At 75.2% G+C, this 458,000-nt stretch carries 382 protein-coding genes, 13 pseudogenes and 1 riboswitch (2 of these 396 cut by a window edge); of the genes and pseudogenes, 182 read left to right on the forward strand and 213 right to left on the reverse strand.

What is annotated here, in order from left to right; genetic code table 11:
- From CP974_RS01205 to CP974_RS01215, 3 genes are all read right to left on the reverse strand, one after another.
- Positions 1-476, reverse strand: the 5' end (the start) of a protein-coding gene (locus tag CP974_RS01205; RefSeq protein ID WP_031134493.1) for a DNA topoisomerase IB. It extends 553 nt beyond the left edge of the window; 476 of the gene's 1,029 nt are visible here — the first part of the coding sequence; its start codon is at positions 474-476; its stop codon lies beyond the left edge, outside the window.
- 12 nt (positions 477-488) lie between these two features.
- The gene (locus tag CP974_RS01210) at positions 489-827 is read right to left on the reverse strand and encodes a DUF3140 domain-containing protein (protein ID WP_031134491.1); all 339 of its coding nucleotides are present in this window, start codon (positions 825-827) and stop codon (positions 489-491) included.
- Positions 828-1,229: 402 nt separating this feature from the next.
- Positions 1,230-1,460, reverse strand: coding sequence for a hypothetical protein (locus CP974_RS01215; protein WP_051839796.1), 231 nt, complete (start codon positions 1,458-1,460; stop codon positions 1,230-1,232).
- A 263-nt stretch (positions 1,461-1,723) separates the two neighbouring features.
- On the opposite strand from CP974_RS01215, the gene CP974_RS30615 reads away from it, so the two are divergent.
- Entirely contained in the window at positions 1,724-1,900 is a 177-nt protein-coding gene (locus CP974_RS30615) for a hypothetical protein (RefSeq protein WP_228719705.1), read from the forward strand.
- Here CP974_RS30615 and CP974_RS30900 read toward each other — a convergent pair.
- The 6 genes and pseudogenes from CP974_RS30900 to CP974_RS01240 all read right to left on the reverse strand — a co-directional run.
- Positions 1,828-2,217, reverse strand: a pseudogene (locus CP974_RS30900) (protein-L-isoaspartate O-methyltransferase family protein); the annotation flags it as partial. The gene CP974_RS30615 and the pseudogene CP974_RS30900 overlap by 73 nt on opposite strands.
- Before the next feature lie 115 nt (positions 2,218-2,332).
- Positions 2,333-2,746: a lasso peptide biosynthesis B2 protein gene (locus tag CP974_RS01225; protein ID WP_078915778.1), complete on the reverse strand. Its 414-nt coding sequence runs from the start codon at positions 2,744-2,746 to the stop codon at positions 2,333-2,335.
- A 5-nt stretch (positions 2,747-2,751) separates the two neighbouring features.
- Positions 2,752-3,054, reverse strand: a complete 303-nt coding sequence (locus CP974_RS01230) for a PqqD family protein (protein ID WP_031134487.1) — start codon at positions 3,052-3,054, stop codon at positions 2,752-2,754.
- Complete coding sequence (locus CP974_RS01235; RefSeq protein ID WP_140160831.1) at positions 3,038-3,325, reverse strand: hypothetical protein; 288 nt, start codon at positions 3,323-3,325, stop codon at positions 3,038-3,040. The genes CP974_RS01230 and CP974_RS01235 overlap by 17 nt, the downstream gene beginning before the upstream one ends.
- 227 nt (positions 3,326-3,552) lie before the next feature.
- Positions 3,553-3,726, reverse strand: coding sequence for a hypothetical protein (locus CP974_RS29385; RefSeq protein WP_158100737.1), 174 nt, complete (start codon positions 3,724-3,726; stop codon positions 3,553-3,555).
- Between the two features lie 145 nt (positions 3,727-3,871).
- Positions 3,872-4,630, reverse strand: a complete 759-nt coding sequence (locus tag CP974_RS01240; RefSeq protein WP_031134482.1) for an SDR family NAD(P)-dependent oxidoreductase — start codon at positions 4,628-4,630, stop codon at positions 3,872-3,874.
- 312 nt (positions 4,631-4,942) lie between these two features.
- On the opposite strand from CP974_RS01240, the pseudogene CP974_RS01245 reads away from it, so the two are divergent.
- Both CP974_RS01245 and CP974_RS30905 read left to right on the forward strand, forming a co-directional pair.
- Positions 4,943-5,332 (forward strand): annotated as a pseudogene (locus CP974_RS01245) (transposase); the annotation flags it as partial.
- A 186-nt stretch (positions 5,333-5,518) separates the two neighbouring features.
- Positions 5,519-5,623, forward strand: coding sequence for a DUF6221 family protein (locus CP974_RS30905; protein ID WP_231717404.1), 105 nt, complete (start codon positions 5,519-5,521; stop codon positions 5,621-5,623).
- Between the two features lie 208 nt (positions 5,624-5,831).
- Here CP974_RS30905 and CP974_RS29390 read toward each other — a convergent pair whose 3' ends face one another.
- The 4 genes from CP974_RS29390 to CP974_RS01265 all read right to left on the reverse strand — a co-directional run bounded on the left by CP974_RS29390 (position 5,832) and on the right by CP974_RS01265 (position 13,030).
- Complete coding sequence (locus tag CP974_RS29390) at positions 5,832-5,981, reverse strand: hypothetical protein (protein WP_158100736.1); 150 nt, start codon at positions 5,979-5,981, stop codon at positions 5,832-5,834.
- Positions 5,982-6,323: 342 nt separating this feature from the next.
- Positions 6,324-6,512, reverse strand: a complete 189-nt coding sequence (locus tag CP974_RS01255) for a site-specific integrase (RefSeq protein WP_140160832.1) — start codon at positions 6,510-6,512, stop codon at positions 6,324-6,326.
- A gap of 1,416 nt (positions 6,513-7,928) precedes the next feature.
- The gene (locus tag CP974_RS01260; RefSeq protein ID WP_085921376.1) at positions 7,929-10,571 is read right to left on the reverse strand and encodes a SpoIIE family protein phosphatase; all 2,643 of its coding nucleotides are present in this window, start codon (positions 10,569-10,571) and stop codon (positions 7,929-7,931) included.
- Complete coding sequence (locus CP974_RS01265; protein ID WP_078915919.1) at positions 10,568-13,030, reverse strand: SpoIIE family protein phosphatase; 2,463 nt, start codon at positions 13,028-13,030, stop codon at positions 10,568-10,570. The genes CP974_RS01260 and CP974_RS01265 overlap by 4 nt, the downstream gene beginning before the upstream one ends.
- A gap of 906 nt (positions 13,031-13,936) precedes the next feature.
- Between CP974_RS01265 and CP974_RS01270 the strand changes: the two genes are divergently transcribed.
- Complete coding sequence (locus tag CP974_RS01270) at positions 13,937-14,857, forward strand: MurR/RpiR family transcriptional regulator (protein WP_031137062.1); 921 nt, start codon at positions 13,937-13,939, stop codon at positions 14,855-14,857.
- A 328-nt stretch (positions 14,858-15,185) separates the two neighbouring features.
- On the opposite strand, the gene CP974_RS01275 is transcribed toward CP974_RS01270, so the two are convergent.
- A complete protein-coding gene (locus CP974_RS01275) occupies positions 15,186-15,395 on the reverse strand; it encodes a DUF5133 domain-containing protein (RefSeq protein WP_031137063.1) in 210 nt (69 codons plus the stop codon).
- A gap of 247 nt (positions 15,396-15,642) precedes the next feature.
- Here CP974_RS01275 and CP974_RS01280 point away from each other — a divergent pair, with 247 nt between their 5' ends.
- Positions 15,643-15,834, forward strand: a complete 192-nt coding sequence (locus CP974_RS01280) for a DUF2795 domain-containing protein (protein WP_031137065.1) — start codon at positions 15,643-15,645, stop codon at positions 15,832-15,834.
- A 24-nt stretch (positions 15,835-15,858) separates the two neighbouring features.
- Here the strand turns inward: CP974_RS01280 and CP974_RS01285 are convergent, their stop codons facing one another.
- The gene (locus CP974_RS01285) at positions 15,859-16,629 is read right to left on the reverse strand and encodes a class I SAM-dependent methyltransferase (protein ID WP_223844655.1); all 771 of its coding nucleotides are present in this window, start codon (positions 16,627-16,629) and stop codon (positions 15,859-15,861) included.
- 188 nt (positions 16,630-16,817) lie between these two features.
- The gene (locus tag CP974_RS01290; RefSeq protein WP_051839781.1) at positions 16,818-19,574 is read right to left on the reverse strand and encodes a SpoIIE family protein phosphatase; all 2,757 of its coding nucleotides are present in this window, start codon (positions 19,572-19,574) and stop codon (positions 16,818-16,820) included.
- A 266-nt stretch (positions 19,575-19,840) separates the two neighbouring features.
- On the opposite strand from CP974_RS01290, the gene CP974_RS01295 reads away from it, so the two are divergent.
- Together CP974_RS01295 and CP974_RS01300 are read left to right on the forward strand one after the other, a co-directional pair.
- Complete coding sequence (locus tag CP974_RS01295; protein WP_051839783.1) at positions 19,841-20,125, forward strand: hypothetical protein; 285 nt, start codon at positions 19,841-19,843, stop codon at positions 20,123-20,125.
- A gap of 172 nt (positions 20,126-20,297) precedes the next feature.
- Positions 20,298-21,029, forward strand: coding sequence for an alpha/beta fold hydrolase (locus CP974_RS01300; protein WP_031134421.1), 732 nt, complete (start codon positions 20,298-20,300; stop codon positions 21,027-21,029).
- Positions 21,030-21,254: 225 nt separating this feature from the next.
- Here the strand turns inward: CP974_RS01300 and CP974_RS01305 are convergent, their stop codons facing one another.
- A complete protein-coding gene (locus CP974_RS01305; protein WP_031134423.1) occupies positions 21,255-21,461 on the reverse strand; it encodes a DUF2795 domain-containing protein in 207 nt (68 codons plus the stop codon).
- A gap of 338 nt (positions 21,462-21,799) precedes the next feature.
- Between CP974_RS01305 and CP974_RS01310 the strand changes: the two genes are divergently transcribed.
- Positions 21,800-22,045, forward strand: a complete 246-nt coding sequence (locus CP974_RS01310; protein WP_031134425.1) for a hypothetical protein — start codon at positions 21,800-21,802, stop codon at positions 22,043-22,045.
- Between the two features lie 187 nt (positions 22,046-22,232).
- On the opposite strand, the gene CP974_RS01315 is transcribed toward CP974_RS01310, so the two are convergent.
- From CP974_RS01315 to CP974_RS01325, 3 genes are all read right to left on the reverse strand, one after another.
- Positions 22,233-22,607, reverse strand: coding sequence for a DUF3040 domain-containing protein (locus CP974_RS01315; RefSeq protein ID WP_031134426.1), 375 nt, complete (start codon positions 22,605-22,607; stop codon positions 22,233-22,235).
- Positions 22,608-22,678: 71 nt separating this feature from the next.
- Complete coding sequence (locus CP974_RS01320) at positions 22,679-23,647, reverse strand: universal stress protein (RefSeq protein WP_078915775.1); 969 nt, start codon at positions 23,645-23,647, stop codon at positions 22,679-22,681.
- 42 nt (positions 23,648-23,689) lie between these two features.
- Positions 23,690-24,382, reverse strand: a complete 693-nt coding sequence (locus CP974_RS01325) for a helix-turn-helix domain-containing protein (protein WP_031134429.1) — start codon at positions 24,380-24,382, stop codon at positions 23,690-23,692.
- Positions 24,383-24,591: 209 nt separating this feature from the next.
- Here CP974_RS01325 and CP974_RS01330 point away from each other — a divergent pair, with 209 nt between their 5' ends.
- Both CP974_RS01330 and CP974_RS01335 read left to right on the forward strand, forming a co-directional pair.
- Positions 24,592-25,047, forward strand: a complete 456-nt coding sequence (locus tag CP974_RS01330) for a Crp/Fnr family transcriptional regulator (protein WP_031134431.1) — start codon at positions 24,592-24,594, stop codon at positions 25,045-25,047.
- Between the two features lie 107 nt (positions 25,048-25,154).
- Positions 25,155-25,769 carry a CBS domain-containing protein gene (locus CP974_RS01335; protein WP_031134433.1) on the forward strand — a complete coding sequence of 205 codons (615 nt, stop codon included), beginning with the start codon at positions 25,155-25,157 and terminating at the stop codon, positions 25,767-25,769.
- Positions 25,770-26,077: 308 nt separating this feature from the next.
- On the opposite strand, the gene CP974_RS01340 is transcribed toward CP974_RS01335, so the two are convergent.
- The gene (locus tag CP974_RS01340) at positions 26,078-26,380 is read right to left on the reverse strand and encodes a DUF1876 domain-containing protein (RefSeq protein ID WP_031136738.1); all 303 of its coding nucleotides are present in this window, start codon (positions 26,378-26,380) and stop codon (positions 26,078-26,080) included.
- A 276-nt stretch (positions 26,381-26,656) separates the two neighbouring features.
- Between CP974_RS01340 and CP974_RS01345 the strand changes: the two genes are divergently transcribed.
- Together CP974_RS01345 and CP974_RS01350 are read left to right on the forward strand one after the other, a co-directional pair.
- Positions 26,657-27,538: a universal stress protein gene (locus tag CP974_RS01345; protein WP_031136741.1), complete on the forward strand. Its 882-nt coding sequence runs from the start codon at positions 26,657-26,659 to the stop codon at positions 27,536-27,538.
- Between the two features lie 126 nt (positions 27,539-27,664).
- Positions 27,665-28,708: a PEP/pyruvate-binding domain-containing protein gene (locus CP974_RS01350; protein WP_031136742.1), complete on the forward strand. Its 1,044-nt coding sequence runs from the start codon at positions 27,665-27,667 to the stop codon at positions 28,706-28,708.
- A gap of 37 nt (positions 28,709-28,745) precedes the next feature.
- On the opposite strand, the gene CP974_RS01355 is transcribed toward CP974_RS01350, so the two are convergent.
- The 12 genes and pseudogenes from CP974_RS01355 to CP974_RS30620 all read right to left on the reverse strand — a co-directional run bounded on the left by CP974_RS01355 (position 28,746) and on the right by CP974_RS30620 (position 38,971).
- On the reverse strand, positions 28,746-29,027 hold the full coding sequence (locus CP974_RS01355; protein WP_140160833.1) for a hypothetical protein: 282 nt from the start codon (positions 29,025-29,027) through the stop codon (positions 28,746-28,748).
- A 115-nt stretch (positions 29,028-29,142) separates the two neighbouring features.
- Positions 29,143-29,523 (reverse strand): annotated as a pseudogene (locus CP974_RS01360) (TSUP family transporter); the annotation flags it as partial.
- Positions 29,524-29,784: 261 nt separating this feature from the next.
- Positions 29,785-30,255: pseudogene (locus CP974_RS01365) on the reverse strand (TSUP family transporter); the annotation flags it as partial.
- On the reverse strand, positions 30,252-31,463 hold the full coding sequence (locus CP974_RS01370; protein WP_031134078.1) for an MBL fold metallo-hydrolase: 1,212 nt from the start codon (positions 31,461-31,463) through the stop codon (positions 30,252-30,254). The gene CP974_RS01370 and the pseudogene CP974_RS01365, both read right to left, overlap by 4 nt.
- 239 nt (positions 31,464-31,702) lie before the next feature.
- A complete protein-coding gene (locus tag CP974_RS01375; protein ID WP_031134076.1) occupies positions 31,703-33,040 on the reverse strand; it encodes a cytochrome P450 in 1,338 nt (445 codons plus the stop codon).
- A 25-nt stretch (positions 33,041-33,065) separates the two neighbouring features.
- Positions 33,066-34,163: a selina-4(15),7(11)-diene synthase gene (locus CP974_RS01380; RefSeq protein ID WP_037938576.1), complete on the reverse strand. Its 1,098-nt coding sequence runs from the start codon at positions 34,161-34,163 to the stop codon at positions 33,066-33,068.
- Between the two features lie 192 nt (positions 34,164-34,355).
- Complete coding sequence (locus CP974_RS01385; RefSeq protein WP_051839725.1) at positions 34,356-35,795, reverse strand: cytochrome P450; 1,440 nt, start codon at positions 35,793-35,795, stop codon at positions 34,356-34,358.
- On the reverse strand, positions 35,792-36,442 hold the full coding sequence (locus CP974_RS01390; protein ID WP_031134070.1) for a GTP-binding protein: 651 nt from the start codon (positions 36,440-36,442) through the stop codon (positions 35,792-35,794). The genes CP974_RS01385 and CP974_RS01390 overlap by 4 nt, the downstream gene beginning before the upstream one ends.
- Entirely contained in the window at positions 36,423-36,785 is a 363-nt protein-coding gene (locus CP974_RS01395; RefSeq protein ID WP_031134068.1) for a DUF742 domain-containing protein, read from the reverse strand. The genes CP974_RS01390 and CP974_RS01395 overlap by 20 nt, the downstream gene beginning before the upstream one ends.
- Entirely contained in the window at positions 36,782-37,192 is a 411-nt protein-coding gene (locus tag CP974_RS01400; RefSeq protein ID WP_031134066.1) for a roadblock/LC7 domain-containing protein, read from the reverse strand. Before CP974_RS01400 ends, CP974_RS01395 begins: the two co-directional genes overlap by 4 nt.
- Positions 37,189-38,679, reverse strand: a complete 1,491-nt coding sequence (locus tag CP974_RS01405) for a sensor histidine kinase (RefSeq protein WP_031134064.1) — start codon at positions 38,677-38,679, stop codon at positions 37,189-37,191. The genes CP974_RS01400 and CP974_RS01405 overlap by 4 nt, the downstream gene beginning before the upstream one ends.
- 163 nt (positions 38,680-38,842) lie before the next feature.
- A complete protein-coding gene (locus tag CP974_RS30620; protein ID WP_256366443.1) occupies positions 38,843-38,971 on the reverse strand; it encodes a hypothetical protein in 129 nt (42 codons plus the stop codon).
- 438 nt (positions 38,972-39,409) lie between these two features.
- On the opposite strand from CP974_RS30620, the gene CP974_RS29920 reads away from it, so the two are divergent.
- Positions 39,410-39,550, forward strand: a complete 141-nt coding sequence (locus tag CP974_RS29920; RefSeq protein WP_223844654.1) for a hypothetical protein — start codon at positions 39,410-39,412, stop codon at positions 39,548-39,550.
- A gap of 55 nt (positions 39,551-39,605) precedes the next feature.
- Here the strand turns inward: CP974_RS29920 and CP974_RS01415 are convergent, their stop codons facing one another.
- Together CP974_RS01415 and CP974_RS01420 are read right to left on the reverse strand one after the other, a co-directional pair.
- Entirely contained in the window at positions 39,606-39,992 is a 387-nt protein-coding gene (locus CP974_RS01415) for a rodlin (protein ID WP_031134062.1), read from the reverse strand.
- Positions 39,993-40,180: 188 nt separating this feature from the next.
- The gene (locus tag CP974_RS01420) at positions 40,181-41,320 is read right to left on the reverse strand and encodes a hypothetical protein (protein ID WP_085921422.1); all 1,140 of its coding nucleotides are present in this window, start codon (positions 41,318-41,320) and stop codon (positions 40,181-40,183) included.
- Positions 41,321-41,591: 271 nt separating this feature from the next.
- On the opposite strand from CP974_RS01420, the gene CP974_RS01425 reads away from it, so the two are divergent.
- Together CP974_RS01425 and CP974_RS01435 are read left to right on the forward strand one after the other, a co-directional pair.
- Positions 41,592-42,824, forward strand: a complete 1,233-nt coding sequence (locus CP974_RS01425; protein WP_373276783.1) for a cytochrome P450 — start codon at positions 41,592-41,594, stop codon at positions 42,822-42,824.
- Between the two features lie 610 nt (positions 42,825-43,434).
- On the forward strand, positions 43,435-44,358 hold the full coding sequence (locus CP974_RS01435; RefSeq protein WP_031136725.1) for a S1 family peptidase: 924 nt from the start codon (positions 43,435-43,437) through the stop codon (positions 44,356-44,358).
- Positions 44,359-44,491: 133 nt separating this feature from the next.
- Here the strand turns inward: CP974_RS01435 and CP974_RS01440 are convergent, their stop codons facing one another.
- From CP974_RS01440 to iolC, 6 genes and pseudogenes are all read right to left on the reverse strand, one after another.
- Complete coding sequence (locus tag CP974_RS01440) at positions 44,492-46,735, reverse strand: cellulase family glycosylhydrolase (protein WP_263406984.1); 2,244 nt, start codon at positions 46,733-46,735, stop codon at positions 44,492-44,494.
- A gap of 272 nt (positions 46,736-47,007) precedes the next feature.
- Positions 47,008-48,573, reverse strand: coding sequence for an MFS transporter (locus CP974_RS01445; protein ID WP_223844656.1), 1,566 nt, complete (start codon positions 48,571-48,573; stop codon positions 47,008-47,010).
- Between the two features lie 344 nt (positions 48,574-48,917).
- The gene (gene polX, locus CP974_RS01450; RefSeq protein WP_031135676.1) at positions 48,918-50,651 is read right to left on the reverse strand and encodes a DNA polymerase/3'-5' exonuclease PolX; all 1,734 of its coding nucleotides are present in this window, start codon (positions 50,649-50,651) and stop codon (positions 48,918-48,920) included.
- 159 nt (positions 50,652-50,810) lie between these two features.
- Positions 50,811-52,697 carry a 3D-(3,5/4)-trihydroxycyclohexane-1,2-dione acylhydrolase (decyclizing) gene (iolD, locus tag CP974_RS01455; RefSeq protein WP_031135678.1) on the reverse strand — a complete coding sequence of 629 codons (1,887 nt, stop codon included), beginning with the start codon at positions 52,695-52,697 and terminating at the stop codon, positions 50,811-50,813.
- 7 nt (positions 52,698-52,704) lie between these two features.
- Complete coding sequence (iolB, locus tag CP974_RS01460; protein ID WP_037939288.1) at positions 52,705-53,598, reverse strand: 5-deoxy-glucuronate isomerase; 894 nt, start codon at positions 53,596-53,598, stop codon at positions 52,705-52,707.
- A gap of 318 nt (positions 53,599-53,916) precedes the next feature.
- Positions 53,917-54,852: pseudogene (gene iolC, locus CP974_RS01465) on the reverse strand (5-dehydro-2-deoxygluconokinase); the annotation flags it as partial.
- 750 nt (positions 54,853-55,602) lie between these two features.
- On the opposite strand from iolC, the gene CP974_RS01470 reads away from it, so the two are divergent.
- Positions 55,603-56,484, forward strand: coding sequence for a sugar phosphate isomerase/epimerase family protein (locus CP974_RS01470; protein WP_031135618.1), 882 nt, complete (start codon positions 55,603-55,605; stop codon positions 56,482-56,484).
- 154 nt (positions 56,485-56,638) lie between these two features.
- Here CP974_RS01470 and CP974_RS01475 read toward each other — a convergent pair whose 3' ends face one another.
- Positions 56,639-57,373 carry a LysM peptidoglycan-binding domain-containing protein gene (locus tag CP974_RS01475; RefSeq protein ID WP_031135616.1) on the reverse strand — a complete coding sequence of 245 codons (735 nt, stop codon included), beginning with the start codon at positions 57,371-57,373 and terminating at the stop codon, positions 56,639-56,641.
- A 3-nt stretch (positions 57,374-57,376) separates the two neighbouring features.
- Positions 57,377-57,544, reverse strand: a riboswitch (cyclic di-AMP (ydaO/yuaA leader).
- A 438-nt stretch (positions 57,545-57,982) separates the two neighbouring features.
- Here CP974_RS01475 and CP974_RS01480 point away from each other — a divergent pair.
- Positions 57,983-59,257, forward strand: a complete 1,275-nt coding sequence (locus tag CP974_RS01480; RefSeq protein ID WP_223844445.1) for a vanadium-dependent haloperoxidase — start codon at positions 57,983-57,985, stop codon at positions 59,255-59,257.
- A gap of 181 nt (positions 59,258-59,438) precedes the next feature.
- Here CP974_RS01480 and CP974_RS01485 read toward each other — a convergent pair whose 3' ends face one another.
- The 4 genes from CP974_RS01485 to CP974_RS01500 form a co-directional block, all read right to left on the reverse strand.
- The gene (locus tag CP974_RS01485; protein ID WP_140160770.1) at positions 59,439-60,713 is read right to left on the reverse strand and encodes an FG-GAP repeat domain-containing protein; all 1,275 of its coding nucleotides are present in this window, start codon (positions 60,711-60,713) and stop codon (positions 59,439-59,441) included.
- A gap of 250 nt (positions 60,714-60,963) precedes the next feature.
- Positions 60,964-61,359 carry a DUF2267 domain-containing protein gene (locus tag CP974_RS01490; protein ID WP_031135610.1) on the reverse strand — a complete coding sequence of 132 codons (396 nt, stop codon included), beginning with the start codon at positions 61,357-61,359 and terminating at the stop codon, positions 60,964-60,966.
- A 58-nt stretch (positions 61,360-61,417) separates the two neighbouring features.
- Complete coding sequence (locus CP974_RS01495) at positions 61,418-61,813, reverse strand: DUF2267 domain-containing protein (protein ID WP_031135607.1); 396 nt, start codon at positions 61,811-61,813, stop codon at positions 61,418-61,420.
- A gap of 67 nt (positions 61,814-61,880) precedes the next feature.
- Positions 61,881-62,318: an Hsp20/alpha crystallin family protein gene (locus tag CP974_RS01500; RefSeq protein ID WP_031135605.1), complete on the reverse strand. Its 438-nt coding sequence runs from the start codon at positions 62,316-62,318 to the stop codon at positions 61,881-61,883.
- Positions 62,319-62,554: 236 nt separating this feature from the next.
- Between CP974_RS01500 and CP974_RS01505 the strand changes: the two genes are divergently transcribed.
- The 6 genes from CP974_RS01505 to CP974_RS01530 all read left to right on the forward strand — a co-directional run bounded on the left by CP974_RS01505 (position 62,555) and on the right by CP974_RS01530 (position 69,593).
- Complete coding sequence (locus CP974_RS01505) at positions 62,555-63,286, forward strand: type III effector protein (protein ID WP_069975236.1); 732 nt, start codon at positions 62,555-62,557, stop codon at positions 63,284-63,286.
- 126 nt (positions 63,287-63,412) lie between these two features.
- A complete protein-coding gene (locus CP974_RS01510) occupies positions 63,413-64,945 on the forward strand; it encodes an ABC transporter substrate-binding protein (RefSeq protein WP_224354467.1) in 1,533 nt (510 codons plus the stop codon).
- Positions 64,946-65,064: 119 nt separating this feature from the next.
- The gene (locus tag CP974_RS01515) at positions 65,065-65,907 is read left to right on the forward strand and encodes a carbohydrate ABC transporter permease (RefSeq protein ID WP_085921209.1); all 843 of its coding nucleotides are present in this window, start codon (positions 65,065-65,067) and stop codon (positions 65,905-65,907) included.
- Positions 65,907-66,740 (forward strand): carbohydrate ABC transporter permease, encoded by an 834-nt coding sequence (locus CP974_RS01520; RefSeq protein WP_031134215.1) that lies wholly within the window; start codon positions 65,907-65,909, stop codon positions 66,738-66,740. The genes CP974_RS01515 and CP974_RS01520 overlap by 1 nt, the downstream gene beginning before the upstream one ends.
- 78 nt (positions 66,741-66,818) lie before the next feature.
- Complete coding sequence (locus CP974_RS01525; RefSeq protein WP_031134213.1) at positions 66,819-68,015, forward strand: ABC transporter ATP-binding protein; 1,197 nt, start codon at positions 66,819-66,821, stop codon at positions 68,013-68,015.
- A 378-nt stretch (positions 68,016-68,393) separates the two neighbouring features.
- Entirely contained in the window at positions 68,394-69,593 is a 1,200-nt protein-coding gene (locus CP974_RS01530) for a S8 family peptidase (RefSeq protein WP_031134211.1), read from the forward strand.
- A gap of 4 nt (positions 69,594-69,597) precedes the next feature.
- Here CP974_RS01530 and CP974_RS01535 read toward each other — a convergent pair whose 3' ends face one another.
- Positions 69,598-71,085 (reverse strand): alpha/beta hydrolase family protein, encoded by a 1,488-nt coding sequence (locus CP974_RS01535; protein WP_031134209.1) that lies wholly within the window; start codon positions 71,083-71,085, stop codon positions 69,598-69,600.
- Between the two features lie 222 nt (positions 71,086-71,307).
- Positions 71,308-72,672 carry a M64 family metallopeptidase gene (locus CP974_RS01540; protein ID WP_223844494.1) on the reverse strand — a complete coding sequence of 455 codons (1,365 nt, stop codon included), beginning with the start codon at positions 72,670-72,672 and terminating at the stop codon, positions 71,308-71,310.
- Positions 72,673-72,830: 158 nt separating this feature from the next.
- Between CP974_RS01540 and CP974_RS01545 the strand changes: the two genes are divergently transcribed.
- Complete coding sequence (locus CP974_RS01545) at positions 72,831-74,210, forward strand: helix-turn-helix domain-containing protein (protein WP_051839742.1); 1,380 nt, start codon at positions 72,831-72,833, stop codon at positions 74,208-74,210.
- Between the two features lie 715 nt (positions 74,211-74,925).
- Here CP974_RS01545 and CP974_RS01550 read toward each other — a convergent pair.
- Positions 74,926-75,321 carry a DUF5997 family protein gene (locus tag CP974_RS01550; protein WP_031133026.1) on the reverse strand — a complete coding sequence of 132 codons (396 nt, stop codon included), beginning with the start codon at positions 75,319-75,321 and terminating at the stop codon, positions 74,926-74,928.
- A 57-nt stretch (positions 75,322-75,378) separates the two neighbouring features.
- Here CP974_RS01550 and CP974_RS01555 point away from each other — a divergent pair, with 57 nt between their 5' ends.
- Positions 75,379-76,197 (forward strand): LysR family transcriptional regulator substrate-binding protein, encoded by an 819-nt coding sequence (locus CP974_RS01555; protein ID WP_031133028.1) that lies wholly within the window; start codon positions 75,379-75,381, stop codon positions 76,195-76,197.
- 71 nt (positions 76,198-76,268) lie between these two features.
- A complete protein-coding gene (locus CP974_RS01560) occupies positions 76,269-77,054 on the forward strand; it encodes a DUF72 domain-containing protein (RefSeq protein ID WP_031133030.1) in 786 nt (261 codons plus the stop codon).
- Between the two features lie 165 nt (positions 77,055-77,219).
- Here CP974_RS01560 and CP974_RS01565 read toward each other — a convergent pair whose 3' ends face one another.
- Positions 77,220-79,196, reverse strand: coding sequence for a heavy metal translocating P-type ATPase (locus CP974_RS01565; protein WP_031133032.1), 1,977 nt, complete (start codon positions 79,194-79,196; stop codon positions 77,220-77,222).
- 92 nt (positions 79,197-79,288) lie between these two features.
- Here CP974_RS01565 and CP974_RS01570 point away from each other — a divergent pair, with 92 nt between their 5' ends.
- Positions 79,289-79,675 (forward strand): ArsR/SmtB family transcription factor, encoded by a 387-nt coding sequence (locus tag CP974_RS01570; RefSeq protein WP_031133034.1) that lies wholly within the window; start codon positions 79,289-79,291, stop codon positions 79,673-79,675.
- 101 nt (positions 79,676-79,776) lie between these two features.
- Here the strand turns inward: CP974_RS01570 and CP974_RS01575 are convergent, their stop codons facing one another.
- The 4 genes from CP974_RS01575 to CP974_RS01585 all read right to left on the reverse strand — a co-directional run bounded on the left by CP974_RS01575 (position 79,777) and on the right by CP974_RS01585 (position 83,120).
- Positions 79,777-80,058 carry a hypothetical protein gene (locus CP974_RS01575; RefSeq protein WP_031133036.1) on the reverse strand — a complete coding sequence of 94 codons (282 nt, stop codon included), beginning with the start codon at positions 80,056-80,058 and terminating at the stop codon, positions 79,777-79,779.
- A gap of 165 nt (positions 80,059-80,223) precedes the next feature.
- Positions 80,224-81,597 (reverse strand): serine hydrolase domain-containing protein, encoded by a 1,374-nt coding sequence (locus CP974_RS01580; RefSeq protein ID WP_031133038.1) that lies wholly within the window; start codon positions 81,595-81,597, stop codon positions 80,224-80,226.
- A 324-nt stretch (positions 81,598-81,921) separates the two neighbouring features.
- Positions 81,922-82,080 (reverse strand): hypothetical protein, encoded by a 159-nt coding sequence (locus CP974_RS29395; RefSeq protein WP_158100748.1) that lies wholly within the window; start codon positions 82,078-82,080, stop codon positions 81,922-81,924.
- Positions 82,068-83,120, reverse strand: coding sequence for a DUF72 domain-containing protein (locus CP974_RS01585; protein ID WP_031133040.1), 1,053 nt, complete (start codon positions 83,118-83,120; stop codon positions 82,068-82,070). Before CP974_RS01585 ends, CP974_RS29395 begins: the two co-directional genes overlap by 13 nt.
- 999 nt (positions 83,121-84,119) lie before the next feature.
- Here CP974_RS01585 and CP974_RS01590 point away from each other — a divergent pair.
- The gene (locus CP974_RS01590) at positions 84,120-84,719 is read left to right on the forward strand and encodes a DUF6328 family protein (protein ID WP_107067028.1); all 600 of its coding nucleotides are present in this window, start codon (positions 84,120-84,122) and stop codon (positions 84,717-84,719) included.
- Positions 84,720-84,738: 19 nt separating this feature from the next.
- Positions 84,739-85,830 carry a glutamate--cysteine ligase 2 gene (locus tag CP974_RS01595; RefSeq protein WP_031133044.1) on the forward strand — a complete coding sequence of 364 codons (1,092 nt, stop codon included), beginning with the start codon at positions 84,739-84,741 and terminating at the stop codon, positions 85,828-85,830.
- A gap of 540 nt (positions 85,831-86,370) precedes the next feature.
- On the opposite strand, the gene tatA is transcribed toward CP974_RS01595, so the two are convergent.
- The gene (tatA, locus tag CP974_RS01600; RefSeq protein WP_031133046.1) at positions 86,371-86,574 is read right to left on the reverse strand and encodes a Sec-independent protein translocase subunit TatA; all 204 of its coding nucleotides are present in this window, start codon (positions 86,572-86,574) and stop codon (positions 86,371-86,373) included.
- A 289-nt stretch (positions 86,575-86,863) separates the two neighbouring features.
- Here tatA and CP974_RS01605 point away from each other — a divergent pair, with 289 nt between their 5' ends.
- Entirely contained in the window at positions 86,864-87,334 is a 471-nt protein-coding gene (locus CP974_RS01605; RefSeq protein WP_031133048.1) for a cation:proton antiporter regulatory subunit, read from the forward strand.
- A gap of 3 nt (positions 87,335-87,337) precedes the next feature.
- Positions 87,338-88,582, forward strand: coding sequence for a cation:proton antiporter (locus tag CP974_RS01610; protein ID WP_031133050.1), 1,245 nt, complete (start codon positions 87,338-87,340; stop codon positions 88,580-88,582).
- A 234-nt stretch (positions 88,583-88,816) separates the two neighbouring features.
- On the opposite strand, the gene CP974_RS01615 is transcribed toward CP974_RS01610, so the two are convergent.
- Together CP974_RS01615 and CP974_RS01620 are read right to left on the reverse strand one after the other, a co-directional pair.
- Complete coding sequence (locus tag CP974_RS01615; RefSeq protein ID WP_031131597.1) at positions 88,817-90,013, reverse strand: globin domain-containing protein; 1,197 nt, start codon at positions 90,011-90,013, stop codon at positions 88,817-88,819.
- A 102-nt stretch (positions 90,014-90,115) separates the two neighbouring features.
- Positions 90,116-90,559: an RrF2 family transcriptional regulator gene (locus tag CP974_RS01620; RefSeq protein ID WP_031131599.1), complete on the reverse strand. Its 444-nt coding sequence runs from the start codon at positions 90,557-90,559 to the stop codon at positions 90,116-90,118.
- Positions 90,560-90,769: 210 nt separating this feature from the next.
- Here CP974_RS01620 and CP974_RS01625 point away from each other — a divergent pair, with 210 nt between their 5' ends.
- Positions 90,770-92,215, forward strand: a complete 1,446-nt coding sequence (locus tag CP974_RS01625; RefSeq protein WP_031131601.1) for a glyceraldehyde-3-phosphate dehydrogenase — start codon at positions 90,770-90,772, stop codon at positions 92,213-92,215.
- Positions 92,216-92,551: 336 nt separating this feature from the next.
- Here the strand turns inward: CP974_RS01625 and CP974_RS01630 are convergent, their stop codons facing one another.
- Positions 92,552-93,199, reverse strand: a complete 648-nt coding sequence (locus CP974_RS01630; protein ID WP_031131603.1) for a class I SAM-dependent methyltransferase — start codon at positions 93,197-93,199, stop codon at positions 92,552-92,554.
- Between the two features lie 159 nt (positions 93,200-93,358).
- Here CP974_RS01630 and CP974_RS01635 point away from each other — a divergent pair, with 159 nt between their 5' ends.
- The 4 genes from CP974_RS01635 (at position 93,359) to CP974_RS01650 (ending at position 97,846) form a co-directional block, all read left to right on the forward strand.
- Positions 93,359-93,721, forward strand: coding sequence for an MmcQ/YjbR family DNA-binding protein (locus CP974_RS01635; RefSeq protein ID WP_031131605.1), 363 nt, complete (start codon positions 93,359-93,361; stop codon positions 93,719-93,721).
- 154 nt (positions 93,722-93,875) lie between these two features.
- Positions 93,876-96,125 carry an AbeC-like domain-containing protein gene (locus CP974_RS01640; protein ID WP_223844496.1) on the forward strand — a complete coding sequence of 750 codons (2,250 nt, stop codon included), beginning with the start codon at positions 93,876-93,878 and terminating at the stop codon, positions 96,123-96,125.
- 14 nt (positions 96,126-96,139) lie between these two features.
- On the forward strand, positions 96,140-96,547 hold the full coding sequence (locus CP974_RS01645) for a DUF5955 family protein (RefSeq protein WP_031131609.1): 408 nt from the start codon (positions 96,140-96,142) through the stop codon (positions 96,545-96,547).
- 120 nt (positions 96,548-96,667) lie between these two features.
- Positions 96,668-97,846, forward strand: a complete 1,179-nt coding sequence (locus CP974_RS01650; RefSeq protein ID WP_223844497.1) for a chitinase — start codon at positions 96,668-96,670, stop codon at positions 97,844-97,846.
- Positions 97,847-97,963: 117 nt separating this feature from the next.
- Here CP974_RS01650 and CP974_RS01655 read toward each other — a convergent pair whose 3' ends face one another.
- The 5 genes from CP974_RS01655 to CP974_RS01675 all read right to left on the reverse strand — a co-directional run bounded on the left by CP974_RS01655 (position 97,964) and on the right by CP974_RS01675 (position 102,501).
- Positions 97,964-98,926: a GNAT family N-acetyltransferase gene (locus CP974_RS01655; RefSeq protein WP_031131612.1), complete on the reverse strand. Its 963-nt coding sequence runs from the start codon at positions 98,924-98,926 to the stop codon at positions 97,964-97,966.
- 342 nt (positions 98,927-99,268) lie between these two features.
- Positions 99,269-99,760, reverse strand: a complete 492-nt coding sequence (locus CP974_RS01660; protein ID WP_223844498.1) for a hypothetical protein — start codon at positions 99,758-99,760, stop codon at positions 99,269-99,271.
- A 435-nt stretch (positions 99,761-100,195) separates the two neighbouring features.
- Positions 100,196-100,867, reverse strand: a complete 672-nt coding sequence (locus tag CP974_RS01665) for a ribonuclease H family protein (protein ID WP_031131615.1) — start codon at positions 100,865-100,867, stop codon at positions 100,196-100,198.
- Between the two features lie 127 nt (positions 100,868-100,994).
- The gene (locus CP974_RS01670; protein ID WP_037937837.1) at positions 100,995-101,846 is read right to left on the reverse strand and encodes a restriction endonuclease; all 852 of its coding nucleotides are present in this window, start codon (positions 101,844-101,846) and stop codon (positions 100,995-100,997) included.
- Positions 101,847-102,120: 274 nt separating this feature from the next.
- The gene (locus CP974_RS01675) at positions 102,121-102,501 is read right to left on the reverse strand and encodes a winged helix-turn-helix transcriptional regulator (protein ID WP_031131618.1); all 381 of its coding nucleotides are present in this window, start codon (positions 102,499-102,501) and stop codon (positions 102,121-102,123) included.
- Between the two features lie 115 nt (positions 102,502-102,616).
- Between CP974_RS01675 and CP974_RS01680 the strand changes: the two genes are divergently transcribed.
- Both CP974_RS01680 and CP974_RS01685 read left to right on the forward strand, forming a co-directional pair.
- The gene (locus CP974_RS01680; protein WP_031131620.1) at positions 102,617-103,024 is read left to right on the forward strand and encodes a RidA family protein; all 408 of its coding nucleotides are present in this window, start codon (positions 102,617-102,619) and stop codon (positions 103,022-103,024) included.
- A gap of 220 nt (positions 103,025-103,244) precedes the next feature.
- A complete protein-coding gene (locus CP974_RS01685) occupies positions 103,245-103,643 on the forward strand; it encodes a nuclear transport factor 2 family protein (protein WP_051839397.1) in 399 nt (132 codons plus the stop codon).
- Positions 103,644-103,646: 3 nt separating this feature from the next.
- On the opposite strand, the gene CP974_RS01690 is transcribed toward CP974_RS01685, so the two are convergent.
- Positions 103,647-104,864, reverse strand: a complete 1,218-nt coding sequence (locus CP974_RS01690; RefSeq protein WP_031131623.1) for an MFS transporter — start codon at positions 104,862-104,864, stop codon at positions 103,647-103,649.
- Between the two features lie 500 nt (positions 104,865-105,364).
- On the opposite strand from CP974_RS01690, the gene CP974_RS01695 reads away from it, so the two are divergent.
- Both CP974_RS01695 and CP974_RS01700 read left to right on the forward strand, forming a co-directional pair.
- Positions 105,365-107,065: a RecQ family ATP-dependent DNA helicase gene (locus tag CP974_RS01695; protein ID WP_051839399.1), complete on the forward strand. Its 1,701-nt coding sequence runs from the start codon at positions 105,365-105,367 to the stop codon at positions 107,063-107,065.
- 288 nt (positions 107,066-107,353) lie between these two features.
- A complete protein-coding gene (locus tag CP974_RS01700; RefSeq protein WP_069975275.1) occupies positions 107,354-107,614 on the forward strand; it encodes a GlsB/YeaQ/YmgE family stress response membrane protein in 261 nt (86 codons plus the stop codon).
- A gap of 78 nt (positions 107,615-107,692) precedes the next feature.
- On the opposite strand, the gene CP974_RS01705 is transcribed toward CP974_RS01700, so the two are convergent.
- The 3 genes from CP974_RS01705 to CP974_RS01715 all read right to left on the reverse strand — a co-directional run bounded on the left by CP974_RS01705 (position 107,693) and on the right by CP974_RS01715 (position 109,830).
- Positions 107,693-108,055 carry a hypothetical protein gene (locus CP974_RS01705; protein ID WP_031131627.1) on the reverse strand — a complete coding sequence of 121 codons (363 nt, stop codon included), beginning with the start codon at positions 108,053-108,055 and terminating at the stop codon, positions 107,693-107,695.
- Between the two features lies 1 nt (position 108,056).
- Positions 108,057-108,542 (reverse strand): TetR/AcrR family transcriptional regulator, encoded by a 486-nt coding sequence (locus CP974_RS01710; protein ID WP_037937839.1) that lies wholly within the window; start codon positions 108,540-108,542, stop codon positions 108,057-108,059.
- Between the two features lie 85 nt (positions 108,543-108,627).
- A complete protein-coding gene (locus tag CP974_RS01715; protein WP_031131630.1) occupies positions 108,628-109,830 on the reverse strand; it encodes an erythromycin esterase family protein in 1,203 nt (400 codons plus the stop codon).
- A 58-nt stretch (positions 109,831-109,888) separates the two neighbouring features.
- On the opposite strand from CP974_RS01715, the gene CP974_RS01720 reads away from it, so the two are divergent.
- Positions 109,889-110,806, forward strand: coding sequence for a TioE family transcriptional regulator (locus CP974_RS01720; RefSeq protein WP_031131632.1), 918 nt, complete (start codon positions 109,889-109,891; stop codon positions 110,804-110,806).
- A 234-nt stretch (positions 110,807-111,040) separates the two neighbouring features.
- Here the strand turns inward: CP974_RS01720 and CP974_RS01725 are convergent, their stop codons facing one another.
- From CP974_RS01725 to CP974_RS01735, 3 genes are all read right to left on the reverse strand, one after another.
- Positions 111,041-111,676 carry a pentapeptide repeat-containing protein gene (locus tag CP974_RS01725; protein ID WP_078915592.1) on the reverse strand — a complete coding sequence of 212 codons (636 nt, stop codon included), beginning with the start codon at positions 111,674-111,676 and terminating at the stop codon, positions 111,041-111,043.
- 275 nt (positions 111,677-111,951) lie between these two features.
- Entirely contained in the window at positions 111,952-112,395 is a 444-nt protein-coding gene (locus CP974_RS01730; RefSeq protein WP_031131636.1) for a DUF3093 domain-containing protein, read from the reverse strand.
- A gap of 194 nt (positions 112,396-112,589) precedes the next feature.
- Positions 112,590-113,456: a GNAT family N-acetyltransferase gene (locus CP974_RS01735; protein ID WP_031131638.1), complete on the reverse strand. Its 867-nt coding sequence runs from the start codon at positions 113,454-113,456 to the stop codon at positions 112,590-112,592.
- Positions 113,457-113,649: 193 nt separating this feature from the next.
- On the opposite strand from CP974_RS01735, the gene CP974_RS01740 reads away from it, so the two are divergent.
- Positions 113,650-114,273 (forward strand): GNAT family N-acetyltransferase, encoded by a 624-nt coding sequence (locus CP974_RS01740; RefSeq protein WP_051839400.1) that lies wholly within the window; start codon positions 113,650-113,652, stop codon positions 114,271-114,273.
- Positions 114,274-114,476: 203 nt separating this feature from the next.
- Here CP974_RS01740 and CP974_RS29930 read toward each other — a convergent pair whose 3' ends face one another.
- Together CP974_RS29930 and CP974_RS29935 are read right to left on the reverse strand one after the other, a co-directional pair.
- Positions 114,477-114,707 (reverse strand): family 1 glycosylhydrolase, encoded by a 231-nt coding sequence (locus CP974_RS29930; RefSeq protein WP_223844505.1) that lies wholly within the window; start codon positions 114,705-114,707, stop codon positions 114,477-114,479.
- Positions 114,702-114,986, reverse strand: a pseudogene (locus CP974_RS29935) (family 1 glycosylhydrolase); the annotation flags it as partial. The gene CP974_RS29930 and the pseudogene CP974_RS29935, both read right to left, overlap by 6 nt.
- 237 nt (positions 114,987-115,223) lie before the next feature.
- Between CP974_RS29935 and CP974_RS01750 the strand changes: the two are divergent.
- From CP974_RS01750 to CP974_RS01760, 3 genes and pseudogenes are all read left to right on the forward strand, one after another.
- A pseudogene (locus tag CP974_RS01750) lies at positions 115,224-116,183 on the forward strand (ROK family protein); the annotation flags it as partial.
- A gap of 575 nt (positions 116,184-116,758) precedes the next feature.
- A complete protein-coding gene (gene manA / locus CP974_RS01755) occupies positions 116,759-117,997 on the forward strand; it encodes a mannose-6-phosphate isomerase, class I (RefSeq protein ID WP_051839552.1) in 1,239 nt (412 codons plus the stop codon).
- 480 nt (positions 117,998-118,477) lie between these two features.
- Entirely contained in the window at positions 118,478-119,830 is a 1,353-nt protein-coding gene (locus CP974_RS01760) for a cellulase family glycosylhydrolase (protein WP_031132677.1), read from the forward strand.
- A 144-nt stretch (positions 119,831-119,974) separates the two neighbouring features.
- On the opposite strand, the gene CP974_RS01765 is transcribed toward CP974_RS01760, so the two are convergent.
- Entirely contained in the window at positions 119,975-121,012 is a 1,038-nt protein-coding gene (locus CP974_RS01765; RefSeq protein WP_031132675.1) for a LacI family DNA-binding transcriptional regulator, read from the reverse strand.
- Complete coding sequence (locus CP974_RS01770) at positions 121,009-123,501, reverse strand: glycoside hydrolase family 2 protein (RefSeq protein ID WP_031132673.1); 2,493 nt, start codon at positions 123,499-123,501, stop codon at positions 121,009-121,011. Before CP974_RS01770 ends, CP974_RS01765 begins: the two co-directional genes overlap by 4 nt.
- Positions 123,502-123,771: 270 nt before the next feature.
- Between CP974_RS01770 and CP974_RS01775 the strand changes: the two genes are divergently transcribed.
- The 4 genes from CP974_RS01775 (at position 123,772) to CP974_RS01790 (ending at position 127,673) form a co-directional block, all read left to right on the forward strand.
- Entirely contained in the window at positions 123,772-125,091 is a 1,320-nt protein-coding gene (locus tag CP974_RS01775; RefSeq protein ID WP_031132671.1) for an ABC transporter substrate-binding protein, read from the forward strand.
- Positions 125,092-125,322: 231 nt separating this feature from the next.
- Entirely contained in the window at positions 125,323-126,285 is a 963-nt protein-coding gene (locus CP974_RS01780; protein WP_031132669.1) for a carbohydrate ABC transporter permease, read from the forward strand.
- Positions 126,282-127,127: a carbohydrate ABC transporter permease gene (locus tag CP974_RS01785; RefSeq protein ID WP_031132667.1), complete on the forward strand. Its 846-nt coding sequence runs from the start codon at positions 126,282-126,284 to the stop codon at positions 127,125-127,127. Before CP974_RS01780 ends, CP974_RS01785 begins: the two co-directional genes overlap by 4 nt.
- A gap of 141 nt (positions 127,128-127,268) precedes the next feature.
- The gene (locus CP974_RS01790; protein ID WP_373276748.1) at positions 127,269-127,673 is read left to right on the forward strand and encodes an NUDIX domain-containing protein; all 405 of its coding nucleotides are present in this window, start codon (positions 127,269-127,271) and stop codon (positions 127,671-127,673) included.
- Positions 127,674-127,945: 272 nt separating this feature from the next.
- Here the strand turns inward: CP974_RS01790 and CP974_RS01795 are convergent, their stop codons facing one another.
- Complete coding sequence (locus CP974_RS01795) at positions 127,946-128,965, reverse strand: alpha/beta hydrolase (protein WP_051839550.1); 1,020 nt, start codon at positions 128,963-128,965, stop codon at positions 127,946-127,948.
- Between the two features lie 160 nt (positions 128,966-129,125).
- Here CP974_RS01795 and CP974_RS01800 point away from each other — a divergent pair, with 160 nt between their 5' ends.
- A complete protein-coding gene (locus CP974_RS01800; RefSeq protein ID WP_031132661.1) occupies positions 129,126-129,794 on the forward strand; it encodes a class I SAM-dependent methyltransferase in 669 nt (222 codons plus the stop codon).
- A 198-nt stretch (positions 129,795-129,992) separates the two neighbouring features.
- Positions 129,993-131,147 (forward strand): hypothetical protein, encoded by a 1,155-nt coding sequence (locus CP974_RS01805; protein WP_031132659.1) that lies wholly within the window; start codon positions 129,993-129,995, stop codon positions 131,145-131,147.
- Positions 131,148-131,220: 73 nt separating this feature from the next.
- On the opposite strand, the gene CP974_RS01810 is transcribed toward CP974_RS01805, so the two are convergent.
- From CP974_RS01810 to CP974_RS01820, 3 genes are all read right to left on the reverse strand, one after another.
- Positions 131,221-132,123, reverse strand: a complete 903-nt coding sequence (locus tag CP974_RS01810) for a class E sortase (RefSeq protein ID WP_223844499.1) — start codon at positions 132,121-132,123, stop codon at positions 131,221-131,223.
- 177 nt (positions 132,124-132,300) lie between these two features.
- Complete coding sequence (locus tag CP974_RS01815; RefSeq protein WP_031129988.1) at positions 132,301-133,305, reverse strand: MerR family transcriptional regulator; 1,005 nt, start codon at positions 133,303-133,305, stop codon at positions 132,301-132,303.
- A gap of 3 nt (positions 133,306-133,308) precedes the next feature.
- Positions 133,309-133,974: a HEAT repeat domain-containing protein gene (locus tag CP974_RS01820; protein WP_031129989.1), complete on the reverse strand. Its 666-nt coding sequence runs from the start codon at positions 133,972-133,974 to the stop codon at positions 133,309-133,311.
- 230 nt (positions 133,975-134,204) lie between these two features.
- Between CP974_RS01820 and CP974_RS01825 the strand changes: the two genes are divergently transcribed.
- Genes CP974_RS01825 through uppS form a run of 3 tightly spaced genes read left to right on the forward strand, consistent with a single transcriptional unit; the run spans position 134,205 to position 137,543 of the window.
- A complete protein-coding gene (locus CP974_RS01825) occupies positions 134,205-134,813 on the forward strand; it encodes an ABC transporter ATP-binding protein (RefSeq protein WP_031129990.1) in 609 nt (202 codons plus the stop codon).
- Positions 134,810-135,676 (forward strand): membrane protein, encoded by an 867-nt coding sequence (locus tag CP974_RS01830; RefSeq protein WP_037937271.1) that lies wholly within the window; start codon positions 134,810-134,812, stop codon positions 135,674-135,676. Before CP974_RS01825 ends, CP974_RS01830 begins: the two co-directional genes overlap by 4 nt.
- Positions 135,677-135,689: 13 nt before the next feature.
- Positions 135,690-137,543, forward strand: coding sequence for a polyprenyl diphosphate synthase (gene uppS, locus CP974_RS01835; protein ID WP_031129992.1), 1,854 nt, complete (start codon positions 135,690-135,692; stop codon positions 137,541-137,543).
- Between the two features lie 203 nt (positions 137,544-137,746).
- Here the strand turns inward: uppS and CP974_RS01840 are convergent, their stop codons facing one another.
- From CP974_RS01840 to CP974_RS01860, 5 genes are all read right to left on the reverse strand, one after another.
- Entirely contained in the window at positions 137,747-139,765 is a 2,019-nt protein-coding gene (locus CP974_RS01840; RefSeq protein ID WP_031129993.1) for a helix-turn-helix domain-containing protein, read from the reverse strand.
- A gap of 369 nt (positions 139,766-140,134) precedes the next feature.
- Positions 140,135-140,611 carry an NUDIX hydrolase gene (locus CP974_RS01845; protein ID WP_031129994.1) on the reverse strand — a complete coding sequence of 159 codons (477 nt, stop codon included), beginning with the start codon at positions 140,609-140,611 and terminating at the stop codon, positions 140,135-140,137.
- Positions 140,612-140,739: 128 nt separating this feature from the next.
- Positions 140,740-142,350 carry an apolipoprotein N-acyltransferase gene (lnt, locus tag CP974_RS01850; RefSeq protein ID WP_031129996.1) on the reverse strand — a complete coding sequence of 537 codons (1,611 nt, stop codon included), beginning with the start codon at positions 142,348-142,350 and terminating at the stop codon, positions 140,740-140,742.
- 470 nt (positions 142,351-142,820) lie between these two features.
- Positions 142,821-143,408 carry a hypothetical protein gene (locus tag CP974_RS01855; protein ID WP_223844500.1) on the reverse strand — a complete coding sequence of 196 codons (588 nt, stop codon included), beginning with the start codon at positions 143,406-143,408 and terminating at the stop codon, positions 142,821-142,823.
- 201 nt (positions 143,409-143,609) lie between these two features.
- A complete protein-coding gene (locus CP974_RS01860; protein WP_031129999.1) occupies positions 143,610-144,401 on the reverse strand; it encodes a glutamate racemase in 792 nt (263 codons plus the stop codon).
- Positions 144,402-144,459: 58 nt separating this feature from the next.
- On the opposite strand from CP974_RS01860, the gene CP974_RS01865 reads away from it, so the two are divergent.
- Entirely contained in the window at positions 144,460-145,707 is a 1,248-nt protein-coding gene (locus CP974_RS01865) for a glycosyltransferase (RefSeq protein ID WP_031130000.1), read from the forward strand.
- 69 nt (positions 145,708-145,776) lie between these two features.
- Here the strand turns inward: CP974_RS01865 and CP974_RS01870 are convergent, their stop codons facing one another.
- Positions 145,777-147,327, reverse strand: coding sequence for a TerD family protein (locus CP974_RS01870; protein WP_031130001.1), 1,551 nt, complete (start codon positions 147,325-147,327; stop codon positions 145,777-145,779).
- A 252-nt stretch (positions 147,328-147,579) separates the two neighbouring features.
- Here CP974_RS01870 and CP974_RS01875 point away from each other — a divergent pair, with 252 nt between their 5' ends.
- The 3 genes from CP974_RS01875 to CP974_RS01885 all read left to right on the forward strand — a co-directional run bounded on the left by CP974_RS01875 (position 147,580) and on the right by CP974_RS01885 (position 151,916).
- Positions 147,580-148,092, forward strand: a complete 513-nt coding sequence (locus tag CP974_RS01875) for a DUF6643 family protein (protein WP_031130003.1) — start codon at positions 147,580-147,582, stop codon at positions 148,090-148,092.
- A 47-nt stretch (positions 148,093-148,139) separates the two neighbouring features.
- Entirely contained in the window at positions 148,140-149,003 is an 864-nt protein-coding gene (locus tag CP974_RS01880; protein WP_031130004.1) for an MOSC domain-containing protein, read from the forward strand.
- A 474-nt stretch (positions 149,004-149,477) separates the two neighbouring features.
- Positions 149,478-151,916: a right-handed parallel beta-helix repeat-containing protein gene (locus CP974_RS01885; protein WP_031130005.1), complete on the forward strand. Its 2,439-nt coding sequence runs from the start codon at positions 149,478-149,480 to the stop codon at positions 151,914-151,916.
- A 134-nt stretch (positions 151,917-152,050) separates the two neighbouring features.
- On the opposite strand, the gene CP974_RS01890 is transcribed toward CP974_RS01885, so the two are convergent.
- The gene (locus tag CP974_RS01890) at positions 152,051-154,381 is read right to left on the reverse strand and encodes a hypothetical protein (protein WP_031130006.1); all 2,331 of its coding nucleotides are present in this window, start codon (positions 154,379-154,381) and stop codon (positions 152,051-152,053) included.
- Between the two features lie 365 nt (positions 154,382-154,746).
- Between CP974_RS01890 and CP974_RS01895 the strand changes: the two genes are divergently transcribed.
- The gene (locus tag CP974_RS01895) at positions 154,747-155,688 is read left to right on the forward strand and encodes a DeoR/GlpR family DNA-binding transcription regulator (RefSeq protein ID WP_174887771.1); all 942 of its coding nucleotides are present in this window, start codon (positions 154,747-154,749) and stop codon (positions 155,686-155,688) included.
- Complete coding sequence (locus CP974_RS01900; protein WP_031130010.1) at positions 155,685-156,128, forward strand: SRPBCC family protein; 444 nt, start codon at positions 155,685-155,687, stop codon at positions 156,126-156,128. The genes CP974_RS01895 and CP974_RS01900 overlap by 4 nt, the downstream gene beginning before the upstream one ends.
- 245 nt (positions 156,129-156,373) lie before the next feature.
- Here the strand turns inward: CP974_RS01900 and cds1 are convergent, their stop codons facing one another.
- Positions 156,374-157,462 carry an L-cysteine desulfhydrase Cds1 gene (gene cds1, locus CP974_RS01905; RefSeq protein ID WP_031130012.1) on the reverse strand — a complete coding sequence of 363 codons (1,089 nt, stop codon included), beginning with the start codon at positions 157,460-157,462 and terminating at the stop codon, positions 156,374-156,376.
- A 327-nt stretch (positions 157,463-157,789) separates the two neighbouring features.
- Between cds1 and CP974_RS01910 the strand changes: the two genes are divergently transcribed.
- The 5 genes from CP974_RS01910 (at position 157,790) to CP974_RS01935 (ending at position 161,377) form a co-directional block, all read left to right on the forward strand.
- A complete protein-coding gene (locus CP974_RS01910; protein WP_031130013.1) occupies positions 157,790-158,113 on the forward strand; it encodes a hypothetical protein in 324 nt (107 codons plus the stop codon).
- Positions 158,114-158,824: 711 nt separating this feature from the next.
- Entirely contained in the window at positions 158,825-159,385 is a 561-nt protein-coding gene (locus CP974_RS01915) for an ATP-binding protein (protein WP_078915463.1), read from the forward strand.
- A 257-nt stretch (positions 159,386-159,642) separates the two neighbouring features.
- Positions 159,643-160,209, forward strand: coding sequence for a TetR/AcrR family transcriptional regulator (locus CP974_RS01920; RefSeq protein ID WP_069975324.1), 567 nt, complete (start codon positions 159,643-159,645; stop codon positions 160,207-160,209).
- Positions 160,209-160,793: a DUF4865 family protein gene (locus CP974_RS01925; RefSeq protein WP_031130017.1), complete on the forward strand. Its 585-nt coding sequence runs from the start codon at positions 160,209-160,211 to the stop codon at positions 160,791-160,793. The genes CP974_RS01920 and CP974_RS01925 overlap by 1 nt, the downstream gene beginning before the upstream one ends.
- Positions 160,794-161,197: 404 nt before the next feature.
- Positions 161,198-161,377 (forward strand): hypothetical protein, encoded by a 180-nt coding sequence (locus tag CP974_RS01935; protein ID WP_223844502.1) that lies wholly within the window; start codon positions 161,198-161,200, stop codon positions 161,375-161,377.
- 158 nt (positions 161,378-161,535) lie between these two features.
- Here the strand turns inward: CP974_RS01935 and CP974_RS01940 are convergent, their stop codons facing one another.
- The gene (locus CP974_RS01940) at positions 161,536-162,300 is read right to left on the reverse strand and encodes an SAM-dependent methyltransferase (RefSeq protein ID WP_031133174.1); all 765 of its coding nucleotides are present in this window, start codon (positions 162,298-162,300) and stop codon (positions 161,536-161,538) included.
- Between the two features lie 267 nt (positions 162,301-162,567).
- On the reverse strand, positions 162,568-163,800 hold the full coding sequence (locus tag CP974_RS01945) for an ROK family protein (protein ID WP_031133172.1): 1,233 nt from the start codon (positions 163,798-163,800) through the stop codon (positions 162,568-162,570).
- 491 nt (positions 163,801-164,291) lie between these two features.
- Here CP974_RS01945 and CP974_RS01950 point away from each other — a divergent pair, with 491 nt between their 5' ends.
- From CP974_RS01950 to CP974_RS01975, 5 genes are all read left to right on the forward strand, one after another.
- Positions 164,292-164,960 carry an HhH-GDP family DNA glycosylase gene (locus CP974_RS01950; protein ID WP_031133170.1) on the forward strand — a complete coding sequence of 223 codons (669 nt, stop codon included), beginning with the start codon at positions 164,292-164,294 and terminating at the stop codon, positions 164,958-164,960.
- Positions 164,961-164,991: 31 nt separating this feature from the next.
- A complete protein-coding gene (locus CP974_RS01955; RefSeq protein WP_051839619.1) occupies positions 164,992-165,387 on the forward strand; it encodes a DUF8129 domain-containing protein in 396 nt (131 codons plus the stop codon).
- A 342-nt stretch (positions 165,388-165,729) separates the two neighbouring features.
- Positions 165,730-166,962, forward strand: coding sequence for an MFS transporter (locus CP974_RS01965; RefSeq protein WP_031133166.1), 1,233 nt, complete (start codon positions 165,730-165,732; stop codon positions 166,960-166,962).
- A 70-nt stretch (positions 166,963-167,032) separates the two neighbouring features.
- Positions 167,033-167,398, forward strand: a complete 366-nt coding sequence (locus CP974_RS01970; protein ID WP_031133164.1) for an SCO4225 family membrane protein — start codon at positions 167,033-167,035, stop codon at positions 167,396-167,398.
- 112 nt (positions 167,399-167,510) lie between these two features.
- Positions 167,511-168,335 (forward strand): maleylpyruvate isomerase family mycothiol-dependent enzyme, encoded by an 825-nt coding sequence (locus CP974_RS01975; RefSeq protein ID WP_085921470.1) that lies wholly within the window; start codon positions 167,511-167,513, stop codon positions 168,333-168,335.
- A 97-nt stretch (positions 168,336-168,432) separates the two neighbouring features.
- Here the strand turns inward: CP974_RS01975 and CP974_RS01980 are convergent, their stop codons facing one another.
- Entirely contained in the window at positions 168,433-169,692 is a 1,260-nt protein-coding gene (locus tag CP974_RS01980) for a geranylgeranyl reductase family protein (protein ID WP_310587662.1), read from the reverse strand.
- A 160-nt stretch (positions 169,693-169,852) separates the two neighbouring features.
- Here CP974_RS01980 and CP974_RS01985 point away from each other — a divergent pair, with 160 nt between their 5' ends.
- On the forward strand, positions 169,853-171,229 hold the full coding sequence (locus CP974_RS01985) for a dipeptidase (RefSeq protein ID WP_031133158.1): 1,377 nt from the start codon (positions 169,853-169,855) through the stop codon (positions 171,227-171,229).
- A gap of 229 nt (positions 171,230-171,458) precedes the next feature.
- Complete coding sequence (locus CP974_RS01995) at positions 171,459-172,175, forward strand: MBL fold metallo-hydrolase (protein ID WP_031133156.1); 717 nt, start codon at positions 171,459-171,461, stop codon at positions 172,173-172,175.
- 509 nt (positions 172,176-172,684) lie between these two features.
- Here CP974_RS01995 and CP974_RS02000 read toward each other — a convergent pair.
- Both CP974_RS02000 and CP974_RS02005 read right to left on the reverse strand, forming a co-directional pair.
- On the reverse strand, positions 172,685-173,725 hold the full coding sequence (locus CP974_RS02000; RefSeq protein WP_031132417.1) for an NUDIX hydrolase: 1,041 nt from the start codon (positions 173,723-173,725) through the stop codon (positions 172,685-172,687).
- Between the two features lie 173 nt (positions 173,726-173,898).
- A complete protein-coding gene (locus CP974_RS02005; RefSeq protein ID WP_031132415.1) occupies positions 173,899-174,921 on the reverse strand; it encodes a DUF3048 domain-containing protein in 1,023 nt (340 codons plus the stop codon).
- 207 nt (positions 174,922-175,128) lie between these two features.
- Between CP974_RS02005 and CP974_RS02010 the strand changes: the two genes are divergently transcribed.
- Both CP974_RS02010 and CP974_RS02015 read left to right on the forward strand, forming a co-directional pair.
- Entirely contained in the window at positions 175,129-175,587 is a 459-nt protein-coding gene (locus CP974_RS02010) for a protein-tyrosine phosphatase family protein (RefSeq protein ID WP_037938080.1), read from the forward strand.
- A 31-nt stretch (positions 175,588-175,618) separates the two neighbouring features.
- Positions 175,619-176,306: pseudogene (locus CP974_RS02015) on the forward strand (IS5 family transposase); the annotation flags it as partial.
- Positions 176,307-176,415: 109 nt separating this feature from the next.
- Here the strand turns inward: CP974_RS02015 and CP974_RS02020 are convergent.
- Positions 176,416-176,673 carry a hypothetical protein gene (locus tag CP974_RS02020; protein ID WP_031132411.1) on the reverse strand — a complete coding sequence of 86 codons (258 nt, stop codon included), beginning with the start codon at positions 176,671-176,673 and terminating at the stop codon, positions 176,416-176,418.
- 254 nt (positions 176,674-176,927) lie between these two features.
- Positions 176,928-177,539, reverse strand: coding sequence for a dihydrofolate reductase family protein (locus CP974_RS02025; RefSeq protein ID WP_031132409.1), 612 nt, complete (start codon positions 177,537-177,539; stop codon positions 176,928-176,930).
- A 343-nt stretch (positions 177,540-177,882) separates the two neighbouring features.
- Here CP974_RS02025 and CP974_RS02030 point away from each other — a divergent pair, with 343 nt between their 5' ends.
- Positions 177,883-178,911 (forward strand): LacI family DNA-binding transcriptional regulator, encoded by a 1,029-nt coding sequence (locus CP974_RS02030; RefSeq protein ID WP_031132407.1) that lies wholly within the window; start codon positions 177,883-177,885, stop codon positions 178,909-178,911.
- A gap of 244 nt (positions 178,912-179,155) precedes the next feature.
- On the opposite strand, the gene CP974_RS02035 is transcribed toward CP974_RS02030, so the two are convergent.
- From CP974_RS02035 to CP974_RS02045, 3 genes are all read right to left on the reverse strand, one after another.
- Complete coding sequence (locus CP974_RS02035) at positions 179,156-179,584, reverse strand: DUF7144 family membrane protein (RefSeq protein WP_031132405.1); 429 nt, start codon at positions 179,582-179,584, stop codon at positions 179,156-179,158.
- Positions 179,585-179,628: 44 nt separating this feature from the next.
- Positions 179,629-180,087, reverse strand: a complete 459-nt coding sequence (locus CP974_RS02040; protein ID WP_031132403.1) for an SHOCT domain-containing protein — start codon at positions 180,085-180,087, stop codon at positions 179,629-179,631.
- A 231-nt stretch (positions 180,088-180,318) separates the two neighbouring features.
- Positions 180,319-180,954, reverse strand: coding sequence for an HdeD family acid-resistance protein (locus CP974_RS02045; RefSeq protein WP_031132400.1), 636 nt, complete (start codon positions 180,952-180,954; stop codon positions 180,319-180,321).
- 405 nt (positions 180,955-181,359) lie between these two features.
- Here CP974_RS02045 and CP974_RS30805 point away from each other — a divergent pair, with 405 nt between their 5' ends.
- Together CP974_RS30805 and CP974_RS02055 are read left to right on the forward strand one after the other, a co-directional pair.
- Entirely contained in the window at positions 181,360-182,109 is a 750-nt protein-coding gene (locus CP974_RS30805; protein WP_078915642.1) for a potassium channel family protein, read from the forward strand.
- A 2-nt stretch (positions 182,110-182,111) separates the two neighbouring features.
- Positions 182,112-183,524, forward strand: coding sequence for a DUF2252 domain-containing protein (locus CP974_RS02055; RefSeq protein ID WP_031132396.1), 1,413 nt, complete (start codon positions 182,112-182,114; stop codon positions 183,522-183,524).
- A 154-nt stretch (positions 183,525-183,678) separates the two neighbouring features.
- Here the strand turns inward: CP974_RS02055 and CP974_RS02060 are convergent, their stop codons facing one another.
- Both CP974_RS02060 and CP974_RS02065 read right to left on the reverse strand, forming a co-directional pair.
- Entirely contained in the window at positions 183,679-186,276 is a 2,598-nt protein-coding gene (locus CP974_RS02060) for a winged helix-turn-helix domain-containing protein (RefSeq protein ID WP_051839507.1), read from the reverse strand.
- A gap of 448 nt (positions 186,277-186,724) precedes the next feature.
- Entirely contained in the window at positions 186,725-187,438 is a 714-nt protein-coding gene (locus CP974_RS02065) for a MerR family transcriptional regulator (RefSeq protein ID WP_069975345.1), read from the reverse strand.
- Between the two features lie 164 nt (positions 187,439-187,602).
- Here CP974_RS02065 and CP974_RS02070 point away from each other — a divergent pair.
- A pseudogene (locus tag CP974_RS02070) lies at positions 187,603-187,782 on the forward strand (hypothetical protein); the annotation flags it as partial.
- A gap of 372 nt (positions 187,783-188,154) precedes the next feature.
- On the opposite strand, the gene CP974_RS02075 reads toward CP974_RS02070, so the two are convergent.
- The 5 genes from CP974_RS02075 to CP974_RS02090 form a co-directional block, all read right to left on the reverse strand.
- Positions 188,155-189,117 (reverse strand): electron transfer flavoprotein subunit alpha/FixB family protein, encoded by a 963-nt coding sequence (locus CP974_RS02075; protein ID WP_031132391.1) that lies wholly within the window; start codon positions 189,115-189,117, stop codon positions 188,155-188,157.
- A 66-nt stretch (positions 189,118-189,183) separates the two neighbouring features.
- Positions 189,184-189,969, reverse strand: a complete 786-nt coding sequence (locus CP974_RS02080) for an electron transfer flavoprotein subunit beta/FixA family protein (protein WP_031132389.1) — start codon at positions 189,967-189,969, stop codon at positions 189,184-189,186.
- Between the two features lie 190 nt (positions 189,970-190,159).
- Entirely contained in the window at positions 190,160-190,699 is a 540-nt protein-coding gene (locus tag CP974_RS02085; protein ID WP_031132387.1) for a flavin reductase family protein, read from the reverse strand.
- Between the two features lie 52 nt (positions 190,700-190,751).
- Positions 190,752-190,859, reverse strand: a complete 108-nt coding sequence (locus CP974_RS30910; RefSeq protein ID WP_348538462.1) for a putative leader peptide — start codon at positions 190,857-190,859, stop codon at positions 190,752-190,754.
- A gap of 36 nt (positions 190,860-190,895) precedes the next feature.
- Positions 190,896-191,270, reverse strand: a complete 375-nt coding sequence (locus CP974_RS02090; RefSeq protein WP_078915640.1) for a TlpA family protein disulfide reductase — start codon at positions 191,268-191,270, stop codon at positions 190,896-190,898.
- A gap of 246 nt (positions 191,271-191,516) precedes the next feature.
- Here CP974_RS02090 and CP974_RS02095 point away from each other — a divergent pair, with 246 nt between their 5' ends.
- Positions 191,517-192,230: a lysophospholipid acyltransferase family protein gene (locus CP974_RS02095; RefSeq protein WP_031132383.1), complete on the forward strand. Its 714-nt coding sequence runs from the start codon at positions 191,517-191,519 to the stop codon at positions 192,228-192,230.
- 335 nt (positions 192,231-192,565) lie between these two features.
- Here the strand turns inward: CP974_RS02095 and CP974_RS02100 are convergent, their stop codons facing one another.
- From CP974_RS02100 to CP974_RS02110, 3 genes are all read right to left on the reverse strand, one after another.
- The gene (locus tag CP974_RS02100) at positions 192,566-193,645 is read right to left on the reverse strand and encodes a threonine aldolase family protein (RefSeq protein WP_031132381.1); all 1,080 of its coding nucleotides are present in this window, start codon (positions 193,643-193,645) and stop codon (positions 192,566-192,568) included.
- The gene (locus CP974_RS02105; protein WP_031132379.1) at positions 193,642-194,400 is read right to left on the reverse strand and encodes an SDR family NAD(P)-dependent oxidoreductase; all 759 of its coding nucleotides are present in this window, start codon (positions 194,398-194,400) and stop codon (positions 193,642-193,644) included. The genes CP974_RS02100 and CP974_RS02105 overlap by 4 nt, the downstream gene beginning before the upstream one ends.
- Before the next feature lie 89 nt (positions 194,401-194,489).
- Positions 194,490-195,887, reverse strand: coding sequence for a DUF6421 family protein (locus tag CP974_RS02110; RefSeq protein WP_031132377.1), 1,398 nt, complete (start codon positions 195,885-195,887; stop codon positions 194,490-194,492).
- Positions 195,888-196,198: 311 nt separating this feature from the next.
- Between CP974_RS02110 and CP974_RS02115 the strand changes: the two genes are divergently transcribed.
- Positions 196,199-198,895 (forward strand): ATP-dependent Clp protease ATP-binding subunit, encoded by a 2,697-nt coding sequence (locus tag CP974_RS02115; protein ID WP_223844503.1) that lies wholly within the window; start codon positions 196,199-196,201, stop codon positions 198,893-198,895.
- Here CP974_RS02115 and CP974_RS02120 read toward each other — a convergent pair.
- Entirely contained in the window at positions 198,879-199,427 is a 549-nt protein-coding gene (locus CP974_RS02120; RefSeq protein ID WP_031132374.1) for a GNAT family N-acetyltransferase, read from the reverse strand. The two genes, CP974_RS02115 and CP974_RS02120, sit on opposite strands and share 17 nt — an antisense overlap.
- 417 nt (positions 199,428-199,844) lie before the next feature.
- Between CP974_RS02120 and CP974_RS02125 the strand changes: the two genes are divergently transcribed.
- From CP974_RS02125 to CP974_RS02160, 8 genes are all read left to right on the forward strand, one after another.
- Positions 199,845-200,780, forward strand: coding sequence for a M56 family metallopeptidase (locus CP974_RS02125; protein ID WP_031132372.1), 936 nt, complete (start codon positions 199,845-199,847; stop codon positions 200,778-200,780).
- Between the two features lie 153 nt (positions 200,781-200,933).
- Positions 200,934-201,458: a GNAT family N-acetyltransferase gene (locus CP974_RS02130; protein WP_031132370.1), complete on the forward strand. Its 525-nt coding sequence runs from the start codon at positions 200,934-200,936 to the stop codon at positions 201,456-201,458.
- 217 nt (positions 201,459-201,675) lie between these two features.
- Positions 201,676-202,371, forward strand: a complete 696-nt coding sequence (locus tag CP974_RS02135; protein WP_031132368.1) for a phosphatase PAP2 family protein — start codon at positions 201,676-201,678, stop codon at positions 202,369-202,371.
- Between the two features lie 201 nt (positions 202,372-202,572).
- Entirely contained in the window at positions 202,573-203,181 is a 609-nt protein-coding gene (locus tag CP974_RS02140) for a TetR/AcrR family transcriptional regulator (RefSeq protein ID WP_037938078.1), read from the forward strand.
- Positions 203,182-203,453: 272 nt separating this feature from the next.
- Entirely contained in the window at positions 203,454-204,539 is a 1,086-nt protein-coding gene (locus tag CP974_RS02145; RefSeq protein ID WP_031137149.1) for a WD40/YVTN/BNR-like repeat-containing protein, read from the forward strand.
- A gap of 35 nt (positions 204,540-204,574) precedes the next feature.
- A complete protein-coding gene (locus CP974_RS02150; protein WP_031137151.1) occupies positions 204,575-205,252 on the forward strand; it encodes a uracil-DNA glycosylase in 678 nt (225 codons plus the stop codon).
- Positions 205,249-206,385, forward strand: a complete 1,137-nt coding sequence (locus tag CP974_RS02155) for an N-acetylglucosamine kinase (RefSeq protein ID WP_223844504.1) — start codon at positions 205,249-205,251, stop codon at positions 206,383-206,385. The genes CP974_RS02150 and CP974_RS02155 overlap by 4 nt, the downstream gene beginning before the upstream one ends.
- A gap of 87 nt (positions 206,386-206,472) precedes the next feature.
- Positions 206,473-207,387 carry a sirohydrochlorin chelatase gene (locus CP974_RS02160; RefSeq protein WP_031136805.1) on the forward strand — a complete coding sequence of 305 codons (915 nt, stop codon included), beginning with the start codon at positions 206,473-206,475 and terminating at the stop codon, positions 207,385-207,387.
- Positions 207,388-207,717: 330 nt separating this feature from the next.
- Here CP974_RS02160 and CP974_RS02165 read toward each other — a convergent pair whose 3' ends face one another.
- From CP974_RS02165 to CP974_RS02180, 4 genes are all read right to left on the reverse strand, one after another.
- Positions 207,718-208,731: a lactonase family protein gene (locus CP974_RS02165; protein WP_031136803.1), complete on the reverse strand. Its 1,014-nt coding sequence runs from the start codon at positions 208,729-208,731 to the stop codon at positions 207,718-207,720.
- Positions 208,732-209,130: 399 nt separating this feature from the next.
- Positions 209,131-210,735: an FUSC family protein gene (locus CP974_RS02170; RefSeq protein WP_031131960.1), complete on the reverse strand. Its 1,605-nt coding sequence runs from the start codon at positions 210,733-210,735 to the stop codon at positions 209,131-209,133.
- A 411-nt stretch (positions 210,736-211,146) separates the two neighbouring features.
- The gene (locus CP974_RS02175) at positions 211,147-212,268 is read right to left on the reverse strand and encodes a mandelate racemase/muconate lactonizing enzyme family protein (RefSeq protein WP_037937954.1); all 1,122 of its coding nucleotides are present in this window, start codon (positions 212,266-212,268) and stop codon (positions 211,147-211,149) included.
- 40 nt (positions 212,269-212,308) lie between these two features.
- Complete coding sequence (locus CP974_RS02180; protein WP_031131964.1) at positions 212,309-213,541, reverse strand: response regulator; 1,233 nt, start codon at positions 213,539-213,541, stop codon at positions 212,309-212,311.
- A 116-nt stretch (positions 213,542-213,657) separates the two neighbouring features.
- On the opposite strand from CP974_RS02180, the gene CP974_RS02185 reads away from it, so the two are divergent.
- Positions 213,658-214,794 carry a DegT/DnrJ/EryC1/StrS family aminotransferase gene (locus CP974_RS02185; protein WP_031131967.1) on the forward strand — a complete coding sequence of 379 codons (1,137 nt, stop codon included), beginning with the start codon at positions 213,658-213,660 and terminating at the stop codon, positions 214,792-214,794.
- A 133-nt stretch (positions 214,795-214,927) separates the two neighbouring features.
- Here CP974_RS02185 and CP974_RS02190 read toward each other — a convergent pair whose 3' ends face one another.
- A complete protein-coding gene (locus CP974_RS02190) occupies positions 214,928-215,905 on the reverse strand; it encodes a dihydrodipicolinate synthase family protein (RefSeq protein ID WP_031131969.1) in 978 nt (325 codons plus the stop codon).
- Between the two features lie 135 nt (positions 215,906-216,040).
- Between CP974_RS02190 and CP974_RS02195 the strand changes: the two genes are divergently transcribed.
- Positions 216,041-217,027: an LLM class flavin-dependent oxidoreductase gene (locus CP974_RS02195; protein WP_031131971.1), complete on the forward strand. Its 987-nt coding sequence runs from the start codon at positions 216,041-216,043 to the stop codon at positions 217,025-217,027.
- Between the two features lie 104 nt (positions 217,028-217,131).
- Here CP974_RS02195 and CP974_RS02200 read toward each other — a convergent pair whose 3' ends face one another.
- The 4 genes from CP974_RS02200 to CP974_RS02215 all read right to left on the reverse strand — a co-directional run bounded on the left by CP974_RS02200 (position 217,132) and on the right by CP974_RS02215 (position 222,251).
- Positions 217,132-217,935 carry a carbohydrate ABC transporter permease gene (locus CP974_RS02200; RefSeq protein ID WP_031131973.1) on the reverse strand — a complete coding sequence of 268 codons (804 nt, stop codon included), beginning with the start codon at positions 217,933-217,935 and terminating at the stop codon, positions 217,132-217,134.
- Positions 217,935-218,891 (reverse strand): carbohydrate ABC transporter permease, encoded by a 957-nt coding sequence (locus CP974_RS02205; protein ID WP_031131975.1) that lies wholly within the window; start codon positions 218,889-218,891, stop codon positions 217,935-217,937. The genes CP974_RS02200 and CP974_RS02205 overlap by 1 nt, the downstream gene beginning before the upstream one ends.
- A complete protein-coding gene (locus tag CP974_RS02210) occupies positions 218,888-220,144 on the reverse strand; it encodes an ABC transporter substrate-binding protein (RefSeq protein ID WP_031131977.1) in 1,257 nt (418 codons plus the stop codon). The genes CP974_RS02205 and CP974_RS02210 overlap by 4 nt, the downstream gene beginning before the upstream one ends.
- 181 nt (positions 220,145-220,325) lie before the next feature.
- A complete protein-coding gene (locus CP974_RS02215) occupies positions 220,326-222,251 on the reverse strand; it encodes a ligand-binding sensor domain-containing protein (RefSeq protein WP_223844331.1) in 1,926 nt (641 codons plus the stop codon).
- Between the two features lie 443 nt (positions 222,252-222,694).
- Between CP974_RS02215 and CP974_RS02220 the strand changes: the two genes are divergently transcribed.
- Both CP974_RS02220 and CP974_RS02225 read left to right on the forward strand, forming a co-directional pair.
- Positions 222,695-223,198, forward strand: a complete 504-nt coding sequence (locus CP974_RS02220; RefSeq protein ID WP_031131981.1) for an Lrp/AsnC family transcriptional regulator — start codon at positions 222,695-222,697, stop codon at positions 223,196-223,198.
- Positions 223,195-223,884, forward strand: coding sequence for an HAD family hydrolase (locus CP974_RS02225; RefSeq protein WP_031131983.1), 690 nt, complete (start codon positions 223,195-223,197; stop codon positions 223,882-223,884). Before CP974_RS02220 ends, CP974_RS02225 begins: the two co-directional genes overlap by 4 nt.
- A 19-nt stretch (positions 223,885-223,903) precedes the next feature.
- Here the strand turns inward: CP974_RS02225 and CP974_RS02230 are convergent, their stop codons facing one another.
- Genes CP974_RS02230 through CP974_RS02240 form a run of 3 tightly spaced genes read right to left on the reverse strand, consistent with a single transcriptional unit; the run spans position 223,904 to position 227,638 of the window.
- Positions 223,904-224,956, reverse strand: a complete 1,053-nt coding sequence (locus CP974_RS02230) for an ABC transporter ATP-binding protein (protein ID WP_031131985.1) — start codon at positions 224,954-224,956, stop codon at positions 223,904-223,906.
- Positions 224,953-226,617 (reverse strand): ABC transporter permease, encoded by a 1,665-nt coding sequence (locus CP974_RS02235; RefSeq protein WP_085921251.1) that lies wholly within the window; start codon positions 226,615-226,617, stop codon positions 224,953-224,955. The genes CP974_RS02230 and CP974_RS02235 overlap by 4 nt, the downstream gene beginning before the upstream one ends.
- Before the next feature lies 1 nt (position 226,618).
- The gene (locus CP974_RS02240) at positions 226,619-227,638 is read right to left on the reverse strand and encodes an iron ABC transporter substrate-binding protein (protein WP_031132043.1); all 1,020 of its coding nucleotides are present in this window, start codon (positions 227,636-227,638) and stop codon (positions 226,619-226,621) included.
- A 172-nt stretch (positions 227,639-227,810) separates the two neighbouring features.
- Here CP974_RS02240 and CP974_RS29945 point away from each other — a divergent pair.
- Positions 227,811-230,519: pseudogene (locus tag CP974_RS29945) on the forward strand (AMP-binding protein); the annotation flags it as partial.
- A gap of 49 nt (positions 230,520-230,568) precedes the next feature.
- Here CP974_RS29945 and CP974_RS02250 read toward each other — a convergent pair.
- The 8 genes from CP974_RS02250 to pgfA all read right to left on the reverse strand — a co-directional run bounded on the left by CP974_RS02250 (position 230,569) and on the right by pgfA (position 241,706).
- Positions 230,569-230,784, reverse strand: coding sequence for a Trm112 family protein (locus CP974_RS02250; protein ID WP_078915617.1), 216 nt, complete (start codon positions 230,782-230,784; stop codon positions 230,569-230,571).
- Positions 230,781-231,683, reverse strand: a complete 903-nt coding sequence (locus tag CP974_RS02255; RefSeq protein ID WP_174887728.1) for a DMT family transporter — start codon at positions 231,681-231,683, stop codon at positions 230,781-230,783. The genes CP974_RS02250 and CP974_RS02255 overlap by 4 nt, the downstream gene beginning before the upstream one ends.
- A gap of 3 nt (positions 231,684-231,686) precedes the next feature.
- Positions 231,687-232,481 carry a class I SAM-dependent methyltransferase gene (locus CP974_RS02260; protein ID WP_031132037.1) on the reverse strand — a complete coding sequence of 265 codons (795 nt, stop codon included), beginning with the start codon at positions 232,479-232,481 and terminating at the stop codon, positions 231,687-231,689.
- Entirely contained in the window at positions 232,478-234,175 is a 1,698-nt protein-coding gene (locus CP974_RS02265) for a condensation protein (RefSeq protein WP_223844332.1), read from the reverse strand. The genes CP974_RS02260 and CP974_RS02265 overlap by 4 nt, the downstream gene beginning before the upstream one ends.
- Positions 234,172-238,521, reverse strand: a complete 4,350-nt coding sequence (locus tag CP974_RS02270) for an alpha-(1->3)-arabinofuranosyltransferase domain-containing protein (protein WP_031132033.1) — start codon at positions 238,519-238,521, stop codon at positions 234,172-234,174. The genes CP974_RS02265 and CP974_RS02270 overlap by 4 nt, the downstream gene beginning before the upstream one ends.
- Before the next feature lie 22 nt (positions 238,522-238,543).
- A complete protein-coding gene (locus CP974_RS02275; RefSeq protein WP_031132031.1) occupies positions 238,544-239,293 on the reverse strand; it encodes a class I SAM-dependent methyltransferase in 750 nt (249 codons plus the stop codon).
- Complete coding sequence (locus CP974_RS02280; RefSeq protein ID WP_037937972.1) at positions 239,286-240,485, reverse strand: glycosyltransferase family 4 protein; 1,200 nt, start codon at positions 240,483-240,485, stop codon at positions 239,286-239,288. The genes CP974_RS02275 and CP974_RS02280 overlap by 8 nt, the downstream gene beginning before the upstream one ends.
- A gap of 264 nt (positions 240,486-240,749) precedes the next feature.
- Positions 240,750-241,706, reverse strand: a complete 957-nt coding sequence (gene pgfA, locus CP974_RS02285; protein WP_031132027.1) for a cell envelope lipid trafficking protein PgfA — start codon at positions 241,704-241,706, stop codon at positions 240,750-240,752.
- Between the two features lie 237 nt (positions 241,707-241,943).
- On the opposite strand from pgfA, the gene CP974_RS02290 reads away from it, so the two are divergent.
- Complete coding sequence (locus CP974_RS02290; RefSeq protein ID WP_031132025.1) at positions 241,944-242,126, forward strand: hypothetical protein; 183 nt, start codon at positions 241,944-241,946, stop codon at positions 242,124-242,126.
- Between the two features lie 60 nt (positions 242,127-242,186).
- Positions 242,187-243,401, forward strand: a complete 1,215-nt coding sequence (locus CP974_RS02295) for a PucR family transcriptional regulator (RefSeq protein ID WP_031132023.1) — start codon at positions 242,187-242,189, stop codon at positions 243,399-243,401.
- Between the two features lie 118 nt (positions 243,402-243,519).
- Here CP974_RS02295 and CP974_RS02300 read toward each other — a convergent pair whose 3' ends face one another.
- The 4 genes from CP974_RS02300 to CP974_RS02315 all read right to left on the reverse strand — a co-directional run bounded on the left by CP974_RS02300 (position 243,520) and on the right by CP974_RS02315 (position 248,362).
- A complete protein-coding gene (locus CP974_RS02300) occupies positions 243,520-244,989 on the reverse strand; it encodes a non-reducing end alpha-L-arabinofuranosidase family hydrolase (protein ID WP_031133305.1) in 1,470 nt (489 codons plus the stop codon).
- 274 nt (positions 244,990-245,263) lie between these two features.
- Positions 245,264-246,094: a carbohydrate ABC transporter permease gene (locus tag CP974_RS02305; protein WP_031133307.1), complete on the reverse strand. Its 831-nt coding sequence runs from the start codon at positions 246,092-246,094 to the stop codon at positions 245,264-245,266.
- Positions 246,091-247,068 carry a carbohydrate ABC transporter permease gene (locus CP974_RS02310; protein ID WP_373276704.1) on the reverse strand — a complete coding sequence of 326 codons (978 nt, stop codon included), beginning with the start codon at positions 247,066-247,068 and terminating at the stop codon, positions 246,091-246,093. Before CP974_RS02310 ends, CP974_RS02305 begins: the two co-directional genes overlap by 4 nt.
- Positions 247,069-247,072: 4 nt before the next feature.
- On the reverse strand, positions 247,073-248,362 hold the full coding sequence (locus CP974_RS02315) for an extracellular solute-binding protein (protein ID WP_031133311.1): 1,290 nt from the start codon (positions 248,360-248,362) through the stop codon (positions 247,073-247,075).
- Between the two features lie 372 nt (positions 248,363-248,734).
- Here CP974_RS02315 and CP974_RS02325 point away from each other — a divergent pair, with 372 nt between their 5' ends.
- The 4 genes from CP974_RS02325 to CP974_RS02340 all read left to right on the forward strand — a co-directional run bounded on the left by CP974_RS02325 (position 248,735) and on the right by CP974_RS02340 (position 255,491).
- A complete protein-coding gene (locus CP974_RS02325) occupies positions 248,735-249,748 on the forward strand; it encodes a LacI family DNA-binding transcriptional regulator (protein ID WP_031133313.1) in 1,014 nt (337 codons plus the stop codon).
- A 9-nt stretch (positions 249,749-249,757) separates the two neighbouring features.
- Positions 249,758-251,977, forward strand: a complete 2,220-nt coding sequence (locus CP974_RS02330) for a glycoside hydrolase family 3 N-terminal domain-containing protein (protein WP_031133315.1) — start codon at positions 249,758-249,760, stop codon at positions 251,975-251,977.
- Positions 251,974-253,416 (forward strand): glycoside hydrolase family 43 protein, encoded by a 1,443-nt coding sequence (locus tag CP974_RS02335; RefSeq protein ID WP_031133317.1) that lies wholly within the window; start codon positions 251,974-251,976, stop codon positions 253,414-253,416. Before CP974_RS02330 ends, CP974_RS02335 begins: the two co-directional genes overlap by 4 nt.
- A gap of 638 nt (positions 253,417-254,054) precedes the next feature.
- A complete protein-coding gene (locus CP974_RS02340) occupies positions 254,055-255,491 on the forward strand; it encodes an endo-1,4-beta-xylanase (protein ID WP_031133319.1) in 1,437 nt (478 codons plus the stop codon).
- A gap of 138 nt (positions 255,492-255,629) precedes the next feature.
- Here the strand turns inward: CP974_RS02340 and araD are convergent, their stop codons facing one another.
- The 4 genes from araD to CP974_RS02360 all read right to left on the reverse strand — a co-directional run bounded on the left by araD (position 255,630) and on the right by CP974_RS02360 (position 261,644).
- On the reverse strand, positions 255,630-256,343 hold the full coding sequence (gene araD, locus CP974_RS02345; RefSeq protein ID WP_031133321.1) for an L-ribulose-5-phosphate 4-epimerase AraD: 714 nt from the start codon (positions 256,341-256,343) through the stop codon (positions 255,630-255,632).
- Between the two features lie 64 nt (positions 256,344-256,407).
- Complete coding sequence (araA, locus tag CP974_RS02350; protein ID WP_031136657.1) at positions 256,408-257,943, reverse strand: L-arabinose isomerase; 1,536 nt, start codon at positions 257,941-257,943, stop codon at positions 256,408-256,410.
- 274 nt (positions 257,944-258,217) lie between these two features.
- Positions 258,218-259,945, reverse strand: a complete 1,728-nt coding sequence (araB, locus tag CP974_RS02355) for a ribulokinase (RefSeq protein ID WP_223844333.1) — start codon at positions 259,943-259,945, stop codon at positions 258,218-258,220.
- 688 nt (positions 259,946-260,633) lie between these two features.
- A complete protein-coding gene (locus CP974_RS02360; protein WP_051840128.1) occupies positions 260,634-261,644 on the reverse strand; it encodes a LacI family DNA-binding transcriptional regulator in 1,011 nt (336 codons plus the stop codon).
- A 262-nt stretch (positions 261,645-261,906) separates the two neighbouring features.
- On the opposite strand from CP974_RS02360, the gene chvE reads away from it, so the two are divergent.
- From chvE to mmsB, 3 genes are all read left to right on the forward strand, one after another.
- Positions 261,907-263,013 (forward strand): multiple monosaccharide ABC transporter substrate-binding protein, encoded by a 1,107-nt coding sequence (gene chvE / locus CP974_RS02365; RefSeq protein WP_031136947.1) that lies wholly within the window; start codon positions 261,907-261,909, stop codon positions 263,011-263,013.
- A gap of 98 nt (positions 263,014-263,111) precedes the next feature.
- Positions 263,112-264,683, forward strand: a complete 1,572-nt coding sequence (mmsA, locus tag CP974_RS02370) for a multiple monosaccharide ABC transporter ATP-binding protein (protein WP_037936223.1) — start codon at positions 263,112-263,114, stop codon at positions 264,681-264,683.
- Positions 264,680-265,924, forward strand: coding sequence for a multiple monosaccharide ABC transporter permease (mmsB, locus tag CP974_RS02375; RefSeq protein WP_031128060.1), 1,245 nt, complete (start codon positions 264,680-264,682; stop codon positions 265,922-265,924). The genes mmsA and mmsB overlap by 4 nt, the downstream gene beginning before the upstream one ends.
- A gap of 343 nt (positions 265,925-266,267) precedes the next feature.
- Here mmsB and CP974_RS02380 read toward each other — a convergent pair whose 3' ends face one another.
- The 3 genes from CP974_RS02380 to CP974_RS02390 all read right to left on the reverse strand — a co-directional run bounded on the left by CP974_RS02380 (position 266,268) and on the right by CP974_RS02390 (position 272,250).
- Positions 266,268-269,282, reverse strand: a complete 3,015-nt coding sequence (locus CP974_RS02380; protein ID WP_031128061.1) for a hypothetical protein — start codon at positions 269,280-269,282, stop codon at positions 266,268-266,270.
- Positions 269,282-271,144 carry an HSP90 family protein gene (locus CP974_RS02385; RefSeq protein ID WP_031128062.1) on the reverse strand — a complete coding sequence of 621 codons (1,863 nt, stop codon included), beginning with the start codon at positions 271,142-271,144 and terminating at the stop codon, positions 269,282-269,284. The genes CP974_RS02380 and CP974_RS02385 overlap by 1 nt, the downstream gene beginning before the upstream one ends.
- A gap of 128 nt (positions 271,145-271,272) precedes the next feature.
- Positions 271,273-272,250: a hypothetical protein gene (locus tag CP974_RS02390; RefSeq protein ID WP_223844334.1), complete on the reverse strand. Its 978-nt coding sequence runs from the start codon at positions 272,248-272,250 to the stop codon at positions 271,273-271,275.
- 307 nt (positions 272,251-272,557) lie between these two features.
- On the opposite strand from CP974_RS02390, the gene CP974_RS02395 reads away from it, so the two are divergent.
- Complete coding sequence (locus tag CP974_RS02395) at positions 272,558-273,658, forward strand: hypothetical protein (RefSeq protein ID WP_031128064.1); 1,101 nt, start codon at positions 272,558-272,560, stop codon at positions 273,656-273,658.
- 272 nt (positions 273,659-273,930) lie between these two features.
- On the opposite strand, the gene panD is transcribed toward CP974_RS02395, so the two are convergent.
- Complete coding sequence (panD, locus tag CP974_RS02400; RefSeq protein WP_031128065.1) at positions 273,931-274,350, reverse strand: aspartate 1-decarboxylase; 420 nt, start codon at positions 274,348-274,350, stop codon at positions 273,931-273,933.
- Between the two features lie 212 nt (positions 274,351-274,562).
- Complete coding sequence (locus CP974_RS02405) at positions 274,563-275,141, reverse strand: helix-turn-helix transcriptional regulator (RefSeq protein WP_140160864.1); 579 nt, start codon at positions 275,139-275,141, stop codon at positions 274,563-274,565.
- Positions 275,142-275,384: 243 nt separating this feature from the next.
- On the opposite strand from CP974_RS02405, the gene CP974_RS02410 reads away from it, so the two are divergent.
- Positions 275,385-276,875 carry an amino acid adenylation domain-containing protein gene (locus CP974_RS02410; RefSeq protein ID WP_031128067.1) on the forward strand — a complete coding sequence of 497 codons (1,491 nt, stop codon included), beginning with the start codon at positions 275,385-275,387 and terminating at the stop codon, positions 276,873-276,875.
- A gap of 12 nt (positions 276,876-276,887) precedes the next feature.
- Here CP974_RS02410 and lysA read toward each other — a convergent pair whose 3' ends face one another.
- Genes lysA through rfbB form a run of 8 tightly spaced genes read right to left on the reverse strand, consistent with a single transcriptional unit; the run spans position 276,888 to position 285,041 of the window.
- Positions 276,888-278,156 (reverse strand): diaminopimelate decarboxylase, encoded by a 1,269-nt coding sequence (gene lysA, locus CP974_RS02415; protein ID WP_031128068.1) that lies wholly within the window; start codon positions 278,154-278,156, stop codon positions 276,888-276,890.
- A 37-nt stretch (positions 278,157-278,193) separates the two neighbouring features.
- Positions 278,194-279,189, reverse strand: coding sequence for a GHMP family kinase ATP-binding protein (locus CP974_RS02420; RefSeq protein ID WP_196786085.1), 996 nt, complete (start codon positions 279,187-279,189; stop codon positions 278,194-278,196).
- Positions 279,186-280,292 (reverse strand): galactose-1-phosphate uridylyltransferase, encoded by a 1,107-nt coding sequence (gene galT / locus CP974_RS02425; protein ID WP_031128070.1) that lies wholly within the window; start codon positions 280,290-280,292, stop codon positions 279,186-279,188. Before galT ends, CP974_RS02420 begins: the two co-directional genes overlap by 4 nt.
- Complete coding sequence (locus tag CP974_RS02430; RefSeq protein WP_196786086.1) at positions 280,289-280,972, reverse strand: D-sedoheptulose-7-phosphate isomerase; 684 nt, start codon at positions 280,970-280,972, stop codon at positions 280,289-280,291. Before CP974_RS02430 ends, galT begins: the two co-directional genes overlap by 4 nt.
- The gene (locus tag CP974_RS02435; protein WP_051838835.1) at positions 280,965-282,422 is read right to left on the reverse strand and encodes a glycogen synthase; all 1,458 of its coding nucleotides are present in this window, start codon (positions 282,420-282,422) and stop codon (positions 280,965-280,967) included. Before CP974_RS02435 ends, CP974_RS02430 begins: the two co-directional genes overlap by 8 nt.
- Positions 282,419-282,994 carry a hypothetical protein gene (locus CP974_RS02440; protein WP_031128073.1) on the reverse strand — a complete coding sequence of 192 codons (576 nt, stop codon included), beginning with the start codon at positions 282,992-282,994 and terminating at the stop codon, positions 282,419-282,421. The genes CP974_RS02435 and CP974_RS02440 overlap by 4 nt, the downstream gene beginning before the upstream one ends.
- Positions 282,991-284,025: a cysteine peptidase family C39 domain-containing protein gene (locus CP974_RS02445; RefSeq protein ID WP_031128074.1), complete on the reverse strand. Its 1,035-nt coding sequence runs from the start codon at positions 284,023-284,025 to the stop codon at positions 282,991-282,993. The genes CP974_RS02440 and CP974_RS02445 overlap by 4 nt, the downstream gene beginning before the upstream one ends.
- The gene (gene rfbB, locus CP974_RS02450; RefSeq protein ID WP_031128075.1) at positions 284,022-285,041 is read right to left on the reverse strand and encodes a dTDP-glucose 4,6-dehydratase; all 1,020 of its coding nucleotides are present in this window, start codon (positions 285,039-285,041) and stop codon (positions 284,022-284,024) included. Before rfbB ends, CP974_RS02445 begins: the two co-directional genes overlap by 4 nt.
- Before the next feature lie 316 nt (positions 285,042-285,357).
- Here rfbB and CP974_RS02455 point away from each other — a divergent pair, with 316 nt between their 5' ends.
- The 5 genes from CP974_RS02455 to CP974_RS02475 are packed head-to-tail and all read left to right on the forward strand — an operon-like array spanning position 285,358 to position 289,586.
- A complete protein-coding gene (locus CP974_RS02455) occupies positions 285,358-286,788 on the forward strand; it encodes a preATP grasp domain-containing protein (RefSeq protein ID WP_051838836.1) in 1,431 nt (476 codons plus the stop codon).
- Positions 286,785-287,051, forward strand: coding sequence for an acyl carrier protein (locus tag CP974_RS02460; protein WP_031128077.1), 267 nt, complete (start codon positions 286,785-286,787; stop codon positions 287,049-287,051). The genes CP974_RS02455 and CP974_RS02460 overlap by 4 nt, the downstream gene beginning before the upstream one ends.
- A 2-nt stretch (positions 287,052-287,053) precedes the next feature.
- Positions 287,054-287,746, forward strand: a complete 693-nt coding sequence (locus CP974_RS02465) for an acyl-CoA dehydrogenase family protein (protein WP_051838837.1) — start codon at positions 287,054-287,056, stop codon at positions 287,744-287,746.
- Positions 287,722-288,885, forward strand: coding sequence for an acyl-CoA dehydrogenase family protein (locus tag CP974_RS02470; RefSeq protein WP_031128079.1), 1,164 nt, complete (start codon positions 287,722-287,724; stop codon positions 288,883-288,885). Before CP974_RS02465 ends, CP974_RS02470 begins: the two co-directional genes overlap by 25 nt.
- Entirely contained in the window at positions 288,882-289,586 is a 705-nt protein-coding gene (locus CP974_RS02475) for a 4'-phosphopantetheinyl transferase family protein (protein WP_051838838.1), read from the forward strand. Before CP974_RS02470 ends, CP974_RS02475 begins: the two co-directional genes overlap by 4 nt.
- Here CP974_RS02475 and CP974_RS02480 read toward each other — a convergent pair.
- Genes CP974_RS02480 through CP974_RS02490 form a run of 3 tightly spaced genes read right to left on the reverse strand, consistent with a single transcriptional unit; the run spans position 289,552 to position 292,479 of the window.
- Positions 289,552-290,613 (reverse strand): glucose-1-phosphate thymidylyltransferase, encoded by a 1,062-nt coding sequence (locus CP974_RS02480; protein WP_031128081.1) that lies wholly within the window; start codon positions 290,611-290,613, stop codon positions 289,552-289,554. The two genes, CP974_RS02475 and CP974_RS02480, sit on opposite strands and share 35 nt — an antisense overlap.
- A gap of 37 nt (positions 290,614-290,650) precedes the next feature.
- Entirely contained in the window at positions 290,651-291,862 is a 1,212-nt protein-coding gene (locus CP974_RS02485; RefSeq protein WP_031128082.1) for an MFS transporter, read from the reverse strand.
- Positions 291,856-292,479, reverse strand: a complete 624-nt coding sequence (locus tag CP974_RS02490; RefSeq protein WP_051838839.1) for a D-glycero-alpha-D-manno-heptose-1,7-bisphosphate 7-phosphatase — start codon at positions 292,477-292,479, stop codon at positions 291,856-291,858. The genes CP974_RS02485 and CP974_RS02490 overlap by 7 nt, the downstream gene beginning before the upstream one ends.
- Positions 292,480-292,729: 250 nt before the next feature.
- On the opposite strand from CP974_RS02490, the gene CP974_RS02495 reads away from it, so the two are divergent.
- Positions 292,730-293,164, forward strand: coding sequence for a sugar 3,4-ketoisomerase (locus tag CP974_RS02495; protein WP_031128084.1), 435 nt, complete (start codon positions 292,730-292,732; stop codon positions 293,162-293,164).
- Complete coding sequence (locus tag CP974_RS02500; protein WP_031128085.1) at positions 293,161-294,270, forward strand: DegT/DnrJ/EryC1/StrS family aminotransferase; 1,110 nt, start codon at positions 293,161-293,163, stop codon at positions 294,268-294,270. The genes CP974_RS02495 and CP974_RS02500 overlap by 4 nt, the downstream gene beginning before the upstream one ends.
- 56 nt (positions 294,271-294,326) lie before the next feature.
- On the opposite strand, the gene malQ is transcribed toward CP974_RS02500, so the two are convergent.
- From malQ to CP974_RS02515, 3 genes are all read right to left on the reverse strand, one after another.
- Positions 294,327-296,462, reverse strand: a complete 2,136-nt coding sequence (gene malQ / locus CP974_RS02505; RefSeq protein ID WP_051838840.1) for a 4-alpha-glucanotransferase — start codon at positions 296,460-296,462, stop codon at positions 294,327-294,329.
- 31 nt (positions 296,463-296,493) lie between these two features.
- Positions 296,494-298,638, reverse strand: coding sequence for a glycogen/starch synthase (locus CP974_RS29950; protein ID WP_031128087.1), 2,145 nt, complete (start codon positions 298,636-298,638; stop codon positions 296,494-296,496).
- 208 nt (positions 298,639-298,846) lie between these two features.
- Positions 298,847-299,269 (reverse strand): secondary thiamine-phosphate synthase enzyme YjbQ, encoded by a 423-nt coding sequence (locus CP974_RS02515; protein WP_031128088.1) that lies wholly within the window; start codon positions 299,267-299,269, stop codon positions 298,847-298,849.
- A gap of 63 nt (positions 299,270-299,332) precedes the next feature.
- On the opposite strand from CP974_RS02515, the gene CP974_RS02520 reads away from it, so the two are divergent.
- Positions 299,333-300,457 (forward strand): NAD(P)-binding domain-containing protein, encoded by a 1,125-nt coding sequence (locus CP974_RS02520; protein WP_031128089.1) that lies wholly within the window; start codon positions 299,333-299,335, stop codon positions 300,455-300,457.
- 12 nt (positions 300,458-300,469) lie between these two features.
- Here the strand turns inward: CP974_RS02520 and mltG are convergent, their stop codons facing one another.
- Positions 300,470-301,339: an endolytic transglycosylase MltG gene (gene mltG / locus CP974_RS02525; protein ID WP_031128090.1), complete on the reverse strand. Its 870-nt coding sequence runs from the start codon at positions 301,337-301,339 to the stop codon at positions 300,470-300,472.
- 238 nt (positions 301,340-301,577) lie between these two features.
- Positions 301,578-303,521 (reverse strand): ABC transporter ATP-binding protein, encoded by a 1,944-nt coding sequence (locus CP974_RS02530; RefSeq protein WP_031128091.1) that lies wholly within the window; start codon positions 303,519-303,521, stop codon positions 301,578-301,580.
- Positions 303,522-303,698: 177 nt separating this feature from the next.
- Here CP974_RS02530 and CP974_RS02535 point away from each other — a divergent pair, with 177 nt between their 5' ends.
- The 5 genes from CP974_RS02535 to CP974_RS02555 all read left to right on the forward strand — a co-directional run bounded on the left by CP974_RS02535 (position 303,699) and on the right by CP974_RS02555 (position 312,887).
- Complete coding sequence (locus tag CP974_RS02535) at positions 303,699-304,148, forward strand: MarR family winged helix-turn-helix transcriptional regulator (RefSeq protein WP_031128092.1); 450 nt, start codon at positions 303,699-303,701, stop codon at positions 304,146-304,148.
- A gap of 40 nt (positions 304,149-304,188) precedes the next feature.
- The gene (locus CP974_RS02540) at positions 304,189-307,128 is read left to right on the forward strand and encodes an FAD-binding and (Fe-S)-binding domain-containing protein (protein ID WP_031128093.1); all 2,940 of its coding nucleotides are present in this window, start codon (positions 304,189-304,191) and stop codon (positions 307,126-307,128) included.
- 155 nt (positions 307,129-307,283) lie between these two features.
- Positions 307,284-308,822: a Gfo/Idh/MocA family protein gene (locus CP974_RS02545; RefSeq protein ID WP_078915275.1), complete on the forward strand. Its 1,539-nt coding sequence runs from the start codon at positions 307,284-307,286 to the stop codon at positions 308,820-308,822.
- 415 nt (positions 308,823-309,237) lie between these two features.
- The gene (locus CP974_RS02550; RefSeq protein WP_037936216.1) at positions 309,238-311,103 is read left to right on the forward strand and encodes an ABC transporter transmembrane domain-containing protein; all 1,866 of its coding nucleotides are present in this window, start codon (positions 309,238-309,240) and stop codon (positions 311,101-311,103) included.
- Entirely contained in the window at positions 311,100-312,887 is a 1,788-nt protein-coding gene (locus CP974_RS02555; RefSeq protein WP_031128096.1) for an ABC transporter ATP-binding protein, read from the forward strand. Before CP974_RS02550 ends, CP974_RS02555 begins: the two co-directional genes overlap by 4 nt.
- An 80-nt stretch (positions 312,888-312,967) precedes the next feature.
- Here the strand turns inward: CP974_RS02555 and CP974_RS02560 are convergent, their stop codons facing one another.
- Positions 312,968-313,759: a metal-dependent hydrolase gene (locus CP974_RS02560; RefSeq protein ID WP_031128097.1), complete on the reverse strand. Its 792-nt coding sequence runs from the start codon at positions 313,757-313,759 to the stop codon at positions 312,968-312,970.
- Between the two features lie 121 nt (positions 313,760-313,880).
- On the opposite strand from CP974_RS02560, the gene CP974_RS02565 reads away from it, so the two are divergent.
- A complete protein-coding gene (locus CP974_RS02565; protein WP_031128098.1) occupies positions 313,881-316,394 on the forward strand; it encodes a DEAD/DEAH box helicase in 2,514 nt (837 codons plus the stop codon).
- A gap of 56 nt (positions 316,395-316,450) precedes the next feature.
- Here the strand turns inward: CP974_RS02565 and CP974_RS02570 are convergent, their stop codons facing one another.
- Positions 316,451-316,666, reverse strand: a complete 216-nt coding sequence (locus CP974_RS02570) for a DUF6011 domain-containing protein (RefSeq protein ID WP_031128099.1) — start codon at positions 316,664-316,666, stop codon at positions 316,451-316,453.
- A gap of 117 nt (positions 316,667-316,783) precedes the next feature.
- Here CP974_RS02570 and CP974_RS02575 point away from each other — a divergent pair, with 117 nt between their 5' ends.
- Positions 316,784-317,272, forward strand: coding sequence for a glutathione peroxidase (locus tag CP974_RS02575; protein WP_031128100.1), 489 nt, complete (start codon positions 316,784-316,786; stop codon positions 317,270-317,272).
- A gap of 176 nt (positions 317,273-317,448) precedes the next feature.
- On the opposite strand, the gene CP974_RS02580 is transcribed toward CP974_RS02575, so the two are convergent.
- The 3 genes from CP974_RS02580 to CP974_RS02590 are packed head-to-tail and all read right to left on the reverse strand — an operon-like array spanning position 317,449 to position 321,250.
- On the reverse strand, positions 317,449-319,752 hold the full coding sequence (locus tag CP974_RS02580) for an FtsX-like permease family protein (RefSeq protein WP_031128101.1): 2,304 nt from the start codon (positions 319,750-319,752) through the stop codon (positions 317,449-317,451).
- A gap of 5 nt (positions 319,753-319,757) precedes the next feature.
- The gene (locus CP974_RS02585) at positions 319,758-320,729 is read right to left on the reverse strand and encodes an ABC transporter ATP-binding protein (RefSeq protein WP_223844335.1); all 972 of its coding nucleotides are present in this window, start codon (positions 320,727-320,729) and stop codon (positions 319,758-319,760) included.
- Positions 320,726-321,250 carry a PadR family transcriptional regulator gene (locus CP974_RS02590; RefSeq protein ID WP_031128103.1) on the reverse strand — a complete coding sequence of 175 codons (525 nt, stop codon included), beginning with the start codon at positions 321,248-321,250 and terminating at the stop codon, positions 320,726-320,728. Before CP974_RS02590 ends, CP974_RS02585 begins: the two co-directional genes overlap by 4 nt.
- 131 nt (positions 321,251-321,381) lie before the next feature.
- On the opposite strand from CP974_RS02590, the gene CP974_RS02595 reads away from it, so the two are divergent.
- The 5 genes from CP974_RS02595 (at position 321,382) to CP974_RS02615 (ending at position 328,294) form a co-directional block, all read left to right on the forward strand.
- Positions 321,382-322,653 (forward strand): ABC transporter substrate-binding protein, encoded by a 1,272-nt coding sequence (locus tag CP974_RS02595; protein WP_031128104.1) that lies wholly within the window; start codon positions 321,382-321,384, stop codon positions 322,651-322,653.
- A 252-nt stretch (positions 322,654-322,905) separates the two neighbouring features.
- Positions 322,906-324,561 (forward strand): glycoside hydrolase family 13 protein, encoded by a 1,656-nt coding sequence (locus tag CP974_RS02600; RefSeq protein ID WP_085921490.1) that lies wholly within the window; start codon positions 322,906-322,908, stop codon positions 324,559-324,561.
- Between the two features lie 115 nt (positions 324,562-324,676).
- On the forward strand, positions 324,677-326,020 hold the full coding sequence (locus CP974_RS02605) for an ABC transporter substrate-binding protein (RefSeq protein ID WP_031128106.1): 1,344 nt from the start codon (positions 324,677-324,679) through the stop codon (positions 326,018-326,020).
- 4 nt (positions 326,021-326,024) lie between these two features.
- Positions 326,025-327,377 carry an ABC transporter permease gene (locus tag CP974_RS02610; RefSeq protein ID WP_031128107.1) on the forward strand — a complete coding sequence of 451 codons (1,353 nt, stop codon included), beginning with the start codon at positions 326,025-326,027 and terminating at the stop codon, positions 327,375-327,377.
- Positions 327,374-328,294, forward strand: coding sequence for a carbohydrate ABC transporter permease (locus CP974_RS02615; protein ID WP_223844336.1), 921 nt, complete (start codon positions 327,374-327,376; stop codon positions 328,292-328,294). Before CP974_RS02610 ends, CP974_RS02615 begins: the two co-directional genes overlap by 4 nt.
- Positions 328,295-328,501: 207 nt before the next feature.
- Here CP974_RS02615 and CP974_RS02620 read toward each other — a convergent pair whose 3' ends face one another.
- Positions 328,502-329,728, reverse strand: a complete 1,227-nt coding sequence (locus tag CP974_RS02620; RefSeq protein WP_031128109.1) for an acyl-CoA dehydrogenase family protein — start codon at positions 329,726-329,728, stop codon at positions 328,502-328,504.
- A gap of 141 nt (positions 329,729-329,869) precedes the next feature.
- Here CP974_RS02620 and CP974_RS02625 point away from each other — a divergent pair, with 141 nt between their 5' ends.
- Positions 329,870-330,520, forward strand: a complete 651-nt coding sequence (locus CP974_RS02625; RefSeq protein ID WP_031128110.1) for a TetR/AcrR family transcriptional regulator — start codon at positions 329,870-329,872, stop codon at positions 330,518-330,520.
- Positions 330,521-330,712: 192 nt separating this feature from the next.
- Here the strand turns inward: CP974_RS02625 and def are convergent, their stop codons facing one another.
- The gene (gene def / locus CP974_RS02630; RefSeq protein WP_031128111.1) at positions 330,713-331,258 is read right to left on the reverse strand and encodes a peptide deformylase; all 546 of its coding nucleotides are present in this window, start codon (positions 331,256-331,258) and stop codon (positions 330,713-330,715) included.
- A gap of 113 nt (positions 331,259-331,371) precedes the next feature.
- Between def and CP974_RS02635 the strand changes: the two genes are divergently transcribed.
- The 10 genes from CP974_RS02635 (at position 331,372) to CP974_RS02670 (ending at position 343,524) form a co-directional block, all read left to right on the forward strand.
- Complete coding sequence (locus CP974_RS02635; RefSeq protein ID WP_031128112.1) at positions 331,372-332,610, forward strand: Mur ligase family protein; 1,239 nt, start codon at positions 331,372-331,374, stop codon at positions 332,608-332,610.
- A 27-nt stretch (positions 332,611-332,637) separates the two neighbouring features.
- Entirely contained in the window at positions 332,638-333,366 is a 729-nt protein-coding gene (locus CP974_RS02640) for a type 1 glutamine amidotransferase (RefSeq protein WP_031128113.1), read from the forward strand.
- 519 nt (positions 333,367-333,885) lie between these two features.
- Positions 333,886-334,911, forward strand: coding sequence for a 6-phosphofructokinase (locus tag CP974_RS02645; RefSeq protein ID WP_069975438.1), 1,026 nt, complete (start codon positions 333,886-333,888; stop codon positions 334,909-334,911).
- A 126-nt stretch (positions 334,912-335,037) separates the two neighbouring features.
- Entirely contained in the window at positions 335,038-335,991 is a 954-nt protein-coding gene (locus CP974_RS02650; RefSeq protein WP_031128115.1) for a cytochrome c oxidase assembly protein, read from the forward strand.
- A gap of 163 nt (positions 335,992-336,154) precedes the next feature.
- On the forward strand, positions 336,155-336,313 hold the full coding sequence (locus CP974_RS29400) for a hypothetical protein (protein ID WP_037936221.1): 159 nt from the start codon (positions 336,155-336,157) through the stop codon (positions 336,311-336,313).
- A gap of 105 nt (positions 336,314-336,418) precedes the next feature.
- On the forward strand, positions 336,419-337,249 hold the full coding sequence (locus tag CP974_RS02655) for a pectate lyase (RefSeq protein WP_031128116.1): 831 nt from the start codon (positions 336,419-336,421) through the stop codon (positions 337,247-337,249).
- A 306-nt stretch (positions 337,250-337,555) separates the two neighbouring features.
- A complete protein-coding gene (locus tag CP974_RS02660) occupies positions 337,556-338,512 on the forward strand; it encodes a thiopeptide-type bacteriocin biosynthesis protein (RefSeq protein WP_031128117.1) in 957 nt (318 codons plus the stop codon).
- A 1-nt stretch (position 338,513) separates the two neighbouring features.
- Positions 338,514-341,354: a lantibiotic dehydratase gene (locus CP974_RS02665; protein WP_263406987.1), complete on the forward strand. Its 2,841-nt coding sequence runs from the start codon at positions 338,514-338,516 to the stop codon at positions 341,352-341,354.
- Positions 341,355-341,396: 42 nt separating this feature from the next.
- Complete coding sequence (locus CP974_RS29405; RefSeq protein ID WP_162887729.1) at positions 341,397-341,555, forward strand: hypothetical protein; 159 nt, start codon at positions 341,397-341,399, stop codon at positions 341,553-341,555.
- Between the two features lie 472 nt (positions 341,556-342,027).
- The gene (locus CP974_RS02670; RefSeq protein WP_078915291.1) at positions 342,028-343,524 is read left to right on the forward strand and encodes a lanthionine synthetase LanC family protein; all 1,497 of its coding nucleotides are present in this window, start codon (positions 342,028-342,030) and stop codon (positions 343,522-343,524) included.
- Here the strand turns inward: CP974_RS02670 and CP974_RS02675 are convergent.
- Positions 343,469-344,152 (reverse strand): DUF6924 domain-containing protein, encoded by a 684-nt coding sequence (locus tag CP974_RS02675; protein WP_140160792.1) that lies wholly within the window; start codon positions 344,150-344,152, stop codon positions 343,469-343,471. The genes CP974_RS02670 and CP974_RS02675 overlap by 56 nt on opposite strands.
- A 165-nt stretch (positions 344,153-344,317) precedes the next feature.
- Between CP974_RS02675 and CP974_RS02680 the strand changes: the two genes are divergently transcribed.
- Positions 344,318-347,041 carry a SpoIIE family protein phosphatase gene (locus CP974_RS02680; protein ID WP_037936275.1) on the forward strand — a complete coding sequence of 908 codons (2,724 nt, stop codon included), beginning with the start codon at positions 344,318-344,320 and terminating at the stop codon, positions 347,039-347,041.
- Positions 347,042-347,127: 86 nt separating this feature from the next.
- On the opposite strand, the gene CP974_RS02685 is transcribed toward CP974_RS02680, so the two are convergent.
- Positions 347,128-347,970 carry a YhjD/YihY/BrkB family envelope integrity protein gene (locus CP974_RS02685; RefSeq protein WP_051838852.1) on the reverse strand — a complete coding sequence of 281 codons (843 nt, stop codon included), beginning with the start codon at positions 347,968-347,970 and terminating at the stop codon, positions 347,128-347,130.
- Between the two features lie 369 nt (positions 347,971-348,339).
- On the opposite strand from CP974_RS02685, the gene CP974_RS02690 reads away from it, so the two are divergent.
- Complete coding sequence (locus tag CP974_RS02690) at positions 348,340-349,113, forward strand: lysophospholipid acyltransferase family protein (RefSeq protein ID WP_051838851.1); 774 nt, start codon at positions 348,340-348,342, stop codon at positions 349,111-349,113.
- A 409-nt stretch (positions 349,114-349,522) separates the two neighbouring features.
- Here CP974_RS02690 and CP974_RS02695 read toward each other — a convergent pair whose 3' ends face one another.
- Entirely contained in the window at positions 349,523-349,798 is a 276-nt protein-coding gene (locus CP974_RS02695; protein WP_031128223.1) for a type II toxin-antitoxin system Phd/YefM family antitoxin, read from the reverse strand.
- Positions 349,799-349,854: 56 nt separating this feature from the next.
- Here CP974_RS02695 and CP974_RS02700 point away from each other — a divergent pair, with 56 nt between their 5' ends.
- From CP974_RS02700 to CP974_RS02710, 3 genes are all read left to right on the forward strand, one after another.
- Complete coding sequence (locus CP974_RS02700) at positions 349,855-350,472, forward strand: ATP-dependent Clp protease proteolytic subunit (protein WP_031128222.1); 618 nt, start codon at positions 349,855-349,857, stop codon at positions 350,470-350,472.
- Entirely contained in the window at positions 350,469-350,783 is a 315-nt protein-coding gene (locus CP974_RS02705; protein ID WP_031128221.1) for a hypothetical protein, read from the forward strand. The genes CP974_RS02700 and CP974_RS02705 overlap by 4 nt, the downstream gene beginning before the upstream one ends.
- 504 nt (positions 350,784-351,287) lie before the next feature.
- Positions 351,288-351,788, forward strand: coding sequence for a C40 family peptidase (locus CP974_RS02710; RefSeq protein WP_031128220.1), 501 nt, complete (start codon positions 351,288-351,290; stop codon positions 351,786-351,788).
- Positions 351,789-351,960: 172 nt separating this feature from the next.
- On the opposite strand, the gene CP974_RS02715 is transcribed toward CP974_RS02710, so the two are convergent.
- A complete protein-coding gene (locus CP974_RS02715; protein WP_031128219.1) occupies positions 351,961-352,389 on the reverse strand; it encodes an ATP-binding protein in 429 nt (142 codons plus the stop codon).
- 180 nt (positions 352,390-352,569) lie between these two features.
- Entirely contained in the window at positions 352,570-353,742 is a 1,173-nt protein-coding gene (locus CP974_RS02720; RefSeq protein WP_031128218.1) for an 8-amino-7-oxononanoate synthase, read from the reverse strand.
- 142 nt (positions 353,743-353,884) lie between these two features.
- Between CP974_RS02720 and bioB the strand changes: the two genes are divergently transcribed.
- The 5 genes from bioB to CP974_RS02745 all read left to right on the forward strand — a co-directional run bounded on the left by bioB (position 353,885) and on the right by CP974_RS02745 (position 358,358).
- Positions 353,885-355,168, forward strand: a complete 1,284-nt coding sequence (gene bioB / locus CP974_RS02725; protein WP_031128217.1) for a biotin synthase BioB — start codon at positions 353,885-353,887, stop codon at positions 355,166-355,168.
- On the forward strand, positions 355,161-356,456 hold the full coding sequence (locus CP974_RS02730; protein WP_031128216.1) for an adenosylmethionine--8-amino-7-oxononanoate transaminase: 1,296 nt from the start codon (positions 355,161-355,163) through the stop codon (positions 356,454-356,456). The genes bioB and CP974_RS02730 overlap by 8 nt, the downstream gene beginning before the upstream one ends.
- A 1-nt stretch (position 356,457) precedes the next feature.
- Positions 356,458-357,180, forward strand: coding sequence for a dethiobiotin synthase (bioD, locus tag CP974_RS02735; protein WP_031128215.1), 723 nt, complete (start codon positions 356,458-356,460; stop codon positions 357,178-357,180).
- 39 nt (positions 357,181-357,219) lie between these two features.
- Positions 357,220-357,564, forward strand: a complete 345-nt coding sequence (locus CP974_RS02740; RefSeq protein WP_031128214.1) for a VOC family protein — start codon at positions 357,220-357,222, stop codon at positions 357,562-357,564.
- A gap of 113 nt (positions 357,565-357,677) precedes the next feature.
- The gene (locus CP974_RS02745) at positions 357,678-358,358 is read left to right on the forward strand and encodes a class I SAM-dependent methyltransferase (RefSeq protein WP_031128213.1); all 681 of its coding nucleotides are present in this window, start codon (positions 357,678-357,680) and stop codon (positions 358,356-358,358) included.
- Between the two features lie 383 nt (positions 358,359-358,741).
- On the opposite strand, the gene CP974_RS02755 is transcribed toward CP974_RS02745, so the two are convergent.
- Positions 358,742-359,113 carry a hypothetical protein gene (locus tag CP974_RS02755; RefSeq protein WP_031128212.1) on the reverse strand — a complete coding sequence of 124 codons (372 nt, stop codon included), beginning with the start codon at positions 359,111-359,113 and terminating at the stop codon, positions 358,742-358,744.
- A 16-nt stretch (positions 359,114-359,129) separates the two neighbouring features.
- On the reverse strand, positions 359,130-359,381 hold the full coding sequence (locus CP974_RS02760; RefSeq protein WP_051838850.1) for a hypothetical protein: 252 nt from the start codon (positions 359,379-359,381) through the stop codon (positions 359,130-359,132).
- Positions 359,382-359,450: 69 nt separating this feature from the next.
- On the opposite strand from CP974_RS02760, the pseudogene CP974_RS02765 reads away from it, so the two are divergent.
- The 6 genes and pseudogenes from CP974_RS02765 to CP974_RS02790 form a co-directional block, all read left to right on the forward strand.
- Positions 359,451-359,912: pseudogene (locus CP974_RS02765) on the forward strand (GNAT family N-acetyltransferase); the annotation flags it as partial.
- Positions 359,913-360,316: 404 nt separating this feature from the next.
- Positions 360,317-361,867 (forward strand): hemolysin family protein, encoded by a 1,551-nt coding sequence (locus tag CP974_RS02770; protein WP_223844338.1) that lies wholly within the window; start codon positions 360,317-360,319, stop codon positions 361,865-361,867.
- Entirely contained in the window at positions 361,864-362,880 is a 1,017-nt protein-coding gene (locus tag CP974_RS02775; RefSeq protein WP_031128208.1) for a hemolysin family protein, read from the forward strand. The genes CP974_RS02770 and CP974_RS02775 overlap by 4 nt, the downstream gene beginning before the upstream one ends.
- Before the next feature lie 152 nt (positions 362,881-363,032).
- Complete coding sequence (locus CP974_RS02780; protein ID WP_031128207.1) at positions 363,033-363,869, forward strand: SGNH/GDSL hydrolase family protein; 837 nt, start codon at positions 363,033-363,035, stop codon at positions 363,867-363,869.
- A 559-nt stretch (positions 363,870-364,428) separates the two neighbouring features.
- Positions 364,429-365,076 (forward strand): putative DNA-mimic protein, encoded by a 648-nt coding sequence (locus CP974_RS02785; RefSeq protein ID WP_069975458.1) that lies wholly within the window; start codon positions 364,429-364,431, stop codon positions 365,074-365,076.
- A 76-nt stretch (positions 365,077-365,152) separates the two neighbouring features.
- Positions 365,153-366,511 carry a tetratricopeptide repeat protein gene (locus CP974_RS02790; protein WP_031128205.1) on the forward strand — a complete coding sequence of 453 codons (1,359 nt, stop codon included), beginning with the start codon at positions 365,153-365,155 and terminating at the stop codon, positions 366,509-366,511.
- A gap of 49 nt (positions 366,512-366,560) precedes the next feature.
- Here the strand turns inward: CP974_RS02790 and CP974_RS30625 are convergent, their stop codons facing one another.
- Positions 366,561-366,686 (reverse strand): hypothetical protein, encoded by a 126-nt coding sequence (locus CP974_RS30625; RefSeq protein WP_256366387.1) that lies wholly within the window; start codon positions 366,684-366,686, stop codon positions 366,561-366,563.
- Positions 366,687-366,759: 73 nt separating this feature from the next.
- Between CP974_RS30625 and CP974_RS02795 the strand changes: the two genes are divergently transcribed.
- Both CP974_RS02795 and CP974_RS02800 read left to right on the forward strand, forming a co-directional pair.
- Positions 366,760-367,008: a hypothetical protein gene (locus CP974_RS02795; protein ID WP_037936272.1), complete on the forward strand. Its 249-nt coding sequence runs from the start codon at positions 366,760-366,762 to the stop codon at positions 367,006-367,008.
- Between the two features lie 6 nt (positions 367,009-367,014).
- Entirely contained in the window at positions 367,015-368,016 is a 1,002-nt protein-coding gene (locus tag CP974_RS02800; RefSeq protein ID WP_051838848.1) for an ATP-binding protein, read from the forward strand.
- On the opposite strand, the gene CP974_RS02805 is transcribed toward CP974_RS02800, so the two are convergent.
- Positions 367,903-368,160 carry a DUF4259 domain-containing protein gene (locus CP974_RS02805; RefSeq protein WP_078915289.1) on the reverse strand — a complete coding sequence of 86 codons (258 nt, stop codon included), beginning with the start codon at positions 368,158-368,160 and terminating at the stop codon, positions 367,903-367,905. The two genes, CP974_RS02800 and CP974_RS02805, sit on opposite strands and share 114 nt — an antisense overlap.
- Before the next feature lie 6 nt (positions 368,161-368,166).
- Between CP974_RS02805 and CP974_RS30915 the strand changes: the two genes are divergently transcribed.
- Together CP974_RS30915 and CP974_RS02815 are read left to right on the forward strand one after the other, a co-directional pair.
- Complete coding sequence (locus CP974_RS30915; RefSeq protein WP_158100688.1) at positions 368,167-368,424, forward strand: Hsp70 family protein; 258 nt, start codon at positions 368,167-368,169, stop codon at positions 368,422-368,424.
- Complete coding sequence (locus CP974_RS02815; protein WP_078915288.1) at positions 368,385-369,341, forward strand: Hsp70 family protein; 957 nt, start codon at positions 368,385-368,387, stop codon at positions 369,339-369,341. Before CP974_RS30915 ends, CP974_RS02815 begins: the two co-directional genes overlap by 40 nt.
- A 79-nt stretch (positions 369,342-369,420) precedes the next feature.
- Here the strand turns inward: CP974_RS02815 and CP974_RS02820 are convergent, their stop codons facing one another.
- Positions 369,421-370,779, reverse strand: a complete 1,359-nt coding sequence (locus tag CP974_RS02820) for a DNA cytosine methyltransferase (RefSeq protein WP_031128202.1) — start codon at positions 370,777-370,779, stop codon at positions 369,421-369,423.
- 236 nt (positions 370,780-371,015) lie between these two features.
- The gene (locus CP974_RS02825; RefSeq protein WP_223844339.1) at positions 371,016-371,753 is read right to left on the reverse strand and encodes a KpnI family restriction enzyme N-terminal domain-containing protein; all 738 of its coding nucleotides are present in this window, start codon (positions 371,751-371,753) and stop codon (positions 371,016-371,018) included.
- 75 nt (positions 371,754-371,828) lie between these two features.
- Between CP974_RS02825 and CP974_RS02830 the strand changes: the two genes are divergently transcribed.
- Genes CP974_RS02830 through CP974_RS02840 form a run of 3 tightly spaced genes read left to right on the forward strand, consistent with a single transcriptional unit; the run spans position 371,829 to position 375,902 of the window.
- The gene (locus CP974_RS02830) at positions 371,829-373,241 is read left to right on the forward strand and encodes a ParB N-terminal domain-containing protein (RefSeq protein WP_031128200.1); all 1,413 of its coding nucleotides are present in this window, start codon (positions 371,829-371,831) and stop codon (positions 373,239-373,241) included.
- The gene (locus CP974_RS02835; protein WP_031128199.1) at positions 373,241-375,067 is read left to right on the forward strand and encodes a DEAD/DEAH box helicase; all 1,827 of its coding nucleotides are present in this window, start codon (positions 373,241-373,243) and stop codon (positions 375,065-375,067) included. Before CP974_RS02830 ends, CP974_RS02835 begins: the two co-directional genes overlap by 1 nt.
- Before the next feature lie 19 nt (positions 375,068-375,086).
- Positions 375,087-375,902 (forward strand): protein NO VEIN domain-containing protein, encoded by an 816-nt coding sequence (locus tag CP974_RS02840; protein WP_031128198.1) that lies wholly within the window; start codon positions 375,087-375,089, stop codon positions 375,900-375,902.
- Between the two features lie 53 nt (positions 375,903-375,955).
- On the opposite strand, the gene CP974_RS02845 is transcribed toward CP974_RS02840, so the two are convergent.
- The 10 genes and pseudogenes from CP974_RS02845 to CP974_RS02895 form a co-directional block, all read right to left on the reverse strand.
- On the reverse strand, positions 375,956-377,965 hold the full coding sequence (locus CP974_RS02845; RefSeq protein WP_140160764.1) for a GmrSD restriction endonuclease domain-containing protein: 2,010 nt from the start codon (positions 377,963-377,965) through the stop codon (positions 375,956-375,958).
- Positions 377,966-378,117: 152 nt separating this feature from the next.
- Entirely contained in the window at positions 378,118-378,618 is a 501-nt protein-coding gene (locus CP974_RS02850; RefSeq protein WP_031128236.1) for a very short patch repair endonuclease, read from the reverse strand.
- 78 nt (positions 378,619-378,696) lie between these two features.
- Positions 378,697-379,087, reverse strand: a pseudogene (locus tag CP974_RS02855) (DNA methyltransferase); the annotation flags it as partial.
- 38 nt (positions 379,088-379,125) lie between these two features.
- Positions 379,126-379,596, reverse strand: a pseudogene (locus CP974_RS30920) (recombinase family protein); the annotation flags it as partial.
- Positions 379,597-380,011: 415 nt separating this feature from the next.
- Entirely contained in the window at positions 380,012-381,649 is a 1,638-nt protein-coding gene (locus CP974_RS02870) for an FAD-dependent monooxygenase (RefSeq protein ID WP_031128194.1), read from the reverse strand.
- A 94-nt stretch (positions 381,650-381,743) separates the two neighbouring features.
- Entirely contained in the window at positions 381,744-382,628 is an 885-nt protein-coding gene (locus CP974_RS02875) for an SAM-dependent methyltransferase (RefSeq protein WP_051838847.1), read from the reverse strand.
- A 211-nt stretch (positions 382,629-382,839) separates the two neighbouring features.
- Positions 382,840-383,664 carry an SAM-dependent methyltransferase gene (locus CP974_RS02880; RefSeq protein WP_031128192.1) on the reverse strand — a complete coding sequence of 275 codons (825 nt, stop codon included), beginning with the start codon at positions 383,662-383,664 and terminating at the stop codon, positions 382,840-382,842.
- Positions 383,665-383,725: 61 nt separating this feature from the next.
- A complete protein-coding gene (locus tag CP974_RS02885) occupies positions 383,726-384,982 on the reverse strand; it encodes a cytochrome P450 (protein WP_031128190.1) in 1,257 nt (418 codons plus the stop codon).
- A gap of 234 nt (positions 384,983-385,216) precedes the next feature.
- Positions 385,217-388,648: a ferritin-like domain-containing protein gene (locus tag CP974_RS02890; RefSeq protein ID WP_031128189.1), complete on the reverse strand. Its 3,432-nt coding sequence runs from the start codon at positions 388,646-388,648 to the stop codon at positions 385,217-385,219.
- The gene (locus CP974_RS02895) at positions 388,645-390,159 is read right to left on the reverse strand and encodes a flavin monoamine oxidase family protein (protein WP_031128187.1); all 1,515 of its coding nucleotides are present in this window, start codon (positions 390,157-390,159) and stop codon (positions 388,645-388,647) included. Before CP974_RS02895 ends, CP974_RS02890 begins: the two co-directional genes overlap by 4 nt.
- A 354-nt stretch (positions 390,160-390,513) precedes the next feature.
- Between CP974_RS02895 and CP974_RS02900 the strand changes: the two genes are divergently transcribed.
- Both CP974_RS02900 and CP974_RS02905 read left to right on the forward strand, forming a co-directional pair.
- A complete protein-coding gene (locus CP974_RS02900) occupies positions 390,514-391,824 on the forward strand; it encodes a glycosyltransferase (RefSeq protein WP_031128186.1) in 1,311 nt (436 codons plus the stop codon).
- Positions 391,821-393,047 carry a cytochrome P450 gene (locus CP974_RS02905; RefSeq protein ID WP_223844340.1) on the forward strand — a complete coding sequence of 409 codons (1,227 nt, stop codon included), beginning with the start codon at positions 391,821-391,823 and terminating at the stop codon, positions 393,045-393,047. The genes CP974_RS02900 and CP974_RS02905 overlap by 4 nt, the downstream gene beginning before the upstream one ends.
- Positions 393,048-393,566: 519 nt before the next feature.
- Here the strand turns inward: CP974_RS02905 and CP974_RS02910 are convergent.
- Positions 393,567-396,443: a LuxR C-terminal-related transcriptional regulator gene (locus CP974_RS02910; RefSeq protein WP_223844341.1), complete on the reverse strand. Its 2,877-nt coding sequence runs from the start codon at positions 396,441-396,443 to the stop codon at positions 393,567-393,569.
- A gap of 1,689 nt (positions 396,444-398,132) precedes the next feature.
- Between CP974_RS02910 and purB the strand changes: the two genes are divergently transcribed.
- Positions 398,133-399,602 carry an adenylosuccinate lyase gene (gene purB / locus CP974_RS02915; RefSeq protein WP_051839574.1) on the forward strand — a complete coding sequence of 490 codons (1,470 nt, stop codon included), beginning with the start codon at positions 398,133-398,135 and terminating at the stop codon, positions 399,600-399,602.
- 1 nt (position 399,603) lies between these two features.
- On the forward strand, positions 399,604-400,167 hold the full coding sequence (gene mug / locus CP974_RS02920; RefSeq protein WP_031132804.1) for a G/U mismatch-specific DNA glycosylase: 564 nt from the start codon (positions 399,604-399,606) through the stop codon (positions 400,165-400,167).
- Here the strand turns inward: mug and CP974_RS02925 are convergent.
- On the reverse strand, positions 400,145-400,582 hold the full coding sequence (locus CP974_RS02925) for a hypothetical protein (protein WP_031132807.1): 438 nt from the start codon (positions 400,580-400,582) through the stop codon (positions 400,145-400,147). The two genes, mug and CP974_RS02925, sit on opposite strands and share 23 nt — an antisense overlap.
- A gap of 358 nt (positions 400,583-400,940) precedes the next feature.
- Between CP974_RS02925 and CP974_RS02930 the strand changes: the two genes are divergently transcribed.
- Positions 400,941-402,098, forward strand: coding sequence for an ROK family transcriptional regulator (locus CP974_RS02930; RefSeq protein ID WP_031132809.1), 1,158 nt, complete (start codon positions 400,941-400,943; stop codon positions 402,096-402,098).
- Positions 402,099-402,116: 18 nt separating this feature from the next.
- On the opposite strand, the gene CP974_RS02935 is transcribed toward CP974_RS02930, so the two are convergent.
- Positions 402,117-402,875, reverse strand: coding sequence for a GntR family transcriptional regulator (locus CP974_RS02935; RefSeq protein WP_031132811.1), 759 nt, complete (start codon positions 402,873-402,875; stop codon positions 402,117-402,119).
- 1,116 nt (positions 402,876-403,991) lie between these two features.
- Positions 403,992-405,014 carry an EamA family transporter gene (locus tag CP974_RS02940; RefSeq protein ID WP_078915686.1) on the reverse strand — a complete coding sequence of 341 codons (1,023 nt, stop codon included), beginning with the start codon at positions 405,012-405,014 and terminating at the stop codon, positions 403,992-403,994.
- A 336-nt stretch (positions 405,015-405,350) separates the two neighbouring features.
- Between CP974_RS02940 and pdxR the strand changes: the two genes are divergently transcribed.
- The 5 genes from pdxR to CP974_RS02965 all read left to right on the forward strand — a co-directional run bounded on the left by pdxR (position 405,351) and on the right by CP974_RS02965 (position 415,120).
- Entirely contained in the window at positions 405,351-406,793 is a 1,443-nt protein-coding gene (gene pdxR / locus CP974_RS02945) for a MocR-like pyridoxine biosynthesis transcription factor PdxR (RefSeq protein ID WP_031132815.1), read from the forward strand.
- A gap of 310 nt (positions 406,794-407,103) precedes the next feature.
- Positions 407,104-407,979, forward strand: a complete 876-nt coding sequence (locus CP974_RS02950) for an alpha/beta fold hydrolase (protein WP_031132817.1) — start codon at positions 407,104-407,106, stop codon at positions 407,977-407,979.
- Between the two features lie 492 nt (positions 407,980-408,471).
- Entirely contained in the window at positions 408,472-411,108 is a 2,637-nt protein-coding gene (locus CP974_RS02955; protein ID WP_031132819.1) for a DUF6493 family protein, read from the forward strand.
- A 447-nt stretch (positions 411,109-411,555) separates the two neighbouring features.
- Positions 411,556-413,037, forward strand: a complete 1,482-nt coding sequence (locus CP974_RS02960) for a GNAT family N-acetyltransferase (protein ID WP_051839221.1) — start codon at positions 411,556-411,558, stop codon at positions 413,035-413,037.
- Positions 413,038-413,437: 400 nt separating this feature from the next.
- Complete coding sequence (locus CP974_RS02965; protein WP_031130130.1) at positions 413,438-415,120, forward strand: DUF885 domain-containing protein; 1,683 nt, start codon at positions 413,438-413,440, stop codon at positions 415,118-415,120.
- A 167-nt stretch (positions 415,121-415,287) separates the two neighbouring features.
- On the opposite strand, the gene CP974_RS02970 is transcribed toward CP974_RS02965, so the two are convergent.
- Positions 415,288-415,821, reverse strand: a complete 534-nt coding sequence (locus tag CP974_RS02970; protein ID WP_031130129.1) for a rhodanese-like domain-containing protein — start codon at positions 415,819-415,821, stop codon at positions 415,288-415,290.
- Positions 415,822-415,924: 103 nt separating this feature from the next.
- Here CP974_RS02970 and CP974_RS02975 point away from each other — a divergent pair, with 103 nt between their 5' ends.
- Complete coding sequence (locus CP974_RS02975; protein WP_031130127.1) at positions 415,925-416,371, forward strand: Lrp/AsnC family transcriptional regulator; 447 nt, start codon at positions 415,925-415,927, stop codon at positions 416,369-416,371.
- 166 nt (positions 416,372-416,537) lie between these two features.
- On the opposite strand, the gene CP974_RS02980 is transcribed toward CP974_RS02975, so the two are convergent.
- Both CP974_RS02980 and CP974_RS02985 read right to left on the reverse strand, forming a co-directional pair.
- Positions 416,538-419,711, reverse strand: coding sequence for an AAA family ATPase (locus CP974_RS02980; protein ID WP_085921453.1), 3,174 nt, complete (start codon positions 419,709-419,711; stop codon positions 416,538-416,540).
- Complete coding sequence (locus tag CP974_RS02985) at positions 419,708-420,883, reverse strand: exonuclease SbcCD subunit D (RefSeq protein ID WP_031130125.1); 1,176 nt, start codon at positions 420,881-420,883, stop codon at positions 419,708-419,710. Before CP974_RS02985 ends, CP974_RS02980 begins: the two co-directional genes overlap by 4 nt.
- A gap of 397 nt (positions 420,884-421,280) precedes the next feature.
- Here CP974_RS02985 and CP974_RS02990 point away from each other — a divergent pair, with 397 nt between their 5' ends.
- From CP974_RS02990 to CP974_RS03005, 4 genes are read left to right on the forward strand one after another with little or no spacing between them, the layout of a single operon-like run.
- A complete protein-coding gene (locus CP974_RS02990) occupies positions 421,281-421,739 on the forward strand; it encodes a hypothetical protein (RefSeq protein ID WP_031130124.1) in 459 nt (152 codons plus the stop codon).
- Positions 421,740-421,795: 56 nt separating this feature from the next.
- On the forward strand, positions 421,796-422,317 hold the full coding sequence (locus CP974_RS02995) for a hypothetical protein (RefSeq protein WP_031130123.1): 522 nt from the start codon (positions 421,796-421,798) through the stop codon (positions 422,315-422,317).
- Between the two features lie 59 nt (positions 422,318-422,376).
- Positions 422,377-423,171 (forward strand): DsbA family protein, encoded by a 795-nt coding sequence (locus tag CP974_RS03000; RefSeq protein ID WP_031130122.1) that lies wholly within the window; start codon positions 422,377-422,379, stop codon positions 423,169-423,171.
- Positions 423,164-424,051, forward strand: a complete 888-nt coding sequence (locus CP974_RS03005; protein ID WP_031130121.1) for a cytochrome c biogenesis CcdA family protein — start codon at positions 423,164-423,166, stop codon at positions 424,049-424,051. The genes CP974_RS03000 and CP974_RS03005 overlap by 8 nt, the downstream gene beginning before the upstream one ends.
- 105 nt (positions 424,052-424,156) lie before the next feature.
- Here CP974_RS03005 and CP974_RS03010 read toward each other — a convergent pair whose 3' ends face one another.
- Entirely contained in the window at positions 424,157-424,783 is a 627-nt protein-coding gene (locus CP974_RS03010; RefSeq protein ID WP_031130120.1) for a YigZ family protein, read from the reverse strand.
- A gap of 9 nt (positions 424,784-424,792) precedes the next feature.
- Positions 424,793-425,221, reverse strand: coding sequence for a DUF3291 domain-containing protein (locus CP974_RS03015; protein WP_031130119.1), 429 nt, complete (start codon positions 425,219-425,221; stop codon positions 424,793-424,795).
- A gap of 190 nt (positions 425,222-425,411) precedes the next feature.
- Between CP974_RS03015 and CP974_RS03020 the strand changes: the two genes are divergently transcribed.
- Positions 425,412-425,834, forward strand: a complete 423-nt coding sequence (locus CP974_RS03020; RefSeq protein WP_031130118.1) for a CoA-binding protein — start codon at positions 425,412-425,414, stop codon at positions 425,832-425,834.
- Between the two features lie 92 nt (positions 425,835-425,926).
- Here CP974_RS03020 and CP974_RS03025 read toward each other — a convergent pair whose 3' ends face one another.
- The 16 genes from CP974_RS03025 to CP974_RS03105 form a co-directional block, all read right to left on the reverse strand.
- Positions 425,927-426,142, reverse strand: coding sequence for a hypothetical protein (locus CP974_RS03025; protein WP_031130117.1), 216 nt, complete (start codon positions 426,140-426,142; stop codon positions 425,927-425,929).
- The gene (locus CP974_RS03030) at positions 426,139-426,354 is read right to left on the reverse strand and encodes a hypothetical protein (RefSeq protein WP_223844342.1); all 216 of its coding nucleotides are present in this window, start codon (positions 426,352-426,354) and stop codon (positions 426,139-426,141) included. The genes CP974_RS03025 and CP974_RS03030 overlap by 4 nt, the downstream gene beginning before the upstream one ends.
- 89 nt (positions 426,355-426,443) lie before the next feature.
- A complete protein-coding gene (locus CP974_RS03035; protein ID WP_031130116.1) occupies positions 426,444-427,295 on the reverse strand; it encodes a helix-turn-helix domain-containing protein in 852 nt (283 codons plus the stop codon).
- Positions 427,296-427,311: 16 nt separating this feature from the next.
- Positions 427,312-427,833: a DUF6879 family protein gene (locus CP974_RS03040; protein ID WP_031130115.1), complete on the reverse strand. Its 522-nt coding sequence runs from the start codon at positions 427,831-427,833 to the stop codon at positions 427,312-427,314.
- Positions 427,834-428,124: 291 nt separating this feature from the next.
- Positions 428,125-428,283 carry a hypothetical protein gene (locus CP974_RS29410; protein ID WP_158100686.1) on the reverse strand — a complete coding sequence of 53 codons (159 nt, stop codon included), beginning with the start codon at positions 428,281-428,283 and terminating at the stop codon, positions 428,125-428,127.
- A 77-nt stretch (positions 428,284-428,360) separates the two neighbouring features.
- Entirely contained in the window at positions 428,361-433,112 is a 4,752-nt protein-coding gene (locus CP974_RS03050) for a peptidoglycan DD-metalloendopeptidase family protein (protein ID WP_031130114.1), read from the reverse strand.
- 1,218 nt (positions 433,113-434,330) lie between these two features.
- Entirely contained in the window at positions 434,331-434,750 is a 420-nt protein-coding gene (locus CP974_RS31055; protein WP_442777769.1) for a phage terminase small subunit, read from the reverse strand.
- An 18-nt stretch (positions 434,751-434,768) separates the two neighbouring features.
- Positions 434,769-434,990 carry a hypothetical protein gene (locus CP974_RS03065; RefSeq protein WP_031130111.1) on the reverse strand — a complete coding sequence of 74 codons (222 nt, stop codon included), beginning with the start codon at positions 434,988-434,990 and terminating at the stop codon, positions 434,769-434,771.
- 8 nt (positions 434,991-434,998) lie between these two features.
- Complete coding sequence (locus CP974_RS03070) at positions 434,999-435,958, reverse strand: hypothetical protein (RefSeq protein ID WP_140160849.1); 960 nt, start codon at positions 435,956-435,958, stop codon at positions 434,999-435,001.
- A gap of 1,187 nt (positions 435,959-437,145) precedes the next feature.
- The gene (locus CP974_RS03075; protein WP_031130109.1) at positions 437,146-437,838 is read right to left on the reverse strand and encodes a hypothetical protein; all 693 of its coding nucleotides are present in this window, start codon (positions 437,836-437,838) and stop codon (positions 437,146-437,148) included.
- A 392-nt stretch (positions 437,839-438,230) separates the two neighbouring features.
- Positions 438,231-439,748 (reverse strand): recombinase family protein, encoded by a 1,518-nt coding sequence (locus CP974_RS03080; RefSeq protein ID WP_158100687.1) that lies wholly within the window; start codon positions 439,746-439,748, stop codon positions 438,231-438,233.
- A 424-nt stretch (positions 439,749-440,172) separates the two neighbouring features.
- Complete coding sequence (locus CP974_RS03085; protein ID WP_031130106.1) at positions 440,173-441,372, reverse strand: sugar ABC transporter permease; 1,200 nt, start codon at positions 441,370-441,372, stop codon at positions 440,173-440,175.
- Positions 441,369-442,157: an ATP-binding cassette domain-containing protein gene (locus CP974_RS03090; RefSeq protein WP_037937338.1), complete on the reverse strand. Its 789-nt coding sequence runs from the start codon at positions 442,155-442,157 to the stop codon at positions 441,369-441,371. Before CP974_RS03090 ends, CP974_RS03085 begins: the two co-directional genes overlap by 4 nt.
- 24 nt (positions 442,158-442,181) lie before the next feature.
- Positions 442,182-443,591, reverse strand: coding sequence for a sugar ABC transporter substrate-binding protein (locus tag CP974_RS03095; protein WP_224354468.1), 1,410 nt, complete (start codon positions 443,589-443,591; stop codon positions 442,182-442,184).
- 5 nt (positions 443,592-443,596) lie between these two features.
- Positions 443,597-446,239, reverse strand: a complete 2,643-nt coding sequence (locus tag CP974_RS03100; RefSeq protein ID WP_078915695.1) for a SpoIIE family protein phosphatase — start codon at positions 446,237-446,239, stop codon at positions 443,597-443,599.
- 425 nt (positions 446,240-446,664) lie between these two features.
- Positions 446,665-447,408 (reverse strand): acyltransferase, encoded by a 744-nt coding sequence (locus CP974_RS03105; RefSeq protein WP_031132991.1) that lies wholly within the window; start codon positions 447,406-447,408, stop codon positions 446,665-446,667.
- 147 nt (positions 447,409-447,555) lie between these two features.
- On the opposite strand from CP974_RS03105, the gene CP974_RS03110 reads away from it, so the two are divergent.
- The gene (locus CP974_RS03110; protein WP_031132989.1) at positions 447,556-448,092 is read left to right on the forward strand and encodes a gamma carbonic anhydrase family protein; all 537 of its coding nucleotides are present in this window, start codon (positions 447,556-447,558) and stop codon (positions 448,090-448,092) included.
- A gap of 65 nt (positions 448,093-448,157) precedes the next feature.
- Here CP974_RS03110 and CP974_RS03115 read toward each other — a convergent pair whose 3' ends face one another.
- Together CP974_RS03115 and CP974_RS03120 are read right to left on the reverse strand one after the other, a co-directional pair.
- Complete coding sequence (locus CP974_RS03115; protein ID WP_031132987.1) at positions 448,158-448,847, reverse strand: DedA family protein; 690 nt, start codon at positions 448,845-448,847, stop codon at positions 448,158-448,160.
- Positions 448,848-449,089: 242 nt separating this feature from the next.
- Positions 449,090-449,542: a DUF4442 domain-containing protein gene (locus tag CP974_RS03120; protein WP_031132985.1), complete on the reverse strand. Its 453-nt coding sequence runs from the start codon at positions 449,540-449,542 to the stop codon at positions 449,090-449,092.
- Between the two features lie 94 nt (positions 449,543-449,636).
- Between CP974_RS03120 and CP974_RS03125 the strand changes: the two genes are divergently transcribed.
- A complete protein-coding gene (locus CP974_RS03125) occupies positions 449,637-450,698 on the forward strand; it encodes a DUF8017 domain-containing protein (protein WP_031132983.1) in 1,062 nt (353 codons plus the stop codon).
- A gap of 200 nt (positions 450,699-450,898) precedes the next feature.
- Positions 450,899-452,203 (forward strand): MFS transporter, encoded by a 1,305-nt coding sequence (locus tag CP974_RS03130; protein ID WP_031132980.1) that lies wholly within the window; start codon positions 450,899-450,901, stop codon positions 452,201-452,203.
- A gap of 224 nt (positions 452,204-452,427) precedes the next feature.
- Here CP974_RS03130 and CP974_RS03135 read toward each other — a convergent pair whose 3' ends face one another.
- Together CP974_RS03135 and tuf are read right to left on the reverse strand one after the other, a co-directional pair.
- On the reverse strand, positions 452,428-453,273 hold the full coding sequence (locus CP974_RS03135; protein ID WP_031132978.1) for a spermidine synthase: 846 nt from the start codon (positions 453,271-453,273) through the stop codon (positions 452,428-452,430).
- Positions 453,274-453,525: 252 nt separating this feature from the next.
- On the reverse strand, positions 453,526-454,701 hold the full coding sequence (tuf, locus tag CP974_RS03140) for an elongation factor Tu (protein WP_031132976.1): 1,176 nt from the start codon (positions 454,699-454,701) through the stop codon (positions 453,526-453,528).
- Positions 454,702-455,085: 384 nt separating this feature from the next.
- Between tuf and CP974_RS03145 the strand changes: the two genes are divergently transcribed.
- The 5 genes from CP974_RS03145 to lnt (CP974_RS03170) form a co-directional block, all read left to right on the forward strand.
- Entirely contained in the window at positions 455,086-455,802 is a 717-nt protein-coding gene (locus tag CP974_RS03145) for a TVP38/TMEM64 family protein (RefSeq protein WP_031132974.1), read from the forward strand.
- Positions 455,803-456,012: 210 nt separating this feature from the next.
- Positions 456,013-456,885: an undecaprenyl-diphosphate phosphatase gene (locus tag CP974_RS03155; protein ID WP_031132972.1), complete on the forward strand. Its 873-nt coding sequence runs from the start codon at positions 456,013-456,015 to the stop codon at positions 456,883-456,885.
- A gap of 116 nt (positions 456,886-457,001) precedes the next feature.
- Positions 457,002-457,184: a hypothetical protein gene (locus CP974_RS03160; protein WP_031132970.1), complete on the forward strand. Its 183-nt coding sequence runs from the start codon at positions 457,002-457,004 to the stop codon at positions 457,182-457,184.
- A 106-nt stretch (positions 457,185-457,290) separates the two neighbouring features.
- Positions 457,291-457,506, forward strand: a complete 216-nt coding sequence (locus tag CP974_RS03165) for a hypothetical protein (protein ID WP_031132967.1) — start codon at positions 457,291-457,293, stop codon at positions 457,504-457,506.
- A gap of 381 nt (positions 457,507-457,887) precedes the next feature.
- On the forward strand, positions 457,888-458,000 hold the 5' end (the start) of the coding sequence (gene lnt / locus CP974_RS03170; protein ID WP_031128668.1) for an apolipoprotein N-acyltransferase. The gene runs 1,489 nt beyond the window's last position; the window shows 113 of its 1,602 coding nt (coding positions 1-113); its start codon is at positions 457,888-457,890; its stop codon lies off the right edge, out of view.

The raw sequence follows: 458,000 nt of genomic DNA on the forward strand, positions 1-458,000 counted from the left end.
GAGTGGTCGCGCAGCAGGGTGGTCAGCCCGTACGTCTGGTTCCGGTCGGCGTACCGCTCGCCGCCGACGCGCAGGAAGCCGAGGTCGAGGAGGCGCACGGCGGTGGCGAGGACGCGCTCGCGGGTCAGGCCCCGCGTGGCCAGGCCCGCCTCGACGGCCTCCCGGACGCGGGGCAGGGCCTCGGCGAGCTCCAGGACGTGGTCGTGCTTGGCCTGCTCCTGCCGGGCGCGGAAGACCGGGTGGTACAGGTACTGGCGCCGTCCCGCGGCGTCCGTGCCGACGGCCTGGAGGTGGCCGTTGGGCCGGGCGCAGATCCACACGTCCCGCCACGCGGGCGGGATGACGAGGGCCTTGACCCGGGTCAGCTCCGCCGGGTCGCGCAGCGGTCCGCCGCTCGGGTCCAGATAGCGGAAGCCGCGCCCGTGGCGGACGCGGGTGTGGCCCGGATCGGTGGGCCGGACGTGGGCGAGGCGCACGGGCGGCGCCGCTCAGGCCGGCTTCAGCGGGTCGTGGCCGATGTTCATCAGGCCGTGCCGCCAGTCGGCGCCGCCGGCCGTGGGCTCCATGTCGGGATCGCGCTGCGAGCGGACGACGCCGCAGACGCGGCGCATCACGGCGACGTCGTCCTCGGTGAGGTCGGTGCGCCGCTTGCCCAGGATCTCCAGCACGCGGCGGCCGGTGCGGGGCCCGGCGCGGTCGGGGAGTTCCTCGGTCTCCTCGTGGGCGGCCGTGGTGCTCAGCCACTCCTGGAGTTCGCGCGAGGTCATGTTGACCGCCGCGTGGAACTCGTCCCACAGCTCGGCGCTGATCCGGTCGGACGCTGCCATGACGTTCCTCCCGTCGGGCCGGTACGGATGTCTCCCGCACGGGTTGCCCCGCGCCTGGCCCGCAAACCCGCCAGCGAACACCAGGCGGCGCTGACGGGTTGGCCTTGGGCACCTTGGCTGCGTGCAGCGGCGGGGAGGTGGAGAATCCGGGGCCATGACCATGGAACAGGCCCCGCGCCGCTTCGGTACCGAGTTCGTCGCCGAGCAGCGTCGCCGCTACGCCAGGCGGGCGTCGGAGAGCCGGATGCAGGGCCCTGCCGGTGCCCGCCGACGACCTGGAGACGCCCGGCCATGTCTCCACCGTACGCCCGGGCCCGGGGCGGGCCGGAGACTGCCAGGGGCCCGGGCGGGGGCCGTCACGCTCCCCGCCCGGGCCCCTGAGCTTCGAGGGCTCGGCGCGGCCTATCGGGTCAGGCGCAGGTGCCGGCCGTAGGCGCCTCGGGCGAGGGCGGGGGTGTAGGTCTCGGGCGCTGGGCGGCCGACGTCCTCCCAGGCGGTCAGCCAGTCGCGCAGGGCGACAAGGGACGGGGAGTCGGGGCGGTCGGCGAGGATCGTTCCGTCTTGCTGGAGGACGGCGGCCGTGGCCTGGGTGGAGTGCCCGATGGCCCACAGGTCCGGGGTGAGGCCGGCCATGGTGAGCTGCGGGTCGGCCTGGGCGGCGGTGAAGGTCCGCCAGGACGGCCAGTCGAGCTCGCCTCCGTCGTACGGCTCGGTGTGGGCGTTCTTGAGGAGGCGGGCGAGCGCGGTGCGGGCGCCGGTGTGGAGGCGGTCGTCGCGTTTCGCGCCAGGCGATGGAGATCCACGAGGGGGCCGGGGTGCGGTTCTCCCAGTCCACCCACCGGCCCGGCAGGTCGAGGTTGTCCTTGGGGGAGCCGGTCGCCTCGATGTGTCCGCCGGTGAACACCGCCTTGACGACCGGCTCGGCGCCGCTCACGCGGATCTTGGCGACCACCGTCATGTCGGGGACGGTCGCGGTCGGGAGCGGGGCGACGATCAGGCCGCCGTCGGCGACCTGGTCCACCCATGCCTTGGGCAGCAGCGGCGGGGTGCACCAGGCCACCATCCGGTCGTAGGGCGCCCGCTCCGGGAAGCCGGCGGTGCCTTCGGCGACGTGGCAGCGGATGTGGTCGAGGCCGCGCTCGTGGTGGATGAGGTTCGCCCAGCGCACGAGGTAGGCGTCGATGTCGAGGCTGGTCACATGGCCGGTGGGGCCGACGAGCTGGGCGAGCAGGGCGCCGGAGTACCCGGAGCCGGTGCCGGACTCGGCGACGTTCATGCCCGCGTGGACGTCGAGGGTGGTGAGCTCGCGGTGGATGACGGCCGGGTTGGAGCGGTGCGGGGTGGCGCCGCGGCCGTCGTGGTGGGTGTAGTGGCGTTCGGGGACGGTCATGGCGGCGCCGGCGACGGCGGTCGCTGCTCACTCCTTCGAGGGGCTTGGGGCACTTGTATGCGACAACTGCTCCGGGCGGGTGAAGGACACGCACCCGGCGGCGCGTTGACGGGGGTCAGATCGTGAGGGCGGTGTGGTGGTGCCATCCGGCGTCCGTGTACTCGCCGACGGGGCCGTGGCCGGGCAGTTCGGCCCAGGCGTGGTACTCGACCGGCGGCGGGGCGAACCGGGCCCCCAGGTGCCAGTCGAGGCGGCGGCCGAGCAGGGCGGCGGCGAGCACGGCCCCGAGGGAGGTCTCCATGCAGGCGGCCCGCCCGGGCCACCAGCGGGCCGTGTGCCGTACGGCGCCGACGAGGGCCTCGGCCCGGGCCGTGTCCAGCTCGCGCCGGCCCCGGCGCCGGGCGAGACGGGCGGCCCGGACCGTGTGCCGGAACGGCAGCCGCAGCAGGACCAGGGCGAGCGCGAGCCCGGCCGCGGCGGCCAGCCGCTCGGGACACGTGCCGGTGCGGACGGTGGAGTACGCCTCCATGCTGGTCACGACGGCCGCCTCCATCGGCGGCGGCGCGGCCGGGCCGGCGCCTGGCCGCGCAGGGCGAGGCTCTGCGCGGCCAGTGCCTCGGCGACCGTGCGGACGTCGGCGGCGGCCTGCTCGACGCCGATGCCGTACCGCTCGGCGTACCGGTCAGTGGCTTCCTCCTGGCTGGTGGAGGCCAGCAGGAGCATCACGGCGGCCGACGCGGTCGGGGTCAGGTAGGACCAGCGGCCGGTCTGCTCGCTGAGGATCGCGCCGCCCTCGTCGGTGAGTACGGGGTGGGTGCCCTCACGCAGCCGCCACACGGCCGCCCACCTCCTCCCACCACGCCGCCCGGGCGGCGGTGTGCTGCCGCAGCCACACCTCGGCGGCCACCACCGGGTGCAGGGCGCCCTGGGCGGTCGGTTGCCCGGCCGCGGCCCGCGTGAGCGCGTCGGCGACCGGCTGCTCGGTGACCAGCCCGAGCGCCGCGAGCTGCGACGACGGCCCCAGCAGGTCCTTGAGGACGGGGGCGCCTGCGCGCAGGCCCGCGTACGCGAGGGCGTCGAAACCGCCCTTCGCCGTACGGGCCAGCACGAAGCCGGGTACCACCGGGCTGCCGGCGGACGCCGCGTCCAGCAGCGGCTTGTAGGCGCCGGGGGGCGCCGCGCTCGTCGGCGGGCACGGCGAGACAGGCCCGGATGACCTCGTTGTCCAGGAACGGGTTCCCCCCGGCGGTCATCGTACGAGCGCCCGCCTCCGTTTTCACGGCCGCGACCCCTTGACCACGTGCTGGTCAAGGGGTCGGTCAAGGGGGTGCGGCTTCAGCCCTGCGGGTGTTTCCCGGCCGCCGGGCGCGCCAGCCCTTCCGCTCCGATCACCTGTCCGTGCTCCTCAACGAGATCGGTGTCCCAGTGGCTGCCGCCCGCGGCGCCGCCATCCGACAGCAACTCCTTGAGATGCCCGCTCCCGTCGTCGCGGATGGTCTCGGCTACCACGACAAGACCACCACCCGCCTGCTCGACGAGACCGGCGGGACGTGGAGCCGCTATGCCGCTGGAGGTCACACACGGTCACCGGCAGGTTGGGTTCCGCGGGGACCTGGCGACAGTTGCATACAAGAGCCCACCAGTAATCTGCCGGTCAGCGGGTGGTGAATCCACCGTCGATCGCGAGGGCTGCGCCAGTGATGAACGAGGCGTCGTCGCTCAGCAGGAACGCCACGAACGGGGCGATCTCCTCGGGCCGGGCGATGCGGTTCACCGGGTGCATTGCCGAGATCTGCGCGACGGCCTCGTCGCTGGTCAGCATCGAGGTGCGGGCCAGCGGCGTGTCGACGCCGCCGGTGGTGATGGCGTTGACACGCACGCCCTGTTCGGCCACTTCGAGCGCGGTGGCCCGGGTCAGACCCACGACCGCGTGCTTGGCGGCGACGTATGGGGCGACGCCGGGCAGCGCGACGACCCCCATGTTGGAGGCGTTGTTGACGATCGCCCCACGGGTCTTGAGCACCTCCGGTATCTGGTGCTTGAGGCAGTTGAAGACGCTGGTGACGTTCTGTGCGATCTCGGCATTCCAGGCGGCGCCGTCGATACTGGATACCGGGCCGGAGGCATTGACAGAGCCGGCGTTGTTGAACGCCCCGTCCAGGCTGCCGAATTCGGAGAGCGCCGCTGCGACCAGCGCGGCTGCGTCGGCCTCGACGGAGACATCGGCGGGAACGAAGAGCGCCCGGCCACCCATGGCCCGGATGTTCTCGGCCGCCCCTTCACCGATGTCCTTGCGACGGGCGCCGATGACGACGGCGGCGCCTTCCGACGCGAGTCGCCGCGCGACGGCGAGGCCGATGCCGGAGGAACCGCCGGTGACGACGAAGACCTTGGAGTCCAGACGGGAAGACATGGAGAGACCTTTCGGGGTGAGGTGGTACCAGTGGGGTCGGCTGGGCCCGGAGCACGACCACCTCCGTCAGACTGCAGTACGACGGCAGCCGAGTCTGGCGGGTATCCGACCTCACGTTGCGCCCGGTCACCACCCCCGGGAAGCAGGCCGGGTGCCAGGACGACTCGGCCACGATGAGGGACCTGGCACTGGTGAGCTCGCACGCCCAACCATCGCCGGTGCATGCGCCGACCAAGAACAAGCGTCACTCTCTGCAGCCAACGGAGGCGGCAACCCGGAGAACTCGCGACAGTCGAATGCGCGAGCCCAGCCCAGGCGGGCGACGCCCCGGCCTTCGAGACCGTCATGGCCGCCATCCGCGTTCCGCGAAGCGGACCTGGCCGACCGAGAACCCGACCCGATGCCGTACTGGCGGACCGCGCGTACTCATCCCGCGGGATCCGCAATCACCTCCGCCGACGCGGAATCCGCGCTGTCATCCCACAGCCGTCCGACCAGGTCGGCCACCGGCTGCGGCGAGGCCGCGATGGAGGCCGACCACCGTCCTTCGACCTCGAGGCGTACGAGCAGCGCAACGCCGTCGAACGGTGCATCAACCGACGCAAACAGTGGCGCGGCCTGGCCATGCGAACGGACAAGCTCGCCATCGCCTACCAGGCCGCACTCCACCTCGCCGCGATCCTCATCTGGGCCGCCGCTTGACCGCCAAAGCACCTTGCCCGCGAGGATGGCCGCATGGACGATCTTGTGGAGTTCCTCGTCGCACGCGTCATGGACGACAACCACGCCTATGCCTACGTGGCCGGCACCCTGGGCGGCGAGGCGCTTCTCGACAGCCATCTCCCCATGCTCGACCTGATCGAGCAACTGGCGAACGACTACACAGCCATGGCCCCCTCGGACTCCCGCTCTGCCGGGCTTGCATACACGCTGCGAGTCCTTGGCCAGTCATACGCCGAGCACCCCGCCTACCAGCAGGAATGGCGCCCATAGCCCTTCACGGAGACAGGCCCTAGCCGCGGGCAGCCCCGCAAGGGAGCGGCCAAGGGCCACCCGGACCGGGACATGCACGACTGGACCCAGGAGGGCTCGCCCGCCTCCGACCCGGCCGCCGCCGGGGTCGTAGACGGGGCCGAGGACGCCCACTCGGGTGGGGCGTTCCTCGAGCACCCGCCCCGAAGGGGGCGTGGGGAGCGGAGCGTCAGGAGACTGCGGCGGCCGCGGGCGCGGTGAGCTCGGCGAGCATGTCGGCTATTCGGTTGGCGCCCAGCGCCTCCGGCCACGTCTTCTCCTCGGGTGGCGCGGCCTGCTCAGGGAGCGTCGCCTCTGCCGTCGTCGTGGTGTCCGTCATGGGGGTACCTCCGTGGTCTGCGAATCGGTGGGCGGGCTGGCCCGTGGCGGGGCGACCGCCTGCAAGAGGGGGCGTATCCGTTGCGGGGGCCGGTGGTTCCGGGGGCCTTCGCCGGCCCCCGGACCCCCGCTCCCCCGGCACCGCCCGGCGCGGTCAGGTCGTGGGTGGTGCCCGCTGTTCGCGCCGGTCGGCACCGGGGCCTGGACTTCGGGTGCGGGGCGAGGTCCAGGACTCAGAGGAGGGCGAGGAAGGAGGCCGACCGCGGGGCGCCGAAGTTCTTCGCTTCCATCTGGTCCCCGTCCGGCTCGGCCACCGGGACCAGCGCGCCGCCCAGTCCCCGCTTCACAGGCCGATTCCCTCGGTCGCGGCGTCCTCGAATGCCTCCCCCTCGTCCACGTACTCCCGGAACACCTGGCTGTTGGGCGACCAGCCGCCCTGACGGCGCAGCTTCTCGACGCGCTTGCCCTTCTTGCGTCCGGTGGTGACCAGACCGCGCCGGGCGGAGTGCCCGGTGATCCGCCGCCCGGTCAAGCCCGCGCACTTCGCGCAGCGTGCGAGCGCCCGGCCGACACCGTCCGGCGACAGACGCGCGGTGCCCTGGTGCCCCACTGGTCGACGGGCAGGAATGCCGGTCCGCCGGGGGCAGCTCCGGCTGCCAACGTGGCTGCCTTGTGAGCGCGCCGGCAGCGCACCGGGCAGGTGTCGATGTCCTCGCCGTAGGTGACGGGCGCATCCCGGGCCGGGCGGCCCTTGACCGACGGGACGTGCACCATCGGGCCCTCGTCCACGTCCTCGATGTCCGGGTCAATCCAGCTCGGTTCTCTCCTCGTTGCGGCCCGCGACCGCGAACTTCAGGGAGTTGAGCGCCTTGTCCCGCAGCCGGGTCAGCTCCGAGACCACGACCGTGCGCCGCCGCCGGGCGCCGGGCTGGTGTGCGCTCGCGTGGCGCGTTGGCCGTCTGCCGCAGGTCCTTCGGGGTGACGGCGGCGGCTTTGCCTCGGCCGCGCTGCTGGCGCCTCTTGTCCAGCCGGAGCGGCTTCAGCGCGCGCCGGGCGGCCTCGGTGGCCTCCTTCGGCACCGTGTAGCCGTGTCTGCGAACCTCCGAGGTGACGCCGGTGATCCTGCGTTCGATCGTGTTCGGCGGCGCCTCGACCGCCTGGTCCAGGTACGTCACGAACGACACGAAGGTGCCCACGGTGACCTTGCTGCGCGGCAGGCGGGTGCCGGTCCGCTCGGCGAGCCAGTCGTGGAACTCCCCCCCATATCCGCCAGTCCCGTGCGTAGCCGTCCTTGGTCTTCTTCGGCCGGATGTCGTTCAGGTGGGCCCTGGCGTCCGTGTCCAGCGCGGCGAGGACGGCGTCCACCGGATCGGGCACGGCGACCGCGCCGGCGCCGAGGGCGTCGTCCTGCACCAGCTCGGCATCGACCACCTCCACCGGCTCCGACGCGTTCCCGTACTCCTCGACGGTCGTCACTCGGCGACCTCCTCCGCCGTGTCGGCGAGCTTGGTGGCAGAGCCCGCTCGCCTCGGCGGCGACGGCTCCGGGGAAGCGCACAGCGTCCTGCTGCGCGCCAAGCACGTCGTCAAGCTGCTGTTCGACGCCGCGGACAGCGTCGAGAAGGTCCTGCCGGCCCTGGCGGCCTTCAACGCCCGCTTCCAGCGCCCTTGGACAGAGAGGAGTTGCCTCCACCGCCGACGTGTTCACCGGTTCTCCGGCTGCGGGTCGTCGTCCAGAAAGATGGTGGCGCGGAAGCATCCGCCGACCTCGTCCATGCCTTGCCGATCTTCCAGCCTGCGTACGGCTCCTCGCGGCCGTCGCTGGTCGTCCGGCTGGTCACCGTGGCGCCGACGTAGGCGGCCCACTGCTCAACCGCGGTGCGCTGGCCCTCCGGGGTGCAGCTGAGGCCGTCGCCCTCGCCGGTGAGGGCCCCGCTCGAAGCGAGCGGTCACGGCGGGGGCAGGGCCTGCTCCGCCCAGATGGTCTTGCCGGTCGCGGTGTAGCGGGTGCCCCAGTGCTGGGTCATCTGGGCGACGAGGAACAGGCCGCGCCCGCCCTCGTCGTCCATGGCGGCCCGCCGCAGGTGGGGGGCGGTGTGGCCGGTGTCGGAGACCTCGCAGATGAGGGTGCGGTCGTGGATGAGGCGCAGCTGGACCGGGCCGGAGGCGTAGCGCAGCGCGTTGGTGACCAGTTCGCTGACGACGATCTCGGTGGTGAAGGCGAGCTCGTCCAGGCCCCACGCGGCGATCCGGCGGGCGGCGAGGGCGCGGGCGCGGCCGGCCTCCTCGGGTCCGGTGCCGAGGTCCCAGCGCGCGACGCGGCCGGGCGGGAGGAGGCGGGTGCGGACGAGGAGGAGCGCCGCGTCGTCCTCCACGGGGCCGGGGATGAGGGCGGTGACGGCCCGGTCGCAGAGTTCGGACAGGGGCCGGTCGCGGTGGTCGGCGAGGAGCGCGGACAGGTCGTCGAGGCCGCCCTCGGGGTCGCGGGCGCGGCCGCGGACGAGCCCGTCGGTGAAGAGGGCGATGAGGCTGCCCTCGGGCAGGTGCAGCTCGGTGCTCTCGAAGGGCAGGCCGCCGAGTCCCAGCGGGGGCCCGGCGGGCACGTCGGGGACGGTGACGGTGCCGCGGGAGGCGTCGAGGACGGCGGGGGCGGGGTGTCCGGCGCGGGCCATGCGGCACAGGCCGGAGGCGGGGTCGTACACGGCGTACAGGCAGGTCGCGCCGACGGCCTGGTCGTCGGGGATGTCGCCGGGTCCGTGCGCGGGCGCGCCGGTGACGGAGCCGGGGGCGGCGGCCTCCTCGTCGGCGGCCTGGGTGATCAGGTCGTCGAGACGGGTGAGGAGTTCGTCGGGGGCGAGGTCCTGCCGGGCGAGGACGCGGACGCTGGTGCGCAGCCGGCCCATGGTGGCGGCGGCGCCGAGGCCGTGCCCGACGACGTCGCCGACGACGAGTCCGACGCGGGCGCCGGAGAGGGTGATGACGTCGAACCAGTCGCCGCCGACGCCGGACTTGCCGTCGGCGGGCAGGTAGCGGTGGGCGAAGTCGACGGCGGTGAGGCTGGGCAGGTTGCGCGGGAGCAGGCTGTGTTGGAGGGCGAGGGCGGCGCTGTGCTCGCGGGTGAAGCGGCGGGCGTTGTCGATGGAGACGGCGGTGCGGGCGACGAGCTCGTCGGCGACGGGCAGGTCGTCGGCGTCGAACGGGGCGGCGCGGCCCCGGCGGTGGAAGGTGACGACGCCGAGGGGCGCGCCGTCCGTGCGCAGCGGCACGGCGAGGGTGGCGGCGGCCGGGCCGCCGTCGAGGACGGGCCGCCCGGTGGCGAGGCAGCGCGCCTGCGGGGCGTCGGCCGGGTAGGGGACGTGCTGGTGCGCGGAGCCGGGGCGGGCCCCGCCGCCGGTGCGGGCGGCGGGGCTGACGGCCCCGGCGGCGGGGCCCTCGGGGGTAGCGGGGCCCTCGGGACCGGCGGGGCCCTCGGGGGCGGCGGGGCCCTCGGGGGCGGCCGGACTCGCGGCGCCCGCGGGGCCGGTGGCGGGGGCTCCCTCGGCGCCCGCGCGCGGGCCGGTGCCGGGCGGGGCGGCGGCCGGGGTGCTCCAGACGCGGACGAGGCGCGCGGCGCCGGTGGTGCCGGAGACGGGCGCGTCGCCGCGCAGGACGGCGTCGACCAGGTCGACGGTGACGCCGTCCGCGAACCGGGGGACGGCGACGGCCGACAGCTCGCGGGCCGTGCGGCTCATGTCGAGGCTGGTGCCGACCGTGCCGCCGGCCCGGACGAGGAGGTCGAGGCGCTGCTTGGCGAGGTAGCGGTCGGTGATGTCGACGGTCTCCTCGCACACGCCGAGATGGGTGCCGTCGGCGTCCGAGAGGCGGTAGTACGAGCAGGACCACACGTGGTCGTGGTCCGGGTCGACGGGCGGGCGGCCCCGGTAGTGGAGCTCGATGACCGCCTCGCCGGTGGTGAGGACCCGGCGCATCGTCTCCTCCAGGGTGGGCGGGTAGCCGGCGGACAGGACCTGGCCGGAGGCGACCATGTCGTCGGGGCCGAGCCCGGCGTACTGGGAGGTGCCCATCTCCCGGTAGAGGGCGCTGTTGGTCCACACGACGCGCAGGTCGGTGTCGTAGATGGCGAGGCCGACCGGCGACTGGGTGGCGAGCCCGCGCAGCATGGCCTGGAGGGCCTCCCAGTGCTCGGTCTCGTCGGCGTCGGCGACGGCCAGGAGCCGGGCGGGCCCCGCCTCGCCGTGCGCGAGCGGCAGGGTGGTGGTGACGACGCGGACGATCCGCCCGTCGCGGTGGCGCATGTGGAGCACCTGGCGGCGGGCGCGGGCCGCGCCGGGGAGGTCGGCGGCGGCCTGGTACACCCCGGCGCGGTCCACGACGAGGGAGCCGACGGGGCGGCCGAGGACGTCGCCCGGTTCGTGGCCCAGGAGGCGCTGCGCGGCGGCTCCCCAGCCGATGACGACTCCGTCGGCGTCGAGTACGGCGGTGGCGGCCCGGGTGGCGTCGAAGGGCCCCCGGAAGTCGGTGTCCGGCGCCCCGCCGGCCGCGGCCCCCGCGGGCCGGGCCGGGCCGGTGCGGCCGTCGTCGGGTGCGGTCACGGCCGGTCACCCCCTTCGGACGGGCCGGGCTCCGGCCGGCGGGCGGCCAGGAGCAGGGCGATGTCGTCGGGCCGGTCGGCGTCCCGGCCCGCCACGTCGAGGAGCCGGTCGGCGGCGGCCGACAGCGAGCCGGGCGCGACGGCTGCCAGGGCGCCCCGCAGCCGTTCGACGCCGAGGTCGATGTCGGTGCCGGGCTGCTCCACGAGGCCGTCGGTGTACAGGGCGAGTATCCCGTCGGGCGGCAGCCGCACCTCCGTGACGGGGTACGAGGCGTCCGCGTCGACGCCGAGGACCACGCCGCCCGGCAGGTCGACCACCTCGGTACGGCCGTCCGGGTGGCGCAGCAGCGGCGGCAGGTGCCCGGCGCGGACCGCCTTCAGCAGGCCGGTGGCGGGCTCGAGCACGGCGTAGCAGCAGCTCGCGAACTGGCCGGGGTCGAGGTCGATGAGGAGCCGGTTGGTGCCGGTGACGACTTCGCTGGGGTCGCTCCCGGCGAGGGCGAAGGCCCGTACGGCGCTGCGGAGCTGGCCCATGGTGGCGGCGGCGGACACGCCGTGGCCCTGGACGTCGCCGATGACGAGGGCGAGCCCGCGCGGGGTCTCGACCACGTCGTACCAGTCGCCCCCGACGTCCATGCCCTGGGTGCCGGGCAGGTAGCGGCCGACCGTGTCGACGTGGGGGACGCGGGGCAGCCGGTGCGGCAGCAGGGCGTCCTGGAGGCCGCGGGCGAGCGCCGCCTCGGAGTCGTAGCGCCGGGCCCGCTGGAGGGCCTGGGCGATGAGCCCGGCGAGCGCGGTGAGGACGGTGCGCTCCTCGGGGCTGAAGCCGCGCGGCTGGTCGAAGCCGAGGATGCAGGAGCCGACGGGGCGGCCGGAGGCGATGAGCGGGAGGAAGGCGCGGGCGCCGACGTGTGCGTCGAGCGGGATGCCGGGGTAGGCGGCGGCGAGGCGCTGCATGGACTCGAAGAAGAGGGGCCGGCCGGAGGTGAGGGTCTCGACGCCGGGGATGCGCGCGTCGAGGCCGACGCCGTCGAACCGGTCGAGGAAGCCCTGCGGGAAGCCGGTCTCCCAGGCGAGGTGGAGGTGGCGTTCGCTGAGCAGGTAGATGGCGAGCTGCCGTCCGCCGAAGGCGGGCAGCAGTTCCTCGGTGACGACCTCGGACACCTGCCGGGCGGTGACGGCCTCGGTGAGGGCGATGGCGAGGGCGACGGGCCGGTACAGGACGGCGGCGCGGTCGGCCGGGGAGCCGAGTCCGCCGCCCGGGGCGACGACGGAGTGGGGCGCGTAGGAGGGTTCGTCGACCGCGGAGAGGGTGACGGTCATCCCGTCGCCGCCGGGGTGCAGGGTGACCGACAGCCAGGACCCGGCGGTGCGGTGGGCGAGGAAGTGGACGGTGTCGCCGGCGATGAGGGCGGCCCGGAAGTGGTCCTCGTAGGCGGGGCGGCCCGTCCAGGGCAGCACGTCCCACAGCACGCGGCCGAGGAGGGCGTCGCGGGGGTGGGCCAGGAGGGCCTCGGCGCGGTGGTTGACGTAGGTGACGCGGCCGAGTCGGTCGGCGGAGAGGACGCCGGCGGCGATCCGGTCGGTGCCGGCCGCGGCGGCCGGTCCGGTGCCGGTGTCCACGAGGGTGCCGGTGAGGTGGGCGGGGTGGGCGGCGGGTGCGGGGTGGCGGGCCAGTTCGAGGAGGTGGAAGCGGCCGTCGCGGTCGGCCAGCCACATGCGGTGGCCTGCGGGGTCGGGCACGGCGGCCTCGGCGGCCTGATGGGCGAGGGCGCGCAGCCCGTAGACGTCCTCGGGCGCGAGGAGCGCCTCCAGGCCGGCGATGGTGCCGGGGAAGGCTGCGGGGTCGGCGCCGAGGATGCGGCACAGCTCGGGGTCGGCGGTGAGGTCACCGGTGTCGAGCCGCCAGTCGAGGTGCCCGGTCCGCACGGGCGGCGCGGCCTCGGCGGGGAGCTGGACGGGGACGGGTTCGCCGTCCCAGGCGACGCTGGTGCCGGCGGCGTCGAGCCGGGCCAGTTCGGCGCCGATGCGGGCGGCGGCGGCCCGGACGCGCTGCCGGTCGGCCTCGGCGAGGGGCCGGCCGCTCGCGGAGGGCCGCAGGACGACGAGGACGCCGAAGCGGTCGCGGCCGTGCGACACGGGCTCGTACAGGGAGCCGAAGGGGTACGGGAGCCCGGCCATGAGCTGGGGGAAGCGGCGCATGGCCTCCTCGGCGTCGGGGAGTTCGACGGGCCGCCCGGAGCGGAACGCCTCGGCGAGGGGGTAGGGCCGGTTGCTGTGCATGCGCCACCACGGCCGGAGCAGCCGCGGCGGGAGCCCGGCGAGGGCGGCGAGGCGCAGCAGGCCGGGGGTGCGCGCCCGGAGGTAGACGCCGCCGGAGAAGCCGCCGGCCGCGCGGACGGCGTCGACGGTCCCGGGCGCCAGGGCCTTGGCCACCGTGTCGACGGCGGTGACCGGCACGGCACGGGGGACGGCGCCGTGCGGTCGCGGGGCGGCGCCGGGCGGCGGGGCGGCCGGGGGCCGAGGGGCTCCGGGCGGCGGGGCGGCGGCCTGCGGGACCGGCCGGTCCGCTCCCGGGGGCGGGCCCGCGCTCGGCGCGGAGGCCGGGCCGGGCGGCCGGTCGGCTCGCGGGGGCGGCGGGGCCGGGTCCGCCGCCGGGGGCGGCGACCGGTCCGGGTCCCGGTCCGGGTCCGGGTCCGAGGCCGGGGGCGGGTCCGAGGCCGGGTCCGAGGCCGGGGGCGGGTCCGAGGCCGGGTCCGAGGCCGGGGGCGGGTCCGAGGCCGGGTCCGAGGCCGGGGGCGGGTCCGAGGCCGGGTCCGAGGCCGGGGGCGGGTCCGAGGCCGGGTCCGAGGCCGGGGGCGGGTCCGAGGCCGGGTCCGAGGCCGGGGGCGGGTCCGAGGCCGGGTCCGAGGCCGGGGGCGGGTCCGAGGCCGGGTCCGAGGCCGGGGGCGGGTCCGAGGCCGGGTCCGAGGCCGGGGGCGGGTCCGAGGCCGGGTCCGAGGCCGGGGGCGGTGGAGGTGGCCGGTCCGCGGGCGCGGCCGGGGAAGCGAGCCGCCCCTCGCCCGGAGGCGGGGGCTGGACGGCGCCCGGCGGTGGGGGCCGGTCCGCGTCCGGGGGCGTGCCGGAGGGGGCGGGCGCGCCGGGGGCGCGGCCGTCCTCCGTCGTGCTCCCGTTCCGCCCGGCCCCCGGCGGCGGTGGCGGAGGCGGGCCGTGGCCGGGAGCGCCGTTCCGGGTCACACAGCAAGGATGCGCCAGATGGGTGCCGCCGCGCACGCCGGTGGGGGGCCGTCCGGCCCGTCCGGTGGTGGTCCGGCGTGAGCTATGTTGTGCGCAATTGGGACGAGAAGGAGGCGGATCGTGCCATCAGTGCCATCCGGGCAGCAGGCACGCGCGCAGGCGGCCGCGATCACCCCGGGGCGCCAGGCCCCGGAGTCGGAGCCGACGCCCGCCGAGCGGGTCCGGGCCCTGTTCACCGGCCAGCGGCTGTCACCGGGCCAGCGCCGCATCGCGCAGTACCTGGTCGACCATCTGACGGAGGCCGCCTTCCTGTCGATCACGGACCTCGCCGAGCGGGCCGGGGTCAGCCAGCCGTCGGTGACGCGGTTCGCGACGTCGCTCGGGTACGCGGGGTTCCCCGCGCTGCGGGAGGCGCTGCAGCCGATCGCGCTGAGCGCGGTGGCGGGGGCGGGCGACTCGCGCGGTGCCCGCCGCAACGAACTGCAGGCCGCCATCGACGCGGAGATCGAGAACCTGGAGAGCCTGCGACGGGTTCTGGCCGATCCCGGCCAGGTGCTGGAGGTGGGGCGGCGGCTGGCTCATTCGATCCCCTTGACGGTCGTCGGGCTGCGGATCTCGGTCTCGCTGGCGGAGTACTTCGCGTACGCGGCGCGGCGCATCCACCCCGACGTGCGGGTGGTGACAGGGGGCGGGAGCGTCGCCTACGACACGCTGCTCCAGGCGCGTGAGGCGGGCGGCTCGTGGGTGCTGGCGTACGCGATGCCCCGGCACGCCAACGAGACGCTGGCGGCGGTGCGGGCGGCGCGGAGCACCGGGCTGCGTGTGGCGCTCATCACTGACCTGACCATGGGCCCTTTGGTGGAGGAGGCGGACGCGGTGCTGACCGCGCCGGTCGGCGCGCGGCTCGTCTTCGACTCCTACGCGGCCCCCGGCGTGCTCACGGCGGCGGTGCTGCAGGCCATGGCGGACGCCGAACCGGAGCGCACGCAGGCGCGGTTGGAGGGGTACGAGCAGGTCGCGACGCAGCACGACTTCTTCATCGACGACTGAGCGGGGGGCCGCGCGGGCAGGGACCCGGGCGCTTCGCGGACGGTTCGGTGGGCTCCGGAACGGTCGGGCCGCACCGGCCTTTTTCGGCCACCGGCGAGCATGAAATTTTTCATGCCCTTGCTTACTCGACGGTATGTGGATTTACTGCTCGCACGGCACCGACGCCCCGCGGGGTGACTCGGTGCCCGTCGACCGAACACTGCGGGGGCGACGCTCCCTCCTCGCGCCGCCCCGCGTGTTCGCTGCCGGGTGTTCCGCTCTCCCCTGCGGGCACCCGTGGCGGCCCCGGTCTACCCCTGGGCCGGGGCCGCCGAACCCTTCCTCCGCCTCAGCCGGCCGCCGTCGCGGCAAGCCGCGCCCGCGCCGCGGCGAGCGCGTGCTCCAGCGTCCGGGTGCCCGTCGTCACGCAGAGCGTGTACGTCACGTCGTCCAGGCGGCGTTGCAGATCCGGCGCGATCGCATGGTCCTGCGCGGCGGCACAGAGGGACTCGTACCGGGCCACGAGCTCGCGAAGCACAGCGGGATGCGCCAACAGCATGGGCGTACCTGCCTTTCCGACGCCATGAGGTGCGAGGGGAGGACGGCGAGCGCGCGTCTCCCTCGAGGGTGGGGTGGTGCGAAGAGGTCGGGTGACACGGCGGCCTCCCGGACCGGGACGCCGCCCCCCGCGCGGGGTATGCCCGCACTGACCGACCTTCACACGACATTGTGATGCAACCGTGATGGATTCGCCCTGCGGAACGCCGGGCGGTGTGACAGGTCGTGCGCGTGGTACTCGCCGGCCCATGACGGTGAACCCCATCGAGATGCAGAAGAACCTGGGCGGCGTCAGCTACCCCGCCTCCAAGGACGAGATCGTCCGGCAGGCGCGGGAGCACGGCGCCGGCGAGAAGGTCATGGACGCGCTGGAGTCCATCCCCGACAAGGAGTACGACTCCCCCGCGGCGGTCAGCAAGGAGGTCGGCAAGGGGACGTGACCGTAACGGCCCGCCCCGCGCCCCTCAGGCCCCCACCGCCGCCCCGCCCCGCGCGGGGCGGCGCGCCACGACCAGCCGGCAGCGGGGCGCCCCGTCGTCCCGCTCCCCGAGGCCGGGCAGCGCCGCGAGGCCCACGCCGAAACCGGCCGCGCGCAGCTCGGCGGCCACGTCGGGCAGCCGGAAGGTCCGGTAGTACATCACGAACCGCGGCCGCCACAGCGCGTTGCGCACCCGCATCGCCGCGTCGAAGCCCCACAGCGCCCAGTACGCCGCCGAGCCCACCGCCGGGGGCGCCGCCACGGGGAACGCGAACAGCCCGCCCGGCCGCAGCGCCCCGTGCACGCGCGCGAAGAGGCCCGGCCGCTCGGCGGGCAGGAAGTGGCCGAACGCCCCGTAGCTGACCACCAGGTCGAACCCGGCCCGGAAGGGCAGCGCCCGCGCGTCGGCGCGCACCCACTCGGGGCCGGGCAGCCCCGCGCGCGGCGGATGCGCGGCGCGGGCCCGGGCGAGCATCCCGGCGCTGAGGTCCACGCCGGTCACCCGCTCGGTGCACAGCTCCCGCAGCGGTCCCGTACCGGCGCCGGTGCCGCAGCACAGGTCGAGCCCGGCCCGGAAGGGCCCCAGCGGGCGCAGCGCGCCGGCCACGGCGTCCAGCACGGCGTCGGGGGTGCGGAAGGGAGTGCGGTCGAAGTCGGGGGCCAGCAGGTCGTAGCCGCGCTCCAGCGAGGACAGCGCCTGGACGGCGAGCTCCCGCAGCGTCGGCCCGCCGGAAGCACGGAACAGGGCGGGGAACACGACCGGCGGGGGCGGGCCGGCTCCGGCGGCCGTAGCCGGGGCGGTGGCTCCGCGGGCCCCGGCCGGGGGCGCACCGGGGGCGCCGCGAGCCCCGGCGGGCGACGGATCTGCCGTGCCGCGGGCCACGGCACGGGGCCGGCCGGGGGCGCCGGCCGGGTGCCGGGGCCGTCCCGCGCGGCGCGCCGGGCTCACAGCGGGTCCGCGTCGAGGGCGTCGAGGAACAGCTCCGCGCCGTACACCGGTTCCCTGGCGCCGGGGGCGGGGAGCGGCTGCTCGGCCCAGATCACCTTGCCCTGCCCCGTGTAGCGGGTCCCCCACCGCTCGGCGAGCTGGGCGACCAGGAACAGGCCGCGCCCGCCCTCGTCGGTGCTCGCCGCGTACCGCAGATGGGGAGAGGTGCTGCTGCTGTCGGAGACCTCGCAGGTCAGGCCCCGGTCGTGGATGAGCCGTACGTGGACCGGGGCGGAGCCGTACCGGATGGCGTTGGTGATCAGTTCGCTGAGGATCAGCTCGGTCGTGAACGCCATCTCGGACAGGCCCCACGCCTCGAGCCGCTCGCTGGCCGCCGCGCGCAGCCCGGCGACGGCCTCGGGGTGGAAGGGCACGTCCCAGTCGGCGACGCGGTCCGGGCCGAGGACCCGGGTGCGGGCGATCAGCAGCGCCACGTCGTCCTTGGGGCGCGCGGGCAGCAGGGCGTCCAGGACGGCGCGGCAGCTCTCCTCGGGCGTCCGGTCCGGCTGGGCGAGGGAGGTGCGCAGCAGCTCCAGGCCCACGTCGATGTCCCGGCTGCGCTCCTCGATGAGCCCGTCCGTGTAGAAGACGAGCTGGCTGCCCTCGGCCAGCTCCAGCTCGGCCGTCTCGAACGGGATGCCGCCGAGGCCCAGCGGCGGGCCCGCCGGCAGGTCGGGGAACTCCACCGACCCGTCGGGGTGGACCAGCGCGGGCATCGGATGCCCGGCCCTGGCCAGGGCGCACCGGCGCGTCACCGGGTCGTAGACGGCGTACAGGCAGGTCGCGCCGGTCATCCCGACCCCGCCGCCGGAGGTCCCGGCGGCCTCGGTCTCGTCCTGGTCGACCCGGCCGACGAGGTCGTCGAGGCGGCCGAGCAGCTCGTCGGGCGGCAGGTCCAGGGTGGAGAAGTTGTGGACCGCGGTGCGCAGCCGGCCCATGGTGGCGGCGGCGTGCAGGCCGTGCCCGACGACGTCGCCGACGACCAGCGCGACCCGGCTGCCGGGCAGCGGGATCACGTCGAACCAGTCGCCGCCGACCCCGGACTGGGCGGGCAGGTAGCGGTGGGCGACCTCGACGGCGCTCTGCTCCGGCAGGGCGCGGGGCAGCAGGCTCCGCTGGAGGGTGACGGCCATGGCGTGCTCGCGCGTGTAGCGGCGGGCGTTGTCGATGGCGACGGCGGCCCGTGCGACCAGCTCCTCCGCCAGGGCGACGTCCTCGGGCTCGAACGGCTCGGGCTTCTCCGAGCGCCAGAAGTTCGCGACGCCGAGGACGACGCCGCGGGCCTTCAGCGGCACGATGATCAGCGAGTGGATGCCGTACGCGACGATCCGGCCGGCCCGCTCGCGGTCCTGGGCCTGCCAGCCGGGCGCGCGGGAGAGGTCCGGCACCAGCTCGGCGCGGCCCGACCCGAAGCCGCGGGCCTGGGGCGTGGAGGGAACGAAGGTGATCATGCGGCCGGTGGGGTAGAGCGGGTGGTCGCCGCGGATGCCGCGGGACGCGGCGCGGCGCATCGCGCTGCCGGCCCCCGCGGGCTCCTCGCCGCGCAGCACGGGGTCGGCGAGGTCGACGGTGACGAAGTCGGCGAAGCGGGGCACGGCCACCTCCGCCAGCTCCTCGGCGGTACGGACGACATCGAGGGTGGTGCCGATGCCGACGCCGGCGTCGTACAGCAGGTTGAGGCGTTTGTGGGCGACCTGGGCGCGGCCGGAGACGGCGCGCAGCTCGGTGGTGTCGCGGATGGTGACGACGGTGCCGCCGTGCCCCCCGTACGGGTCGGTGGGGCGCTGGTTGACAGCGAGCAGCAGGCCGGCGGCGGGGACGACCTCGTCGGTGGCGAGGCGGCCGGAGCAGAGCAGGTCCGCCATCCGCGGGTCGAGGCCCGGCAGCTCGGACAGGTGGCGCCCCTCGGCGTCGGGCGGGAGTCCGAGGAGGCGTACGGCCTCGTCGTTGGCGAGGACGAGGCGGCCGTCGTCGTCGACGATGAGGACGCCCTCGCGGACGGCGTGCAGGACGGCGTCGTGGTGCTCGTAGACGCGGGTCATCTCGGCGGGGCCGAGCCCGTGGGTCTGGCGGCGCAGGCGGCGGGTGACGAGTGCGGTGCCGGCGGTGGCGACGGCGAGTCCGGCGGCGCTGGTGCCGAGGATGACGGGCAGCTGGCGGTTGACGACGCCGGTGACGTTCTGGACCTTGAGCCCGGCGGAGACCAGGGCGACGACCCGGCCGTCCGGGTCGGTGACGGGCACGACCGCCTGCACCTCCTCGCCGAGCGGCCCGTCGACGCTCTCGGTGAGCACCTTGCCCGCGAGGGACGGCTCGATGGTGCCGACGAACCGCTGGCCGATGCGCTCGGGCAGGGGGTGGGTGTAGCGGACGCCGTCGGTGTCCATGACGACGATGAAGTCGACGCCCGCCTCCCTGCGGGCGGTCTCCGTGATCGGCTGGAGGGTCTTCGACGGGTCGGGCTCCTCCAGCGCCTCCAGCAGGCCGGGCGCATGGGCGAAGGTCTGGGCGACGGCGACGGACCGGTTGCGGGCCTCGCGGTCGCCGTCGTACCGCGACTGGAGCAGCAGGGCCAGGAGCGCCCCGAGCACCAGCAGCACGACGAGCGCCACCTGCAGGACGAACACCTGTCCGGCGACGCTGCGTGGCAGCCTTTCGGCCACTGACCGGACCGAGAGCCCCCGGAACCGGTCGGAAAAGTTGACCACGCTCATTTGTAACATTGTCGCCCATGTCGGGCGCCAATGTTGCTGCTCATGCGCCTGCGCGGGCTCGCCGTGGGCGGTGGTGCGAGCGGCGGTGCCGCCTCGCACGGCCCGGGTTCCCCGTCCGCGGCGCCTCGCGCGCGGGGGCCGGGCGGGGCCCGGGCGGCGGACGGGCAGCGGACGGGGAGCGGGTCTCGGGGGGGGTGCATTTCTCGCCGCCGTGGCGCGGGTATGGGTCCCAGGAGGGCCGGGGTGCGGGTGACGGGGGGCGGAGCGTGGCCAGACGGGAGTTCGAGGAGCGGAACGTGCTCATCCGGCGGGGGTGGCGCCAGCTCACGACGGCCGGGCGGGTCCGGGTGGCCGGGGGCCGGCTGACGCTGCTGAACAGCAGGGGCGGCGAGATCGACAGCGCCCCGCTGTCGCGGGTGCGGGTGGCGGAGCCCTGGTACGTGCCGCGCGGGGTGGTCCGCGCGGCGCTCGGCGGGACCGTGTACCTGCTGCGGCTGGACCCGTCGCGGGCCAGGGACATGACGGAGGCGGCGCACCGGGCCCGCGGTTAGGGCGAGGCCCGCACCGCACCGCACCGCCGCGGCCGCCGTCGACGGCGGTCCGCCGGCGGCCCCGGCCGGGCGCCGCGGCCGGCGCCCCGAGGTCCTTCCGGCGTCTCCCCGCGCGACCGCGGTCGGGACCGCGCCGGTAGAGTCGGCCGGACGGTCGGACCTGGGGGATCTGATGACGACAGCACGTGCGGTGCCCATCGTCTTCGTGCACGGCACGCGCTTCAGCGCGGGGCAGTGGAGCGTGCAGCTCACCGCGCTCCGGGACGAGTTCCCGGTGGTCGCCGTCGACCTGCCCGGACACGGGGCGCTCTCGGCCCGCCCCTGGAGTCTGAGCGGCGCGACCGAGGTCATCGCCCGGGCGGTGGACTCGCTCGACTGCGGACCGGCTCTGGTCGTCGGGCACTCGCTCGGCGGATACGCCTCGCTGGAGTTCGCGCGGTGCCACCCGGAAAGGCTGCGCGGACTGGTCCTCGCGGGAGCCAGCGCCTCCACCCGCGGGCCCTGGGCGGCGCCGTACCGGTGGGTCGCCGGGCTGGTCCCCCGTGTACCGGCGGACCGGCTGGCACGATGGAACGACCGGCTGCTGCGGCGGCTCTACCCCCCGGAGGTGGTGGAGGCGACCATCCGGTCCGGCTACGCCTTCCACACTGTGCCGGCAGCCTGGGGCGAGGTGCTGGGACGCTTCGACGCGGGTGCGATGGGCTCGGTCAAGGCTCCGGTACTGATCCTCAACGGCGAGAAGGACACCGTCTTCCGGTCGGGCGAGGCGGACTTCGCCCGTGCGCACCCCCGCGCCCGCGTCGAGTTGGTCCCGCGAGCGGGACACCTCGCCAACTTCGACGCCCCGGTCGCCTTCACCGACGCCGTGCGCCGCTTCGCCCGGCAGCTCTCCGCCGTCGGCTGACGGCGCCCGCCCCGAGAGCGCCCGACCCTCCGGACCGGCTCCTCGTACGGGGCCGGACCCGCCGGGCGGACGGCGAGCACGCGCGGGCCCCGAGGAGGCTGCTCGCCCGCCCACCCGGTCGCCGCCGGACCAGAGCCGGCTGGGCGGAGATCGGCTCGGCCGGTACGGGTCCGGTCGGGGCGGGACGGTTCCGGGCGGGGCGGGTCCGGTGGCCGCCGGTGGGGCTCAGGTGCCGACCGGGAGGGCGGGCAGGTCCTCCCACACCTGGCGCAGGTCGGTGTAGCGGCGGTCGGGCAGCCGCTCCAGGACCCGGCGCACCTCGGGACGGGCGCCCGCGGCGGCGATCAGCAGATCGCTGCGGGTGACCGCTCCGTTGGCGAAGACGGCTGCCAGGTGGTCGGCGATCTCGGTGCGGGTGACGTCGTCGGCCATGGCTCCCCCAGTGTGAGCGCGCGTCAAGACGGCGGCGTGGTGGTGCGGGACGGTCGGTGCGGCCGCTGCGGTGCGGCGGAGGACGCCGCACCCGTCCGTACGGCGGCTCGGGTCGGCGAACGGGCCCAATGTAGCGCCGCCGAGGAGTCCGGTGGCAAGCCGCGAAGGCGTCGGGACGGGCTTGTCGGCAGGATTTCGCGCCTCGTTCGGGACCCGTCGGGCGACCGGCCCCCGGGCGTTCACCCGCACTTCGGGCGGGACCGGCCGCGACCCCGGCGCGTGAGGGTAGCATCGCGTTCAGTGACGGGGCGTGCGGAGACGGCGGGAGGACGCGAGCCATGCCGAGGGTGACGCGGCAGGAGATCACCGCTTGCACACGGGGGGCGTTCGGATCCGGCTGGGTCGGCCGGGACGAGCTGTGCGCGGCGGCCCGTGCGGCGGGCGCCCGGCCGGAGGCCGTGGCCCTGCTGGCGGACCTGTCGCCGCACGTCCGGGTCTGCGGACTGCCGGACCTGCTCCTGCTGCTGCCGGACCTGCCGGACGACGCCCCGGGGGCGGAACCGGAACCCGGGTCCGGGGCCTGAGCCGGAGCCGGAAGCCAGTGCCGGGGCCGGAAGCCAGGGCCGGTCGGTCCGGCCACGCCAGGGCCCGCCGGAGTTTCGTGGGCCGCGCCGCGCGCCCGGTCGCCCCGCGGACGGGGGGATGCCCCGGGCGTGCCGTACCGAGCGGTGGGGCCCTTCCGTACGGGCGGACCGTTCTCGGCAAGGCGGCTCAGGGGGGCGCCGTTACCGCCGGGGCCCGGAGCCCGGCCGGGGTGGACGGGTCGGTGCCGCCGCCCGCGCCGCCGGACGGCTGGCTCAGGATCGCGGTGAGGACCAGACCGACGACCGCGACCACGACCGCCACCAGCACCACCACCTTCCGCCAGTCCCGCCCCGCCCCTGTCCGCCGCTCCCCGCCGGTCCCGTCCGCCTCCGCGGCCGGGTCCGGGACGCCGCGCAGCCGCCCGTGCGGCGGCGGGGACGCGGAGTCCTCGGCGAGCTGCCGGGCGAGTGCGGACATGCGGGCGTCCAGATCGGGGTCCTCGCGCGCCAGGAGCCGCTCGATCTCGGCGAGACGGCGGTCCTCGTCCCTCCCGGATGCCATGGTCGACCACCTCCGTGCGGCGTACTCCTGCCCGCCGGCGCCTCCCGGGTACCCGCGCGCCCCCGCTCCTCTCAGGGACCGGCGGGACCGGGTCCGCCCTCGGCGGCCCCGCCGGGCTCGCCGGGCTCGCCATGCCCTTCATGCCGGCCATGCCGTGCGTGCCCGCCGTGCCCGTCGTCCGTCCCGCGCGGGACGATCACGACGGGGCAGTGCGCGTGGTGCAGCAGGGCGTGGACGACGTGCCCGACGCTCCGGCCGATGCCGAGCGGGGGGTGGTGCGCGCCGACGGCGAGCAGGTCCGCCTCCCGCGACGCCTGCACCAGCAGCCCGGCGGTGGAACGGCCGCCCTCCACCTCGATGGTGACGGTCAGCCCCGCGAACTCGGCGCGCAGCCCGTCGGCGAGGGCGTGCATCTCGCGGACCCTCTGCTGGGCGATGCCGTCGATGTCGTCGAGCATGGTCAGCGCCGTCCCGGTGTGGGAGAGCGGGTTCCAGACGTTGAGGAGGCGCAGTGTGGCGTGGCGCAGCGCCGCCTCGCGGGCCGCGTACCGCGCCCACGGGTGGTCGCGCTCGTCGCGTACGCAGGCGACGACGACCCCGGTGGCCGCGTGGTCGCGCGCGCCGCGCACCACCACGACCGGCACACGGGTGCGGGAGGCGACACCCAGGCCGACGGAGCCGAGCAGCAGTTCCGCGAAGCCGCCGAGGCCGCGGTGGCCCACGACGACGGTGCCGGCGGTGCCCGCCTCGTCGTGCAGCGCGTGCACCGGGTCGCCGGGGGCGAGGCGGCGTACGACGGTGACGTCGGGGAACCGCCCGGCGACCCCCTCGGCGGTCCGGGCGAGCAGCTCGTGCCCCGCCGCCCTGGCCTCCTCGGCCGCCCGGTCGGTGGCCCGGCCCTCGGTACCGGTGGCGTGCACGAGGTGGAGCGGCTGCTTGCGGCGGTACGCCTCGCCGGCCGCCCACAGGACGGCGTCCCCGGCCTCGGGGGAGCCGTCGACGCCGGCGATGACCGGCCCGTTGGTCACGTCCTGGTACATGGCTCCTCCGTAGGTCGTCGGGCGGCCCGGCGCGGGCGGCGGTCAGGTGCCGGGCGGGCCGTCGGCCGCCGTCCGGGGGGCGCCGCGGACCACGATGCGGCGGCCCGTGACACGGGCCGGTGCGACCGCGATCCACAGGTCCCGTTCGCCTCCCGCCCACGGGGCGCTGAACGCCCGCTCCTCCAGGGCGCGCACGGCGCCGGGCTCGGTGACGGCGCGGGCGGGGCCCACGAGCAGGACGCTCCAGCCCCGGCTGAACGCCTCGTCGATGTGGTCCGCCTCGAAGGCGGCGTCACCGCCCGCGACCCTGCCGGGCAGCGAACCGGACGACGTGCGGAAGGCGACCTCGCCCCCCGCGACGACGTAGTTGACCGGCAGGATGGCGGGCCCTTCGTGGCCGGTGACCGCGACGCGGCCCACGCCGTGGGTGCCCAGCATCCGCCAGCACTCGTCGGGGTCCAGCTCCACCAGCTCGGGGCGGTACGCGGCGCGGCCGATGCCGGGCGGCAGCTCGGCGTCTCCCCCGGTGAGGGCGGCGACGGTGGTGTCCAGCGCCTCGGCGAGCCGCAGCAGGAAGCCCATGCTGGGGACGGCGGCCTGCTCCTCCAGGTACGCGATGTAGCCGGGCGCCGATCCCGCCCGCAGGGCGACGTCCTCGCGGGACAGCCCCAGCTCTTCTCGGCGGGCGGCGACGCGGCGGCCGATGTCGGCCCTGTGGTGCTCGGGTCCGGGCATGGGTTCACCGTAGTCGCGGGGCCACCGGCCCGCACGGCGGAGCCGTCCGGGCGCGATGGTGAGTACGCTCGAAGGACACCGCCGAACCGGGCGACGCCGCCGGGTGCGGTGCCCGGGGGCCGGTCGGTCCCCGCGAGGGACCCGGTCGGCCCTGCCGTCCGGTACCGCGGCGGACGACGCTTGGTGCGCCGGTTCACCAGGAGGTTCCCATGACCAGAGCGCCGAGGATCAACGCACTGCCGGCTCCGCACCGCGAGCGGCTGCTGGCCATGTCCACGGACGTGTCCTTCGAGACCGGGCACCGGCTGTTCGACGAGCACCTTCCGGCGGACCGGTTCTGGGTCATCAGGACCGGCGCGGTCAACCTGGACGCGCGGGTGCCGGGCAGCACCCGCCCGGCCGTGATCGAGATGCTCGGCCACGGCGAGCTGGTCGGGCTCTCGTGGATGTTCCCGCCGTACGAGTGGGAGCTGGGGGCGGAGGCGCTGAGCCTGGTGCGCGCCCACGAGTTCGACGCGGCGGCGGTGCGGGCCCTGTGCGAGGCGGAGCCGGCGTTCGGCTACGCGCTGACGCAGTGGGTGGGACAGGTGCTCTCGCACCGGCTGCAGGCGACGCGGGTGCGGCTGCTGGACATGTACGCCCCGCACGGCAGCGGCGTGCTCTGAGCGGCGGCGCGCGGGCGCGCGCCGCCGCCCCGGGGAGGCGGCGGGCGGCCGGGCGCCGTGTCCCGCATCCTCGGAGGTGGGGGCCGACGGAAGGGGAAGAAGAGGCGATGAGGCACCGCAGCGTGGCCGATCTGATGACGCCGGAGGCCGTGGCCGTGCAGCCGGGCACGTCCTTCAAGGAGATCGCGCGGCTGCTGGACGAGTACGGCATCACGGCCGTCCCCGTGGTGGACGCGCAGGAGCGGCCGGTCGGCGTGGTGTCGGAGGCGGACCTGCTGCGCCGGCACACCCTCGGGGGGCAGGGGCCCGGTACGGCCGAGGGGCTGATGACGAGTCCGGCCGTGGTGGCACGGCCGGAGTGGAGCGCGGTCGAGGCGGCGCGGGTGATGGAGCACGAGCACATCAAGCGGCTGCCGGTGGTGGACGCGTCGGGGCGGCTGATCGGGGTGCTCAGCCGCAGCGACCTGATCCAGCTCTTCCTGCGGCGCGACCGGGCGATCCAGGAGGAGATCCTGGAGGACGTGGTGACCCGCACGCTGGCGCTGCCGCCGTCGGCCGTCACGGTGGACGTCAGCGACGGGACGGTGACGCTCAGCGGCACGCTGGAGCGCCGGAGCCTGGTCCCGATCCTGGTGCGGCTGTGCGAGACGGTCGACGGCGTCGTCGCCGTGGACGACCGGCTCGCCTACGAGACCGACGACACCGGCGCCCTGACGAACTGACGAGAAGGCGCCCCTCGCCGGGCGCGCGCGAACCGGGTGGCCCGTCGCCCGGCACACGGGGACGGGAAGTGGACCCGGCCCTGCACGCGGTGCGGACCCGCCGCCCCGGCCCTCCACGCGGTGCGGACCCGCCGCCCCGGCCCTGTATGCAGTGCGGACCCGCCCGGCTCGCCCGCGGACACGGATACGCCAGGCCGGACCGGCTCGTGCGCGGAGGCGTACGAGCCGGTCGGGCCCGCCGGCCCGGCCGGGCCGCCGCGGTGGACGGGCCGGCCGGGCCGGGCGCGGTGCGCCGGCGGGGCGGCGGTTCAGCGGTCCGGGGGCGACCAGCCGTACGGGCCCTGCCGCTCCTCCTCGGCGGCCATCCCGGCGCCCGCCTCGCCGATGTCCCGGTACGCCAGGCGCATCAGCTGCCGGGCGAGGTCGCTCATCGCGCGGCTCGCGGCGAGTTCGTCCCCGATCAGGGGGACGTCCTCGTCCTCGGGGTTGCGCCGGGCGGTGCCGTGGCCCGTGATCCGCGACTTGCCGGTGTCGAGGACGGCGTGCGCCTGCGTGGTGTCCTCGTCCTCCTGCAGATCCATGTTGATCTTCCACTCCAGCGTCCGGGTCATGGTGTGCCTCCTCGACGCGTTGCGGACGGCTGTGGACCGATTGGGGCACCGGTCCCCTTCCAGCATCCACCGACCGGCCCGCCGGGACGACCCGGCGGGCCGGAGGCCCGCCGTCCCGCGCCCACCACGCCACCGGAAGCGCGGGTTTGGGGCCCACCGGGCGGGGAAGTCGGGCCTACCGGCCCATGCCTCGGGGCCGGACACCGTCCACACTGGTGGCAGCACCACACCGCGCACGACCGACACACGGAGGAAAGACCCATGGCCCACGCCCCGATGACCCGAGCGATCACGGCGGGAGTGGACGGTTCCCCCGAGAGCCTCACCGCCGCCTCCTGGGCGGCGCGCGAGGCGGCGCTGCGCGGACTGCCCCTGCGGCTGGTGCACGCCTGGCTCTGGCAGCCCCTCGACGTGCCGCTCGTGCAGGACCGCGAGGCCGAGGCGCGCCGCGCGCAGTCCGTGCTGGACGAGGCGGAGGCGGAGGTGCGCCGCCTGCACCCGGACGTCCTGGTGACCACGGGCATCCTGTCCGACACTCCGGTGCCCGCGCTGCTGGAGGCCGCGGAGCAGGCGGAGATGCTGGTGATCGGCTCACGCGGGCACGGGGCGATCCTCGGGTTCCTGCTCGGCTCGTACGGGCAGCAGGTCATCGCCGCGTCGAAGCGGCCGGTCGTGTCGGTGCGCGCCCGGGACGAGGAGGAGCCCGGCCCGGCGGGCGCGGAGGCGGGCGAGATCGTCGTGGGCCAGCAGGGCGGGCGCGAGGAGAGCGAGGCGGTGCTCGGGTTCGCGTTCGAGGAGGCGGCGGCCCGCGGTGTGGGGGTGCGGGCGGTACGGGCCTGGAGCCTGCCGCCGCTGTACGCGTACTCCCCCGGTTCGCTGGCGCTGGCCGACGAGGCGGGCGGCCTGGAGCCGTTCGAGCGCAAGGCGCTGGCCGACGCGCTCGCCCCGTGGCGGGAGCGGTACCCGGACGTGCCGGTGAAGGAGCACGTCGAGCTGGGCAGCGGCGGGCAGGTGCTGCTGTCGGTGGCGACGGGCGCGGGACTGGTCGTGGTGGGCCGCCGCGTGCGGCACGCCCCGTTCGGACCCCGCATCGGCTCGGTGGCGCACGCGGTGCTGCACCACTCGCCGTCCCCGGTGGCGGTCGTCCCGCACGAGTGAGCCCGGTGCCCCGGTCCCGGCCCCCGCGGCCGGGACCGGGGCGGGGCGCCGGCCGGCGCCCGCCACCGCCGGGGGCCGCCGCGGGCGGCCCGCCCGGTCCCGCCGACACCTGGAGGGCGCACGGCCATGGTCCGCTACGTGTACGACTTCGCCGAGGGCGGCCGGGATCAGGCCGCCCTGCTCGGCGGCAAGGGGGCCGACCTCGCGGGGATGGCGCGGCTCGGGCTGCCCGTCCCGGCCGGGTTCACCGTCTCCACGGAGGCGTGCCGCGTGTACGCCGCGACGGGCGCCCCGCCGCCGGAGCTGGCCGGTGAGCTGGCGGAGCACCTGGCCCGGCTGGAGCGGGCGGCGGGGCGGCGGCTGGGGCAGGTCGACGACCCGCTGCTGCTGTCGGTGCGGTCGGGACCGCCGCTGCCGGTGCCGGATGCCCCGGAGACCGTCCTGGACGTGGGGCTGAACGACTACGCCGTCCTCGGGCTGGCGAAGACGCCCGCGGGCGAGCGGTTCGCGTGGGACTCGTACCGGCGCCTGGTCGAGCGGTTCGGCACCGCCGTGCTGGGGCTGGGTCCGGAGGTGTTCCGCACGGTGCGGCACCGGGTCGGAGAGCAGCACCGCGTGGCCGACGAGCGGCTGGACGCCTGCGACCTGATCCGGGTCGTGGAGACGTACAAGGACCTCGTGGAGGAGCGGACCGGCGAGGCGTTCCCGCAGGACCCGGCGGAGCAGCTGCGCCGGGCGGTGGGCGCCGCCTTCGCGTCGTGGAACTCCGGGGCGGCGCGGGAGGCGCGCCGCCGTGCCGGTGTGCCGGACGGCCTGGGCACGGCGGTGACGGTCCAGACGATGGTGCTCGGCAACCAGGGGGCCGGCTCCGGCAGCGGCGTCGCCCTCGTACCGGCGGGCGACGCCGGGGCGGCCGGCGAGGCGGAGGCGGTGGCGGGGGCGTATCTGCCGGACGCGCAGGGCGAGGACCTCTTCACGGGGGCCCGGAAGCCGCTGCCGCCCGCCGAACTGGCGCGGACCGCCCCGGCGGCGTACGCCGAACTCCGCACGCACCTGCGGCGGTTGGCCGGGCACCTCGGGGGCGTGCGCGCCGTGGAGTTCACCGTGGAGCGCGGAAGGCTGTGGTTCCTGGGCACCCGGCGGGAGCTCCCCCCGGGCCTCCACCCCTGATCCCGGCCCCTCCGGCCCCTCCGGCCCCTCCGGGCCGTCAGGCGCCGTCGCGGGCGGCGCCCTGCCCGTCCCGGACGTGCTGGACGGCGAGCGCCGCCGTGGTCAGGCCCAGGTGGTCCAGCGCGGTCGCGCTCTCCAGCAGGATCACGTCCGTCAGGACGGCCATCTCCGTGCCGGCCCGGTCGCGTTCGGCCAGGTCGCCCGGTGCGGTGGCCTCGCGCAGCCGCTCCACACGGGCGGCGAGCGCGGCCCGCCGCCGCTCCAGCTCCGCCAGGGTGCGCACGTGCCGCACGATCTCCTCGTCGGTCATGCCCCTCATCGCCGCTCCGTCTCTCCGGTCCGCCGGTCCGCGGCCCGCCGCCCTCGGCAGGCCCTCATCACAGGAGAGGGCCCACAGGCGGGGGAGGTCACGCCCGCGGGCCGGGTTTCGCGCGTCAGGCGAGCCGGGCCGCCGTGTCGGCCGCCATGAGAGCGGCGACCGCCAGCAGCAGGTACCCGAAGACCATCCGCAGCCGCGCGGCCGGCAGCCGCGCCGCGAGACGCCGCCCGTCCAGGGCGCCGAGGACCGCCGCGCCCGTGAACGGGCCGACCACCGCCCAGTCGACGGGCGCCGCGGTGCCCGCGCGGGCGAGGAGCGCGGCGAGCGCGTTGACGGTGACCACGAGCAGGCTGGTGCCCACCGCCGTCCGCATCCGCACCCCGGCCAGCGCGACGAGGGCGGGTACGGTGAGGAAGCCGCCGCCGACGCCGAGGAACCCGGTCAGCGCCCCGACGCCCGCGCCGGCGCCGGCCGCCCGCACCGCGCTCGGCACCCGTCGCCCGCGCCCGGACCGGCCGGCGCCCGGCACCGGGCCGCCCGGGCCCGCGGCCCCGCCACCGCCGCCCTCCCGGCCCCGGTCGGCGGACCTCGGCGCTCCGTGCGGCTCGGGGCCGCCCCCCTCGTCCGGCCCGAGGCCACCGCCGCGCGGACCCGTCTCCGGCCCGCCGCCGGACCCGCCCCGGGCGCGACCCGCCCGCCCGTCCCGTGCCCCGCCCCCGTCCGGCCCGGGGCCTCCTCCAGGCGGCTCCGGCGCCGGGCCGCCGCCGGGCCCCCGGTCGCCGGACCCGCCGCCGACGGGACCCGCCCGCCCGTGCCCGGCGGCGCCCGCCCCGTCCTCGCCCCCGTCGTCGTCCTCGTCCGGGGCCCGAGCCGGCGGGCGGAGCATGCGGAGGGCCGCCAGGGCGGCGACCACGGCGAACGCGGCCGTCAGCACCGGCCGGGGCACGCCGGACGCCAGGCGGGCGGCCAGCACGGCGGGCCCGGCACCCGCCGCCGCGAACAGCAGCCCGGCCGTCCAGCGCACCCGGCCGTCGCGGGCGTGGCCGTACAGCGCGCACGCCGCGGTGACGGCCACGACGACCAGGCTCGCCGTGGCCGCCTCCACCGGGGCGAAGCCCAGCAGGTAGACGAGCGCGGGAACGGCGATCATGCCGCCGCCCCCGCCGAGCGCCCCCAGCGCCAGCCCGACGACGGCCCCGGCGGCGAGGGCCGGCACGAGGGCCGTCACGCGATCGTGCCGCGGTTCCCGTGCTCGTCGACGACCGGGTGGCCGGCGCGCGCCCAGGCGCGCATGCCGCCCTCGACGTCCACGGCGCGCGCCCCGCGCTCGGCCAGGGCCCGCGCGCCCTTCTGGGAGCGCTGCCCGGATCGGCAGACCACCACCGCCTCCCGGTCCCGCACGGCCTCGGGCACCCCGTCGGCGGCGAGCAGCACGGAGAGCGGCAGGTGCACGGCGCCGGGCGCGTGGCCGGCCCGCCACTCGTCCTCCTCCCGTACGTCGAGGAGGACCGCCCCGCCCCGCGGGCCCGTCCGGGCGTGGGCCTGGCGAACCGACACGCGCGCGCAGGCGGGGCGCGCGACGGGCAGGCCGGCCCCGGCCGCCGCGTCGAAGGCGTCGTCGAGGAGGGCGACCTCCCGCCCGGCGGCGTCGAGCAGGGACGCGGCGACGGCGGCGGGCGGGGCCAGGTCGTCGGGGGCCGGTCCGGCGGCGTCGCGGGGCGCCGTGCGGGCGTAGTGGGCGGGGATGTCGTCGAGCCCGGCGAGGAGGTCGGCGACGAAGGTGTCGGCGTCCTTGGCGAAGGCGTCGCCGGCGGACTTCTCGGCGCCGACGGTCGAGGGCCCGGCGGTGCCCGCGGCGAGGCCGGGGCGGGCGGAGGCGCTGCAACCGCCGAAGCCGTGGGTGGGCAGGACCGCCGTGCCGTCGGGCAGTTCGGCGGCGAGGCGGTGGGCGGAGGCGTAATGGTCGCGGGCGAGTCGTTCGGTGAGCCGGGGTTCGACCAGGTCGGGGCGGCCGACCGGGCCGATGGGGAGGGAGCCGCCGGTGAACGCGGCGACGGGCGTGCCGGACTCCTCCAGGACGTATGCGGTGTGGTGCGGGGTGTGGCCGGGTGTGGCGAGGGCGCGCAGGGTGAGCGCGGCCCCGACGTGGACGCGGTCGCCGTCGTGGACGGGCACGTGCGGGCAGGAGGCGCCCGCGCCCGCGGGGACGAGGTAGGCGGCGCCGGTGAGGCGGGCGAGGCCGGGGCCGCCGGTGAGGTGGTCGTCGTGGAGGTGGGTCTCGAGCACATGGGTGAGGCGGACGCCGCGGGCGGCCGCCGCGGCGAGGACGCGGTCCACGTCGCGGGGCGGGTCGACGGCGACGGCGTGCTCCGCGCCTCCCGCGAGGTGGCAGCGGTTGCCGAGCCCTTCGGTCTCGATGGTGTCGACGAAGAACACGAGCGCTCCTTTCGGCTTCTTCCGGGTCGGCGGAGACGGCCAAGGGCGTGCGCGCACGGGTGGGGCGCGGCAGCCCACGGGCCACCCTTCGCGGGAGCGGCGGGGCGCACAAGGGGAGTTCGAGCCGTACGGGAGGGGCTTCGGGCCGTACGTGAGGGGGCGGGCGGCCGCCGGAAGCGCACGGGCCCGGCGGGCCCCCGCGAGGGGACCGGCCGGGCCTTCGGTGCGGGCCGCGGGGGCTACCGCTCGCGCGGTGTGACGATCATGGGTACGTGGTCCGGGTGGGCCATCGCGGAGGCGGCGGCCTTCGGGGTGTGGCCCGGAGCGGGGCGCAGCCGCCAGCGGCGCAGGATCGTGGCGAGGGCGATCGTGGCCTCGGTCCAGGCGAAGGTGTCGCCGATGCACTTGCGGCTGCCCGCGCCGAAGGGGATGTAGGAGTGCCGGCTGATCTGCGCGGCCCGCTCGGGCAGCCAGCGGTCGGGGTCGAACGCGTCGGGCCGCTCGAAGACGGCGGGGTCCCGGTGCATCGCGTACAGGCTGAAGGCGACCTCCGTGCCGGCCGGAAGGCGGTGGCCGCCCAGCTCGACGGGGACGAGGGTGCGGCGCATCAGCAGCGTCACCCCGTAGAGGCGGATGGCCTCGTCGAGCACGCGGCGGATGCCGCCGAGCCGGCACAGGTCCTCGACGGCCAGCGGCCTGTCGCCGAGCACCTCGTCCAGCTCCGCGACGACCTGCTTCTCCACCTCGGGGTGGCGGGCCAGCTCGTAGAGGGCCCAGGACAGGGTGGACGCGGTGGTCTCCGAGCCGGCGAAGAGCATCGTGACGAGCTCGTCGCGCACCTCGGTGTCGGTGAACGCCTCGCCGGTGTCGGCGTCCCGCGCGTCCAGGAGGACGGTGAGGAGGTCCGGGCGGCCAGTGCGGCCGGCGTCGCGGGTGCTGGTGATGACCTCGTCGATCACCCGGCGGAGGTTGGCCGCCGCCGTGTCGAAGTCGCGGTTGGCCGGTACGGGCAGCCGGTCGAGGAGCTTCGGGGACGCGGCCCGTATCAGCATGTTCTTGAGGATGACGGGGAGTTCCCGGCGGACGGCCTCCACGGCCGGGCGGCCGATGTCCGCCGAGAACATGGTCGCCGCCAGCGTCTCGATGGCGTACTCGGCCATGGCGTCCTCGACGGCGATGCGCTGCCCCGCCGTCCAGGAGTCGCTGAGGGCGGCGGCGCGGGCGCACATGAGCTCGGCGTACCCGGCGATCCGCTCGGGGTGGAAGATCGGCTGGATCAGGCGGCGGTGGCGGCGGTGGACGTCGCCGGTCGCGGTGGCGAGCCCGGTGCCCACCAGGGGGCGCACCCGGTCGAAGAGGCGGCCCTTCTCGAAGCTGCGGGCCTGCCGGACGGTCACCTCGTGGACGAGCTCGGGCGTGGTGGCCACGTACGTGGGGAGCGTCCCGAGGTCGACCCGGACGAGCTCCCCGGTCCGGCGGAGGGACTCGAGGAAGCCGAGCGGGTCGCGCCAGAGCTGCCAGGCGTGGCCGAGGAGGGGCAGCGCTCCGGGCGCGCGGGGAACCGAGTGGAGGTCGATTGACACCGTGGGGGGATCCTTTGCTTCAGGCGGGCTGCGGTGCGGCACCGGCGGCACCGCCCGCTCGGGAGCTGCGGGGCAGCAGGTCCCACCACCACGACACGACCGGTATGCCGAGCGGCTCGTGGCCGGCGTCCACGGGCGTGTCGCGGAAGAAGGACGGGATGTCCGCCGGGTCCTCGGGCGTCGTGTACCGCACGGAGGTGATGCCCCAGTCCTGGGCTCCGCGGATGAAGTGGCCCAGGCTGCGCAGGTACTGCCGCAGCTGGGGGCTGCCGTGCTCGGACAGGTGGCCGGTGAGCCGCATGTAGAGGGTCATGACCCGGTCGCGCTGCGAGATGGCGGTCTCCAGGGCCTTCTCGGGGCTGAGCCCGTCGTGCTCCTCCAGGACGCGCAGCGCGTTGAGGTAGTAGCCGGTCGCCCTGCTCTCCTTGTGGTGGGACAGGATGTCGTTGTCCCAGGTGATGATGAAGGACGCCATCTCGGTGGCGGCGCGCACGGCGGTGGCGTCGCGCTCGTGGGGCTGGAGTTCGAAGCCGTAGCCCATCTCCAGCATGGGCAGGACGACGGAGGTGGCGCCGTCGTAGAGCCGCATCAGCGTGTAGTCGTTGAGGTCCGGGACGGTGCCGTCGCGGCGGTGGGACGCCTCCCAGACGACGGAGAAGAAGTACTCGCGCAGCGCGTCCACCCAGCGGGCGGCCTGGCCGGCCGTGCCGTAGCGGTCGACGCGGAGTCTCAGGTCGCGCAGCCCGGCGGCGAGCGGGTCGTCGAGGAGGACGGGGGCCTCGGGGTTCTGCGCCACGCGCAGCAGGCGGTGGAGCTCGCCCGCGAGATCGCCGGGGCGGTGGCCCAGTTCGCCCTCCTCGCAGTGGCCGTCGTCGACGCCGAAGAGCCACAGGATGAAGTCGGCGAGGAGGGAGACCACTTCCTCCCGGCCCTCGGGGAGGATGCGGGCGGAGAACGTTCCGATGGTCTGGGCGACGAGCCGGCCGCGCAGCTCGTCGGAGCCTATGCGGAACGTCTCCGCCCACGCGGCGGTCTGCACGTCCGCGTCCGTGTGACACGGGTGGATCGCCGGTGGGATGGGGGAGAAGATCGGCGGTACTGCCAGCCCTGAACCCACAATGGCCTCCCTCTCGTCGCCGCTGCGACGCGGTATGTGGCGCGGAAGGCGTCATTGGCCGTCCCATGCGCCACAGAAGTGATCAACTATGGCGCATAGTAGCCATCCGCTTGCGCCGAGCCAACGGGACGAGTAGTGGCACAACGGGCACTCTGACGGCGTTTGACGGAGTTTGACGGCCTGTCACCCGATCTAACGGAACAGTGACTTCCACCACGCTCCACCGCTCTGACCTGCGGCGGCGTTGTGTCCCGGCTCGGCGGGCGCCGTGGGCGCCGGGTCCGGCAGCGGTCCCGGCGCGGTGGAGGCGAAGTCCCGCGGCGGCCGCGCCGCCGGGGCGCCCACCCTCACCGGCGGCGTGAACGAGACCGGAAGCGCCTCCAGGCGCCCCGACAGCCAGGCGGCCCGCACGCTGAGCTCGGTGTCCGCCACGGCGAGGCGCAGGTCGGGCAGCCGGGCCAGCAGGGTGTCGATGCCGGTGTCGGCGATGGCGCGGCCGATGTCCTGGCCGGGGCACTCGTGCGGGCCGCTGCTGAAGGAGAGATGGGCGCGGTTGCCGTGCAGCGGCTTGGTCAGGTCGGGCCGGATCTCCGGGTCGGTGTTGCCGGCCGCGAGGCCCAGCAGGAGCATGTCGCCCGCGCGGATCTGCTGCCCGCCGAGCACCGTGTCCCCGGTCGCCCAGCGGCCGGGGATGACGGAGAGCGGGGGCTCGTCCCACAGCACCTGCTCCAGGGCGTCCGGGAGCGTCATGTGGCCGCCGGTCAGGTTGGCGCGGAAGCGGCGGTCGGTCAGCACCATGCGCAGGGTGTTGGCGATCAGGTTGACCGTGGTCTCGTTGGCGGCGACGAGGACCAGGCGCAGGTGCTCCAGGATCTCGTCGTCGGTGAGCTCGGCCTCGTGGGCGATGAGGCGGGTGGCCAGGTCGTGGCCCGGCACGGTCTTCTTCCGGTCCGTCAGGGCGCGCAGCGTGCGCACGACGAACTCGTTGCTCGTCAGGGCGGTCTCGCTGCCCTTCATCAGGTCGAGGGCGGCGTCGGTCAGCCGGGGGCCGTACTCCTCCGGCATGCCCAGCAGCTGGGTCATGACGAGCATCGGCAGCTTCTCGGCGAACTCGGCGATGAGGTCCGCGTGGCCGCGGTCGGCGAAGGAGTCCACCAGCTGGTCGGTGTAGCGGATCACGTAGCGGCGGATGCCCCGGCGGTCGAACTGCTCCAGGCTGTCGGTGACCGCCGCGCGCAGCCGCTCGTGCTCCTGGCCGTCGGCGAACACGCAGACCGGCTGCCAGTCGACCATCGGCCGCAGCGGAGAGTCGGCGGAGACGCGCCCCTCGCGGAACATCCGCCAGATGCGGGAGTCGCGGGAGAACCGCGACGGCGAGCGCATGACCTCCAGGTTCTCCCGGTGGCCGAGGACCATCCAGGCCGGCAGGTCGCCGTGGAGGAGGACGGGGGCGACGGGACCGTGCTCGCGGCGCAGCGCCTCGTACAGGGCCCTCGGGTCGCGTTCGGCCTCGGGGCCGTAGATGCGGCGCAGCCCCGTGGCGCCGATGCCGGCGGCGCCGCCGTGGGCGTGGGCGGGGCAGCCGGGGGGCGGGGTGAGGCCGGAGGCGGTCTCGGGGTGGGGGGCGGTCATGACGCCTCCTGGGTCGTGGCGAGGGTCTGCAGGTAGCGCATCAGCGTCATCAGGACGTCCCGGCTGGATCCCCGGTCCCGGGCGTCGCAGGGGACGATGGGGACGGTCGGGTGCAGGTCGAGGGCGGTGCGCAGCTCCTCGACCGGGTACGTGGGCGCGTCCGGGAAGGTGTTGACGGCGACGACGAACGGCACGCGGCGCTCCTCCAGCCGGCCGAGCACGTCGAAGCTGACCTCCAGGCGTCGGGTGTCGACCAGGACGACCGCGCCGAGGGCGCCCTCGAACAGGCCGCGCCACAGGAACCAGAAGCGCTCCTGGCCCGGCGTGCCGAACAGGTACAGGACCAGCTCGTGGTTGATGCTGATCCGGCCGAAGTCCATGGCCACGGTGGTCGAGGTCTTGCCGTCGACCCCGGAGGTGTCGTCGACGCCGACCCCGGCCTGGGTCATCGTCTCCTCGGTGGTGAGCGGGCGGATCTCGCTGACGGAGCCGACGAAGGTGGTCTTGCCCACGCCGAACCCGCCCACGATCACCACCTTGACGGCCGTCTTGGCCGTCTCCGGCAGCACGTCCTCGGTGCGCGGCCCCCGAACCGCGGCGCCGCCGTGCTGCTCGGAGCCGTCGTGCTCAGAGCTTCTGAAGTCCATCGATCACTGCCTCAATCAACGCGCGGTCGGGGAGTCGGGCGGGTGGGACGGGTGCGCGGGCGACGATGCGGTTGTCGGCGAGGAGGTCGCCGAGCAGCACCGTGACGACGCTGACCGGGAGGCGCAGGTACGCGGAGATCTCGGCGACGGACAGCGGTGACTGGCACAGCTGTACGATCGCCGCGTGCTCCGGCTGCATCCCCGGCTTGGCACCGGACCTCGCCACGATCAGCGTGACGAGGTCGAGTCGGGCGGGTACCGACCCGCCACTGCGTCCCCCCGTGATCACATAGAGCCGCTCGGGACTGGAGTCCTCCCAGTCACCGCCGCCCGCTCCGCTCACCTGGTGCCCTGCCCGTCCTGTCGCGGCGGGCTGCTCAGGTGTTCGCCGATGCGCAGGACCAGGTCGCGCATGCGCTGGCCCATCAGGCCGGCGTCGACGCCCTCGCCGGCGAGGACGGCCAGGTACGCCCCCGCGCCCGCGGCCATCAGGTAGAAGAAGCCGCCGTCCATCTCGATCACGACGAGGCGCATCCGGCCGTCGCTCTGCGGCAGTTCCGAGGCGACGGCGCCGGCCAGGGACTGCAGGCCCGCGCAGGCGGCGGCGAGCCGGTCGGCCGTGTCGTGGTCGGTGCCGTACTGGGCCATGCGCAGACCGTCGGCCGAGAGCACGACCACGTGTCGGGTTTGCGGCACGCCTTCCGCGAGGTCCTTGAGCATCCAGTCCATATTGGCCTGCTGCTTGATCATTGCTGAGAGTTCCCCTTGCTTGCGTCGTTGGGCTCCCCGGACAGGCCGCTCTGGAAGGCGGCCAGCCACATTCCGGGCTGCACCTGAGGTGCCGGCTCCTGGTCGGGAGCCGGGGTCGCGGGCGTCGTCGACGCCTGGCCCGAGGCTGCGGCCGGTGCGGCGGGTGCGGCCTGCGGCGGCTCGGCGAGCGGCTTCCTGCGGCGTCGCTGCGGGAGGCCGTTCGCGGACCGCTCGACCACCGTCGGGACCTCCTCGTCGGCCACCGGGCCGGTCGCGGGACGCGCCGCGGGGGCCGGGACGGAGGCGGGGGCGACCGGGACGGTGGTGCGGGGTACGGAGGACGCGCCGATGCCGTGGGCGAGACCGGAGGCGGCGGCGACGGTGGTGATCAGCTCCTGCGGGACGACGACGACGGCGCGGACACCGCCGTACGCGGAGGAGCGCAGCGAGACCTGGAAGCCGTACGCCTGCGCGAGCCGGCCGACGACGGCCAGGCCGAGGCGCGGGGTCTCCCCCAGGTCGTTGAGGTCGATGCCCTGCTGGGCCTGGCGCAGCATGCGCTCGGCGCGCTTGCGCGCCTCCTCGCTCATCGACACGCCGCCGTCCTCGATCTCGACGGCGATGCCGGACTGCACGTCGACGGCGGTCAGGTGGACCTTCGTCTGCGGCGGGGAGTAGCGGGTGGCGTTGTCCAGGATCTCGGCGAGCGCGTGGATGAGCGGCTCGACCGCGGGCCCGGTGACGGCGACCTCGGTGACGGAGTGCAGTTCGACGCGCTGGTAGTCGATGATCCGGGACATCGCGCCGCGCAGCACGCTGTAGAGCGGGACGGCCCTGCTCCACTGGCGGCCCGGCCGGGCGCCGCCGAGCACGGCGATGGAGTCGGCGAGCCGGCCGATCAGGGCCGTGCCGTGGTCGATGCGCAGCAGGTCGCCGAAGACCTCGGGGCTGTGGCCGTGCCGGTCCTCCATCGCCCGCAGCTCCTGCGCCTGCTGGTGGACGATGGCCTGGACGCGGCGGGCGATGTTGACGAAGGCACGCTGGGCGGACTCGCGCAGGTCCTCCTCGGCGACGACGGCGTCGACGACGACGCGCACGACGGCCTGGTGCTCCTCGGGGGCGGTGAGCGAGCCGAGGACGTCCTCGGGGAACTCCCCGGCGCGCAGTCGCCGCACGGCGTCCGGCAGGAGTGTTCCCGCCAGGTGGGCGGTCTCGGCGTGCCGGCGGGCCAGCGCCGTGTCGCGCGCGGCGACCGTGCGGCGCAGTTCCTCGATCACCCGCCCCCTGCGTGCGACCTCGCTGCCCAGGACGGCGAGGACGAGAGCGGACACCCCTCCGGCGACCGCGACCGGTCCCCGGGCGGAAGCCTCCACCATGGCCACCGAGACCCCGGTGGCGATGGCGATCACAGCGGCGGGCAGCAGCCACACGAAAGATGCCGCGGACCGCGGGCTTCCACTTCCGGGCGACGATTCCTCACGGATCATCAGCACCCTCAAACCCATCGAACGAAAAAGATCATATGACAACGAGCGCCGAGCATAGCCGTTTTGGAGGAGTGGGTCTGACGCAAGGTCACCTGATGACCCGTTGTTCGCGCAGGATTCCGCTTCCTGTCCGTCGGTCGTGGTCGTCCCGACGTGATCGTGTTCAGACTCCCGGGCGGTGCAGGGCGGGGGCGCCCTCGCCCGCGAGGGTCCCCGGCAGCCCGGCCGGAGCGGGCAGCCCCTCGATGTGGTGGACGCCGGGCGGCAGCGCACCGGTCAGCGCGGTGCGCACGGCCGGGCAGCGCGAAGCGGGCGGGGCGGGCGCCTCCGGGGGGCGCGGCCGGGCTCTCGACCGCCCACCCGACGGCGCCGGTGCCGGGCAGCACGGTGCGGTCGATCCGGTCGGCGCCGCCCTGGGCCCGCGCTGCCGGGAGGTGGATGAGCCCCGGCGCGGGGCCGACGACCAGTACGGCGGGGGCGCCCCTCCGGACGGCCCGGCCGTGCGGGGCGGCCACGCCGTCGAGGACATCGCCCGGCGGGCCGGAGCGGGCGTGCGGACCGCGCACTTCACGTTCGGCAACAGGCGGGCGCCGCTGAGGGGGCGCTCGACACGGCCGTCGCCGGGGGCCTCGACCCGGTCGCCACGCCGGACCGCCCCTGGGCCCGCGAGGTCCCCGGGGCGCCGGGCCCGGCCCGGCAGCTCGCGCTCCAGGCGGCCGGCGCCCGCCGCGTGCCGGAGCGGGCGGCGGACGCCGCACCGGTGGTCCTGGGCCCGGTGGCGTACGGGCCGCTCGTCCCGCGGCGGGGCTGGACGGCGGAGCGCTGGGAGCGGTGGGCGGCCGGCGCCCTGGTACGGCGGTTGCTGCCGTGAACACGGCGACGGGCCGGCCGGAGGGTCTCCGGCCGGCCCGTCGCGGGGGCGGCTGTCAGCCGATGGCGGCGGCGCCGTTCTCCGAGAGGACGTTCTCCACGAGGTGCGACAGGGCGCTGTCGCCCTTGACCGCGGTGGAGTTCTCCGCGCACTGCTGGTTCTGCGTGTCGTTCAGCAGGTCCTGGACACCGACGTTGAGCAGCAGCACGTTCTGGACGTCGGCGGCGACGGGCACTCCGGCGCACAGCTTGTTGAGGGACCCCTGGACCAGGCCGATCTGCGGGCTCACCTCACCGCCCGTGAGGGTGTTGCCGTAGGCCTGCTCGGAGAAGTTGCCGTTCGCGGTCTCGACGTTGTGGTCGCCGACGGCGAACGCCATCGGGGCGGAGACTCCCAGGGCGGCGGCCGCGACGCCCGCGGTGGCGACGAACTTCTTGATCATGACTCATCCTTCTGGTCGGAAGACCCGGTGACCGGGCCTCCCTGCTAACCGGAGCGCCGTGCGCGCGTCACGGGCGGGACGCGCTGACGCGGCGGCATTCACCCGTTCGGCCCGGTCCCGCCCCGGCTGGGGGTCGGGGCCGGGGCCCGGGGGTCCGGTCCGGGGCCGGTGGGCCGGTGCCCGCCGGGTCACCAGTCGCCGTCGCCCACGGGCGCGCCGGGCGGGGCCGCGTCGCCGAGCGGGAGGACCTGGCCGGGAGCGGGCGGGGTCCACGGAGCGTGGTCGTCGCCGAGCCACTCGCCGACCGGCTTGACGCCGGACAGCGGCCCGGCGGGCGGCAGGTCGGCGGCGGAGGCGTCGTCGTAGTCGTACCAGGGCAGTCCGGCGCGGGTGTAGGCGTCGCGGTCGACCGGGGACGGCGGGGGCTCCTCGCCGGTGATGCGGCGCCACTGCGGCGGGGTGACGAGGTGGACGAAGACCCGGCCCGCCGGCGCGGGCGCCCAGTCGGAGAGCGGCCGTTCGTCCCGGTACACCTCCTGGCGCATCGTGCCGCCCGCGCCCATCCCCATGGCCGCGGCGCGCTGCGGGGCCGCGGCGCCCGCCGGGGCGCCGGAGGGGGCCGCCGCCGGAGCCGCGGGGCCGCCGGGGGCGGGCGCCGGGGCGAAGTCGAGCGGCATGGCGGGACCGCCGAACCCGCCCGGGCCGGGGCCGCCGAACCCGCCGGGGCCGGGACCGCCGAACCCGGCGGGGGCGGACGGCGCGGCGGCCCTGGCCCGGCGGGTGCGCTCCGCCTGCTCGGCGCGCCATGCCTCGCGGGCCGGCCGGTCCAGCGCGAACGCCTGCAGCTGGACGCCGCCCCAGCTCTCCTCGCCCGTCACCTGCCCCTCCACGGTGGCACCCAGCCCGAGCGGCACGGCGACGAACTGGCGGACGGTGCCGCGCCCGGAGTTGATGCCGTCGAGCCACGGCTGGCGGGGCAGGACGACGTAGTTCTGCGGGTCGCGGGCGAGCGCGCCGCTCCACGGGCGGCCCGAGACGGCGCACACCTTGCCGACGCCCACCTGGAGCGCGGCCGGCTCGACGCAGCCGAACCGCAGCCACATCGCCTCGCGCAGGTACATGGGGACGAGCACCCCGCCGCGCGCCCGCCACTCGGGCGGCACGGTCGCGGCGAAGTCCTCGACGCGCCGGACGGGGAACTCGCCGAGCCCCGGCGGCAGTGGGTGGGTGCCGGACTCGGGCAGGCGCAGCGTCCGGACGAACCGGACGCTCACCCCGTCCCCGAGCAGCAGGGTGTTCCCGTCGAGCCGTACGGCCGCCGCGCCCATCGTGTGCCCCTCTCCTCGCCGGGCCGGGCCCGGCGGCTGGTTCCCTCTTCTGCGGCTATCACGGCCCCGGGCGCCCGGCGGTTCCGCGGGCGGGGTCCGGGCGGGCGGGTGGTCCGGCCCGCGGGACGGGGCGGGCCGGGCGGCACCGGCGGGGCGGGGCGGCTCGGGCGGGCCGTCCGGAGTAGTCCAGCGGGTGGGCCGCGCGTCCGGGGCGGATGGTGAGGGAGGGAGGGGAGAAGCCCGTACCGCGTCAGGAAACGGAGACACGCGCGTGATCGAGGACACCGTCGCACGACCGCCCATGGGACCGCCGCCGGTGCGGTCCTGGCCGGCGCTGGACCTGAAGGGCACGGAGTTCGACCCGGTGCTGGAGGAGCTGATGCGGGAGGGGCCGGTCACCCGGATCCAGCTCCCGCACGGCGAGGGCTGGGCGTGGCTCGTCACCCGGTACGAGGACGTGCGGGCCGTCGTGAGCGACCCCCGCTTCAGCCGCGCGCCCGTGCCCGGCCTGTCCGTCACCCGGCTCGCCCCGCACTTCAAGCCGAGGCCCGGCTCGCTGGCCTTCGCCGAGCCGCCGGACCACAACCGGCTGCGCCGCGCCATCGCGCCCGCCTTCTCCCTGCGCGCCGTCGAGCGGCTGCGCGACCGGGCGCGGGTGATGCTGGACGAGCTGGTGGACGGCATGCTGCGGGACGGGCCGCCGGCCGATCTGATCGGCCGGGTGCTGGGGCCGTTCCCGACCACGGTCATCTGCGAGCTGATGGGTGTTCCGGAGGCGGACCGGGAGCGGATGAGCGGCTGGGTGGAGGACATCCTGTTCACCGCCAAGGGGGCGGCGGCCACCGGCCGCGCCAAGGACGAGATGTACGGGTGGTTCGAGCGGGAGATCAAGGCCCGTGCGGCGGAGCCGGGCGGCGGCGAGGACATCCTGTCCCTGCTCGGCGCGGCCGTCGCGGCGGGCGACATCAGCGCCGAGGAGGCGATCGGGCTGGTCGGCCCGGTGCAGATCGGCGGTGAGGCCGTCACCAACAACTGCGGCAACATGCTGTACCTGCTGCTGACCCGGCCTCGGCTGCGGGAGCGGCTGCGCGAGGAGCCGGACGTGCGGCCGCGCGCGCTGGACGAGCTGCTGCGGTACATCCCGCACCGCTCGTCGGTGGGGCTGGCCCGGATCGCCACGGAGGACGTCGAGCTGCGGGGCGTGCGGATCGCCGCGGGCGACGCGGTGTACGTGTCGTACCTGGCGGCCAACCGGGACCCGGACGTGTTCGGCGACCCGGAGCACATCGACTTCGACCGCTCGCCGAACCCGCATGTGGCGTTCGGGCACGGGCCGCACTTCTGCACGGGCGCGCTGCTCGCCCGGATGGAGATCGAGCTGCTGGTGGAGATGTTCCTGGACCGGCTCCCGGAGGGGACGCGCCTGGCCGTGCCCGTCGAGGACATCCCGTGGCGGCGCAGCGCGCTCATCCGCGGCCCGGAGGCGCTGCCCGTCACCTGGTGACCCGTTCGCGCGGGGCGGCGCGCGGGCGGCTGTCCGGCCGGCCGGACAGGCAAGGTCGGTATTCGGACAGACCGGAGGCGGGGCGAACGGGAGTGATCCGGACGTAAGGGCGCACGGGCCCCGCGCGCCGGGCGCGCGGGGCTCCCGGGTGGGGGCGCGGGGGGCCGCCGCCCCGCCCCGGCGGCGCCGGCCGGGCACGTCCGCGCCCGCGCCGCGCGGGCGGGGCGCCGGTGGCGACGGCCCGTCCGTCCGGCGCTGAACAGGCCGAACGGTCGGTATGCCGGGGCGTCCCCGGGGCCGCCGCGCCCCACCGCCGCCGGGTGGCCGCCGCCCCCGCCGGGCGGACGCCGCCGGCCCGGCGCGGAAGCGCCGGCGCCCGGTGGCGTCTCACCGCGAAACCGGCCTTTCGCCGCCCCCTCCCCCGGTCTCCCCGGCCACGGCCGGGAGCGACCGAAAGGCGGCCTTGTGGCACGGGTGAACCGGACGCGAGTATTCCCAGCGTCACAAGTTGTCAGGCACATGCCGACCACCCGGCACCACCGGGCGGCCGGGAGCGCCTGGCGGGCCCGTCCACCCAGCGGGCCCCACCCTTCCCCCACCGGAGGACGCAGTGAACCTCAAGCGCTTCACCCCCCGCGGCGGACTCGCGAGAGGCGCGCGGCTGACCGCCGTGGCCGCCGCCCTGGTCACCGCCACCGCGCTTGCCGCCCCGAGCGCCGGCGCGGAGACCGCCGACGCGACCCGGGCGAGCGTCGCCGAGCTGGCGCGCGTCAGCGACGCCGTGCTCGACGCCGACGTGCCGGGCACCGCCTGGTACACCGACGCCGAGAGCGGCAAGCTGGTGGTCACCGCCGACGCCACCGTGTCGGCCGCCGAGCTGGCCCAGCTGAAGAAGGCGGCGGGCGACAAGGCCGGCGCCGTGGAGATCAAGCGCACCCCCGGCACCTTCAACAAGCTCATCGCGGGCGGCGAGGCCATCTACGCCGCGGGCGGCGGCCGTTGCTCCCTCGGCTTCAACGTGCGCAGCAGCAGCGGCGCGACCTACGCCCTGACGGCCGGCCACTGCACGGAGATCGCCTCCACCTGGTACACGAACTCCGGCCAGACCTCGCTGCTCGGCACCCGCGCCGGCACGAGCTTCCCCGGCAACGACTACGGCCTGATCCGCCACTCCAACGCGTCCGCGGCGGACGGCCGCGTGTACCTGTACAACGGCTCGTACCGGGACATCACCGGCGCCGGCAACGCCTACGTGGGCCAGACCGTCCAGCGCAGCGGCTCCACGACCGGTCTGCACAGCGGCCGTGTCACGGGCCTCAACGCCACGGTCAACTACGGCGGCGGCGACATCGTCTCCGGCCTGATCCAGACCAACGTCTGCGCCGAGCCCGGCGACAGCGGCGGCGCCCTGTTCGCCGGCTCCACCGCCCTCGGCCTCACCTCCGGCGGCAGCGGCAACTGCCGTACGGGCGGCACCACGTTCTTCCAGCCCGTCACCGAGGCGCTCAGCGCGTACGGCGTCAGCATCATCTGACCCCGCCCACGCCCGGCATCCGGCCCGGTGGACCGCTCCGTGCGGGCCACCGGGCCGGACCCGTGCCGGGAGGCCCCGCCCGTCCCGGCGGGCCCGGCGGCGGGCCGGGCCGCCGGGCAGGCGCGGGCGTCCGTCAGGCGGGCGGGGCGCCCCAGACGAGGGCCGTGCCCGTGTACGCCGGGACGGTCCGGGCGTCGGTGAAGGCGGACGACGGGGCGCGGCTGTGGTCGTCGCGCTCGTCGAAGGCCGACCAGTCCGACTTGCTCATCCGGAGCTGGATCTCCCCGGTGTCCCGGCCCGCCGCCAGGGTCCCGCCGGCGAAGCCGACCTCCAGGTAGGCGTCGGCGCCCGCGACCGGGGCGGACAGCGGGACGACCCGGAGCCGCACCCCGGCGCACCCGAGGGCGGCGTGGTCGCACCACGCGCTGACCGAGGGGGCGCCGCCGTCGCGGCTGAAGTAGTAGCGGGCGGTCACGGCCGCGAGGTCGACGGGCGCGGCGCCGGTGTTGGCGATCCGCAGCTCGGGGCGGATCGCGTTGTCGGTGAGGGAGCCGTCGGTGGTGCGGTGCAGGACCTTGAGCGTCCCGGCCGGTTCGCCGCCGCCGGCGGGCGCCGTGGTGACGGTGAGCGCGGCGGAGGGCGCGGAGGTGTTGCCGGCCGCGTCTCGCGCGCGGACGGTGTAGGTGTGGCGGGTGGCCGGGGTGAGACCGGTGTCGGTCCACGTGGTGCCGGTGACGGGGGCGGCGGTGACCTTCACCCCGTCCCGGTGGACGTCGTAGCCGGTGACGCCGGTGTCGTCGGTGGACGGCGACCAGCGGAGCGTGACGGAGGTGGCGCCGGTCGCGGTGGCGGTGAGGCCGGTGGGCGCGGTGGGGGGCGCGGTGTCGGCCGGGCCGCCGCCCCCGTCCCCGTACACGTCGGTGAGGCTGAGGCCGGTGGCGCTGCCGGCGCCGCCGAGCGGGACGCGGTGGTCGAGGCCGACGAACTTGCCGCGGTGCTGCCAGAGCGCGGGCTTGAGCAGGGCGTACTTCTCCTCGTCCCAGGTCTTCCAGTCGCCGAGCAGCAGGCCGCCGGTGTCGCCGGAGTTGGGGTTGAGGCACCAGAAGGTGTGGTGGAGGCCCTGCTCGGCGATGAGGTCGCGCAGGGCGGTCATCCACTTCTCGTTGGGGCCGCCGTCGAGGAAGCCGCCCCACTCGCCGATCAGGACGGGGGCGGTGTTCTCCTTGTGGAGGTAGAGCCAGTTGGGGTCCCAGACGTCCCGTTCGAGGGTGGCGCGGTTCCAGTCGCCGGTGAACCACGGCTGGGGCGCGACGAGCGGACCGTAGTCGTGCGGCGAGTAGACGAGCTGGTCGCCGTGCGCGCCGAGGTCCACGGGGTGGTCGCGGACCCCGCGGAGGTTGCCGCCCCACCAGGTCGAGTGGTAGTCGCCGGCGTCGGTGGAGGACCAGTCGGCGCCGTCCTTCGGGTGGATCTGGATGCCCTCGCAGAGGATGAGCAGGTGCGGGTTGACCGCCAGGATGCGCTTGCCGGCGGTCTCGCAGGCGTACTTGAAGTTGTCCTGGTCGGTGGAGCCGTCCCACTTGGCGCGCGGGGAGTCGCCGGCGCCGCCGTGCGGTTCGTTCTTGATGTCCATCGCGACGAGGGTGTCGTCGCCCCGGTAGCGGGCGGTCACCCACTCCCAGGCGGCGTGGAAGTCCTCGGTGGTGATGGCGCCCTTCCACCACACGGGGTGGACGTGCCCGGCGTTGTCGGCCTCGGCGCTGTGCACGTCGAGCATCACCTTGACGCCGTACTGCTCGCACAGGTCCAGCCAGTGGTCGAAGACCTCCAGGGTGGTCTTCCCCGCCAGCTCCGGGTTGGCGTACGCGTTGACGGCGCTCGGCACGGCGGCGCGGCCGTCGCGCCACTCCAGGAGGAGCTGGGTGGAGACCGGGACGCGCACGATGTTGATGCCGCGCTGCGCCATGGCGCGGGTCGTCTCGGTGATGTTGACGGACCAGAGGCCGTGGAAGACGCGCTCGGTGGTGTTGAAGCCGAACCAGTTGGCGCCGGTGAGCCGGACCTCGTTGCCGTGGGCGTCGACGATCCGGTTGCCGCGGGTGTGCAGCCAGTCGTCGCCCGGGGCGGCGGAGCCGGTCGGGGGCGGGGCGGCGTCCCGGCCGGCCGCCTGCCCGGCGGCGGGCGGCCCGGCGGGCCGCCCGGCGGCGGGGGCGCGGCGGGACGTGTCGGCGGGGGCCGCGTCGGCGGGGCCCGCCGCCCACAGCAGCGTCCCGGCGAGCACGCCGGCGGCGAGTGCGCGCAGCCGCCGGGCGCGCCCGGGACGCCGGGCGGAAGGCGGGGCGGAAGGCGGGGCGGAGGTGGTGGGTGGCTGTGCCACTGCGTACCGTCCTTACTGTCGAGTCCATGACAATCCGGCCGAGCGGTCCGCCCCGGGCGCTCCCCCACCGGACGGGCCAGGCGATCCGGCCCGGCGACCCGAGGGGGCCGGCGGGGCGGTTCGCCCCCGGCCGTACGGGCGCCCCCGCCGCACGGCGGCTCGGCGCGCGGCGGGGGCGACCCGGCGCACGGCCGGCGGCGCCCGGTGGGGAGCGCACGGGTGGGAGCGCTCCCATCCGTGCGCGTTCATCAAGCCAGCCGTACGGGGACCTGTCAACCGTCCCGGCGCCCGCCGCCCGCCGCCCCACCCGGCACGGCCCCGCCCTGCATCCGCTCCAGGTCGCCGGGCCGGACCCGCACCACCACCAGGGCGATCAGCGCGCCGACCGCCGCGAAGACGGCCGCCAGGGTGAACGCCACCGACACCCCGGCCGCCAGCACCTCGTACGACCAGGGCGGCGGAAGCTCACCGGTCCGCAGGAACTCCAGCCGCTGCTGCGTGGTCGCCGTCGCGAGGAAGTCGGCGGCCTGGCGCTCCCCCTCGGCGCGGCCGGCGGTGCCGAAGGCCGTGACCAGGATGGACAGCCCGAGCGAACCGCCCACCTGCTGCATGGTGTTCAGCAGCCCCGAGGCCGCGCCCGACTCCTGCGGGGCGACACCGGAGAGCGCCATCAGCGTCAGCGACACGAACTGCATGCCCATGCCGAGGCTGAGCACCAGCATCGGCCCGAGGATGCTGCCCGCGTACGTCGAGTCGGCGTCCGTCAGCGTCAGCCAGCCGAGCCCGGCCGCGGCCAGCAGCGACCCGAGGACCATGAACGGCTTGGGGCCGAACCGGGGCAGCAGCCGCGAGGCGAGGCCCGCGCCGACCGCGATGACGACACTGACCGGCAGGAAGGCCAGGCCCGCCTTGAGCGGGCCGAAGCCGAGCACGTTCTGCACGAACAGCGTCAGGAAGAAGAACATCCCGAAGATCGCCGCCGCGAGGCTCAGCATCATCCCGTACGTCCCGGCGCGGTTGCGGTCGGTGAACATGTGCAGCGGGGTGATGGGCTGCCGGGACACCCGCTCCACCAGGACGAACACCGCGAGGACGACGACGGCGACGCCGAACGAGGCCAGCGTCAGCGGGTCCCGCCACCCCTCCTGCGCGGCGCGGATGAAGCCGTACACGAGCAGCACCATGCCGACCGTGGAGGTGAGGGCGCCGGCGATGTCGAAGTGGCCGGGCCGCCGCTCCGACTCGCGGATCCAGCGCGGCGCGGCGAGGAGGATGAGCAGCCCGATCGGCACGTTGACGAAGAACACCCAGCGCCAGTCGAGCCATTCGACGAGCATGCCGCCCGCGAGCAGCCCGATGGCGCCGCCGCCCGCGGAGACCGCCGCGAACACCCCGAAGGCGCGGTTGCGTTCGGGGCCCTCGCGGAAGGTCGTGCTGATCAGGGAGAGCGCGGTCGGCGAGGCGATGGCGCCGCCCAGGCCCTGCAGGGCGCGCGCGGCCAGCAGCTGCCAGGAGCTCTGGGCGAGTCCGCCGAGCAGCGACGCGAGGGCGAACAGCGCCACGCCCACCATGAACATCCGCCGCCGGCCCAGGATGTCCCCGGTGCGTCCGCCGAGCAGCAGCAGTCCGCCGAAGGCGAGGGTGTAGGCGTTCACCACCCAGGAGAGCCCGGTCGTGGAGAAGTCCAGCGACCGCTGGATCTGGGGCAGGGCGATGTTCACGATGGTGATGTCGAGCACCACCATGAGCTGGCAGCCGGCGATGACGACCAGGGCGATCGTGCTGCCGTCGCCCCGCTCGGGGGCGGCGGCACGCGCTGCGGGGGCGGGGCCGGGCATGGTCATGGCGCACACGGACCTCGGGGCGGGGGCGTGGACGGGCGTCGTCCACCGTTCAACGCTAAGCCCGGCCCCCGGGACGCCACCACTCGGCCGGACGCGACCGCCCCGCGGTCGCGGTCGGGCGCGCCGGGCGCTGCCGGCACCCCGCGCCGGTGGCTGCGGGTCGGCCGGGTACGGCGGCCGCCCCGGCCGGATCAGCCGCCGTACCGGGGCGCCGGAAGGGCGTCAGCCGCGGACCGGGCCGGGCGCGGGCTCGGGGGCCACCCGCCGAGGGCTCCGTCCCGGCCGTACGGAGCCCTGCGCCGGGGCAGGGCGTAACACGCCCCCGCGCGGGGCGCGCGCTACGCCCTGCCCCGGCCCTTCGCCAGGAAGCGGCGCAGGCGCGTGAGGGGCCAGGTGTTGATGACGTCGTCCGCCGTCAGCCAGCCCCGCTGGGCGGTGCCGACGCCGTAGCGGAGGTACGGCAGGTGGGTGGTGGAGTGGGCGTCGGAGTCGATGGCGAACCGGACGCCGTACCGCTTGGCGCGCAGGATGTCCTCGTCGCACAGGTCGAGCCGCTCGGGGTGGGAGTTGACCTCCAGTGCGGTGCCGGTGCGCGCGCAGGCCGCGAAGACGGCGTCGAAGTCGGCGTCGAGGCCGGGGCGCCTGCCGATGCGGCGGGTGGTGGGATGGCCCAGGATCTTCACGTGCGGGTTCTCGCAGGCGCGGACGATGCGCCGGGTGAGCGCCTCCGGGCTCTGGTCGAAGCGGGAGTGCACGGAGGCCACGCACACGTCGAAGCCCGCCAGGAAGTCGTCGGGCCAGTCCAGTCCCCCGTCGGGGCCGATGTTCAGCTCCGTGCCGTGCAGCAGGCGCATGCCCCGGTGGCGGCGGTCGAGGGCGCGCAGGCGGGCGCGCTGGGCGAGGATCTTCTCCGCGGTCATGCGCTGCATGGCGAGGTCCGGGGCGTGGTCGGTCACGGCGTAGTACGCGTAGCCGCGCGCGGCGGCCGCGGCGACCATGTCCTCCAGCGGGGCGAGGCCGTCGGTGAGGTCGGTGTGGGTGTGCAGGTCACCGCGGATGTCGCGCTCCTCCACCAGCTCCGGCAGCTCGCCGCGGAGCTCGGCCGCGATCTCCCCGCGGTCCTCCCGCAGGGGCGGCGGTATCCACGGCAGGCCGAGCCGGCCGTAGACCTCCTCCTCCGTCTCCGAGGCGACCGTGCGCCCGGTCTCCGCGTCGGACAGGCCGTACTCGGAGAGCTTCAGCCCGCGGCGTACGGCGATCCGGCGGGTGCGGATGTTGTGCGCCTTGGAGCCGGTGAAGTACTGCAGGCCCGCGCCCCACGACTCGGGCGGCAGGACCCGCAGGTCGACCTGGAGCCCCTCGCGGGTGCGGACCGAGGTCTTCTTCCCGCCGTGCGCGATGACCTCGGCCGTGTCCGGGAGCGCGGCCAGGGCGTCCATGAAGGGCCCGGCCCGCTCGGCCGCCACGAGCACGTCGATGTCGCCGATCGTCTCGCGCATCCTGCGCAGCGATCCCGCGTACGCGCAGCGCACGCACCCCCCGACCGCGAGGAGCGCGGCGACGATCCGCTCGGCCTCGTCCATGGCGGTGCTGATCAGGACGCGTCCGCCGCCCGCCCGCCGGAGCAGGTCGATGCCGTGGAGGATGTTCTCCTCGGTCCTCTCGCCGAAGCCCTTCAGGTCCCGCAGCCGCTCGGCGCGGACCGCCTCGGCGAGCTGGTCGACGGAGGAGATGCCCAGCTCCTCGTGGAGGACCATCGCCTTCCTGGGGCCGAGCGTCGGTACGGCGATCAGCTCCCGGACCCCGGCGGGGATCTCCTCGCGGGCCCGCTCGACCTCGCCGATCCGCCCGGAGCGCAGGTACTCCACCACCTTGGCGGCGATGGACCGGCCGACGCCGGGGATCTCCCTCAGGCCGTCCACGCCCATCCCCGCCACGTCGGCCGGGTGCCCGCCGATGGCGCGGGCCGCCTTCTCGTAGGCGCGGGCCCTGAAGCCCTCGCCGCCGCTGATCGCGATGAGGTCGGCGTACTCCTGGAGCACCGCCTCGACCTCCTCGTTGGCCCGGCTCATGTCTCCAGGGTGCGCCGGGCTCGCCCACCGGGCACGCGGGCCCGCGCCCCTGTCGCGGGCTCAGCCGACGGCGCGGGCTCCGCCCGGCGGCGCGGCGCGCGGTGGTGACCGGTCGCCGCGCCGGCCCGCCGTGCCCCGGGGACGGCGGTCCGGCCCCGTCTAGGGGTACCCGCGCGCGTCGGCCGCCCGCCGGTCGTAGAGGGCGCGGGCCCGGACGGCGGGCTCGCGGGTGGCGGCCCCGGCGACCGGCACGTCCCACCAGGCCGACGCACCGGGCGTCTCCTCACCGGGCGCGGCGGTCTCCACGTACACGCAGGTCGGGCGGGGTGAGCGGCGGGCCTCGGCGAGCGCGGCGCGCACCTGGCCGACCGTGCGCGGGCGCAGGACGTCCATGCCGAGGCTGGCGGCGTTGGCGGCGAGGTCCACGGGCAGCGGCGCGCCGGTGAAGGAGCCGTCGGCGGCGCGGAAGCGGTACGCGGTCGCGAAGCGCTCGGCGCCGACCTGCTCGGAGAGAGCGCCGATGGAGGCGTACCCGTGGTTCTGGACGAGGACCACGTTGACCGGGAGGCCCTCCTGCACGGCGGTGACGATCTCGGTGGGCGCCATCAGGTACGTGCCGTCGCCGACGAGCGCCCACACGGGCGTGCCGGGCGCGGCGAGCTGGACGCCGAGGGCGCCGGGGATCTCGTAGCCCATGCAGGAGTAGCCGTACTCCAGGTGGTACTGGCGCGGTGACCGGGCGCGCCACAGGCGGTGCAGGTCGCCGGGGAGGGAGCCGGCGGCGTTGACGACGACGTCCCGGTCGCCGACGACCGCGTCGAGCGCGCCGATCAGCTGGGTCTGCGTGGGCACCTCGTCGTCGCCGGCGCGGAACGCGGCCTGGACCACCCGCTCCCAGCGCGTGCGCCCCGCACGGTACTCGGCCTCGTACGCGGGCGCGACGCGGTGCCCGGCCAGTGCTGCGGCGAGGGCGGCGAGGCCCGCGCGGGCGTCGGCGACGAGGGGGCGGGCGGCCGCCTTGTGGGCGTCGGACGGGGTGGTGTTGAGGCCCAGGAACCGTACGCCGGGGTGGGCGAAGAGGGTGCCGGAGGCGGTGGTGAAGTCGGTGAGGCGGGTGCCGACGGCGATGACGAGGTCGGCGGTGCGGGCGATGTCGTCGGCCGCGGCCGTGCCGGTGTGGCCGATGCCGCCGAGGTCGGCGGGGTGGTCGTGGCGCAGCGAGCCCTTGCCGGCCTGGGTGGAGGCGACGGGGATGCCGGTGGCGTCGGCGAGGTCGCGCAGGGCGACCTCGGCCTCGCTGTGGTGGACGCCGCCGCCCGCGACGATCAGGGGGCGCCGGGCGGCGCGCACCAGCCGGGCGGCCTCGGCGAGTTCGGCGGGGTCGGGGGCGGGGCGGCGGACGGGCCAGATCCGCTCGGCGAAGAACTCCCCGGGCCAGTCGTACGCCTCCACCTGCACGTCCTGCGGCAGGGCGAGGGTCACGGCACCGGTCTCGGCGGGGTCGGCGAGGACCCGCATGGCGCGCAGCGCGGACGGGACGAGCGCCTCGGGGCGGGTGATCCGGTCGAAGTAGCGGGAGACGGGGCGGAGCGTGTCGTTGACGGACACGTCGGCGTGGAGGGGGTGTTCCAGTTGCTGGAGGAGCGGTTCGGCGGCGCGGGTGGCGAAGCGGTCGCCGGGGAGGAGGAGGACGGGCAGCCGGTTGACGGTGGCCAGGGCGGCGCCGGTGACGAGGTTGGTGGCACCGGGGCCGATGGAGGTGGTGACGGCGTGGGCGGAGAGCCGGTTCAGGTGCCGGGCGTAGCCGACGGCCGCGTGCACCATGGCCTGTTCGTTGCGGCCCTGGTGGAAGGGCATGGCCTGTTCGCCCGTCTCCAGGAGGGCCTGTCCGATCCCGGCGACGTTGCCGTGGCCGAGGACGCCCCAGGTGGCCGCGACCAGCCTGCGGCGCACACCGTCCCGTTCGGTGTACTGCGCCGTCAGGAAGCGCATCAGCGCCTGGGCGGTGGTGAGGCGGACGGCGGGGCGGCGGGCGGGCGGGCTCATGGGGTCCTCACGGGGCGGGGGCGCGGTGGTCCGGCGGCGTCGGGCCGGGGGCGGTGTACCGGGGCAGGCGCGGGTCGGCGGGCCGGCCGGGCCAGGTGGCACGGACCCAGGCGTGGTCGGGGTGGTCCCGGATGAGCCAGGCGCGTTCGGCGCCGGGGCCCGCCATGACGTTGAGGTAGTACATGTCGTGTCCGGGGGCGGCGATCGACGGGCCGTGCCAGCCGTCCGGGACGAGGACGGTGTCGCCGTCGCGGACCTCGGCGACGAGGTCGGTGTTCCGGCCGTGGCCGGACGGGGAGACCCGGTGGTAGCCGAAGCCGGGCGTGCCGTCGTGCGGGGCGATCTCGAAGTGGTAGATCTCCTCCAGGAGGGACTCCTCTCCGGGGCGCTCCTCGTCGTGCTTGTGCGGCGGGTACGAGGACCAGTTGCCGCCGGGCGTGAGCACCTCGACGGCGATGAGCCGGTCGCAGTCGAAGGTGTCCGCGGCGGCGAAGTTGTTGACCTGCCGGGAGCAGGTGCCGGTGCCGCGCAGTTCGACGGGCACGGCGTCGGCGGGGCCGTACCGGGCGGGCAGGCGCCGTTCGCAGCGGGCTCCGGCGAGGGCGAAGCGCCCGCCGCCTCGGGAGGCGACCGTGACGCGCGTTTCGCGCGGGACGTACGCGAAGTCGGTGACGGAGTGGAACACGCCGGGGCGGCCGGTGAGGCGGAAGGTGCGGCCGTCGGCGGTGACGGTGCAGCCGCCGGAGAGCGGGAGCACGATCCACTCGCTGTCGCCCGTGTCGTACGTGTGGTGCCCGCCGGGCGGCAGCGGCAGGACGCGCAGGGCCGCGTGCCCCCATCCGGCGGTGGCGGGGCCGACGTCGACGCTGTAGGGGCCGTGCGCGGCGGTCCCGGCGGGCAGATGGCGGCGGGCCCCGCCGGACGGGCCGGGCGGCCGGGGTTCGAGCGGCGCGGCTTCGAGCGGCACGGCTTCGGACGGGCCGGGGGCGGGTGGAGCGGGGGCGGGTGGAGCGGGGGCGGGTGGGCCGGAGGCGAGCGGGGCGGCGGCCGATGGCGGGGCGGCGACCGTGGCGGGCGCGGAAGCCGCGGTCTCAGCGGGCGGCGCGGATGCCGTGGGGGCCGCGGGTGCGGGCGCAGGCGGTGGAGGCGCCGCCGCGGCGGGGCCCTCCGGACGGGCGGGGGGCGCGGGGGGCGCGGGGGGCCGGGGCGCCGTCCCGCTGGGCGCCGGCGGGGCGGCGAGCAGGGCGTCCACCTCGGCGGCGGTCGGCATCGCGGACGAGCAGGACAGCCGGGACGCGACCAGCGCGCCGGCGGCGTTGGCGAACCGCGCGGTCCGCTCCAGGTCCCACCCGGCGAGGAGGCCGTGGCAGAGGGCCCCGCCGAAGGCGTCGCCGGCGCCGAGCCCGTTCACCACCTCCACCCGCAGCGCAGGCACGTCGACCGTGGTGCCGTCGCGGTGGACGGCGAGCACGCCCGCGGGCCCCCGCTTCACGACGGCCAGGTCGACGCCCGCGTCGAGGAGGGCGCGGGCGCAGGCGCGCGGGTCGCGCGTCCCGGTGGCGATCTCGCACTCGTCGAGGTTGCCGACGGCGACGGTGGCGTGCGCCAGCGCCTCGGTGTAGGGGGCGCGGGCCTCGGACGGGTCGCTCCAGAGGGCGGGCCGCCAGTCGAGGTCGAGGACGGTGACGCCGGTACGGGCGCGGACGGCCAGGGCGGCGAGGGTGGCGGTGCGGCTGGGTTCGGCGCTCAGCCCGGTGCCGGTGGTCCACAGGACGCGGGCGGCGCGCAGCGCGCCGCGGTCGAGCTCACCGGGGTGGATCTCCAGGTCGGGCGCCCTGGGCCGGCGGTAGAAGTAGAGCGGGAAGTGGTCGGGCGGGAAGATCTCGCAGAAGGTGACGGGGGTGGGCAGCCCCGCGACGGGGGCCACCCAGCGGTCGTCGACGCCGAACGCGCGCAGGGCCTCGTGCGCGTACGCGCCGAAGGGGTCGTCACCGGTCCGGGTGATGAGCGCGGTGGACCTGCCGAGCCGTGCGGCGGCGACGGCGACGTTGGCGGCGGAGCCGCCGAGGAACCTGCCGAACGTCTCCACGCGGGCGAGCGGCACGCCGCCGCGGAGCGGGTAGAGGTCGACGCCGATCCGCCCCATGGCGATCAGGTCGAACGGCCCGCCCCCGCCGGGCCCGGCGGGCGCGGGGGCGGCGGGCGCGTCGGCCGCGGGCCCGGCGGGGCCGGGAGCACCGGGCGCGCGCGCCGCCGGCCCGGCGGGGCCGAGGGCGCCGGGCTCGGGCGCCGGGGTCTCGGCGGGGTGGGGGGCGGCGGGCGCCTCCACCAAGGGCCCGGCGGGGTGGGGGGTGGCGGGCGCGTCGGCCGCGGGCCCGGCGGGGCGAGGTGCGACGGACTCGGGCATGCGGGATGCTCCTGGGGCCTGCGGGGCGGTCGGGGCGGGAGTGCTGCCAGGTGTCTCCCCCGGCGCCGGGCGGCCCACCCCGTATCACCGCCCCGGTCGCCCGGTGAGGTGCCGACAGATGGACCAACGGGCGCTCGTGGCGGCCCGCCGCCGCCGCTACGGTCGGGTCGTCGACGTCCCCGGTCCGCCCGCCGGCACCGGGCACGCCCCGCGGGCCGACGGCGCCGCCGACGAGGACACCTCCCCGGGCCGGCGACCACCGCGGCGCGCCGCCGCGACCACCGCCCCGGCAGACCGCCCCGACCGACCGCCCCGACCTCCGGCGGCGCCCGCACCGCCCGCCGCCGGGTGAAAGGACCGCCTGTGGACCCCGCCGGCTCCCCGCCCCCGCCCCAGCCCTCCCCCGCCGGCTCCGACCCCGCCGGCTCCCCCGCACCGTCCCCCGAACGGTCCCGCCTCCCCGGGCCGTGCTCCTCCCCCGCCCCCGCGCTCGACCGGATCAGGGTCGGCACCGCGCCGGACTCGTGGGGCGTGTGGTTCGCCGACGACCCGCGCCAGGTGCCCTGGCCCACGTTCCTGGACGAGGTGGCGCGGGCCGGGTACGAGTGGATCGAGCTGGGCCCGTACGGCTACCTCCCCACCGACCCGGTCCGGCTCGCCGACGAGACGGCGCGGCGGGGCCTGCGGGTCTGCGCCGGCACGGTCTTCACCTCCCTGCACCGGGGCCCGGCCGTGTGGGAGGCGACGCGGGAGCGGGTGGACCGGGTCGCGGGGCTGGCGCGGGCCGTGGGGGCGCGGCACCTGGTGGTCATCCCGTCGTTCTGGCGGGACGACAGGACCGCCGAGGTGATCGAGCCGCCCGAGCTGACCGCCGCGCAGTGGCGGGCCCTGGCGCGCGGCACGGAGCGGCTGGCGCGGGAGGTCCGCGAGCGCCACGGGCTCGGCGTCGTCGTCCATCCGCACGCCGACACGCACCTGGCCACGGAGGCGCAGGTCGAGCGGTTCCTCGACGCGACGGACCCGGACCTGGTGGCGCTCTGCCTCGACACCGGGCACTACGCCTACTGCGGCGGCGACAGCCTGAAGCTGATCGAGACGTACGGGGAGCGCGTCGGCTACCTGCACCTCAAGCAGGTGGACCCGGCCGTCCTGGCGGGGGTCGTCGCGGACGGCGTGCCGTTCGGGCCAGCCGTGCGGCGCGGGGTGATGTGCGAGCCGCCGTACGGGGTTCCGGCGCTGGAGCCGGTGCTGGCGGCGGCACAGGGGCTGGGTGTGGACCTGTTCGCCGTCGTGGAGCAGGACATGTACCCGTGCCCGCCGGACCGGCCGCTCCCGATCGCGGCGCGCACCCGGCGCTTCCTCCGCTCGTGCGGCGCCTGAGGGCGGGGGCACGGCGGGCGTCGGAGCGCGGAAGGGGGAAGCGGCCCGGCGGGGTGCTCCTGACGGGCCGTGGGAGGCGGGGCGGGCCCGGGGGCCACGCGCGCGACCGGGCACCCGGCGGGATGCCGGGTGCCCGGTCCGATGGACCGTCGGATCAGTACGGGCCGTTGACGTTGTCGATGGAGCCGTACCGGTCGGCGGCGTAGTTGCACGCGGCGGTGATGTTGGCGACCGGGTCGTACGGGTCGAGGGACGTACCCGGTACGTGGTAGGCGCGGAAGGTGGGGTCGATCACCTGGAGGAGGCCCTTGGAGGGCGTTCCGGCGGCGGCGTTCGAGTCCCAGTTGTTGATCGCGAGCGGATTTCCGGAGGACTCGCGCATGATGTTGCGGTGAATTCCGTCATAGCTGCCGGGAATTCCGTGCCGGGCCATGATGTCCAGGGATTCCCTGATCCAGCCGTCGAGGTTGTCGGCGTACGCCTTGGCGGCGACGGGGGTGGCGGCCGCGGGCTGGGCGGCGGCCTGGCGGGCCGCCGCTGCCACGCTCAGCTCGATGCCCGGCCGGATGAGTGACGGGTCGTCACCGATGGCCGCCTTGTTGTCCTCGTACAGCTTCTTCCAGCCGCCGCCGACCGCGTGGTCGGTGGCGATGCCGGACAGGGTGTCCCCGAGGGCCACGGTGTAGGTGGCGGGGGCGGCCGGCGCGGCGGCCGGGGCCGCGGCAGGCGCCTGAGCTGCGACGACGGCCACGGCGGGGGCCGCGGCGGGGGCGGCGGTGGCCGCGCCGGCCAGGGGCAGGGCGAGGGCGGCTCCGCCGGTGCTCGCGACGACGAGTCCACGGCTGAGGCGGCTGAGCTTGCGGCGTGCGTGCTTACCCGGTGCGGGCATGGGTCGTGTCCTCTCCGACGCCTGCGAGGTGAGCTGTCGGGTTCGGGCGGGAGCTGCCCGGCCGCGGTCGCCCGCGACTTCACCCCTAGCCGTCCCGGATGCCGGGTGCGGCGACTTACCTGGTTCCCCCGCTCCTGCCGAGCGTGAATGTGTGAGTGGCGGAGTCCGGAGAGCGGCAGGATTCGGCGTTCCCTCCGGAATGACGGTGACCGTAAACGACGTACGGCCGCGGGAACAAGGCGGGGAATTCCATTCGAAGATCGATTGGGACGGCCTCCGGGGGCGAATTCCTCGCGCCCGCAAGGCGTCCGGGGAATATGGCCGCCGCGCGCCCGTGACCGACGTCACGGAGCACATCTGCGGAGCGTGACGCCACCATCACGCCGCAAACCGCGCCGAATTGACGCCCCCTCCACCAAAGAGCCCAAAAGGCTTAAAGGCTATCCAATCGGACAGATCACCCGCCTTTCGGCTCCGTTCGGGTGGCCGTGGTGCCCGGACGGCGCTCGCGCGGACCGGAGCGGTTGCGGCGCACCCACCGGCGCCGAGGGTGGACAGCAGGGATCGACAACCGCAACGAACAGGGACGAACACGTGCAGAAGACATCAGTGAGGACGTCGCCTCGCCGGGCCCTGGCCGCCGCCGCGGCGCTGCTGGGGCTGACCGCAGCCGCGGCGGCGGTCCCGGCGGCCGTCGCGCAGGCGGAGCCCGCCGTGTCGGCGCCCGGCGCCGTCATCGCCGACTGGGCCCGCCTGACGGGCGAGGTCGTGGACCCGGAGGGCGACCTCAACTCGTCGGAGACGGCCGTCTGGCACGCCGTCGTCTCGGCGGGCATGTACAACGCGGTGGTCGGCATCGAGGGCCGCTACGAGCCCTACCGCTGGGACGGGCGCGGGCCCCGCTCCGCCTCGTCCGTGGCCGCCGCCGCGACCGCCGCCCACGACGTCCTGCTCCACTACTTCCCCAAGGCGAAGGCGCAGCTGGAGAGCGCCCACACCGCCTCGCTCGCCGAGGTGCCGGACGGGGCCGCCGAGAAGGCGGGGGTGGCCTTCGGCCGCCGCGCCGCCGCCCACATGATCGCGATGCGGAAGGACGACGGCGTCAACGCCGCCGTGCCCTTCACGGCCTCCCCCGCCGTCGGGGTGTGGCGGCCCACGCCGCCCGCGCGGCAGCCGTTCGGCAGTGCGTGGGTGGGCCGGCTGCGCCCGATGCTCATGGACGCCCCCGAACGCTTCAGGCCCGCCGCGCCCCCCGCGATGACGTCCGACCGCTATGCCGCCGACCTGAACGAGGTGAAGGCGGTCGGCGCGAAGACGAGCACCGTGCGCACCCCGGAGCAGACCGAGACGGCGCGCTTCTTCACCACCGTGGACCTCCAGGGCGCGCTGGCCGACCGCGCCGAGCGGCACGGTCTCGACCTGGTCGACACGGCGCGCCTGTTCGCCGCCGTCAGCACGATCCAGGTGGACGCGGCGATCGCCGCGTGGGACGCGAAGCTGCACTACGGCTCCTGGCGCCCCGTCACCGCGATCCACGAGGCGGAGAAGGACGACAACCCGCTGACCGAGCCCGACGCGGCGTGGGAGCCCCTTCTCAACACCCCGCCCCACCCCGACTACCTCAGCGGGCACACCACCACGGCGGGCGCCCTGGTGCGGACCCTGACGACGCTGTCGGGCAGCCCGAATCTGGACCTGCGCGTCACGTCGGTCATGGCGAAGAAGACCCGGCACTACCAGATCCCCGACCACTACACGAGCGACGTCGAGGGCGCCCGCATGTGGGGCGGCATCCACACCCGTACGGCGAACGAGGTGGGCACGGCCACGGGCCAGCGCATCGCCGCCTGGGCCCTCGCCCGCCACTTCCGCCCGCTGGGCTGACGCGGCGCCGGACGCCCGCCGGACCGTCGCGGCCCGGCGGGCGTCCGCCGTGGGCGCCCGCCCGCGGGGGCGGGCCGTTCGACCAGGGCGCCCCGCACCGCCACCGGCCCGCGCGACCCGGCCGGGCCCGTCCGGCCGCCCCCGGACCGCTCGGGCCCGTCCGGCCGCCCGGCCCGGCCCGTCAGAGAACGGCGTCGAACCCGTCCCAGTACCGGGCGACCTGGACCCGCGCCTCGAACGGCACGGACGCGTCCCCCGTGCCCCGGTACATCCACAGGACGCCCGAGGGGTCGCGTGCGAGCAGTTCGGGGTTGCCGTCGGCCGTGACGTCGCCGTACGGGACGAGCGTGTCGTAGACGTTCCACCCCGTGCCGATCCGCGCGCGGGACCGCAGCGGGGCGTCGCCGTCCCCGGTGCCCCGGTACAGCCACAGGGCTCCGGCGGAGTCGCGGGCGATCAGGTCGGCCCTGCGGTCGCCGGTGACGTCGAGGCCGCCGGTGAGCGAGGTGTAGACGCCCCAGCCGGTGCCGGCCTGTCGGCGGGCCTCGAAGGGACGGGCCGGGTCGCCGGTGCCCCGGTACAGCCACAGGACCCCTGAGCCGTCCACGGCGAGCAGGTCGTGGCGGCCGTCGCCGGTCACGTCGCCGGCGCCGCGGATCGACCGGTAGGCGCCCCAGCCGGAACCGACGCGCACCGGGGTCTCGAAGGCGGTGCGCCCGGTGCCCGCGAGCCGGTGGTACCAGAGCACCCCGGAGGCGTCGCGCGCCACCACGTCACCGCCGCGCCCCCGCACGTCGATCGGGGCGAGTTTGGCGAGGCGGTCGTACCGGCCCCAGTCCACCCCGAGCGGCCTGCCCCACTCGATGTCGAAGCGGCCCCACTCGCCGGAGTAGTGGCTGTAGGCGCGCACGGCTCCGCTGCCGTCGCGGGCGAGCACGTCCCAGTCCATCGGCACGACGGCGCCGCCCGTGACGTCGAACCGGCCGGTGGCGGAGGCATCGGCGGTGCCGGACGCGGAAGCGAAACGGGCGTCGGCGACGAGGTGCCAGCTCGGCCCGGTCGCCCGCACCCGGTAGGTCAGGGTGTGCGTGCCCGCCGGCAGCTCGCAGCGCACCTGCCCGGTGAGCACCTCGTACGACGGGTAGGTGCACGGCTGCGCCACACCGTCGGGGCCGCTGATCGTGACGCCGTGGGTCCACTCGTCCTGCTGCCCCCAGGGCCGCTGGTCGTCGGCGGTCGCGAAGCCGACCGTGAGGACGCCGCTCTCCGGCGCCTCGACGGTGACCGTGTGGACGACCTGCCCGCCCACGGCGAGGCCGGGCGTCGTCAGGGCGACGGTCCCGGCGCCCCCTTCGGCCGCGTGCGCCCCGGCTCCGGCCACCCCGGTGGCGAGCAGGGCCCCCACCGCTCCGGCGACCCCCAGCCGACGCCGTCCCCAGTGCAGGATTCCCCTCACGACGTCCCCCCTTCCAAACACGTGAACGATCTCTGCCGCGTCCACCGTATCGGCGGGGAGCGGCAACTGAGGCTCCGTCAGCGCAGATGCCGCGCCCGCCGGGGACGGCCGCGGCGCCCCGCGGGAAGCGGCACCCCGTCCGGCGGACCGGTCGCGGCCAGGGGGGACGCCGCCGCGGAACCGTCCGAGGACGGCCCCCCGCCGGGCGCCGTGAGAGCGCCCGGCGGGGGGCCGTCGGACAGCGGGGCCGTCAGGCGGCGGGGGCGAGGTCGGCGACGCCGAACAGCAGGGCGTAGCCGCGCGGCAGGCCGGCGAGGACCCGGCGCGTGAGGCCGTCGCCGGCGTACGCGCCGACGGTGCACAGGACGGTCGACGCGGCCCAGCGGGCCTCGGCGGGGGAGAGCGCCAGCAGGTCCGCGACGCGCCCGACGAACTCGGGCGCCGCCGCCGGTTCGGTGACCGGGATCTGGGCGGCGAGGAGCGCGCCCGCCTCGGGCGGCAGGAGCCCCGCGAGTTCGCAGCGCTCGTCGCCGACGACGTGGCCGCCCAGCACCGTCAGCACGGCCCGCAGGACGCGCTCCGCCTCCCCGTCGGAGTCGTAGCGGCCGGCGGTGCGGATGCGGGCCACGAGTTCCTGCCACGTCATGGTGGAAAGCCTTCCTCCCCGGTCGCGCGCCTGGGCGACCGCGTGTCGTCGGTGGTGGTCAGGCCGCCGTCGGGCGGCCGAAGAGAAGGTCGTACCCCGGAGGGAGCTGGAGGAGGACGCGGCCCACGAGGTCGCCGCCCGCCGCGTCGGCCACGACGCTGAGCACGGCGCCGACGTCCCACTTGGCGGTCTCCTCCGTGGCTCCCTCGATCCACGCCGCGGTGGCGCGGACGAACCGCTCGGGGGAGAGCGGCTCCGCGGCCTGGAGGGGATTGAGCAGGATCAGCTCGAAGGTCTCCGGGAGCCGGGCGGCGAGCTCGGCCCGCACCTCGCCGACGAGATGGGCGCCCAGCAGGGCCAGGACGACCCTGGCCGCGCGCTCCGCCTCCCCGGGTGTCGCGTACTCGCCCCGTTCCCGGATCGCCTCCAGGAACGTCTCCCACCTCATCTGCATCACGCGCCCCTTCCGGCCGGCGGAGGGCGGAGGAGTCCGCCCTCCGGTCGCGCTGCGAGCGGGTCGGTCAGCCGCCGAGCTCCCTGCGTCCCTCACCCGTGGCGCTGATGGCGATCTTGCGCGGCTTGGCGCGCTCGGCGATCGGGATGCGCAGGGTCAGGACACCCGCGTCGTAGTCGCCCCTGATGTTCTCCACATCGAGCGTATCGGCCAGCATGACCTGGCGGGAGAAGACGCCCAGCGGGCGCTCGGAGAGCTCCATCTGCACGCTCTCGGACCTGGCCGGCGGCCTGCGCTCGGCCTTCACCGTCAGCATGTTCCGCTCGACGTCGACGTCGATGGCGTCCGGGTCGACGCCGGGCAGGTCGAGGGCGATCACGTACTCGTCGCCCTCGCGGTACGCGTCCATCGGCATCGCCGTGGGCCGCGACCAGGTGCCGGACGCCCCGATGAGCCTCTGGGCGATCCTGTCGAACTCCTGGAACGGATCGGTGCGCATCAACATCGTGAATCACCTCCACCGGCTCGGAACACTCCATGCCAATGCGTTCACCTGCCTCCGTTGTAACATGTCATCGGAACGATGACAACGCCGGGCGTCATCGAACGGATGACGGCGACCGCTCGTCATCGCGGGGCATGACGTCTCGGCGCGGTCGCCGTTCCGGTGACCGTCAGAAGATCAGGGCCACCGCGACGCCGTCCGGCGGCGGTGGCCCCCAACCCCGTGGAGGAGGCCCCGTGGGCGAAGCCGAGCGGCAGCCGGCGCCGCACTCACCGGCCCCCGGCCCGCCCGTCGCCGCCGCGGCGGCGGCGCTCAGCACCATCGGCGAGGCCATCCGCGCGGCGCGGGGCGCGCGGCCGGCCGCCGGCGGTGCCCCCGTGGCGGGCGGCGGGCCGCCCGGTCCGCCGGACGCCCCGGCGGCGGAGGACGCCCCGGCGGCGGAGGACGCCCTGGCGGCACTGCTGCTGCTCAGGGAGGTGCGGCGGCAGCTGGCCGACTGGGAGCCCGCGCTCATCGAGGCGGCCCGCGCGGCCGGAGTGAGCTGGGCCGATCTCGCCGGACCGCTGGGCGTGGCCAGCCGCCAGGCGGCCGAGCGGCGCTATCTGCGGCTGCGGCCCGGCGGGGGCCACGGCACCACGGCCGACCAGCGGGTGAAGGCGACGCGCGACCGGCGGGCCGCCGACCGGTCGGTGAGCGCCTGGGCCCGGCGCAACGCGGCCGACCTGCGGCAGCTCGCGGGCCAGATCACGGCGCTCGACGACCTCGCCCGGCAGGCCCGGTCGCCGATAGGGCGGCTCACCGAGGCGCTGGCCGGGGACGACGCGGCCGGCCTGATCGGCCCGCTCGCCGACACCGGCCCGCACCTGCGGGGACGGCACCCGGAGCTGGCGGCGCGGGTCGAGGACGTGGCGCGGCGGACGGACGAGTTGCGCCGCGCCAGCGACCACGACCGCCGCTCGCTCGCCTGACTCCCGGCCGGGGGCGGCGCGATCGGACGCGGCGCGGGACGGGGCGTCGGCCGGTCGGGTGGCCGTACGGGCCGGGCGCACGCGCCGCGCCGCGCCGGGGCGGTACCCGCGCCTACCGTCGGGCGCATGCCAGGAGAGGTCCGGGAAGACGCCACCCGCCGGTCTCCGGTGCGCGCCGGCGGGCGCGGTCCCGGAGCGAGCGCCGGGCCCAGCGCTCCCCCGCCCCCGCGGCCGGAACCGGGGCACGCCCTCGGACGACGGGCCGGAGGCGCGATCCGGCACCTTGGCGAGCCCGGCGCCCCGGGCGCCGGCGCGCGGGGCGGCGGGCGCGCGAGCGGGCCGGGCGGCCGGCGCGACGCCCCGTCCGGCAGCCGGCGCGGCGGCCGGCCGGGACGGCCGCGCGGACTGCGCGGGCTGCGGGCGCTGCTGGTCCTGCCGCTGCTCGCCTCGCCGCTGGCCGCCTGCGGTTCCGACGCCCAGGCCGGCCCGCCGACCGTCAACTGGTACAACTTCCCCGACGACTCCGGCGCCCTCGACGCCGCCGCGCGCAACTGCACCCGGGACGCGAAGGGCCGCTACCGGATCGTCTACCACAAGCTGCCGCGCACCGCCGACGGACAGCGCCAGCAGCTCGTCCGCCGGCTGGCCGCCGAGGACACGGCCATCGACGTCATGGGCCTGGACGTCACCTGGGCCCCCGAGTTCGCCGAGGCCGGCTGGATCCTGCCGTGGACCGGCGAGCTGCGCCGCCGCGCCGAGGAGGGCACCCTCGAGGTGCCGCTGCGGACCGGCACGTGGAAGAACCGCCTCTACGCGGTGCCGTACAACACCAACACGCAGCTGCTCTGGTACCGCGCCGACCTGGTCGACGAGCCGCCGCGCACCTGGGCGCAGATGCTGGCCGAGGCCCGCCGCCTGGCCGCCGAGGGCAAGCCGCACTACGTCGAGATCCAGGGCGCCCAGTACGAGGGGCTGACGGTCTGGTTCAACACGCTCGTGGCGAGCGCGGGCGGCTCCGTCCTCAACGCCGCGGCCACGGCCCCCGCGCTGGGCCCGCCCGCCGTGCGGGCGGCGGGGATCATGCGGGACCTGGCCACGTCGCCGGCCGCCGACCCGTCGCTGCCCAACCAGATGGAGGACCAGAACCGGCTGGCGATGGAGTCGGGGACCGCGGCGTTCCAGCTCAACTACCCCTTCGTGCATCCGTCGATGAAGGCCAACAACCCCGAGCTGTTCCGGCACCTGCGCTGGGCGCCCTACCCGAGGGTGGACGCCTCGCGGCCGGCCAGACCGACGATCGGCGGGATCGACCTGGCCGTCGGCGCGTACTCCCGGCACCCCGGACTGGCGTTCGAGGCGGCGCTGTGCCTGCGCAACCGGGAGAACCAGATCGCCGCGGCCCTCGACGGCGGGCTGCCGCCGACCCTGCGGGAGCTGTACTCCGACCCGGAGTTCGTCCGCGACTACCCCTTCGCCGACGCCATCTACCAGGCGCTCGAGAACGCCAGTGTCCGCCCCCAGACCCCGGCCTACCAGAACGTGTCCATCGTCATCGCCCACACCCTCTCCCCGCCCGCGGCCATCGACCCGCGCCGCTCGGTGGAGACGATCGCGGGCCAGATCGAGGACGCCCTCCAGTCGAAGGGGCTGATCCCGTGAAACGCGCGACGGCCGAGCGGACCGGCGGCCCCGAGGAGCCCTCGGCCGCGTCCGGCACCCGGCTCTCGGAGGGCGCCCGGCTCTCGGAGGGCGCCCGGCAGGAGCGCCGCCTCGGCTGGCTGCTGTGCGCGCCCGCCGTCCTGGTGATGGCGGCCGTCACCGCGTACCCGATCGGTTACGCGGTCTACCTGTCGATGCAGCGCTACGACCTGCGCTTCCCCGACCGCGCCGAGTTCGTGGGGCTGAGCAACTACGCGGCGGTGCTCTCGTCGCCGTTCTGGTGGCAGGCGTTCTGGGTGACGCTGTTCATCACGGTCGTCTCCGTCGCCGTCGAGCTGGTGCTCGGGATGGCGCTGGCGATGGTGATGCACCGCAGCGTCGTCGGGCGCGGCACGGTCCGCACGGCGGTACTCGTCCCGTACGGCATCGTCACCGTCGTGGCCGCGTTCTCCTGGCAGTACGCGTGGACGCCCGGCACCGGCTACCTGGCCGCGCTGCTCCCGGCCGGCGAGGCGCCGCTGACGGAGCAGTGGCCCGCGCTGGGGCTGATCATCCTGGCGGAGGTGTGGAAGACGACGCCGTTCATGGCGCTGCTGCTGCTCGCCGGGCTGGCGCTGGTGCCCGAGGAGTCGCTGCGGGCGGCGATGGTGGACGGGGCGGGGCCGTGGCAGCGGTTCACCCGCGTGACGCTGCCGCTGATGAAGCCGGCGATCCTGGTGGCACTGCTGTTCCGCACCCTCGACGCGTTCCGCGTCTTCGACAGCATCTACGTGCTGACGTCGGGCGCGCACGGCACCGGCTCGGTGTCGATCCTGGGCTACGACAACCTGTTCACCGCGCTCAACCTCGGCATCGGGTCGGCGGTCTCCGTGCTGATCTTCCTCTGCGTGGCGCTCATCGCCTTCGCCTTCGTCAAGGCGTTCGGTGCCGCCGCGCCCGGATCGGGAGAGGGAGGCCGCTGATGGCCGGTGCGGGGAAGCGGCATGTGACCGGGTGGACGGTGGCGAACGTCGTCGTCATCGCCTACGCGCTGTTCCCGGTGTGGTGGATCGCCGCGCTGTCGTTCAAGGACCCGTCCACCCTGGCGGACGGGTCGTTCGTGCCGAGGAAGTGGACCTGGGAGAACTACCGGGGCATCTTCGAGACGTCGGAGTTCACCAGGGCGCTCGTCAACTCCATCGGCATCGCGCTGATCTCGACCGTCATCGCCGTGGCGCTGGGGACGATGGCGGCCTACGCGGTGGCCCGGCTGCGCTTCCCGGGCAAGCGGCTGCTGATCGGGGTGTCGCTGCTGATCGCGATGTTCCCGCCGATCTCGCTGGTGTCCCCGCTGTTCGACATCGAGCGCGCGCTGGGCCTGTTCGACACCTGGCCGGGGCTGATCCTGCCGTACATGACGTTCTCGCTGCCGCTGGCCATCTACACGCTGTCGGCGTTCTTCCGGGAGATCCCCTGGGACCTGGAGAAGGCGGCGAAGGTGGACGGGGCCACCCCGGCGCAGGCGTTCCGGCTGGTGATCGCGCCGCTGGCGGCGCCCGGCGTGTTCACGACGGCGATCCTCGTCTTCATCTTCTGCTGGAACGACTTCCTCTTCGCGATCTCGCTGACCTCCACGGAGTCCGCGCGGACCGTCCCCGCGGCGATCGCGTTCTTCACCGGCAGCAGCCAGTTCCAGGAGCCGACGGGGTCGATCGCCGCCGCCGCGATGGTGATCACCGTGCCGATCATCGTCTTCGTGCTGCTGTTCCAGCGGCGCATCGTCGCCGGGCTGACCTCGGGGGCCGTGAAGGGCTGACCGGCCGCCCGCACCCCGCTTCCCCCCTCCCCATCCCCTCCCCACCCCCTACGGCATTCCCTCCAAGGAGCACCGACAGTGGCCGAGATCGTTCTCGAGGGCATCACCAAGAGGTACCCGGACGGTGCCGTGGCCGTGCGGGACGTGGACCTGACCGTCGCCGACGGGGAGTTCGTCATCCTGGTGGGCCCCTCCGGGTGCGGGAAGTCCACCACCCTCAACATGATCGCGGGCCTGGAGGACATCACCGAGGGCACCCTGCGCATCGGCGGGCAGGTCGTCAACGACAAGGCGCCCAAGGACCGCGACATCGCCATGGTGTTCCAGAGCTACGCCCTCTACCCGCACATGACGGTGCGGGAGAACATGGGCTTCGCGCTGCGCCTGGCGAAGGTGGACAAGGCGGTGATCCGGGAGAAGGTCGAGGAGGCCGCCCGCATCCTGGACCTCGGCGACCACCTGGACCGCAAGCCGGCGAACCTGTCGGGCGGCCAGCGGCAGCGCGTCGCCATGGGCCGGGCCATCGTCCGCGACCCCAAGGCGTTCCTGATGGACGAGCCGCTGTCCAACCTGGACGCGAAGCTGCGCGTGCAGATGCGCACCCAGATCTCCCGCCTCCAGCAGCGGCTGGGCACGACCACGGTGTACGTGACGCACGACCAGACCGAGGCGATGACGCTCGGGGACCGGGTGGTGGTGATGCGCGGCGGCCTCGTCCAGCAGGTGGGCACCCCGCAGCACCTCTACGACCAGCCGCGCAACCTCTTCGTGGCCGGGTTCATCGGGTCGCCCGCCATGAACTTCCTGCACGCCTCGCTGGAGGAGGGCCGGCTGCGCACGGTGGTCGGGGACCTGCCGCTGGACGCCGGGACGCTGCGGCGGCTGGAGGGGGCGCAGGCGCCGCGCGACCTGATCGTGGGGCTGCGGCCGGAGGCGTTCGAGGACGCGGCCCTGGTCGACCCGGACCTGCCGGGCGCCCGGTTCACCGCGCGGGTGGACGTCGTGGAGTCGCTGGGCTCCGACGTGTACGCCTACTTCACCGAGGAGGGGTGGCAGCCTGCGGACAGCGCGGACCTCGCCGAACTGGCGGCCGACTCCGGGGTGGCGGAGGCCGGGGGCGGCGGGCACCAGATCGTCACCCGGCTCGGCGCGGCGACGCGGGTGCGGGAGGGCAGCCCGGCGGAGCTGTACGTCGACACGTCCCATATGCACGTCTTCGACCCGCGCTCGGGCACCAACCTGACCCGCCGCGAGACGCCCGACGACGAGCGCTGACGGCTGCCGGCGGCTGCCGGCGCGGACGGACACGGCCGGTGGCGCGGACACGCTCGGCGGCGTGGGCACCGCGGGCGGCGTGGACACGGCCGGCGGGCGGGCTCTGCCGGTGGACGGGGCTTCGGCGCGGGCGAGGCTTCGGCGAGGGCGGTGCGGGCGAGGGCGGCGCCGAGGGCGACGGAAGGCGGCCCGGAAGGGCGCGGTGGGGGGCGCGGGGCGGGCGGCATCTCATCCGACTTGTGGCGTGGCGCCGTCAGGCCCGCGTGGCGGGGTCCGCGCGAGCCGAGACTCCCCCCGACGCGGCCCGCCCCGCCACGGGGCGGGCGCACCGGCGGCGCACGTACGCCGACCGCCGCCACCGACCGATCGGAGACCCCCATGAGACCGTCCGCGCGCTGGGCGTCCGTCGCCCTGCTGCTGCTCCTGCCGCTGACGGCGGCCCCCGCCACCGCCGCCGAGTCCGACGCGGAACCGGCCCGGACGTCGCCCGCGCCGCTGCTGACCCACGAGGTGGACGGGATCGACGGCCAGTACATCGTCACGCTGCGGCCGGACGTGGCCTCCGCGCAGGCCGCACGGCTCGCCGGGGTCACCCCGCTGCACTCGTACCAGCGGGTGCTCAACGGCTTCGCCGCGAAGCTGACCCCCGCCCAGCTCGCCGCCGTCCGCGCGATGCCGGAGGTCGCGGCCGTCGAGCAGGACGCGCGGGTGGTCGCCGCGCCCGTGGAGGACCGGGCTCCCGCCGTGCGCGTCACCGCGAGCAGCTGGGGCCTGGACCGGATCGACCAGCCGTACCTGCCGCTGAACGGACGCTACGAGGTCACCGCGACCGGCGCGGGCGCCTACGCGTTCATCCTCGACTCCGGCATCGACTACGCCCATCCGGAGTTCGCCGGACGGGTCTACTTCGGGTACGACGCGATGGGCGACGGGCGGCGCGGCCAGGACTGCAACGGCCACGGCACCCATGTCGCCGGCACGGTCGGCGGTTCCGTGCACGGGGTCGCCCGCGAGGTGGGCCTGGTCAGCCTGCGCGTCCTCGGCTGCGACGGCCGGGGCAGCTGGTCGGGTGTGATCGGCGGCCTCGAGTGGGCCGCCGGCAACGCGGGCGGCCGCTCCGTCGTGCTCAACGCCTCCCTGGGCGGCCCCCGTTCCGCGGCCGTCGACGCGGCGACGAACGCCCTCTTCGACCGGGGCGTCCTGCCCGTGGTCGCCGCGGGCAACGAGGCGTCCGACGCGTGCGGCACCTCCCCCGCGGGCGCCGAACGGGCCCTGACGGTCGGCGCCTCCGACCACCTCGACCAGGAGGCGCGATTCTCCAACTTCGGTCCGTGCCTGGACGTCTACGCGCCCGGTACGCAGATCAGGTCGGCGCGGCTGGGCGGCGGCAGCGTCGCCCTCGACGGCACGTCGATGGCGAGCCCGCACGTCGCCGGGGTGGCCGCGCTGTACAAGGCGCGCAACCCCTCGGCGACGCCCGCCGCCGTCGGCGGGTGGATCCTGGAGCAGTCCGTGAAGAACGCCCTGACCGTGTCGAAGACGTCGCCCAGCCGGCTCCTCCAGACCGGCGGGCTGTGACCGGTCAGGACCGCAGGTGGCCGACGACCCGGCGCGCGGCGTCCGCCACGGCCTTCCGGGCCTCCTCCGTGTGGTCGACGGTCTCGAAGCCGTGCTGCCCGCCGGGCACGTCGACCACCTCGACCGCCGCCCCGCGGTCGGCGGCGCGGGCGAGGAACCCGGCGACGGTCGCCGCGATCTCGGGGCGCTCCCGCTCCACCCGCGTGATCACGAGCGGCAGCCGCCCGGCGGCGCCGACCGCCGCGGCGGGGCGGAACCGGGTCTCGTCCATTCCCCAGGCCGGCAGCGGAGCGAGCAGCGGGTACGTGGCGGCCACGCAGCGCAGCCACGGGGGCGGCGCGGCCAGCCAGTCCGCCGCCAGCAGGCTCCCGGCCGAGAAGAACCACAGGGCGATCCGGTCGGCGTCCACCCGCGGATCGTCCCGTACGAGCCGCACGGCGGCCGCCACGTCGTCGGCGGCGCGCGGGTAGTCGCCCAGGTCGTGCAGCCGGTGGTCGACCGTGGCGGCGACGGCGCCGAGCCCGGCGAGGTACCGGGCGTAGCCGGTGAACGCGGGCCAGTCGCGGGGCGTCGGCGCGACCCCGGCGGGCACCGGACCGCCGTGGACGAGCACCACGGCGGGCGCGGGCCGTTCGGGAGCGGCGCCGTCGGGGAGGTACAGGTCGGTGCTCCCGTGCCGCTCGCGGGGCCGCTCGGGCACGTCGAGCAGGAAGGGCCGCAGGTGCGGGGGCGGTCCGTCGCCGGCCGGGGTCAGCCGGTGTCCCCCGCCGGCCGCGGCGGCGCGCAGCGCGTCGGCGAGGTCGGCGGGGGCGGACAGCATGGGCCAGTGGCCGGTGGGCAGTTCGAAGAAGGTCACGCGCGGTGCGGCGAGCGCCTGGAGGCGGGGGTCGCCCAGGTGGACGAGCCCCTGGACGGTGGCGATGCCCGCGCCGTTGGCCGTGCAGAGCACGCCGGTGGTGGGGGCCTTCGCCGCCGCGCCGGTCAGCCGCAGGGGGGCGGTGAGGGTGGCGGGCGGCTGCGGAACGGCCAGCCGGGTGAGCCGCTCCAGCGCGTCGGCGGGGACGCCCTCGGTGCTGCCCCAGCGGGCCCAGTCGCCGGGCGCGGCGGGCGGCGCCACCGGGTCGGCGCCGCCGCCGGGGGCGAGCAGCCGTTCCCGTACGGCGGCGTCGGGGACCAGTTTCAGCGCCGGGTCGCCGTCCTGGGGCATGCCGGCGTCCACGTGGACGACGCGGGCGGTCCGCTCGGGCCGCCGGTCGGCGGCGCCCAGCACCGGGTGGATGCCGTATCCGTGGCCGACGAGCACCACGCGGCCGGCGGCGGCCCCGTCCACGAGCCGCACCACGTGCCGCACGTGGTCCTCCAGGTCGGTGCCGGGGCCGGCCGGGAGGGTCGCCGCGTGCACCTCGGCGCCCGCCCCGCGCAGCCGTCCGGCCACCTCGTCCCAGAGCCATCCGCCGGTGAACGCCTCTCCCACCAGTACGTACGCCGTCATGCGCCCTCCTCGTCCCGGGCTCCCGGTCGCCCGGGCCCGGTGTCCGTCCGGCGCCCGCCCTTCGGGTCGCCGCCGCGCCGACGGTAGGAGCTCCCCCAGGGGGAGGTGCAAGGCGCGCCCGCGACCGGCTCCGCCGGGCGGGCGGGACCGGTCGCGGGGCGGCGGCTCGTGGATCGGGTGGTGGGCCCGCCGATCGGGGCGCCGGGCCGCGGCGCGGGCGGGTCAGCGGCGGACGCGCCAGTCGAAGGTGGTGCGAAGGGTGCGGGCGAGCGCCGGGTCGCGCACGGCGTCCGTGCGGTCCTCCACCGTGACGGTGAGCCGGTGGGTGCGGAAGTCGGGCTTGCGCAGCCCCAGTTGGCCGGGGCGCACCTCGGTGCGGCCGGCCAGGTGCGGCAGGTCGCGGCCGTCGAGGGACCAGCGGATGGTGAGCTGCCGTCCGTCGGGGCCGGTGAGGCGGGGGACGCTGACGGCGGCCGGGCGGCCACCGGTGAGCGTGGTGCCGGGCGGGGTGAGGGCGGTGGCGGGGCGGGCGTACCGGTAGAACCCGGCGATCATCGCCTCGACGCCCGGCAGGTTGAACGGCTTGTCCAGGAAGCGCATGAGGGAGCCGTCCGTGGGGCGGTACAGCCCGGTCTCGAAGTAGCCGCCGCCCTCGAAGGCGCCGACCCTGCCGCCGTCCGGCGACTCCTCGCCGAGCCAGCGGTACCACTTGGCCTGCCGGGCGGCCATGCGGCCGGCGTCCAGGGTGGAGGTGTTCGGCTCGCCGGGCTCCTTGCCGGTGTAGCGCTCGTAGCCGGGGGTGCCCGGGTAGAAGTACTCGTCGGCGAGGCCGCCGAGGGAGTGGCCGGTCTCGTGGACGGCGACCTGCCCGGACTGGGCGTTGCGGGCCGAGGCGGTGGAGATGCCGGCGTAGCCGAGGGTCTCGCTCCGCTCGTTGTAGCCGGCGCCGCCGTACTTGGCGCTGTTGGCGAGGACGATGACGAGGTCGGCCTCGGGGGCGAGCGCCACGTAGGCGTCGACCCGCTCCTGGTCGACGCACAGGAGCCGTTCGATGTCGCCGCACCAGAAGTACGCGCCGAGCGCGGTGTCCCGGACGGTGGCGCGGTCCGGGTCGCCGGTCACGCCGGACTGGCGGGAGACGGCGTCGACGGTCCAGACGTTGAAGAGGTTCCGGTACGTCGTGTACGGCTCGACGGCGGTGATCTCGCCCCACTTGGCGCGGGCGTCGTCGTGGAACCGGGGCAGTTCGGCCGCGGTGTAGCCGTCACCGATGACGACGACGTCGAGGCGGTCGCCGGTGGGGCCGCCGTCGACGATCTTGGTGACGGTGCCGTCGGTCTCGGCGGCCGCCCCGCTGAGCCGGGGCGCGGGCCGGCCGAGCCCCGCCGCGGGGACGGTGACGTGACCGGATCCGGCGAAGCCGCCGCGTTCGGGGCCGGGGACCTCCACCTCCACCCGCTCGGCGGGGGCGGGGGGCGCGGGGGCGGGGCCCGCGACGGCGGTGCCGGGTCCGGCGGCGAGGGCGGCGGCCACGGCGACGGCGACACCGGCCGCCGTCAGTGTGCTGCGCGAGGCGAAGAGGCGCACAGGGTCTCCTGGTGACGGAGGGACAGGCGAGGAGAGAGCAGTTAAGCGAGGGATTAAGTCCGTTGAACTAGCCGCTTAAGGTAGGGGTGCGCACGGGGGCGGCGCAATGGCCGGGAGCCCCTGAATACTGGTGACCCTTCGACGACCAGGGAGTGGCGATGGACGGACCGGCCGAGATCGGGCGCCGTGTGCAACGGCTGCGCACCGCGCTCGGGCTGACCCAGCGGCAGCTCGCGGAGCCGTCGTACACGGCGGCGTACGTGTCGACGCTGGAGGCGGGCCGGGTGCGGCCGTCCGAGACGGCGCTGCGCTTCCTCGCCGGCCGGCTCGGCACGTCGTACGAGGAACTGGCCACCGGCCGGCCCGCCCACCTCGCCACCGAACTGCGGGCCGGGCTGACGGACGCCCAGCGGGTGCTGGCGACCGGCAGCGCCGCCGAGGCCGCCACCCTGTACGAGGGGCTCCTCGCGGACGCCGAGCGGCACGGCCTGGCCCCCGAGCGGGCCGAGGCCCATCTCGGGCTCGGCGACTGCGCGCTGGAGACCGGCGCCCTCCAGGAGGCCGGCCGGCACTTCCGGGAGGCGGAGCGGCTGCTGGCCGGCGAGCCGGCGCCGCGCCGGGCCCGCGCGGTGCGCGGGAGGGCCGTCGCCCATCTGCTCGCCGGGGAGCTGCGCTACGCCTGCTACCTGCTGGAGTCCGCCATCGACGAGCTGACGGGCGGCGGCCTCGCCGACCCGGAGGCGCTGGTGATGCTGTACGCGGCGAGCATCGGCCCGTACATGGACATGGGCGCCCACGCGCGGGCGGCGCACGCGGCGGAACTGGCGCTCGCCCTGGCGCCGCGCGTGGACGACCCGGCGCTGGTGGCGGGGATGCACCGGCAGGTGGCGCGGACGTTCCTCGCCGAGGGGCGCACGGCCGACGCCGACGCCTCCCTGGCGAAGGCCCAGGCGATGTACCGGCAGCTGCGCCTCGGCACCGATCTGGCCCACTGCCACTGGATGCGCGGCTACGTCAAGGCGCAGAGCGGCGAACTGGACGCCGCGGAGCGGGAGCTGCGCACGGCGCGGGACATGCTGGCGGCCCGCCGGGCGGCGCTGTTCGCCGCGCAGGTGGAGGTCGAACTGGCGGACGTCCTGCGGCGGCTCGGCCGGCACGAGGAGGCCGCCGCCCTGCTGGCGCCGGTCCTGGACCTGGACCTGGACGACGGGCGCGGGGCCGTGCACGCGGGCGGCGCGCACCGGCTGCTGGGCCTCATCGCCGAGGAGCGGGGCGACGCGGAGGCCGCCGAGGAGCACTACGTGCTGGCCCTCGGCCTGCTGGAGCGCAGCGGGGCCACGGGGGACCTGGCCGACCTGTGCCGGCTGCTGGGCGACCTGCTGCGCCGCACGGGCCGGGTGGAGGCCGCCCTCGACGCGTACCGGACGGGGCTCGGCCACCGGGCGGCGCCCGGCACGACGACGCTCGGCCCGGCACCGGCCGCGCCCCCGTTCCGGGTGGCGGGGGGCTCGGGAGCGGCGGAGGCCGAGGGGAGCTGAGACGGGCGGGGCGCCGGGGAGGCCGCGGGGCCGGGGGCTGCCGGTGCGGGTGGCGGATGGGTGCTGGGGCGGGCCGCGAGGTCGGGGGCCGGGACCGCCGGTGCGGGCGGGCCGCGAGGCCTGGGGCCGGGACCGCCGATGCGGACGGGCCGCGAGGCCGGGGCCGCCGGTGCGGGCGGGCCGCGAGGCCGGGGGCCGCCGGTGCGGACGGGTGCTGGGGCGGGCCGCGAGGCCGGGGGCCGGGTCCGCCGATGCGGGCGGGCCGCGAGGCCGGGGGCCGGGTCCGCCGATGCGGGCGGGCCGCGAGGCCGGGGGCCGGGTCCGCCGATGCGGGCGGGCCGCGAGGCCGGGGGGCGGGGCCGCCGCACCGCTCCCGGTGGCGGGGGGCGGCCCGTGCCGGCCCGTCGTCGCGGTGCCGCTGCCGGGGCGGGTGGCGCCGGGGGCCGGGGTGGACGCACCCGTCGGGCGCCGGTCGCGTCGTGGCGGCGCGCCCCCTGGCCCGGGGCGGGGAGGATCGCCGCGACGGCGCCGGGTTTGGCGGCGGCTCGTCGGGCGGGTGCCTCCCGCGACGGCGACGGTGACGGCCGGCGGGCCGGCCCACCCGCCGGTGCCGCCCCCATGACGCGGCCCGGCCGCCCCTCCACGGGGCGGCCGGGCCGTTCACGCGTACGGAGCGCGCCCGTGCGGGGCGGGCGCTCCCGGGGTGCGGAGCCGGTCAGGAACGCGCGTCGTCGGACTGCTCGGCGCGCTTCTCCTTGATCCGGGCTGCCTCCTTGCGGACCTCCGCCTGGGTGGCGCGCTCCCTGCGCAGCCACTCCGGGTCCTCCTCCTTGAGGGCGTCGATCTGCTCGGTGGTGAGCGCCTCGGTGACCCCGCCGCGGGCGAGGCCGGAGATGGAGACGCCGAGCCGGGCCGCGACCACGGGCCGGGGGTGCGGGCCGTTGCGCCGCAGCTCCCTCAGCCACTCGGGCGGGTCGGCCTGGAGGGCGTTCAGCTCGTCCCGCGAGACGACACCCTTCCGGAACTCTTCGGGGGTGGCCTCGAGGTAGACACCCAGCTTCTTCGCCGCGGTCGCGGGCTTCATCGTCTGGGTGGTGCGGTGCGACGTCATACGCCCAGGATATCGAGCATGTGCGCGGCTCCCGACCACGCCCGGTAGCCTGGCCTGGTGACAGGCTCGGAAGCACCCTCCCCGTTCAGGCTCGCGTACGTACCGGGCGTGACGCCCGCGAAGTGGGTGGGTGTCTGGCGGGAGCGGCTGCCCGACGTGCCGCTGGAGCTCGTCGCGGTGTCCGCCGCCGAGGCGCAGGACGTCCTGCGCGGGGGCGGCGCCGACGCCGGTCTCGTCCGGCTCCCGGTCGACCGCCCGTACTTCAGCGCCATCCCCCTGTACACGGAGACGACGGTCGTCGTGGTCCCGAAGGACCACGTCATCGCCGCCGTGGACGAGGTGACGGCCGCCGACCTCGCCGACGAGGTGGTCTTCCACCCGCTCGACGACACCCTCGGCTGGGAGCGCCCGCCGGGGCGGCCCGGCTTCGAGCGGCCCGCGACGACCGGGGACGCGGTGGAGCTGGTAGCGGCCAACGTCGGCCTGCTCGTCGTCCCCCAGTCGCTGGCCCGCCTGCACCACCGCAGGGACCTCACGTACCGGACGGTCACGGACGTGCCGCAGTCGCAGGTGGCGCTGTCGTGGCCGGAGGAGCGGACGACGGACGCGGTGGAGGACTTCATCGGGATCGTGCGCGGCAGGACGGTGAACAGCACGCGGGGCCGCCGCCCGGCCGGGGCCGCCGCCGAGCAGCCGAAGCAGAGGCCGCGGCGGGCCGCCTCCGGCACGGGGGCGGGGACGGGCGGCGGCGCCCGGTCCCGGAGCACCGGTGGCGCAGGCGGTTCCGGCGGCGGTGGTGGCGCGGCCAAGGGCGCGCGGCGCGGCGGCGGTGGTGCGCAGGGCGCCCGGAAGGGCCGGCCGCGCCGCCGTTCCTGAGCCTGTCCGCCGTACCCGGCCGCGAGGCGCGGGGGCGGCGGGGTGCCCGGGGCGCGTGCTGTGATGGGGGCATGGTCCTTCTCGTCGGCACCTCGGGATGGCAGTACAAGGACTGGCGCGGCGCGTTCTACGCGGCCGGGACGCCGCAGCGGCTGTGGCTGGAGGCGTACGCGGCGTCCTTCCCGACCGTCGAGGTGAACAACGCCTTCTACCGGCTGCCGTCGTACGGGACGTTCGCCGCGTGGCGCGAGCGCACCCCGCCGGACTTCGTGGTCGCCGTGAAGGCCAGCCGCTTCCTGACGCACGTCAAGCGGCTGCGGGACCCGAAAGAGCCGGTGGGGCGGCTGCTGGAGCACGCCGCCGGGCTCGGGGACCGGCTGGGGCCCGTGCTGCTCCAGCTGCCGCCGACGCTGCGGGCCGACGCGGGGCTGCTCGGCGCCTGCCTGGACGCGTTCCCCGCCGGGGTGCGGGTCGCGGTGGAGCCGCGCCACCCGTCGTGGTGGTCGGACGCGGTGCGGGGCGCGCTGGAGTCGCGGGGCGCCGCGCTGTGCTGGGCGGACGTGCGGGCGAGGCCGGCGACCCCGCTGTGGCGGACGGCGGACTGGGGGTACGTGCGCTTCCACGAGGGGCGGGCCCGGCCGTGGCCGCGCTACGGGCGGCGGTCCCTCGAGACATGGGCGGGGCGGATCGCGGGCGCGTGGCCGGCGGGCGGGGACGTGTACGCGTACTTCAACAACGACCCGAACGCGGCGGCGCCCGCCGACGCCGCTGCCTTCGCGCGGGCGGCGCGCACGGCGGGGCTGGCGGTCGCCCGGACCCCGGCGCACCCGCCGCCGGGCGGGGGCGCGGGGTTGTAGGCTCCGCGGTTCCGCGAGCATCTCCGCGCGGCCTGTCCCCGCGCGCTCGCGGTCCACGACGGGTGATCGAGGCCGCCGCCCTCGGGGGCGCCGCCCCCGCGGCAGACGGTGGCGGTGGGCGTGCCGCCCCCGCCGCCGCGGGGGCGGCACGGCGGTCGCGTCTGCTCACGCGCTGTCCTCGGTCGGGTGGGGCCAGGCGGCTTCCCGCAGAAGGCGCAGGCCGTTGAGGCCGACGATGACGGTGGAGCCCTCGTGGCCGGCGACGCCGAGCGGCAGGGGGAGGGTGCCGATCAGGTCCCATGCGACCAGAGCGGCGATGAAGGTTCCGGCGATGGCCAGGTTCTGAGTGACCAGGCGGCGGGCGGTGCGGGAGAGGGCCACGACGGCCGGGATGGTGGCGAGTTCGTCGCGGACGACGACGGCGTCGGCGGTTTCCAGCGCGAGGTCGGATCCGGCCCGGCCCATCGCGATGCCGGTGTGCGCGGCGGCCAGCGCGGGCGCGTCGTTGACACCGTCGCCGACGACCATGACCCGCAGCCCCTCGGCCTCCCATGCCCGGACGGCGGCGACCTTGTCCTGCGGGAGCAGCCCGGCCCGCACGTCGCTGATCCCGACCTCGGCGGCCAGCCGGCGGGCGGCACGCTCGTTGTCGCCGGTGAGCAGGACCGGGGTGCGGCCGGTCAGTTCGGTGAGCGCGGCCACCGTCGCCCTCGCGTCGGGGCGCAGCCGGTCCGCGATGCCCAGCACGCCGACCGGGACGCCGTCGCGAAGCACGAGGACTGCGGTGCGGCCCTCGTCTTCGAGCGAGCGGACCGTGTCGTCGAGTTCCGGGCTTCCTCCGGGAAGGAGACGGGCCGGGGATCCGATCTGGACGGTGTGTCCGTCCACGGTTGCGGTGACGCCGGCGCCGGGGTACGAGGTGAAACCGGTCGCCTCGGCGAGGACGAGGCCGCGTTCGCGGGCGGCCCGGACGACGGCGCGGGCGAGGGGATGCTCACTGGGGTGCTCGGCCGCCCCCGCCAGTGCCAGCAGCCGGTCCTCGTCCAGGCCCGGTCCGGGCAGGGGGAGAACGCCGGTGACGCGTGGGGTGCCCTCGGTCAGGGTGCCGGTCTTGTCCAGTGCCACCGCGTCGACCTGGCCCAGGCGCTCCATCACGACCGCGGACTTCGCGAGCACGCCGTGGCGGCCCGCGTTGGCGATCGCGGACAGCAGCGGCGGCATGGTCGACAGGACCACCGCGCACGGCGAGGCGACGATCATGAACGTCATCGCGCGCAGCAGCGCTGACGGGAGGTCGTCGCCGAAGGCGAGCGGGATGCCGAACACGGCCAGGGTGGCGATGACCATCCCGATCGAGTACCGCTGCTCGATCCTCTCGATGAACAGCTGGGTCGGCGCCTTGGTCTCGGATGCCTCCTCGGCCATCCTCACGACCCGGGCGATGACCGAGTCCGACGGATCCCGCTCGACGCGCACCCGCAGGGCACCGGTGCCGTTCACCGTACCGGCGAACACCTCGTCCCCCGCCTGCTTGGCCACCGGCAGCGGCTCACCGGTGATCGTGGCCTGATCGACGTCGCTCGCCCCGTCCAGGACGCGCCCGTCTGCACCGACCCGCTCACCGGGACGCACCAGAACGACATCGCCGACCGCCAAGCGCTCGGCGTCCACCGTCTCCTCAGCGCCGTCGTCGCGCAGCCGGATCGCGGTGGAAGGTGCGAGGTCGAGCAGGCCGCGTACGGAGTCCGCTGTGCGGGCGGTCGCGACGGCCTCCAGCGCGCCAGAGGTGGCGAAGATGACGATCAGCAGAGCGCCGTCCAGGACCTGCCCGATCGCGGCGGCGCCGAGCGCGGCGACGACCATCAGCAGGTCCACGTCCAGTGTCTTGTCCCTCAGGGCTTTGAGGCCCTCCCACCCCGGATCCCAGCCGCCGGTGGCGTAGCAGGCGGCGAAGAGCGGGCCCCACGCCCACGCCGGAGCACCCAGCAGATACAGGGGAAGCGCCGGCAGGAACAACAGCAGAGAAGCCAGCGCCCACCGGGCCTCCGGCAGCGCCAGGAGGCGCGTACGCCGCCTCGGCGCCACCGGGCGCTCAGCCCCCGGGACCGGTGGCGCGGGTCGTTGATCCACAACAGAAGACACGGCAAAACCCTTCACGGGCGGACGACGAGCAGCGCAGCCACCATACAGGAATGAATGAACAGGTCTTCATGTGTCACGAGTATGATGACGCCATGGGCCACGGAACAGATGCCAGGAGCAGCGCCACCACACGCGAACGCCTCGACATCGTCGGGACCGCCGACGTCGCTGCCACCCTCCAGGCCCTCGCCACACCCTCCCGGCTGCGCATCCTCGCCCGGCTCCAGGAAGGCCCCAGCTCGGTGAGCGACCTCGCCAGCGCCGTGGGGATGGAAGCCTCGGCCTGCTCCCACCAGCTACGCCTGCTGCGCAACCTCGGCCTCGTCACCGGCGAACGCCACGGCCGCTCGATCATCTACGCCCTCTACGACAACCACGTCGCCGAACTCCTCGACCAGGCCCTCTACCACGTCGAGCACCTGCGCCTGGGCGTCCGCGACCTCCCGGCCGGGACGCCCGAGCCCGCCGTCGCCGACTGACCTCGTCCTCTGCTTCCGGCGGCGGCGAGGGCGACGGAGGAGACGAGGACGCCTACCGCGTGCGCGGGGCGGTGGCGCGGGGGCGCCGCCCGGACCGGTGGTCAGTACCGTCCGGTCTCCATGACCTCCGTGAGTTCGCCGTCCGGCGGGGGCGTGGCCGCGGGGAGGCGGCTCCACAGCTCCCGCAGCCGGATCAGCATCCGCTCGGCCGGCTCCCGGTCGTCGAAGTCGAGGTCGATCAGCACCCGGCCCGGATCGCCGACGGGCCGCATCACCCGGTAGGCCCGGACGCCCACCGCGCCGCGACCCAGCGGGTCGCCGTCGAAGGCCCGCTTCCATGCCTCGTACTCCGGTACGGAGTGCTCGACGCGCAGGACGTACATCACCGGCTCCTCTCGGTGTGCCCTCTTCCAGTCGACCACCGGACCGCCCGCACCGCCCACCGCGCCCACCGCGCCGGCCGGGGCCGGCGGGGTCCGGTGGGCGCGGCGGTTGTCAGCGGCGCGGTCCGCGCCCGTGCCCGCCGCCTCGCGGCCGGCCCGTCGCGCTCACCGCTTCAGCGGGTCGGCCGCGGCGAGCGGCCGGGGCTCGGCGGCCGTGGGCAGCAGGGTGAGCGCGGGGGCGGCGGTGCGGGCGGAGGCTGCCGGACGCGGGCCGCCCGCGAGAGCGCCCTCGACGTGGCGGATCAGCGCCGCGTCGACGGCGTGCGGCTGCGGCAGGCCGTTGTCGTCGAGGCGCTGGTACTTCATCAGGTTGAGGCCGACGGCCACCTGGTGGCGGCCGTCCTCGGAGGAGAGCGCCATCGTGCCCGCGCCGAACACGGCGCCGTCGTGGCCCCAGTACCAGCGGCCGTCGGACATCCGCGTCGTGTAGATGCCGAGGCCGTAGCGCATGACGGCCTCCTCGCCGGGCGGCGCCTCGTACGCGGGGACGGTCGTCTTCATCTCACGCAGTTCGGCCGGGCCGAGGAGGCGGCCGGTGAGGAGCTGCCGGTAGAAGGAGTTGAGGTCGTCCATGGTCGAGACGAGGTTGCCGGCCACGCCGGCCCAGGACATGTCGTAGACGCTGTAGTCGCGGGCCGGGTCGATCATGCCGTACATCGACTCGTACATCCTGGAGTGCGGGCCGGTGAGACGGGCCGTGCGCGGGAAGTAGGTGTGGCGCAGCCCGGCCTTCCGGATGACGTGGCGGGTGATGTACCGCTCCGGGTCCTCGCCGGTGACCTCGCGGAGCAGCTCGCCGAGGATGAGGTAGTTGGTGTTGGAGTAGCCGTACGTGCCGCGGGGCACGGGCGAGGGCGTCGCGAGGCCGATGCGGATGAGGTCCTCGGGGGCCCAGTGGCGGAAGCGGCCGGTGTCGAGCGCCTTGCCGGGGTCCTGCAGGATGCCGGGGAAGGCGCCGGCTATGTGGTCGCCCAGGCCGCTGGTGTGGTTGAGCAGCATCCGCACGGTGGTGGCGCGGCCCTGCTCGCCGGGGACGAGGTCCGGCAGGTAGCGGGCGACGGGCGCGTCCAGGTCGACGCGGCCCGCGTGGACCTGCTGGAGCACGGCGACGGCGGTGAAGGACTTGGTGATGCTGCCGACGCGGTGCTGGAAGCCGGGCCTGACGGGGCGCCGGGTGTCGGTGTCGGCGACACCGGCGGCACCGTGCCAGTGCGCGGAGCCGTCGCGGACGGCCGAGTAGGTGCCGTACATGCCGGCCTCGTGGACGGCGTCCAGGGAGGCGCGCAGGGCCTCCCGGTCGAGGCGGGGGACGTGGCGCTCGGCGACGGCCGCCGGGGCGGGGGCCGGGGCGGAGGCCGGGGCCGCCGGGGCGGCCTGTGCGGGCAGGGTTCCGGCGGCGAGCGACAGCAGGACGGCGCTCGAGGCGACGGCGGCGAGGCGCAGCCCCTTGGTGCGGGCGGGGCGCTGCGAGAGGTCCATGTGGGCACTCCTGCGGTGGTCGGTGCGGGGCGCGGGGTTCGCGGCCCGCACCCATCCTCGGGGCGCGGGAGGGGCCGGATTCTCCTCCTGTGGGAGGAAGTTGCGCACGGGGGACCATGACATCCGTCAGTCGCGAGGCGTACGCCGAAGGGGGCCTGGCACGCCGCGGCCCCCGGCGGGCGGTGTGCCCGGCGGGGGCCGCGGCGTGGGCACGGCGCGCGTCGCGGCGCGTCGTGCGGCGCTGTACCGGTGGTGGCGCTGTACCGGTGGCGGTACCGGTGGCGCGGTGTCGGGGCCGGCGCCGTCCCGGTGCCCGGCGCGGTGTCAGTAGCGGCGCGTGGCGAGCCTCCCCAGCAGTCCGTGGCCGCGGCCGCGCCCGCGGCGCCGGCGGGAGTCGGTCACCGCGCGGCGGGCGGTGCGGAGGAGGCCGCGGCCCTGCGGGGTGCGGCTGAACCTCTGGATGCGACGGATCAGTCGGGACATGACGCCTCCTGTGTGCCGGTGCCGGACGTGGCAGGCGCTGAGCGCCGGTCCGGGCTGTTCGTGTCGCAACCCGTGTGCCCCGCCGCGCCGTTCCCATGTGCGCCGGAGGACCGGGGTCGGGGGCCGGCCGTGCCCGGGGCCTCTGTGGGGGCGGCCGTCCGCGGCTCCTGGCCGAGGAGGGCGGCCATGGTCCCGGCGGCGCGGACGGCGGCGTCCCCGCAGCAGTTGTTGAACAGCACGTGGACCTCGGCCGCGCGGTCGGCGAGGGCGCGGACGCGCGGCAGCCACTCGCGCAGTTCGTCCTCCGTGTAGTCGTGCCGGAAGCGCTCCTCCTTGCCGCCGGTGCCCCAGGCCGCGCTGCGGCCGTGGAACCGGACGACGGAGAGCGCGGGCGAGGTGACCGGCACGTCCGGGGTCAGCGAGCCGGGCAGCCCCGCCGCGGTGTCCACGGCCACGGCCGCCATCCCGAGGCCGCCGAGGAGCGCGGCCGTGTCGGCCCGCCCGCCCTCCGCCCACCAGCCGGGGTGGCGGAACTCGACCGCCACCCGCCAGCCCCGCGTCCGCGCCCGGCACTCCTCGACGAACGCGCGGGTGCGCGGGCCCGGTTGCGCCCACGGCGGCAGCTGGAAGAGCACGGCGCCCATGCGGCCGGCGTCGCGCAGCGGGCCGAGCGCCGCGGCGAAGCGGTGCCACACCTCGTCCAGGAAGGCCGGGTCCGCCGGTGTGCGGCGGGTCCCGCCGTGCCGGGCGAGCGCGGGCCGCAGATCCGCGGGGAGCGCGGCAGGCCGGGTGGGGTGACCGGTGAGCAGGGAGAACGCCTTCACGTCGAAGCGGAAGCCGTCCGGGGTGCGCTCCGCCCAGAGCCGGCTGTTGCGGGCGCTGGGCATGCCGTAGTACGTGGAGTCGACCTCCACCAGCGGGAAGCGGTCCGCGTAGTGCCGCAGCCGCCCCTCCGCGTCGCGTCTGCCGCGCGGATACCAGCCGCTGGAGACCAGGGCCGGGTCCGTCCACGAGCAGGTTCCCGTCAGGATGCCGTCCACGGTGTGCGCTCCCCTCCCAGGGCGTCTCGTCCACTCGCTCCCCTCCACCCGCCGCCCCTCCCGCGAGCCGGATCGTGGAGGGGCCGGTGCCCGGCCGTCGGAGGCCCGGTCGTCCCCGGCGGACCTCGCGGGCCGGGCCGTACGTCGGGCCGACCAGGGCGGGCCGCGCCGTACATCAGGCCGCCGCGGGCCGGGCCGCCTCGGGCCGGGCGCTCCCTGGGGCCCATGGCGACCGGGCCGTCCGGGGTGGGCGAGCCCCGGCCGCGCGTACGGGGGTACGGCGCGTCCGGGGCTCCTCGGGCCGGGGCTCGGTCGGCGGAGAGGGCAGCATGCCCTTCAGCCTGTCGTCGGTGCCGCGGACCGGCAGCGCCCCGGCGCCGGGGCGGGTCATCTTCTTCTTCGCGGCGTCGAGCACGGTCTCGTCTCGCGGACGCACTCGGCGCCCTCGGTCGTGATCTCTCGTGCCGTCGTCATGGTGGCGGCGTTCCTCCTCCGCGTCGCGCGACAGCGCCGCCCGGACCGGTGTCGTGGCCGGTGGATGGCGCTCGCACGCCACCACGGATAGCCCGTGATCGCGTGCGCTAAGTCGTTCTCCCCGCATGCGCAACCGCTGGCGGCGGCCCGCATGCTTCCGTACGGAGTGGGCACACGGACGTCCCCGAGTACGGAGGACGACGCATGACGATGACGGAGCATCCGGTCGGGTGGCCCACGGGGCGCCGCCCCACCGCAGGGACCTGCCCCTCGTGCGCGGAGCGGACCCGGCAGACCGGGATCCACCCGGTCGGGGGAACGGCGCACGGCGCGCAGGCACCGGCCCCGGAGGCTCCGGCCACGGCGGACCCGGCGGACCCGGCGGCGGACGCTTCCGCGTCGCACGCGCGGATCGGGGACACGCCGATCCTGGGCGCACCGACGGCGAAGGCGCCGACCGCGCAGGCCGCGGCGGCGGACGCCCCGGCCCCGGCGGCCCCCGCCGCGGTCCCGGTCGCGGCGGCGATGAAGGCCGCGGCCCCGGCCGCGGGGACACCCGCCGCGGGCAGGGGGGCGGCCCTCGTGAGCACGGGGACGCCGCCCCTTCCCGGCGCGGCCCCGCACCACGCGGTGGACCACGAGCGGCCCGAGACCGCGCGGGACCGCGTCAACCGCAGGTGGAACGAGATCCTGCAGGAGACGCGGGTGGCGCAGACGGGTGTGCAGATCCTCTTCGGATTCCTGCTGAGCGTCGCCTTCAGCCCGCTGTTCCGGGACCTGGCCATGGCCGACCGGGTGATCTACGTGATCACGGTGGTGCTGGGCGCGTCCGCGACCGCCTCCCTGATCGCCCCCGTGTCGCTGCACCGGTTCCTGTCGGGGCAGCGGATGAAGGACGAGATGGTGGACATCGCCCACAAGCTGATGATGTGCGGGATGGTCCTGCTCGCCCTCACGATCGGCTGCACCCTGCTGCTGATCCTCCACGTCGTGGTGTCCGGCCTGCTCGCCGAGCTGCTCGTGGCCGGGGTGATGCTCTGGTTCGCGCTGTGCTGGTACGTACTCCCCCTGTGGCTGCGCCGCCGGTCCGCCAGGCGGCTCGCGCGGCGGTCGGTCCGGAGCTGAAACCGAGAAAGGTGATGTCGTGCGGAGTGTGGGTGTCGAGGAAGAGCTGCTGCTCGTCGACCGGGAGAACGGGGAGCCTCGTGCGCTGTCCCATGCGGTGCTGGCGGCGGCCTCACGCGACCCGCGGGGGAACGAGGAGGTGTTCGAGAGCGAACTCCAGCGCCAGCAGCTGGAGTTCGCGACCAGCCCGCGGACGGACATGGGGGATCTCGCCGAGGAGATCCGCCGCTGGCGGGCCGAGGCGGCCCGGCACGCCGAGGGTGTCGACGCCTCCGTCGCCGCCCTGGCGACGTCCCCGCTGGAGGTGAGCCCGACGCTCGGCACCGACGAGCGGCACCTGTGGCTGCAGGAGCACTTCGGCCTCACCACGCAGGAGCAGCTGACCTGCGGCTGCCATGTGCACGTGTCGGTGGAGTCCGACGAGGAGGGCGTGGCCGTACTGGACCGGATCCGGCCCTGGCTGCCGGTCGTGCTGGCGCTCAGCGCGAACTCGCCCTTCTGGCAGGGCGAGGACAGCGGGTACGCCAGCTACCGCAACCGGGTGTGGGGGCGGTGGCCCTCGGCGGGGCCCGTCGAGGTGTTCGGCTCCGCGGACCGGTACCACCAGCAGGTGGCCGACATGATCGCGAGCGGGGCGCTGCTGGACGAGGGGATGGTGTACTTCGACGCCCGGCTGTCCAAGGCGTACCCGACGGTGGAGATCCGGGTGGCGGACGTGTGCCTGGACGCCTCCACGACGGTGCTGCTGGCCACGCTGCTGCGGGGCCTGGTGGACACGGCCGCGCGGGAGTGGCGCGACGGGGTGCCGCCGACGCGGCACGGGGTGGCGCTGCTGCGGCTGGCGACCTGGCGGGCGGCCCGTTCGGGCCTGGAAGGGGAGCTGATCCACCCGGAGACGATGCGCCCCGCCCCGGCGGAGGCGGTCGTGCGGGCGCTCTTCGACCACGTGCGGGAGGCGCTGGACGCGAACGGCGACACGGCGGGCGCCCAGAAGGCCCTCGCCGAGCTGCTGGACGGAGGCAACGGCGCCCGCGTGCAGCGGCGGATCCTGCACCGGACGGGAAGCCTGCGGTCCGTGGTGGCCGAGTGCGTCCGGCGCACCCTCGAGTAGGCCCCTTGCCGCTTCGTTCCCCGCGTCCCCGCCCCGGCACCCGCCGGGGCGGGGACGCGCGGGTGTGCGGTGGGGTGCGGTGTGCGGGTGGCCGGAGCGGGCCGCGCGCGGGACGGGCTCCGGGCCGGCGGACCACGGCGGCCGCGGAGCCGGGACGTCGGGGCACCGCGGCCGTGGAGCCGGGAGCCAGGGCGTCGGGGCACCGCGGCCGTGGGGCGGGCCGGGGATGCTGCTCCCCGCGCCGGGGCCGAAGGCCCGGTGTGTGCGGGGCCGGGGCCGGCGTGCGGGCCGCAGAAGCCGGGGCGCGGGCCCGGCGGCCGGGTACGGGCCCGAGGACCGGGGCACGGGTCCGGAAGCCGCGGCCCCCGAAACAGGGCGCCCCGAAGCAGGGGCGCGCGGGCCCGAGACTGGGGGTCAGCCCCCGAAGCCGGGGCACGCGGGCACGAAGCCGGGACGCGCGGACCCGAAGCAGGCGGGCCCGGAGCAGGCGGGCCCGGAGCAGGCGGGCCCGGAGCCGGGGTCAGCCCCGGCGGTCGGCGGTCAGGAGGCCGGGCGGGACGGCGGCAGCGTCGTCTCGTCCGCCTTCTTCTCGCCGTTCTCCGCCTTCATCGCCGCGGCCTCGCTCTTGAGGATCCGCGCGGACTTGCCGAGGGAGCGCGCCATCTCCGGCAGCTTCTTGCTGCCGAAGAGCAGGACGACGACTCCGAGCACGATGGCGAGGTGCCAAGCGCTGAACGTTCCCATGTTCCCTACCTTCCGACCGGGCCGCGCCCCGGGGCGCCTGCGTCCGTGACCCTTCGGATCGTAGCCGTCGGAGGTGTACGCCGGACAAGAGGGCCATGTCGGAAGCGTGCGGGCCGTCTCCACCCGCCCCGGCGGCCGCAGCGCACCTCCATGGGGCCGGACATCGCGCGTCTTGTGCGGAATTCGGCCGATTAGTTGCCCAGGTAAAGTATTAGCAAGAAGCCCCCACGCAGTCCCCCTCCCGCACTCGACCCAGGCTCGAAGGAGATCCGCCGTGCCCGCTCCACGGATGAGCAGTACACCGCTGCCCGGAATCGGGGTCCGCTACGACCTCACCACCCGCGAGGACCGCCGCCTGTCGGTGGTCGCGCAGCGCGACGGCGCGCGCGTGCTCAACGCGTACCGCCGGGACGATCCGGACGAGTGCGCGCTCTCCGTGAAGCTCACCGCCCCCGAGGCGGAGGCGCTGATCGACGCGCTGATGCCGGCGCACCACAGCCCGAGCCTGCTGTCGACGACGGACCTGGGCCTGGTGGCCGAGCGGATCGAGCTGTCGTCCACCTCGTACTGGTGCGGGCGGCTGCTCGGGGACACCCGGATGCGCACCGAGACGGGCGTGTCCATCGTCGCCGTGCTGCGCAGGGCCGACGCCGTCCCGGCACCCGGGCCGGACTTCCGGCTGGCCGGCGGGGACACCCTCATCGTCATCGGCACGCGCGAAGGCGTCGACGCCGCCGCCGCGATCCTCGGAAGGGAGTGATCGGTGCACTCGTCCGCTGTCTTCCTGATCGAGTTCGGTGCGATCATCCTCGGCCTCGGCCTGCTGGGGCGCCTCGCCGGGCGGCTGAAGTTCTCGCCCATCCCCCTCTACCTGCTGGCCGGTTTGGCGTTCGGCACGGGCGGGCTGCTCCCGCTGGGCGCGAGCGAGGAGTTCGTGGCGATCGGCGCCGAGATCGGCGTCATCCTGCTGCTGCTGATGCTGGGCCTGGAGTACACGGCCACCGACCTGGTCACCAACCTGAAGACCCAGTACCGCTCCGGCCTGATGGACGCGGCGCTGAACGCGCTGCCCGGCGCCGCGATGGCGCTGCTGCTGGGCTGGGGCCCGGTCGCGGCGGTCGTCCTCGCGGGGGTGACGTGGATCTCGTCGTCCGGCGTGATCGCCAAGGTCCTCGGCGACCTGGGACGGCTCGGCAACCGGGAGACGCCGGTGGTGCTGAGCATCCTGGTCCTGGAGGACCTGGCGATGGCGGTGTACCTGCCGATCATCACCGCCCTGCTCGCCGGGGTCAGCCTCGCCGCGGGCAGCGCGACCCTCGCCGTCGCGCTCGGCGTGGCCGGCCTCGTCCTGTTCCTCGCGGTCCGGTACGGCCGGGTGATCTCCCGGTTCGTCTCCAGCGACGACCCGGAGAAGCTGCTGCTCGTCGTGCTCGGCCTCACCCTGCTGGTCGCGGGGATAGCGCAGCAGCTCCAGGTATCAGCCGCGGTCGGCGCGTTCCTGGTGGGCATCGCCCTGTCCGGTGAGGTCGCGGAGGGCGCGCACAACCTGCTCAGCCCGCTGCGGGACCTGTTCGCCGCGGTGTTCTTCGTCTTCTTCGGCCTGCACACCGACCCGTCGAGCATCCCGCCCGTCCTGGTGCCCGCGCTGGCGCTGGCCGTCGTGACGGCCGGTACGAAGATCGCGACGGGGTACTGGGCGGCGAAGCGCGCGGGGATCTCCGCCAAGGGCCGCTGGCGCGCCGGTGGGACGCTGGTGGCGCGCGGCGAGTTCTCCATCGTCATCGCGGGCCTCGCCGTCACGGCCGGCATCGAGCCGTCGCTCGGGCCGCTGGCCACGGCGTACGTGCTGATCCTGGTCGTCCTGGGGCCGCTGACCGCCCGCTACACGGAGCCGGTCGCGACCCGGCTGAGCGCCCGCCTGCGCGGCGGCGGACCGGACGGGGTGCCGTCCGCCGCGCCGCGCGCGGAGATGCTCGACCCGGTCGAGGACGGCGCGCCCCGCGCGTAGGCGCGGCGCCGGGCGGGGTCCGCGCCGATCCGCCGGACCCGCGCGGTCCTGCGCCGGCGGGGCGGCCGCCCCGCCGCCGCGGCCCGCCCGCGGTGACGGCCCGCCCATCGGCACGAGCCTCCCGCCGCCGCGGTCCGCCCGCGCGGACCGACCCGAAGCACCCGGCCCGGTGGCCGCCCCTCGCGGGGCGGGCACCGGGCCGGGTGCTTGCCGGTGCCGGCGGCTCAGTCCCGCTCAGTCCTCGCTGCCGAGCCACAGGTCGGGGCCGAAGACCTCGTAGTGGACGTCGCGGGCGGGCACGCCGCGCCGCAGGAGGTCACCGCGCACCGCGCGCATGAAGGGGAGCGGGCCGCAGAGGTACGCGGTGACGCCTTCCGGCAGGTCGAGCGCGGCCAGGTCGACCGTGCCGCGCGAGGCCGCCGTGTCGTCGCCGGGCTCCTCGTACCACAGGTGCAGCGCCGCGCCGGGGAGCCCGGCGGCCAGGCGGCGGAGCTCGTCGCGGTGGGCGTGGTCGGCCGGGGTGCGGTCGGCGTGGACGACGGTCACGGAGCGGTTTCCGCCCTCGGCCGCCAGGTGGTGGAGCATCGACAGCATCGGCGTGCAGCCGATCCCGGCGGAGGCCAGCAGCAGCGGTCCGTCGCCCTCGGGCAAGACGAGGTCGCCGAAGGGCGCGGAGACCTGGAGGACGCCGCCGGCGCGGGCGTGCGCGTGCAGCCACGACGACACCTCGCCCTCCGGTCCGGCGCCGCCCCGGACCCGCTTGACGGTGATCCGCCACTGACCGGTGCCGGGCGCGGCGGAGAGGCTGTACTGGCGTATCTGGCGGGCGCCGTCGGCCAGCTCCACCTGGACGCTCACGTACTGGCCCGGACGGAAGGCGCCGGCGGGCGTGCCGTCGGCGGGGCGCAGGACGAGGGACATCGCGTCGGCGGTCTCCTCGTGCCGCTCCACGATCCGCATGGGCCGCCAGGTGGCGCCCTCGGCGGCGCCCGCCTCCTGGTAGAGGCGCGCCTCGACGGCGATGAGGGCGTTGGCCATCAGCCAGTAGACCTCGTCCCAGGCGGCGGCCACCTCCTCGGTGACGGCGTCGCCGAGGACCTCGACGATGGCGCCGAAGAGGTGCTGGTGGACCAGCTTGTACTGCTCGGAGGTGACGCCCAGGGAGGCGTGCTTGTGGGCGATGCGGGAGAGCATCGCGTCCGGCCGGGCGTGGGGGTGCTCCAGGAGCATGCCGGCGAAGGCGGCGATGGAGCCGGCCAGGGCCTGCTGCTGCTCGCCGCTCGCCTGGTTGCCCCGGTTGAACAGATCGCGGAGCAGTTCGGGCCGGTCGGTGAACAGCTTCTTGTAGAACAGCTCGGTGATCTCGCCGATGGCGGCGCCCACGACGGGCAGGGTGGCGCGGATGACCGGGGCGGACTGCTCGGACAGCACAGCGACTCCTCGAAAGTGGTATGTGATCTTCGTATTCAAACGGACAGGTGGAGTGGGCACGGGGCCACGGCCGGGAAGCCCCGGAAGGGGTGGCGGGACGGGTCAGCCGGGACGGCGGCCGACGAGGCCGACGAGCACCGGACCGGTGGGCGAGGAGACGAGGTCGGCCACGGTGAGCGGGTCGAGCGCGGCGTAGAAGGCCTCCTGCGCGTCGCGCAGGGCCCCGCGCAGCCGGCACGCGGCACGCAGCGGGCACGGCGTCTCACCCTCGCAGGCGACCACTTCGCCGTCCCCTTCCAACTCCCTCACCAGCCAGCCGATCGACGCGCCACGGCCGAGCGCGGTCAGCGCCAGGCCGCCGCCGCGACCCCGGCGGGCCTCCAGCACGCCCAGGTGCTGGAGCCGGGTGACGACCTTGGCCATGTGGGCGGCCGGCACGCCCATCGACTCGGCCACCTCGCGGGTGGTCGGCGAGCCGCCGCCGTCCTCGACGGCGAGCCGCATGACGGCGCGGAGCGCCAGGTCGGTGAACTTCGTCAGCCTCACGCCGCTGACGCTATCAAACACGCATACGGGATTCGTATTTGGGGACCCGCTTCGCGAGCGATGTGGGGGCGATCACAGGAGAGGCCCGGCGCCCCGGAGGGTTCGGCTCCGGCGCCCGCATACCGGGGTGGGGTGTCCGACCGGCCCGCCGTGGGTGCAGACTGGCGTGTGGTTAGCATATGAGCACCGCCTAGCTCGAAAGATAATCCTGTGACTGTCAAAGACGACTCGTTCACCAACTGGAAGAACCGCGAGGAGATCGCGGAGTCGATGATCCCGATGATCGGCAAGCTGCACCGGGAGCGGGACGTCACCGTCCTGGTGCACAGCCGGTCGTTGGTGAACAAGTCGGTGGTGAGCATCCTCAAGACCCACCGATTCGCCCGTCAGATCGCCGGTGAGGAGCTGTCGGTCACCGAGACGCTCCCCTTCCTGCAGGCCCTCACGACGCTCGACCTGGGCCCGTCCCAGATCGACATCGGCATGCTCGCCGCGACGTACAAGGCCGACACCCGCGGCCTGTCCGTGGAGGAGTTCACCGCCGAGGCCGTCGCCGGCGCGACCGGCGAGAACAAGATCGAGCGCCGCGAGCCCCGCGACGTCGTGCTGTACGGCTTCGGCCGCATCGGCCGCCTCGTCGCCCGGCTGCTCATCGAGAAGACCGGCTCCGGCAACGGCCTGCGGCTGCGGGCCATCGTCGTCCGCCGGGGCGGCGACCAGGACATCGTCAAGCGCGCCTCGCTGCTGCGCCGCGACTCCATCCACGGCCAGTTCCAGGGCACCATCACCGTCGACGAGGCGAAGAGCACGATCGTCGCCAACGGCAACGAGATCAAGGTGATCTACGCCAACGACCCCTCCGAGGTCGACTACACGGCGTACGGCATCAACGACGCCATCCTCATCGACAACACGGGCAAGTGGCGCGACCGTGCGGGCCTCTCGCACCACCTGCGCCCCGGCATCGCCAAGGTGGTCCTCACCGCGCCGGGCAAGGGCGACGTCCCGAACATCGTCCACGGCGTCAACCACGACACCATCAAGCCGGACGACCAGGTCATCTCCTGCGCGTCCTGCACCACCAACGCGATCGTCCCGCCGCTGAAGGCGATGGCCGACGAGTACGGCGTCCTGCGCGGCCACGTGGAGACCGTCCACTCGTTCACCAACGACCAGAACCTGCTGGACAACTACCACAAGGCCGACCGCCGCGGCCGCTCCGCGCCGCTCAACATGGTCATCACCGAGACGGGCGCCGCCTCCGCCGTGGCGAAGGCGCTCCCCGAGCTGAAGGCGCCCATCACCGGCAGCTCGATCCGCGTCCCGGTCCCGGACGTCTCGATCGCGATCCTCTCGCTGCGCCTGGGCCGCGAGACCACCCGCGAGGAGGTCCTCGACTACCTGCGCAACGTGTCGCTGACCTCGCCGCTGAAGCGCCAGATCGACTTCATCACCGCGCCCGACGCCGTGTCGAGCGACTTCATCGGCTCGCGCCACGCGTCGATCGTCGACGCCGGCGCCACCAAGGTCGACGGCGACAACGCCATCCTCTACCTCTGGTACGACAACGAGTTCGGCTACTCCTGCCAGGTCATCCGGGTCGTCCAGCACGTCTCGGGCGTCGAGTACCCGACCTACCCGGCCCCGGCGGTCTGAGCCCCGGCGGTCTGACCGGCCCACCCGGTTCCGGCGGGCGGTCCGCCCCCGTGCGGCCGCCTGCCGCCCCCGCCCGTCCGTCCCGCCCCGCCGCCCGGTCCGCCCGGACGGCGGGGCGGACGCGGTGGGGCGGCAGGCGGCGGGGCGGCCCCGATGGGCGGGGGCCCCGTCGGTCCTCCCCCACCGCCGACCGGGAGCGGGCCGCGCCCCCTGTGCCACCCGGGCCGCGCCCCCGCCGGCACGCGGCCGACCACCGGCACCGGGCGTGGACGCCACACCGGCACCGGGCGTGCACGCCACCCCCGGCACAGGCGTGGACGCCACGCCGGGCGCGGGTCACGCCGGGCGCCGCGCGTGGACGTACAGGTGCTCCTCGGGTCCCGCGTCCGGGCCGTGCGGCCGGTACACCGCCGTGTGGTGGTGGACGACCTCCAGCCCCGCGCCCGCCAGCAGCCGCAGGTGCTCCTCGGCCGACAGGCTGCTGACGGTGACCCGGTGCCCCATCCACACGATGTCCAGGCCGCGGATGTCGCCGGGCACCGTCGCCAGGACGAGCGCCCCGCCGGGCGCCACCCAGGACGCCATCCGCGTCAGCGAGTCCGCGACCTCGGGCTGGTCCATGACGAGCAGCGGGAAGAAGGCGCACACCGCGTCGTACCCGCCGGCGGGCGGCTCGAAGGTCCGTACGTCGGCCCGCTCGAAGCGTGCGCCGGGCACCCGCTCCCGTGCCACGCGCACCATCTCGGCCGACACGTCGATCCCGGTGACGTCGAAGCCGGCCCGCACCAGCCGCTCGGCCGCCGGGCGTCCGGTGCCGCTGCCCACGTCGAGCACGCGCGCTCCGGGCGGCAGCCGGTCCGCGAGCCAGTCCAGGGCGGCCAGTTGGCCCGGTACGCCGGCGAACACCTCCTCGTAGCGCGCGCCCACCGCGTCGAAGACCTCCGCGGCGGACGCACCGCCGGCCCCTCGCTCCTCACCCGTCACCGCACCACTCCCCTGTCCGCCGGGCCCGCGCCCGCGCGGCGGACCCGGATCGCTTCCGGCCGGAACGCTACCGGCGCACGCGCCCGGCGGACAGGGCGCGGCACCCCGGTCCTCCCGGCGCGGCGGGCGTTGTCAGTGGGGCCGACTAGCGTGGTGGGCATGATCGATGCCGAGGACGTCCGCCGGATCGCCCTGTCCTTCCCCGAGACGGTGGAGAAGGAGGCGTGGTCCATACCCACGTTCCGCGTGGCGGGGAAGATGTACGTCACGATCCCCGACGACCAGACCTCGTTCGCCGTGCGCTGCCCGCGCCTGGAGCGCGAGGAGCTGATCGCGGCCGAGCCGGAGAAGTTCTGGGTGCCGCCGCACGAGGCCTCCTCGGCGTGGGTGCGGGTGCGGCTCGCCGCTCTGGAGGGCCTCGACGAGCTGCGGGACATCCTCGTCGACTCCTGGCGGCAGGCCGCGCCCGACCGGCTCGCCGAGGACCACCCGGACCTGCGGCCGGGTGGGGCGGCCGGCTGAGCGGACGCGGGGGCGGCGCTCGGGCGGGCGCAGGCGTGCGAAGCGTTGTCGTCCGTCGGGCTGACACGGCGCGGCGGTGTTCCTAGAGTACGGATCCACGAACTGACCGGGGGGTGCCGTGGGGCGAAGCGGTGGCGGACGAAGAGTCCTCTTAGTGTGCGCGTATCTGGCGGCGGTGGGCAGCCCCTGGGTGCGCGACCTGCTGATCGGCGCCTGGACGGACGAAGGAGGGCTGCTCGGGACGGTGTACCGGGCGCTGCTCGCCCCGGGCTGGGTGCTCTGGCCGGGCTCCGGCCCCTTCTCGGACACGGCCGACCTGCGGGGCCTCACCGCCTTCGCCGCCCTGCTGGCCGGGGTGCTCGTGCTCGTGCCGAGGCTGGTGGGGCGGGCGCCCGGCAGGTCGGGGGTGCGCCTCGCCGCCGCCGTCGGGACGGGCGTGCTCGTCTCCCTCGCCGCCGCTCCCCTGTCGTGGCTGGTCGTCTTCACCTTCGACCCCTACGCCGAAGTGGTCTACGGCCGGTACGCGTTCGGCGCCTTCCTCGTCGACGGCCTGGTCTTCGGCCTCCTGCTGGGGCTCGTCATCGCCGCCGTGTACGGCCCGGCCGGCGCGGCCGGGCCGCGTGCCGGGCGCCGGGCGGGGGCCCCGTCCCCTACGTCCGAAGGGAGCACCGCCATGGCCGACGACGCCCCGGCCGCCGGAGGCGTGGCCGCGTCCGTCGCGACCGGCACCGAGCAGGGGGACGCCACCCGCTACCTGTGCGCCGCCGCCTACACCGATCCGGTCTTCGCGCGGCAGGTGGTGGACCGGCTGCTCGGCGACCGGCTGGGGGCGGTCGCCGTGTCCCCCGGCGTCGACCTCGTGCCCGTGGCCCGGCACAGCCTGACGGCCCGCCGGCTCCGCCGGGAGCGGGACCGGAGGCTGGCGGCGGCGTACGGCGCCATCGCCCTGTTCGGCCCGCTGTGGCTCCTGCTCGTCTGGCCGGCGCTGTCGCTCCTGGGCCGGGCGTCCAGGGTCGGTGAGCCGTACGCCGCCGAGCGCGGCCGGCATCTGCCGCGGCTGTCCCGGTGGCGGCTGGCGGCCACGGGCTGCTGCCTGCCGGCGGGCGGCGCGGCGCTGGGGGCCGCCCTGTCGTCGCTGCCGTTGCCGGGTGCCGTCCGCTGGCTGCTCGGCTGCTACTGGTACGGCGTGCCGGCACTGCTAGCGGCGGTGGCGGGCGCCGCGCTCGCCCTGCGGGCGGTGCTCGACGAGGAGGCGGACGTCGACGCGCGGATGCGCGGTGCGCTGCGGCGCGGCGCCTTCGATCCGGAAGGGCTGCCCCGTCCGGGCGCGGTGGAGCCGTGGGCGGCCGGGCGGATAGCGGCGGTCGCGGACGCCCAGCGGGGGAACGTCCGCTGCCACAGCGGCTTCTCACCGTTCGTCGGGTACGGCAGGCGGGAGTCGGCGTGGACGCTGACCGTGCCGCTGCTGCCCGCGGAGTCCGCGCGCGGTGTGGCGGCGTTCGACGCCTGGGCCGTGGTGGCGCGGCTGCGCAGGCGGCTGGTGGAGACGGCCGACGCGCTGCCCTCCGCCACGGGGGCGGACCCGCGCGGCGGTGCCCGGCCGGTCGTGGAGGACCGGGTCTTCGTCAGCGGCCGGGAGCTGTCCGGTGACGGCCGGCTGCTGCCCGACCCGCTGCGCCCGCCGGCCACCCGCCTGCCCGAGGAGGCCGTACGGCAGGTGGTGCTGCGCCCGGACGGGACGGCCCGCCACTACCTGGTCAGCCATGTGCCGCTGTGGGGCGGCGAGGTGGTGCCGAGCCATCTGCTGCACGTCGCCGTGGCGGACGGGGCGCTGCACCTGCGGTGCGAGCGGTACCTGCTGGGGCCGGTGCGGCGCGACCTGCACGCGGTGGACCTGCTGCCGCCCGCCTCTCTCACGGGGCGGGACCGGGGCGCGCTGCTGTCCGGGGCGCTGCGGCGCACGGGCGGGGCGCTGTGGCGGGCGCCGTGGTCGTGCCTGGCCGACGCCCTCGCCGAGTACCGCAGGCCGCGCCGGCTGCGGGCCGAGACGCGGGCCGCGCGGGAGGACCCGGCGTTCGACCGGGGCGCCCGGTTCAGCGTCCGCGAGTACGCGCAGGGGCCGGAGTACTTCCACCACTTCCAGCCGGTGGACGCCCGGCACACGCTGGACGCGCTGGACCGGCACGCCCTGGCCGCCGTCCGGGACTTCCTGGACGAGCACGGCGTGGACACGGCCGACTTCCGCGCGCAGTCGCAGACGATCCTCAACCACGGGGTCCTGCAGACGGGCGGCGTGAGCGTCGTGGGCAACCAGGCGGTCGGCACCGGCGCCCAGGCGCGCGCCACGACCGCGACGGCCTCGGCCGACGGCGCGCGGCCGCCGGGCGGGTCGGCGGGACGATAGAAGGGAAGGCGAGCATGTCCGAGGAGAACCGGCACACCCCCGCCGCGCCGTCCGGCGGCGGCAACTACGGCGTCCAGCAGTACGGCGGGCGCAGCAGCGTCGGCAACCAGGCCGTCGGGCCCGGCGCCCGCGCGGTCGCCGGGGACGTCACCGTCCACGCCGACGGCGGCGCGGAGGAGCGGGCCCGCGTCGGCGAGCTGATCCGCCTGGTGGAGCGGCTGCTGGAGGAGCACCGGGCGGAGCTGCCCGACCAGGAGGCGCCGCGGGTGGAGCTGCGCCGGCTGCGGGAGGAGCTGGACGAGGGCGAGCCGGAGCCGGGCGTGGTACGGCGCGCGCTCGGCCGGCTGGCGCGGTTCGCCGAACCGGTGGCGCCGGTCGCGGCGGCGGTCGCGGAGCTGACGCGGGCCGTCGGAGGGATCTGACCGCCGCCGCCCTCACCGTCAACGCGCTTCTGGTCCAGACCTCTTGACGAAAGGTCTGGACCAGAAGACTCTGAGGGTCGCTGATGGTTCCGACCGGCCCCGGGGATGGGAGACGCGGAGATGGCACGTCGCGGAAGAAGGCTGCTGGGCATGGGACTCGCGGTCGCGGGCCTCTCCTCCTTACTGGGCGGGGCGCTCCCCGCGACGGCGGTGCCGCCCTCGACCGCGGAGGCGGCGGCCTCCGCGCCGGGCTGGGCGGCGCGTTCCTCGGCCGCGGAGGCGGCACGCCCCTCCCCCGCCCTGGCGGCGCGCCCCTCCCCCACCGCGGCCGGCCCGGCGGCCGCCACCTGCGCGCTCAGGCCGAAGCCCGCGGGCAAGGTCCTCCAGGGGTACTGGGAGAACTGGGACGGCGCCGCGAACGGCGTCCACCCGCCCTTCGGCTGGACCCCCGTCACCGACCCGAGGATCCGGCAGCACGGCTACAACGTCGTCAACGCCGCCTTCCCCGTGATCCGCTCGGACGGCACGGCCCTGTGGCAGGACGGCATGGACAACACGGTCAAGGTGCCCACGCCCGCCGAGATGTGCGAGGCGAAGGCCGCCGGACTCACCGTGCTGCTGTCCATCGGCGGCGCCACCGCCGGGATCGACCTGAACTCGACGGCCGTCGCCGACCGGTTCGTCGACACGATCGTGCCGATCCTCAAGACGTACAACTTCGACGGGATCGACATCGACATCGAGACCGGCCTGGTCGGCAGCGGCGACATCCGGCGCCCGTCGACCTCGCAGGCGAACCTGATCCGCATCATCGACGGCGTCCTGGAGCGCATGCCGCCCGGCTTCGGCCTGACCATGGCCCCGGAGACGGCGTACGTCACCGGCGGCAGCGTCGTCTACGGCTCCATCTGGGGCGCCTACCTGCCGATCATCAAGAAGTACGCGGACAACGGCCGCCTGTGGTGGCTGAACATGCAGTACTACAACGGCAGCATGTACGGCTGCTCCGGCGACGCGTACGCGGCGGGCACGGTCGCGGGGTTCACCGCGCAGACCGACTGCCTCGACCGGGGGCTCGTCGTGCAGGGCACCACCGTCCGCGTCCCCTACGACAAGCAGGTGCCGGGCCTGCCCGCCCAGCCGGGCGCCGGCGGCGGCCACATGCAGCCCGCCGCGGTCGCCCAGGCGTGGAACGCGTACGGCGGCCGCCTCAAGGGCCTCATGACGTGGTCCATCAACTGGGACGGCTCGCGGAACTGGACCTTCGGCGACAACGTCCGCGCGCTGCAGGGACGTTGACCCGCCATGCCGCCCGGCCGGCGGGAAGGCCGCCGGCCGGGCGGGGCGGGGCCGTACCCGACGGGGCCGTACCCGACGGGGCCGTACGCGGCCGGGCCTTACGCGGCCGGGCCGGGCTCACGCCGGGGAGGGCGCCGCGGGGGTCACCGGGAGGACCACCTCCCAGGTGTCCACCGCGTACCGGGTGCTCATCCCGTGCGCCTCGTACAGACGCAGGGCGCCCGACTCGTTGAGGGTGTCCACGCCGAGCCCGATCGTGTCGCGCCCGAGTGCCGCGTACGTGCCGAAGGCGTGCCGCAGCAGGTACCCGGCGATCCCGCGGCCCCGGTACTCCTTGCGTACGCCGACGCGGCCGATCCACGCCATGCTCTGCCGGTCGTTGCGCGAGTAGAGGACGGCCGCGTCGTCCGCCCCGAGCGAGGCGATCCACACGAGGGACCAGTCGACGCGGTCGCCGCCGATGTCGTCGAGCCACTGCTCGTAGGTGCGCGGCTGGTGGCCGAAGTGCTCGCTGAAGGTCTCCTGGACCAGGGCGTGGGCACGCCGCCGGTCCGCGGGGTCCGCGCAGTCGCGCAGGCCCAGCCCGGCGGGCGGCTCGGGAACGGCCCGGTCTCCGTCCGACAGCGGCCTGGCCATCACATGGTGGCGCCGGACCCGCTCCCAGCCCCGGCGGGCCAGCATGCCGACGTCGGTGGTGGGCCGCGCGTTGAGGTGCAGGTGGAGGACGGCCCGGTCGGCGCCGTTGGCCCGCGCCCGCTCGGCGGCCCGGCGCTCCACCAGCTCGAACAGGTGCTCGCCCGCCGCCTCGTGGCCGGGCAGGACGTAGTGGTCGGTGTCGACGCGCTCGCCCCCGGACTCGTCCCAGACGAGGGCGTAGGCGACGAGCCGCCCGTCCTGGAAGGCAAGCCAGGAGTCCCGGCCGAGGTCCGCCTCGGGGTGGGCGAGGTCGGTCTCGACGTCGTGCAGCTCGGTGTCGGGGGCACCGGTCTCGATGGTGTCGATCTCGTTGAGCAGCCCGCAGATCAGCGGGGCGTCGTCCAGGGTCGCCGGACGTACGGAGAAGGGGTCTTCGGAGTGCATCAGGCAACTGTCGGCCGCCCCGGGGTTCCCCGCAATCGATTTCCGCGGGCCCGGCCGACCCGCGGGACCCGCCCGCCTGGTGCCGCATGACGGGCCAGACGTGCCGCGGCCCGGTCGCCGGGGCCGCCGGGGACCGGCCGTGTACGCGCTGCGCCTCTCGGCGGGCGCCCGCCCGACGCGCGCGGACGCCCCCTGGCACCCGGAGGCGCCGGGCTCCTCGTCGCGGCCGTGAGGCGGCCCCGCCGTCCACCCGCGGGGCCGGGGTGGCCGGGCCGCGGCCTCCGACCGGGTCCGCGCACTGGCGTCCGGCCCCGGCGGGACCGGACGCCGGTGCGGGGTGGCTCAGTCGCCGGTGTTCGTGGCCCACAGGGGCCGGTTGGAGCCGTCGTAGACCACGACGTTGCCGTCGTCCTGTACCGCGAGGACATGGCCGCGGTTCCAGGTGTTGGAGGCCCACAGCGCCTTGCTGCCGCTGTCGTACAGGACGAAGTTGCCGTCCTGCTGGAAGACGGCGCAGTGGCCCTTGGGCCAGGCGCCGGGGGCCTGCCAGGCGGCCCGGCCGTCCTTGTAGAGGACGAAGTTGCCGTCCTCCTGGACACGGAGGACCGCCCGGCCGTTCCCCGAGGTCAGCGCCTGGTTCCGGCAGATCCTGGTGCCCTTGCCGTACCGGGCGTCGGCGAGGGCGCCCGCCGGGCCGGCTCCGCGCGCCGCCGCCTCCTGCCCGGCGGGGGCGGCGGGCGCGGCGGGGGCGGCGGCTGCCCCGGTCACCGTCGTGGCCGCCATGAGCATGGCCGCCGCCACCGCGAGCGACATCCGGCTGAACCTCTTCCGCACGGAAATACCTCCTCGACGTCGTGGAACATCCCTTTCCGGGATGTTCACCGCCAGGTTTTCCAGGCGCCCTCCCCGGCATTCCGAAGGATTGCGGGAAGGATCGGTTCGGGCCAGGTCCGGGTGCCGGTGAAGAAATGTTCCCTCCCTTGACCTGCCACTTCGCGGCTGGTCGGGACGTCCTGCTTCTTCGTCCGGAATTCCGTGGCGCGCGAGTTCATCCGACGAACCGGTCCTATGATCTCGCGACTGCCTCCGACGGAAGGGGACCGCTGGAACTCCCGCTCGGAAATCACCGGCCCGGGACCGCGGGCCGGGCCCGGGACCGTGGCCCGAGACCGCGGGCCGGGAAGTACCGGCATGGGAGTACCGGCACGGCGGTTCAGACCGTGCGGCTCCGGCCGGACGCTGCCGGTCGGGCCCCTCCGCTCCTCCCCGTCAGGAGGCCGCCGCGCACGCCGGGTGGCCCCAGCCGGCATCGTTCCTGGCGATGGTCTCGCCCTTGTCGTACGGGCGCCCGCAGCGGCAGCGGCCGGAGAACTTCGCCCGGATCGTGGCCCCGGTCCGGGCGCCCCGGCTCGCGGTGCGCGCGCGGCGGGGCGCCTGCGGGCGCTCGCGGGTGTCCGGCGGCGGCAGGACCGAGCCGGCGGCCGAGCCCGCGGGCTCCTGGCTGACCGCCGAGTGGCTGGCGGCCGCGTCGGCGGCGGCGTTCAGGGGGTCGCCGTCCACCCGGTGTGCCGGCGTGTACACGAACCGCACGTCCCGGCCGGTCAGCAGCCCGTCGATGGCGACGACCAGGTCCCGGTTGGCCACGGGCGAGCCGGACGCGGTCTTCCAGCCCTTGCGCCGCCACCCCGGCAGCCAGGTGGTGACGGCCTTCATGGCGTACTGGGAGTCCATGCGGACCTCCAGCGGCGTCGCCGGGTCGGTGGCCTCCAGCAGCCGCAGCAGCGCGGTCAGTTCGGCGACGTTGTTCGTGGCCCGGCCCAGCGGCCCGGCCTCCCAGGAGACGACCTGCCCGTCCGCACCGGCGACGACCCACGCCCAGGCCGCGGGTCCGGGATTGCCCTTGCACGCCCCGTCACAGGCGGCGATGATCCGTTCCGTCATTGTTCCGATCCTGCCATGTCCGCGCAGGTGCTCCGTCCGCCTCCGTCCGCCTCCGGCCCCGTCGGCCCCGCCGGTCGGGCCGCCCGCGTCGGTCCCGTCGCCCCGGCCGCCGCGCCACCCCGCCGCCTCACGGCCGGGCCTCCTCCCAGGGCGGCGGCGCGCCGCCGTCGGTCCAGGCCGCCAGGGCCTCACCGTCTACGCAGACGATGCCGAGCGCCGCGGCGTACTCGACGGCCGGGGCGGTGAAGGTGCTCGTGGTCACCACGACGGCGACCTCCGCCTCGTGGACGGCGAAGCAGGTGCCGCCGAACCGCTGCAGGTCCGCCGAGCCCACCGGGTGGCCGGCTCCGTACTGCTTGCACTGCACGACCAGCCGCCGCCCGTCCGGTGTGGTCGCCACCACGTCGGCGCCCAGGTCGCCGGGCCCGCCGGACACCTCGGAGCGGGTGCAGCCGTCCCGTACGCACAGGGCGGCGACCGTGTGCTCGAAGCCCTGCGGGTCCACCGCGTCGTGGTCCACGGCCTCCCCGTCCAGCACGGGCACCGCCGCCACGCCGACGCCGGCCGCCGGTACGGCCCCGGCACCGGCAGTTGCCAGGTGATCGGCCGGGGTGGCGCCCCCGCGGCCCAGGGCGCCGTCCTCCGCCAGGGCGTCCTCCAGCAGGCCGGGCCCCGCCGGGCCGGCCGCGCCGTGTCCGGACGCGGTGGCCGGGCCGGCCGCACCGGCGGAGGCGGCCGCGTCGCCGTCACCGAACCCGGCCGCGCCCCCGCCCGCCCACGCCGCGCCGCCCCTCGCGGACGGCACCGCGCCTCCGTCGCCCCTGGCGGCGGCCACCCGCCGCACCACCACGACGACCACGCCCACCGCGAGAGCGAGCACCACGGAGCCGAAGGCCCCGTACGACCCGGTCCACACCGTCCGGGCCAGCAGGGCCAGGCCGCCCACGGCGGCGCCCACCAGCCCGACCGCCAGCACCACGTCCCGTCCCGTCGCGTGCCCCGCACGCCGCACATGCCTCACACGTCCCGCACGCCCGTCGCCCCGCTCCACCACGGCCACACACGCCCCCCTCCACCGGCCCGACACACCCGCCTCCCCCCGCCTGGCCGCGCTCTCCGCCGCCAAACCTCCCGGCGCCGCCCCCACTTCGCGGGCGGGCGAGCAGCCCGAAGCAGGCGAGCGGCCGGCCGGCAGCCCGGCCGGACCGCCTGCCTGCGGTCCGTCAGACGGCGGCCCGTCAGACGGCGGCCCGTCAGACGGCGTCGAAGCGGCGGCGGGACGCCTCGATGTGGCCGAGGTGGCGGTGGGTCCAGTCGCACAGCCCGGCGATCGTCACGCGCAGGGCCCGGCCCGGACCGGTGAGGGCGTAGTCGACCCGAGGCGGCACGACGGCGTGCACGGTCCGTACGACCAGGCCGTTGCGCTCCAGCATGCGGAGGTTCTGGGTGAGCATCTTGTGGCTGATGCCCTCGACCTCGTCGCGCAGCTCACTGAAGCGCCGGGTGCGCTCTCCCAGCGCCTCGATGATCAGGAGCGCCCACTTGTTGGCGACGTCCGTGAAGATCTCCCGTGCCAGCGAGTCCGCGCGCCGGAGGTCCGCCTCGTCGGGGAGGCCCGTGTACTGCTTGGTCACCCTCAGGTTCCCCCGTCACCGGAAAGTGCGTTCTTCCATGTCGGAGGCGACTCTCCTACGGTTTCCCGGTAACCGCAAGAGAGCACGGCGCACCGCCGGCGAGGAAGCAGGGAACATGGCCATCACACTCGTAGACCCCGCGGGGCTGCCCGCCGTCGACGCCTACCGGCAGGTGTCGGTCGCGACCGGTTCGAAGCTGGTCTTCGTCGCCGGGCAGGTCGCCTGGGACGGCGACGGGGCGACGGTCGGGGAAGGCGACCTCGCCGCCCAGGTCGAGCAGTGCTACCTCAACGTCGGGACCGCCCTGGCCGGAGTCGGCGCCTCCTTCTCCGACGTGGCGAAGCTGACCGTCCACGTCGTCGACTGGTCGCCGGAGAAGATGCCGCTGCTCATGGAGGGGATAGGCCGGGCGGCGGCGAGACTGGGCACCGTCCCCGTGCCCCCGGCCACGCTGATCGGCTGCGCGGCGCTGGACGTGCCCGAGCACCTGGTGGAGGTCGAGGCCACCGCGGTCATCGACTGAGGCCCCCGCGCCACGGCGCGCCCGCCCGCCGCCGGCCCCTCGGACGAGAGGTACCCGCCCAAGGCCGCAGGCCGCACCCGACCCGATCCGTTACGAGGCCGCCGGGCACGGCGTCCGTGCGGTTCGCGTCACGGAGGGGCGGGTGCGGAACGGGGGCCGCGGGCGGGGTGGTCGGATCTCCCTCGCCGCGGAACGGGATGTGGTGGTACCTCTGCGAGGCATGACGACGATCAGCGCGGGAGGCAGTGGTACGGACGGCAACCCGCAGGTGGCCGGGGCATTGGCGGCAGAGCGCACAACCCCGTCCCCCGCGTGCCGGGCGGACGCGGACCGGCTCCGGCGGTTCCTCGCGCCGGACTTCCACGAGTTCGGGGCGTCGGGCGCGGAGGTCCGGTACGAGGGCACGGCGGAGCGGGTCGCGGCATACACCGATCCGGACGGCGAACCGATCAGGACCGAGCACATGCGCGGGACGCGGTTGGCGGACGGGCTGGTGATGGTGAAGTACACCGCGTACATCGGCGGGCGCCGGTCCCACCACACGTCGCTGTGGCGGCGGGTGGGGCCCGGTCACCGGCAGATGTTCCACCACCAGGGCACGCCCACCGGGCCGCCCTGAGGGTCAGGCGGCGGGTGCGGCGGCCGGTGCGGGGCGGGTCGCGGCGGCCCGGCGGGAGGCGGGGCCCATGGCGTACGAGGCCGCCAGGATCATCCCGCCGAGCAGCAGCCAGCCCGTCGTGCCCAGCTCCATCAGCAGCGTGGTGAGCAGCAGCGGTCCGAGCGTACGGGCGACGGTGACGCCCGCGCCGAAGAGGCCCTGGTACTCGCCGACGCGCCCGGCGGGCGCCAGGTCGAAGCCGAGCTGCCAGGAGCCCGCCGACTGGAGCATCTCGGCGGCGACGAGCAGGACCGACCCGCCGGCCAGGGCGGTGACCGCGAGCCAGGCCGGGGTGCCCGCCGAGAGGGCGAAGACCGCGCAGGTGAGCAGCGCGAGGACGCCGGAGCGGCGGATGGCGCGGACGGCGGTGGTGAGTCCGGTGACCGCGCGTGCGGTGCGGACCTGGAAGAGGGTCACGGCGGCGGTGTTGAGGACGAACAGCACGGAGACCAGCCACTCGGGGGCTCCGGTGCGTTCGCTGATCCACAGCGGCAGTGCCAGGCTGAGCAGCGGCATGCGCAGGAGCAGCACGGTGTTGAGGAGCGCCACGAGCGCGTACGGGCGGTCCCGCAGGACCTCGATCCGCGCTCCGGGCGGGGCGCCCGCCGGCGCGACGGGCGGGAGCCGCAGGAGGACGAGCGCGCACAGGAGGAAGCTGAGGGCGTCGACCGCGAAGACCGCGCGGTACGCGGCGCCGGCCTGGGCGGTGAGGGCGATCCCGCCCAAGCCGGCGCCGACGGCAAGGCCGGCGTTGAGGGCGGACTGGAGGTACGCGAGGGCGCCGGTCCGCTCGCCCGGGGCGACCAGTCCGGCGAGCAGGGCCTGCCGGGCGGCGGCGAGGCCCGACTGCGCGGTGGCGTAGCAGCAGGCGGCGGCGAGGAACGGCAGGAAGCCCCGTACCACCAGGAACGACGCGACCGCCGCGCCGGTCGCCAGGGCGAGCAGCACAGCCGTGCCGCGGGGCCCGCGGCGGTCGGCGATCCGGCCGAGCGGCACCCCGACGACGGAGCCGACGGCCCACGCGGCGGTGAGGCCGAGGCCGATTCTGGTGGGGGCGAGGCCGACGACGTGGGTGAAGTAGAGGGCGGAGGTGACGTAGTAGGCGCCGTCGCCCACGGAGTTGGCCAACTGGGCGAGGGCCAGGGCGCGTTGGGGCCCGGGGGGCGGCAGCAGGCGGGACATGACGGCGACGGTACGCGGATACCGGCTCAGAGGTGTGGGCCAATGCGGGGGCTCGCGGGTGGGCCAATCACGGTGTGGGGGCCGATCACGACGCCGCCCGGCGGGCACGGGACACCGGCGAGGGCCGGGACGGGGCGGACCCGGGCCGGGCTCGCGCGGAGCACCGGACCAGGCCGGGCGCGGGCACGTGCGCGGGCGTGGGAGCGGGCGCGGGCTGGGGCGCATGCGGACGCGGGCATCGGCGGGCTCGCCCGGACGCGGGCACGGACCGGGCCGGGTCGGCGGTCCGTGCCCCATGGCGGGATCAACCCGCGTGGCGGAGGCGACGGCGGGGCGAAACGGGGTAGTCGGAGGGCACGTACCGGCCGAGCCCCCGGTGGCCGGAACGCCACCGGGGGCGGCAGGCCCCGCGCCGGGACGGGCACCCGTGCGGCCGAAGCCGGCACCGGGACCACCGTCCGGCGGGGTTCGGCCGGTCCGGACACCGGGAGGCGACGACCATGGACGCACAGCCAGCCGAGAGCCCGGCGGAACTGCTGACCCGGACCGCCGCCGAGGTGTTCGGCTGGAAGACCCTGCGGCCGGGGCAGCTGACCGCCATGGAGGCGGTGCTGGCGGGCCGCGACACGCTGGTGGTCATGCCGACCGGGGCGGGCAAGTCGGCGGTGTACCAGGTGGCCGGGCTGGCGATGGCCGGGCCGACCGTCGTGGTCTCCCCGCTCATCGCCCTGCAGCGGGACCAGATCGCCGGGCTCCTCGGGCACGGCCGCCCGGACGCGGTGGCCGTGAACTCGGCGCAGCGGTCCGGGGAGACGCAGGCCGCCTGGGACGCCGTACGGCACGGGGAGGCCGAGTACCTCTTCCTCTCCCCCGAGCAGCTCGCCAAGGAGGAGGTCCTCGACCGGCTCGCGGAGGCCCGGCCGTCGCTGTTCGTGGTGGACGAGGCGCAGTGCGTCGCCGCGTGGGGCCACGACTTCCGCCCGGACTACCTGCGCCTGGCGCACGCGGTGCGGCGGGTCGGCAGGCCGACCGTGGTCGCGCTGACCGCGACCGCCTCCCCGCCGGTGCGCGCGGAGATCGTGCGGCGGCTGGGGATGGGGGATGACGCCGCGCAGGTCGTGGCGGGGTTCGACCGGCCGGGGATCACCCTGGAGGTCCGCCGCTTCGCCGAGGAGGCGGAGCGGCGCCGGGCGGTGGTGGAGCGGGCGGCGGCGGAGCCCAAGCCGGGCCTGGTGTACACCGCGACGCGCAGGGACGCGGAGGAGTACGCGGCCGAACTCGCCGGGCTGGGCCTGCTCGCCGCCGCCTACCACGCCGGGCTGCGCCCTTCGGAGCGCTCGCGCGTGCACGGCGCGTTCCTGGAGGGGCGGGCGGACGTGGTGGTGGCCACCTCGGCGTTCGGCATGGGCATCGACAAGGAGGACGTGCGGTTCGTGCTGCACGCCTCCCTGCCCGGCTCCCTCGACGCGTACTACCAGGAGATCGGGCGGGCCGGGCGCGACGGCGGGCCGGCGCTGGCGGTCCTGCACTACCGGCCCGGCGACAGCGGGCTGCGGAGGATGTTCGCCGCCCGTACCCCCGGCGAGGAGACGCTGGGCGAGGTCGCGGAGGCCGTCCACGACCAGGAGGGCCCCATGGGGCTGGACGAGGTCGGCGAGGAGACCGACCTGTCCCGGCGCCGGGTGACGGCCGCCGCCAACCTGCTGGAGCAGGCGGGCGCGGTCCGCACCGACGACCGCGGACGGGTGCGCGCCGAACCAGGCGTGTCCGCCGGCGCCGCGACCGAGCGGGCGACGCGGGCCGCCGAGGCGCACAGGCGGCTGGAGGAGTCGCGGCTGGCTATGGTGCGGGCGTACGCGGAGAGCCGGGGGTGCCGCCGCCGCTTCCTGCTCGGGTACTTCGGCGAGGAGTACGAGGCGCCCTGCGGCAACTGCGACGTGTGCCTCGCCGCGAGGTCCCCCGACCCCGCGCGGGGCACCCCGGCGGAGGGCGTGGCCGAGGCGCCCGAGACCGCGGCCGGACCCCCCGCCGCGAGCCCGTACCCGCCGGGCACGCCCGTCCGGCACCGCGAGTGGGGCGACGGCACGGTGATGAGCGAGGAGGGCGACCGGATCACCGTGCTGTTCGACTCCATGGGCTACCGCACCCTGTCCCTCCCCACCGTCACCACCCGGAACCTCCTCACCGTCCGTCCCGGCTGATCCTCCGCCGACGATCGCCGGAGACCGCCGGGGCCGGGGGCGCCTCTTCGTACCGCGCCGCACTCCCTCGCCTTCGGGTCCCCACCTCGCTTCGCCGCCCGGCGGTGGGCGCGGCGCGGCGCGGCGCGGCGCGGAACGCGGGGCGGCGTGGAACGCGGGGCGGCGTGGAACGCGGGGCGGCGTGGAACGCGGGGCGGAACGCGGCGGGAAACGGGGAGGCTTAGGGGGGCGGGGGGCGGGCACGTGGAGGGGGCCCGATGGTCGGGCCGTTGGACGGAAGGAGTCGTCGTGTCGTTCCTGTGGGCCATCGTCGCGGGTCTGGTCATCGGTCTGCTGGCCAAGCTGGTGCTGCCGGGGCGTCAGCCGATTCCGCTGTGGCTGACGGTGCTCCTGGGCATCGGCGGCGCCGTCGTGGGCAACGCGCTCGCCTCCGCGTTCGGCGTGCGGGACACGGGCGGCGTCGACTGGATCCGGCACATCCTCCAGATCGGTGTCGCCGCGGCGCTCATCGCCTTCGTCACCCCTCTGTGGTCGCGGCGCCACGCGTGACGCGCCCGCGCGCCGAAGTCCCGCCGGGGCCCGCACCGAACGGTGCGGGCCCCGGCGGCGTCGGGGGGCCGGGACGGGTCAGCGGGTGAGGGCGTTCTCGATGAGGGCCACCGTGGCGCGGGGGTCGTCGACCTCGATGACGAGGCGGTCGTAGGACTCGTCGTCGGCGAGTTCGATCACCACCGCCTTCTCGGGGTTCTTGACGCTCCAGAAGAAGCGCTCTCCCCCGCGCCGGAAGCGCCCTGCGGTGACGACGCCGGGGAAGTGCGTGCCGGCGACGCGGATGCCCTTCGGCTCGCGGGCCATGCCCGGGTCGTGGGTGGCGCCGCGCACATGGGCGAGCGGGATCTCCAGGCGGCTCTTGACGGCCCAGAGCTTGTCGAGCCCCTCGAACTCGGCGGTCAGCAGGCGGTTCTCGCGGTCGACGGCGATCCTGGCCATGTCAGTGCTCCTTGGAGGCGGTCAGTCCGGCGCGCAGCCGCAGGCGGGCGCCGAGGACGGTGGAGGCGACCTCGGGGGCGGCGTCGCCGTGGGAGGCGCGCAGGGCGTCCTCCAGTGCGGCGAAGCCCTCCGCGACCAGCGCGGCGACCTCGGGGTCGTGGGGGGCTCGTTCGGCGGCGGCGAGCAGGAGGAGTCCGGCGGCCGGGCCGCCGTCGAACGAGGCGACGGCCGCCGCCGTCGCCCGTCCGGGGTGCGTGAGCGCGGCGATGGCGGCGGCCGCCGGGCGGATCTCGTGGTCGAGGTGGCCGCGCAGGGCGGTCAGGTGCAGGTTCCGCTTGGACCCGAACACCTTGTAGAGGCTGCCCCGGTGGATGCCGGTGGCGGCGACCAGGTCGTCCACCGAGGTGCCCTCGTAGCCGTGGGTGGCGAAGAGGGCGGCGGCGGTGCTGACGGCCTGGTCGGCGTCGAAGGCGCGTGGTCGTCCCATGGCCCGACCGTACGCGATTAAGGAACGATCGGTCAAGAACGATCGTTCCTTAATCGGTGGCGGCCGGCTCGGCCGCGGTCGGCGTTCATCTCCGCGGCAGGTCCTTCACGAACAGCAGCCCGTCGCACTCCTCCAGGTGGTGCGGGTCGAGCGGGGCGTACCCGAACCACGGGGAGACCCGGGGCTGTGGCGGCGCGTCCCGCAGTGCGGCGGCCAGCCGCGCGGGGTCGACGACGCAGCGGTCCTCCGGCAGCGCGTACAGGAGCCCCTCGACGCTGTCCGGCGGCGGCGCGTCCACGCCCTGGTGCCGGATGGTGCCGAGGGCCGTCGCGACGAAGGCGTACCCCTCGCCGAGTTCGGCGGCGACCAGGGCGCCGGCGCTCCACCACTCCACGGGCCCCTGCCACATCCGCACCGCGCTCCTCCAGCGCTGGAGGTGGGAGTTGTGGGCATGGACGAGGGTGGGGCCCCGGCGGGCGAGCGCGAGGAGGTTGCCGGCCATCATGTGGTCGCGCACGCCCACCAGCCGGGCCATGCGAGCCGGTGAGCGGTCGGCCATCCAGTGGTGGTAGCGGAGCAGGCCGAGGGCGGTGCGGCCGTGCAGGCGCGCCCGGTCCAGGGCGTCGCGCGAGGTCGCGGCGAGCAGGTGGGGCGTCTGCTCGTCGAGGAGCGCGGCCAGTTCGTCGGCGAGCAGCCGCAGCCGGCCGGCGTCGGCCGTGCGCCCCACGGACCGGGAGGGGTCCGTCATCGCGGCCGGGTCGGTCCACCGGTCGTCGGGGCCGAGCAGGCGGTCGAGGGTCTGCGCGGTGCAGGGCAGCAGGCCGGCGTCGAGGCGCGCCGCGAGGTAGCCGTGGAGCGCGGTGAGGGCCCGGCGGGGGCTCTCGGCGCCGGTGATCTCCAGCGGGCCGTCGATCCCGGCGAAGCGGATCCGCTCGGGCTCGGGCAGGGCGGCGTTGCGGGCGCGCATCCAGCGGACGAGGTCGCGGTTGCCCGCGCAGGCACCCCACTCGTGGCTGAACCCCTGCTCCAGGGCTTCGTCGAGCGTGCCCGTGCCGTGGGTGACGTACTCGTCCACGACGAGCCCCCGCAGGCAGTCGCTCTCGATCGCGAGGGTCCGGTAGCCCTCCTCCTCGACGAGCTGCCGGACGAGGTCGTTACGCAGGTCGAGGAGGGCCTCCTCGCGGTGGGTGGGCTCACCGAGGCCGAGCAGGCGGGGGCGGGAGGGGAGCAGCTCCATGAGGGCGGTGGCCCCGGCGGGACGGGCGAGGTCCTTGGTGTCTGTTGCCATGGCTTCAACGCTATCGTTGAAGCCACGGTGGAGACTTTTGCGCGGTATCGTCGGAAGGATGGGGCGAAACCTTCAAAGCGATCTCGGGGGCAGGGACCGGCTGAGGCCGGTCGACCTGGCTCGCGCGCACGGTCTGTCCACGCAGGCGGTACGGAACTACGAGGAGGCCGGCATCCTCCCCGCCGCGCAGCGCACGGCCTCCGGCTACCGCGTCTACACGCCGCTGCACGCGGCGGCCCTGAGCGCGTTCCTGGCCCTGGTGCCCGGCCACGGCCACGGCACGGCGGCGGCGATCATGCGGGCGGTGAACGGGGGCGCGGACGACGAGGCGTTCCGCCTGGTCGACGGAAGCCACGCCCAGCTCCTCGACGACCGGCGCACCCTCCAGGCCGTGGAGAGCGCCCTGCGCGAACTGGAGCGGACCGCGGGCGGAGGGGCGGGGGGCGGTTCCGGGGCGGGTGTCCCGGAGGGAGGTTCGGGCGCGCGGCCGGGAGGCGGATCGGGGTCGGGTGCTCAGCCGGGGGGCGGGCCGGGCACGGGTGTGGGGCTGCGGCCAGGACGTGGCGCGGGGGCCGGCTCCGGGCCGGGACTGAACACCGGGACGGGCGCCGGGGCCGCGTTCCCGTCCGGCGGCGGTACGTTCATCGGGCCGCTGGCCCGGAAGCTGGGCGTCAGGCCCGCGACGCTGCGCGCGTGGGAGGGCGCCGGGCTGGTGCGCCCGCCGCGCGACCCGCGGACCGGGTACCGCGTCTACGACGAGGCCGCCGTGCGGGACGCCCGGCTGGTCCATCAGCTCCGGCGGGGCGGCTACCCGCTGGAGCGGATCGCGCCGCTGCTCGACCGGGTGCGGGCGGCGGGCGGGCTGGAACCGCTGGAGGGCACGCTGCGCGACTGGCACGCCCGGCTGTCCGCGCGCGGGCGGGCGCTGCTGGCCGGCGCGGCGGAGCTGGAGGCGTACCTCCGCGCCCGCGGGTGAGCCGCCCACGGCGGGACGTCCGCGGCCGAGCCGCCGGGCGGGCACGAGGAGCCGCCGGACTCGCACGGCGAGCCACCCGCCGGCACGCGGGCGCCCAGGCAGGGCGGCAGGGCGGCAGGGCGGCAGGGAACGCGGGGTCGTCGCACCGGGTGCGGGGTCGTCGCACCGGGTGCGGGGTGGTACGGCTCCGGTGCCGCCACCCGTCGGCCCGTGCCGGGCCCGGCCGCGTACCGCTCACTCCACGCGGCAGCCCAGCGCCGCCGCGATGACGGCGGCCTGCCCCAGGTCGATCCGGGCACCCGCCAGGTCGGCGGTGCGCGGGTCGAGGGCGGAGAGGTCGCTGCCCCGCAGGTCCGCCCCGTTCAGCACGCAGCCGCGCAGCGCCGAGCCGGACAGGTCGCAGCCGGTGACCTCCGCCCCGGTCAGGTCGGCGCCCGTCAGGTCGGCCTCGCGCATCCGGACCCGGTCGAAGCCCGCCCGGTTCAGTTTCGCGCCGGGCAGGGCGGTGAAGGACCAGTCGCCGCCGCGTACCGCGAGGAGCGTGAACTCGCACCCCTGGAAGTGGCTGCCGACCAGCTTGCAGTCGGTGAACGCGGTGTCGAAGAGCGTGCACCGCTGGAACGTGCAGTTGGTGAAGGCGGTGCCGGTGTGGCGGGAGGCGTTGAACCGTACGCCGGAGAAGACGCACGCGTCGAAGACGGCGTTCTCGGTGCGGATCTCCGTCCAGTCGGTGTCGACGAACGAGTACCGCGTGTACGTCCGCCCGGTGACCTCCCGGCCGTACCAGTCCTCCTCCGCGATCACCCGCTCCGGGTCGGGGGCGGGCGGCCGGGGCGGCCCGGCGTTCGGGCGGCTGCGCCTGCTGCTCACGGTGACGTGAACCTCTCGTTCGGGCCCCGCGACGGCGGCGGGGGCGGGCCTCCGGTGCGCGGCGCGGACCGGGGCGGACCGGGTAGCACCGACGGTAGGTGGTCCGGGGCGGCGCGGACCGCGAACGCGCCCCCGAACGCACCCGCGAGGCGGTCGGGGCCGGTCGGCGATGCGGGCCGCCCGTGCGCGCCCGGTCCGCGGAAGGTGTGGACCCGGCGCGGCGCGTGAGCGAGAGCGCACAGCGGCTGAACGTCAGCCCTTCCGCCGTTCAGCCCTCAGCGGCGGGCGAACGCCAGGACGGCCATGAGCGTGGTCGGCTGCCGGGTGGAGAGCAGGAGGTACGGCGCGGGGTCGTCCGGGTCGTGCAGTTCGATGCGCAGCGCGGTCGGCACGTAGCTGCGCAGCAGCATCACAGACCGTACGTCGGCCCTCCGGGTGCGCCAGAGGAACGCCTCCTCGGCGTCGAGGATCTCCGCGAGGCCGAGCGAGCCGAGGGGGAAGCGCAGTGTGCCCGCGATGAGGTGAGTACCCGTCACCTCGATGCGGGCGGCTCCGTAGAGACGCAGCCCGAGTGCGGTGAGGGCCAGCGCCGTGCCGAGCCCCGCGGCGGCGACCGCGAGGCCGAGGGGGAGCAGCACGACGGCCGCCATCACACCCAGCAGGACGGCGGGCCCGAACCACCTTCTCGGTACGCCGAGACGTTCTTCGTACAGACGCATGGCCCCACCTTGTCAGCCCCCTCGGTCGCACCGCGCACCACCTCCCGGTCGCGGCGGGAACGCACGGGGCCGCTCGGGTGACGGCCCGTCGGTCCGGGGTGCCGGACCGGCTGCGGGCCGCTCGCCGCGCCCGGCTGATCGGCCGCTCGCCCACCAGCCGGCTCACGATGCCGACTCACGGTGCCGGTGCCGACTCACGACGCCGGCGCCGGCGCCGGGCGGGAGAAGCCGTAGACGGCGAAGTCGGTGACGCGGACGTAGCCGACGCGCTGGTAGAGGGCGTTGCTGGTGGGGTTGGCCGGGTCGGTGAACAGGACGATCTCCGCCGCCCCCTCGGCCGGTGCGGCCCGGGTCACCTCGACCGTCACGGCCCCCGCGTGGCCCCGCCCGCGCAGATGCGCAGGGGTGTAGACGGGATCCACCCGGATCATGCCGCCGACCAGCGACGTCGCCCCCGCCATGGAGACGGGAACGCCGTCCGGGGTCTCCCAGAAGGTGAAGCGCTTGTCCGCGAAGCGCGACTGGCCCCAGGTCGGTGCCGGTTCCTCACCGACGTCCGCGAGGAACCCACCGCACCAGCGGACCACCTGTTCGAGGTCCTCCTCCCCGGCGAGGCGGCCCCGGCCTTCCGGCGCGGGCCGGGGCGGGGTGAGCGTGCCGAGGCGGTAGAGGTGCAGTCGCGTGCCGAGGGCGGGCACCGCGCCGGTGCGGCGCTGCCACGCGCCGGCGAACGCGGCGGCCGAGTCCTGGTCCCCGGTGACGCCGGACAGGCGCAGGCCGGTGCCGTCGAGGCGGGTGGCCAGGGTGTCCGCCTGCTCGCGGGTGAGGGAGGAGACACTCAGCCGGTGGGTGGGCGCACGCCGGTAGCAGACGGCACCGACCGCGCCGTCCCGCTCCCACACGCCGAACAGGGTGCCGTCCGCGGCCGCACCGCTCGTGCGCATCCGCTCGGTGACCGTCAGCAGCATGGTGTGCGACGCGGGGCGCGAACGGAGGAAGTCCCCCGCGCGGGCGAGGAAGCCGTGGACGTCGTCGGTGAGGTGCCAGTGATCCGGGCGCATCCTCCATGGTCCCCGATGGGCCCGCCACGGGGAAGCGTCGGCCGCCGGGGCACGGCCGGTGACGGGCGCTGAGGACGGCTCGGCTCCGCGACGTGGCGCGGCGCCGCGCGGCCCACGGTGATCCCCGTGGGCCGCGCTGCACGGAGAAGAACGCGGTGGCCGACCCCGCGAAGGCGGCTCTACCATCCGGCACATGACAACGGGTGACGCGAACGCGGACTGTGGCGGGGACGAGACGGAGGCCGACCGCGTCGTCTGCGTGCGCGGGCGCTCCGTCGGGCTCGCGGTGGTGGAGGTCGACGACGCCGAGCTGCTGCACCGGTGGCGGTCCGACCCCGTGGCCGCCCACGAGTTGGGGATCTGGCCGCGCTCGCTCGGCGCGCTGCGCGAGCGCGTCGAGCGCGACGCGGAGGACGACTCCCGCGACGACTTCCTCGTCCTCCTCCCCGCCGGCACGCCCGTCGGGTATGCCGCGCTGAGCGACCAGGACATGGTCAACGGCTCGGCGGAGGTCGAACTGATGACGGCCGTCGAGCACCGCGGGCGGGGCTACGGCACCGACGCGCTGGACGCCCTGGTGGACCTGGCGTTCGGCGAGCTGCCGCTCCACCGCCTCGTGGCCGAGACGCACACCTCGAACGCGCCCGCCCTCGCTGCCCTGGCCCGGTCCGGGTTCGTGCGGGAGGGGGTCAGCCGAGCCGCCTGCTTCCACCGTGGCCGCCGCCACGACCTCGCCGTCCACTCGCTGCTCCGCCCCGAGTGGGAGAGGCTGGAGCGCCGTCGCGCCCGGGGGGTCGGGGGCGGCTCGGACGCCTGACGGGGGGCTCGGGCGCCTGACGGAGGGCTCGGGCGCCTGACGGGGGCGGGACGTCAGACAGGGGGCGGGCGTCAGACGGGGGCCGGACGTCCGTCTGGGCGACGGGGGGGGCCGCTAGCGGGTCTGAGGGGGCCCGGCCGCCGGGGGCCGGCTCCCGGACCGGTCGTGGAGGCCCGTACGGACCGGTCACGGCGGTCGGGGCGTCACGGCCGGGGCGTACAGGGCACGGGCCGGGCCGGGCGAGCGGGCCGCCGGGGGCGTCCGGGTGCCGCGCGCCGACTGCCGACTGCCGACTGCCGACTGCCGACGATGAAGATCCGGTACCCGTGGTGGCTGTCCTTCGGCGTGCGCCGCTGGGTGGCGTGGTCGACGTGCCCGAGGCCGAAGCGCTTGCTGTAGCCGTACGTCCACTCGAAGTTGTCGTGCCGGCTCACGGAGAACCGGTACGAGTCGACGCCCAGTCCCCGCAGCAGGGCGACGTCCTCGGGGTAGCGGTGGCAGTGGTCGCAGGCGACCTCACCGCTGTCGCCACCGAGGACCGCTCCGGGGCGCCGCGCGAGCGTGTCCCAGACGGAGGGGCCGCGTCCGCCCTCCCGGACGGCGCCCTCGATCTGGTAGGCGGCGGTGACGGCACCGAAGACGAAGCGGGGAGGGAAGGACGGAGGGGGAGAGAAGGCCGGAAGGACCGGGGTGACCGAGGAGCCGGAGGGGATGGGGGCGGGGTTGGCGGGCACGGGACTCCTGTGCGGAGTGAGGAACGACGTCACGGCGAACGATGCTGGAGCACTGAACCGGTTCTGTACAGGTTTACCGCTGGCTCTGCATAGTTCGTTGCTAAACGACCGCTAAACTCGCCACTTCCGGCTAGACAACGTTGTCAAGCACCGGCAGAGTGGTCCTCCCCCGGGACGCCGAGCCCGGGGAGGGACACTTTGGGGAGGACTGCATCGATGGCCGTGTACGGAGCACTCGACATCGGCGGCACCAAGATCGCCGGCGCGCTCGTGGACCCCGAGGGCCGGGTCGTCACCCGGACGCAGCGCCCCACACCCGCCCGTGAGCCCGCCGAGGTCCTGATGGCCACCGTCACGGCGGTCCTGGACGAGCTCTCCGCGCATCCGGCCTGGCGGTCGCTGAACTGCCTCGGCATCGCGAGCGCGGGCCCCGTCGACACCGCCGCCGGGACCGTGAGCCCCGTCAACCTCCCCGGCTGGCGCGGCTTCCCCCTCGTCGAACGGGTGCGCGCGCATCCCCGGGTGCCGTCCGGTGTGGCCCCGGTCCTGGTCGGGGACGCCGTCGCCATGACGGCGGCCGAGCACTGGCTGGGCGCCGCCCGCGGCGTCGACAGCGCCCTGTGCATGGTCGTCTCCACCGGTGTCGGCGGCGGCCTCGTCCTCGGCGGGCGCCTGCACACGGGGCGCACGGGCAACGCCGGGCACATCGGCCACATCTCGGTCGATCTGAACGGGCCCGTCTGCCCCTGCGGCGCCCGCGGCTGCGTGGAGCGCCTGGCCAGCGGCACGGCGATCGCCGCGTACGCCGCGGCGGCGGGTTGGACGCCGCCCGACGGCGGGCCGGTGACCGCCGCGGCCGTCGCCCGTGCCGCCCGGAGGGGCGACGCGCCGGCGCGGGGCGCGTACGAGCGGGCCGCGCGGGCACTGGCGGCGGCCATCGCCGCGACGGCGGCCCTCGTCGAGCTGGACCTGGTGGTCGTCGGTGGAGGGGTGGCGCAGGCCGGTGACACACTGTTCGGGCCGCTGCGGCGGCGGATGGCGGACTACGCGGTGCTCGACTTCGTACGGGATCTGCCGATCGTCCCGGCCGGACTCGCCCTCGACGCCGGCCTCATCGGCGCGGCAGCGGCAGCGGCGGCGCCCGGCGCGGCGGATACGTCCGGCCCGGCGGGGGCGCGTGGCGCCGTGGCCCCGTCCGGGCCCCGCGGCGTTCCGGGCTCGCACGGCACCCCCTGCGGCATGGGCGGTGCGCGCCACCCGGCCGGGCCGCACCCCGGTACCGCCGGAGGCGGAACCGGCATCGGGGGCGGCGACGGGAACGGGGCGACCGGCAGCGGCGCCCCCTGTCCCGGCACGCACGGGCACCACGCCACGAACGGCACAGCCGCCAAGGGCGCCAAGGCCGCCACGGTGGAACCCTGACGGCTCGCCGTACGGTCCCGCACCGCGCGACCCCGCCCCGGTCGCCGCCCCGCGCACCCACCCCCGCCTCCCCCACCCCATCCCCTCCCTCTCACGGACAGGCGCACCCGAGAGCCGCGGCCGCCGACGGGACCGGCCATGCCGGCCCCCGCGCGGCGCCCCGCACCTCGCTACGCCCCCGCAGGCCCGGGCCCCGCCGCACGCCCCCGCGCCTCCACGCGCCCCCGCGCGCGACCCTCACCCGCTCCCCTCCCCCGCGAGAACCACGCCCCACGCCCACGCCCCGCGACCCGCGACCCGCACCCCGCGACCAAAAGGAAGCCCGCCACGTGGACCGTCTCCACACCTCCGTACGCCGCTACGCCTGGGGCTCGACCACCGCGCTGCCGGACCTGACGGGCGAAGCCCCCGACGGGACCCCGCAGGCCGAGCTGTGGATGGGCGCCCACCCCGTCGCCCCTTCCCTGGTGGAACGGGCGGGGGGCCTGCGGCCCCTCGACGAGGTCATCGCCGCCGACCCGGCCGGCGAGCTGGGCGACGCGCTCCTGCGGCGCTTCGGCCCGCGCCTGCCGTTCCTCGTCAAGCTGCTGGCGGCCGACGCCCCGCTGTCGCTCCAGGTGCACCCCGACGCCGCGCAGGCGGCGGCCGGGTACGCGCGGGAGGACGCCGAGGGCGTCCCGCTCGACGCGCCGCACCGCAACTACCGGGACGCGCAGCACAAGCCGGAGATGGTCGTCGCGCTCGGCCCGTTCGAGGGCCTGTGCGGCTTCCGCCCGCCGCGGCAGTGCGCCGACCTGCTGGACGCCCTCGGAGTGGCGGAGCTGGCCGGTTTCTCGGCCGGGCTGCGCGCCGGCCCCGGAGAGCGGGCGCTGCGGGAGGCGTTCTCGGCGTTCCTGGCGCCGCCGCCGGGCCTGGTGGCCGCCGTCGCCGGCGCGCTGGCGACGGCGGCCGGGCGGCCCGGCCCCTGGCGGGAGGCGTGCGCGGCGTACGACCGGGTCGCCCGCGCCCGTCCGGGCGACCCGGGGGTGCTCGCCGCGCTGATGCTGCGGTATGTGCGGCTGGCGCCCGGTGAGGCCCTGTTCCTCGGCGCCGGGGTGCCGCACGCGTATCTGCGCGGCCTCGGCCTGGAGGTCATGGCGGCCTCCGACAACGTGCTGCGCTGCGGACTGACGGGGAAGCACGTGGACGTGCCCGAGCTGCTGCGTGTGGTCCGGTTCGCGGCCGGCGAGCCCGAGGAGCCGCGTCCGGTGCGGGGCGGGGACGGTGAGCAGGTGTACCCGGTGCCGGTCGACGACTTCCGGCTGTCCCGCCTGGTGCTCGACGGGCGGAGCGGCGCCCGTGCGCTGCGCGGGGACGCCCCGCAGATCTTCGTCTGCACGGAGGGCCGGGTCGACGTGGCCGGGGTGGCGGAGCAGGCGGCGCTCACACCGGGCCGGTCGGTGTACGCGCCCGCCGGAGAGGAGGTGCGGGCATCGGGCCGGGGGACGCTCTTCCGCGTCACCGTCCCCGCCCCGGCCGCCGCCCCCACGCCCGTACCCACACTCCGGCGCAAACTGAACCGCCACTAAACTTAACCGGTTTGGTCCATACGGTTGTCCGGCCGCATCTCTGCTTCTAATCTCTGTCCAAGCCGCCGGCCCGAGGCGCCGCCGCCACTCGCGCGATTTCCCGCCACACCGCCGAATCCTCCGGAGGACCACCGGAAAGCCGGGAAAGCCGGGGAAAGCCGGGGAAAGCGAACGGGAAGGTAGGGGAAAAGGCGGCGCGCCTCCCGGCACGCGTGAGCACGCGTGAGCACGCGTACGCACACGCACGTCCCGCCACCCGGCGCGAGCCGCGCACGCACAGCCGGGCGGCCGGCGGGATGACCCTCCCGGCTCCCGCACTCCCGTTCCGGCCTCCACGGCCCGCCGGGGGTGCGCGGGGTCCGGCCGCGAGGCGGGGCCCCGAGCCGGCCGAGGCGCACGGTCCGTACCGAACAGCGTTCCGGCGCGGGTGGAAAGCGCACCACACCCCCACCCGCGCCGGCCACCACCCTGGGAGCATCGATGAGAAGAAGACTGGCCACCGCGGCGGGAGCGCTGCTGGCCATGGCGGCCTCACTGCTGGCCGCCCCGCCCGCCGCCCAGGCGGACACGCCGACGGCGCCGCGGGCCGCGGCTGGGTTCCACGTGCGGGACGGCCGCCTGCTGGACGCGAACGGCGAGGACTTCGTCCTGCGCGGGGTGAACCACGCCCACGCCTGGTATCCCGCGAGGACGCCGAAGGCCCTCAAGGACATCAAGGCGCTCGGCGCCAACTCGGTGCGGGTCGTCCTGGCGACGGGGGACCGCTGGACGAAGACCGGGACGGCTGACGTCGCCTCGATCGTCGCCCAGTGCCGGCAGAACCGGCTGGTGTGCGTCCTGGAGGCGCACGACACGACCGGCTACGGCGAGCAGGCCGGGGCGGTGCCGCTGTCGCGCGCCGTGGACTACTGGGTGAGTGTCGCGGACGCCCTGCGGGGTCAGGAGAAGTACGTCGTCGTCAACCTGGGCAACGAGCCGCACGGCAATTCCGGTTACGAGGCCTGGACGGCGGACACGCGGAACGCCGTCGCGCGCATGCGGGCGTCCGGGTTCGGCCACACCCTGATGGTCGACGCGCCCAACTGGGGCCAGGACTGGTCGCACACCATGCGGGACAACGCCGCGCAGGTCTTCGCCGCCGATCCGGACCGCAACACCGTGTTCTCCATCCACATGTACGGGGTCTACGACACGGCGGCGGAGGTGAACGACTACCTGAACCGGTTCATATCCCAGCGGCTGCCCATCGTGGTGGGCGAGTTCGGCGACGCCCACTCGGACGGCGACCCGGACGAGAACGCCATCATGGCGGCCGCCCGGCAGCTCGGCGTGGGCTACCTCGGATGGTCCTGGAGCGGCAACGGCGGCGGCGTCGAGTACCTCGACATGGCCACCGGCTTCGACGCCTCCCGGCTCACCGGCTGGGGCAACCGCGTCTTCCACGGCCCCGACGGCATCCGGGAGACCGCGCGTGAGGCGAGCGTCTTCGGTTCCGGCCCGGGCGAGAACCCCGCCGGGGGCTGCGCGGTCGACTACCGCGTCAGCGACTGGGGCGACTGGTTCAACACGGACGTGACCGTACGCAACACCGGCACCGCGGCCGTCGAGGGGTGGCGGCTCGAGTTCGCCTTCACCGGCGAGCAGCGCGTCCACTCCGTCTGGAACGCCCGGGCGACCCAGGAAGGCCGCCAGGTCCGCGCCGTCAACGAGTCGTGGAACGCCACCATCCCGGCCGGCGGCACGGTGAGCTTCGGCTTCAACGGCTCCTCGGCCGGCGCCAACGGCGTGCCGTCGTCCTTCAGCCTCAACGGCGCCGCCTGCGCCGGGAGCTGACACCGCGCGGCGCACCGGCTCCGGAGCACGGGGCACACCCTGCGCGGCACCGCCCCGTCCCCGGCGGGCGGGGCGGTTCCGCGCCCGAGCGCACACCGCAGGGCCGCGTCCCGCCATGGGGCGCGGCCCTGCGCTCGCCGGTCGCTACGCGCCGGCCCCCGGCGCCCTCGCGGTGGAACCGCGGGGGGTGAGCGTGGGCGTCGGCGCCTGGTGGGCACCGCTGTGGGTACCGTTGATCACGTCGAACAGGACGCGTGCCACCTCCGCGCCGAAGTGGTGCACGTCATGGCTCATCGCCGACAGCGTCGGGTGGGTGATGCGGCAGAGCTGGGAGTCGTCCCAGGCGATCAGCGACAGGTCGTCGGGGACGGTGAACCCCATCTCGGCGGCGACCCCCGCGCCCGCCACCGCCATGATGTCGTTGTCGTACACGATGGCGGTGGGGCGGTCGGCCGCGAGCAGCAGGGACCGGGTGGCGCGGGCGCCCTCCTTCTCGTCGAAGCCCGTGGCGACCTGCCGGGCCTCCTCCAGACCGAGCTCGCGGGTCGTCGACGCGAAGGCGCGGGCCCGGATGACGCTGTGGCCGAGGTCGGCCGGGCCGCCCACGCGGGCGATCCTGCGGTGGCCGAGGGCGGCGAGGTAGCGGACGGCCTCGGCGACGGCGGAGGCGTCGTCGGTCCACACCGCCGGGAACGGGCCCGTGAGGGAGGGGTGCCCGACGGCGACGGCGGGCAGCCCGATGCCGTGCAGCGACGGCAGCCGGGGGTCGTCCTCGCGGAAGTCCACCAGGATCGCCCCGGCGATCATCCGGCCGCCCCACCACTCCTTGTAGAGGGCGATCTCCTCGTCCAGGTCGCGGACGAGGCGCAGCAGCAGCGAGCAGGACCGCTCCGCGAGGACGCTCTCGATGCCGGAGATGAAGTCCATGTAGAACGGTTCGAGGCCGAGCAGCCGGGCGGGGCGGCACAGGGCGAGGCCGACGATGTCGACCCGCTGGTTGGAGAGGCTGCGCGCGGTCGCGCTGGGCGACCACCCCAGCTCGCGGGCCGCCTCGAAGATCCTTTCGCGGGTGGCCGCGGAGACGCCGGGCTTGTGGTTGAACGCCAGCGACACCGCCCCCTTCGACACCCCCGCCCGAGCGGCGACGTCCTTGATCGTGACCCGGTCGGGCGCGCCGCTCATGTGGGGTCCACGCAGTACAGGGCGGCCTCGACGGCCCGCTCGTCGACGGGTCCGCAGCCGGTGACCCGGATGCGGGTCCGCTCGCCGGGCAGCAGGGTCCGCAGGCCGCTGTCGCAGACGGCGGCGGGGTCCAGCCGGTCGGCCTGGAGCAGGAGGTCTCGGACGAGGGTACGGGCAGTCACCACGACGTCGACTCTATCCCCCTGTCCGGGCACGGGCTCCACGTCGATGTCGTAGGCGGGCTTCGGGTAGGCGAAGTCCTTGTCGGCGACGGGGAAGTGCAGGGCGCGCAGTCCGTCGGCGTCGGCGACGAGGAACTCCCTCGCGGAGCGCGCCTCCGGCACGAGGTCCGGGGGCACCGGCAGCCGCACGACGGAGCGGGGCGCGGCGGCCACGTCGAGGACGGTCTCGTGGAGGACGGTCCCGTCCGCCTCGCAGCGGCGCAGTGTCACCGCGGTACGCCAGGGCTCGGCGGACTGGTTGACGGCGGCGAGCACCGGGCCGGGGCGGTCCTCCCCCGTACCCGGACCCGGGGCGCCGGCCTCCCCCGTACCCGGACCCCCCGAGCCGACCGCCCCGGCGTCCGGTACCCCGGCGCCGTCGGGCTGGAGGGTGAGGAGCCGGTCCGCGTACACCCGGCGCAGCTCGTGGTAGAGGGGCTTGACGCGGCCCTCGCTGTCGATGGCGGACCACGAGGAGACGGGCCAGCAGTCGTTGAGCTGCCAGACGATGGTGCCGGCGCAGACGGGCCAGTGCGAGCGCCAGTGCTCGATGCCCGCGGCGACCGCCCGCGCCTGCACGAGCTGGGTCAGGTAGTGCCAGCGGTCGAAGTCGCCGCCGGGCGGCGGGAAGTGGCGGGCGACGCCCCGGTCCAGTTTCCCGTTGCCGTCCTCGGCCTTCTGGTGGTGGAGCATGCCCGGCGAGTCGGGCGCCGGCTCCTCGCCGGGCAGGGCGTGGCGGAGGGTGGCCTGCGCGGGCGGCGCCTGCCAGCCGAACTCGGCGACGAAGCGGGGCACGCTCGTCCGGTAGTCGGCGTAGTCGCGGCGGTTCCACACCTCCCAGGAATGGTGGGTGCCGTGCGCCGGGTCGTTCGGGTGGTGGTCCCAGGAGCCGGACCAGGGGCTGCCGGCGGTGTACGGGCGGGTCGGGTCGAGTTCGGCGACGACGCGGGGCAGCAGTCCGAGGTAGTAGCCCTCGCCCCAGGAGTTTCCGGCGAGCGGCTTCTCCCATCCCCAGTCGCGAAAGCCCCACAGGTTCTCGTTGTTGCCGTTCCACAGGACGAGGGAGGGGTGCGGCATCAGCCGGACAACGTTGTCGCGGGCCTCGGCCTCGACCTCGCCGCGCAGCGGCTGCTCCTCGGGATAGGCGGCGCAGGCGAAGAGGAAGTCCTGCCAGACGAGCAGCCCCAGTTCGTCGCAGGCGTCGTAGAAGGCGTCGTCCTCGTAGATGCCGCCGCCCCACACCCGCACCAGGTCGACGTTGGCCTCGGCGGCCTGGGTGAGCCGGGTCCGGTACCGCTCCGGGGTGATCCGGGACGGGAAGGCGTCGTCGGGGATCCAGTTGACGCCGCGGGCGAAGATCCGCACCCCGTTGACGACGAGGGTGAAGCCGGTGCCGTGCTCGTCCGCCGACCGGTCCAGTTCCACCGTGCGGAAGCCGATCCGGCGGTGCCAGGTGTCCAGCGTGCCGCCCTCGTCGTCGGTGAGCGTGAGGCGCAGGTCGTACAGGGGCTGCTCGCCGTGGCCGCGGGGCCACCACAGACGCGGTTCGGGCACCTCCAGGCGCAGCACCGCCTCGTCGCCGGTGAGGACGGCCTCGGCGCGGGCGCCGGCCACCCGCGCCTCGGCGCGCAGGGTGCGGCCCCGGCCCCGTGCGGAGCGCTCGACCTCCAGCCGCACCTCGACCAGGCCGGTGCCCCGGTCCACGGTGACCAGGGGGCGCACGCGGTCGATACGGGCGGTGGACCAGTGCTCCAGGCGGACCGGCCGCCAGATGCCGGCGGTCACCAGCGTGGGGCCCCAGTCCCAGCCGAAGGCGCAGGCCATCTTGCGGATGTACTGGGACGGCTCCGGATAGACGTTGGGACGCTCGCCGGTGAGCGCGCGTACGGCCCCGGCCTCGTCGTACGCCGAGGCGAAGCGGACCTCCAGCCGCCCGGTGCGCCCGGTGACGTCGAAGCGGTACCGGCGGTGCATGTTGCGGGTGGTGCCGACCGCCTCGCCTCCCAGGGTGATGGCGGCGGCGGTGTCCAGGCCGTCGAAGACGAGGTCGGTGCGCTCGTGCGCGCTCTCGTACGCCAGGTCGCGGGCGTAGGTCCAGGCCCGGCGGCCCACCCAGGCCACCTCGGTCTCGTTGAGGCCGAGGAAGGGGTCGGGGATGACGCCTGCGGCCAGCAGGTCGGTGTGGACGCAGCCGGGCACCGCCGCCTCCAGCACCTCCTCTCCGTGGCGCAGGCTCCAGCCCTCGCCGAGCGGGGTGGTGTCCTTCATGGTGCGGCTCCAATCGCCTGACTCAGGCCGGGGGTGCGGGTGACGGCCGCCAACCTAACCCGTCGATCAACGTGTGTTCATAAACCGGTAAAGCTCTACTCGTGGACCGATCCACCCCGGTTCTACGCACGTGGCGTGCGCTACCACGACCGGTCCGGTAACGATTGGGCATCGTGCTGGAAACCGGAGCTTTACCGGTTCACCACCGACTGACATAGTGCCGACATCCCACCCGCGGAGCTGAGCCGCACATCTGAAGGAGCTGGGCGCATGGGGAAGAAGAAGGCGTTCACGGGGGCGCTGCTGGCCGCCGCGATCCTGACCGCCGCGGGGTGCGGCGGCCAGGGCGCGCCCTCCGGCGAGACCGCGAAGGCACCCGCCGACCCCGCCGAGGCGTCGGGCACCATCAAGGTCCTGACCCATCGCACGGACCTCGTCCAGAACGGCACGATGGCGAAGTACGCCGCCGAGTTCAACAGGACCCACCCCAAGGTGAAGGTGGAGTTCGAGGCCCTCACCGACTACGAGGGCGAGGTGAGGATCCGGATGAACACCGAGGACTACGGCGACGTCCTGATGATCCCGGCCGCCGTGGCCAAGAACGACTATCCGAGGTTCTTCGCCCCGCTCGGCACCACCGGGGAGCTGGGCGCCAGATACCGCTTCGGCGACAAGACCTCCGTCGACGGCAAGGTGTACGGCATCGCCATCTTCGGCACGGCCAACGGCTTCGTCTACAACAAGGCGGTCTGGCGGAAGGCAGGCGTCACCGAGTGGCCCACCACCCCCGAGGAGTTCCTGGGCGCCCTGAAGGCGGTCAAGGCGAAGACGGACGCGGTCCCGTACTACACCAACTTCAAGGACGCCTGGCCGCTGACCGCGTGGAGCAACGACATCGGCTCGGTCACCTGCGACGCCACCGCCACCGACAAGCTCGCCGGGCCCGTCTCGCCGTGGCGCGAGGGCGGCGAACTGCACACCATCGACTCGCTGCTGTACCGGATCGTCGACGGCGGCCTGGCCGAGAAGGACCCGAGCACCACCAACTGGGAGGCGTCCAAGGGCATGCTCGCCCAGGGCAGGGTGGCCACCATGCACCTGGGATCCTGGGCCATCACGCAGATGCGGGACGCGGCCCGCAGGAGCGGCGCGGACCCCGACGACATCGGCTTCATGCCCTTCCCCGCACAGCGCGACGGGAAGTTCTGCGCCATGCTCGCCACCGACTACCAGCAGGCCGTCAACGTCCACTCGGGGCAGAAGGCCGCGGCGCGGGCCTGGATCGACTGGTTCACCGAGAAGTCGGGGTTCTCGGCGAAGGAGGGCGCGGTGCCGGCGCTGCGGTCCGCCCCCATGCCCGGCGAGCTCGAGGACTTCGTTGACAACGATGTCACCTTCCTGGAGCGCTCCGAGGCCAGGACCGGCGAGGTGAACACCGTCGACAACGCCGCCGAGATCGGCCTGAACAAGCCCGACTACCGGCAGAAGCTCGTCGACACGGCCCGCGGCGCGCAGGAGGGCGGCCTGGAGGAGTTCCTCGCCGACCTCGACAAGCGGTGGAACGAGGCGGCGAAGGCCGCCGGCTCCTGACACCCGGCCGGGCCCCGGCCAGCCCCTCCTGACGCCCGGCCGGCCCCGCCCAGCCCCTCCCGGCGCGGTGCCGACCCCGCCCAGCCGGCTCCCCGCACCGCCCAGCCGTCACCGGCCCCGCCCCGTCCGTCCCGGACCGGCGGGCGGGGCCGACCGCCTCACCGCCTCACCGCCTCACCGCCCGACCGCCCCACCGCCCGCCGCGTACCAGCGGACGACGAAAGGCCCGACATGACCGAGACGACCGACACGGCGGCGCCCGCGAAGGTGCCGCGACGCACCGCCGCACCGCCGCGCGGCGGGCCGAGGCGCCCCGCCCCGCCCCGCGGCACCCTTCTGCGCCGCCTCACCCCGTGGCTCTTCCTGGCCGCCCCGCTGGCCCTGCTGATCACGTTCACCTACGTGCCGGTGGGCAACATGGTCTACTACAGCTTCACCGACTGGGACGGCGTCAGCCCCGACCGGAGCCTGACGGGCTTCGACAACTACGTGCAGATCGCGACCCGGCCCGAGCTGTTCCGGGTGTTCTTCGTCAGCCTGTACTACCTGGCCGCGTCGGCCGTGCAGATCGTGATCGCCCTGTACTTCGCGACCGTACTCAGCTGGAACCTGCGCTTCCGCAACCTGTTCAAGGGCATCCTGTTCTTCCCGTACCTCGTCAACGGGGTCGCGATCGGCTTCGTGTTCCTCTACTTCTTCCAGGACGGCGGCACGCTCGACTCGATCCTGGCGTGGTTCGGCACCGGCTCCGACCGTGCCTGGCTGGGCGACCCCGCGAGCGCCAACACCTCGCTGGCCGGGGTGTCCGTGTGGCGCTTCACCGGGCTGAACTTCGTCCTGTTCCTCGGTGCGATCCAGTCGATACCCGCCGAGCTGTACGAGGCGGCGGAGCTGGACGGGGCCACCCGGTGGCAGCAGTTCCGGCACATCATCGCCCCCGGCATCCGGCCGGTCGTCGGGCTCAGCGTCATCCTGGCGATCTCCGGCTCGCTGTCCGTGTTCGAGATCCCGTACATCATGACCGGCGGCGCGACCGGCACGACGACCTTCGTCATCCAGACGGTCAAGCTCGCCTTCCAGTTCAACAAGACGGGCCTGGCGTCGGCCGCGGCGGTGGTCCTGCTGCTGATCATCCTGCTGGTCACCTGGATCCAGCGCCGCATCACGCCCGACGAGAGGGTGGACCTCGTATGACCGCTCCCCTGCCCGTACGGCGCAGCCGGCTCGCCCCGGCCCTGACCTACCTGTCGCTGGTCGCCGCGTCGCTGGTCGTCCTGGTCCCGCTGGCCGTCGTCTTCCTCACCTCCCTCAAGACGTCACGGGAGGTCGCCGAGGGAGGCGCCCTGTCGCCGCCGGAGAACTGGCTCAACTTCGCCAACTACGCGACGGCGTTCACCGACGGGAAGATGCTGTCGGCCTTCGGCAACACCGCGTTCATCCTGCTCTTCTCGATCACCGGGACGGTGCTGATCGGCTCGATGACGGCCTACGCCGTCGACCGCTTCGACTTCCGCGCCAAGAGGCCGGTCATGGCGCTCTTCCTCGTCGCCACCCTGGTCCCCGGCGTCACCACCCAGGTCGCCACCTTCCAGGTGGTGAACGGCTTCGGCCTGTTCAACAGCCTGTGGGCACCCGTCCTGCTCTACATGGGGACGGACATCGTCTCCGTCTACGTCTTCCTGCAGTTCATCCGGGGCATTCCGGTGTCCCTCGACGAGGCGGCGCGGCTGGACGGGGCGAACGCCCTCACCGTCTACTGGAGGATCATCCTGCCGCTGCTGAAACCGGCCGTCGCCACCGTCGTGATCATCAAGGGGATCACCGTCTACAACGACTTCTACATCCCCTTCCTCTACATGCCGTCGGAGGAGCTGGGCACCATCTCCACCGCGCTGTTCCGCTTCAAGGGCCCCTTCGGTGCCCACTGGGAGCACATCTCCGCCGGCACCATCCTGGTGATCGTCCCGACCCTGGTCGTGTTCCTCTTCCTCCAGCGCTACATCTACAACGGCTTCGCCCGGGGCGCGACGAAGTGACGCCCCGCCCCGAACGCCTCCGCGGCGGCGGGCGCCTTCCACACCGTCCGGGGGTCCGCGTACCGTCGGGGCCGTGGAGACGACGACGCACCGGCGGGCCGTCCGGTCATCTGCCTGGACGCCGCCGACCGCCTGCTGCTCCTGCACTGGCGCGACCCGGCCACGGGGACGCTGCTGTGGGAGCCGCCCGGCGGCGGGGTGGAACCCGGTGAGACGCCCCTGGAGGCGGCCCGCCGGGAGCTGTTCGAGGAGACCGGGCTGGTCCCCGCGGCGGTCTCGGACCGGTCCGTGCCCGTCGCGCGCGACGTCCGGTGGAACGGCAGGCGGTACACGGGGACCGAGGACTTCTTCCTCGCCCGGTTCACCGGGGAGCGGCCCGCGCCGACGCGGGCCGGGCTGCTCCCCCGCGAACGCGCGCACCTGCGCGGACATGCCTGGCTCACCCGGTCCGAGGTGGCGGAGCTGCGCGACCTGGTCGAGCCGCCGCGCCTGGCGGCGGTGCTCAGCGCCCTCGCACCGGAGACCCCCCGGCCCGGGGGACCGTGACCCCTCCCTTGCCGCCCCCGGGGCGGCGTCCGGCCGAGCCGACCCGGCGGACGGGAGCCCGTGGGACGGGAGCCGTCCGGTGGCGCGTCCGGTCAGGCCCGTACGCCCGGGGCGGCCGGTGGCGCGGCCGGTGCCCCACCGGACCGCCTCGCGGACCGGGCCGCCCGGGACTGGACCCGCGCCGCCGGCGCCGGGCGCCGGGGCGCACCGCCGTGCAGGAGTCACCGGGAGGTGCGCGCCTCCCGGACAACGACTCGGCGGCGGCCCTCCGGCTACCGGCGCGGGCCGCCGCGCAGGGCGCCCAGCAGGGTCGGCAGCGCGTGCCGCAGTTCGCGGTACCCGTAGGTGCCGCTGTGGGTGCCGGGGTAGATGTGGGTGGTCACCGGGGCCCTCAGCGACGTGAGCCGGTCGGCCAGCATGCGGGTCTCCTCCCCGCAGACGGCCTCGGTGACGGAGACGACCCCCGCGTCCGCCAGCGCCACCCACTTCTCGGTGCCGGGGATGTGCGGGTCGGGGTCCCCGCCGTCGAGCGGGCCCGGGGTCCCGTCCCCGGAGGCCAGGTAGACGGGCGTGCGGCGCAGTCCCCCGGCGTGGCGGTAGGGGTCCCAGGCCAGCCAGACGTCCCACTGCTCCCAGGGGTCACCGAAGACCGCGTAGCCGTCCACGCCGACGAACTTCGCGCCGGACAGCCACATCTCGGGGTGCCGGATCGGGTGCACCGGCGCCCCGAAGGCGGCGACCGCGCCGAACAGGCCGGGGATCCGGGCGGCCATCCCGAGGGCGCCGAAGCCGCCCTGCGACTCGCCGGCCGCCGCTCTGCGCGTCCCGGCGCCGTAAGCCCGCTCGACCAGGGGCACGACCTCGCGCAGGAAGTAGGTGCGCACCCTGGGCGGGCCCTGCCTGCCGTGGTTCCACCAGTCGGTCCAGAATCCGAAGAGCGGCATGGCGGGCATGACCACCAGCACGTCGAGCAGTTCGGCGAGCTCCTGCACGCGGAACATCGTGGTCCACGTGGTGTGGTCGCCGTCACCTCCCGCCAGGAGGTAGAGGGTGGGCCAGCGGTCGTCCGGCGCGCGGCGGTCCCATCCGCGCGGGGTGAGCAGGGCGACGCGGCTGGAGCCGCCCAGGGCCGGGGAGTCGACGGTCAGCTCGACGAGCCGCTCGTCCAGGCGCCGTTCGGCGAGGACCCGGCCCGAGGCGTTCGCGGTCGCCGCTGCGGACAGGGCGTGGCCTGCGGTCAGCATGGCCGCGCCGGCGAGCACCGTGCGGCGTCGTGCGTACGGGTTCGGCATACCCCGCATTATCGGCGGGCGGCGCCCGGTCCTTGAGTGGTCTCCCGGCCAGTCCCCGGTCGCGTCGAGGTCTCCGCCGGTCGCCGGGGAAGGCCCGTGCGCCCAAAGGGCGTTGGCCGAATCGGGGCGGCGCGCCGCCGTGTGCTCCTAGGGTGGGCCGATGCATGCGAACCGTATCGAACGCCCCGCCGATCTCGACGTGGTGCGTGACTCCTACGACCGGGTGGCCGACAACTACGTCGACATGGTGCTGACGACGGGGATCGGCGACATCCGGCGCCACCCCTGGTACAAGGCGTCGATCGACGCCTTCGCCGACACGGTGGGCGGGCTCGGGCCCGTCCTCGACGTGGGCTGCGGGCCCGGCACGGTCACCGCCTACCTGGCCGAGCGCGGACTCGACGTGTCCGGGGTGGATCTGTCGCCCCGGATGATCGAGCACGCGCGGCGCCTGCATCCGCGGTGCCGGTTCGAGGTCGCCTCCGCGACCGATCTCGACCTGGCCGAGGCGTCCCTCGGCGGCGTGCTCGGGTGGTGGTCGCTCTTCAACCTCCCCCGGGACGTGCTGCCCCGCGTACTCGCCCTCTTCGCGCGGGCGTTGAAGCCGGGCGGGCATCTCATCACCGCCACCCACGTCGGGGACGGGGACGTGGTGCGCACCGAGGCGTACGGCGGTGTGCCCGTGCGCTGGACGACCCATCGGTGGCGGCCGGAGCAGCTCGTGGACCTGATCGAGCGGGCCGGTCTGCGCCCGGTCGCGGAACTTCGGGTACCGGCGGACGAGCACACCGGGCCGGGGGTGGTCGTCATGGCCGGGCGGACCGGCTGAGGCCCCGGCCGCAGCACCGTGGGCCGGGGCGGGCCGCTGCCGTGGGGACGGCCGCCGCGCGGGGCTTCCCGCCCCGGCCGCCGTGGCACGGCCGTGGCTCCCGGCCGCCGACGGCGAACGGCTGGAAACCACCGCGTCGCGGGTGGCCCGCGCGGGGAGATACCAGCGGTTGCCATCGGAAAGCACTCAGGGGGCCACATGGTGCGCAAACGGGAGTTCGAAGAGTTCGAAAGGCATGTCAGGGGTGAGCTGGCACATGTGCGCGAGCAACTGCGGCGTCTCGACGACCCGGCGGTCGGGCTGTCCGCCCTGCACGGGGAGACGGCGCGGAGCGGGCTGCGGCTCCAGGAGCTCGTCCAGGCCGGCGTCACCGAACTGCGCAAGGAGAACCGGGAGGTACGCAGCCGGCAGGACCGCCTGATCGGCGAACTCCACGAGGCCAGGAGCGAGCTGCGGGACCTCCGCGAGCTCACCGACGCCCTGCGCGCCGCGCTCCCCCGGCCCCGCGCCGCGGCCGAGGACACGGTGGAGGGGCCGGAGGGCGGGGAGTGGCCGGACGGCCGTCCGGAGGGGACACCGGGTCGGCCGCCCGCCCACCCCGGGACGCCGGCCGGCGACGCGTCCGGGCACGGCGGCGACGCGTCCGGGCACGGCCCCGGCGCCGCCACGCCGGACCACCGGGGCGGCGCCGGCACCGCGGCGCCCGAGCCGGCCGCACCCGGCGCCCCGTCACCCGGCGCCGCCGCATCCGACACCGCACCGGCCGGCATCGCGCCGGCCGACACCGCGCCGACCCACGCGAACGCCGACCAGCAGGGGGAGACCATGGAGAGCACCCACCCGCACCCGCACCCGTCCGGCGACGGCGGAGACCTCGACCACCGGGCCCTCAGGAACGCCGTCGAGGCCGCCTACCGGGGCGCGGACACGCCCACGGCCACCGCGCCCGCAGCCCCACCGGCCTCCCCGGACCGGCCCGGCGACCCACGCGTCGCCCACGGCGTCCTGCTGCTGAAGGCGGCCGGCGTCGCCACCGTCGAGCTGCTCGCGCACCGCGACACCTGGGAGTGGCTGGCCGCGCTGGCCGCGGACCACGACCACTTCCGCACCCCGCCGGCCGTGGAGGACGTCAAGGAGGGCCGCGTCCGCACCGTCCTCTCCGGGCGCTCGCTCATCGCGGTCCTCATCAAGCTGTGGGCCACCCGCGCCGACGCCGCCCCGCTGGAGGCGAACTGGGCGATGGCCACGACGGCGTACCACCGCGTCGCGGACGGACTCGCCGACGTCACCGGCCGGGGCCAGACCGTGCGCATCGTCCTCGACGACGGATCCCCGCACTCCGCCGAGGGGTGACCGGGCGCCGGCCGGCCGTGGCCGCTTCTCCGGTGCCGGGCGGGAGCGCCCCCCGGAGGGCCCGCGCGGGTGGTCAGGAGGTGCTCGGCGCGGCTGACGCGGGCTTCGACGAGACGAGGACGCCGATCTTGTCGATGCGGTGCTCCGGGTTGCCGAGGCCGTCGCGCCAGTGGTTGCCCGCGGCGTCGTCCTCGGGCGTCGCACAGGTCGAGAGCGTGATCATGGGCTGGGTCGGTTCCTGCCCCGGACGGCCCGGCACCGCGGCGCGCTGCTCCGCCAGGGAGCGCTCCGACCGGAAGGACGTCGTCCTGGTCCCGGTGATCCGGTACTCGTACACCGTGCCGCCCGCGGTGACGAGCACCCGGTCACCGGCCTCCAGGGACGGCAGGTCGCGCAGCGGGCCGCCCGCGGAGAGCCGGTGCGCGGTGACCAGGTAGTTGCCGACCTCGCCGGGGCCCACGCCGCCCCGCTCTCCGTACGGGCTGGCGGCGAGGCCCTTGTCCTGGATGCGGGTGCCGGGGCGGTCGTCGGTGGTGCCCTCGTACGGCACGACGCGCAGGTCCTCGACGCCGATCTCCGGAATGGCGAGCCGGGCGGGCCGGGTGCGCGCGTCTCCCGGCGGGGGCGACGGCTCGGACGGCCGGTCGGGGGGCGGGGCAGGGGGCTTGGGGGTGCTGCTCGTGCCCTCGGCGGGAGCCGGGGCCGGCGGTGCGGCCGGGGCGGCCCACGCCGGGGGCGGGGTCAGGGTCCTGGCCGTGGCCGGGGCGGGCAGGGCTGCCGGGTCGGCCGCCGTGGGCGGGAAGGGCACGGCGGGCGTGCCTTCGGGGGCGGTCGCCGCGCCGCCGGCGGGGGCGGCCGGGGTGACGGCGACCGCCGCCGGGCCGTCGCCGCCCGGAGGGCCCGCGCCGGCGACACAGCCGGTCAGGGCCACCGCGGCGGCGGCCAGTACCGCGGGAACGGCGGGACGACTCGGCATGGTGTTCCAGGGGGAAGGGGCTGCGGGACGGCGGGGGTCCTCCGGATCGGGACCACGGCGACGGCGTGCGATCGCCCGTCCCTTCCACCATGCCCCCGCGCCGGACCCGGTCGCCACCCCCAGGGCCACGGCCTCCGGGCAGGGAGGGGCGACGGGCGGGCCTCCGCCCCGGGAGCGTTACCGCGCGGCGCGCACCGTGAGGACGTACGCCGCGGTGAGCGCGACGACGCGGTCCTCGTCCTGGGCCAGCTCCGTCAGGGCGCGGGTCGCGGTGTCCCCCGGAATGTCGGCGAGCGCCTGCGTCAGCCTCCGGCGTGCGGAGGGGACGGCGGCGCCGCGGGCGAGGCGGACCACGAGCCCGGTGGCGATCCGCTCGGCGAGCGCGGGATCGCGGGCCAGCGCGCTCAGCGCGTCGGCCGCGTCGGCGTCGCTCCGCGCTTCGACGATCATGGCGATCAGCGGCTCGGCCGCGTCGGCCGCTCCGCGCTCCCCGAGCGCCAGGGCCGCGTACTCCCGGACCGCCGTGTCCGGGTCCGCGAGCGTGTCCCGCAGCAGCGCGGTCGCCCGGTCGTCCGGGATCTCGGCGAGGGACCGCACGGCGCGTACGCGCACCTCCGGTTCGGGTGCGCCGAGCCCGCGCGCCAGCGGCGCGATCGCCTCCCCGCCCGCGCGCGCCAGGGCCCAGCGGAGGGCCCCGGCGACGTGCGGGTCGGACTCGCCGAGGACCGCCTCGGCCAGCGCCGCCACCGGCACGGAGCCCTCGCGCGCGGTGGACAGGGCGGCGCGCTGCCGCGCCCCCGTGCTCCTCGACTCCAGAGCCCGCAGGAGCGCGACGGTCTGGAGGACGTCCTCCCACCCGGCGGGCCGCGCGGCGCCGATCCGCCGGAGCCGGGTGAGCAGCGCGGTCTGGGCCGCGATGCGCTCCCGCGTCCGCCGGACGAGGTCGCCGACGAGCTGCTCGGGCGCGAACCCGGGGTCGTCGAGGGCCCGCCCCACGTCGTGCAGGGAGAGGCCCAGCGACCGCAGGCTCTCGATGTGGAAGATCCGCCGGATGTCGTCGGCGGAGTACTCGCGGTACCCGGCGCCGGTGCGGCCCGTGGGCCGCACCAGGCCGATCGACTCGTAGTGCCTGAGCATGCGGGCCGTGACCCCGGACCGCCGCGCGACCTCGCCGATCAGCACCGCCTACCGCTCCTCCCGGCCGCCTCCGCCGAGGGCGACGACACGTCTGGCCTCCTCGACGGCGTACGCGAACCCGGCGTCCGGGTCGCGCCGCAGCCGTTCCGTGACCACGGCGTGCTCGCGTACGCCGGGGTCGGGGTGGCCGGTCGCGGCGTGCAGCGCCGGCAGCACCGCCTCACCGAGCGCGATCAGCGCCCTGCTGAGGCTGAGCCGGGTCTCGCGCCCGCCGCGCCCCAACTGCCCCGCCAACTCTACGGCCAGCTCGTGCTCCTCGCCCTCGGGTACGAGCACGACCGCGGCCCGCCAGGCGCTGCGCGCCACCTCGTCGTCGGCGTCGGACAGCAGCTCCGGTGTGATCACCGGCCATGCCCGCCGGTCCTGGATCTTGGACAGGGTGTGCAGCGCCTGGCTCCGCGCCTGCGCTCCCCCCGTGCGGACCTCGCGGACGAGCACCGGGACCGTCACCGCCGCCGGGAGGCGGGTGAGCGCCCACGTCAGCATCTCCCGTACGGAGAAGTCCGGTTCCACGGCGCACCGCTCGACGAGCGTGCCGACCGCGGCCGGGTCCGGGGCCGTTCCCACCGCGAGGGCCGCCCGCAGCCGGGCCGACGGGGCGCCGTCCCGCAGGGCCCTGAGCGCCCGCCCGTGGTGCTCTTCTGTCATGGTCATCGGGACCACCTCCGGGACGACAGTGAAGACCTTGCCACCGTGTCAAGGTCAAGCGCTTGCCGGGGGCGCCCCGGCCCGCGCCGGAGACGCGGCCACCAGGAGGCGGGTACCCGACGTGCTGCGGGATGTCGCCGGCGCCTCCGAACGTCCGTGCGGTCCGTGTCCTCGGCACCGCGTGCTCGTTGGGCCGTTCGGGTAACGGCCGGCTCGGGTCCGAGGGGGAGACAGGCGTGGAGGTCAGGGATGTGCGCCATGCCTACCGTCGGCACACGGTCCTGCGCGGTGTCGACCTCCGGCTGCGTCCGGGCACGCTGTGCGGGATCGTCGGGGAGAACGGCGCCGGCAAGTCAACGCTGCTGAAGGTCCTGGCCGGTGAGCTGCGGCCGACGAGCGGCACGGTGCGCCACGGCGGCCGGTTCGGTTACTGCCCGCAGCACGTCATCCTCAACGACGCCCTCACCGTCCGGCAGCACCTGATGTACTTCCGGACGGCCTACCTCCTGGCTGACCTGCGGTACGCCGAGGAGGTCATGGAGGTGCTGGGCCTCACCGGATACGCCGACGAGCGAACCGGCGCGCTCAGCGGCGGCACACGGCAGAAACTGAACCTGACGCTGGCGCTCATGCACGATCCGCGGGTGCTGCTGCTGGACGAGCCGTATCAGGGGTTCGACTGGGACACCTACCAGCGGTTCTGGGACCTGGCCGGACGGCTGCGGGACGCGGGGCGTTCGGTCCTGGTCGTCTCGCACCTGGCGTACGACACCGGGCGCCTGGACGAGCTGTGGCGCCTGGCCCACGGACGGCTCCGCCCGGAAGGGGAGGGGGCCGCGGCATGAGGTCCCACCTGACCTGCTTCGCCGTCGCCACCCGGTTCGCGCTCGTCGAACACGGCCGCAACCGGTTCGCCGTGATCCTGGTGGGCCTGTTCGTCCCGGTGTGGACGACCCTGGCGTACCTGGCGATGCCCGACGCCCCGGCGCGGATGCGGCTTCGCGCCACCGGAGAGGCACTGGCGCCGCACGGCAACGAACTGACCGAGATCAGCGGCGCGCTCAACGCCGTCACGCTGATCACCGGCTTCATGATGTTCTCCGCCACCTTCTCCGGCAGCGGCTTCGACCGCAGGCTGGCCCTGGCCGGCTACCCCCGCGTCCCTCTCGTCCTGGCGAAGGTCACCGCCCTGGCCCTGGCCTCGGCCGCGGTCGCCGCCTACGCCACCGCGGTCACCTGCCTGGCCTGGACACCGCGCCAGCCTCTCCTGCTCGCCGCCGCGCTGTTCTGCGCCGGCCTCACCTACGGTGCGCTCGGAGTCGGCTTCGGCTCCCTGCTGCGCCGCGAGGTCGAGGGCATGTTCGCCATCGTGATGACCAGCATCATCGACCTCGCGCTGCAGAACCCCATCAGCAGCTCCGGGGCCGACAGCGCGATCACGCGCTTCCTGCCTTCGTACGGGGCCATGCAGGCCGCCACCGCCGCCGGGGTCTCCACCTCCCCGGTGCCCGGCCACCTGGCCATCCAGCTCGCCTGGTTCGCGGTGGCGTCCCTGATCGCGCTCGCGGGCTTCCACCGCAGCACCCGCAGCTCCCTGCCGTCGACCGCCCGGCCCCCGCTGCCCGGCCCGGGCAGCGGGGCGGGCCGTTCCGAGGCGGGCCGCCCCGCGGCGCCGCCGGCGGCGGTGTCCGGCACGGAATCACCTTGAGGTCCAGGTCCCCATGCGCACCACACCACGGTCCACGACGCAGGACACCGAGGCCGCCCCGCGCGCACGGTGGCGGCGGCTGGCCGCGCGCTCACGCTCCGGTGAGGACCCGTCCCTGCGGGCCGCGTACCGGGCGTGCCGACTCACCACGCGGCAGCACGATCCCGGGATGTACGCCCTCGTCCAGCTCATGCCGCCGGCGCTGCGCCCGGCCGGGTGGGCGCTGTGGGCGGCGGCGAACGTCCTCGACGACCTCGCCGACCAGGACGGTGCGGAGCCGGCGGAACGCGCGGCCCGCGTCGAGGCGTGGACCAAGGCCCTGCGGCGCGACGTCGCAGCCGGCTCCGGCTCCGACCCGGTCCGGCGCGCCCTGGTCGACACCGCCCTGCGGTGGGGCCTGGACCTGTCCGGACTGTACGGCGCCATGGCCGGCACACGCGACGACGTCCGCGGCCGGCGCTTCGCGGACTGGGCCGAGTGGCGGGCCTGGTGCGACGAGGGGGTCGTGCCCTGGGTCGACCAGGTGGGGCACCTGTTCGAACGGGCCGGAGCGCCCATGGCGCCGCGGTTCGACCGGCGGGGGGACTACGAGCACTTCATCAGCGGTGCCCAGCTCACCGACACCCTCACCGACCTCGGTTCCGACCTCGCCCAAGGGCTTCTGCTCCTGCCGCGGGAGGCCCTGGACGCCTGGCCGGGCGCGGAGGACGACCTGAGGCGCGGGCGCTGGAGCCCGGCCGCGGCGGCTCTGGTCGGCGCGACGACCGACCTGGCGCGCACCTGGGTGGCCAGGCCCGGCCTGACGCGAGGCATGCATCCGGGCGCCGCCAACCTGCTCGACACGGCGGCGCGCCTGCTGCGCGCCCAGCTGGACGCCGTCGACGCGGCCGGCGCCTCCCTGCTCGATCGCACCCCGCGCCCCTCCCTCGCGGCCCGCGCGCGCATCCTCGCCCCCGCGCGCGTCCGCGCCCGCCTGGCCTGGAGCCTGACGCCCCGGGCCGTTCCCGCGCCCCGGCGCCCCGCGGCGGACGCGAGCGGTCCGCGCCCGGCGGTGGCCGCGGACACCGTCCTGCGGCCTCCGCCGCCGCACTCCGGCGGGGCGCGGCCCCCGCGGATCGCCGCCGACCGGATGCCCCGCCACGTGGCGATCGTCATGGACGGCAACGGCCGTTGGGCCCAGCAGCGCGGCCTGCCCCGGTCCGAGGGCCACCGCGCCGGCTCCGTCGCGGCGCACGAGATGGTCTACGGCGCCCTGGAGATCGGTCTGCGCCACCTCACCCTCTACGCGTTCTCCACCGAGAACTGGAAACGCGACACCGGCGAGATCACCGCGATCCTGGAGGGGGTCCGGCGGGACCTCGACGCGGGCCGCATCCGCGATCTCGACGTACGTCAGCGCTGGTCGGGGCGTCCCGGCAGACTGCCCGAGGAACTCGTCCAGGCGTTCGCGCACGAGGAGCGCCGCACCCGCGCCCGCACCGGACTGACCCTCACGGTGTGCCTCGACTACGGCGGGCGCGACGAGATCACCCGGGCCGCCGCGGCCCTCGCCCGGGCCGCGCAGGCGGGCGACGTGGTCCCCGACCTCGTCGACGAGGAGGTCTTCGCCCGCCACCTGCCGCACCCCGACATGCCGGACGTCGACCTGCTGTGGCGCACCGGGGGCGAGCAGCGCACCTCCAACTTCCTCCCCTGGCAGGCCACGTACGCCGAGCTGTACTTCACCCCCGGGCCCTGGCCCGACGTCGACCGGCGCGACCTGTGGCAGGCCGTCGCCGAGTACGGCCGGCGCCGGCGCCGGCACGGCGCCGCCGTCCCCCTCGCCTCCCCGCGGAAGCCGCCGACCGCCCCGTCCGCTCCGCTCTGACGCACCGGGCCCAGGCCGACCGGCCCCGGCCCCCGGCGGCTGCGAGCGCGCGCCGCGCGGCAGCGCACGGTCACCGGCGACTCCACCGCTGCCCGGCCGCGCCCTTCGTCCACCGGCCTCCTCCGCGGTGGCCCGGCCGGCCGTCGTCGGCGGGTCACCGCGTCGGGGCCCGCCGCCGGGTGCCGGGCGCGGCCGGCCGGGCCTCAGCGGGACAGGGCCGGGGACAGCAGGTGCAGGCGCAGCGCCAGCCGGACCTCCAGTGAGCGGTCCGGCGACTGCCAGTCCTCGCCCAGGAGCCTGCCGACGCGCTCCAGTCGCTGCGCGACCGTGTTGACGTGGACGTGCATCAGTTCCCTGGTGCGGGCCGGGCTCATCCCCGTGGCGTAGTACGCGTCGAGGGTGCGCACCAGCTCCGTGCCCCGGCGCCGGTCGTAGGCGACGACGGGGCCGATGGTGCGCTCCACGAAGCCGTCGATGTCCCCCCGGTCGGCGAGCAGCAGCCCCAGGAAGCCCAGGTCGTCGGCGGCGGCGCCCTCGCCCGCGCGGCCCAGCAGTGCCAGGGCGGCCAGGCAGCGGCGGGCCTCCGCGTAGGCGGGGCCGATGGCGGCCGGGTCGGCGGCGGGCGGCTTCGCCGGGGCCGACGCGCCGACGGTGACCGGTTCGCGCAGGGTCCGCCCGAGGTCCAGCGCCGTGCGGCGGGCCACGCCGGCGGCCGTCTCGTCCGGGCCGAGCGGCAGCAGCAGGACCGTGCCGCCGTCGCGGTTCGACGCCAGGCCGCGCCGGGTCGCCGCCAGGTGGGAGGCCGCCGACCACAGCCGCTGCCGGTCCGCGTGGGCCCGCCCCGGTCCGGCGGGCGCGGCGGAGGCCCCGCCGGACGGCCCGCCGGAGGCGGCGGCGGAGGGCGGGCCGGGGGGTGCGCAGGTGCGCGGGTGGGACGCGTCCCCCGGTGCCGTGCCGTCCGCGCCCGCGTCCTCCCGGTCGCGCTCGAGCCGCGCGGCCAGCACCACGTGCCGTACCCCGAAGTCCGCGTGGAGGCGGGCGGCCCGGTCCTTCAGGAGGCGCGGGTCCCGGCCGGGGGCGTCGATCAGGTCGTCCAGCAGCTCGCCCCGTACGCGCTGTTCGGCCTCGCCCGCCGAGCGGTGGGCGAGGAGCAGCAGCGAGGTGACCATCGCGGCGCGCTCCAGGGTCCGCCGGTCGACGGGGTCGAGCCGGTCGCTGCCGCGCAGGACAAGCGCGCCGAACACCTCCCCGCCCGCGGACACGGCAGCGACCCACGCGTCACCGCGCCGGACCGCGCGCCCGTCGGCGGACGCCCTGGGCTGCCGGGCCTCCGTGAACTCGACCGTGCCGCCGAGGACCTCCGACACGGCGTCGGCCACGTCCCGCACGCCGCCGCCGCGCAGCACCAGTTCGGTGAGCCGGTCGTGGACCTCCGAGGCGCGCTCGATCACCCCGCTGCGGTCGCGGATGATGCCGTTGGCCCGCTCCAGCTCGGACAGGGCCGTACGGGTCTCCGCCAGCAGGTTCGCCGTGTCGATGGCGACGGCCGCGTGGGCCGCGAACGAGCCGAGGAGCGCCACCTGTCCGCGCTCGAAGACGCGGGCGCGGCGGTCGGCGGCGAAGAGCACGCCGATGACCTGGCTGCCCAGGGTGAGCGGCACGCCGAGGATGGCGACCAGGCCCTCGTCGCGCACCCCGGCGTCGATGGCGCGCGTGTGCTGGAACCGGTCGTCGCGGAAGTAGTCGTCCGTGACGTACGGGCGGGCCGTCTGGGCGACGAGTCCGCCCAGCCCCTCCCCCATGCCGAGGCGGAGCTGCTGGAAGCGGGCCGAGACCGAGCCGTCCGTGATCCGCATGTACGTGTCGCCCGCCACCGGGTCGTTGAGGCTCAGGTACGCGACCTCGGTGCCGAGCAGGGAGCGTGCGCGCTGCACGATGGCGCGGAGCACCGCGTCCAGGTCGCGCAGGCCCGCGAGGTCGTGGGCGGTCTCGAAGAGGGCGGACAGCTCGGCCTCGCGGCGGCGGCGCCCCTCCAGTTCGGCGCGCACGCGCAGCGCGAGCTGCTTGGCCTGCTCCAGCCCGGCGAGGGCCGCGGCGTCCGCGCCGTCCGCGCGGGCGAGGAGCACCGGCCGGTCGTACGCCTCGACGGCGGCGCCCCGAGCGAGGAGCTCCAGGAAGGGGACCTGGTCGTGCTGGTGGCGGGCCTGCTGTTCTCCGGACATGGTCACAGGGATACCTGCCTGACGTCGGGGTGCACCAGCCCTGTGGACAACCGCACGGGCGGCCTCGGGAGAGGGGACGGCGGACGGTCCTGCCGCCGTCCCCCCTCCCGGGCGGTGTCCGGCCGATCCGTGTCCGGCCCCGGGCGGTGGTCGCCCCGGGGAGGGTGGTCGGCCGGGCGGTGGTCGCCCGGAGGGTGGTCGGCGGCCACATGGGAGGGCCTGGAGGGACATGCGCCCGGCCCATGGGCTGAGGAGACATGGGCAGCGCGCCGTGCGGGGGTGCCGGGCTCAGGCGCGGGCGCGGTCATGCCCCGAACCCTAGGGAGCCGTATGGTCCCCACCCATAGGGCCGCGACCCATACTTCGGCGTCAGGGCATGGTGGCGAACCATGTGGGCTCGTCGGTGCGGGCCTGCTTGATGCGGAACAGCTGGCTCTCGTGGAGGCGCGGCAGCGCGTCGACCGGGAACCAGCCGACCTCCAGCGCCTCGTCGTCGTTGACGCGGGCCTCGCCGCCGGTGGCGCGGCAGCGGAACACGATGTCCATGTACTGGCACCGGTCGCCGTTGGGATAGGTGACGGGCTCCGGCTGGGCCTCGACCATGACGATCCGCTCGGCGACGCACTCCACGGCGGTCTCCTCGTACACCTCGCGCACGGCGGTGACGGCGGGCTGCTCCCCCGGTTCGGCGATGCCGCCGATGAGCGCCCAGCGGCCGTCGTCGGCGCGGCGCATCAGCAGGACGCGGTCGTCGTCGTCCAGGACGACGGCGGTGATGCCCGGCAGCAGGAGCAACTGGTGGCCCGCGGAGGCGCGGATGGCCTTGATGAAGTCCGGTGTCGCCATGTGCCGACCCTACTGGCCGGCGACCCGGCGGCGGTCCGCGCCGGGGGAGGCGGCGGAGCCGGGCACCGGGACGCCCCGGACCGCCCCCTGCGGGGCCTCCGGGCACCCGCCGTCCGGCACCGCGCCGCTCAGGGCTTTCGCGGGCCGGTGCGGCGGGCGCGTACGCCGAGGGCGGCCGCCCCGCCCAGGCCGCCCAGCGCGACCGCGGCCAGCAGCGCCTCGGGCAGGACGCCCATGCGGGTCGCCGGGGTGAGCGAGGAGCGCAGCGGCACCTGTGCGACCAGGGCGTCCGGGGTGAACTGCCCCGACCGCCGCACAATCCGCCCGTCCGGGAGGATGATCGCGCTGACGCCGCTGGTGACCGGCACGACGACAGTGCGGCTGTGCTCGACGGCCCGTACGCGGTCCATGGCGAGCTGCTGGTAGGTCATCTCGCTGCGGCCGAAGGTCGCGTTGTTGCTCGGCACGGAGATCAGCCGGGCGCCGTGCGTGACCGTGTCGCGCGCCGCCCAGTCGAAGGCCGCCTCGAAGCAGGTGACCAGGCCGACGCGGGTGCCCGCCAGGTCGAAGACGCCGACCTCGTCACCGGGGCCGAAGTCCCGGCTGACCCGGTCCACGTCCTTGTTGAAGACCCGCACCACGGACCGCATCGGGATGTACTCGCCGAAGGGCTGGACGTGGCGCTTGTCGTAGGTGGCGACGGGGCCTCGCTCCGGCTCCCACTGCAGGAGCGTGTTGCGCAGGGGGCCCGTCTCCGGGGAGAGGACGGCGCCGACGACCGTCGGCACGCCGATCGCGCGGACCGCCCGGTCGATCGCGTCGCGGGCGTCGGGGTTGCGGTACGGGTCGAGGTCGGAGGAGTTCTCCGGCCACAGGACGAAGTCCGGCTTCGGCTCCCGGCCCGCCGCGACGTCGGCGGCGAGCTGCTCGGTGCGGCGGACGTGGTTGTCGAGGACGGCCCGGCGCTGGGCGTTGAAGTCCAGGCCGAGGCGCGGCACGTTGCCCTGGATCGCGGCGACCGTGGCGGTGCCGTCCTCCGCCTCGGTGGAGACCAGCGGCAGGGCCGCCGCCGCGCCGGTGACCGGGGCGAGGACGGACAGCGCGGCGGCGGCGAGCGGGCCGCGCGGCAGGCCGCCGGTCGCGCGGCGGTCCAGGAGGAGGCGCCCGGCCTCGTACAGGCCGAAACCGCACAGGACGACGGCGAAGCCGAGGACGGGTGTGCCGCCCACGGCGGCCAGGGGCAGGAACACCCCGTCCGCCTGGCCGAAGGCGATCTTGCCCCAGGGGAAGCCGCCGAAGGGGACGCGCGCGCGCAACGCCTCGCCGAGGACCCAGACGGCCGCGGCGAACAGCGGCCAGGCGGGCAGCCGCGACACGGCGGCGACCCCGAGGCAGGTGGCGGCGACGAACAGCGACTCGACGGCGGCCAGCGCCAGCCACGGCACCGCGCCCACCTCCTCGCCGGTCCACACCAGGAGCGGCAGCAGGAACCCGAGCCCGGCGAGGAGGCCCAGCCCGAAGCCCGCCCGCGGACGGCGACCGCGCAGGGTCCAGCCGAGCAGGGCGAACGCGGGGAGGGCCAGCCACCACAGCGGCCGGGGCGGGAAGCTCAGGAAGAGGGCGGCCCCGGACAGCGCGGCGGCGCCGGGCCGTACGAGCCGGTGGAGCGGCCCGCGGATGCGCGGCTCCTGCGGCCGCGGCGGTCCGGGAACGGCGACGGGGGTGGTGGTGGCGCTCACCTGGCGGAGTCTACGGCGCCCCGCCGCACGACGTGGAGCGGGACCGGACCGGCCCGCTCGGCGGAAGGCGGGCCGGGCCGGACGGGGCCGTGCGCCTCACCGCGCGCCGCTCGCGGTTCCGCCCCATGCGCGGAGACCGGCGTCACCCGGCTCACGGTGACCCGCCGGACGAAGCCGCCGGGCCCCCCACGCTGGAGCGGACCGCGCGACCCGCCGGGGGCCGCCGACCTTTGGACGGCGGCGCCGCCCCGACGACACCGGGGGCGAGGCGCCGCCGGAGCGCGGGCGAACCTGCTGGCGGGCCGGATGCCGGGAGGGCGGGGGAACCGCCGGTCCAGCCGGGCCGCACCGGGGACGTCGCCGGCACCCCGGGCGCACGGCCGAAAGGCCGCCGCCCCCGGCCTGGTACCGGGCCGCCGGCAGCCGGTCGGGCGGGCCCCCTGCCGAGGCCGCACGGCCGGGGGCGCCGGTCAGGGCCGGGTGGGCGGTGCTGCGCGACCGAGCAGGTGGAGGCGGTGGCGGATGACGCGGGCCGCCGTCTCGGCGTCGTCCACGGTGACGGTGAGGGTCCGGCCGTCGCCGAGGGTGAGGACGACGCCCTCGCCCCGCCGGACGACGACGGCGGTGCCCTTCCCCGGTCGCCAGCGGCAGCCCCAGCCGCCCCAGGCGCGCGGCGTGACCCCCGGGTCGAACTCGGCGCTCACCACCTGGCCCAGCGGGATGCGCCGGCGGGGCACGCCCATGTGCCCGCACCGCACCTCCAGCGCGTGCCGGTCGACGGTCAGCTCGACGTGGACGAAGGCGAGCGTCCCGAACAGCACGAGCAGCCCGGCGGCGACGCAGCCCACCACCGCCATCAGCGCGGCCGTGACACCGCCCGTCCACACCGCCCCGGCGGCCAGGGCGACCCCGAGCGCGAGGCACCCGGCCCCGGCGGCGGCGAGCAGCCACTGGCACCGGTTCGTCGCGCGCCCCTTCCACGTCTCGGGCACCGCCACGAAGGCGGGGGCGGGGCGGTCGGCTCCCGGCGGGGCGCCGGCGTCGCTGGGCTCCCTCATGTTCGGAGCGTACGCACCGGTCCCCGCCCCGGCTCCCCGGCCGCCGCGACCGGGTGAGACCACCACCGCGCCCGCCGGTGCGACGGGTGCGCGTGCAGCGGGTGGCGGGCCGCCGAGGGCGCCCGGGGCCCAGGCGGTGGGCGCGCCGCCCGCGGGCGCGCCCCATCGGCCGGCGCGGGCCGCCCGGTGGGCGGTCGGCGTTCAGCCCGTGGCGACCGGGCTGCGCAGGAGGCGGCCCTGCGGGTAGCGGAGGGCGGCGGGCGGGAGGGCGGACGGGCGGCCGCTGAGCAGCACCGTGAGAGCGGTGTCGGGGGCCGGGGCGGCGTCCGGGCGGGCGGGTGCTCCGAGGCGGCGCAGGACCTGGGCGGCGACGGCGTCGGCGGAGCCGTACAGCGTGACGTCGCGGCCGGTGACGGGGCGCAGGGCGGCGCGGATGCGCTCCTCGACCAGTTCGTAGTGGGTGCAGCCCAGCACCACGGTGGTCACGGAGGCCGGGGTGAGCGCGGCGGCGGCGGCGACGGCGGCGTCGATCCGGACCTCGTCCGCCTCCTGCACGGCGTCGGCCAGGCCCGGGCAGGGCACCTCCGTGACGTCCACTCCGGCGGCGAACTCGGCGATGAGCCGCCGCTGGTAGGCGCTGCCCGTGGTGGCGGGGGTGGCCCAGATGGCGACGGGGCCGCCGGCCGCGGCAGCGGGCTTGATCGCCGGTACGGTGCCGATGACCGGGATGTCCGGCTCCAGCTCGGCGCGGAGCGCGGGCAGGGTGTGCACGGATGCGGTGTTGCAGGCGACGACGAGGGCGTCCGGCCGGTGCGCGGCGGCAGCGCGGGCCACGGCCAGCGCGCGCGTGGTCAGGTCGTCGGGAGTGCGGGGGCCCCAGGGCATGCCGTCGGGGTCGGAGGAGAGCACGAGCTGGGCGTCCGGCCGCAGCCGGCGCACCGCGGCGGCCGCCGGCAGGAGGCCGATCCCGGAGTCCATGAGCGCGATCTTCACCCGGTCACCCTAGCCGACCGCCCTTCGGCGCGCCCCGTTGTGGGGCAGACTGCGGCGAATGAGCGTGATGGGATGGATCGCCCTCTTCTCGTGTGCCGCGTGGGTGTGGCTGCTCCTCGGGCAGGCCTTGTTCTGGCGGACCGACCAGCGGCTGCCGCCCGGCTCGGCGGAGCCGGAACGGTGGCCGTCGGTCGCGGTCGTGGTGCCGGCGCGGGACGAGGCGGGCGTCCTGCCGGTGAGCCTGCCCTCGCTGCTGGGCCAGGACTATCCGGGCCGGGCGGAGGTGGTCCTGGTGGACGACGGGTCCACGGACGGGACCGGGGACGTGGCCCGCGCGCTGGCCCGCGCCGCGGACCGGGCGCGGCGGCCGGGCGGTGGCGGCCTGCCGCTGACGGTGGTCTCGCCGGGGCCGCCCGAGCCGGGGTGGACGGGGAAGCTGTGGGCGGTCCGGCACGGTGTCGGGGCCGTACGCGCGCGGGAGGGCGGGGCGCCGGAGTTCCTGCTGCTCACGGACGCCGACATCGCGCACGCCCCGGACAGCCTGCGCCGGCTGGTGGCGGCGGCCGAGGCGCACCGCCTGGACCTGGTGTCGCAGATGGCGCGGCTGCGGGTGTCCGGCTGCTGGGAGCGGCTGGTCGTACCGGCGTTCGTCTACTTCTTCTGCCAGCTCTACCCGTTCCGCCGGATCAACCGGGGCGTTGGGCGGACGGCCGCCGCGGCGGGCGGGTGCGTGCTGCTGCGGGCGGAGGCGGCGGGGCGGGCCGGGGTGCCGGAGGCGATCCGGGACGCGGTGATCGACGACGTGGCCCTGGCGCGGGCGGTGCGCCGTGCGGGCGGGCGGATCTGGCTGGGGCTCGCGGAGCACGTGGACAGCGTGCGGCCGTACCCGCGTCTGGCGGACCTGTGGGGGATGGTGGCGCGCAGCGCGTACGCCCAGCTCCGGCACAGCGCCGCCCTGCTGGCGCTGACGGTGGCGGGGCTGGCGCTGGTGTACCTGGCGCCGCCGGTGTGCCTGGCCGCCGGGCTCGCGGGGGCGGGCGGGGCGTCCTCGGCGGGTGGCGGCGGTGCGGCGGCGGTGGCGGCCTGGGCGGGCGGCGCGGCGTGGGCGCTGATGGCGGGTACGTACGCGCCGATGCTCCGCTACTACCGGCAGCCGCTGTGGCAGGCCGCGCTGCTGCCGCTGACGGCGGGTCTGTACCTGCTGATGACGGTCGACTCGGCGGTGCGGCACCACCGGGGGCGGGGCGCGGCCTGGAAGGGGCGCACGTACCCGGCCCCGGCGCCCCGCGCGGCGGCGGACCGGTGACCGCCGCGGCCGTCGCCCGTGCCGCCCGGAGGGGGTGCGGCTGTGCGGCGCGCGGCGCGACGGGGCGGGCTACTTGCGGCCGGGTGTCCACCGCATGCCCCAGCCGTACTCCTGGTCGACGGTCCGCTGGGGGCTGACCCCGCGCGCGGGGACCAGGTAGCGGGCCTCGCGCCGGACGACGAGGTCGTCGCCCTGACGGGTGATCAGGGCGAGGGCGCAGACGGTGGACGGGACGGTGCAGTCGTCGAGGGAGAACTCGACGGGCGCCCCGTGCTCCGGGGTGAGCGTGACGGTGGCGTGCAGGTCGGCGAAGCTGCGGGCGCCCGCGTAGATGGTGACGAAGACGAGGATGCGGCGGAAGTCGGCCTTGTGGTCGAGGTTGACGGTGAGGTTCTCCCCGGTGTCGACGGCGCCCGTGCGGTCGTCCCCGTCGAGGTGGATGTAGGGCGGGTGGTGGAGGGAGCCGAAGGTGCCGCCGAGCGCCTGGACGACGCCCTTGCCGCCGTCCGTCAGCTCGAAGAGGGCGCACAGGTCGAGATCGAACTCGAGGTGGCGGGCGACGGGCATGCCCAGCTTGGCGCCCCAGCCGTGGGCCTGCTCGCGGACGCTCCAGTCGAGGTTGACCCGCAGGGCGCCGGACGTGCCGCCCTGCTTGGCGAGGGACACGGCGGGGGCGTCCTTGGTGAGCGTCACCTTGGACAGCCGCACGGGAACGGGCGCGGGCGCGGAGACCGGGGCCGCCGCGGGCGCGGGCGCGGAGACCGGGGCCGGCGCGGGGGCGGGAGCCGGAGCGGAGACCTGCGCCGGCGCGGGGTCTTGGGCGGGGGCGGGGTCTTGGGCGGGCGCGGGGGCCGGAGCGGAGACCTGCGCCGGCGCGGCGGCCGGTACGGGCGGGGGCGCGGTGCTCGGTGCGGGCGCGGCGGCGGCCGGGGCGGGCCCGCTGCCGGCCCCCACCGGGGACGCGGCCACCGGGGACGCGCCCATCGGGGCGGCGGGCGGCGCGGACACGGGCGGGGAGGCGTGTACGGGCGACGGTTCGGCCTCGGGCGGCGCGGCGGCCGAGGACCCCGGCGCCTGCGGGGCGGCCTGCGAACCGGCCTGCGGTTCGTCGACGACGATGCCGAAGTCCGTCGCCAGGCCCTCCAGTCCGGACCCGTACCCCTGCCCCACCGCGCGGAACCTCCACGCGCCCTGACGCCGGTACAGCTCGCCCATGACGAGGGCGGTCTCCACCGTCGCGCCCCGGCTCTCGAACCGCGCGACCTCCGTGCCGTCCGCCGCGTCCAGCACCCTCACGTACAGCCCGGGCACCTGGCGGAAGGCGCCGCCGTCCGCCGACGCGGCCAGGACGACCTGCTCGACGGCGCTCTCCACACGCGGCAGGTCCACGGTGACGGTGTCCGTGACGGCGGTGCCGGAGGTCCGCCTGCCGTCGAGGCGCACCGCGCCGGAGGGGTGGGCCGGCTGGTTGTAGAAGACGAAGTCCGCGTCGGAACGCACCTTTCCCGACACGAGCAGTAGCGCCGAGACGTCGACGTCCGGTACACCGGGACCCGAACTCCACCCCAATTCGACGCGAAGAGTCCGCGTCGGCACCGGAACATTGGCTCCTTTAAGCATGGACATGCCGCCCCCATCGCGTTCCGCACCCTGGTGACATATGTGCCGACCACGCTAATCCGGCGGCTCCCCGCACGCCCCGCCGACCCGTCGGTAACCCCCTGCCATCTCGGCTTTTACGCGATCTTAAGACGCCGGGAAGACCGATTTTCCCGTGTTGGGCGGCATTGGCGTTCCGTGGGTGCACAAGACGCGGCAAACAACCCGCTTATCAGACTTCCACCCGGCACATCGTGGGCTTAACTTAGGGCCATGACCTCCCCCCGTGCCTCGTACGGCGGTGCGTACTACCACGCGCCGTCGTTCCCGGACACCCCGATCTACGACTCCCTCGTCGCAGAGCGGGGCACGCCTCAGATCGCCCCGATCCGAGTGCCCGCCGCGTACGACACCGGCAGCTCGTACCTGCCGGCGCTCCCCGCGGCCCTCCCGGCGCTCCCGGCGGCGCCCGCGCCGCAGCCCGCCACTCCCTCCTACGGCGGCGGCTACGGCTACCCGGCCCCCGCCCCGCAGCCCGCTCCGGCGGGGTACGCCCCCGCCGCGTACGCCCCGGCACCGGCCGCGCCCGCGCCGTACGTGCCGCAGCAGGCGCACGCCCCGCGCGGCTACCCGGGTCCGCAGGGCCCGCAGCCGATGCGCCCGGTCGCCCCGGCCTCCACCGGCTACGAGGCGATGCGCCCGGCCGCCGCACCGCGTCCCGCCCCGGCGCCCCCGGCCCCGTACGACGACCCGTACCGCAGGCCGTACCAGGGCGGAGGCTACTGACGAGCACCGGACGGGAGGGCAGGGAGCGCCGCTGGCAGGATGGGGCCATGCCGAACGAAGAGGTCACGCCCCGGCCCGCCCTGCGCTCCCTGCACGTCTACCCCGTGAAGGCCCTCGGGGGCTTCGCGCCCGCTCAGGCGGCCGTGGAGCCGTGGGGCCTGGCCGGCGACCGGCGCTGGATGGTGGCCGACCGGGACGGCAAGGCGGTGACCCAGCGTCAGCACGCGGCGCTGGCGCCCGCCTCCGCCGCGCCGCTGCCGGACGGCGGGGTGCGGGTGTCGGCACCCGGCCGCGCCCCGCTGGCCGTCGCCGTGCCCGACCCGGCGTCGTGCGGGACGGTCGCCGTGGACGTGTTCGGCACGAAGGTCGAGGCCGTGCCGGCCGGTGCGGAGGCGGACGCGTGGTTCAGCGCGTACCTCGGCGCCGGCGTACGGCTGGTGCACATGGACGACCCGGCGCGCCGCCGTCCGGTCGACCCCGCCTACGCGCGCGGGGGCGAGACGGTCAGCTTCGCCGACGGCTTCCCCCTGCTGGTCACCACGACCGCCTCGCTCGACGCGCTCAACGCCCTGATCGCGGCGGGCGACCACGCCGACGAGGGACCGCTGCCCATGGAGCGCTTCCGGCCGAGCGTCGTCGTGGACGGCACGGCCGCCTGGGAGGAGGACCGGTGGGCGCGCATCGCCGTCGGCGAGGTGGTCTTCCGCGTCGCCAAGCCGTGCGGCCGCTGCGTCGTGACCACCACCGACCAGCGGACCGGAGTCCGGGGCAAGGAGCCGCTGCGCACGCTCTCGCGGCACCGCAGGTCCGGCTCCAAGGTGATCTTCGGCCAGAACCTCGTCCCGGAGTCCACCGGCACCCTGCGCGTCGGTGACCCGGTGCGCGTCCTCGCCACCCGCGACGACGGCTGACTCCCGGCCGGTCGGTACGGGCGCGTGGCCGGACGGGCGGCGCACGCGGCGGGGCGCGCCGGGCGCGTGGCGGGGCCCGTGGCGGGGCCCGTGTCCCGCCGTGAGGTCCGCACGCCCCGCGCACCGGCCCGCACGCCGACGCCCCGTCAACCGGTCGGCTTCCGCCCGGACGGCCGGTCGACCGGCGGCCTCCGCTCTGCCGCCGACGCCCGTCGACCGGCACCTCGCCCGCGTGCGGGGAGCCACCCGGCGTACACGCGCCCCTGCGGTTCCTCCCGCGCCCCGGGCGCGGTCCCGTGCGCCCCGGGCGCACGGCCCGCGCGGGGTGGGCGAGGGCGCGCCCGCGGCGGGCGGCCGGGACAGGACGGTGCCGGGCCCGAGCGGGCCGCCGGGCCGCGCCGTGCGCGCTACGGTGGGGCGACGGGTTGGTGAGCGGGTCGCCGCGAGCGCACGAGGTGGGGGCAGAGCAGCACCATGGCACAGGGCACGGTCCAGGTCACGCACAGCGGTACGTCGCGGTGGCGGCGCCGCACGGGCGAGTACGCCACCCTCGCGGCGGCCCTGGAGGCCGCGGCGGACGGCGACGTCCTCACCGTCGCCCCCGGCACGTACCGGGAGAACCTGGTGCTGCGGCGCGCCGTGACGCTGCGCGGCGCGGACGGCGCCGTGGGCTCGGTGCGCATCGCCCCGCCCGACGGGGTGCCGCTGACGGTGCGGGCCTCCGCGACCGTACGGGACCTGCACCTGGAGGGGCAGGACGCGGCGGCGCCCGCGCTGCTCGTCGAGGACGGCACGCCGGAGCTGATGGACCTGCGGATCGTGACCCGCTCGGCGGTCGGCGTCGAGGTGCGGGGCGCGGCGCGGCCCACGGTGCGGCGCTGCACGGTCGACAACCCGGCCGGCGTCGGCATCGGCGTACTGGACGGCGCGGGCGGCGTGTTCGAGGAGTGCGAGGTCGTCGCGGCGGGCCAGGCCGGCCTGTCGGTGAGCGGCGGGGCGCATCCGCGGCTGGAGCGGTGCCGCGTCCACCACGCCTCCGGGGCGGGCTTGTCGGTGACCGGCGAGGACAGCGGCCTGGAGGCGATCGGCTGCGAGGTGTACGAGATCCGGGGCAGCGGTGTGCGGGTGAGCGGCCGGGCCGCTGCGCACCTGACGGACACGGTGGTCCACCGCACCTCGGCGGACGGGGTGACGCTGGACACCGACGCGGTGCTGACGCTCTCCGACTGCGACATCCACGACGTCCCGGAGAACGCGGTCGACCTGCGCTCCCGCTCGGTGCTGACGCTGACCCGGTCGAAGGTGCGGCGGTTCGGGCGCAACGGCCTGTCGGTGTGGGACCCGGGCACGCGGGTGGACGCCAACCAGTGCGAGATCCACGACAGCACGGGCGACTACCCGGCGGTGTGGGTGAGCGACGGGGCGACGGCGGTGCTGGAGGCGTGCCGCGTCCACGACGTGCCGGACGCGCTGTTCGTGCTGGACCGCGGATCGCGGGTGGACGTGGTCGACAGCGACCTGGCGCAGGTGCGGAACACCGCCGTGTCCGTGAGCGACGGGGGGACCGCCCAGCTCGACGACTGCCGGATCCGTGAGGCGACGACGGGCGCCTGGTTCCGCGACCACGGCAGCGGCGGCACCCTCGCCAACTGCGCGTTCGACGGGGTGCGGACGGGTGTCATCGTCACCAAGGGCGCCGACCCGGCCGTGGAGCGGTGCACGGTCACCTCGCCCGCCGAGGCCGGGTTCTACGTGTCGGCGGAGGGCCGCGGCACGTTCACCGGCTGCCGGGTCGCGGGCAGCGGCGGATTCGGCTTCCACGTGATGGACGGGTGCCGGACCACGCTGCGGCAGTGCCGTACGGAGCGCTGCGCGCGCGGGGGGTACGAGTTCGGCGAGGACGGGCCGGTCACCGAGGAGTGCACCAGCGACGAGAGCGGGGTCGCCCGTACCGGCTCCGCGCCGGTCGCCGGCCCGTCGTCCACGGCGGCGCCGGGAGGCTCCGCCGTGGCGACCGCGCCCGCGGGGCGGGTGGCCGTCGGCCTGCTGGGCGCCGTGCCCGCGCAGGCGTCCGCCGCCGCGGTGCCCGCCCCGGAGCCGGTACGCGAGGCGCAGGACGTGCTGGGCGAACTGGACGCGCTGGTGGGGCTGGAGAGCGTGAAGCGGGAGGTCCGGACGCTCACCAACATGATCGAGGTGGGGCGCCGGCGGCAGGAGGCCGGGCTGAAGGCGGCGTCCGTCCGCCGCCACCTGGCGTTCACCGGCAACCCGGGCACGGGCAAGACGACGGTGGCCCGCCTGTACGGCGAGATCCTCGCGTCGCTCGGCGTGCTGGAGCGCGGCCACCTCGTGGAGGTGTCGCGGGTGGATCTGGTCGGCGAGCACATCGGGTCCACGGCGATCCGCACGCAGGAGGCGTTCGACCGGGCGCGCGGCGGGGTCCTGTTCATCGACGAGGCGTACGCGCTGTCGCCGGAGGACTCGGGGCGCGACTTCGGGCGTGAGGCGATCGACACGCTGGTGAAGCTGATGGAGGACCACCGGGACGCGGTCGTGGTGATCGTCGCCGGGTACACGGCGGAGATGGAGCGCTTCCTCACCGTCAACCCCGGTGTGGCCTCGCGCTTCTCCCGCACCATCAGTTTCCCCGACTACACGCCGGAGGAGCTGCTGCGGATCGTCGAGCAGCAGGCCGAGGACCACGAGTACCGGCTGGCGGACGGGGCGGCCGAGGCGCTGCTGAAGTACTTCGGGGCGCTGCCCAAGGGCGCCGCCTTCGGCAACGGCCGCACCGCGCGGCAGACGTTCGAGTCGATGGTGGAGCGGCACGCGGGCCGGGTCGCCGCGCTCGCCAGCGCGAGCACGGACGACCTGAGCCTGCTGTACCCGGAGGACCTGCCGGACCTGCCTTGAGGGGCCGGGCCGCCGGGTGGCGCCTGGGCCGCCGGGCCGGTGGGCGCCCCGGGGGCCCGCCGGCCGGTGTCACCGTGGCGTACGCGGGTGGGGCCGGATCCGCCCGTGCCGCCGGGACCGTGGGCGGCGCCTTGTCAGGCGGTGTCGTCGGGCCCGTCGGAGCGCTGCCGGGGCACCGGAAGCGGCAGGGCGGGCGGCAGCCGGTCGAGGAGCGCCGCCCGTTCCCGGGCGAACGCCGGGTCGGCCTGGTAGTCGGCGTGGCCCAGGACCGGTTCGGGCAGCGGATGGTCGGGCGTCCGGCCGTAGACGACCGGGTCGCGCAGCGGCGGGTGGTCCACCTCGGGCCTGCCGCCCTCGGCGGGCAGCCGCACGGGACCGCCGATCGGGTCGGTGCGCCTCCACAGGTTGCGCCAGCAGTGCAGCTCCCGGTCGAGCCCGGAGAGCGGCTCGCGGCCGAAGTAGGCGGGGAACCAGCGCCCGTAGAGCCGCTCCAGCGGTGAGCCGTACGTGAGCAGCGCGACGCGGCGGCGGGTCGTGTGCGGCAGCTGCCAGACGGCGGCGGCGGCCAGGACGCTGCCCTGCGAGTGGCCGGAGATGACGAGGCGCCCGCCCGTGCGGCCCGTCCAGGACGCCATCCGCCACGCCAGGTCGGGCACGGCCCGCTCGGCGTAGCAGGGCGGGGCGAACGGGTGGGCGGCCCGCGGCCAGAACGTGCCGACGTCCCACAGGATCCCGATCGTGCGCCGGGCGGAGGCGTCCCGGTAGGCGCGGCGCCCCCAGGTGACGAAGAGGAGGAAGCCCAGCCCGACCAGCCAGGAGCCGAGCGCCTGGCACGCCTCGGCCAGCCCGTCCACGTACCCGGGCGCCCCGTCGAACGCCCGCGCCGGGACGGTCCCGCTCCCCCACGTCCCAACGACGCCCCCCGCGCCCAGGAGCAGCGTCGCGGCGGCCAGGAGCCCGACGAGGACGGGCGCGGCGTCGGTCAGCCCCGCGGCGGCCCGCACGCGGGCGATGCGGCGGGTGCGGATCCGGTCGGGGGTCTCCCCCGCGTACTCGGCCTCCACGACGGGTGCGAGGCGCCGCGCGGCGAACGCGGTGCGCACGACCAGGAACACGGTGGGCACCAGCAGCAGCACCAGCAGGACGGGGATGGCGGCGGCCTCCCAGCTCAGCAGCAGCGGCGGCCCGACGAGGGGCCCGCCCCCGGCGCCGGGGGCGGCGGGCCCGTCGAGCCAGTCGGCGACGCGCTGGGCGACACCGCCCGCCATCACCCCGCCGAGCGCGCAGGCCAGCACGGCGACGGCGGGCCCGGCCAGGCCGTGCAGGGCGGTGCGCGGATCGGGGTCGCGGCGGTGCAGCCGCAGCGCGACGGCGGCGAGCGGCAGGATGAGGGCGCCCTGGCCGACGAGGAGCACGGAGAACGCCGTGTCGCCGGGCAACGCGCCCGAGGAGCGCCAATCGGGCCGGGGCCAGGAGGCGTACAGCGCGGAGAGGGCCAGCAGGGCGGCGGCGGCGCCCGGCAGCCAGGTGACCAGGGCCCGGTCGAGCCGGCCGTCGAGGCGGCGTTCGCTGCGGCCCCGCCGGCAGACGACGACCACCACGACGGCCGCGGCGGCGGCGAGGGCGGCCTCGACGCACCAGCCGAGCGCGGCGCGCGGCGTGCCCGCGGCGGCGCCCCGGTCGTACCGGGCGGCGGCCCCGGCGACGGCGGCGGCGACGGTGAGCAGCCCGGCGGCGGTGTGCGCGGCGCGCAGCCGGGCGACGAGCCGGCGGCCGTACCAGAATCCGGGCCGGCCGAGCGCGGGGCGGTCCGCGTGCTCGTCCTCGCCGCGCGGCGGGCGCTGCGCCTCGTACGCGCTCCAGGTGCGGTGGGACAGGTACCACAGGAGCGCCACCAGCGCGGTGGGGACGGCGGCGGCGACGGTGAGGCGGCGGCCCGGCTGCGACCACCAGCCGCCCTCGGCGGCGGCGAGGAAGGCGAGCCAGGGGCGGTCGCCGGTGCAGGCGGCGGCGCCCGCGCACTGCCACGCCGCCAGGTCGAGGGCGACCTCGCAGGCGGCGGCGGTCAGCAGCACGGTGAGGCTGAGCGCGACGAGCCGGACGAGGACGCCGTACAGGCGCGCGGAGCGCCCGTGCCGGGTGGCGGGCGGGCGCATCCAGTGGGCGAGGTTGACCACCATGAAGGGCAGCAGCAGTAACCACAGGGCGCGGGTGCCGTTGCCGGAGGTGAGGTTGGACCAGCAGTACGCCTCCGGGACGGGGCCGCCGCGGAAGCGTTCGGGCTCGCTCTCGGCGCGCAGGTCGGCGGTCCTCCGGTACACCGCCGCGGTGCCGTCGCCGGTGACGCGGACGGTGCGGGGGTCGTCCAGCATCTCGTCGGGCGTGGTGCCGCCGACGCCGTGGACGAGGAGTTCGAGCGCGGCTCCGGTGCCGCGCGGATCCGGTGCGGCGCGGTCCGGTGTGATCTGCCGGGCGGGGTGCGGCGCGGGGGCCGGTGCGGCGGACGGGGCGGGGGCCGGCGCGGGGTCCGCTGCGGCCGACTGTGCGGGGGCCGGTGCGGGGGCCGGTGCGGGGGACCGTGCTGGTTCCGGTGCGGGTTCCGGTGCGGCTGGGGACACTTCGGTGCTCGCTTCCTGCGGCAGGGGCGGGCGGCCGGACGGCCCGGCCCCGGTGGTGGGGGCGGCGCGCCGTACGGCTCTCCCGTAATCTCCCCGCCCGCCCCGCGGGCGAAGCGCGTGGCAGGATGTGCCTGTACGGGCCACCTGCACGGACGGCGGCGGACCGCGGCGCCCGATCCACGCACCAGACCACGGAAGGACCGGCCCCAGCGGTGAGCGACAACCAGAACCTCCTCGCGGAGCAGCGGCGCGCCCTGATCCTCGACGAGGTGAGACGGCGCGGCGGGGTGCGGGTCAACGAACTCACCCGCCGGCTGAACGTCTCCGACATGACGGTCCGCCGCGACCTCGACGCGCTGGCCCGGCAGGGCGTGGTGGAGAAGGTGCACGGCGGGGCGGTGCCGGTCGCGGAGGCGCGGACGCACGAGCCGGGTTTCGAGGCGAAGTCGGCGCTGGAGCCGGGTGCGAAGGAGGACATCGCGCGCGTGGCCGCCGCGATGGTGGCGCCGGGCACCGCGATCGCCCTCTCGGGGGGTACGACGACGTACGCGGTGGCACGGCGGCTGCTGGACGTGCCGGGCCTGACGGTGGTGACCAACTCGGTGCGGGTGGCGGACGTGTTCCACACGGCGGCGCCCGCCCGGGAGCCGGGCGCCGGGGCGCGGCCGGGGGCCGCGGCGGTGGTGCTGACGGGCGGGGTGCGCACCCCGTCGGACGCGCTGGTCGGGCCGGTGGCGGACCAGGCGATCGGGTCGCTCCACTTCGACGTGCTCTTCCTCGGGGTGCACGGGGTGTCGGTGGAGGCGGGGCTGTCCACGCCGAACCTGGCGGAGGCGGAGACGAACCGGCGGCTGATCCGGGCGGCGCGGCGGGTGGTGGTCGTCGCGGACCACACCAAGTGGGGCAAGGTGGCGCTGAGTTCGTTCGCCCGGCTGGAGGACGTCGACACCCTGGTGACGGACTCGGGGGTGTCGGACGAGGTGCGGACCGCGATGGCGGAGCACCTGCCGGGGCTCGTCGTCGCGGGCCGGGGGGCGCCGGGCGCGGGCGGCCCGGAGACCGGGAGCGCGACCGTGCCGGAGGCCGGGAACGGGGCCGTGCCGGAGGCCGGTCCGGCGGTCTCGGCGGCGGGTGCCGGGAGGGCAGGCGCGTGAGCGTCTTCCGGCTGGAGCGGCGTACGGACCTGAACCCGGCGGAGGCGTGGCGGCGGGTGACCGACTGGCGGGCGCACGCCGTGGACGTGCCGCTGACCCGCGTACGGGTGCTGACGCCGGGTCCGCCGGGGCGGGGAACCCGGTTCACGGCGCGCACCGGCGTCGGTCCGCTGGGCTTCGACGACCCGATGACCGTGGTCCGCTGGGAGCCGCCGGGCGCCGGGCCGGGCGTGTGCCGTCTGGAGAAGTCCGGGCGCGTGGTGCTCGGCTGGGCGGAGATCGCCGTGCACCCGGAGGGCTCCGGAGCACGGGTGACGTGGGTGGAGGAGCTGCGCGTACGGGGGGTGCCGCGCTGGTGCGATCCGCTGCTGGCCCTGGCCGGCCGCCGGGTCTTCGGCCGCGAACTGGACCGGCTGCTGGGCGGTTCCGTCCGCCGGTGACCGGCCGGGCGGAGACGCCCGGGACCGGGCGACCGGCAGGCCGGGGCGGGGTGACCGGCAGGCCGGGGCGGGCGCGGGGCCGAGGTGAGGCCGGGCGCGGCCGTGCGCGGGCCGGGCACGGCGCCCGCCGGGTGGGCGTGGGGGACGGCCACTGCGGGGCCGCGCGTACGGGGACGGCCCGGCCGCTGCGGGGCCGCGCGTACGGGGACGGCCCGCCGGTCGGGGTGACGGGCCGTCCCCGGCCGTCAGTCCGGCCACACCCCGGAGGCGAGGAACTCGTCGAGCGTCGCCGTGTACGGGGCGATGTCCAGCCCCTGCTCTTCCAGCCACGCGTCCGAGTAGTACTTGTCCAGATAGCGCTCCCCCGGATCGCAGATCAGCGTGACGACGCTGCCGGTGCGGCCCTGCGCCACCATCTCCCCGACGATCTTCAGGGCGCTCCACAGGCCGGTCCCGGTCGAGCCGCCCGCCTTGCGGCCGATGGCGGTCTCCAGGGCGCGCACGGCGGCGACGCTCGCCGCGTCGGGGACCTTCATCATGCGGTCGACGGCGCCCGGCACGAAGCTGGGCTCCATACGGGGGCGGCCGATGCCCTCGATGCGGGAGCCGCAGTCGCTCACCGCGTCCGGGTCCTCGCGCGTCCACCCGTCGAAGAAGCAGGAGTTCTCCGGGTCCGGGACGCAGACGCGGGTGTCGTACTGCATGTAGTGGACGTAGCGGGCGATCGTCGCGGACGTGCCGCCGGTGCCGGCCGTGGCGACGATCCAGGCGGGCTCCGGGTACCGCTCCAGGCGCAGTTGCTGGTAGACGGACTCGGCGATGTTGTTGTTGCCCCGCCAGTCGGTGGCGCGCTCGGCGTAGGTGAACTGGTCCATGTAGTGGCCGCCGGTCTGCGCGGCGAGCGCGGCGGCCTCCTCGTACATGCGCCGCGAGTCGTCGACGAAGTGGCAGCGCCCGCCGTGGAACTCGATGAGGCGGATCTTCTCGGCGCTGGTGGTGCGCGGCATGACGGCGATGAACGGCACGCCGATCAGGCTCGCGAAGTACGCCTCAGAGACGGCGGTCGAGCCGCTGGACGCCTCGATGACGGGCTTGCCGGGGCGGATCCAGCCGTTGCAGAGCCCGTACAGGAACAGGGAGCGGGCGAGGCGGTGCTTGAGGCTGCCGGTGGGGTGGGTCGACTCGTCCTTGAGGTAGAGGTCGATGCCCCAGGACTCGGGGAGCGGGAAGCGCAGGAGGTGGGTGTCCGCCGACCGGTTGGCGTCGGCCTGGACCTTCCGCACGGCGTCTTTCAGCCAGGACCGGTAGGCCGGATCACTGCGGTCGACGTCGATGGTCGCGAGGGGCGTCCGGGTCCTCGCCGCGGCGGTGCCGGGGGCCGCCGCCCCCGCGCCCGGGGCTTGCGCAGGGGCGCCGGCGTCCGGGCCGGCCGGCTCGGGCTGCTCAACGGTCGTCACGGGCCACTCCTCGTCGTTCGCGTCCTGCGCGCCACGGTCCCCTCATGGGTCCCGCGACCGAACATACCTGCCCCACCTGGGCAAACGATGACTTTGACCCCTCATAGGCGCTGCTTGCAGACAGCTCGGCGGGCGGGCTGGTGCACGGCCGGGCGCACGTGCAGACTGGGCGTCCTGGAACGGTGCGAAGGGGGCGGCGGATCCATGACTGAACCCGAATTCAGCGCCACGGGGGTACGCATCGAACGGTGGCCGCGGTCGCTCACGACGGCCGGCGAGGTGCGTATCGAGGGCGGCCGGCTGGCCCTGCTGACCAGCTACGGCCGGGAGATCGACAGCGCGCCGGTGCGGGCGGTCCGGGCGGGCCGGCCCTGGTTCGCGGCGTCCCGCGACGCGGCGGTCGCCACGCTCAACGGCGCCCGCTACCGCCTCACCATGGGGGAGCGCGCGATGCGGCCCGAGTCGGGCGCGACGCTCGCCGGGCGGTTCCTGGAGGCCGTGCGCAGGGCCGGCGGCCGCCGCGACTGACGACACCGCCCACCCCGCGCGCGAGCCGCCGGTTCCGACGAGGCGCCGTCGGGCGCGTGAGGCGCCGGCCCTGGCGCGAGGCCGGGTGCGCGGGCGCGGCTCCCGTCCGCGCGGCGCGTGCGCGGGCGCGTCACGGATTCGCCGACGCACGGGCGCGCGGGGGCGGGGCGGCACGCAGCACGCGGGCCCCGTCAGGACCGCCACGCGGCGTGCCGGGCGCGGGCGGCGGCTTCTCGGCACCCGCTCGTCCGGGCACACCGGGGCGTTCCCCGGCGCGGGGCGGCCGGGTCCCGGACTCGGGGCGGGGGTCCCTGCGAGCGGCCACGACCGGAGCACGCGCCCGCGGGGCCCGAGGGACGGGCCCCGTGAGAGCCCGACCGGGGCGGACCGCCGGACGCCGTGGTCCGCCGAGCCGGACGGACCACCGGACGCCGGGGCAGACGGTCCGCCGGACGCCGGGGCGTGCGGCCCGCCCGGACGCCGGGGTGTGCGGGAGCGGATGGGCTGCCGGGCTTGGTGGCGTGCGGGGCTGACGGTGCGTCTGCTCCGCGAGTTGCGAAGCGGTCCCCTCTGGTCCACGCTGGATTGACATCACCCAGGGTGAGTCGACGGTGACGCTGCGATCCAGCCCGTCGGTCCACGCGCCAGCCCACCCACTCCACTGGATCCGATCCTCGTCTTCTTCCGGACCTACTTCGGGGAGTCGCAGCCGTGATCAGCCAGGCAATCAGCAGGCAGTGCGCGCTTGAACTCCAGGCACTGCCGTCGCGGATCGGTCAGGTCCGCAGAATCGTGTCGGCGCAACTGCGCTACTGGAACCTCGACCCCCTCATCGAGAAGGCGGTGCTCGGGGTCACCGAGCTCCTGACCAACGTGCACCGGCACGCCACACCGGACAAGGTCTGCACGGTCGAGATCGAGTTCCTCCTCGACCGGCTCACGGTCTCCGTCCACGACCACGATCCGCGCCTCCCCGCCGTCGTGCACCTCCAGGAGGGGCCGGACCCGCTCGCCACGTCGGGGCGGGGGCTCGCCCTGATAGAGGCGGTCAGCGAGAGCTGGGGCGCGAGCCCGCGGGGCGACACGGGCAAGGTCGTGTGGTTCACGCTCCCGGCGCCCTCGGCCATGCCCGTGGGCATCCCGGCGGTTCCCGCCTACGGGGCCGCGGGCGGCGCCGCGTTCATGGAACCCGTGCCCTTCGGGGACGGGACCGAGGCGGCGGAGACCGTACGGGGCCAGGCCGCCGCCGCCCGGTCGGCCGTGGCGGGATGACCGCGCGGCGGCCGCGTGACGCACGGCCGCCGGGCGGCCGCGGCACGGATGACCGCGGGAGGACCGCGGCGGGCTGACCGGAGGGCAGGCGGACGGAGCCGTCGCACCGCAGGTGCGGCGCCGGGGCGGGCGGGAGGTGCGGCGGGGCGGACCGGGACGGGCCCGCCCGCCCCGCCGCGTTCCCCGCCGCACACCCCGCCGCGTTCCCCGCCCCGCACCCGTGGACGTCTGTACCTACTGGTATGTACAGTCCTTCCATGACCACTTCCGAACGACTGGTCGACGCGACGCGCGACCTGCTGTGGGAGCGCGGCTACGTGGGCACCAGCCCCAAGGCCATCCAGCAGCGGGCGGGTGCGGGCCAGGGCAGCATGTACCACCACTTCGCCGGGAAGTCCGACCTGGCGCTCGCCGCCATCCGCCGCACCGCCGCGGACCTGCGCGCGGCGGCCGAGCGGGCCCTGGGCGGCGAGGGCACGGCGTACGCGCGCGTGGAGGCGTACCTCCGGCGTGAGCGGGACGTGCTGCGGGGCTGCCCCGTGGGGCGGCTGACGATGGACCCGGACGTCGTCGCGGACGACGCGCTGCGCGCCCCGGTGGACGAGACCCTGGACTGGCTGCGGGGCCGGCTCGCGGACGTCCTGCGGGAGGGCGTCCAGGCGGGCGAGTTGGACCCGGCGCTGGACCCGGAGCGTACGGCCGCGGCGGTCGTGGCCACCGTGCAGGGCGGCTACGTGCTGGCCCGCGCGTCGGGGTCGGCGGCCGCCTTCGACGCGGCGGTCGACGGGCTGCTGGCCCTCCTCGCGGGACGGCGGACCGCCTGATGCACGCGACGCAGTACGAGATCACCCTGCCCGCCGACTACGACATGGGGATCATCCGCCACCGGGTGGCGACGCGCGGGCACCTGCTGGACGACTTCCCCGGCCTCGGCCTGAAGGCGTATCTCGTACGGGAGCGGTCGGCGGGCGCACCGGTGAACCAGTACGCGCCGTTCTACCTGTGGGCGGCGCCCGAGGGCATGAACGCCTTCCTGTGGGGGCCCGGTTTCCAGGGGATCGTGGACGACTTCGGGCGGCCCGAGGTGCTCCACTGGGCGGGCGCGGCGTACGGCGAGGGGCCGGCGGCCGGCGCGGCGCCCCGGTACGCGGTGCGGCTCCGGGAGCGGATCGGCGCGCACGAGCCGCCCGCCGAGGCGGTGGCACGTGCGGTGGAGGCGCACGGGCGGCTCGTACGGGAGGACGGGCTGGTGGCGGCAGCGGTGGCCGTCGACCCCCGCCACTGGGAGCTGCTGGACTTCAGCCTGTGGGCGGGCCCGGCGCCGCGGGGGGCGGGCGACGTGTTCCGGGTGCTGCACCTGTCCCAGCCCGGCCGTGCGTCGCTGCGGCGGGGACGGCACTGGGGCTGAGCGGTCGCCGCGTCCGGGGCGGCCGGTGTGTTCGCGGGGGCGGGGTGGCGCCGTCGGCGGCGGCGCGCCGGGCGGGAAGCGTCCCGGGGGCGGGGCGCGGGGGCCGGGGCGCGGGGGCGGGGCACGGGGCCGGGGCGCGGGGCGCGGGAGCGGCCGGGGCGCCGCCCTGGCGAGCCGGGGGCGCGCGCCGGTGTGGCGCACGCCCGCGCAGGCAATCCCCCGGCAAAAAGCGGGTCAGAAGACCATCAGCTGATCTGTGGATGTGGCCGGATCGGGCATGTATCCGCGGCCGGAAAGGGATCGGGCTGGGGGCGGGCATGCGCGATGGGGAGAAGGGTGCGGGGCGGCGGTGTCAGGTGGCCGACCCGAACGATCCGACCCCCTGTGAAGGGGAGGTCGCGGCCGTGACGGTCGTCACCGGCGACGGGAGGGAGGTCACCGGCTGCGTGCACCACAGCGCCCGCCAGCTGGCCAGCCTCCAGGGCTCCCGGCTGCACCCGATGGCGGCCCTGATGCCGTGGGCGGTGGACGTCTACTGCCGCGCCGCCGCGCTGACCCCGTTCCCCTGGGAGATCGGGCTCTGACGCGCCGTCCCGCGTCCTCCGGGGCGGGGCCGTCCTCGCGGCACGGCCACCGCGCCGCGCGGCCGGCCGGCGGCCGGTTCGCCTTCCGCCGGTCCGTCCTCCGGGGCGGGCAGGGCGCGCGGGACGGGCGGCCGGCGGGACAGGCGGGCGAGCGGGTGTCAGCCGACCGGGACCAGGGTCAGGTACGCCATGCCGAGGATGTCGCGGTAGCCGTCGAGCCAGGAGGAGCGCTGCCGGTCGACGCGCGCACGGGTCTCGGCGGCGGCGGGGTGGTCCGGGTGGGCCGCGAGCCAGACTTCGGCGTCGTAGCGGTACCCCGACTCGAACTGCTCCCACTCGTCCCGGTCGGCCGTCTCGATCCCGGCCGGCCGGAAGCCGGCCCCGACGGCCTCGTCGACGAGCGCGCCCAGGGTGCGGTGGTCGTCCTCGCGGGCGTCCGGCCACATCCGGGCCAGCTCCTCGGCGGTGGGGACGCGGTGCCAGAAACCCTCCCCCAGCAGCACCCGCCCGCCGGGCGCCACCAGGCGCCGCAGCCCGCGCAGGGCCGCCGCCACGTCGTGCGGGCCGTCCGGGTCGCAGAGCGCCTGGCTGGAACCGAGGCACAGCACAAGGTCGGCCGGTCCTCGCGAGGTGGCGAAGGCGGACTCCTCCACGAATCCGGCCCGCCCGTCGAGTCCCCGCCGCGCGGCCAGCTCCCGGCCGCGCGCGAGGTCCCGCGCGTCGACGTCCAGGCCGACCCCGGTCGCGCCGGGCGCGGCTTCGAGGATCCGCAGCAGGAACTCGCCCCAGCCGCACCCGATGTCGAGCACCGTCGCGGGCCGCGCGGCGGCGAGGGTCGCGACGAGCCGCCCGGCCCGCGCCTCGGACATCGGGCCGTGGAAGGCGAGGCGGGTGAGACGGGGCGGAAGATCGTCTGCGGTCATGGCCCGGAACCCTACGCCGGAACACGCCCGGGACAGACGGGGTTTTCCGCCACCGCGGCCGCCTGCGCCAGAGCGGTGCGCGCACCGGAGGCGGGACGAGAGCCGATGACGGCAGCCGGGGCCGATGTGCGCCGCCGTCCCCCGGCGGCTCGGCGGCTCGGCGGCTCGGCGGCTCGGCGGCTCCGGGTGAGCGGCCCCGCCCACGCGGTCCGCCCGCAGGCCGGCGTACGCGCGGAGAGTGCCCGGCAGGCTGGGGACGGAACCGGCTCAGCTGTGGGCCAGGGGTCTGCCGAGCGCCGACAGGGGGTCGTCCAGGACCGGCTGCCAGGCCAGTTCGGCCGCGCCCGCCAGGCTGTTGTGGTCCAGGGTGCACGCCAGGATCGGCACGCCCCCGCTGCGGCCCCACAGGCTGCGGTCGGCGACGACGGCGCGCAGCCGGTCCGGGTCCGCGGCCAGCAGTTCGCGGTGGAGCCCGCCCAGGATGATCCGGTCCGGGTTGAGGATGTTCACCAGGCCCGCGAGGCCCAGGCCCAGCCGGTCGACCAGCTCCTCGGTGGCGGCCCGGACCCCGGGGTCGTCCGGCTCGTCGCGCAGGAGGTCGCGGCACTGCTGGAGCAGGGACACCTCGGGCCCCGGCAGACGTCCGGCGGCCGTCAGGAAGGCGAGCGGGTCGGTCTCCACGTCCAGGCAGCCGCGGCTGCCGCAGTGGCAGGGGCGGCCCGCCGGGTTGACGGTGAGGTGCCCCACCTCCAGGGCGAGGCCGGAGCTGCCGGTGTGGAGCCGTCCGTCGAGGACGAGGGCGCCGCCCACGCCCCGGTGACCGGTGGCGACGCAGAGCAGGTGCTGGGCGCCGCGGCCCGCGCCGTGCCGGTGCTCGGCCAGCGCGGCCAGGTTCACGTCGTTGCCCGCGAAGGCGGGCCCGTCGATCCCGGCGGCGCGGACCAGGTCGGCGAAGACGTCCCGCACGGGCGCCCCCGCGGGCCACGCCAGGTGGAGCGGGTTGAGGGCGGTGCCGTCCGGTTCGGCGACCGCGGAGGGGACGGCGAGGCCCGCGCCCACACAGCGGCGGCCGCTCTCCCGCAGCAGAGCCGCACCGGCCTCCACCACGGCCGCCAGCACCTGGGCCGGGTCGGCGGTGACCTCCAGGCAGCCGGGCGCCGTCGCCACGATCCGGCCGCCGAGGCCCACGAGGGCGGCCCTGAAGCCGTCGGCGTGGACCTGTGCGGCGAGGGCGACCGGGCCGTTCTCGTCGACCGTCAGCCGGTGCGAGGGCCGGCCCTGCGAACCGGCGGCGGCACCGGGGCGCGAGTCCACGCGGATCAGCCCGAGCGCCTCCAGTTCGGCGGCGACGGCGCCCGCCGTGGCCCGCGTGACACCCAGCTCGGCGGTGAGGACGGCGCGGGTCGGCGCCCGTCCCGTGTGCACCAGTTCCAGCGCCGGTCCGAGGGCGCCGCGGCCCCTGTCGAGCCGTGTCCGGGTGGTCGTCGCCTTGCCGTTCATGGGGGCGAGTCTCCCATGATCCGGCGCCCGGGCCCGCCGGGCGGCCCGTTTCGGCCGCCCCGCCGCGGGTACTGCGGGCAGCGGTGGCGTACGGAGCGCCGGGCCCCGGTCACGGGGAACCGGCCACCGCGCGCGCCTGGACGCCGTCCCGGCCGCACGGGGGCCCCGGCCCTGCGGGGGCGGAGCTCCGGCCGCACGGCCGGACCACGGGGCGCACCGACGGCTCGCCACGGGCACAGGGCCGGGACTCCGGCTCGGGGTCGGGCCCGGGGACGAGCTCGCGCCCTGGCCCGGCGGGAACGCCGGCCCGGTCGGTCGTACGGCGACCCGGCAACGGTCGTACGGCGGCCGGGGACAGTACGGCGGTCGTACGGCGGCCGGTGGAACCGGGCCCCGGCGGCCGCGCCGCGGCGCGCCGTCGCCGGTCGCGGGTGGCGCCACCGGGACCGCGCGGTACGCGCGCGGCGCACTCGACACGGGAGGAGGCGCCGATGACACCCTCCGGGGACGACCGGGCGACCGTGCGGGACCTGCTCGGCGAACACGGCCGCACCTACGCCGAGGAGGCGGGCATCCGGCTGAGGGACACCCCGCAGCCGCTCTACGAGCTGCTCGTCCTCGCCCACCTGCTGAGCGCCCGCATCCGGGCGGCGGCGGCCGTCGCCGCGGCCCGCTGCCTGTTCGACGACGGGATGCGCGACGCCCGCGCCATGCGGGACGCCACCTGGCAGCGGCGCGTGGACGCGCTGGGCCGGGGCGGCTACCGGCGCTACGACGAGCGGACGTCCACCCAGCTCGGCGAGGCCGCCGAGCTGGTGCTCGACCGGTACGGCGGCGACCTGCGGCGGATGCGCGACGCGGCCGGGGGCCGGCCGGAGCGCATCGGCGAGCTGCTGCGGGAGGTGCCGGGTATCGGCCCGGCGGGCGCGGCGATCTTCCTGCGCGAGGTCCAGGGCGTGTGGCCCGGTGTGGCGCCGTACCTGGACGGCAGGGCGCTGGACGGGGCGCGCCGCCTCGGGCTGCCCGCCGCTCCGGAGAAGCTGGCCCGGCTGGTGAGGGAGGAGGAACTGCCGTCGCTGGCTGCGGCGCTGGTCCGGGCCGCGCTCGACCGCCATGTGGTGCGGGACGTGGAGGAAGCACGCGCGCGCCACGCCGCCTAGGCGTGGGCCGTCACCTGCGGGGAGGACCCGGATGAGCAGGCCGGAGCGCGGCGCGCTGCCGCTGCCCGACTTCGACGAACTGCCCGTCGGGGCGCTGGAGTCCCGGATCAGGTCGCTCCGGCCAAACGAGCTGGACCGGCTGCTGGAGTACGAGGAGGAGCACGCCGGACGGCCCCGGGTCGTCCGGCTCATCACGTCGCGCAGGCGGCGGCGCGACGAGGACGCCGAGCCGACCGGCGGCGACCCGGCGGCGCTCCGCCCGGAGCGGGCGGGCAGGGCGGCGGGCGGTTCGCCCGTGTCCCCGGCCACCTCCCCGCAACCGTCCAGCCCGCCCCCACACGGCACCCCCGACCGGCGCGGCAAGCCGAAGGGCGACCGGACGGTTCGACGGGGCGCTGTGACCGGACCGTCCAGCCGGACGGTGTGACCGGACCACCTGCCCGGCGCTCCGGCCGGGGCCCGCGGCCGGCACTCGACCGGACCGTGCGTCCGGCCCCCTCCGACCGGACCGTGCGACCGGTCGGACGGGACGGCATCGCCCCGGTCGGCGGCGCCGCTCCCCGGTCGGCGGCGCCGAGGTCCGGGGCCCGATCCGCATCCCCGGGGGTCCGGTGCCACCCCGTCCCCGCCGCCCGCCTCGTACCGCCCCGCCGCCCCCGCCCCGGCGTCCGGCCCGCAGCCCGCCCGGTCTCGCCCCGTCTCCGAGACGTTCACCTCACCGAGGCCGCCCGATTATGAGCAGCCCACCCAAGGGCCCTATCCTGACTTTGTGCCGCTACTGAACAAACTCTCGTCCGCCGCCCCGTCGCGAGCCACCGGCGAAGACCCCGCCGCGCGCTCGCTGTCCCGCCTCCGCACCGCCGTCACCCTCTTCTTCGCGCTCGACGGCTTCCTCTTCGCCGGCTGGGTCGTCCGCATCCCGGCGATCAAGCAGCAGACCGGCTCCTCCGCGAGCGACCTCGGGCTCGCCCTGCTCGGCGTCTCCGCCGGGGCCGTGGCCACGATGACGCTGACCGGCCGGCTGTGCCGGCGCTTCGGCAGCCACGCCGTCACCGTCGGGGCCGCCGTGCTGCTGTCGCTGAGCATCGCCCTGCCCGCGCTCACCCACTCGACCCTCGCACTCGGCCTCGTACTGCTCGTCTTCGGCACCGCGTACGGGGCCATCAACGTGGCCATGAACAGCGCCGCCGTCGACCTGGTCGCGGCGCTGCGCCGACCGGTGATGCCTGCCTTCCACGCCGCGTTCAGCCTGGGCGGGATGGTCGGCGCCGGACTCGGCGGCCTCGTCGCGAGCGGCCTCTCGCCCGCCGCGCACCTCCTCGGGCTCAGCGCCGCCGGACTGCTGCTGACGGCCGCCGCGGGCCCCGTGCTGCTGCGCCACCCCTCCCCCGCGCCGCCCTCCGCCCCGCGCTCGGCGCCCGCCACCGGCCGGCGCCGCATGGACCCCCGCTCGCGCCGCCTGGTGACGCTGTTCGGTGTGATCGCCCTGTGCACGGCGTACGGCGAGGGGGCGCTGGCCGACTGGGGGGCGCTGCACCTGACGCAGGACCTGGGCGCCCACCCGGGCGTCGCCGCGGCCGGGTACGCGCTGTTCGCGCTGACCATGACCGCCGGGCGGCTCTCCGGCACGGCCATGCTGGAGCGGCTGGGCCAGACCAGGACGCTCGTGGCGGGCGGCGCCACGGCCGCCGCCGGAATGCTGCTGGGCTCGCTCGCGCCGACCGTGTGGGCCGCGCTGCTCGGGTTCGCGGTGACCGGCCTGGGCCTGGCCAACATCTTCCCGGTGGCCGTGGACCGCGCGGGCGCGCTGGCGGGGCCGGCCGGGGTGGCGGCGGCGTCGACGCTGGGCTACGGCGGCATGCTGCTCGGCCCGCCCGCGATCGGCTTCCTCGCGGACTGGCTCTCGCTGCCGGCCGCGCTGACGTCGGTCGCGCTGCTCTCCGCCGCGGCGGCGGCCCTCGGGCTCCGCGCACGCAACGCGACGGCCCCCGCGCGGCCGTGAGTAGCCGTACTCAGGCGGGCGCGGCTCCGGCCGCCGAGGATGAGGGCGTCCTTCGACCACGGGAGCCCGTATGACACCGCACCGCACGCTCGGCACACTGCCGCGCACCGCCGCCCGGCTGGCCTTCGGCAACATCGCCTCCGGCGTGTACCTGGCGGTCGTCGCCGTGGTGGGCGCCCTGGTCGCCCACGACCTGCTCCTCACCGAGCACGAGGACGCGTCGTTCGCCGCGGTGTGGCTCGTCCTGGTGGCCGCGCCGGCCATGCCGGCCCTCCTCGCGGGCGGCGCGCTCGCGGGCGACGCGGCGCTGGCCTCACCGTGGTTCTTCTGGGCGGCGTTCGCGGTGGCGGTGTTCCTGCAGTCGCTCGCGGTCGGCGCGCTCGCCCGCCTGGTGACCGGAGCGCCCCGGCGGCAGGCCCGCCCGCAGGGAGGCTGAGACCCGCCCGAGGTCCGGGCCCGCCCGCACGGGGGCTGAGGCCCGCTCCCCCGGTGGTCGGGGCCCGCCCGCACCACGGTTGAGGCGCACGGTGCGATGGCAGAATCCCGGCATGGACACTGCCGAGCACATCAAGCACCTCGCGCGCGAGGGCCGGTTGCTGGCCGACGCCGCCGAAGAGGCCGGCTGCGACGCGGAGGTCCGGCCCTGCCCCGGCTGGGAGGTGCGGCACCTGCTGCGGCACACCGGCATGGTGCACCGCTGGGCGACCGCGTTCGTCGCCGAGGGCCTCACCTCGTACCGGCCCGGCGGCGGTGAGCCGGACCTCGACGGCCCGGCGCTGCTCGACTGGTACCGGGAGGGCCACGAGCGGCTCGTCACCGCGCTGACCGGGGCGCCGGACGCCCTGGAGTGCTGGACCTTCCTGCCCGCCCCGTCCCCGGTGGCCTTCTGGGCACGGCGCCAGGCACACGAGACGACCGTGCACCGCGTGGACGCCGAGTCCGCGCTCGGCCTGGTGGCGGGCCGCTCCGCCGTCGGGGCGGAGCTGGCCGCCGACGGGATCGACGAGCTGCTGCGCGGCTTCCACGGGCGGGCCGGAAGCCGCGTCCGCACCGACCGGCCCGGCGCGCTGCGGGTGCGTACGACGGACACCGGCGACGTGTGGAGGGTCGCGCTGTCCGCCGAGCCGCCCCGCACCGAGCGCACCGCCGGCAGGGCGCCGAAGGCGGTGGCGGTGGCGGTGGCGGGCGGAGCGTCCGACGGGCCGTCGGACGCGGTGGCCGGCGGCCCGGCGGAGTGCGAACTGAGCGGTACCGCCGAGGCCCTGTACCTCTCCCTCTGGAACCGGCTCCCCGCCGGCACCCCGGCCGTCACGGTGACCGGCGACGACCGCCTGGCCCGCCTGTGGCGCGAGACCTCGGCGGTGACGTGGTGAGCCGGTAGGACGCCCCGCGGCACGGCGCCCCTCCGCGGCGTACCGCGTGCCCGTACCCGTGCTCCCGCAGCCCCGGCCGGGGCGGCGGGAGCGCCGATCACCGCTCGGACGCGGGCTGCTCCTCGGCCACCGGCTCCGGCCGCTTCTCCGGGGTCTCCGGCCGCTCGGCCGCCTGCCGGCGGTCCAGCGCCTCCACCGCGCGGCGTGCGACGGCGTTCGTCTGGACGATCCCCGCCAGGGTCGTCGCGCCGCGCGTGATCTCCGTGAACGCCCGCCACGCGGGGCGCAGGCCCGTGATCGCGGCGTGCAGCAGTCCGGGGCGCCGCGCGAAGACGGCGAGCATCCGCCGCCCCACGGCCATCTCCACACCCAGCCCGGCCTTGATCGCGAAGGCGTAGTTCAGCGCCTGGCGGCGCGCGTCCACCGCGTCGTTCGCCTCCGCGATCCGTACCGCCCACTCCCCCGCGAGCCGTCCCGAGCGCAGCGCGAACGAGATGCCCTCGCGGGTCCACGGCTCCAGCAGCCCGGCCGCGTCGCCGCAGACGATGACCCGGCCGCGGGAGAGCGGCGAGTCCTCGCTGCGGCAGCGCGTCAGATGCCCGGAGGAGACGGCCGGCTCGAAACCGGCGAGGCCCATCCGGGCCACGAAGTCGTCCAGGTAGCGCTTGGTCGCGGCGCCCTCGCCGCGCGCGGAGATCACCCCGACCGTCAGCCGGTCGCCCTTGGGGAACACCCAGCCGTAACTGCCCGGCATCGGGCCCCAGTCGATGAGGACCCGGCCCGCCCAGTCCTCCGCCACGGCGGGGGGCACCGGGATCTCCGCCTCCAGGCCGAGGTCCACCTGGTCGGTCCGCACGCCGACGTGGGCGCCTATGCGGCTGGCGCTGCCGTCCGCGCCGACCACCGCCCGCGCCAGCACCGTCTCGCCGTCGGCGAGGACCACGGCGACGGTGCGCCGGTCGGGCACCGCCGCGCCGTGCTGCTCGACGCGGGCCACCGCCGTGCCGGTGCGCACCTCGGCACCGGCCCTGCGGGCGTGCTCCACCAGCTCGTTGTCGAGGTCGGACCGGTCGACCAGCCCGAACAGCATGCGCTTCGAACGGCGGGTGCGCGCGAAGCGGCCGTTCAGCGAGAACGTCACCGCGTGCACCCGGTCCTTCAGCGGCAGCTCGAAGCCCGGCGGCAGCGCGTCGCGCGACGGTCCGATGATCCCGCCGCCGCACGTCTTGTACCGGGGCAGCCCGGCCTTCTCCAGAAGCAGCACCCGACGGCCCGCCACTGCCGCGGCGTACGCCGCGGACGCTCCGGCCGGCCCCGCGCCGACCACGACGACATCCCATACGTTCTCGCTGCTCACGATGTGCTTCCGCTCCCGGTCCCGACCGTGATCCTCGATCTCCACCGCATCCTACGGGGCCGCGCCTCCGGCACCCTGTGCGAGGATCGGACCGGCGTGCGCCGCACACACCGCGGCGCCGCCCCGACGTACCGATGTCGCACCCACCAGGAGCGTGCCCATGACCGCCCAGCCGATCGCCGAGCCGGTCGCCGCCACCGTCGCCTCGCTGATGCCCCGCGCCAAGGCGGAGCTCGCGGAGCTCGTGGCGTTCCGGTCCGTGGCGGACCCGGCGCAGTTCCCCCGGAGCGAGTGCGAGGCCGCCGCCGCGTGGGTGGCGGACGCCCTGCGCGCCGAGGACTTCACCGACGTCGCGGTCTTCGACACCCCCGACGGCAGCCAGTCCGTGTACGGCCACCTGCCCGGTCCGGCCGGGGCGCCGACCGTGCTGCTGTACGCCCACTACGACGTGCAGCCGCCGCTGGAGGTGGCCGCCTGGGACTCGCCGCCGTTCGAGCTGACCGAGCGGGACGGGCGCTGGTACGGGCGCGGCGCCGCGGACTGCAAGGGCGGGTTCATCATGCACCTGCTGGCGCTGCGCGCCCTGAAGGCGAACGGCGGCGTCCCGGTCGGCGTGAAGGTGATCGTCGAGGGCTCCGAGGAGCAGGGCACCGGCGGCCTGGAGCGGTACGCCGAGGCCCATCCCGAACTGCTCGCCGCCGACGCGATCGTCATCGGGGACACCGGCAACTTCCGCGTCGGCCTGCCGACCGTCACCGCGTCGCTGCGCGGCATGACGATGCTGCGGGTGCAGGTGGACACCCTCGCGGGGAACCTGCACTCGGGCCAGTTCGGCGGAGCCGCGCCGGACGCGCTCGCCGCGCTCATCCGCGTCCTGGACTCGCTGCGCGCGGAGGACGGTTCGACCACCGTCGACGGCCTGGCCGCGGACGCCGAGTGGCAGGGCCTGCAGTACCCGGAGGAGGACTTCCGGCGGGACGCCAGGGTGCTGGACGGGGTCGGGCTGATCGGCTCCGGTACGGTCGCCGACCGGCTGTGGGCGCGCCCCGCCGTCACGGTGATCGGCATCGACTGCCCGCCCGTCGTGGGCGCGACGCCGTCCGTGCAGGCCACGGCGCGGGCGCAGATCAGCCTGCGCGTGCCGCCCGGCCAGGACGCCGCCGAGGCGACGAAGCTGCTGACCGCGCACCTCCAGGCGCGCACGCCGTGGGGGGCGCGGGTGACGGTGGAGCAGATCGGGCAGGGCCAGCCGTTCCAGGCGGACGTCTCGAGCCCTGCGTACACGTCGATGGCGCGGGCCCTGGCCACCGCCTACCCGGGCGAGGAGATGCAGGCGGCGGGCATGGGCGGGTCGATCCCGCTGTGCAACACGCTGGGCGCGCTGTACCCGTCCGCGGAGATCCTGCTGATCGGGCTGAGCGAGCCGGAGGCGCAGATCCACGCGGTGAACGAGAGCGTGTCGCCGCGGGAGCTGGAGCGGATGTCGGTCGCCGAGGCGCTGTTCCTGAGCAACTACGCGGCGTCGAAGCGGGGTTGAGCTCGCGGCGTCGGGCTTCCGGCGGCCGGTTCTCCGCGTTGAGCCGTTGGCGGAATCGCGCAGAGCGCAAGCGGGGGCGGTCCGTGCGGGCCGCCCCTACCGTCGTGGCATGACCGCCGAACCGCTCGGACACGCCGCCGCCGGGGAGCCCGCCTCCCCCGCCGCTTCCGCCCCTCCCGCCGCCTCCGCCTCTGCCGCCGCCTCCGCTTCTGCCGCCGTCCCGCCGACCGTGGACGTGGTGCCGGTCGTGCCGGGGCTGCACATGCTCCGCTTCCCCATCGGCCAGGCGTACGTCTGGCGCGATGACGACCGGGGCGGGGGCCCGGCCTCCCTGACCCTGCTGGACGCCGGCTGGGCGGGCGCCGAGGAGGTCCTGGTCCGGGCGCTGCGCGGGATCGGCGGGCCGGGGGCCCGGCTGCGGCGGATCGTCCTCACCCACGCCCACCGCGACCACGTGGGCGCCGCCGGGGCACTGGCCGCGCGGTACGGCTGCGAGGTGCTGGCGCACCGGCTGGACGCGCCCGTGGTGCGCGGGGAGGAGCCGGTACCCGAGCCGGACCTGACGGAGTGGGAGGTCCCGCTGTACGAGCGCGGCATCGCCACCGTGCCCGAGGCGCCGCCCACGCGCGTGGACCGCGAGGTGGAGGACGGCGACGTGCTGGACTTCGGCGGCGGCGCCCGGGTGGTGCACATCCCGGGCCATACGCCCGGCTCGATCGCCGTCCACCTGCCCCGCCACGGTGTGCTGGTCACGGGCGACACCGTGGCGTCGGTGGGCGGGGTGGCCTTCGGCGTCCTCCACGTGGACCGGGCGGCGGCCGTGGAGTCGATGCGCCGCCTGTCCCGCCTGGAACCGCTGCGGGCGGTGTGCTTCGGGCACGGCGACCCGCTGACGGCGGACGCCGCCGCCGTGCTGCGGGCGGCGGCCGAGGCGGCGCGGGCGTAGCCCGCACCGGGAGTGCGGGCGTCATGCGCACGGGGCGCTCGGGCGGGCTCCGCGACCGGCCCGGCGCGCACCGGGACCCCGAGGCCCGCGCACCGGGACCCCCAGGCTCACGCACCGGGGCCGCCGGGTCGCACCGGGGCCGCCGGAGGGGCTGGGCGCGCCCGCCGGTGTGTGGATGCGCCGCTCCCGTCCCGACCGGGTCACCCCGCCAGCCCTCGGGCCCGCCCTCCCCGGCTGGGCCAGGCCACCCCCGGCCGCCTGCCATGGCCCGCGCCCCCGCCGGGCAGGCCCCCGGCACCCTGACCGCGCGCCGCACGCGCCACCCGGCAACGCCCACCCGGGCCACCCGGCGCGCCCGCGTCCGGGCCGGCCCCGGCGACTCGGCGGCCGGCGCACGGCCCACCCGGCGCACGGCCCACCCGGAGGACAGCGCGTCCGTACGCGGACGGCCCGCCCTGCCGGGACGGGTGCCCGTACGCGGACGGCCCGCCCGGCCGGCCGGGAGGCCGTCACCCGACCGGGACGCCGGCCTCCAGGTTGAGCACGGTGCCGCGCTCGCGGGCGCGCAGGGCCCAGCGGAGCCGTTCGAACCGGACCGGGGGCAGCATGTCCTCCGCCTCCGACTCCGTCGCGAAGCGCCAGCCGCGCAGTTCCGAGCACGGCAGCAGGACCCGGTCCGCCTGGCCGCCGGTGAGCCGGCCGCCGTCGAAGAGGAACCGCATCCCGCCGTACGCGGGCGGCTTCGGCGGCTCCCAGTCGACCACGAGGAGCCGGGGCACGGAGGCCAGTTCGAGCCCGGTCTCCTCGGCCACCTCGCGCATCGCCGCGCGCGCGGGCGCCTCGCCCCGCTCGACGACCCCGCCCGGGAACTCCCACCCGGGCTTGTAGGTGGGGTCGACCAGCAGCACCCGGTCCTCGTCGTCGAAGAGGAGCACGCCGGCCGCGAGGGTCTCGCCGGTCGGCTCGGGAGTCTGCACGATCCCGCAGGCGCCCGCCTCTCCGGTGCGCACCGCGTCGGCGATCACCTTGGCGGTGGCCTCGGGGGTGAGGGAGCCGTTGTCGACGGCGTACGCGTCGGCTGCCAGCCATCCGTCGAGCGCGGCCCGGTAGGGGGCGAGGCGGTCGAGGTACCACTGCCGGGACCGTCCGTTCCCGGCCGGGTCGCCGGGGTGCGGCTCCCGGGCCTCGATACGTGCCCGCAGAATCGTTTCGTCAGTGGTGAGGACGATGTGGCGTACGGCGATCCGGCGGGCGGCGAGCAGACCGAAGATCTCGTCGCGGTGCTCCTGGCGCAGCACGGTCATCGGCACGACGAGCACCCCGCCCACCTCGGCGAGCAGCGCCGCCGCCGCGTCGACCACCAGGCGGCGCCAGATCCGCAGGTCCCAAGGGTCGCCGGTACCGGGGAGCCGGTCCGGCGGCAGCAGCAGCGGCACCGCCCCGCCGATCAGCTCCGGGTCGTACAGCGTGCTGTTCGGGATCAGGTCGATCAGCTCGCGCGCGGCACTGCTCTTGCCCGCGCCGAACGCACCGTTGATCCAGACGATCACGGTTCCCCCTCTTCCGTTGGCCCCCAGTGGCTTGCCCGCAACACCCTGCCACGGAAACCCGCGTTCCGGACGGTGGCCGTAACGGGTCCGGGACCGGCGGGGTCTCCCGCCGGGGGCGGAACCGGCACGCGGTGTGACCGGGCGGCCCGCCGGGCCTCCGGTGGCCGGCGGGCTCAGCGGGCGACGAGGACCACCCAGACCTGGCCGGGCGCGAAGGCGAGGGGCTCGCCGGACGGGGTGGTGTAGGAGGTGCCGCCGTCGGCCGCCGGGCGGCTCCAGCGGGCGTCGTACGCCCGTCCGTCGCGCAGGACGAGCGCGGCGCCGGAGCCGACGGTCTCCGTGTACGGGGTGACGCTGCCGCCCCGGTCCTCGTACGCGGACGGGCGGACGGTGACGTACTGGACGACGACCGTGCTCGGTGTGACGGGGCCCGCGTCCGTCGTGCGGGCGGGCGTCCCGTCGAGGGCGACCCGCCAGTGCTCGCCGGAGGCGGACCAGGTGAAGGTGTAGCGGGCGGCGGGGTAGCGCACGGTGTGCTCGGACACCGGCCGCCCGCCGGACGGGGCGGCGCCGAAACGGAAGCCGATGTCCCGGACCTCCTGCGCGTCCGGGGCGGCGGCCAGGGCGCGTTCCGGGCTGAGGTACAGGTTGTGCGGGGCCGGGCGGCCGGGGTCGCGGACGTACGCGGCGGGGGCCCGCTCCGGAGGCACCGCGTACAGCGGCGCGTCCTGGAGGAAGCCCTTCAGGGCGCTGCGCACCCCGGAGTAGGCCAGCGCGGGGCGCCCGAACTGGCGCAGCAGTTCCACGTCGGACTCGCGGGCGCTGCGGACCGGGCCGACGCGGGGCGGCTGCTGCGAGGCGTAGACCGCGAGGAAGCGGGTGAGGCCCGCCTCGACCTGCTCGACGTAGACGACGTCGGCGGCGCCGAGCCCGGTGTGCGGCCGGGCGGCCCGCACGTTGTCGATCTTCACCGCGAGGACGGGTCCGGTGCGGCCGGGCAGTCCGGTGAGCGGAGAGACGGCCGGTCCCGTCGTCCGGTCCGTCGGCGCGGCGGTCGGCGGCGGGCTGGGCGGCGGGGCGGTCGGCGCGGGCCCACCGGTGCCGCAGCCGGACAGCAGGAGGGCGAGGGCGACCGCGGCGGCCGCCACCACGGCGATGGCGATGCCGACCGGTCTGCGCGGTGTCGAAGCGTCCACGGTCAAGCTCCCTGCCCGCTTCCAGTGGACCACGCCCGCCGCCCGGGCGACACCCGTACCGGACACGGCCGGAGCAGCCCGCACCCGCACCGGGGCCTCGGCGGGCGCCGGAGCCGGCGGGCGCACGGCGTGCACACGTCCCGCGGCGTCCGCCGGGACCGCGGGAAACCACCGCCCCGCGGACCGGGGAGCGGATATCGTCGCGCCATGCCCACCTCCCCCGACGACGACACGGCTCTCCCCCCGTGGCGGCCCGGCGACCCGGGTGTGGTCGTCCTCCCCTCCGGGCGGACGGTCCGGGGCCGCGGACTGCGGCGCCCCCTGCCGGACGGCCCGGCCCCGGAGTACGGGGTGTACCTGCTGGGCACGGCGCCGCCGGAGGTGCCGTGGGAGGCGCGGCTGCTGCGGTGGCCGGACTTCCGGCTCCCCGCGGACCGGGAGGAGGCCCGCGCGGTGCTGGCCGGGGTGTGGGAGCGCGCCGCCGGCGAGCGCGTCGAGGTGGCCTGCGGCGGTGGCCGGGGCAGGACGGGCACGGCGCTGGCCTGCCTCGCCGTACTGGACGGCGTCCCACCGGACCGGGCGGTGGCGTGGGTGCGCCGCCACTACCACCCGAGGGCCGTGGAGACCCCTTGGCAGAAGCGGTACGTACGCCGCTTCACCGCCTAGGGCGCTTCTCTTGGATCATCTGACTCGTTGGTTGACATGTGTCGTCGATGTCCAGTGGGCGCGGATCGAGCCGTTGCCGCCGGATCGGACTCCGCAGCGAGGTGGGCGGTGGGGGGATAACCGGCAGGTGATCGACGCGATCGCGTTCAAGTACCGCACCGGCACGCCGTGGATGGGCCTGCACGAGCGCTTCGGCCCGTGGAAGGGAAGGGCACCTACAACCGGCTGCGACGGTGGGCCGCCGATGGTACCTGGGAGAAGGTCTGCACAGCACTGCTCGCCCAAGCCGACGCCGAAGGCGGCCTTGGCTGCGTCGTCTCGGGCGACTCCACCATCGTCCGGGCTCATCAGCACGCCGCCGGGGCCCGTCGGAAGGGGCCCCGGCTGGCAAGCCGGACGACCACGCCTTCGGCCGCTCCCGCGGCGGCCTGACCACGAAGATCCGTCTCGCCGCGGCCAATCGGCCGACCGAGGACCACCCCGGAGGTGGTCCTGGCCGACAAGGACTACTTCTCTCGCTCGATCCGCGTCCATCTCCGCCGACGTGGAATCCGGGCGGTGGTCCGCAACCTTCCGACCAGGCTGCGAACCGCAAGCGGCGCGGCCGGCTCGGCGGCCGTCCGCCGGCCTTCGACCGCGAAGCCTACGGACAGCGCCACACCGTTGAGCGGTGCATCGACAAGATCAAGCAGTGGCGCGGTTCGGCCACTCGTTACGACTAGACCGCCACCGGCTACCTCGCCGGACGCCACATCGCTGCCATCACATGGAGATGACTCGGGAGGAATCGATCTGCGTCTGCGGACGCAGGAGGGCGCGGCGTCCGCCTCAATCCTGCTTCTCGTTGGCCGGGTAAGGCACGGGAGAGCTCTCTTCACTTCGAATCGAACCTGCTCCCACGGTGAAGGACCGGAAGTACTCGCGCAGCTTCAGGACGGCTATCGGAACCCCACCCGACACAGCACAGAAGATCAGAGACGTCGGCTCCTCCATGAACTGACCAACGATCCACCAGAACGTGGTCGTGGCCAGCCACAGTGCACCCCAGAGAAGAGGCGTCGGGATCCTTCTCAACCGGGCATGCATGAAAGGAGGTTACTGGCCAGGCACACTTCCGTCGCCACCTTGACCAGGCCAGTGACATGATCCGAAGGAAACGGCCTGGGCGCGGCCGGTTCACCGCCGGGCCGCTCGTCGGGGGCCTCGCCCGTGCCCGTTCGCCCGGCGGGTGGCGAGATCACGGCCGGAGGTCCCCTCTCCGCGGGGAGTAGCAGGCGCCGGCGGCCCTGGGGGCGAACCAGCACCGGGCGATCCTCCGGTGCCCACCGGCTCGCGGGCGCTCACGCGTACCGCACCCGGTAGCGGAGGTGGGTCACGCGGTCGCCCTCGGCGAGCGAGACGGGCCCCTCCAGTTCGTACGGGGCGCCCCGCAGGCCGGCGAAGAACGGTGTCCCGCCGCCGAGGAGGACGGGCACCAGGTCGACGCCGACCTCGTCGACCAGCCCCGCGTCGAGGCACTGCCGGGCGATGGTCCCGGCGTTGACGGCGACGTCCTTGCCCCCGGCGAGCTCGCGGGCGAGGGCGACCGCCCGTTCCACGCCGCGCGTGCCGCCGTCGGTGACGAAGTGGAAGGGCGCCCCCTCGCGGGGCCAACCGTCCGGCAGCGTGTGGGTGACCACGACGACCGGTACGCCCAGCGGGTGGGTACCGCCCCACCCCTCGGTGAGGTCGAACAGCTTGCGGCCGACGACGAGCGCCCCGGTCTCCGACGCGACCCGCCGCCAGTACGCGGCGCTGACCTCCGTGAGGCGGAGGGCCAGCTCCGGGTGCGCGGTCTCGACGGCGACGTCGCCGTTCCCGTACCAGGCGAACAGTCTGTCGAACCCGGTCTCGCCGGGCCCGGAGACGTATCCGTCGAGGGACATGCTCGCGGTGGTGTAGACCTTGGCCATGGTCGTTCTCCGCTCCTCGTGGTTCCGTGCGGTGCGGTCCGCGTGGTCCGTGCGGTCCGTGTGGAGGGGTGGACGGGCGGCGCGGGCGGAACTCATCGGTGCCGGGCGGTTCCGGCCGCTGCGGCGGCCCGTACCGCTCGCGGGCCGTCGCGAAAGGGCGGTCCGCACGGCGGTGGACCCTCTCCCGCCGTCTCGCCGGGCCTCGCGCAGACGTCCACGACCAGGGGGTTCGATCGGCGGCCCCGGTTCTCCCATCCGCCATCTGACAACGTTGTCCAAGTTCTATGCTCGACGCCACCCCCACACCGCCGATACGCACGCGACAGGACAGGAACCGCACACCGTGGCCGAGACCGCCCGCCGACCCGACCACCGCTACGGCAACCGGCCCACCATGAAGGACGTCGCCGCCCGCGCCGGTGTGGGACTCAAGACCGTCTCGCGGGTGGTGAACGGCGAGCCGGGGGTCACGCCCGACACCGAGCGCAGGGTGCAGGAGGCCATCGAGGCGCTCGGCTTCCGCCGCAACGACAGCGCGCGGGTGCTGCGCAAGGGCCGCACCGCCTCCGTCGGACTGGTCCTGGAGGACCTGGCCGACCCGTTCTACGGGCCGCTGAGCCGGGCCGTCGAGGAGGTGGCCCGCGCCCACGGGGCCCTGCTGATCAACGGGTCGAGCGCGGAGGACCCCGAGCGCGAGCAGGAGCTCGCCCTGGCGCTGTGCGCACGGCGCGTGGACGGGCTGATCGTGATCCCGGCGGGCGACGACCACCGGTACCTGGAGCCGGAGATCCGGGCCGGGGTCGCGACGGTCTTCGTGGACCGCCCGGCGGGCCGGATCGAGGCGGACACGGTCCTGTCGGACAGCTACGGCGGGGCCCGCGCGGGGGTGGCGCACCTGGTGGCGCACGGCCACCGCCGGATCGGGTTCATCGGCGACCGGCCGCGCATCCACACCGCCGCGGAGCGGCTGCGCGGCTACCGGGCGGCGATGGAGGACGCGGGCCTGGCGGTGGACGACGCCTGGGTCTCGCTGGGCTCCACCGACCCCGGGCGGGTCAGGGAGGCGGTCGCCTCGATGCTGGCCCTGCCGGAGCCGGTGACCGCGCTGTTCGCGGGGAACAACCGGGTCACGGTCACCGTCGTACGGGAGCTGGCGGGGCGTGCGCGCGGCGTCGCCCTGGTGGGCTTCGACGACATCGAGCTGGCGGACCTGCTCGGCATCACGGTCATCGCCCAGGACGCCGCCGCCCTGGGCCGCACGGCCGCGGAGCGCCTCTTCCGCCGCCTGGACGGACTGCACGAGGCGCCCGCGCGCGTGGAGCTCGCGACGTCCCTGATCCCGCGCGGCTCGGGCGAGCTCCCGCCCGTGTGACCGCGTGACCGCACGGCACCGGGACCGCGGGCGGTAGGACCGCGTGACCGTACGGCCACGTGACCGCCGTGGCCGTACGGTGCGCTGGTGTCGGCTGCCGGGCGCGGCTCCCGGCGGGAGCCACGAGCCGCCGTGGGTCCCGTGCACGACGGAGCGGGCGTGCGCGCCCCCGGCGCACCCGCCCGCTCGCGTCCCGCCATCCGGCCCCCGGCACCGCCCGGAGCCGCGTCCGCTCCCCCGCTCCTCACCGGACCAGGTCCGGGAAGTTCTCCGTCCGCACCACGCACAGGGCCCAGATGATGAAGCCGGACAGCGCGATCACCACGATCGACCACACCGGGTAGTACGGCAGGGAGAGGAAGTTGGCGATGATGACGATCGCGGCGATGCCGACGCCGGCGACCCGCGCCCAGGTGGCGGGCTTGAACAGGCCGAGGCTCACGATGACCGCGACCACGCCCAGGACGAGGTGGATCCAGCCCCAGGTGGTGAGGTCGAACGAGTAGACGTAGTTCGGCGTCGTGACGAAGATCTCGTCCTCGGCCACGGCCGCGATACCGCGGAAGATGTCGAGCACTCCGACGACGAGGAGCATCACCGCCGCGAAGACGGTCAGGCCGGTGGCCCAGTCCTGCTTCGCCGTGCTTTCCGGCCGGGGTTGTGTCGTGGTCATCTCGTGCCTCTTTCTTAGTGGGGGGTCTGCGTGCGGGGATGCCCTCAGGTGTGGGCGGTGGAGCCGGGGCGGTCCGCCGGGCCGTGGCCGCTCAGGACGAGTTCCTTCGCCCTGCGGTACTCCTCGTCCGTGATGGCGCCCCGGTCCCGGATGTCGGCCAGCCTGGTGAGCTCGTCGACGCTGCTGGGCTTCGCCGGAGCGGACGCGGTGTCGCGGATGTACGCCTTGAACTCCTCCTGCTGCGCCCGGGCCTGCGCGGCCTCGCGGCGTCCCATGCCCTTGCCACGTGCGATGACGTAGACGAACACGCCGAGGAAGGGCAGCAGGATGCAGAAGATCAGCCATCCGGCCTTCGCCCAGCCGCTCAGGTCGTCGTCACGGAAGATGTCCATGATGATCCGGAACAGCAGGACGAACCAGAGGACCCAGAGGAAGAACACGAGGATCGTCCAGAAGGCGCTGAGCAGCGGGTAGTCGTACGCCAGGTTCGTCTGTGGGTTCATGTCCCGTCCCTAAGTCCAGGGCTCTCGCCCGGCAGTGGTTCCGTACGTCCCACCGTGCGGCGGTCGCCTGCGGGCGGCCTCACCCGGCGAGGGTGAGAGCGCGCGGCGGGCGGTGGCGCCGGGGGCGCGGCTCCGCGGACGGCGGGGGCGGTGCGGGACCGGTCGGTACGGCGGGCGCGGTGCGCCAGGGTGCCGGGCGCGGTGCGCGGCCGGCCCGTCGGCGGCGGGCGGTCACACACGGCGGGAGGCGCCGCGCAGGGCGGACCGCCAGGCCAGGGCCATGCCCGCCTCGGCCAGGCCGAGCAGGACCAGCCACAGGCCGACCAGCCGGGTCAGGGCGCGCGCGGACTCCACCGGCAGTGCCAGGACCACGACGCCCGCGACGATGCCGAGCGCCGCGACCCCGATGAGGACGCCGCGGTGCGGCAGGTCCTCGGCCGTGAGGGCCGTGTAGAGGGTGAGGATGCCCGACACGATCCAGACGGCGCCGACGACCAGCGTGAGCGCGGCGATGGTCTGCAGGGGATTGCGCAGGCACAGCACCCCGGCCAGCACGAACAGCACGGCCAGGAGCAGGCCGGGAAGCCGCTCGTGTCCCGGGCGGGCGAAGGCGGAAACGAGGCGGAAGACCCCGGTCGCCAGCAGGTACAGGCCGACGACGACGGCCAGGACGTGCAGGGTCGCCTCCGGCCACACCAGGATCAGGACGCCCGGCACCAGCGTGACCGCGGCCGAGCCGAGCAGCCACGTCCAGGAGCGTCCGAGCCGTGCGAGGACGTCGGCGGGATCGCCGCCCGAACCGGGGGCCGCCCCGGTGGGGCCCCACTCGGGGCCGTTGTGCGGCGCCGTACCGGGTGAGACGGGCATGGCTCCTCCTCCAGGTCGGCCGCGCCCCGGCACGGTCGGCTGGGGCGGACGGGTACGGGCCCCCGTGCCGGGCCCGGACCGCTCCAGGGTGGCGCCCGGGGCCCCGCACGGGATCACCCGCCACGGGTGATCCGCCGGGCCCCGGCGGGGCGGTGGGGTGGAGGGGTGCGCCCCCCCGGCCGCGCGGGCGGACCTCCGCCGCCGGCCGGGGGCACGGACGGACGGCGCCGGACGGGGCCGTCGGGCCGTGGGGGCCACCGCGGGCGGGCCGCGGCGGCCGGACGGGCAGGCCGCGGCGGCCTGACGGGAGGGCCACGGCGGCCGGACGGGCGGGGCGCCCGGCGTGAGGGCATGAGGGCACGCCCGGGCACCTGCGGAACGAGACACGGGACGAAGAGGGGCGACATGGGCGATCCACACACCCCCGGAGGCGGCCCCGGGCGGCCCCCGGAGGAGGGCCCCGGAAGGGGCCGGGCGCCGGCGGGGGCGGCCGGGTCCCGGCGGCGCCACCGCGGGTCGCGCTCCGTCCTCGCCCGCGCCCTCACCCTCGCCCGCGCGGTCTTCGTCGCCACCGCCCTCGTCACCGCCTACTACCTGCTCCCGCTGGACCAGCGCGGGCCGAGCGACATCCCGGTACTGGTGTCCGGTCTGGTACTGGTCCTGCTGGTGTTCGGCTGGGAGGTGCGCGCCATCGCCCGCTCGCCGTTCCCCCGGCTGAAGGCCGCCGAGGCCCTGGGCGCCACGCTGGCCCTCTTCCTGATCCTCTTCGCCAGCGCCTACTACCTGCTGGACCGGTCCGCCCCCGGCTCCTTCAGCGAGTCGCTGACCAGGACGGACGCCCTGTACTTCGCGTTGACGACGTTCAGCACCACCGGCTTCGGGGACATCGCCGCGCTCTCCCAGACCGGACGCGTGCTGGCGATGGCGCAGATGACGGGCGGCCTGCTGCTCGTGGGCGTCGCCGCCAAGGTGCTGGCGAACGCGGTCGAGGCGGGGCTGCGCCGGCAGGGCGGCGGGCCACCGGAGCACCCGCTCCCCGCCGCCCACCACACGGCCGGCCACACGACCGCCCCCGAACCACCCGCGCCCGGCACGGCGACCGGCGCGGACACCAGGCCCGGCACCGGCGGCGGTGCCCCGGAGGAGGAGGCGTGACCATGACCGGCGGCGCGAGCGAGTTCACCGCGTCCCTCACCCCGGCCGAGCGCGTGGCCCGCGGACGGGAGGCCCGCAGGCGGGTGCCGCGCTCGGGCCACGCCGGCTACGAGCCGGCGCGCGGACGGCCGGACCCGATCGACGTCCTGGAGCGCCAGTCCGCCGACCGGGAGGCCGACCTGGTGCCCATCCGGTACGGCCGCATGCTGGAGTCGCCGTTCCGCTTCTACCGGGGCGCCGCCGCGATCATGGCGGCGGACCTGGCGGCGCTGCCCCGCACCGGACTGGGGGTCCAGCTCTGCGGCGACGCGCACCCGCTGAACTTCCGGCTCCTCGCCTCGCCGGAGCGGCGCCTCGTCTTCGACGTCAACGACTTCGACGAGACCCTGACCGGCCCGTTCGAGTGGGACGTGAAGCGGCTGGCCGCCGGTCTCGTGACGGCCGCGCGGGCGAACGGCTTCTCGGCGAGGGAGCAGAACCGCGCCGTACGGGCGTGCGTCGGGGCGTACCGGGCGCGCATGCGGGACTTGGCCGACATGCGCACCCTGGACGTCTGGTACGCCCAGGACGACGCCGGGTGGATCCGGGAGCTGCTGGCCTCGTCGGCGGACCGGGAGGTGCGGCGGCGCGCCGCGCGGGCGGCGGCGCGGGCCCGGACGCGGACGCACCTGCGCGCGTACGAGAAGCTGACCCGTGTCACGGACCGGGGCCGCCGGATCGCCCCCGACCCGCCGCTGATCGTCCCGCTCGACCGCCTGGCGGCCGGGCACCCGGCGGCGGTGGGCCGGGAGGAGCTGCTGCGGGGCCTCCTGGAGGGGTACGCGCGCACCCTGCCCCCGGAGCGCCGGCACCTGCTGCGCCACTACCGCCTGGTGGACATGGCGCGGAAGGTGGTCGGGGTGGGCAGTGTCGGGACGCGCTGCTGGGTGCTGCTCCTGCTCGGCAAGGACGACGACGACCCGCTGCTGCTCCAGGCCAAGGAGGCCCAGGAGTCGGTGCTGGCCGCCCACACGGACGCCGAGCGGTACGGCAACCAGGGCCGCCGCGTGGTGACCGGGCAGCGCCTGATGCAGACCACCGGGGACATCTTCCTGGGCTGGACGCGCGTGACGGGCCTGGACGGGCGCGACCGGGACTTCTACGTGCGGCAGCTGTGGGACTGGAAGGGCGTGGCGCGGCCGGAGACGATGGGCCCGGACCTGTTCTCCCTCTTCGGCCGGCTGTGCGGGGCGTGTCTGGCGCGGGCCCACGCCCGTTCGGGTGATCCCCTCGCCATCGCGGCCTACCTGGGCGGCGGGGACCGCTTCGACCGCGCGCTCGCCGAGTTCGCGCAGGTCTACGCCGACCGGAACGAACGGGACTTCGAGGCGCTCGGCGCCGCCTGGCGCTCCGGCCGGATCACCGCGGAACGGTAGCGGAGCCGGCGCGGTCGGCACGGCCGCACGCACAGCACCGCCCCTGCTGGTCGCAGCGGCGCCGTTCCCCGGCACGCCGGGGTCGCGGCGCGGCGGGGTCGCGGCGCGGCGGGGTCGCGGCGCGGCGGGGTCGCGGCGCGGCGGGGTCGCGGAGTCACAGCAGTCCGAGGTCGTGCGCGCGGCGCACCGCGTCGCCGCGGCGGTTCACCGCGAGTTTCCGGTAGACGCTCTTGAGGTGGGTCTTCACCGTGTTCAGGGAGACGAACAGGTCGGCGGCGATCTCCTCCGTCGACATCATCCGGGCCAGCCGTTCGAGGACGTCGCGCTCGCGTCCGCTCAGCTCCACGGCGGCGAGCGGCGGCGGCGACGGCTCCGGCAGGCCCCGGCGGTCGCGCCCGGGCGGGCCGGGGGCGAGCCAGCCCTCCGCCAGCTCGCGCAGCGGCGCCTCGGCCAGGAGGGGGCCGAGCCAGGCGCCCGCGTCGAGGAACGGGCGCCGCAGCCGTTCGCGCCGCGCGTCGAGGAGTGCCCGCCGTACGAGGGCGCGCGCGGCGGCCTCATCGCCCGCCTCCGCCGCGGCCCCGGCCCGTACCAGCGTGGTGCGGACGTGCACCGCGGGGCCGGTCCGCCCGTCGGCGCGGATGCCGTCGAGCAGGTCGGCGGCGGCCCCGGCGTGCCCGGAGGCGAGCTGGATCGCCGCGGCCTCCGCGACACACGCCGGCTGGTCGGCCGGCACCGCCCGCAGCCCCTCGGCGGCCTCGCCGGGCCGGCCCTCGGCCAGGTGGCGGGCTGCCGTGACGAGCGCCTCGTGGCCCACCGCCCAGGGCGAGGGTTCGACGGTGGACAGGGGCGGGCGCACGGTCTCGGCGGCGTCCCGGACCGCGCCGTCCGCCAGGGCGAGCCGGGCCGCGACGAGCGCCCGCCCGGCCGTCGGCACCGGATCGCGCGGGTCGCATCCGTGCCGCGCCGCCTCGTCGAGGAGGGACCGCGCCCGGTCGAGTTCATGGCGCTCGACGGCGACGGCCGCGAGGACCAGCCGGTCGAGTCCGGAGCCCGCCCGCTGGGGGAGGCCGGCCCGCTCCGCCTCGGAGACGGCCGCGAGCGCCTTGCGTTCGGCCCGGCCGGGCCAGCCGTTGAGGTAGTCGAGCAGGGCGAGGTGGGCGAGCGCCTCCTTGCGGGGCAGCGCGGTGGAGGTCGCGGCGGGGGAACCGGCCGCGGCGGTGAGCGCCGCGTGCGCGTCCTCGACGCGTCCGGCCCACAGCCGGGCCGAACCGAGATGGGTCAGCTGCAGGGCGGTCAGCTCCGGGTGCGCGTCCAGGAGGCGGCCGGGAAGCTCCGGTCGTGTCGCGTCGGCCTCGGCGGCGGCCTCCTCGCCCCGCGCGGGGCACCCGGTGAGCCGGGCGGCGAGCGCCTCCAGCAGGGCGCGGCTCATGCGGGCCGCCGCGTCGTCCGAGCCGCCGCCCGGGGGCTCCCCGGCACGGCGCAGCCGCGCCAGGCCCTGGTCGGTCTCGCGGCCGGCCAGGTCGCGGGCCGCGCGCACCAGGTCCGCCGCCGGGGTGGCGGGCTCGGGTCCCATGCGGGAGAACAGCGCGGCCAGGTCGTCCGCGTGCAGGCCGGTGAAGAACCGGCCGATCGCCAGGTCGGCCACGAGGGCCGAGGCGGCCAGGTCCCAGTCGCCCGCGGCGGCCCCGTGGCCGAGCGTCTCCCCCAGCATCCCGGAGCGGTGGAACCAGGCCGCCGCCCGCCGGTGGAGCTCCGGCTCCAGACCGGGCAGGCGCTCCCGCAGGTGGGCGCGGAGTATCTCGGCGAACAGCGGGTGGAGCCGGTACCAGGTGTGCCCGAGGCGCTCGACGAAGGCGTTGGCGCGGCACAGCCCGGCGAGCAGGGGCCCGGCGTCGGAGCGGAGGGTCAGCGCGTCGGCCAGTTCCGGGCGGAAGCGCTCCAGCACGCTGACGCGCAGCAGGAGGTCCTGGGTCTCCTCGGTCTGCCCCTTGAGGACCTCGGCGAGGAGGAAGTCCGCGATGGTGCTGCTGCCCGCCTCGAACTCCTTCAGGTAGCGCTCCGGGTCGTCGCTCTCCCGCGCGGCCAGGGCGAAGAGGCGCAGTCCGGCGGCCCAGCCGCGGGTGCGGTCCACGAGGGCGCGCACGGCGCGGTCCGGGAGGTCCAGGCCGTGCGACGCCAGCAGGAGGGCGGCCTCGTCGGGGGTGAAGGCGAGCTCGGAGGCGCGGATCTCGGTCAGTTCACCGGCCGCCCGGTAGCGGTGCAGGGGGAGCAGCGGCTCCGTGCGGCCGACGAGGACGAGGCGCAGTCCCGGCCCGGCGTGGTGGAGGACGAACTCCAGCTGCCCGGCGGTCTCCGGATCGGGGAGGCGGTCGTACTCGTCGAGCACGAGGACCGCGGGCCGGGTCTGTTCGCTCAGCTCGGCGGCGAGGGCCGCCAGCAGCCTCCGGTCCACCGCCCCCGGGTCCGCCGGCGTCCCCACCGCCGGGGACAGCGGCACTCCGGAGGCGCGGAGCGCCTGGAGGACGTACGACCAGAACACGCCGGGCCGGCGGTCGGCCGCCTCGGTGGTGAGCCACGCGACCGGCCGGCGCAGCCCGGCGGCCCAGTCGGCGGCGAGCAGGGTCTTCCCGGCCCCGGCCGGGCCGTTGAGCAGGGTCAGCGGTGTCCCGAGCGCCTGGTCGAGATGGCCGGCCAGCCGCTGCCGCCGCAGGAACCCGGCGGGCAGGGAGGGCAGCGAGAACCGCGCCCGCAGGAACGGCTCCCCGAGGGGGTCGGCGCACGGAACGACCGGCTCCGTCGCTTCCCCGGCGGCCGGCTCCGTCGCTTCCCCGGCGTAGGGGACGGTCGGCTCCGTCGCGGCCCCGGCGTAGGGAACGACCGGCTCCGTCGCGGCCCCGGCGTCGGGGACGGCCGGCTCCCCCGCGTCCTCGATGTCGGCCACGGCCCTCACCTCCGCCTGCCAGGGTCACGTCATGGTCGGCCCCGCCCTCCCAGCATCCCAGCCACCGGGCCGCCGCGCGCGGCACTCCGCGTCACCCCGGCTGACCTGCGGTGACGCGACGGCCGGCGCTCCTCCCCCGCGCCGTCCGGGCGGCCCGCGGGCCGCCCTTCGCCCCCTCTGCCCTCTCCGCTCTCCCTTCCGCTTGCGCGTGCCGGAGGAAGCGGTCCGGGAGCGGAGCGGTCCGGCGGGCCGCGCCCCGTCAGCGGTGGCCGAGGCGGCGCAGGTACCCGTCCAGGGCGGCGGACGCGCCGAGCCGTTCCCGGCTGCGCCGGTGGAGGGCGGCGGCCCGGGCGTCCAGCTCGTCGGCGACGCGGTCGGTGCCGCCGCTCGCGCGCACCTCGCGCACCACCGCCTCGATGGCGGCGAGCGGGTGGTGGCCCGTACGCAGGAGCGCCACGATCCGGGCGAGGCGCAGCTCCGCGGGGTCGTAGACCCGGTAACCGGTGACCGGGTCGCGGGCCGGGCGCAGCAGTCCGCGGGCCTCCCACAGCCGCAGGACGGGCGGCTTCACCCCCAGGGCGCGCGCGGCCTCGCCGATGCGCAGCGGGTGCCGGGGCACGCCCTGGGCGGGGAGCCGCCCGGCCGGCAGGGCGCCCATGGCCTCGCGTACGGCGGCGAGTTCGGCGCGCTCCCGGTCCAGCCGGGCGTGTCCGGCGTCCACGGCGGCGAGCGCGGCCTCCACGTCGCCCCGGTGGACGGCGGCCATCACCGTCCGGGCGGTCGCCCAGCCGTGCCCGGCGGCGAGCCGCCGGGCGACGGCGAGGGCGTCGGCGTGGACGTCGGTGAAGACCCGGTAACCGGCGGGGGTGCGCTCCACGGGCGGGAGCAGACCGGTGTCCACGTAGGTCCGCAGCTGCTGTACGGAGATCCCGGCGGACCTGGCGAGGTCCGCCGCCTTCAGCCGGTCGCCCATGTCCGCCCTCCCGACCTCACGCCTGGTTGAGACTTCTCGGGCATGTCGCCCCGCCTTCCTGGCACGACGCCGCGCAAGTGCCTGGTAGCGATTGAATGAAACACTTGATACCAGGTCCGGCGCCGGGGCCGAACGGTTCCGTAATCCTCCCGAGAGGAGAAGCAGTGAGGTTCGTGCTCGAGGTCGCCGTGGACGACGCGCAGCCGAAGGAGACGACCGTGCGTGAGCTGGGTCGCATCCTGCGCTACTGGGGCGGCAATCTTCACCACTACCCCCTGCGGCCCGGCGACACGTCGGCCGTGTACGACTCGGAGTACCGGGAGGTCGGCGCGTGGCGGATCACCGCCGGCGCCGCAACCGCCGCCGACGCCCCGGAAGGCTCCGGGAGCCTCTCCGAGGGGGGCGGGGCCGCGGGCGCAAAGGCCGCCGGGGCGGCCGACGGCGAGGGCTGAGCCCGCCGGGCACCGGGACCGCGAGGCCCCGGGGCCACGGCGACGCGCACGGCCCGCGCGGACGGACAGGACCCGCGCGGACGGACAGGACCCGCGCGGACGGACAGGACCCGCGCGGACGGGCAGGACCCGCGCGGACGGGCAGGACCCGGGGCCGGAACGGCCCGGGTCCTGGACGGCCGAGGGCCGGAACGGCGAAGGCCGGGGGCCGCGCGGTGGTGTGTGCCACCGCGCGGCCCCCGGCCGTGCGCGCCCGAGGCCGGATCAGCCCTTGCGGGACTTGATCTCGTCGGTGAGCTGCGGGACGACCTCGAAGAGGTCGCCGACCACGCCGTAGTCGACCAGGTCGAAGATCGGGGCCTCGGGGTCCTTGTTGATGGCCACGATGGTCTTCGAGGTCTGCATGCCGGCGCGGTGCTGGATCGCGCCGGAGATGCCGGTGGCGACGTACAGCTGCGGCGACACCGACTTGCCGGTCTGGCCGACCTGGCTGGTGTGCGGGTACCAGCCGGCGTCGACGGCGGCGCGGGAGGCGCCGACGGCGGCACCGAGCGAGTCGGCCAGGCCCTCGATGAGCGCGAAGTTCTCGGCGCCGTTGACGCCGCGGCCGCCGGAGACCACGATCGCGGCCTCGGTCAGCTCGGGGCGGCCGGTCGACTCGCGCGGCGTGCGGGAGACGACCTTGGTGCCGGTGGCCTTGTCGGAGAAGGAGACCGCGAGGGCCTCGACGGCGCCCGCGGCGGGGGCGGCCTCGACGGGGGCCGAGTTCGGCTTGACCGTGATGACCGGGGTGCCCTTGGAGACGCGGGACTTGGTGGTGAACGCGGCGGCGAACACGGACTGCGTCGCGACCGGGCCCTCGTCGCCGGCCTCGATGTCGATGGCGTCCGTGATGATGCCGGAGCCGATGCGGACCGCGAGGCGGGCGGCGATCTCCTTGCCCTCGGCGGAGGACGGGACGAGCACGGCGGCCGGGGACACCGACTCGTACGCGGCCTGGAGGGCGTCGACCTTCGGGACGACGAGGTAGTCCGCGAACTCGGCGGCGTCGGCCGTCAGGACGCGGGTCGCGCCGTGCTCGGCCAGGGTGGCGGCGGTGGCCTCGGCGCCGGGGCCGAGGGCCACGGCGACGGGCTCGCCGACGCGGCGGGCCAGCGTCAGCAGCTCCAGGGTGGGCTTGCGGACGGCGCCGTCCACGTGGTCGACGTAGACGAGAACTTCAGCCATGGGAATGCTCTCCTGCGAATGCGAAGTCTTAAGCGGGCTGTCAGGTGGCTCTGCGCTGCGCGAGCCCTAGATGAACTTCTGGCTCGCGAGGAACTGGGCCAGCTGCTTGCCGCCCTCGCCCTCGTCCTTGACGATCGTTCCGGCCGTGCGGGCCGGGCGCTCCGCCGCGGAGTCGACCTTCGTCCAGGCGCCCTCGAGGCCGACCTCGTCGGCGTCGATGTCCAGGTCGTCGAGGTCCAGGGACTCCACCGGCTTCTTCTTCGCCGCCATGATGCCCTTGAAGGACGGGTAGCGGGCCTCGCCGGACTGGTCGGTCACGGAGACGACGGCCGGGAGGGACGCCTCGAGCTGCTCGGTCGCGGCGTCGCCGTCGCGGCGGCCCTTGACCACGCCGTCCTCGACGGAGACCTCGGAGAGGAGGGTGACCTGCGGGACGCCGAGGCGCTCGGCGAGGATCGCCGGCAGGACGCCCATGACGCCGTCGGTGGACGCCATGCCGCAGATGACCAGGTCGTAGCCGGTCTTCTCGATGGCCTTGGCGAGCACCAGGGAGGTGCCCATGACGTCGGTGCCGTGGAGGTCGTCGTCCTCGACGTGGACGGCCTTGTCGGCGCCCATGGACAGCGCCTTGCGCAGCGCGTCCTTGGCGTCCTCGGGGCCGACGGTCAGCACGGTGATCTCCGCGTCGTCCGCCTCGTCGGCGATCTGCAGCGCCTGCTCGACCGCGTACTCGTCCAGCTCCGACAGCAGGCCGTCGACGTCGTCGCGGTCGACGGTCAGGTCATCGGCGAAGTGCCGGTCGCCGGTGGCGTCGGGCACGTACTTCACACAGACAACGATCCTCAAGCTCACGCCGGCTCTCCTACTGCATCGTCATTACTGGCTGCCTTGTTGCACGCAGCATAGGCGCCTGATGGGGCGGTTTCCGCCCGGGGCGGCGGACGCCCCGCGACGAAATATTACTCGTCAGTACACCGGGAGCCTTCCCGGTGGGCAACCGCTTTGCACTGTGACCTTGCCAACGCTGAGTAACCGGGACTTCTCAGTCCCTCAGCGCGTTGAAGCGCCCGTGGTGGTACAGCAGCGGCCGGCCCTCCCGCGCGGCGGCGTCGCCCGCGACGACCTCGGCGATCACGATGCGGTGGTCGCCCGCCGGGACGCGGCCCACGACGCGGCAGACCAGCCAGGCGAGGACCCCGTCGAGGACGGGGACACCCTCGGGCCCCGCGGTCCAGCGGGTCGGCGGGGCGAAGCGGTCGGCGCCGCTGCGGGCGAAGGTGGCGGCCAGCGCGCTCTGCTCCTCCCCCAGGAGGTGGACGCCGATGTGGGCGGCCTCGGCGACGGCCGGCCAGCTCGACGAGCCGGTGCCTATGCCGAAGGAGACCAGCGGCGGGTCGGCGGAGACGGAGGTGAGGGAGCTCGCCGTGAACCCGGCGGGCCGGCCGCCGCGGGCGGCGGGGCCGGGGGCGGTGATGACCGCGACGCCCGCGGCGTGCCTGCGGAACGCGGAGCGCAGCAGCTCGGGGCCGGCGACGACCGGGGCGCCGGGCGCGCCCGCGCCGAGATCGTGGGTGACCGTCATGGAGTTGTCCTTCTGCCGGAGGTGCGTGCGGGGGTCTGGGGGCCTTGGCTGCTCAGGCACCCGGACAGAGCGCGCTCGCGTGGCGGGCGAGGTCGACGTGGACCCGCCCGTGGAGAAGGAGTTCGTACGGCACGGGCGTCAGCCTGACGAGGCGCGGCACCCCGCGTCAAGGCCGCGCCGGACAATGCGATCAGTGTCACGGCCGGTCAGCGGGGGTTTCGAGGGCCCGGCCGAGCGCGGCGACCACGTCCGCCGTGCGGGGCTGCCCGGTGGCGCGGCGGACCTCGCGGCCGGCCGCGTCGAGGATCAGCACGGTGGGCGTGGCGGTGACGCCGAGGTCCCGCACGAGCGCCAGGTTCCGCTCGGCGTCGACCTCGACGTGGGCGACGCCCTCGACCATGTCCGCCACACCCGCCAGGACCCGGCGGGTGGCCCGGCAGGGCTGGCAGAACGCGGTGGAGAAGTGCACGAGGGTGGCCCGCCGCCCGAGCGCGGCCCCCAGCTCGCCGGGGCCGACTACCCGCTCCCCGTGCCCCGCGCCCCCGGCGTCCGCACTCTCCCGCACCGCCATGCCCCGCTCTCCTCGCGTCCGTTGGGTCCCGCCCGTGCAGCGCCGCGAGGGCCCCGCGGCATTCCCGTGGGTGGGGGGCGCCCGGCGACGTGACGAGTATCTCGCCGTGTTCGCGCCCTTCGGCGAGGGTTCGGACTGGCCAGGGCGCGGTACATGGGGCAGCATCGGGCAGGCCGCATACCTACGGCTGCGTAACTTCGCCGGGAGGACCCTCCCCAGGCAGAGAAGAAGAAGGGTGTTCTCCAGATGGCAGAACTCGTCTATCGGCCGGTCATCGGCGCCGCGCTCACGATGTTCAAGGCGCTCGACCTCAAGATCGACATTCAGGGTTCGGAGAACGTCCCGCGCACCGGTGGCGCGGTTCTGGTCAGCAACCACATCAGCTACCTCGACTTCATCTTCACCGGGCTCGCCGCGCGCCCGCAGAAGCGGCTCGTGCGCTTCATGGCCAAGGACTCCGTCTTCCGCCACAAGATCTCCGGGCCCCTCATGCGGGGCATGAAGCACATCCCGGTGGACCGCGCGCAGGGCGAGGCGGCGTACCGCCACGCGCTGGAGTCGCTGCGCTCCGGCGAGGTCATCGGAGTCTTCCCGGAGGCGACGATCTCCCAGTCGTTCACCCTCAAGGGCTTCAAGTCCGGAGCGGCGCGGCTGGCCCAGGAGGCCGGTGTGCCGCTGGTCCCGATGGCGCTGTGGGGCACGCAGCGGCTGTGGACCAAGGGCCGCCCCCGCAACTTCCGGCGCAGCCACATCCCGGTCACGATCCGGGTCGGCGAGCCGCTGGAGGCGCCGACGGACCAGTACGCGGGCGCCATCACGCGCCGGCTGCGCGAGCGGGTCCAGGAGCTGCTGGAGGCCGCTCAGCGGGCCTACCCGGTGCGCCCCAAGGACGGCGACGACACCTGGTGGATCCCGGCCCACCTGGGCGGCACGGCGCCGACCCCGGCCGAGCTGCGCTGATCTCCTTTCTGGCTCGTTGCGCCTCCGGGGCGCTGTGAGCGGGTCCCGGGAGTCCGAACGTGCTCAGCGCTTCGCGCCTCCGCGCGATCGGCCTCCCGGCACCCGCGCGCCCCTTCGGCTCCACTCGCACGCCAGGTGCACGCCCACCCCCTCCCGGGCGCAGGCGGCTCCCCTCCCGAAGCCGGCGCGCGCTCCTTCGGCTCCACTCGCACGCCAGGTGCGCGGCCATCCCCTCCCGGGCGCAGGCGGCTCCGCTGCCCTGATCCCCCCGGACCACGCGTGAAGTCCCGTCCGCCGGGTGGGCGGACGGGACTTCACGTGGGGAGACGGCGGGGCTAGCGGGCCATCTCCTCCTTGAGCGCGAGCAGGAAGGCGTCCACGTCGTCCTCCGTCGTGTCGAAGGAGCACATCCAGCGGACGTCCCCGGCGGCCTCGTCCCAGAAGTAGAAGCGGAACCGCTTCTGCAGGCGCAGGCTCACGTCGTGCGGGAGGCGGGCGAAGACGGCGTTGGCCTGCACCGGGTACAGGATCTCCACGCCGTCGACCGACCGGACGCCGTCGGCGAGGCGCCGGGCCATCGCGTTGGCGTGCCGGGCGCTGCGCAGCCACAGGTCCTTGGCGAGCAGCGCCTCGAACTGCACGGAGACGAACCGCATCTTCGACGCGAGCTGCATGGACATCTTGCGCAGGTGCCGCATGTGGCGGCCGACCTCGGGGTTGAGGACGACCAGCGCCTCGCCGAACAGCAGGCCGTTCTTGGTGCCGCCCAGCGACACCACGTCCACGCCCACCGCGTTGGTGAAGGCGCGCATGGGCACGTCCAGCGACGCGGCGGCGTTGGCGAGCCGGGCGCCGTCGAGGTGGACCTTCATGCCCAGCCCGTGGGCGTGGTCGACGATGGCCCGGATCTCGTCCGGGGTGTAGACCGTGCCCAGCTCGGTGTTCTGCGCGAGGGAGACGACCTGCGGCATGGCGCGGTGCTCGTCGTCCCAGCCGAACGCCTGCCGGTCGATCAGCTCGGGGGTGAGCTTGCCGTCCGGGGTGGGCACGGTGAGCAGCTTGAGCCCGGCCATGCGCTCGGGGGCTCCGCCCTCGTCCACGTTGATGTGCGCGGACTCGGCGCAGATCACCGCGCCCCACCGGTCGGCGAGGGCCTGCAGCGCGGTGACGTTGGCCCCGGTGCCGTTGAACACCGGGAACGCCTCGGCGGTCGGGCCGAAGTGGCTGTGCATCACCCGCTGGAGGTGGTCGGTGTAGTCGTCCTCGCCGTAGGCGATCTGGTGGCCGCCGTTGGCGAGCGCCAGCGCGGCGAGGACCTCCGGGTGGGCTCCCGCGTAGTTGTCGCTGGCGAAGCCCCGTACCGACGGGTCGTGGTGACGGCGCGCGTCGGTACGGGTGGGGTACGCCGCGGTCACGGCTTGGGGGTCAGCCACAGGCGCTGTCCATTCACTTCCTGGGCGGGCCGGTCCCAGACGCCGGCGATGGCGTCGGCCAGGTCCTTGACGTCGGTGAAGCCCGCGAACTTCGCATCGGGGCGCTCGGCGCGCATGGCGTCGTGCACCAGTGCCTTGATCACCAGGATGGCAGCAGCGGCGTTCGGGCCGTCCTCGCCCCCCGCCTTGCGGAAGGCGTCGCCGAGCGCGAGGGTCCACGCCTCGGCGGCGGACTTGGCCGCGGCGTAGGCGGCGTTGCCCTCGGTGGGCTTGCTCGCGCCGGACTGGCTGACCAGGACGTACCGGCCGCGGTCGCTGCGGGCGAGACCCGGCTGGAAGGCGAGCGAGGTGTGCTGGACGGTGCGGACGAGCAGCCGCTCCAGGACCTCCCAGTCGGCCAGGTCGGTGCCGGCGAAGGTCTTGCCGCCGCGCCAGCCGCCGACGAGGTGGACGAGGCCGTCGATCCGGCCGAACTCCTGCTCGGTCCGCTCGGCCCAGTCGCGGGTGGCGGCCAGGTCGAGCAGGTCCACCGTCTCGCCCGTGACGGTGGCGCCGCCGTGGGCGAAGCGGGCGGCGTCGACGGCCTCCGCGAGGCGCTCGGGGTCGGCGTCGGCGGCGACGACAGTCGCGCCGGCCTCGGCCAGCCGCAGCAGGGCGGCACGGCCCGCGGGGCCCGCCGCTCCGGCGACCGCGATGACGGCGCCGTCCAGTGCCCCGCCGTTCCCGTTGCTGGTCATGGTGTTCGTTCCCTCCGTAGGGGTACCGGCCGTGCCGGGAGCTTCGGGCGTCCCGGCCGTACCGGTCGTGCCCGCGGTGTCCCGCTCGCTCACGCGGCGGCCTTCTCGACGTCCTGCGCGGTGATGCCCTTGGTGGAGGCGATCACGGACTTCAGCTTCTTCGAGAGGGCCTCGAAGAACATGCTCAGCGGGAACTCGTCGGCGAGCACGTCGTCGACGAGCTTGCGCGGCGGCTGGTGGACGTCCAGCGCCTCGGCGCCCTTGGCCCAGCGCGAGCCGGGGTGGGGGGCGAGGTAGGTGGAGACGAGGTCGTAGGCGGCGAGCCAGTGCACCAGCTTGGGGCGGTCGATGCCGTCGCGGTAGAGCTTCTCGATCTCCGCGCAGAGCTGGTTGGTGACCTCGGGGGCCCGCTGCCAGTCGATGAACAGGGTGTTGTCGGTCCAGCGCACCACGTCGTGCTTGTGGAGGTACGCGAAGAGGAGCTGACCGCCGAGGCCGTCGTAGTTGCGGACCCGGTCACCGGTCAGGGGGAAGCGGAACATCCGGTCGAACAGCACGGCGTACTGGACGTCGCGGCCGTGCGGGTTGCCCTCGGCCTCCAGGCGGACGGCCTCCTTGAAGGCGGTCAGGTCGCACCGCAGCTCCTCCAGGCCGTACATCCAGAACGGCTGGCGCTGCTTGATCATGAACGGGTCGAAGGGCAGGTCGCCGTGGCTGTGGGCGCGGTCGTGGACCATGTCCCACAGGACGAACGCCTCCTGGCAGCGCTGCTGGTCGCCGAGCATCTCCTTGATGTCCGCGGGCAGCTCGACGCCGAGCACGTCGACGGCGGCCTCGGTCACCCGGCGGAAGCGGGCGGCCTCGCGGTCGCAGAAGATGCCGCCCCAGGTGAAGTTCGCCGGGACCTCGCGGACCGCGACGGTCTCGGGGAAGAGGACGGCCGAGTTGGTGTCGTAGCCCGAGGTGAAGTCCTCGAAGGTGATGCCGCAGAAGAGCGGGTTGTCGTAGCGGGTCGCCTCCAGGTCGGCGAGCCATTCCGGCCACACCATGCGCAGGACGACGGCCTCCAGGTTGCGGTCCGGGTTGCCGTTCTGCGTGTACATGGGGAAGACGACCAGGTGCTGGCGGCCGTCGACGCGCTCGGCGGCGGGGTGGAACGCCATCAGCGAGTCGAGGAAGTCGGGCACGCCGTAGCCCTCGGCGGCCCACTTGCGCAGGTCGGCGACGAGCGCGCGGTGGTAGTCGGTGCCGTGCGGCAGCAGCGGGGAGAGCTGCTCGACGGCCGCGGCGATCCGGTCCAGCACGGCGTCGGCGTCCGTGCGGGCCGGGGCGTCCTCCGCCGTGAAGTCGATCGAGCCGTCGGCGGACTGCCAGACGCGGATCTCCTCCACGGCATTCTTGAGCTGCGGCCATGCGGGGTGGTCGACCACCCGGACATCAGTGGACAGCTCGCCACCGACTGCATCCTGCACAAGAATTTCCGTCATCTCACTTCCTCCACAGGAGAACCTCGCGTCAAGGCACCGTAACCATTTGCGGTTCTTCACCACAAGAGGGTCTGGCGGAAAATATCCTGCGCGACCCCCGTCGCGACCGCCGATTTTCCCGTCTCGTCCGGACGGGACGGCCGGTTCCGCCGCACTTCGGAGCCCGCCACCCCGAGGCGGGGTGTAACGCGCCTCCCCCTGGGAACCCGCGTGGCTGGATTGCATCGAGATCACGAGATCGCCGTGAGCGCTGGACGAACAGTGACGTACTGGGACACAGCGACGTACTGGGACAACTGGGACGGTCATCTATGAGCAACGGATTCGTCGGCCCCGAGGGCTTCGGCCCCGACCCGTTCAGCGAGTTCCTGGGCCGCCTGTTCGGGGGCACGCCCGCCTCCTCCGCGGCCCGGCGCGGGCCCCGGTACATCGACATCGCCCGCATGATGAGCGAACCGGCCCGCCGCATGGTGGACGACGCCGCGACCTACGCCGCCGAGCACGGCAGCGCGGACCTGGAGACCGAGCACCTGCTGCGCGCCGCGCTCGACACGGAGCCCACCCGCGACCTGGTCGTCCGGGCCGGAGCCGACCCCGACGAGCTGGCGGCCGAGATCGACCGCACGGCCGGCGAGGGCCCCCCGCAGTCCCGCATCGCCGTCACCCCGGCCGTCAAGCGCGCCCTCCTGGACGCGCACGACCTGGCCCGGCACATCGGCGCCTCCTACATCGGGCCGGAGCACGTGCTCGCCGCCCTGGCCGCCAACCCGGACTCGGCGGCCGGCCGCATCCTGCGCGCCGCCCGGTTCGACCCCGACTCCGTCCCGGGCCCTCCGTCCCGCACGCCCACCCCGCGCGGCGGCCCCTCCGGCGGCTGGGAGAACACCGCGGCCGACCAGCGCCCGGCGCCCCAGCGCGGCACGCCCACCCTCGACAAGTACGGGCGGGACCTCACCGACATCGCCCGCGCGGGCCGGATCGACCCGGTCATCGGCCGCGAGCAGGAGATCGAGCAGACCGTCGAGGTGCTGTCCCGGCGCGGCAAGAACAACCCGGTCCTCATCGGCGACGCCGGCGTCGGCAAGACCGCCGTCGTGGAGGGCCTGGCCCAGCGCATCGCCGACGGCGACGTGCCCGACACGCTCCTCGGCCGGCGCCTGGTCGCCCTCGACATGACCGGCGTCGTCGCCGGCACCCGCTACCGGGGCGACTTCGAGGAGCGGATGAACGCCATCATCCAGGAGGTCCGCGACCACGCGGGCGAGCTCGTCCTCTTCATCGACGAGCTCCACACCGTCGTCGGCGCGGGCGGCGGCGGAGGCGGCGGCGAGGGCGGCTCCATGGACGCCGGCAACATCCTCAAGCCCGCCCTCGCCCGCGGCGAGCTGCACGTCATCGGCGCCACCACCCTGGAGGAGTACCGCCGGTACGTCGAGAAGGACGCCGCCCTCGCCCGCCGCTTCCAGCCCATCCTCGTCCCCGAGCCCAGCCCCGAGGACGCGCTGGAGATCCTGCGCGGCCTGCGCGACCGGTACGAGGCGCACCACCAGGTCCGCTACACCGAGGACGCGCTGCGGGCCGCCGTCGAGCTGTCCGACCGGTACCTCACCGAGCGGTTCCTCCCCGACAAGGCCATCGACCTGATCGACCAGGCGGGCGCCCGCGTGCGGCTGCGCTCCCGCTCCCAGGACACCGACGTGCGGGCCCTGGAGCGGGAGGCCGAGCAGCTGGCCCGCGACAAGGACCAGGCCGTCGCCGCCGAGCAGTACGAGCGGGCCACGGAGCTGCGCGACCGCATCCAGGCCCTCCAGGACCGCATCAAGGCGGGGCGCGGCGAGCCGGTCATGCGCGACGACCGCGTGCTGGAGGTCACCGGCGAGGACATCGCGCAGGTCGTCAGCCGGCAGACCGGCATCCCCGTCAGCCGCCTCACCCAGGAGGAGAAGGAGCGCCTGCTCGGCCTGGAGCGGCATTTGCGGGAGCGGGTCATCGGCCAGGACGAGGCGGTCGCGGCCGTCTCCGAGGCCGTGCTGCGCTCCCGCGCCGGCCTCGCCGACCCGCGCCGCCCCATCGGCAGCTTCCTCTTCCTCGGCCCGACCGGCGTCGGCAAGACCGAGCTGGCCCGCGCCCTCGCCGACGCGCTGTTCGGCAGCGAGGAGCGCATGGTGCGGCTCGACATGAGCGAGTTCCAGGAGCGGCACACCGTCAGCCGCCTCGTCGGCGCCCCGCCCGGCTACGTCGGCCACGAGGAGGCCGGGCAGCTCACCGAGGCGGTGCGCAGGCACCCGTACTCGCTGCTCCTGCTGGACGAGGTCGAGAAGGCCCACCCGGACGTCTTCAACATCCTGCTCCAGGTGCTGGACGACGGACGCCTCACCGACGCGCAGGGACGCACGGTCGACTTCAAGAACACCGTGATCGTCATGACCAGCAACCTCGGCTCCGAGGCCATCGGCAGCGGGCGGGGCGTGCTCGGCTTCGGCGCGGAGGCGGCGGGCGACGAGCAGGCCGCCCGCGACCGGATGCTGCGCCCGCTGCGCGAGCACTTCCGCCCCGAGTTCCTCAACCGCATCGACGAGATCGTCATCTTCCGGCGCCTCGCCGAGGCCCAGCTGCGGCAGATCACCGACCTGCTGCTGGAGGAGACCCGGCGCCGGATGCGCGCCCAGCACGTGGCCGTGGAGTTCACCCCCGAGGCCGTGGACTGGCTGGCCCGGCGCGGCTACGAGCCGGAGTACGGCGCCCGGCCGCTGCGCCGCACCATCCAGCGCGAGGTCGACAACGAGCTGTCGCGGCTGCTGCTGGACGGGCGGCTCACCGCGGGCGGCACGGTCCGCGTGGCCGCGGCCGACGGCCGCCTGGACTTCCGCACGGAGGGGGGAGCCGGCACCGGCACGGACGCGGGCGCGCCGCCCGAGGCTCCGGGCGGGCCCGGCCCGGCGCCGTCCGGCGGGCCCGGCCCGGCGCCCGCCCCCGGTTCGCCCGGAGGGGTCAGCCCAGCGCCTTGACGAGCAGCTCGAACCGCAGGTCCTCGCGGCGCGGCACGCCGAAGCGCTCGTCGCCGTACGGGAACGGCGACGTCCGCCCCGTGCGGCGGTAGCCGCGCCGCTCGTACCAGGCGATCAGCTCGTCCCGTACGGAGATCACCGTCATGTGCATCTCGCGGGCGCCCCACTCCTCGCGGGCCAGGCGCTCCGCCTCCGCGAGGACGCGCCGGCCGAGCCCGCCGCCCTGGAGGCCGGGGCGGACGGCGAACATGCCGAAGTACGCGGCGTCACCGCGCCGCTCCAGCTGGCAGCAGGCGACGAGCTCGCCGTCCCGCTCGACGGCGAGCAGCCGGGAGCCCGGGGCGCCGATGACCTCCCGGACGCCCTGCGGGTCGGTGCGCTGCCCGTCGAGGAGGTCGGCCTCGGTGGTCCAGCCCGCGCGGCTGGCGTCGCCCCGGTACGCCGACTCGACGAGGGCGACGAGCGCGGGGACGTCCGCCTCCACTGCGTCGCGGTAGGTCTCCCGTGCGTCCTGGAGCGGTGCGGTGTCCATCGTGAGCGTTCTCCCCTCGCGCGTGCGTTCGCCCCGACCCTAACGCCGGGCCCCGCGGGCGCATCGCCCGGCCGGTGCCCGCGGCGGGCGGACGCCACCCGGCGTCCGCGGGCGGCGATCCGGCGGGGCGGCCGGGCGGCCGGGCGCGGGCGGGGAGTGTTCCGGGGCGGACGGGAGGTCCCGGCGGGCGGGGTGCCGCCGGGCCGTGCGGGAAGGTGCCGGCCCGGGCGGGGTCGCGGGCGGGCGGGGTCGCGGGCGGGCGGGGTGCCGTGAGGCGGGCGGAAAGGTGCCGGCCGGCGGACGGGGAGGTGTCGGCGCCGGGCGCGGCCGGTTCCCGGCGGGACCCCGGGCGTGGCGTGCGTCACTTCCTTCGGCAGTCTCTGCCTATGAGCGGCCGCGCGCTCATAGGCTGAGACCATGTGGGTCTCCCTCGCGCTGCTCGCGCTCGGCGTGTCGCTCGCCGTCGTGGCCCCGCGGCTGCTCGCGCGGGCCGACTGGCCGGAGCGCGAACCGATCGTCGCCCTGTGGGTCTGGCAGTGCGTCGTGGCCGCGGTGCTGCTGAGCTTCGCGCTGTCGATGACGTTCAGCGCCGCCGCCGCCTGGCAGGAGGTGCGCGGCCGGGTGTTCGCCACGGCCCCGGCGGGGGTCGTGGAGGCGTACGCGCTGGCCGCGCTCGGCCCCTGGTCGGCCACGCTCGCCGTGCTGCTGGCCTGCGGCGGGCTGTGGACCGGGGCGATGCTCACCCGCGAGGTGCGGGCCTCCCGCGCGCGGCGGCGCCGGCAGCGCGCCGAGCTGCTGGTGCGCGTCCCGCAGCTGCCCGGCGAGGAGGCCGAGGCCGCTCCGCTGGTGCTGCTGGAGGGCGACCGGCCGGGCGCCTGGTGGCTGCCGGGCCCGCGGCCCCAGCTCATCATCACCACGGCCGCGCTGCGGCGGCTCAAGGGGCGCCAGCTCGACGCGGTGCTGGCCCACGAGCAGGGGCACGCGCGGGCGCGGCACGACTGGCTGCTGTACTGCGCGGCGGCGCTGGCGTCCGGCTTCCCGCGCGTACCGGTGTTCGCGGCGTTCCGGGAGGAGATGCACCGGCTGGTGGAGCTGGCGGCGGACGACTCCGCGTCGAAGCGGTTCGGGCGGCTGACGATCGCGCTCGCACTCGTCGGGCTGAACGAGGACCGGGGCGTGTTCGGCCCGTGCCCGACACCCCACACGGAGGTGCCGCGGCGGGTGACCCGGCTGCTGACCGCGGAGCCCCGGCTCACTCCGGGCCACCGCCTGCGGCTGACGGCGGCTGCCGCCCTCATGCCGGCGGCGCCGCTGCTCCTGGCCCTGGCACCGGGCCTGACCGCTTTGGGCTGAGAAGCCGTTGCCGTACCCCTCACGGGGTCTGCCGATCGAAGGGCGTCCCCGACCGGGTGATCGTGGGCCCTGCCCGGCAGGAGAGCAGGGCCTGGCGGTTCGCGGCGAAATCCAGGGGGAGCGGACGGCCGCGCGCTGCTACGTTCGGGCGCCATGAGCTGGCTTCCCGATGACTTCGTCCACCCCGTCCTGGTACCGCTGCCGGGCGGTGGCCATCACCTGCGGCCGATCCGGGAGGCGGACGCCCCGCTCGACTACCCGGCTGTGATGGGGTCGCGCGAGCGGCTGTGGACCCTCTTCGGCCCGGCCTGGGGCTGGCCCGCGGCCACCATGACCTACGAGGCCGACCGGGCCGACCTGTTGCGGCACGAGAAGGAGATCGCCGCACACCGGTCCTTCAACTACGCGCTGTTCGACGCGGCGGAGGCGGCTCTGCTCGGCTGTGTCTACATCGACCCACCGGAGAGGGCCGGCGCGGACGGCGAGATCTCCTGGTGGGTGGTGGACGAACTGGTGGGCAGCGAGGTCGAGCAGGCCCTCGACGCGCTGGTGCCGCGGTGGATCGCCGCCGACTGGCCGTTCGAGCAGCCGCGCTTCCCCGGCCGCGAGATCTCCTGGTCGGACTGGCTCGCCCTGCCGGAGCATCCCGGCACGCTTCTGAGGCCGCCGCCGGGCTGAGGCCGCCGCCGGGCTGAGGGCGCGCCCGGGTCGAGGCGCCGCTGCGCCGGGGGTGCGCCGGGGCCGGTGGCGGGGCTCGGCCGGTGGCGGGGCCCGGCCGGTGGGCGGAGCTCGGCCGGTCGGGGCCGCGGTCCGTGGCGGGAGCCGGGGCGGGGCCCCTACGGGTGAACGGCGGCTTCGTACGTCTGCCCAGGGGTTCTCCGGGCACCCTCCCGATATGTCGTCACCCCCCGCACGCCTCCGCTCCCCCCTGCTCCCCGCCGTGGCCGTCGGCTGCGGCGCGGCCGCCGTCCTCCTGCTGGTCCTCGTGGCCGCCGGCTGGGCGCCGCTGCTCGCCTTCGACCGGGCGGTCGCGGACGAGCTGCACGCCGCGGCGGTGCGCCGGAGCGCGCTGACGGAGGCCATGCGGGTGCTCACCGACTGGGTGTGGGACCCCGTGACCCTGCGCCTCCTGCTCGCCGCGGCCGTCGTGGCGCTGTGGCGGACCGGGCGGCCGGGCATGGCGGGGCTCCTGGTGGCGGCCGGCCTGGTGGCGGCCGGGGTGCAGCACCTGCTGAAGGCGCTGGTGGGGCGGGACAGGCCGCGCTGGCCGGACCCCGTCGACACGGCCGACTTCGCGGCGTTCCCGTCGGGGCACGCCATGACGGCCGCCGTAGTGTGCGGACTGCTGTGGTGGGTGGCGGCCCGGCTCGGTCCCCGCGCCCTGGCGCGCCCGGTGCTGGTGGCGGGGGCGGTGTCGACGGCCGGGGTGGGCCTGACCCGCGTGTACCTGGGCGTGCACTGGCCGTCCGACGTGCTGGGCGGCTGGCTGCTGGGCGCCTGCCTGGTGGCGGTCGCCGTGGGGGCGTACGAGCGGCGCGCGACGGCGGCGCCGCGGCGGCCGGCCGCCCTGCTCGGGCCGGGAGCCCGCTGAGGGCCCGCAATCGGCCGGCGGCGGTGCGGGGCGCGCTCCGGCGTGCCGCCGCCTGCCCGGCCGGATCCGTGCCGACGCGGACCGGACGATCCCCCGCGTCGCCCGGTCCGCGTGACACTCCTCCCCTTCCGACACGGCGGTGCCGGTCGGCGGGGACGTCCTGAGTATATTGGCTGGGAGCCAGTCAACGCAGGAGTAAGCATGTCCCCGCGAAGCCCATCGGTCAATGCGGAGTTGCGGCGGCGATCCCGCGAGCGGCTTCTCCAGGCGACGGTCGAACTGGTGGCCGAGCGCGGTTACGAGGCGACGACGCTCGGCGACATCGCCGACCGGGCGGGCTCGGCGCGCGGTCTCGTCTCGTACTACTTCCCCGGCAAGCGCCAGCTGCTGCAGTCCGCCGTCCACCGCCTGATGCACATGACGCTGGCCTCCGCGCTGGAGCGGGAGCCGCGCACGGACGACGGGCGGGAGCGGCTGGCACGCGCGATCGACGCGGTCCTCACGCTGGCCGTGGAGCAGCCGCTGCTGATGCGCACCCACATGGCGGGCATCCTCCAGGCGGAGGGTTTCGTGCGCTGCCCCGAGCAGCAGCGGCTCGCCGCGATCCTGCGGGACACGATGGCGCGGTACGGCTCGCCGGACGTGGACGCCGACTACCCGCTGCTGCGGGCGCTGCTGATGGGCGCGGTCTTCGCCGTGCTGCTGCCGGGCGCCCCGATGTCGCCCGCGCGGCTGCGGGCGGAGCTGTTCCAGCGGTACGGCCTCGACTGGGAGTCGGGCAGGCCCCCGGCGGAGGACGGCCGGCGGTAGGGCGGGCCCGGCGGCCGCGGGCCCGGCGGACCGGTGCTCTCCGGACCGGGAGGCGCACGCCGGGGGCGGCCGGGGCCGCCCGAGGCGCACGCCGGGGGCGGCCGGGGCCGCGCCGACGGCGCACGCCGGGGCGGCGCAGGCGGGCCGCGGCGGGTCGGCGGCACGCGGCCTGGCCTGCGGGAACGGCGCTCCGGCGGCCGTCGTCCGCGAGCGGGTGCAGACTGGCCCGTGACGGCCCGTACCGCGGCGGAGGCGTCCTGGAGGTGGCGGCCATGACCGACGTACTGCTCACCGTAGGCACCCGCAAGGGGCTGTTCACCGCGCGGCGGCGGGGCGGCGACTGGACCTTCGACGGCCCGCACTTCCCCGCGCAGGCCGTGTACGCGATCGGCATCGACCTGCGGCGGCCCGCGCCCCGGCTGCTGGTCGGCGCGGACAGCGCGCACTGGGGGCCGTCCGTGTTCCACTCCGACGACCTCGGGGCGACGTGGACCGAGCCGGGCGAGGCGCCGGTGAGGTTCCCGAAGGAGACGGGCGCCTCGCTGGAGCGGCTGTGGCAGCTCCACCCGGCGGGCCCCGCGGCGCCCGGTGTGGTGTACGCGGGCACGGAGCCGGCGGCGCTGTTCAGGTCGGAGGACGAGGGCGAGACGTTCGAGCTGGTCAGGCCGTTGTGGGAGCACCCCACGCGGTCCCGCTGGCAGCCGGGCGGCGGCGGCGAGGCGGTGCACACGGTCGTGACGGACCCGCGTGACCCGGACGCGGTGACGGTCGCCGTGTCGGCGGCCGGGGTGTTCCGCACCCGCGACGGCGGCGCGTCCTGGGCGCCGTCGAACGAGGGGGTGTCGGCGGTGTTCCTGCCCGACCCGCACCCGAGGTTCGGCCAGTGCGTGCACAAGATCGCCCAGGACTCCGGGGACCCGGACAGGCTGTACCTGCAGAACCACTGGGGCGTGTACCGCAGCGACGACTCGGGGAGCACCTGGACCGGCATCGGGGCCGGGCTGCCGTCCGACTTCGGCTTCGCGGCCGTCGCGCACCCGAAGCACTCCGGCACCGCGTACGTCTTCCCCATCGAGGCCGACACCGACCGGGTGCCCGCCGGACGCCGGTGCCGGGTGTACCGGACGAGTGACGCGGGCGGCAGCTGGGAGGCGCTGTCGCGGGGCCTGCCGGAGGAGGACCACTACGGCACCGTGCTGCGGGACGCGATGTGCACGGACGGCGCCGACCCGGCGGGGCTGTACTTCGGCAACCGCAACGGCGAGCTGTACGCCAGCGCCGACGACGGCGAGAGCTGGCGCCGACTGGCCGCGCACCTGCCGGACGTGCTCTGCGTGCGGGCCGCCGTCGTCGGGTGACGGACGGGCCCGGCTGCGCCAGTAGAGTGACGGCCGTGGCAGCGCGACCGTTGAAAGAAATCGTCGAGCCCGGCTGGGCCGACGCCCTCGCTCCCGTGGCGGAACGCATCGCGGCGATGGGGGACTTCCTCCGCGCCGAGATCGCCGCCGGGCGCACGTACGTCCCGTCGGGCGCGAACGTCCTGCGGGCCTTCCAGCAGCCGTTCGACGAGGTGAAGGTCCTCGTCGTCGGCCAGGACCCGTACCCGACACCGGGGCACGCGGTGGGACTGAGCTTCTCGGTCGCGCCGGACGTGCGCCCGCTGCCGGGCAGCCTGGAGAACATCTTCCGCGAACTCCACTCCGACCTGGGCCTGCCCCGGCCGTCCAACGGCGATCTGACGCCCTGGACGCGGCAGGGGGTCCTGCTGCTCAACAGGGCCCTGACGACGGCGCCCCGCAAACCGGGCGCCCACCGCGGCAAGGGCTGGGAGGAGGTCACCGAACAGGCCATCAGGGCCCTCGTGGCGCGCGGCAAGCCGCTCGTGTCGGTGCTGTGGGGGCGCGACGCCCGCAATCTGCGCCCGCTCCTGGGCGACCTGCCCGCCGTCGAGTCGGCGCACCCCTCCCCCATGTCGGCGGACCGCGGCTTCTTCGGCTCGCGCCCCTTCAGCCGCACCAACGACCTGCTGCTGCGTCAGGGGGCCGAGCCGGTCGACTGGCGCCTGCCGTGAGCCCGCCGCCGGGCGGCACCTGGGTCCTGGGCGCCGACTCCGGCGGCTCGGGCCTCCGCGTCGCCCTGGCGGAGCTGGGCGGCGCCGCGGGCACGGCCGGGAGCGGGGCCGCGTGCGGGAGCGGGGCCGCGCCGGGGTGCGCGACCGGCGCGGGGGCCGGTCCCGACGGCGGGGCGGGTCCTGACGGCGGGGCGGGGGCCGGTACCGGGGCGGGGGCCGGCGCGCCCGTCGTGGTGCGGGCCGTCGGGACGCGGGTCTTTGGGACCCCGGTGCCCACCGGGGCCAAGGGCGTCGACGCCGGCCGGATGGCGGAACGGCTGGTGGGGGCGGCGCGGGACCTGCTCGCGGGCGCCGGCGCGACCGGACGGCCGCTCGCCGCGGTCGCCGTCGGCGCCGCCGGGATGGCGGGGCTGGGCGGAGAGCTGCGGGCCGTGCTGCCGGGCGCCCTGCGGGACGCCCTGGGGGTACGGCGCCTCGCGCTGGCCTCCGACGCCGTGACCGCCCACGCGGGGGCCCTGACCGGTGCTCCCGGCACGGTCGTCGCGGCCGGCACCGGGCTGGTCGCGCTCGGCACGGACCTGCTGCGCTGGCGCCGCGCCGACGGCTGGGGCCACCTGCTGGGCGACTGCGGCGGCGGCGCCTGGATCGGCCGTGCGGGGCTGGAGGCGGCGCTGCGCGCCCACGACGGGCGGCGCGGTGGCTCCGGCGCCCTGCTGGCCCGCGCCGAGGCGCTGTTCGGCCCCGTGGCCGGGCTGCCGGGGCTGCTGTACCCGCGCCCGGACCGGGCCGCCGTCCTCGCGTCGTTCGCGCCGGAGGTGGCCGCCTGCGCGGACGGCGACCCGGTGGCGGCGGACGTCCTCGCCCGTGCCGCACGGCACATCGCGGAGGCCGCGGCAGCGGTCCACCCGGAGGTGAGCGGCGGCGCCCTGGCCCTGACGGGGGGCCTGCTCCGGCTCGGAGACCCCCTGCTCGTACCGCTGCGCGAGGAGCTGGCGCGGCAACTCCCGGGCGTGCGGCGGGTGTCGGCGGCGGGCGACCCGCTGTCCGGGGCGCTCCACGTCGCCGCGACGCTCGCCGCGGGCGCGCCCGGCCTGCCCCGTGAGCCCGGTCTGCTGGACACATACGGCGACTGACCGACTCTTCCGACAAACTGCCCAATGGGGGCGTCAACGCCCCCTCCCCGAACAGCGGGGCGGGCAAAACCAGTAGCATGCGGCGCCATGAGCTCCCCCACTGGGCCCGCTGGCCTGCCTGTACGAATGCCACGCCCCCGCCAGGCCGGGCGGCACCGTCGCCCCGAACCCCTGGCGGCGCCCGAGGGCGCGCCCGCACTCGTCCTCGCCGTCCCCGGTGAGCCTTCCGCCGCCGTGCGCGGTCTCGCGGAAGAACTCGTGAGCATCGCGCGCTCCGAGCTGCCCGGCCTGGAGGCCGCGATCGGCTTCCTCGACGGGGACGACGCCGAGTTCGTGTCGCTGGCCGGTGTCCTGCGGCGGGCGGTGGCGCTCCGCGTGGAGCGGTACGAGCTGGCCAGGGCCGCCGGCCGCGAGGTGGCCGAGCCCGAGGGCCCGGCCGCCGTCGTGGTGCCGCTGCTGGTCGGCCCGGACGCCGAGCTGATGGGCCGGATACGGCAGGCCGTCGCCGACAGCGGCGCGCCGGCCGAGCTGACCGACGTCCTGGGCCCGCACCCGCTGCTCGCCGAGGCGCTGCACGTGCGGCTCTCGGAGGCCGGGCTGGCGCGCGCCGACCGGGCGCGGCTGTTCACGGTCACGACGGCGGCGGACGGCATCGTCCTGGCGACGACCGGCGGCACGGAGGCCGTCCAGGCGGCCGGGATCACGGGCATGCTGCTCGCGGCGCGGCTGGCCGTGCCGGTCATGGCGGCGGCCCTGGACCAGGAGGGCTCCGTGGCCGCGGTGGCCGAGCAGCTGCGCAACGCCGGTTCGGCGCAGCTCGCGGTGGCCCCCTACCTGGTGGGCCCCGAGCTGGCCGAGGGGCTGCTGGACGACGCCGGCAAGGCCGCGGACTGCCCGGTCGCCGAGCCGCTGGGCGCGTACCCGGCCGTCGGCAAGCTGGTGCTGTCCGGCTACATGGCCCTGCTGGGCATCACCCCGCAGCAGGCGGCCCCGGTGCGCTGACCGGCGCGGCCGGGAGACGACCGTACGGGAAGGGCCCGCACCGCGGCGTGAGCGCCGGTGCGGGCCCTCCCGCGTTCCCGCCCGTGCCGTGCCGCCGTGCCCGCCGTGCCGTGCCCGCCCGCGCCCGCGTGGCCCTCGCGTCTCCCGTGCGTTCCTCGCGTTCCCGTGGCCCCCGCGCCTCCGGCGGGACGTCCGCGTACGGCGGCGGCCGGTTCGGGCGCGGGCGGGGCCCTACGGGCCCTCCGGGCCGGCGGGCCCGTGGTCGCGGGCCGCCGGCGTGGGAGGGGGCCGGAAGGGCACGGCCCCCGCGCGGACCGTCACTGCGCCGGCTCAGGCCAGGACCACGCAGGAGGCGGCCGGGGCGGCCACCGCGCCCGTGCGGGACGGGACTCCGGTCTCGGGGTCCACGTCGAACCAGGTCACGTCCCCCGACCGCTCATTGGCCACGTACAGCCGGCGCCCCTCCGGGTCGGCCGCCAGGTCCCGCGGCCAGCGGCCTCCGGACGGCACCGCGGCGACCAGGCGCGGGCGCTCGCCGCCCTCGTCCAGTTCGAGCACCGCGATGGTGTCGTCGCCCCGTACGGCGGCCCACACGAACCGCCCGTCGGGGCTGACGGCCAGCGCGGAGGGGTAGCCGGGGCCCGCCGCGCCCGCGGGGCGGACCGGCACCTCGGCGACGGGCTCCAGGGTGCCCGCGCGGCCGTCCCAGCGGCACACGGTGAGCGTCGGCGCCAGCTCGCCGAGGACGTACGCATGGCCGCCCGACGGATGGAAGGCCAGGTGGCGCGGGCCGCTGCCGGGGCGCAGCGCGGTCTCCGCGCGGACGGTGAGCGCCCCGGTGCCCGCGTCGAGGGCGCAGACCCGCACGGAGTCGGTGCCGAGGTCCACGGTGAGCAGGAAGCGGCCGTCCGGGGCGGGCCGCACCTGGTGCGCGTGGGGAGCGGCCTGCCGGTCGGGGTCGGGGCCGCCGCCCCGGTGGCGGACGAGCCCGGTGACCGGTCCGGGGGCGCCGTCGGGGCGGACGGGCTGGGCGCTCACGGCACCGGAGCCGTAGTGGGCGGCGACGACATGGCCCGCGGTGTACGCGAGGTGGGTGGGGGCGGAGCCCCGTACGGGCTCGGGGGCGCCGATGAGGCGGGGCGCCGGGCCCGTGACGTCGAACGCGGCGACGGCCCCGTCGTCGGTCTCGGACACCGCGTACAGCACGGCGGCGTCGGGACGCAGGGCGAGGAAGGACGGGTCGGCGACGGCGCCGGTGGAGCCCGTGGGCGTCAGGGCGCCGGTCCGGGCGTCGACGTCCGCGGCGGTCACGCCGCGCCCCCCGGCGGAGGTGAACGACCCGATGTACGCCCGCCGGGCGCCCGGCCGTGCCGGGCCCGGCGCGGGGGCGGCGGCTCCGGCACGGCCGGGCGCCGGGGCGGCGGCGCCGGGCGCGGCCCCGCCGGGCGCGGGGCCGCTTCGTGCGGCGCGGGCGGGCGCCGGGGCGGCGGGGCGGGCGCCGCCCGTACCGGGGCCCCGCCTGCCGCCTTCCTCCGCACCGGCCGCCGGGCCGCCGGGCCCGCAGCGGCCTCCCCCGCCCGCCCGGCCGTCCCGGCCGTCCTGGCCGTCCAGGTCCGCCGTCCGCCCGTTCCCGTACCGCTCCACCGCTGCCCCTCCCGCATGGCCGTTCTGGCGTTGCGGGGACGACGCTAGCAGCCGCGGTCTAGACCAACGGAGGGGCAGGTGCGCCGCGCGGCCGCGCGCTCAGGAGCGGACCAGGAGCGAGCGGGGCGCCGTCCGCAGCGGGCCGTCCAGCTCGGCCAGCAGCCGCTCCAGTCCGCGCAGGTGCGCCAGGGCCGGCGCTCCGTCCGGCGCCGTGGCCCGCGGGGCGCCGGGTACGGCCGCGCGGGCGCACGGCCCGGACGCCTCGGCCCCCGCCCCGGCCGTCTCGGCGCCCCGGGCGGCGCTCCCGAGCGACCCGGCCGCCTCCGGGCCCGCCCCCTCCAGGACCCGCTCGCGGCCCCGCAGCAGGGCCTCCACGGCGGCCTCCACCCGCCAGCAGGCCGCCGCCAGCCGGGCGTCGCGGCCGGCGTCCGGGTCGGCCGCCACGACCGTCAGCCCGCGCAGCTCGCGGGCGCAGTCGTCCAGCAGGGCGAGGACCTGGCGGGCGCGGGCCTTGCGGTCCCGGAACGGGCTCAGCGGGTGGACCAGCGGCGCCAGCGCCATCCGTACGCGTCCCAGCAGCACCTCCAGTTCGGCGGCGTGCGGGGCCGGGTCCGCGGTGGGCGAACCGGCCAGCCGCTCCGCGGCCTCGGCGGTGCAGCGGCGCACGGCGAGCAGGGCGCGCTGGATCCAGGCGTCGTTGGTCGCGTGCGTGGTCACCGGCAGCACGAAGGTGACCGCCAGCGCGGCGAACAGCGCGCCGACGCCCGTCTCGGCGGCCCGCAGGACCAGCAGCCCCGGCGTCAGGACACCGAGGAGCCCGTACAGCAGTCCCGCCATCACCGTCACCGCCAGCATCATCCAGCTGTACGAGACGGGCGCCGTGTAGAAGATCCCGAAGACGCAGACCGCGACGAGGACGGCGGTCGGGCCGGGCGCGCCGTGCAGCGGGAGCGCCAGCACGAGGCCGGCGAGGATGCCGAGGACGGTGCCCAGGACGCGCCGGAAGCCGCGGACGAGGGTCTCGCCGCGCGACGCGGTGTTCACGAAGATCCACCAGGCGGTGCCCACGGCCCAGTACCAGCGCTCCTCCGACAGCAGCTGACCGACCGCCAGGGCGAAGGCGCAGGCCGCGGTGGTCTGGAAGGCCTGCCGGGTGGTGGGCCTGGCCAGGCCGCGGCCGGGCAGCGGCGCGGGCACGGCGGCCGGCGGGGTGCGCCGTTCGATGGGCCACACGACGAAGCGGACGGCGCCCGCGGCGGCCAGGGCGACGCCGACGGCGAGGTACAGCTCGGGCAGGTCCGCCGGGGCGGCGTGCAGGAACTGCACCACGAAGAACTGCATGAACGCGAAGATCCCGAGCGCGTGGCCGCGCGGCCCCCAGCGGCGGGCGTAGACCCCGCAGAAGACGACCGCGAGGAAGGCGGCGTCCCGGCCGAGGGGGACGTCCTGCAGGGTGGTGGCGAGGGTGAGGACCGGCAGGCCGGCGGCGGGCAGGAGCGCGGTGGTGATCCGCTGGGCGCGCACCGTGGCGTCGGCGACCGTGAACAGCGCCAGCAGCGCGGCGAGCCCGCCGGTGATGGACGCGGTCAGGGACAGGCCGGCCAGTTCGGCGAGCGCGACGGCGAGCGCGATGCCGAGCACGGCCCGGCTCGCGTTCCGCAGCCTGAGGTGCCCCGGGTCCGGGGCCACGAAGATCCTCTTCATGACGGTGGTACCGCCCCCCTTGTCTTGCTCTCGCCGGCCGCGGAGGTGCCCGGGGGTGGTGGGCGTGTGCCGCGGGCACGACGAAGGCGCCGCGGTCCGGATCCGGCCTCGTCGCCGTCCGGCGCTGCGCGGCGCCGCTGATACGTGGATGGGACAAGGAAAGCATCCCGGTGGGGGTGGCTCAAATCGTGACCGTGCGACTGGTCCGATGGCCCAGTCGTACGGGACTTCCCTCGGCCACCGGGGGGCCAGTGGACCAGATCGTCCGGAACCGGTCCCTCCCCTTCGCCGTCCGGTCCCCGGACCGCCCGGGTCGGCGACCGGCCCCGCCGGCGCGGGAGGACCGGCGGCCGCGAGTCCGGGCGGGCACGCGGCCCGGGGGCCGGCGGCGGGAAGGCCCGGCGCCCCGCGTCACCGGCCGCCCGGCACCCCGCGTACGGCGTCGCCGGGCAGTTCCGCCAGCCGGTGCCCGAGGCCGGGGGCGTCCGGCAGGGCGACCACACCGGTGTCCCGTGCGCCCGCGAAGGCGGCGGGGGCGAGCGGCTCGGCCTCGACCAGCAGCGGGCCGACGAGGTCGGCGGGCACGGTGGCGTGCGGCAGCGCCGCGGCGAGGTGGGCCGCCGCCAGGGTGGCGACCCCCAGCTCCGGCATGGTGCCGATCTTCACCACGAGGCCGGCGGCCTCCGCCAGGGCCGCGACCTGCCGCGCCGGGTGCAGCCCGCCCACCTTCAGGATCTTGATGTTGAGCACGTCGGCGGCGCCGCGCCGCACGATCTCCAGGGCGTCGTGGAGGGACTGCAGCGACTCGTCGGCCATCACCCGGGGCCCGCCGCGCCCGCGCAGCGCGGCCATGCCCGCGAGGTCCCACCGGGGCAGCGGCTGCTCGACGAGGTCCAGGCCCGCGTCGCCCAGGCGCGCCACGGTGCGGGCGGCGGTCGACGGGTCGTAGCCCTCGTTGGCGTCGAGCGACAGCTCGGTCCCCTCCGGTACGGCGGCGCGGACGGCCCGTACCAGCTCCACGTCCCGGTCCGGGTCCGCGCCGCCCTTGACCTTGACGTGGGTGAAGCCGCGGGCCGCGTACGCGGCGGCCTCCTCGGTCATCTCCCCCACCGTGCCGAGCCCGACGACCCAGGCGGTGGGCACCGCGTCCCGCACCCGCCCCCCGAGCAGCAGGTGGGCGGGCCAGCCCGCGGCGCGCCCGGCGAGGTCGTGGAGGGCCAGGTCGAGGGCGGCCTTGGCGAGGCGCTGGCCCCGGATCGCCGCGTCCATGGCGGCATGTGCGCCCGCCAGGTCGCGGGGGTCGCGGCCCACGAGGGCGGGCGCGACGTGGCCGGTGAGCGCGGCGCGCAGCCCTTCCAGGGTCTCCCCCGTGTACGCGGTCATGGGCGAGGCCTCGCCGTAGCCGGTCGTGCCGTCGTCGGCGCGCACCTCGACGACGAGGGTGACGAGGTCGGGGCTGGCCCCGCTGCTGATGGCGAAGGGGCGCCGGTAGGGGGCCCGGACGACCTGGCTGCGAATCGAGACGATCTTCACTCGGCTCCTCCTGGACGCGGCCCCGCCGTCGGCGTCGGGCCTAGAGACGTACGCGGTAGACGATCGGCGGCCGGCCGGTGCGGCCCTCCTGGAGGCTGCCGAGGGGGACGGCGACCCCGGCGCGCTCCAGGCGCTTGAGGATGCGGCGGGCGGTGCGCTGCTGGACGGCCAGGTGCTCGGCGACGCGGTGGGCGGTGACGCCGGCCTCGTCCTGCGCCGCGACCAGCTCCCGCAGCCGCTCCACCGTCCGCGGGTCGAGCCCGGCGCGGCGGGCGAGCAGTCCGGCGCCGTCCGGCCCGGCGGCGGGCCGCGGGGCGCCCCCGGTGCCGTGGGCGATGACGATGTCGGTGTCGTCCTTCAGGGAGACGACGCCCGCGACCGGCCCGACCGCGCGGGCCCGGTTGACGGCCCGCCGGGCCAGGACCTCCGCCTCGGCGGCGGTGCGGCCGAGGCCGAAGCCGACGTGGGCGGTGCCGTGCCGGGCGGCGAGCCCGTCGAGGAACGGCAGGCGGGTGTAGTGGTCGGTGGCCTGCTCCAGCGCGCCGCGCGTGGTCACCGCGAGGCGGCTGCCGTCCGGGAGCCCGGCGAGACTGCCGCCGAGGACGGCGAGGTCCGCGGCGAGCTCCTCGTCGGCGGCGGGCAGGTCGACGATGCCGAGGGCGATCTGGGCGTCGCCGCTGTGGGCGCCGGCGGTGGCGAGGACGAGGGCCCGCAGGGTCGCCCGTATGGAGTGGCGGGACGGGGCGAGCCGGACGGCGGGGACGCGGTGCTCCAGCTGGTGGTAGGCGGAGCCCAGACAGGTGAGCGCGGCGGTGGCGCCGTGCCGCTCGTGCGCGTCGAGGTGGAAGTCGACCAGGTCGCGGGAGGTGAGGCCGGGCCGGTGGGGCAGCACGCGGACGTGCTCGGTGGGCAGCCGGGCCTCGGTGAGGGTCTCCGCCACCTCGGCGCGGCCGATGGTGTCGATGGAGACGCGGGAGACGTCGTGGCCGAGCCTGAGCAGCTCCACGAGCGCCCGCAGCAGGGTGGCGCCGCTGTACGGGACGTACATGGCGGGCCGGTCGAGCAGGCCGGCGTCGGCGGCGAGGGTGTGGGGGACGACCCCGGTGAACAGCAGCGCGTCCACGTGGGGGCCCGCCGCGCGGACGACGTCGGGCGTCTCGTCCTCGTGCCGGTAGGGCAGGGCGCGCAGCCGGGCGCCCCCGGTGTCGCCGCCGACGGCGAGCACCTTGTCCACCAGGTCCTCGGGACCTGTCACGCCGACCGTGAGGGCCATCGGCCGGTCTCCGTTCGTCCGGGGCGGCGTCCGCGGGGCCGGTTGACGCCGGTCCACCGGCGCCCTAGTTTCGGCCCAGGCCGTAACCGCGTGTCTGGCGGAAGGATAGTAGCCCGATGCCCGAACGGGAAATCCCCCTGCCGACCGTGCTGGAGCCGGCCGGCAGGACGCTCGGCGAGGAGGAGCGCGCGGCGGTGCTGCGGGTCCTCGACTCCGGGGTGCTGTGCAGCGCGTTCGGCGGCGAGGCGCGCGCGCTGGAGGCGGAGATGGCGCGGCTGTACGGCCGCCCGCACGCGGTGGCGTGCTCGTCCGGTACGGCGGCGCTACACCTGGCGGTCGCGGCGTGCGGGGTCGGGCCGGGCGACGAGGTGGTGACGACGCCGATCTCCGACTTCGGCACGGTGGCACCGGTACTGGCGCAGGGGGCGCGGCCGGTGTTCGCGGACGTGCGCGCCGGGGACGGCAACCTGGACCCGGAGGCCGTGGCCGCCGCGATCACCCCGCGGACGCGGGCGGTCGTCGCCGTGCACCTGTTCGGCGGAGCGGCGGACGCGGCGCGGCTGCGGGAGGTGTGCGACCGGCACGGGCTGCCGCTGGTCGAGGACTGCGCGCAGGCGTGGCTGGGCGAGGACGCCTCGGGGCGGCGGCTCGGCACGGTGGGCGACATCGCCTGCTTCAGCCTGCAGCAGTTCAAGCACGTCACGGCGGGCGACGGCGGTCTGGCCGTCGCGGACGACCCGGAGCTGGCCCGGCGGATGCGGCTGTTCATGGACAAGGGCTGGGACCGCTCCGAGGGCCGGATCCACCGCGAGATGGGCCTCAACTACCGCATGCCGGAGCTGGTCGCGGCGGTGGCGCGGGCACAGCTCGCCAAGGTCGAGGGGGTCGTGCGGGCCCGGCGCGCGTCGGCGGCGCTGCTGCTCGCCGCGCTGGACGGCCTGGACGGGGTGGCGCTCGCCGGGGACCCGGCCGGGCACGCGTGGTGGATGTTCCCGCTGCTCGTCGGGGAGAACGGGCGCTGGGCCCGCGAGCTGGCGGCCGAGGGCGTCCCGGCGCTGCCCGGCTACCTGGAGCGGCCCCTGTACGCCAATCCGGCGGTGCCCGGCGGCCGTGCGGGGCTGTGCCCGCGCGCGGAGGAGCTGATCGGCCGGACGCTGCTGGCGCTGCCGTGGAACGAGGCGTACGGGGAGGAGCACGTCGACCGGATCGCGGGCGCCCTGCGCCGCGCCCACCGGCGCGCGGCGGCCGGCTGATCCCGGCGGCGACCGCCGCCGTCCAGGCGTCCGGGACGGCGCCGACGCGCCCCGCGCGGGCGGCGGCGGTGCCCACCGGGGCCGTGCCGGCCCCCGTCCGGCCACCGGGCCGCGGGCCTCCGCCGCCGGGGACTCAGGCGGCGGCGCCGTCCTCCTTGGCGAGCCGTTCCAGGCAGGCGACGACGGCGCGCCGCTCGGCGTCGGGCAGCGGCGGCCCGTACGGGTCGAAGGCGGCCTCCTCGGGGATGGCGCCCTCCCACACCGCGGCCCACAGCATCCGCTGCACGTATCCCTCGATGGGCGCGAGGAACGTGGCCTCGGCGAACCGGTCGAGCCGCCCCGACGCCCGCAGGAACCCGGCGGCGTCCCCGGCCGTCCAGGCGTCCAGCACGGCGCCGGTGAGCCCCGCGCGGGCGGCGGCGATGCCCACCAGGGCCGTGTCGGCGCCCCACATCAGCGACGGGCCGAACATCCGGTCCTCGCCGGTGACCAGCAGCGCCCCGGTGCCCTCCGCCGCCCTGAGGGCGTCCTGGCAGTCCACCGCCCGGTCCAGGGTGGCGATCTTGATGCCGGCCGTCGAGGGCTGCTCCAGCAGCCGCCGGACCAGCCCCGGCGCGTACGGGTAGCCGCCCGCCTCGCCGTGCAGGAGGAAGCCCAGCACGGGCAGTCCGCTCGCCTCGGCGACCCGCTCGTGGAGCCGCGCCGCCCGCTCCTCGCCGTCGGGCAGCGCGTGGTGGCGGGCCACCGGGTAGACCATCACGGCGTCGGCGCCCAGCTCCGCGGCGCGCGCCGCCATGGCCACCGCCGCGTCCTCGGCCTCGTCGAGCGGCGCGCCGCGCAGCGCGCGCGGCACGCCCGCCCCGGCGACGACCGGCAGGTCCACGGCGTCCCGCCACACCTCCAGCACGCGCCGCCGGTCGGCCTCGGCCAGGTGCAGCCCGCGCCCCGTGTGCGCCCACACGGCGACGCCGCCGATCCGCTCGGCGACCATCCGTTCGGCGTACCGGCGCAGCGCCGCGAAGTCGACGGCTCCGGAGGCGTCCATGGGGGTCAGCACGGCGGGCAGGACGGTGCCGCGCAGCCGCCCGGCGAGTTCCTCGGTAGCGGACATGTACGACTCCCTGTAGGACGGTGGTGTCTGACGGTCTGTCGTCCGGTCTCGCGGTCTGTCGCCCCGGCGCGCGTTCACGCTAGCCTTTGCGGCCCGGACCGTAAAGCAAGGCCGCGAGGGGAAGGAAGCGGTGCCATGCGCCTGGGCCTCTACGTCAACCTGTACGCCGACAAGGCGGACCGGCCGCGCCTCGCCGACGCGGTGGAGCAGGTGCGCCTCGCCGAGCAGGCGGGCTTCGCGTGGGTGGTGCTCGGGGAGCGGCATCTGCACCGCCCCGGCTACCACGAGGCGGTGACGTCGCTGGCGTACCTGGCAGCGCACACGGAGCGGATCGGGCTGGCGACGGCGGGGCTGATCGCACCCGTGTACCACCCGGTGTGGCTCGCGGAGACGCTCGCCCACGTCGACGTGCTGTCGGGCGGCCGGCTGACGGCCGGTTTCGTCCTCGGCTACCGGCCGGAGGAGTTCACGCTGTACGGCACGCACCCGCGCGAGCGGGTGGCCCGCTTCGAGGAGTGCCTGGAGCTGGTGACGCGGCTGTGGACCGAGGACGAGGTGAGCCACGAGGGCCGGTTCACCTCGCTGGACGGGGCGTTCCTGTCGCCGCGCCCGGTGCAGAGCCCGCGTCCGCGCCTGTGGAACGGCGGGCGGGTGCCGGCGGCGCTGGAGCGGACGGCGCGGATGTGCGACGGCTGGACGACCTCGTTCAACGAGCTGGACGCGGACCTGCCCGGCAAGATCGCCGAGTACCTCTCGTACCCGCGGGGCGCCGGCAGTCTCGGCGCGGAGGTCATCGTCTGCCGCGAGGGCTACTGCGCGCCCACCACGCAGGCGGCGCGGGCCGCGCTGGAGGAGCCGCTTCGCGGGCTGTACGACGCGTACGGCGGCTGGAAGCGGACCTCGCAGGACGCCGCGCGGTACGCGCAGGAGTGGGACGACATCGCGGCCCGCTCGGTGATCGGCTCGCCCGGGGAGTGCGCCGACCGCCTCGGCCGCTACGCGGCGATGGGCGCCGACGGCGTGGTCCTGCGCGTCCAGCCGCCCGGCATGCCGCAGGCGGACGCGCTGCGCGCCATCGAGGCGTACGGCACGGACGTGCTGCCGCGGCTGCGCGCCGCCTGACCCCGGCGCGCGGGCCCGGTCCGCGGGCCGGGAGCCGGGGGCCGGGGCGTGGGGCCCGGTCGGGGCCGGGGGCCGGGGGCCCGGTCGGGGCCGGGGGCCGGGGGTCAGTTCTTCAGGCCCGTCGTGGCGATGGAGTCGGTCAGGTAGCGCTGGAGGAGGCCGAAGACCAGCAGGCAGGGCAGGACCGTGATGGTCGCCCCGGCCATGATCTGGTTGACGGCGACGTTCTCCCCCTCCAGCGTGGCCAGGCCGACGGTGAGGGTGTGCATCCGCGAGGACTGGCCGATGACGAGCGGCCACAGGAAGTCGTTCCAGTGCCACAGGAAGACGAAGACGCCGAGCGTCGCCAGGACGGGGGTGATGAGCGGGACGACCACGGTGGTGTAGATCCGCCACTCCGAGGCCCCGTCGATCCTCGCCGCCTCGAACAGCTCGTCGGGGAGCTGCGCGATGAACTGCCGCATCAGGAAGACGGCCTGCGAGTTGGCGAGGGTCGGCACGATCAGGCCCCAGTACGTGTCCACGCCGCCGAGCCGCGAGACGAGGACGAAGTACGGGACGAGGGTCGCCTGGAAGGGCACCATCAGGGTCGCCAGGAACGACCAGAACAGCACCTCGCGCCCGGGGAACCGCTTCTTCGCGAAGGCGTACCCGGCCATGGAGGAGAACAGCAGGATCAGCACGACCGACACCAGCGAGTACACGAGGGAGTTCGCGGCCCAGCGGGTGATGTCGGCGCCGGACAGGACGGCGGAGAAGTTCTCCCACGTGGCGCGGGTCAGGTCGAAGGCGCCCGGCAGGGTCCTGCCGCCCGGCGGCGCGAACGCGACCAGCACCATCACCGCGAAGGGCGTCATGGTCACCAGCCCCACCAGGGCCAGCAGGACCGGCAGCCGCAGTCTCGCCATCAGTCGTCCCGTCCGATCAGCCGGCGCTGGATCAGCGAGAACACCAGGACCACCAGGAACAGGACCAGTCCCAGCGCGCTCGCGTAGCCGAAGTCGAAGAACTTGAAGCCCGTGTCGTACAGCAGGTAGACGAGGGAGTAGCTGGCGCGCACCGGACCGCCCGCCGTCATCACGTACATCGCGTCGAAGACCTGGAACGCGCCGATCGCCTCGACGACCAGGACGAAGAAGAGGACGGGGCGCAGCAGCGGCAGCGTCACCCAGCGCAGCCGCCGCCAGCCGGTGGCGCCGTCGATGACGGCGGCCTCGGAGACCTCGCGCGGGATGGACTGGAGCCCGGCGAGGAGGATCAGCATGGAGTAGCCGAAGCCCTTCCAGGCGGAGGTGGCGGCGATGGCCGGCAGGACGAGCCGCTCGTCGCCGAGGAAGTCGACGGGGCCCAGGGAGAGGACGCCGAGCGCCGCGTTGAGCAGGCCGTCCTCCACGTCGTAGATCCACTTCCAGATGACGGCGGCGAGCACGATGCTGGTGACGTACGGGAGGAAGAACACGCCCCGGAAGAATCCGCGCAGCCACAGGGTGCGGTGCAGCAGCAGGGCCGTGCCGAGCGAGAGCCCGACGGTCAGCGGGACGAAGAAGAGGGTGTAGAGGGCGGTCACGCCGAGGCTGGACCAGAACAGGTCGTCGTCCAGGAGCCGGGCGTAGTTCTCGACGCCGATGAACCGCCAGTCGCCGCTGAGCCGGTAGTCGGTGAGCGAGAGGAACGCGGCGCCGATCGTCGGGCCGAAGCGGAAGACCGTGAAGAGCAGCAGCATCGGCGCGACGAACAGCAGGCCGACGCGTGCCTCGCGGCGGCGGACCGGGCGCGGCGGGCGGCCCGCCGGGCGGGCCGGGCCGGGTACGGCGACCGGCTCGGGGGTGGGCGCGGTCCGCTCGCCGGCCGTACCCGCCGTCAACGCTGCCGCGCCAGGAGGTCGTCGGCCTGCGCGGCGGCCGCGTCCAGGGCCTCCTTGGGGCTCTTGCGCCCGGTGAGGGCCGCCTGGATCTCGGGGGCGATCAGGGACATCACCTGGCGGGCCACGGGGCTCGGCTCTCCGGGGTAGGCGTAGGGCAGCGCCTCCTGGAACTGCTTGGCGTACGGGGCGTCGCTGGGCACCGTCACGTCGGTGCGCGGCGAGAGGAAGCCGCTCGCCTCGCCGAGGCTGCGGATGCGCTCCGGCGCCGCCATGTAGGCGAGGAACTTCTGCGCGCCGGCCGTGTTGCGGGCCTTGGCGCTGAGGCCGAGGCCGCCGGGGACGCCGAAGGAGACCTGTTCGGCGTCGCGGAGGGGCTTGCCGACGACGACGTTCCCGGCGCCCCACGTCTTGCGGGCCAGGTCGGCGTCGGCCGAGGTGCTGGAGAAGGCCATGGCGACCTGCTGCTCGCCCATGGGGTGGTCGGCGAAGATGTTGGTGTTGGTGAGGGCCGACTTGGGGACGGCGCCGGCCTTGTAGAGGTCGGTGACGAAGGTGAGGGCGGCGACGCCCTCGGGCCCGTTGAAGGCGGCCTTCTTCCCGTCCTCGGAGAAGACCGAGCCGCCCGCCTGCCACAGCAGGGGGTAGAAGTTGAGGTTGAGGGTGGCCTCGTTGCTCGCCGAGTAGTCCAGGGTGGCGACGCCGGCCGCCTTCAGCTTGGGCGCCGCCGCCCTGACCTCGTCCCAGGTGGCGGGGGGCTTGTCGATGCCGGCCCGGTCGAGGAGTCGCTTGTTGTAGAGCGTCGTGGTGACGGTGTGGTAGATGGGCACCGCGTAGAGCCTGCCGTCGTGGGTGAGGGCGTCGAGGGCGTTCGGCAGGAACGATTCCTTGATGCTCTCGACCGCCTTGTCGACGGGCTGGAGGGCGCCGCCCGCGAGGTACTGCGGGACCTGGTCGGGGTTGAGCAGGACCACGTCGGGGCCCTTGCCGCTGCCGAAGGCGGTGGCGAGCTTCTCGTCGCGGTTCTCCCAGGGCTGCTCCTCGATGGTGACCGTGGTGCCGGGGGTGGCCGCCTCGAAGTCCTTCTCGATCCGCTCCCAGTAGGCGGAGTTGGCCTTCGGGTCCGCGATGACGGGGTACATCCACACGGTGACGTCGTTCGGCCCGTTCCCGCCGTCGCCGCCGCAGCCGGCCAGCAGGGCGGCCGCGGCGAGGAGGGCGAGCGGGGTGGTGGCGCGCTTGAAGCCTGTCGTCATGGAGGGCCTCCGCAAGGCCTGAGAAGGATACGCGTGCCCGGTCACTTACGGTCTGGGCCGAAAGTAACCGGGCACAAATCGGGCTGTCAATGGCACGGGAAGACACGCGACGACACGGAACAACACCGGAGGAACTCCGGTCGAAACCGGCCGACACGGTGCGGTCCGACGCCGGCCGGGGTCAGCGCCGCACGTCCACCTTGTAGAGCTCGGGGCCGCGGCTGAGGTACAGCCACCCCTCGTGGGCGGTCAGGCGCCGGTGGGGGAAGTTGACCAGCAGGTGCGGGTCCCGCTGCGGGAAGAACGGGTCGACCCGGAAGATCAGCGCGCCGTCGACGGAGACGTACAGCTTGCGGCGGCTGACCACTATCGCCCCGTCGTTGCTGCGGGTGCCCAGTTCCAGGCGCCGCAGGACGCGCGGCTCCTCCGGGTCGATCGCGAACAGCGAGTGCCCGGCGAGGGCCCAGACGACGCCGGCGGCCACCTCGACCGCGCTGACCGAGGCGATCCCCTCGGCCGGCTCCAGCTCCCACAGCTTGCGCGCGCGGGCCACGTCCCAGGCGAAGACGGCGCCGGCCGTCCGGGTGGGCGGGGTGGTGCCGAGGCCGCCGAAGATGGAGGCGCCTCCGTAGACGACACCGTCGTCGGCGGTGAGGGCGATGATCGACATGTCCTGGACGACGTTGCGCGTGAACGTCGACTCGCCGGTCGCCTTGTCGTACACCGCGAGTCCGCCACCGAGGCGGTTGCCGTCCGGGACCGTGCCGACCGCGATCCTCCCGTCCGTCTCGGCCAGGCACCGGGCGCGCGCCTGGAGTTCGGGCTTGAGGGTGAGGACGACCTCGGGGTTGGCGGGGGTGCCGGGCGGGCCCTCCGGGGAGTACTCGGGGCTGTTCCACGGCTGTCCGGGGCGGTAGCGGAACAGCCGGGCGTCCGGGTACTGGCCGATCCACACGGTGCCCTCGGAGTCGCGCAGGATGGCCTCGATCTGGCCGAAGCGGTGGAACGAGGGCAGGCCCGTGGTGGTGTCGACGGCCGACAGGCCGCCGTTGAGGAAGCCTCCCGCGTAGACCGTGCGGCGGCCGCCGGCCGCGAGGGCCTGGACGTCGATCGGCTCCTTGCGCACCTTCGTCCCGAGGACGGCGTGCGCACCGGTGGCCGGGTTGTACCGGAACATGTCGCCGCGCCACAGGGTGCCGACGACGCTCCGGCCGGGGTAGTCGGGCAGGCCCAGCTCGGCCCAGCCGAAGGAGCGGGCGTTCTGCACCTTGCCGGACAGGACGAGGCCCGTGCCGGTGTTGGCGCCGGTGGCGGGGTCGTAGCGGCGCAGCTCGCCGTGCTGGAAGAAGTAGACGGCCCCGTCCTCGCCGGGCGGGCAGACGCTCAGGCCGTGGACCTCCGGGATGGGGTCCGACCAGGTGCGGGTGGCGAGGTCGAAGACGTACAGCGGGTTGGGGGCGTCGGAGCCGATGCGGGCGTACAGCCGGCCGTCGTACGCGTTGAGGTCGTAGACCGGCTTGCCGGTGACCGTGCCCAGCCCCGGCGGGGCGGGCAGCTGGGTGAAGGTGCGGGTGGCGGGGTCGAGTTCGGCGATGTGGGCGGCGGCGTAGGAGCCGCTGTACACCTTGCCGCCGGCGCAGGCGATGCTGCGCACGTACGTCTGGCCGGGGACGGCCTGCCCGAAGTCGGTGAAGGCGCGGGTGGCGGGGTCGAAGCGGAAGACCTTGCCGCCGGGGAACGTCCCGCCCCAGACCTTGCCGTCGGCGTCGGTGGCCAGCGCCCAGATGAAGGTCTGCCCGGCGGCGGGGAGGCCCAGGTCCTCGGCGGTGTCGCCGGAGCCCGGTGCCCAGCGGTAGAGGTGCGCGTTTCCGTAGGTGCCCGCGTAGACGCCGCTCGGCGCGGCGGTCACGGCCCAGGCGCCGTCACCGCCCGTCAGGGGGGCGCTGACCAGCAGGTCGCCGGTCGTGGGGTCCATGGCGTTGAGGCGGGCGGGCTTGCCCGTCGACGCGTTCCACAGGGCCTGCCTCCCGGACGGTCCGGGGGCGACGGCGCCACCGAGCAGGAGGACGTCGCTGAGCGGGATTCCGATGTACTGGGGTTCACGCATGAGCTGGCTCCCGGCCTCGGCGTGTGCTTCGGGAGAAGGGGGCAGGAGGGTGGCGGAGATTACTGCGGTCGAGCCGGCGAGGAACGCGCGTCGCGTCGCCACAGAGGGAACACCTCCCTGGAAGGAGAGAGTTACGGCACTAGCCGAAAGTGATACGCCGCAGCTCATGGGCCGTCAACGGTACGCGTCGCCCTGCGGTGTGCTCATCCGACACACGGCCGCCTCCCGCACGTCACCGGGGAGGGCGACCCCGTGGTCACGGGCCGTATGGCGCGGTCCGGGCCTTGTTTCGGCGATTTCCGGCCAAGCCGGCGGGCGGGCGCGGGGAACCGGCCCTCGGCCATTCGGCCCCCGCCGGGCCGTCGGCCGGCCTCGGCGGCCCGTGCGGGGCCATTGGTACAGTCGACCTACGGACTGCCCGGCCGACGAGGGGGCGACGGACCATGCCGGTCGACGAACTGGACACACGCATCCTCCGGCTGCTGATCGAACAGCCCCGCACGAGCGTGCGGGAGTACGCGCGGATCCTCGGCATCGCCCGCGGCACGCTCCAGGCGCGGCTCGACCGGCTGGAGCGGGACGGCGTGGTCACGGGTACGGGTCCCTTCCTCTCCCCCGCCGCGCTCGGGCACCCGGTGCTCGCCTTCGTCCACGTCGAGGTGACCCAGGGCCACCTGGACGAGGTGGGCGACGCGCTCGCCGCCGTACCGGAGATCGTCGAGGCGTTCTCCATCACCGGCGGAGGCGACCTGCTCACCCGCGTGGTCGCGCGGGACAACGCACATCTGGAGGACGTCATCCAACAGCTCATCAGACTGCCGGGCGTCGTACGGACGCGGACCGAGGTGGCGCTGCGGGAGCGGGTCCCGTTCCGGCTCCTGCCGCTGGTGGAGTCGGTGGGCCGGGAGGCCCGCGCCGCCCGCGCGAGCGGAGGGGGGAGCAGGTGACCGCCGTCCTCTTCGACCTCGACGGCACGCTGGTCGACAGCGAGCCGAACTACTACGAGGCCGGCCGCCGGGTCCTCGCCGCCCACGGCGTCACCGGCTTCACCTGGGAGCGCCACACCGACTTCATCGGCATCGGCACCCTGGAGACGCTGCGGGCCCTGAAGGCGGAGCACGGGATCGACGCGCCGCTGGAGGACCTGCTCGCCGGGAAGAACCGGCACTACCTGGAGCTGGCGTCCGCCGGGACCGAGGTCTTCCCCGAGATGCGGCTCCTCGTCGAGCGGCTGCACGCCGACGGGGTGCCCATGGCGGTGGCGTCCGGCTCGTCGCGCGCGGCCATCGAGACGGTCCTCGCGGGCGCCGGGCTCTCCGGCCGCTTCGGCGCCCTGGTCTCCGCCGAGGAGGTCCCGCACGGCAAGCCGGCGCCGGACGTGTTCCTGGAGGCCGCGCGCCGCCTGGGCGCCGACCCGTCCGCGTGCGTCGTCGTGGAGGACGCCCCGCCGGGCGCGGAGGCCGCCCACGCGGCGGGCATGCGCTGCGTGGCGGTGCCGTACGTGCCGTCGACGGCGCGGGCCCCGGCGTTCCTGGAGGCGGGCCTCCTCTTCCCCGGCGGCCAGGGCGCCTTCCGCGCGGCGGAGGCGTACGACTTCATACGGGGCCGCGAGGGGGCGTGGGACGCGGGGTGAGGGGGGTGCCGCCGGGCCCTCAGGCGGTGTGCGGGTGGAGGGTGGCCTCGCCGGTGAGGCGGATGCCGACCCTGCGGCCCGGTACCTGCCCCGGCGGGCCGGGGGTGCGGACGTCCACCGGCCGGTCCAGGCCGTCCACCGCCACGGTGACCATGGCGTCGTGCCCGAAGAAGCGCACGTCGGTCACCACGCCCGAGGCGCCCGCGCCCGCCGCGTCCGGCTCGGCCAGCCGGAGCTGCTCGGGGCGCAGGAGGACCAGGCCGTCGCGGAGCCCGTCCGGGGCGCTCGCCAGGGGGACGCGTCCGAGGGCGGTCGTCGCCGTCCCCTTCTCGGCCGTGCCCGGCACGAGGACGGCGTCGCCGACGAACGAGGCCAGCCACGGGTCGGCGGGCCGGTGGTAGAGCGCTTCCGGCGTCCCGCACTGCACGACGCGCCCGGCGCGGAGCACGGCGACGAGGTCGGCGGTGGACAGGGCCTCCTGCTGGTCGTGGGTGACCAGCAGGCCGGTGGCGCCGCTCTCCCGCAGCACGGCGCGGACCTCCGCCCGTACGGCCCCGCGCAGCCCGCTGTCGAGCGCGCTGAACGGCTCGTCGAGCAGCACGAGGTGGGGCCGGGGCGCGAGCGCGCGGGCGAGGGCCACGCGCTGCTGCTGGCCGCCGGAGAGTTCGTGCGGCATGCGCTCGCCGTGGCCGGGCAGGCCGACCAGGTCGAGCATCTCACCCACGCGGGCGCGCCGGTCGGCCCGGCCGAGGTCGCGGAGCCCGAAGGCGATGTTCCGGGCCACGGTGAGGTGCGGGAAGAGGGCGCCCTCCTGGGGGACGATCCCGATGCGGCGCCGCTCGGGCGGCAGGTGGACGCCGGGGCCGCCGAGGAGCCGCCCGGCGACGCTGACGCTGCCGGAGTCGGCCTTCAGGAAGCCGGCGATCACCCGCAGCAGGGTGGTCTTGCCGCAGCCGGACGGGCCGAGGACGGCAGCGAGCGCGCCTCCGGGGACGCTCAGGTCGAGCCCGTCGAGGACGGGCGCCCCCGGTCCGTACGCCTTGACGACCCGGCGGACGTCGAGCTCGTTCATGTGCGGTGCCTTCCGAGGAGGTAGGAGGGGATCGCGGCCAGCAGGATCAGCGCCATCGCGTAGGGGGCCGCCGCCGCGAAGGACCCCGTGCCGGTCTCCGTCCACAGCCGGGTGGCGAGGGTGTCCATGCCGGTGGGCCGCAGGAGCAGGGTGGCGGGGAGCTCCTTCATGCAGACGACGAAGGTGAGGGCCGCCCCGGCCGCGATGCCGGGAGCCGCCAGCGGCACGGTGACCTCGCGCAGCACGCCGAAGGGGCCGCGCCCCAGCGAGCGGGCCACGTCGTCGAGGACGGGCGGCGCCTGGAGCACGGCGGCGCGGGTGGCGCCCACCGCGACCGGCAGGAAGAGCACCGCGTACGCGCAGACCAGCAGCGGCGTCTCCTGGTAGACCGGGCGGGCGTAGCGGACGGCGAAGAAGACCAGCGCGAGGGCGACGGTGATGCCGGGCACGGCGTGGCCCGCGTACGCGGCCTGTTCCAGGAGGCGGGCGAGCCGGCCGCGCCCCCGCGCGGCGATGACGCCGACGGGCAGCGCGAGCAGGGTGGTGAGCGCGGCGCCCCCGGCGGCCACGCCGAGCGTGGTGAGCGCGGTGGCGGTGAGCGCGGCCGGGTCCCAGGTGGCGGAGGTGCCGACGGCCAGCCAGTAGCCGAGCGTGGCGAGCGGGAAGCCGACCGCCAGGGCGACGACGGTCCCGCACCAGGCGAGGGCGAGCGGCCGCAGCCGCCCCAGCGGCGCCGGCACGGCCGGGCGCGCGGCCCCCTTGCCGGTGCGGGCGTAGGCGGCGCGGCCCCGGCTGCGGGTCTCGGCGGCGACGAGGAGCACGGTCATGACGACGAGCACGGCGCTGAGGGCGGCGGCCGGGGTGCGGTCGAAGCTGGCCCGGTAGGAGGTGTAGATGCCCCGGGTGAAGGTGTCGTACCGCATGAGCGAGACGGCGCCGAAGTCGGAGAGCACGTACAGCGCGACGAGCAGGGCGCCGCCGGCCGCGGCGGGGCGCAGCTGGGGCAGGGTGACGCGCAGGAAGGTGCGCAGCGGCCCGTGGCCGAGGGAGCGGGCCGCCTCCTCGTGCCCGGGGTCGGTGCCGCGCAGCGCGGCGGCGACCGGGAGGTACACGTACGGGAAGCAGGCCAGGGTCAGGGCGACGGCCGAGCCGGTGAAGCCGGCCAGCGAGGGCGCGGCGGACAGCCAGGCGAAGGCGGTGACGTAACTGGGCACGGCCAGCGGCAGGGTGACGAGCACGGACCAGGCGCGGGCGCCGGGCAGGGCGGTGCGGACGGTCAGCCAGGCGAGCGGGACGCCGATGAGCAGGCAGGCCGCGACGACGGCGGCGGTCAGGCCGAGGCTGCGCAGGAGCAGTTCGCCGGTGCGCGCGTCGGCGACGACGTCCCAGGCGTAGGCCGGGCCGCGTTCGAGGGCGCGCACGGCGAGGTAGCCCAGCGGCAGGACGGCGAGCAGGGCGGCCGCGAGGGCGGGTACGACGAGGAGCGGGGAGAGCCGGCCGCCGGCGCGCACCCGCCCCCGCACCCGCCCGCCGCGGCCCGGCCGAGGCTGGACCGCGCCGGGCGCGGGGGCGCGCGGCGGGCGGGCGGTGTCGGCGGGCCGGGCGGCGTCGCCGGGCGGCGCGTCGTCGGCGGGCCGGGCCGGGGCGTCCGGTGCGGTCACCTCAGACCAGTCCGGTGTCCTGGAGCATGGCCAGGGTCTGCTTGAGGGAGTCGAGCCTGCCGAGGTCGATCTTCGGGGGCTGGAGGCTGTCCAGCGGCGGGACGCCCTCGGCCGTCTTCACGCCCGCGACCAGGGGGTACTCCTTGGTCTCCGCGGCGAAGTACTCCTGGGACTCGGTGGAGAGGAGGAAGTCGACGGCCTTGCGGGCGTACGCGGCCTGCTTCTCGTCGGCGCCCTTCAGGACGCCGGCCCCGGCGACGTTGACGAGGCCGCCCGGGTCGCCCGCGGGCAGGTAGTGCACCTTCGCCTTCAGCTTGCCGGCGCCCGTCTCGGCGGCCTTCTCGTACCAGTAGTAGTGGTTGATCAGGCCGATCGGGACCTCGCCCTTGTCGACGGCCTCCAGGATCTTGAGGTTGTTGTCGTACGCCTTGGGCTCGTTGGCCTTCAGGCCCTTGAGCCAGGCGCGGGTGGCGTCGTCGCCCTCCAGGACGCGCATGCCGGTGACGAAGGCCTGGAAGGAGGCGTTCGTGGGGGCGAAGCCGATCTTGCCCTTCCACTCGGGCTTGACCAGGTCGTGGACGCTGCTGGGCGGGGTGGGGACCTGCGCCGGGTTGTAGCCGAGGACGCGGACCCGGCCGCTGACGCCGGTCCAGTCGCCGGCGGAGCCGCGGTAGGCCGGGGCGACCTTGTCGAGGGTGGCCTGCGGGAGCGGCGCGAGGCGCCCCTCCTTGGAGAGCGCGCCGAGGGCGCCCGCGTCCTGGGAGAGGAAGAGCCCCGCCTCGGTGGTGTCGCCCTCCTCCAGGAGCTGGGCGGAGAGCTCGGCGCTGTCGCCGTAGCGGACCTCGACCTCGGCGCCGAGGTGCTTCTCCAGCTTCTCGATGAGCGGCTTCACCAGGTTCTCGTTGCGCCCGGAGTAGATGACGAGGTCGGCCGGTTCGTCGCTACCGCAAGCGGACAGCAGGGGGCCGAGCAGAGCGGCCGCGACGAGCGCGGTGAGGGTGCGGGCCGAGGGGCGGCGCATGCGGGTGGGGCCTTCCTGCAGGGGTGGGTCGAACGAACCTGTGAATACGGCATTGATAAGGCGAAGCTAACCTAAGCGTCAAGTCAGGCTTTGGTAACGGCGAGGTCGCGGGCAGGCATCCGGAGCCCCTCCCCCCGTTTTGCGTAAGGAAAGGCTTACCTACGATGCGCCCATGACACTCCCGCCCGCCGCCCGGCCCGCCCCGGCCGCCGGAGGCCGCGCCCTGCCCCACCCCGGCGCCCTGCCCCGCCCCGGCGCCCTGTCCGCCCCGGGCGGCGACCGGCCTGTCACGGGCACCCCGCCCGCCCCGGGCGACCGGCCCCTCGCCGGCGGCCTCCCGCTCGCCCGCGACCTCGCGCGGCACGGCGACCGCACCGCCGTGGTCACCTCCGAGCGCGAACTCTCCTACCGCGAGCTGGCCGGGCGGGTCGCGGAGACGGCCGCGCGCCTCGGCCTCGGCCGCCGGCTGGTCCTGCTGCGCGGCGCCAACACCGTCGCCGCGCTCACCGCCCACCTCGCCGCCCTCGCGGCCGGCCACGTGGTGCTGCTGGTCCCCGGCGACCACCCGGAGTCCGTCGCCGCGCTCACCGCCGCCTACGACCCCGACGTCGTCGTCCACCCCGAGGCGGGCGGGGAGCCACGGATCGAGGAGCGGCGCGCCGGCTCCGCCCACGCCCTCCACCCCGACCTCGCGCTGCTGCTCAGCACCTCGGGCTCCACCGGCTCCCCCAAGCTCGTCCGGCTCTCGTACGAGAACCTGCAGGCCAACGCCGAGTCGATCGCCGCCTATCTGGGCATCCGCGACACCGACCGCGCCGCGACCACCCTGCCGATGCACTACTGCTACGGCCTCTCCGTGATCCACAGCAATCTGCTGCGCGGCGCCGGTGTCGTCCTGACCGGACTCTCCGTGGCGGACCCCTGCTTCTGGGACCTCTTCCGCCGCGCCCGCGGCACCTCGCTCGCCGGCGTCCCGTACACCTTCGACCTCCTCGACCGGGTCGGCTTCGCCGACATGGACCTCCCCCACCTGCGCTACGTCACGCAGGCGGGCGGCCGGCTGGCCCCCGAGCGGGTCGCGCACCACGCCCGGCTCGGACGGCGGCGCGGCTGGGACCTGTTCGTCATGTACGGCCAGACCGAGGCGACCGCGCGGATGGCGTACCTGCCGCCCGACCTGGCCGCCGAGCACCCCGGGGCGATCGGCGTGCCGGTCCCCGGCGGCGCCTTCCGCCTGGAGCCGGCCGACGAGGCGGCCGGGCAGGGCGACGGCGTCGGCGAGCTCGTCTACACCGGGCCGAACGTCATGCTCGGGTACGCCCGCACCCCCGCGGACCTCGCACTCGGCCGCACGGTCGACGCACTGCGCACCGGCGACCTCGCCCGCCGCACCGAGGACGGCCTGTACGAGATCGTCGGCCGGCGCAGCCGCTTCCTCAAGATCCTCGGCCTGCGCGTCGACCCGCAGCGGATCGAGGCGCTCCTCGCCCGGCACGGGCTCGACGCCCTGTGCGCGGGCGACGACGACCGCCTCGTCCTCGCCGTCGTCCGCGCGGACGGGTGGGACGAGCGGCGGATCCGCGGGCGGGTCGCGGCGGAGTGCGGCCTGCCGGCGCGCGCCGTCCACGTCCACCTGCTGCCCGAACTGCCCCGGCTGGCCAACGGCAAGCCCGACTACCCGTCCGTACGCGCACTCGCCCAGCCGTCCGGCGCCGCCCCGGCCGGCCCCGCCCCGGCGTCGGAGCCCTCCCCGGCCGGCAGCGCCGCGTCGCCGGGCCCCGACCCGGCCGGCCCCGGCCCGGTGGGCGGGCCGGAGGGCGCGGACGAGCTGTGCGCCCTCTACGCCCGCGTCCTGGACCGCCCGGACGTGACACCGGACAGCTCCTTCGTCTCCCTCGGCGGCGACTCCCTGTCGTACGTCGAGATGTCCCTCCAGCTCGAACAGCGCCTGGGCCGGCTGCCGCTCCACTGGCACACCGCACCCATCCGCGAGCTCGCACAGCCGCGCACGCCCGGCCCGCGGGGCGGAGGGGGACGGCGGCCCCGGCGCCGCAGCGTGGAGACCAGCGTCGTCCTGCGCGCCGTGGCCATCGTGTGCGTCGTCGGCTCGCACATACGCCTCTTCGAGCTGCGCGGCGGAGCCCATCTGCTGCTCGCGGTCGCCGGCTACAACTTCGCCCGCTTCCTGCTCTCCTCGCCCGAGCGCCGCGAGCGGACCCGGCGGTCGGCCCGCAGCATCGCGCGGATCGCCGTCCCCACCGCGGCGTGGACCGCCTTCGCGCTGCTCATCAGCGACGACTACGACCTGTCCAACGTGCTCCTGCTGCACAACGCGCTCTGGCCGCAGGACATGGGGCCCGGCATCCACCTCTGGTTCGTCGAGGCGCTCGTCTACATCCTGCTGGCCGTGACGGCGCTGCTCGCGATCCCCGCCGTGCACGGGCTGGAGCAGCGCTTCCCGTACGGGCTGCCGGTCGCCCTGGCCGGGATCGGACTCCTCGCCCGCTACGAGGTCGTGGGCCTGCCGGCCCGTGCCGAGATCACCGACGCGGTCACCGTGTTCTGGCTCTTCGCCCTCGGCTGGGCGGCGGCCCGGTCCCGCACCGCGGCGCACCGGCTCCTGGTGACGGCCGCCGCCCTCGCCGCCGTCCCGGGCTTCTTCCCCGGCGAGCCCCGCCGGGAGCTGTTCGTCATGGCCGGCTTCTGCCTGCTGGTGTGGTTCCCGGCGCTGCCGAGCAGCCACCGCCTCAACCAGGCGGCCGGTCTGCTCGCCGGCAGCTCACTCGCCATCTACCTGACGCACTGGCAGGTCTACCCGGTCTTCGACGACGTCTCCAAGCACCTGGCCCTCGCGGCCTCCCTGGTCTTCGGCATCGCCTACGCGGCGGCCGTCGCCCGGCTCGTCAGGTACGCCTCCGCCTGGCGGACGGTCAGGCTCGGTCCCGGTCGGACCCTCCCCCGCCGGTGGGCCGCTCCTCGTCGGCGGGCACGCCGGAGGACGGGAGCAGCTGCGGGATGCCGTCGACGACCGGATAGCGGCGGCGCAGACGCGGATTGACGAGAGCGCCCCCGTCCTCGTCGAGGATCAGCGGCCCCTTGTCGAGCGGGCAGGCCAGGATCTTCAGCAGCGGGTCGTCGGGCTTCATGTCCGGATTCCTTCGGGTGGGTTGTCCGCGTCGTGGCGCGGCAGGGTGAGCAGGACCGTCAGGGCGAGCACGATGCCGCCGAGGCGCAGCAGCAGCCGCGGCGGGTCGTCGGGCAGCGGCTCGTCGAACGCGATCGTGCCGCTCACGATGGTGAACACGCAGGCCACCGTCGAGCACACCGGGACGATCAGCGACGCCCGGCAGCGCTGCAGGGCGGTCTGCGAGAGCACCAGTCCGCTGCCCCCCGTCAGCAGGAGGAGGTACGGGTACGGGGAGGCCAGCAGGGCGGGTACGGAACCCGGCAGGTCCGTGCCCTCCAGGTGCCCGGAGACGCCCTTGATGGCGAGGGAGCTGACGCCGTAGATCAGCCCGACCGCGACCGCGTAGGCCACACCGGTGGTCGGCTGCCGGTGGCGCCGGCGGGCGCGCCGCTCGGCGGCCGAGTAGAGCGCCAGACCGGCCGCGAGCGCCGGTACGCACAGGGCCAGCAGGACGCCCGCGGGCGCGGTGCGGCCGATCTCCTCGCCGGTCCCGGACAGCGAGGCCACCACCATCACCAGCGACAGTCCGATGACCGCCACCGCGCGCCGCTCGCGGCCGGAGGGCCGCTCCCCGAGGACGGCCGACGAGAGCACCAGCAGGAGGACCAGCCCGGACAGGAACAGGCCCTGGGCGGCGGCGATCGGCAGGGTGCGGTAGACGGTCACCTGCGCGGCGAACCCCAGGGCGAGTGCCGCGGCCCCGCAGATCCACAGGGGCCTGCTGGCCAGCAGGACCAGGACCCGGCCCGGCTGTGCGGCGCTCAGCGGCGGCATGCCGGCCAGCGCCCGCTTCTCCAGGACGAAGCCGGTGCTGTACAGGACGTTCGCGACGAGCGCGGCGGCCACACCCCACACCACCGGCTACACCTTTCTCGCGTGCACGAGGAGGATGGAGGCGAGGGACGGCACCCCGCAGGCCAGGCGGTCCAGGGGGCGGAGCGGGCGCGGCACTCCGTGGAACGGCGCACCGGCGACCCTCACCACCTCGAAGCCGGACGCGGCCACGAACTCGCGCAGCGCCCGCGCCGTGTACAGCCTCAGGTGGCCCACCACCTCCGTGCCCGGCCTGCCGTGGATGCGGCGCAGGCTCACCTCGGAGAACACCGGCTGGACTCCGGCGAGCAGCAGGGCGCGGTTGTACCAGGCGGCGAGGTTCGGCGTCGACAGCATCAGGTGGCCGCCGCGCCGCAGCACCCTGCGCAGTTCGTCGAGGGCGCCGTCGGGGTCGACGAGGTGCTCGACGACCTCGCCGAAGAGGACGGCGTCGGCGCAGCCGGCGGCGAACGGCAGTCCGCCGCCGGTCAGTTCGCCGCGGACGACCCGGCCCATGCGCCGGGAGGCCCGGCGCAGCGCGTCCTGCGACCAGTCGACCCCCACGACGCGGTGCCCGTCCAGGACGCCGGCGGCGATCGCGCCGGCCGAGCCGTCGCCGCAGCCCACGTCGAGCACGGTCGCGGCCGGGCGGCCGGGCCCCGCGGGGCCGAGCGCCTCGGCCAGCATCCGGGCCTGGCGCAGCGTGCGGGCCTCTCCGGAGGCGACGGGGACGGTGGGGTTCTCGTAGAAGTCCCGCAGTCCGGGGACCGGCGCGTCCGGCCGGGCCGGCGCCGCCCCGGACGGCCGGCCGGCCGCGGCGGGGCCTTGGGTGGACAGGGTCATGACGGCCTCTCACGGTGGTCCCGGGTGGGGTGGGCCGCACCCGGCGCGGTGTCCGGGCGCGGGGTGTCGCGGTGGTGCGGCCCGCCGGGGCTCCTCGCGCGGTCCCGGGCCGCCGGAGCCCTGGCGTCGGCTTCCCCGTCCACGGCGCCGTCCACGGCGCCGGCTGTGGCGTCCGGCTCCGTCTGCGGGCCGTCCGGCCGGGCCGGGCCGTCCGACCGGGCCGGGGCGAGGTCTGGGGAGAGGGCCGGAGCGGCCGGGGCGGAGTGCGGGGGCGGGGCGAGGGACACCGCCGACAGCGCTTCGCGGAAGAGGCCCGCCAGGTCCGCACCGGCCGCGTCCCCGAGCAGCGCCCTCGACCAGCGCAGCGTCACGTGCAGGCGCCCGCCGGTGGAGGCGGCCGCCACGCTCAGTCCGCGCGGCATCCGCGCGGGCGCGGAGAACCACACCGCCGTCGCCCGGCCCCCATCGCCGAAGTCCAGTCCGTACGGCACCCGTCCGAGGTTGGTGACCAGGACCGTCGACGTCCAGGGCGCAGCGGCCCGCCGCGCCCCGCGGGTGAGCACGCCCCGGATGCCGACGGGCAGCAGCGGCACGGTCAGCAGTCCCGCCCCGGCGCCCCAGGGCGAGCCGCGGGTCGCCTTCAGGTCGCGGGTGCGCCGGGCGGTGGTGCGCAGCAGCCGGGCCACGGCCGCCGGGTCCGGCCGCTCGCCGAGCAGCAGGTCCGTGTCGCGCGGGTCCTCGGCGGTCATGGCCACCTCGACGAGCCGGGTTCCGTTGCCCATCGGCATCTCCGTGCCGCGCGGACGGTCGTCGACGGGCATCGTGATCCGTACCGGGCCGGGAGGCCGGCCCCGCGAGGCGTTCCAGCGGCCCACCGTCAGGGCGGCGGCGGCCAGCAGCTGGTCGTTGACCGTCCAGGGCGGGACGCTTCCGGCGGGCGCCGCACGCCGCGGGACGGGCAGGTCCGCCTGGAGCATGCCGTTGCCTGCGGCGCGGGCGCGCACCGGGGCGGGGCGGGCGTCCGGCGCGACCCGTACGGGCCTCGTGCGCAGCGCGCGCCCGGTGCCGCCGGAGCCGCCCGGGGCCGGGTCCGGGCGGTCCGGGCGGATCCGTCCGGGGATCGGGAGGGCCGGTGTACCGCTGTACCGTTCGGCGGTCGTGGCGAGCACCCGCAGCGCCGACGGCGCGTCGAGCGCGGTGTGGTGCGCCGTCAGCAGTAGTACGGTCCCGGCCCCGCCCCCGGCGCGCCCGGCCTCCGCCGGCGGCCCGGGGACGGCGGTTCCCCCGACCGCCTCGACGACGTCGAGGCGCATGGGCGGCGACACCGTGAGCGGCGGGCAGTCCGCCAGGGCGCGGGCCCGCGCCCGCGCCAGGGCGCCGGGCCCACGACCGGCGAAGTCCACCGGGTCGCCGTCCGGCTCTCCGGTGAGCTCCCACGCGTAGGACCGCCGGTGCCCCCGGCCGGGCACCTCGCGCACCAGCACCCTGGGGTGCGCCAGCAGCGCCTGCCCGAACGCGTCCCGCAGCCGTGCCGGGTCCAGCCGCCCGGGCAGGTGGACCTCCAGGTGCACGCTCTCCGGCTCGTCGGCGCTCAGGCAGTGCCGCGACACCTCGTCGACGGCCGGGAAGGGGATCAGGCCCCCGCCGGGAGGGGCGGGCTTCCCCCTCCCGGCGTCGGTCCGCGGCACGGTCACGAGGGGCCACCGCCGTCCGGCCGCCGGCGGGGCGGCTCGGGCCGCTCGGCGTCGCCGGCGCTCGCCGGCCGGGCCGAGGAGACCGGCCCCGCCGGGGTGACGGGCGCGGCCGTGACCACCGGCCCGGCCGCGGTGGCCGGTTCGGCCGCGGGCGCCGGTCCGGTCTGCGGCGCCGGGGAGCCGCCGTCCCCCTTCCCGGCCGTCGCGGTGCGCCCGGTGGCCGCGGGCGCCGCCGTCACCAGCGCGGCGGACAGGGCGAGCACCGCGAGCGCCTGCGCGAGGCCGCTGAACGCGCCCTCACCGGCGGCGACCGGCTCCCCGGCGCCGACGGCCGCGACCAGGCCGGCTGCGGCCATCGCCGCCGCCGCGACCGGCACCAGCACGCCCGGCCGCAGCCGCGCCGCCACGGCGAGCACGGGGACGACCAGGGCCAGCCAGCCCGCCGCCACCGCGACGACGGCGGTCAGGGCGAGGGTGCCGAGCAGCATCCCCGGCGCCGCCGGTTCGGGCAGCTCCCCGCCGGTCGTGCCGTCGTCGCGCCGACGGCCCGCGAAGGCCAGGGCGGCCAGTGCGGCGAGGGCGAAGGCACCGCCGATCAGTCCGGCCCGGTAGGTCCCGGAGGGCTCGAACTCCAGGGTCACCGTGCCGGAGGCGCCGGCCGGGACCACCCAGGCCTGCTGCCAGCCGTCGAGGCGCACCGGCTCCAGCTCCGCACCGTCGAGGGTGGCCTTCCAGCCGTCGTTGGCGTTCTCGTACACCCGCAGGTAGGCGGCCCCGCCCGAGCCCGCCGAGACCGTGACGGTCCGGCGGTCGCCGCTCCAGCCGGTGACCTTCACCTCGCGGTCCGCCGCCCCGGCCAGGGCCCGCGGGGTGCCGGTGGTCAGCGTGACGTCGGTGATCGCCAGCGGGCCGGCGTCGCCGGCCTCCAGTTCGTGCTCGCCGGGCGGGAGCTCCAGCGTGCCGTCCGCCTCCTCCCCCGCGCACAGGGACACGGAGACGGGGCGCCGCTCGGTGAGGTCCCGGACGAGTCCGGATGCCTTCGTCTTGTGCAGGACACCCCCCACGGCGAGGTCGGGGCCCTGGCCGCACGGGAGCGAGAAGCGTGCGGACGGCTCCGGCCGCGGCACCAGCAGGTCGGCGAGCGCCGGGACGTGCACCTCGCTCAGCCCGACCGGCAGCTGCAACTGCGCGTCCGCCACCGGGTTGTGGAGGGTGAGCGGGGCGGCCCTGCTGACGGTGACGTCGAGCCGGTCCGTCTCGATCTCCGGGAAGCGCACCCGCCCGTTCTCGTCCACGTCGGCGACCGCGGCTCCGTGCGGGGAGGTGATCGTCACCTGCTCGGGCCGGGTGGACACCCCGCCCGCCGGCACCAGGATGATCTCGTCGACCTTCCTCCTGCCCGGCCAGCTCAGGTGGACGACCGGCCGGTCGCCCGCGATCCAGGCGGTCGTCAGGTCGCCGTCGACCAGGTTGCGGGCGCTCAGCGACCTGCCGTCGCGGCTGGTGGAGTCGGCCGTGGCCGTCACCCGGTCGCGCGGTCCGGGGGCCGAGCGGTCGAGCAGTTCGTCGAGCGGGCCGCCGGGCACGGCGACGGCTCGCGCCGACACCCGGTACTCGCCCGGTTCCCCGGTGCTGAACCGCCGGTGCAGTCCCGCCTCGGCCGAGGCGGGCGACAGGCCGCCCGCGTCGGTGCCGCGGTGCACCGAGTACACGCTCGCCGCCGCGTCGGTGCGCTGCGCGTCGGCGGGCAGCACGAGCATGCGCGTCACCTGCACGTCCGGGATGGACACCTCGGAGAATCCGGCGCCGGACAGGCCCGGCCGGGCGAGCTGCGCGGCCAGGACGGTGACCTTCAGCCAGGACGTCTCGCCGGAGGGGGCCTTGACGGTCTGCGGCTGTCCGTCGGTCCGCAGGGGGCTGTCGGCGAAGCCGCGTTCGGTCTCGATCCGCACCCGCGTGGGCGCCGCGCGCACGCCGTCGCCCGGCAGGGGCGTCAGCTGGAGGGAGGCCGGGACGTCGGTCGGCCGCGAGAACTCCACCCGCAGCCACTGCCCGGCGGGCTCGCCCGGGCTGCCCTCGGCCCACGCGGTGTCCGGGTTGCCGTCGAAGGCGTGCACCGGGTCGTACTGCGGCAGGTGGAACAGCCAGCTGCCGCTGCTGGAGGCGGTCACGGCGCGGGCGCCGCGCAGCACCGCCGTCGTCTGGTGCTCCGCGCCCCGTCTCGGCAGGATCTGGTGGGGCTCCTCGCCCGGGTTCTGCAGGCTGCCGGGGTGGTTGCGCTCGTCCGCGGTGTACGTGTACGAGGTGTTGTTGTTGACCAGGCCGAACCGGGTGTCCGCGCGGCGCAGCCCGTCGGCGACGGCCTTCACCGGCGGGACGAGGCCCTCCGGGAGGCGGTCCCCCGCCAGCACGGCGGGCCGGCCGGCCATCGAGGAGTCGGCGGAGAGCCGGAGCAGCGCCTCGGGGCCGCCGCTGACCACGGCCGTGTCCTCCACGGCCGCGACACCGACCCTGCCGGGCCGCTCCTCGCCTCCTCGCGGCCGGTAGATCTCCACGGCCTGGAGCCGCGGGTAGAGCGCCTGGACCTGGAGCGGGGTGTCCGCGGCGATGCGTCCGCCGGTCACCAGCGGGCCGAACCCGGCGACCTTGCGGTAGCCGGACGACTCCAGGGTGCGCTTCACCGTCTGCGGCGGGACGTACCCGATCTGGTCGGGGTCGAGGTCGTTGCGGACGACCACCTCGTGCACGCCGGCCCGCGCCAGGTACGCCCGGAGGCCCGGCACCTCGGTGCCGGACAGCAGCGCCTGCTCGACGGCGTCCGTCATCCGGCGTGCTCCGGGGGTGCCGAAGGGCACGAAGTCGCGCTGCGCCCAGGGGGTCTCGGCCAGCACGTCGAACGGCTGGTCGATGGGCGAGCCCCAGGTGTAGATGCCGTGCGCCGTCGCCGGTACGACCAGGGCCCGGCTGTCCGGGGCGTTGTCCTTCAGCCAGCCCGCGGCCTTCTCCCAGTGGGCGGGCAGCCGGGTGAACGCCCCGGGCTGCAGGATCGACCCGTTGACGTACGGCAGGGCCAGGCCGGGCAGGACCAGGACCGCCGCGGCGGCGGGCACCCAGCGGCGGCCGCGCAGGGCGCGGTAGCCCCGGCGCGGGGAGAGCACCCCGGTCAGGTGGGCCACTCCGAGGGCGAGCGCGAGGGCCAGTCCCGGCTGGAACTTGTAGATGTTGCGGAACGGCTTCAGCGCCCCGTCCAGCCAGTCCTGGACGACCCCGTGGAAGGGGCCGCCGAGGGCTCCGCCGTACCCGGCCAGCGTGACCAGGGCGACGGCCAGGACGGTCAGCAGCAGCCAGCGGCGCTCGGGCAGGTCCCGCCGGGCCAGGCCGGCGAGCCCCAGGGCCGCGGCGAAGGCCGAGCCGGCGACGGCGACGGCGACGGCCGCGACGGTCCAGCCGGCCGGCAGCCACGGCTCGCCGAAGTTCAGGTAGGCCACCCAGTTGCCGGCGCCGCGCAGCAGCTCGGTCGCGGACATGGTGGCGGTGGTGGTGTCGGCCTGCTCGACGTACGGCATGAAGTTCTCGCCGTGGATGCCCATCAGCAGCAGGGGCACCACCCACCACACGGTGGCCAGCACGACGCCCGGTATCCACCAGCCCAGCAGCGCGCGCCGGCGCCGGCCGGGCGGGCGGCTGAGCAGGTACAGGCCCACGGGCAGCAGCGCGGCCAGGGTGGAGGCGGCGTTCACCCCGCCCATGAAGGGGATCAGCAGCGCCGAGCGCGCGGCGGCCGTGCGGGGGCTGCGCGCCGCGCAGGTCAGCGGCAGCAGCACCCAGGGCAGTACGGCGCCGGGCAGCGCCGCGGCGGACGTCGAGCCGACGACGATGGTGAAGGTGGGCCACAGCGCGTAGACCGCCGCGGCGAGGACCCGGGTCGCGGGCGTGCCGACGCGCAGCCGCTCGGCGAGCCGGAGCGCGCCCCAGAAGGCGGCGGTCACGATGACCGACAGCCAGAGCCGTTCGGCCAGCCAGACCGGCACGTGCAGCAGGTCCATGAGGGCGTAGTAGGGCAGCGCCGGGAAGGCGTAGCCGACGTACTGGTTGGCGATGCCCCCGAGGCCCACGTTGCCGTTCCACAGCGAGCCGAGGTCGCTGAGGAAGCGCCAGGGGTCGAGGGCGACGCCGAGTTTGGTCTCAAACGTCATCCGTCCCGGTGACACCGCGAGGAACGCGGCCAGCACGACGGCCCAGAAGCCGAACAGCAGGCGGCGTCCGCGCGGCTCGCCGGACGCCTCCGGCGGCGTCGGGCCGGGTGGCCGCGGCACCCCGGTGGGTGCCTGGAGCGTAGTGGTCATGACCGTTCCTCGCTTCGCATGCTCATGGGCTACGCCTGAGAATCAGCAGCAGATTCCAGGTGGCGATCTCGCGGACCCCCGGCACCCGGGTGATCGTGCTCGCGAGGAACGGCCAGTAGCGCGACCGGGCCGTGACGACCTCCACGTCGTCGCGGGCGCGGACGTCCCGGAGGGTGGGCCCGATGTGGACGGGGAAGAGGTTCTCGCCGAACGTGTGCTTGGCCGGGCGGCCGGTGCGCCGCTCGTAGCGGGCGCGGGCCCGGTCGGCTCCGAGGTAGTGCCAGGGCGCCGTCTCGTGGCCTCCCCAGGGGGAGTACCAGTTGGTGAAGGACAGGTAGATCAGTCCGCCGGGGCGGGTGACCCGCGCCATCTCGCTGATGAAGGTCCGCGGGTCCGACACGTGCTCCAGCACGTTGGACGAGAAGCACACGTCCGCCGCCCCGTCGGCGAGCGGCAGCAGGTACCCGTCGGCGAGCACCGCGTCCCCGCCCGCGCCGCCGCGGGCGCCCAGCACCCGCGGGTCGGGCTCGAAGAGGTAGCTGTGCGCGCCGCGGCGGCGGAACTCCTCGGTGAAGTGGCCGCCGCCGCCGCCGACGTCGACGACGATCCTGCCGGGCAGGTCGATGTGGCGTGCCACCTGCGCGACCGAGTCGCGCGCCAGCAGGGAGTAGCAGCGGTCGGGGTCGCTCGGTTCGCGCAGGAACGCCCGGAAGAGGGCGGCCGACCGCCTCAGCGACGGGTCCTTGAACACGGGCGCGGTGGTCTCAGCCATGGCCGCCCCCGCCGCGCCCGCGGGCGGCGGCGCGGGCCGCGGCCTCGGCGGCGACCTCCTGGAACCGGCGGACCGTCTCGCTCCAGCGGAAGCGCGCGGCGCGCCGGGCGGCGGCGCGTCCCATGGCCGCGCGGCGGTCGGCGCTGAGGGCCAGGGTGCACCACGCGGCGGCGAACGAGCTCTCGCCCCGGACGAGCAGCCCGGTCTCCCCGTCGGCGACGGAGTCGCACAGACCGGGTATGCGGAATCCGATCGCGGGGGTGCCCCGCGCGGCGGCCTCGGTGACGACGAGGCCCCACCCCTCGACGAGCGAGGGGTGCAGCAGGAGCCACGCCTCGCACATCAGCCGGTGCTTCTCGGCCTCCGAGACCTGGCCGGCGAAGGTCACGTCGGGGCCCGCCATGGCCTCCAGCCGGGCCCGTTCGGGGCCGTCGCCCACGATGACGAGCCGGCCGCCGGTGACGGGGCGGACCCGCTCCCACAGCCGCAGGAGCAGGTCGACGCGCTTGTACTCCACCAGCCGGCCGACGGCCAGGAACAGCGGTTCCGCCGCCTCGGGCAGCAGGGGGCCGGGCTCCTCGACGCCGTTGTGGACGATGCGGATGCGGTCCGCCGCCACGCCGATGCCGCGCAGCTCGGCGGCGGTCGACTCGGAGACGGCCACCATCAGGTTGTCGCGGTGGGTGCCCGCCAGTGCCCAGTGCTCCAGTCTGCGCCCGAGCCGCGCCGCCGGGCGCGGGTAGCGCATCCGCCAGAGGTCGGTGTGCACGTGGTTGACCAGGCACAGCGTCGGTCCGCGGTGCCACAGCGGCGCCAGGTACGGCATGCCGTTGCACACCTCGACCAGCAGGTCGCAGTCGCCGGCCTCGCGGGCGAGGGTCCTCCTGGCGCGCAGGAAGTGGCCCGCGTCGCCGCCCGCGGAGACCACCCGGTAGTCGCGTGCGGCGGCCGGGCCGCCGCACACCAGGGTGACCTCGTGCCCGTCGGCGGTCAGACCGGCGGCGATGCGGTCGATGAGCAGTTCCGAGCCTCCGGCGGCCTGGTTGGCGAGGTCGCGGCGGGCGAGGAAGGCGATGCGGTGCGGCGGCGGTGCGGTGGGCGGGCCGGCGGCCCGGCTGGCGGTGGGTGCGGGAACGGGGACGGGAAAGGGGTCCTTCTGGCCCGGGGCCAGAGCGGACGCGCGCTGGGGCATGAGGGGTGCTCCAACCGGGCGGCTGCCGGGGGGCAGGCGGGTGAGGGACGGCCGGGCTTCCGGGGACGAAGCGCTGGGGGCTGGCTCGGGGTGCGCATGGCGGGTGCTGCGGGTGCCGGGCGTGCTGGGGTACCGGTGCGCCGGCGGCTCCGCGGGGAGCGGCCGGTCGTACCTACTTCGCGGTAACGTCAGTGTTCGGTCTTCGATTCGTTCCGGCTACTCACCTCGGTGACAAGTTCGGACGACTCCCGGACCCGGGTTTTGTCACCCCGCTGAGTGCCGGGGCTCCCGGCGGCCGCGCACGAGCAGGACCGTGCCGGCGGCGGCCAGCAGCCCGCCCGCGATCCCGCCCGCGAGCGGCGCGGTCTCGCCGAGCAGCTCCAGCCGGCCGCTGTCCTTCGCGGCCAGCCCCACCTGCTCACGCCGGGTCGCCTCGGTGAACTCCAGCCGGTCGCTGGACAGCAGGGTGACCGCGTCCTTGCGCGAACCGGGGGCTCGCAGCGTCTTCGTCGGCGCGATCGCCGCGTTCATGATCCGGCCCGTCCTGGGCTCCACGGTCAGCTCGATCCTGGCGTTGGCGTACCACTCCTCGGCCGCCACCTGGCCCGGCCGCGCGCTGCCGACCAGCACCGCGGGCACCAGGCGGGTGCCCGTCGGGGTGGGTTCGACGGAGCCCACGAAGCGGTAGCCCTCCTGCCCGCCGATCCGGGTGACCCGGTCGAACTCCAGCGGCACGGTGCCACCCAGGCTGCTGTCCCACCAGGGGTACGCGCGCTTCTCGACGCCGAACGGGAACTTCAGGTACGCCTCGCCCTCGAACGCGGGCTTCTCGTCGCAGCAGCGCACCGGAAGGTTCGTCCGGCGGTCGGTCACCCAGCGTTCGGTGGTCCACTGCAGGGACTTGCGCGGGTCGGCCAGCGGGAGCGTCTTCGGGGTGTCGATCTGGGTCGACACGTCCCAGACCGCGTTCCCGCTGCGCTCACCCGCGGCGACGTCCCCGACCACCCGGCGGGTGATCGTCAGCTTCTGGTCCTCCACCGTGGAGACGGACCCGGTGTCGAAGTAGCTGCCCCGGCCCTCGAAGACGGTCGTGGAGACCGTGTCGGTCGGCGTGCGCTTGGCGCGCGGCTCCACGTACCGGGCGAGCAGCTGGGCGAGCACCAGCAGGAAGACGCCTGCACCCAGCAGGACCAGGGAAAAGGCCGATGTCGAACGACGCATGCGGGTACTCCGATACGGACGCGGGATGCGGGAGTTCAGGACGGTGCGGGACGGGCCGCGCGCACGGCTCACAGCCTGACCGGGGCGGGAAGCGGCTTACCCGGTGGTAACTCTGCTGTGAACGGCGAAGCTAGGTGGCGCTTGACCGCCTGTCAATGCGCCTCGCATACTGACCGCGCCGGACCGGGCCGGCGCGCTGGGTGACTGACCTCATCGACTGAGAGGCCGATCATCCCCATGCCCAGACTGCTCGCCGCCTTCCTGACCTGCGTCGTCGCCGCCGCCCTCGCCGCGGGCGCCGCGTTCGCGATCGCCGCCGCCCTCGACACCGCACCGGAGCCGCGGAACGTGCCCCTCGTCACGTTCCCCGACCCACCCGCCCCCGCGCCCTCCGGGACGTCCGCCCCGGCCGCGGGCTAGCTTGTGCCCGTGCGGCCGGCCGGCCGAGCCCATGAGGACCCGACGTCCAGGAGCGGTGGTGTGGAAGCCTCGTCAGCGTGGCGCGACGTGCCACGGGAACGCAGGGCGCGGTTCGCCGCCCGTGCGCTGGAGCAGATCCCCGCACTCGCGCAGGACATCCTCGCCGAGATCCGGCGGGAGTACCCGGGCCTGGTGTTCATCGCCGACGACTCCGGGGAGCCGAAGGCGCTGGTGGCGATCCGGCACGCGCTGGAGCTGTTCGTGGAGCAGATGGCCACCGGCTCGAGCCGGCCGAGCGCCCTCCCCGAGATCTTCCGGGACTTCGGGCGCGGCGAGGTCGCGCACGGGCGCAGCCTGGACTCCCTGCAGGGGATCTACCGGCTGGGGGTGCGCCTGTCCTGGCGGCGCATGGCGGAGATCGGCCAGCAGGCGGAGATCCCGTCCTCGGCCATGTACGAGCTGGCCGAGTCGGCGTTCGAGTACCTCGACGTGATCGTGGCCCAGTCGGTACGCGGCTACGCCGAGGCCGTCGCCCGCCAGGCCGGGGAGCGGCTGCGGCTGCAGCGGCTCCTCGTCGACCTCCTGCTCGCCGAGCACCGCTCGGACCCGTCCGCCTTCCTCGCCGACCGCGCGGCCGACGTGGGCTGGCGGCTGCCCGAGAAGGTCGCGGTGGCCGTGCTGCTGCGTCCCGCCGAGGAGACCGTCGCCCCGGCCGTGGGCGACGAGGTGCTGCTCGACATGGAGGGCGAGCGGCCGCGCCTGGTCGTACCGGACCCGGACGCGCCCGGGCGCACGGAGCTGCTGCACCGGGCGGTCGCCGGCTGGTCCGGCGCGCTCGGCCCGTCGGTGCCGGTGGCGGAGGCGGCCGCGTCGCTGCGGTGGGCCGACGCCGCCGTCGGGATGATCGAGCGGGACCTGCTGCCGCACGGGCGGCTCCTGCACTGCGCGGAGCACGTTGAGGCCCTGGTGCTGCTGCCCGCGGGCGTGCTGATCGACGACCTGGCGCGGCGGAGGCTGGCGCAGCTGGACGAGTCCGGCGGCCCGGCGCACGCCCACCGGCTGGCCGAGACGCTGCTGGCGTGGCTGGAGACGCGGGGAGGCGCCCCGGAGGTGGCCGCCCGGCTCGGCGTCCATCCGCAGACCGTGCGCTACCGGCTGCGGCAGCTGCGCGAGCTGTGGGGCGACGACCTCGACGACCCGGACCGCCGCTTCGAACTGGAGCTGGTGCTCCGCGCCCGGCGGCTGCGCGGCGAGCTCGCCCCGCCACCCGGCTGACCGGGGGGCGGGGCGGGCGGACCGCCCCGGCTGCGCGCCGTGGCCGGGGCGGCGGCGGGGCGGCGGCGGGGCGCTCGGCGCGCGGAAGCCGGGTGCGGAGCGGGGCGGGGCCGCGCCGTCAGCGCCGCAAGGTCAGCAGACCGGGCCGGTAGGGCCACAGGCCGTAGTCGCCGCCGGAGCCCGGGCTGCGCCCCTGGTAGAGCAGCTGGAGGTTGCAGGGGTCGACCGTGAAGGTCTGGTCGGCGCTGGTCCGGATCAGTTCACCGTGGCTGATGTCGTCGGTCCAGGTGGCGCCGCTGTTGGCCTTGCCGGCGAAGGGGTCGGCCTCGGTCGCGGCCTGCGGGGTCCAGGTGCCGCCGAGGCTGGTGGCCGTGAACGAGCGGAAGTACCGGCCCCGCGCGCCGATCGCCTCGACGATCATGAGGTAGCGGTCCTGGCCCTGGAGCTTGTAGACCTGCGGGGCTTCGAAGAGGTTGTTCCTCGTGTCGCTCATGACGACGGTCGAGGTCGAGCCGAAGCTGCCCGGGAAGTTCCCGATCGGCATGCTCGCCCGGTAGATCCTGCCGTTGTCGCCGGCGAAGAACAGGTACATGTTCGTGCCGTCGCCGATGAGCGTCTGGTCGATGGGACCCGTCACGGAGTCGGCGATGCTCCCGGAGAACAGCTCCCGCTCCGCCGACCAGCCGTTCGGATCGGTGGGGTCGCTGGAGGTCCGGTACGAGAAGGCGGTCCTGCCCCACTGGTAGGCGAGCACCCACACCCGCTTCGGCGCGAAGTAGAAGAGGGTGGGCGCGACGACGGAGTGCGGCATCGTGTTCTGTCCGGCCGAGGCCATCTGCGACCAGTCGGTGAACGGGGTGAAGTTCATCGACCCCCAGCCGGCTCCCGTCCCCGCGGCGCCGTGCGTCGTCGCGTAGACGAGGTGCCTGCCGTCGTGGGGGGCGACGGTGAAGTCCTTGAGCGAGGCCCAGCCCGCCTTGGGCTGCGCGAGCGCGCCCGTCGACGTCCACCGGTACGTCGAGGGCAGGGCGCACGTGCCGGGGGCGCCGCCGACCTTGGCGAGCCGCCACTGCTGGTTGGCGCCGCCCCAGTCGTCGTACTGGACGATGTTCGCGCCGTCGGCCGTGGAGCCGCCCTGCACTTCGAGGGCCTTGCCGCTGTGGCGCGCGATGAGCCGCACGTGGCCGTCCGGGCTGTCGGCGATCCGCCACTGCTGGTTGGTGCCGTTCAGGTCGGCCCACTGGACGACCGCGCCGCCGTTGGCGGTGGAGAAGTTGTGGACGTCCAGCACCTTGCCGGAGTGGCGGGACTCGACGCGGTAGTAGCCGCCGCCGGAGTCGACGAACCGCCATTGCTGCTGGTTCTGGTCGTTCCTGGTCCACTGGGTGATGCGGGCCCCGTCGCCGGTCGCCAGGTTGTGGACGTCCAGCGCCTTGCCGCTGTTGCGGTTGACCAGCACGTACCAGGCTCCGGTGTCGACGGTCGCCGCGGCGGCGGGCGGGGCGCCGAGGAAGGCGGCCCCGAGCAGCAGGGACGACAGGACCGCGAGGACGAGACTCAGGACCAGGGGTGGAGGGCGAAACCTCATCGGAACTCCTTGGGGGTGGAGGTGACCCGGCGAACCGTTGGGCGGCCGCCGGGGGCCGGGGACGGAGAGGGGGGCCGCGCGTCCGGGCGGGCTGTCCGCCCGGACACGCGGACCGCCCGGATGGCGGTGGTCCGCCGACGTGCCGGCGGCGAGCGGTCGCGGCCTGCCGGCGGCGGTCGGTCGCGGCCTGCCGTGTGAGCGCTCACAACGAGCGGCGCGTCAGCGCGGTCGGAGGTCTCACGAAGGGCTCCTCGGGGTGGGGTACGCGGGCGTGTCAGCCCTTGGTGGCGCCCGCGGTGAGGCCGCCGATCAGCTGGCGCTCGGCGACGGCGTAGAAGGCGAGCGCGGGGACCATGGCGAGCACGACGTACGCCAGGACGAGCGCGTAGTCGGTCGAGTACTGGCCCTGGAACTGCTGGACGCCGACCGGGATCGTCTGCCACTCCGGGCCGGTGAACACCAGCAGCGGCAGGAAGAAGTTGTTCCAGCTCGCGACGACCGCCAGCACCGAGACCGTGCCGAGGGCCGGACGGGCCATCGGCAGCAGGATCGTCCAGAAGAAGCGGAACCTGCCGCAGCCGTCCATGACGGCGGCCTCCTCGATCTCCGCCGGGATGGTCCGGAAGAAGCCGCGCAGGATGACGATCGTCATGGGGAGCCCGAAGGCGGCCTGCGGGAGGATCACCCCGAGCGGGTTGTCGAGCAGCCCGAAGGTGCGCAGCATGAGGAACAGCGGCAGGACGGCCACCGTGAACGGGAACATCAGCCCGATCGTGAACAGCGCGTAGAACAGCTCCCTGCCCCGGAAGGCGTAGCGGGCCAGCACAAACGCCGCCATCGCGGCGGCCCCCACCGTGCAGCACGCCGTGCCGACCGCGATGAGCGTGCTGTTGGCGATCTGCCGCCAGAACATCGCGTCGCCGAGGATGCCGGTGTAGTTGCCGATCTTCCACCGCGCCGGGAGCCCGAACGGGTTCGTCGTCAGCTCACCGGTGCTCTTGAACCCGGAGACCACCGCGTAGACCAGCGGCACGGCGACGAACGCGCCGATCAGCCAGACCACGGCGTGCAGCGAGAGGCCGCGCACCGCCCGGCGGGCGTTCACCGGCCGCCCCCCGTGGTGACGGCCCCGCTCAGGTCGCGGCGGAGCACGTACCGCTGGTAGAGGAGGGAGAAGACCAGGCTGATCATGAACAGCACCACGCTGATCGCGCTGGCGTAGCCGACCTGGTACCGCTTGAAGCCGAACTGGAACATCGCGATCGCCATCGTCTCGGAGGAGTGGTTGGGCCCGCCCGCCGTCATGACCCAGACGAGGTCGAAGAGCTGGATGGACCCGATGATCGACAGGAAGACGCTGATCCGGATCGTCGGGCCGAGCAGCGGCAGCGTCACGTGCCGGAAGCGCTGCCAGGCGCCGGCGCCGTCGAGGGAGGCGGCTTCGAGGACCTCGGCCGGGATGCCCTGCAGTCCGGCGAGGAAGAGCATCATGTGGAAGCCGAAGTACTTCCAGACCATGACCGTGAAGAGGGTCGGCATGACGGTCGAGGGGTCGGCGAGCCACCGCCCCCGCAGCCCCTCCAGGCCCAGGAGGCCGGCGAGGTGGTCGGCCATCCCGGCGCCGGGCAGGAAGATCATCGTGAAGAGGACCGCCGTGACCACCTCGGAGAGGATGTACGGCGCGAAGAAGAGCGTCCGGTAGACGGCCCGGCCCCGCAGCCGCTGGTTCAGCAGGACCGCCGTGAGCAGCGCGAACGGCAGCTGCACCGTGACCGACAGGACGATCAGGTACAGCCCGCGCCCCAGATCGCCGAGGAAGACCTCGTCGCCGAAGAGCCTGGTGTAGTTCCCGAAGCCGGCGAAGTCGTCCATGGGGCCGATCCCGCCCCAGGTGAAGAAGCCGGTGTAGACGGCGACGGCGATCGGGGCGAGGACGAACACGCAGAAGAGGACCAGGGCCGGGAGGAGGAACCAGGCCAGGGAGACCCAGTCCGCCCCACCGCGCGGGAGCCGCCGGACCGGGGCTGGCGGGCGCGCCGGCACGGCCTCGCGCGTCCGCTCCGCCGTCGGGGTGGACACGGGGCTAGGCACTCTTCGCGGCCTCGGTGATCGACGCGGTGACCTCCCGGGGCGTCTTCCTGCCCGCGATGAGGTCGGCGACGCTGTCGTTGACCTCCTGGCCGACCGCCGGCGGGTAGGCCTGGTCGAGGAAGAGCTGGAAGCCGGTCGCCCTGACCAGGCTGTCGGCCACGAGCCTCCGGTCGGGGTCGGTGAGCCCGCTCTCCGCGCCCTTGACCACCGGCAGGTAGCCGCCCGAGGCCAGCAGCTTGGACTGGTTGTCCAGCACGAAGAACCTCAGGAAGTCCAGCGCCTCCTTCGGGGCGCCCTTGCGCAGGGCGAATCCGTTGCCGCCGCCGAAGACCTCGGTGACCCGGCCCGCGCCGCCGTCGACCGTCGGGAAGGGGAAGAAGCCCAGGTCGGCTCCGAGGCCGGCGCCCGCGTCCTGCTGCACCGACGGCCCCCACTGCCCCATCAGCTCCATGGCGGCCTTGCCGTTGCCCATGGTCGCGGCCTGTCCGCCGGGGGTGGAGTAGCCGGCCCCCAGAAAGCCCGTCTGGAACGGCCGGAGGTCGGCCAGCTCCTTGAGGTGCTCCCCCGCCCGTACGAAGCCCGGGCCGGTGAAGTCCCCGGTGGCCGCGGCCTGCCGCAGCGCGGGGAGGCCGGCGACGCGCATCGCGAGGTAGGCCCAGTAGTAGTGGCCCGGCCACTTCTCCTTGCCCGCGAGGGCGATCGGGGTGACGCCCGCCGCCTTGAGCTTCCCGACGGCCTCCAGGAACCCGGCCCAGGTGGCCGGCGGGGCGGTGATGCCGGCCCTGGCGAAGAGCCTCTTGTTGTACCAGAACCCGACCATGCCGATGTCGTACGGCACCGCGTAGGTCCGGCGGTCGAACCGGTACGCCTCCAGGGAGACCGGGGTGAGCCGGGACGACCAGTCGAGCACGTCGGTGAGGTCCTCCACCAGCCCCGCGTCGACCTGCTGCCGCAGCACGCCGCCGCCCCAGGTCTGGAAGACGTCGGGGAGCCGGCCCGAGGACGTGGTGGCGGTCAGCTTGGACTTGAACGCCTCGTTCTCCAGCGAGGTCGTCTTGATCACGACGTCCGGGCGGGCGGCCGTGAACGCGGCGGAGATCTCGGGGAAGAGGGACCTGCCCGGTTCCGTCGTGGCGATGTTCCACCAGGCGAGGGACACCTTGCCGTCGGCCGCCCCGCCGTCGGACCCGCCGGATCCGCAGGCCGCGGTCAGGGAGACGGACAGGGCGGTCAAGCCCGAGAGCGCCAGGAAGCTTCGCCGGCTCGGGAGGGTGCTGGCCATGGGACCTCCGGGGTGGGGGAATACCGGTGGACGCCGGCTCGATCCTCGAAAAGGTTTCGAAACTCTCTCGGAACCGGCGCTGCCACAACCTAGGAAGGCGGGGCCTGGCGGTCAAGGGCTCGCGTCGAACTGTTCTCTCCCTCCACGGTGTTGGTGGGCTTGACAAGCAGGCAGGACCGCCCGGAAACTCGGCGAAAGTTTTGCGATACCTGTCGCCGGCCGAAGGCGGGCGGGGCCCCGGCCCGGTCCGGGTCCGCGCCCCGGTCCGAGTCGTGGTCCGAGCCCCGGTCCGAGTCGTGGTCCGAGCCCTGGCCTGGTCCGAGCCGCAGTCCGAGTCAGCGTCCGCGTTCGCGTCCGCACGGAGGAGAGCAGTTGAGCGAGCAGCGCCCGACCCTGGCCGTCATCGCCGCGGAGGCGGGGGTCTCCCAAGCCACCGTGTCGAAGGTGATCAACGGCCGCTCCGATGTCGCGCCCTCGACACGCGAGCGGATCGAGGAACTGCTGCGGGCCCGCAACTACCTCCCGCCCGGCCGGCAGGGCAGGGCCCGCAGATCGGGTCTCGTCGACCTGATCATCGGCGGTCTGGACAGCGCGTGGGCGGTGGAGATCCTGCGCGGCGTCGAGGCCGAGTGCGCCCGGCGGAGCGTCGGCACCGTCGTGTCGCTCGTCCCGCCGGGCGAGGCCGCGCCGTCGGGCTGGCCCGCGCTGCCGGCCCTGCACCAGAGCGACGGCGTCATCCTCGTCACCGCCTCGGTCACCCAGGCCCAGCGCGCCCAGGTCGAACGGACCGGGGCGGCGCTGGTCGTCATCGACCCGATCGACCTGCCGGGCGGCGGCGTGCCGAGCATCGGGGCGACCAACTGGGCCGGCGGCCTCGCCGCCACCGAGCACCTGCTGGAGCTGGGGCACCGCCGGATCGCCGCGATCGGCGGGCGGAAGGAGATGCTCTGCAGCCAGGCCCGCGTCGACGGCTACCGGGCCGCGCTGGAGCGGGCCGGGATCGAGGTCGACCGCGACCTGATCCGCTTCGGGGACTTCCAGCACGAAGGCGGCTTCCGGTGCGCCCGGGAGCTGCTCGCCCTCCCCGAGCCGCCGACCGCCGTCTTCGCCGGCAGCGACCAGCAGGCGATGGGCGTCTACGAAGCCGCCCGGCAGGCCGGACTGAGCGTTCCGCGGGACCTCAGCGTGGTCGGCTTCGACGACCTGCCGATGTGCGACTGGCTGTCGCCGCCGCTGACGACGGTGCGTCAGCCGCTGGAGGAGATGGGCCGTGTCGCCGCCCGCACGCTGTTCCAGCTTCTGGAGGGCCAGGCCCTCGTCAGCCCCCGGGTGGAGCTCTCGACCGAGCTGAAGGTCCGCCTCTCCACCGCCCCGCCTCGTCCCTAGGAGACCCCCTTGAACGAGCCCTGGCGCGACCCCCTCCTGCCCGCTTCCGCGCGTGTCGCCGATCTGCTGCGCCGTATGACGCTGGAGGAGAAGGCGGGGCAGCTCGTCGGCTTCTGGGCGCTGCCCTCGGACCCCGGAGCGCCCGTCGCGCCGATGGAGGACGACTCCGGCGAGCCGGCGCCCGGCCTCGACGACATCGCCGCCCACGGGCTCGGCCAGCTCACCCGGGTGTACGGCACCGCCGCGGTCAGCGCGGAGGCCGGGATGGAGCGGCTCGCCTCGCTCCAGCGGCAGGTCGTCGCTTCCGGCCGGTTCGGCATCCCGGCGGTCGCCCACGAGGAGTGCCTGACCGGGTTCATGACGTTCGGGGCGACGGTCTTCCCCGGACCGCTCGCCTGGGGGGCGTCCTTCGATCCCGGGCTCGTGCGCCGGATGGCCGCCGCCATCGGCGCCGGGATGCGGCGGGCCGGCGTCCACCAGGGGCTGGCCCCGGTGCTCGACGTGGTCCGCGACTACCGGTGGGGCAGGACCGAGGAGTGCATCGGCGAGGACCCCTATCTCGTCGGAGCGATCGGCACCGCCTACGTGCAGGGCCTGGAGGGCGCCGGCGTCGTGGCGACGCTCAAGCACTTCGCCGGGTACTCGGCCTCGCGCGGCGGCCGGAACATGGCCCCCGTCGCCGCGGGCCCGCGCGAGTTCGCCGACGTGCTGGTCGAGCCCTTCGTACGGGCGCTGCGCGAGGGGGGCGCCCGGTCGGTGATGAACAGCTACACGGACGTGGACGGCGTCCCCTCGGCCGCCGACGAGCGGCTGCTGACCGGACTGCTCCGGGACGAGCTGGGGTTCGGCGGTGTCGTCGTCGCCGACTACTACGCCGTCTCCTTCCTGGAGACCCGGCACGGCGTCGCGGGGTCGCGCGGCGCTGCGGGCGCGCTGGCGCTGGCCGCCGGGATCGACGTCGAGCTGCCCACGGCCCGCTGCTACGGCGAGCCGCTGACCGCACTCGTGCGCTCGGGGGCCGTCGAGGAGGCGCTGGTCGACCGGGCCGCGGAGCGGGTGCTGCTGCAGAAGGCCGAACTCGGCCTGCTCGACCCGGACTGGGAGCCCGTCGAGCCCGAGCCGGTCGACCTCGACCCGCCGGAGAACCGGGCACTGGCCAGACTGCTGGCCGAGCGGTCCACCGTGCTGCTCGCCAACGACGGCCTCCTGCCGCTGCGGCCCTGCCGCGTCGCGGTCAGCGGGCCGTACGCCGACGACCCCCAGTCCTTCCTCGGCTGCTACTCCTTCCCCAACCACGTCGCGCTGCCCGGCGATCCCGGGCTGGAGATCCCGACGCTCGGCGAGGCGCTGGAGGCAGCCGGGTTCACGGTCACCGCGGACGACCCCGACGTGCACGTGCTGGTACTCGGTGACCGGGCCGGCCTGTTCGGCCGGGGGACCTCGGGAGAGGGCTGCGACGCCGAGACCCTCGACCTGCCCGGCGACCAGGCCGCCCTGGCCTCCGCCGTGCTCGACTCCGGAGTGCCGACCGTCCTGGTCGTCGTCTCCGGGCGGCCGTACGCGCTCGGCTCGCTGGCCGGGCGGGCCTCGGCCGTGCTCCAGGCATTCTTCCCCGGGGAGGAGGGCGGGACGGCGCTGGCCCGGATCATCGGCGGGGCCGCCGAGCCGTCCGGTCGGCTGCCCGTCTCCCTCCCCCGCCGCGCCGGCGGCCAGCCCGGCACCTACCTGCACTCCCGGCTCGGCGGGCGCACCGACTGGAGCTCGGTGGACCCCACGCCGCTGTTCCCCTTCGGGCACGGGCTGAGCTGGACCCGCTTCTCCTACGAGGGGCTGTCGGTGGACCCCGCCGCGCCGACGGACGGGACCGTCGCGGTCTCGGCCACCGTACGCAACGTCGGCGAGGTGGCGGGGACGGAGGTGGTCCAGCTGTACCTCTCGGACCCCGAGGCGTCCGTCGTCCGGCCGCGGCGGTGGCTCGCCGGGTTCGGCCGGGTCGAGCTGCGGCCGGGCGCGGCCGCCCGGGTGACCTTCTCCGTCCACGCCGACCGGACCTCGTTCACCGGGCTCGACCTGCGCAGGAGGGTGGAGCCGGGGGAGATCGGCGTGGCCGTGGGGCGCTCCAGCGGCGATCTGCCGCTGCGGGGCTCCTTCACCCTGCACGGCCCCGTCCGCCACCCGGCGGCCGACCGGGTGCTGTCCGTTCCGGTCGAGATCGTGCCGGTCCCGTGAGCGCGCCGTTCGGTGAGCCCGTGCTGCCCGGGTTCCGGCCCGACCCGTCCGTCTGCCGGGTGGGGGCCGACTACTACCTGGTGACGTCCAGCTTCGAGTGGTTCCCGGGCCTTCCCGTGTTCCAGAGCCGCGACCTCGTCCACTGGCGGCGCGTCGGCTCCGCGCTCGACCGGCCGTCGCAGCTCGACCTGGACGGGTGCGCGCCCTCGCGCGGACTGTTCGCCCCGACGATCCGCCACCATGACGGGGTCTTCCACCTCGTCTGCACGCTGATGGACGGCCCCGGCCACTTCGTCGTCACGGCGACCGACCCGGCGGGGCCGTGGTCGGAGCCGCACTGGCTGGAGGGCGAGGGCTTCGACCCGTCGCTGTTCTTCGACGACGGCCCCACCGGCGACGGCCGGGCCTGGTTCACCGCGACCCGGGTGCTGGACGAGGCAGCCGGCCGGACCGAGATCTGGATGCGCGAGTACCTCCCCGGCGAACGGCGGCTCACGGGCCCGGAGCACGTCCTGTGGTCGGGGAGCCGCCCGGGCGCCCGGTGGTCGGAGGCCCCGCACCTCTACCGGATCGGCGACGGCTACCTGCTGCTCACCGCCGAGGGGGGCACCGCCGAGGACCACAGCGTGGTCGCCGCCCGCGCCGAGCACGTCACCGGCCCCTACGAGGGGGCTCCCGGCAATCCGCTGCTGCCGCCCGCCGAGGGCCCGGTCACCTGCACCGGCCACGCCGACCTGGTACGGACCCCGCACGGCGACTGGCGGGCCGTCCTCCTGGGCGTGCGTCCGGGCTCCGCCCTCGGCCGCGAGACCTTCCTCGCCCGGGTCGCCTGGGACGACGGCTGGCCGGTCTTCTCCCCCGTCGCCCACACGGCCCCGCGCCGCCCCCTGCACGACGACTTCGCCACCCTGTCCGCGGACTGGAGCACCCTGCGCACCCCGCGCACGCGGTTCTGGACGACCGGCGACGGGCTCCGCCTCCGGCTCCGCCCGGAACGCCTGGGCGAACGCGCCGTCCCCTCCCTCCTGGCCCGCCCCCAGGAGCAGCCCGACTGCGACGTCTCCACCGAACTGCGCTTCACCGCCGCCGCACCGGGCGAGCAGGCCGGTCTGGCCGTGGTCCTCGACGACGACGCCCACCTCCTCCTGCTGCGCACCGCGGAGGGCCTCAGCCTCCAGCGCGGGCCGGACGTCCTGGCCCGCGTCGCGCTCCCCCCGGGCCCCGTCCGGCTGGGGGTCCGCGTCCGCGGCCTCACCCACACCTTCGCCCACGCGGCGCCCGACGGGGACTGGCGGGACCTGGCCACCGTCGAGGCCGGCTTCCTCACCCCGCTGTTCACCAGCGTCCAGCACGGCCTCTACGCCACCTCCAACGGCCGCCCGTCCGGCAACCACGCCCACTTCCCGTGGTTCCACGTCGGGTATCCGAGCCGGCGGTGACCGGGAGAAGCACCGCCGAGCGGTCGGGTGCCCGCGCGGATCGCGAGCGCGGCCACGCTCCCGGATTTCCGCGGCCGGCCACTCGGAATTGACGCGTGACCGGCCCCGCGGAGACACCTTCCCGCGGAAAGCATCCGCTCGCGGGGATTGTCCCGGAGCGGTCCTCGGTCACGCGCGGGGGAAACGGCCGGAAGTGGCGGACGCTTTCGGTCGCCCCCTCCCCCGGCCCGCCCGGCGGAGAGGGTGCCGGAAGCCCGGTGCGCGGGACGGCGGGGAATGCCGCGCGGGGACCCGGTTTCGCCCCGGGCCGCACTGTCCACGCAGACCAGGGGCGCTCGCATTCGGTCACCTTTCGATGGGGGCGTCCTTCCGGAATGCCGTGCCGGATCTCCGCGGAGAGGTGACCTCGTCGAAACACCTTCGAAACTCTTGACATGTCCCTGCGGTGTTTCCAGACTGAATCCCGAGGCGGCTCCGCTCCTTTTCCCGGCGCGCCACGGCGCCGGCCGTGGATTTCTTTCCGTCCTGGCGATACGCGCCTTTCCCCCGTGGACACCGGCACCGCGGAGACGGAACGCTCCCGCCGCGCTCGGACTTCCTCGCTCCTTTCACTCCTTCCGCCCAGGAAAGGCTCGCCCATGCGTTCACCCACCCTTTTCCCGCCCGCCGTCCGGCGGAAAGCCGGCGGCCTGTACGCGGCGCTGATCGTCACCGCTCTCGCCGCCACGTCCGTGCTGACGGCGCCGCCGGCCGCGCAGGCGGCCGAGACCACGCTCGGCGCCGCGGCGAAGCAGAGCGGCCGGTACTTCGGCACCGCCATCGCCTCGGGGAGGCTCAACGACTCGACGTACACGACGATCGCGAGCCGCGAGTTCGACTCGGTGACGGCCGAGAACGAGATGAAGATCGACGCCACCGAGCCCCAGCAGGGCCGGTTCGACTTCAGCGCCGGTGACCGCGTCTACGACTGGGCGGTCCGCAACGGCAAGCAGGTACGCGGCCACACCCTGGCCTGGCACTCCCAGCAGCCCGGATGGATGCAGCAGCTCAGCGGCGGCGCGCTGCGCCAGGCCATGATCAACCACATCAACGGCGTCATGGGCCACTACAAGGGCAAGATCAGCCAGTGGGACGTCGTGAACGAGGCCTTCGCCGACGGCAGCTCGGGCGCCCGGCGCGACTCCAACCTGCAGCGCACCGGCAACGACTGGATCGAGGTCGCCTTCCGCACCGCACGCGCCGCCGACCCGTCCGCCAAGCTCTGCTACAACGACTACAACGTCGAGAACTGGACCTGGGCCAAGACCCAGGCCATGTACGCCATGGTCCGGGACTTCAAGCAGCGGGGCGTGCCCATCGACTGCGTCGGCTTCCAGGCGCACTTCAACAACGGCAGCCCCTACCACAGCAACTTCCGCACCACCCTCCAGAACTTCGCGGCCCTCGGCGTCGACGTGGCCGTCACCGAACTCGACATCCAGGGCGCCTCGCCCGCCACGTACGCCGACGTGACCGACGACTGCCTGGCCGTCCCGCGCTGCCTCGGCATCACCGTCTGGGGGGTGCGCGACACCGACTCCTGGCGGGCGGAGCACACCCCGCTGCTGTTCAACGGCGACGGCAGCAAGAAGCCCGCCTACGCCGCCGTGCTCAACGCGCTCAACGCCGGCTCCTCCACGCCGACCCCGCCCCCCGGCACCGGGCCGGTCAGGGGAGTCGCCTCGGGCCGCTGCCTGGACGTGCCCGGCGCCGCCACGGCCGACGGGACCCAGGTCCAGCTGTGGGACTGCAACAACCGCGCCAACCAGCAGTGGACCCTCACCGCCGCGGGTGAGCTCAGGGTCTACGGCGACAAGTGCCTGGACGCCGCCGGCACCGGGAGCGGCGCCAAGGTCCAGATCTACAGCTGCTGGGGCGGCGACAACCAGAAGTGGCGCCTGAACTCCGACGGTTCCATCGTCGGCGTCCAGTCGGGCCTCTGCCTCGACGCCGCCGCCGGCGGCACCGCCAACGGCACGATGATCCAGCTCTACTCGTGCTGGAACGGCGGCAACCAGCGGTGGACCCGCACCTGACCCGCCCCGGCGGGATGAGGGGAGCCGGGGTCGTCCCGGCTCCCCTTCGTCGTGGTCCCTCGTGGTCCCCTGCGTCGTGGTCCTCTGCGTCGTGGCCTGCCGCGTCGTGGCCTGCCGCGTCCGCCTGCCGCGTCGTCGTCAGGCGGAGGGAGGGTTGCCGTAGTAGGCGCCGGGGCCGTGCTTGCGTGTGAAGTGGCGGTCCAGGACGTGCCGCGGCGGTTCGACGGCACCCAGGGCGATGGTGTGGAGGGCCATCTCGGCGATCGCCTCGCAGACGACGGCGTGCTCCAGGGACGCGGTGGCGTCGGCCCCCCAGGTGAAGGGGCCGTGGTGGGCGACCAGGGCCCCGGGGACCTCCCTGGCCCGGGTGTCGTCGCGGCCCAGCAGGTCCACGATGACCTGGCCGGTGTGGTACTCGTAGCCCTCGGCGCACTGCTGGGGGGTGAGGGCCTCGGTGACGGGGACGGGGCCGTTGAAGGTGTCCGCGTGGGTCGTGCCGAGCACCGGTATCGGACGCCGGGCCTGGGCGAAGGCGACGGCGTGGGTGGAGTGCGTGTGGGTCACGCCTCCGATGGACGGGAAGGCCAGGTAGAGGCTCCGGTGCGTCTCCGTGTCGGTGGACGGCCGCAGGCGGCCCTCCACGACGCTCCCGTCGGCCAGGGAGACGACGACCAGGTCCTCCTCGCCCAGCACGTCGTAGGCCACACCCGACGGCTTGATGACGAAGACGCCGGCCTGCCGGTCCACACCGCTCACGTTGCCCCACGTGAGGGTGGCCAGGCCGGCCCGGGGGATGCGGAGGTTGGCCTCCAGCACCTCTCGGCGCAGTTCCTTGGAGACGGCGGTGTTCACGAGGGGGGCTCCGTCCTGGTGGGGGTGGAGGGGGCGGTGGGGGCGGTGGGGGTGGAGGGGGTGCTCACAGGCTCTGGGCCAGCCGGTGGTACGCCTGGCCCCAGCGCAGCTCGCGCGTGAAGCGGCGGATGGTGGTGTCCTCGTCGATGACGGCGAGTTCGGTCCGCAGCATCTCGGCGAGGTCTTCGAGCTCCTCGCCGCCCAGCGCGGTGGTCAGGACGGTGTGGTGCGGTGCTCCGGCGGTGAGCCACGCCTCGGTGGAGGTGCGCAGGTCGGGGCGGGGCCGCCAGACGGCCCGGGCGACGGGGAGCCGGGGCAGCGGCTCGGGCGGGCCGACGACGTCGACGCGGTTGGCGACGAGGCGGAACCGGTCGCCCATGTCGGCGAGTCCGACGACGACGGCCTCACCGGGGTCCGCGTCGAAGACGAGGCGGACCGGGTCCTCGCGCCCGCCGATGCCGAGCGGATGGATCTCGCAGCTCGGCGTCGCCGTCGTGAGGGAGGGGCAGACCTCCAGCATGTGGGCGCCGAGGATGAGTTCCCGGCCGGGTGCGAGGTCGTAGGTGTAGTCCTCCATGAAGGAGGTGCCGCCCGGCAGGCCGTGTGCCATCGCCTTCAGGGTGCGCAGGAGGGCGGAGGTCTTCCAGTCCCCCTCGCCTCCGAAGCCGTAGCCGTCCGCCATCAGGCGCTGCACGGCGATTCCGGGCAGCTGGCGCAGGCCGCCGAGGTCCTCGAAGTTGGTGGTGAAGGCGCGAAAGCCCCCTGCGGTGAGGAACGTCCGCAGACCGGCCTCGACGCGGGCGGCGTAGCGCAGGGAGCCGTGGCGCTCGCCGCCCGCCACCAGCTCGGGGGCGAGGGTGTACAGGTCCTGGTACTCCTCGACGAGGGCGGAGACGGCCCTCTCGGGTGCGGCCTCGACCGCGGCGACGAGGTCGTTGACGCCGTAGGTGTTGACCGAGACCCCGAACCGCAGCTGCGCCTCGACCTTGTCCCCCTCGGTGACGGCGACGTCGCGCATGTTGTCACCGAACCGGGCGAGCCTGAGGGTGGCGAGCTCGGACCGGCCGACGGCGGCGCGGGCCCATCCGGCGACGCGGTCGACGACGCCGGGGGTGGACACGTGACCGGCCACGGTCTTGCGGGCGACGCCCAGGCGGGTCTGCACGAAGCCGAACTCGCGGTCGCCGTGGGCGGCCTGGTTCAGGTTCATGAAGTCCATGTCGATGGTGGACCAGGGCAGCCGGAGGTTGGCCTGGGTGTGCAGGTGGAGCAGGGGCTTGCTCAGGGCGTCGAGGCCGGCGATCCACATCTTGGCCGGGGAGAAGGTGTGCATCCAGGCGATCACGCCGATGCAGCGGTCGTCGGCGCCCGCCTCCAGGCAGATCCTCCGGATGGCCGCCGCGTCGGTCAGGACCGGCTTCCACACCAGGCGGACGGTGATCTGCGGATGACGGGCGAGGGTGTCGCGGATGGCGCGGGACTGGTCGGCGACCTGGGCCAGGGTGTCGTCGCCGTAGAGGGCCTGGCTGCCGGTGAGGAACCAGATCTCACGGTCGGGCCGGTCGGGCTGGTCGGGCTGGTCGGGCTGGTCGGGCGTCATGTCGGGGTGCGCTCCTCGGATGTGCGGGACGGGGGCGGAGAGGTCGGGGGGGAAGGGGCCGGGCGGGGCTGGCGCCCGGGCGGCGGGCGGTGGTTCGGGTCGGCCGGCGACGGCACCCTGCCGGTCGGCGGCGGCGCCTTCGTCGAGGGGCGGGCGGCGGGCGGTCGACCGGCGACGGCCGTGGATCGGTGACGGCCGTGGATCGGTGACGGCCGTGCATCGGTGACGGTCCGTCGACCGGTGACGGCGCGGGCCGCCGCGGGTGGTGACCGGGTCAGCCGGCGGTGGCGGCGCGTGCGGTGTTGCGTATCCGCCGCAGGCGGTGCAGGAGGAGGTCAGCGCCGGTGCCGAAGTGCTCGTGCAGGGCGCGGTACTCGCGAAACAGAGCGTCGTAGGCGTCCGCCCGCGCGGGGTCGGGCACGTACGCGTGGTGCTGGACGCTCCCCATCGCGGAGGCGGCGGACCGGATGTCGGGATAGGCGCCCGCGGCGACGGCGGCGTGGATGGCCGAGCCGAGCGCCGGTCCCTGGTCGGACGTGCCGACGGAGACGGGGCGGCGGAGCACGTCGGCGTGGATCTGCATGAGCAGGGCGTTCTTCTTCAGCCCTCCGGTGACGATGAACTCCTCGACGGGGACCCCGCCGCCCTCGAAGGCCTCGACGATCATGCGGGTGCCGTAGGCGGTGGATTCGAGCAGGGCCCGGTAGACGTCCTCGGGCCGGGTGCCGAGGGTGAGTCCGGCGACGACCCCGGAGAGGTGGTGGTCGACCAGGGGGGTGCGGTTGCCGTTCAACCAGTCCAGGGCGACCAGGCCGTGCGCGCCGACCGGCTGGCCGGCGGCCTTGCGGGTCAGGAGCTGGTGCAGGTCCTCGCCGGTCGCGGCGGCCTCGGCGCGGTAGTGGTCCGGGACGCCCTGGCGGAGCCACCAGGCGAAGATGTCGCCCACCGCGCTCTGGCCGGCCTCGTAGCCGTAGGCGCCCTCGACGATGCCGCCGTCGACGACCCCGCAGATGCCGGGGATCTCGGCGAGTACGGCTCCGTTGAGGACGTGGCAGGTGGAGGTGCCCATGATGGCGAGCATCCGGCCGTTCTCGACGGCGCCCGCCGCGGCCGCGGCCACGTGGGCGTCGACGTTGCCGACGGCGACGGCGGTGCCTTCGGGGAGGCCGGTCCAGCGTGCGGCCCGGCCGCTCAGCCCGCCGGCACGGGAGCCCAGGGGCGACAGCGGGTGCTCCAGGCGTGTGGCGGGGAAGTCGGCGAACTCCGGGTGCAGGCGGGCGAGGAAGCCGGGCGAGGGGTAGGCGCCGTCCTGGCGGATGCCCTTGTAGCCGGCGGTGCAGGTGTTGCGGGACTCGGTGCCGGTGAGCTGCCAGACGATCCAGTCGGCCGCCTCGATCCAGCGGGCGCAGGCGGCGTAGACGGCCGGGTCCTCCTCCAGGACCTGGAGGGCCTTCGCGTACTGCCACTCGGAGGAGATCCTGCCGCCGTACCGGGCGATCCACTTCTCGCCGTGGGCGTGGGCGAGGGCGTTGATGCGGTCGGCCTGCTCCTGGGCCGCGTGGTGCTTCCACAGCTTGGGCCAGGCGTGCGGGCGGCCGGCCCATTCGGGCGTCAGGGCCAGCGGGGTGCCGTCGGTGGTGGTGGGCAGGACCGTGCACGAGGTGAAGTCGGTGGCGATACCGATGACGCGGGCGGGGTCGACCCCGGCGTCGGCGAGCGCCGCCGGAACGGCGGTGCGCAGGACCTCGCGCCAGTCCTCGGGGTGCTGAAGGGCCCAGTCGGGGGGCAGGGGTGCCCCGCCGGCGGGAAGGCGGTCCTCGATGACGGCGTGGCGGTACTCGTGGACCGACGAACCGAGCTCCGCGCCGTCCCGGACCCTGACCACGACGGCGCGCCCGGACAGGGTGCCGAAGTCGACTCCGATGGTGCAGGCCTCGGGATGGCGCCGGGCCGCTGGGCCGGAAGGGGCGTGTGGGGTCACGTTCGCCGTCTCTCTCGTCATGGGCGTGGCAGAGGAGCCCTCTGATTGTTAGCGCTCACAATCCTGTCGGGCAAGAGCGGGAAGCAGTTCCGTCGTGGTGCGTTCGGTGAAGACGGCCCCGGAGGCGGGCGGTCGCCTCCGCGCGGGCGGGAGGGCGGGCCGCCTGGCGCACGGAGGACGTCGCCGGTCCGGCGCGGGAGACAGCGGGGCGGGCGGCGCGGGAGAAGGGGCGGGAAGCGGGGTCGGGGTGCGGGAGGCGCCGGTTCGCAGGCGAGTCCGGGGGGCGGACGGCACGGCACGGGCGGCGGGGCGGGCGACGGCGTGCGGGGCGGGCGACGGCGTGCGGGGCGAGCGACGGCGTGCGGGGCGAGCGACGGCGTGCGGGGCGAGCGACGGCGTGCGGGGCGAGCGACGGCGTGCGGGGCGGGCGACGGCGTGCGGGGCGAGCGACGGCGTGCGGGGCGAGCGACGGCGTGCGGGGCGAGCGACGGCGTGCGGGGCGAGCGACGGCGTGCGGGGCGAGCGACGGCGTGCGGGGCGGGCGACGGCGTGCGGGGCGGGACCGGCCGGGCGAGGGGGCGGACCGGTCGGCGGAGGTGACGGCGCGGACGGACCGGACCCGGCGCCCGCCCGCCGGACACCGGCCGCCGCGGCGGCCGGCAGCGGCCCGCACCAGCGGCCAGGGGGCGGCGAAGTCCGCCCCCGTACGTCAGGCCTCGCCCGGCGGGCGGGTGCTCGCGCGCATGATGAGCTGCGGTTCCACCAGGAGGTGCTCGGCCTTCCGGGCGCGCCCCTCGATGTGGTCCACCAGGAGGCCGATGCTCCGGCGCCCGATGGCGGCGAAGTCCTGGCGGACGGTGGTCAGCGGCGGCGGGAAGAACTCGGCCTCCGGGATGTCGTCGAAACCGGCGACGGCCACCTGCGCCGGGGTGCGGATCCCGCCCTCGCGCAGCGCCCGCAGGACGCCGAGCGCCATCTGGTCGTTGGCGACGAAGACGGCCGTGACCGGGGCCGTCCCGGGACGGGCCAGGGCGAGTCCGGCCAGCTCCTGCCCCGCCCGGTAGCCGGACAGGGGGCTCCAGTCCCCCGTCAGGACGCGCGGCGGCCGGATGCCGCTCTCCTCCAGGACGGCGCGCCATCCCGCGGTACGGGCCTCGCTCTCCAGCCAGTCCCCCGGGCCCGCCACGTGCCAGACGTTGGCGTGCCCGGCGGCGAGCAGGTGCTCGGTGACCATGCGGGCGCCGAGCTCCTGGTCGAGGGAGACACCGGGCAGGTCGAACTGGTGGCCGCCCTCCACGGTGACGACGGGGAAGGGCGCGTCCAGCTCGGCGAGCGCCTGCACGTGCGAGCGCTGCGGGGTGATGGCCACGACGCCCTCGACGCCCCAGGCCGCCAGGTGGTCGACGGCGTCCTTGAGACCCTGCCCCCCTCCGGTGCGCAGACTGACGGTCGAGACGAGGTAGCCCTCCTCGCGGGCCGCCTCCTCCAGACCGGTCAGGGTGCTGGCGGGGCCGTACAGGGCGGTGTTGACGGCGATGACCCCCAGCGTCCTCGTACGGCGCGTCACGAGGGCGCGCGCGGCGGGGTTGCGGCGGTAGCCGAGCCGTTCGATGGCCAGGGTGACCTGCTCCCGGGTGACCGCGCGCACGTTGGGGTGGCCGCTCAGCACGCGGGAGACGGTCTGGTGGGAGACCCCCGCCTCCCGTGCGACGTCGGCCATCGTCGGCGGGCGGACGTCGTGCGCGGGATGTGCCACCTTCGCCTCCCTTCCCCGTGCTCACGGCTCGCGTCGATACGGGAAAAACCTTAGCGCCTCTTGTATCACCCCGTTGTGAGCGCTAACAATCTAGCTCGACCGGGGCTCCGACGCTCCGGCCACCCAGCCGGAACGGTGCCGTCCCGGTGGTGCGGGGACACGCGCCGCCGTCGAGCCCGTCCCCGGTCCGAGCCGCCCTCGACGACGGGATTGCCAGGTGCCTCCCATGAAGAAGTTCCGATCCTTGTCCGCCCTCCTGGCCGTGACCACCGGTTGTGCCCTGCTCCTGAGCGCCTGCGGGCGAAGCGCCGAGGGAGGGAGCGAGTCGAAGGACGAGAAGGACCCGACCGTCGGCATCGCCATGCCCACCAAGTCCTCCGAGAGGTGGATCGCCGACGGCCGGAACATGACCGCGAGCCTGGAGAAGGCCGGCTTCTCCACGATCCTGAGCTACGGCGAGGACGACCCCGACCAGCAGGTCGCCCAGATCGAGAACATGATCACCCAGGGCGTCGACGCCCTGGTCGTGGCCGCCATCAACGGCGAGGCGCTGTCCAACGTCCTGCGGCAGGCGGCGGACGCCCGCATCCCGGTCATCTCCTACGACCGGCTCATCCTGGGCTCCCCGCACGTCGACTACTACGCCTCCTTCGACAACGAGAAGGTCGGCGAACTCCAGGCCGCGTACATCGTCGAGAAGCTGGGGCTGAGGACGGGCGCGAAGAAGGGCCCCTTCAACATCGAGCTGTTCGCCGGGTCCAACGACGACAACAACACCAGGTACTTCTTCGACGGCGCCATGAAGGTGCTGAAGCCCTATCTCGACAGCGGGCGGCTGGTCGTGCGCTCCGGCCAGACCCGGCTCAACCAGGTGACCACCCTGCGGTGGGACGGCGGGACGGCGCAGAAGCGCATGGACGACCTGCTCACCTCCGCGTACGCCACGGCCCGCGTGGACGCCGTGCTCTCCCCCTACGACGGCATCTCCATCGGCATCCTGTCCGCCCTGCGGTCCGACGACTACGGAAGCGCCGCCAAGCCCCTGCCGATCGTCACCGGGCAGGACGCGGAGGTCGCCTCCGTGAAGTCGATCATCGCCGGCCGGCAGACCCAGACCGTCTACAAGGACACCCGGGCGCTCGCCCGGGTCGCCGCCGGCATGGTGAGCGCCGTCCTCGCCGGCGAGAGGCCCGAGACCAACGACGACACCACCTACCACAACGGCGAGAAGGTGGTGCCCGCCCTGCTGCTCGACCCGGTGAGCGTCGACAAGTCGAACTACCGGAAGGTCCTGGTCGACTCCGGCTACATCGACGCCGAGGCGCTGCGGTGACCCCCGCCGCGCCCCGCTCTCCGGACGCTCCCGTCCCGCCCCCGTCCCCCGGCACTCCCGCCCCGCCCTCCCCCGCTCCGTCCGGTCCCGTCCTCGAGATGCGGTCCATCGTCAAGACCTTCCCCGGGGTCAGGGCGCTCTCCGACGTGACCCTGTCCGTGCGGCGCGGCGAGGTGCACGCCCTGTGCGGGGAGAACGGTGCCGGGAAGTCGACCCTCATGAAGGTCCTGTCCGGCGTCCACCCGCACGGCACCTACGAGGGCGAGATCCTCTTCGACGGCGAGCCCTGCCGCTTCAGGGACGTCAGGGCCAGCGAGGAGCGCGGCATCGTCATCATCCACCAGGAGCTCGCGCTCGTCCCCCACCTGTCGATCGCCGAGAACGTCTTCCTCGGCAACGAGCCCGCACGGCGGGGGACCATCGACTGGCGCGAGGCGCTGCGCCGGGCGTCCGGGCTGCTCAGGCGGGTCGGGCTCGACGAGCACCCCGAGACCCGGGTCGCCGACATCGGGGTCGGCAAGCAGCAGCTCGTGGAGATCGCCAAGGCCCTGGCGAAGGACGTCCGGCTGCTGATCCTCGACGAACCCACCGCGGCGCTCAACGACGAGGACAGCGCGAAGCTGCTGCGTCTGATGCGGGAGCTGCGGGGCCAGGGCGTCACCTCGATCATCATCTCGCACAAGCTGAACGAGATCGCCGCGATCGCCGACTCCGTCACCATCCTGCGCGACGGCCGCTCCATCGAGACCCTCGACGTCAGGGACCCCGCCACCACCGAGGAGCGCATCATCCGCGGCATGGTGGGACGCGACCTCGACAGCCGCTTCCCCGCCCGCACCCCGTACGCCGGCCCGGCCGGCGCCGAGCCCGCCCTGGAGATCCGGGACTGGACCGTGCGCCACCCGCTCGACCGCGGCCGCAGGGTCGTCGACGGGGTGTCGCTCCAGGTCCGCCGCGGGGAGATCGTCGGCCTCGCGGGACTCATGGGGGCCGGCCGGACCGAACTCGCCATGAGCGTCTTCGGCCGCTCCTACGGCCGCTACGAGCGGGGCACCGTCCTCAGGGACGGCCGCGAGGTGCGGACGCGGACGGTCCCCGAGGCGGTGGCGCACGGCATCGCGTACGTCACCGAGGACCGCAAGCGCTACGGGCTCGACCTCGGGGACTCCGTGAGCCGGAACATCTCGCTCGCCTCCCTCGGCGCCCTCGCCCGCCGCGGCGTCGTGGACGGGCACGAGGAGCGCAGGGTCGCCGAGCGGTACCGGCGCAGCATGAACATCAAGGCCCCGAGCGTCCTCGAGCCGGTCGGCCGCCTCTCCGGCGGCAACCAGCAGAAGGTCGTCCTCGCCAAGTGGATCCTCGCCGGACCGGACGTCCTCATCCTCGACGAGCCCACGCGCGGGGTCGACGTCGGCGCCAAGTACGAGATCTACACCGTGATCGACCGGCTCGCCGCCGAGGGCAAGGCGATCCTCCTCATCTCCTCCGAACTGCCCGAACTGCTCGGTCTGTGCGACCGCATCCACACCATGGCCGCGGGACGGCTCACCGCCGGGGTCGTCCGCGCCGACGCCACCCAGGAAGTGCTGATGCGGCACATGACACAGGACACCCCCGCACCCCCGGCGGTCCGCGCGGACCCCACCCCCAGCGAAGGACACCAGGCATGAGCAGCGAAGCCGCCACGAAGACCACCGCCCCACCGCATCCGGCCGGCGGGCCCCCGGCCGCGGGGGCACCGGTGGCCCGGATCCTGCTGGACGGCGTCCGGCGGAACACGCGCCAGTACGGAATGCTCTTCGCACTCGGCCTGATCGTGCTCCTGTTCCAGATCTGGACGGGCGGCGACCTCCTGCTGCCGCGCAACGTCTCCAACCTGGTGCTGCAGAACAGCTACATCCTCATCCTGGCCATCGGCATGATGATCGTCATCGTCTCCGGGCACATCGACCTGTCGGTGGGCTCCCTGATGGCCCTGGTCGGCGGCGTCGGGGCGGTGCTCATGGTCGAGCACCGGGTCGCCTGGCCCGTCGCGGTGCTCCTCACCCTGCTGCTCGGAGCCGCCGCCGGGGCGCTGCAGGGCTTCTTCATCGCGTACGTCGGCATACCGTCGTTCATCGTGACCCTCGCGGGCATGCTGCTGTTCCGCGGGCTCACGGAGATCTTCCTCAAGGGCCAGACGCTCGGCCCCTTCCCGGACGGACTGCAGAAGATCGCCAACGGCTTCCTGCCGGAGGCGGGGCCGCGGACCGACTACCACAACCCGACCCTGCTCCTCGGCGCGGCCCTGATCGCCTACGTGGTCTACCGGGAGGCGCGGGACCGGCGCCGGCAGCGGGAGTTCGCCCTGGAGACGCTCCCCGCCGGCCTGTTCGCGCTCAAGGTGACGTCCCTGGCCGCCGCGGTCCTGGTCACCACCCTGCTGCTCGCCAGCTACAAGGGCGCCCCCGTGGTCCTCCTGATCCTGGCCGCGCTGCTGGTCTGCTTCGGCTACGTGATGCGCAACGCGGTCATCGGCCGCCATGTGTACGCGATCGGCGGCAACCTGGCCGCCGCGAAACTGTCCGGGGTCAAGGACCGGAAGGTGACCTTCGCGGTCTTCCTCAACATGGGGATGCTCGCGGCGCTCGCCGGGCTCGTCTTCGCGGCGCGCTTCAACGCGGCCTCGCCGAAGGCCGGCGTGACCTTCGAACTCGAGGCCATCGCCGCCGCGTTCATCGGCGGGGCGTCGATGAGCGGGGGCGTGGGCACCGTCCTGGGAGCCATCGTCGGCGGCCTGGTCCTCGGCGTGCTCAACAACGGCATGAACCTCGTCGGCGTGGGCACCGACTGGCAGCAGGTCATCAAGGGCCTCGTGCTGCTGGCGGCGGTCGGCTTCGACGTGTGGAACAAGCGGAGGGCGGGCGCCTGACACCCCCGGAACACGACCGCGCCCTCCGGCGCCCCGGCCGTGCGGGGGCTCCCCCGGCCGGCCGTCCGCGGGGCCGACGGCCGGGCACCGGACGCCCACCGGCGCCGCCGTCCGGGAAGCCCGGCCGCACGTGCCGGTGCGGGTCGTCCCGGTCGGGGTCCGCCCACCTCCTGCGAGACGCGAGGACCTGCTCCCCCGGCCTCCAGCGACACGCGGGGGGTCGGCCTCGCAGGGGTTCGCCCCCGTGCCGGACCCCCGTCGCTCCGCGGGGCTTCGGCCGCGACGCGCCCCGGGCCCGGCCGTGCGGGACGGCCGGGCCCGGGGCCGTGGTCGCGGCGAGGACTCAACGGCCTTCCGTCAGCCGCGACATGTGGTCCTGCCGCAGGGCGTCGAGGATCTGCGCCGCCTCCGGGAGGCCGGACCGCCGGCAGCGTGCCGACGCCGTCGTCAGCCGGGCGATGGACTCCCTGAACCGGCCCAGCGCGTTGCCCTCGATCAGCGCGGCGACCCGGACCGCCTCGGCACGCGCCGACTCGCCCTCCTCGCCGCCCTGTTCGTGGGCGGCGACGGCGGCCTCCATCTCGGCCAGGGCCTCCTCGAACCGCTCGGCGTCCGCCAGGACGCGGCCCCGGCGGTAGTGCACGGCGCCCCGCTCGAACCAGGGCACGAAGCCCTCCGTGTCCTGCGGCACGGACGCCGTCAGCGCATCCGCCTCGGCGAGGTGCCTCAGCGCCGTCTCCAGGCCCTCGGCGCCCCGCGCCTTCATGACCAGGCGCGCGAACTCGCACATCATGTGCGTGAGCACGGACGGGTCCGGCGCCTTCGCGTGCGCCGCCAGCGCCCGCTCGTACGCCGTGCCCGCGGCGTCCCAGCGGTCGGCCAGCGCCAGCGCCACGGCCGTCTCGGCGGTCACCATGGTCTGGACGGGGGCGTCGTCCTCCCAGTCGGAGACGGCATCCGCCAGCCGCAGGAACTCCTCGGCCGAGGGCAGGTACTCCTCCAGTTCCCGCAGCCCGCGGGCCAGCGACAGCCGCGCCTGGGCGACCATCCGCGCGTCGAGCGCGGCCGCCGTCTCGTCGGCGACCAGCGACTCCAGGACCGCGACCGCGTCGGCCTGACGGCCCGTCCGCATCAGGACGTCGACCAGCTGCAGCCGCGCGTCCGCCGCCTCCACGGGCTCCCCGGACTGGTCGAACCGCGCGGCCGCCTCCGCCAGATGGCGCACCGCGCCCGCGTGGTCGCCCGTGTGCGAGGCCGCGTGGCCGAGCATCGCGTACGTCGGCGCCATCGGGAAGTCCGCGTCGTCGTACCGCACGGCGTCCGCGATCGCCCGGTGCAGCAGCTCCACCGCCTCCTGCGGTCGCTCCCGCGCCATCAGGATCTGGGCGAGCAGGACGCGCGGGCGCGAAGCGCGCCACGGCCGACCGGCGGCCTCCAGGTCCTTCAGCGCGGCGCGCAGCCCCTCCTCGGCGCGCGCGAGGTCGCCGAGGCGGCCCGCCGCGTCCGCGGCGAACTGCCGTGCGTTGGCGACCTGATGGGGTACGGCCAGCCGCTCCGCCTCGCCGTGCAGGGCCTGGACGCACGCCTCGAACCGCTCGACGGCTCCCGGGGAGGGCTCCCGGCCACCGCGTCCCAGCTCCCGGTAGGCCGCGTACGCGCGCGCGTAGTACACCGTCAGGTACGCCAGCTTGCGCTCCCGCTCCAGGTCGTCGCAGGCCGCGGCCTCCGCCGCCCCGAGGGCCTCCGCCGTGAACGGGACGTCGGCGCACAGCCGTTCGGCCTCGCCGAGGAGTCCGTCGAGGGCGTCCCGGATCCCGTCGGAGTCCAGCCGCGGGACGCCCTCGGCGGGCTCGCCCTCCCCGTCGGACGGCGGGTTCGTCCAGCCGAGGGCGCGGGCCCGCGCCGACAGCGCCTGCCAGGGCATGCCGACCCGCTCGTACAGCTCCGCGGCGCGCCGCAGCTCCGCGCAGGCCTCGTCGTCACGGTCCGCCATCGCCAGTTCACCCGCGCGCTGCTCGGCGAGCTCCGCCCGCAGCAGGTCCTCCGGGCCGAGCACGCCGTCGTGCACCGCGCTGCCGTCGGCCAGCCGCTCGGCGATCCGGGTCCACAGCCGGGTGTCCCCGGGGTGCCCCGCGCTCGCCATCCGCCGCGCCTCGCGCACCAGCTCGACGAAGTCCCCGGGGATCGCGACGGCGGCGGAAGCGCCGGCGGGGGGCGCCGGCACCGGGGCGGCCCCGTCCGCCGTCCGGGCCACGGAGGTCCGCAGTCCCAGCGGCAGCGGCGCGTCGAGCAGGGGACGCTGCGCCAGGCGGCGCCGGCGACGGTCCCCGACCGCCGTCGTGCCGTTGCGGGCGTCGAACGCCGCCGTCAGCCGGTCCGCCTCGGCGCGGACGTGCGCGAGCAGGGCGTCCGCCGTCCAGCTCCGTCCCGGCGGGCCGGCGACGACCGTGTCGGCGTGCCCGTCCTCGGCGATCCGGGCGAGCAGCAGCTCGACACCGGTCAGGAAGTCGAGGTGGGCCAGTGGAGCGCCGGTCGCCTCGAACAGCGGCCGGTTCTCGGCGAGGATCTCCAGGCCGCGGCCCTCGTTGCGGGACAGCACGCAGAACTCCAGGTGCCGGCCGACCCACGCCTGCATGCCGGTGTTGCCGCGGATCCGGCGGTAACCGGTCAGGTGGTGCGAGCGGGCCTCGTCGAGCCGGCCGGAGCGCAGCAGCGCCCCGAGCGCCAGCGCCTGGCTCATCTGCGGCTCCTCGTCGCAGCCGACGGCCCCGTCGAGCACCGGCCGCAGCGTGTCGAGCGCCCCGGCGTCGTCTCCCCCGTCCAGCCGGTACTCGGCCAGGTGCCGGGTCTCGCACGCCTCGCAGTCGCTCAGCTCGGTGCGCGGGCGGGTGACCCACAGGTCGTACGCGTCGGCGACCCGCGTGCCCGTGTGGGCCGCGACGTGGTAGCGCATGGCCGCCACCGGCTGCATGCCGTGCCCGGCCTTCTCGTACCGGCGGCGCATCTCGTCGATCCAGCCGCGGACCGAGGTCAGCGGCACCTCGGGCACGTCGAGGAGCGAGGTCGCCACCCACTTGAACCGCCAGTAGACCTGATGGGCCTCCCACTCGCTGAACGCCTCGGGGGACTCGTCCCACAGCTTCAGCAGCCGGCCGAAGACGACCGGCGACTTGCGGCACTCCCCGGTCGTCTCGTACGCCGACATCAGCTCCAGCAGAGCGGTGACCAGGACGTCCGGCTTCTCGAACTGACCGGCCGCCTCGACGAGTTCCTCGGCGGTGACGGTGCGCTGCAGACCGTGCGGGCGGTCGTGGTTCCCACGCAGCGCCTCCATCACGGCCTCGGGGGTGTCCAGCATCAGATGTCCTTCCGGGTCCCGGAGCCGTCCCGGTCCGTGCCGGGATCGTGCATGGCGTGGGTGAGCAGGCCGATGAAGGCCCGGTTCAGCAGGGCGCTCTCGCTCGCCTTCAGCGGGCGGCGGCTGAGCAGCAGGGCCTGCCCGTACAGCGCCTCGGCGGTGGTGACGGCGAGACCGCGCTCGGAGATCGTGATCGCCTGCCGCACCAGGGGGTTGAGGTGGTTCAGGACCAGCTGGGCGCGCGGCGCGTCGTGCCGCAGGGAGCCCAGGATGTCGGCCCACAGGCCGTCGCTTTCGGCGGCGAGGCTCGACCGGGTCCGCTCGTGGCGCGCCTCCCGGTTGTCGAGCAGCAGTGCCGGGGCGGTCACGGGCTGGAAGTCGCGCAGCACGACGTCGCAGTCGTGCGCGCCGATCGTCTCCCGCGCGACGGCCAGGAAGGCCGCCGCCCGCAGTTCGGCCGTCGGGTCCACCGCGTCCAGGTGGGCGGTGACCGTGGCCGGGTCGAGGTCGCTCACGGAGGTGCCGGGACGGACCTCCGGCAGCCGGTGCACGAGATCGCGGTCGTAGGTGTAGCCGCCGTTGACCACGCCCAGGCCGGCCGCCGCGGCGATCGGGGCGACCTGCCGGAACTCCTCCACGCTGCGGGTGACCAGCAGCGTGGGATGGGTGCGCGCGAACTCCTCCAGCGTGACGTTGCCGTCGGTGGTCTCGAACGGCAGCCACGGCAGCACCACCCGCAGCAGCTCGTCGTCGTAGCGCGCCAGCGCCTTCACCGCGAGGTGGTGGATGTCGATGAACCGGTGCAGCAGCGCCGGGTCGCTGGCCGCGAGCCCGGTGAGCCAGTCCCGGATCCGGTCGCCGAGGGCGTCCCTCACGGCGGACAGCGTGCCGTCCTCGTACAGTGACTCGCGCGAGGCCGTCGGCCGCAGGCTCGTGGTGTCGACCACGCACCGCACGAAGAACGCCCAGTCCGGCAGCAGCTCGGGCGCCTGGTCGGTGAGGAGCATGCCCTTCAGGTGCACCCGGTGACCGGCGCGCTGCGCCGGGCTCACGGCCGTCGGCAGCACGTACGCGACACCGCGCAGCCCGGCCGCCGCGAGGTCCAGCTCGATGGTGTCGAGCGGGGTGAAGTCGAACCGGTCGCGGCAGTACGCGGTCAGCGCCTCGCGGCGGGCGAGCGGGGAGCGGTGGGTCCGCTCCCACGGCGGAGTGTCGTTGATCCGCTCCCTCCCGCCGTGCGGGTCCACGACGGTGACCTCGTGCCGCAGCAGGCTGCCGTAGTGCCGGGCCAGGTCGACGACCTGCCGCGGGCGGGTCCACTCGGCGTTGTCGGCCCGGGGCACGAGCCGCACGGTGGTGCCCGGCTCCGGTACCGCCGAGGACGGCAGCGTACGGATCGTGTACCGGCCGTCGGAGTGGCCGCGCCACTCGACGGCGGGCGCCGCGGGGTCGGCCGCGGACCGGCTGAGCACGGTGATCTCGTCGGCGACGACGAAGCAGGCCAGCAGACCGATGCCGAACTGGCCGATGAACTCGCCGCGGGCCGACTCGAGTCCGGCGCCGTCCAGGGCGCCCTCGGCGGTCCGCTTGGAGCTGCGGCCGATGGTGGCGAGGAAGCGGTGGACGTCGGCCTCGGTCAGTCCGATGCCGGTGTCCGTGACGGTGAGCGTGTCCCCGGTGCGCACGGTGATCGTGCCGGGAGCGTCCGGGGCGATGGCCTGACGGGCGGTGATGGCGTCCACGGCGTTCTGCAGCAGCTCGCGCAGATAGACGCGGGGACTGGAGTAGAGGTGGTGGGAGAGCAGGTCGACCAGGCCGCGCAGGTCGACCTGGAAGGTGTGGGCGGTCTCGGAAGGGGACACCGGACGGGAATCCTTCACTGGCGCGTCCGCGCCGGCGGACGGCACGGACGGGAGGACGGGCGGAAAGGGGGGCGGGCGAAAGGGCGGGGTCGGGCGCGGCGCCCGTCTCGGCGTACACGCCCCGCGGGTCAGCGCCCGGCGGCCGAACGGTGCTTGCGGTAGGCCGCGACCGGGTCGGAGGCGTTCAGGTAGTCCCACGGGGACTCGGTGACACGCCCCTGCGTGGCCTGGAAGCACTCCCGCGCGCCGGTCCGGTCGCCGGCCAGTGAGAACGCCATCGCGAAGCTGTTCAGCAGCCCGAGCCACGGGCCCTCGTGCACGAAGTCCGGATGCCGGTACGAGTGGTCCGCCGCCTGCCGCAGCGACTGCGCCACCTCGGGCCGCCGCATGTACGCGGCGTCGGGCCCCGAGTCGAGCGACAGCCACTCCTCGATGTGCGCGTCCGGCACCAGCCGGCCCAGTGGCGTGCCGCCGGGGGCCGTGAACACGGACTCGCGGGCGAACGCGTGCATCTCCTCGTGCGACCCGCCCCACTTCTCGCAGATCTGCTGCAACCGCTGCGTGTGCGCGCCCAGGTGGTACGGGTGCCGGCGCACGGTCGCCTCGAACCGGCGGCGCGCCGTGACCTGCCCCACCTCCAGGCCGCGGCCGGTGACCTGGAGGACGTACCAGGGCGACGTCCAGTCCGGCTCGAGCTCGGCGGCCTCGTACAGCCATTCCTCGGCCTGGCGCAGCCGGGAGTGGAACAGCTCGAACTGGGAGCGTGAGACGTCCTTGGCGCGGGCCGCGGTCCGGGCCTCCCAGCCCCAGCTGACGTACCGTATGCCCGCGACGGTCCGCGCGAGCGCCGACTCCGGCTCCGCCGTCAGCACGTCGGTGATCCAGCGCTCCACCCCGGCCGTCTCGCCGACGGCCCACAGGAGCCCCGTACGGTCCTCGCTCTCCGGTCGCGCCTCCAGCAGGTCCCGCACGGCGGGCCAGTCCGCCGCGGCGGCGGCCGCGCGCATCCGCGCCACGTCCGGATCGCCGGAGTCCCTCTCCAGCCGCGCCCCGGGACGGCCGGTCCACCGTCCCAGCGTGAGCCCCCGATCACGGAGCAACGCCATCGTCCCCACCCCTTGTGTCTCTCACAGGGAGGCAAGTGATCACCCCCCTCGTGGAGGTAGTGACTATCACGCGCGACTGACATTCGCACATCCGTCCGCGAGAGCCGTTCCGCCGCCCTCCGCGCCCCCGGACCACGCAGAGGGCTGAGGCACGGCGCCCGGTCCCCTGCCCGGGGCCGGTCCGATCGCTGACGGTCACCGGTACACGCGCCCGAAGTGGGCGCGGACCGGTGCCCCCCTGTGACCTCGCCTTATCGTTGGCCTTGACTGTTGCGAAGCGTGACGGGCTCGTGAATGATCCCCCGGTGTGACCCTCATCCTCGCCGTCGTGCTCGGCGTGCTCCTCGTCGTCCTGCACCGGCTGTTCGTCGCCCCTCGCCGCGGCGGAGAGCACTTCGTGGCCTCCGACTACGGTCTGCCGCCCCGTGAGCAGCTCGACTCGCGGCGTCCCGGCCCGCCCCCTCCGGCGCACCGCACGGAGGAGCGGCAGACCGTCGCCAACGCCGCGTGGGAAGGGGACTGGCGGTCCGCCGAGCGGTACGTCCGGGCGGCGGGCGAGGACTGGGACGAGCGCTGGGACCGGCTGGAGCTGCTGCAGCAGGTCGCCCGGGAGGACGACGCCTGGCTCGACGCCTGGCGCGCCGCCGAGCCCGGGAACTGCGACGCGGCCACCCTGCACGCGAGCCTCATGGTCCACCGCGCCTGGGAGATCCGGGGAAGCGGCTATGCCCACGAGGTCGACGCCTCTGACATGAACCGCTTCCGTGCCATGCTGCCGGCCGCGATCGAGGAGGCGCGGCGGGCGGCGCTGCTCGACCCCGCGAACCCGGGCCCGTGGGTCGTGATGGTCACGGCGGCGCGCGGAGCCCAGTACCGCCACGCGCAGTTCGAGCCGCTGTGGGAAGGGCTCGTCGCCCGGGCCCCCCACCACTACGAGGGCCACTGGCAGGCCCTCCAGTACTGGTGCGCGAAGTGGTTCGGCAGCGACCGGCGGATGATGCGGTTCGCCCGCCAGGCGGTCCGCAAGGCCCCGCCCGGCAGTCCGCTGGCCGGGATCTACCTCCACGCGCTGAACGAGCTGGCCGAGCGGTCCGCCGTCGGCGCGCCGGCCGTCACACCGATGGCGAGGAGCGTGCTGAAGCAGGTCGCCGCCTCGTTCGACCGGGTCGCGCCCGACGACGAGCGCCTGCCGGCCCTGCGCCACCTGCTGGCCCACCACATGCTCCGGTCGATGATGTACGCGCCGGCCCTGGAGCAGTTCCGCCTGATCGGACCGTGGTGCGGCGCCGAACCCTGGCGTAGGGGCGGGGATCCGGTCACGGCCTTCGAGAAGGCCCGCGGCACGGCCGCGAAGCTGTCCCGCACCCGGCCCGCCCCGCAGCCGCCGGTGCACAGGATGGGCCGCTAGCGCTGCCCGGGGAACGACGGCCGGACCTGACGCTCCGGGTCCCGGACCCGCGCCGGTAAGCCGAGGCGGACCTCGCGGTACGGCTCGTCCTGGCCGGTCTCCGCCGGCCTCGGCGAAGGAGTGCGCGGCGGTGGGACGGGAGCACCGCCACCGCGGCCTCCGCGCTCCGCGCGGAACCGGCGGCTCCCGGCATACGGCGTACCGGCCGGAGGCGGCCCGGGGGCCGGGCGGCCGGCGTCCGGCTTCGCGGCCGTGCCCCCGCGGGAAGCGGGTCAGGCACCGGTGTGCAGGGCGTCGCCGCGCAGGAGGGGCTGCGCCGGGGCGTGGGCCGGGTCGGTGCCCTGATCCGCGACGCGGTTGTGCTCGTCGACGAAGAGCACACGCGGGCGCAGGTCTCGGGCCTCGGCGTCCGGGACGGTGGCGTAGGCGACGATGATCACCAGGTCTCCGGGGGAGACCAGCCGCGCCGCCGCGCCGTTGACGCCGATGACCCCGCTGCCGCGGGCTCCCTCGATGGTGTAGGTCGACAGCCGGGCGCCGTTGTTGACGTCGACGATGTCGACCTTCTCACCGGGCAGGATGTCGGCCGCTTCCAGCAGGTCCGCGTCGATGGTCAGCGAGCCGACGTAGTGCAGGTCGGACTGGGTGACGGTGGCTCGGTGGATCTTGGACTTCATCATGGTGCGCAGCATGGGAACGCGGCCTTCCGGTGAGAGGGGAACGACCCTTCAGGAGTAGCCGCGGGTGCCGGGCCCTCACAAGCGGACCGTTCGGGTATGTCAACGCGTCCGGCGCCTGGTGCGCGCCGTTGACACTCCCGGCACCCGGCGAGCCCGCGTAGTTTGGCGGGCGTCGGAGAGCGCCGAGTGCCGGGAGGTGGAAACGCGGTGCGTGCTTCCCGCTGTCAGAGCAGCCCGATCCTGAGCGCGGTGATGACCGCGGCTGTCCGGTTCGGCGCCCCCAGCTTCAGCAGGATGGAGCCGACCAGGCGCTTCGCACCGTGCGCGGATATGCCGAGGCAGCGGGCCACCTGCTTGTTGCTCAGCCCGTCGGCCAGGAGCAGCAGGGTCTCGGTCTCCCGTGGAGTCAGCGGGATCGTGACCGGCTCCGCGTCCCTGCGCCGGCTGCGGTTGCTCATCAGCAGACGCTTGGCGAGCGAGGCCGGCATGGGCACCTCGCCCATGGCCAGCCGCTGCAGGGCGTTCTCCAGCGCGCGGGCGGAGAGGGAGTCGAGCGGAAGGAATCCGTCGGCGGGCAGGGAGGCGAAGTCGGCGCCGTTGCGGTCGTACAGGTCGTCCCCCAGCACCAGGACGGGCGGCAGTCCGTCGCGCTGCCTCTCGTCGAACTCGCCGAGCAGTCCCCACTGTTCCGCGGCGACGATCAGCACGTCGTAGTCCTCGGCGGCCACCGCCATCGACGCGGCGTCCAGCGGGAGCGCTCGTACGGTCCGCACATCCGGCAGCTTGCGCAGCACGGTCTCCATCCCGGTCCGCACCACTTCGCTTTCGATGACGATGGCTACATTCAGCGTGTCCTTTGCTTCCTCAGCCGTTATCAGTCCTGCGCTTAGGTCTTGCACCAGTATTCCCCCGCGGCTCAAACGTTCGCCAAGTTGAACATCGGCTAATCCGACTACGCAAAACGTTTCTGCAATCTTCAGCAACGCCTTTCGCGGTCTCATCAGGAAGGACGGCAGATGGAGCAATCGCCCCTATCCGGCACGGATATGGCGGATCGTCAGCAGTCGCTCGCCGACTGGTTCCGCCGCGGTCTCGCGGTGAATCCCGAGGGCGTCGCGGCCCGTGACGCGACCACGCGGCTGACCTACCGCGAAATGGACCGCCTGGCCCTCGCGCTCGCCGGCCTGATCCGCCGGGCGGCGCCTCGGGCCGAGCGGATCGGTGTGCTGATGGACCGTGGCGCGCATGCCTACGCGGCCCTGCTGGGCGTTCTGTACGCGGGTGCCACCGTCGTCCCGATGAACCCGGAGTACCCGGCGGAGCGCACCCGCTTCATGGCGGAGTCGGCCGGGGTCCAGGCGGTCGTCGCGGACGCCGCCGGGCGGGCGGCGGCCGGCTCCTGGGGGGCGGTTCCGGTCGTGCGCGCCGAGGACTGGCTGGGCAGCCCCGAGGAGGGGCTGCGGTCCCCCGCACCCCCCGCGGAGCTCGCCTACATCGTCTTCACCTCCGGGACGACGGGCCGGCCCAAGGGCGTGCCGATCGCCCAGCGGAACATCGCGCACTACCTGGAGGTGATCCACGCCCGCTACGCGTTCACCCCGGACGACGTGTTCTCCCAGATCTCCGACCTGACCTTCGATCTGTCGGTCTTCGACCTCTACGCGGCCTGGGGCGCGGGTGGTTCGGTCGTCACCGTGAAGCCCGCCCACTTCCTGCGGGTGGCACGGTTCATCGCCGCCCACGGCATCACCGTCTGGCTGTCGGCGCCCAGTCTGGTCGCCCTGCTGCGCAGACACTCCGCCATGGCCCCCGGCTCCCTCCCCGGCCTGCGCTGGAGCCTGTTCTGCGGCGAGCCCCTGCTGGAGCGGGACGCCGCCGACTGGCTCCGGGCCGCGCACGGTTCCACGGTGGAGAACCTCTACGGTCCCACCGAAGCGACGATCACCTGCACCGCGCACCGCTACGTTCCGGAGGTGTCCGCGCGGCTCGTGGTGAACGGCGTGCTGCCGATCGGCGCCCTCCACCCGGGCCTGGCGGCCCTCGTCGTCGACCCCGACGCGCCGGAGGAGGAGAACCCGCACGGTGACGGGGAGCTGTGCGTCACCGGTCCCCAGACGTTCGGCGGGTACCTGGATCCGGCCGATGACGCGGGCCGCTTCCTCACCCTCGGCGGGCGGCGCTGGTACCGGACCGGTGACCTGGTCCGCCGGCTGCCCGGCGGGGAGCTGGCCTTCCTCGGGCGGCGCGACCACCAGGTCAAGGTCCGTGGACGGCGGATCGAACTCGCGGAGGTCGACTGGGGGCTGCGTCGCTGCGCCGGGGTGCGCGAGGCCGTGACCGTGCTGGCCGGCGACCACCTCGTGGGCTTCTGCGCCGGAACGGACGCCGATCCCGGCCTGATCCTCAAGGAGCTGGCCGGGATCCTGCCGAGCCACAGCCTGCCCCGTCGCGTGGTCGTGCTGGCGGAGTTCCCGCTCACCCACAACCGGAAGATCGACCGGCGGGCCCTGGCCGAACTGGCCCGCACCCCGGCGTAACGCGGGATGCCGTCACGGCCCTATCAGGTGCTGCCGGGCCAGCAGGTCCTCGGGGCGGTCGCGTTCGCGGACCAGGTGCGGCCGGCCGTCGCGCACCAGGACCTCGGCCGGGTAGCCGTGGCCGAGGAACTGCACGGGCGAGGCGGTCGGCCCGTACGCGCCGGAGCGCAGGACGCCGATGAGGTCGCCGGTGCGCAGCGGCGGCAGCGGGACGTTCTTGCCGAGGGTGTCGTTCGGGGTGCACAGCGGACCGGTGATCTGCCACGGCACCGGCTCACCGGAGCTCTCGCGGCCGAGCAGGCGCATCGGGAAGTTCCGCTTCACGAAGGAGCCGATACCGACGGCGGCCATGTGATGGTGGGTGCCGCCGTCGACCACCGCGAAGTTCTCGCCCCGCGACGTCTTCAGGTACCGCACCCGCACGAGGTACACCCCGGCCGGCGCGGTGAGGTAGCGGCCCAGCTCCATGATGAGCCGGGTCTGCGGGTGGCGGGCGTGGAACTCCTCGACGACCGGGTTGAGACCGGCCGCCAGTTCGGCCGTGTCCAGCTCCTCCTCGCCGTCGAAGTAGGGGATGCCGAGCCCGCCGCCCACGTCCACGGTCCGAAGCGGGATGTCCAGCTCCGCGCCGACGCGTTCGGCCAGTTCGAAGATCCGCCGGGTGTTCTCCGTGATCACCGCCGCGTCGAGGATCCGGGTGCCCATGTACGCCTGCACGCCGATGATCCGGGTGGCCGGGAACTCCTTGGCGAGACGGGGGCGGGCCAGCAGCTGCTCCTCGTCCATGCCGAACTGGCGCGGCCGGCCGCCCATGGTCAGCCGGGAGCCCTTGACCGAGAAGGCCGGATTGACCCGCAGGATCACCGGCGCAGGGATGCCCCGGGCGCGCGCCAGGCCGTCCAGCAGCGCGAGTTCGTCGAAGGACTCGCACACCACGGCGTGAATGCCGTGCTCCAGGGCGGCGGTGAGTTCCGTGCGGCTCTTTCCGGGGCCCACGAAGACGATGTCGCCGGGATCGACGCCCGCCCGGACGGCTGTCAGCAGTTCGGCGGCCGAGCACACCTCGGCACGGGCCCCGCGCGAGGCGAGAGCGGCGAGGACGGAGATGTTCGGGTTGGCCTTCAGCGAGTAGAAGAACTCCAGTTCCGGATGGAGCGCCGCTCTGAGCGTTCCGTACTGTGCGGCGAGGACGTCGTCGTCGTACACGTAGAGCGGGGTACCGAATTCCTCCGCCAGCTCGGTGTAGGCGATGCCCTGGACACGGGGTCGTCCGTCGGTCATGTGACCGGTCCTTTCCTGACGTGGGGCGGATACGGGTTCACAGCCGGCTGAGCCGGGCCCCGGCGGGGTCGAATCGGAACGGCTGCTCCGGCATGCCGTGCGCCGCCATCGCCGCGCGCACGCCCTCCCGGGCCGCGGCCGGGACATGCAGCAGGAGGAAACCGCCGCCGCCCGCGCCGAGGAGCTTGCCGCCGGTCGCCCCGGCCGCCAGCGCGTCCCGGTAGGCCCGGTCGACGCCGGGCAGGGAGACCCGGGCGCCGAGGCCCCGTTTCAGCTCCCAGTGGCGGCCGAGGATCCGGCCCACCTCCGTGGTGTCGCCCCGGGTCAGCGCCTCCCGCAGCGGGCCGGTCAGCTCCTTGATCTCGTGCAGCCGGGCCTCGGTGCCGCGCTCCCCGGAACCGGCCGCGCGGGCCTGGTCGCCGAGGACGGCGCCCGCGTCCCGGCTGGTCCCGGTGAAGTGCAGCACCAGTTCCTCGTCGAGGCGCCGTACGACGTCATCGGCGACGGGGACGTCCTCCACGGTGACCTGGCCGTCGGTGGCGAAGTGCAGCTGACGGAAGCCGCCGAGGGCGGACAGGAAGTGGTCCTGCCGGCCCACCGGGCGGCCGAGGCCGTCCATCTCGATGCCGCTGGCCGCCATGGCGAGGTCGTGCGGGGACCGCTCCTTCCCGGACAGCCCCGCGACCAGGGCCACGCAGAACGCCGCCGAGCTGCCCATGCCGCTGCCGCCGGGCACGTCGCCCGTGGAGAACAGGTCCACCGGGGAGCCGTCCCAGTGGCGCCGGAGGGCCTCGCGGGCGTAGGGGTTGGCGAGGCCGTCGACGGAGTCGGCGCTGCCGCACGAGTCCAGGCAGGCGCGGATCGCCGTCGCGGCACGGGCCCTTCTGCCGAACACGGTGACCCGCAGGTCGACGCTGGCGCCGAGCACGGTGCCGCCGAACCGATGCGCGTAGGCGGGCAGGTCGGTGCCGCCGCCCGCGAGGGAGATCCGCAGCGGAGCGCTGCTCACCCACAGGTCCGCCGCCCCGCTCACGCGCTCACCCCCTCGTGTTCCCAGGCCGGATCGGCGGCCCTCAGCGCCTCGGCGGTGCGCTCGGGGCTGGCCTCGCTGACGAAGGCGCCCGCGCCCAGCTCACCGGCGGCCGGGCGCTTGACCACGGTCGGGCTGCGGTGGCTGGAGAAGACCTGGGCGCGGACGTGCGCCAGGTGCCGTTCCCGGCGGGCGGCCGCCTGCGTCCACACCGCCATGTAGGGCAGCGGGGCCTCGGCCACCGACTCGAAGCGGCGCAGCAGCGAGCGGTAGATCCGGGCGAGGTCGTCGCGTTCCCCGTCGGTCAGCGCGTCCAGGTCCGGGACATGGCGGCGGGCGTACAGATGGACCTCGTACGGCCAGCGGGCGGCGAAGGGGACGAACGCCGACCAGTGCGCGGTGCGCGCCACGACCCGGCTGCCCGCCTCCTCCTCGGCCTGCCGGACCCGGCAGAACACACAGCTCTCGCCCCGCAGTTCGGCGGCCCGTGCGGACTCGTGCATCCGCCGGAACCGCTCGGGCATCCACGGGTAGGCGTAGATCTGCCCGTGCGGGTGGGACAGGCTCGCGCCCACCTCCGCGCCCCGGTTCTCGAAGCAGACGACCTGTTCCACCGCCGCCATCCGGTTCAGCTCCCGGGTGCGGTCCGCCCACGCGTCCACGACCGTGCGCACCCGGGTCAGCGGCAGCCGGGCCAGCGGCGTGTCGTGGTCGCTGCTGAAGGAGACGACCTCACAGCGGCCCGACGCGGGCGCGCTGGCCAGCAGGGCGCGGTCGCCGCCGGCGGGAGGCCCGCCCGGCCCGCCGAGCGCGGGGAAGCGGTTGTCGAAGACGGCCACGTCATAGGCGCCGCCCGGAATCTCCGTGACCTCGGGCGGGGACGAGGCGCACAGCGGGCAGTGCGGACCGAGCGCGGTCCGGGCGGCCCGGTGCGGGGCCATGAGGACCCAGTCCTCGGTCGTCGGGTCCCAGCGCAGCGTGGAGGGCACGGGAGCGGCGGGCGGGGCGGCGGGCGCGGACGGGCGGGCGCGGCCCGGCCGCTCGTCGTAGTAGTGGATGCTGCGCCCGTCGGGCAGTGTGGCGCTGGTGCGGTGGGTGCGGGTCAACGGCCGCTGCCCTGCGCGGAGGCCGGCACGGTCCCGCCGGCGCGGACGAACTCGCGCATGTGGCGGGTCAGCAGGTGGGCAATCATCATGTGGATGTCCTCCTGCTCCTCGATGGACTCGGCGGGAGCCGTCACCCAGCGGTCGCACAGCGCGGCCGCCCGTACCGCCGTCGGGCCGAGCAGCCCCACCGTCAGCGCGCCCAGTTCGCGGGCGTGCCGCAGCGCCTCCAGCACGTTGGGGGAGTTCCCGCTGGTGCTGATGCCGATCACCACGTCGCCCTCCCCGGCCAGACCGGTGAGCTGGCCGCTGAAGACGGACTCGTAGCCGACGTCGTTGGCCCAGGCGGTGATCGCGGGCACGTGGTCCACCAGGGACATCACCCGCAGCGGCGGGGTGCCGGGCAGCCGGGTGTTCTTCGACAGGTCGACCGCCAGATGCGAGGCGGTGGCGGCACTTCCCCCGTTGCCGCAGGTGAAGACGGTACGTCCGGCGGTGTAGGCCCGCTCCAGGATGGCGGCCACATCGCTGAGCTCGGTGAGCGAGACCTCGCCCACCGCCCGCTGTACGTCCGTCAGATAGCTGTGCATGTGTGCCGTGCGCCGTCGGGTGTCGTCCAGCATCCTGTCGCCTGTCCACTCGGAGAAGGTCGGGGTCCGGTGCGGAACCGGTCCGTCAGTCATGCGCCACCACCTGTTCGTACAGTCGCGCGGTCTCCCGGGCGGTGCGGTGCCACGTCCAGTCCTGGTCCATCAGCCGCCGCCGGGTCCGCTCGACCTCGCCGGGGCTCGAGCCGAGCCACCGCACCGCGTCGGCGACGGTGTCCTCGACGGCCTGCGCGGTGAGCGCGGCGAACCGGAAGCCCGTGCCCTCCTGCGGCGCGCCGCGCAGTTCGCTCACCGTGTCGCGCAGCCCGCCCACGGCGCTGACCAGCGGCACTGTCGCGTACGCCATGGCGATGAGCTGGTTCAGCCCGCAGGGCTCGACCCGGGAGGGCATGAGGGTGAAGTCGGAACCCGCGTAGACCAGCGACGCGACGTCGTGGTCGAAGCGCGGCAGGTGGTGGACGGCTCCCGGGGCGGAGCGGCGCAGCTCCGCGAGCACCCTCGTGTACGCGGTGTCCCCGGAGCCGACGACCACCAGCTGGGCGGTGCCGTCCAGCAGCCGGGGCCCGAGGGCCGTCAGCATCAGGTCGACGCCCTTCTCGGGCACGAGCCGCGCGCACACCCCGAAGAGCGGGACGTCCGGGTCCTCCCGCAGCGCCGCGAGGTGTTGCAGCGCCCGCTTGTTGGCGCGCTTGCCCGGGGTCACCGCGTCCCGGTCGAAGGGCGTCGCGAGTCTTCCCGGCGCCGCGGGGTTCCAGACCCGCTCGTCGACGCCCGCGACGATGCCGGTCAGGGCGAGCGGTTCGAGCACGTCGCCGAGGGGCGAGCCGGCGAGTTCCGCCCTGAGTTCCCGCGCGTATCCGGGGCTCCCCGTCGTGGCCGCGTCCGCGGCCAGCAGTCCCGCGAGCAGCAGGCTCGGCCGGCCGCGCGCGGCGGTCAGGAACGGCTCCCGGAACGCGTCCGGCAGACCGAGCCCGGCGACCTCGGCCACGCCCACCTCACCGGCGTAGGCGCCGTTGTGCACGTTCATCAGCAGCGCCGGCCGCGCGGCGGATCCCCGTGCCCGCCGCAGATGGGCCAGCGCGGCGCCCGACTGCCAGTCGTTGCCGTGCACGAGGTCGTAAGTCCGTCCGGAGACCTCGGCCCAGCGGGCGGCGGCCCACCCGAAGAAGGCCGCGCGGGCGGTGGCGTCGGCGAACTCGACGTAGCGACCGTCCCGGTAGATGCCCTCGCGGTCGTACCAGACGTCCGCGCGCAGCAGGAAGACGTCGCAGGAGCCGTCGTGGTTCAGCACCCGCTCCACCGTCGCCTCCGCGGTGACACCGGCGATCCGGATCCCGGGCAGCCGCGCGACCTCCTCGGTGCGCAGCCCCCGTTCCGCGACCAGCCACGGGTAGTACGGCACCAGCAGGTCGTGCTCGATCCCGTGGTCCCGCTGGAGGAGCTCCGGCAGCGCCCGCGCGGCCTGCCCGAGGCCGCCCTCGGCGAAGTAGGGCGCCAGCTCCTGGACCAGATAGAGGCATCTCATGCCGCGGCCTCCCGGACGACCCACACGCCGAACAGATGCAGATCCGGGTTGTACGGCAGTTCCAGCACGGAGCAGGACGCGGCGGCGCGGCAGTGCACGGTCGTCTGCCACAGGTGGGGGCGGGCGTCGGCGATGGCCTCCCCCTCGGCGTCCAGGAGGTGGTCGCCCTCGGCGCAGCAGGTCTCGCCGGGCAGGGGGCGCAGGGACAGTGCGTCGCTGAGACCCACCAGCAGGTCCGTGCTCGTTCCGTCCGGGGTGCGCAGTCGCAGGACGTCCTGGACGTTGCCGTAGGTGGCCGCGCCCACGACGTGCAGCGCGGTGACGGCTCCGGTGCCGGGGAGGGTGATGCGCTGGCCCTCGCAGGTCACGTTGTCGGGGACGCCTGATCTCCAGCCCGGTGGCAGGTCCAGGGTGCCGGCGATGCCGTCGAGGATGCCGGCGGGGTAGGTGCGGCCGTAGCCGTCGAAGCCCTCACCGCCGACCGGGTGGCCCTCGGTCGAGGTGCCGGTGTTGTTGCGGTGGGCCGAGATGTCGACGGGCGCCGCGCCCGCGGGGAGCACGACGCCGTTCACGCGTGTGCTCCCGCCGCCGTGGCCAGTCGGGCGGACGTCGCGGCGAGGGCGTCGCGCGCGGTGCCGAGCCGGGCGTCGATCTGCCCGCGGAAGGTCCGGGCCCGGGGCGAGTCCAGGGGCATCACGCCGAGGCGCATCAGCAGGTTCCGCACCACGAGCACGTCCCGGCACGCCCGGTCGGCCGAGGCGGCGGGCTCCGGGCCGAGCGGCACGGTGCCGTCGTCCGCCAGCGCGCCCAGGTACCGGGCGAACCAGCGCAGCACGTTGTGGTACCACCACAGGCCGAGCAGCAGGTTCTGGCCCGCGCCCCAGTTCAGCTCGTTCCCGGTGGCGCCGCGCGGCCGCTCCGCCACCAGCTCCACGTACACGGCCAGCTGGGACCGGATGCCCTCCAGGAACTCGGCGCCGCCGAGGAACCCGCCCTCGCCGCCCGCCAACTCACGCGAGGCAAGCGTGAGTTCGTACCGGATCAGCTCACCGTGCGGGAGCGGTGCGGCGGTCCCGGGCAGCAGCTCCATCCAGGACTGCCCGGCCTGCTCCGCGCACATCGCCGCTTCCATCTCGGCGAGGGGGACCCGGCCGTCGTGGAAGAGCTCCAGTCCTGGGTCGAGCAGGCGCAGGGTGCCCGTGACCGGGTCGGGGTCGCTGACGACCACCGCGTGCAGGGCGTGGCTGCGGCCGCGGTTCGGCCAGAAGTGGGACAGGTGGAAGCCGTCGGCGGCGGCGACGGCCGTGTGGCCGCGTTCCAGGTGGCGCAGCGCCTGGAGCCAGCCCTCCCGGTCGCGCACCGGATGCTCGACGAGCCGGTGGCCACGCCGCTCGGCCATCGCCGAGAACGGTACGAACGGCTCGGCGAAGGCGAGCAGGCCGTCGGTGTCCCAGGTGGCGCACGTCGATGCGCCGCTGCCCAGCACCAGGGCGGGATCGACGGCCGGGTCGGCGGATCTGAGCAGAGCGGCGACGGCCGCGTGGTAGCAGCTGGGATCGACGAGGGGGGAGGCGTCGTCGACGAGGGGCGTGGCGTCGTTCACCTGTTCACTCCAGAGAAGGGGGCGTCGGTGCGGGCGCTCGGCCGCGGGGCCGGTTCCCACCAGAGGCGGTTCTCCCGGTACCAGGCCACCGTCAGGGCCAGGCCCTCGGCGAAGTCACAGCGCGGGACGTACCCGAGCTCCCGCCGGATCTTGGACCAGTCGACCGAGTAGCGGGCGTCATGGCCCTTGCGGTCCGCCACGTGCTCGACGCTGCTCCAGTCGGCGCCGCAGGCCTCCAGCAGCCGCTCGGTGAGCTGCCGGTTGGAGAGCGCGACACCGCCGCCGACGTTGTAGACCTCGCCCGCCCGGCCGCGCTCCAGGACCAGGCGCACGGCCCGGCAGTGGTCCTCGACGTGCAGCCAGTCCCGCACATGGCTGCCGTCCCCGTAGAGGGGCACGCTCCGCCCGTCCAGCAGCCGGGTGACGAAGCGCGGGATCAGCTTCTCCCGGAACTGGTACGGCCCGTAGTTGTTGGAGCAGCGCGTGATCCGTACGTCGAGGCCGTGGGTGCGGTGGTACGACAGCGCGAGCAGGTCGGCCGCCGCCTTCGACGCCGCGTAGGGCGAGCTGGGCGCGAGCGGGTGCTCCTCCGTCCATGATCCGGCGGGGATCGAGCCGTACACCTCGTCCGTGGAGATGTGGACGAAGGGGATCGGCGCCGGCCGCCGCAGTGCCGCCTCCAGCAGGACCTGGGTGCCGAGGACGTTCGTCGAGACGAAGACCCCGCCCGCGGTGATGGAGCGGTCCACGTGCGACTCGGCGGCGAAGTGCACGACGGCGTCGTGACCCGCCACGAGCGTGTCCACCAGGTCGGCGTCGAGGATGTCCCCCCGCACGAAGCGCAGGCGTGGATCGGACGTGACCGGCGACAGGTTGGCTCGGTTGCCGGCGTAGGTGAGGGCGTCCAGCACCGTCACCGCCGTCGGGACGGTCTCCCGCTCCGCCCCGGGCGCCAGCAGGGACCGGACGAAGTGCGAGCCGATGAAGCCGGCGCCCCCGGTGACCAGAATGCGCATGATCTGCTTGGAGCCTTTCTGTACAGCGGTGGCGCGGTCGTCTTCCCGTCCCGTCCACCGTGTGGACCGCCGCACGCGGTCCCCGGGACCGGCGGTACTCCTTGACGGCCGACTGCCGCTGCCCCGGCCGGTCGCCCTGCTGACTCGATTCTGCGGTGAGCGGGCCGGGAAGTAGACCTCCTCTTTGGGGCATGCCTGCCCCAGCGTCCCGGTGGGGCGGTCGGCGAGCCTTGTCCGGCGCATCCGTCTCGGGGATCGTCGCTTCGTCGCCCCCGGTGATCAGGTCCGGGGGACGGCGAAGGAGAGGAGACCCGCCGTGCGCGAGCCGTCCGAAGCGGGCGTGGGAGCGGCCCGGCCGACCCTGGGCGAGGACCCCGGGGGGCCGCTCGTCCTGCTGGGGAACTTCGAGGTCGAGGACCACTGGGCCGAGGGCGAACTCGGCCTTCCCAGACCGCCGTTCAGCGGTGGGCGAGCCGTCGTCAACCGCCTCGACGAGCTGGCGCTCCTGCTGGCCGGACCGGGCGACCACGTGGTGCTCAAGGCACCGCCCGACGACGACTGGCTGGCGTATCTGCGCTCGCTCGGCGTCCGGTTGCCGGGCATCCTCGCCGTGCGGGACCAGGACCCCGGCCGCACGGTCGGTGAGGACGCGGTCGAGGACACGGCGCTGAAGGCCGAGCTCGCCCGTCTCGCCGAGGGCGGGGCGCGGCTGTGGCCGCACGGGGTCTCGCGAGTGGAGGAGCGCCTGGCCGGCCTCACGGGGCTGCGTCTGGCGACCGCGCCCGCCGCCGTCTGCAAGGCGGTCAACAGCAAGATCTACAGCAGGGGCCTGAACGCCGAGTACGGCCTGCGCCAGCCGGAGGGCAGGACCTGCCAGGACCTGGACGAGTTCGCGGACGCCTGCCTGTGGGCCCGTGAACGGCTGGGCCGGGGCGGCACCGTCGTGCTCAAGGACGCGTTCGGGGTGTCCGGCAAGGGCGTCCTGGTGGTCGCGGAGACCGCCGCGCTCGACCGCGTCCAGCGCATGATCACACGCCGGGCGGAGCGGCAGGGGCGCCGGGACCTGGCCCTGCTCGTCGAGGAGTGGGTGGCCAAACGGGCCGACCTGAACTACCAGTTCACCGTCGGCCGCGACGGCACCGTGCGCTTCGACTTCGTCCGCGAGGCGCTGACCGAGGGCGGCGTCCACGCGGGGCACTGGATGCCACCGCACCTCACCGACCGCCAGCAGTCGCAGGTGCGGGAGGCCGCGGCCGTACTGGGCCGGCGCCTCGCCGCCGACGGCTACTTCGGTGTCGTGGGCGTGGACGCGATGGTGGACCCCGACGGCGGGCTGTACCCGGTGGTGGAGATCAACGCCCGTAACAACATGTCCACGTACCAGGAGCGGCTTCGCTCCACCCTCCTCGCCGACGCGGCCGGGACCGCTCTCGCCGGTCACTTCCCGCTCCGGCCGGCCCGGCCCGTCCCCTTCGCCGAACTCCGGGACCGGCTGCGCGGCCTGCTGTTCGACACCGGCACCGGCACCGGCTTCCTGGTGAACGACTTCGCCACGGTCAACGCCGCCGCCACGCGGCCCGACCGGCCCGAGGGCCCCTTCGACGGCCGTCTCTACGGCATCACCGTGGCCGCCTCACGCCAGGAGGCCACCGCACTGCACCGGGCGGTCGCCGACCGTCTGGGCGATCTGTCCCGGCCGGGAGGGACCCGGACCGGGGAACCGCATCGAGAACGGAGCACCACATGACGGACGGGGCAACCGCGCACCGCGACATCGCCGCCGAGGTGATCGCTTCACTGGCCGCGATGGTGGGGCGCGACGCATCCGAGCTGTCGGAGGAGACACGGCTCTTCGACGACCTGTACTTCGACTCGACCAGTGTCCTGGAACTGCTGATGCGGCTGGAGGAGGACCTGGGGGTGGAGTTCGACCCCGAGACCCTCCAGCCGGCGGACTTCGAGAAGGTCGGCAGCCTCGTCGCGTACGTCCGGCGCGAGGCCGGGGCGTAACGGTGCCGCAAGCCCTGGCCGGGCCTCCGGCACTGGAGGAGACACTGCACCGGGCCGGGCACGCGGCGGCGAGGTCGCGGGGCCTGGTCCCCGCCCTCCTGCTGCTGCACACCGGGCTCGGCGAGGGAATCGCCGTCCGCGGGGCGCGGGGATGGGTCGTCGCGCCTACGCGGGTCACCCGGCGGCTGTGGAGCGGCGAGGGGTACGTCGGCCTCCCGGCACAGGACGCCGTGGAGGCCACCCCCGCCGTCCTCGACGGCCTGGGACTGACGGTCCTGCACTGCCGGAGGCCGGGGCCCGCCGCCTCCGGACCGGCGTACGGGGCCTGGCTCGCGGCCCTGGCCTGGACCCGGCTCGGCCACTCCCGTCACCTGCTCGACCTGGCGGTGGCGCATCTGGGCCGGCGCACCTTCGACGGCGCCCCGCTGCTGCACCGGCAGCTGGTCCAGGGCACGCTGGCCGACGCGGTCGTCGCCCACCTGGAGGCCGAGAGCGCACTCGACGGCGCCGCTTCGCACCGTGCCGCCCTGGCGGAAGCGCACACCCGGATCACCGCCGTGGACCGTGAACTGGTCCGCCTGTTCGGGGCCGCCGGATTCACGGCGGACGGACCGGGCCGCTCGGCCCACGCCTCGGAACTGCTGGCCGACGTCTACGCGGGAGGGACACCGTGCACACGGACGACGAGCGCCTGACGCCCCTGCGCGGGCAGGCCCGGGAATGGGCGGCGGACATCGAGCCCCACATCGCCGCGCTGGACCGCGACCCCGGCACGGTGGCCCGCCTGATCCACCTGCCGCTGCTCTCCCGGCTCGCCACCCTGGGCGTCCCGCCGGAGTACGGGACGCCGCCGCTCACCGTCGGCGGACGGCGCTACCACCTGCGCACGGCCCTGGAGAAGGCGGTGTTCTTCGAGGAGGGCGCACGGGCCGACCTCGGGCTGCTGTTCTCCGTACCCGGCCCCGACATGTCCGGCACCCTGGTGGACGCCCTCGGCGACCGGGCCCAACGGGACTGGTTCTACGGCCGTCTCCTTCAGCGTCCGACCTGGACCTGCTTCGCGATGACGGAGGCGGGGCGGGGCTCCGACGCGGCCCGCATGTCCACCACGCTCACCCGCGCGCCGGACGGCGGCTCCCTGGTCCTCACCGGCGCCAAGCGCTATGTCGGCAACGCCGTCCGCGCCGGTGTCGCCGTGGTGTTCGCCCGCTTCGCCCCCGGTCCGCTGGGCATCCGGGCCGTCCTGGTGGACACCGCCTCGCCCGGCTTCTCGGCGGAGCACGTCCCCACCCTCGGCCTGCGCTGCCTGCAACTCGGTGCGATCACCCTGGACGCGGTCGAGGTGCCCGAGGACCGTCTGCTCGGCCGTCACCTCCCCGCCGTCCGGCAGGGCATGTGGGGCTGGCTGCGCACCTTCAACACCTGGCGTACGGTGATCGCCGCCATGGGCGTGGGCGCGGCCGCCGCGGCCCACGCCTACGCCCTGCGGGAGCGGCCGGCGGCCACCGGCGCGGACCGGGAGCACTGGGACGCGCTGGCCCGGCGCATCGGGGCCGTCCGCGCACTGACGTACCGGGCCGCCCGCGCGGTGGACGACGACCCCGCGGACGGCGAACTCGCCTCGGCGGCGAAGCTCACCGCGGCCCGCCTCGCCGACGACCTCTGCCGTGCGGCGCTGCACCGGCTGGGCCCGGCGGCCCGTCTCGAACACCCGCGGCTGGACAAGATGGCCAGGGACGCACAGGGCCTTGAGCTCATGGAGGGCACGGCCAACGTGCAGCGCCTCGCGGTCTTCGGCGCCCTGGTGCGCGGCGGGGGCGCGCGGCGCCCGTGACAGCCGCCGTCGACGAGGTGCACCTCTGGCACTTCCGGCTGGATCTGCCGCCCGGCGCGTACCTCGCCCTGCTGGACCCACGGGAGCGCGTCCGCCACGCGGCCCGGCCCCGTGGTCCGGGCCGGGACCGTTACGCCGTGGCGCACGGCACCAAGCGGCTGATCCTCGGAAGCCGCCTCGGCCTGCCCCCCGCGCGCGTCCCGCTGCGCGTCGGGCGCTGGGGCAAACCCGAAGTGGCGGGCTCCGGGCTCCGGTTCAGCCTCGCCCACAGCGGGGACCGGGCACTGCTCGGCGTCTGCGGCCACCGTGAGATCGGCGTCGACGTCGAGCGTCCCCGGTCCGGTCTGGACCCCGTGCGCTTCGCCGCCCGCTGGTTCCGCCCGGAGGAGGCCGCCCGGGTGGCCGAAGCCGGACCCGCGGACCGGTGGGGCGAGTTCCTCAGGCTGTGGACCCGCAAGGAGGCCTGTGTGAAGGCGGCCGGGGGGCGGCTCGCCCAGAGCCTGACCCTGCCGGTCGGCCACGGCCCGCACACCGTGGCGGATCCCTCGGGACGGCTGCCGGGTTCCTGGTGGGTCGACGACGTCCAGGGCCCCGAGGACTGCACCGCGGCCGTGGCGCTGGCCGGCACCGCGCCGTTCCGCCCGGTCCCGCACGCGTGGGAGCCGGTCACACGTGGACCTGGCTGTGGTCCCCCAGGATGAGCTGGTGCGCCACCGGTCGGCGCCGCGCGGACGTCACCATGACCTCCCGGCCGATCAACGACGACTCGACCCGTCGCACCCCCTCGAGCCGGGCCCCGGTCAGCACGATCGAGTCCTCGATCTCGCTGTGCCGCACCTGGCAGCCCTCGGCGATCGAGGCGTACGGGCCGATGTGCGAGTCGCTGATGACGGACCGCGCGCCGATGACGGCGGGCCCGACGATCCGGGAGTTCAGCACCCGCGCCCCGCGCTCGACGACGACCTGGCCGACCAGCTCGGAGGAGTCGTCGACCTCGCCCTCCGTCCGCGCCCGGCTGGTGTCGAGGACCGTCCTGTTGACCTCCAGCATGCCGACCGCGCTCCCGGTGTCCTTCCAGTAGCCGGTGAGCCGGGTGGCGCGCACGACACGGCCCGTGCCGACCAGCAGGCCCAGCGCGTCCGTGATCTCCAGCTCGCCGCGCGCCGAGGGCCGGATGGCGCGTACGGCATCGTGCACGGCCGGGGTGAAGACGTACGCGCCGACCAGGGCGAGGTCGCTCCGGGGCCGCTCGGGCTTCTCCTCCAGCGCGGTGACCCGGCCGTCGGCGCCGACCTCGGCGACCCCGAACGCGGTCGGGTCGGGCACCCGCGCCAGCAGCACCTGGGCGTCCGCCTCACCGGCCCGGAAGTCGTCGACCATCTGGTCGATGCCGTCCTGGATGAAGTTGTCGCCGAGGTACATCACGAAGTCGTCGTCGCCCAGCCACTCCCGCGCTATCAGCACCGCGTGCGCCAGACCGAGCGGCGTCTCCTGCGGCAGGTAGGCGACGCGCAGCCCGAACGCGGAGCCGTCGCCGACCGCGGCCCGGATCTCCCGGGCCCCGGCGCCGACGACCAGTCCGACCTCCCGCACCCCGGCCGAGGCGATGGCCTCCAGGCCGTAGAAGAGCACCGGGCGATTGGCGACCGGCACGAGCTGCTTGGCGAAGGTGTGGGTGAGGGGCCGCAGCCGGGTACCCAACCCTCCCGCGAGGACGAGTGCTTTCACTGGGTGACTCCCGCCACGACGGTTCGGACTTCGGTGACTACGACGGCTGGGCGACGGATTCCGGACGGGAAACCGCGGAGCGCAGGCGCGGGAATCCGGCGAGCGCCACGACCAGGGCGAGGCCGGCCGCCGTACCGGGCAGCCAGTAACCCGCTTCCGGGCCGAACCGGTCGATCGTCCAGCCGCCGCTCGCCGAGCCCAGGGCGATGCCGCCGAGCAGTGCGGTGGTGGTCATGGCCATGCCCTCGTTGATCTGGCCGGCGGGCACGATCTCCTGGAGCAGGCTCATGCTGATGATCATCGTGGGCGAGGAGGCCATGCCGGCCACGAACATCAGCCCGACCAGCGAAAGCATGCCTTCGGCCAGGACCAGCGGCAGCATGCACACCGCCATGCCCGCGAGCCCCAGCAGGAAGTGCCTGCTGGTCTCCCCGCGCAGCGTCACCAGACCGAACAGCAGGCCGGCGATGGCCGATCCGACGGACTGCAGCGCGAGCACCACGCCCGCCGCGCTCTCGTGCCCGAGGTGCTCGGTGTAGGCGACGGTCACGACCTCCAGGGAGCCGAAGATCGTACCGGTGAACAGGAAGGTGCTGATGATGACCTGAAGCCCCTTGTTGCGCCACGGCGAGACGACGGTGCCCTCGTCCGGCGTCTCCAGCGGCGGCTCGGTGCCGCGCTGGGCGGCGAAGAGGCCGGTTCCGACGAGGGTCAGCGCCGCCGCGACCAGCACGCCGGCCGTGGGCGAGAGGCCGGTGCACAGGGCCACCGCCAGGATCGGGCCGACGATGAAGCACACCTCGTCCAGCACCTGCTCGAAGGAGTTGGCGGTGTGCAGGGACTGCTTGTCGTCGCGGTAGATGTGTGCCCACCGGGCACGCACCATGCCGCCGGTGTTGGGAGCGGTGGACAGGATGCTCGTCGCGAACAGGGTCCAGTCCGGGGCGTCGTGGTGGGCGCACAGCACCAGGGCGACCGAGCCGATCGAGGAGATCACGACCGCGGGCACCGCCACCCTGGCCTGGCCGTACCGGTCGATCAGCCGGCTGATACGGGGCACCAGCACCACGGTGGCCGCCATGTCCACGGCCGCGACCGTGCCGGCCAGCAGATACGAGTCGCGCAGCGTGGCGATCATGATGACGGTGCTGACGCCGTACATGGACAGCGGCAGCCGGGACAGGAAGCCCGTGACCGTGAAGGCCACGGTCCCCTTGGGGGTGAACAGACGGCGGTACGAGGCTAGCAAGGGGGAGATCTCCTAGTGATCCGTGTGAGCTGATGGTCCTGGTCTGCGGCAAGGGGTCCGGCGGACCGCAGCGCGATCTCACGCAGCGCGTCCGCGGTGTCGGCGGCGCACACGTCCGGCCGGGGGCCCTCGGGGGTCCTCCGCATCGCGGCGGGCCCGACCAGCGCCGTACGGCAGCCCGCCCGCAGCCCCGCCTCGACATCGGTGGGAAAGTCCCCGACCATCCACGACCGGCCCAGATCCAGGCCCAGTTCCCGCCCGGCGCGCAGCAGCATGCCGGGCGCCGGCTTACGGCACGCACAGGCCACCGACAACTCCGGCACGGTGCCGTCGACGTGGTGCGGGCAGACGTGGATCGCGTCCAGCGCGACGCCCGACGCGGCGAGCAGCGCCCGCAGGTGGACGTGCATGGCGTCCAGCGCCCGCCGGTCGAACAGACCACGGGCCAGGCCGGACTGGTTGGTGACGAGGACGAGTGCGTACCCCGCGTCCCGCAGCGCGCGCAGCGGGGGAGCGACTCCCGGCCGGAGCACCAGGTCCTCGGGGCGGCGCGGATAGTGGCGGGGCTCGGTCAGGGTGCCGTCGCGGTCGAGGAAGACCGCCGCCTTGGTCGTCATGTCGCGCAGTCCACCCGTTCCCCCAGACACGAAAAGCGGTGCGTCCCCTCCCGCGAGGTGATCGAGCGGAAACGCTCCGGCGGATGAGTGCCGCGAGACTATGAGCCGCTCGTCAGCCGCCGCAACCGACCGTTTCGGGTATGGCCCTTAGGCCACCACTTAGGCCGCGCCTTGTGCTCCAGACCCCGCGCCGGACCGCCCCGACAATGACCGCACCGGCCCTGGGGCAGACGAAGGGAGTGCGCACACCGTGGAAACGCAGCAGCGCGTCGGCACGGTCGGCTCGTGGTGGACGGTGAGCCTGCCGCGCCACACCGACGGCCGCGGCAGTCTCTCCGCCGTCGAGGCCGACAAGGCACTCGGGTTCGAGATCCGGCGGGTGTACTACCTGTACGACGTGCCCGGCGACGCGGTGCGGGGAGCGCACGGCCACCGCCGCCTCGAACAGCTCCTCGTCGCCGTGCACGGCAGCTTCCGGATCACGCTCGACGACGGGTTCTCCCGGGACACCGTGGTCCTGGACGACCCTGCCCGCGGCCTGCGCGTCGGCCCGATGGTCTGGAGGGAGCTCACCGGCTTCTCCCCGGGCGCGGTGGCGCTCGTCCTGGCGTCCCGGCCGTACGAGGACGACGACTACTACCGCGACCACGACACGTTCCTGCGCGAAGCCAGGAGGCAGCCGTGAAGGTGCCCTTCCTCGATCTGCGGCCCGACTCCCTGGGCCTCGCCTCCGAACTCGACGACGCGGTCCGCCGGGTGGTCGCCTCCGGGCGGTACCTGCTCGGCCCCGAGCTGCGCGCGTTCGAGGCGGAGTTCGCCGCCTACTGCGAGAGCGCCCACTGCGTGGGCGTCGGCAGCGGCTTCGACGCGCTGGAGCTGACGCTGCGCGCGCTCGGCATCGGAGCCGGGCACGAGGTGATCGTCCCGGCGCACACCTTCATCGCGACCTGGGGCGCGGTGGCCGCCGCCGGCGCGGTTCCGGTCCCGGTGGAGCCGGACGGGTACACCGCGTGCATCGACCCGGCCCGCCTCGACGCCGCGGTCACCCCGCGCACCCGGGCGATCATGCCGGTGCACCTCTACGGCCATCCCGCCGACCTGGACGCCGTGCACGAGGTGGCCCGCCGGCACGGCCTGCACGTCGTGGAGGACGCGGCCCAGGCGCACGGCGCCCGCTACCGGGGCCGCCGGGTCGGCCACGGTGCCACGGCGGCGGCGTTCAGCTTCTACCCGGGCAAGAACCTGGGCGCGCTGGGCGACGGCGGCGCGGTGGTCACCTCCGACCCCGAACTGGCCGCCCGCATCTCGCTGTTGCGCAACTACGGCTCCCGCGAGAAGTACCGGCACGAGACCGTGTCCCGCAACGCGCGGCTCGACGAGATCCAGGCGGCGGTGCTGCGTGTCAAGCTCGGGCACCTGGACGAGTGGAACGCGCTGCGGGCGAGGACGGCGGACCGCTACCTGACGGAGCTGGCCGGTCTGGACGACCTGGCGCTGCCGACGACCGCCGAGTGGGCCGAGCCGGTCTGGCACCTGTTCGTCGTGCGTACGGCCCACCGGGCCCGGCTCCAGCGGCGGCTCGCCGAGGCGGGGGTCGAGACCCTCGTCCACTACCCGGAGCCGCCGCACCTCTCCCCCGCCTTCGCCGACCTGGGGTGGGCGCCCGGGAGCCTCCCCCTGACCGAGCGGCTCGCCCAGGAGGTCCTCAGCCTGCCGATGGGCCCCCACCTGACGCCGGAACGGACGGACCGGGTGATCGCCGCGGTCCGCGAGAGCCTCGGGGCGAGCTGAGGGGTCACGGTCCCGTCCACCTCCGGCGAGCCCCTCGTGGTGCTGGTGAGCCCCCGTCAGTCGCCCTCGGACAGCAGCGCCGCCACCTCGGCCGCCCCCGGCGCCGTCATCAGCCGTTCGAGGGGAACCGCCCGCCCGGCGGAGTCCGCCAGGGGCCAGCGCCAGCACGGGTAGCCGGAGCGGACGCCGGGGAGGTTCTGGGTGCGGAGATCACCGACGGTGTCGGGAAGCCAGACGCAGACCAGCCGGGCGGGGGTACGCAGCAGGAACCGGTGGAAGGCGGCGACCACCGGGGGCAGACCCCGCTCGGCCGAGGAGGCACCCTCCCGCCCCGTCGCCGGGGGCAGCGCCCAGCCCTCGCCCGGAGGCGGCCCGTCGGCCGGCAGCAGCCCCTCCCGGTCCAGCGCGGCCAGCCACTCGCGGATCTGCGCGAGTTCGGCCGTCCGGTACTCCTCGACGGAGCCGTCCCGGAGGCCGTGGCGGTGCAGCATCTCCACATGGGCGCCGCTCAGCCTGGCGGTGGTCGTCGGCAGATCGTGGTTGGTCAGCGCGGCCAGGCAGTTCTCCCGCCACAACGGCGCCGGCAACGGCCGATCCGCTGCCCCGGTGTCCCCGGTGTCCCCGGTGCGCTCCAGCCACAGCACCGAGGCGCCGAGCACCCCGCGCTCGGCGAGCCGCTCCCGCACCCCGGCCTCGACGGTGCCCAGGTCCTCTCCGATCACCGCCACCCCGGCCCGGTGCGCCTCCAGCAGCAGCACGCCCAGCATGGCCTCCCAGTCGTAGCGCACATAGGTGCCTTCGGGGATCGGCACGCCGTCCGGGATCCACCACTGGCGCCACAGGCCCATCGCATGGTCGAGGCGCAGCGCGCCCGCGTGCCGCATGACGCCCCTGAGCAGCCGGGCGTACGGGGCGTACCCCTCCTCGGCGAGCCGGTCCGGGCGCCAGGGCGGCAGGTGCCAGTTCTGGCCCTGCGCGGTGAAGGTGTCCGGCGGGGAGCCCATCACCACACCGGCTGCCTGCAGCCGCCGCAGCGCCCAGGACTCGGCCCCGCGGGGGTGCGCGCCGACCGCGAGGTCGTGGATCACACCGACCGCCATGCCGGCGGAACGGGCGGCCCGCTGTACGGCGGCGAACTGCTCATCGGCGATCCAGGCGGCCCAGCGGCGGAACTCCACCTCCTCCGCGTAGCGCTCCAGCCCCCGCGCGGTGGCCGGGTCGCGCAGTTCCTCCGGCCAGGTGGACCAGTCCGGCCCATGGGTGTGCGCGAGCGCGCACCAGGTGGCGAAGTCGACGAGGTCCTGCCCTTCCCGCTCGACGAAGGCCCGGTACGCCGCGTGCCGTTCCGCGCTCGGCTCCACCCGGTGCAGCAGCCGCAGCGCGGCCAGCTTCACCGCCCACACCGCGTCCCGGTCGATCAGCCCGCCTTCGCCCAGTGCCGCCTCGCGCAGGGCGGCGGACCGCTCCACCAGCTCCGCCATCGCCGCGCGATCCGCGCCGGCCAGCGCGCCGTACTCGGGGATGCCGGTGATCCGGACGTGCACCGGGTCGGGGAACCGGCGCGTGGACGGCCAGTAGGGGGAGTGGTCGGAGAACGTCGCGGGCAGCAGCGCGTGCAGCGGGTTCACCAGGCAGAATCCGGCCCCCTCGGCGGCGGACCAGCGCACGACGTCCGCCAGGTCGGCCAGGTCGCCCATACCCCAGGAACCGGCCGACAGCAGGGAGTAGAGGTGGGCGGCGAATCCCCATTCCCGCCGCTCCGGCCCGGCGATCCGGTCCGGTACGACGATCAGCGGCGCCTCGGCGCTCCGGGCGCCGTGCCGCACGTGCAGCCGGTGGTAGCCGAGCGGCAGGTCGGCGGGGACGCGACGGCCGGATATCGCCCGGGTAGCGCCGCCCTCCAGGACGACACGGGCCTCGGCCCCCTCCGGCAGGTCCAGCGGGGCGGGCACGGCGGGCCGGGAGATCACACAGGCGGGAAGCAGCCGGGTGGCGGTCAGCCGCCGGTGGGCGGCGAGGGAGGCGGCGACGGCCTCGGGGGTGGCGGCGTCGACGTCCAGCGCGGCAAGGACGGCGACGACGGTACGCGCGGGCACGTCGACACGGTGGCCCTTCTCGGTCAGGTACCAGGTGTCCACACCGTGTGCACGGGCGAGTTCGGCGAGGTCCTCGGACAGGGGTGAGGTGGGCACGGTGGCTTCTCCCAGGGAGGTCGGACGGGGCTCAGAGGGGGGTGACACGGGCGGCGGAAACCGTGTCCCAGGCCGATCGGCCGTACGGCAGGGTGAGCAGGAGGACCAGCGGGGTGTCCTGGTACGGGCCGGGGAACGTGGCCCGGAAGACGTGGTCCGCGCGCTCCGCGACCAGGGCGAGATGGCCGTCGGGGCCGGGGAGGAACATCTCCACCCGCTCGGCGAGCGGGAACCGGTACTCGGCCGTCCAGGAGCCGGGGCCCCGGCGCACGGCCAGGCGTTCGCGCACGGTGGCCGCCAGGTCCTCGTCACCGAGGTGGTGGGCGAGCGCGGCGCAGTCATCGAAGCGGGCCCGGTCGTAGGCGTGCCGGAACGCCTCACGCAGCAGCGCGGCATCGTCGGGAGCCTCGCGCAGCAGGACGTCCGCCGCGCCCGTGGCGACGGCGGTCCGTACGAGAAGGTCGCGGTCGGCGGCCCGCGCGGTGTCGTCCAGCCGGTCGTACCAGCCGCGCGCGATCAGCAGGGGCACGGGTACGGACCGCGCGAGCTCCCCGTGCTCCACCAGCCGCAGGAAGGCCGCCTCCCGCAGCGCGCCGCTGCGCGCCCAGGTGAACCGGCGGGCGCGGGCACGGGCGTTGCCGGACAGCCGCCGGTACTCGGACCGGTCCCCGTGGAACAGGCTGATGGCCTCCTCGAGCCGGCGGACCAGGGCCGCGCGCAGCACCTCGTCGTCGGTGCGGAAGGAACGCGGCACCGCGAACCCGGTCGCCTCCGGCTCGCGCGGATCGAAGGACTGCCCGAAGTGACGGGTGACCTCCTGCCCGGTGGCGATCGGCACCGCCCCGCAGGCCATGGCCTCGCCCTGGGCGATGAGGAAGGTGTCCTGCTCGTACTTGCCCGGGAAGACGCAGAAGTCGGACGCCGCCGCGTGCCGGAAGAGGGTGTCCTCGTCGACCATCCGCCAGTCGAGATGGATCCGCCCCGGGTGCCGCGCGGCGATCTCCGAGAAGAAGGCGTCCCCGCTCCCCTCGTGGGGCCGGGCCGCGGTACCGAGCGAGAAGCGCAGCAGGAAGTTGGCGGCGCCGCCCGCGGTCAGCACCTCGTCCACGGCGCGCATCAGCTCCAGCTGCCCCTTGTGCTCCACGGAGTAGCGGGCCGCGTGGTAGAAGGTCGGCAGGTCCGGGTCCAGGCCCAGGGAGGCGAGCACCGCCCGCCGGTCGACCGCGGCGGGGTCCCGGGCGAACCAGCTCTCCGACATCGCGCAGCCGCCGACGAAGAACTTGTGGGCGTTCTCCCGGATCACCCGGGAGACGGCCAGCCGCCGGAAGTACGCCTCGAAGGGCGTGCCGTCGAAGGTGGTGTACGTCTCGGCCTGGCCCTCCACCATGAAGTCGACGGCGTCGGCCTGGTCCACCGTCAGCGCGTACACGCACACATCACCGGGGCCGGCCCGACGGGACGCCCGGACCGACGCCAGGTGATCGCGCATGACCCGTCCGGGCAGGTCGTCCTCGGCGAGCGGCACGTCGGTGCAGCGGTCCAGGTCCGCCTCGGCCCCCAGCAGCCTCAGCACCGCTTCCACCTGCGGCCGGTACACCTTCAGGTCCACCGGCATGTTCGTCGCCACCGTGCTCACCACCGGGCACCCGGGATCGGCCCGCAGCGCGGCCGGGACCACGTAGTGATGGACCGGCTCATACGCCTGCACCACATCGGCGCCGGCCCCGAGGAAGGCCCTGACGAACCGGACGCCGTCGGCCTGGAAGGCCAAGGTCTTGAAGTACGACAGATCCGCTCCCTCGGCGGACTCGTCCGGATAGAAGGTGTCGGGCAGCCGGTCGAGCAGATCGTTGGAGAGGAAGTACAGCTCGACCCCGTCCCGCTCCATCCGCAGGGCCGTGGTCCGCAGCGGCACGCCGGTCTCGGCCGGGAAGCCGGGCCAGACGGCGGGGTCCAGGCTCAGCGGGAGGACGTAGGAGTCGTGGTACTCCACGTCTGTGGCGCCGTGGACGGAACGCAGGTGGTCCGCGCGGCCGTGGGCGGGGGTGACGACGGACACCCGGTGACCGCGCGCGGCCAGCTCCCGGGCGGAGTGCCAGACGAGTGACGAGGTGCCGCTGCGCATCAGTGCGGCGTCGAACGCGCCCGCCTCGAAGGCCAAGTTCACCACGTGCATGCCCAGCTCACCTCATGACTCGCGCATCACCGGCCTCCCAGTCTGGGCCCGCGACCGGGCCGCCCAGCAGACCTCTTTGAGGTATGCCTGACCAGTCGGCTCCCCCGGACGGCCCGACGGGGTGGGCGCGCCTCGGCGGCCGGCGGCGCGCCGGCGAGTCGCGACGGCGCGGCCAAAGACCACTCCTGCGGTGAGGGCGGAGGCAGCCCTACCCGAGGAACGACAACCGCACCCGGCGGTCCGGGTTGTCCTTGTTGGTGTCGACCAGGCAGACCGACTGCCAGGTGCCCAGGGCGAGGCGGCCGGCGATGACGGGGAGGGTGGCGTGCGGCGGGACCAGGGCGGGCAGGACGTGGTCGCGACCGTGGCCGGGGGAGCCGTGGCGGTGCTGCCAGCGGTCGTCGGCGGGGAGCAGGGTGTGCAGGGCCGCCAGCAGGTCGTCGTCGCTGCCGGAGCCGGTCTCGATGACGGCGATCCCGGCGGTGGCGTGCGGGGTGAAGACGTTCAGCAGGCCGTCGCGGCCGGCTGCGGCCTCGTCGAGGAAGGCCGCGCACGCGTCGGTGAGGTCGTGGACGGTCTCCCGGCGCCCGGTGGTGACGGCCAGCGTGCGGGTGGTGAATGCGTCGCTCATCCCTCCATGGTGCCCGCTCGGCGGGGCGGGAAGATCCCCCGCCGCGTGGCCGTTGGGGGAAGCGTGGAGGACATCGACGTGGTCGTCGTGGGCGCCGGGCAGGCCGGGCTGTCCGCCGCGTACCACCTGCGGCGCACCGGACACCTGCCCGAGCGGGACTTCGTCGTGCTGGACCACGCGCCGGAGCCGGGCGGTGCCTGGCAGTTCCGCTGGCCGTCGCTGACGTACGGCCGGGTGCACGGGATGCACGCGCTGCCGGGCATGGAGCTGACCGGTGCGGACGCGGGCAGGCCCTCGTCCGAGGTGATCGGCGGCTACTTCGCGCGCTACGAGGCGGCGTTCGACCTGCGGGTGCACCGGCCCGTCGACGTGGCGGCGGTGCGGGAGGGGGACGGCGGGCGGCTGCGGGTCGAGACGTCCGAGGGCGTCTACGCGGCGCGGGCGCTGATCAACGCGACCGGCACCTGGGACCGGCCGTTCTGGCCCCGTTATCCGGGGCAGGGCGCCTTCCGCGGGAGGCAGCTGCACACGGCGGACTATCCGGGGCCCGAGGCGTTCGCGGGGCTGCGGGTGGTCGTGGTCGGCGGCGGGGCGTCCGGTACGCAGCACCTGATGGAGATCGCCGACGTGGCGGCGGAGACGGTGTGGGTGACCCGGCGCGCGCCGGTGTTCCGCGAGGGGCCGTTCGGCGAGGCCGAGGGGCGGGCGGCGGTCGCCGCCGTGGAGGAGCGCGTGCGGCGGGGGCTGCCGCCGCGCAGTGTGGTGAGCGTGACCGGGCTTCCGCTGAACGACGCGGTCCGGGACGCGTCGGCGCGCGGCGTCCTGGACCGGCGGCCGATGTTCGACCGGATCACCCCGACGGGGGTCGCCTGGGACGCCGGGCCCGGCGGCGGGGCGCGGTCCGTGGACGCGGACGTGATCCTGTGGGCGACCGGGTTCCGGGCGGCGGTCGGGCATCTGGCACCGCTGCGGCTGCGTGAGCCGGGCGGCGGCATCCGGGTGGACGGCACCCGCGCCGTGCGGGACGAGCGGGTGCACCTGGTCGGGTACGGGCCGTCGGCGTCGACGATCGGCGCCAACCGGGCCGGGCGCGCCGCCGTGCGCGAGGTGCGGCGGCTGCTGGAACGGGAACGGGCGGCCGGGGCCGCGGGGACGGCCGGGGCGGCGAGGGTGTCCGCGGCCGGCTGAGCCGCCGGGTGCTCAGGACGCGGCCGTGCGGCGGTTGTGGTTGAACTCCTCGACGTTGGCCAGGTGCTCGTCGTAGTCGGCGGTGAAGCGGGTGTCGCCCGGGGCGACGGTGACGAAGTACAGCCAGTCGCCCGGCGGCGGGTCGATCGCGGCGTGGACGGCCTGCTCGCCCGGGTTGCCGATCGGGGTCGGCGGAAGCCCGGCCACCGTGTACGTGTTGTACGGGCTCTCGATGCGGGTGTCGGCGTGCGAGGTGTCGAGCGTGGAGCGGTCCAGGGCGTAGTTGAGCGTGGAGTCCATCTGGAGGGGCATGCCGCGGGCCAGCCGGTTGCGGATGACCCGGGCGACCTTGCCCATGTCCTCCGCGGTGTCGGCCTCGGCCTGCACGACGCTGGCGATGGTGACCGTCTCGTAGAGGCTGAGGCTGCCGCGCTGCGCGCCGTGGGTGACCTTGCCCGTCCCGAACCGCTCCCCCGCCGTCGTGACCATGTAGCGCAGCAGTCCGCGCGGGGTGGTCGTCCGGTCGATCGGGTAGGTCGCCGGGAACAGGAAGCCCTCCGGATTGCCCTGGGCGGCGGACGGCAGGGCGAGCGGGGCGGTCTCCGCCTCCGCGCGGGTGGTGCCGGGCGGCACGCCGAGCGCCTTGTCCACGGCCTCGTAGACCTGGCCGGCCCGCCAGCCCTCGGGGATGAGCAGCGTCCGGGTGCTCTGCGGGGGCCGGCGCGGGGCGGGGGGCTCCCCCAGGAGCAGGAGCGGTACGAGGGTCCCGGCCCCGGCGAGGACGAGGACGCCGGCGATCAGGGTGACCCGCCCGCGGCGGGTCAGCCGGGGCCTTCGGGTGCGGCGGGAGCGGCGGGACGGCTGCGCGGAGTCGTACCTCATGCGGGCACGCTAACCCGCGGATCGCCGGAAAGTCTGCATATCAGACATGTCGTCCCGTATGACCGAACAAGCGAACGCTAGATCGGATGTTCGCCGAAACGTGTGGTCGTACGGGATGACGTGGCCCCAGCACCCCGCGGCGCGCGATGCTTACGGTGCGCAAGCGACGGGCTGCAGACCGCGACTGCGCAGTCCCACAGATGCACGACGCACAAGGAGAATCCCTTCATGGACCTCATCACCAACCTGCTCGCCGGTGTCCTCCACTTCGTGGGCTGGCTGGTCTGACGCTCGCTCCATCCGGCGCCGCCGCTCCCCCGTCCCACGGGAGCGGCGGCGCTTCCGCGTCCGGCCCCGCGCCCTCCGCCGCGCCGCCGGTCGCGTCCGTGCGCACGTCGCCGTGGACGAGGGCCGCGTACCGGCCCCCCTGGGCGAGCAGGTCGGCGTGGGAGCCGCGCTCCACGATGCGGCCGGACTCCAGGACGACGATCTGGTCCGCGTCGCGGATCGTGGACAGCCGGTGGGCGATGGTGATGGTCGTCCGGCCGGCGGACAGGTCGTCTATGGCCTGCTGCACGGCGTGCTCCGTGCGGGTGTCCAGGGCGCTGGTGGCCTCGTCGAGGATGAGCACGGGCGGGTCGCGCAGGATGGTCCGGGCGATGGCCAGGCGCTGCTTCTCGCCCCCGGAGAAGCGGTAGCCGCGCTCGCCGACCAGGGTGTCGTACCCGTCGGGCAGCGAGGCGATGTGGTCGTGGATCTGGGCGGCCTTCGCGGCGGCCTCGATCTCGGCGTCGGTCGCGTCGGGGCGGGCGAAGCGCAGGTTGTCGGCGACCGAGGCGTGGAACAGGTACGTCTCCTGGGAGACGACGCCCACCGCGCGGGCGAGGCTGTCGAAGTCGAGGTCCCGCACGTCGACCCCGTCGAGGGTGACGCGGCCGCTCGTCACGTCGTAGAGGCGGGGCACCAGGTAGCTGAGCGTGGACTTGCCGGAGCCGGTGGCGCCGACGACGGCGAGGCGGCTGCCCGCCGGGACGGCGATGTCGATGCCCTCCAGCGCGGGGCGGGCCGTGTCGTCCCTGTCGTAGTGGAACCCGACCCCCTCGAAGCGGACCTCGCCGCGGGCCTTCTCCAGCCGGACGGGCCGCTCGGGCTCCGTGATGTCGACGGGCAGGTCGAGGTACTCGAAGATCCGCTGGAAGAGGGCGAGGGACGTCTGGATCTGCACGCCCGTGGAGAGCAGGCTGACGGCGGGCCGGAAGAGGCCCTGCTGCAGGGAGACGAAGGCGACGAGCGTGCCGAGGGAGATGTCCGGCCCGCCCGCCCGGAGCGCGAGGCCGGCCGTCCAGTAGAGCAGCGCGGGCATGGCGGCCATGACGATGGTGACGGACGCCATCCGCCAGCGGCCGGCCATGGAGGCGCGGACCTCCAGGTCGACCAGGCGCTCGGACTCGGCGGCGAAGGACCTGGTCAGCGAGTCGGCGCGGCCCATCGTGCGCCCCAGCAGGATCCCGCTGACGGAGAGGGACTCGGTGACCGTCGCCGCCATGGCGGCCATCTGCTTCTGCCGCTGGGTGGTGATCGCCTTGCGCTCCCTGCCGACCCGCCGGCTGATCCACACGAAGACGGGCAGCAGCAGGAGCGACACGATCGTGAGCCGCCAGTCGAGCGCGAGCATCGCGACGACCGTGGCGACGACGGCCGTCACGTTCGACACGAGGGACGTGGCCGTCGAGGTGACCGTGGCCTGCATGCCGCCGATGTCGTTGGCGATGCGCGACTGGACCTCGCCCGTGCGCGTCCGGGTGAAGAAGGCCAGCGGCATCCGCTGGAGCCGGCCGTAGACGGCCGTGCGCAGGTCGTGCATGACGCGCTGCCCGACCGTGGTGGAGATCAGCGTCTGCAGGACGCCGAAGACGCTGGTCACCACCGCGGTGAGGATCATGCCGAGCGCGAGCAGGCTGAGCAGGCCCGTGCGGCCCTGCGGGATGGCCGTGTCCAGGATCTCGCGCAGCAGGAACGGGGAGGCGACCCCGACCAGGGACGAGGCGCACACCAGCAACCCGACGAAGGCGAGCCGGCCGCGGTAGGGACGGAAGAGGCGCAGGATGCGCCGGACCTGCGCGGGCGGCTGGTCCAGGTCGGGGGGTGGCGGGGTCCAGGTGGACTCGGCGTGGATACGCATGGGCTCCTTCCGGCCGGTCGGTCGCGTGCCCCGCGGGGCGCGCGGCACGCCCCCTCCGGGGCCTGCGGGACTTCGGGGTCCTCGGCGGCTTCGGACACCTCCGGGACCCTCGGGGACAGAGCATAGCTCACTGTTACCTATACTCACCATGAGCGTGGTCCTGATACGCTCCCGAGTATGAACGCACCCGACGTCGACGGCCTGCTCGCCGAACAGCTGCTGCGGCTCACCCGCCGGCTGCACCGCAGCCAGAAGCGGCAGCTGGAGGCCGCGGACGTCGCCATCACGCCCGCGCAGTCACGCCTGCTGCGCACGGTCGCGCACTACGAGAGCCCGCCCCGGATGGCGGACCTCGCCGAGCGGCTGGAGGTGGTCCCCCGCGCGGTGACCAGCCTGGTGGACGGGCTGGAGGCGAGCGGCCGGGTACGCCGCGCGCCCGATCCGGCCAACCGGCGCGTCGTCCGGATCGAGCTCACCGACGAGGGCCGCGCCACGCTGAAGCGGCTCAGGAGCGCGCGCCGGGCCGCCGCAGAGGACATCCTGGCCCCGTTGACCGCCGAGCAGCGGGAGGTGCTCGGCGGACTGCTGTCCGCTCTGGTCGACGGAGTGCCGGAGCGGCCCGCTTGAGCCGCCGTGCGCCCTGCGTGCACCGTCGAGGGGACGTGACATGCCGCTGCTGGAGCCGAAGCCGGACCCCCTGCGCCCGGACGGGCACGGCCGGGCACCCCGCCACGACCGGCTGCCGGACCTCCTGGCGCGCGGCACGCCGTCGCGCCTGCGGGAGGAGCTGACCGCCGTCCTCGGGCGGGAGAAGGTGCTGTCGCGCGTCTCCGACCTCGTGCGCTACGCCTCCGACGCCAGCCCCTACCGGTTCGTGCCGCAGGTGGTGCTGGTGGCCGAGGACCTGGACGACGTGACGGCGATCCTCGCGTACGCGCACGGCAAGGGCCGGGGGCTGGTCTTCCGGGCGGCCGGCACCAGTCTCAACGGGCAGGCGCAGGGCGAGGACATCCTGGTCGACGTGCGGCGCCACTGGGAGGGCGTCGAGGTCCTCGACGGCGGCGCCCGGGTGCGGGTGCGCCCCGGCACGACGGTGGCGCGGGTGAACGCCGCGCTCGCCCCGTACGGCAGGGTCCTCGGCCCCGACCCGGCCAGCGCGGCGGCCTGCACGGTGGGCGGGGTCGTCGCCAACAACGCCTCCGGCATGACGGCCGGGACCGCGCGCGGCGCGTACCGGACGGTGGCGTCGCTGACGGTCGTGCTGCCCAGCGGCACGGTGGTGGACACCGGCGACCCGGCCGCCGACGAGGTCCTCGCACGCGCGGAGCCCAAGCTCTGCGAGGCGCTGCTGGACCTGAAGGCGCGGATCGAGGCGGACGCCGCGCTGGCGGCCCGGATCCGCGCCAAGCACCGGATCAAGAACACCCACGGCTACCGGCTGGACGCGTTCCTCGACGGTGCGACACCCGCCGAGATCCTGCGCGGGCTGATGGTGGGCTCGCAGGGGACCTTCGGCTTCATCGCCGAGGTCGTCTTCGACACGCTGCCGCTGGACCGGGCGGTCTCCGCGGCGCTGCTGCTCTTCCCCTCCCTGCCGGCCGCCGCCGCGGCGGTGCCCCGCTTCACCGCGGCGGGGGCGCTCGCCGTGGAGCTGATGGACGGCAACACGCTGCGCGCCTGCGTGCAGGTGCCGGGGACGCCCGCCGACTGGGCGGAGCTGCCCCGCGACTGCGCGGCGCTGCTGGTGGAGCTCCGGGCCCCGGACGCGGCGGCGCTCGACGCGCTGGAGTGGGCGGCGGTCGAGGTGCTGGACACGCTGGAGACGATCGCGCCCGTGCCCTCCGTGGCCAACGCGTTCACCCGCCGCGCCGGGACGATCGCCGGGTACCGGAAGGCCCGCAAGGCGTTCGTCACGGCCGTCGGCGGGTCCCGGCCGCCCGGCACCACCCTGATCACCGAGGACTTCGCGGTGCCGCCCGCGCGGCTGGCCGAGGCGTGCGCGGCCCTGCTGGACCTCCAGGCCGAGCACGGCTTCACCACGGCCGTGGCAGGGCACGCCGCCCACGGGAACCTGCACTTCCTGCTGGCGTTCGACCCGTCGTCCCCGGCGGACGTGGAGCGGTACGCGGCGTTCATGGACGCGTTCTGCCGGATGACGGTCGAGCGCTTCGACGGCTCGCTGAAGGCGGAGCACGCGACGGGGCGGAACCTCGCGCCGTACCTGGAGCTGGAGTGGGGGCCGCGCGCGACGGAGCTGATGTGGCGGACCAAGCAGGCCATCGACCCGCACGGGGTGCTGGCCCCCCGGGTCGTCCTCGACCGGGACCCCCACGCGCACCTGCGCGGCCTGAAGTCGGTTCCCGCGGTGGAGCCGCTGGTGGACGCGTGCATCGAGTGCGGCTTCTGCGAGCCGGTCTGCCCCAGCCGGGACCTGACGACGACACCGCGCCAGCGGATCGTGCTGCGCCGGGAGATGGCCCGCCAGGGGCACGGCTCCCGCGTGGAGGACGCGCTGGTGGCCGAGTACGGGTACGACGCCGTGGACACGTGCGCGGTGGACGGCTCCTGCGCGACCGCCTGCCCGGTCGGCATCGACACGGGCGAGCTGGTGAAGCGGCTGCGGCAGCTGCGGCACTCGCCGCGCGAGGAGCGGACCGCCGCGCTGGCCGCGCGGAACTTCGCGGCGGTGGAGCGCACGGCGCGGCGGGCGGTGGCGGCGGCGCACCGGTCGGGCGGGGTGGCGGGCGAACGGCTGCCGCGGGCCGTGACCGGTGCGCTGCGCCGCGTCGTGCGCCCCGACCTCGTACCGGAGTGGCTGCCCGAGCTGCCGGACGCGGCGCCCGAGGCGCTGCCGGCGACGGACCGGGCGGGGGCTGCGGCGGTGTACTACCCGGCCTGCGTCAACCGGGTGCTCGGCGGGCCGGGCCGCCTGGCCGGGCCTTCGCTGCCGGAGGCCGTCGTGGCGCTGTCGGCGCGCGCGGGGCGGCCGGTGTGGATCCCCGGTGACGTGCACGGCACGTGCTGCGCGACGATCTGGACGTCGAAGGGGTACGCGGAGGGCGCCGCCGTGATGGCCCGGCGGATCGTCGAGGCCGCCTGGGGGTGGACGGGCGGCGGGCTGCTGCCGCTGGTCGTGGACGCCTCGTCGTGCGCGCTGGGGCTGGGCCGCGAGGTCGTGCCGTACCTGGACGGGCGGACGCGGGAGCTGCACGGCGAGCTGACCGTGTACGACTCGCTGGTGTGGGCGGCCGACCACCTGCTGCCGGGGCTCACCGTGCGGCGCACCGTGCGCTCCGCCGTCGTCCACCCCACCTGCTCGATGGAGCGGCTGGGCGTCGGGGATCGGCTGGCGGCGCTCGCCGCCGCGTGCGCGGACGAGGTGGTCGTGCCCGTCGACGCGGGGTGCTGCGCCTTCGCGGGCGACCGGGGCCTGCTGCACCCGGAGCTGACCGAGGCGGCGACCGCGCGGGAGGCGGCCGAGGTGGCGGCGCGCGGCTTCGACGCGTACCTCTGCGCGAACCGCACGTGCGAGATCGGGATGGAGCACGCGACGGGCCGCCCCTACCGGTCGGTCCTGCTGGAGCTGGAGCGCGCGACCCGGCCGTGAGGCCGCCGCCGGCGCCCCTTCCCGGCCACGGCCGACGCCCTGCGGCCCGCCGGGCGCGGAAGGCCGATCCTGCCCCTTGCGTCACCGCCGGACGACGGCCAGGGTCTGTGCCGGGATTCATGAACCAGCCGTGCACGTCACGTACTGGAGGTTCCATGAGCGACGACGCAGTACCCGGTGAGCAGGCCCCCTCCACCCCCTCCACCCCCTCCGCCCCCTCCGCTCCTTCCGATCTCTCCGCCCGCTCCGCTCCCTCCGCTCCCCCCGCCTCCTCCGCCCTCTCGGCCCCCTCGCGCCGCGCCGTGCTGCGGACCGGCGCCGGGGTGGCGGGCGCCGGTCTCGGCATCGGCGCGCTCGGCGCCGCTCCCGCCGCCCTCGCCGCCCCGGCGGGCTCCGGCGGGGCCGTCCCGGCCGCCCCGGAGGCCGCTCCCCCGCCCCGGCAGGGCAGCACCATGGCGGGTGTGCCGTTCGAGCGCCGGCCGATCGTGCGGGTGGGGGTCGTCGGGCTCGGCAACCGCGGCGACGCCATGCTCGACCTGTTCCTCGCGGTCCCCGGCGTACGGGTCGCCGCCGTGTGCGACCCCGTCCGGGAGAAGGCGGCGCGGGCGGTCGCCAAGGTGACGGCGGCGGGGCAGCCGTCACCGGCGGTGTACGCGAGCGGCGAGCACGACTACGAGCGGCTGTGCGAGCGCGGCGACCTCGACCTGGTGTACGTGGCGACACCGTGGGAGCTCCACTTCCCGATGGCGCGGGCCGCGCTGCTGAACGGCAAGCACGTCGGCGTGGAGTGCCCCGTGGCGATGACCCTCGGCGAACTGTGGGCGCTGGTCGACCTGTCGGAGCGGACCCGGCGCCACTGCATGCAGCTGGAGAACTGCTGCTACGGCAGGAACGAGACTCGGGTGCTGCGCATGGCGCACGCGGGCCGGTTCGGGGAGCTGCTGCACGCGGCGGGCGCGTACAACCACGACCTGCGGGAGCCGATGTTCTCGCCGACGTACTACGAGGGCCCGTGGCGGCGCCTGTGGCACACCCGGCTGCGCGGCGACCTGTACCCGAACCACGGCTTCGGGCCGGTCGCCAACTACCTGGACGTCAACCGGGGCGACCGGGTCGTCGCCCTCAGCAGCTTCGGCACCCCCGCGCTGGGCCTGGCCGAGTACCGGGCCGCCCACATGCCCCCGGGCCACCCCAGCTGGAAGGAGTCGTACGTCGGGAGCGACCGCACCGTCAGCATGCTGCGGACCGCGAAGGGCCGGGTGATCCGGCTGGAGCACGACGTGTCGACGCCGCACCCGTACAGCCGGATCAACTCGCTGGGCGGCACCAAGGGGGTCTTCGAGGACTACCCGGCCCGGATCTACGTCGAGCCGGACCACCGCGACCACCGGTGGGGCGACTTCGCGGCGTACGCGGAGGAGTTCGACCACTGGCTGTGGAAGGAGCACGCCGACCCGCCCGGCGGGCACGGCGGCATGGACTACCTCATGGTGTACCGGCTGACGCAGTGCATGCGGCTGGGCCTGGTACCGGACTTCGACGTGTACGACGCGGCGACCTGGACGGCGCCCGTACCGCTCAGCCACGCCTCGGTACGCGCGCAGGGCGCCCCGATGGCCTTTCCCGACTTCACCCGCGGCGAGTGGCGGCGCCCCCGCGCGGGCGTCGACTCGCCGCGCCCGGCCGAGGGGTAGCAGCCGACGGCACCCGCGTCCCCGGTGCGGGCCGGGGGCGCGAGGGTGTCCGTGCGGGGGCGCGCGGGAGCGGGCGGGGTGTGCGGGGGCGGGAGGAGCGCGGCGCCTGGCGGGGGCGCGTGGCTGCGGGCCGGGTGAAGGGCGGGGGCCGGGGCGCAGGGGCGCGGAGGGCCTGCGGGTGGGGCAAGGGGCTCGGGGGCCGTGAGCGCAGGGTCCGCAACCAGGGCCCGGGAGCCCAGGGCCCGGAGGCGGGGGGCAGCCCGTCGGCCGCGCGGACAGCGTCGGCCGGGCGGCCCGTTCCGCGCCCTCGGGCGGAAAACCGATTGCCTCGCGGCGGCCTGCCGGGGTGGACTCGCACCGTTGGGCCCGCCGGGCTCCGCTTCGAGAGTCCGTCCGCCGAGAAGCCTGGGATGTCATGCAGCTTCGCCGCCTCCCGTACGCCGACCCCGGGGAACCCGACCTCCGTTCGGGCTCGCGCTTCCTGCTCTGGCTGCTCGCCCGCCGGCGCGGCGGGCAGCTCGCCGCGCTCGGCTGGGGGCTCCTGCTCAACCTCGCCATCACCGGGCTGCCGCTGGGCGTCGGACTCGCCGTCCAGGCCGTCGTCGACGGCTCCGGCCGGGGGCTCCTCCTCGCGGCCGGGCTGCTCGCCCTCCTCGGCGGGGCGCTGGCGCTGGGCGACGTGATGCTGCACCGCACGGCGGTCGTCAACTGGATCGCGGCGGCGACACGGGTGCAGCAGCTCCTCGCCCGCAAGGCGGCGGAGCTCGGCGCGGCCCTCACGCGGCGGGTCGCCGCGGGCGAGGTGGTCGCCGTGTCCACCGCGGACGTGGAGAAGATCAGCTGGTTCGTGGAGGCGGTCTCCCGGTTCGCCGCCTCGGCGGTCACCCTGGTCGTGCTCTGCGTGGGTCTCGTCGTGTACGTGCCGGAGCTGGGCGCCGTCGTGGCGCTGGCCGTGCCGGTGCTCGCCCTCGCGCCGCTGCCGCTGCTGCCGCGCGCGACGCGCCGGGCGGACGAGCAGCGGGAGAAGGCGGGACGGGCGACGGAGCTGGCCACGGACACGGTGGCCGGGCTGCGGGTGCTGCGCGGCATCGGCGGCGAGGAGCTGTTCCTGAGCCGCTACCGGGCCGTGTCCCAGGAGGTGCGGCGGGCCGCCGTCCGCAGCGCCCGGTCGTGGGCGCTGATCGCGGCCGTGCAGGTGGCCCTGCCCGGCCTGCTGCTGATCGGCGTGGTCGTGTACGGGGCGCGGCTGGCGCTGGACGGGCGGATCGCCGTCGGGGAGCTGGTCACCGTGTACGGCGCCGTGCTGCTGGTCCAGCATCCCCTGCGCCAGTTCGAGGAGATCGCCATGGCCTACTCGTTCTCGCGGCCTTCGGCGCGGCGCGCCGTCCGGGTGCTGGCGCTGGCGCGCGGCGGCGCACCGGTGGCGCCGTCCGGAGCGTCCCCGTCGGGGCCGTCCCCGTCGGAGCCGTCCTCGTGCCGGCCCTCTCCTTCCGGGCCGCTGGGCGGCGATCTGCACGACCCGGTGAGCGGGGTGGTCGCCCCGGCCGGGCGGTTCACCGCCGTGGTGTGCGGCGACCCGGACGCGGCGGGGCGCCTCGCGGAGCGCCTGGGCGGGCACCCGGCCGAGCCCGGCGAGGGCCACCGGTCCGTACGTCTGGGCGGTGTCGCGCTGGACGGGGTGCCGCTGGCGCGGGCCCGCGCCGCGGTGCTGGTCCAGGACAAGGACCCCGTCCTGCTGTCGGGGACGCTGCGGGAGCTGCTGGACGTGCCGTCCTCCGGAGCCGTGGACGCCGGGCGGGCGCTGGAGGCGGCGCACTGCGGGGACGTCCTGGACGCGCTGGCCCAGGCGGCGCCGGAGCCGGGCGGCGACCCGATGGACACCCGGATCACCGAGCGGGGCCGGTCGCTGTCGGGCGGGCAGCGGCAGCGGCTGGCGCTGGCCCGGTCGCTCGTGGCCGACCCGGAGGTGCTGGTCCTGGACGAGCCCACGTCGGCGGTGGACGCGCACACCGAGTCACGGGTCGCCCGGGGCGTGCGGGACCTGCGCGAGGGCCGTACGACCGTGGTGCTGACGTCGTCGCCGCTCCTGCTGGACGCGGCCGACCGGGTGGTGCTGGTGCACGGCGGCGCGGCCGTCGCGGCGGGCACGCACCGGGAGCTGCTGCGCACGGAGCCGCGCTACCGGGCGGTCGTGTCCCGTGAGGAGGAGCCTCGCGCGGAGGAGCCTCGCGCGGACGCGGGCGGGGAGAAGGACCTAGTCGACATCGAGGAGTCCGCATGATCGGCCTGGCGCCGCCGGAGTACGACCCCGCGGCCCCGCGGTCCGCGACGACGCTGCCCGTGGCCGGGCCCGCGACGGTCCGCGCGTACGTGCGGGAGCTGCTGCGCCGCCACCGCACGGCGTTCACGGTGCTGGTGGTGGTCAACTCGGTCGCCGTCCTCGCGTCCATGGCGGGTCCGTACCTGCTGGGCTCGGTCGTGGACCGGCTGGCGGCCGGGGAGGGCGCCGCGCGTCTGGAGCGGACGCTGCTGCTGTTCGCCGCCGCGCTCGCGGTGCAGACGGTGTTCGTCCGGCTGGTGCGGCTGCGGGGGGCGATGCTCGGCGAGGAGATGCTGGCCGATCTGCGCGAGGACTTCCTCGTGCGGTCGGTGCGGCTGCCGCCGGGCGTGCTGGAGCGGGCGGGCACCGGCGACCTGCTGTCGCGGATCAGCACCGACATCGACCGGCTGGGCGAGGCGATGCGGCAGGCCGTGCCGCAGCTCGCCATCGGCGTCGTGTGGGCGGGCCTGCTGCTGGGCGGGCTCGCGGTGACCGCGCCGCCGCTGGCGCTCGCCGCGCTGGTCGCGGCGCCGCTGCTGGTGGCGGGCTGCCGCTGGTACTTCCGGCGCGCGCCGGCCGCCTACCGGTCCGAGGCGGCCGGGTACGCGGCGGTGGCCGCCGCGCTGACCGAGACGGTCGACGGCGGCCGCACGGTGGAGGCCCACCGGCTGGGGTCCCGCCGGGTGGCGCTGTCGGACCGGCGGATCGCCCAGTGGGTCGCGTGGGAGCGGTACACGCTCGCGCTGCGGTCGGTGTTCTTCCCGGTGGTCAGCCTGACCCATGTCACGGTGCTGGTGTCGGTGCTGCTGATCGGCGGCGCGCTCGTGCTGGACGGCCGGCTGGACGTGGGACAGCTGACGACGGGGGCACTGCTCGCCCAGATGCTGGTGGACCCGATCGCGATCATCCTGCGCTGGTACGACGAGCTGCAGGTGGCGCAGGTCTCGCTGGCCCGGCTGGTGGGCGTCCGGGAGATCGAGCCGGAGGCCGGGGACGGGTCGGTGCGGCCGGACGGGCGGGAGGTGCGCGCGGACGACGTGCGCTTCGGCTACCGGGAGGGCGTGGACGTGCTGCACCGGGTGTCGCTGGAGGTCCCGCCGGGGACCCGGCTGGCGCTGGTCGGCCCGTCCGGTGCGGGCAAGTCCACGCTGGGCCGGCTGCTGGCCGGGATCTACGCGCCCGGTTCCGGCCGGGTGACGCTCGGCGCGGCGGAGCTGGCGCGGATGCCGGCCGAGCGGGTGCGGGAGCACGTGGCGCTGGTCAACCAGGAGCACCACGTGTTCGTCGGGTCGCTGCGGGACAACCTGCTGCTGGCGCGGTCCGGGGCGGGCGACGGGGAGCTGTGGGCGGCGCTGGGCGCGGTGGGCGCCGACGGCTGGGCGCGGGCGCTGTCCGACGGCCTCGACACGGAGGTCGGCTCCGGCGGGCGGGCGCTGACCCCGGCGCAGGCGCAGCAGGTGGCGCTGGCCCGGCTCGTGCTGGCCGACCCGCACACCCTGGTGCTGGACGAGGCGACGTCGCTCCTCGACCCGCGGGCGGCCCGGCACCTGGAGCGGTCACTGGCGCGGGTCCTCGACGGCCGTACGGTCGTGGCGATCGCGCACCGGCTGCACACGGCGCACGACGCGGACCTGATCGCGGTGGTGGAGGGCGGCCGGATCACCGAGCTCGGCGGCCATGACGCGCTGGTCGCGGCCGGCGGGGCGTACGCGTCGCTGTGGAGGTCGTGGCACGGGGAGCGGTGACGGCACGGGGCGGACGGCCGTGGGACGGGGGACCCGGCGGCGTGCGGGGCGCCCCGCCGGCCCCGCCCCGTGCGCCGCCTTCAGATCACGTTGAGCGCGGCGGCGGCGCCGAAGCCGCCCAGCACCATGAAGGCCGGCATCAGCACCCGGACCTCGACCCAGCTGCCCGCCCTGAAGCGCAGCGACTTCGGCGGGCCGATCGGGTACCAGCGCTTCTTCTTGATCGGCAGGGGCCACAGGATGGGGCACCCCGACACGGTGAGCGCGTCGCCTACGTCGTGGACGAGGGCGCCCAGCACGATCGGCAGCCCGAGCCACATGTACTCCTGGCCGGGCGCCTCGAACAGCCAGTTCGCGCCGTTGCCCGGCTGGTCCAGGACCCCGGCGAGGATCCAGGCGCAGCTCGCGCCGAGCAGCCACACCAGGACGTCGCTGGAGACCCGGGCGGCCCGCCAGAGCAGGCCCTCGACGGCCAGGACGAGGTGGACGAAGAGGATGCCGAGGACCGCCCAGCGGCCGCCGCTGATCGCGAGCAGGGAGCCGCCTGCCCCGATCGCCACCGCCCAGAGCGCGGTGTGGGTGAGCGTGCGGTGGCCGCCGCTGCGCCGGGGGTCGCTGCGCGTGCGGGTCGCCTTGTAGACGGCGTACGACAGCTTGTCGACGACCTCGCAGAGCCAGCGGGACAGGGGCCCGAAGGCCCGGGATATCGTCGCCGACCGGTGGTCGAGGTCGGGGGCGAGCGCGGCGCCGGCGCAGATGAGCGCGCCGACGACGAGAACCGGCCAGGGCATGGGGTGGCCCGCCGCCGCGGTCGCGGCGCCCACCCCCAGCCAGGCCGCCGCCCCGGAGAGTGAGTGCGCCGGTCCCATCATGTGCGTGCCCCGCCCCAGTCTTCTGTTGGTGTCGCCCAGTTGACGGCCCAGCGTACCGCTCATGATCTTCCAGTCGGTGGCCGGTTCCCGGTTCCCGGGCGGAGGCAGGCAAGATGGAGGCGTGACCCTTATCGATCAGCTGCCGCAGACCGCCGATCCCGATGCCCTCTTCGAGGCCTTCTCGTCATGGGCGGAGGGCCGGGGCATCTCGCTCTACCCGGCCCAGGAGGAGGCGCTGATCGAGGTGGTGTCCGGCGCCAACGTGATCCTGTCCACCCCCACCGGTTCGGGCAAGAGCCTGGTCGCGGCGGGCGCGCACTTCACGGCGCTCGCGAACGACCAGGTGACCTTCTACACGGCGCCGATCAAGGCGCTCGTGTCGGAGAAGTTCTTCGACCTGTGCAAGCTCTTCGGCACGGAGAACGTCGGCATGCTCACCGGCGACGCGTCCGTGAACGCCGACGCGCCGGTGATCTGCTGCACGGCCGAGGTGCTGGCGTCGATCGCGCTGCGCGACGGCAAGGACGCCGACATCGGCCAGGTCGTGATGGACGAGTTCCACTTCTACGCGGAGCCGGACCGGGGCTGGGCGTGGCAGATCCCGCTCCTGGAGCTTCCGCAGGCCCAGTTCGTGCTGATGTCGGCGACGCTCGGCGACGTGTCGATGTTCGAGAAGGACCTGACCCGCCGCACCGGCCGCCCCACCGCCGTGGTCCGCTCGGCGACGCGCCCGGTGCCGCTGTCGTACGAGTACCGGACGACGCCCATCACGGACACCCTGACCGAGCTGCTGCAGACCAAGCAGGCCCCGGTGTACATCGTGCACTTCACGCAGGCGGCGGCCGTCGAGCGGGCGCAGTCGCTGATGAGCATCAACATGTGCACGCGCGAGGAGAAGGACCGCATCGCCGAGCTGATCGGCAACTTCCGGTTCACCACCGCGTTCGGCCGGAACCTGTCGCGGTACGTCCGGCACGGCATCGGCGTGCACCACGCGGGCATGCTGCCGAAGTACCGGCGGCTGGTGGAGAAGCTCGCCCAGGCCGGTCTGCTGAAGGTGATCTGCGGTACGGACACGCTCGGCGTCGGCGTCAACGTCCCCATCCGCACGGTGCTGTTCACCGCCCTGACGAAGTACGACGGGAACCGGGTGCGCACGCTGCGCGCCCGCGAGTTCCACCAGATCGCGGGCCGCGCCGGGCGGGCCGGGTTCGACACGGCCGGATTCGTGGTGGCGCAGGCGCCCGAGCACGTCATCGAGAACGAGAAGGCGCTCGCCAAGGCGGGCGACGACGTCAAGAAGCGCCGCAAGGTCGTCCGCAAGAAGGCTCCCGAGGGCTTCGTCAACTGGACGGAGAACACCTACGAGAAGCTGATCGCGTCCGAGCCGGAGCCGCTGACGTCCCGCTTCAGGGTGACGCACACGATGCTGCTGTCGGTGATCGCCCGGCCCGGCGACGCGTTCGAGGCGATGCGCCGCCTGCTGGAGGACAACCACGAGCCGCGCAGGAACCAGCTGCGGCACATCCGCCGGGCCATCGCCATCTACCGGTCGCTGCTGGACGGCGGGGTGGTCGAGCAGCTCGACGAGCCGGACGCGGAGGGCCGCAGGATCCGGCTCACCGTCGACCTCCAGCAGGACTTCGCGCTGAACCAGCCGCTGTCGACGTTCGCGCTGGCCGCCTTCGAGCTGCTGGACCCGGAGTCGCCGTCGTACGCGCTGGACATGGTGTCGGTGGTGGAGTCCACGCTGGACGACCCCCGGCAGATCCTCGCCGCGCAGCAGAACAAGGCGCGCGGCGAGGCGGTCGCCGAGATGAAGGCGGACGGCGTCGAGTACGAGGAGCGGATGGAGCGGCTCCAGGAGGTGTCGTACCCCAAGCCGCTGGAGGAGCTGCTGTGGCACGCGTACAACCTCTACCGCAAGTCCCACCCGTGGGTCGGTGACCACCCGGTGTCGCCGAAGTCGGTGATCCGGGACATGTACGAACGGGCGCTGTCCTTCACCGAGTTCACCTCCTTCTACGAGCTGGCCCGCACCGAGGGCATCGTGCTGCGGTATCTGGCGAGCGCGTACAAGGCGCTGGACCACACCATCCCGGACGACCTGAAGACGGAGGACCTGGAGGACCTGATCGCCTGGCTGGGCGAGATGGTCCGCCAGGTCGACTCCAGCCTGCTGGACGAGTGGGAGCAGCTGGCCAACCCGGAGGTGGAGACCGCCGAGCAGGCGCAGGAGAAGGCCGACCAGGTCAAGCCGGTCACGGCCAACGCCCGCGCCTTCCGCGTGCTCGTGCGGAACGCGATGTTCCGCCGGGTGGAGCTGGCCGCGCTCGACCACGTGGAGGAGCTGGGCGAGCTGGACGGCGAGTCCGGGTGGGACGCCGACGCGTGGGGCGGGGCGATGGACGGGTACTGGGACGAGTACGACGACCTGGGCACCGGCCCGGACGCGCGCGGCCCGAAGCTGCTGTCCATCGAGGAGGACCCGGCGCACGGCCTGTGGCGCGTCCGGCAGACCTTCGCCGACCCGAACGGCGACCACGACTGGGGCATCAGCGCCGAGGTCGACCTGGCCGCCTCCGACGAGGAGGGCCGGGCCGTGGTCCGCGTCACCCACGTCGGCCCGTTCTGAGGCGCTGCGGGGCCCGTCCCGAAGACCGTTCCGAGAGGTGCCCCGGGGACCGCCCCTCAGAAGAGGCGGTCCTGCTCCACCTCGTGGCGGCGGGCGCGGACGTCCGGGCGGTCCGGGTGCAGTTTGGCGTCGCAGGCCGGACCCAGCCCGGTGCGGCGCGAGGCGCGTCCGGTCAGCGGTCGCCCGCACACCCGGCACCACACGGGCGGGCGGCCGGTCCCGCCGTCGGCCGGGTTCGCGGGGGCGCAGTCCGGAAGTGGCTCGTCGTTCATGGTCACGTGTCTACCCTGTCGTCTGTTCCGATGACGACTTTCCGGCGACGGCCGTCGACGGCGGCCGTCCGACGACGGCCGCTCGACGGCGGCCGTCCCCCTGACCAGGAGGGCTTCATGAGCCTGTACGACATCCCGCTGCGCACCCTGTCCGGCGAGCCGACGAGCCTGGCGGAGTACCGGGGCCGCGCGGTGCTGGTGGTGAACGTGGCGTCGAAGTGCGGTCTGACCCCGCAGTACACCGGTCTGGAGAAGCTCCAGCAGGAGTACGGCGAGCGCGGCCTGACCGTGCTGGGCGTGCCGTGCAACCAGTTCGGCGGCCAGGAGCCGGGCAGCGCGGAGGAGATCCGGACGTTCTGCTCGACCACGTACGGCGTGTCGTTCCCGCTGCTGGAGAAGACGGACGTGAACGGGCCGGGCCGCCACCCGCTGTACACGGAGCTCACGCGGACGCCGGACGCGGACGGCGAGGCCGGCGACGTGCAGTGGAACTTCGAGAAGTTCCTGATCGACGCGCGGGGCGGGGTCACCCGCTTCCGTCCGCGCACCGAGCCGGACGCCCCCGAGCTGGTCCGCGCCGTCGAGGCGGCGCTCCCCGCCGCCTGACGCCGGGACGTCGCCGTGCCGGTGCCGGACGCCGTGCGGGCGTCCGGCACCACACGGCACCACACGGCGCCCCCCTGCACCGCGCGTTCGGCACCGCGCTTGCGGCGGCGCGCCGGGGCGGGGGCGCAAGCCGTGGCGGGGCGGCGGATGCGCGGGCCGCGGCCGTCCGGGGGCCGTCAGGCGTACGCCGCGAGGGTGTCGGCCAGTCTGCGGCGGGCCGCCCGCGCGGCCGGCACGGCCGCGAGCGCCACGGCGCCCAGCACGGCCGCCGCGGCGACGGCCAGCAGGTGGAGCGGCGACGGGCCGTGGGCGATGCCCGCCCCGATGCCGCTGGTACGGCCCTCCTGGTCGATCAGCCAGTGCGCGAGCGGCACGCCCAGGGCCGTACCGGCGAGGGCGGCGGCGAGGGCCGTCCAGCCGACGGCGCTCACCGTGACGGCGGTGACCTGCCGGGCGGACAGGCCCATGGCCCGCCACGCGAGCAGGTCGCGCTCCCCCTCGCGCACCGCGCCGCCGATGGCGGTGGTCACCTCGGTGAGGCCGATCAGCGCGAGGACGGCGATCAGCCCGGCGACGACGCCGCGCAGGTCGGCGAGGCGGTCGGCGGGGCCGGAGACCACGTGGACGTCGAGGCGCCCGGCGGCCTCCCGGAGCAGTTCGGCGCGGACGGCGTGCGGGTCGGCGCCGGGGCGCAGCCGCAGGTGGTAGACGGTGGGCCGCAGGTCCGGATCGTTCTCGCGGAGGGTGTCCAGGGAGGTGGAGACGGTGCGTCCGGCGTTCTCCGGTTCGATGCTGCGGCCGACGAGGTGCAGCACCTGCGGGCGTCCGCCGACGGTGAGGCGCACCCAGTCGCCGACCCGCACGCCGAGCAGGTCGAGCAGTCCCTGGCCGGCGACGGCCTCGTCGGGGCCCCGCGCGGGGCGGCCCTCGGCGACGGAGTACGGGTAGGGGTCCTGGCGGGTGCCGAGGCCGCGCAGCGCGATGGTGCCGGTCTGGCCGGGCACGAGCGCGGCGACCTCCAGGCCCCGGTGGGCGGTGAGGACGTCGGGGCTGCGCTGGAGCAGGGCGCGCGCCTCGCGGTCGCCGATCCCTTCGGCGGGGCGGGCGGTGAGCGCGGCCGGCAGGCCCAGCTGTTCGGGGCGGGTGTCGAAGCGCTGGATGCTGGTCCACGCGCCGAGGGCGACGGTGATCAGCAGCAGTGGCAGGGCGAGCCGGGCGACGGTGGCGGGGGCGGGGCGGCCCCGGCCGAAGGCGCGGTGCCAGCCGAGGACGAGCACGGGCGGGAGACCGGGCAGGGCGAGGGCGCGCAGGGCGGGCCGGGACAGGCCGCGGCCGGCGGGCGGTCCCGCGGCCGTGCCGGCGGGGACGGGCGGGACGCGGCCGGCGCGCCAGGCGGCGAGGCCGGTGGCGGCGCCGATGAGGACGACGACGGCGGCCGGGACGGCGAGGAGCGTGGCCGTGTGGCCGGGCAGGCCCTGCCACACGCCGACGGCGTCGCCGACCCTGCCGGGTATGCGCGCGCCGAGCGCCCGGACGAGCGCGGCGGCGAGGGCGGCGCCGAGCACCGCGTACGCCAGGTGCTGGGCGAGGAAGACCCGGACGACCTGGCCGGGGGTGAACCCGACGGCCTTGAGGACGGAGATGTCCCGCAGGTGTCCGCGGACGCGGGTGCTGATCGCGCCGAAGACGGCGAGCGCGGCGGCGACGAGGGCGCCCAGGCCGAAGAGGCCGAGGACGCGGCCGACGAGCCGGGTGTCGTCGCGGGCCTCGGCGCGGGCCCGCTGCCAGGGGGTGACGTCGGTGACGGCGTCCGCGCCGAGGGCGGTGACGGCACGCTGCACGGTGTACCCGGTGTCGGCGGGATCGGTGAGGCGCAGGCCGGTGATCCGTCCGGGCAGACCGGGGACGGCGCGGACGGTGGCGGGCGGGGCCCAGACGGTGCCGGGGCGCTCGCCGGGCTCGTAGCGCGGTTCGGCGGTGTCGGCGACGCCGAGGACGGTGAGGGTGCGGCCGGCGCCGCCGGGGAGGGCGAGGGTGTCGCCGGGCTGGGCCACCAGGGCGGCGGCCAGGCCGGACTCCAGGACGACGCCGTCGGGGACGGCGGGGTCGAGCCAGCGGCCCGCGGTGAGGAGCGGCCGGGCGGTGGCGGGCGGCCGGTCGGGGGCGGCGCGCAGTTCGACGGCGGCGCGGGCGCCGCGTGAGGCCGCGGTGGTGGCGACCGTGTCGTAGGGGCCGGCGACGAAGGCCACGCCGTCGAGCGAGGCGAGGCGCGCGGGGTCGGCGGCGCGGCCGGTGTGCAGCCAGACGTGCGCGCCCTGGGACTGGGTGAAGATCCGCTGCCAGGGGTTGGTGGCGTATCCGAAGAGGGCGGCGGCGAGGAGGAGCGAGGCGACGATCCCGGCGGTGGCGGAGACGAGGAAGAGCGCCTCACCGCGGTGGGTGCGGAGGTCGGCGTGCGCCCAGCGCAGCATGGCCCGCACGGCGGTCAGTCCCTCAGCTCGACGACGCGGGCGGGGCCGCCGGCGCCCGCGCGGCGACCGGCGGGGCCACCTGCGGCGGGTGCGCCGTCGTCCCCGCCGAGGGTGATGTCGTCGGTGACACGGCCGTCGAAGAAGCTGATGACGCGGTCGGCGGCGCTGGCGAGCCGGGCGTCGTGGGTGACCAGGACGATGGTCTGGCCGCGCTGGTGGAAGCGGGACAGCAGCCGCATGACCTCGCGGGTGCCCTTGCTGTCCAGGCTGCCGGCCGGTTCGTCGGCGAGGAGCAGCCGGGGGTGGTTGACGAGCGCGCGGGCGAGGGCGACGCGCTGCTGCTCGCCGCCCGACAGCTCGCCGGGCATGCTGCGGGCCTTGGCGGCGAGGCCGAGTTCGGTGAGGAGCCGGTCGCGTTCGGCGCGGGCGGCGCGGGCGGAGGCCCCGGCGAGGAGGGCCGGCAGTTCGACGTTGTCGGCGACGCTGAGGTTGGAGACGAGGTTGAAGAACTGGAAGACGATGCCGATGCTGCGGCGGCGCTCCACGGCCCAGCGGGCCTCGGTGTAGCCGTCGGTGGACGCGCCGTCGAGCAGGACGGTGCCCTCGTCGGGGCGCTGGAGTCCGCCCAGGAGGTGCAGGAGGGTGGACTTCCCGGCGCCGGAGGGCCCGGTGACGGCGACGAACTCGCCGCGTCGGACGGTGAGGTCCACGCCGCGCACGGCGTGGACCGGGCCGCCCTCGCCGTGATGGGTCCTGACCAGGCCGCGGGCCTCCAGCAGCGGGGGTCCCGCCGGGGCGGCGGACGTCTCGGTGGAGGTCGCCGCGGAGGTCTCGGTGGACGGGGCGGCGGGCCTCGCCGCGGGCGTCGCGGCGGACCGGTCGGTGGACGCGGAGGCTCCGGCGGGCGCGGCGCCCGCGGGCGCGGTAGGGCGGCCGGTGGGCGCGGCGCCCGGGGGCGCGGCGCGGAAGCGGCGGAGGCGCCTCATCGCGCGTCCTCCAGCCCTTCCAGTTCCTCCTGGCACCGCTCCAGCCAGTCCAGGTCGGCCTGGAGGTGGAGTATGGCGCCCTCGATGAGCAGGTGCGCCGTGCGGTTGTCCCGGTTCTCGGTGGCGGCCAGCTTGGAGAGGGTGCGCATCGTCCTGAGGTACTCGCGTCGCTGTCGGTTGATGAGGGATATCTGGTCGGCGAGGCCGGTGCGGGGGGCGAGGGCGAGCTTCATGAAGAACTCGTCGCGCACCCGCGGCTCGTCCGCCGTCTCCTCGAACCAGGTGCGCAGCTCCTCGCGCCCGGCGGGGGTGAGACGGTAGATCTTCTTGTTCGGCCGGCTCGACTGGGCGACCTCCTCGCCCTCGATGAGCCCCGACTTCTCCAGCCGGCCGAGCGTGACGTAGATCTGGCCGACGTTGGGCTGAGGGTACGCGGCGCCCAGCAGCCGCTCAAGGTCCTGCTTCAGCTCGTACCCGTGCGCGGGCCCGTCGGCCAGGAGAGCGAGGAGCTGCATGCGCACTCGTGGGCTCTCCTTCTGTCGCGATCCGGGCTCGATGTGCTTCGCGCCCTAGTATCGCCCAATGCCTAACAGGTATACATGGCCACTGACCTGACGAGGACGTCCGGTGCCGGTGCCACAGGGAGGAACCTATGCGGTGGGCGAGTGCCGCGGGTAGGGGCCTGGTGATCGTGGTGCTGCTGCTGGTCGGGACGGTGGCGTCCGGCGTGCCCGGCGACGGGCCGCGCGGGACCGGGCGGGGCCCGGTGGCGCTGGCGACGGCCGGGGACCTCACCGGATACCTGCGGCCGCTGCTGGACGACTGGAACCGGGAGCGGCCCGCGGAGCGGGTGACGCTGGTGGAGCTGCCCGACTCGGCGGACGAGACCCGCGCCCAGATGATCACGGACCTGCGGTCCGGTGCGGGCCGCTTCGACCTGCTCAACATCGACGTGGCCTGGACCTCGGAGTTCGCGGCGGCCGGCTGGATCGCCCCGCTGGAGCGGCGGCGCTTCGCGCTGGACGCCTTCCTGCCGCCGGTCGTGGACACGGCGACGTACGAGGGGCGGCTGTACGCCGTGCCGTACGTGACCAACGCCGGGATGCTGTTCTACCGCTCCGACCTGCTGGCCGCGGCGGGCGAACGGCCGCCGCGCACCTGGGCGGAGCTGGAGCGCCAGGCGCGGACGGTCGCGCCGCGGCACGGCGTCGGCGGGTACGCCGGGCAGTTCCTGCCGTACGAGGGGCTGACGGTCAACGTGACGGAGGCGGTGTACTCGGCGGGCGGCGCGGTCCTCGGCGACGAGGGCGGCCGGGTCGCGGTGGACTCGCCGGCGGCCCGGTCCGGGGTGGCGTTCCTGGCGCGCGGCGTACGGGAGGGGTGGATCCCCCGCGAGGCGCTGGCGTACACGGAGGAGGAGTCCCGGCGGGCGTTCCAGGACGGGCGGCTGCTGTTCCTGCGGAACTGGCCGTACGCGTGGGCGGGCGCCTCGGGCGGCGGCTCCGCGGTCGCGGGCCGGTTCGGCGCCGTGCCGCTGCCGGGCCGGGACGGGCCGGGGACGAGCGTGCTGGGCGGGTCGAACCTGGCGGTGAGCAGCCGGGCGCGGCACCCGGAGACGGCCGCCGACCTGATCGCGTACCTGACGAGTGACGCCGTGCAGCGCCGGGTCCTCGTGGAGGGCGCGCTGCCGCCGGTGCGGGCGGCGCTGTACGGGGACGCGGCGCTGGTGCGGCGCTTCCCGTACCTGCCGGCGCTGCGGGAGAGCGTGCTGGCGGCCCGGCCGCGCCCCAAGAGCCCGCGGTACGAGCAGGTGAGCCTCGCGGTCCAGGCCGTGATGCACGACGCCCTGGCGCAGCGCCAGGAGCCCGCGGCGGCGGTGCGCCGGCTCGCCGCGGAGCTGGAAGCGGTCGCGCGGCGCGGCTGAGCCCGCCCCGGCCCGCCTTCCCCTCCTCACCCCACCCGCACGCCCCCTTGCCTACCCGTTAGGTATGGCCGCGCGCCCGAACCTTGCCTCTGTGCCGGGACAAACCATTCCATAACCCGGTAACCGGCGGGTGTTTATCGCTCCGTCATTGACACCGGCTGAACCCGGCTACCTAACATGCATGCACAACAGCCGCCCCCACCTTCCCCGGGGGGCGGCGCGCACCCTTCTAAGAAACAAGGTCAACGGGTGATGCTCACTGCCACGGCCGGCGACGGCCTCTCCCACCGCCTGACGCGCCCCTGGTGGCGCGACGCGGTGATCTACCAGGTGTACGTCCGCAGCTTCCTGGACAGCACCGGAGACGGGATCGGCGACCTCGCCGGCGTCCGCTCCGGCCTGCCGTACCTCAAGAAGCTCGGCGTCGACGGCATCTGGCTGAGCCCCTTCTACCCCTCGCCGCAGCACGACCACGGCTACGACGTGGCGGACTACCGCGACGTCGACCCGGTCTACGGCGACCTGGACGAGTTCGCGCTGCTCGTGGCCGACGCGCACCGGCTGGGGATCAGGGTGCTGCTCGACATCGTCCCCAACCACTGCTCGGCCGAGCACCCGTGGTTCCGCGAGGCGCTGGCCGACCGGCCGGGCGGCGCGGCCCGCGCCCGGTTCCACTTCGCCGACGGCCGGGGACCGGGCGGCGACCTGCCGCCCAACAACTGGCACGCCATGTTCGGCGGCCCCGCGTGGAGCCGGGTCACCGAACCGGACGGCACGCCGGGCCAGTGGTACCTCCACATGTTCACGCCCGAGCAGCCGGACCTGAACTGGCGCCACCCCGAGGTCGGCGCGTACTTCGACGAGGTGCTGCGCTTCTGGCTCGACCGGGGCGTGGACGGCTTCCGCATCGACGTGGCCGCCGGGCTGTTCAAGCATCCGGACCTGCCCGACTCGCCCGACCCGGAGGCGGACGCCCGCACCCGCGACTCGGTCAACCCGCTCGCCTGGAACCAGCCCGAGGTGCACGGCGTGTGGCGGCACTGGCGGAAGGTGTGCGAGGAGTACACGGCCCGCGACGGGCGCGAGCGGCTGCTGGTCGGCGAGGTGTCCGTGCCGACCGCGCGCGAGCACGCCCGGTACGTCCGCCCCGACGAGCTGCACCAGGCGTTCTTCTTCGACCTGCTGGGCGCCCCCTGGGACGCCGCCGCGTTCCGGGCGGTCATCGACGAGGCGCTGCGGGACATCGCCGGTACCGGCTCCAGCGTCACCTGGGTGCTCAACAACCACGACCAGGTCCGCACCGTCACCCGGTACGGCGAGTCCGGCACCGAGGGCACCGGGCTCGGCGCCGCCCGCGCGCGGGCCGCCGCGCTGCTCATGCTGTCCCTGCCCGGAGCCGCCTACATCTACCAGGGCGAGGAGCTGGGGCTGCCCGAGGTCGTGGACCTGCCCGACGAGGTGCTCACCGACCCGATCTTCCGCCGCACCGGCAGCCGGGCCCGCGTCCGCGACGGATGCCGGGTGCCGCTGCCCTGGTCGGGGCACGCCTCGCCGTTCGGGTTCAGCGCCGGCGAGCGGGCGCGGCCCTGGCTGCCGCAGCCGGGCTGGTTCGCCGAGCACGCCACCGACCGGGCGCTCGCCGACACGCGCTCGTTCTGGCACCTGTACCGCGAGGGCCTGCACCTGCGGCGCGGGCTGCCGCAGCTGGGCGAGGGAACGCTGCGCTGGCTGGAGGCGCCGCCCGGCGTCCTCGCCTTCGAGCGCGGCGAGGGGCTGGTGTGCGCCGTGAACTTCGGTACGGAACCGGTGCCCGCGCCGGCCGCCGGGGCCCCGCTGCTGGCGAGCGGGCCGTGCCCGCCGGGCGAACTGCCGGGCTCCACCGCCGCCTGGTGGACCACCGCCACCTGAACCGACCGCCCCACCGAACCGACCGAACCTCCGAACCGCCGAACCTCCGAACCGACCGAACCTCCGAACCGACCGAACCTCCGAACCGACCGAACCCTCCGAGAAAGGTACGGACATGACGAGTCGACGCTCCACCGCCGTATGCGCCTCCACCCTCGCCGCCGCCCTCGCCCTGGGCGCGACCGCCTGCGGCGGCGACCCGGTCACCGCGGCCGGCGGCGACGGCAAGGCCCTCGCCGGGCAGACCCTGACGGTCGCCGGCGTCTGGTCCGGCGCCGAGCAGAAGAACTTCCAGAAGGTGCTGGACGCCTTCACCGCGAAGACCGGCGCGCAGACCCGGTTCGTGTCGACCGGCGACAACGTCTCCACGGTCGTCGGCAGCAAGATCGAGGGCGGCAACGCCCCGGACGTGGTGATGGTCCCCCAGGTCGGCGTGTTGCGGCAGTTCGCCGCGAGGAAGTGGCTCGCACCGCTGCCCGAGAAGGTCGAGAAGTCCGTCGACTCGAACTACGCACCCGTCTGGAAGGGGTACGGCTCCGTCGACGGCACCCTGTACGGCCTGTACTTCAAGGCGTCCAACAAGTCGACGGTCTGGTACAGCCCCGACGTCCTCGACCAGGCCGGGGTGCAGCCGCCGAAGACGTACGACGAGATGCTCGCCGCGGCCCGCGCGGTCGCCGACTCGGGCACGCCCGCCTTCGCCGTCGCCGGGGAGGACGGCTGGACGCTCACCGACTGGTTCGAGAACGTCTACCTCTCGCAGGCCGGACCGGAGAAGTACGACCGGCTGGCCCGGCACGAGATCAAGTGGACCGACCCGAGCGTCGTCGAGTCCCTGAAGACCCTGTCGAAGCTGTTCTCCGACGACAAGCTCCTCGCGGGCGGGCGCAACGGCGCCCTCGCGACGGACTTCCCCGGCTCGGTCGAGAAGGTCTTCGGCCCCAAGCCGGAGGCGGGGATGGTGTATGAGGGCGACTTCGTCGCGGGCGTCGCCAAGGACGAGTTCGGCCGGAAGATCGGCGAGGACGCGAAGTTCTTCCCCTTCCCGGCGGTCGGCGGCGGGAAGGCCCCGGTCGTCAGCGGCGGCGACGCGGCGGTCGTCCTCAAGGACGGCAGGAACCGGAAGGCCGCGGACGCCTTCCTGGAGTTCCTCGCCACCCCGGAGGCGGCGGCCGTGTGGGCGGCCGAGGGCGGCTTCCTCTCCCCGAACAAGGCCCTCGACACCGCCGCGTACGGCGACCCGACCCTGCGGGCCACCGCCGAGTCGCTGGTCGGCGCGGGCGACTCGGTGCGCTTCGACATGTCGGACCAGGCCCCCGCCTCGTTCGGCGGCACGAAGGGGGCCGGCGAGTGGAAGATCCTCCAGGACTTCCTGCGCGACCCCTCCGACCCGGCGGCGACGGCCGCCGAGCTGGAGGCCGCCGCCGCCAAGGCGTTCCGCACCGCGAACCAGGGCTGACGCCATGGCCTCAGTCACCGAGACCGCCCGGCGGGGGGCCGCCGACGCGCGGCGCCGCGCCGGGCGGCGCCGGCGGATCGTCGCCGTCGCCTTCGTCCTGCCCGCGCTGCTGCTGCTCGGCGCGCTGGTGGTGTACCCCGTGCTGTTCTCCGTCGGCCGCAGCTTCCTCGACGCGTCGGGCACGCGCTTCGTCGGCGCCGGCAACTACGCCGAGATGTTCCGCGACCCGGCCACGCTCCGGGCCATCCGCAACAGCACCGTGTGGGTGGTCGTGGCGCCCACGCTGCTGACCGCGCTCGGGCTGATCCTCGCCGTGCTCGTGGAGAAGATCCGCTGGGCGGCGGCGTTCAAGCTGCTGCTGTTCCTGCCGATGGCGGTGTCGTTCCTCGCGGCCGGCATCATCTTCCGCCTCGCCTACGACGAGGACCCCGGCAAGGGCGTCCTGAACGCGGCCGTGGTGGGCGTGCACGACCTGTTCGAGGACGGCGCGTCGTATCCGGGCGCGCGGGCCCGCGAGGGCGAGGGCGTACGGCGGGCCGCGGACGGCGCGTACGAGACGACCGGGGCCCTCTCCCCCGGCGGTACGGCGCTGCCGCTGGGCCTCGTGGGCGTCAAGCCCGCCGAGGTGCCCGAGGACGCCCGTCCCGCGGCCGGGGCCGCCGCGGCGAAGGCCGGCCCCGGCGAGCTGCGGGGCGTCGTCTACCTGGACTTCACCCCGGGCGGCGGCGGGCGGCCGGGCGCGGTGGACGCCGCGGAGCGGGGCCTGCCGGGGCTGGCCGTCGAGGCGGTGAGCGGCGGGCGTACGGTCGCCACGGCCACCACGGGCACGGACGGGGCGTTCCGCTTCGGGGGCCTGGAACCCGGCGGGTCGTACACGGTGCGGCTGCCCGCGGCCAACTTCGCGGAGCCGTTCACGGGCGTGTCCTGGCTGGGGCCGGCGCTGGTCACCCCGGCGATCATCGGCGCCTACCTGTGGATCTGGACCGGCTTCGCGATGGTCCTGATCGGCGCGGGGCTCTCGGCGCTGCCGCGCGACGCGCTGGAGGCGGCCCGGATCGACGGGGCGAACGAGTGGCAGGTGTTCCGGCGGATCACCGTGCCGCTGCTCGCGCCGGTGCTGACGGTCGTCTTCGTCACGCTCGTGATCAATGTGATGAAGGTCTTCGACCTGATCTACATCATCGCGCCGGGCCCGGTGCAGGAGGACGCGACGGTGCTGGCCACGCAGATGTGGCTGGTCTCGTTCGGCGGCGGCAACGACCAGGGGCTCGGCAGCGCGCTGGGCGTCCTGCTCCTGCTGCTGGTGATCCCCGCGATGGTCTTCAACGTCCGCCGTTTCCGCAGGAGCCAGTCATGACCGCGACCGCGCCGACCGTCCCGGCGGAGCCGGTGTCCCCGGCGGGGCCGCCCGCGCCCCGCGCCCCGCGCCGCCCCGAGCGCAGGCTGCGCCGCTGGCTCGGCAACGGCCTGGTGCAGGCGTTCCTGCTGGTGGTGGGGCTGGTCTGGATCACTCCGGTGGCGGGGCTGCTGCTGTCGTCGCTGCGCTCGGCGCGGGACAGCGCGTCGAGCGGCTGGTGGACGGCGCTGGCCGATCCCGGGCAGCTGTCGTTCGCCAACTACGCGGCGCTGCTGGACAACGCCGGCATGACGCGGGCGTTCTGGAACACGGTGCTGATCTCGGTCCCGGCGACCGCCTTGGTCGTCGTGCTGGCGGCGCTCGCCGGGTACGCCTTCGCGTGGCTGGAGTTCCCCGGCCGGGACTGGCTGTTCCTCCTGGTGGTGGCGCTGCTGGTGGTGCCGGTCCAGGTGGGCCTGCTGCCGGTGGCGAAACTCTTCGGCCAGCTGGGCCTGTTCGGCACGATCCCCGGCGTGGTCCTGTTCCACGTGGCGTACGGGCTGCCGTTCGCGATCTTCCTGCTGCGCAACTACTTCGCGGAGATGCCCCGCGAGATGCTGGAGGCCGCGCGCATGGACGGCGGCGGCGAGTGGCGGATCTTCACCCATCTGGTGCTGCCGGTGGGCCGCCCGGCCATCGCGTCGCTGGCGATCTTCCAGTTCCTGTGGGTGTGGAACGACATGCTGGTCGCGCTGCTCTTCGCGGACTCCTCCGCCCAGCCGCTGACGGTGGAACTCCAGTCGCAGGTCCGCCAGTTCGGCAGCAACATCGACGTCCTGGCGCCCGGCGCCTTCCTCTCCCTCGTCGTGCCGGTGGTGGTCTTCCTGGCCTTCCAGCGCCACTTCGTGCAGGGGGTGATGGCCGGCTCGGTGAAGTGAGGCCGGGCGCCCCGGCCGTCGCGGGGGCGGCGCGGGCGCCGGGCCCCGGGCCCCGGGCCCCGGTCGTACGGCGTCCGGGGCCCGGCGCGCAGGGCGTCCGGGCCCCGGTGCGTACGGCCGCCGGGTCCCGGTGCGTACCACCGCCGGGTCCCGGTGCGCACGACCGCCGGGTCCCGGTGTGCGGGGCGCCGAGCACCCGGCGCTCCGTCAGCGGATCGGCACGCCGGAGAGGGCGCGGGCGATGACCAGGCGCTGGATCTCGCTGGTCCCCTCGAAGATGGTGTAGATCGCGGCGTCCCGGTGCATGCGCTCGACCGGGTACTCGCGGGTGTAGCCGTTGCCGCCGAGGATCTGGATCGCCTGGGCCGTGACGTCCCTGGCGGCCTCGCTGGCGAACAGCTTCGACATGGAGCCCTCGGCGGACGTGAAGGGCTTGCCCGTGGCGGCCATCCAGGACGCGCGCCACACCAGCAGGCGGGCCGCGTCGATCCGGGTGCGCATGTCGGCGAGCTGGAAGGCCACGCCCTGGTTGTCGATGATCGGGCGGCCGAACTGCTCGCGGGTCGTGGCGTAGTCGAGGGCGACCTCGTACGCGGCGCGGGCCGTGCCGACCGCCATCGCCCCGACCGCCGGGCGGGACGCCTCGAAGGTGGCCATCGCGGCGTTCCTCACCCGCTCACCGCCCGCCCGCGCCTTCTCGCGGGCGCGGGCCAGGCGCTCGTCCAGCCGCTCCCTGCCGCCGAGCAGGCAGGAGCCCGGCACGCGGACGCCCTCCAGGACCACCTCCGCCGTGTGGGAGGCGCGGATGCCGTGCTTCCGGAACTTCTGGCCCTGCGACAGGCCCGGCGTGCCGGGCGGGACGATGAAGGAGGCGTGCCCCTTGGAGCCCAGCTCCGGGTCGACGACGGCCACCACCACGTGGACGTTCGCGATGCCGCCGTTGGTGGCCCAGGTCTTGGTGCCGTCGAGGACCCACTCGTCCTTCGCCTCGTCGTACACCGCGCGCGTCCGCATCGACGCGACGTCCGACCCGGCGTCGGGCTCGGAGGAGCAGAAGGCGGCGACCTTCACGTCGTCCGGGGTGCCGTACATCTGCGGGATCCAGGTGCCGATCTGCTCCTCGGTGCCGTTGGCGAGGACGCCCACCGCGGCGAGGCCGGTGCCGACGATGGACAGCGCGATGCCGGCGTCGCCCCAGAACAGCTCCTCCATCGCCATCGGGATGCCGAGACCGGTCGGGTCGAAGAACTGCTGCGCGTAGAAGTCGAGGGAGTAGACGCCGACCTCGGCGGCCTCCTGGATGACCGGCCAGGGGGTCTCCTCGCGCTCGTCCCACTCGGCGGCGGCCGGCCGGATGACGTCCCTGGCGAATCCGTGCAGCCAGTCGCGGACCTGCTTCTGGTCGTCGTTCAGCTCAAAGGTGAACTCGGCCATGGTTCCCTCCCGGCGTACGCACGTTACTAACGGTAACCGCAGTCTGTTACCGGCAAGTAGCCGCTGTCAACCGGCGGCGCCCGCGGCGGCGGTGCTACGTTGCGCCTGCCTCAGGGACGTCGACGGGCGGGGAGACACGCTATGGACACCACACACCGGACCGAGCAGCAGCGGTCGGCCGAGCAGCGGCGGCGCGAACTGCTGGAGGCGGCCGACCGCGTGGTCCTGCGCGACGGGCCGGGGGCGTCCATGAACGCGATCGCGGCCGAGGCGGGCATCACCAAGCCGATCCTGTACCGCCACTTCGGCGACAAGGGCGGCCTGTACCGGGCGCTCGCCAAGCGCCACACCGACGCCCTGCTGGCCGCGCTGCGCGCCGCCCTCGACGCCCCGGCGGCGGACCGGCGCCGGCGCGTGGAGGCCACCCTCGACACCTACCTCGCCGCGATCGAGGCGCGCCCGCAGGTGTACCGGTTCCTGATGCACCCGGCCGAGGAGGCGGGCCTCCCCGCCGAGCAGGGCTTCGACGTGGGCCGCCACTCGGCGCCGCTGCTGCGCCGCATGGGCGAGGAGCTCGCGGAGGTCATCGCCGAGCGCGTCGACCTGGGCGGGGGCGGCGAGGCGCTGGCGCGGGTGTGGGGCCACGGCATCGTCGGCATGATGCACGCGGCCGGCGACTGGTGGCTGGGCGAACGGCCCTGCGACCGGGCCGCGTTGGTGTCGGCCCTGGCCGACCTGCTGTGGGGCCGCCTCGCCGGGGCCGACGACCGCGTGGACGGCCCCGGCTTCTGAGACCGGCCCGGCACGGGGGCGGCGGGGGTACCGGGCGCCGGGCGCGCACGGAGCCGGCCGGGCGCCGGTCGTGCACGGGGCCCGGCCGTACGCCGAACGCCGGGCACCGGCCGAGCGCCGGGCACCCGCCGTACGCCGAACGACGGGTGCCGGCCGTACGCCGGGCGCCGCGGGCCCGGCGGCCCCGCCCCGTCAGCTCCGGCGGCCCCACGGGGCGCGCCGCGCCGCGCGCAGGACCCGGGCCCGGCGCCAGCCGATCAGGCGGTCCGGGTAGACCAGGCCGTCCAGGTGGTCGCACTCGTGCTGGAGGCAGCGGGCGAAGAAGCCCGTGCCCACCACCCGCACCGGCTCGCCCCGCACGTCGGCGCCCTCGACCACGGCCCGGTCGAACCGCTCCGTCCCGGCCTCCAGGCCCGGCAGCGACAGGCACCCCTCCGGGCCGCGCACCGTCACCCCGTCGGCCTCCACCAGGCGCGGGTTGACGACATGCCCGAGATGGCGGACGTCCTCGTCGTCCGGGCAGTCGTAGACGAAGACGCGCAGGCCCACCCCGATCTGGTTCGCCGCGAGGCCGACGCCGTTCGCGGCGTACATCGTGGCGAACATGTCCTCCACCAGCCGGGCCAGGGACGGGCCGAAGTCGGTGACGGTCTCGCAGGGGGTGTGCAGCGCCGGCGAGCCGAGCAGGGTCATCGCCCGCACGGCGCCGGAACTGCCGGGGATCGGCCGGTTTCGCATGGCGTTCAGGGTACGTTCACCCCCGCGGTCGGCCTTCCCGCAGGTGGCGGGATTCGGGGCGGCGACCGGATCTCGATAGGCTGAGGCGACCCACGCTAGGAGGAACAAGGACGATGGCAGGCAACTCGGAGCCGCTGTCGCCGCGCGCCAAGCTGGCCGTGACGGCGGGCAAGGCCGCAGCGGCGGTGTCTCGCGCGGCGGGGCGCGGCAGCGGATCGGTGATCGGCGGCCGGGTGGCGCTCAAGCTCGACCCCGACCTTCTGGGCCGGCTCGCGCAGCACCTGGACGTCGTCCTCGTGTCGGCGACCAACGGCAAGACCACGACGACGCGCCTCATCGCGGAGGCGCTGCGCGCGAGCGGCCCGGTCGTCTCCAACGCGCTCGGCGCGAACATGCCCGCGGGCATCACCTCGGCGCTGGCCGGCGGCACGGAATCGAAGTACGGCGTCATCGAGGTGGACGAGAAGTACCTGGCGGGCGTGGCCCGCGACACGGAGCCGAAGGCGATCGCGCTGCTCAACCTCTCGCGCGACCAGCTCGACCGCGCCGCCGAGACCCGGATGCTCGCCGAGAAGTGGCGCGAGGGCCTCGCCGGCACGAAGGCCGTGGTCGTCGCCAACGCCGACGACCCGCTCGTCGTGTGGGCCGCCTCCTCGTCCCCCAACGTGGTGTGGGTGGCGGCCGGCCAGGAGTGGAAGGACGACGCCTGGTCGTGCCCGGCGTGCGGCGGTGTGATGCAGCGGCCGGGCGACGACTGGTTCTGCGGCGAGTGCGGCTTCCGCAGGCCCGCCCCGACGTGGGCGCTCAGCGGCGACCACGTCCTGGACCCGCACGGCTCGGCCTGGCCGATCCACCTCCAGCTCCCGGGCCGCGCCAACAAGGCGAACGCGGCCAGCTCGGCCGCCGTCGCCGCCGTGTTCGGCGTGCCGCCGCAGGTGGCACTGGAGCGGATGTACCAGGTGCAGGCCGTCGCCGGGCGGTACGACGTCGTGTCGTTCCTCGGCCGTGACGTGCGGCTGCTGCTGGCGAAGAACCCGGCCGGGTGGCTGGAGACGTTCTCCCTGATCGACCAGCCGCCGACGCCGGTCATCCTCTCCGTCAACGCGCGCGGCGCGGACGGCACGGACACCTCGTGGCTGTGGGACGTCGACTACCCGCGCCTCGCCGGCCACCCGATCTTCGTGATCGGCGACCGGCGGCTCGACCTGGCCGTCCGGCTGGAGGTCGCGGGCCTGGACTTCCGCGTGTGCGACACGATCGACGAGGCCGTGCAGGCGGCACCGCCCGGACGGATCGAGCTGATCGCCAACTACACCGCGTTCCAGGACGTCCGCCGCCGCGTCGGCAACTGACCCACGAGCCGTTAAGGACGAAAGAGCATGAGCGACAGCAGTCTGCGTCTGGTGTGGGTCTACCCCGACCTGCTCAGCACCTACGGAGACCAGGGCAACGTCCTCGTCGTCGAGCGCCGCGCGCGCCAGCGCGGCCTGGACGTGCAGCGCGTGGACGTGCGCAGCGACCAGCCGATCCCGACCTCCGGCGACATCTACCTGATCGGCGGCGGCGAGGACCGGCCGCAGCGGCTGGCCGCGGAGCGGCTGCGCCGGGACGGCGGTCTGAACCGCGCGGCGGAGAACGGCGCGATCATCTTCTCGGTGTGCGCCGGGTACCAGATCCTCGGCCACGAGTTCATCAACGACCTGGGCGAGCGGGAGCCGGGCCTCGGCCTGATCGACGTGGTCTCCACGCGCGGCGAGGGCGAGCGGTGCGTCGGCGACGTGCTCGCCGACATCGATCCGCGCCTGGGCCTGCCGCAGCTGACGGGCTTCGAGAACCACCAGGGCATCACCCACCTGGGCCCGACGGCCCGCCCGTTCGCCCGGACCGTCTTCGGCCGGGGCAACGGCACCGGGGACGGCACCGAGGGGGCGTACAACGACACCGTCTTCGGTACGTACATGCACGGACCGGTCATGGCGCGCAACCCGCAGATCGCGGACCTGCTGCTGAAGCTGGCCCTCGACGTGAACGCGCTGCCGCCGACGGACGACCGGTGGTACGAGGCGCTGCGCGCCGAGCGGATCGAGGCGGCCAGCCAGCCGGCCTGAGCCACGACGCGTCCGTGAGGGGCGGTCGCGGTCCGCTGGACGGGCCCGCGACCGCCCTTCCGCCGTGTCGGAGGCCCCGCCGCCCTCCCGCATGCCGGAGCCCTCGCCTCCGCCCCGTCCGCGTACGCCCGTGCCGGGGCCGCGCCGCGCTTCCACCGTGCCGGGAGGCGCCGCGCGGGGTCATGCCCGGGGGCGCCGCGCCGCGTCGTGCCCGGGGGCGCCGCGCGGCTCGCCCCCGGGCTTCCGGCGGGGGTCTCGCGAAGGCCGCGCGCCGGGCCGGAAGGGTGTCCCCGCGCGCCCTTCCGCCGCGTCGGAGGCGCCGCGCGGACCGGGTCGCCCTTTCGTGCGCCGGGCCGCTCGTCTGGGCCCTCGGAACGGGCTTCCCGTCGGTTCCTCCGAAGTGTCCACAGGCCGGACGTCCGGTTCGGTGGCGGCCCTCTCCGCCGGTAGGGTGGCGGGTGATCCAGACCGGACGACGTGGTCCGGGAGTCGGCCCACGTTGCAAAGGTATTTCGGGCTATGCGCATTGGTGTGCTCACCTCCGGAGGCGACTGCCCCGGTCTGAACGCCGTCATCCGTTCCGTCGTGCACCGCGCCGTCGTCGACCACGGGGACGAGGTCATCGGCTTCCACGACGGGTGGAAGGGCCTGCTGGAGTGCGACTACCGCAAGCTCGACCTGGACTCGGTCGGCGGCATCCTCGCCCAGGGCGGCACCATCCTCGGCTCGTCGCGGGTGCAGCCCGCGCACCTGGTGGACGGCGTCGAGCGCGCCCGCGGCCACGTCGCCGAGCTGGGCCTCGACGCGATCATCCCGATCGGCGGCGAGGGCACCCTGAAGGCGGCGAACCTGCTGTCCGAGGCGGGGCTGCCGATAGTCGGCGTGCCCAAGACGATCGACAACGACATCGCCTCCACGGACGTGACCTTCGGTTTCGACACGGCCGTCGGGGTCGCCACGGAGGCGCTGGACCGGCTGAAGACGACGGCCGAGTCACATCAGCGCGTCCTCATCGTGGAGGTCATGGGCCGGCACACGGGCTGGATCGCGCTGCACTCCGGCATGGCGGCCGGCGCGCACGCGATCGTCGTGCCGGAGCGGCCGTTCGACATCGACGAGCTGACCGCGCGCGTCGGCGCCCGCTTCGAGGCGGGCAAGCGGTTCGCGATCGTCGTCGCCGCCGAGGGCGCCAAGCCGCGCGCGGGCTCCATGGAGTTCGACGAGGGCGGCAAGGACGTGTACGGCCACGAGCGGTTCGCCGGCATCGCCCGGCAGCTCTCGGTCGAGCTGGAGGAGCGCCTCGGCAAGGAGGCCCGGCCCGTGATCCTCGGCCACGTCCAGCGCGGCGGCACCCCCACCGCGTACGACCGCGTCCTCGCGACCCGGTTCGGCTGGCACGCGGTGGAGGCCGCGCACCGGGGCGAGTTCGGCATGCTGACCGCGCTGCGCGGCACCGAGATCGTCATGGTGCCGCTCGCGGAGGCCGTGCGGACCCTCAAGACCGTGCCCGAGGACCGGTACGCGGAGGCCGAGACCGTCCTGTAGCACCCGAGCCCACCCGGCCGCGCCGCGCGGGCGCCGCCGAAACCGCCCCCGGTCGCCGACGCGGCCGGGGGCGGTTCTACTCTGGTCCGGCAAGTGGACAACCCAGCACGAACCAGGAGCCGCGGGATGGATCACAGCGGGCACGGCATGACGACGGACCTGCCGCCGTTCACGCTGGAGCGGGGGCTGGCGTTCTCGCCGGACACGTTCTTCCTGGTCAGCTGCCTGCTGGGGCTGGCGCTGTACGCCTGGGGCGTCGTGCGGCTGCGGCGGCGGGGCGACGCCTGGCCCGTGGGCCGTACGGTCTTCTTCACGGTCGGTGTGCTGACCGTGGCGCTGGTGATGTGCACGGGGCTCAACGACTACGGCATGGTCATGTTCAGCGTGCACATGGTGCAGCACATGGTGATCAGCATGCTGTCGCCGATCCTGCTGCTGCTCGGCGCGCCGGTGACGCTGGCACTGCGGGCGCTGCCGGTGGCGGCGCGGGGCTCCAAGGGGCCGCGCGAGCTGCTGCTGATGCTGCTGCACAGCCGCTACATGCGGGTGGTCACGCACCCGGGGTTCACGATCCCGATGTTCATCGCGAGCCTGTACGCGCTGTACTTCACTCCGCTGTTCGACTTCCTGATGGAGTCCACGGCGGGCCACATCGCGATGATGGTGCACTTCCTCGCCGTCGGCCTGGTGTTCTTCTGGCCGATCATGGGCGTGGACCCGGGCCCCCACCGGCCGGGGTACGTGATGCGGATGCTGGAGCTGTTCGCGGGCATGCCGTTCCACGCGTTCTTCGGCATCGCACTGATGATGGCCTCGGAGCCGATGGTCGGCACGTACACGCACCCGCCCGCCTCGCTGGGCATCGACGCGCTCGCCGACCAGAACGCGGCGGGCGGCATCGCCTGGGCGTTCAGCGAGATCCCGTCCGTGGTGGTGCTGGTGGCACTGCTGTACCAGTGGTACCACTCCGAGCAGCGGGCGGCGAAGCGCTCGGACCGGGCCGCGGACCGGGACGGCGACAAGGAGCTGGAGGCGTACAACGCGTACCTCGCCTCGCTCCAGGTGCGCGGCGGCCGGTAGGACCGCGGACCGCGGCGGGTACGGCGCCGGAGAGCGCGGGGCCGCCGGGCGCCGGCTCCCGGCCCCGCGCCGCACGCGGGGCGCGCGCGCCGGTAGCGCCGTGCGCCGGTGCGGAGCCACCATGGCAGGGCGAGGCGAGGCCCGCGGCTCGGAGGAGGGCGCCATGTCCGGTTCCACGAAGACGATGGGAATGATCACGCTCGGTGCGCTGGTGCTGACGACGGCGTACTCGGTGGCGCTGGGCAGCAGCGGCTGGCTGTGGTTCGCCTGGATCGTGCTGGGCCTGGTGACGCTGGGGATGGCGGTGGCCAAGGACGGCTGAGCGCCGGTCCGGGATCTCGGCCGGGAAGAGATCCCCGCCGGGCGGCAACCTTCCCGGTGGCGGCGGCGACCACCGGGTGCAAGTGGCCCCCACACGAGGATTCACATGAGCACAGAGACACAGCCGAGGGCTCGGCACCGCCGCCGCCTCACCCGCCGCCGCACCGTCGTCGGTGGGCTCGCCGCCCTCGGCCTCACCGGCGCCGCGCTGGTCGGCAGCGGCATGCTCGCCCCGGCCGGCGCCGCGTCGGCGTGGCCGGCGCCCAAGGGCGAGAAGCCGGTCACCAAGACGATCGAGGTGTCCGGCACCTACGACGGCAAGCTCCAGCGCTTCCGCGGCAGCGGCGCCCTCGGCGACGGCGGCCAGGACGAGAACCAGGCGCCCCTGTTCAAGCTGAAGGACGGCGCCGTCCTGAAGAACGTCGTCATCGGATCGCCGGCCGCCGACGGCGTCCACTGCATGGGCAGCTGCACGCTGCAGAACGTCTGGTGGGAGGACGTCGGCGAGGACGCCGCCTCCTTCAAGGGCACGTCGGCGTCGGCGGTCTACACCGTGACCGGCGGCGGCGCGCGCAAGGCCTCCGACAAGGTGTTCCAGTTCAACGGCGCCGGCAAGCTGGTCGTCACCGGCTTCCAGCTGTCGGACTTCGGCAAGCTGGTGCGCAGCTGCGGCAACTGCTCCAAGCAGTACAAGCGGACCATCGTCGTCGAGAACGTCGACGTGACCGTACCCGGCAAGCAGCTGATCGGCGTCAACGCCAACTACGGCGACACGGCCACGCTGCGCGACATCCGGATCCACGGCGACACCAAGCGGAAGATCAAGCCGTGCGTCCGCTACGAGGGAAACGACAAGGGCAAGGAGCCGCCCGTGCTGGGCAGCGGCCCGGACGGCACCCACTGCCGTTACGCGGCGTCGGACATCACCTACAAGTGATCGGCGCCTGAGCCCGCGACGGGCGGGCGGTCTCTCCGCGACGACCGGGGCCACGGCGGCCGACGCCGTGGCCCCGGTCTCGTCCGCGTGTCGGCCCGCCCGTCCACGCGTGTCGCCCGGCGCGCGTACACGCGGCACTCCGGCGCGCGTAGGGGCTCCACGCACGACGTGGACACGCCAGCGCACCCCCATCGATCATATGACTACCGCTCCTCGTGCTTTCGGCGGACCGTGACATGGACACACAGTTCACGAACCGTCCGAATCCGGCGGAACCGTCCATCGGTCCGTGCACGAGGAGGCCGCATGCTCCAGGTCGAGCGTCTGCTCGCGGACTGCCTTCACGACGTCCGCTCCGGTCCCCCCGGCACCCTGCCGCTGGACCCCGCGGGCGACACCTACGCGGCGGCCCGCCGCACGTTCCTCGCGGCCGGACTGCGCGCCCTGCGCGACGCCGGACGCCCCGGCGGCGGCTGGGCGCAGGTCGGCATCGCCCCCGACGGGGCGCACGCCTGGCCCGCCCTGTACCGGCGGCTGGCCGGCACCGCCCGCGAGCTGACCGCCTCCGGGGCGGCCGGCGACTTCTTCTTCGTCCACAAGCCGCCGGGCCTGCGGGTCCGCTTCCACGCGCCCGGTCCGGACGGGGCCGACGCGCTCCGGGCGGAGCTCGTACGCCTCCTGGGCACCGCGCGGGAGGGCTGGGCGGAACCGGTGCCGTCCGTGTACGAGCCGGAGTCGTACCTCTACGGCGGGGCGCGGTCCATGGCGTACGCGCACCGGCTGCACACCGCGGACGCGCTGGCCTGGCTGGACCACCACACCGGTGAGCGCCCGCCCGCGGGCTGGCGGGTCTCGCTGACGCTGCTGCGCGCCGTCCTGGACGGGCTCGGTGTCGTCGGCTGGGAGCACCGGGGCGTGTGGGAGGCCGTGCGGGAGGAGACGGGGCGGCGGCTCGCCGGCGGGCTGGCCGGGGCCGACCTGGAGCGGGCCGCCGCGGGGGTGCGCGCCTACTGGGAGCTGTCCGACCAGGCCCGCCTGGAGGCGCTGCCCGCGCCGTGGCGGGACCGGGTGGCCGCGCACCGGGACGCCCTGCGCGCGGCGGCCGACGCGTGGCGGACGGGCTACTTCGAGTCCGGCGGGGCGCGGCTGGGGCCGCGCAGGGCCGCCGCCCACTGGGTGGTCTTCCACTGGAACCGCGGGCGCTTCCCGGCCTCCCGGCAGGGGCTGCTCACCGAGGCGCTCGCCGACGACGGGAGGGCGTGACATGACCGGCGGTACGTCCGGAGCGGCCGACACGATCGGCGGGCTGGCGCTGCTGCGCGTCGCGGGCATGCCGTGCGCGGCCTGGACCGCCGGGGGCCGCCCCGAGCTGTTCGACCGGGTGGCCCGGCACGCCGACGACGGGAGGCTGCGGGCCGTGCGGGCGCGGGCGCTGGCCGGGCGGATGGGCGCGGAACTGGTCCCGGACGACCGGCTGTCGGCCGCCGAGCGGGGCGCGGTGCTGGCGCTGCGGCGGCGGCTGCACGCCGGCGAGCCGCCCGGCGCGGACGACTGCGCGCTGCTGGACGCCCTGGCGGGAAGCGCCGGCGTGAGCGGGCCGGGTGCCCGGGACGGGGGCGTCGCCGGGGCGGGGGGCCGGGGTGTGCGGGGGGCCGGGTGCGGGGCGGGGGCCGGGGACGTGCCGGGGGCGCGGTCCGGGCGGGACGCCGGGATCGGGGCGGGGGCCGGGAGCGGACGCGGGGGCGGGGGCGCGGGGGCCGGTGCCGGGGCGGGGGCCGGTGCCGGGGCCGGTGCGGGTGCGGGGGCCGGTGCCGGGAGTCTCGCCGCCGAGGCGCGGGCGCTGTTCGCGGCCGCGCGGGAGGCGCGGGAGGAGGAGCGACGGCTGGAGGACGCCGTCGCGGCCGAGCAGGCCCGCGTGGCCGCCCTCGCGTGGGAGACCGCCCGGAACGACGAGGTGCTGGCGGCGTTCCTCGCCGAGACGGCGCCCGCCGTCGTGGCGGACGTGGCCCGCCGGCTCGCCGAGGGCGCCTCCTGGCAGGGGCGGCAACTGCGCAAGCGGACCGCCTACCTGTGGCGCGTCCTGGGCCGGATGGCCGCGAAGACGACACCCCGCGGCTGGGCCGGCCACGTCGCCGTGGCCCCGCTCGGCGAGTCCGGAGGCGCCGGGCGGCTGCTCGCGGGATGTCCCGCCCTGGGCGCGGTCGCCCTCGGGGAGGTGGAGAACGTCCACCTCGTACGCGCCGGCGGCGTGGCCGCCGACCTGTCGGCCGCGCCGCCGGAGACCCTGCTGGCGCCCGCGCCGCTGCACTTCACCGCGGGCGACCCGGCCGACGGGTCGGCGGTGCTGCGCTGCTGGGTGGTCGATCCGCGCGCGCCGGGACGGCTGCGGCAGGTCGTCCTGCGCCGCACCGGGGTGCTCGCACGCGTCCTGGCGCTGCTCGCGCAGGGGCCGGTGCCGCTCGGGGAGCTGGAGGGGGCCCTGCTCGCGGCCGTGCCGGGACGCGCCGCGGCGGACCCGGCCGTGCTGCGGGGCTTCCTCGGGCACCTCGCCGGGGTGGGGGTGCTCCAGGTGTGCGCGGCGCCCCGGCAGCGGTACGGGGCGTGGGCGCCGCCGTGCGGTGCGCTGCCCCGCCCGGCCGGGGCGGCGGGCGGCGCGCCGGGCGCCTGGTTCGTGGACGTGCACCGGCGTGCGGACGCGGTGGTGGGGGCGCGCGCCGCCGACCGGGTGCGGGAGGGGGTGCGGGTCGCCGCGCGCGTCGCCGCCCTGCGGGACGCCGCCGCCGGACGGCCGGTCCCGGTGGCCTGGCGGATCGGCCCGGAGCCCCGGCCGGTGAGCGAGGTCCTCGCGGAGCTGCTGGACCCGTCCGGGGCCGGGACCGAGGACGCCGCCCGGCCCGCGCCGGCGCCATACGCGGGATGGCCCGCCGCCGGGACGGCCGGCGACGGCACCGGGTACGCCGCCCTCCTCGCGCACCTCGCGGCCCACGCGGACGCCGAGCGGGTGGACCTCGACGACGCGCTGCTGGACGCGCTGGGCGCGCCGCCCGCCGACGAGGCGCTGCCGCCGTGGCCGTACGACTGCCTGCTGCGGCCCCTGCCGGGCGGTGCGGGCTCGCCGGTGGCCGTACTGGAGACGGCGTCGCCGGCGGGCGTGCTCGACGCCCGGTTCGCTGACGCGCTGAGGGCGCTGGACGGCGGGTACGGGGCGGCCGACGCGTACCGGGCGTTCCTCGCGGAGGTGGAGCGGCGCGCGGGCGTGCGGTTCGTCGAACTGCTGGTGCCGCCGCTCGCGGAGCGCGCCGCCAACGCCGTGCGGCGCCCGGTCGTCGCCTCCTGGTGGACCGGCGACCCCGATCCGACCCCGTACTACGGCCAGGCCGCCGCCGAGGCGCGGTACCTGCCCCTGGACCGGATCACCGTGCGGGTGCGCGACGGGCGGCTGGTGGCGGAGGCCGACGGGCTGCGCCTCATGCCGGTCCACCACGCCACGCGCACCCCCGCGCCCCCGTACGACGAGCTGATGCGGCTGCTGCTATCGGCCGGGCCGCCGGCCGCCCGGCGGGCGGTCCGGCTCGACGGCCTGGAGGCGGCGCTGCCGGGGCCCGAGCGGCTGCCCCGCCTGACGGTGGCGGGCGGCGCGCTCGTGGTCGCCCCGGCGACCTGGCGGCTGGACCGCGCCCGGCTGTGGCACCCGCGCGACACGGCGCCGGCCAAGGTGCGCGCCCTGGCGGCGCTGCGGCGCTCGGCGGGCCTGCCCCGCCATGTGTTCCTGCGCACCGGGGCCGGGGCCAAGCCCGTACCGGCCGATCTCGACTCCGTGACCGCCGTCCCGCTGGTGGAGCGCCTGTGCGCGCAGCGGGCGGGCGGCGGACTGCACGCCGAGGAGATGCTGCCCGGCCCGGACGGCCTGGCCCTGCGCGACCCGCTGCACGGCGGGGCGCCGGTCGCCGCCCAGGTGCTGCTGCGCCTCCCCCACCGCGCCCGACCCGAGCAGCTCGCCGCGCAGGCCGCGGCGGCCCTGCTGCCCGGCGAGGCGCCCACAGGCGCCCCCGGCCCGGCCGTCCCACGTGGACGGCGGGCGCCGGGGGCGGTCAACACCTCATGAGGAGACAGCGGAAGGCAACAACCACACGAAAGGCGGCACACCATGCCCCAGACCCTCGAACTGACCGACCTCGACAGCCTCATCGACGACCTCGACACGCGCATCACCGAGACGGAGCTGCCGGACGCGCAGGCCGCCACGGCGGCGTGCAGCGGGCTGTGCACGATCATCATCTGCGCCACGGTGATCATCTGCGCGTGACGCCGGTCCCCTCCACAGGAGCCGCCCGGTCCCCCGGGCGGCTCCGCCACGCCCTGACCGCGCCCGCCCGGCCCTGACGGCCCTGGCCGCCCGAGCGCCCGGCCACCTGACCACCTGGCCGCCTGGCGCCTGACCGCCTGGCCGCCTGGCCGCCTGGCCGCCTGGCCGCCTGGCCGCCTGGCGCCTGACCGCCTGGCCGCCTGGCCGCCTGGCCGCCTGGCCGCCTGGCCGCCTGAGTGTTGACCCCGGCGGCTCGCCGGTGGACGGACCCTGCGCCCGTGCCGCCCCGACCCACCCGCGTCCCCCCGCACCGGCGGCCCCAGCCGGGCAGGGCCCTCCGGGTCCCGTCGGGCCCTGCCCGGCTGGGGCCCTGCCCGGTCGGCGCCGGCGGGAGCACCCCGCCCGCACCCCCGCGCACGACAGGACCGACCCGCCCGGCCGCCGGGCACCCCGCGACCTTCCGAGGAGTACCGTGCAGCAGCCGCCCGAGTCCCCCGCCGGCCCCCCTCCCGCCCCGCCCGCGCCCCGTCCCGCGACCGCCGCGACCGCCTCCGCGTCCGGAAGCGCCGGCGCGCCGCACGGCCCGTACGCAGCCCCCTTCCCGGACGGCGAGGCGGACGTACGGGACCTCGCCGTCCGCTACCTGGCCGCCTGGACCGCGGCACCGGACCGGCTCGACGGCGGCCGCCCGCCCTCCGACCCCGGCGTGCCCGTCCTCGCCCGCACCGTCGCGAGCCTCGCCGGGGACGCGCCGGAGGCGGCCCGGACGGCCGCCGACGCCGTCGCCGTCTGGGCGCGCCGCGCCGGCCGGGGCCCCGGCCACACCGGCCTCCACGACGGCGGACTGTCCGGCACGCTCGTCGGGCTGCGCCTCGGGGCCGCCCTGCACCCGCGCCTCCGTCTCGTCGCCGACCGGCTCCGCGACCGCCTCGCCGACGCCGCGGCGACGCGGGGCGGCCGGGAGGAGGGGGTGCGGCTGGCCGACTACGACCTGATCGTCGGCCCCGCGGGGGGCCTGCTCGCGCACTGCGCCGGCGCCGCGCCCGAGCCGCGCCACCTCGCCCCGTACCGGGACCGCCTCGTCCTGCTCTGCGACAGCCGCGACCTGCGGCGGCTGCGCGCCGACGGCTACGCGGGGCACCCGCACCTCTCCTGGCTCCAGGGCCGTGTCAACACCGGCATGGGCCACGGAGCCGCCGGGGTCGCCACCGCGCTGGCCGCGGCCGTACGGCACACGGGTCCGGCCGCCGCCGACGCGCTGCGGCGGGTCGCGGCGTGGCTGGAGGCGCAGGAGTACGAGGACGAGCGGGGGGTGCGCACCTGGCCGGGCGCCGGGCTCGACGGGCGGACGCCGCCGCGCACCGCGGTGCCCCGGCAGGCGTGGTGCTACGGGGCGCCCGGTGTGGCGTGGGCGCTGTGGGACGCGGCGGACGCGCTCGGCGACCGGGGGGCGGCGGACCGGGCGGCGGAGGTGTTCGCGCGGCTGGCCGACCGGTACGACGGGGGCTTCCACCTGTACGGCGACGGCCCCGCCGACGTGCTGGGGCTGTGCCACGGGGCGGGCGGGGTGCTGGCGGTGGCCGACGCGTTCGCCCGCCACGCCGGGCACGGGGGCGCCGCGCGGCTGCGCGACCGGATGGCGGCGCTGCTGCGCGGGCGGCTGCCGGAGGCGGTGGCCCGCGCGGTCGAGGAGGGCGCCGCGGCCAGGCCCGGCCCCTCGGGCGCGAGCGCGCCCGGCGCGGCGGGCACGGTGGGCCCGTCCGGCGCGGCGGGCACGCCGGGGACGGGGGCCTCCGAGGAGCGCGCGCCGGGGGCGGGGGGCGTCTCGGCGGTGGGCGCGTCCGGGACCGCGGTGGGGGCCGGGTGGTCGTCGGAACTGCTGACCGGGGCGCCCGGCGCGCTGGCCGCGCTGCTCACGGCCGGGTACGGCGCGTCGCGGACGTGGCTGCCCTGCCTGGGGCTGCGCTAGACCGCTTCCCTCGGACCACCTCGCGGGGCTCACGCACCGGCGCGGGGAGCGCGGGGGCGGCACCAGCCGGCCGGTGGACGGGCCGGATGAGGGCAGCGGTTCCGGGCTGTCGGGCGCGTGGTCGGCGCAGGACCCGGTCAGGCTCCGCGGACGCGGCCGCGGCGAGCTCGGCGAAGCCCGTGTTGCCGAGGGCCACGTGCACGTGGACCGCGTACACCGCGGCGGGCGCCGCCCGGAACTCCCGGGGCTCGGGCGACTCGACAAGCTCCCGGTGATGAACCGGGTCGAGGTGGTCCTCGTCCTCCCGGATCGTCGTCAGGGCCGGCAGCGCGTGGGCCGGCGACTCCATCGTGTGGCGGTCGGCGAGGAAGACGACGTCCAGGTACTCGTCACCGCCCACCGCGGCAAGGACCTCATCAACTGTCGCCTCCGACCAGGCAGGCGCATCGACCACCAGCACCCCCGCGGCAGGCCCGTCCGGCGACGGGCCCCACGGCCGTCGCAGTTCCCCGACGACCGCGTTCCACGGCTCGTCGTCGCCGAAGGCGGTCCTGATGACGACAGCGTCGAGCAGATCCCGTCCGGCGGTCTCGGGCAGCGACCCTTCCAGGCCCTCCGGCACGGTCATGACCGGGATGCTGCCACGCCGCCCCGGCACCACCGCCGCCGGGACGCCCCAGGGGAGCCTCCCGGACCGGGACCGCGCCGTCGCCGGGCCGGACGGGCTCACCCGTCTGCCACGGGGCGGGGCCGGCGGGCCGCGTCGCCGGGGCCCCGGGTGCAGACTGGGCCCATGGGCGACCCCACTGCCCGCGCGGCACCGTCACGCCGGTTCCCGCCGGGTCCGCAGAGCGCCGCGCGGGCCCGGCGGTTCGTGCGGGCCGCCCTGGCGGAGGCCGTACCCGGCGCGGCGCCCGATCTGCTGGACACGGCGGAGCTCCTCACCGGGGAGCTGGTGACCAACGCCGTCCTCCACGCGCGCACCGAGGTGGTGGTGTCCGCCGCCCTCGCCGACGGCGGCCGGGCGCGGGTGGTGGTCGTGGACGGGCGGCCGGATCGGGCCCTGGTGCCGCAGGGCCACCCCCCGTACGCGGGGGCGGGGCAGGGGCTGGTGCTCGTGGCCCGGCTGGCGTCCCGGCACGGTGTGGAGAGCGGCTCCGACACCAAGGCGGTGTGGTTCGAGCTGGGGCCCGGCGAGCCGTCCGGCCCCCGCGCGTGGGAGCCCCCGGCGCCGCCCGCGGGAGCGCGGGAGACCGTGGTGCTCGTCGACGTACCGGGGGCGCTGTACGCCGCGTCGCAGCAGCACCGGCACGTCGTCCTGCGGGAGCTGGGGCTCGCGGCGGCCGCCGGGAGCGGGCTGGTGCCGGCGGCGGAGCTCGTCACCGCCCACGACGCCGGCAACATGATCAGCGCGTGCGTCGCGGCCGCGCTGCGCGACGGCACGGCCGAGGGGGAGATCCGTTCGCTGGCCCTGGCGGTGCCGCCGGACGCCGCCGGCGCGGTACGGACCCTCGCCCGTGTGCTCGACGCGGCGGAGGCGGCGGCGCGCGAGGAACGGCTGCTCGCCCTCCCCGCGCTCCCCCGCGGCCGGGCCTTCCACCGCTGGCTGTTCGGCGAGATCACCGGCCAGCTCTCCGGCGCCCACCCCACCGCGTGGACGGTGGTGCCCCGCGAGCCGGGCGACGGCCCGGCGGAGCTGGCGCCGTGGGACCCCGGGCACGTGCGGACGAGCCGGGTCCCGACGGTCGCCGCCGACGAGCAGAACCGGATCATCGCGGTCAACGGCCCCGCCGCCGACCTCCTGGGCTGGCGCGCCGACGACCTCGCCGGGCAGCGGCTGACCGCGATCATGCCGGAGCATCTGCGTGAGCGGCACCGCACGGCCTTCGCGTCCCTGCTGCTCAGCGGCACGCCGCGCATTCTCGGCCGGTCCGTGCCGCTCCCGGCGCTCCACCGCGACGGGCGTCTCGTGCCGGTACGGCTGTTCCTCCAGACCCAGGAGACCGCGGACGGGCGGACGGTGTTCGTCGCCCAGCTCTCCCCGCGCGCCTCCGCGCTCGGCCCCGCCCCGCCGCACACCGGGAGGCGCCCCGCGGGCCGGGAACCGGACGCCGCCCGGGAACCGGCCTCCGTACGCGATCCGGCCTCCGCCGGTGGACCGGCCCCCGCACGGGAGCCGGACGCGGCCCGCGGGGCGGGCGCCGGACCCGCGGCGCCGGCCGCCGACCGGGCCGGGGAGCAGCGCGGCGCGACGGTGCTGCCCGCGTTGGAGGGGCTGTCGCTCCTGGCCCGGACCGGGGCCGAGATCGGCAACGCCCCCGACCTGGACGACGGGCTCCGGCGGGTGGGCCGGCTCCTCACCGAGCGGCTCGCCGAGTGGTGCGCGGTGGACCTGTTCGCCGAGGACGCCGGGGTGGAGCGGGCGTGCGTGGTGCGCCGCGGCTCCGGGGAGCCGTGCGCGCAGGAGTTCCAGGGCCGGCTGCCACCGCCGACCGAGGCGGCGCGCGGGCCGCTCGCCCGGGCGCTCAGCGGCGCCGGGCCGCTGCTGCTCACCGGGCCCCCGCAGGCCGACCCGACGAGCCCGCTGGACGCGGACTACCGGGACCTGTTCGAGCGGATGGGCGCGGCCAGCGCCGTCGTCGCGCCCCTGCGCGCCCGGCGTGAGGTCATCGGCGCGCTGACGGTGGCGCGCGGGCGCCGGGAGCGGCCCTTCACGGAGGCGGACCTGCGGCTCGTCGACGACGTGTGCCGGGCCCTCGCCCTGGGCGTCGACAACGCGCGGCTGTACCAGGAGACCCGCAACATCGCCGAGCGCCTCCAGCGGTCGCTGCTCCCCGTCCTGCCGGAGGTCGCCCACCTGGAGCTGGCGGCCCGCTACGCCGCCTCGTCGACCACCGCGCAGGTCGGCGGCGACTGGTACGACAGCTTCGTCCTGCCGAGCGGCGACACGGCGCTGGTCATCGGCGACGTGACCGGCCACAACCTGGACGCGGCGATCGCCATGAGCCAGCTCCGCAGCATGCTGCGGGGCATCGCGGTGGACCGCCAGGAGCCGCCGGAGGCGGTGCTGCGCCGCCTCGACACGGCCAACCACACCCTGTACCGGGAGGCCACGGCGACCTGCGTCTACGGCTTGCTGAAGGGGCCCGAGGAGGGGCCGTGGAAGCTGGTCCACTCCTCGGCCGGCCATCTGCCGCCGCTGCTCGTCACGGACGACGGCCGCACCCGGTTCCTGGAGGACGGCTCCGGGATCCTGCTCGGCCTCGACCCGGACATGCCCCGGCCGCGCGCGAGCGACGCGGTCCCGGCGAACGCGACGGTCCTGCTGTACACGGACGGGCTGATCGAGCGCCGCGACGAGTCGCTGGACGACGCCATGGGACGGCTCGGCCGCTTCGTCACCGAGCTGGCGCGGGAACCGCTGAACGTGCTGTGCGACGAGCTGCTGATCGGGCTGGGCGCCGACAGCGACGACGACATCGCGCTCCTCGCGGTCCGGCCGGTACCGCCGTCCTGAGCGCTCCGCGCGGGGCGCTCCCGGCCGACCGCCCCGCACGGGCCCGGCCGGCCGCCCCGCACGGGACACGCGCACGGCGTCCCGTCTCACTCCCGCGGCCCCCGCCGCGCGACGCGCCGGAGGGTCCGCCGCGCCACCCTGGCGATGTGCCACCGCTCCTCGTACAGGACCCGTCCGACGAGCGCGCCGCCGAAGACCACGAATCCCACGCCGACCAGCCAGGACTGGATCACGAGGACCGTGCCGACGGGCCCGTACGCCACCGCGTTCGACGCGATCAGCGGCGAGAACACCAGGTGGGAGAAGACCCACAGCCCGGCCAGGCCGGTCACCGTGGACACGGCGCCGGGCAGCAGCGCGGCCCACGGCACCCGGCCGCCGAGGAGCAGGCGCTGGGACCACCAGAAGAACAGCCAGGCGCTGACCAGGGCGGCCGCGGCCCGCCAGGCCAGGTCGCCCGCGCCGTCGGGGCGGGCGGCGACGTAGGACGAGAGCAGGAGGTACCCGACGAGGACGGCGAGCCACACGAGGTGGCGCCACATCGTGTGCCACCGGGCGGGCGGCACCCCCCACACCTTCTCGTAGCCGGTCTGCACGACCCCGCCGAAGGTCACCCCGAAGGCGGCGAGCGCGGCGAGGCCGAACCCGGTCGTGGACTCCAGGGCCGAGGAGGGCGTCCCGAACAGCCGCTCCACCTCGTCCCGCGACGCCTCGGACACACCGAGGCCCTCCGCGAGCCACTGCGCGAAGCCCTGTCCGCCCGCAGGGTCGGTGGCCGCGACCACGATGAGCAGCGGGACGAGCGTCAGCAGGCCGAGCGCGGCGAAGCCCATCGCCCGGTGCATCAGCTCCATGTCCTTGCCGCGCCGGTACCCGCGGCCCGCGGCCGAGCCGCGGAACGAGCCGTGCATCCGGTGGAACCACGCCATATGCCTTGCCTACCCCGGCGGCGCCGCGCCGTTCGGCGAAGGCGCCCACCAGCACCCGATCGCCCCCCCGAGGGCCCGAGGGCAAGGAGCCCGGTCCCCGGTGACCGGACCGCCCTCCCGCGCGGCGACGTGTCCGCTCGGGGGCGGCGCGTCCGCTCGGGGGCGGCGGGGCCGGGGGCCGGTGGCCAGGCCGGTGCGCGAGCGGGACTGATCCTCCGTCATACCGGTCGGCACCGGGTTCGTGCGCGTACGATCAGAGGTGATCACCGGTGGCGCGGCCCGCGGGCGTCACGCCGCGCCTGCGGGTGCCGTGCGGCCCGGCGGAGCGCCGCCGCCAGCGGCCGGACCGGCAGCGTAGGGAGCCAGCCCGTGTTCTATCTCCTGCTCAAGCACGTGCTCCTCGGGCCGCTGCTGCGGCTGCTCTTCCGGCCGAGGACGGAGGGGCTGGAGCATGTGCCCGAGACGGGCGCGGCCATCGTGGCGGGCAACCACCTGTCCTTCTCGGACCACTTCCTGATGCCGGCCGTCCTGCGACGGCGCATCACCTTCCTGGCCAAGCAGGAGTACTTCACGGGTCCGGGGCTCAAAGGGCGGCTGACCGCCGCGTTCTTCCGCAGCGCCGGCCAGATCCCGGTGGACCGCTCCGGCAAGGAGGCCGGGCAGGCCGCGATCCGCGAGGGCCTGCGGGTGCTGGCGCGGGGCGAGCTGCTGGGCATCTACCCGGAGGGCACCCGCTCGCACGACGGGCGGCTCTACAAGGGCAAGGTGGGCGTCGCCGTGATGGCGCTGAAGGCGGGCGTGCCGGTGGTGCCGTGCGCGATGGTCGGCACGTTCGAGATCCAGCCGCCGGGCAAGGTCGTGCCGAGGATCAGACGGGTGACGATCCGGTTCGGCGAGCCGCTGGACTTCTCCCGGTTCGCCGGGATGGAGAACGAGAAGGCCGTGGTCCGCGCCGTGACGGACGAGATCATGTACCGCGTCCTCGCGCTCTCGGGGCAGGAGTACGTCGACGAGTACGCAGCCACCGTGAAGGCGTCCGGCCCCGCCGCGTCCGCCGCGCCCGACGGGGCCGCCGCTCCGGAGGCGCCCGGCCGCGTCCGCGGGCTCCGGCGCGTCCTCGCCCGGCGGCGGCACCGGGACTGATCCGGCGCGCGGTCCGCCGCCAGCCCCCGGGCCGGGGCTCGGGCCGCGCCTCCGATCCGCCGGGCCACGGCCGCGCCACCAGCCCACCCGGTCGGTGGCCGGCCGGCCACCGACCCGCCCGGCGGCGGACCGCCTCCCTGCCGGTCCGCCGCGTCCAGCCGCCCGTCCGCGCCCGACGGGGCCCGCGCGGCCCGTCCACCGCCGTCCGAGGTGGAGCGCCGCCCGGAGACCGGAGGGCCGTAGGTCCGGAGAACCGACGGTCCGGAGAGCCGGCGCCCCGCCGAGCCGCAGGGGCGCGAGACGTACCGGCCCGTCCCCTCGCCGGCCGACCTCCGCCCGGACGCCGGAGCGCCCGGTCCCGTCCCGGTGGGAGCGCACGGCGTCCGCGGGTGCGCGGTCGCCGCGCCGGTCAGCCGCCGGGCGGACGGTGCTCGGCCGCGATCCCGAAGCGGCGGTGTTCGCGGGGAGCGGACGGCGCGTCGCCGAGGTCGGAGACGGAGCCGATCGCCCGCTCGTCCGCCACCCCCGGCGCCGACTCGAGTCGCTCCAGGTCAGCGGCGGAGACGAGCGCCACCAGCGGCTTGCCGTGGCGGGTCACCACGACCCGCTCGCCGCCGTAGACGACGCGGTTGATCAGATCGGCGAGCTCCGCCCGGGCTTGCGTCACCGGAATCTCGTAGGCCATGCTCCCATTCTAACCTTCTGTACGTCCTGTACATTTTTTACGGATGGAGGCATCCCATGGCTCCGCACACCCGCCACGCCCGTCACGTCCTCCCCGAGTTCACCGAGCGCACCAGCTGGGGCACCCGCACCCTCGACCCGTACTCCAAGCTCCTCGAAGGGCGGATCGTGCTCCTCGGCACCCCCGTCGACGCGACCGCGGCCAACGACGTGGTCGCCCAGTTCGTCCACCTCGAGTACGCCGACCCCGACCAGGACATCTCGCTCTACATCAACTCCCCCGGCGGCCCGGTCGACGCGATGACCGCCATCTACGACGCCATGCAGCTCGTCCGCTGCGACGTGGCGACCACCTGCGTCGGCCAGGCCGCCTCCACCGCCGCCGTCCTGCTCGCCGCCGGCACCCCGGGCAAGCGCACCGCCCTCCCCGGCGCCCGCGTGCTGCTCCGGCAGCCCGAACTGGCCGAGCCTCTGCGCGGGCAGCCCTCCGACCTGGACGTCCACGCCCGCGAACTGCTGCGCCAGCACGCGCTCCTGGCCGACCTGCTGGCCCGGCACACCGGACGGGACCGCGACCGGGTCGTCGCCGACCTCGACCGGGACCTCGTCCTCGACGCGACCGGCGCACGGGAGCACGGCCTGGTGGACCACGTCGTCCGCACCCGGCGGGGATGACCGTGCACCCGCCGACACCGCCGCCCCTGCCGGCCCTCACACGCGCGGAGGGCGCCTACGTGGACGCCTACCTGGCCGCCGCGGACCTGCTGGGACGCGCCAACCCGGCCCGCACCGCGCACACGTACGGCGCACTGCGGGCGGCCCAGGCGCTCGTCGCCCAAGCCACCGCGCTGCGCGACGCCCTGACGCTGATGCACCGGCGGGGTGAGCACGAGGTGCACGCCGCGACCCTGGCGCGTGCGCTGCGCGCGCTCGACGGCGAGCGGCGCACGGAGAGGGTGACGATGCCTCACGACCCGCCGGGCTGACGGGTTTCGCAGACCCGGTCGGGGGACGGGCACTGGCCCGAACGGCTGAGACGGACGGAGGAACTTCGTACGGGACGAGTTGCGGACCGGCGGTAGGCACCGGCCCCGCTCACCCCGCGACGCCGCAGGTACGGGGCTCAGCCCTGCGGGGCGCCCCGGCGGCGAAACACGGCTGTCCACCCGTTCGGAGCAGCAGTGACGAGGGTCACACCGCCCCGTCGCAACCCCCGATTCCCGGGTGGGGCGGGAAAGATCCGTCACGACGACAAGCCCCCGCCACCCGGGCGGGGCGGTCCGGGCGGACGCCGAGTCCTGCCGCCGTCCGGGCGACTGGTCGACACGAGTGGATCGGCAGGAGTGGAGGACCCGAGCAGTACGGGGCGGCCACCGCACAGGGTGCGGACCGGTCCCCCTCGGGGTGAAGCCGCGTCAGCGGCCGGGCATCTTCGTCCTGTCCGAACCCGACAGGCAATCCTTCACAGGCGGGTTGACGAAGGGTACTGCATGTCCGCGACGCAGAATCAGGTCCCGGCACCGCCCTCCCCCGCGTCCCTGCCCGCCCGCAGGGCACGGATCGCCTCCGCCCTCGCCCTGGTGGCCGTCGGCGGCACGCTGGTCGCGCCGGGCGCCGCCCAGGAGGCGCACGCCGCCCCGGCCGCCGCCGGAAAGGCGCTGAAGGTGGCCGCGTCCAAGAAGGGCGCGCCGTACCAGTGGGGCGCCACCGGCCCGCACCGCTTCGACTGCTCGGGGCTGACGCTCTACTCGTACAAGCGGGCCGGCAAGAAGCTGCCGCGCACGGCGCAGGCGCAGTACAACAAGACGCGCCGGGTGGCGAAGTCCGAGCGGCGCGGCGGCGACCTGGTCTTCTTCCACGGCCGCGGCGGCGTCTACCACGTCGGCATCTACGCGGGGAACAACCGGATCTGGCACTCCCCCAAGAGCGGTTCCTGGGTGAAGCTCGACCGCATCTGGACCGGCTCGGTCTCCTACGGCCGCGTGCGCTGACCCCTGCCCGGCCCCGCCCGGCGCCCGCCCCGCGGGGAGCCGCACGCGGGCGGGGCCCCGACCGGCCGGAGCCGTACCGGGCCGGGGCCGTACCAGGCCGGAGCCGTACCGGGGCGGTCCCCGGGGCGGGCGGTCCCCGGGGCGGGAGCCCGCGCGGGCGGGGCCGGCCGGGTCAGGGTCGTCCCGGTGTCCAGGGGAGCGCGATCCAGACGGTCTTGCCGCCCTCGTCGGTCGGTGTCACCGCCATCCGGCCGCCGTGCTCGGCGGTCAGCCACCGGACGATGGCCATCCCGCGCCCGTTGTCCTGCTGCACGGCCGCGGGGAGCCGCCGCGGCCAGCGCGGGTGGCTGTCGGTGACGCCGATCCGCAGCCGCTCGTCACGTTCGAGGCGCAGCTCGACGGTGAAGAACGGCGATCGCCCGGAGGTGTGCTGGACCGCGTTGGTGACCAGTTCGGAGACGATCAGCCGGATCGTTTCCGCTGGGTCGGTCCCGGCCGGCAGTCCCCACTCGGCGAGCACGTCGGACACCTGGCCGCGGGCGGCCGGGACCGACGCGGGATCGCTCGGCAGAGTGATGGACGCTTCCCTGTGGTCTGCCATGGCGCGCTGTCCCTTTCCCGCCCGGTGCCGGACCCCGCCATGCCGTGGGTGGCCGGTGGAACGGCTCCGGGCTGTGCTTCGCGCCAGACTGCCACTGTTGCCTCCCCCGTGGGAGCCCCGCGCCGGGACAGGGGGCGCAGTGCCGCTCGAAGCGGTGAACGCTGCGACAGAAGAACGGTTTCAGCAGGGCGGCGCGGTCCGCAGGACCACGGCCACCGCGCGGTCGGTCTGCTCCTCCGTCAGGTCGGCGCGGGCGGTGAGTCGCAGCCGTGAGACGCCGTCGGGCACCGACGGCGGCCGGAAGCAGCCGACGGCCAGGCCCTCGGCGCGGCAGTCGGCGGCCCACCGCACCGCCGCCTCCGGGGACGGCGCCCGCACCGACACGACCGCGGCGTCGGGCCGGGCGGCGCTCAGCCCCGCGGCGGTGAGCCGGGCGTGCAGGGCCGCCGCCACCGCGCGGGCGCGGCCCGCCCGGTCCGGTTCGCGGCGCAGCAGGCGCAGGGCGGCCAGGGCGGCGCCCGCGGCGGCCGGGGCGAGGCCCGTGTCGAAGATGAAGGTCCGGGCGGCGTTCACCAGGTGCTCCACCACGCGGGCGGGGCCGAGGACGGCGCCGCCCTGGCTGCCCAGGGACTTGGAGAGGGTCACCGTGGCCACCACGTCGGGCGCGCCGGAGAGGCCCGCCGCGTGCAGGGCGCCCCGGCCGCCGTCGCCGAGCACGCCCAGCCCGTGCGCGTCGTCCACGACGAGGGCGGCGCCGTGCTCCCGGCAGGCCGCGGCGAGCGCCCCGAGCGGGGCGGCGTCGCCGTCGACGGAGAACACCGAGTCGCTGACGACCAGGGCCCGCCGCCCGGGGTGGGCGGCGAGGGTCTTGCGCACGGCCTCCGGATCGGCGTGCGGGACGACGGCGGTCTCGGCGCGGGAGAGCCGGCAGCCGTCCACGAGGGAGGCGTGGTTGTCCGCGTCGGAGACGAGGAGGGAGCCGCGCGCGCCGAGCGCGGTGAGCGCGGCGAGGTTCGCGGCGTACCCGGAGGAGAAGACGAGGGCCGCCTCGAAGCCGCAGAAGCCGGCGAGCTCCCGCTCCAGTTCGGCGTGGAGGGCGGTGGTGCCGGTGACCAGGCGCGAGCCGGTGGCGCCGGCGCCCCAGCGGTGGGCCGCGCCGGCCGCCGCCGCGGTCACCTCGGGGTGGCGGGTGAGGCCGAGGTAGTCGTTGCCCGCCAGGTCCAGCAGGTCCGTGTCGGCGGGGCGGGGGCGCAGGGTGCGGACGAGCCCCGCGGCGGCGCGGCGGCGCGCCTCGTCGGCGGTCCAGCCGAACGGGTCCTCGGGCACGGCGGCGCCGGGCGCGTCCTCGGGCATGTGTGGTCCCCTTTGTAGGCAGCGCACAGACCCTAACCAAGAAGGTGCGCGGTCAGAGTGTGGTCATCCACACACCTCCGACGGGCGCCGTTGTCCGGTTCCTCCTTGGCCAGGGGGTGCGCCGTGCGTCAGGATCAGCGCCATGGACCTGTTGAACACGTTGGTGGACAAGGGGCTGCGGCGTGAGCTGCCGACCCGTGAAGAGGCGCTCGCCGTCCTGGCGACCTCCGACGACGAGCTGCTGGACGTGGTGGCCGCGGCGGGCAGGGTGCGGCGCCACTGGTTCGGGCGGCGGGTGAAGCTCAACTACCTGGTCAACCTGAAGTCGGGGCTGTGCCCCGAGGACTGCTCGTACTGCTCGCAGCGGCTCGGGTCGACGGCCGGCATCCTCAAGTACACCTGGCTGAAGCCCGACGAGGCGTCCCAGGCGGCGGCCGCGGGCATCGCGGGCGGGGCGAAGCGGGTCTGCCTCGTCGCCAGCGGCCGGGGGCCGACGGACCGGGACGTGGACCGGGTCTCGAAGACGATCGAGGCCATCAAGGAGGACAACGAGGGCGTCGAGGTGTGCGCGTGCCTCGGGCTGCTCTCCGACGGCCAGGCCGAGCGGCTGCGTGCCGCGGGGGCCGACGCGTACAACCACAACCTCAACACGTCGGAGTCGACGTACGGGGAGATCACGACCACCCACACGTACGCGGACCGCGTCGACACGGTGCGCAGGGCCCACGAGGCGGGCCTGTCCGCCTGCTCGGGGCTGATCGCGGGGATGGGCGAGTCCGACGAGGACCTGGTCGACGTGGTCTTCTCGCTGCGCGAGCTGGACCCGGACTCGGTGCCGGTGAACTTCCTGATCCCGTTCGAGGGCACGCCGCTCGCCAAGGAGTGGAACCTCACCCCGCAGCGGGCGCTGCGCATCCTGGCGATGGTCCGGTTCGTCTGCCCGGACGTCGAGGTGCGGCTGGCCGGCGGGCGCGAGGTGCATCTGCGGACGCTGCAGCCGCTCGCGCTGCACCTGGCCAACTCCATCTTCCTGGGCGACTACCTGACCAGCGAGGGCCAGGCCGGCAAGGCGGACCTGGAGATGATCGCGGACGCCGGCTTCGAGGTGGAGGGCGCCGGGACGACGACGCTGCCCGAGCACCGCGCGGACGCGGCGGCCGGCGGCTGCGGGACGGGCGGGGGCTGCGGCTCCGGCTCCGGCTCCGGCGGGGTGTGCGGCACGTCGGAGGGTGACGGGAACGCGGCGGCCGGGGCGGCGGCGGCCGGCACGGCGGGCGAGGCCGGCACGGCGGGCGCGGCCGGGGCGGCGGTGGACGCCGGCGCGGCGGACGCCGGTGCGGTGGACGCGTCCGTTCCCGGTGCCCGGCCGGACCTGGTGGCGGTGCGCCGCCGGGGCGCCGGCACGGACCTCGCGCCCAATGCCTGAGCCCCGCTACACGCCGGGCGAGCTGCTGGCGCTGGACCGGGAGCACGTGTGGCACCCGTACGGCCCGATGCCCGGCCGGGTCGAGCCGCTCGTGGTGGAGTCGGCGTCCGGGGTGCGGCTGCGCCTCGCCGAGCCGGCCGGCGGGCACACGGAGCTGGTGGACGGCATGTCGTCCTGGTGGTCGGCCGTGCACGGCTACGGCCACCCGGTCCTCGACGAGGCCGTCCGCGACCAGCTCGGCCGGATGAGCCACGTGATGTTCGGCGGGCTCACCCACGAGCCCGCCGTCCGGCTGGCCGAGCGCCTCGTGGAGATCACCCCGGAGCCGCTGCGGCACGTGTTCCTCTGCGACTCCGGCTCGGTCTCCGTCGAGGTCGCCGTGAAGATGTGCCTGCAGTACTGGCGGTCCACCGGCCGCCCGGCCAAGCGGCGGCTGCTGACCTGGCGGGGCGGCTACCACGGGGACACCTGGCAGCCGATGTCGGTGTGCGACCCCGAGGGCGGGATGCACGAGCTGTGGACGGGCGTGCTGCCGCGCCAGGTCTTCGCCCCGGCGCCCCCCGCGGAGTACGACGAGGAGTACGCGCGCGAGCTGCGCGCCCTCGTCGCCCGCCACGCCGACGAGCTGGCCGCCGTGATCGTCGAGCCGGTGGTGCAGGGCGCGGGCGGCATGCGCTTCCACTCCCCCGCGTACCTGCGGGTGCTGCGGGAGGCGTGCGACGCCCACGACGTGCTGCTCGTGTTCGACGAGGTCGCGACCGGCTTCGGCCGGACGGGGTCGCTGTTCGCGGCCGGGCACGCCGGGGTGTCGCCCGATGTGATGTGCCTCGGCAAGGCCCTGACCGGCGGCTACCTGTCGATGGCGGCCACCCTGTGCACGACGCGGGTCGCCGAGGGCATCTCGCGCGGCGAGGTCCCGGTGCTGGCGCACGGGCCGACGTTCATGGGCAACCCGCTCGCGTCCGCCGTGGCCTGCGCCTCCATCGACCTGCTGCTCTCCCAGGACTGGGCGCGGGAGGTCGAGCGGATCGGGACCGGGCTGCGCGCGGGGCTGGAGCCGGCGCGCGCGCTGCCCGGAGTCCGGGACGTGCGCGTCCTGGGCGCCATCGGCGTGGTCCAGCTCGACCACCCGGTCGACATGGCGGCGGCCACGGCCGCGGCGGTGCGCGAGGGCGTGTGGCTGCGGCCGTTCCGGGATCTGGTGTACGTGATGCCGCCCTACGTCACGGACGACGAGGACCTGGCACGGATCTGCCGCGCGGTGTGCGCGGCCGCGAGGGAGGGCTGACATGCCGGTCGTGGTGGTGAGCGGTACCGGTACGGAGATCGGCAAGACGGTCGTCACGGCGGCCGTGGCCGCGGCGGCCCGTGCGGCGGGCCGTTCGGTGGCCGTGCTGAAACCCGCCCAGACCGGTGTCGGGCCGCGCGAGCGGGGCGACGCCGACGAGGTCGTACGGCTGGCCGGCCCCGGGGTGACCGGGCGCGAACTGGCCCGGTTCCCCGAGCCCCTGGCGCCGGAGACCGCCGCGCGCCGGGCCGGGATGGCGCCGGTGCGGCCGGAGGCGGTGGCGGAGGCGGCCGGGAAGCTGGCGGCCGGGCACGATCTGGTGCTGGTCGAGGGCGCGGGCGGGCTGCTGGTCCGGTACGACGCGGACGGCGGCACACTGGCCGACGCGGCGCGGCTGCTGGGCGCGCCGGTGCTGGTCGTCGCCCCGGCGGGGCTCGGCACGCTGAACGCGGCGGCGCTGACCGGTGAGGCGCTGCGCACGCGCGGCCTCGTCCAGCTGGGCGTGGTCGTGGGCTCCTGGCCGGCGGCGCCCGGCCTGGCCGAGCGGTGCAACCTGGCCGACCTCCCGGTGTCGGCGGGCGCCCCGCTGCTGGGCGCGGTGCCCGCGGGCGCCGGCGCGCTGGCCCCCGAGGCGTTCCGGTCGGCGGCGCCCTCCTGGCTGGCGGCGCCGCTGGGCGGCACGTGGGAGGCGGAGGCGTTCACCCGCGCGGCGGGCGCCGTCTGAGGGGGCGCGGCGGGGTGCCGGGCGCCTACGCTGCCCGGTATGCGAGCGACGGTGAGCGAACTGGTGGTCGACTGCGCGGACCCGGCCGCCCTGGTGCGGTTCTGGGCCGCGCTGCTGGGCGGTGAGCCCGTGGACCGGGACGCCGGGTGGTCGTACGTGGAGCCGCCCGGCTTCGTGCGCCTGGCCTTCCAGCGGGTGCCGGAGGGCAAGGCCGTGAAGAACCGGCTCCACCTCGACCTGGCGGGCGGCGACGTGGCGGCGGCGGCGGACGGGGCGGTCGCCCTGGGCGCCGTGCGGGTCGGCGGTCCGGTGCGGGACCCGCAGGGGGCCTACCAGGTGATGCGCGACCCGGAGGGCAACGAGTTCTGCTTCGTGCGCGGCTGACGGGCGCTCGCGGGCGCCGGGCGGGGCACAATCCCCGTGTCCGCCCGTACTCCCGGTGCCACGGGGCCGCCGGGCCGACGGGGCTGCCGGACACTGTCGACAGGAGGTCCGCGATGACGGAGCACAGGTCGGGCACGGGCGGCCGGGACGCCGTGTGCCATCCGCTGTTCGCCCGGTTCTACGCGCGCCTGAGCGTGGCGGCCGAGACGAAGGGCGGGGTCGGCGAGCTGCGGCGGGAGCTGCTGGACGGGCTGTCCGGGCGGGTGGTGGAGGTGGGCGCGGGCAACGGCCTGAACTTCCCGCACTACCCGGCGGCCGTGTCCGAGGTCGTCGCGATCGAACCGGAGCGGGTGCTGCGGCGGCTCGCCGCCGAGGCGGGGCTGCGGGCCGGGGTGCCGGTCGACGTGGTGCCGGGCACCGCCGAGGCGCTGCCCGTCAAGAGCGAGGCGTTCGAGGGCGCCGTCGCGTCGCTGGTGCTGTGCAGCGTCAGGGACGTGGAGCGGTCGCTCGCCGAGCTGCGGCGGGTCCTCAAGCCGGGTGGTGAGCTGCGGTTCTTCGAGCACGGGCGAGCGCGCGGGCGGGCGGCGGCGGCCGTGCAGCGGGGCCTGGACGCGACGGTGTGGCCCCGCCTGTTCGGCGGCTGCCACACGGCGCGCGACCCGCTCGCCGCGATCGAGGCCGCGGGGTTCGAGATCGTCACGTACCGGCGGCTGCGCCTTCCCGAGCGGGGTCTTCCGCTGCCGTCCTCACCCGCCGTCCTGGGCGTCGCACGGCGTCCCGCGCCCGGCGCCTGAGCCCCCCGTACCCGCAGCCGCGCAGGTCGGCCGGGGAGATCCGGGCCCGTCCGCCGTTGGTGACGAGGGCGTTGACCGGGGTCATCGGGTCGGCGGCCATCGCCTTGGCGAGGAGGACGCCGAGGGCCAGGGGCAGCAGGGTCCCGGCGAGGACCGCGCCGAGGGGGGCGAGCCGCCTCGGCGTGATGCGGCGTGTCGGTGCGCTGGTCATGGCGCCAAGGAAACCGGCGGGGCCGCGCACCGCGTATCCGCGGGGGTACTCAGGCACGCGAGCCACGCGTACTCACCCGTCCGGCGAACCCGCCGCGCCTTCCGCACGGCCGCCCCGTCCGTCACGGCGGCCGGGAGCGGGCCGCGCCCGAGCGGGCCGCGCGGCGTGCTCGTCAGTGGGTCCAGCGCTCCAGTTCGCCGGCGATGTCGCGGACGTCCGCCGCCCCGTCCTTCACCAGCCGCGCCAGCTCCCGCACGCGCTCCGGGGACGTGGTGACCCGCAGCCCCGAGGCGAGCAGGTAGCCGTAGGCGACGGCCGACGCGAACAGCGCGTTGGAGTGCCCCAGCGCCGGTATGTGCATCAGGAGCTGGAGCAAGGCGGCGGCCCTGGTGTGCGGGTCGTCGTAGACGGCGATGCCGAAGATCTCGGCGTCGTGGCGGCTGACGGCGGCGACGAGCGCGCCCCAGTCGGCGACCTGCGGGTCGCCCGGGGCCTTCTGCTCGGCGACCATCAGCAGCCAGGCGAGGTCGATGGAGACGCTCATACGCGGACGGCCGCCCTCACCGGCCGCCCTCCGGGCGGGGCCTCGGCCCGAGCACGGGGTCGCCGCGGAACTCGTCCGCGAAGACCGACTCGTACTGCTTCATGAAGTCGGCCGCCGCGTCCACGAAGGTGCGGCCCGCCTCGCCGGCGTCGCGCTGGACCAGTTCCTCGATGTACCGGTTCACACTGACCCCCCGCTGTCGCGCCCTGCGCCGTGCCGCCTCGGCGGTCGTCTCGTCCACCCGTACGTTCAGCTGAGTCTTCGCCACCCGACCACGCTAGCGCCATCCTGCTAGCACCGGCAAGGGCGGGAGGGCGGTGGGAGGGAAACGGCTCGACGCCGCACCGGACGCGGTGGTGGGATGCCCCGCATGGATGATCTGCGGATACGCGCCGCCGGACCGGCCGACCTCGACGCCGTCCTGGCCTTCTGGAAGGTGGCCGCCGAGGGCGTGAGCATCAGCGACGACCGTGACGGCGTGGCCGGGCTCGTCGCCCGCGACCCCGGCGCCCTGCTGCTGGCCGAGTCCGCCGGCGGCGGGCTCGCCGGCACCGTCATCGCCGGGTTCGACGGGTGGCGCTGCCATCTGTACCGGCTCGCCGTGCACCCGGAGCTGCGCAGGCGGGGCGTGGGGACGGCGCTGCTCGCGGCGGCGGAGGAGCGGTTCGCCCGGCTGGGCGGGCGGCGGGCCGACGCCATGGTGCTGGACCGGAACACGGCGGCGCACCCCGCGTGGCGGGCGGCCGGGTACGCGCCGCAGGGGCAGTGGAGCAGGTGGGTGAAGCCGCTGGCCCCGTGACGGGCCCCGACGACCGCGACGGGCCGGGCCGGGACAGGGCCGGAGGGACGGGCCCGGAGGGACCGGCCCGGAGGGACCGGCCGGAGGTGAGGGGCCGGAGGTGACGGGCCGGGAGGAGAACAGGCCGGGAGGGGGGCCGGGGCGGGCCCGGAGGGGGGCCGGGGGGGGGACGGACCGGCACGCCATGACGGGCCGGGGCGAGCCGTGACAGAGTGTGACGACTCGCCCCGGCCCGATCCGCTGTGACGTCGTTTTGCTGGTCCTTTACCATGGTCGGACGTTTCCGACCGTAAGCGAAAGGTGTGTGAGCGTCCGCCCATGGGCGAGCCTCCCAGTAGTACGAACCGCCGTCGACATCGCGCGATCTTCCCGCCTCTGACCGACCATGGGACGGAGGTGACCCGATGACGGAAGTGCTGCTGCTCCTCGTGGCGCTGCTGCTCTCCCTGGCGTGCGGCCTCTTCGTCGCGGCGGAGTTCTCCCTGACCACGGTCGAGCGCGGCGCGCTGGAGCGGGCCGTCGAGCGCGGCGAGCGCGGCGCGGCCGGGGCCCTGAAGGCCGTGCGGTCCCTGACGTTCCAGCTCTCCGGCGCCCAGCTCGGCATCACGGTGACCAACCTGGTCGTCGGCATGCTCGCCGAGCCGTCCGTGGCCCGCCTGATCGGGGGCCCCCTGCGGGACCTCGGCATGTCGGCGTCCGTCGCCTCCTCCGTGGCCCTGGTCCTCGGCACGGCCCTGTCGACGGTCGTCCTGATGGTCGTCGGCGAACTGGTGCCGAAGAACTGGGCCATCTCGTCGCCGCTCGCGGTGGCGAAGGTGGTCGCGACCCCGCAGCGGGTCTTCAGCGCCGTCTTCCGGCCGCTGATCAGCCACCTCAACAACACCGCCAACGTCATGGTGCGCCGCCTGGGCATGGAGCCCGCCGAGGAGCTGGCGTCCGCGCGCAGCCCGCAGGAGCTGATCGCCCTGGCGCGCCACTCCGCGAAGGAGGGCGCGCTGGAGGCGGACACCGCCGAGCTGTTCGTCCGCACGCTCAACCTGGCGGAGCTGACCGCCGAGAACGTGATGACGCCGCGCGTCCAGGTCACCGCCCTGGAGGCGCAGGCCACCGCCGAGGACGTCGCCAACGCGACCCGCGCGACGGGCCTGTCCCGCTTCCCGGTGTACCGGGGCAGCCTGGACACCGTCATCGGCACCGCCCACATCAAGGACGTCCTCGCCGTGCCCGCCGACCGCCGCCACCGGACGCCGGTGGTCGAGCTGGTGCGCGAGCCGGTGCTGGTGCCGGAGAGCCTCACCGTGGACCGGCTGCTCGACCGGATGTACGGCAAGGCCACCATGGCGGTCGTCATCGACGAGTACGGCGGCACGGCCGGCGTGGTGACGATGGAGGACATCGTCGAGGAGGTCGTCGGCGAGGTGCGCGACGAGCACGACCCGCACGAGACGCCGGACCTGGCGCGGGCGGGCGAGGACGCCGACGGGCGGCTGCTGTGGTCGGCCGACGGGGCCGCCCGCACCGACCAGCTGCGGCCGATCGGGCTGAACGTCCCGGAGGGCCCGTACGAGACGCTGGCCGGGTTCGTCGCGACGGAGCTGGGCCGCATCCCGGAGGTCGGGGACACCGTCGAGGTGTCCGGGTGGCTGCTGGACGTGGTCGACGCCTCGGGGCGCCGGGCCGCGCGCGTCACCCTGCACGCGCCCGTCGCCGGCGCCGACCCGGAGGACCCGGAGGACCACCCGGCGTCCCGCCCCGCGAGCGGTGTCGAGGCGGGCGCGCCCGCCGGCCCCGCCGCCGCCCGGAGCGGCTCGCGCGCGGGCGCCTCGCGGCGCGGCGGTGGGCGGCACGTCGGCACCCCGGTCGCGCGCACCACGGACCGCGGCGCCACGAAGCACGGCGCCGCGAAGCACGGCGCCGCGGACACGGGTGCCTCGGATGAGGGGGCCGGCCGATGATCGCCGTGCAGTTGCTGATCGGTTTCCTGACGCTGGTGCTCAACGCCTTCTTCGTCGGCGCCGAGTTCGCCCTGATCTCCGTCCGCCGCAGCCAGATCGAGCCGGAGGCGGAGGCCGGGAACCGCAGGGCGCGCAGCGTCCTGTGGGGGCTCGAGCACGTGTCGGCGCTGCTGGCCGCCGCCCAGCTGGGCATCACCCTGTCCACCCTGGTGCTCGGCATCGTGGCCGAACCGGCCATCGCGCACCTGCTGGAGCCGGTGTTCGAGGCGGTCGGGGTGCCGGACGGCCTGGTGCACCCGGTCTCGTTCGTGATCGCCCTGTCGGTGGCCACGTATCTGCACATGCTGCTGGGCGAGATGGTGCCGAAGAACGTGGCCCTCGCGGAGCCGGTGCGCACCGCGCTGCTGCTCGGCCCGCCGCTGGTGGCCGTGGCGCGGGCGCTGAAGCCGGTGATCTTCACGATCAACGCCTTCGCGAACACGCTGCTGCGGCTGCTGCGGGTCGAGGCGAAGGACGAGGTGGCCGCGACCTTCTCGGACGACGAGCTGGCCCGGATGGTCACCGACGCCGGTGACGCGGGTCTGCTGGACGACCGCGCCGCCGAGCGGCTGCACGACGCGCTGGAGCTGGGCCGGCGCCCGGTGCGCGACGTGGTCATGCCGCTGGAGCGGGTGGTGTACGCGCAGGTCGGCGCCACGCCGGACGAGGTGGAGCGGCTGGCCGCCCGGTCCGGGTTCTCCCGCTTCCCGGTGGTGGACCCGTCCCGGCGCATCCTGGGCTATCTGCACGTGAAGGACGCCCTGGACGTCATACCGCGCGACCAGCCGCTGCCCGTGTCGGCGATGCGCCCCATCGCCCGGGTGCGGGCCGCGACACCGCTGGACGACGTGCTGACGGCGATGCGCCGCAGCCGCGCGCACCTGGCGGCGGTCATCGATGACGACGGCCGCCTGGCCGGGCTCGTCACGATGGAGGACGTCCTGCGGGAACTGGTGGGCGGCCCGGCCGCCTGACGGCCGCCGCGCGCCCCGCGCCCCGCCCGTACGGACCGCCGGTCCGACGGGCGGGGCGCGGTCGTTCCGCGACGGCTTCGCCCCCGTCCCCGGTGGGCGGGGACGGGGGTCCGGCAGGGGTCCCCGGAGTGCGGCGGTACGATCACTCCGCCATGGAGATGAATGCTACGTACACGAGTTTCGTCGCGGTGGGCGACAGCTTCACCGAGGGCATGTCGGACCTGCTGCCCGACGGCTCGTACCGGGGCTGGGCCGATCTGCTCGCCGGGCGGCTCGCCGCCCTGGCGCCCGGTTTCCGCTACGCCAACCTGGCCGTGCGCGGCAAGCTCATCGGCCAGATCGTGGACGAGCAGGTGGGGCCCGCCGCCGCGATGGGCGCCGACGTGGTCACCCTGGTCGGCGGCCTCAACGACACCCTGCGCCCCTCGTGCGACATGGGCCGCGTACGGGCGCGCCTGGAGGAGGCCGTCGAGCGGCTGGCCCCGTCGTGCGGGCGGCTGGTGCTGATGCGCAGCCCCGGCCGGCGCGGCCCCGTCATGGAGCGGTTCCGGCCCCGCATGGAGGAGCTGTTCGCCCACATCGACGACCTGGCCGGGCGCCACGGGGCCGTCGTCGTGGACCTGTACGGGGCGCACGCGCTGGGTGATCCGCGCCTGTGGGACGTGGACCGGCTGCACCTCACGGCTGAGGGGCACCGGCGCGTGGCCGAGGCGGTGTGGCAGGCGCTCGGCCTCGAGCCGGCGGAGGACTGGCGGGCGCCGCTGCCGCCCGGTGCCCGCGAGCGGTGGGCGGATCGGCGGCTGAGCGACGTGCGGTTCGCCCGGCAGCACCTCGGGCCGTGGATCGGGCGGCGGCTGACCGGCCGCTCGTCCGGGGACGGCCGGACAGGCGCCCATTTTAGCGCTGAGCTGGGCAAAGCCTTCTGGGTCACCCCCGCGGATCACGAAAACCTCAGCTCTGTGACGGACTGGCTGCGGCTGGAGCCCTGACTCCCCAGCGAAGCGGACCGCCCGACGCACCGCTTTCAGGGCCTGCAGGTGCTCGTGCGGGCCGCGTGTCGCGTGTCGCGCCGGAGCCGTCGACGCAGACCCGGATCTTCGCCGCCGAGGCACCGGGAACCTGAGCAAGCACGTCACGCAGCGCCTGGACGCGGTCGGCGACCGTAGAGTCGAAAGCTTCAGAGTGCGGCGAGTGACGCATCCACGCGGTACGTCGCATCGAGATGACATAACAGAGTGCCTCAAAAGCGAAAAGCGACATTTCAACGCCCCCTCCAGGCCGGGTGCCCGCTCCGACGGGGCCGCGGCGGGCACCTGGAGCGAATCCCCAGGTCGGCATCGCGCTGCTCAACGTAGCAAAGCGCTATGAAAGACCTCATACCGCACTCTTACCGACCCCTTTTGAACCGGAGGCGTATGACCCGCACCTGGGCGTCGACTTCAGCCCGCTGCGCGGAGCCGGTCAGGGGCCGATGGCTACGGCCAGGCAGCGTGACCTCGGCGACAGGGCAGCGAGTGGTCGTCAGATCGCCGATGGCAAGATCGGGCCATGGGATTGAACATGGTGGTCGGGGTCCTCATCGACACCGAGGACGACGACTACACCGAGATGGTTCGCGCTGACTTCGTCGCGATCGACGAGCTACTGGAGCGTGCGGGAGCGCGACAGTGGACTGAGCCCGACCTCGACGAGGAGGAAGGTGCGGAGTTCGAGGCGTGGGGTTACTCGGGCCTGCACACCGTTCGCCGTCTCGCTGTCCACCTTGCAGCGGGCGGGCGCCTGCCCGAGCCGTTGGACGGCAACCAGCGGGCGACCGACGACCCGCTCCTGGGCAAGGTGTACGAGGCTCTCCCGAGTGATCCTCCTGGACCGTTCGACCATCTGGTCCATCATTCGGACTGCGAGGGCTACTACGTCCCCGTCGACTTCGCCCAGGTCATCGTCGACAGGAAGGCACCGGGCGGCTACCTGGGGTCTTCGGTGCGTCTGCTGGAGGAAGTCCGTCGACTCGCTAAAGCCCTCGGCCTTCCGGAAGACCTCGATCCGCACTCCGAAGACGTCTTCGAGGCCGCCGATGCCGAGACACCGGCAACCCAGGGATGGCAGCGCTACGGCGTCGAGTCCTATGTATACCTGCAACTTCTCCACGCTGCGAAACTCTCGATCTCGACCGGAGCGGCCATTGCCTTCACCTGAGAAGGTGTCGTCGTTTATTGATGTCTGCCCTCACATGCGATGGCCTCGACGGTGGTGAGGGCTGAGCTGCGCTGTCGTGGATGCTGACGATCTTGACTACCGGGCCCGGACGCTGACGGGCTGCATTCCTCCGGGGCTGGTGGCGCGGCTTCTCGAGCTCGGTCATGAGCGGGAAGTGGAGTTCCAGGCCGACCGCGGGGAGTGGTTCTGCGCGCTGGAGTGGACCCGGCTGCTCGGGAACCGGGGGCGGCACGGGCAGGCGTTGGAGGTGCTCGCTCCGTACGTCGCCACGAACTGGTGGCCGGCGGCCCAGGCCCAGGCGGAGCTGCTGGAGAGCTGGGACCGGGCGGAGGAGGCGATCGCGCTGTCCCGCCTGTACGCGGAGGCCGGTGACCGGCTGGCGCTGGTCTTCTTCGCACGCCTGCTGGCCCGCCACGGCCGCAGCGGCGAGGCGTTCATGCTGCTGCGCACCGGGATCCAGGACTGGTTCCTCGCCGAGTGCCTGGTCGACGTCGCCGCGGCGGCGGACATGGACGAGGAAGCGGCGGCCCTGCTGGAGGCCCGGGTGCAAGCGGCGCTCCCCGCCTGCAACGACCCGGACTGCGACCGCCTCCGGATGGAACCGTCCAACGCCATCGGCCTGCTCGCCACAGTCAGGGAACGCCAGGGCCGGATCGAGGAAGCAATAGCCCTGCTGCACATCCGCGAGATCACCTCCGTCAACGGACGTGACCAGCTGGCCGACCTGCTGGCCAGACACGACCGGATCATAGAACTGCGTGCGTACGCGGCGTCCGAGTTCCACGGGCACGCCGTGCAGCGCCTTGCTGAAGTGCTGGAGGAACGCGACGACGTGGAAGGCGCGATCACCGCCTACCGCACGTTCGGTGCCACACCGTCCGGCATGTGGCATGCGGCTGTACCGCTGTCCGAGCTCCTGGTCCGGCACGGACGGAGCGACGAGGCGATCGAGATGCTGCGAGCCTTCACCCAACACAACGCGGAGGACTGGCTCGTCGACGCTCTTTGCACCCTGTACGCCGACCACGGCCGGTCCCGAGAGGGCCTGGCCCACCTCGATGCCATCAAGGCGCGACACGATGGCAAGGAGGACTGGGACCTCTTCCAGATGCGGCTTCCGCTCATGGCCGACTGCGGCCTGCTCGGCGAAGCGATCGAGCAGACGCGAGCGCACCCCGAGGGCGACACTTGGTACGCGGCCTGGGCTCTGTCCGACCTGCTCGACAAAGCCGGCCGCACCGAAGAAGCCGACGCAGTCCTCGCACAGCACCCGACAGCCAACAGCTCTCTTCGCGCCGAGCGCCTTGTCGACCTCGGCCACATCCAAGACGCTCTACGACTCCTCCAGCAGCCGATAAGCAAACCGACCACACCCGCCTGCGACGGCACCTACTCCACCGAACCACCGTTCTGACAGCTCGGGCTGGTACGCGCCATGTCTCCACCGTACGTCGCGCGCCGGGTCAGTCGTTGCCCTCGCCGACCTCGACGGCGTACGGGTCCCGTAGAGGGCGCAGTCCCTGGCCGGGCCGCTGCGGGACTTGGACGCTGTCGAGGACGACGAAGACGAGGAGTGACGGGCGGCGCACCCGACCTGTCGGGCCGTTCGTTGTGGAGGAGGTCCCACTCAGCTGCCCGGGGCCGAGAGGAGAAGAGGACGCCATGGCCCGCACGAAGGTCCGGCCGCCAGGCCACTGCACCCGCTGTACCCGTGCCTGCTGGAAGGACGCGGACGACTCCGCGCGCTGGAACATTGAGTTCTCGCAGGGGCGCCCGGTCGGGTACCTGTACCCCAAGTGCCAGACGCCCGAGGAGAACGCCGAGGCGGAGGTGAAGGCGGCCACGCTCGACTACGCCAACACGGTGCCGGACGTCGACGGCCGGCAGAAGGTCGCCCCGGTCGGCGGCTGACACACCGTGACCGCCCTGGCGCACCCCCTCGTTCGCGAGGGCAAGACCGTCCACCTCACCCTCGCCGTCGAGTCGGCGGAACTCCGGATCGCAGTCGGCCCGCAGAGCGACACCCGCCTCCACGAACTCTTCGAGGAGCCGTGCGCGACGGTCGTCCGCACGGCATTGGAACGGGAACAGGCCTGGCCGGGACACCGCTCGATCACCTACAACCCGATGGACGGCCTCGGGCCGGACACCGTCCTGCTCATCGAGGATCACGCCTTGCGCGAGGACGGTGAGGGCCGCAGGGGGCCGATGCTCTCTCGGCGCCTGGTCCTGCTCAACCGGCACCAGATCTCCGGCCGCCGCGGGCTGATCGTTACCGGCCAGGCCGGGACCGGCAAGACGACCGCCATCGCCCGGCTCGGCCTCAACCATGAACTCCTGGTCCGTAAACGGCTCGGCCCGGCCGCCGCGGGACGGCTGCCGGTCGTCTACGTCACCGTCCCGCCCCGGGCCACCCCGAAGATGCTCGCCATCGAGTTTGCCCGGTTCCTCGGCCTCTTGGTCGTCCGGCAGGAGACCCAGACCTCCCTCACCGACGCCGTCTGCGGCCTGCTGATCAAAATGCGGGTCGAACTCGCGCTCGTCGACGAGATCCACAACCTCAACCTCGCGATCCAGGCCGGGCCAGCAGATCTCCGGCCGATACGCCGTCACCGACACCGAACCGTTCGCCTACGGCACCTCCGCACAGCGACAGAACTGGCGCAACCTGATCGCCTCGCTCGAAGACGCCCTACGACTGCACCGGCACAAGCCCGGCAGCCTGGTCAAGCTCGACGGCTACCTCCACTGGCTTCGTTCACTTCAGGCGGTTCTGGCTCAGCTTCCGTGCTGAGTGACGCTCCGTTACGACTGGACGTCGAAGAGGGCAATGGACGGGGGCGGCGGGACAAGCACTGCACGAAGGCGCGTCAGTATGGCTCGCCACTGCTTCCAGTCCTCCGGGTCGACCCAGTTTGAGGCCGGCCCATCCTCGTCACCGACGATGCGGGCGAGGGCTTCGTCGGCGAGTACCCGAAGGTCTGAAGGGAACACGGGCATCGCTGTTTCCGGGCCGTAGGACATGTCGACGGGTTCACCTCCCGGGCATTGCGCCGCGATCAAAGCGGCTTGAGCCGGAGCTGTTCGATCTCGGTCAGCGTCTCGGGTCGGAAGCTACTGATACTCGACTGGGGCGGCGGCACGATCGACGTCACCTTGCTGGACTACGATGGAAAACACTTCGAGGAGCTCTCTTCTCGCGGTATCACGGCGCTTGGCGGCCTTGAGTTCGACGAAACACTGGCGCGGATCGTATTGGAAAAAGGCTCGGTGAGATCCCCGACAAGATGCCACGGGAAGAGCGCAACAGATGGCGCAGGGACGTAGAGCTAACGAAGATCTCACTTTCGCGACGGGACCTCTTGGAGGTTCCTCTCGATATCCCGGCTCTTGGAAAGTCCCTTACGATCTCACGTAATGAGTACACCACGGCAGTCGCTCCGTTGATCGAGCGAGCGATGGAACCGCTGACGCAGTGCCTGCGGGACACAGGCATCGCCCCGGCCAGCGTCGACGCGGTCCTGATGATCGGCGGCACTTCCCAGATCCCCGAGGCTCGGGACGCAATCGCGAACGTCTTCGGCGCCGATCGGATCATCCCACCGGAACTCTGCAACCCCATGACAGCAGTGGCTCGTGGCGCGGCAGTCTACTCTGCCGCGCTTGATGATCCCGACCACAAGGACCGCTTCAGCCTGGTCACCAACTACGACCTAGGGACCGCCTTTGCCGCAGGTCCGCGCAAGGGATTCCAGCCGGTGATCCACCGGAACCGGACTCTCGCCGCAACAGGTGAGCGCCGCTTCATTCCCTCACGCCCTTATGCTTCCTCCGTGGCCGTAGAGATCATCGAAGGCGAGCCAGGATACCCTGCCGACAGCGATCGCGCTTTCCCTCTTGCCCGTCTAGAAGTGAGGCTCCCGAGGCCCGAGCAGGATCCCGAGCGCAATGCCGTACTCGTCCGATTCCTCTATGATCACAGCGGGATCCTCGCTGTCAAGGTTACACACGAGGAAACCCAGCGCCTTCTCTTCAGCGGCGAGAGCGATTCCTTCGGAAAGGACGGAACGCCCCTTCAGGAAGGCCTGCAGGGAGAGCTGGCCCGGCTCCTCTCCCACATGGATGTTCCATTGATCGAGAAGGGCGAGCAGCCGGAAGGGCCGAACGAAGCGAAGAGGCAGGAGGAAAGCCCCCTCTTCGGCCCCGACCTCACCGTGAACGGCACCCCTCAAGCGAGGATGTAACTAATATTGGCGGGAACCTCTGGGGTTCCCGCCAATATTCAGGCGATCAATTCAGGATAAAAAGTCCCGACCAGAAGAGTCAGCTGATCTTGGAGCGGTGCTGGCTGAAGAGGTCGTGGCGCTGGTGGTCGTCCTGGCCTACGAATGCTTTGAACTCGCCGATGCTGTATGCGACGGCTCCGTTGGAACGCGTCACCGCGGTCATCTCGAAGTCGTGCTTCAGGTGGTTGAGGTGCCGCTCGACCGTCGGCTGGTCCATGACTGTTCCCGATGCTTCGAGTTTGGCCATGATCTGCTCGACCGACAGTGCCCGCGCGCTGCTGCGCAGCAGCTTGTACACGGGGTCGGTAACGGCGTCAGCGGTCTCGACAAGCTCTCGGGGCTCGCCGACCTTGTTCAGCGCGTTCCTGATCGATACACCGAGGGCCTTGGCCACGGGCGGCGGAAACGCATTTCCGATCTGGCGGTACACGCTGGTCTTCAGGCCGTGGAACCTCCAGCGGAAGTCGTCTTCGCCTCCATCGCCCTCGCTATCCGCGTCCTGCCAGCCCTGGATGCGGGCAACCATGGTCGTGGTCAGCTTCGGGAACGGCCGGCCTTCGACGACAGGAGGGCCGGTGACCGGAGGCGCCTCATTGGCCACACCCATTGCATCTACGCCCATCTCTGCCCATGCGCGCTTAGCGCGCGTGGGGCCGAGGTCGGCGCCACCGTGCTTCTTCGACCCGCCGACGATAGTGGGCGCGATGCCTGTAGCTGAGTCAGCCCATTCCCGAGCGCCCTTCCAGCCCCTCTCCGCCATGAGATCCACCAAGAGCTCGCCTACAGACTTGGCGCTCCCCGGTCGGCGCTCCGGCCACTCGAAGTACGGAGCGAACTCCCGCTGGAGCGCAACCAGGACGAAGCGCGGACGCAACTGGGAGACCCCGAAGTCGTCTGCCTGGAGGAGCTGCCACTCTGCGATGTAACCGTGCTCCTTGAGCCGGTCGAGTACGTGCTGGCGGTAGCCCGCGAAACGGTTGGCACTGAGGCCGCGTACGTTCTCCAGAAGCAGTGCCTTCGGCTGCACCTTGCCGCAGAGCTCGATGGCCCAAGCGAACAGGTCGCGCTCGTCGTTCGTACCCAGCTGCTTCCCTGCGATGCTGAAGGGAGGGCACGGGACTCCACCTGCGAGGAGATCGACCTGCTCCGCATCGATGGCCGGGTTCCAGACCTCAAGGTCGGCGACATCGCCGACCCTGACAGACGCCTGCGCTTCTTCCTCACTGTAACCGAGGAACTCCACAAGGTTGCAGCGCAGAGTCTTAGCGGCGTGGGGGTCCAGCTCGACAGCAAGGCGGTGGCGGAAACCTGCCCGTTCCAGTCCGAGGGACTGGCCGCCCGCACCCGCGCAGATCTCGACGACCTCAAGCGGCTTCGCAGGCTCGATGGCCGACATACCGATCTCCCTCCGGGTACGCCAGGATCCCTAGCGCAGAACTAGCGGTGCCGTTGCAGCCGCCTTAGTGGACACACAGGCATCCGGCAGCGCAGGCTCCGCGGCAGCACCATAACCGCAGGTAGTGGTAGAGCGGTGGCCATTCACCACTGCATGCCGGACAAGGATGCGCAGTCTACGCGGCAGGACCGACAGCTTCCATTTGAACGCCCAGGGCGGGAGCGCTCCAGCGCTGGTCAGATATCCAGCGCTGCGCGGACCTGCTGCCTGGCGTCCCAGGGAAGGCAGCGGTAGGCGTTCCACGCCCTCTCAAGCGGCGTCGAACCCCGGCGCTCCCGTTCGGCCCAGCGCGCCAGCCGCTGCCGGTCAGCCGGATCCAGGTTCTTGATCTCGGCGAGGACCTCGTCAGCACGCACAGGCTGGCCGTTGCTGCCGACACGGCATCGCTTGCACTCCGTGACGAGCAGCGTCTCTTCCTTGCCATCAGGAAGGATGGTGGCCCGTTGGACGACCGACAGCACTGCCGTCTGGTTCGAATCGTCGATGTACGGCTCCGCGCCACCGATGCCGCACACCGTGCACATGTAGCCGTCCCGCTCGTACACCTCCCGCGTCTGCTTGGTGGTGGGCCTCTTATGCGGCGCGGCTGCTCTGCGGGCCACAGGGTCCCAGACGGGCACCCCCGCCTTCACGAACCTCTGGTCCTCGGCCATGAGCGAGGCGTCTTCCGTGTTCGTGAGGATGACCCACTGGAAGTCCCGGAGGTCTCGGAGGCGGCGGTCGGCCTGGGAGATGCCGGGGAACGCCTCGCGGAGCTGCTCCTTGGTGAAGGTGTTGCCTTCGCCGACCTCCTGGACGAGCCACAGCGCGCCCCTGATCATGGTTCCGCCCTTGAGTTCTGGGTCGTTCCAAGCGGGGAGGGTCACCTCTGCTCCGTTCTTCCGGTGCTCAGATGCCCGATTCTGGATGATCACCAGTCCGCTTGTCAGTGGTTCCTGTCATTATTCCTGGCGAGTGAGTGCGACTGCTGATGAGGAGAGGGTCTGTCTATGACTGTGAAGTTCGGTGTCCCGCCCGAGGGTGAGCGGATCCGGTCCATGGTCGAGGAACGGCTCAAGCAGGCCATGGCCGACAACGGCGCCAAGGTCACGGTGGACTGGCGCGGGGAGCAGAAGCACCTGAACGTGATCTCCATGCCGGTGGACCTCCTCTACTTCAACCCCGACACCCACCGCATCCGAGCGCAGCGCACCCTGAGCCCCGAGCAGAACCGGGTGCTGGAAGAGCAGCCCTGGAGCGAGCCCGCTCAGGAGTACCTCGCCGACCTCCTCAGCTGCAGTCCGTCGAATCCGAGCCAGATCGACCCGGACTTCATTGCGCTGCAGGACGAGCTCGACGACTTCGGGCAGAAGGAACCCGGCATCATCAGCCCCGACGGCATCCTCGTCGACGGCAACACCCGCTGCGCCGCCATGCGCAAAATCGGCATCAAGGACATCCGTGTCGGTGTGCTGCCGTCTGACACCTCCCGGAGCGACATCAACAGTGTCGAGCTCGCGCTCCAGCTGCGGCGGGACAAGCGGCGCGAGTACTCCTACATCAACCGCCTTATCGCGATCGAGGAGGAGCTGGCGAACGGGCGCCGGGCAGAAGACGTCGCACGGGACTTCAACATCAAGTCCACCACGCTCCGCCAGGACCGGTGGGTCTACGAGCTGATCATCAACGCCATCGAGCGCAGCAAGGACCCGGTCAGCGGCGTCGAACTGCGGCTGGTGGACTTCGAGGACCACCAGGAGAAGCTGCGCGAACTGCAGCGCGACTACACGAAGCTCGCGAAGACGGACCCGGATGCGGCCGAGCAGCTGAAGGAGTCCCGGCTCGCAATGGTCGTCCTGAACTACCCGAAGACGTCGGTCCGACTCGCTGAGGCCGACTTCCACACCCGCTATGTCGACGAGCGGCTGCCAGAGAACCTTCGTCCGGTCGCGCAGGCAGCCGCCGCAGTCTCCATCCCCGGCCTGCCCGGCGTAGCGGTCCCTGACGCTACCTCTACCGTGAAAACGATCCGGGCCCTCACCGACAGCCTGCTGCAGGCCAAGGCCGCGTCCCTGGCCGGGGACAAGCTCGCGCCCTCGGACGTCACCCAGGCCGCCGCAAAGATCAAGGCGGCCCGCAGCACGTTCGACGTCGCTGTGAAGATGGCCGGCCAGAACGCCCAGTTGCAGAAGCGGAAGATCGCGGTACCAGAGCGCCTGACGGACGCGGCCGACTACGTGAACCAGTGTGCGGCGGAGTTCGCCGAGGCCAAGGCGAAGCGCGCCCTCGACGAGGACGCTTTCGACGACGCCCTGCTCACCCTCCGTGCGAGCCTCGCGCGCCTGGCCAAGCAGGCAGGCCGCACGTTCAGCTCGCCGGGGGACGGCGTCGAGTGGCTGCTCAACGCCGTCCGGGAGAGCTGATGACCTCAAGTACGCCGAGCTTGGAGATCAGGTTCGGGGACAGCGTGACGAAGGCCCGGCTGCGGGCCGGCGCCGGGCACGAGGGCGATCTGCGCCGCCTCGCCCTGCGCTTCCGCAGCAGTGTGCAGCGCTCTCCTGGGAGCATGGACGTCGACATCGACGACCTGCTCACGAACCTCGTGGCACTGGCGACCTGGCCTGCCCAGGCAAGCGTTTCATGGGACAGCCAGCTGGCCGCCCTCGCAACGGACTCCGCTGTGGACGCCCAGACCGTGGCCGACCGCCTCGACCCTCTGTCCAAAGGCGTCAGCGAAGTGCGGGACGACGAGGTCGACGGGCTGCTCGGGCCCTCCTGGACCGCCGGCCTCACGGCATTCCAGCGCAGGGACATCGCCAAGCTCCTCTCGCTGCGCCATGGTGCGAACTTCTCCGTCCCCGGTGCCGGCAAGACGCGCGTCGGCCTCGCCGTGTTCCATGCGCTGCGCCGTACCAAGGGCATTGAGCGCCTGCTGATCGTCGGGCCGAAGTCCTGCTACGAGTCGTGGCAGTACGAGAACACCCAGTGCTTCGACGAGCCGCTGCGCATGGAGGTCCTGTCCCGGAACGTCGACCCGGCCGCGGACGCCCTCATCGTGAACTACGAGCGCCTCAGCCCGTCGGTCAACGAGCTCGGCCAGTGGCTCACGGCGCGCCCTTCCATGATCCTCCTTGACGAGGCGCACCGGATGAAGCTCGGGGCCGAGGGGACGTACGGGGCGGCCTGCCTCGCCCTGGGCCCGCGGGCCCGCCACCGGCTGATCCTGACCGGTACTCCAGCGCCGAACGGTGTCAAGGACATCGAGAACCTCTTCGGTTTCGTGTGGCCTGGGCACGGCCGCCAGAAGGTGACGCAGGCTGTGGCCGGCGGCGACCTCGCCAAAGCGAGCCAGGTCCTGCGCCCGCTGTTCACCCGCACCACCAAGGGCGAACTGGGCCTGCCCCCAGTGACGACAACCCTCCGGACGCTTCCGATGCCTCCGCTGCACCAGGAGGTCTACGAAGCCCTGGTCGGCCGGTTCTCGGCGCGGGCGGCCGGAGCCGAAGACGACTTCCAGGCTCTCGGCAAGATCATCGTCTACATGCTGATGGCGGCTACCAGTCCTGCCCTGCTCGCCGTCGGTACGACGCGGTACGAACCCCTGATGTACCAGGTCCCGCCCCTGGCCGTCCCTGAAGGGAGCCCTCTTTTCGACCTCATGCGGGACCTCCCGAGCTATGAGATGTCGCCGAAGTACCGCGAGGTCCTGGCCATCGTCGCGGAGAACGCGGCCAAGGGTCGCAAGACCCTGGTGTGGTCCACGTTCATCCGCAGCCTGAACACGCTGGAGAGGATGCTCAAGGAGTTCCGCCCGGCAATGGTCCACGGAGGCACAGAAGACCGCGAAGCAGAGATCGAGCGCTTCCGGAATGACCCGGACTGCATGGTGCTGCTCTCCAACCCGGCTACGCTCGGCGAAGGCATCAGCCTGCACCATGACTGCCACGACGCGGTGTACGTCGACCGCGACTTCGCGGCCGGACGCTTCCTGCAGAGCCTCGACCGGATCCACCGCCTCGGCCTCGCGCCCGAAACCGAGACCCGGGTCACCGTGCTCGCCTCTGAGGGGAGTATCGACGAGGTCGTCGGCCAGCGTCTGACCGACAAGCTGCTCTTCATGGGGCGCATCCTTGACGACCCCGCCGTCCAGGAGCTCGCAGACCTCGACGACGAGCCTGCCGTCGGCGGGGGCCTCGACCAGCGGGACCTCCAGGCTCTGATGGGCCACCTCCGTGCCCATTCCGCCTAGCCCTGTCCTGCGTGCCGCTGTGCGGTGGCTGGAGCTGCTTCCGGACTCCAGCGCCGCACGGTGCCGCGCCTTCTTCACCCACCATGCCGATTTCAGCGATCTGACTCCCACGCAGTACGAGGCGGCGTACTCGTGGCTCGGGGAGAACGGCCTGCTCCTGGACCTGCACGACAGGACCGCGGTGAGCGAGCGCGTCTTCCGCGCCGCGCTCGCTTCCAGCGGCACGGCCTGGCTCCCGGACGCGGACGTCCTCGTACGCGGCCCGGAGGAGCTCCCGGACGACGCCCTACGCGCCGCAGAGGCACTGGGCATCCCCGAGAGGGATGCCTACGAGCAGGTCAGTGCGGTCTGGGGCAAGGTGGACACGGAGGCGCGAGCGCTCATCGGCAGCGCCGGCGAGTCGGCTCTCGTCCGCCTCATCGCTGAGGCTACGGATGCCCGGGTCGAGCACGTCGCTGCGCACTCCGACGGCTTCGGGTACGACATCGCTGTGCATTCACGGCAGCACCCGCTGCACATCGAAGCGAAGAGCACAGTGCGGCGCGGAAGGACCACCTTCTACCTGTCCCGGCACGAGTACGGGACGATGCGCCGCGATCCGGCATGGCAGCTCGTATTCGTCCAGCTCACCCGAGACCTTGATGTGACCGCGATCGCTTCCGTCTCTGCGGAATGGATCAGTCCCCAGGTACCGCAGGACAAGGGTCCCTACGGACGCTGGGAGGAATGCCGACTCGACGTTCCGCCGACCGCCCTCGTCTCCGGCATCCCGCGGCTGGCCCCTTTGCTCAGGCCGGGAGCAGCCGGGCTGCTCCTACCGGGGCAGAACAGCTGAGGGCGGGAGCACCAAGCTCAGCATCGGCGCTCCCGCCCTCAGATAGGACGGCCTTACACCCCCTGGGTACCGACGTCCGCAAGGAGGAACTCTTCGACCTCTCCATCCCACGCCAGCGGCTCCGCCTCAGGGCAGTCCGCTGCGGGCAGGGCGTCGGAGAAGGCGTCCTTCAGCACTGTCCGCCACTGGTCCGCCGTCCCGCGGAGCCTGAAGGGGCCGACCAGCAGGGTCACACCGTCCTCGTCGACCTTCATCGGCGCCGTCTCCCCGGCCACCGTGACATCGCTGTCGAGACCGCTGGCAGCCGCATCGAGTGCGGCATCCAGTTCAGCCGTGTCGATGCGTCCTGCCCAGTGCCGCGCCCCGACCTGCATCTCGGCGACCAGCAGAGTGCGGCTTCCCGCGGTGTACCCCGTGAGTACGAGGGACTTGCGGGGTGCCTCAGGCCGCGCGCCACCGGCGCTTCCCGCATCGATGAAGGCCGGGCGGAAACGATCGAGGAGAGCGGAGATCCGCCCCGCGAGGAGCATGCGCCGGGCGACAAGGAACTCCCGGAACCCGTCGGCTTCGAGGACCTTGGCATCGGTCGGGACAGCGTGGGCAGCCAGGTCGTCGGCCTGTACTTCCTTGATGTACTCGGCAGGAGCCCGATTGCCGATCATGTTCTTGGCCGTCTGCTGCGAGACGAAGACGATGTTCGCCAGTTCGTTGATCTCCGCAGACGAGTACTTGTTGCGGTGGTTCCGCAGCTGCGCGGCCGGGTGCAGCATGCTGTACTGCAGCTTGTCCGTTCCCTCGGAAACGATGGAGATCGGCCCGCCGGCCCACCAGTCCTCTGCCCCGGAGTGGGCGGCAGCCAGGTAGGAGAGCATGATGTACGGGCTCTGGATGTTGCGCCCGGACAGGTCCCGGGCGGTCACGCTGAAGCCCTTCTCCTCCAAGCGCAGGTTGGCGAGGAGGGCGCGGACAGGCTCGTCCGAGTCGAGGGCATTGACGTCCTGGGTCAGTGCACTGTCGGTCGCACCGCCGTAGCGGTTGCTCCCGCTCGCGGCCAGGAACCAGTACAGCAGCCCCTTCTCCACCTCAGCATCGACGCGGGCGCCTTCCGGCAGGCGCCCGTAGAAGACGATCAGCGGATGCAGGGCAGTGACGGACGGGATGAGCGCCGTGGTCGGAACGAGCAACTGCTCACAGAGCAGCGGAACGACGCGCTCAAGCCCTCGGCGCACACGCTCCCAGCCTTCCCGGACGGACTCCGGACTGGCAGTGGTCAGCCTGGAGACAGACGAGGTCCGCTTGCCCGAGATGGACAGGCTGAGCGTGATCGCCTTGATGAGGAAGTTGACGTCGACAGCCCGGTAGCCGCGCTCTGCCCACCGGGCCGACTCCTCCTCGAGCTCCCTGAGGAACCCCGGTGAGCGAGCGGAGAGCGTCGCCATCGCCAGATCGGTCGTCTTCAGCGGACGGCCGCCGCTGTTGACCCGCACGAAGATCTGGGTGACCTCTTCATAGCTGAAGCCCTGGAGGACCTCCATATGGAAGTCGCGCTGCGAGATCGCTTCGAGCGCCTTGAGGCGGCGCCCGATCTCTGCGCCGTCGATCGACAGCCCTGCCGAACGAAGCTGCATCTGGAGCGCGAACGAATCAGCTTCCGGCCCGACGACGTCGTAGACCTTGATCCACTTCGGGCTCCTGAGCGTGGCATTGCTCTGGTTCTGGAACGCCTCCGTCTCGATGTTGAAGACGACCTGCGCTGTCGGGTGGTCGTTGAAGACGCGGTACAGCGAAGTGAGCCGCTGCTGGCCGTCGAGGAGGTATAGCGGCATAACGCCGGGAAGCCCCTGCCCGGCCCCGATCGCCGCAGCGCGGGTTTCGGCTCCCTCGTCCGTCTTCCACAGCAGGAGTGTCCCTGCCGGGTATCCGAGGTACATCGACTCCACAAGCTTCGCGACTTGCGACGCCTTCCAGACATAGCCGCGCTGGATCTCCGGGAGCATGATCTCCCCGCCAGCGATCTGGCTGATGAGCGTCCTGATGTCCCGGTTCGTACGTTCGACTGCCATGCCCTGCTGCCCCACCCCTACTGTTCTGGATCAGGCCGCTTTCAGCCCGGACCAGCACAATTACCACTGCGCTGACCGATACGGTAGACGAGGCAGGAGCAAGTACGCGCCCGGGCCGTTGAACTCGGCACACCCCCGCGCCGACCTCAGCGCTACGTCTCCGGTTCTGCCCTCACCGCCGCCTTGCGGCGACGCGACTCCACCGCAGCGCAGACGACCGCAGAACTCGCTTCCGGGGACTCATGTTCCCAGAACCTCAGGACAAGCCAGCCGGCTTCCGCGAGGCGCGCGTCCGTGTCCCTATCGCGCTGCACGTTCCTCCCGATCTTCTCGCGCCAGTAGTCGGGGTTCGTCTTCGGCGGTACGAAGTGCTCGGGGCAGCCGTGCCAGAAGCAGCCGTCGACGAAGACCGCGACCCGGGTCGGGCGGAAGACGAGGTCGGCCGTCCGGCGCATCCCCGGAAGCGGCTTGGCCGCGACCCGGTAGCGAAGCCCGGCCGCGTGGACGAGGGAGCGCAGCGCACGCTCTGGCGCTGTATCCCGGTTCCGGTTTCCGAGCATGCTGCGGCGGTTCGCGGCAGAGGACGCCCACGACCCCTCCGGAGGGGTCCAATCGCCAGCGGTCGGCTCTTGAGGCAGCTCGTTCATCGCCATACGAGTATATGGCTGCTGTTCCCCAGCCCTCGAGAATCCGGCCTGAAGCTGCAGCTGACGCACACGGCCACGAACCGGCCGGGGGCGGCTGGCGGGCTTGATCCACGGAAGGGTGCCGCTCCAGGTCCAGCCGGCCATCTGCAGGGCGTCGGTCGTGGTCGGTTCCTGGCGCCAGTCGGTGAAGACCATGGCGACCGCGTGCTCGGTGGAGGCCCGGTACGCCTCGGTGAGCAGTTCGGTCAGCCAAGAGCGGTACGAGCGCTGGTCGCGGTTCTCACCGGGGAAGTCGGGCGAGGTCGTGCGCCGAGTTACTGGTGACGTACTTGGCGCGCGCGGTGCGTCCGGTGCGTTCCGAGCTCGTACGGCCGCCGGAGTTGTACGGCGGGTCGGTGAGCACGGCGTTGACGCTCTCGTCCGGGAGGGACTTCAGGACGGTCAGGGCGTCGCCTCGGTGCAGCGTGTAGCTCATGGGGGAGGGCCTCTCTTCGGGGGGGAGGGTCGTGGAACCTATGCCGGACAGCGCGCAACGGCGCTCGTCTCTGGCGGGGTTGTGCCGGAGGTTAGCCGTGGATTCCGGCCGGGCCTAACGAGGCGGCGGTCGCTCGGGACCGGAACCCCCGCTCCCCAGGGACCGAGCCAGGTTCCCGGCGTGGGCGCCGACGGTGTCGCCTCCGGCATCAATCCTGCCGGCGGCAACCTCAGCAAGGAGGGCATCGACGCCGGCCCGAGCTTGTCCCTCTCGTTCGCGGAGTCGAGGTTGTCGTACTCGAAGATCAGGCGGCTGTGCTCGGTGCCGTCTGCCGGGTCGATCACGTCGAGGACGGCACGGGCGCCCTGGCGAGAGAACCGGTCCACCATGTAGCACCACAGTGCCGAGGTGTCACGGTTCCGTAGCGCTGCCAGCGCCTTGTCGAAGTCGGGACGCTTGGCGTCCGCCTTGTAGCCGGAGGCCAGGTCCACCCACACGTGACGGACGGTGTAGCCGTTGCGGTCGGCCCAGCGACGCCCGGAGGCCTCCTGCGTGTCGGTGGACTGCTCTCGGCGGTGGTCGTCCTCCCGCTAGTTCTTGCTCTTGCGCAGGTAGAGGTCTATGAGAGGCTTGACGGCCATCGGGGGGGGCTCCTTGGTGCTCGGATTGCGCCGCCCCCTTGCCGTACGCGCCCTCCACCTTACGTGCAGGGAACCTGGGCGGGTGTCGCACCTTCCGGTGACGGCCGGCCGGCGAAGCGGCCGGAGCTGCTGCCGTTCGACGGCCCCTCCATGCCCGCGTAGCGCGCCGGGGCCCCGGCCGGAAGGCCGGCGACCGTCGCGGTTCGTCGCCCCGGTGGGCGCGGCCCCGGCCCCGCCGCCGGGGCGGTCGGCGCGGGGCCAGGCGCACCGTACGGACGCCGTGTCAGAGGTCTCGCACGGGCTGGGTCCGCTCCCCCCGCACGATGTCGGCGAGGGCCCCCGCGTCGCGGGGCAGGGCGTCGCCCCGCCACGCCACGTGGCCGTCCGGACGGACCAGCACGAAGGACCGCTCGTAGAGCTTGGCGACCTCCTCCGCTCCCCCGCTCCGCACGGTCAGCGGCACCCCGCGCTCGGCGAACGCGCGCTCGACGACCGCCGGTTCGCCGTCCTCGGCGAAGCACAGCAGCACGTATCCGCGCCCGAACAGGTCCAGCGTGGAGGTGGTGGCGTCCCACCAGGCGTGCGCGGCCCGGTAACCGGGGTCGCTGCCGGGGCGCCACCGCGCGTCCGGCTTCCCCGGGCGGGCGGGCGCCGCCGGGTCCTCGACGATCGCCGGGGATCGGTAGCCCAGCCCGAAGTGGATCTCCGGGGCGTCGAACTCCCGCCACGCCCCGCTCTCCTCCAGCCGCCGCGCCACCTCCGCGCGGGCGCGCTCGCCCTCGGGGCCGTCCGCTGCGATGCCGGGCGGCAGCCGGCGGCTCATGGTCCGCCGCAGGTTGCGGTTGGCCTCCTCCAGGCTCTCCACGGCGATCGGCCGGCGCTCGGTCTCGTACGTGTCGAGCAGGTGGCGCCCCGCCCAGCCGTCCAGCGCCGCGGCGAGCTTCCAGCCCAGGTCGGCGGCGTCGCCGATCCCGGTGTTGAGCCCGAAGCCCCCGGACGGCGAGAGGGTGTGCGCGGCGTCCCCGGCGAGGAAGACCCGCCCGGCGCGGTAGCGGTCGGCCACGCGGTGGGTGAGGCGCCACTCCCCGTCGCCCAGCAGCTCCACCGGGGTGTCGAACGCCAGGGCCTCGCGGACCAGGGCGGCCGCGTCGGCGCGCCCGGCGGCCTCGTCCTCGACGCCCACGACCAGGTTGTACAGGTCGGTGCCGTTCAGCGCGCGCAGGGGGAAGCGCAGTGTGGCGGAGAGCATCAGGAAGTGGACGAGGGCGGCGCGGTCGCCGAGGCGCTCCCTCAGCTCGGGGGCGCGGAAGAGGATGTTGCGGAAGACCTGCGTGCGGTGGCGCGCCGGCGCGTCGATGCCGCAGGCCCGCCGGACGGGGGACGCGGCGCCGTCGCAGGCCACCACGTACCGGGCCCGCAGGGTGCGGGTGGTGCCGGTGGAGTGGTCGGTGAGGGCGGCCTCCACGTGGTCGTCGGCCTGCCGCACGCGCTCGACGGTCGTGCGGAGCCGCAGCGGGCCGTCGGGGTGCACGCCCACGGCGCGCGTCAGCACCGGGTTCAGCCAGTGCGCCGGGCACATCTGGTCGGGCTCGGGGGTGTGCGCGAAGGCCGGCCGGCTTCCGGCCGTGCCCCGGCGGTAGCGGTGGATCTCGTGACCGCCGACCCTGGTGACCCAGGCGATGTCCAGGGGGTGGTCGGACGGCCATCCGGCGCCGCGGACGGCGTCGGCCACCCCCCAGCGGCGCAGCAGCTCCATCGACCGGGGGCCGATCGTGCTGACCTTGGGATGCCGGACCGTCCCGTCGCCGGCCTCGGCGACCGTGCAGTCGATCCCGCGGTACGCCAGGTCGAGGGCGAGCGCCAGCCCGACCGGGCCGCCGCCCACGATCAGTACGTCGGTCCACTCGGCGGAACGTGTCATGTCTCCCTTGCCTCTCCTCTTCGGCCCGTCCCGGAGGTTCGCCCGCCGGCCGGGCGGCGGGCGGGCGCGCCGGGGGCCCGGCGCGCCCGGCGGCTCACGGCCGTTCGGCGACGACCAGCACGCAGCCGAAGTCGTCGACGCCCGCCAGGTCGGACGGGCGGAACGCGTCGTCGGTGAAGTCGAAGTTCCCCTCGTTCATGGCCGCGGGGCGGTCCTCGACGTCCGCCACCTTCGCCAGTTCGTCGGCGAGGCGCAGGGTGGTCTGCTCCGTGATGTCGAGGATGGCGCGCAGCCGCAGGCCGGAGCGGTGGAGCAGCGCGACGTAGTCGTCGATGTCGGCCGTGGTCGACATGAGGTCGCGGCAGAACTTGTCGATGCCCGGGTGGCGCGGCTCCTTGCGCGGGTGGCGCTCGAACACGTCGGTCAGGACCAGCCGCCCGCCGGGGGCGAGCACCCGCGCCACGTCGGTGAGCACGTGCTGACGGTCCGGCATGTGGCAGATCGACTCCAGGGCCATGACGGCGTCGAACGAGCCGTCGGCGAAGGGGAGTTCCATCGCGTCGCCGTGCTGGAAGACGGCCCGGTCGGCGAGGCCCGCCTCGGCCGCCAGCCGGTTGGCGGTCTTGATCTGCTCCTCGCTGATGCTGATGCCGGTGACGCGCGCGCCGGTCTGGCGCACGACCCGCAGGCCGGGGCCGCCCACCCCGCAGCCGAGGTCGAGGACGTGGGAGGAGCCGTCCGCCTTCAGCCAGTCGATGAACACGTCGGTCAGCCGGTCCATCGCCTCCTCGATGGTGGCCTTGGAGTCCGGGGTGTCCCAGTAGCCGATGTGGACGTTGGGGTTGAAGGTGCCGTCGTTCATGGCGCTCAGCGTGAGCCTGTCGTACAGCTCGCCGACGGCTCCCGGAACGGGCTGGGTCTGGGTCTGGGTCTGGGTCTGGGCGGGGGGCTGGGGCTGGGTCTGGGTGGCGTCGGTCATGGCGGGGCCTTTCGGTCTCGGGTGCGGGACGAGGGGTGGGTGGTACGAGGGGTGGGTGGTACGAGTGGGGGCGGCGGGCCGGCGGGCGGCCGTCGCTGCGCGGCGCCGGGTCGGGCCGCGCCCGGAGGCGGTCGCGTCCGGGGGCGGTCGCGTCCGGGTCCCGTCGGTGCGGGGCCGGATCGGCGGGCGGTCAGGATCGGGGCGGCGGCGGTCAGGGGCGGCGGGCGGTCATCAGGACGTAGCCGGCGTCCGGGTGGCGGCCGAACGCCTCCATGAGGTCGGCCGCCTCGCCCATCCGCTCCGCCGCCGCGGCGTCCAACGAGGCGGCGAGCCCCCGGAAGGCGGCGGCGGCGTGCCCGTAGCTGGGGCGGACCCGCTCACCGATGTCCGTCATGTCCGTCAGCCGCCAGCCCGCCTCCGCCAGTCGTGCGCGGTGCTCTTCGGGGGTGTTGACGCCGGCGATCTCGTACACGCCGAGCATCCCGTCGAGCAGGGCCGCGTCGGCGCCGGTGAACGGGCGGCGCCGGCACAGGTCCGCGACGACGAGGAGGCCGCCGGGGCGGACCACGCGGCGCAGCTCCGCCAGGGCGGCGGTCTGGTCGGGGATGTGCAGCAGCGACTCGATCGCGAAGGCCCCGTCGAAGGAGCCGTCCTCGAAGGGGAGGTCCACGGCGTCCGCGTACCGGAAGGAGACCCGGCCGGCGCCGTGGGCCGCCGCCTCCTTCTCCGCGGTGGCGAGCTGCCGGCGGCTGACGGTGATGCCGGTGACCTCGACGTCGTGCCGCCCTGCGATGCGCACGGCGGGCAGGCCGTTGCCGCACCCCACGTCGAGCAGCCGCAGACCGGGGCGGAGTGCGAGCCGCTGGGCGACGAGGTCGGTGAGGCGGTCGGTGGCCTCGGCGATCGGGACGCCGGGGTCGCCGTCCCAGTAGCCCACGTGGATGTTGCCGCCCAGCGCGTCCGTGGCGCCGGCGTCGGCGAACACGTCGTAGGTCTGCTCGACGGAGTCGGGGGTCGTGGCGGGCTGCTGTGTCATCGGTGCCTTCCCTTCGTACGGGTGGTCGCGCGGGGCGCGCGGGGCCGGGGTGCCGCCGGGGTCACGGGCGCCCGGACAGGTCGAGGACGAGGCGCAGCGGCCCGTGGAAGACCATGTCGTCGGCGTAGTCGACCCGCTGGCCGCCGAGGCCCAGGCCGGGCAGCCCGTCCAGCAGCGTCCGCAGCCCGATCTCGGCCTCGGCGCGGGCCAGGGCCGCCCCGAGGCAGTAGTGGATGCCGAGCCCGAACCCCAGGTGCCGGTCGGCGGGCCGGCCCACGTCCAGGACGTCGGGGTCCGGGAAGCGCGCGGGGTCCCGGTTCGCCGAGCCCAGCAGGGCGACGACCCGGCTGCCGCGCGGTACGTCGAGGCCGCCGAGGCGGGTGTCCTCGTACGCCCACCGGGTCACCGCCTGCACCGGCCCGTCGTAGCGCAGCAGTTCCTCGACGGCCCCGGGCGCCGGGCCGGGGGCGCCGCGCAGCGCGTCGAGCACCTCCGGGTGGGCCCGCAGTGCCAGCACCGCCTTGGAGAGGAAGTTGGTGGTCGTCTCGTGTCCGGCGGAGAGCAGGTGGACGCAGGTGCCCACGATGCCGTCCTCGGTCAGCGGCGCGCCGCCGTCGCGGGCCCGGACGAGGAGGGTGAGCAGGTCGCCGCCGTCGCCGCCGCGCCGCCCGCGCACCTCCTGCCGGAAGTAGCGGGTGAACTCGGCGGCGGCCGCCTCGGCCCGCGCGTAGCGGCCCGCCCCGCCGCGCGTGCGGGTGCTGCCGGCCTCCTGGAGGGCCATCGCGTTGGCGCGCAGCCAGCCCTGGTGCTCCCGCGGGACGCCCAGCAGCTCGGAGATGACGAGGAGGGGGAGCGGGGCGGCGAAGCCTTCGACGAGGTCGGCCTCCCGGCGTCCCGCGAGCCGCTGGAGGAGGTCCCCGGCGAGCCGCTCGACGCGGGGCCGCAGCCGGTCGACGACCGCCGGGGAGAACTCCGCGCCGAGCAGGGAGCGCAGCTCGGTGTGGCGGGGCGGGTCCATGAACACGAGCCAGTTCTCCACGACGGCCCGCAGGGCGCGGTGCTCGGCCGGTACGGGGACGGGCGCCGCCGCGGGGTCGCCGGACGCGACGCGGGCGTCCCTGCCGAAGCCCCGGCCGGTCAGGACCCGGGCGGCCTCCTCGTAGGAGAAGGCGTAGAAGGTGGCGGGCGCGCCCGCGGGCGACTCGCCGCGGTGCACGGGCGCGGCCTCGCGGTAGCGCCGGTACACCGGGTAGGGGTCGGCGATGTCCTCGGCGTCCCAGCCCGTGAGCGCGAACCGCGGCAGCGTCGCGGATGGCATGCGGTCTCCTCCTGTCGGCGGTGTGGCGTGGCCGGGCCCCTGGGGTGGGACGGCCGGGTGCCCCTCCGGCGGGGCGCCGGCGGGGGCGGGGCGCCGCGGGGCCCGTCGGCACGGTGGCCGGTCGGCCCGAGCGGTACGAGCGGTACGAGCGGCGAGGGCCCGAGCGGTGCGGCGGTGCGGCGGTGCGGCGGTGCGGCGGGCCGAGTGGTACGACGGCTCGGCGGCGCGGCGGGCTCAGTGGCGCGGCGGCCGGAAGTGGTCGGCCCAGAAGGCGCTCATCTCCCCCACCCGCGCGGGCACCAGCGGGTGCTTGGCGCAGGCCGCCGCGAGGTGGTCGAGGCGCAGGGCGATGCCCCGCCTCGCCACGTCGGGGCGGGCCACCGGAGCGGGCTGCTCCGCCAGTTCGAAGGAGGGTCCGGCGGTCGTGCCCCGGCGCCCCGAGGGAAGGGTGACCAGCAGTTCCGCCAGGGGGCGCATCAGGCCCGTCATCATGTCGATCGCCGCGTTCATGAGGTCGGACCGCCGCAGGCTCGCGTCGGGCCGCTCGCCGAAGTGCTGGGCCATCAGCTGCAGTGCCATGAAGTACGACTGGTTGAACAGCTCCATGACCGAGCGGGCGTCCGGGTCGGTGACCGTCTCCATGACCGGGTTGCCGTGCCCGAGGGTGGGGTTGCGCACCACCGGGTACGCCGGGTTCCACCGCTCGCCGCCCGGACGGCTCCGTACGGCCGGGTCGCCGTGCAGCAGGTCGGAGATCCGCAGGAAGGAGGCGTAGTGGGAGTGCTCGCGGACGCCCTCGCGCGAGCCCGCGCGGACACCGGCGCCGGCGTCCGGGCGCGGGGCGAGCACCCCTCCCTCGCCCTGCTCCGCGATGACGTCGATCGCGAACAGCGCGCTGGGCAGGTCGTCCACCTCCAGCTGGTAGTCGGGGTGGTGCCGGTTGACCGACTCCCGCAGGAACAGGTGGTGTTCCCCGCCTCCCCTGCCCCTGTCCACCAGGAACAGGTCCGGCACGCGCTGCAGGCCCTCGCGGATGTCCGCGTACAGCTCGCTGAGCGAGGCGTAGGGGTGCCGGTCGTCGCGGACGGCGACGGGTGCCGGCGTGCCCTCCCGGCGCACCTCGCCCACCAGGTCCTCGGGCCGTTCGATCTGGATGAACCGGTCGACGCTGCCGGGCCCCAGCCGCTCCAGGCAGAAGTCGAGCGGCACCGGCAGTTCCCGGTTGACCGTGCCGAAGTCGACGCGGGGCACGTGGAAGGGCTCGCCCAGGGCGGTGATGATGTTGTTGACGAGGAGGAAGTGGATCATCTCCTCGCGCGCGATGCCCAGCAGCATGCTGCGGACGCCCTCGTCGAGGGTCTCGCCGCCGTCGCCGCAGGCGAGCCTGAGCTGCGCGGGCGTCCACAGGCCCCGGCGCACGTAGGCGAGGCCGGCGCCGTGGGTGGGGACGGAGTAGGCGGCGTACAGGTACTGGAGCATGACGGCCAGCTCGATGGCCGCGGCGTCGCGCAGCAGGGACAGGAGGCCGCCGCGGGTGGTGGTCTCCCGGCGGCGCGGAACGGCCGCCGGCTGCGTCAGCAGGACGCCGTCCGGCTTCTGCCGGGCCCGCAGGAAGGCCAGCAGGAGCCGGGCCTTGGGCTCCGACAGGTCGCGCGTCGGCGGCATGTAGTACGTCTTCGCCTTGTTGCGCGGGTCGCACATCTGCCAGATGAGCTTCGCGTACGTCTCCACCTTGCACCGGTCGGCGAGGCTGAAGACCTCGGCCTTCATGAAGGAGTACAGGTGCTCGTAGTAGGCGAAGACCTCCCGGTACACCAGGTCGAAGGTCACCTCGTCGCCGTCGATGCCGGCCAGCCGCCAGTCGTCGGGCAGGACCCGCAGCGACAGGTGGCCGGCGCCGGACCAGTAGCCGAGGGCGTCGCCGTCGTCGTGGCAGCGGGCGGCCGAGCCGGGCAGGCCGGGGTCGGACGGCAGGTCGGCGGGGTCCGGGGAGAGCAGGACGCGGGCGGTGCCGGGGGCGGCGCCGCGCAGGGTGAGCCAGCCGCGGCCCGCCTCGTCCGTGTCCAGCACGCAGCCGTCCGCCCACGGCCCGGAGGTGTCGCGGCGGCCCGGGCGCATCCGCACGACGCGCACGTCGGAGCACCGCGCCCGCGGGTCGCGCGCCACCGGGTCGAGCGGCAGGGCCCGCGGGTTGAAGAACTGGCGTACGGCGATCCCCCGCACGGGCGCAGGACGGCCCCGCACCCAGGAGCGCACGGCCACCTCGACGTCGTGGTCGGCGTCGTCCGGGTCCCTCGGGTGTTCCAGGATGAGGCTCGCGTCGTCGACCTGGACGTCGACCTCCCTCTCGCGCAGGTGCACCACGGGACCGCCGGGGCCGCCGCCCGCCAGGAGGAGCGGCTCGGCGGCGGCGTCGGCCGCGGGCAGCTCGCTGGGGACGGTGACGACGCCGCCGGTCAGGGCGTACTCCTCGCCGAGGTACGCCTGCCGGGGGACGCGGGCCACCAGCCGGCCGCTGCCGGTGCGCAGTTCGAGGTCGCCGAGGTCCTCGGGCGCCGGGGGGCGGGTGCGGGTCCAGTCCGGGGTGCCGTCGGCCGGGGTTCCGTCGGCCGGGGTGGGGTCCGGGGTGCCGGGGTTCGGGCCGGCGTCGGCCGGGGTGCCGGGGTCCGGGTGGTTCCGGGTGGGCAGCGCGGTGACGGTGTTGAGGGTGACGTGGGTGTCGGTCACCTCGACCGAGAGGTTGTGCAGGCGGCCGGGGGCCGCCCGGCCGGGCGTGCGGCGTTCGGGGACGAGCAGCCGTCCCGCCGGGTGGGTGCGCGGCTCGTGCGGGCGCCACAGGGCGATCGTGCCGCGCAGCAGCCACCGGCTCGGCCGGTCGGGCACCTGCGGCGCGGACCGGTGGCTGAGCGCGAACTGGACCACCAGGCCCCCGGCGCCCTCGGCCTGCGCCTCGTCCCGCAGGCGCCGCGCGACCGGTGAGACGTCCGCCTCGTCGAGCCAGGTCAGCCCGCCGTCCGCGGGCACCACGAACTGGTGGACGACGGAGCGGGGCAGCCGGCCGGCCGGCCCACGCTCGCCGGTGCCGTCGGTGCGACCGGCCCGGCCCTCGTGGCCGAAGTCGTGCCACCTGGGGGGCTGGAAGCCGGTGACGGCGCCGGTGGCCATGTACCCGGTGTCGTGGGAGCGCCCGTCGCGGCCGAAGGCGAACTGACCGACCATGAGCGTGGTGGTCCAGGCGGAGGCCGGGTCGACGTCGAAGACCCGGGCCCGGTTGACGGTGGTGCCGAGGTACTCGTTGTAGTGCCCCCACAGGTCGACGGCGCGCCCGACCGACGGGTCGGCGACGACGACGCCGCCGCCCGCCCGGGTCTCGGCGCCGGTGATCCGCGCGTCGACGGAGAAGTGCCCGCTGCCGGAGAAGTGCCCGCCCTTGGCCGCGCTGAAGGGGCCGTCGGGCGAGGGCCTGCCCTCGTGGTCGTGGCGCGGTCCCAGGCGCTCCAGGTGGTCGTGGTACTCGCCGGGCGGGCGGTGCGGCGGGAAGGGCCGGCCGTCGCCGGTGAGCGCCGTGTTCGTGGCCAGGTCGACGAGACCGCCGCGCGGGCCGGTGGGCAGGTGGGTCGTCGCCGTGCCGCGGAAGTGCAGCCGGGGCAGGTCGAAGACGCTCATGCGGACCGGTCCGAGCGGCTCGGCCGGGCGGTGGCGAACACGCGGCTGGCGCGCGGCTCGTACCACTCGATCTCGTGGGCGGCGTCGATGGCGGACTCGATCGCGCCCTCGATCCACGCGGGTTTGGACGAGCAGTGCTCGCCCGCGAAGAACAGCCCCTTCTGCGGGCGGGCGGCCTCCCGCCGCTCCGCCTCGCGCAGCGCGGCCTCCTGTCCCCAGCGGACCGTGGCCGCCCCCCACGACCAGGGGCGCTCGCCCCAGGCGAGCCCCGCCACGTCCCGGACCATGCCGGGCCTGCGCAGTTCGGGGTGCATCTCGCTCAGCTCCGCGAGGACGAGCGCGTTGCGATCCGCCTCGCCCAGCCGGCCCAGCGCGTCGGCGTCCGGCCCGATGGTGTAGCTCGCCAGGAGCACCGCCCCGAGGGCCGGATCGCCCTCGGCGGGCGGGTAGTAGGTCTGCCGCACGTGCCCGCCGGTGAAGGAGGCTCCCCCGCTGATCCCGTCCTTCTCCCAGAAGGGCTCGCGGCACAGTAAGGCGATCTTCGTCGCCGCCCAGTACTTCGTCTGGTGGACGATGTCCAGCTTCTCCTGGTCGAAGCCGGTCAGCCGCATCCTGCGCAGCACGGTGAAGGGGATGGTGCACACCACGTAGTCGCAGGACCTGGTGTACGTCCTGGCGCCCTGCCGGATGCTCAGGAGCACCGCGTCGTCCCGCACGTCGATGCCCACCACCTCCCGGCCGGTCGCGATCGTGCCGCGGATGCGGGAGGCGAGCCGCCGGGGCAGCGCGTCCATGCCGCCGCGCAGCCGCACGATGGAGGAGCTGGTCTCGTCCAGCACGTCGTCGAGGAAGCGTTCCAGGCGGGGCGGGCAGAAGGAGCGGACCTGGGGGTGGTCGGCGAAGAAGCGGTGCAGGTCCATCCGGTTCCCCGAGGCCCCGCACCGGTAGGGTGCCAGGTCGATGTGGTCGACGAGGTTCAGCAGTTCCACGCCGATCTCGTCGTGGAGCCCGTCGTAGAACCGGCGCGGCGCGATGGCCCTGATGCTCGCGTCCAGCCACGCGCCGAACAGCAGGGTGTTGTCGCGGTAGCCCCGGTCCGGCAGCGCGGCGGCGAACTCGCGCACGAGGGCGCCGTGCGCGTCGCGCACCCGCAGGTACCCGTCGGCGCTGGGCAGGTAGGCGGCGTCGTCGGAGAACAGGGTGCGGAACTCGCGCACCTGGTTCTGCAGGCCGAGTTCGGCGATGTAGTGCATGGTGAGACGGTGCCCGGCGGGTATCCGCATCGCGCCGAGCTCGGCGAACGGGCCGGTCGGGCCGGCGCCGGGGAAGCGGTGGGTGTGGATGCGGCCGCCGATCTCCCCGCTCGCCTCGACGACCTCGACGTGGTGTCCGAGGCGTTCCAGCTCGTAGGCGGCCACCAGGCCGGCGATGCCGGCACCGATGACGGTGACCTTCTTCGGGCCGTCGCCGGCGCCGTCCGACACGTCGGTCTCCTGCCAGGGTGCCGTCATGGGTCTCCTCCAGTACGCGATGTCCGAGGCCGGGAGCATGCCGTCGAGGGACGCCGGCGCCTTTCCCGCTTCCGGGGAAGGCCATGCCGGGGACTGCTCTTGCGGCCATGGTTGCGCGGTGGCGGCGCGCCCGTATCCCCCGGCGGGGGCCCGTACGGGCGGTTCCGCGGGGGCCGGGACGCACCCGGCGGGGCGGGGCGGCGCCGCCACCCTGCGCGTGTGCGCGGTATTCGACGGGGTCCCGTTTCCCCGGCCCTTGCCGGTGTGATGCTGACGTGCGTGGCCGGCCGGGCCCGTGGGGCGCCCGGTGCCACCGGTGAGCACGGTGCGACCGGACCGACGACGGAGGCGACGTTGACACGTGTACTGATCGCGACCACCCCGGCACCCGGACACGTCGTCGGCGTGCTGGAGGTGGCACGCGAACTGACCCGCCGCGGCCACGAGGTGCGGTGGTACACGGGTCGCGCGTTCCAGGAGCGGGTCGAGCAGACCGGGGCGCGCTTCGAGCCGATGCGCGAGGAGCTCGACTTCGGCGGCAGGAGCCGCGAGGAGGCGTACCCCCACCACGCGGGACTGACCGGGATCGCCGGCTTCAAGGCCGGTGTCCGCGACATCTTCTACCGCACGGCACCGGGGCAGATGGAGGACCTGCTGGCGGTGCTGGAGCGGTTCCCCGCCGACTGCGTCCTGGCCGACGACATGTGCTACGGCGCCTGCTTCGCCGCCGAACGCACCGGCATCCCGCTGGCCTGGCTGGCCAACTCGGTCTACATCCTGGGCAGCCGGGACACCGGCCCGCTCGGACGGGGGCTGCTGCCGGCCACGTCGGCGCTCGGGCGGCTGCGCAACGCGCTGCTCCGCTTCGCCGGGGACCACGTGGTGATGCGGGACCTGCGCCGGGAGGCCGACCGGACGCGGGCGCGGGTGAACCTGGCGCGGCTGCGGACGGGCGCCATGGAGAACATCGCCCGCCCGCCGGCGCTGTACCTGATGGGCACCGTGCCCTCGTTCGAGTTCCCGCGCGGCGACCTGCACCCGGGCACCCACTTCGTGGGCGGGCTCCTCGGGCTCCCCCCGGAGCGGTTCGACGAGCCCTCCTGGTGGGGGGAGCTCACCGGGGGCCGGCCCGTGGTGCTCGTCACCCAGGGCACCACCGCCAACGACGTCGACGGGCTGCTGGCCCCCGCCGTCCGGGCCCTGGCCGACCGGGACGTCCTGGTGGTGGTCACCACCGGCAGCGCCCTGGACGTCGACCGCCTCCACCCGCTTCCGGACAACGTCCGGCTGGAGCGGTACGTGCCCTACCACCATCTGCTGCCGCACGTCGACGTGATGGTGACGAACGGCGGCTACAACGGCGTCAACGCGGCCCTCGCCCAGGGCGTGCCGCTGGTCGTCGCGCCGGGCTCGGAGGAGAAGCCCGACGTGGCCGCGCGGGTCGGGTGGTGCGGGGCCGGTGTCGTCCTCCCGCGGCGGGCCCTGACGGAGGCCGGCCTGCGCGACGCGGTGAGCACCGTACTGAACGACGAGCGCTACCGGCGGCGGGCCCAGGAGCTGGCCGAGGAGCACAGGAGCCGCGACGCCCCCCGACGGGCGGCCGAACTCATCGAGTCCCTGGCCGAACACCGAGGCCAGATTCCCACCGGAGGTGTCACGCGGTGAACGTCACGACGAAGAGCGGCTGGAAAGAGGCCCCCGAGACCACCATGCCCGTGGACCCGGGCCCCTTCGACTGCATGCCGCAGCTGCTGGCCGCCGCGCGGGTGGCGCCGGTCGTCCGCATCCCCTACCTCGAGCACCACGCGTACGTGGTGTGCGACCCGGAGCTGGTGCGCGCCGCTCTGACGCACCCCGCGCTGCTCAAGGACATCACCCTGGTCCCCGAGTGGATGCGCAAGCCGGGCCTGATGGTGGGGTCGCAGCCGCCCCCGGAGTACGCCCGCGCCATGATCATGAGTGACGGGGAGAACCACGCGCGGATCCGGCGCATCCACGCCCCCGTCCTGAGCCCCCGCAACACGGAGCGGTGGGGCGAGCGGGTCAGCGCCAAGGTGGAGGGGTTCCTGGACGAGCTGGAGCGGTCCCGCTCCGCGGAGTCCGGCGAGGTCAACATCGTGACGGACTACACCCACCGCATTCCGCTGGCGTTCATCTCCGAGATGCTCGGCCTGCCCCCGGAGGCCGAACGGCAGCTGCGCGGCATCACGGACGTCATGCTCTACTCGTCCGACTACCCGGCGCGCAAGGAGGCGGTCGGCGCGCTCTTCGGCGCGGTCGAGGGCTGGGTGCGCGACCCGGCGCCGCTGCGCGACGGGGTGATCACGGGGCTGCTGGCCTCTTCCGAGGGGCCGGACGCGGCGGTCACCGAGGGCGAGGTCGTCGTCTGGACCCTGGGCATGATCATCACCGGTTACGAGACGACCGGGAGCCTGATCTCCGCCTCGCTGTACGAGGCGCTGCGCCGTCCGCCGGAGGAGCGGCCCCGCACCGAGGAGGAGATCAAGGAGTGGGTCGAGGAGACCCTGCGGGTGCACCCGCCGTTCCCCCACCCGACGTGGCGCTTCCCCACCGAGGACGTCGAGCTGGGCGGCTACCTGATCCCCAAGGGCGCCCCGGTGCAGGTCAGCATCACAGCGGCGAACCGGCGGCCGGGCGAGGGGGCCGACAGCTTCGACGCGGAGCGGAAGGGGCAGGGCCACCTCTCCTTCGGCCTCGGGATGCACTACTGCATCGGCGCGCCGCTGGTCCGGCTGGAGGCGCAGATCGCGCTGGGCGAGTTCCTGCGCCGGTTCCCGGAGGCGCGTCTCTCGGCCGGCACGGCCGTGGAGTGGGAGTCCGAGTGGATGATCCGGCGGCTGAGCGTGCTGCCGGCGGTACTGGCCTGAGCCGCCCGCCGACGACGGCGGGGGGCGGGCGCGGCGGTGGCGGGGCCCGGCGGCTCCCGGGCACCGGTCGTGCGGAGGCGCGGCCCCGACCGGTCCCTCCCGCGCGGCCCCCGTCCGGCGGCGGGCGGGCGGCCGCGCCCGTGGGCCCCGCCCGCCGCCGGTGACCGGGCGTCTCCGCACTCGCGGGGATTCGGCCCGCCCGTGTGCGCCCCGGCCGAGACGTTCGGCCGGGGCCGCCCGCGGGGGCGGGCACGGGCACGGACCCCGCCCGTGCTCGCCCCCGCGGGAGGGCGCCCCGTCACCGTCCGGTCCTCCGGTCGCCCGCCACCGCCCGGTCGCCCGTCGCCGTCCGGTCGCCCGCCACCGCCCTGTCGCCCATCGCCGCCCTGTCGCACGCCACCGCCCTGTCGTCCGTCGCCGTCCGGTCGCGCGGCCCGCCGTCTCACCGCGACGGCGGGAACGCGCGCGACCGGGTTCCTCCTCGGCGACTGTCCACCGGGCGGCCCGCGCGGCCGGCGCCTACGCCTTGAGCCGTATCAGCGCCGTGCGGGACTGGATGCCCAGCTTGCGGTAGATCTGCCGCAGGTGGAACCCGACCGTGTGCGGGGAGATGAACAGGTGGCGTGCGGCCTGCTGGTTGGTGAGGCCGCCGGCCACCAGGTCCGCCACCTTGCGCTCCGTCTTGGTCAGGCTCTCCCACCCGGAGTGCGGACGTTTGGCCTGCGTCCAGTGGCGGCGCCGCACACCGAGCTCGCGCAGCCGGGCCCGCACCCGCGCGGCGTCCCGCTCGCCCCCGAGCGCCCCGTACGCGTTCATCGCCCGGTCCAGCTCCCCGATCGCGGCCTCGCGGTCGCCCCGCTCGCCCCGGTCGCCGCGACCGAGCAGGAGCATGGCGTGGTCCTCAGCCGCGGCCGCCCGGGCCCAGGGGTTCCGGTGCGTCCGGCCCGCATCGGCCAGGGCCTCGGCGTCGCCCTCGGCGAGGGCGCGGGCGTGCGCGGCGGCGGCGAGCACCGCGGGGACGTCCGGGTTGCGCGCGCACAGCAGCTCCGCCGTCTCGACCACCGCGCGGACGATCTCCGGCCTGCCCGCCGCGAGCCCGCAGCGCACGGACCACGCGGCGGCCGCCGGGTCCTCCAGCAGGAGTTCGCGCAGCGCGCCGTCGTGCGCTCCCGTCTCCGCCAGTACGTCCGCCGCCGCCCCGCTCCCCGCCTGGGCCTCGGTCAGCTGCGCGTGGAGCAGGAGGCGCGCCGCCCACCAGGGGCGGGAGGCGTGCTGCGGGAAGTCCTTCTCCAGGGTTCTGAGGTGATCCTCCGCCTGGGCGAGCCTTCCCTGACGGAGCGCCACCAGGGCCAGCACCAGCCATGCCTGCGGGGCGAGCATCGGCAGGTGCGGGCCGTCCGCGCCCACCCCGGCCAGCGCGGCGGCCTCCGCCTCGTCGAGGCGCCCCCGCGCGATGTGCAGCGGCGCCCGCAGCACGTCGGGGATGGTGGTGGTCAGGGTCCTCGTCTCGCAGGCCGCCGCCCGGGCGGACCGCTCGATGACCGCCTCCGCCTCCTCGTGGTCGTCGGTCCTGGTCAGGGCGAAGGCGAGGAACCACCGCGGGTCGATGAGCCGGGGCCCGCCGGTCCCGTCCTCCAGGGCGACGGCCTCCCGCAGCGTCCGCACCGCGTCGCCCACCCGGCCGTCGCGCCACTGGCCGAACGCGTGGAAGGTCAGGGCGCCGACCCGTACGGCACGGGGGTGGTGGTCGGGCGCGCCGAGTATCCCCCGTACCCGTTCGGCCGCGGTGCCGTCGCCGGTCAGGCAGGAGGCGGCCAGGTCGGTGATGACGGCCTCGCGGAGCTGGAGTCCTTCGGCCTGCGCCGCGAGCGCGTCCCGGGCGGCGCGGCGCGCCGTCTCGGTGTCCCCCAGGAACAGCAGCGCCGCCGACATCGACGCCCGCAGCGCCGCGACGTCCCCGGCGAGCGCGGGGGGCAGCGCCTTCGCGCGTGCGGTGGTCTCGTCGATCGCGTCCACGGCGAGGGTGATCGCCCGGTCCAGGTCGCCCGCCCTCGTGAACGCCTCGACGGCCGTCTTCGCCAGGCGGAGGCGGTCGCTGTGTCCGGGGGCCAGGAGTTCCATGCAGCGGGTCGCCAGGGCCGCCGCGGTGGACGGCTCGCTGGCCAGGAGCCGCCGGGCGCCCTCGGCGATGGTGCGCAGGGCCTGTGTGTCGCCGGGCCGGGCGATGTGCACCAGCTGGAGTGCCGCGCGGGCGACGCCGTCGGGGCGGGACAGCAGCATCTCGGCCGCCTGCCGGCGCAGGAGCGCGCGGACCGGCGGCGGTACGGAGTCGAGCAGTACGCGCCAGATCGGTTCGCTGCGGAACGCCAGGTCGCGCTCGCCGCAGACGAGGAGCCCCCGGTCGACCGCCTCGTCGACCGCCGCCAGCAGGCTGACGGGTGCCTCGCCGAGCATGGCCGAGAGGTCTTCGGGCGCGAACGGCGACCCGAGCACCGCCGCGAGTCGCAGCGCTCTCATGGTGGGTTCGGAGAGCGCCCGCAAGTCCCGCTGGACCAGCGTGGAGAAGCGTTTCGGCACCGGCGTGGGCAGACACCCGCCGGCCCCCGGAGCCGCGCCGGACGGATGGGGCTGTAACCGTGAGGTGCCGTCGACGACGGATAAGTCGCCGTCCTCCACGAGCCCCCGCACCAGCTCGATCACCGCTCGCGGCGTGCGGTTGACGCTCTCCGCCAGGGCGAGGAGCGCCGGGTCGGGGTCGGCTCCGGTCCAGTCGGCGACCAGCTGCCCCAGGGCGTCGCCCCGGAGCGGGCCCAGCTCCGGCACCGGTTCCACGGGCACCCGGCCCCGGAGCTTGGCGAGGCAGGCCGCGACCGACTCGTAGGGCGAGGTGTCCCGGTCCGGGGCGAAGGCGAGCAGCCACAGGACGGGGCGCCCCGCGAGGGTCGTGATCAGTTCGCACAGCGCCGTGAGGGCCGGGAGGTCGGCCAGGTGCAGGTCGTCGAGTGCGACGGTGGTGCGCACGTGCTCGGGGGTGTCGCGCAGCCGCGCCCGTACCGCGTCCACCGCGGAGGCGGGGCAGGGGACGGGAGGGCAGCCGCCGGCGGCCGGGGCGAGCGGGTGGGGGCGGGGGCCGTCGGCGGTGGCGCCGGACCGGCGGGAGCGGGCACGCGTCCGGGTGCCGGCGGGCGGCGGGACCGCCGTGCCGGGGACGCGGGCGGAGTGGGGGGCAGGGGCGGGGGCGGGGGCAGGGACGGGGACGGGAGCGCCAGGAAGCCCGCCGACGACCTCGAAGCCGTTCTCCGCGGCCATGACGCCGGCCTCCCCGAGGAGGCGGGTCTTGCCCGCGCCCGGTGGTGCCTCCACCAGCAGCACCCTGCTCCGGCGGGTGCTCGCCACACTGTGGAGGCTCGCGCTGATCTGTGCCAGTTGCCGATCCCGGCCGCGTACTCGCGGCGACGGTCGTGTGTTGGGACCCATGACGCTCCAGGTAGGCGACGACGGCGGGACGGAGACGTCCGCACCGCCCCGGCGGCCCGCACGGGCTGCACCGCACAGGCCCCGGGCGGTGCGGAGGACCGGCCGGCCGCACGGCTCCCGGTCGCGGCGAACCGTACGGACGGCCTTTCCCGGAACATCTCCGTCCTCTATTCCGTGAGAACGCTCTCAAAGGAGTGGGGGTTCGGTGGCGCAAAAGTCAGATGGATCACATTGCTCGCCGATGTCCCCGAGTGTCCGCCTGGGCCCGCTCGCGCCGATTGACCACCCGTCATCCGCGGGGGGCGCGGCCCCTGTAGGGGTCCCACGCGCGGTCCGGCCCCCGGGCGAGCCCGCGAAACGCGGCTCCCGGCCGGGGTTCGGCCCGGCCGAGGGCCCAGGCGGGGAGGGACGGGCACTGACGGGAAGGGGCTCCCTGGGTCCCCTGGCACAGACACCCCTCCGGCTCTTCTCCACGGGAGGCGGGCCCGGCCCGGACGGCGGGCCCGGCCCGGACGGGCGGCTGTCGACGGTCGAGGGCCTCGACTCGGAGGCGGACCGGTAGCGGGCTGTCGGGTCCAGGGGTGAACCGAGACAGGCCGAAGGGGGGCTCCCGGACGAGCGGCATCCGGACGGCGGGCGGGCCGAGGGCCGCGTCGGCGGAGGAGCGGACCTGTGCGGAGGCGCGCCACGGGCGGACGGGGCGGACGAGGGCAGGCCGCAGGGCGGCACCCGACCGGGCGCGCCGCAGAACGGCTCCCGGCGGGCGGCCCCCGCGACCGGAAGCGGGGGCCGACACGAGCGGCCGTCCCACTCGCGGACGCGGGGCTCCGCCGCCCGGCGCACACCCGGAGCCCCACACGTACGGGAGGCCGGCCCACGGGCGCCCAGCCCGTGAACCGTGACCGCGCTCCCGCCGCACCGCGTCGTGCGGACGTGCACCGTACGGACGCTGGCCGCAAGGACGCGCATCGTGCGGGCATTCAGCGTGCGGGACGCTCGCCATTCAGGCGCTCGCCGTGCGGGCGCTCGCCGTGCCACTCGCCGTACGGGCACTCGCCGTACGGGCACTCGCCGTACGTACGTGCACCGTGCGGACGTGCACCGTGCGGACGCTCGCTGTTCGGACGCTCGCCGTTCGGGCGCTCGCCGTTCGGGCGTAGCCGCCCCGCTCCACCGACCTCCAGCCCGCCGCCCGCCCGCCACCAGGCCCTCGTCCGGAGCCCGCCGGGGCCGCGGCACCCGGCGCACTCCGCGTCCTCGGCCCACCGGCGCCGCCCGCCGGGGCGCCGGTGGGCCGAGCCATCGGACGGCGGCCGGGAGCGCCCGCCCGATCCGGTCCCAGGCGGGCCGGGCGGGGCGGGGCAGGACCATCCGCCCCGCGCACGAGGGGGCGCCGCGAGACGAGCCGTGCGGCACCTTCCGCGGCCGACCGCCGCCTGCGCCCAGGGGGCGGGGAGCCGGCGCCTCCACGTCCGCCCCGGGCGAGGGCCCCGGGCCGGGTGTCCGGCGACCGCGGCGCCGCCCGAGCGGGCCCCCGCTGTGCCGGCGACGCGCCGGTGGACGGCACCGGCGCCTCTGACCTGGGCCTCGTGGAGCGTGCGCAGGCTCATGGGCCGCCGGAGACGGCGGGTAAACTCCGTCCACGTGACTGCCAAGCCCCGCATCCCCAATGTCCTCGCCGGCCGCTACGCCTCCGCCGAGCTCGCCGTCCTGTGGTCCCCCGAGCAGAAGGTGAAGCTGGAGCGCCGCCTGTGGCTCGCCGTGCTGCGCGCCCAGAAGGACCTCGGGATCGACGTCCCGGACGCCGCCCTCGCCGACTACGAGCGCGTCCTGGACCAGGTCGACCTCGCGTCGATCGCCGAGCGCGAGAAGGTCACCCGCCACGACGTGAAGGCCCGGATCGAGGAGTTCAACGCCCTCGCCGGGCACGAGCAGGTCCACAAGGGCATGACCTCGCGCGACCTGACGGAGAACGTCGAGCAGCTCCAGATCCGGCTCTCCCTGGAGCTGATGCGGGACCGCGCCGTCGCCGTGCTGGCACGGCTCGGCAGGCTGTCCGCCGAGTACGGCGAGCTGGTCGTGGCCGGCCGCTCGCACAACGTGGCGGCGCAGGCCACGACGCTCGGCAAGCGCTTCGCGACCGCCGCGGACGAGCTGCTCGTCGCGTACGCGCGCCTGGAGGAGCTGCTGGGCCGCTACCCGCTGCGCGGCATCAAGGGCCCGGTCGGCACGGCGCAGGACATGCTGGACCTGCTGGGCGGTGACGCGTCGAAGCTCGCCGACCTGGAGCAGCGGATCGCCGCGCACCTCGGCTTCGCGCACGCGTTCACCTCCGTCGGCCAGGTGTACCCGCGCTCCCTCGACTACGAGGTCGTGACGGCGCTGGTGCAGCTCGCGGGCGCTCCGTCGTCGCTGGCGAAGACGATCCGGCTGATGGCGGGCCACGAGCTGGTCACCGAGGGCTTCAAGCCGGGCCAGGTCGGCTCGTCCGCCATGCCGCACAAGATGAACACCCGCTCCTGCGAGCGCGTCAACGGCCTGATGGTCGTGCTGCGCGGCTACGCGTCGATGGCGGGCGAGCTGGCGGGCGACCAGTGGAACGAGGGCGACGTGTCCTGCTCCGTGGTCCGCCGGGTGGCGCTGCCGGACGCGTTCTTCGCGCTCGACGGGCTGCTGGAGACGTTCCTGACCGTGCTGGACGAGTTCGGCGCGTTCCCCGCGGTCGTGGCGCGGGAGCTGGACCGCTACCTGCCGTTCCTGGCGACGACCAAGGTGCTGATGGCGTCCGTGCGGGCCGGTGTCGGCCGCGAGGTGGCCCACGAGGCCATCAAGGAGAACGCCGTCGCGTCCGCGCTGGCCATGCGCGAGCAGGGCGCGGAGCGCAACGAGCTGCTGGAGAAGCTGGCGGCGGACGAGCGGATCCCGCTGGACCGCGCCGAGCTGGACGCGCTGATGGCCGACAAGCTGTCCTTCACCGGCGCCGCCGCCGACCAGGTGGGCGTCGTCGTCGCGCGCGTCGAGGAGATCGTCAAGCGGCACCCGGAGGCCGCCGCCTACACCCCCGGCGCCATCCTCTGACGTGGCCCCGCCGCGCCTCACCCCCGAGGAACTCCAGGCCGCTCGCGACCGCACCGTCCCCGACGTGGTCGCGAGCGGCCTGTCCGTGTTGTTCTGCGGCATCAACCCGGGCCTGATGTCGGCCGCGACGGGCCACCACTTCGCCCGGCCGGGCAACCGCTTCTGGCCCGTGCTGCATCTGTCCGGCTTCACCCCCCGCCGGCTCGCCCCGTCGGAGCAGCACGAACTGCTGGCGTACGGGCTGGGCGTCACGAACGTCGTGGCGCGGGCCACGGCGCGGGCGGACGAGCTCAGCGACGAGGAGTACCGGGAGGGCGGCCGGCTGCTCACCGCGAAGGTGCGGCTGCTGCGCCCGCGCTGGCTCGCCGTCGTCGGCATCACCGCGTACCGCGCGGCCTTCGGCGACCGGAAGGCCGCGACGGGGCCGCAGGAGCGGACGCTCGGCGGCAGCCGCGTCTGGGTGCTGCCCAACCCGAGCGGCCTGAACGCCCACTGGACCGCGACGACGATGGCGGAGGAGTACGCCCGCCTGCGCCGGGCCGCTACGGAGGATCCGTCTCCGTGACGACGGCGAGCAGCTGGAACGGCAGCTCCCGGTCCCACTGCGAGACCCCGAGCGCCATCCAGCGGCCCTCCGCCCGCCACAGGTGCACGTCCGGGACGTGGGCGCTCAGCGTCCCCCACGGCTCGGGCAGCTCCTCGCCGCCCGCCCCGCGCTCGAAGACCGACCAGAGGCTGAAGACGTGCGGCTCGCCCCACCGCTCGGCGAGGAGGACGCCCAGCGCGTCCCGCTCCGCCTCGTACTGGTCCGCGACCTCCTCCCAGCGTTCGGGGTCCTCCCAGAAGTCCTCGCTCGTGGCGAGCTCCGCTATGTGGTACCCCGGTCCGGCCTCGCCCACGTCGGAGCGGCCGCGCTGCCGGGGGAAGGGCCGGGCGCGCAGCAGGTCGATGGTCGCCAGATGGTGACGGGCCGTGGTCATGGTCCCAGTAAAGCCTCCCCCACCGACAATTGGCGCCGCGTCACCTCGGCCTGTGGACAACCCGGCCGCCGCCGTCCGCCACGGACGGCGGGCCGCTCCGCGTGCCGGCCGGTCGCATCGGCCACCGGTCCGGGTGGCCGGGACCAGGCGGCCGGGACCGGCTGGCCGGTGGCCGCTCGGGATGCCGGGGCGGTGGGCGGGCCCTGGCCGGACGGCCGGCGGGCCGGGGGGCCGTGCGGCGGGCGGGCTTCGCGTCGCGGGCCGTGCGGCGGCGGCCCCGGCCGGACCGCCCTCGCCGCCGCGCCCCCGCATTGAGTACGATCCGGCAAACACGCGGCTCGAGCTGGGAGGACACACAGTGGGGCGGCTTACCGGCGGGGACCCGTCGCTGCTGCGGCGGATCAACTCCGCTGTGGTACTCCATGCGCTGCGGGGCGGCGAGGCCCGCACGCTGACCGACCTCACACGCCTCACCGGCCTCTCCCGCCCCACCGTCGAGGGCGTCACGGAGGGACTGATCGAGGCGGGTCTCGTGGTCGAGGCGGGTCCCGAGGAGCGCGAGGTGCGGCGCCAGGGGCGCCCGGCGCGGCGCTACCGGTTCCGGGCGGAGGCCGGGCACCTGCTGGGCATCGAGATCGGCCCGCACCGGGTCGCGGCGCTCCTGTCGGGTCTCGACGGGCGCATCATCGGCGCGGGCACACGGGACGTGTCGGTGAGCGCGTCGGCGGACGAGCGGCTGGAGCGGGTGCGCGCGGCCGTCGCGGACGTGCTGCGCCGTACCGGTGTGGCGCGGGGCGCGCTGCGGGCCGTCGGCGTGGGCACTCCGGGGATCGTCGAGGCGGACGGGACGGTGCGGCTGTGCACCGCGCTGCCGGGGTGGACCGGACTGGCGCTGGGCGAGCGGCTGCGGCGGTCGTTCCGCTGCCCGGTGCTGGTGGAGAACGACGCGAACGCGGCGGCCGTCGCCGAGCACTGGAAGGGCGCGGCCATCGGCACGGACGACGTCGTCTTCGTCCTGGCGGGGCTGAGCCCGGGCGCCGGTTCGCTGATCGGCGGCCGGCTGCACCGGGGGTTCGGCGGGGCGGCCGGGGAGATCGGCGCCCTGCACCTGCTGGGCCGCGGGGAGACCCCGGAGACGCTGCTGTCGACGACGGACGAGCCGCTGGACCCGCTGGACGAGCAGGCCGTGGCGGAGGTGTTCGCGCGGGCGCGGCACGGTGACGACCGGGCGATGGCGGCCGTGGACCGGTTCACGCAGCGGCTGGTGCACGACGTGGGGGCGCTGGTACTGGCGCTGGACCCGGAGCTCGTCGTCGTCGGCGGGTGGGCGGCCGGGCTGGACGGCGTGCTGCCGCCGCTGCGGGAGGAGTTGGCACGGTTCTGCCTGCGGCCGCCGCGCGTGGAGCTGTCCCTGCTCGGGGAGGCGGCCGTGGCCACGGGCGCGCTGCGGCTGGCCCTGGACCATGTCGAGGAGCAGTTGTTCGCCGTGGAGGGAACGGTCACCGCGCGCCGGTGACGGGCGCCGCCCGAGGGGTCAGGAGGCGATGCCGAGGTCGCCGACGTCGCCGAAGGTGAGGCGGCAGGTGTCGGCGCGGTAGGTGGCGACGGAGACGGCCGCCGTCCGCCCGCCGGACAGGTAGCGGGTGGTGACGACGAGCACCGGGGAGCCGGGCAGGCGGTCCAGCTCCCGTGCGTCGTCCGCGCGGGCCGAGCCGAGCTCGACGGCGCGGTCCTGGCCCTCCAGGGGCAGGCGCTGCAGCTCGTGAAGGACCGCGTGCGCGAGGGCCGGGCCCGCCGGGGAGTCGGCCGGGACGAGACCGGGGACGGAGGCGGCGGGGACGTACAGCTGCTCCGCGGCGACGGCCTGGCCGTGCGTGGCGCGCAGCCTGCGCACCGCGAAGACGGAGCCGACGGCGTCCGCGCCGGGTTCGGTGTCGGCCTCCAGGAGGCGCAGGACGGCGGCGGGGGGCGGTGTGGTCGCGCAGTCGAGCGGCTGCCAGCTGGCGTCGCCCGCGCCGGGCCAGCGGTGCTGGGCGGTGGAGACGTCCACACCGACGCGCGGCGGGGCGACGGTGGTCCCGACGCCGCGGCGGCGCTGGAGGCGGCCCTCCAGCTCCAGCTGTTCGAGGGCCTGGCGGAGGGTGGCACGGGCGACGCCGAAGCGCGCGGCGAGCTCCCGCTCGTTGGGCAGGATCTCCCCGACCTGGAACTCGGAGTCGAGCGCCTCGCTGATCACGGTCTTGAGGTGCCAGTACTTCGGCTCCGGTACCGATTCGAGCTGCGTGGTCCCCACCCTGATCCTCCGCGGTCGCCGTGTCCCGGACGAGTTTCCGTGCCCTTGTTTATTAAAGGTCCCTGCACTAACCCTGCGACCTTAGGGCGGGCCACCCACTTGGTCAAGACCAATGCTCGCCGGAGTGGGAGACGCGGCGTGGGTGCCCGTCCGAGCGACGGCTGAACTCTCGGCTACCGAACAGTAATTGTCGCTCACGTGGGCGGCAGCGGCGCCGCGCGGGACGCGGGGAGCGCAGGATGGCCGGAGAGGTCCCGTCCGCGGGGTGCCCCCTCCGCAGGCGCGCGAAGGGCGCGCCGCCGTCCGCGCGGGAGCGGCGGCCGCGGGCGGACAGACCGTGACGGGCGGACGCGGGGCGCGTGCCGTCGCCGGCGGGGGAAGGGCCGGTGTGCTGCGGCCCGGCGACGGCCGGCGGGGCCCTCGGCGCGGCCCCGCCGGGGCGCGGGGCGGGACCGGACGGCGGGGCCGGTCCGGGCGGCCTGCCGGTGCCGCCGTCGCCTGGGGCGTGCTGCCGGCCGCTCCCGGGGCGCAGGGCGTGGATGGCCGGAACGCGTCGGCGACCGGCGCCTGCGCCCTGCCGGACAGGCCGGAAAGGGCAGGGCACGAGCGGGGTTGGGTCGCCAGGCCGGGCCGGAAGCGGGTCGGCCGCGGCGGACGCGTCGGGTCCGGCGGCACACGGCCGGGCGGGCCGCGCGGGGGGGGCCGAGCGGGGTGGGCCAGGTATACAGCTCCGGCCCACCGGGGCCGCCGGGTGCTGGAGCGGCGCGGATGGGGGCGCGGATGGGGCGCCGCGGGCTGGAGCGGCGCGGATGGGGCGGCGCGGATGGGCCGCCAGGCCGGGGGCCGAGGGCACGGCCCGCCGGACCGACCAGGGCCGACCGGGACGACCGGGCCGACGTGTGGTTGCGGAGGGTCAGCTGGGGCGGGACCCGGCCGGGCGGGCGCTCGCGGCCGGTCCGGGGCGGCGCCCGACGCCGGGGGCGGTACGCGCCGCCAGGGGCGGTGGCCCGGCGGTGCGGCGGCCTCGCGGGGAGGCGGGGCCTGCGGGCGGGGGCCGCGCCGCACCGGCACGGCGGGCCGGGCCGGGCGCACCCGTCCGGCACCCGGCCGGGAACCCTACGGGCGTCGCTCCCCGGCGCGTCGCGCGACACCGTCCGGGTCGGCGGCCGCCGACGGGGCGTGAGGGGCCGCGCGGAGGGCCGCGTCGTCCGGCCCGGTGGTGCCGGTCGGGTCCGTCGGGGCCCCGGCGCGGGCCCTTCGGTGCGGGGCCGCTCCGAGGACACCGGAGCCGACGGCCACCCCCGCGCCGACGAGGGCGCTGCCGACCGCCTGGGCGGGGCCGTACGCACCGGCGGCGACGAGCGGCGCGGTCAGCGCGGCCGACACCGGGATGAGCCCGGAGAACAGCGTCGCCCGCTCGGCGCCGATCCGCTGCACCCCCATGTACCAGCAGACGAAGCCGACCACGGTCACCACGGCGGCCTGCCACAGCAGCGCCGCGGCCTCCGCCGGGGCGGGGACCCGCACGGCCTGCGCCCCGTCCACGAGGACGGCCAGCACCGCGGCCTCCAGGGCCGCCACCCCGCAGACGGTGGCGGACAGCAGCTTCGGGCCGAGCGGGCGCAGGACGGGAACGGCCAGCACGGCGAAGCCCACCTCCCCGCCGAGCGCGCACACCGACCAGGCGATCCCGGCCAGGTCCGTGCGGCCCCAGCCCTGCACGGTGAGCGCGCCCACCGCGACCAGCACCGCCCCGTACAGCACGGGCCGGGTCGGCCTGCGGCCCTCCAGCAGCGGTACGAGGACGGCGACCACCACGGGCGCGCAGCCCACGAGGACGCCGGGGACGGCCGGTTCGGCGGTGCGCTCGGCGGCGAGGACGGCCAGGTTGAAGCCGACCATGCCGATGCCCGCGAGGGCGGCGACACGCAGCCACGCGCGCGGGGGCAGGGCGCGCAGGGGGGCGGTGCCGCCGCGGCCGAGCAGGGGCAGCAGGAGCAGGCAGGCGAGGGCGTAGCGGAGGGCCTGGCCGCCCGCGTACGGGTAGGCGCCGAGGACGCTGTTGGCGGTGAAGGAGGCGCCGACGAGGACGCAGGCGAAGGCCGCGAGCAGTGCGCCGCTCCGGGAGGTCGCGTTCATGTGACCGACGCTAGGCAGGGCGCCGGCTCCGGTTGAGGACCACTTCGCCGCCGTCCACGGGGACCACTTTCGCCCGGCCGGCCGGCCAAGGCTGTCGGGCGGGCTTCCACCGGGCCGGCAGCCGGTGGGGGGGCCGCGTGGCGGTCGCGGTGAGGGCGGCCGCGCAGCCGGTGGACGCCGGGACGCCGGACGGCTGCGGGGCGGCGGGACCGGACGCCAACGGCGACCGGCCGGCGCGGAACGCGTGGCCGCCGCGGGGCGGCGGGACGGGCGCGGAGTCGGTGGGCGGGACGCCGGACGGCTGCGGGGCGGCGGGGTCCGTGTAGCGTCCGGCCCATGACCGGACGGGAAGAGGGCGGCGGTGCCTGGGAGTTGCTGGCACCGGCTGCCACGGCGCCCGCGCGGAGTCGAGGGCGTGCCCTGCGGGAGGCGCTGCGGGACGCGGTGCGGAGCGGACGGTTGGCGGCGGGCACGCGGCTGCCGTCGACCCGGGACCTGGCGGCGGAGCTGGGCGTCTCGCGGGGGCTGGTGACGGAGGCGTACGAGCAGCTCACGGCGGAGGGGTACCTGCGCAGCGTGCACGGCTCCGGCACCTGGGTGGGGGACGCGGTGCGGGCCGCGTCCCCGGGACGGGTGCGGGACCTGGCGCCCCGCTCCCCCGGTGTGCGGGTGGACTTCCGGCCGGGCCTCCCGGACCTGTCGCTGTTCCCGCGCACCGCGTGGGCGGCGGCGTACAAGGCGGCGCTCGGCGGGCTGGCGCACAAGGAGCTGGGCTACCCCGATCCGCGCGGGCTGCCGGTGCTGCGCACCGCGCTGGCCGGGCTGCTGACGCGGCGGCGCGGTGTGGTGGCGGACCCGGAGCGGCTGGTGGTGTGCTCGGGCGTGGCGCAGGCGCTGACCCTGGTGGGCGCGGTGCTGCGGGAGCGTGGTGAGCGCCTCGTGGGGGTCGAGGACCCGGGGAGCCCCGAGCACGGCACGCTCTTCGCGGCGGCCGGGCTGCGGGCCGTCGGGCTGCCGCTGGACGGCGAGGGGCTGGCCCCGCGGCCGCTCGAGGCGTCCGGGGTGCGGGCGGTGGTGACGACGCCCGCGCACCAGTTCCCACGCGGGATCGGCTACTCGGCCGCCCGGAGGGCGGAGCTGCTCGACTGGGCGCGCGCGGTGGACGGGTGGATCGTGGAGGACGACTACGACGGGGACTTCCGGTACGACCGGGAACCGGTGGGCGCTCTCCAGGGGCTCGATCCGGAGCGGGTGCTGTACACCGGCTCGGTGAGCAAGTCCCTCGCGCCGGGGCTCCGCCTGGGCTGGCTGCTGCTGCCGGGCGAGCTGGCGGGCGAGCTGGTGGAGCGGAAGCGGACCATGGACCTGGGCCATCCGGTGCTGGAGCAGGCGGTCCTCGCGGACTTCGTCGCGCGGGGCGGGTACGACCGGCATCTGCGGCGGTGCCGGAGCGCCTACCGGGAGCGGCGGGACGCGCTGGTCGCGGCGGTGGCGGAGGCTCTGCCGGGGACGGTCGTCAGCGGGATCGCGGCCGGACTGCACGTCATCGCGCGCGTACCGGCCGGGTACGGCCCCGCGGACGTCTTCGTGCGGCGGGCGGCGGCCGCGGGCGTCGTGGTGCGGACCGTCGCGGACTACGGCTCGGCGGGTGAGCCGGACGGTGACGGCGTGTCGTTGGTGCTGGGGTACGCGCATCTGTCGCCCGGGGACATCGCGCGCGGGGTGGCCGCGCTGGCACGCGCGGTCGGCCCGGCGGGGGCTCGGCACGGGGGTGGGTGAGCCGGTGTCGGGGCCGTGGAGCCGCCGCGTCACCGGTGGCGGGGCGGCGGTGGAGCGGCCCGGCCGGGCGGGGGATGGCGGGAGAGCTGCCCGACCGGTCGCGAGGCAGCGGAGCCGCCCGGCCCGGCACAGGCGGCGGAACTGCACGGCCCGGCACAGGCGGCCGAACTGCCCGACCCGGTACGGGGCAGCAGAGCTGACGGGCCGTCCAGGGGGGACAGCCGCTCCCACCTCGCGGGGCACCGGGGCGCGCCTGCCGAGGCGGACTGCGTGTGGAACCCCTGCTCCCCGTGCGGCGACAATGCGGATCATGGACTACGGAGTGAGGGAACCAGCGCGCCTCGGACAGACCCGGCTGCCGGGTGGACGGCTCCTCGGCTGGGCGGAGTGGGGGCCGGCCGACGGCAGACCGGTGCTGCTCTGTCCGGGTGCGGCCACCAGCAGGTGGCTCGGTTTCGGCGGCGACGTCGTCGACCCGGCCGGTATCCGGCTCATCAGTGTGGACCGGCCCGGCCTCGGCGCCTCCGACCCGGACCCCGGCCGCACCCTCACCAGCTGGGCCACCGACATCCGGCACCTCCTTCGGGAGCGGGCCCTCCACGCGCCGTCGGCGGTCGGGTTCTCCCAGGGAGCGCCGTTCGCCCTCGCCCTGGCCGCACACGGTCTGGTGGACGCGGTGGCCGTGGTGTCCGGCAGCGACGAACTCGCCCATCCCCGCTTCGCGCACTCGCTGGCCCCGCAGGTGCGGCAGATGGTGGACGCCGTGGCCGCCGCCCCGGACGCCGCCGAGGCGTCCTTCGCCGGCTTCGGCAGTGCCGACGCGCTGTGGGACCTGGTCGTCACGACGAGTGCCGAGGCCGATCGGGCGGTCTACACCGACCCGGTCTTCCGGCGCTTCTTCCGGCGCGCGATGGACGAGGCGTTCCGCCAGGGGCCGGCCGGATACGCCCGCGACACCGTCCTGGCGATGGGGCGCTGGCCGTTCGAGGCGACCGGCGTCGACGTGCCGGTCGACCTCTGGTACGGCCGGGGGGACACCAGCCCGGTCCACTCCCCGGACCTGGGCGAATCGCTCGGCCGGCTGCTTCCGGCGGCAACCCGGCGCCTGGTCCCCGACGCCTCGGGAGCGGTGCTCTGGACGCACGCGGAGGACATCCTGCGCACCCTGCTGCGCCACGACCGGTGACACGGGCGGTGTGGGGCAGCGCGCCGCGACCGCTGCCCGCGCCAGAGCCGCGACCCGCCGGCCAGGCGGGAAGCGGTCGGCGCGAGGCGCCGGCGCCTCGCGAGGTGGCCGCCGCCCGGTGCCGGTTCCGCTGAACGGGGCCGCGGGCACCGGGAGGTGAGCGCCGGCGTCGTTGTCAGTGCCCGGGTCTACGGTCGGAGACGTGACGCGATCCGTACAGGCGCTCGCCCACGCATGCCCCTCCGTCCTGGGGCCCAGGGGTCCGGGCGGGTCCTGGGCCCGGAGACCTCCGGTGGGCGGACGCCGGCCGGGGCCGAGGCCCCGCAGCGGTCGTGCCGGGGGGGCGGCGGTACCCGGGTGCGCACGGCGGGCGGGGGGGCTGACCCGTACGCGTCGCCGGTGGACGGGCCATCGGGGCGGACGGGGCCCCTGCGAGCGCGCGCCGGCCGTGCGGATCGCGCGGTACGGGACGAGGACGGCGGGAGGAGCGCGATGACGGAGGAAGTGCTGGAGGCGGTGCGGCAGGGCAGGCCGCACGAGGTGCCGGAGCTGCTGGGCGTGCTGGAGGCCGCGGAGCGCGAGGCGCTGCCGGCGCGGTTGAAGGCGATCCGGGCGGAGGCGCGCGGCTGGGGGTGGGAGCAGGGCGAGCGGCGCCGCCGGATGCGGCACGCCCTGCTCGTCGCCGGGGCGGGATGCCACACGGGCGCCGCCGCCACGGCCTCCTGGATCGGCGCCCGCGACCTGAGGGACCGGCAGGCGCCGCCGCACCAGCTGGTGCTGTCGGTGCTGCGCGGGCGTGACCCGCGGTGGCTGGGGGACGTGGCGCACCGGCTGGCGGGGCGTGCCGCGACGGCGCGGGAGGACTACCCGCTGATCCACGGTCTGGTGCAGCGGTCCGGTTGCCCCGTGCCGGTCGCGGACGGATACGTCCATGGCTGGGTCGACTCGGTCGCGCGCAAGCGGGTGCTCGGGGACCTGACCGCCGACCCGCAGGCACCGGTGCTCGTACCGCGCCTCTTCCGGACGGCCGCGCTGTCCGACTGGCTGGTGTGGCAGGACGGGTGGGTGGCGGCTCTGGCGGGGCTGCCGGAGGCGGGGGTCGTGACCCGCGCGGTCCTCGTCGACGGCTGCGTGGCCCGGCTGCTGCGCGGCGGCTCGCCGTCGGAGGTGCGCTTCCTGCTGGAGCTGCTGCGGGCCCTGGAGCTGACGGAGGAGGAGGAAGGCGCGCATACGGCCGACTGGGCGGGCATCGCCGCGCACGCCCCCTCGGCGTCGGCGGCCCACGCCCAGGCCGTGCTCGGCCGCCTCGCCATGGCGGGCGGCCTGTCGGCGCGGCAGCTCGCGGAGGTGTCCTCGTCGGTGCTGTTCCGCGCGGAGAAGAAGCTGGTCCGGGCGCAGCTCGTGCTGGTCGGCAAGGCGCTGCGGCGTGACGCGGGGGCGGCCGGTGAGCTGCTGCCGGTGGTGGCCGAGGTGTTCGGCCACGCGGACACGGCGCTTCAGGAACGGGCGTTGAAGCTGGTGGGGCGGCATCTGGACGGGGTCGGCCCGCAGGTGCGCGCCGCACTGGCGGACAGCGCGGCGGTGCTGCTGAGCCCGGCGCACCGGGCGGCCGCCGTGGAGGTGTTCGGGGCGCTGCCGGAGCCGGAGGGCCCCGGCGCCGCGTACGTGGAGCTGCTGCCGCCCCCGCCGGAGCCGCGGCCGCTGGCCCCGGCCGCAGAGGGGCCGGAGCTGGTCGAGGAGGTCGCCGCGCTGCTGCACTCCTTCGACCCGGACGCGATGGACACGGAGCGGGCGCTGGACGGGCTGGTGCGGGCCGCCCACGACGATCCCGACGCGCTGCGGGAGGCGCTGCTGCCGCTGCTGCCCGGCCTGTGGTGGTACGACGGCGGGCTGCTCGAGGCGCGGCACCTGCGCGGGGCGCAGCTGTTCGCGGCGGCGCTGGCCGGCCGGGTCGGACTCGACGAGCTGCGCCGGCCGCCGGCCGCCCCGGGGCGGGGGTACTGCTTCCATGAGCGGCTCGCGCACGTGCCGTTGGCGCGGGCGCGGGAGGCGGCGTTCCGGGCGCTGACCGACCCGTTGCCCTTCCTGCTGGCCACGCCGACCTGGCGGACGGGCGGCCTGGAGCCGTCCGTGCTGGTCGAGCGGCTCGCCGCGTACCGGCGTCTCGGGGTCCGGCCGGGTACGCACGACGTGGCGCAGGCGCTGCTGCGCGTGCGGAGGACCGGGCCCGGCGTGCGGGAGGCCGCGCAGGCCGCCGCCGCGCTGGGCACGGCGGAGGGCGGCCGGCTGGCGGCCTGGCTGGCGGAGGGCGCCGGTTTCGGCGCGGTCGTACGGACACGGGCCGAGCCGCCCCGGCCCGGCGCACCGGATGCCGGTGCGGGGGCGCCGGATGCCGGTGCGGGGGCGCCGGGACGGCTGATCGAGGTCGGCACTCGGGAGAACCTGGTGGTGCGGCACCAGTTTCCGCCCGCGTTCCGGCCGTTGGGGCGGCCCTGGACGTGGACGGGCCGGGACGGCGCCTGCCACTGCCGGCCCGGCGGCGCGGGCGACGGCCTCGCCGTGCTGCCGCAGGACCGCGAGACGCTCGCGGCGTGGCTGCTGCCGTTGGTGAGCCGCTGCGCCGACGCGGGCGAGCGGGACGGGGCGCTCGCCCTTCCGGCGCTCGCCGAGGGGGGCGGGGAGGCGGGGCCCGCGCTGCGTCTGGCGCTCGCGTACGGCCTCGGCGCGCGGCACGCGGAGGACCGGCTGGCGGCCGTCGACGCGCTGCTGGTGCTGGCCGCGCGCGGGGAGCTGGACGCCGGGGGCCTCGGCGTCGACCTCGCGGAGCTGGTCGCGGTGGGCGCGGTGAAGGTGAACCGGCTGGCGGACGCCCTGCGCACGACGGCGGCGTCGGGCGCGTACGCCACGGTGTGGGCGGTCCTGGCGGGCGCGCTGCCGGGGCTGCTCGGCGGGGAGGTGCCGCGCGGGACGGGCGAGATACTCGCGGTGGCCGCCGACTGCGCCGAGCGGTGCGGGGCGGCCACGCGCGCGGACGGGGCGGCGCCGGTGGGGCTGGCGGAGCTGGCGGCGCGGGGCGGCTCGACGCAGCTCGTCGCCCAGGCCAGGAGGTTGGCGGGCGCGCTGCGTTGAGCGGCGGGGCAGGGCGGGGGCGGGCGCCTTGGGGCGCGGGCACGGGGCGGGGCGGGGTTGCGGGCGAGGGTGCGGGCGGCTCGGGGCCGTGGACGGAGGTGCGGGCGGCGGCGCAGGGTGCGGAGCATCCGGGGAGTGGGCCGCGGTCGTACGGCGGTGCGAGCCGTCCGCCGGCCCCCGTCCGCCGACGCCGCGGAGAAAGCGGGCCGCCGCGGCCCGGCCGCCCGGTGCCCGGCCCGCGTCTCGCGGCGCCGCCCGCCGCGCCACACGGCTCGGGATGCGGCACGGTCGCCGCGTCGGCCACCGCGCCTGCCGTCGACCGCCGCACAGACGACCACAGAAGGGAGAGAATCAGCCTTTATGTACGCAGTTGCACACTTAACCCGCCAGTCACACACCGTTCGTGATCGCGCAACACCACCGCGTCAGAGTGCTGCCATGACCGAGATGACCGAACCGACCGCCACGTCCGCGAAGCGTACCCGCCACCGGCACCACTGGCGGCGGGATCTGGTCGAGCTCGCGGCGCTGTTCACCGCCGTGGTCGTCGCGGACGCGGTCGCGAAAACCATCGTCCACGGCCCCGACGGCCCGTACCTGCTCCTCGTCTCCGCCGTGGTCCTGGTGGCCACGGCCGCCTTCCACACCTGGTGGGCCCGGCGCCACGACCACGGCCACGCCCCGCCCGCGCTCCCGAAGACGGAGACGCGGACGGGGACGGCCCCCGCCGCGGGGGCCGGAGAGGACGGCGACGGAGAGGCCGGGACCGTGCTGTGGCGGGTGCGGACCACCGTGCGGGACGAACCGGGGAGCCTCGCCGCCCTGTGCGGGGCGCTCGCCGGGCTGCGGGTGGACATCCTGACCCTGCAGACCCACCCGCTCGCCGACGGCACGGTGGACGAGTTCCTGCTGCGCGCGCCCGCCGCGCTGCAACCCGCCGCGCTGACCCGGCGGATCGCCGCTGCGGGCGGCACCCACACCTGGATCGAGCGGGCCGACGCGCACGACCTGGTCGACACGCCGACCCGCGTCCTCGGCCTGGCCACCCGCACCGCCCTCGACGCCGCCGAACTGCCGCTCGCGCTGCGGCAGCTGCTGGGCCGCTGCGCCATCCGCTCGGTGCCCGCCGTCTCCCCCACGGGCCGCCGCAGCGACCGCACGGCCCCGGTGGAGGGCGCGCTGGAGCAGGGCGACACCGTGATGCTGCTGCGCGACCCGTACGGCGGGGTCCTCACGGTGGAGCGCCCGTACCTGCCCTTCACGCCCAGCGAGTTCGCCCGCGCCCGCGCCCTGGTCGAGCTGGACGCGCGGCTCGGCCCGAGGGTGCCGCGCGGCGAGGACGTCCTCACCCTGCCGGAGGGCGACGCGATCACCGTCCGCCGCGCCGACCAGGACGACGTGGCGGCGGCGCGGGCCATGCACGACCGCTGCTCGGACCGCACCCTGGCCCTGCGCTACCACGGCCCGGTCGCCGACGCCGACCTCTACCTGAACCACCTGCTCAGCCCCCGCTTCGGCCGGACCCTCGCCGTCGAGACGTCCTCCGGCCGGCTGATCGCCCTCGGGCACCTGCTGTGGGACGGCGACGAGACGGAGGTGGCCCTGCTCGTCGAGGACGCCTGGCAGCGCCGCGGCATCGGCTCCGAACTGCTGCGCCGGCTGACCGGGCTCGCCGTGGAGGCCGGGTGCGACAGCGTGTACGCCGTGACGCAGGCGTCCAACACCGGCATGGTCGCCGCCATGCGCGCCCTGCGGCTGCCGCTCGACTACCAGATCGAGGAGGGCACCCTGGTGATCACGGCCCGGCTCGACGCCCTGCGGGCCGAGCACGGCGGCCGGTCGGCCGAAAGGCACGGGCTCCCGGCGGGCCGCCCCCACCCGACTCCGGGCGCCGGCCCCGCCGGTCAGGGCGCTCCTCAGCACCCGTAGCGGCTCCGGGGGCACCGCGTCGACGACGGGTTTCAGCCAAAACCGCCGACGGCCGGGCCGTGGCGCGCACGAGCGCGCCGCGGCCCGCCGTTCGCCCGCGCGACACGCCTCCCGCACCCCCCGCGCGCCGCCGCGCGCGCCCCCGAGCCCGCCGCCGGCGCCCCGCCCGCCCCTTCAGCACTGGTCCAGCACGGGTCGCGGCAACTGCCGGACGCACATGGTGACGGCACCCGCCCCCGTCTCCGGCCCTCTCCCGGCCGCCCTCGACCGGACCCCACACGTCACTCCCGCCACCCCCGCAACGCCCGGGTCGGGCGCCGCGGCAGCGCCCCGCTCGTTTGTCAGCCGACTGTGATCGAATGAGGTGACGGGGGCGCCGGCCGCGTACCAGGATGGGCGCATGCCAGATACCCCCAGCCCTCTCCCCCGCCAGGTCGCGGACGACTTCGTGGACGCCCTCGTCGCACTCGACCCGGTCACCGGCACGTACCTGGGCGTGCCGGAGAGCTACGCGCTCCTCCCCGACTTCTCACCCGCCGGCCAGGAGGAGATCGCCGCTCTGGCCCGCGACACGCTCACCCGGCTCGACGGGGCCGAGCGGGCGCCGGGCGCCGGCAGCGACGCCGAGCGCCGCTGCGCACGGCTCCTGCGGGAGCGGCTCACCGCCGAACTGGCCGTCCACGACGCGCAGGAGGGCCTGCGCACCGTCGGCAACCTCCGCTCCCCCGCACACAGCGTCCGCATGGCGTTCACCGTGACGCCGACCGAGAGCGACGAGGACTGGGCGGTCGTCGCCGAGCGGCTGCGGGCCGTCCCGGCCGCGCTCGACGGCTACCGGGAGTCCCTCGCCCTCGGCATCGAGCGGGGCCTGCCGGGCGGGCCGCGCGCGACGGCGACCTTCATCGACCAGCTGGGCAAGTGGGCGGGCGGGGGCCGGGGCGGCTGGTTCGGGGAGTTCGCCTCCGCGGGGCCCGCCGCCCTCCGGCCGGAGCTGGACACGGCGGCGCGGGGCGCGACCGCCGCCGTCGCGGAGCTGCGCGACTGGATGCGGGACGTGTACGCGCCGGCCGTCGCGGACGCGCCCGACACGGTGGGCCGCGAGCGGTACGCCCGCTGGTCGCGCTACCACAACGGCACGGACTTCGACCTGGACGAGGCGTACGCGTACGGCTGGGACGAGTACCACCGCATCCTCGCGGAGATGCGCGAGGAGGCCGACCGGATCCTGCCGGGCGCCGGGCCCTGGGAGGCGCTGGCCCATCTGGACCGGCACGGGACGCACATCGAGGGCGTCGAGGAGACCCGCGTCTGGCTGCAGAAGCTGATGGACGAGGCGATCGACGCGCTGGACGGGACGCACTTCGAGCTCGCCGACCGGGTGCGGCGCGTGGAGTCGCGGATCGCGCCGCCCGGGAGCGCCGCCGCCCCCTACTACACGGGCCCGTCGGAGGACTTCTCGCGGCCCGGCCGGACCTGGCTGCCCGTCAACGGCGACACCCGCTTCCCGGTCTACGACCTGGTGTCCACCTGGTACCACGAGGGCGTGCCCGGCCACCACCTCCAGCTCGCGCAGTGGGCGCACGTCGCGGACAGCCTGTCCCGGTACCAGGCGACCGTGGGCATGGTGAGCGCCAACGCGGAGGGCTGGGCGCTGTACGCGGAGCGGCTCATGGACGAGCTGGGCTTCCTGCCGGACGCGGAGCGGCGGCTCGGCTACCTGGACGCGCAGATGATGCGCGCCTGCCGGGTGATCGTGGACATCGGCATGCACCTGGGCCTGGAGATCCCGGCGCACTCGCCGTTCCGGCCGGGCGAGCGGTGGACGCCGGGGCTGGCGCAGGACTTCTTCCAGCGGCACAGCAGCCGTCCGCCCGCGTACGTCGAGAGCGAGATGGTCCGCTACCTGTCGATGCCCGCGCAGGCCATCGGCTACAAGCTCGGCGAACGGGCCTGGCTGCTGGGCCGGGAGAACGCCCGCAAGGCGCACGGGGCCGCGTTCGACGCGAAGAAGTGGCACATGGCGGCGCTCTCCCAGGGCCCGCTCGGCCTGGACGACCTCGTCGAGGAGCTGTCCCGCCTCTGACGCGCCCGGCCTGCCTCCCGTGCGCGCCCCTCACGCGTCCCGAACGCATGCCGTACGCATGCCGTACGCATGCCGTACGTCGTACGCGTCCCGGAAGCCACCGGAGCCCGGAGCCGGCGCGCGTGCGGCGGGTGCGCGCCCCGAGAGGCGCGCACCCGCCGGGGGGTTCAGCAGCCGCAGGCAGCGGCGGCGACCGGAGCGGTGAGCGGGTCGGCGTCCTGGCGCCGCAGGCCCTCCGCCGTCTCGTACGGGAAGCCCTCCCGCGCCCAGTACTCGAAGCCGCCGAACATCGTCTTGACCCGGTAGCCGAGGCGGGAGAGGGCGAGGGCCGCGCGGGTGGCGCCGTCGCAGCCGGGCCCCCAGCAGTAGGTGACGACCGGTACGGCCTTGTCGAGCAGCAGCTCGGCCCGCTCGGGGACGAGGGCGGTCGGCAGGTGGACGGCGCCGGGGACGTGCCCCTGGTCCCACGCCTCGGCGGAGCGGGAGTCCAGGAGGGCGAAGCCGGGGTCGCCCTCCGCCGCGAGGGCGGCGGCCACGTCGGAGGCGTCGGTGTGGAAGGCGAGGCTCGCGGCGAAGTACGCGGCGGCGGCCTCCGGCGCGGCGGGCGGCACGCCCAGCACGCCCCCGGCGCCGGGGACGGTGCCGGAGGTGGCACCGGGAGCGGAGGCAGGGGCGGGAGCGGAGGCGGGGGTCTGCGGCATGGTGTCCATGCGGGAAACCTACGGCCGGTGATCACCCCGCCTGAAGAGGCGATCCATGGCCGTGACCTTGTTCCGCCGGGGATTCCCCTGCTATTCCTCGTCCATGACGGGATTCTCGCCGGACGCCACCGACTGGCGCATACTCCAGCTCCTCCAGGCCGACGGCCGGGCGAGCTTCGCCGAGCTGGCACGGGCCGTGTCGATGTCGCCGAGCGCCGTGACCGAGCGGGTCCGCAGGCTGGAGGAGGCCGGTGTGATCACCGGGTACGCGGCGGTCGTGGACACCGAGGCGCTGGGCCTGCCGGTCCTCGCCTTCGTCCGGCTGCGTTACCCCCACGGCAACTACAAGCCCTTCCACGACCTGCTGGAGGCGACGCCGGAGGTGCTGGAGGCGCACCACGTCACCGGCGACGACTGCTTCGTCCTGAAGGTGGCCGCCCGGTCGATGCGGCACCTGGAGGAGGTGGCGGGCCGGATCGGCGCCCTGGGGTCGGTGACGACGAGTGTCGTGTACTCGTCGCCCCTGCCCCGCCGCGCGGTCGGCCGCTGACGGCCCGTCTCCGTCCGCCGGTCCGCCCGGGCCCCCGAGCCTTCCCAGCCGCGGCGCCGCCGAGGCCCCCGAGCATCCCCGGCCGCGGCGCCGCCGAAGCCGCCCCGCCGAAGCCGGCGGACCACCCGAGCCGCCGGACCACCCGAACCGCCGGACCGCCTCGCCCTCAGCCGCCGTCGCCCGTCCGCAGCCGCACCCGCGAGCCGCCGCGCCCCTTGACGACCTCCAGCTGGGCCGGGATGCGGCGGCGCAGGTCGGCGACGTGGCTGACGATGCCGACGCTGCGGTCCCGCTCGCGCAGCGAGTCCAGCACGTCCAGCACCTCGTCCAGCGTGTGCTCGTCGAGGCTGCCGAAGCCCTCGTCGATGAAGAGGGTGTCGAGCCGTACGCCGCCCGCCTCGTCGGTGACGACGTCGGCGAGGCCGAGCGCCAGGGCGAGCGACGCGAAGAACGTCTCGCCGCCGGAGAGCGTGGCCGTGTCGCGCTCGCCGCCGGTCCACGCGTCGACCACGTGCAGGCCCAGCCCGGCGCGCTTGGTGCCGGTGCGGGCGTCGGAGTGGACCAGCGTGTAGCGGCCGGACGACATGCGCTGGAGCCGCACCGTGGCGGCGGCGGCGACCTGTTCGAGGCGGGCGGCGAGGACGTACGACTCCAGGCGCATCCGCCGCTCGTTCTCGGCGGACGTCCCGGCGGTGAGCGCCGCCAGCCGGGCCACCCGGTCGTACTCCGTGCGCAGCGGTCCCAGGACGCGGACCTCGTCGGCCACGCGCGCGGAGAGCCGGTCGAGCGCGGCGCACCGCTCGCGGTGGGCGGCGAGGGCGGTGGTGGCCCCGCGTACGGCGCGCTCGGCCGCGTCGTGGGCGGCCGCCGCCGCGGCGACGTCGGCGGGCGGGCCCTCGGCGGCGGCGCGGGCGGCGGCGTCCGCCAGGCGGTCGGCGACCACGGCGGCCTCGGCCTGCCAGGCGTCGACCCGGTGCTGGAGGCCGCGCCGGGCGGTGTCCTCCAGGAGGGCCGCCGCCGCGGCGGCCGGGGTGGCGAACCCGGCCCGGTACGCGGCGTCCGCCAGCCGCCCGTCGGCCTCCTTCAGCCGCCGCGCCGCCGACTCCGCGGCCCGTACGGCCTCGGCGGCGGCCTCCAGGGCGGACACCTCGCGCTCCAGGGCGGCCGCCCGCGCCGCGACGGTGCCGCCGCCGTCGCCGAGGACACCCGCCAGTTCGGCCTCGCACTCGGCCCGCAGCCGGTCGAGCGTGTCGCACCGGGAGTCCCGCGCGGCGGCCAGCGCCTCCGACCGCCGCCGCTGCTCCTCGCGCCGGGCGTGCTCCGCCTCGGCGGCTTCCAGCGCCTCGCGCGCGACATGGCCGTCGCGGGCGAGGGTGCGCGCCTCGGCCTCCTCGCGCTCCAGCCGGGTCACCGCCTCGGCCAGTTCGGCGACGGAAGGGCCCTCGGCCCCGGCCCCGCCGGGGGCGGCCCCGGCTTGGTCCCCGCCCGGGGCGTGCCCGGCGGCCTCCGCCGCGGCGGAGGCGAGCGCCTCGTGTACGCGGGCGAGGTCCCGTTCGGCGGCGGTGCGGGCCTCGGCGGCGCGCGTGTGCTGCGCGTACGCCCCCTCCTCCGCCGCGCGGTCCACGTGGTCGGCGGTGGGCCGGGCGGGCGACGGGTGCTCGGCGGAGCCGCACACCGCGCAGGGGACGCCGTCCTCCAGGTGGGCGGCGAGTTCGGCGGCGATGCCGCGCAGCCGCCGCTCCCGCAGGGCGAGCCAGGTCTCGTGGGCGGCGTTGGCGGCCTCGCGGGCGGTCGCGAGCCGTGCGGCGACGCCGGCCGCGTCGGCGGCGAGGGCGTCCCGGCGGCGGGCCGCGTCCAGGCGGCGGCGGGCCGGGGCGAGCCGCCCGGCGAGGTGCTCGGCTCGAGTGGCGGCCTCGCCGGCGGCGTCCACACGGGCGGTGAGCGCCCGCCGAATGCCGTCCCAGCCGTCGAGCCAGGAGACGGCCTCCTGGAGGGCCTCGTCGTCGGCGCGGGCCTGCCGGTCGAGTTCGGCGCGCTCGCGGGCGATGTCCGCGAGTCGCCGCTCGGCGCGGCGGGCCGCGTCGAGGGCGCCCAGGTCGCGGCGGCGGGCCCGGGCGAGGCCGGCCAGCGCCTCCGGTCCGGCGTCGAAGGGGTCGAGGGCGGGCCCGGCGTCGGGGTCGACGGCGCCCGCGCCGAAGGTTCCCGCGCCGAAGGCTCCCGCTCCGGAGTCGGTGGCGCCGGAGCCGGTGGCGGGCCCGGTGAGCGCCGCGAGCGCGGTGAGCGCGCGGGCACGGGCGGCGTCGGCCTCGCGGTGCTCCCGCTCCGCCCGGTCGCGCTGGTCGAGCGGGCCGGCGACGCGCTCCGCCTTGCGGGACTCGTCCAGGCGGGCCTGCCACGCGTCGTGCTCGGCCCGGCGCTCCTCGAGGGCGGCGGCGCGGCGGCGGGCGTCCTCGTGGCGTTCGCGCAGGGCGGCGCGCTCGTGCTCGGCGTCGAGGGCGCGGCGGGCGGAGCCCTGGCGCTCCTCGGCCGCGGTGAGGGCGAGGCGGGCGGTGTCGAGGGCCTCGCGGGCACCGGACCGGGCGACGGCGGCCCAGCCGAGGACGGCGTCGGCGAGACCGGGGTCGCCCGGTGCGCCGTCGGGTGCCGGCCAGCCCGCCGCGGCGTCGCCGGCGGCCTGCGCCATGCGGTGGGCCAGGGCGAGGAGCCTCTGGTCCCCCTCGCGGACGCGCTGCTCGGCGGCGCGGCGCAGTTCGGCGAGGCGTTCCTCGACGGCGGCGAAGCGGCGGGTGTCGAACAGCCGCCCGAGGAGCTTGCCGCGCGCCTCGGCGTCGGCGCGCAGGAAGCGGGAGAAGTCGCCCTGCGGCAGGAGCACGACCTGGCAGAACTGGTCGCGGCTCATGCCGATGAGCCGGGTGACCTCCTCCCCTATCTCCTGGTGCGAGCGGCTGAGGTCCTTCCAGGCGGCGGCCTCGGCGTCGTACTCGCGCAGCCAGGACTGGGCCTTCTCGACGGTGTGTCCGCGTCCGCGCTTCTTGGGGCGGGGCTGGGCGGGGCGCCGGGTGATCTCCAGTCGGCGGCCGGCGACGGTGAGGTCGAGCACGACCTCGGTGGCGGTGCCCGCCGGCGCGTGGTCGCTGCGCAGGGAGGTGCCGGGCGCCTGCCGCGCGCCGGGGACGGAGCCGTACAGGGCGAAGCAGACCGCGTCGAGGACGGAGGTCTTGCCCGCCCCGGTCGCGCCGTGCAGGAGGAAGAGCCCGGCGGAGGAGAGCGCGTCGAAGTCGACCTCCTGGGCCGTGGCGAAGGGGCCGAACGCCGTGACGCGGAGCCGGTGGAGCCTCACCTGCCCACCTCGCCCTCGCGTGCGGCGAGCCCGGCGCGTACGTCGTCGAGGGCGCCGCGCAGGGCGGCCCGTTCGTGGGCGTCGGGTCCGGCGCCGCGGACGTGGGCCACGAAGTCCTCCGCGATCTGCTGGTCGGTGCGCCCGTGCAGGCGGCGGGCGTAGGAGAGGTGGCCGTCGGGGTCGTCGGACCGCTCGGGCTCGAAGGTCAGGGCGAGGGTGTGCGGGAAGCGCCGGGTGAGCCGCGCCATGGGCTCGGCGGGGCGTACCGGGTCGGTGAGGACGGCCTCGACCCAGGCGTCCTCGTGGCGGTCGAGCGCCGGGTCGGCGAGGAGGTCCTCCAGGCGGCCGCGGAGGCGGGCGAGGCGGCGCGGTACGGGGCAGTCGACCCGCTCGGCGGTGACCTCCCCGCCGGGGGCGAGGTCGACGAGCCACATCGTCTTGCGGTGCCGCCACTCGGAGAACGAGTAGGCGAGCGGGGAGCCGGAGTAGCGGACGCGGTGGGTGAGGGCCTGCGCGCCGTGCAGGTGGCCGAGGGCCACGTAGTCCACGCCGTCGAAGACGGCGGCGGGCACGGAGGCGACGCCGCCGACGGTGATGTCGCGCTCGCTGTCGCTGGTCTCGCCGCCGGTCACGAAGGCGTGGGCGAGGACGACGGACCGGGTGCCCGCGGGGCGGGCGGCCAGATCGGCGCGGACGCGGTCCATGGCGGCGGCGAGTACCGCCTGGTGGCGGCTCCTGGCCGCGCCGAGGCGCTCGCGGACGAGGGCCGGTTCCAGGTAGGGCAGCCCGTAGACGGCGACGTCGCCGTGGGGCGGGTCGGGGAGGAGGACGGGCGTGCCGATGCCACCGGGGTCGGTGCGCAGGTGGACGCCGGCGCGCTCGATGAGGCGGGCGCCGACGCCGAGGCGGCGGGCCGAGTCGTGGTTGCCGGAGATCATCACGGTGGGCACGCCCGCCTCGGCGAGCCGGTGCAGGGTGCTGTCGAACAGTTCGACGGCGGCGAGCGGCGGGATGGCCCGGTCGTACACGTCCCCCGCGACGAGGACGGCGTCCACGTCGTGCTCCCGGACGGTGGCGACGAGGTGGTCGAGGAAGGCGGCCTGGGCGTCGAGGAGCCCGACGCGGTGGAAGGACCGGCCCAGGTGCCAGTCCGATGTGTGCAGCAATCTCATAAGACGGCCCTGACCTGCATGTTTCTCCCGGTGACATCCCGAAGGCCGGCACGGGGGCCCGGGCCGGGCGCCCTCCACGCTAGCGCCTGCCGGTACCCGGTCGACCACTGACCTCACATCGTGACTCCGCGGGCTCTCCCCGCCCGCCCCCGGACAGCGGGGTCTCCGCGTGGCGAGCGTGCGTGAGACGGGGCTGAGCGGATCGCCGCGGCTCCACGCCGGGCGGCGCGGTGGACGGCCGACGATGCTCCGGCCCGCCGGCCCGGTCCGCGCCAGGGCCGCCCGGTACGGTCGGAGCTCGGCGTGGACGGCTCCTTCCCGAACCACGGGTGCATACCCCCGCCCGTATGCCCTATGGTGGCCGTCGCACGCGGTACCGCCTCCCGGAGTCCTCACGATGACCGTGCCCTCTTCGCGCCACACAGCCGGTTCCGTGCTGCGCTGCGTCATGGTGCTGGTCGCCGTGCTGGCCTCGTCCCTGTGCGCGGTCGGGCAGTCCGCGGCGGAGTCCGTACCGGCCTCGGCCACCGCCACAGCCGACGTACGGCACGCGGCAGGGCTGCCCCTCGTCAGCGGGGCCACCGCGGAGCGGGGCAGCGTCGACGTCGGTGACGCCGCTGCCCTCCACGAGGCGACCGCCCCCGCGTCGCCGGACGCCGGGCACTGCGGCAAGCAGACCGCCCTCGACATCGCCTCCGCCCACGACGCCTCCCGTCCGTCCGCGCCGCTGCCGACCACGGGAAGCGAAGAACGCCGGACACCGGCCGCGCCGACAGGGCCGGGCCCCGCGTTCGCGGGACCGGGGTCCGCGCCACCCGCACCCGACCTGGTCCGACTCTCCGTCCTGAGGATCTAGACCGGCCCGCGCGCCGTGTCCCTTCACCTCCTCAGCGAAAACGGAGTCCCTTGCCCATGCCCTCCTCTCGGTCCTTCCGCCGGGCGGGAGCGACGCTTCGCGCGTGGCGGTCCCCGCAGTGGGTCGCCGCCGCGGGCGGCGCCGCACTGACCACGGTGCTGGTGGGCGTACCCACCGCGGTGGTGCCCTCGCCCCTGTTCTCCCGTTCCGTCCCCGTCCAGTGGTGGAACCACCCCGTCCTCGCCGCCACCGCGGTGCTCGCCGGACTCGTCCTGGCCACCTTCCTCAGGCTGCCGCACGGCGGTCCCGACGGCTCGGGCGCGCCGGAGGACCACGGCGATCCGTCCGCGAAGGCCGCCGGACGGCTCGGGTCGGTCGGCGGTCTGCTGTCGCTGCTGGCGGTGGGGTGCCCCGTCTGCAACAAACTCGTCCTGGTCCTGCTGGGCGCCTCCGGTGCCCTGACCTACTGGGCCCCGCTGCAGCCGCTGGTGGCCGTCCTCTCCCTCGCCCTGCTGGCCGAGGCGGCACTGCGCAGGCTCTCCACAGCCGACGTGTGCCCCGCGCCCGTCCGCCGCTGAGCGTTTCGCCGCTCCCGCGGACCCCCCTCTTCGTCCTACCTCACTCTCGGAGCATCACCATGCCCGGAACATCCGGAACACCCGGAACACCCGCGTCCTCGCGCACCGGGCGGCCACGCCCCGGTCGCACCCGGCGCGTCCTCGCCGCGGTCGTGCCGGCCGCCGCCGTCGTGACCGCCGTTCTCGCCCTCGCCCTCGGCCGCGACGGCTCCGGGGGCGGCACCGCCGCCCCCGCCACGGTGTCGACCCCCGAGGCTCAGGAGCCGGCGAACCCGGAACTGCTCGGCCTGGCCCGCCGGGACGGCGCCGACCCGCTCGCCCTCGGCAGCCCCGACGCGCCCGTCGTGCTGATCGAGTACTCCGACTTCCAGTGCCCCTTCTGCGGCCGGTTCGCCCGCGAGACCAAGCCGGACCTGGTCCGCGACTACGTCGACAAGGGCGTCCTGCGCATCGAGTGGCGCAACTTCCCCGTCTTCGGAGTCGAGTCGGACCAGGCCGCGCGAGCCGGCTGGGCCGCCGGACAGCAGAACCGCTTCTGGCAGTTCCACGACACGGCCTACGCCGAGCCGCGGCGCCGCAACGCGGGCGACTTCAGCGAGGACAAGCTCACCGCCATGGCCCGGAAGGCCGGCGTCGAGGACCTCGCGCGGTTCGAGAAGGACATGGCCTCCGACGCCGCCCACCGGGCGGTCACCCGCGACACCGAGGAGGGCTACGGCATCGGGGTCACGAGCACCCCGGCCTTCCTGATCAACGGCCGGCCGGTACTCGGCGCCCAGCCCACCGACGTCTTCACCGACATCATCGACGAGGCCGCCGAGCAGGCACGGCAGCAGGAGGACGGCGATGAGTGACCCGGGCGTGCTGGTCGCCTTCCTCGGCGGCCTGCTGGCCCTGCTCAGCCCCTGCTCGGCCCTGCTGCTGCCGGCCTTCTTCGCGTACTCCTTCGCCGGCAGCGCCCGCCTCCTGGGCCGCACGGCACTCTTCTACGCCGGACTCTGCCTCACCCTGGTGCCGCTGGGGGTGGCCGGCTCCTTCGCCGGGCGGCTCTTCCACGGGCACCGGGACACCCTGGTCACGGCAGGCGGCTGGCTGGTCATCGCGCTCGGCGTGGCCCAGGTGCTGGGCCGGGGATTCGGCTCACGCCGTCTGCAGCAGGCCGCCGGGAGACGCCGCTCCGGCTCCGCGGCCTCCGTGCTGGCACTGGGCGCGGTCTACGGCCTGGCGGGCTTCTGCGCCGGGCCGATCCTGGGCGCCGTCCTGACCGTCGCGGCCATGGGCGGCGCCCCCTGGCGGGGCGGTGCGCTGCTGGCCGTCTACGCCCTGGGCATGGCGGTGCCGATGTTCGTCCTGGCCGCACTGTGGGACCGCTACGACCTCGGGCGCCGGCCATGGCTGCGTGGACGGGTGGTCCACCTCGGCACAGTGCCGCTGCACACCACCTCCCTGGCCGGCGGCACGATGTTCATCCTGCTCGGCGTGCTCTTCCTGGCCTTCGACGGCACCTCCGCACTGCCGTCCCCGATGGGAGTGGACGCGGAGTTCGCCTGGGAGGAACGGCTGTCCCGATGGGCGGGCGCGGTCCCCGACCGCACCCTGCTGCTCGGCCTGGCCGCGGTCGCGGCCGCCGCGGCCCTCGCCGTCCTGCTGCGCACCCGGCCCGGACGGAAGGAGGAGCGGCACCCGCCGGCGGAGCGCGCCCGCGCGGACGGCACCGTGGAGGAACACCGCTGATCTCACGCGTGTCCCGGGAGGACCCGCCAAGGATCCTCCCGGGACACCGGGCGCCGCCGTACGCGTCAGCCGTCCCCGTACGCGTCAGCCGTGTCCCTGTACGCGTCAGCCGTCCCCGTACGCCTCTCCGCCGAGTTCCAGGGTGGCCGTTCCGGCGGTGGCGTCGGCGAGCCAGCCGCGGAAGGCGTCCACGTCGGCGTCGGGCAGGCCCACCTCGATCCGTACGGCGTCGGCGTACCGTACGTCGCGGACGGAGCGGCCGGTGGCGCGCAGGTCGTTCTGGAGCCTGCCGGCCCGCTGGTGGTCGACGGTGACGGTGGCGAGCCGGTAGCGGCGGCGCGTCACGGTGCCGATCGCGTCGAGGGCCTCGCCGACGCAGCCGCCGTAGGCGCGGATGAGGCCGCCCGCGCCGAGCTTCACGCCGCCGTAGTAGCGGGTGACGACGGCGGCGACGTACCGCACGTCGCGCCGCAGCAGCATCTGGAGCATCGGCACGCCGGCGGTGCCGCCCGGCTCCCCGTCGTCGCTCGCCTTCTGGACGGCCGCGTCGGCGCCGATGACGTACGCGAAGCAGTTGTGGGTGGCGGTGGGGTGCTCGCGGCGGACGCGTGCCACGAAGTCCTGGGCCTCCCGCTCCGTCGCGGCGGGGGCCAGCGCGCAGAGGAAGCGCGAGCGGTTGATCTCGGTCTCGTGGACGCCCTCGCGGGCCACCGTCAGGTACTGCTCCTGCATTCCGCCACCCTATGCCCGCCCTGCCCCCGTCCCTTCGGCGGTGTCGCGGGCGGCCTGCTCGGCGAGGCGGCGCAGGGCCTCCTCCCAGGAGACCGGCAGCTCACCGGCGGTGGTCTCCCAGTAGGTGAAGGTGGAGTCGCGCATCGTGGAGCGGAGCTCCCGCATGATCCCGCGATGGGGTTCGGTGCGGGCGTAGGCGTGGAGGGCGTCGCGGTCGCGCCAGGCGGAGAGCGTGTAGAACGTCCGCCGCCACGGGCGGGCCACGAGCGAGGCCCCGTGGGCGCCGGGCGCGGTGCGCACCTGGCGCCAGGCGGCGAGCGACCTCAGGAGGAAGCGCGGCACGTCCCGGAGGGAGCGGACCTCGAAGCGGGAGGCCATGACCACCACGGGGGCGTGTGCGGGGGCCGGGTTCGGCACGGTCCAGGGCAGGGTCGGCATGGCGGGGGTCCTCTCGGTCGGCCGGGCACGGCCGCCTCTCCACATGGAGAGTGGCGGTATCTATAAGCAGATAGTGCCACTATCCATCCGTCGAGGGAACCGGCCCCGCGGAATGCGCGGCGCGGCGCGCGGGTTGATCATGGGCGGAGCGGGCCGAGCGGCGGCCCACCGGCAGGCAGGAGACGGGCGCGTGTACGGCGACACGGAGACCATCCGCAGGATCCTCACCGAGTCGGGCGACACCTGGGCGGTGGTCGGCCTGTCCACCAACCGCTCGCGGGCGGCCTACGGCGTGGCGCGCGTGCTCCAGCGGTTCGGCAAGCGGGTCGTGCCGGTCCACCCGAAGGCCGAGACCGTGCACGGCGAGCAGGGGTACGCCACGCTGGCGGACATCCCCTTCCCGGTGGACGTGGTGGACGTGTTCGTCCACAGCGAGCTGGCCGGCGGCATCGCGGACCAGGCGGTGGCGAAGGGCGCCAAGGCGGTCTGGTTCCAGCTCGGCGTGGTGGACGAGGAGGCGTACGCGCGGACCCGGGCGGCCGGGCTCGACATGGTGATGGACCGGTGCCCGGCGATCGAGCTTAAGTCCCTAGGTTACCGCACAGAGGGGTGACGCAGGTCGCAAGCATGTGGAAGCCCCGGTCACCCTCCACGGGGGGAGAGGGCAACCGGGGCGGTAGACGGAGCGCGGGGAGCCGTTATGCCTCACCCATCGGCGTCGCCGTGCTCCGTCCGTTCGGGGGCGCGGTAGTCCACGCGCTGTGCGTGCGCTGCCAGGCCGTCGCGTGCGATGCGCTGGACAGCCGCGCGGAGCGTGCCTGCCTGGCGTATGACGTCCTGCATCCACGCGACTTCGACGTCCTGCCAGCGGCTCACCTCGTCGCGCAGTGCGCCGAGGAACGCGGCCTCGTCGGCGCTCAACGGGCGCCGGCCCGCGGGTGGGGGTGGCGCCGCATCTCGATGGCGAGGTCTACGGCGTGCGACGGGTTGCGCGCGGGACTTGTCGGGTCGCTGGCCTGCTTCCACTGCTTGTGGAGCGCCGCACACACGTCGCATCCGGGCGCCGGTACGGGGTCGGGGCCGGGAAGCCCTACGAACACCGGGTCGGACAGTCCAGTTGCCCGTGACGTCATCGCGCTCACCCTCTCCGTGTCGTCTTGTGGATGACGCTACGGAGACGCGCACGGTGAGCGCGAGGACGTTCTACGAAGTTCCACGGCCGTTAGCCCAGTGCGTCGATAGCGGCTGTGATGCGGGCCCGTGCGTCCGCCCCGTACACGGCGAGGCGAGAGAACTCAGTGAAGGCGTTGAGGTACTGACGAACCTCAGTCGGCGCAGTGACGTTTACGCGCGCCGTCAGCAACTCCACTTCTGCTTGCCCCTCGTCGTAGACGGTGAACGTCTCGATCATCCACATGCGCCGTTCCGCGGTGAACGGGATGATTCCCAGGGAGACAGAGGGAAGGGCCATGGCGGAGAGGAGGTAGCCGAGTTGCCCCGCCATGTCCTCGGCGCTGCCGACGCGATGGCGCAATACGGATTCCTCCAGCACCAGCGCGAAGCGGTGGGCGCCTTTCCTCACCACGTTCTCCGACCGCCTCAGGCGCGCTTCTACGGCGTCGGCCACGTCGTCGGGGGTCTCATGGAACTGTGCGATGGAGCGCATCAGGCCGGTGGCGTAGGCGTGCGTCTGCAACACGCCAGGGACCACGTTGGCGCAGTAGGTCCGGAACACCTGTGTGCGTTCATAGAGCTCGACGTACGACTCTTGCAGCCGGCGTAGCCCGGTGCGCTGCAAGCGGCGCCACTCGACGTACATGCTGTCAGCCGTCCGTGCCGCCGCTATGAGGTCGGGCGCCTCGTCCGGCGCCCCGCAGACGTGGCACCACGTCCGGATATCTGCGTCAGAGGGGGGCGTGGTGGCGTTCTCCAGCCGTGACACCTTGGACGGGTACCAGCCGGCCCCGACCGCGACAGCACGCGCGGTGAGGCCGGCATCTTTGCGTATCTCCCGCAGTCGACCTGCGAGCGCCTTACGCGCTGCTTCGACGCTCGATGACGGGTTTGCGGGCATGGTTGGTGGCGCTCCGTCAGACCCGGTAGTCCTCGTGCGGCGTCGCGCGCTCCCACACGGCTTCGAATGCGGACGCGCACAGCTTGGCCACGTCGGGGCGGTCGTCCAACTCGGGTCCGGCCGACGCGCCGTCGCCAGTGAAGTGGTTCCACATGATCAGGGACCCGTCGAAGAGCCAGAAGTCGTTACCGGGAAGGGCGACGTCGGACGCTTTGCGACGAGACAGCCAGCGCACTGACTCCCCCGCCGCAATGTTCTGGAAGGTGCACGCGTGCTCGTAGCGGATGTAGTCGCTCACGGGCTCTGAGACGACCCGCGCCCGCCGGACGACGACGCCCCGCTTCGTGGCGTCGCGTACCCACGTGTGGAAGTCGTTCCACCACGTTGACGGGTCCGGGTCGGGACGCCATCCGTTGCGCCACGCCGTGAACTCCGCTGCCTCTCCGTCGATGCCGTATGAGTCGCGTAGCTCCAGGTGGACAGCCGAGCGACGAGCGTTGGCCAGGAGGTCAACGAACGCCAAGTCGGTCCGCGACATCGCACGCCTCCCTCAGTACCGACACCATGCGGATGGGGAGCCGCACGACCGCCTCTGTGTCCGGGATAGGCCCCGTCTCCAAGCACTGAGCTAACAGCGCCTCCCCCGCCTTCCACCCTTGAACGACGATCTCGCCTGCCTCGTCGTCTACCCACACCGTCGGGCACTGCGACCCGTTCGTTTCAGGATCTTTGGACACGAAATGTAACACCGGGTTCCCTCCCTTGGGCTTGCAAGTTCCATGCCGTTCTACGCACACTCCCGCACCCCGAGGGGGCCGTCAAGGTTGCGTCAGGCCCACCCGAGGACGCGCAGGCGGTGGCGGTAGGCGGCGCCGTGGTGGGGCGTGCAGAAGCGTCGCACGCGCCCGGCGCCGGGCTTCTGGGGAACGGTCGCCCCACAGTACGCACACTCGACGGGAAGGGCCTTCGCGGGCTTGGTGAGGTCCATGGGGTTCTCCTTCTGGTAGGTGTGGGGCCGGCCCCCGCGGAGTGCAGGGGCCGGCTGGTGGAGGGGGCGCTCCTGCGTCAGAGGAGCGCCCTTCCGGTGTGCATAGCGGATGCCGCAGCGTTGTCGTGCAGCTCAATGCGGGTGTCGACGATGTCCGTGATTTCGCGGTCGCCGACGTACACGTGCACGTCAGCGGTGAGGCTGGTAGCGCCTCGTCCGCCGACGTCGAACAGCCGGCCCGCCTCGCGGGTCATGGCCATGGAGTCGGTGTGGCTGTAGACCTGCGCCGGGTGGAGCCAGCGCACGAGCTCCGGGCCGTTCTCGCCCACCCACGAGAGTTCGCCGACCTGAGGGAGGCCGCCGGAGGCGTAGCCGCCAGGGCGGTTGTAGGCGTGCGGGAGGGAGCCGTAGCGCGCCATCGCGTAGTTCATCGACGCGTAGACGTTGGCCAAGCCGTTCGTCGAGACACCGTGCAGGAACGGCCCCAGCTTCCGGAGCTGGCCTGCGTGGGCTTCGAACGTCGGCTTGATGAGCTGCATCAGGCCCACCGACGGTGTTCCGTTTCGAGCGTTGATGTCCCAGAGGTTGACGGCCTTGGGGTTGCCGCCGCTCTCCTGGTTCATCCGCCGAAGCGTCAGGTCCGCGTAGCTTCGCGGATTGCCCGTCATCTCCAGCGCGCGCAGGACCGTCGGACGCCAGCGCTCCACGCCCTTGCCCCCGCTGCCACTGCCGGCCGCGAGGAACTGCATCGGGTCGATCGGGTTGCCGTTGCGCCGCGCCTCCAGGTGGAGGTGCGGGCCCGTGACGTTGCCGGTCGCGCCGACACGGCCGATGTGCTGGCCCTGCTTGACGGCCTTGCCTGCCTCGGCCACGGTCGCGGACATGTGCGCGTACAGCGACGCCAGGCCGGAACCGTGGTTGATCAGGGCATGCGTGCCGTAGGGGCCCGTGCTGCGGGTGTACGCAACACGTCCGTCGGCCACCGCCTTGATGGGTGTGCCAGTCGCGGCAGGGAAGTCAAGGCCCGTGTGCCGGCCAGACTTCCACATCTTCCCCGCCTTGCCGTACGGGGTGCCGTACGGGGCGTTCACGGGGTTGATCCACTGGCCGTTACCGATTCCCCCGCCGAAGCCGAAGAAGTCGAGGGCCTTCGCCTTGAGAGCCGTCAGAGCACGTCCGGGGAGTTCAGCGATGGAACGCGCCCAGGGGTTCGTCAGAAGAGACTTGAACTGACTCTTGATGTAGTCCTTGGCGGAGCTGAAGATTTCCGCCGGATTCAAGGCGCCGGCAGCACCGGAAACGAAGTCTCCGACTGCGTTTGCCTTGTCCTTGAACCAGCCGACGATACCACCCTCGGCGTAACCCTGGAATCGACTGAGGCTTTCCCCGCGCATCGCTGCCTTGTTGACGGCATGGAGACGCGCCCGCTCGTATGGATTCCGCATGGCCTCCGAGACGTAGACACCTTCGCCACGTCGCATCGGCACCAATTGGTCATCTCCCTGCCGCCATGAGGACTGACCAGGAAGAATGCCACCGCGCGCAAATCCAAGGTCCACACGATCTAGAACGTTCGGGTCAATCTCCTTGAGCTTGCCCGCTCCCGTAATATCGGCAACCTTATTCCAGAGAGGAACGATTCCCTCGTTGTAGACGTACTTGATAAGGAACTTCACCGGCTGCTTGGCGATGTCTGCGACCTGGTTCCACGCCTTTTCGATCTTCGACTTTCCGTCCTCGAAAGACTCGCTGACGAGGTCGATTGCGCCGCGGATGGCGTCGAATGCGGGCTTTATGGCCTCATTCCAGAGCCAAGTAGCTTTGTCGCCGATGAAGCCAAAGACAGGCGCAAGCACCTTGTCCCAGAGCCATTGCCCGACCGCTGCTAGATCCTCGAAGCCCTTCTTGGCGCTCGTGAAGGCGGGCCGAATGGCATTGCTCCACAGCCACATAGCAGCGTCGCCGATGAACTGGAACACCGGCTTAAGGACCGTGTACCAGAGCCACGTAGCCACTTCGCCGATGAACTGGAACGCAGGTCCGATCGCTTCTTCCCAGAGCCACATCGCCACGGCACCAACGGCCTTGAAGATGAGATAGAGCGGCAGGAGAAGCACCGTGACCAGCAGCGTCACAAGGAACTGAGCGGCGTCACGGATGAACCGGAACGCGGGCCCGATCGCCTCCTCCCAGAGCCACACGGCCACCTCACCCACGGTGGTAATAGCGGTGCCGATGGCTGAGAACACGGGACGGAGGACGCTCTCCCAGAGCCACGAAAGGCCCTTCCCGACTGCGTCGACGGTGGTGTCCACCGCAATCCGGAACCAGTCCCAGTTGTTGTATGCGTAGATGAGTCCGGCAATGAGGAGGCCCACGACGATCACAATGGCACGGATGATCGGCACAATGCCCGTCGAGTTCAGCGCCACCGCCCACCCCGACGTTACGAGAATGGCGCCGGCTACGGCTGCCTCATAGATCGCCATAGCGACACCGAATGCAGCCATCCCCAGGCCGATGGCCTTTGTCGCGAAGTACATCCCCCACAAGAGCTGAATCAGCCCAGGGAAGTTCTCCGAGAGCCACGATATACCGTTGAGGAGCGGACTCAGAACCTGGAACAGGAGCACTGAGAGCGGCGCCAATGCCTGTGACACGTCGATGATGACGCCGAGGAGGTCCCCAATGAAGGCTGCCAGTCCCGGAGAGGTCTCCTTGACGTACTCTAGGAACCGCTCAAACTCCGGGCTTCCCTTAAGGCTCGTCCCCCACTTCGCGAACCGTTCCGTGATCCGGTCGGACCGCTCAACGATACCGTCCATGTGCGGGAAGAACGCGTTGATGATCCCAGCAATACCCTTGATGACGTTACCGAACGCCGTCCCGAACCCGACTATGGCGGGCTCTGCGCTCTCGCGGATGCCTTGCTTGAAGTCGAGCCAGAACGGCGTCTTAAGCTGCGTCGACGCCTTGTCCATGAGCGTCTGAATTGCCGACGCCGAGGAAATGACGAGCGGCGTCAGTCCCGGTAGAGCACCCTTCGCCGCATCCACGGCCCGCGTGAAGATGGGGAGGGTGTGCGGCTGTAGGCTCTTCTGGAACTCGTCGTATGCACTCTTGATTCCCTGCGGGCCGGCAATGGAGTTGAAGAGGTCGCGCTGGGCCGGCGTCAGCTTCGCCAGTGCGGCCCGGTACTCGTCGGCTTTCGTCACGGCCGTCGCCGAGGCTGCGGCACCGGAGAGCCGCGCCGACGCTACGCCCCGCTCCGCGGAGACGATGGACTCAGCCGCCGACACCTGCGCGGCGGCAGCGTTCTCGGTGGCGTCAGCGACACGACGCTGAGCGTCGGCCATGTCCTGCGCGGCCTGCGCCTGGACGCGGGCGGCGTCACGCTGCGCGTCGGCTACGGCCTCCGTACGCTCGACCACGGCGCGCTGAGCGTCGGCCAGGCGCTCAGTAGCCGACTTCACCGCGTCGTTCCCGTCGACGCCGGCCTTGCGCTGAGCGGTAGCGTCGCGCTGGAGCTCGGCGTAGTCACGGCGCCGTTCCTTGGCGTGCTGCTGTGCCTGGTCGAAGGCAAGCTGTGCCTGTTCACGCTGGAGGGTGGACGCGCGAGGGTCGGCCATGACCTCCCGGAGCCGTTGCTCCGCCTCCTGCACGCGGAGAGCGGCCTCACGCTGCGCCAACGCACCGTTCGCAAGGCGGTCGTTGAGGTCTTCGAGCTGCCGCGCGGCGTCGGCACGGGCGCGGGTGAGGTCATCCTCCGCGGCCTTCGCGCTGCGCTTGGCGTCGACAAGGGACCTTTCGGCGCGCGCTACGGACTCGGCAGCCTGCCGACGCTGGTCCGCGGAGCGCTGCGCCGTGTCGGCTACCGCCCGCTCAGCGTCTTCGATCTGCCGGTTGGCCTGTGCGACGGAGCGCGCGGCGTTGCGGTGCGCTGCCGAAAGGGCCTGCTGCGCACCCGCCATCTGGAGCGCGCGGGATGCCGCTTGCGTGGCTGCCTTGCCTCCGGCTACAGCGGCCCGCGTCGCGTCGTCCTCGGCGGCTGTCTTCGCTTGAAGGGCTTTGGAGACACCCTTAACGGCGCCCATCGACGCTACCGCCAGTGCGCCGACACCCGCGCCTGCGGCCGTCGCCATGGCGACAATAGCGCCCAGCCCGGCCGCGATAGCGGGGCCGGCGGGAATGGCTGTGAGAGCGGCCAACTGAACGCCGAGCGCCATAACCGCAGCGCTCGCACCCGACGTGTCGACGTCGACCCGAACCCGCGGGTCCTGCGCGTCGACGGCCGCTATCTGCGCGCGTATCTCCGCGAGAGCGGCGCGAGCGGTCGCAGTGTCCGCCCGCACGTCGACGTTCGCATGGGACGCCCCTAGACGCTGGAGCTCAGCGTCAATGCGGGCTATTTCCGCCTCAGCGGAGCCGGCGTCGATATCGATGCCGATAGTTTTGTTGCTGAGCTGTTCCATGCGCGCTCGAAGGCGCGCAAGTTCTGCGTCAACGCCCGTGTCACTGAGTCGGATATCCAGCTTCGGCATTGCACGGAATGCAGCCGTCAACTTCGTGCGGATAGAGCGCGCAAACGCTCCGCCAACGTCGTTGCCTTGCCTCGTTGCGGCCCGTTGCGCAGCCGTTCCGCCCTGAGTGACAGCGCTCGGAATGGCAACGGCGATGTTCCGCGATATCTCGTCGCCGATCTGCCGCCCGACATCCCGCCCAACACGATCAGCGGCCGGCAACATCATCGCCCTCAGCCGGTTGGTGAGCTGAGGCGCGATAGGAACGACGTCGACCGCTACGCTGCCTACGATGTCCAGGTCTGGCATTGCGCGGTCACCTCCTCGTCGTAGTCCGCGGGGTGGTCACGAAGGTTGAGGAGTTGCGCCACGAGGAACAGTCGTTCCGACTGGCGCTCAATGACCGGAGAGAACGGCGCTCGCGCTACAACTACGGCCGCTTCCGTCCACGTTCTACATGCCGTGCTGCAATAGGCATCGACGCTCAGCGTCCCCGCGTCGGACATGAACGGTTGCGGGCTGAATCGGCAGTCCGGACGTAGGCACGTCTTAGAATCTTGGTGGGGCATAGGTGCTCCGGGATACGAGAAAGGCCCGTCACGACGCCGTGACGGGCCTTTCAATGGGCTGATGCGGCTATCTACTGAGCGGCGCCTACGCGTCCGCTAGGCGTGCTTCTGCGGCGGCTTGAAGACCCCTGGGACTGTCTGGCCCGGATGGGTGCGCCTATCAAGCTGCGCAGCGATACGCAACAGCTCCGTTGCCTCGTTCGCGTCGCCGTTCTGGAGCGCATCCCGCGCACGCGCCATCCAAACAACGCACGCGTGACTACACGCGGTGCGGCGCTTCCGTCGCCCGTCGGGGAGAACGCGCCACCCGCGGGTCAAGGTGCAGCCGTTTCGCCGGCATTTCTCGTCGTCCATAATGCCTCTCCGATAAACACGTGCGGCCCCCATCCGACGAGTGGGGGCCGCTCTTATTGACGGCAGAACACTTATAGCCGCCTGACCTGCACAGTTGTATTGACGGCCTTAAGAGGTTGAGGCCGGTCCCGTCTGCCGCTCCAGCGGCTTGACGTCGACCAATTCAGGCGCGTGAGCCTCTGGAAGTCGCTCAGCGGGCCATGTGGGACCGATTAGGCGACCCCGAGATTCGACCTTAAAGCGGTTGGCAGACAGCGCCCACTAGCACCTGTACGGTCTTCAGGCTGATTGATCATTGATTGCCCCCCTGGAGTTTTCCCAGGTCAGGGGCGGTTTAGCGTCGGGCGACCGGTTGGCCCGCACGCGGCTGCCTCGCTCGCCCCCGCGCGCTCCGCGTAGGTGCGGCGTGCTTCCTGCCAGCGTCGCCACGCGCGCACGACGAGTGGTGAGCTCATGCCGTGGCGCTCGACGTCGGCCGCCTCCGCGGCGCTCAGCCAATCCCATACGACGCACGGCGCGCGTAGCTCTGGTGCGCACGTCGTCCCATGTCGGGCGACCGTGCGCAGCGCCTCACGTCGGGCCAGCATGGCGCGCATACGCTCGCTCACGCGGCGCCGCCGGGCAGTGCGTGGAGCTCACCTGTGGCGGTGTCCACGGATTCCATCTGCCACCCGAGCGTACGCAGGCCAGCCGGCGACAGGCCGAGATGGTCCGCGAGGTGGCGCGCTTCCTGCGCCAGTCCAGCCGTCGCCCTGCCGCTGAACGACTGGCACACGATCTGCACGTACATCGCGACGAGTGGGACGTATGCGTCGGCCCACTGCGTCGCCTGCGGACTCACCCACAGGTCATCCCACAACGTGCGTTCTGCACCGCTCCACTCACGCCCTGTCGGCAGCGGTGGGATAGGCAAGTCGCAGCCTGCGAGGGGCAGCACCGTGACGCCCGCGCGGGGACGCTTGTCGTCACGGTGCGCTCGGCTGTAGGGCCGTGTGGGATCGCGTCGGGGTCCTGGAGACGCCATGTCGGTCCCTCCTTTCGCTTAGCCCGCGCCGATGCTCGACACATGGTCCAGCCGGACGACGTGAGCCTTCCCGGCCACGGTGATGGTGAGGACGTCGGGGTACTCAACGCTGTAAAGGCGCGCCACCGTCTCATACGCCAGCGTGCCCGTGAGGGACTGGCCACCGACGAGGTTCAAGGCGACGTTCTCGCCGTCCATGCTCAGAGCCTGGCTCTTGATGCCCTGCACGTAGTCGCTCATCTGTACTCCTAGAAGTAGTCCCACGTGGTGAGTTCGCGGTCCGGTACGTCCGCATTGGATTCCGGCTTCGGCGGCGCGGGCTGCGTGTAGTCGACGTGTGGCGTTGTCGAGTGCCGGTAGGTCCGCGCCGGCCGGGGTTCGGGGCTCGGGACGACCCGCGGCGTGTAGTCCACGAGCGGCCTATCCATGCCCGTCATGACGTCGACGAGGTCACCGGCAGTTGCCTCGTCGCGAATCTCGTCAAACGAGGTCGGGACGTACGCCCTTCCCGCGCCAGCAAGCCACAGGAGCACGCGTTCCGTGTACTGCCCGGAGCGCGTGGCGCTCTGGACGCAGGCGGGCACGTCGTCCAGCCGGCCGCGCGCCTCGCCGTACCCCTGGCGCCGCCACTCACGAAGCTGCCGACGCTCGTTTGTGGCGCCGTCGCTCGGCATCCCGCGGGGGCGCGGACCGGGGTCGAGAAGGGACCACTGCGCGGCCCGGATGTTGGTCAGGTCTGTGACGAGGCTCTGAAGCCTGCCCCACGCCTCTACAACGGCGCCTCCGGCCTTGATGGCGTCATCGGCGGTCCGTACGTCTCCGACCGTCTCAGCGGCCTTCCTGGCGTCGCTCAGGACGTCGGCCAGGCGCGTCCCCAAATGCCCCAGCGCGTCCGCGGAGAGCACCTGCCGTGTGTCATAAGCCTGGAGCTCTGCGAGCTCGACCGCTCGACGTCGGGCCAGCGCCTCCGCCTCCCACGCCAACGCATCGGTGTACGCCTTGGCTGCCGACGCGCCAAGGTTCTTCGGCCATGAACCGCTCACAAGGAACGCGTCGACGGCGTCCGACACCGCCTGATCGCGGGCACGCGCAGGCTCCACGCCGGGCGGGTGATCGCGTAGGAGCCGCTTCGCGGCCTCGTGCACTTCCTGCGTCCTTCGGATCTCTGGGACCTTCGCGAGCGCGGCTGACAGTTCGGGGTTGGTCATGATGGTTGCCTCTCGGTTATGGGCATGGAAAAGCCCCCTGTCGGGGTCGACAGAGGGCGTATACGGCCGTCAGACCGTGTCCCAGAAAGGGGTTGTCTCGAAGTACGCCGAGCGCACCACGCGGGCCTCTCGTCGCCGCTGACGGACCTCAACGGCGTTCCGTGCGTATCGCAATCGCTCGGCCTCGTTCCTACAGTCCCGGCATTTACGGCTTAGGCCGTCCGCTCCTGAAGGGTCCCGGTGAAAGAATGTGAGGCAGCGAGTAAGCGTCCGGCCGCACCCTGTGCAGGGCCGCGACGGACGCGAAGGAATGTCTGACATGGGCATCCTCCTGACGGTCTGTGGTTCCGGCGGTCTGCCGAGTGCGTGCAAAAAAGAAGGCCCACCGAGCGGCGCACATCGGGACGCAATAGCGACGGCTGCGTCAACCGGGCGCACGCTCGGTGGGCTGCGGGGAGAGGCACCCGCAGGGGAGGCGTCGGCGGAAGGAGGGGGCGCCGACGCGTGCGTAAGATCCCTCTACCTTAGTAATGGGGCGCGTGTGACGGTCGGTCGAGCGACGACCTGCGGTTTTCCCGCAAGCGCGCCACATCCTTTGCGTAGGCTTTACACTCCGCCTCCACCCTCTACCTACGTTATGTACAGGGGGTGACACGTGTTTGAGCGACGACCTGCGGTTATGCGGTTTCCATGCAGAAACCTTCACCTAAAATCCCCAACTGAGATCCACCACGGAGAGCCGCACCACCCGGAAGCCGTGTGCGGCCGTCTAAGCGCCTCACAGCGCGCCGCCTAGGCTCGGATGCCATCCGCCCCCGTTAGCACGCCAGAGGGGCCGCCAGGGGCGTTCTGGGGCCTACTGCCGCCCTCTCGTCGTCCGCCACTCCCCGCCGCGCCACGTCGACCGGGCGCGTCCTCCACGTCGGCCCGCAGAGCCGGCGAGAGGGCCGCGGACAGACTGAGTGCCAAATCGCCAAACTAGACCCTATTCTCAGTTTCTCCTTAACGCGCGTTAGAGAAAGTTGAGAATAGGGTCAAGTTTGACCCTTCTGACCCCGAAACCGCGTCTGACCTGCGGGAACGGGCGGGTCAAACTTGGCGCACAGTTTGGCCAGTCTGACCGGCGGACGCAGCAGAGGGGCGGCCGACGCAACGCGCCGTAACCGCCCCTCACTCACCGCAACTGCCTAGATGTGGCGCGCCTCACACGGCGAGCACATCGGCACCCACGTACCGCCGACGTCGACGGGGTTGGTCACGACGTCGGAGCCGCACCACGCACAGCCGGCCGCATCCCCGCGACAGTCGACACAGAACGCCTCCCCGTACTTCGTCACGACCTTGGCGACCGTCTGGCCCTGCCCGCAGGCCAGGCACCGGGCGCACTCGGAGGGGCGCAGCATGGGCCTCACTTCGACGCCGTAGGCCAGCGCCTCAGCCATGAGCACGGCGGCGACGGGGTCCAGCTTCCGTACCACGTCGTCGCCCAGCACCGGCCCCCACACGTACAGCGCGGCGAAGTCGCGGACGTTGTAGCTGCTGTGCAGCGCGGGCACGGCGCTCACGCAAAGCTGGTCGCAGACGTCGAAGGCGAAGCCGTCCAGGTTGGCCCGGTCGTCGTCCGTCGCGCACGGGCCGACCGCGAGGACGGCCGACGGCGACGGGGCAGGGGTGATCTCGCGGCGCACGGTGTACTCCCGGGTGTCTCCGACGATGCGGATTCCGCCGTCGCGGACGTGGAGGGAGGTCGTCCCGTCCCTGCGGCTGCCGATCTCCTCCACTGCCGACCAGTCCCTCACGGCCAGGAGGTCGCCAGGGATGATCTCAGAGCCGCGAACGGTGAGGGTGACGGTCGTGTGGGACGCGGGGGCGTGTGCCATAATGGGTTCTCCTCTGTTGAGGACGCAGCCCCGCTCTCCTGCCAAGTTGACGCGGGGTTGTGTCGTTTCCGGGAAGATTCCCGGGGTGTGTCCACACCTTACGCACAACCCGGCGGGTGTGTCCACACCTCTGCTACGGTCGTCCCATGCCGAACCAACCGAAGACGCCCGCCAGCAGATTTCGTATCGACGCAGAGCTTTGGAAGGCGTTCGGGGATGCCGTCCCCGACGACACCGACCGCTCAGACGTACTCCGCCGCTTCGTCGCCTATTACTGTCGGCGCGACGGCGCGGAGCTTCCCGTGCGTCCGCCTGCTGGCCCCTGGTCATGCCCCGCGAAGTGAACGACGAAGCCCCCGCCAGAGTCCCGGCGGGGGCTTCCTACTGCCGTTCTAGTCCTCGGATGGCGCTACGGCGGGTGATACCCACTCGACCGCCAGGCGGTCGATCATCGGTGTTCTGTCACCCTGCCCGGTCGACGGCAAGAGCGTCAGGTCGGCGATGGCGCACCGAAGCAGCATGCGTTTGTCATGGAGCTCCGCCGCCTGCCATGCCTCGGCCAGTAGAACACCGTCCAGCAAGGGCGTTAGGTCCGCCTGTCGACGGAGCTCCTTGAGTTCCGCCCGTAGCGCGTCGATCTGCTCTGCCAGAGCTGACGAGAGCGCCGCGTACCGATCGGGCTTCATGCGCCCCGCGACGTAGTAGGCGTCATCCAACTCCGCCGACCGGCGTTCGGCATCCTCCAGGGCCGCCGTTACGTGCTTGCGCCGCTCCTCGCGCTCCGGGTCCTGGTAGGAGAGCCACCTGTTTGCGATCTCATGAAGCACGGGGTCGTGAGGCTCCAGCGCCGACACATGCCCCACCCACATCTGACTAATCTCCCAGTCAGCGCGATCAGCCTTCGTGCGTGTGCCGGGGCAGGCGGAGGCGCCACCCTCCATGCGCGTCCGGCAACGGTACGACTCTCCCCCGGACACTACGCCGATGCGACAGTGCGGGCACTTCATGATGCCCGTGAGGAGCTTCCCTGCCTGCTTCGCGCCGTGCCGTCCAAGTACGCCGCGCACAGTTCGCGTGTTGAAGTAAGTCCGGATTGCGTACCACTCCGTCAGCGACACCACGCCCGTGCCGCATGACACCGGATGCCCATCGGGGCCGATAAGCGGCTCCGCCTTCCAACCCCACTTGTCGATGGGGTTGCCGTACTCATCCGTATGGCGCTCTCGGTACGGGACGAGGCCGGCCCATAGGGGTGATTGCGCCATACGGGAGATGGCGTTGGCCGACCAGTGCCGCCCGGTGCGGGTCCGCTTCCCTTCGGCGGTCATGCGATGCGCAATCGCCGTGCCTGCCTGTCCCTGTAGCAGCGCCTCCGCGATTGCCCGCGCCGTCGGGTACTCCTTCGGATTCGGTCCGACCTTCCCGTTTCCGACGTGCATGACTCCGTACGGGGGTCGCCCTCCGGGGGCCCGGCCGATGATGCGGTGCGAATCCAAGCCGATCTGCACGCGAAGCGCAATGTCCTTGGCCTCTTCACGCGCCCGCTCCGACAGGATGGCGAACACCATGCGTCCGCCCTTCGAGCTGTCAAGTCCCTCGGAGATGGACACGAGCCGCGCGCGCCGCCGGTCCAGGTCGTCCAGAAGCCCGCCGACGGCGCCCATGCCTCGTCGGTCCAGCCGGTCCGTCTTCCACACCGCGAGGGTCTTCGATCGGCCCGCGAGGACGGCAGCCTTCGCGTTCTCGAACTCATCACGCCGCACCTGCGCCTTACTGGCACTGCGCTGCTCGAACCAGACATGACGGATGCCGAGGCTTTCGCTCCGGCACCACCTGACGACGTCACGCAGGTGGCCCCGCAGTGTTGCTAGGTCTTCCCGCTTCTTCGATCGACGAAGATAGACGTCCACCAGGTCGGTAGGGTCCCCCGCCGCTGGCCTGTCCAGGCCCATGTTCCGTAGCTCGTCGGAAGTGAAGCCCAACGCTGCTAGTTCTTCGGCGTCTTCTCGCTGCATGTCCACCCCTACAAAGAGCGCTTCCCCGACGCCAGGGTACATAGGGAGTTACCCCACAGCGCCCCCGCCATCGAGATCCCGGCGCTCGGCCTCGGCTGAACCGGGCACGCGGGCTGGACCGAGCCGGGCGCACGGCCTCGGCTGAGCGTCCGGCCTCGACTGGACCGGGCGCACGGCCTCGGCCGGTCAGAGTCCGGCGCAGCCGCGCCCCGGCCGGCACGGCACACGCACCCGGCAGCCGGCACGGCACCCGCCCGGCAGCCCGCGCGGCGCCCGTCCGGGCCCGGTGGGCCACCCGGCTCCCCGGCCCGGCCGCGCCCTACGCCCGGCCGTGCTCCCGGCGGGTGCGCCGGGCCACCGTGTCGATGACGACGGCCGCCAGCAGCACCCCGCCGGTGACCATGAACTGCACGGCGGGCTGGATGCCCAGCAGGGACATGCCGGAGGCGATCGACTGGATGACCAGCATGCCCAGCAGCGCGGACCAGGTGGTGCCCCGGCCGCCGAAGAGACTGGTCCCGCCGATCACGGCCGCGGCGATGGCGTTCATCAGCAGCAGCCCCGACCCGGAGGTCTGGCTCACCGACGTGATCCGCGAGGCCAGGAACAGCCCGCCGATCGCCGCCATGGTCCCGGACAGCATGAAGACCGACACGCGCACCCGCACGACGTCGATCCCGGCCCGCCGCGCCGGCTCCAGCCCGCCGCCGAGCGCGTACACCTCCCGCCCGTACCGCGTGCGGCGCAGCACCAGGTCGAGGCCCGCGACGACGACCAGGAAGGCCAGGAGGGCGAGCGGCAGCCCCTGGAACCGGTTGAGCACGTTCGCGGCGAGGAAGGCGACCAGCGCGACACCGCCGGTGCGCACGGCGATCTCGGTGAGCGGCCGGTACGGCAGCCCGGCCGCCCGGCGGCGCCGCCGGTCCCCGTAGTACGCCAGGAAGCACACCACCGACCCGACCGCCGCCAGCCCGTACGCCGCCGCCACCTGGTGGAAGTAGTAGCCGGTCAGCTCGCCGAGCAGGCTCTCCTCGTCCAGGTTGATCGTGCCGCTCGAACCGAGGACGTACAGCATCAGGCCGTTCCAGCCGAGCAGCCCCGCGAGGGTGACGACGAAGGCGGGGGCGCCGATCCGGGCCACGAAGTAGCCCTGCACTGCGCCGATCGCGGCGCCGCACAGCACGGCCGCCGCGACGGCGAGCCACGCGGCCATGCCCTGCCGCACGTTGAGCACGGCGAACAGCGCCGCCGCGAGGCCGCTGACGGAGCCGACCGACAGGTCGATCTCGCCGATCAGCAGGACGAAGACGATCCCCACCGCGATCATCCCGGCGCCGACGATGTCCACGCTCAGGTTGGACAGGTTGCGGGGCGAGAGGAAGTTGCCGTTGAGGATCTGGAAGACCGTCCAGATGACGAGGACGGCGGCGACGACGGGCAGGGCGCCCAGCTCGCCGGTGGTCAGCCGCCGGCCGACCGCCTCCGCGCCGCCGCCCAGGGCCCGCCGCAGCCCGTTCACCGCTCACCCCGCCGGGTCTGCGGGGGGCGGCGGCCGGTGCCGGTCCCGTGGTGGCTGGTCACTCCGGTGACGGAGGAGATGATCTGCTCCTGCGAGGCGGTGCTGACGTCGAAGAAGCCGTTGTTCCGGCCGAGGTGGAGGACGGCGACCCGGTCGGCGACGGCCTTGACGTCGCCCATGTTCTGGCTGATCAGCAGCACCCCGGCGCCCCGGTCGCGGACCTTCTCCACCAGGTCCAGGAAGCGGCTGGTCGCCTGCACGCCGAGGGCGGCCGTCGGCTCGTCGAGGAGGAGCAGCCGGGGCTCGCCGACCAGCGAGCGGGAGAGCGCCACGGTCTGCCGCTGACCGCCCGAGAGGGTGGCGACCCGCGCCCGCAGGTTCGGTGTGTGCATGGCCAGCGCCCCCAGCAGGTCGCGGGTGCGCCGCTCCATCTCCACCTCGTCCAGCAGCCCGGCGCGGCGCGGCTCGCGGCCGAGGAACACGTTGGCGACGACGTCGAGGTTGTCGCAGAGCGCCAGGTCCTGGTAGACGGCGGCGATACCGAGGGCGTGGGCGTCCTGGGGCCGCCGGAGCCGCACGGGGCGGCCCTCCCACCGGATGACGCCCTCGTCGGCCGGGCTGACCCCGGCGATGACCTTGACGAGGGTGGACTTGCCGGCGCCGTTGTCGCCCATCAGGGCGACGATCTCCCCGGCTCCGACCTCCAGCTCGACGTCGTCGAGCGCCTCGACGGCGCCGAAGCGCTTGCGGATGCCGCGCAGGGCCAGCAGGGGCGGGACCGGCACCGACAACCACCTCCTTCTCCGCGATTACACGGTGAGTCCGGCCCTGGCGCACGCCGACGCGTACTTCGGAGTGCAGATCTGCGCGATCGTGTACATCCCGTCCCGGACGACCGTGTCGCGCACGGTCCCCGCGGTGACCGGTATCGGGTCGAACTGCACGGCCGGCACGCCCCGCAGCGTGTCCTCCCGCGCGTGCTCCGGCGCGATGGCCCCGGGCGGGTCGCCGCGGCCCAGCGCCACGGCCATCTCGGCGGCGGCGTCGGCCATCGACTTGAACGGCTTGTAGACCGTCATGTACTGATCGCCCGCGACGATCCGCTGGATCGCGGCGAGGTCGGCGTCCTGCCCGGTGACCGGCGGCAGCGGCTCGACGAAGTCGGACTTCAGCACGGAGATGACCGCCCCGGCGATCCCGTCGTTGGCCGCGTACACGCCGTCGATGCCGTCCGCGCCGAGCGCGGCGATCGCCCCGGACATGTTGGCGTGGGCGATCTCGGGGCGCCAGCGGTCGGTGTCGTACGCCTTGGCGACGCGCACCCGCCCGTTGAAGACCTCCAGCGCGCCCCGCTTCAGGGCGGTGGCGTTGGGGTCGGCGGGGTCGCCGTTCATCATGACGATCTGGCCGCCGTCGGCCTCGGGACCCATGGCCCTGAGCAGCGCCTCGGCCTGCAGCCGGCCGATCCGGCGGGCGTCGAAGGAGACGTACCCGGAGATCGGGCCGTCGGCGAGGCGGTCGTACGAGACGACGGGGATGCCGGCGTGGATGGCCTTGCTCACGGCGGGGGCGAGGGCCCGCGCGTCCACGGGGTCGAGGATCATGACGTCGACCCCGCCGGTGATCATGGATTCGAGCTGCTGCTTCTGCGCCGCGACGTGGCCCTGTGCGTTGGCGTAGTCGACGGTGCAGCCGGGGCAGATCTGGTCGACCTTCGCCTCGATGAGCGGGCGGTCGAAGGTCTCCCAGCGGGCGGTGTGGGTGTCGGGCAGCAGCAGCCCGATGCGCGGGGTGAACTCGGTGAGGGTGGGGCTCGGGCCGTCCGCCAGGTGTGCCTGCTCGGCACTCCCGCACCCGGCGAGCGCGGCGGTCAGCGCCAGCGCCGCCGCCAGGACGCCGAGGCGCCGCGGCCTCCCGGCACGGCGGGGCGGGCTCCCGGCGCCGCCGCGGGAGCCCTCGGGCGGGCGGGGGCTGAGGGGCGGGCGGGGGTCGACGGGCGGGCGGGGGTCGCGAGCGTCCCGGCGCGGGTGCTCGGGGCCTTCGCGGCGCGGGCCCTCGGCGCGGCGGTGCCGGCGCGGCCCTTCGGCGCGGCGGCCGCGCGGCTCCCGGGTGCGGGGGCCCGGCTGCTCGGCGCGGCGGGTCCCCGCCCGGATCGTTCGGATCGTTCGGATCTCCCTGATCGCCCGGATCGTTCGGATCGTTCGGATCGTTCGGAACACCGTCCTCACCTCCCTTCGTTCGCGGAGTCGTACGGGACGGGGTCGCGGGTGACGACGAACTCGCTCCACACCTGCTTGCCGCCGCTGACCGGGACCGACCCCCACGAGGTCGACATGGCCTCCACCAGGAACAGGCCGCGCCCGCCGGTCGACTCCCAGTCGGCCATCACGGGCTTGGCGGGGGCCCGGGGCGAGGCGTCGGTGACGGCGATGCGCATCCGGTCCCCGGCGAGCGTGAGGTCGAGGCGCACGGCCCCCTGGGTGTGCACCAGGGCGTTGGTGACGAGCTCGGAGACGACGAGCAGCGCCGCGTCGGCCTCCTCGGTGACGCCCCAGGAGCGCAGGGTGCGGGCGGTGAAGCGGCGGGCGTGCATCACGGCGTCGGGCAGCCGCCACACGGTCCACCCGGTGCGGATCGGCGGGACGCCCATCCCGTCGTAGCGCATCAGCAGCAGGGCGACGTCGTCGTCGCGGCGGGTGCCGTCCCCCAGGAGCCGGTCGGCCATCCGCCCGGCGTCCGCCGGGTCGGCGGCGGACAGCAGGTCCCGCATGCGGCGCATGCCCTCCTCCAGGTGGAGGGTGGACGACTCGACCAGCCCGTCCGTGAGCAGGGCGAGGACCGTGCCGGGGGCGAGGCCGACGGCGGTGATGGGGTAGTCGGCGTCGGCGAGGACGCCGAGCGGGAGGCCGCCCTCGGTGGCGACCTCCTCCGTCGACCCGTCGGGATGGCGCAGCAGCGGGGCGAGGTGCCCGGCGCGCACGAACCAGGTCTCGCCCTCCTCCATGTCGAGTTCGACGTAGCAGCAGGTGGCGAAGAGGTCGGTCTCCATGCCGACGAGGAGCCGGTTGGCGTGCGAGACGACGACGTCGGGCGGATGGCCCTCGACGGCGTACGCCCGGATGGCCGTGCGGATCTGTCCCATGATGGTGGCCGCGCCGGCGCTGTGCCCCTGGACGTCCCCGATGACGAGGGCGACGCGGCTCTCGGAGAGCGGGATGACGTCGTACCAGTCGCCGCCGACCTCCAGGCCGACCATCGCGGGCAGGTACCGGGCGACGGCCACGCCTCCGGCCAGCTCGGGGAGGCGGCGCGGCAGCAGGCTGCGCTGGAGGGTGGTGGCCAGCTCGTGCTGGGCGTCGAAGGCGTGGGCCCGGCGCAGGGCCTGCCCGACCAGTCCGGCGGTGGCGGTCAGCAGGGACCGCTCGTCGGCGCCGAACTCGCGCGGCTCGTCCCAGCCGGCCAGGCAGGCGCCGATGACGCGGCCCTCGGCGGGGAGCGGCAGCAGGGCGAGGCCGCCGGGGCCGACCCCGGCCAGGGCGGGTTCGACGTCCGCGCCGGCCGGGACGAGGCCGACCCGGACCTCGCGGAGCGCCGCCGCGAGGGTGGGCAGGGCGCGCAGCGGGGTGTCGGGCCACTCCGAGCGCCATTCGGAGCGCCAGATCTCGGGCCAGTCGCGGGGCTCGGGCGGATCGAGGACGGTGACGACCAGCCGGTCGGCCTCCAGCCCGGCGACGGCGACCCGGTCGGCTCCGAGGAGGGGGCCGCGCAGGACGCCGACGACGGCGTGGGCGACGTCGCGGGCGGTCATGGTGGCGGCGAGCGAGGCGGAGAGCCGCTGGACGAGGGAGACCTCGTCGGTGTCGGGGCGCAGCGAGGAGGCGTCCACGACGATCCCGAGGACGCGTTCGGGCCGTCCGGCCGGGTCGTTCAGGACGCGGGAGCGCAGCCGCAGCCAGCGGAGGTCGCCGGTGGGGCGGCGGACGCGGAACTCCAGCTCGCGGCCGGCCGAGGTGACCTTGCCGGGCTCGACCAGGGACATCAGGGCGGGCAGGTCGTCGGGGACGGCGTGGGCGAGCAGGGTCTCGACGCGGCCGTCGAAGTCGCCGGGGGCGATGTCGACCAGTTCGAGCATGCGGGCGTCCGCGCTGATCCGGCCGGTGTGCAGTTCGAGGGTGAAGGAGCCGAGCAGTTCGGCGTCCAGGGTCTGCCCCGGCATCAGCCGGTACCGGCCCTGCCGCGTGTCCTCCGGCGGGACCGCCCCGGCGGTGCCGCCGCCCGTACCGCCGGCGGCGCTGCCGGGGCCCGTGCCGACGCCGGTGCCGGTGCCTACGCCGGTGCCCGTCACGACGCCCGTACCGCCGCCCTCCGCGCCGCCGGGGCCGGTGCCACTGCCGCCCGTACCGCCCGCCGCCGCGCCCGCGACCGTGTACGCGGCGACCGGTGCGGCGCCGGCTTCGAGACGGGCCGCGACCTGCTCCGCGTACAGCTCCATGAAGCCGCGCCGGTCGGTGTCGAAGCCGCGGCCGGTCCCATCGACCACGACCAGGCAGCCGAGCCGCCGGTCGCCGGCGCCCAGGGGCAGCACGCCGAGCGGCGTGCCCGCCGGGAGGTCCTCGGGGACGGCGTCGCGGCGGGCGGCGAGCTCGGCGGCGGTCGGCCACAGGGCCCGGCCGCCGCGGAACACGTCGGCGACGGCGGAGCGTCCGGACACGGCGTACCCGGCGGGCCAGTCCGGCAGCGCCCCGGACTCGTCGGCGGGCCCGGCGAGCCGCAGTTCGCGACCGCCCTCGCTCGGGACGTACACGGCGGCCAGCACGGCCCCGGCGAAGACCAGCTCGTGCCCGTGGGCGGTCCCGTGCGGCCGCACGGGACCAGGGTCTCCGCCTGCGAGGCCAGCCCGCAGTCCCGGAGCCCCAGCCGCGGCACCACCCTCGCTGGTCACTTCGCCATCCACCTCACCCTCCATACTGGGCGTCCGCGCAGGAGAGCGGCCAGTCAGACGGTCCGGCGGGGTGGCGCGGCGGCCCCCCGGAGAGCGCCACGGCACTCCACCGGCTCCGGCACCGGGCGGTACGGGCTCCCGCGGCACGGGCGTCGTACGCGAGGGGTGCGGGACGGGGGCCCGGCGGCGGAGGAACCGGGGTGCGGGGACCCGGCGGTACGGAGCCCGCCCGTGCCGGGACCCCGGCAGCACGGGGCGGTCGCGTCAGGGGGTCACCACGTGGGGCGGCGCGGGTACGAGGCGGCACGGGGCCGGCCGCCGTGGGCCGGGCGGCCCCGCGACGGCGTCCGTCAGCGACCTTCCCAGGCGGCGAGCGCGGCCAGCTGCGCGGCGGTGACGTGCTCCGGGATCGGTACGGGCGGGGGTGTCCGCAGCGGCGGCTGCCACCCGTGCTCGGCGTCCCACCGGCGTACGACACGGGCCGGCGCCCCGGCGACCACCGCGTGGTCCGGCACGTCGCCGCGCACGACCGCCCCGGCGGCGACCACGACGTTCCGGCCGATCCGGGCGCCGGGGAGGACCACCGCTCCGGTGCCCAGCCAGCAGCCGGGCCCGATCTCGACGGGCGCGGAGCGCGGCCACTGCCGGCCGATGGGCTCGTGCGGGTCGTCGTAGCTGTGGTTGGTGGAGGTGAGGTAGACGTACGGCCCGCAGAAGGTGTTCGCGCCGATGCTGATCGGGGCGTCCGCCACGACGTGGCTGCCCCGTCCGAGCACCACGCCGTCGGCGAGGGTGACCACCGGGTCCGGGCCCAGGTCGAGTCCGGGGAGCATGCCCGCGCTGAGCGTCACCTGCTCGCCGATGATGCAGCAGGCCCCCAGCTCGATCCACTGCTCGCCGAACACGGTGCCCTGCGGGAACGCGAGCCGGGTGCCCTCCCCGATGCTCCTGAACCGCAGGGCGCCGGGCCGCTCGGCGGTGACCGAACCGGTCTCCTGCACCCAGCGCCACCCCCGGTGCACCGCCGCGGTCAGCGCGCGGCGGCGCCACGCGGCGAGCGACGAAAAGGAGAACGTGTTTCTGTTCCTGGGCACCCGGCCACGGTAGTGGGCGGGGTCACCGCCGGTCAGGGCGCGTGGCTGTGATGTTCGCCCCACCGGCCGAACGGGGCGGACCGTGGCCTACGGTTCCTCCTGGGCGTGACCACGGCCCCCCGGACCCGGCGGACGAGGAGCAGCGGAATGACGGAACGGCCTTTGATCACCGCCGTGGGCGGCAAGCGGCCGGAGGTGGCGGAGAGCGCCTTCGCCGCGCCCACCTCCGTCGTGGTCGGCGAGGTGGTGATGGCGCCGGGGTCGAGCGTCTGGTACCACGCCGTGCTGCGCGCGGACTGCGGCCCGATCGTGCTGGGCGCCGACAGCAACATCCAGGACAACTGCACGGTGCACGTCGATCCCGGCTTCCCGGTGACCGTGGGCGAGCGCGTGTCGGTCGGCCACAACGCCGTCCTGCACGGCTGCACCGTGGAGGACGACGTCCTCGTCGGCATGGGCGCCACGGTGCTCAACGGCGCGCACATCGGCGCGGGGTCCCTGATCGCGGCGCAGGCCCTCGTCCCGCAGGGCATGCGGGTGCCGCCCGGCTCGCTGGTGGCGGGGGTCCCCGCCAGGGTGCGGCGGGAGCTGACGGAGGAGGAGCGCGAGGGCATCAAGGTGAACGCGGCGATGTACCGGGACCTGGCGCGCGCCCACCGGGAGGCGCACGCCGAGGGAGCCTGACGGGCGCTCCACCCCGTAGCGCCGGCCGCCCACGGGGCGCGGCCGGCCCGCCGGGGCCGCGCCCGTCAGTCGACGGCGGCGGCCGTGGCCGGGGCGGGCGCCTGGGCGGCGGGCCCGGCCCCGGCGGCGGCCCGCTCGGCCGCGGACCTCTCGCCGGCCTTCCGCGCCCGGTGCCTGAGGACCAGCATCGAGGTGACGCCGATCGCCACGGCCAGGACGAGGCCCAGCCAGGAGAACCGCTTCAGCCACGCCTCGGCGACGACGCCCACCGAGTAGACGACGGCCGTGGTGCCGCCCGCCCACAGGATGCCGCCGAGGACGTTGGCGGTGAGGAACTTCCCGTACGGCATCCGCAGCACGCCCGCGAGCGGCCCGGCGAAGATCCTCAGCAGGGCGACGAACCGGCCGAAGAAGACGGCCCACATGCCCCACTTCCGGAAGGACCGCTCGGCCAGCGCGATGTTGGCCTCGCCGAAGTGCCGGGGGAACCTCCCGCCGAGCCGGGCCAGCAGGGGCCGTCCGCCCCTGCGGCCGACGGCGTAGCCGATCGAGTCGCCGACGATCGCGCCGCCGGTGGCGCACGCGCCGAGGACGTACGGGTCGATGTCGCCGTGCTGGGACGCCAGGAGGGCGGAGCTGACGAGAACGATCTCTCCCGGCAGCGGGATGCCGAGGCTTTCCAGCCCGATCACCGCACCCACCAGGATGTAGATGCTGACCGCGGGCACGGTCTCGAGCCACTCCTGGACGTGCAACGCCGGTTCCTCCGTGTCGAGGGGTGACCCGGGCGGCGGGCCGGCCTGCCGGGTCACGGGGAAGGCCCCGGTCGCGGACGCGAGGGGACCACGGAGGAGGACGCGCGGGAGGCGGCCGGGGTTGCTCGCGGGGGACCGCCGAGTCGCGCGCGGCGGGCGGCCGGGGCCGCGCCCGGCCGGAGCGGCGGTACGCGGCGGGCCCGCGGCCGGCGGTGCGGTCGCGGGCCCGGCGGGGGGCGCCCTCAGGAGTGGGGGCGCAGGGTCCAGGTGATCGCCATCTCGCCGGTGACCGCGCCGTCCTCGCGCGTGATCGTGACGACGACCGGGAACTCGGGGCGCTGCCCGGCATCGAGCTCCGCGACGACCTCGGCACGGGGGCGGCCGAGGACGGCCGTCGCGGTGACCACGCCCATGGCGAGCTTCCTGTAGCCGATCTCCGCCTTGACGGCGAGCGGGACGGCGCGGCCCATCTGGTCGCCGAAGGCCCCGATGACGATGGCGCCGCTGGCCGACTCGCCGAGGGTGAACATCGCGCCGGCGTGCGGCCCGCCGACGTGGTTGTGGAAGTCCTCCTGGTCGGGCAGGCGCAGGACGGCCCGCTCGGCGGTCGCCTCGACGACCTCCAGGTTCAGGGTCCTGGCCATCGGGACGGTGGCCAGCAGCATCTCGCCGATGTTCGGCATCGTGTCGGACATGCGCCCGAAGTTACCAGGCGGTAGTTTCGGCGGGAACCCTTCGCCGGGGCCCGGCCATGGCAGCCGCCACCCCTCCCCTCTATGGTTACAGCCCATGTGGCCAGGACAGCAGCCGCCCGGGGGCGAGCAGAACCCGCAGGACCCGAACGCGCGGAACCCGTACCAGCAGCCGGGGTACCAGCAGCCGAATCCGTACCAGCAGCCCGGCTACACCCAGCCCGGCTACCCGCAGGCGGGCCCTCCGCAGGCGAACCCGTACCAGCAGCCGACCGTGCCGCAGCACGCGGTGCCCGGGCAGCCGCCCGGCCCCCCGGTGCCGTCCGGCGGCGGCGACAGGAAGAGGACGGCCGTCGTCGCCGCCGCCGCGGCCCTCGTCGTCCTGGCCACCGCCGGGGTGACCGGCTACCTGGTCCTCGGCGACGACGGCGAGCAGAACGCCGCGCAGGGCGGCTCGTCCGCCTCGCCGGCCCCCTCGGCCCCCTCCGCGGAGCCGTCGGACCCGGCCGGCTCCGCGCCGGCGCCGACCGGCAACCCGCGTGACGGCTCGGCGGCGCCCAAGCCGACCGTCGCGGGCTGGAAGGTCGTCCACAACCCGAAGCGCGGCACGCTCTTCGACATCCCCGCGGACTGGGAGGTCATCGGCTCGGGCGTGGCCACCGGCTTCGAGGACGAGAAGGCGGGCGACGGCACCCCCGTCGTCACCATGTCGGCGCCGGGCCGCTACAAGAGCGACTGGTGCACGTACGACGACGACAAGGACGGCACCGCGGACAGCTGGAGCCTCGCGACGGCCGGCACCAAGGGCGGCCAGGGCGCGAAGGGCACCGCCGACGCGGCGTACACCGAGGCCGGCAACTGGGCCTGGGCGGCGTACGCGCAGACCGAGCCCAAGGGCACCGTCAAGGTCACCAAGGCCGTCCCGTTCACCTCGGCGTCCGGGCTGACCGGCCATGTCGCCACGGCGACCGCGCTCAACACGAAGCACGAGAACAAGTGCGACACGGACGGCAAGTCCATCGCGTTCTCGTTCAAGAACGCCAAGGGCGACTTCGTGTCCTGGGTGATGTACGCGAACACCGGCATCAAGGACGAGGTGCCCGACGCCACGATCCGCAAGATCATGAGCACCGTCCGGCTCGCCGAGCCCGCTTCCTAGGCGGTCCCGCCCGCGCCACCTCGGACCGGGGCCGGGCCCCGCCGCGCGGCCCCGCCGGGCCCGGGCCCGGCGGGGCCGAGGCGGACCGGGTCCGAGCCCACCCGGCGCGCGCCCGGCGGGGCCGGGCCCGGTGCGGACGGGCCCGGCCCGGATGGCGGTCCGCTTGTCGTACGGGGCTTCGACCGGCGATAGTCCGGCATGTGAGAAGCCCCGCCGCCTCCCCCCGTACCCGCTCCGGCCGCCGGCCCGGATGGGCCGGGCGCAACTACGTCCTGCTCACGGCCGCCGCCGTCATCACCAACGTGGGCTCCCACGGTGCCCTGGTGGCGGCGGCCTTCGCGGTGCTCGACTCGGGCGGCGACGGCGGCGACGTGGGCCTGGTGGCCGCCGCCCGCACCCTGCCGCTCGTCCTCTTCCTCCTCGTCGGCGGAGCCGTCGCCGACCGGCTGCCGCGCCACCGGGTCATGGTGGCCGCCAACACCCTCAACTGCGTCTCGCAGGCCCTGTTCGCGTTCCTGGTGCTGACCGGCCGGGCGGAGCTGTGGCACATGATGGTGCTGACCGCGCTCTGCGGCACGGGCCAGGCGTTCTTCAACCCGGCGGCCGAGGGCATGCTGCTCTCCAGCGTCCGGGGCGAGCAGGCGAGCCGCGCGTTCGCCCTGTTCCGGATGGCCATGAGCGGCGCGGGCATCGGCGGCGCCGCGCTCGGCGGGGCCCTGGTCGCGGCGTTCGGGCCGGGCTGGGTGCTCGCCGTCGACGCGGCGGCCTTCGCGGTGGCGGGCGCGCTGCGGGCGTTCCTGGACGTGCGCCACATCCCCGTGCGGCGGCCCGGCGGGGGGCTGCTGTCCGATCTGCGGGAGGGGTGGGACGAGGTCGTCGGCCGCCCCTGGCTGTGGGCGGTCGTCGCCCAGTTCTCCGTGGTGGTCGCGGTCGTGGGGGCCGCCGAGTCCGTGTACGGGCCGCTGGTCGCGCAGGAGTCGCTGGGCGGCGCCCGGCCGTGGGGGCTTGCGCTGGCCGCCTTCGGCGTGGGCACGCTGGGCGGGGCGCTGCTGATGACCCGCTGGAAGCCCCGCCGGCTGCTGCTGGTGGGCACGGTGTGCGTGTTCCCGCTGGCCCTGCCGTCGGCGGCGCTGGCCGTGCCGCTTCCGGCGGTCGGCCTGGCGGCGGTGATGCTCGTGTCCGGTCTGGCCATCGAGGTCTTCGGCGTGGCGTGGATGACCTCGCTGCACCAGGAGATACCGGAGGAGAAGCTGTCGCGGGTCGCCGCGTACGACTGGTTCGGCTCGACCGCGATGCTGCCGCTGTCGACGGCCCTCGCGGGGCCGGTGGCCGACCTGGTGGGGCGGTCGCGGGCGCTGTGGGGGTGCTCGGCGCTGATCGTGGTGGTGACGGCGCTGGTGCTGCTCGTCCCCGACGTACGGAACCTGACGCTCCGTACGGAGGGGGCCGGGGCGGACCGGCCGCAGGAGCCGCCGGTGCCCGCCGCGGACGCCACCCCCGTGTAGGCGGCCGGCTTCGCCGGGTGGGCCCGACTGACCGCGGCGGCCGGCAGCCGACCCGGCCCGTGCGGGTCCGAGCGACCCGTGCGGCCGATACGACCGGTACGACCGATGCGACCGGTACGGCCGATGCGACCCGTACGGCCGATGCGACCCGTACGGCCGATGCCGCTGGTACGGACCCGGCAGGCCGGTACCGAACCGGTCGGCCGCACCGCTCGCGTGGCCGCTCAGCCGATGCCGAACGCCCCGCCGGGCGGCTCGGGCGACGGGACGGCGTCCGCGTCCCGGACGACCGCCGCGCCCCCGGCCAGGCGCGCCAGGGCCGGGCCGTGCTCCACCCGCGCCGGGAAGGCGTCGGCGGCGGCCCGCCTGGCCAGCCGGTCCGTGCCGAGCGGCGCGTGGGAGGCGACCAGCACCACGTTGCCGAAGCGGCGCCCGCGCAGGACGCCGGGCTCGGCGATCAGCGCCAGCTCCCCGAACACCGCCGCGAGGGTCGCCACCTGGGAGCGCAGGAACGTGAACGGCGCCCCGTCCGCCAGGTTCGCCGCGTACCGGCCGCCCGGCCTCAGCACCCGCTCCACCTCGCGCGCGTACTCCAGGGACGTCAGGTGGGCGGGCACCCGCGACCCGCCGAACACGTCGCCGACGACCAGGTCGGCCGAGCGGGCGGGCGCAGCCTCCAGCCACGCCCGCGCGTCGGCGCCGTGCACCGTGATCCCGGACCCGTCCGGTACGGGCAGGTGCTCGGCGACCAGCGCGAGCAGCCCGCGGTCGGCCTCCACGACGTCCTGCCGCGCCCCCGGCCGGGTCGCGGCGACGTACCGGGGCAGGGTCAGCGCGCCGCCCCCGAGGTGCACCACGTCGAGCGGGGCGCCCTCGTCGGCGGCGGTGTCCACGACGTGGGCGAGGCGCCGCGCGTACTCGAACTCCAGGTGCGCCGGGTCGTCGAGGTCGACGTACGACTGGGGCGCCCCGTCGACGGTCAGCAGCCAGGCCCGCTCCCGGTCGATGTCCGGCATGAGCTTGGCGGTGCCGCCGTCGACGGCGCGCAGGACGGGTACGGGCTCGTTCACCGCCCCATTCTCCCAGCGCCGCCGGACGGGCGGACGGCGGCACCCGCCCACCCGGCGCCGCCACCGCGGCCGCCCCGTCACCACCGCTCCGGCGGACACCGCTCCGGCCACCGCGGGCCGGTCACCGGGCCGCCCCCGTGGTCACCGGGCCCCGGTCGTCACCGGGCCCCGGTGGTCACCGGGGCCCGGCGGCTCCCACGCCCGGCGGGCGCCCACGGCACCTCGCCACCGGCGCTCGTCCACGGCGCTCGTCTAGAGCACCTCGCCGACCGTGCCCGCGCCGACCGTGCGGCCCCCCTCGCGGATGGCGAAGCCGAGGCCCGGCTCCAGCGGCACGTCCCTGCCCAGCTCGACGGTCATGGTGACGGTGTCGCCGGGCCGGGCGACGGCGGCCTCCCCCAGGTCGACGGCGCCGACCACGTCCGCGGTGCGGATGTAGAACTGCGGCCGGTAGCCGGTCGCCACGGGGGTCGACCGGCCGCCCTCGCGGGCCGACAGCACGTACACCCGCGCCGTGAACCGCCGCCGGGGCACGACGCTGCCCGGCTCGGCCACCACGTGGCCGCGGCGCACCGCGTCGCGCGCCACCCCGCGCAGGAGCAGCGCCACGTTGTCCCCGGCCTGCGCGCGGTCCATCGGCCTGCCGAAGGTCTCCAGACCGGTGACGACCGTCTCCGTACCGGCGCCCAGCACCTCCACCCGGTCGCCGACGCGCACGGTGCCGCGCTCGACGGCCCCGGTCACGACGGTGCCCCGCCCGGTGATCGTGAGGACGTTCTCGACGGGCATCAGGAACGGCGCGTCCACGTACCGCACCGGCATCGGCACGTACGTGTCGACCGCGTCGAGCAGCGCCTCGATCGACGCCGTCCAGCGCGGGTCGCCCTCCAGCGCCCGCAGCCCCGAGACGCGGACCACCGGTGCGGCGTCGCCGCCGTAGCCGTGCGCGGTCAGCAGCTCGCGGACCTCCAGCTCCACCAGGTCGGTCAGCTCGTCGTCACCCGCGTCGGCCTTGTTCAGGGCGACGACGATGTGGTCGACGCCGACCTGGCGGGCGAGCAGGACGTGCTCGGCGGTCTGCGGCATGATCCCGTCCAGCGCGGAGACCACGAGGATGGCCCCGTCGAGCTGGGCGGCGCCCGTGACCATGTTCTTCACGTAGTCGGCATGGCCCGGCATGTCGACGTGGGCGTAGTGCCGGGTGTCGGTCTCGTACTCGACGTGCGCGATGTTGATGGTGATGCCGCGCCGCGCCTCCTCGGGCGCCCGGTCGATCCGGTCGAAGGCGACGTAGGAGGTGCCGCCGCCGGAGCGCTCGCTGAGGACCTTGGTGATGGCCGCGGTGAGGGTGGTCTTGCCGTGGTCGACGTGACCCATGGTGCCGATGTTGAGGTGCGGCTTGGTGCGCACGTAGGCCGTCTTGGACATGACGGGGTGGTTCCTTTCCGGAACTCGAAGCGTGAGCGGGGACCCCTCGGCCTTGCCGACCCTCCCCCTGCGGGGTCCGCCGGACGATCCGGGGAGGGTCAGCTTCGGGCGCCGTCCAGGACGATGGCGGCAGCCTTCGGCGCGTCCGCGACGGCGGACGGCGCTGCGAGGAAGGCGTACCGGAACATGCCGACGATCCTGCCGTGGCGGGGCGCCGGCGTCGACCGCTTTTCCGGCGCACCGGCTGCCCGGCGCCGGGTGCGGGAGGGTCCGGACGGGTGCGGGCCAGGCCGGCTCCCGCGGGTGCGGCGGGGCCTGGCGCGGTCCCGCCGGGTGCGGCGCCCGTCACGGTGGCCGGGACGGGGTGTCGGTTACGCTCGCCCCATGCTCGAGCCCGCCGTACGGCCGCAGGCCGGTGCCGCCCTGCGCTGCTCCCGCCTCCTCCTGTCGCCCTGGTCGCGGCTGTCGTTGCTGGTGGGCCTGCTGGCCGTCGCCGGGGCTGTCGTCGTGGCGTACGAGCCGCACCGCCTCCTGGCGGACGGCGGCTGGCCGCCGCAGGTCGGCGGCGCGGGCGCCGTCGTGCTGTTCGGCCTCGCGTACGGGGTGTGCACCGCCGCGTTCGTGCCGCGCCCCGTGCTGAACCTCGCGTCGGGCGCCCTCTTCGGCACGCAGGCCGGGCTCGCCGCGGCCGTCGCCGGGACCGTCGTCGGCGCGGGCGTCGCGTTCGCCCTGGGCCGGGCGCTGGGCCGGGACGCGCTGCGCCCGCTGCTGCGCGGGCGCTGGGTCGAGGCGGCGGACGGTCAGCTCAGCCGCCACGGCTTCCGCTCGACCCTCGCGATCCGCCTGTTCCCCGGCGTGCCGTTCGCCGCCGCCAACTACGGGGCGGCCCTCTCCCGGATGCGGTACGCGCCCTTCCTGCTCGGCACGGCTCTGGGCTGCGTACCGAACACGGCGGCCTACGTGGTCGCCGGGAGCGAGGCGGCCTCGCCGACCTCCCCGGCGTTCCTGGTGTCGGCCGCGTTCATCGCGGTCAGCGTCACCGCGGGGGCCGCCGTCGCGTGGCGCAAGCGGCACCGGCTGCGGGCGACCGCGACGCCCTGAACCCGTCCGGCACCGGCACCCCGCCCCACGGGCCCCGCCCCGGGCGCCGGCCGGCGGGCGGCATGGGCCCCGGGCGCGGCTGCACCGGGACCACCCGGGGCACCGGCACAGCTCCGCGACACCGGATGATCACCGTCCGTTCACCGGGGGGCGGTACGCTGCACCGACCCAAACGACCGCACACGCACATTTCGGGACGGCCCTGGCCCCATGAATTGGTTCGAATCGCTCATCCTCGGACTCGTCCAAGGGCTGACGGAGTTCCTCCCGATCTCCTCCAGTGCCCATCTGCGCCTCACTGCCGCCTTCGCCGGCTGGCACGATCCGGGCGCGGCCTTCACGGCGATCACCCAGATCGGCACCGAGGCGGCCGTCCTCATCTACTTCCGCAAGGACATCGCCCGGATCGTCTCGGCGTGGTTCCGTTCGCTGACGGACAAGGCGATGCGCGCCGACCACGACGCCCGCATGGGCTGGCTGGTGATCGTCGGGTCGATTCCGATCGGCGTACTGGGGGTCACCCTCAAGGATCACATCGAGGGCCCGTTCCGTGACCTTCGGCTGATCGCCACGACCCTGATCGTGCTCGGCATCGTGCTCGGCGTGGCGGACCGGCTCGCCTCGCGTGCCCGCGAGGGCGGCCGGCACCGGGCGGGGCCCGCCCGCAAGGACCTCACGGACCTGGGCGTGAAGGACGGCCTGATCTTCGGCTTCTGCCAGGCGATGGCACTGATCCCGGGCGTCTCCCGGTCGGGTGCGACGATCAGCGGCGGTCTGCTGATGAGCTACAGCCGGGAGGCGGCGGCCCGCTACTCGTTCCTGCTGGCCATCCCCGCGGTGCTCGCCTCGGGCCTGTTCGAGCTGAAGGCGGTCGGCGAGGGACACGTGGCGTGGGGTCCCACGATCTTCGCCACGGTCGTGGCGTTCGGCGTGGGCTACGCCGTCATCGCGTGGTTCATGAAGTTCATCACCACCAAGAGCTTCATGCCGTTCGTGGTCTACCGGATAGCGCTGGGCCTGGTGCTGTTCGCGCTGATCTGGCTGGGCGTGCTGAGCCCGGACGCGGGCCAGCCGTCCCACTGACGGACGGGCCGGCCCGGAGCGGGCCGGCCCACCGGGCGCCGGCGGCAGGCGTGGCGATCGTCACGGTGCGTGGCGGGTCACAGCGGATCGTCCGATCTGCCCACTAGTCTGGTCGCATGTCCAAGCCCGCGTTCGACCCCGCCGTGCCCGCCCCCGACGCCGACGCCCTCAACCGGGCCATCCGCGAACTGTGGGCGCGCTCGGACGGGCGCCTGACGGCGGACGAGCAGCGGATCTACCAGGCGCTCGTCCTGAGGTGGGCCGCCGCGCAGCAGGGCGACGTCGGCACCGCCGCGTAGCGCTCCTTCCCGGTACGCCCACCCCTCCGGTGGCCCGCCGCGCCGTTCCGGCGCCCGGCGCCGCCGTGACCTGCGATCAAGCGGCAGGGGGCGCACGCTTGAGGACATGGCCTGGCAAGCGCCGATCGTCGTGCACCGGCCCACCCCGAGCGGAGGCCGCCGCGTCACCGCGCGCGGTGACATCCTCGGGCTGGCCCACAACGACGCCGACCTCGTCGAGTTCCTCCGCCGCGCCGGCCTCGACGAGGCCGACATCGACCTGGACGACCCCGCCCTCGTGGAGTGGCGCGGCGGCCGCGCCCACCAAGGGGAGGCCGCCTGAGTAGCCACCGGGACGGCGCGCGGACGGGCGGCCCGCGCGACCGCGCCCTGGGGCCCGTGCCGCCCGCACCACCGGCGCCCGTTCGGCGCCCGCCGCCCGACGCGCCACCGCCCCGCCGCGACGGCCGCCCACCCGTGCCACCGCGCGGCCGGGCACGCCGTCCACCCGGCCGGCCCCCACCCGTCCCCCGTCCCGCCCCGCGCGTCCGTGCGGCGGGCGGGGCGGGCCCGGGGCCCGGCGGGCGGGGCGGGCCCGGGGGGCACGGTGGGCGGGGCGGGCCGGGGGGCGCGGCGGCCTCGTACGCCCGGCGCACTGTCCGTGGAGTGATCTCCTCCGCCACACTGGAGTTCCGGACTCTCCCGGTGAGGAGGCGAGGCGCGGATGCGGTTGCGGGCCGGGCTCGACGAGGTGGCCGCGCGGCCGTGGGCGTCGCGGTGGGGCCGCGGCGCTGCCGCCGTCCTCGCGGGTGCGGTGCCCGCGCCGGCGTTTCCGGC

Origin of the sequence: Streptomyces fradiae ATCC 10745 = DSM 40063 (genome assembly GCF_008704425.1) — a bacterium.
GTDB lineage: Bacteria > Actinomycetota > Actinomycetes > Streptomycetales > Streptomycetaceae > Streptomyces > Streptomyces fradiae.

What these genes read in the sequence shown, in the direction of transcription:
- CP974_RS01210 (WP_031134491.1), bottom strand. Translation starts at nt 827, where the DNA reads ATGGCAGCGTCCGACCGGATCAGCGCCGAGCTGTGGGACGAGTTCCAC.
- CP974_RS01215 (WP_051839796.1), bottom strand. Translation starts at nt 1,460, where the DNA reads ATGGCCGGCCTCACCCCGGACCTGTGGGCCATCGGGCACTCCACCCAG.
- CP974_RS01225 (WP_078915778.1), bottom strand. Translation starts at nt 2,746, where the DNA reads ATGGAGGCGTACTCCACCGTCCGCACCGGCACGTGTCCCGAGCGGCTG.
- CP974_RS01240 (WP_031134482.1), bottom strand. Translation starts at nt 4,630, where the DNA reads ATGTCTTCCCGTCTGGACTCCAAGGTCTTCGTCGTCACCGGCGGTTCC.
- CP974_RS30905 (WP_231717404.1), top strand. Translation starts at nt 5,519, where the DNA reads ATGGCCCCCTCGGACTCCCGCTCTGCCGGGCTTGCATACACGCTGCGA.
- CP974_RS29390 (WP_158100736.1), bottom strand. Translation starts at nt 5,981, where the DNA reads ATGACGGACACCACGACGACGGCAGAGGCGACGCTCCCTGAGCAGGCC.
- CP974_RS01275 (WP_031137063.1), bottom strand. Translation starts at nt 15,395, where the DNA reads ATGCTGTTGGCGCATCCCGCTGTGCTTCGCGAGCTCGTGGCCCGGTAC.
- CP974_RS01280 (WP_031137065.1), top strand. Translation starts at nt 15,643, where the DNA reads ATGACGGTGAACCCCATCGAGATGCAGAAGAACCTGGGCGGCGTCAGC.
- CP974_RS01290 (WP_051839781.1), bottom strand. Translation starts at nt 19,574, where the DNA reads ATGAGCGTGGTCAACTTTTCCGACCGGTTCCGGGGGCTCTCGGTCCGG.
- CP974_RS01300 (WP_031134421.1), top strand. Translation starts at nt 20,298, where the DNA reads ATGACGACAGCACGTGCGGTGCCCATCGTCTTCGTGCACGGCACGCGC.
- CP974_RS01305 (WP_031134423.1), bottom strand. Translation starts at nt 21,461, where the DNA reads ATGGCCGACGACGTCACCCGCACCGAGATCGCCGACCACCTGGCAGCC.
- CP974_RS01310 (WP_031134425.1), top strand. Translation starts at nt 21,800, where the DNA reads ATGCCGAGGGTGACGCGGCAGGAGATCACCGCTTGCACACGGGGGGCG.
- CP974_RS01315 (WP_031134426.1), bottom strand. Translation starts at nt 22,607, where the DNA reads ATGGCATCCGGGAGGGACGAGGACCGCCGTCTCGCCGAGATCGAGCGG.
- CP974_RS01320 (WP_078915775.1), bottom strand. Translation starts at nt 23,647, where the DNA reads ATGTACCAGGACGTGACCAACGGGCCGGTCATCGCCGGCGTCGACGGC.
- CP974_RS01325 (WP_031134429.1), bottom strand. Translation starts at nt 24,382, where the DNA reads ATGCCCGGACCCGAGCACCACAGGGCCGACATCGGCCGCCGCGTCGCC.
- CP974_RS01330 (WP_031134431.1), top strand. Translation starts at nt 24,592, where the DNA reads ATGACCAGAGCGCCGAGGATCAACGCACTGCCGGCTCCGCACCGCGAG.
- CP974_RS01335 (WP_031134433.1), top strand. Translation starts at nt 25,155, where the DNA reads ATGAGGCACCGCAGCGTGGCCGATCTGATGACGCCGGAGGCCGTGGCC.
- CP974_RS01340 (WP_031136738.1), bottom strand. Translation starts at nt 26,380, where the DNA reads ATGACCCGGACGCTGGAGTGGAAGATCAACATGGATCTGCAGGAGGAC.
- CP974_RS01345 (WP_031136741.1), top strand. Translation starts at nt 26,657, where the DNA reads ATGACCCGAGCGATCACGGCGGGAGTGGACGGTTCCCCCGAGAGCCTC.
- CP974_RS01350 (WP_031136742.1), top strand. Translation starts at nt 27,665, where the DNA reads ATGGTCCGCTACGTGTACGACTTCGCCGAGGGCGGCCGGGATCAGGCC.
- CP974_RS01355 (WP_140160833.1), bottom strand. Translation starts at nt 29,027, where the DNA reads ATGAGGGGCATGACCGACGAGGAGATCGTGCGGCACGTGCGCACCCTG.
- CP974_RS01385 (WP_051839725.1), bottom strand. Translation starts at nt 35,795, where the DNA reads ATGACCGCCCCCCACCCCGAGACCGCCTCCGGCCTCACCCCGCCCCCC.
- CP974_RS01390 (WP_031134070.1), bottom strand. Translation starts at nt 36,442, where the DNA reads ATGGACTTCAGAAGCTCTGAGCACGACGGCTCCGAGCAGCACGGCGGC.
- CP974_RS01400 (WP_031134066.1), bottom strand. Translation starts at nt 37,192, where the DNA reads ATGATCAAGCAGCAGGCCAATATGGACTGGATGCTCAAGGACCTCGCG.
- CP974_RS01405 (WP_031134064.1), bottom strand. Translation starts at nt 38,679, where the DNA reads ATGATCCGTGAGGAATCGTCGCCCGGAAGTGGAAGCCCGCGGTCCGCG.
- CP974_RS01415 (WP_031134062.1), bottom strand. Translation starts at nt 39,992, where the DNA reads ATGATCAAGAAGTTCGTCGCCACCGCGGGCGTCGCGGCCGCCGCCCTG.
- CP974_RS01420 (WP_085921422.1), bottom strand. Translation starts at nt 41,320, where the DNA reads ATGGGCGCGGCGGCCGTACGGCTCGACGGGAACACCCTGCTGCTCGGG.
- CP974_RS01445 (WP_223844656.1), bottom strand. Translation starts at nt 48,573, where the DNA reads ATGCCCGGCCCCGCCCCCGCAGCGCGTGCCGCCGCCCCCGAGCGGGGC.
- polX (WP_031135676.1), bottom strand. Translation starts at nt 50,651, where the DNA reads ATGAGCCGGGCCAACGAGGAGGTCGAGGCGGTGCTCCAGGAGTACGCC.
- iolD (WP_031135678.1), bottom strand. Translation starts at nt 52,697, where the DNA reads ATGAGCCCGCCCGCCCGCCGCCCCGCCGTCCGCCTCACCACCGCCCAG.
- CP974_RS01475 (WP_031135616.1), bottom strand. Translation starts at nt 57,373, where the DNA reads ATGCCCGCACCGGGTAAGCACGCACGCCGCAAGCTCAGCCGCCTCAGC.
- CP974_RS01490 (WP_031135610.1), bottom strand. Translation starts at nt 61,359, where the DNA reads ATGACGTGGCAGGAACTCGTGGCCCGCATCCGCACCGCCGGCCGCTAC.
- CP974_RS01495 (WP_031135607.1), bottom strand. Translation starts at nt 61,813, where the DNA reads ATGCAGATGAGGTGGGAGACGTTCCTGGAGGCGATCCGGGAACGGGGC.
- CP974_RS01500 (WP_031135605.1), bottom strand. Translation starts at nt 62,318, where the DNA reads ATGTTGATGCGCACCGATCCGTTCCAGGAGTTCGACAGGATCGCCCAG.
- CP974_RS01510 (WP_224354467.1), top strand. Translation starts at nt 63,413, where the DNA reads ATGCCAGGAGAGGTCCGGGAAGACGCCACCCGCCGGTCTCCGGTGCGC.
- CP974_RS01520 (WP_031134215.1), top strand. Translation starts at nt 65,907, where the DNA reads ATGGCCGGTGCGGGGAAGCGGCATGTGACCGGGTGGACGGTGGCGAAC.
- CP974_RS01530 (WP_031134211.1), top strand. Translation starts at nt 68,394, where the DNA reads ATGAGACCGTCCGCGCGCTGGGCGTCCGTCGCCCTGCTGCTGCTCCTG.
- CP974_RS01535 (WP_031134209.1), bottom strand. Translation starts at nt 71,085, where the DNA reads ATGACGGCGTACGTACTGGTGGGAGAGGCGTTCACCGGCGGATGGCTC.
- CP974_RS01545 (WP_051839742.1), top strand. Translation starts at nt 72,831, where the DNA reads ATGGACGGACCGGCCGAGATCGGGCGCCGTGTGCAACGGCTGCGCACC.
- CP974_RS01550 (WP_031133026.1), bottom strand. Translation starts at nt 75,321, where the DNA reads ATGACGTCGCACCGCACCACCCAGACGATGAAGCCCGCGACCGCGGCG.
- CP974_RS01560 (WP_031133030.1), top strand. Translation starts at nt 76,269, where the DNA reads ATGGTCCTTCTCGTCGGCACCTCGGGATGGCAGTACAAGGACTGGCGC.
- CP974_RS01570 (WP_031133034.1), top strand. Translation starts at nt 79,289, where the DNA reads ATGGGCCACGGAACAGATGCCAGGAGCAGCGCCACCACACGCGAACGC.
- CP974_RS01575 (WP_031133036.1), bottom strand. Translation starts at nt 80,058, where the DNA reads ATGTACGTCCTGCGCGTCGAGCACTCCGTACCGGAGTACGAGGCATGG.
- CP974_RS01580 (WP_031133038.1), bottom strand. Translation starts at nt 81,597, where the DNA reads ATGGACCTCTCGCAGCGCCCCGCCCGCACCAAGGGGCTGCGCCTCGCC.
- CP974_RS29395 (WP_158100748.1), bottom strand. Translation starts at nt 82,080, where the DNA reads ATGTCCCGACTGATCCGTCGCATCCAGAGGTTCAGCCGCACCCCGCAG.
- CP974_RS01590 (WP_107067028.1), top strand. Translation starts at nt 84,120, where the DNA reads ATGAAGGCCGCGGCCCCGGCCGCGGGGACACCCGCCGCGGGCAGGGGG.
- tatA (WP_031133046.1), bottom strand. Translation starts at nt 86,574, where the DNA reads ATGGGAACGTTCAGCGCTTGGCACCTCGCCATCGTGCTCGGAGTCGTC.
- CP974_RS01605 (WP_031133048.1), top strand. Translation starts at nt 86,864, where the DNA reads ATGAGCAGTACACCGCTGCCCGGAATCGGGGTCCGCTACGACCTCACC.
- CP974_RS01635 (WP_031131605.1), top strand. Translation starts at nt 93,359, where the DNA reads ATGATCGATGCCGAGGACGTCCGCCGGATCGCCCTGTCCTTCCCCGAG.
- CP974_RS01645 (WP_031131609.1), top strand. Translation starts at nt 96,140, where the DNA reads ATGTCCGAGGAGAACCGGCACACCCCCGCCGCGCCGTCCGGCGGCGGC.
- CP974_RS01650 (WP_223844497.1), top strand. Translation starts at nt 96,668, where the DNA reads ATGGCACGTCGCGGAAGAAGGCTGCTGGGCATGGGACTCGCGGTCGCG.
- CP974_RS01655 (WP_031131612.1), bottom strand. Translation starts at nt 98,926, where the DNA reads ATGCACTCCGAAGACCCCTTCTCCGTACGTCCGGCGACCCTGGACGAC.
- CP974_RS01665 (WP_031131615.1), bottom strand. Translation starts at nt 100,867, where the DNA reads ATGACGGAACGGATCATCGCCGCCTGTGACGGGGCGTGCAAGGGCAAT.
- CP974_RS01680 (WP_031131620.1), top strand. Translation starts at nt 102,617, where the DNA reads ATGGCCATCACACTCGTAGACCCCGCGGGGCTGCCCGCCGTCGACGCC.
- CP974_RS01685 (WP_051839397.1), top strand. Translation starts at nt 103,245, where the DNA reads ATGACGACGATCAGCGCGGGAGGCAGTGGTACGGACGGCAACCCGCAG.
- CP974_RS01690 (WP_031131623.1), bottom strand. Translation starts at nt 104,864, where the DNA reads ATGTCCCGCCTGCTGCCGCCCCCCGGGCCCCAACGCGCCCTGGCCCTC.
- CP974_RS01695 (WP_051839399.1), top strand. Translation starts at nt 105,365, where the DNA reads ATGGACGCACAGCCAGCCGAGAGCCCGGCGGAACTGCTGACCCGGACC.
- CP974_RS01705 (WP_031131627.1), bottom strand. Translation starts at nt 108,055, where the DNA reads ATGGCCAGGATCGCCGTCGACCGCGAGAACCGCCTGCTGACCGCCGAG.
- CP974_RS01710 (WP_037937839.1), bottom strand. Translation starts at nt 108,542, where the DNA reads ATGGGACGACCACGCGCCTTCGACGCCGACCAGGCCGTCAGCACCGCC.
- CP974_RS01715 (WP_031131630.1), bottom strand. Translation starts at nt 109,830, where the DNA reads ATGGCAACAGACACCAAGGACCTCGCCCGTCCCGCCGGGGCCACCGCC.
- CP974_RS01720 (WP_031131632.1), top strand. Translation starts at nt 109,889, where the DNA reads ATGGGGCGAAACCTTCAAAGCGATCTCGGGGGCAGGGACCGGCTGAGG.
- CP974_RS01730 (WP_031131636.1), bottom strand. Translation starts at nt 112,395, where the DNA reads ATGCGTCTGTACGAAGAACGTCTCGGCGTACCGAGAAGGTGGTTCGGG.
- CP974_RS01735 (WP_031131638.1), bottom strand. Translation starts at nt 113,456, where the DNA reads ATGCGCCCGGATCACTGGCACCTCACCGACGACGTCCACGGCTTCCTC.
- CP974_RS01740 (WP_051839400.1), top strand. Translation starts at nt 113,650, where the DNA reads ATGACAACGGGTGACGCGAACGCGGACTGTGGCGGGGACGAGACGGAG.
- CP974_RS01760 (WP_031132677.1), top strand. Translation starts at nt 118,478, where the DNA reads ATGAGAAGAAGACTGGCCACCGCGGCGGGAGCGCTGCTGGCCATGGCG.
- CP974_RS01765 (WP_031132675.1), bottom strand. Translation starts at nt 121,012, where the DNA reads ATGAGCGGCGCGCCCGACCGGGTCACGATCAAGGACGTCGCCGCTCGG.
- CP974_RS01770 (WP_031132673.1), bottom strand. Translation starts at nt 123,501, where the DNA reads ATGAAGGACACCACCCCGCTCGGCGAGGGCTGGAGCCTGCGCCACGGA.
- CP974_RS01775 (WP_031132671.1), top strand. Translation starts at nt 123,772, where the DNA reads ATGGGGAAGAAGAAGGCGTTCACGGGGGCGCTGCTGGCCGCCGCGATC.
- CP974_RS01780 (WP_031132669.1), top strand. Translation starts at nt 125,323, where the DNA reads ATGACCGAGACGACCGACACGGCGGCGCCCGCGAAGGTGCCGCGACGC.
- CP974_RS01785 (WP_031132667.1), top strand. Translation starts at nt 126,282, where the DNA reads ATGACCGCTCCCCTGCCCGTACGGCGCAGCCGGCTCGCCCCGGCCCTG.
- CP974_RS01795 (WP_051839550.1), bottom strand. Translation starts at nt 128,965, where the DNA reads ATGCCGAACCCGTACGCACGACGCCGCACGGTGCTCGCCGGCGCGGCC.
- CP974_RS01800 (WP_031132661.1), top strand. Translation starts at nt 129,126, where the DNA reads ATGCATGCGAACCGTATCGAACGCCCCGCCGATCTCGACGTGGTGCGT.
- CP974_RS01805 (WP_031132659.1), top strand. Translation starts at nt 129,993, where the DNA reads ATGGTGCGCAAACGGGAGTTCGAAGAGTTCGAAAGGCATGTCAGGGGT.
- CP974_RS01810 (WP_223844499.1), bottom strand. Translation starts at nt 132,123, where the DNA reads ATGCCGAGTCGTCCCGCCGTTCCCGCGGTACTGGCCGCCGCCGCGGTG.
- CP974_RS01820 (WP_031129989.1), bottom strand. Translation starts at nt 133,974, where the DNA reads ATGACCATGACAGAAGAGCACCACGGGCGGGCGCTCAGGGCCCTGCGG.
- CP974_RS01830 (WP_037937271.1), top strand. Translation starts at nt 134,810, where the DNA reads ATGAGGTCCCACCTGACCTGCTTCGCCGTCGCCACCCGGTTCGCGCTC.
- uppS (WP_031129992.1), top strand. Translation starts at nt 135,690, where the DNA reads ATGCGCACCACACCACGGTCCACGACGCAGGACACCGAGGCCGCCCCG.
- CP974_RS01840 (WP_031129993.1), bottom strand. Translation starts at nt 139,765, where the DNA reads ATGTCCGGAGAACAGCAGGCCCGCCACCAGCACGACCAGGTCCCCTTC.
- CP974_RS01845 (WP_031129994.1), bottom strand. Translation starts at nt 140,611, where the DNA reads ATGGCGACACCGGACTTCATCAAGGCCATCCGCGCCTCCGCGGGCCAC.
- CP974_RS01855 (WP_223844500.1), bottom strand. Translation starts at nt 143,408, where the DNA reads ATGAGGGAGCCCAGCGACGCCGGCGCCCCGCCGGGAGCCGACCGCCCC.
- CP974_RS01865 (WP_031130000.1), top strand. Translation starts at nt 144,460, where the DNA reads ATGAGCGTGATGGGATGGATCGCCCTCTTCTCGTGTGCCGCGTGGGTG.
- CP974_RS01870 (WP_031130001.1), bottom strand. Translation starts at nt 147,327, where the DNA reads ATGCTTAAAGGAGCCAATGTTCCGGTGCCGACGCGGACTCTTCGCGTC.
- CP974_RS01875 (WP_031130003.1), top strand. Translation starts at nt 147,580, where the DNA reads ATGACCTCCCCCCGTGCCTCGTACGGCGGTGCGTACTACCACGCGCCG.
- CP974_RS01880 (WP_031130004.1), top strand. Translation starts at nt 148,140, where the DNA reads ATGCCGAACGAAGAGGTCACGCCCCGGCCCGCCCTGCGCTCCCTGCAC.
- CP974_RS01885 (WP_031130005.1), top strand. Translation starts at nt 149,478, where the DNA reads ATGGCACAGGGCACGGTCCAGGTCACGCACAGCGGTACGTCGCGGTGG.
- CP974_RS01910 (WP_031130013.1), top strand. Translation starts at nt 157,790, where the DNA reads ATGACTGAACCCGAATTCAGCGCCACGGGGGTACGCATCGAACGGTGG.
- CP974_RS01920 (WP_069975324.1), top strand. Translation starts at nt 159,643, where the DNA reads ATGACCACTTCCGAACGACTGGTCGACGCGACGCGCGACCTGCTGTGG.
- CP974_RS01925 (WP_031130017.1), top strand. Translation starts at nt 160,209, where the DNA reads ATGCACGCGACGCAGTACGAGATCACCCTGCCCGCCGACTACGACATG.
- CP974_RS01940 (WP_031133174.1), bottom strand. Translation starts at nt 162,300, where the DNA reads ATGACCGCAGACGATCTTCCGCCCCGTCTCACCCGCCTCGCCTTCCAC.
- CP974_RS01945 (WP_031133172.1), bottom strand. Translation starts at nt 163,800, where the DNA reads ATGAACGGCAAGGCGACGACCACCCGGACACGGCTCGACAGGGGCCGC.
- CP974_RS01950 (WP_031133170.1), top strand. Translation starts at nt 164,292, where the DNA reads ATGACACCCTCCGGGGACGACCGGGCGACCGTGCGGGACCTGCTCGGC.
- CP974_RS01955 (WP_051839619.1), top strand. Translation starts at nt 164,992, where the DNA reads ATGAGCAGGCCGGAGCGCGGCGCGCTGCCGCTGCCCGACTTCGACGAA.
- CP974_RS01970 (WP_031133164.1), top strand. Translation starts at nt 167,033, where the DNA reads ATGACACCGCACCGCACGCTCGGCACACTGCCGCGCACCGCCGCCCGG.
- CP974_RS01975 (WP_085921470.1), top strand. Translation starts at nt 167,511, where the DNA reads ATGGACACTGCCGAGCACATCAAGCACCTCGCGCGCGAGGGCCGGTTG.
- CP974_RS01985 (WP_031133158.1), top strand. Translation starts at nt 169,853, where the DNA reads ATGACCGCCCAGCCGATCGCCGAGCCGGTCGCCGCCACCGTCGCCTCG.
- CP974_RS02010 (WP_037938080.1), top strand. Translation starts at nt 175,129, where the DNA reads ATGCCCACCTCCCCCGACGACGACACGGCTCTCCCCCCGTGGCGGCCC.
- CP974_RS02020 (WP_031132411.1), bottom strand. Translation starts at nt 176,673, where the DNA reads ATGCATGCCCGGTTGAGAAGGATCCCGACGCCTCTTCTCTGGGGTGCA.
- CP974_RS02025 (WP_031132409.1), bottom strand. Translation starts at nt 177,539, where the DNA reads ATGGCCAAGGTCTACACCACCGCGAGCATGTCCCTCGACGGATACGTC.
- CP974_RS02035 (WP_031132405.1), bottom strand. Translation starts at nt 179,584, where the DNA reads ATGACCACGACACAACCCCGGCCGGAAAGCACGGCGAAGCAGGACTGG.
- CP974_RS02040 (WP_031132403.1), bottom strand. Translation starts at nt 180,087, where the DNA reads ATGAACCCACAGACGAACCTGGCGTACGACTACCCGCTGCTCAGCGCC.
- CP974_RS02045 (WP_031132400.1), bottom strand. Translation starts at nt 180,954, where the DNA reads ATGCCCGTCTCACCCGGTACGGCGCCGCACAACGGCCCCGAGTGGGGC.
- CP974_RS30805 (WP_078915642.1), top strand. Translation starts at nt 181,360, where the DNA reads ATGGGCGATCCACACACCCCCGGAGGCGGCCCCGGGCGGCCCCCGGAG.
- CP974_RS02055 (WP_031132396.1), top strand. Translation starts at nt 182,112, where the DNA reads ATGACCGGCGGCGCGAGCGAGTTCACCGCGTCCCTCACCCCGGCCGAG.
- CP974_RS02065 (WP_069975345.1), bottom strand. Translation starts at nt 187,438, where the DNA reads ATGGGCGACCGGCTGAAGGCGGCGGACCTCGCCAGGTCCGCCGGGATC.
- CP974_RS02075 (WP_031132391.1), bottom strand. Translation starts at nt 189,117, where the DNA reads ATGGCTGAAGTTCTCGTCTACGTCGACCACGTGGACGGCGCCGTCCGC.
- CP974_RS02085 (WP_031132387.1), bottom strand. Translation starts at nt 190,699, where the DNA reads ATGACGGTCACCCACGATCTCGGCGCGGGCGCGCCCGGCGCCCCGGTC.
- CP974_RS02090 (WP_078915640.1), bottom strand. Translation starts at nt 191,270, where the DNA reads ATGGCGGTGCGGGAGAGTGCGGACGCCGGGGGCGCGGGGCACGGGGAG.
- CP974_RS02095 (WP_031132383.1), top strand. Translation starts at nt 191,517, where the DNA reads ATGGCAGAACTCGTCTATCGGCCGGTCATCGGCGCCGCGCTCACGATG.
- CP974_RS02105 (WP_031132379.1), bottom strand. Translation starts at nt 194,400, where the DNA reads ATGACCAGCAACGGGAACGGCGGGGCACTGGACGGCGCCGTCATCGCG.
- CP974_RS02110 (WP_031132377.1), bottom strand. Translation starts at nt 195,887, where the DNA reads ATGACGGAAATTCTTGTGCAGGATGCAGTCGGTGGCGAGCTGTCCACT.
- CP974_RS02115 (WP_223844503.1), top strand. Translation starts at nt 196,199, where the DNA reads ATGAGCAACGGATTCGTCGGCCCCGAGGGCTTCGGCCCCGACCCGTTC.
- CP974_RS02120 (WP_031132374.1), bottom strand. Translation starts at nt 199,427, where the DNA reads ATGGACACCGCACCGCTCCAGGACGCACGGGAGACCTACCGCGACGCA.
- CP974_RS02125 (WP_031132372.1), top strand. Translation starts at nt 199,845, where the DNA reads ATGTGGGTCTCCCTCGCGCTGCTCGCGCTCGGCGTGTCGCTCGCCGTC.
- CP974_RS02130 (WP_031132370.1), top strand. Translation starts at nt 200,934, where the DNA reads ATGAGCTGGCTTCCCGATGACTTCGTCCACCCCGTCCTGGTACCGCTG.
- CP974_RS02135 (WP_031132368.1), top strand. Translation starts at nt 201,676, where the DNA reads ATGTCGTCACCCCCCGCACGCCTCCGCTCCCCCCTGCTCCCCGCCGTG.
- CP974_RS02140 (WP_037938078.1), top strand. Translation starts at nt 202,573, where the DNA reads ATGTCCCCGCGAAGCCCATCGGTCAATGCGGAGTTGCGGCGGCGATCC.
- CP974_RS02145 (WP_031137149.1), top strand. Translation starts at nt 203,454, where the DNA reads ATGACCGACGTACTGCTCACCGTAGGCACCCGCAAGGGGCTGTTCACC.
- CP974_RS02160 (WP_031136805.1), top strand. Translation starts at nt 206,473, where the DNA reads ATGAGCTCCCCCACTGGGCCCGCTGGCCTGCCTGTACGAATGCCACGC.
- CP974_RS02170 (WP_031131960.1), bottom strand. Translation starts at nt 210,735, where the DNA reads ATGAAGAGGATCTTCGTGGCCCCGGACCCGGGGCACCTCAGGCTGCGG.
- CP974_RS02180 (WP_031131964.1), bottom strand. Translation starts at nt 213,541, where the DNA reads ATGGCCCTCACGGTCGGCGTGACAGGTCCCGAGGACCTGGTGGACAAG.
- CP974_RS02185 (WP_031131967.1), top strand. Translation starts at nt 213,658, where the DNA reads ATGCCCGAACGGGAAATCCCCCTGCCGACCGTGCTGGAGCCGGCCGGC.
- CP974_RS02190 (WP_031131969.1), bottom strand. Translation starts at nt 215,905, where the DNA reads ATGTCCGCTACCGAGGAACTCGCCGGGCGGCTGCGCGGCACCGTCCTG.
- CP974_RS02195 (WP_031131971.1), top strand. Translation starts at nt 216,041, where the DNA reads ATGCGCCTGGGCCTCTACGTCAACCTGTACGCCGACAAGGCGGACCGG.
- CP974_RS02200 (WP_031131973.1), bottom strand. Translation starts at nt 217,935, where the DNA reads ATGGCGAGACTGCGGCTGCCGGTCCTGCTGGCCCTGGTGGGGCTGGTG.
- CP974_RS02210 (WP_031131977.1), bottom strand. Translation starts at nt 220,144, where the DNA reads ATGACGACAGGCTTCAAGCGCGCCACCACCCCGCTCGCCCTCCTCGCC.
- CP974_RS02215 (WP_223844331.1), bottom strand. Translation starts at nt 222,251, where the DNA reads ATGCGTGAACCCCAGTACATCGGAATCCCGCTCAGCGACGTCCTCCTG.
- CP974_RS02220 (WP_031131981.1), top strand. Translation starts at nt 222,695, where the DNA reads ATGCCGGTCGACGAACTGGACACACGCATCCTCCGGCTGCTGATCGAA.
- CP974_RS02230 (WP_031131985.1), bottom strand. Translation starts at nt 224,956, where the DNA reads ATGAACGAGCTCGACGTCCGCCGGGTCGTCAAGGCGTACGGACCGGGG.
- CP974_RS02240 (WP_031132043.1), bottom strand. Translation starts at nt 227,638, where the DNA reads ATGCGCCGCCCCTCGGCCCGCACCCTCACCGCGCTCGTCGCGGCCGCT.
- CP974_RS02250 (WP_078915617.1), bottom strand. Translation starts at nt 230,784, where the DNA reads ATGAAGCCCGACGACCCGCTGCTGAAGATCCTGGCCTGCCCGCTCGAC.
- CP974_RS02260 (WP_031132037.1), bottom strand. Translation starts at nt 232,481, where the DNA reads ATGACCCTGTCCACCCAAGGCCCCGCCGCGGCCGGCCGGCCGTCCGGG.
- CP974_RS02270 (WP_031132033.1), bottom strand. Translation starts at nt 238,521, where the DNA reads ATGACCACTACGCTCCAGGCACCCACCGGGGTGCCGCGGCCACCCGGC.
- CP974_RS02275 (WP_031132031.1), bottom strand. Translation starts at nt 239,293, where the DNA reads ATGGCTGAGACCACCGCGCCCGTGTTCAAGGACCCGTCGCTGAGGCGG.
- CP974_RS02280 (WP_037937972.1), bottom strand. Translation starts at nt 240,485, where the DNA reads ATGCCCCAGCGCGCGTCCGCTCTGGCCCCGGGCCAGAAGGACCCCTTT.
- pgfA (WP_031132027.1), bottom strand. Translation starts at nt 241,706, where the DNA reads ATGCGTCGTTCGACATCGGCCTTTTCCCTGGTCCTGCTGGGTGCAGGC.
- CP974_RS02290 (WP_031132025.1), top strand. Translation starts at nt 241,944, where the DNA reads ATGCCCAGACTGCTCGCCGCCTTCCTGACCTGCGTCGTCGCCGCCGCC.
- CP974_RS02300 (WP_031133305.1), bottom strand. Translation starts at nt 244,989, where the DNA reads ATGAGGTTTCGCCCTCCACCCCTGGTCCTGAGTCTCGTCCTCGCGGTC.
- CP974_RS02315 (WP_031133311.1), bottom strand. Translation starts at nt 248,362, where the DNA reads ATGGCCAGCACCCTCCCGAGCCGGCGAAGCTTCCTGGCGCTCTCGGGC.
- CP974_RS02340 (WP_031133319.1), top strand. Translation starts at nt 254,055, where the DNA reads ATGCGTTCACCCACCCTTTTCCCGCCCGCCGTCCGGCGGAAAGCCGGC.
- araA (WP_031136657.1), bottom strand. Translation starts at nt 257,943, where the DNA reads ATGACGCCCGACCAGCCCGACCAGCCCGACCAGCCCGACCGGCCCGAC.
- araB (WP_223844333.1), bottom strand. Translation starts at nt 259,945, where the DNA reads ATGACGAGAGAGACGGCGAACGTGACCCCACACGCCCCTTCCGGCCCA.
- CP974_RS02360 (WP_051840128.1), bottom strand. Translation starts at nt 261,644, where the DNA reads ATGGCCGACGTCGCACGGGAGGCGGGGGTCTCCCACCAGACCGTCTCC.
- chvE (WP_031136947.1), top strand. Translation starts at nt 261,907, where the DNA reads ATGAAGAAGTTCCGATCCTTGTCCGCCCTCCTGGCCGTGACCACCGGT.
- mmsA (WP_037936223.1), top strand. Translation starts at nt 263,112, where the DNA reads ATGCGGTCCATCGTCAAGACCTTCCCCGGGGTCAGGGCGCTCTCCGAC.
- mmsB (WP_031128060.1), top strand. Translation starts at nt 264,680, where the DNA reads ATGAGCAGCGAAGCCGCCACGAAGACCACCGCCCCACCGCATCCGGCC.
- CP974_RS02380 (WP_031128061.1), bottom strand. Translation starts at nt 269,282, where the DNA reads ATGCTGGACACCCCCGAGGCCGTGATGGAGGCGCTGCGTGGGAACCAC.
- CP974_RS02390 (WP_223844334.1), bottom strand. Translation starts at nt 272,250, where the DNA reads ATGGCGTTGCTCCGTGATCGGGGGCTCACGCTGGGACGGTGGACCGGC.
- panD (WP_031128065.1), bottom strand. Translation starts at nt 274,350, where the DNA reads ATGCTGCGCACCATGATGAAGTCCAAGATCCACCGAGCCACCGTCACC.
- CP974_RS02405 (WP_140160864.1), bottom strand. Translation starts at nt 275,141, where the DNA reads ATGGAGACCGTGCTGCGCAAGCTGCCGGATGTGCGGACCGTACGAGCG.
- CP974_RS02410 (WP_031128067.1), top strand. Translation starts at nt 275,385, where the DNA reads ATGGCGGATCGTCAGCAGTCGCTCGCCGACTGGTTCCGCCGCGGTCTC.
- lysA (WP_031128068.1), bottom strand. Translation starts at nt 278,156, where the DNA reads ATGACCGACGGACGACCCCGTGTCCAGGGCATCGCCTACACCGAGCTG.
- CP974_RS02430 (WP_196786086.1), bottom strand. Translation starts at nt 280,972, where the DNA reads ATGACTGACGGACCGGTTCCGCACCGGACCCCGACCTTCTCCGAGTGG.
- CP974_RS02435 (WP_051838835.1), bottom strand. Translation starts at nt 282,422, where the DNA reads ATGAGATGCCTCTATCTGGTCCAGGAGCTGGCGCCCTACTTCGCCGAG.
- rfbB (WP_031128075.1), bottom strand. Translation starts at nt 285,041, where the DNA reads ATGCGCATTCTGGTCACCGGGGGCGCCGGCTTCATCGGCTCGCACTTC.
- CP974_RS02460 (WP_031128077.1), top strand. Translation starts at nt 286,785, where the DNA reads ATGACGGACGGGGCAACCGCGCACCGCGACATCGCCGCCGAGGTGATC.
- CP974_RS02490 (WP_051838839.1), bottom strand. Translation starts at nt 292,479, where the DNA reads ATGACGACCAAGGCGGCGGTCTTCCTCGACCGCGACGGCACCCTGACC.
- CP974_RS29950 (WP_031128087.1), bottom strand. Translation starts at nt 298,638, where the DNA reads ATGCACGTGGTGAACTTGGCCTTCGAGGCGGGCGCGTTCGACGCCGCA.
- CP974_RS02515 (WP_031128088.1), bottom strand. Translation starts at nt 299,269, where the DNA reads ATGAGCGACGCATTCACCACCCGCACGCTGGCCGTCACCACCGGGCGC.
- mltG (WP_031128090.1), bottom strand. Translation starts at nt 301,339, where the DNA reads ATGAGGTACGACTCCGCGCAGCCGTCCCGCCGCTCCCGCCGCACCCGA.
- CP974_RS02530 (WP_031128091.1), bottom strand. Translation starts at nt 303,521, where the DNA reads ATGCGTATCCACGCCGAGTCCACCTGGACCCCGCCACCCCCCGACCTG.
- CP974_RS02535 (WP_031128092.1), top strand. Translation starts at nt 303,699, where the DNA reads ATGAACGCACCCGACGTCGACGGCCTGCTCGCCGAACAGCTGCTGCGG.
- CP974_RS02540 (WP_031128093.1), top strand. Translation starts at nt 304,189, where the DNA reads ATGCCGCTGCTGGAGCCGAAGCCGGACCCCCTGCGCCCGGACGGGCAC.
- CP974_RS02545 (WP_078915275.1), top strand. Translation starts at nt 307,284, where the DNA reads ATGAGCGACGACGCAGTACCCGGTGAGCAGGCCCCCTCCACCCCCTCC.
- CP974_RS02550 (WP_037936216.1), top strand. Translation starts at nt 309,238, where the DNA reads ATGCAGCTTCGCCGCCTCCCGTACGCCGACCCCGGGGAACCCGACCTC.
- CP974_RS02555 (WP_031128096.1), top strand. Translation starts at nt 311,100, where the DNA reads ATGATCGGCCTGGCGCCGCCGGAGTACGACCCCGCGGCCCCGCGGTCC.
- CP974_RS02560 (WP_031128097.1), bottom strand. Translation starts at nt 313,759, where the DNA reads ATGATGGGACCGGCGCACTCACTCTCCGGGGCGGCGGCCTGGCTGGGG.
- CP974_RS02570 (WP_031128099.1), bottom strand. Translation starts at nt 316,666, where the DNA reads ATGAACGACGAGCCACTTCCGGACTGCGCCCCCGCGAACCCGGCCGAC.
- CP974_RS02575 (WP_031128100.1), top strand. Translation starts at nt 316,784, where the DNA reads ATGAGCCTGTACGACATCCCGCTGCGCACCCTGTCCGGCGAGCCGACG.
- CP974_RS02585 (WP_223844335.1), bottom strand. Translation starts at nt 320,729, where the DNA reads ATGAGGCGCCTCCGCCGCTTCCGCGCCGCGCCCCCGGGCGCCGCGCCC.
- CP974_RS02595 (WP_031128104.1), top strand. Translation starts at nt 321,382, where the DNA reads ATGCGGTGGGCGAGTGCCGCGGGTAGGGGCCTGGTGATCGTGGTGCTG.
- CP974_RS02600 (WP_085921490.1), top strand. Translation starts at nt 322,906, where the DNA reads ATGCTCACTGCCACGGCCGGCGACGGCCTCTCCCACCGCCTGACGCGC.
- CP974_RS02605 (WP_031128106.1), top strand. Translation starts at nt 324,677, where the DNA reads ATGACGAGTCGACGCTCCACCGCCGTATGCGCCTCCACCCTCGCCGCC.
- CP974_RS02610 (WP_031128107.1), top strand. Translation starts at nt 326,025, where the DNA reads ATGGCCTCAGTCACCGAGACCGCCCGGCGGGGGGCCGCCGACGCGCGG.
- CP974_RS02615 (WP_223844336.1), top strand. Translation starts at nt 327,374, where the DNA reads ATGACCGCGACCGCGCCGACCGTCCCGGCGGAGCCGGTGTCCCCGGCG.
- CP974_RS02620 (WP_031128109.1), bottom strand. Translation starts at nt 329,728, where the DNA reads ATGGCCGAGTTCACCTTTGAGCTGAACGACGACCAGAAGCAGGTCCGC.
- CP974_RS02625 (WP_031128110.1), top strand. Translation starts at nt 329,870, where the DNA reads ATGGACACCACACACCGGACCGAGCAGCAGCGGTCGGCCGAGCAGCGG.
- def (WP_031128111.1), bottom strand. Translation starts at nt 331,258, where the DNA reads ATGCGAAACCGGCCGATCCCCGGCAGTTCCGGCGCCGTGCGGGCGATG.
- CP974_RS02635 (WP_031128112.1), top strand. Translation starts at nt 331,372, where the DNA reads ATGGCAGGCAACTCGGAGCCGCTGTCGCCGCGCGCCAAGCTGGCCGTG.
- CP974_RS02640 (WP_031128113.1), top strand. Translation starts at nt 332,638, where the DNA reads ATGAGCGACAGCAGTCTGCGTCTGGTGTGGGTCTACCCCGACCTGCTC.
- CP974_RS02645 (WP_069975438.1), top strand. Translation starts at nt 333,886, where the DNA reads ATGCGCATTGGTGTGCTCACCTCCGGAGGCGACTGCCCCGGTCTGAAC.
- CP974_RS02650 (WP_031128115.1), top strand. Translation starts at nt 335,038, where the DNA reads ATGGATCACAGCGGGCACGGCATGACGACGGACCTGCCGCCGTTCACG.
- CP974_RS29400 (WP_037936221.1), top strand. Translation starts at nt 336,155, where the DNA reads ATGTCCGGTTCCACGAAGACGATGGGAATGATCACGCTCGGTGCGCTG.
- CP974_RS02655 (WP_031128116.1), top strand. Translation starts at nt 336,419, where the DNA reads ATGAGCACAGAGACACAGCCGAGGGCTCGGCACCGCCGCCGCCTCACC.
- CP974_RS02660 (WP_031128117.1), top strand. Translation starts at nt 337,556, where the DNA reads ATGCTCCAGGTCGAGCGTCTGCTCGCGGACTGCCTTCACGACGTCCGC.
- CP974_RS02665 (WP_263406987.1), top strand. Translation starts at nt 338,514, where the DNA reads ATGACCGGCGGTACGTCCGGAGCGGCCGACACGATCGGCGGGCTGGCG.
- CP974_RS29405 (WP_162887729.1), top strand. Translation starts at nt 341,397, where the DNA reads ATGCCCCAGACCCTCGAACTGACCGACCTCGACAGCCTCATCGACGAC.
- CP974_RS02675 (WP_140160792.1), bottom strand. Translation starts at nt 344,152, where the DNA reads ATGACCGTGCCGGAGGGCCTGGAAGGGTCGCTGCCCGAGACCGCCGGA.
- CP974_RS02680 (WP_037936275.1), top strand. Translation starts at nt 344,318, where the DNA reads ATGGGCGACCCCACTGCCCGCGCGGCACCGTCACGCCGGTTCCCGCCG.
- CP974_RS02685 (WP_051838852.1), bottom strand. Translation starts at nt 347,970, where the DNA reads ATGGCGTGGTTCCACCGGATGCACGGCTCGTTCCGCGGCTCGGCCGCG.
- CP974_RS02695 (WP_031128223.1), bottom strand. Translation starts at nt 349,798, where the DNA reads ATGGCCTACGAGATTCCGGTGACGCAAGCCCGGGCGGAGCTCGCCGAT.
- CP974_RS02700 (WP_031128222.1), top strand. Translation starts at nt 349,855, where the DNA reads ATGGCTCCGCACACCCGCCACGCCCGTCACGTCCTCCCCGAGTTCACC.
- CP974_RS02705 (WP_031128221.1), top strand. Translation starts at nt 350,469, where the DNA reads ATGACCGTGCACCCGCCGACACCGCCGCCCCTGCCGGCCCTCACACGC.
- CP974_RS02710 (WP_031128220.1), top strand. Translation starts at nt 351,288, where the DNA reads ATGTCCGCGACGCAGAATCAGGTCCCGGCACCGCCCTCCCCCGCGTCC.
- CP974_RS02715 (WP_031128219.1), bottom strand. Translation starts at nt 352,389, where the DNA reads ATGGCAGACCACAGGGAAGCGTCCATCACTCTGCCGAGCGATCCCGCG.
- CP974_RS02720 (WP_031128218.1), bottom strand. Translation starts at nt 353,742, where the DNA reads ATGCCCGAGGACGCGCCCGGCGCCGCCGTGCCCGAGGACCCGTTCGGC.
- bioB (WP_031128217.1), top strand. Translation starts at nt 353,885, where the DNA reads ATGGACCTGTTGAACACGTTGGTGGACAAGGGGCTGCGGCGTGAGCTG.
- CP974_RS02730 (WP_031128216.1), top strand. Translation starts at nt 355,161, where the DNA reads ATGCCTGAGCCCCGCTACACGCCGGGCGAGCTGCTGGCGCTGGACCGG.
- bioD (WP_031128215.1), top strand. Translation starts at nt 356,458, where the DNA reads ATGCCGGTCGTGGTGGTGAGCGGTACCGGTACGGAGATCGGCAAGACG.
- CP974_RS02740 (WP_031128214.1), top strand. Translation starts at nt 357,220, where the DNA reads ATGCGAGCGACGGTGAGCGAACTGGTGGTCGACTGCGCGGACCCGGCC.
- CP974_RS02745 (WP_031128213.1), top strand. Translation starts at nt 357,678, where the DNA reads ATGACGGAGCACAGGTCGGGCACGGGCGGCCGGGACGCCGTGTGCCAT.
- CP974_RS02755 (WP_031128212.1), bottom strand. Translation starts at nt 359,113, where the DNA reads ATGAGCGTCTCCATCGACCTCGCCTGGCTGCTGATGGTCGCCGAGCAG.
- CP974_RS02770 (WP_223844338.1), top strand. Translation starts at nt 360,317, where the DNA reads ATGACGGAAGTGCTGCTGCTCCTCGTGGCGCTGCTGCTCTCCCTGGCG.
- CP974_RS02775 (WP_031128208.1), top strand. Translation starts at nt 361,864, where the DNA reads ATGATCGCCGTGCAGTTGCTGATCGGTTTCCTGACGCTGGTGCTCAAC.
- CP974_RS02780 (WP_031128207.1), top strand. Translation starts at nt 363,033, where the DNA reads ATGGAGATGAATGCTACGTACACGAGTTTCGTCGCGGTGGGCGACAGC.
- CP974_RS02785 (WP_069975458.1), top strand. Translation starts at nt 364,429, where the DNA reads ATGGGATTGAACATGGTGGTCGGGGTCCTCATCGACACCGAGGACGAC.
- CP974_RS02795 (WP_037936272.1), top strand. Translation starts at nt 366,760, where the DNA reads ATGGCCCGCACGAAGGTCCGGCCGCCAGGCCACTGCACCCGCTGTACC.
- CP974_RS02815 (WP_078915288.1), top strand. Translation starts at nt 368,385, where the DNA reads ATGCCACGGGAAGAGCGCAACAGATGGCGCAGGGACGTAGAGCTAACG.
- CP974_RS02820 (WP_031128202.1), bottom strand. Translation starts at nt 370,779, where the DNA reads ATGTCGGCCATCGAGCCTGCGAAGCCGCTTGAGGTCGTCGAGATCTGC.
- CP974_RS02830 (WP_031128200.1), top strand. Translation starts at nt 371,829, where the DNA reads ATGACTGTGAAGTTCGGTGTCCCGCCCGAGGGTGAGCGGATCCGGTCC.
- CP974_RS02835 (WP_031128199.1), top strand. Translation starts at nt 373,241, where the DNA reads ATGACCTCAAGTACGCCGAGCTTGGAGATCAGGTTCGGGGACAGCGTG.
- CP974_RS02845 (WP_140160764.1), bottom strand. Translation starts at nt 377,965, where the DNA reads ATGGCAGTCGAACGTACGAACCGGGACATCAGGACGCTCATCAGCCAG.
- CP974_RS02850 (WP_031128236.1), bottom strand. Translation starts at nt 378,618, where the DNA reads ATGGCGATGAACGAGCTGCCTCAAGAGCCGACCGCTGGCGATTGGACC.
- CP974_RS02870 (WP_031128194.1), bottom strand. Translation starts at nt 381,649, where the DNA reads ATGACACGTTCCGCCGAGTGGACCGACGTACTGATCGTGGGCGGCGGC.
- CP974_RS02875 (WP_051838847.1), bottom strand. Translation starts at nt 382,628, where the DNA reads ATGACCGACGCCACCCAGACCCAGCCCCAGCCCCCCGCCCAGACCCAG.
- CP974_RS02880 (WP_031128192.1), bottom strand. Translation starts at nt 383,664, where the DNA reads ATGACACAGCAGCCCGCCACGACCCCCGACTCCGTCGAGCAGACCTAC.
- CP974_RS02885 (WP_031128190.1), bottom strand. Translation starts at nt 384,982, where the DNA reads ATGCCATCCGCGACGCTGCCGCGGTTCGCGCTCACGGGCTGGGACGCC.
- CP974_RS02890 (WP_031128189.1), bottom strand. Translation starts at nt 388,648, where the DNA reads ATGAGCGTCTTCGACCTGCCCCGGCTGCACTTCCGCGGCACGGCGACG.
- CP974_RS02895 (WP_031128187.1), bottom strand. Translation starts at nt 390,159, where the DNA reads ATGACGGCACCCTGGCAGGAGACCGACGTGTCGGACGGCGCCGGCGAC.
- purB (WP_051839574.1), top strand. Translation starts at nt 398,133, where the DNA reads ATGGGCCGCCGGAGACGGCGGGTAAACTCCGTCCACGTGACTGCCAAG.
- CP974_RS02925 (WP_031132807.1), bottom strand. Translation starts at nt 400,582, where the DNA reads ATGACCACGGCCCGTCACCATCTGGCGACCATCGACCTGCTGCGCGCC.
- CP974_RS02940 (WP_078915686.1), bottom strand. Translation starts at nt 405,014, where the DNA reads ATGAACGCGACCTCCCGGAGCGGCGCACTGCTCGCGGCCTTCGCCTGC.
- pdxR (WP_031132815.1), top strand. Translation starts at nt 405,351, where the DNA reads ATGACCGGACGGGAAGAGGGCGGCGGTGCCTGGGAGTTGCTGGCACCG.
- CP974_RS02950 (WP_031132817.1), top strand. Translation starts at nt 407,104, where the DNA reads ATGGACTACGGAGTGAGGGAACCAGCGCGCCTCGGACAGACCCGGCTG.
- CP974_RS02955 (WP_031132819.1), top strand. Translation starts at nt 408,472, where the DNA reads ATGACGGAGGAAGTGCTGGAGGCGGTGCGGCAGGGCAGGCCGCACGAG.
- CP974_RS02960 (WP_051839221.1), top strand. Translation starts at nt 411,556, where the DNA reads ATGACCGAACCGACCGCCACGTCCGCGAAGCGTACCCGCCACCGGCAC.
- CP974_RS02965 (WP_031130130.1), top strand. Translation starts at nt 413,438, where the DNA reads ATGCCAGATACCCCCAGCCCTCTCCCCCGCCAGGTCGCGGACGACTTC.
- CP974_RS02970 (WP_031130129.1), bottom strand. Translation starts at nt 415,821, where the DNA reads ATGCCGCAGACCCCCGCCTCCGCTCCCGCCCCTGCCTCCGCTCCCGGT.
- CP974_RS02975 (WP_031130127.1), top strand. Translation starts at nt 415,925, where the DNA reads ATGACGGGATTCTCGCCGGACGCCACCGACTGGCGCATACTCCAGCTC.
- CP974_RS02985 (WP_031130125.1), bottom strand. Translation starts at nt 420,883, where the DNA reads ATGAGATTGCTGCACACATCGGACTGGCACCTGGGCCGGTCCTTCCAC.
- CP974_RS02990 (WP_031130124.1), top strand. Translation starts at nt 421,281, where the DNA reads ATGACCGTGCCCTCTTCGCGCCACACAGCCGGTTCCGTGCTGCGCTGC.
- CP974_RS02995 (WP_031130123.1), top strand. Translation starts at nt 421,796, where the DNA reads ATGCCCTCCTCTCGGTCCTTCCGCCGGGCGGGAGCGACGCTTCGCGCG.
- CP974_RS03000 (WP_031130122.1), top strand. Translation starts at nt 422,377, where the DNA reads ATGCCCGGAACATCCGGAACACCCGGAACACCCGCGTCCTCGCGCACC.
- CP974_RS03005 (WP_031130121.1), top strand. Translation starts at nt 423,164, where the DNA reads ATGAGTGACCCGGGCGTGCTGGTCGCCTTCCTCGGCGGCCTGCTGGCC.
- CP974_RS03010 (WP_031130120.1), bottom strand. Translation starts at nt 424,783, where the DNA reads ATGCAGGAGCAGTACCTGACGGTGGCCCGCGAGGGCGTCCACGAGACC.
- CP974_RS03015 (WP_031130119.1), bottom strand. Translation starts at nt 425,221, where the DNA reads ATGCCGACCCTGCCCTGGACCGTGCCGAACCCGGCCCCCGCACACGCC.
- CP974_RS03030 (WP_223844342.1), bottom strand. Translation starts at nt 426,354, where the DNA reads ATGACGTCACGGGCAACTGGACTGTCCGACCCGGTGTTCGTAGGGCTT.
- CP974_RS03035 (WP_031130116.1), bottom strand. Translation starts at nt 427,295, where the DNA reads ATGCCCGCAAACCCGTCATCGAGCGTCGAAGCAGCGCGTAAGGCGCTC.
- CP974_RS03040 (WP_031130115.1), bottom strand. Translation starts at nt 427,833, where the DNA reads ATGTCGCGGACCGACTTGGCGTTCGTTGACCTCCTGGCCAACGCTCGT.
- CP974_RS29410 (WP_158100686.1), bottom strand. Translation starts at nt 428,283, where the DNA reads ATGGACCTCACCAAGCCCGCGAAGGCCCTTCCCGTCGAGTGTGCGTAC.
- CP974_RS03050 (WP_031130114.1), bottom strand. Translation starts at nt 433,112, where the DNA reads ATGCCAGACCTGGACATCGTAGGCAGCGTAGCGGTCGACGTCGTTCCT.
- CP974_RS31055 (WP_442777769.1), bottom strand. Translation starts at nt 434,750, where the DNA reads ATGGCGTCTCCAGGACCCCGACGCGATCCCACACGGCCCTACAGCCGA.
- CP974_RS03065 (WP_031130111.1), bottom strand. Translation starts at nt 434,990, where the DNA reads ATGAGCGACTACGTGCAGGGCATCAAGAGCCAGGCTCTGAGCATGGAC.
- CP974_RS03070 (WP_140160849.1), bottom strand. Translation starts at nt 435,958, where the DNA reads ATGACCAACCCCGAACTGTCAGCCGCGCTCGCGAAGGTCCCAGAGATC.
- CP974_RS03075 (WP_031130109.1), bottom strand. Translation starts at nt 437,838, where the DNA reads ATGGCACACGCCCCCGCGTCCCACACGACCGTCACCCTCACCGTTCGC.
- CP974_RS03110 (WP_031132989.1), top strand. Translation starts at nt 447,556, where the DNA reads ATGACGGAACGGCCTTTGATCACCGCCGTGGGCGGCAAGCGGCCGGAG.
- CP974_RS03120 (WP_031132985.1), bottom strand. Translation starts at nt 449,542, where the DNA reads ATGTCCGACACGATGCCGAACATCGGCGAGATGCTGCTGGCCACCGTC.
- CP974_RS03125 (WP_031132983.1), top strand. Translation starts at nt 449,637, where the DNA reads ATGTGGCCAGGACAGCAGCCGCCCGGGGGCGAGCAGAACCCGCAGGAC.
- tuf (WP_031132976.1), bottom strand. Translation starts at nt 454,701, where the DNA reads ATGTCCAAGACGGCCTACGTGCGCACCAAGCCGCACCTCAACATCGGC.
- CP974_RS03145 (WP_031132974.1), top strand. Translation starts at nt 455,086, where the DNA reads ATGCTCGAGCCCGCCGTACGGCCGCAGGCCGGTGCCGCCCTGCGCTGC.
- CP974_RS03155 (WP_031132972.1), top strand. Translation starts at nt 456,013, where the DNA reads ATGAATTGGTTCGAATCGCTCATCCTCGGACTCGTCCAAGGGCTGACG.
- CP974_RS03160 (WP_031132970.1), top strand. Translation starts at nt 457,002, where the DNA reads ATGTCCAAGCCCGCGTTCGACCCCGCCGTGCCCGCCCCCGACGCCGAC.
- CP974_RS03165 (WP_031132967.1), top strand. Translation starts at nt 457,291, where the DNA reads ATGGCCTGGCAAGCGCCGATCGTCGTGCACCGGCCCACCCCGAGCGGA.